At 44.3% G+C, this 461373-nt stretch carries 322 protein-coding genes, 1 tRNA gene and 1 pseudogene (2 of these 324 running past the window's edge); 137 read left to right on the top strand and 187 right to left on the bottom strand.

Annotated features, from left to right (window positions below):
* Both HYN43_RS07600 and HYN43_RS07595 read left to right on the top strand, forming a co-directional pair.
* On the top strand, positions 1 to 659 hold the 3' portion of the coding sequence (locus HYN43_RS07600) for a sensor histidine kinase (RefSeq protein WP_119408870.1). It extends 448 nt beyond the left edge of the window; the window shows 659 of its 1107 coding nt (coding positions 449-1107); its start codon lies off the left edge, out of view; the stop codon is at positions 657 to 659.
* The gene (locus HYN43_RS07595) at positions 656 to 1114 is read left to right on the top strand and encodes a response regulator (protein WP_119408869.1); all 459 of its coding nucleotides are present in this window, start codon (positions 656 to 658) and stop codon (positions 1112 to 1114) included. Before HYN43_RS07600 ends, HYN43_RS07595 begins: the two co-directional genes overlap by 4 nt.
* On the opposite strand, the gene HYN43_RS07590 is transcribed toward HYN43_RS07595, so the two are convergent.
* The 7 genes from HYN43_RS07590 to HYN43_RS07560 are packed head-to-tail and all read right to left on the bottom strand — an operon-like array spanning position 1107 to position 10115.
* Positions 1107 to 2285 (bottom strand): glycosyltransferase family 2 protein, encoded by a 1179-nt coding sequence (locus tag HYN43_RS07590; protein ID WP_119408868.1) that lies wholly within the window; start codon positions 2283 to 2285, stop codon positions 1107 to 1109. The two genes, HYN43_RS07595 and HYN43_RS07590, sit on opposite strands and share 8 nt — an antisense overlap.
* Positions 2286 to 2295: 10 nt before the next feature.
* Positions 2296 to 3192: a glycosyltransferase family 2 protein gene (locus tag HYN43_RS07585; RefSeq protein WP_119408867.1), complete on the bottom strand. Its 897-nt coding sequence runs from the start codon at positions 3190 to 3192 to the stop codon at positions 2296 to 2298.
* Positions 3193 to 3195: 3 nt separating this feature from the next.
* A complete protein-coding gene (locus HYN43_RS07580) occupies positions 3196 to 4638 on the bottom strand; it encodes an O-antigen ligase family protein (RefSeq protein WP_205589894.1) in 1443 nt (480 codons plus the stop codon).
* Positions 4635 to 5954, bottom strand: coding sequence for a lipopolysaccharide biosynthesis protein (locus tag HYN43_RS07575; RefSeq protein WP_119408866.1), 1320 nt, complete (start codon positions 5952 to 5954; stop codon positions 4635 to 4637). Before HYN43_RS07575 ends, HYN43_RS07580 begins: the two co-directional genes overlap by 4 nt.
* A gap of 3 nt (positions 5955 to 5957) precedes the next feature.
* Entirely contained in the window at positions 5958 to 7184 is a 1227-nt protein-coding gene (locus HYN43_RS07570; RefSeq protein WP_119408865.1) for a glycosyltransferase, read from the bottom strand.
* Position 7185: 1 nt separating this feature from the next.
* Positions 7186 to 9366, bottom strand: a complete 2181-nt coding sequence (locus HYN43_RS07565; protein WP_119408864.1) for a GumC family protein — start codon at positions 9364 to 9366, stop codon at positions 7186 to 7188.
* A complete protein-coding gene (locus HYN43_RS07560) occupies positions 9363 to 10115 on the bottom strand; it encodes a TolC family protein (protein WP_119408863.1) in 753 nt (250 codons plus the stop codon). The genes HYN43_RS07565 and HYN43_RS07560 overlap by 4 nt, the downstream gene beginning before the upstream one ends.
* A gap of 394 nt (positions 10116 to 10509) precedes the next feature.
* Here HYN43_RS07560 and HYN43_RS07555 point away from each other — a divergent pair, with 394 nt between their 5' ends.
* The 5 genes from HYN43_RS07555 to HYN43_RS07535 all read left to right on the top strand — a co-directional run bounded on the left by HYN43_RS07555 (position 10510) and on the right by HYN43_RS07535 (position 14811).
* Complete coding sequence (locus tag HYN43_RS07555; RefSeq protein ID WP_119408862.1) at positions 10510 to 10914, top strand: response regulator transcription factor; 405 nt, start codon at positions 10510 to 10512, stop codon at positions 10912 to 10914.
* A complete protein-coding gene (locus tag HYN43_RS07550) occupies positions 10911 to 12107 on the top strand; it encodes a sugar transferase (protein ID WP_205589893.1) in 1197 nt (398 codons plus the stop codon). The genes HYN43_RS07555 and HYN43_RS07550 overlap by 4 nt, the downstream gene beginning before the upstream one ends.
* 246 nt (positions 12108 to 12353) lie before the next feature.
* Positions 12354 to 13526 (top strand): glycosyltransferase family 4 protein, encoded by a 1173-nt coding sequence (locus HYN43_RS07545; protein WP_119408861.1) that lies wholly within the window; start codon positions 12354 to 12356, stop codon positions 13524 to 13526.
* Positions 13526 to 14200, top strand: a complete 675-nt coding sequence (locus tag HYN43_RS07540) for an acyltransferase (RefSeq protein WP_245447186.1) — start codon at positions 13526 to 13528, stop codon at positions 14198 to 14200. Before HYN43_RS07545 ends, HYN43_RS07540 begins: the two co-directional genes overlap by 1 nt.
* Before the next feature lie 2 nt (positions 14201 to 14202).
* Entirely contained in the window at positions 14203 to 14811 is a 609-nt protein-coding gene (locus HYN43_RS07535) for an acyltransferase (protein WP_119408860.1), read from the top strand.
* Between the two features lie 8 nt (positions 14812 to 14819).
* Here the strand turns inward: HYN43_RS07535 and HYN43_RS07530 are convergent, their stop codons facing one another.
* Genes HYN43_RS07530 through HYN43_RS07520 form a run of 3 tightly spaced genes read right to left on the bottom strand, consistent with a single transcriptional unit; the run spans position 14820 to position 20122 of the window.
* A complete protein-coding gene (locus tag HYN43_RS07530) occupies positions 14820 to 15842 on the bottom strand; it encodes a response regulator (protein WP_119408859.1) in 1023 nt (340 codons plus the stop codon).
* Between the two features lie 3 nt (positions 15843 to 15845).
* Positions 15846 to 16268, bottom strand: coding sequence for a response regulator (locus HYN43_RS07525; protein WP_119408858.1), 423 nt, complete (start codon positions 16266 to 16268; stop codon positions 15846 to 15848).
* Positions 16265 to 20122 carry a PAS domain S-box protein gene (locus tag HYN43_RS07520; protein WP_119408857.1) on the bottom strand — a complete coding sequence of 1286 codons (3858 nt, stop codon included), beginning with the start codon at positions 20120 to 20122 and terminating at the stop codon, positions 16265 to 16267. The genes HYN43_RS07525 and HYN43_RS07520 overlap by 4 nt, the downstream gene beginning before the upstream one ends.
* A 320-nt stretch (positions 20123 to 20442) precedes the next feature.
* On the opposite strand from HYN43_RS07520, the gene HYN43_RS07515 reads away from it, so the two are divergent.
* From HYN43_RS07515 to HYN43_RS07500, 4 genes are all read left to right on the top strand, one after another.
* Positions 20443 to 21789 carry a sigma-54-dependent transcriptional regulator gene (locus HYN43_RS07515; RefSeq protein ID WP_119408856.1) on the top strand — a complete coding sequence of 449 codons (1347 nt, stop codon included), beginning with the start codon at positions 20443 to 20445 and terminating at the stop codon, positions 21787 to 21789.
* A 179-nt stretch (positions 21790 to 21968) separates the two neighbouring features.
* Positions 21969 to 25451 (top strand): PAS domain-containing hybrid sensor histidine kinase/response regulator, encoded by a 3483-nt coding sequence (locus HYN43_RS07510; protein ID WP_119408855.1) that lies wholly within the window; start codon positions 21969 to 21971, stop codon positions 25449 to 25451.
* An 11-nt stretch (positions 25452 to 25462) separates the two neighbouring features.
* Positions 25463 to 26623 (top strand): FIST signal transduction protein, encoded by a 1161-nt coding sequence (locus HYN43_RS07505; protein ID WP_119408854.1) that lies wholly within the window; start codon positions 25463 to 25465, stop codon positions 26621 to 26623.
* A complete protein-coding gene (locus HYN43_RS07500; RefSeq protein ID WP_119408853.1) occupies positions 26610 to 28112 on the top strand; it encodes an ATP-binding protein in 1503 nt (500 codons plus the stop codon). Before HYN43_RS07505 ends, HYN43_RS07500 begins: the two co-directional genes overlap by 14 nt.
* 88 nt (positions 28113 to 28200) lie before the next feature.
* Here HYN43_RS07500 and adhP read toward each other — a convergent pair whose 3' ends face one another.
* From adhP to queD, 3 genes are all read right to left on the bottom strand, one after another.
* Entirely contained in the window at positions 28201 to 29241 is a 1041-nt protein-coding gene (adhP, locus tag HYN43_RS07495; RefSeq protein WP_119408852.1) for an alcohol dehydrogenase AdhP, read from the bottom strand.
* Positions 29242 to 29272: 31 nt separating this feature from the next.
* On the bottom strand, positions 29273 to 30130 hold the full coding sequence (locus HYN43_RS07490; RefSeq protein ID WP_119408851.1) for a universal stress protein: 858 nt from the start codon (positions 30128 to 30130) through the stop codon (positions 29273 to 29275).
* Between the two features lie 114 nt (positions 30131 to 30244).
* The gene (queD, locus tag HYN43_RS07485; RefSeq protein ID WP_119408850.1) at positions 30245 to 30601 is read right to left on the bottom strand and encodes a 6-carboxytetrahydropterin synthase QueD; all 357 of its coding nucleotides are present in this window, start codon (positions 30599 to 30601) and stop codon (positions 30245 to 30247) included.
* A gap of 231 nt (positions 30602 to 30832) precedes the next feature.
* On the opposite strand from queD, the gene HYN43_RS07480 reads away from it, so the two are divergent.
* From HYN43_RS07480 to hemN, 5 genes are all read left to right on the top strand, one after another.
* Entirely contained in the window at positions 30833 to 31525 is a 693-nt protein-coding gene (locus HYN43_RS07480; protein WP_119408849.1) for an OmpW/AlkL family protein, read from the top strand.
* 193 nt (positions 31526 to 31718) lie between these two features.
* The gene (locus HYN43_RS07475) at positions 31719 to 32906 is read left to right on the top strand and encodes a sensor histidine kinase (protein WP_119408848.1); all 1188 of its coding nucleotides are present in this window, start codon (positions 31719 to 31721) and stop codon (positions 32904 to 32906) included.
* A complete protein-coding gene (locus HYN43_RS07470) occupies positions 32903 to 33955 on the top strand; it encodes a response regulator (RefSeq protein WP_119408847.1) in 1053 nt (350 codons plus the stop codon). Before HYN43_RS07475 ends, HYN43_RS07470 begins: the two co-directional genes overlap by 4 nt.
* Before the next feature lie 82 nt (positions 33956 to 34037).
* On the top strand, positions 34038 to 35063 hold the full coding sequence (locus tag HYN43_RS07465) for a 2-hydroxyacid dehydrogenase (RefSeq protein WP_119408846.1): 1026 nt from the start codon (positions 34038 to 34040) through the stop codon (positions 35061 to 35063).
* 4 nt (positions 35064 to 35067) lie between these two features.
* The gene (hemN, locus tag HYN43_RS07460; protein ID WP_119408845.1) at positions 35068 to 36429 is read left to right on the top strand and encodes an oxygen-independent coproporphyrinogen III oxidase; all 1362 of its coding nucleotides are present in this window, start codon (positions 35068 to 35070) and stop codon (positions 36427 to 36429) included.
* Positions 36430 to 36525: 96 nt separating this feature from the next.
* On the opposite strand, the gene HYN43_RS07455 is transcribed toward hemN, so the two are convergent.
* From HYN43_RS07455 to HYN43_RS07420, 8 genes are all read right to left on the bottom strand, one after another.
* Positions 36526 to 37218: a sulfite exporter TauE/SafE family protein gene (locus HYN43_RS07455; RefSeq protein ID WP_119408844.1), complete on the bottom strand. Its 693-nt coding sequence runs from the start codon at positions 37216 to 37218 to the stop codon at positions 36526 to 36528.
* The gene (locus HYN43_RS07450; RefSeq protein WP_162996358.1) at positions 37215 to 37637 is read right to left on the bottom strand and encodes a FixH family protein; all 423 of its coding nucleotides are present in this window, start codon (positions 37635 to 37637) and stop codon (positions 37215 to 37217) included. The genes HYN43_RS07455 and HYN43_RS07450 overlap by 4 nt, the downstream gene beginning before the upstream one ends.
* 4 nt (positions 37638 to 37641) lie before the next feature.
* The gene (ccoG, locus tag HYN43_RS07445) at positions 37642 to 39015 is read right to left on the bottom strand and encodes a cytochrome c oxidase accessory protein CcoG (protein WP_119408842.1); all 1374 of its coding nucleotides are present in this window, start codon (positions 39013 to 39015) and stop codon (positions 37642 to 37644) included.
* 5 nt (positions 39016 to 39020) lie between these two features.
* Positions 39021 to 39929 (bottom strand): cbb3-type cytochrome c oxidase N-terminal domain-containing protein, encoded by a 909-nt coding sequence (locus HYN43_RS07440; protein ID WP_119408841.1) that lies wholly within the window; start codon positions 39927 to 39929, stop codon positions 39021 to 39023.
* A complete protein-coding gene (locus HYN43_RS07435; protein ID WP_119408840.1) occupies positions 39926 to 40117 on the bottom strand; it encodes a hypothetical protein in 192 nt (63 codons plus the stop codon). Before HYN43_RS07435 ends, HYN43_RS07440 begins: the two co-directional genes overlap by 4 nt.
* Positions 40118 to 40124: 7 nt before the next feature.
* Positions 40125 to 42251 carry a cytochrome-c oxidase, cbb3-type subunit I gene (gene ccoN, locus HYN43_RS07430; protein ID WP_119408839.1) on the bottom strand — a complete coding sequence of 709 codons (2127 nt, stop codon included), beginning with the start codon at positions 42249 to 42251 and terminating at the stop codon, positions 40125 to 40127.
* Between the two features lie 82 nt (positions 42252 to 42333).
* Positions 42334 to 42495 carry a cbb3-type cytochrome oxidase assembly protein CcoS gene (gene ccoS, locus HYN43_RS07425; protein WP_119408838.1) on the bottom strand — a complete coding sequence of 54 codons (162 nt, stop codon included), beginning with the start codon at positions 42493 to 42495 and terminating at the stop codon, positions 42334 to 42336.
* Positions 42492 to 44882 (bottom strand): heavy metal translocating P-type ATPase, encoded by a 2391-nt coding sequence (locus HYN43_RS07420; RefSeq protein ID WP_119408837.1) that lies wholly within the window; start codon positions 44880 to 44882, stop codon positions 42492 to 42494. Before HYN43_RS07420 ends, ccoS begins: the two co-directional genes overlap by 4 nt.
* A 152-nt stretch (positions 44883 to 45034) precedes the next feature.
* Between HYN43_RS07420 and HYN43_RS07415 the strand changes: the two genes are divergently transcribed.
* The 7 genes from HYN43_RS07415 to HYN43_RS07385 all read left to right on the top strand — a co-directional run bounded on the left by HYN43_RS07415 (position 45035) and on the right by HYN43_RS07385 (position 55424).
* Positions 45035 to 46789, top strand: a complete 1755-nt coding sequence (locus HYN43_RS07415) for a hypothetical protein (protein ID WP_119408836.1) — start codon at positions 45035 to 45037, stop codon at positions 46787 to 46789.
* Between the two features lie 389 nt (positions 46790 to 47178).
* On the top strand, positions 47179 to 49641 hold the full coding sequence (locus HYN43_RS07410) for an SLBB domain-containing protein (RefSeq protein WP_119408835.1): 2463 nt from the start codon (positions 47179 to 47181) through the stop codon (positions 49639 to 49641).
* Between the two features lie 29 nt (positions 49642 to 49670).
* Positions 49671 to 50753 carry a lipopolysaccharide biosynthesis protein gene (locus HYN43_RS07405; protein WP_119408834.1) on the top strand — a complete coding sequence of 361 codons (1083 nt, stop codon included), beginning with the start codon at positions 49671 to 49673 and terminating at the stop codon, positions 50751 to 50753.
* A complete protein-coding gene (locus HYN43_RS07400; protein ID WP_119408833.1) occupies positions 50746 to 52101 on the top strand; it encodes a flippase in 1356 nt (451 codons plus the stop codon). The genes HYN43_RS07405 and HYN43_RS07400 overlap by 8 nt, the downstream gene beginning before the upstream one ends.
* Positions 52102 to 52132: 31 nt before the next feature.
* Positions 52133 to 53326, top strand: a complete 1194-nt coding sequence (locus tag HYN43_RS07395; protein ID WP_119408832.1) for a hypothetical protein — start codon at positions 52133 to 52135, stop codon at positions 53324 to 53326.
* Positions 53313 to 54212 (top strand): glycosyltransferase, encoded by a 900-nt coding sequence (locus HYN43_RS07390; RefSeq protein ID WP_119408831.1) that lies wholly within the window; start codon positions 53313 to 53315, stop codon positions 54210 to 54212. Before HYN43_RS07395 ends, HYN43_RS07390 begins: the two co-directional genes overlap by 14 nt.
* Positions 54213 to 54530: 318 nt before the next feature.
* A complete protein-coding gene (locus HYN43_RS07385) occupies positions 54531 to 55424 on the top strand; it encodes a glycosyltransferase (RefSeq protein WP_119408830.1) in 894 nt (297 codons plus the stop codon).
* Between the two features lie 349 nt (positions 55425 to 55773).
* Here HYN43_RS07385 and HYN43_RS07380 read toward each other — a convergent pair whose 3' ends face one another.
* From HYN43_RS07380 to HYN43_RS30220, 13 genes are all read right to left on the bottom strand, one after another.
* The gene (locus HYN43_RS07380; RefSeq protein WP_119408829.1) at positions 55774 to 57360 is read right to left on the bottom strand and encodes an arylsulfatase; all 1587 of its coding nucleotides are present in this window, start codon (positions 57358 to 57360) and stop codon (positions 55774 to 55776) included.
* 9 nt (positions 57361 to 57369) lie between these two features.
* Positions 57370 to 58101: a thioredoxin domain-containing protein gene (locus HYN43_RS07375; RefSeq protein ID WP_119408828.1), complete on the bottom strand. Its 732-nt coding sequence runs from the start codon at positions 58099 to 58101 to the stop codon at positions 57370 to 57372.
* 2 nt (positions 58102 to 58103) lie between these two features.
* Positions 58104 to 59978 carry an arylsulfatase gene (locus HYN43_RS07370; RefSeq protein WP_119408827.1) on the bottom strand — a complete coding sequence of 625 codons (1875 nt, stop codon included), beginning with the start codon at positions 59976 to 59978 and terminating at the stop codon, positions 58104 to 58106.
* Between the two features lie 94 nt (positions 59979 to 60072).
* The gene (locus tag HYN43_RS07365; protein ID WP_119409301.1) at positions 60073 to 61833 is read right to left on the bottom strand and encodes an arylsulfatase; all 1761 of its coding nucleotides are present in this window, start codon (positions 61831 to 61833) and stop codon (positions 60073 to 60075) included.
* A gap of 13 nt (positions 61834 to 61846) precedes the next feature.
* Positions 61847 to 62323: a hypothetical protein gene (locus tag HYN43_RS07360; RefSeq protein ID WP_119408826.1), complete on the bottom strand. Its 477-nt coding sequence runs from the start codon at positions 62321 to 62323 to the stop codon at positions 61847 to 61849.
* Positions 62324 to 62666: 343 nt separating this feature from the next.
* Complete coding sequence (locus HYN43_RS07355) at positions 62667 to 64223, bottom strand: RagB/SusD family nutrient uptake outer membrane protein (protein WP_119408825.1); 1557 nt, start codon at positions 64221 to 64223, stop codon at positions 62667 to 62669.
* Between the two features lie 24 nt (positions 64224 to 64247).
* Positions 64248 to 66251: a SusC/RagA family TonB-linked outer membrane protein gene (locus HYN43_RS07350; RefSeq protein ID WP_245447184.1), complete on the bottom strand. Its 2004-nt coding sequence runs from the start codon at positions 66249 to 66251 to the stop codon at positions 64248 to 64250.
* The gene (locus HYN43_RS07345; protein WP_119408823.1) at positions 66248 to 67336 is read right to left on the bottom strand and encodes a TonB-dependent receptor plug domain-containing protein; all 1089 of its coding nucleotides are present in this window, start codon (positions 67334 to 67336) and stop codon (positions 66248 to 66250) included. The genes HYN43_RS07350 and HYN43_RS07345 overlap by 4 nt, the downstream gene beginning before the upstream one ends.
* Positions 67333 to 67506 (bottom strand): hypothetical protein, encoded by a 174-nt coding sequence (locus tag HYN43_RS30225; protein ID WP_162996357.1) that lies wholly within the window; start codon positions 67504 to 67506, stop codon positions 67333 to 67335. Before HYN43_RS30225 ends, HYN43_RS07345 begins: the two co-directional genes overlap by 4 nt.
* Positions 67507 to 67699: 193 nt before the next feature.
* Positions 67700 to 68839: a formylglycine-generating enzyme family protein gene (locus HYN43_RS07340; protein ID WP_245447182.1), complete on the bottom strand. Its 1140-nt coding sequence runs from the start codon at positions 68837 to 68839 to the stop codon at positions 67700 to 67702.
* Positions 68839 to 69804 (bottom strand): sterol desaturase family protein, encoded by a 966-nt coding sequence (locus HYN43_RS07335; protein WP_119408822.1) that lies wholly within the window; start codon positions 69802 to 69804, stop codon positions 68839 to 68841. The genes HYN43_RS07340 and HYN43_RS07335 overlap by 1 nt, the downstream gene beginning before the upstream one ends.
* Positions 69797 to 69994 carry a hypothetical protein gene (locus tag HYN43_RS07330; RefSeq protein ID WP_119408821.1) on the bottom strand — a complete coding sequence of 66 codons (198 nt, stop codon included), beginning with the start codon at positions 69992 to 69994 and terminating at the stop codon, positions 69797 to 69799. The genes HYN43_RS07335 and HYN43_RS07330 overlap by 8 nt, the downstream gene beginning before the upstream one ends.
* Positions 69991 to 70167 (bottom strand): hypothetical protein, encoded by a 177-nt coding sequence (locus HYN43_RS30220; RefSeq protein WP_162996356.1) that lies wholly within the window; start codon positions 70165 to 70167, stop codon positions 69991 to 69993. The genes HYN43_RS07330 and HYN43_RS30220 overlap by 4 nt, the downstream gene beginning before the upstream one ends.
* Positions 70168 to 71264: 1097 nt before the next feature.
* On the opposite strand from HYN43_RS30220, the gene HYN43_RS07325 reads away from it, so the two are divergent.
* Positions 71265 to 72386 (top strand): sensor histidine kinase, encoded by a 1122-nt coding sequence (locus HYN43_RS07325; RefSeq protein WP_119408820.1) that lies wholly within the window; start codon positions 71265 to 71267, stop codon positions 72384 to 72386.
* Between the two features lie 97 nt (positions 72387 to 72483).
* On the opposite strand, the gene HYN43_RS07320 is transcribed toward HYN43_RS07325, so the two are convergent.
* From HYN43_RS07320 to HYN43_RS07285, 8 genes are all read right to left on the bottom strand, one after another.
* Positions 72484 to 73998, bottom strand: coding sequence for a SusD/RagB family nutrient-binding outer membrane lipoprotein (locus HYN43_RS07320; RefSeq protein WP_119408819.1), 1515 nt, complete (start codon positions 73996 to 73998; stop codon positions 72484 to 72486).
* Positions 73999 to 74010: 12 nt separating this feature from the next.
* Positions 74011 to 77169: a SusC/RagA family TonB-linked outer membrane protein gene (locus HYN43_RS07315; protein WP_119408818.1), complete on the bottom strand. Its 3159-nt coding sequence runs from the start codon at positions 77167 to 77169 to the stop codon at positions 74011 to 74013.
* 187 nt (positions 77170 to 77356) lie between these two features.
* A complete protein-coding gene (locus HYN43_RS07310) occupies positions 77357 to 78673 on the bottom strand; it encodes a gluconate:H+ symporter (RefSeq protein ID WP_119408817.1) in 1317 nt (438 codons plus the stop codon).
* Between the two features lie 15 nt (positions 78674 to 78688).
* Complete coding sequence (locus HYN43_RS07305) at positions 78689 to 80404, bottom strand: IlvD/Edd family dehydratase (RefSeq protein WP_119408816.1); 1716 nt, start codon at positions 80402 to 80404, stop codon at positions 78689 to 78691.
* Positions 80405 to 80449: 45 nt separating this feature from the next.
* Entirely contained in the window at positions 80450 to 81286 is an 837-nt protein-coding gene (locus tag HYN43_RS07300; RefSeq protein ID WP_119408815.1) for a fumarylacetoacetate hydrolase family protein, read from the bottom strand.
* A 165-nt stretch (positions 81287 to 81451) separates the two neighbouring features.
* The gene (locus tag HYN43_RS07295) at positions 81452 to 82573 is read right to left on the bottom strand and encodes a bile acid:sodium symporter family protein (protein ID WP_119408814.1); all 1122 of its coding nucleotides are present in this window, start codon (positions 82571 to 82573) and stop codon (positions 81452 to 81454) included.
* Positions 82574 to 82584: 11 nt separating this feature from the next.
* Positions 82585 to 83868: a mandelate racemase/muconate lactonizing enzyme family protein gene (locus HYN43_RS07290; protein WP_119408813.1), complete on the bottom strand. Its 1284-nt coding sequence runs from the start codon at positions 83866 to 83868 to the stop codon at positions 82585 to 82587.
* A gap of 26 nt (positions 83869 to 83894) precedes the next feature.
* Entirely contained in the window at positions 83895 to 84848 is a 954-nt protein-coding gene (locus HYN43_RS07285) for an RraA family protein (protein WP_119408812.1), read from the bottom strand.
* Between the two features lie 243 nt (positions 84849 to 85091).
* Between HYN43_RS07285 and HYN43_RS07280 the strand changes: the two genes are divergently transcribed.
* Both HYN43_RS07280 and HYN43_RS07275 read left to right on the top strand, forming a co-directional pair.
* Positions 85092 to 85985, top strand: a complete 894-nt coding sequence (locus HYN43_RS07280; protein ID WP_119408811.1) for an AraC family transcriptional regulator — start codon at positions 85092 to 85094, stop codon at positions 85983 to 85985.
* Complete coding sequence (locus tag HYN43_RS07275) at positions 85982 to 87508, top strand: gluconokinase (RefSeq protein WP_119408810.1); 1527 nt, start codon at positions 85982 to 85984, stop codon at positions 87506 to 87508. The genes HYN43_RS07280 and HYN43_RS07275 overlap by 4 nt, the downstream gene beginning before the upstream one ends.
* Positions 87509 to 87556: 48 nt before the next feature.
* Here the strand turns inward: HYN43_RS07275 and HYN43_RS07270 are convergent, their stop codons facing one another.
* The 3 genes from HYN43_RS07270 to HYN43_RS07260 all read right to left on the bottom strand — a co-directional run bounded on the left by HYN43_RS07270 (position 87557) and on the right by HYN43_RS07260 (position 89158).
* Positions 87557 to 87907, bottom strand: a complete 351-nt coding sequence (locus HYN43_RS07270; protein WP_119408809.1) for a nuclear transport factor 2 family protein — start codon at positions 87905 to 87907, stop codon at positions 87557 to 87559.
* A gap of 197 nt (positions 87908 to 88104) precedes the next feature.
* Entirely contained in the window at positions 88105 to 88521 is a 417-nt protein-coding gene (locus tag HYN43_RS07265) for a DUF4267 domain-containing protein (protein ID WP_119408808.1), read from the bottom strand.
* Between the two features lie 64 nt (positions 88522 to 88585).
* Positions 88586 to 89158: a Crp/Fnr family transcriptional regulator gene (locus tag HYN43_RS07260; RefSeq protein WP_119408807.1), complete on the bottom strand. Its 573-nt coding sequence runs from the start codon at positions 89156 to 89158 to the stop codon at positions 88586 to 88588.
* Between the two features lie 289 nt (positions 89159 to 89447).
* Here HYN43_RS07260 and HYN43_RS07255 point away from each other — a divergent pair, with 289 nt between their 5' ends.
* Both HYN43_RS07255 and HYN43_RS07250 read left to right on the top strand, forming a co-directional pair.
* Complete coding sequence (locus HYN43_RS07255; RefSeq protein ID WP_119408806.1) at positions 89448 to 91892, top strand: glycoside hydrolase family 95 protein; 2445 nt, start codon at positions 89448 to 89450, stop codon at positions 91890 to 91892.
* 106 nt (positions 91893 to 91998) lie between these two features.
* Positions 91999 to 92229, top strand: a pseudogene (locus HYN43_RS07250) (glycoside hydrolase family 97 C-terminal domain-containing protein); the annotation flags it as partial.
* A gap of 96 nt (positions 92230 to 92325) precedes the next feature.
* On the opposite strand, the gene HYN43_RS07245 reads toward HYN43_RS07250, so the two are convergent.
* The 5 genes from HYN43_RS07245 to xyl3A form a co-directional block, all read right to left on the bottom strand.
* Positions 92326 to 94458, bottom strand: coding sequence for a CRTAC1 family protein (locus tag HYN43_RS07245; protein WP_162996355.1), 2133 nt, complete (start codon positions 94456 to 94458; stop codon positions 92326 to 92328).
* 150 nt (positions 94459 to 94608) lie between these two features.
* Entirely contained in the window at positions 94609 to 98181 is a 3573-nt protein-coding gene (locus HYN43_RS07240; protein WP_119408803.1) for a VCBS repeat-containing protein, read from the bottom strand.
* 108 nt (positions 98182 to 98289) lie between these two features.
* Positions 98290 to 99849, bottom strand: coding sequence for a RagB/SusD family nutrient uptake outer membrane protein (locus HYN43_RS07235; protein ID WP_119408802.1), 1560 nt, complete (start codon positions 99847 to 99849; stop codon positions 98290 to 98292).
* A gap of 24 nt (positions 99850 to 99873) precedes the next feature.
* Entirely contained in the window at positions 99874 to 103065 is a 3192-nt protein-coding gene (locus tag HYN43_RS07230) for a SusC/RagA family TonB-linked outer membrane protein (protein ID WP_245447180.1), read from the bottom strand.
* 1289 nt (positions 103066 to 104354) lie between these two features.
* Positions 104355 to 106949 carry a xylan 1,4-beta-xylosidase gene (gene xyl3A, locus HYN43_RS07225; RefSeq protein ID WP_119408801.1) on the bottom strand — a complete coding sequence of 865 codons (2595 nt, stop codon included), beginning with the start codon at positions 106947 to 106949 and terminating at the stop codon, positions 104355 to 104357.
* 297 nt (positions 106950 to 107246) lie between these two features.
* On the opposite strand from xyl3A, the gene HYN43_RS07220 reads away from it, so the two are divergent.
* Complete coding sequence (locus HYN43_RS07220) at positions 107247 to 108140, top strand: sialate O-acetylesterase (protein WP_119408800.1); 894 nt, start codon at positions 107247 to 107249, stop codon at positions 108138 to 108140.
* 233 nt (positions 108141 to 108373) lie between these two features.
* Here HYN43_RS07220 and HYN43_RS07215 read toward each other — a convergent pair whose 3' ends face one another.
* Positions 108374 to 112531, bottom strand: a complete 4158-nt coding sequence (locus tag HYN43_RS07215; RefSeq protein ID WP_162996354.1) for a hybrid sensor histidine kinase/response regulator transcription factor — start codon at positions 112529 to 112531, stop codon at positions 108374 to 108376.
* Positions 112532 to 113119: 588 nt separating this feature from the next.
* Between HYN43_RS07215 and HYN43_RS07210 the strand changes: the two genes are divergently transcribed.
* Positions 113120 to 114247: an alpha/beta hydrolase gene (locus HYN43_RS07210; protein ID WP_119408798.1), complete on the top strand. Its 1128-nt coding sequence runs from the start codon at positions 113120 to 113122 to the stop codon at positions 114245 to 114247.
* A 123-nt stretch (positions 114248 to 114370) separates the two neighbouring features.
* Here HYN43_RS07210 and HYN43_RS07205 read toward each other — a convergent pair whose 3' ends face one another.
* Positions 114371 to 116926, bottom strand: coding sequence for a glycoside hydrolase family 9 protein (locus tag HYN43_RS07205; RefSeq protein ID WP_205589892.1), 2556 nt, complete (start codon positions 116924 to 116926; stop codon positions 114371 to 114373).
* A 475-nt stretch (positions 116927 to 117401) separates the two neighbouring features.
* On the opposite strand from HYN43_RS07205, the gene HYN43_RS07195 reads away from it, so the two are divergent.
* The 7 genes from HYN43_RS07195 to HYN43_RS07165 all read left to right on the top strand — a co-directional run bounded on the left by HYN43_RS07195 (position 117402) and on the right by HYN43_RS07165 (position 127986).
* Positions 117402 to 119315 (top strand): alpha/beta hydrolase-fold protein, encoded by a 1914-nt coding sequence (locus HYN43_RS07195; protein WP_119408796.1) that lies wholly within the window; start codon positions 117402 to 117404, stop codon positions 119313 to 119315.
* Positions 119316 to 119353: 38 nt separating this feature from the next.
* Entirely contained in the window at positions 119354 to 120697 is a 1344-nt protein-coding gene (locus tag HYN43_RS07190; RefSeq protein WP_119409297.1) for a family 43 glycosylhydrolase, read from the top strand.
* 34 nt (positions 120698 to 120731) lie between these two features.
* The gene (locus HYN43_RS07185; RefSeq protein ID WP_119408795.1) at positions 120732 to 121913 is read left to right on the top strand and encodes an endo-1,4-beta-xylanase; all 1182 of its coding nucleotides are present in this window, start codon (positions 120732 to 120734) and stop codon (positions 121911 to 121913) included.
* Between the two features lie 10 nt (positions 121914 to 121923).
* Positions 121924 to 123504, top strand: coding sequence for a glycoside hydrolase family 43 protein (locus tag HYN43_RS07180; protein WP_119408794.1), 1581 nt, complete (start codon positions 121924 to 121926; stop codon positions 123502 to 123504).
* A 54-nt stretch (positions 123505 to 123558) separates the two neighbouring features.
* Positions 123559 to 125655 (top strand): alpha-L-arabinofuranosidase C-terminal domain-containing protein, encoded by a 2097-nt coding sequence (locus tag HYN43_RS07175; protein WP_119408793.1) that lies wholly within the window; start codon positions 123559 to 123561, stop codon positions 125653 to 125655.
* Positions 125656 to 125794: 139 nt separating this feature from the next.
* Positions 125795 to 126529, top strand: a complete 735-nt coding sequence (locus tag HYN43_RS07170) for an acetylxylan esterase (RefSeq protein WP_119408792.1) — start codon at positions 125795 to 125797, stop codon at positions 126527 to 126529.
* Between the two features lie 8 nt (positions 126530 to 126537).
* Positions 126538 to 127986 (top strand): family 43 glycosylhydrolase, encoded by a 1449-nt coding sequence (locus HYN43_RS07165; RefSeq protein ID WP_119408791.1) that lies wholly within the window; start codon positions 126538 to 126540, stop codon positions 127984 to 127986.
* Positions 127987 to 128148: 162 nt separating this feature from the next.
* Here HYN43_RS07165 and soxC read toward each other — a convergent pair whose 3' ends face one another.
* The 8 genes from soxC to HYN43_RS07125 all read right to left on the bottom strand — a co-directional run bounded on the left by soxC (position 128149) and on the right by HYN43_RS07125 (position 140355).
* A complete protein-coding gene (gene soxC / locus HYN43_RS07160; protein WP_119408790.1) occupies positions 128149 to 129384 on the bottom strand; it encodes a sulfite dehydrogenase in 1236 nt (411 codons plus the stop codon).
* Position 129385: 1 nt separating this feature from the next.
* Positions 129386 to 129970, bottom strand: a complete 585-nt coding sequence (locus HYN43_RS07155) for a c-type cytochrome (RefSeq protein ID WP_119408789.1) — start codon at positions 129968 to 129970, stop codon at positions 129386 to 129388.
* A gap of 11 nt (positions 129971 to 129981) precedes the next feature.
* On the bottom strand, positions 129982 to 131238 hold the full coding sequence (locus tag HYN43_RS07150; protein ID WP_119408788.1) for a YeiH family protein: 1257 nt from the start codon (positions 131236 to 131238) through the stop codon (positions 129982 to 129984).
* A gap of 28 nt (positions 131239 to 131266) precedes the next feature.
* Positions 131267 to 132712: a phytoene desaturase family protein gene (locus HYN43_RS07145; RefSeq protein ID WP_119408787.1), complete on the bottom strand. Its 1446-nt coding sequence runs from the start codon at positions 132710 to 132712 to the stop codon at positions 131267 to 131269.
* A gap of 14 nt (positions 132713 to 132726) precedes the next feature.
* Entirely contained in the window at positions 132727 to 134346 is a 1620-nt protein-coding gene (locus HYN43_RS07140; protein WP_119408786.1) for a hypothetical protein, read from the bottom strand.
* 25 nt (positions 134347 to 134371) lie between these two features.
* Entirely contained in the window at positions 134372 to 135733 is a 1362-nt protein-coding gene (locus HYN43_RS07135; RefSeq protein ID WP_119408785.1) for a DoxX family protein, read from the bottom strand.
* A 120-nt stretch (positions 135734 to 135853) separates the two neighbouring features.
* Positions 135854 to 137209, bottom strand: a complete 1356-nt coding sequence (locus tag HYN43_RS07130; protein ID WP_119408784.1) for a RagB/SusD family nutrient uptake outer membrane protein — start codon at positions 137207 to 137209, stop codon at positions 135854 to 135856.
* A 14-nt stretch (positions 137210 to 137223) separates the two neighbouring features.
* Positions 137224 to 140355 (bottom strand): SusC/RagA family TonB-linked outer membrane protein, encoded by a 3132-nt coding sequence (locus HYN43_RS07125; protein ID WP_119408783.1) that lies wholly within the window; start codon positions 140353 to 140355, stop codon positions 137224 to 137226.
* A 1818-nt stretch (positions 140356 to 142173) separates the two neighbouring features.
* On the opposite strand from HYN43_RS07125, the gene HYN43_RS07120 reads away from it, so the two are divergent.
* The 12 genes from HYN43_RS07120 (at position 142174) to HYN43_RS07065 (ending at position 163834) form a co-directional block, all read left to right on the top strand.
* A complete protein-coding gene (locus HYN43_RS07120; protein WP_119409296.1) occupies positions 142174 to 145011 on the top strand; it encodes a SusC/RagA family TonB-linked outer membrane protein in 2838 nt (945 codons plus the stop codon).
* Positions 145012 to 145045: 34 nt separating this feature from the next.
* Positions 145046 to 146554 (top strand): RagB/SusD family nutrient uptake outer membrane protein, encoded by a 1509-nt coding sequence (locus HYN43_RS07115; RefSeq protein ID WP_119409295.1) that lies wholly within the window; start codon positions 145046 to 145048, stop codon positions 146552 to 146554.
* Positions 146555 to 146565: 11 nt separating this feature from the next.
* Complete coding sequence (locus HYN43_RS07110) at positions 146566 to 147675, top strand: fasciclin domain-containing protein (RefSeq protein ID WP_119408782.1); 1110 nt, start codon at positions 146566 to 146568, stop codon at positions 147673 to 147675.
* A gap of 62 nt (positions 147676 to 147737) precedes the next feature.
* Positions 147738 to 148808 carry a DUF5007 domain-containing protein gene (locus HYN43_RS07105; RefSeq protein WP_119409294.1) on the top strand — a complete coding sequence of 357 codons (1071 nt, stop codon included), beginning with the start codon at positions 147738 to 147740 and terminating at the stop codon, positions 148806 to 148808.
* A 19-nt stretch (positions 148809 to 148827) separates the two neighbouring features.
* Complete coding sequence (locus tag HYN43_RS07100) at positions 148828 to 151974, top strand: SusC/RagA family TonB-linked outer membrane protein (protein ID WP_119408781.1); 3147 nt, start codon at positions 148828 to 148830, stop codon at positions 151972 to 151974.
* Positions 151975 to 151985: 11 nt separating this feature from the next.
* On the top strand, positions 151986 to 153509 hold the full coding sequence (locus tag HYN43_RS07095) for a RagB/SusD family nutrient uptake outer membrane protein (protein WP_119408780.1): 1524 nt from the start codon (positions 151986 to 151988) through the stop codon (positions 153507 to 153509).
* A gap of 29 nt (positions 153510 to 153538) precedes the next feature.
* A complete protein-coding gene (locus HYN43_RS07090) occupies positions 153539 to 154261 on the top strand; it encodes a fasciclin domain-containing protein (protein WP_162996353.1) in 723 nt (240 codons plus the stop codon).
* 66 nt (positions 154262 to 154327) lie between these two features.
* Positions 154328 to 155914, top strand: coding sequence for a DUF5008 domain-containing protein (locus tag HYN43_RS07085; RefSeq protein ID WP_162996352.1), 1587 nt, complete (start codon positions 154328 to 154330; stop codon positions 155912 to 155914).
* A 31-nt stretch (positions 155915 to 155945) separates the two neighbouring features.
* On the top strand, positions 155946 to 157646 hold the full coding sequence (locus tag HYN43_RS07080; protein WP_119408777.1) for an alkaline phosphatase family protein: 1701 nt from the start codon (positions 155946 to 155948) through the stop codon (positions 157644 to 157646).
* A 29-nt stretch (positions 157647 to 157675) separates the two neighbouring features.
* Positions 157676 to 159112 (top strand): PA14 domain-containing protein, encoded by a 1437-nt coding sequence (locus tag HYN43_RS07075; RefSeq protein WP_119408776.1) that lies wholly within the window; start codon positions 157676 to 157678, stop codon positions 159110 to 159112.
* A gap of 33 nt (positions 159113 to 159145) precedes the next feature.
* Positions 159146 to 159958, top strand: coding sequence for a PKD domain-containing protein (locus HYN43_RS07070; protein ID WP_119408775.1), 813 nt, complete (start codon positions 159146 to 159148; stop codon positions 159956 to 159958).
* A gap of 372 nt (positions 159959 to 160330) precedes the next feature.
* The gene (locus HYN43_RS07065; RefSeq protein WP_162996351.1) at positions 160331 to 163834 is read left to right on the top strand and encodes an ABC transporter permease; all 3504 of its coding nucleotides are present in this window, start codon (positions 160331 to 160333) and stop codon (positions 163832 to 163834) included.
* A gap of 34 nt (positions 163835 to 163868) precedes the next feature.
* Here HYN43_RS07065 and HYN43_RS07060 read toward each other — a convergent pair whose 3' ends face one another.
* From HYN43_RS07060 to nirB, 6 genes are all read right to left on the bottom strand, one after another.
* A complete protein-coding gene (locus HYN43_RS07060; RefSeq protein ID WP_119408773.1) occupies positions 163869 to 165302 on the bottom strand; it encodes a rubredoxin in 1434 nt (477 codons plus the stop codon).
* Position 165303: 1 nt separating this feature from the next.
* The gene (locus HYN43_RS07055; protein WP_119408772.1) at positions 165304 to 168816 is read right to left on the bottom strand and encodes a nitrate reductase; all 3513 of its coding nucleotides are present in this window, start codon (positions 168814 to 168816) and stop codon (positions 165304 to 165306) included.
* A 321-nt stretch (positions 168817 to 169137) separates the two neighbouring features.
* On the bottom strand, positions 169138 to 170427 hold the full coding sequence (locus HYN43_RS07050; protein WP_205589891.1) for an MFS transporter: 1290 nt from the start codon (positions 170425 to 170427) through the stop codon (positions 169138 to 169140).
* Between the two features lie 101 nt (positions 170428 to 170528).
* Positions 170529 to 172067 (bottom strand): alginate export family protein, encoded by a 1539-nt coding sequence (locus HYN43_RS07045; protein WP_119408771.1) that lies wholly within the window; start codon positions 172065 to 172067, stop codon positions 170529 to 170531.
* Positions 172068 to 172867: 800 nt separating this feature from the next.
* Positions 172868 to 173218 (bottom strand): nitrite reductase small subunit NirD, encoded by a 351-nt coding sequence (gene nirD / locus HYN43_RS07035; RefSeq protein WP_119408769.1) that lies wholly within the window; start codon positions 173216 to 173218, stop codon positions 172868 to 172870.
* Between the two features lie 74 nt (positions 173219 to 173292).
* Positions 173293 to 175788, bottom strand: coding sequence for a nitrite reductase large subunit NirB (gene nirB, locus HYN43_RS07030; protein ID WP_119408768.1), 2496 nt, complete (start codon positions 175786 to 175788; stop codon positions 173293 to 173295).
* Positions 175789 to 176077: 289 nt separating this feature from the next.
* Here nirB and cobA point away from each other — a divergent pair, with 289 nt between their 5' ends.
* The 4 genes from cobA (at position 176078) to HYN43_RS07010 (ending at position 181914) form a co-directional block, all read left to right on the top strand.
* The gene (gene cobA / locus HYN43_RS07025) at positions 176078 to 176806 is read left to right on the top strand and encodes a uroporphyrinogen-III C-methyltransferase (RefSeq protein WP_119408767.1); all 729 of its coding nucleotides are present in this window, start codon (positions 176078 to 176080) and stop codon (positions 176804 to 176806) included.
* Positions 176807 to 176812: 6 nt separating this feature from the next.
* On the top strand, positions 176813 to 177163 hold the full coding sequence (locus tag HYN43_RS07020; protein ID WP_119408766.1) for a DUF7009 family protein: 351 nt from the start codon (positions 176813 to 176815) through the stop codon (positions 177161 to 177163).
* 509 nt (positions 177164 to 177672) lie between these two features.
* On the top strand, positions 177673 to 179223 hold the full coding sequence (locus HYN43_RS07015) for a glycoside hydrolase family 99 protein (protein WP_205589890.1): 1551 nt from the start codon (positions 177673 to 177675) through the stop codon (positions 179221 to 179223).
* A 285-nt stretch (positions 179224 to 179508) separates the two neighbouring features.
* The gene (locus tag HYN43_RS07010; RefSeq protein ID WP_119408765.1) at positions 179509 to 181914 is read left to right on the top strand and encodes an outer membrane beta-barrel family protein; all 2406 of its coding nucleotides are present in this window, start codon (positions 179509 to 179511) and stop codon (positions 181912 to 181914) included.
* A 177-nt stretch (positions 181915 to 182091) separates the two neighbouring features.
* Here HYN43_RS07010 and HYN43_RS07005 read toward each other — a convergent pair whose 3' ends face one another.
* From HYN43_RS07005 to HYN43_RS06985, 5 genes are all read right to left on the bottom strand, one after another.
* Positions 182092 to 182334, bottom strand: a complete 243-nt coding sequence (locus HYN43_RS07005) for a hypothetical protein (RefSeq protein ID WP_119408764.1) — start codon at positions 182332 to 182334, stop codon at positions 182092 to 182094.
* A gap of 34 nt (positions 182335 to 182368) precedes the next feature.
* The gene (locus tag HYN43_RS07000; protein WP_119408763.1) at positions 182369 to 183118 is read right to left on the bottom strand and encodes an ABC transporter ATP-binding protein; all 750 of its coding nucleotides are present in this window, start codon (positions 183116 to 183118) and stop codon (positions 182369 to 182371) included.
* Positions 183115 to 183984 carry an ABC transporter permease gene (locus tag HYN43_RS06995; protein WP_119408762.1) on the bottom strand — a complete coding sequence of 290 codons (870 nt, stop codon included), beginning with the start codon at positions 183982 to 183984 and terminating at the stop codon, positions 183115 to 183117. Before HYN43_RS06995 ends, HYN43_RS07000 begins: the two co-directional genes overlap by 4 nt.
* Positions 183985 to 184959 carry an ABC transporter substrate-binding protein gene (locus HYN43_RS06990; RefSeq protein WP_245447178.1) on the bottom strand — a complete coding sequence of 325 codons (975 nt, stop codon included), beginning with the start codon at positions 184957 to 184959 and terminating at the stop codon, positions 183985 to 183987.
* A gap of 152 nt (positions 184960 to 185111) precedes the next feature.
* Positions 185112 to 185756 carry an HAD family hydrolase gene (locus tag HYN43_RS06985; protein WP_119408761.1) on the bottom strand — a complete coding sequence of 215 codons (645 nt, stop codon included), beginning with the start codon at positions 185754 to 185756 and terminating at the stop codon, positions 185112 to 185114.
* A 291-nt stretch (positions 185757 to 186047) separates the two neighbouring features.
* Between HYN43_RS06985 and HYN43_RS06980 the strand changes: the two genes are divergently transcribed.
* On the top strand, positions 186048 to 186353 hold the full coding sequence (locus HYN43_RS06980; protein WP_162996350.1) for a hypothetical protein: 306 nt from the start codon (positions 186048 to 186050) through the stop codon (positions 186351 to 186353).
* An 88-nt stretch (positions 186354 to 186441) separates the two neighbouring features.
* Here HYN43_RS06980 and HYN43_RS30215 read toward each other — a convergent pair whose 3' ends face one another.
* The 5 genes from HYN43_RS30215 to HYN43_RS06960 all read right to left on the bottom strand — a co-directional run bounded on the left by HYN43_RS30215 (position 186442) and on the right by HYN43_RS06960 (position 191087).
* Positions 186442 to 186594, bottom strand: a complete 153-nt coding sequence (locus HYN43_RS30215) for a hypothetical protein (protein WP_162996349.1) — start codon at positions 186592 to 186594, stop codon at positions 186442 to 186444.
* Positions 186595 to 186753: 159 nt separating this feature from the next.
* Positions 186754 to 187161, bottom strand: a complete 408-nt coding sequence (locus HYN43_RS06975; RefSeq protein WP_119408759.1) for a DUF983 domain-containing protein — start codon at positions 187159 to 187161, stop codon at positions 186754 to 186756.
* Between the two features lie 4 nt (positions 187162 to 187165).
* Positions 187166 to 188053: an AraC family transcriptional regulator gene (locus HYN43_RS06970; RefSeq protein ID WP_119408758.1), complete on the bottom strand. Its 888-nt coding sequence runs from the start codon at positions 188051 to 188053 to the stop codon at positions 187166 to 187168.
* 74 nt (positions 188054 to 188127) lie between these two features.
* Positions 188128 to 189906, bottom strand: coding sequence for an ATP-binding protein (locus HYN43_RS06965; protein WP_119408757.1), 1779 nt, complete (start codon positions 189904 to 189906; stop codon positions 188128 to 188130).
* A 230-nt stretch (positions 189907 to 190136) separates the two neighbouring features.
* Positions 190137 to 191087 (bottom strand): aldo/keto reductase, encoded by a 951-nt coding sequence (locus HYN43_RS06960; protein WP_119408756.1) that lies wholly within the window; start codon positions 191085 to 191087, stop codon positions 190137 to 190139.
* A 151-nt stretch (positions 191088 to 191238) separates the two neighbouring features.
* On the opposite strand from HYN43_RS06960, the gene hscA reads away from it, so the two are divergent.
* The 3 genes from hscA to HYN43_RS06945 are packed head-to-tail and all read left to right on the top strand — an operon-like array spanning position 191239 to position 194881.
* A complete protein-coding gene (hscA, locus tag HYN43_RS06955; RefSeq protein WP_119408755.1) occupies positions 191239 to 193095 on the top strand; it encodes a Fe-S protein assembly chaperone HscA in 1857 nt (618 codons plus the stop codon).
* A 39-nt stretch (positions 193096 to 193134) separates the two neighbouring features.
* Positions 193135 to 194124, top strand: a complete 990-nt coding sequence (locus HYN43_RS06950; protein ID WP_162996348.1) for a hypothetical protein — start codon at positions 193135 to 193137, stop codon at positions 194122 to 194124.
* Positions 194125 to 194182: 58 nt separating this feature from the next.
* Positions 194183 to 194881, top strand: coding sequence for a hypothetical protein (locus HYN43_RS06945; RefSeq protein WP_119408753.1), 699 nt, complete (start codon positions 194183 to 194185; stop codon positions 194879 to 194881).
* 67 nt (positions 194882 to 194948) lie between these two features.
* Here HYN43_RS06945 and HYN43_RS06940 read toward each other — a convergent pair whose 3' ends face one another.
* A complete protein-coding gene (locus tag HYN43_RS06940) occupies positions 194949 to 195236 on the bottom strand; it encodes a hypothetical protein (protein ID WP_119408752.1) in 288 nt (95 codons plus the stop codon).
* Positions 195237 to 195347: 111 nt separating this feature from the next.
* Between HYN43_RS06940 and HYN43_RS06935 the strand changes: the two genes are divergently transcribed.
* Positions 195348 to 196496, top strand: a complete 1149-nt coding sequence (locus tag HYN43_RS06935; RefSeq protein ID WP_119408751.1) for a tetratricopeptide repeat protein — start codon at positions 195348 to 195350, stop codon at positions 196494 to 196496.
* A gap of 86 nt (positions 196497 to 196582) precedes the next feature.
* Here the strand turns inward: HYN43_RS06935 and HYN43_RS06930 are convergent, their stop codons facing one another.
* Both HYN43_RS06930 and HYN43_RS06925 read right to left on the bottom strand, forming a co-directional pair.
* Positions 196583 to 197167, bottom strand: coding sequence for a riboflavin synthase (locus HYN43_RS06930; protein ID WP_119408750.1), 585 nt, complete (start codon positions 197165 to 197167; stop codon positions 196583 to 196585).
* Positions 197168 to 197244: 77 nt separating this feature from the next.
* Positions 197245 to 197745 carry an SRPBCC family protein gene (locus HYN43_RS06925; protein WP_119408749.1) on the bottom strand — a complete coding sequence of 167 codons (501 nt, stop codon included), beginning with the start codon at positions 197743 to 197745 and terminating at the stop codon, positions 197245 to 197247.
* 81 nt (positions 197746 to 197826) lie between these two features.
* Between HYN43_RS06925 and HYN43_RS06920 the strand changes: the two genes are divergently transcribed.
* Positions 197827 to 198288: an NUDIX hydrolase gene (locus HYN43_RS06920; RefSeq protein WP_119408748.1), complete on the top strand. Its 462-nt coding sequence runs from the start codon at positions 197827 to 197829 to the stop codon at positions 198286 to 198288.
* On the opposite strand, the gene accC is transcribed toward HYN43_RS06920, so the two are convergent.
* The 7 genes from accC to HYN43_RS06885 form a co-directional block, all read right to left on the bottom strand.
* On the bottom strand, positions 198285 to 199769 hold the full coding sequence (accC, locus tag HYN43_RS06915; protein ID WP_119408747.1) for an acetyl-CoA carboxylase biotin carboxylase subunit: 1485 nt from the start codon (positions 199767 to 199769) through the stop codon (positions 198285 to 198287). The genes HYN43_RS06920 and accC overlap by 4 nt on opposite strands.
* A gap of 57 nt (positions 199770 to 199826) precedes the next feature.
* On the bottom strand, positions 199827 to 200018 hold the full coding sequence (locus HYN43_RS06910) for a hypothetical protein (RefSeq protein ID WP_119408746.1): 192 nt from the start codon (positions 200016 to 200018) through the stop codon (positions 199827 to 199829).
* Positions 200019 to 200428: 410 nt separating this feature from the next.
* Complete coding sequence (locus HYN43_RS06905) at positions 200429 to 201880, bottom strand: IS1182 family transposase (protein ID WP_119408745.1); 1452 nt, start codon at positions 201878 to 201880, stop codon at positions 200429 to 200431.
* A 138-nt stretch (positions 201881 to 202018) separates the two neighbouring features.
* Complete coding sequence (locus HYN43_RS06900) at positions 202019 to 202519, bottom strand: c-type cytochrome (protein ID WP_119409291.1); 501 nt, start codon at positions 202517 to 202519, stop codon at positions 202019 to 202021.
* A gap of 107 nt (positions 202520 to 202626) precedes the next feature.
* Positions 202627 to 203619, bottom strand: coding sequence for a Hint domain-containing protein (locus HYN43_RS06895; protein WP_119408744.1), 993 nt, complete (start codon positions 203617 to 203619; stop codon positions 202627 to 202629).
* Between the two features lie 121 nt (positions 203620 to 203740).
* A complete protein-coding gene (locus HYN43_RS06890; RefSeq protein ID WP_119408743.1) occupies positions 203741 to 204907 on the bottom strand; it encodes a pyridoxal phosphate-dependent aminotransferase in 1167 nt (388 codons plus the stop codon).
* 34 nt (positions 204908 to 204941) lie between these two features.
* The gene (locus tag HYN43_RS06885; protein ID WP_205589889.1) at positions 204942 to 206525 is read right to left on the bottom strand and encodes a flavin monoamine oxidase family protein; all 1584 of its coding nucleotides are present in this window, start codon (positions 206523 to 206525) and stop codon (positions 204942 to 204944) included.
* A 437-nt stretch (positions 206526 to 206962) separates the two neighbouring features.
* On the opposite strand from HYN43_RS06885, the gene HYN43_RS06880 reads away from it, so the two are divergent.
* The gene (locus tag HYN43_RS06880; protein WP_119408742.1) at positions 206963 to 207319 is read left to right on the top strand and encodes a BlaI/MecI/CopY family transcriptional regulator; all 357 of its coding nucleotides are present in this window, start codon (positions 206963 to 206965) and stop codon (positions 207317 to 207319) included.
* Positions 207320 to 207330: 11 nt separating this feature from the next.
* Positions 207331 to 209211, top strand: a complete 1881-nt coding sequence (locus HYN43_RS06875) for a M56 family metallopeptidase (RefSeq protein WP_119408741.1) — start codon at positions 207331 to 207333, stop codon at positions 209209 to 209211.
* A 97-nt stretch (positions 209212 to 209308) separates the two neighbouring features.
* On the opposite strand, the gene HYN43_RS06870 is transcribed toward HYN43_RS06875, so the two are convergent.
* From HYN43_RS06870 to HYN43_RS06850, 5 genes are all read right to left on the bottom strand, one after another.
* Entirely contained in the window at positions 209309 to 210394 is a 1086-nt protein-coding gene (locus HYN43_RS06870) for a DNA topoisomerase IB (RefSeq protein WP_119408740.1), read from the bottom strand.
* Positions 210395 to 210825: 431 nt separating this feature from the next.
* Positions 210826 to 213099: a GH92 family glycosyl hydrolase gene (locus HYN43_RS06865; protein ID WP_119408739.1), complete on the bottom strand. Its 2274-nt coding sequence runs from the start codon at positions 213097 to 213099 to the stop codon at positions 210826 to 210828.
* 67 nt (positions 213100 to 213166) lie between these two features.
* Positions 213167 to 215284 carry an alpha-L-fucosidase gene (locus HYN43_RS06860; protein WP_119408738.1) on the bottom strand — a complete coding sequence of 706 codons (2118 nt, stop codon included), beginning with the start codon at positions 215282 to 215284 and terminating at the stop codon, positions 213167 to 213169.
* A 9-nt stretch (positions 215285 to 215293) separates the two neighbouring features.
* Positions 215294 to 217588: a family 20 glycosylhydrolase gene (locus HYN43_RS06855; RefSeq protein ID WP_245447176.1), complete on the bottom strand. Its 2295-nt coding sequence runs from the start codon at positions 217586 to 217588 to the stop codon at positions 215294 to 215296.
* A gap of 9 nt (positions 217589 to 217597) precedes the next feature.
* On the bottom strand, positions 217598 to 220270 hold the full coding sequence (locus tag HYN43_RS06850; RefSeq protein WP_119408737.1) for a glycoside hydrolase family 2 protein: 2673 nt from the start codon (positions 220268 to 220270) through the stop codon (positions 217598 to 217600).
* Positions 220271 to 220601: 331 nt separating this feature from the next.
* On the opposite strand from HYN43_RS06850, the gene HYN43_RS06845 reads away from it, so the two are divergent.
* The gene (locus HYN43_RS06845; protein ID WP_119408736.1) at positions 220602 to 222779 is read left to right on the top strand and encodes a glycoside hydrolase family 3 protein; all 2178 of its coding nucleotides are present in this window, start codon (positions 220602 to 220604) and stop codon (positions 222777 to 222779) included.
* A gap of 77 nt (positions 222780 to 222856) precedes the next feature.
* On the opposite strand, the gene HYN43_RS06840 is transcribed toward HYN43_RS06845, so the two are convergent.
* Together HYN43_RS06840 and glmM are read right to left on the bottom strand one after the other, a co-directional pair.
* A complete protein-coding gene (locus HYN43_RS06840; RefSeq protein WP_119408735.1) occupies positions 222857 to 223993 on the bottom strand; it encodes a cysteine desulfurase family protein in 1137 nt (378 codons plus the stop codon).
* Positions 223994 to 224117: 124 nt separating this feature from the next.
* Positions 224118 to 225509 (bottom strand): phosphoglucosamine mutase, encoded by a 1392-nt coding sequence (glmM, locus tag HYN43_RS06835; RefSeq protein WP_119408734.1) that lies wholly within the window; start codon positions 225507 to 225509, stop codon positions 224118 to 224120.
* 274 nt (positions 225510 to 225783) lie between these two features.
* Here glmM and HYN43_RS06830 point away from each other — a divergent pair, with 274 nt between their 5' ends.
* Complete coding sequence (locus tag HYN43_RS06830) at positions 225784 to 226347, top strand: phosphatase PAP2 family protein (RefSeq protein WP_119408733.1); 564 nt, start codon at positions 225784 to 225786, stop codon at positions 226345 to 226347.
* Positions 226347 to 227063, top strand: coding sequence for a ZIP family metal transporter (locus HYN43_RS06825; protein WP_119408732.1), 717 nt, complete (start codon positions 226347 to 226349; stop codon positions 227061 to 227063). The genes HYN43_RS06830 and HYN43_RS06825 overlap by 1 nt, the downstream gene beginning before the upstream one ends.
* A 400-nt stretch (positions 227064 to 227463) precedes the next feature.
* Here HYN43_RS06825 and HYN43_RS06820 read toward each other — a convergent pair whose 3' ends face one another.
* From HYN43_RS06820 to HYN43_RS06780, 9 genes are all read right to left on the bottom strand, one after another.
* Positions 227464 to 229725, bottom strand: coding sequence for a glycoside hydrolase family 3 N-terminal domain-containing protein (locus HYN43_RS06820; RefSeq protein ID WP_119408731.1), 2262 nt, complete (start codon positions 229723 to 229725; stop codon positions 227464 to 227466).
* A 178-nt stretch (positions 229726 to 229903) separates the two neighbouring features.
* The gene (locus HYN43_RS06815; protein ID WP_119408730.1) at positions 229904 to 231163 is read right to left on the bottom strand and encodes a glycoside hydrolase family 99 protein; all 1260 of its coding nucleotides are present in this window, start codon (positions 231161 to 231163) and stop codon (positions 229904 to 229906) included.
* 148 nt (positions 231164 to 231311) lie between these two features.
* On the bottom strand, positions 231312 to 233564 hold the full coding sequence (locus tag HYN43_RS06810) for a GH92 family glycosyl hydrolase (protein ID WP_119408729.1): 2253 nt from the start codon (positions 233562 to 233564) through the stop codon (positions 231312 to 231314).
* A 367-nt stretch (positions 233565 to 233931) separates the two neighbouring features.
* A complete protein-coding gene (locus HYN43_RS06805; protein ID WP_162996347.1) occupies positions 233932 to 236499 on the bottom strand; it encodes a Kelch repeat-containing protein in 2568 nt (855 codons plus the stop codon).
* A gap of 271 nt (positions 236500 to 236770) precedes the next feature.
* Positions 236771 to 238165 carry a GDSL-type esterase/lipase family protein gene (locus tag HYN43_RS06800; protein WP_119408727.1) on the bottom strand — a complete coding sequence of 465 codons (1395 nt, stop codon included), beginning with the start codon at positions 238163 to 238165 and terminating at the stop codon, positions 236771 to 236773.
* 4 nt (positions 238166 to 238169) lie between these two features.
* Positions 238170 to 240314: a DUF5703 domain-containing protein gene (locus HYN43_RS06795; protein WP_119408726.1), complete on the bottom strand. Its 2145-nt coding sequence runs from the start codon at positions 240312 to 240314 to the stop codon at positions 238170 to 238172.
* A 356-nt stretch (positions 240315 to 240670) separates the two neighbouring features.
* Entirely contained in the window at positions 240671 to 241588 is a 918-nt protein-coding gene (locus tag HYN43_RS06790; protein WP_119408725.1) for a PorP/SprF family type IX secretion system membrane protein, read from the bottom strand.
* 32 nt (positions 241589 to 241620) lie between these two features.
* Complete coding sequence (locus tag HYN43_RS06785; protein ID WP_162996346.1) at positions 241621 to 247959, bottom strand: DUF7948 domain-containing protein; 6339 nt, start codon at positions 247957 to 247959, stop codon at positions 241621 to 241623.
* Between the two features lie 144 nt (positions 247960 to 248103).
* A complete protein-coding gene (locus HYN43_RS06780; protein WP_119408723.1) occupies positions 248104 to 248937 on the bottom strand; it encodes a helix-turn-helix domain-containing protein in 834 nt (277 codons plus the stop codon).
* Between the two features lie 230 nt (positions 248938 to 249167).
* On the opposite strand from HYN43_RS06780, the gene HYN43_RS06775 reads away from it, so the two are divergent.
* The 3 genes from HYN43_RS06775 (at position 249168) to HYN43_RS06765 (ending at position 253265) form a co-directional block, all read left to right on the top strand.
* Positions 249168 to 250613: an arginine deiminase family protein gene (locus tag HYN43_RS06775; RefSeq protein WP_119408722.1), complete on the top strand. Its 1446-nt coding sequence runs from the start codon at positions 249168 to 249170 to the stop codon at positions 250611 to 250613.
* A 127-nt stretch (positions 250614 to 250740) separates the two neighbouring features.
* Positions 250741 to 251655, top strand: coding sequence for a citrulline utilization hydrolase CtlX (ctlX, locus tag HYN43_RS06770; protein ID WP_205589888.1), 915 nt, complete (start codon positions 250741 to 250743; stop codon positions 251653 to 251655).
* 215 nt (positions 251656 to 251870) lie between these two features.
* Positions 251871 to 253265 (top strand): arginine decarboxylase, encoded by a 1395-nt coding sequence (locus HYN43_RS06765; RefSeq protein ID WP_119408721.1) that lies wholly within the window; start codon positions 251871 to 251873, stop codon positions 253263 to 253265.
* A 154-nt stretch (positions 253266 to 253419) separates the two neighbouring features.
* Here HYN43_RS06765 and HYN43_RS06760 read toward each other — a convergent pair whose 3' ends face one another.
* A complete protein-coding gene (locus tag HYN43_RS06760; RefSeq protein WP_119408720.1) occupies positions 253420 to 253953 on the bottom strand; it encodes a hypothetical protein in 534 nt (177 codons plus the stop codon).
* Positions 253954 to 254239: 286 nt separating this feature from the next.
* Between HYN43_RS06760 and HYN43_RS06755 the strand changes: the two genes are divergently transcribed.
* Positions 254240 to 255760 carry a malate:quinone oxidoreductase gene (locus tag HYN43_RS06755; protein WP_281024330.1) on the top strand — a complete coding sequence of 507 codons (1521 nt, stop codon included), beginning with the start codon at positions 254240 to 254242 and terminating at the stop codon, positions 255758 to 255760.
* Positions 255761 to 255763: 3 nt separating this feature from the next.
* Here the strand turns inward: HYN43_RS06755 and HYN43_RS06750 are convergent, their stop codons facing one another.
* Together HYN43_RS06750 and HYN43_RS30705 are read right to left on the bottom strand one after the other, a co-directional pair.
* Positions 255764 to 256726 carry an energy transducer TonB gene (locus tag HYN43_RS06750; protein WP_162996345.1) on the bottom strand — a complete coding sequence of 321 codons (963 nt, stop codon included), beginning with the start codon at positions 256724 to 256726 and terminating at the stop codon, positions 255764 to 255766.
* Positions 256727 to 256847: 121 nt separating this feature from the next.
* Complete coding sequence (locus tag HYN43_RS30705) at positions 256848 to 259451, bottom strand: M1 family metallopeptidase (RefSeq protein WP_162996344.1); 2604 nt, start codon at positions 259449 to 259451, stop codon at positions 256848 to 256850.
* A 238-nt stretch (positions 259452 to 259689) separates the two neighbouring features.
* On the opposite strand from HYN43_RS30705, the gene HYN43_RS06740 reads away from it, so the two are divergent.
* From HYN43_RS06740 to rseP, 8 genes are all read left to right on the top strand, one after another.
* Positions 259690 to 260640, top strand: coding sequence for a glycosyltransferase family 2 protein (locus HYN43_RS06740; protein ID WP_119408717.1), 951 nt, complete (start codon positions 259690 to 259692; stop codon positions 260638 to 260640).
* Between the two features lie 122 nt (positions 260641 to 260762).
* Entirely contained in the window at positions 260763 to 261731 is a 969-nt protein-coding gene (locus tag HYN43_RS06735; RefSeq protein WP_119408716.1) for a glycosyltransferase family 2 protein, read from the top strand.
* Between the two features lie 5 nt (positions 261732 to 261736).
* Positions 261737 to 262513: a glycerophosphoryl diester phosphodiesterase membrane domain-containing protein gene (locus HYN43_RS06730; RefSeq protein ID WP_119408715.1), complete on the top strand. Its 777-nt coding sequence runs from the start codon at positions 261737 to 261739 to the stop codon at positions 262511 to 262513.
* Positions 262514 to 262515: 2 nt separating this feature from the next.
* Positions 262516 to 264021, top strand: coding sequence for a GH3 auxin-responsive promoter family protein (locus HYN43_RS06725; protein ID WP_119408714.1), 1506 nt, complete (start codon positions 262516 to 262518; stop codon positions 264019 to 264021).
* A 4-nt stretch (positions 264022 to 264025) separates the two neighbouring features.
* Positions 264026 to 265396, top strand: coding sequence for an AAA family ATPase (locus HYN43_RS06720; protein WP_119408713.1), 1371 nt, complete (start codon positions 264026 to 264028; stop codon positions 265394 to 265396).
* 6 nt (positions 265397 to 265402) lie between these two features.
* The gene (locus tag HYN43_RS06715) at positions 265403 to 265867 is read left to right on the top strand and encodes a hypothetical protein (protein ID WP_119408712.1); all 465 of its coding nucleotides are present in this window, start codon (positions 265403 to 265405) and stop codon (positions 265865 to 265867) included.
* On the top strand, positions 265867 to 267051 hold the full coding sequence (locus tag HYN43_RS06710) for a 1-deoxy-D-xylulose-5-phosphate reductoisomerase (RefSeq protein WP_119408711.1): 1185 nt from the start codon (positions 265867 to 265869) through the stop codon (positions 267049 to 267051). Before HYN43_RS06715 ends, HYN43_RS06710 begins: the two co-directional genes overlap by 1 nt.
* 16 nt (positions 267052 to 267067) lie before the next feature.
* On the top strand, positions 267068 to 268402 hold the full coding sequence (rseP, locus tag HYN43_RS06705; protein ID WP_119408710.1) for an RIP metalloprotease RseP: 1335 nt from the start codon (positions 267068 to 267070) through the stop codon (positions 268400 to 268402).
* Positions 268403 to 268534: 132 nt separating this feature from the next.
* On the opposite strand, the gene HYN43_RS06700 is transcribed toward rseP, so the two are convergent.
* From HYN43_RS06700 to HYN43_RS06680, 5 genes are all read right to left on the bottom strand, one after another.
* Positions 268535 to 269098 carry a DUF4199 domain-containing protein gene (locus HYN43_RS06700; protein WP_119408709.1) on the bottom strand — a complete coding sequence of 188 codons (564 nt, stop codon included), beginning with the start codon at positions 269096 to 269098 and terminating at the stop codon, positions 268535 to 268537.
* Between the two features lie 143 nt (positions 269099 to 269241).
* Positions 269242 to 269829, bottom strand: a complete 588-nt coding sequence (locus tag HYN43_RS06695; protein WP_119408708.1) for a DUF4199 domain-containing protein — start codon at positions 269827 to 269829, stop codon at positions 269242 to 269244.
* Between the two features lie 5 nt (positions 269830 to 269834).
* Positions 269835 to 270503: a hypothetical protein gene (locus tag HYN43_RS06690; RefSeq protein ID WP_119408707.1), complete on the bottom strand. Its 669-nt coding sequence runs from the start codon at positions 270501 to 270503 to the stop codon at positions 269835 to 269837.
* Positions 270504 to 270511: 8 nt separating this feature from the next.
* Entirely contained in the window at positions 270512 to 271762 is a 1251-nt protein-coding gene (locus tag HYN43_RS06685) for a dihydroorotase (protein ID WP_119408706.1), read from the bottom strand.
* A gap of 32 nt (positions 271763 to 271794) precedes the next feature.
* Positions 271795 to 273843, bottom strand: coding sequence for a BatA domain-containing protein (locus HYN43_RS06680; RefSeq protein WP_119408705.1), 2049 nt, complete (start codon positions 273841 to 273843; stop codon positions 271795 to 271797).
* A 167-nt stretch (positions 273844 to 274010) separates the two neighbouring features.
* Here HYN43_RS06680 and HYN43_RS06675 point away from each other — a divergent pair, with 167 nt between their 5' ends.
* The 5 genes from HYN43_RS06675 to HYN43_RS06655 all read left to right on the top strand — a co-directional run bounded on the left by HYN43_RS06675 (position 274011) and on the right by HYN43_RS06655 (position 280297).
* Positions 274011 to 274460 carry a DUF3592 domain-containing protein gene (locus HYN43_RS06675; RefSeq protein ID WP_119408704.1) on the top strand — a complete coding sequence of 150 codons (450 nt, stop codon included), beginning with the start codon at positions 274011 to 274013 and terminating at the stop codon, positions 274458 to 274460.
* A gap of 175 nt (positions 274461 to 274635) precedes the next feature.
* A complete protein-coding gene (locus tag HYN43_RS06670) occupies positions 274636 to 275811 on the top strand; it encodes a dipeptidase (RefSeq protein ID WP_119408703.1) in 1176 nt (391 codons plus the stop codon).
* Between the two features lie 73 nt (positions 275812 to 275884).
* A complete protein-coding gene (gene trxB, locus HYN43_RS06665; RefSeq protein WP_119409287.1) occupies positions 275885 to 276841 on the top strand; it encodes a thioredoxin-disulfide reductase in 957 nt (318 codons plus the stop codon).
* 375 nt (positions 276842 to 277216) lie between these two features.
* Positions 277217 to 279520 carry a family 20 glycosylhydrolase gene (locus HYN43_RS06660; protein ID WP_119408702.1) on the top strand — a complete coding sequence of 768 codons (2304 nt, stop codon included), beginning with the start codon at positions 277217 to 277219 and terminating at the stop codon, positions 279518 to 279520.
* 21 nt (positions 279521 to 279541) lie between these two features.
* The gene (locus tag HYN43_RS06655) at positions 279542 to 280297 is read left to right on the top strand and encodes a PliI family lysozyme inhibitor of I-type lysozyme (protein ID WP_119408701.1); all 756 of its coding nucleotides are present in this window, start codon (positions 279542 to 279544) and stop codon (positions 280295 to 280297) included.
* Positions 280298 to 280471: 174 nt separating this feature from the next.
* Here HYN43_RS06655 and HYN43_RS06650 read toward each other — a convergent pair whose 3' ends face one another.
* Positions 280472 to 282100 carry an acyl-CoA carboxylase subunit beta gene (locus HYN43_RS06650; RefSeq protein WP_119408700.1) on the bottom strand — a complete coding sequence of 543 codons (1629 nt, stop codon included), beginning with the start codon at positions 282098 to 282100 and terminating at the stop codon, positions 280472 to 280474.
* 200 nt (positions 282101 to 282300) lie between these two features.
* Here HYN43_RS06650 and HYN43_RS06645 point away from each other — a divergent pair, with 200 nt between their 5' ends.
* Positions 282301 to 282621 (top strand): cupin domain-containing protein, encoded by a 321-nt coding sequence (locus HYN43_RS06645; protein ID WP_119408699.1) that lies wholly within the window; start codon positions 282301 to 282303, stop codon positions 282619 to 282621.
* Between the two features lie 68 nt (positions 282622 to 282689).
* On the opposite strand, the gene HYN43_RS06640 is transcribed toward HYN43_RS06645, so the two are convergent.
* The 4 genes from HYN43_RS06640 to HYN43_RS06625 form a co-directional block, all read right to left on the bottom strand.
* Positions 282690 to 283274, bottom strand: a complete 585-nt coding sequence (locus HYN43_RS06640; RefSeq protein WP_119408698.1) for an LOG family protein — start codon at positions 283272 to 283274, stop codon at positions 282690 to 282692.
* Between the two features lie 106 nt (positions 283275 to 283380).
* On the bottom strand, positions 283381 to 284853 hold the full coding sequence (gene guaB / locus HYN43_RS06635; RefSeq protein WP_119408697.1) for an IMP dehydrogenase: 1473 nt from the start codon (positions 284851 to 284853) through the stop codon (positions 283381 to 283383).
* A 184-nt stretch (positions 284854 to 285037) separates the two neighbouring features.
* On the bottom strand, positions 285038 to 286315 hold the full coding sequence (locus tag HYN43_RS06630) for a M16 family metallopeptidase (RefSeq protein ID WP_119408696.1): 1278 nt from the start codon (positions 286313 to 286315) through the stop codon (positions 285038 to 285040).
* A 108-nt stretch (positions 286316 to 286423) separates the two neighbouring features.
* On the bottom strand, positions 286424 to 287662 hold the full coding sequence (locus HYN43_RS06625; RefSeq protein WP_119408695.1) for a M16 family metallopeptidase: 1239 nt from the start codon (positions 287660 to 287662) through the stop codon (positions 286424 to 286426).
* A 129-nt stretch (positions 287663 to 287791) separates the two neighbouring features.
* Between HYN43_RS06625 and HYN43_RS06620 the strand changes: the two genes are divergently transcribed.
* Positions 287792 to 288346: a hypothetical protein gene (locus tag HYN43_RS06620; RefSeq protein WP_162996343.1), complete on the top strand. Its 555-nt coding sequence runs from the start codon at positions 287792 to 287794 to the stop codon at positions 288344 to 288346.
* A gap of 98 nt (positions 288347 to 288444) precedes the next feature.
* On the opposite strand, the gene HYN43_RS06615 is transcribed toward HYN43_RS06620, so the two are convergent.
* Positions 288445 to 288789: a phosphoribosylpyrophosphate synthetase gene (locus HYN43_RS06615; RefSeq protein ID WP_119408693.1), complete on the bottom strand. Its 345-nt coding sequence runs from the start codon at positions 288787 to 288789 to the stop codon at positions 288445 to 288447.
* 172 nt (positions 288790 to 288961) lie between these two features.
* Positions 288962 to 290569, bottom strand: a complete 1608-nt coding sequence (locus HYN43_RS06610) for a hypothetical protein (RefSeq protein WP_205589887.1) — start codon at positions 290567 to 290569, stop codon at positions 288962 to 288964.
* Positions 290570 to 290701: 132 nt separating this feature from the next.
* On the opposite strand from HYN43_RS06610, the gene HYN43_RS30210 reads away from it, so the two are divergent.
* Positions 290702 to 290905 (top strand): hypothetical protein, encoded by a 204-nt coding sequence (locus HYN43_RS30210; RefSeq protein WP_162996342.1) that lies wholly within the window; start codon positions 290702 to 290704, stop codon positions 290903 to 290905.
* Positions 290906 to 291098: 193 nt separating this feature from the next.
* Here the strand turns inward: HYN43_RS30210 and clpB are convergent, their stop codons facing one another.
* Complete coding sequence (gene clpB / locus HYN43_RS06605; protein ID WP_119408692.1) at positions 291099 to 293717, bottom strand: ATP-dependent chaperone ClpB; 2619 nt, start codon at positions 293715 to 293717, stop codon at positions 291099 to 291101.
* A gap of 271 nt (positions 293718 to 293988) precedes the next feature.
* Between clpB and HYN43_RS06600 the strand changes: the two genes are divergently transcribed.
* Positions 293989 to 295377: a sensor histidine kinase gene (locus tag HYN43_RS06600; RefSeq protein ID WP_119408691.1), complete on the top strand. Its 1389-nt coding sequence runs from the start codon at positions 293989 to 293991 to the stop codon at positions 295375 to 295377.
* Positions 295378 to 295480: 103 nt separating this feature from the next.
* On the opposite strand, the gene HYN43_RS06595 is transcribed toward HYN43_RS06600, so the two are convergent.
* Entirely contained in the window at positions 295481 to 296899 is a 1419-nt protein-coding gene (locus tag HYN43_RS06595; protein WP_119408690.1) for an ATP-dependent DNA helicase, read from the bottom strand.
* A gap of 57 nt (positions 296900 to 296956) precedes the next feature.
* On the opposite strand from HYN43_RS06595, the gene HYN43_RS06590 reads away from it, so the two are divergent.
* From HYN43_RS06590 to rsmD, 3 genes are all read left to right on the top strand, one after another.
* A complete protein-coding gene (locus HYN43_RS06590; RefSeq protein WP_119408689.1) occupies positions 296957 to 297436 on the top strand; it encodes a hypothetical protein in 480 nt (159 codons plus the stop codon).
* Between the two features lie 70 nt (positions 297437 to 297506).
* On the top strand, positions 297507 to 298319 hold the full coding sequence (locus HYN43_RS06585; RefSeq protein WP_119408688.1) for a DUF3822 family protein: 813 nt from the start codon (positions 297507 to 297509) through the stop codon (positions 298317 to 298319).
* Positions 298295 to 298837 carry a 16S rRNA (guanine(966)-N(2))-methyltransferase RsmD gene (gene rsmD, locus HYN43_RS06580; RefSeq protein WP_119408687.1) on the top strand — a complete coding sequence of 181 codons (543 nt, stop codon included), beginning with the start codon at positions 298295 to 298297 and terminating at the stop codon, positions 298835 to 298837. The genes HYN43_RS06585 and rsmD overlap by 25 nt, the downstream gene beginning before the upstream one ends.
* Here rsmD and HYN43_RS06575 read toward each other — a convergent pair.
* Positions 298824 to 299576: a DeoR/GlpR family DNA-binding transcription regulator gene (locus HYN43_RS06575; RefSeq protein ID WP_119408686.1), complete on the bottom strand. Its 753-nt coding sequence runs from the start codon at positions 299574 to 299576 to the stop codon at positions 298824 to 298826. The two genes, rsmD and HYN43_RS06575, sit on opposite strands and share 14 nt — an antisense overlap.
* A gap of 55 nt (positions 299577 to 299631) precedes the next feature.
* On the opposite strand from HYN43_RS06575, the gene nudK reads away from it, so the two are divergent.
* Both nudK and coaD read left to right on the top strand, forming a co-directional pair.
* On the top strand, positions 299632 to 300210 hold the full coding sequence (gene nudK / locus HYN43_RS06570) for a GDP-mannose pyrophosphatase NudK (RefSeq protein WP_119408685.1): 579 nt from the start codon (positions 299632 to 299634) through the stop codon (positions 300208 to 300210).
* Positions 300211 to 300411: 201 nt separating this feature from the next.
* Complete coding sequence (gene coaD, locus HYN43_RS06565) at positions 300412 to 300873, top strand: pantetheine-phosphate adenylyltransferase (protein ID WP_109608620.1); 462 nt, start codon at positions 300412 to 300414, stop codon at positions 300871 to 300873.
* Here coaD and HYN43_RS06560 read toward each other — a convergent pair.
* Positions 300842 to 301480, bottom strand: coding sequence for an NUDIX hydrolase (locus HYN43_RS06560; RefSeq protein ID WP_119408684.1), 639 nt, complete (start codon positions 301478 to 301480; stop codon positions 300842 to 300844). The genes coaD and HYN43_RS06560 overlap by 32 nt on opposite strands.
* Here HYN43_RS06560 and pyrE point away from each other — a divergent pair.
* From pyrE to HYN43_RS06545, 3 genes are all read left to right on the top strand, one after another.
* Complete coding sequence (gene pyrE / locus HYN43_RS06555) at positions 301479 to 302129, top strand: orotate phosphoribosyltransferase (protein WP_119408683.1); 651 nt, start codon at positions 301479 to 301481, stop codon at positions 302127 to 302129. The genes HYN43_RS06560 and pyrE overlap by 2 nt on opposite strands.
* Before the next feature lie 90 nt (positions 302130 to 302219).
* Positions 302220 to 302615, top strand: coding sequence for an SRPBCC family protein (locus HYN43_RS06550; RefSeq protein WP_119408682.1), 396 nt, complete (start codon positions 302220 to 302222; stop codon positions 302613 to 302615).
* A gap of 378 nt (positions 302616 to 302993) precedes the next feature.
* A complete protein-coding gene (locus HYN43_RS06545; RefSeq protein ID WP_119408681.1) occupies positions 302994 to 304622 on the top strand; it encodes an ABC-F family ATP-binding cassette domain-containing protein in 1629 nt (542 codons plus the stop codon).
* Between the two features lie 69 nt (positions 304623 to 304691).
* Here HYN43_RS06545 and HYN43_RS30205 read toward each other — a convergent pair whose 3' ends face one another.
* Positions 304692 to 304868: a hypothetical protein gene (locus tag HYN43_RS30205; RefSeq protein ID WP_162996341.1), complete on the bottom strand. Its 177-nt coding sequence runs from the start codon at positions 304866 to 304868 to the stop codon at positions 304692 to 304694.
* A 253-nt stretch (positions 304869 to 305121) separates the two neighbouring features.
* Here HYN43_RS30205 and HYN43_RS06540 point away from each other — a divergent pair.
* Positions 305122 to 305194 (top strand) — tRNA-Lys (locus tag HYN43_RS06540).
* 127 nt (positions 305195 to 305321) lie between these two features.
* On the opposite strand, the gene HYN43_RS06535 is transcribed toward HYN43_RS06540, so the two are convergent.
* The 17 genes from HYN43_RS06535 to HYN43_RS06455 form a co-directional block, all read right to left on the bottom strand.
* Positions 305322 to 308714 carry an ABC transporter permease gene (locus tag HYN43_RS06535; RefSeq protein WP_119408679.1) on the bottom strand — a complete coding sequence of 1131 codons (3393 nt, stop codon included), beginning with the start codon at positions 308712 to 308714 and terminating at the stop codon, positions 305322 to 305324.
* 195 nt (positions 308715 to 308909) lie between these two features.
* Positions 308910 to 309683 (bottom strand): PoNe immunity protein domain-containing protein, encoded by a 774-nt coding sequence (locus HYN43_RS06530; RefSeq protein WP_119408678.1) that lies wholly within the window; start codon positions 309681 to 309683, stop codon positions 308910 to 308912.
* 15 nt (positions 309684 to 309698) lie between these two features.
* A complete protein-coding gene (locus HYN43_RS06525; protein ID WP_119408677.1) occupies positions 309699 to 311069 on the bottom strand; it encodes a PAAR-like protein in 1371 nt (456 codons plus the stop codon).
* 33 nt (positions 311070 to 311102) lie between these two features.
* Positions 311103 to 311966, bottom strand: coding sequence for a hypothetical protein (locus HYN43_RS06520; RefSeq protein WP_119408676.1), 864 nt, complete (start codon positions 311964 to 311966; stop codon positions 311103 to 311105).
* Between the two features lie 2 nt (positions 311967 to 311968).
* Complete coding sequence (locus HYN43_RS06515) at positions 311969 to 313840, bottom strand: type VI secretion system Vgr family protein (RefSeq protein ID WP_119408675.1); 1872 nt, start codon at positions 313838 to 313840, stop codon at positions 311969 to 311971.
* A gap of 19 nt (positions 313841 to 313859) precedes the next feature.
* Positions 313860 to 314471: a hypothetical protein gene (locus HYN43_RS06510; RefSeq protein WP_119408674.1), complete on the bottom strand. Its 612-nt coding sequence runs from the start codon at positions 314469 to 314471 to the stop codon at positions 313860 to 313862.
* A 3-nt stretch (positions 314472 to 314474) separates the two neighbouring features.
* Positions 314475 to 315395 carry a hypothetical protein gene (locus HYN43_RS06505; protein ID WP_162996340.1) on the bottom strand — a complete coding sequence of 307 codons (921 nt, stop codon included), beginning with the start codon at positions 315393 to 315395 and terminating at the stop codon, positions 314475 to 314477.
* A gap of 112 nt (positions 315396 to 315507) precedes the next feature.
* Positions 315508 to 315900: a type VI secretion system tube protein TssD gene (gene tssD, locus HYN43_RS06500; RefSeq protein WP_090531686.1), complete on the bottom strand. Its 393-nt coding sequence runs from the start codon at positions 315898 to 315900 to the stop codon at positions 315508 to 315510.
* 74 nt (positions 315901 to 315974) lie between these two features.
* Positions 315975 to 316373, bottom strand: coding sequence for a type VI secretion system tube protein TssD (gene tssD, locus HYN43_RS06495; RefSeq protein ID WP_090531688.1), 399 nt, complete (start codon positions 316371 to 316373; stop codon positions 315975 to 315977).
* A gap of 108 nt (positions 316374 to 316481) precedes the next feature.
* On the bottom strand, positions 316482 to 317054 hold the full coding sequence (locus HYN43_RS06490; RefSeq protein WP_119408672.1) for an NAD(P)H-dependent oxidoreductase: 573 nt from the start codon (positions 317052 to 317054) through the stop codon (positions 316482 to 316484).
* 288 nt (positions 317055 to 317342) lie between these two features.
* The gene (locus HYN43_RS06485) at positions 317343 to 318725 is read right to left on the bottom strand and encodes a DUF5458 family protein (RefSeq protein ID WP_119408671.1); all 1383 of its coding nucleotides are present in this window, start codon (positions 318723 to 318725) and stop codon (positions 317343 to 317345) included.
* A gap of 32 nt (positions 318726 to 318757) precedes the next feature.
* Positions 318758 to 319198 (bottom strand): type VI secretion system contractile sheath small subunit, encoded by a 441-nt coding sequence (locus HYN43_RS06480; RefSeq protein WP_119408670.1) that lies wholly within the window; start codon positions 319196 to 319198, stop codon positions 318758 to 318760.
* Between the two features lie 97 nt (positions 319199 to 319295).
* On the bottom strand, positions 319296 to 321770 hold the full coding sequence (locus HYN43_RS06475) for an ATP-dependent Clp protease ATP-binding subunit (RefSeq protein ID WP_119408669.1): 2475 nt from the start codon (positions 321768 to 321770) through the stop codon (positions 319296 to 319298).
* Between the two features lie 4 nt (positions 321771 to 321774).
* Positions 321775 to 324135 (bottom strand): type VI secretion system protein TssR domain-containing protein, encoded by a 2361-nt coding sequence (tssR, locus tag HYN43_RS06470; RefSeq protein ID WP_119408668.1) that lies wholly within the window; start codon positions 324133 to 324135, stop codon positions 321775 to 321777.
* 33 nt (positions 324136 to 324168) lie between these two features.
* Entirely contained in the window at positions 324169 to 325128 is a 960-nt protein-coding gene (locus HYN43_RS06465; protein WP_119408667.1) for a PKD domain-containing protein, read from the bottom strand.
* A gap of 37 nt (positions 325129 to 325165) precedes the next feature.
* Entirely contained in the window at positions 325166 to 325654 is a 489-nt protein-coding gene (locus HYN43_RS06460; RefSeq protein ID WP_119408666.1) for a type VI secretion system transmembrane protein TssO, read from the bottom strand.
* A 5-nt stretch (positions 325655 to 325659) separates the two neighbouring features.
* Positions 325660 to 326178: a hypothetical protein gene (locus HYN43_RS06455; RefSeq protein WP_119408665.1), complete on the bottom strand. Its 519-nt coding sequence runs from the start codon at positions 326176 to 326178 to the stop codon at positions 325660 to 325662.
* A 224-nt stretch (positions 326179 to 326402) separates the two neighbouring features.
* On the opposite strand from HYN43_RS06455, the gene HYN43_RS06450 reads away from it, so the two are divergent.
* Both HYN43_RS06450 and HYN43_RS06445 read left to right on the top strand, forming a co-directional pair.
* On the top strand, positions 326403 to 326837 hold the full coding sequence (locus HYN43_RS06450; protein WP_119408664.1) for a GPW/gp25 family protein: 435 nt from the start codon (positions 326403 to 326405) through the stop codon (positions 326835 to 326837).
* A 5-nt stretch (positions 326838 to 326842) separates the two neighbouring features.
* Complete coding sequence (locus tag HYN43_RS06445; protein WP_119408663.1) at positions 326843 to 328690, top strand: type VI secretion system baseplate subunit TssF; 1848 nt, start codon at positions 326843 to 326845, stop codon at positions 328688 to 328690.
* A gap of 225 nt (positions 328691 to 328915) precedes the next feature.
* Here HYN43_RS06445 and HYN43_RS06440 read toward each other — a convergent pair whose 3' ends face one another.
* Complete coding sequence (locus HYN43_RS06440; RefSeq protein ID WP_119408662.1) at positions 328916 to 329851, bottom strand: type VI secretion system baseplate subunit TssG; 936 nt, start codon at positions 329849 to 329851, stop codon at positions 328916 to 328918.
* 114 nt (positions 329852 to 329965) lie between these two features.
* Here HYN43_RS06440 and HYN43_RS06435 point away from each other — a divergent pair, with 114 nt between their 5' ends.
* From HYN43_RS06435 to HYN43_RS06415, 5 genes are all read left to right on the top strand, one after another.
* Complete coding sequence (locus HYN43_RS06435; protein WP_119408661.1) at positions 329966 to 330859, top strand: TssN family type VI secretion system protein; 894 nt, start codon at positions 329966 to 329968, stop codon at positions 330857 to 330859.
* An 18-nt stretch (positions 330860 to 330877) separates the two neighbouring features.
* A complete protein-coding gene (locus HYN43_RS06430; protein ID WP_119408660.1) occupies positions 330878 to 332017 on the top strand; it encodes a hypothetical protein in 1140 nt (379 codons plus the stop codon).
* A 193-nt stretch (positions 332018 to 332210) separates the two neighbouring features.
* Positions 332211 to 332711, top strand: coding sequence for a hypothetical protein (locus tag HYN43_RS06425; protein WP_119408659.1), 501 nt, complete (start codon positions 332211 to 332213; stop codon positions 332709 to 332711).
* A 471-nt stretch (positions 332712 to 333182) separates the two neighbouring features.
* The gene (locus HYN43_RS06420; protein WP_119408658.1) at positions 333183 to 334088 is read left to right on the top strand and encodes a LysR family transcriptional regulator; all 906 of its coding nucleotides are present in this window, start codon (positions 333183 to 333185) and stop codon (positions 334086 to 334088) included.
* A gap of 69 nt (positions 334089 to 334157) precedes the next feature.
* The gene (locus HYN43_RS06415; RefSeq protein WP_119408657.1) at positions 334158 to 335888 is read left to right on the top strand and encodes an alkaline phosphatase family protein; all 1731 of its coding nucleotides are present in this window, start codon (positions 334158 to 334160) and stop codon (positions 335886 to 335888) included.
* Positions 335889 to 336121: 233 nt separating this feature from the next.
* On the opposite strand, the gene HYN43_RS06410 is transcribed toward HYN43_RS06415, so the two are convergent.
* Positions 336122 to 340195 carry a two-component regulator propeller domain-containing protein gene (locus tag HYN43_RS06410; protein ID WP_162996339.1) on the bottom strand — a complete coding sequence of 1358 codons (4074 nt, stop codon included), beginning with the start codon at positions 340193 to 340195 and terminating at the stop codon, positions 336122 to 336124.
* A gap of 772 nt (positions 340196 to 340967) precedes the next feature.
* Between HYN43_RS06410 and HYN43_RS06405 the strand changes: the two genes are divergently transcribed.
* The 11 genes from HYN43_RS06405 to HYN43_RS06350 all read left to right on the top strand — a co-directional run bounded on the left by HYN43_RS06405 (position 340968) and on the right by HYN43_RS06350 (position 361299).
* Positions 340968 to 344177: a SusC/RagA family TonB-linked outer membrane protein gene (locus HYN43_RS06405; RefSeq protein ID WP_119408655.1), complete on the top strand. Its 3210-nt coding sequence runs from the start codon at positions 340968 to 340970 to the stop codon at positions 344175 to 344177.
* Positions 344178 to 344188: 11 nt separating this feature from the next.
* On the top strand, positions 344189 to 345868 hold the full coding sequence (locus HYN43_RS06400; RefSeq protein WP_119408654.1) for a RagB/SusD family nutrient uptake outer membrane protein: 1680 nt from the start codon (positions 344189 to 344191) through the stop codon (positions 345866 to 345868).
* 407 nt (positions 345869 to 346275) lie between these two features.
* Complete coding sequence (locus HYN43_RS06395; protein ID WP_119409286.1) at positions 346276 to 349626, top strand: VCBS repeat-containing protein; 3351 nt, start codon at positions 346276 to 346278, stop codon at positions 349624 to 349626.
* Positions 349627 to 349634: 8 nt separating this feature from the next.
* The gene (locus tag HYN43_RS06390; RefSeq protein WP_119408653.1) at positions 349635 to 350954 is read left to right on the top strand and encodes a vanadium-dependent haloperoxidase; all 1320 of its coding nucleotides are present in this window, start codon (positions 349635 to 349637) and stop codon (positions 350952 to 350954) included.
* Between the two features lie 238 nt (positions 350955 to 351192).
* Complete coding sequence (locus HYN43_RS06380) at positions 351193 to 354396, top strand: glycoside hydrolase family 2 TIM barrel-domain containing protein (protein WP_119408651.1); 3204 nt, start codon at positions 351193 to 351195, stop codon at positions 354394 to 354396.
* 248 nt (positions 354397 to 354644) lie between these two features.
* Entirely contained in the window at positions 354645 to 357401 is a 2757-nt protein-coding gene (locus tag HYN43_RS06375; RefSeq protein WP_119408650.1) for a glycoside hydrolase family 2 protein, read from the top strand.
* 36 nt (positions 357402 to 357437) lie between these two features.
* The gene (locus HYN43_RS06370) at positions 357438 to 358679 is read left to right on the top strand and encodes a PQQ-dependent sugar dehydrogenase (RefSeq protein WP_245447174.1); all 1242 of its coding nucleotides are present in this window, start codon (positions 357438 to 357440) and stop codon (positions 358677 to 358679) included.
* Positions 358680 to 358871: 192 nt separating this feature from the next.
* Complete coding sequence (locus tag HYN43_RS06365) at positions 358872 to 359213, top strand: hypothetical protein (protein ID WP_119408649.1); 342 nt, start codon at positions 358872 to 358874, stop codon at positions 359211 to 359213.
* Between the two features lie 3 nt (positions 359214 to 359216).
* Complete coding sequence (locus HYN43_RS06360; protein ID WP_119408648.1) at positions 359217 to 359969, top strand: zeta toxin family protein; 753 nt, start codon at positions 359217 to 359219, stop codon at positions 359967 to 359969.
* A gap of 197 nt (positions 359970 to 360166) precedes the next feature.
* Positions 360167 to 360760: a dihydrofolate reductase family protein gene (locus HYN43_RS06355; RefSeq protein ID WP_119408647.1), complete on the top strand. Its 594-nt coding sequence runs from the start codon at positions 360167 to 360169 to the stop codon at positions 360758 to 360760.
* A 164-nt stretch (positions 360761 to 360924) separates the two neighbouring features.
* Positions 360925 to 361299, top strand: coding sequence for a hypothetical protein (locus HYN43_RS06350; protein WP_119408646.1), 375 nt, complete (start codon positions 360925 to 360927; stop codon positions 361297 to 361299).
* A gap of 137 nt (positions 361300 to 361436) precedes the next feature.
* Here HYN43_RS06350 and HYN43_RS06345 read toward each other — a convergent pair whose 3' ends face one another.
* From HYN43_RS06345 to HYN43_RS06330, 4 genes are all read right to left on the bottom strand, one after another.
* On the bottom strand, positions 361437 to 362393 hold the full coding sequence (locus HYN43_RS06345; protein WP_119409284.1) for a 3-keto-disaccharide hydrolase: 957 nt from the start codon (positions 362391 to 362393) through the stop codon (positions 361437 to 361439).
* Between the two features lie 136 nt (positions 362394 to 362529).
* Positions 362530 to 364494 carry a PAS domain-containing protein gene (locus HYN43_RS06340; protein ID WP_119408645.1) on the bottom strand — a complete coding sequence of 655 codons (1965 nt, stop codon included), beginning with the start codon at positions 364492 to 364494 and terminating at the stop codon, positions 362530 to 362532.
* 107 nt (positions 364495 to 364601) lie between these two features.
* Positions 364602 to 365417 carry an AraC family transcriptional regulator gene (locus HYN43_RS06335; protein ID WP_119408644.1) on the bottom strand — a complete coding sequence of 272 codons (816 nt, stop codon included), beginning with the start codon at positions 365415 to 365417 and terminating at the stop codon, positions 364602 to 364604.
* A 72-nt stretch (positions 365418 to 365489) separates the two neighbouring features.
* A complete protein-coding gene (locus HYN43_RS06330) occupies positions 365490 to 366512 on the bottom strand; it encodes an SDR family NAD(P)-dependent oxidoreductase (protein WP_119409283.1) in 1023 nt (340 codons plus the stop codon).
* Positions 366513 to 366690: 178 nt separating this feature from the next.
* Here HYN43_RS06330 and HYN43_RS06325 point away from each other — a divergent pair, with 178 nt between their 5' ends.
* Positions 366691 to 367854: a metallophosphoesterase gene (locus HYN43_RS06325; protein WP_119408643.1), complete on the top strand. Its 1164-nt coding sequence runs from the start codon at positions 366691 to 366693 to the stop codon at positions 367852 to 367854.
* A gap of 64 nt (positions 367855 to 367918) precedes the next feature.
* Here HYN43_RS06325 and HYN43_RS06320 read toward each other — a convergent pair whose 3' ends face one another.
* The 8 genes from HYN43_RS06320 to HYN43_RS06285 all read right to left on the bottom strand — a co-directional run bounded on the left by HYN43_RS06320 (position 367919) and on the right by HYN43_RS06285 (position 381415).
* Positions 367919 to 369403, bottom strand: a complete 1485-nt coding sequence (locus HYN43_RS06320; protein WP_119408642.1) for an aldehyde dehydrogenase (NADP(+)) — start codon at positions 369401 to 369403, stop codon at positions 367919 to 367921.
* A 750-nt stretch (positions 369404 to 370153) separates the two neighbouring features.
* Positions 370154 to 371950 (bottom strand): DUF885 family protein, encoded by a 1797-nt coding sequence (locus HYN43_RS06315; RefSeq protein WP_245447172.1) that lies wholly within the window; start codon positions 371948 to 371950, stop codon positions 370154 to 370156.
* 47 nt (positions 371951 to 371997) lie between these two features.
* Positions 371998 to 372900: an AraC family transcriptional regulator gene (locus HYN43_RS06310; RefSeq protein WP_119408641.1), complete on the bottom strand. Its 903-nt coding sequence runs from the start codon at positions 372898 to 372900 to the stop codon at positions 371998 to 372000.
* A 236-nt stretch (positions 372901 to 373136) separates the two neighbouring features.
* Positions 373137 to 374432 (bottom strand): NAD(P)/FAD-dependent oxidoreductase, encoded by a 1296-nt coding sequence (locus HYN43_RS06305; RefSeq protein ID WP_342633838.1) that lies wholly within the window; start codon positions 374430 to 374432, stop codon positions 373137 to 373139.
* A 462-nt stretch (positions 374433 to 374894) separates the two neighbouring features.
* Entirely contained in the window at positions 374895 to 375896 is a 1002-nt protein-coding gene (locus HYN43_RS06300; RefSeq protein WP_119408639.1) for a 4-hydroxyproline epimerase, read from the bottom strand.
* Positions 375897 to 375903: 7 nt separating this feature from the next.
* Complete coding sequence (locus HYN43_RS06295) at positions 375904 to 376842, bottom strand: dihydrodipicolinate synthase family protein (RefSeq protein WP_119408638.1); 939 nt, start codon at positions 376840 to 376842, stop codon at positions 375904 to 375906.
* 122 nt (positions 376843 to 376964) lie between these two features.
* Complete coding sequence (locus tag HYN43_RS06290) at positions 376965 to 378362, bottom strand: SusD/RagB family nutrient-binding outer membrane lipoprotein (protein ID WP_119408637.1); 1398 nt, start codon at positions 378360 to 378362, stop codon at positions 376965 to 376967.
* Between the two features lie 26 nt (positions 378363 to 378388).
* Positions 378389 to 381415, bottom strand: a complete 3027-nt coding sequence (locus HYN43_RS06285) for a SusC/RagA family TonB-linked outer membrane protein (RefSeq protein WP_119408636.1) — start codon at positions 381413 to 381415, stop codon at positions 378389 to 378391.
* Positions 381416 to 381757: 342 nt separating this feature from the next.
* Here HYN43_RS06285 and HYN43_RS06280 point away from each other — a divergent pair, with 342 nt between their 5' ends.
* The 8 genes from HYN43_RS06280 (at position 381758) to HYN43_RS06245 (ending at position 396385) form a co-directional block, all read left to right on the top strand.
* Positions 381758 to 384127 carry a glycoside hydrolase family 127 protein gene (locus HYN43_RS06280; RefSeq protein WP_162996338.1) on the top strand — a complete coding sequence of 790 codons (2370 nt, stop codon included), beginning with the start codon at positions 381758 to 381760 and terminating at the stop codon, positions 384125 to 384127.
* A gap of 84 nt (positions 384128 to 384211) precedes the next feature.
* Positions 384212 to 386614 carry a glycoside hydrolase family 127 protein gene (locus tag HYN43_RS06275; RefSeq protein WP_162996337.1) on the top strand — a complete coding sequence of 801 codons (2403 nt, stop codon included), beginning with the start codon at positions 384212 to 384214 and terminating at the stop codon, positions 386612 to 386614.
* A 173-nt stretch (positions 386615 to 386787) separates the two neighbouring features.
* A complete protein-coding gene (locus tag HYN43_RS06270; protein ID WP_119408634.1) occupies positions 386788 to 388641 on the top strand; it encodes a DNA topoisomerase 3 in 1854 nt (617 codons plus the stop codon).
* 166 nt (positions 388642 to 388807) lie between these two features.
* Positions 388808 to 389836 carry a LacI family DNA-binding transcriptional regulator gene (locus HYN43_RS06265; RefSeq protein WP_119408633.1) on the top strand — a complete coding sequence of 343 codons (1029 nt, stop codon included), beginning with the start codon at positions 388808 to 388810 and terminating at the stop codon, positions 389834 to 389836.
* A 57-nt stretch (positions 389837 to 389893) separates the two neighbouring features.
* Positions 389894 to 391474, top strand: coding sequence for a glycerol-3-phosphate dehydrogenase/oxidase (locus HYN43_RS06260; RefSeq protein ID WP_119408632.1), 1581 nt, complete (start codon positions 389894 to 389896; stop codon positions 391472 to 391474).
* 51 nt (positions 391475 to 391525) lie between these two features.
* Positions 391526 to 393040, top strand: coding sequence for a glycerol kinase GlpK (glpK, locus tag HYN43_RS06255; protein WP_119408631.1), 1515 nt, complete (start codon positions 391526 to 391528; stop codon positions 393038 to 393040).
* Positions 393041 to 393065: 25 nt separating this feature from the next.
* Positions 393066 to 393794 (top strand): MIP/aquaporin family protein, encoded by a 729-nt coding sequence (locus HYN43_RS06250; protein WP_119408630.1) that lies wholly within the window; start codon positions 393066 to 393068, stop codon positions 393792 to 393794.
* Positions 393795 to 394492: 698 nt separating this feature from the next.
* Positions 394493 to 396385, top strand: a complete 1893-nt coding sequence (locus HYN43_RS06245) for a T9SS type B sorting domain-containing protein (RefSeq protein ID WP_119408629.1) — start codon at positions 394493 to 394495, stop codon at positions 396383 to 396385.
* A gap of 143 nt (positions 396386 to 396528) precedes the next feature.
* Here HYN43_RS06245 and HYN43_RS06240 read toward each other — a convergent pair whose 3' ends face one another.
* From HYN43_RS06240 to HYN43_RS06180, 13 genes are all read right to left on the bottom strand, one after another.
* On the bottom strand, positions 396529 to 398367 hold the full coding sequence (locus HYN43_RS06240; RefSeq protein WP_119408628.1) for an alkaline phosphatase: 1839 nt from the start codon (positions 398365 to 398367) through the stop codon (positions 396529 to 396531).
* Between the two features lie 65 nt (positions 398368 to 398432).
* The gene (locus HYN43_RS06235; RefSeq protein WP_119408627.1) at positions 398433 to 399947 is read right to left on the bottom strand and encodes a RagB/SusD family nutrient uptake outer membrane protein; all 1515 of its coding nucleotides are present in this window, start codon (positions 399945 to 399947) and stop codon (positions 398433 to 398435) included.
* A 35-nt stretch (positions 399948 to 399982) separates the two neighbouring features.
* Positions 399983 to 403339, bottom strand: a complete 3357-nt coding sequence (locus HYN43_RS06230; RefSeq protein ID WP_119408626.1) for a SusC/RagA family TonB-linked outer membrane protein — start codon at positions 403337 to 403339, stop codon at positions 399983 to 399985.
* Between the two features lie 112 nt (positions 403340 to 403451).
* Positions 403452 to 404390, bottom strand: coding sequence for a FecR family protein (locus HYN43_RS06225; RefSeq protein ID WP_119408625.1), 939 nt, complete (start codon positions 404388 to 404390; stop codon positions 403452 to 403454).
* 49 nt (positions 404391 to 404439) lie between these two features.
* Positions 404440 to 405048, bottom strand: a complete 609-nt coding sequence (locus tag HYN43_RS06220) for an RNA polymerase sigma factor (RefSeq protein WP_162996336.1) — start codon at positions 405046 to 405048, stop codon at positions 404440 to 404442.
* A 301-nt stretch (positions 405049 to 405349) separates the two neighbouring features.
* A complete protein-coding gene (locus HYN43_RS06215) occupies positions 405350 to 406126 on the bottom strand; it encodes a 3-keto-disaccharide hydrolase (RefSeq protein ID WP_119408623.1) in 777 nt (258 codons plus the stop codon).
* Positions 406127 to 406161: 35 nt separating this feature from the next.
* Positions 406162 to 408123 (bottom strand): hypothetical protein, encoded by a 1962-nt coding sequence (locus HYN43_RS06210; RefSeq protein WP_205589886.1) that lies wholly within the window; start codon positions 408121 to 408123, stop codon positions 406162 to 406164.
* Positions 408124 to 408135: 12 nt separating this feature from the next.
* Entirely contained in the window at positions 408136 to 409971 is a 1836-nt protein-coding gene (locus HYN43_RS06205) for a 3-keto-alpha-glucoside-1,2-lyase-like domain-containing protein (protein WP_205589885.1), read from the bottom strand.
* Positions 409972 to 410121: 150 nt separating this feature from the next.
* A complete protein-coding gene (locus tag HYN43_RS06200; protein ID WP_119408621.1) occupies positions 410122 to 413694 on the bottom strand; it encodes a VCBS repeat-containing protein in 3573 nt (1190 codons plus the stop codon).
* Positions 413695 to 413786: 92 nt separating this feature from the next.
* Entirely contained in the window at positions 413787 to 415526 is a 1740-nt protein-coding gene (locus tag HYN43_RS06195; protein WP_119408620.1) for a RagB/SusD family nutrient uptake outer membrane protein, read from the bottom strand.
* A 26-nt stretch (positions 415527 to 415552) separates the two neighbouring features.
* Positions 415553 to 418753 carry a SusC/RagA family TonB-linked outer membrane protein gene (locus tag HYN43_RS06190; protein ID WP_119408619.1) on the bottom strand — a complete coding sequence of 1067 codons (3201 nt, stop codon included), beginning with the start codon at positions 418751 to 418753 and terminating at the stop codon, positions 415553 to 415555.
* Between the two features lie 413 nt (positions 418754 to 419166).
* On the bottom strand, positions 419167 to 420453 hold the full coding sequence (locus tag HYN43_RS06185) for an esterase-like activity of phytase family protein (RefSeq protein ID WP_119408618.1): 1287 nt from the start codon (positions 420451 to 420453) through the stop codon (positions 419167 to 419169).
* Positions 420454 to 420585: 132 nt separating this feature from the next.
* Entirely contained in the window at positions 420586 to 421044 is a 459-nt protein-coding gene (locus HYN43_RS06180) for a hypothetical protein (RefSeq protein ID WP_119408617.1), read from the bottom strand.
* A gap of 130 nt (positions 421045 to 421174) precedes the next feature.
* On the opposite strand from HYN43_RS06180, the gene HYN43_RS06175 reads away from it, so the two are divergent.
* Entirely contained in the window at positions 421175 to 422734 is a 1560-nt protein-coding gene (locus HYN43_RS06175) for a M20/M25/M40 family metallo-hydrolase (RefSeq protein ID WP_245447170.1), read from the top strand.
* A 281-nt stretch (positions 422735 to 423015) separates the two neighbouring features.
* Entirely contained in the window at positions 423016 to 424143 is a 1128-nt protein-coding gene (locus HYN43_RS06170) for an alginate lyase family protein (protein WP_119408616.1), read from the top strand.
* Between the two features lie 57 nt (positions 424144 to 424200).
* Here the strand turns inward: HYN43_RS06170 and HYN43_RS06165 are convergent, their stop codons facing one another.
* The 3 genes from HYN43_RS06165 to msrA form a co-directional block, all read right to left on the bottom strand.
* Positions 424201 to 425229, bottom strand: coding sequence for a class I fructose-bisphosphate aldolase (locus tag HYN43_RS06165; protein ID WP_119408615.1), 1029 nt, complete (start codon positions 425227 to 425229; stop codon positions 424201 to 424203).
* A 127-nt stretch (positions 425230 to 425356) separates the two neighbouring features.
* Positions 425357 to 425875, bottom strand: coding sequence for a peptide-methionine (R)-S-oxide reductase MsrB (gene msrB, locus HYN43_RS06160; protein ID WP_119408614.1), 519 nt, complete (start codon positions 425873 to 425875; stop codon positions 425357 to 425359).
* Positions 425875 to 426483 (bottom strand): peptide-methionine (S)-S-oxide reductase MsrA, encoded by a 609-nt coding sequence (gene msrA, locus HYN43_RS06155; RefSeq protein ID WP_119408613.1) that lies wholly within the window; start codon positions 426481 to 426483, stop codon positions 425875 to 425877. Before msrA ends, msrB begins: the two co-directional genes overlap by 1 nt.
* Before the next feature lie 150 nt (positions 426484 to 426633).
* On the opposite strand from msrA, the gene HYN43_RS06150 reads away from it, so the two are divergent.
* The 3 genes from HYN43_RS06150 to HYN43_RS06140 all read left to right on the top strand — a co-directional run bounded on the left by HYN43_RS06150 (position 426634) and on the right by HYN43_RS06140 (position 427816).
* Positions 426634 to 427188, top strand: coding sequence for a DUF1543 domain-containing protein (locus HYN43_RS06150; protein WP_119408612.1), 555 nt, complete (start codon positions 426634 to 426636; stop codon positions 427186 to 427188).
* A gap of 110 nt (positions 427189 to 427298) precedes the next feature.
* Positions 427299 to 427481, top strand: a complete 183-nt coding sequence (locus HYN43_RS06145; protein WP_119408611.1) for a hypothetical protein — start codon at positions 427299 to 427301, stop codon at positions 427479 to 427481.
* 131 nt (positions 427482 to 427612) lie between these two features.
* A complete protein-coding gene (locus HYN43_RS06140) occupies positions 427613 to 427816 on the top strand; it encodes a hypothetical protein (RefSeq protein ID WP_119408610.1) in 204 nt (67 codons plus the stop codon).
* A 123-nt stretch (positions 427817 to 427939) separates the two neighbouring features.
* Here HYN43_RS06140 and ligD read toward each other — a convergent pair whose 3' ends face one another.
* The 4 genes from ligD to HYN43_RS06120 all read right to left on the bottom strand — a co-directional run bounded on the left by ligD (position 427940) and on the right by HYN43_RS06120 (position 433124).
* Positions 427940 to 430666, bottom strand: a complete 2727-nt coding sequence (gene ligD / locus HYN43_RS06135; RefSeq protein ID WP_119408609.1) for a DNA ligase D — start codon at positions 430664 to 430666, stop codon at positions 427940 to 427942.
* 9 nt (positions 430667 to 430675) lie between these two features.
* Positions 430676 to 430849 carry a DUF3606 domain-containing protein gene (locus tag HYN43_RS06130; RefSeq protein ID WP_119408608.1) on the bottom strand — a complete coding sequence of 58 codons (174 nt, stop codon included), beginning with the start codon at positions 430847 to 430849 and terminating at the stop codon, positions 430676 to 430678.
* Between the two features lie 472 nt (positions 430850 to 431321).
* Positions 431322 to 432254: an alpha/beta fold hydrolase gene (locus tag HYN43_RS06125; protein WP_205589884.1), complete on the bottom strand. Its 933-nt coding sequence runs from the start codon at positions 432252 to 432254 to the stop codon at positions 431322 to 431324.
* Positions 432255 to 432299: 45 nt separating this feature from the next.
* Entirely contained in the window at positions 432300 to 433124 is an 825-nt protein-coding gene (locus HYN43_RS06120) for an alpha/beta hydrolase (RefSeq protein WP_245447168.1), read from the bottom strand.
* A gap of 359 nt (positions 433125 to 433483) precedes the next feature.
* Between HYN43_RS06120 and HYN43_RS06115 the strand changes: the two genes are divergently transcribed.
* The 3 genes from HYN43_RS06115 to HYN43_RS06105 all read left to right on the top strand — a co-directional run bounded on the left by HYN43_RS06115 (position 433484) and on the right by HYN43_RS06105 (position 439482).
* Positions 433484 to 435031 (top strand): sensor histidine kinase, encoded by a 1548-nt coding sequence (locus HYN43_RS06115; protein ID WP_119408607.1) that lies wholly within the window; start codon positions 433484 to 433486, stop codon positions 435029 to 435031.
* Positions 435032 to 435223: 192 nt separating this feature from the next.
* Positions 435224 to 437488 (top strand): histidine kinase dimerization/phosphoacceptor domain -containing protein, encoded by a 2265-nt coding sequence (locus tag HYN43_RS06110; protein WP_162996335.1) that lies wholly within the window; start codon positions 435224 to 435226, stop codon positions 437486 to 437488.
* A gap of 23 nt (positions 437489 to 437511) precedes the next feature.
* Positions 437512 to 439482: a sigma 54-interacting response regulator gene (locus tag HYN43_RS06105; protein WP_119408605.1), complete on the top strand. Its 1971-nt coding sequence runs from the start codon at positions 437512 to 437514 to the stop codon at positions 439480 to 439482.
* A 198-nt stretch (positions 439483 to 439680) separates the two neighbouring features.
* On the opposite strand, the gene HYN43_RS06100 is transcribed toward HYN43_RS06105, so the two are convergent.
* The 3 genes from HYN43_RS06100 to HYN43_RS06090 form a co-directional block, all read right to left on the bottom strand.
* Positions 439681 to 439971 (bottom strand): hypothetical protein, encoded by a 291-nt coding sequence (locus tag HYN43_RS06100; RefSeq protein ID WP_162996334.1) that lies wholly within the window; start codon positions 439969 to 439971, stop codon positions 439681 to 439683.
* 322 nt (positions 439972 to 440293) lie between these two features.
* A complete protein-coding gene (locus HYN43_RS06095; protein ID WP_119408603.1) occupies positions 440294 to 441592 on the bottom strand; it encodes a sugar MFS transporter in 1299 nt (432 codons plus the stop codon).
* Between the two features lie 28 nt (positions 441593 to 441620).
* Entirely contained in the window at positions 441621 to 442265 is a 645-nt protein-coding gene (locus tag HYN43_RS06090) for a carbohydrate-binding family 9-like protein (protein ID WP_119408602.1), read from the bottom strand.
* A 252-nt stretch (positions 442266 to 442517) separates the two neighbouring features.
* Here HYN43_RS06090 and HYN43_RS06085 point away from each other — a divergent pair, with 252 nt between their 5' ends.
* Entirely contained in the window at positions 442518 to 443858 is a 1341-nt protein-coding gene (locus tag HYN43_RS06085) for an FAD-binding protein (protein WP_119408601.1), read from the top strand.
* A gap of 12 nt (positions 443859 to 443870) precedes the next feature.
* Here the strand turns inward: HYN43_RS06085 and HYN43_RS06080 are convergent, their stop codons facing one another.
* From HYN43_RS06080 to HYN43_RS06070, 3 genes are all read right to left on the bottom strand, one after another.
* Positions 443871 to 444284 carry an RNA recognition motif domain-containing protein gene (locus HYN43_RS06080; RefSeq protein ID WP_119408600.1) on the bottom strand — a complete coding sequence of 138 codons (414 nt, stop codon included), beginning with the start codon at positions 444282 to 444284 and terminating at the stop codon, positions 443871 to 443873.
* A 445-nt stretch (positions 444285 to 444729) separates the two neighbouring features.
* Complete coding sequence (locus tag HYN43_RS06075) at positions 444730 to 447096, bottom strand: FdhF/YdeP family oxidoreductase (RefSeq protein WP_119408599.1); 2367 nt, start codon at positions 447094 to 447096, stop codon at positions 444730 to 444732.
* Positions 447097 to 447101: 5 nt separating this feature from the next.
* On the bottom strand, positions 447102 to 447461 hold the full coding sequence (locus tag HYN43_RS06070; protein ID WP_119408598.1) for a DUF7009 family protein: 360 nt from the start codon (positions 447459 to 447461) through the stop codon (positions 447102 to 447104).
* 324 nt (positions 447462 to 447785) lie between these two features.
* Here HYN43_RS06070 and HYN43_RS06065 point away from each other — a divergent pair, with 324 nt between their 5' ends.
* Positions 447786 to 448775 (top strand): alpha/beta hydrolase, encoded by a 990-nt coding sequence (locus HYN43_RS06065; RefSeq protein WP_119408597.1) that lies wholly within the window; start codon positions 447786 to 447788, stop codon positions 448773 to 448775.
* Between the two features lie 206 nt (positions 448776 to 448981).
* On the opposite strand, the gene HYN43_RS06060 is transcribed toward HYN43_RS06065, so the two are convergent.
* From HYN43_RS06060 to HYN43_RS06045, 4 genes are read right to left on the bottom strand one after another with little or no spacing between them, the layout of a single operon-like run.
* Entirely contained in the window at positions 448982 to 449806 is an 825-nt protein-coding gene (locus HYN43_RS06060; RefSeq protein ID WP_119408596.1) for a DUF4097 family beta strand repeat-containing protein, read from the bottom strand.
* Positions 449807 to 449817: 11 nt separating this feature from the next.
* Positions 449818 to 450684: a DUF4097 family beta strand repeat-containing protein gene (locus tag HYN43_RS06055; protein ID WP_119408595.1), complete on the bottom strand. Its 867-nt coding sequence runs from the start codon at positions 450682 to 450684 to the stop codon at positions 449818 to 449820.
* A gap of 15 nt (positions 450685 to 450699) precedes the next feature.
* Positions 450700 to 451515 (bottom strand): zf-HC2 domain-containing protein, encoded by an 816-nt coding sequence (locus HYN43_RS06050; RefSeq protein ID WP_119409276.1) that lies wholly within the window; start codon positions 451513 to 451515, stop codon positions 450700 to 450702.
* Between the two features lie 13 nt (positions 451516 to 451528).
* Positions 451529 to 452077 carry an RNA polymerase sigma factor gene (locus HYN43_RS06045; protein ID WP_205589883.1) on the bottom strand — a complete coding sequence of 183 codons (549 nt, stop codon included), beginning with the start codon at positions 452075 to 452077 and terminating at the stop codon, positions 451529 to 451531.
* A gap of 248 nt (positions 452078 to 452325) precedes the next feature.
* Here HYN43_RS06045 and HYN43_RS06040 point away from each other — a divergent pair, with 248 nt between their 5' ends.
* The gene (locus tag HYN43_RS06040; protein ID WP_119408594.1) at positions 452326 to 452688 is read left to right on the top strand and encodes a nuclear transport factor 2 family protein; all 363 of its coding nucleotides are present in this window, start codon (positions 452326 to 452328) and stop codon (positions 452686 to 452688) included.
* A 70-nt stretch (positions 452689 to 452758) separates the two neighbouring features.
* Here the strand turns inward: HYN43_RS06040 and uxuA are convergent, their stop codons facing one another.
* Positions 452759 to 453934, bottom strand: coding sequence for a mannonate dehydratase (gene uxuA / locus HYN43_RS06035; RefSeq protein WP_205589882.1), 1176 nt, complete (start codon positions 453932 to 453934; stop codon positions 452759 to 452761).
* A gap of 390 nt (positions 453935 to 454324) precedes the next feature.
* On the opposite strand from uxuA, the gene HYN43_RS06030 reads away from it, so the two are divergent.
* The 3 genes from HYN43_RS06030 to HYN43_RS06020 are packed head-to-tail and all read left to right on the top strand — an operon-like array spanning position 454325 to position 457191.
* Positions 454325 to 455713, top strand: coding sequence for a sensor histidine kinase (locus tag HYN43_RS06030; RefSeq protein ID WP_119409273.1), 1389 nt, complete (start codon positions 454325 to 454327; stop codon positions 455711 to 455713).
* A 57-nt stretch (positions 455714 to 455770) separates the two neighbouring features.
* On the top strand, positions 455771 to 456148 hold the full coding sequence (locus HYN43_RS06025; RefSeq protein WP_119408593.1) for a response regulator: 378 nt from the start codon (positions 455771 to 455773) through the stop codon (positions 456146 to 456148).
* Positions 456148 to 457191, top strand: a complete 1044-nt coding sequence (locus HYN43_RS06020; RefSeq protein WP_205589881.1) for an adenylate/guanylate cyclase domain-containing protein — start codon at positions 456148 to 456150, stop codon at positions 457189 to 457191. Before HYN43_RS06025 ends, HYN43_RS06020 begins: the two co-directional genes overlap by 1 nt.
* A 206-nt stretch (positions 457192 to 457397) precedes the next feature.
* Here the strand turns inward: HYN43_RS06020 and HYN43_RS06015 are convergent, their stop codons facing one another.
* From HYN43_RS06015 to HYN43_RS06005, 3 genes are all read right to left on the bottom strand, one after another.
* Positions 457398 to 458039: a hypothetical protein gene (locus HYN43_RS06015; RefSeq protein WP_119408591.1), complete on the bottom strand. Its 642-nt coding sequence runs from the start codon at positions 458037 to 458039 to the stop codon at positions 457398 to 457400.
* Positions 458040 to 458123: 84 nt separating this feature from the next.
* On the bottom strand, positions 458124 to 459002 hold the full coding sequence (locus HYN43_RS06010) for a YitT family protein (RefSeq protein WP_119408590.1): 879 nt from the start codon (positions 459000 to 459002) through the stop codon (positions 458124 to 458126).
* 13 nt (positions 459003 to 459015) lie between these two features.
* Positions 459016 to 459591, bottom strand: coding sequence for an HD domain-containing protein (locus HYN43_RS06005; protein ID WP_119408589.1), 576 nt, complete (start codon positions 459589 to 459591; stop codon positions 459016 to 459018).
* A gap of 362 nt (positions 459592 to 459953) precedes the next feature.
* Here HYN43_RS06005 and HYN43_RS06000 point away from each other — a divergent pair, with 362 nt between their 5' ends.
* Together HYN43_RS06000 and HYN43_RS05995 are read left to right on the top strand one after the other, a co-directional pair.
* Entirely contained in the window at positions 459954 to 461192 is a 1239-nt protein-coding gene (locus tag HYN43_RS06000; RefSeq protein ID WP_119408588.1) for a dicarboxylate/amino acid:cation symporter, read from the top strand.
* A gap of 113 nt (positions 461193 to 461305) precedes the next feature.
* A protein-coding gene (locus HYN43_RS05995) for a trimeric intracellular cation channel family protein (protein WP_119408587.1) crosses the window boundary here: on the top strand, positions 461306 to 461373 show its start. The gene runs 547 nt beyond the window's last position; the window shows 68 of its 615 coding nt (coding positions 1-68); it begins with the start codon at positions 461306 to 461308; its stop codon lies off the right edge, out of view.

The following is a 461373-nucleotide window of genomic DNA, read 5'->3' as shown; positions in this document are numbered from 1 at the left end:
ACATCGCATCGCACGACTTACAGGAGCCGTTGCATACCATTTCAAATTTTGCGTATTTTTTGAAAACGGAATATGCGCACAAATTAGATGATACAGCCCAAATGTATCTTGAATTTATGCTACAGGCGACTGGCAGGATGAAGGGACTGATAACCAATTTATTGGACTACTCAAGGATAGGTGCAGAAAAAACTTTAAGCGAGGTGGATTGCAATTTACTCATTGCCGGTGTTGTAGCCAACCTTGATAGTACGATAAAAGAAAACGGTGCCACTATACGCTATCAAAACCTGCCTGTGATTGAAGCTTACGAGATAGAACTTGCACAGCTTTTTCAAAACCTGTTAAGCAACGCGATCAAATTTCGGGATAAGAACTTTGCGCCCATTGTCGAAATTACGGCTTCAAAAGAGGGTAACGACTGGCGTTTCAATGTTATCGATAATGGGATAGGTATAAACCCAAAGTTTGCCGAAAAAGTATTCCTTATATTTCAGCGGCTTCATGGCCGGAACGATTACGAGGGTAACGGAATAGGCTTAGCTCATTGCAAAAAAATTGTAGAACTGCACGGCGGAAAGATCTCAGTGAAGGCCAACCCGGTAAGCGGCTGTACTTTCACTTTCACCATACCTTTAAACCCTGATAAACCGCGATGAAAACTTATAAAAATCTCGATGCCTTCTTGTTGGTGGATGATGACCTGCCAACTAATTTTATTCATACCAGGGTGATCAAAAACACATCGATAGCAGCTAAAGTAGAAGTTGCTACCAATGTGCAGGACGCTCTGGATTTTTTAACCTATGCCGGCAAGTTTGCAAATACGCAAAATACAGCGAGGCCAGGGTTAATTTTTTTGGATATTAATATGCCGGGCCTTAGCGGATGGGATTTTTTAGATGCCTATGAAAAACTGGATGCCAAATTTAAAGCGCAGGCGGTTGTAATAATGGTCACCACCTCATTAAACCCCGGCGACAGGGAAAAAGCTTTAAAAAACAAAGAAGTAGTCGAGTTTTTAAACAAGCCTTTACGACCGGACCTTGTGGCGGAAGTTGTAGCACGCTATTTTGACGAAGAAGAAGCACCCGGCACTATACCAATTATTTAGTTTCGCCATGCGGTGTATGGATAAAAGTGTTGTTAGCACCTTTCAATTTAAAAAACAACCGTGCCATCATAAAAAATGCAAGAGGTAAACGGCCCGCGGCGCCTAACAATTTTCTGGTTCGATACGTTGCTGGCACCGCAATGAAAATGGCGGTGTAAGCCGCCGCCGCAAGCGATAACCAATACAAGGGCGACAAAACCGGTCGTATTAAAAAAGACAAAACAAATAGCACCGGCAAAATACCAATTATCATTATCCGCGGTAACAGCATGGTTTGGAGTACTTTATCAAAAAAATCAAGGTTTCCTTTAAAAAGCTGTATAAATCCGTCGGCGAAGTATAATTTCAAATAGTTTAGCTGCGCCGAGAGCCAGCGCTTTCGCTGGTTTTGAAATACCTCGGCGCGTTGTGTTTTTTCATCAAATACCACAGCGTTTTCAGCGTACCCGAATTTGATCTTTCTTTTCAATAATCTAAGCTCCATTTCTTTATCAAAGCCGCCAACGGCTGTAATTTCAGGTATAATTTCATTAAACAAATTAAAATCAAGCGCCATGCCCGAGCCTATGATAGCGCTTGATAAACCCAGCGCGCAATGTCCTTTCCTGAATATGTGGTTATTGATACCCTCGCTTATGGCATCTAACAAGGCAAACGCAGTATTTGTGTTTTTTGCAACCCGTTGCCCCTGTACCACTTTGTAGCCCGCCTGTAATGCATCATTCATCCGTTGCAAATATTTTTTGTCGCAGATGTTGTCGGCATCCAAAATCAATGCGTAATCATAGTTTCTCCGGGTTTGGGATAAAGCAGTATTGAGCGCCTTTGCCTTGGTACTTTTATCAAACAAAACTTCAACCAGTTCGATAGGCAGCTTTTTTAACTTATCAATGGTTTCGGCCTGCAATGAATCGGCAATAACAATTATCTTCCGCTTCACCGCGGGGTAATCTAAGGTAAGCGCCGCCATGGCTGTTTCCAAAATTACAGCATCTTCCTTATATGCGGGAATATAAATGGCAAAACTCCCCAGCATCGATGCCTCTGGATAAACCTTTGTTTTTGCGAGCCAACCGGCAACCGAAAAAACCAACAGGTAAAATACCTGGATGCTAAGTATCGCGAAAGCCAATACTGATAATAAATAGATTAACTCGTTTAAATAATTCATGGCGCTTAATTTATCTTGCGTTGTTACGAAAGTTCCAGATCAATCCTTTCCATATTTCATTGGCATAGCCTGGTGTATCACTCAGAAGATACCTGAACATCGCAACCGGAGCCGAAATAAGTACAAAAAACATTCTGCTTATAAATCCCTGCAAACCCTTTATATTTCGCCTGATAAATAGCAAACGGTTGCGGTTTTGATAATAAACCTTGATGCTGCTTAATTTGCCAACACTCATCGACTCTTTATGAAGTACGAGGGAGGCCGGCTGGTACCAGATAGAAAAACCGGCCTTTTGCGCATGTACACAAAAATCAAGTTCTTCATAATACAGGAAATAATTTTCGGGCAAGAGGCCTATTTTGTCAAAAACGGTACGGCGTATAGCCATAGCGGCACCATGCCCCAATTGGGTTTTAACAGGCATTTGGAATTGCCCCCTATCGGCCTGGCCCGTGCCGATAAATTTTCCGCGGGCTGTAAAAGGGTTAATCGGTTCGCCTCCCGCGTACTGTATCACCCCCGGCAAATGATAATAACGTATTTTGGGAGATATGATACCGATTGACTGATCTGTTTTAAAAAGCTCAATGACAGGTTCAATAAAACCAGGTATCACCTCGGTATCATTATTCAGCAAAAAAACAATCTCGCCACTGGCTTTTTCAATGCCCCGGTTATTTCCGCCGGCAAAACCTTCATTAACCTCATTCTGGATAAATGTTATTTCCGGAAACGCTGTTTTAAGATAATCGCAATTAACTTTCGATGCATTATCAACAACTATCACCTCAAGGTTTGGGTAGGTAACATTTCGCAGCGAAGCAAGCAACGCGGCTGTCACCTCATCAGTATTGTAGTTTACCGTTATTACCGACACCAGCGGCAATTGAGTATCGTTATTCATGTTTTATTGTTTTATCTCGTTTGTATCCATTAGTTGTGCTGCTTTATCCCATTTGTAAGCCAGCCATATTAAACCAAGACTCATAAATACAACTATGCCGCTTGGTGCCTGCCCTATTACCTGGTTACTATAACTTGCAAACGCTATCCCGATATATCCCGAAAAAAGGGCCATGCTTATCTGTCGCAGGTGCAGATCATTTTTCATCCTGAAAATCATCACCGTGCCCGTTACGGCTATGGTTATGATCATCCCCAGGTGGATCCATAAACCCACGATGCCGGTTTCGGCCCAGATTTTTACGTACCAGCTATCTGTAGGAGTTTCGGCGAGAAATGTGCCGGGCGAAAACCTTTGCCCCCAGGAACCTGCCGAGCCAATGCCCCCGCCTATTGGTCGCGATTTGAGATAGGCTGCAAACTTTTTTTGATTATCAAGCCTCACCTGTAGCGATGGGTCGTTAGGATCGAGCGCGCTGCGCATCCGTTGTACCTGGTAATTACCCGCGCCTACATTTGTGAACTTCAGCAAGCCGAATAATATCCCGACGACAGCGATACCTATACTCAGGATCTTGAAATTTTTGGTTAAAAACAAGTACACCATAAAGCCCGAAAGCGGAACGAACAGCGCCCCCCGGGTACCACTTACTGCCATTGCCCAGAAGAAAAATACGCTTAACGCCAGATAGCCGAGCTTAAACTTCCGTTTCACAGGCCCAAGCGACAGGATAAGGCAGATGAGCAAAACGTGCCCCATGGCGGCACCAAACTGCCCCGCGTCTGAATAGAATGAAAAAACCCTGAGGCGGCCAAACAAAAGATGTGTTTTGTAAGCCCCGGCATCAAGCCACATCTGTTCGGCATGGTTAACACCTAAGTACAATTGTTTCATGCCCCAAACAGCAGCCAGGGCCGAACAAAAAATCCAGATGTTAACAAACTTCAGCATCCCCTTTTTATCATCAATGAGCAGGATAGTAAGGATAATCAACTGCATCATGTACAGCGCGGTGCCCCTTACCGAATAAAACCAGGCCGCGAAACTTCTTGCTTCGGGATTAATGATCTCGAAAACTGTAAAAGCCGTCCACACGGCAATAGCATAAACAAAGGGGTTTTTGAGCAGGGCCGACCTGCCTTTTTGAGGTTTCGCGAGGGCGGCAATTAATGTAATGAGCAAAAAAACATCAATTGATAACCCAAAAGGCGCTGTTGAATAACGGATCATACCGTTGGCAAAAAAGCCGGTATATAACACCGTATAAAGCGCCCTAACAGGTTTATTAAACACCCAGATAAGGTAAAGCGCTACAAATGGCAAAGCTATCAGGCCCATGGTTCCGGCCACATCAATATGTGCAGCGATAAAACCCAGTAATGCGGCAAGGCCTGCAATAAAAAATGCTTTTACCAGCCTGATCTCCGTAACGACTTTTGAAATCATTTTAATGGGATTGGTGTATTTTTAAAAGAATTGAAAGACCGGGTGATGCCTTCTCTCCAAAACAATATTGGTTTAAATGCGCAAAGAATATCCTTAAGCTGCCCCCAACCTATAATTACCCCCAGCAAAAAGGTTATTGTTGAACCCGCTGCAACGCCATACAAGCCCATGCCCATACTTAGTGCGGCTATATCCAAAACAACGTTAACTATCAGCATTAATATTACCTTAAGGCTATTCAGGCCTGGCCTGTTGGCGGCATCAAGCAATAAGCCGCAATAACGATCTAAAGGGATCAATAAGGCGTAGCAGCAAAATATTCTCAGCAACATGGCCGACTGCAGGTATTTACCGCCGCCCAATAAATTTACCACCGGCACGGGGAATAAGAGTAGTACCGCAACCAGCGGCAAAATAATGAAGCTTAAAAATCCGGCCTGGCGATAGAAAAGCATCCTTAAACTATTGCTATCATGCTTATGGTATAAAGCGGTGGCAGCCGGCATTGCTACAGATGCAAATGAGCGTACCGGTATCTCGATGGCTTCAACAAGTTTTTGCGGTATGGCATACAGGGCGAGCGCCGAAGGGCCCAGCCAGGCTGCGATGATAAACTGGTCTGAACTTCGGAGCAGGCTTGATGTGATCATGGTAAGCATGCTGTATTTGCCAAACCCCGACAATTTTTTGCGTTCGGCAGATAAATCAGCATCCCAACGCCCAAGCCTTACCCATTTTACAAGGATGCCCGCCATGCCAATAAAAAGCTGGATGCCACCGTAAAACATTACAGTTATTTCAAGATCCAATTTTAGTTTGAATTGCAGCAGCAGGAAGGCGCTAAACAAAAGCGCGAAAATAATTTTTATGGCGGCAAGCTTTTTAAATTGGCTCCGTGCCTGCAATTGCCATTGCAGTAGCTGAAAAGGTAGCGCACAAAGCAACCAAAGCACTGTATAATGCTTTGCCAATTTAAAGGCAGGTTGATCAAAGCTTTTAAATAATAAGGCCGGTAAAAGGAACAACGAAATAACCAGTGTAAAAGCCAATAATAGCTGCCATGAGGCGCCCGTTAGTTTCCTTCTTTCATCTTCATGTTGTGCGGAAACGTAGAAACGGATAAAAGGTGTTTGCACCCATCCGCTGCGCAGCATTTCTAACAGGGTATAAACAGTTAACAGCATAAACCACATGCCTGCCTGGTCTTTAGTGAAAATCCGGGCAATTAACGCCAGGTTTACAAAGCCCAAAATTGCCGTAAGCCCATTTGAAATTAACGACCACGAGGTGTTGCTATATAAAAGCTTTTTGAACATAACCTATGCTTTAATTGGTTTTTTAAGTAGAGATTGATGATTTTTATATTCGTTGATCAGATCCAGTAATTGATCGGCCCGCTCCTGCCAGTCGGCCTTTTGGGCAATACCAATCCGTTTTTCCTGCAAAGCCACGTCGTTTTCAAGCAGTGCCAGTTCCAGGCAATGTTTAAAGTTTTGATAGCCGTTGGCGATGTATACCACATCGGCACAGTCATTTAACGATGCAAAAGGTGTCATCACCACAGGTAGGCCCATGGCCAGGTATTCATTAACTTTAAGGGGGTATATGGCCGCCGTTAGCTCGTTGCACACGTACGGAATAATACCAACGTGGATCTGGCTTTGTATCACCGGCACCTGGCTGGCGGGGACAGCGGGTTCAAAACAAACGTTTATATATTTGATAAGCCGGTTGTAAACTGATTGATCGGCAACCTTGCCAACAAACAAAAAGCGTGTATTCTGCATCGCTTCTATCACACGCTCAAGCATGTCAACATCAAGCCGGTTATCAATTACCCCGGTATAGCCTACGGTTTTGATGTAGCCCTCATTAAACCTTTTAACGTTTCTGTTTTTGAAAAACCAATCGAAATGAACGCCGTTATTTACAATTTCTACCGGTTTGTTTAACAGCTTTTGCCTCTTCTTCAGCTCGGCAGAGGTTACAATAACCAAATCGGTTTTGGCGATATATTGGCGCTCTTCCGAAACCGCAAAGCCGTTAAACCAGGGTACTTTCGAAAAATCATCATAGATATAGTAAACATTGAAGCTTATGTTGCTGATATTCCAGTACCTGCCTAAAAAGGGCTGAAACGAGTTAAAACCAATAATGTCCTGCATTTGCAGGCGGGATATGGCTTTATTGATAAAGTAACCGCTTAATGCCGAGTTAAATTTATTTGCCAGCCTGAACAAGCGTTCTGATTTTAATATAAAGGCGGGAAATAGTGGCGGCAGCGACAAAACATATAAACCGGTATTACTTTCATCGCCGCTTACTTTTCGCAACCGATTTTTCAGACCGATAAGGCGCTTCCAGTCGAACTTCTTTTTACCTGTTATACCCTTAATTAAATCGGACACGGTATAAGCATAATCAACGTATAAAACCAGGTTGTGGCCGGATAGGCTTTTCATCAATTCAACGGTCGATCTAAGGTATTCGGCCTCCCAGGCGGGTAATGCCAGGCAAACAATATGCTGAGGTTTCTTATCAGGCATGTTATCGTAAATTAAGGGTTATCATTTTTTTTATTTTGCGCCTCAGCCAGCTCCGTTTTTTGGAAATTTCGCCTACTGAGCTATCAATATTGGCCTCATCAACATTTACAAGCCAGGTATAAAAAGGCACTTCCTGAACTGCATTTTGGGCTTTAGCAATAATTTGTTTGTCGGCTTGCTGATTGGTATGGCTCGCGTTAAACGCGTACAGCATCATTGCCGAACTTTTGGCAACAGCTACCGGAAGGCTGTTTAATGATAAATTGGGTGAAACGTACACCACCAAACCATCCTGCGGAATTAAACTTTCAGAAAAATCGCATATATCCTTGTAGTTTAACTGCTCGAGTGTGGGGGTGTATGTATACATAAAGTCAGTTGGTATAACACCCTGAAAAACATTGTCGTATCCAACCGGCACTACCCAAAAAACCTTTTTAAAAACGGCCAGCAAAGCCCCATGCAGCAGCTGTACATCAAGAGCATTATAAACCTCCTGCCGTGTAGCCACCAATGCCAGGGTAGCTTTACCTTTACATTCAAGATCTGCCGAAATAAATGGCAAAATTGTACTGGTGAGGCGCTCCGCCAGCAAATCCATTAATTGCTTTTGATAGGCTTGTATGTTTTCGGCTCCGTGAGCAATTGATATACCTGCAAGCGGTAGCCCAATGCTTTTTTCGGCCCTGTCGGTAGTACGAACAGATGAATCCATCAACTCCCGCCCCACTATCACCGAAACCACCGAAACAAAGCCCAGGATAAATGAAATGATGATCAGCAAGCCCCTTGTTGATGGCTGTGCGCGCAGCGGAAAGAATGGCTTATCCTGCACTACAATGTTTGAGTTAAGCGCGATATTGCTTTGACGCAGGCGGGCCAGGTTAAGGCCATGCAAAATGGATAAAAATTCCTTTTCGTTGATATCTACCTGCCTGTCGAGCCTTTTAAGTGTTGAACCAAGTGGCGCGAACTGATCAATCTGGCTCAGATAGTTTTGGCGCTGTTTATCAAGTACATCAAGCCCGGCGGTTGCTTTCTGGCCTGTAACGGCGTTATCAACCCATTCCTGTATCAGGTTTGAACGGGGTACGGTTTCGAGTGTATAATTCAGTTTAAGGTAATCGTCTGAGGCTGTTTTCAGCGAGTCTTCCAGCGATTTTACGCGGGCTGTGTATTTCGCCATTTTATCATTATTGCCATATAACCGCGCGCGTTCGAGGCTGGATTTTGCCTGGCTCAGGTGCTGCCGGGTATTAATCACATTAAGGCTGTTATCAATTTGTTGATTACGGGAGTTTAATTTCTTTTCAACGGCACCTAAAGCCTGTTCACTGCCTTTTTGAGTAACTTTTTCGGCATAGATCTCCTTTTCCAGTTGCTCTTTTGATTGCGCTATATACCGGGTTTGTTCATAATAATTGATCACCCTGTTTTTTTGACCGAACACCTTCAAATCATCTTCCGATTTTTGGAGTTTAGCCTTGGCCTCGGCCAGTTTGGCCTCAAAATATTGAACGGCACTATAAGTTTGATCAGATTTTAAACGTTTATAGTTTTCAGTAAAAACGGTACTGTGCAACTCGAGTGTGCGTAAACACACAGCCGGATCGGTACATGTATAAACCACCTGCAAAATATCGCTGGCATTTAATCGCGTTACTACAAGGCTTGATTTCAGATCATCAATACTGTAAAACGAACCCGGGTTGTTAAGTATATTGGCAATTGGGTTGTTGGTTTTAGTTGCAAAAACAACATTTAAATAGTTGTACACAGCCTGTTCATTGCCCAGCTTTTGTGCCGTATTAATAATGTCCTGACCAACCAGTTTTTTTAAATTATCAAAGCCCTCCGCACTTAATACATGAAAATCTGGCTTTTTTAATAACAGGTGTTCGGCTAAAAGGTGCAAAGCAACAGCCTGTATGGTTTCGCGCGATTTTGCAGAGGCCATCAGGTTATCAAACGCGTTGTTTACGGCAAAGTAGTCAAGCCGCTCATCTTCGGTACTGGTAATGGAGTATCCGCTTGCAACCCCGGTGTACAGGGTTGTTGAACTTGTATATTGCTTTTTGCTTTTTTTTGTTAAAAAAAACACGGTCGATGCACAAATCAAGGGCACTAATATCAGCCAGGTTTTGTGCCGCAGCAGTAACTTTATATAATGTATCAGGTTCATTTTTTGGCTATTAATCGGTTAAACGGCACGCCAACCAGGGGCTCCATCTGTGCGTAAAGGGTTGAAAACTGGCGTTTGGCCTCCTCATAATCGGCACGGGCGTTAACTTCAATTGTTTTTAACCGGGATAGCTCAAGCACATCTATAGCGCCATCCTTAAATTGCTTTTGAGCTATGGTATATTGATTGATGGCGGATTCTTTCGCCTCGCTGCGTATCGATAACAAATTATTGGCGTACAACAGGTTGTAGTAGGTTTGTATTACTTCTTTCTTTAGTTCCTGTACAGATTCATCGCGTTTATTAATAGATGAGTTGTATTGATATTTATAAAGGTTAACCCTCGATTTACGTCCCACAAGCTCATAAAGCGGCAGGTTGATCTGCACCCCCATCCTGAACCCGCTGGTGATATTGGATGAAGCTACCGACCCCGGCGACTGGCTATCAGACGATACGATACTTTGATTGCCCGTTGAGTAGTTTACAAAGCCCATGATGTTATTTGTCCAAACCCTTTTGGCAAAATCAAGCTGAGCTTTTGATGATTCAACAAGGTCTTTCTGAAATTTTACCGCAGGCGAATTCTTAACGGCAAGGTCAATTATACTATCAAGCGGGACTAATTGAACCTGCAGATCCTTACCCTCGTCGAGTTCCAGCGGCTCTTTATTTATTGGTTTCACCTGGCCAAAGCATGATGATGTTGCGGCTAAAAGGGCAAGGTATATTGTTATAATGTATCGCATTTGCTTTTGAAATATGATTTGATAATTAAAGCAGGTTTATCCTTTGAAATCATCAACTGTACCAAATGCGAAAAATCAAAATATACACTGATTATCAATTACTTAGAATTTAAACACAATAATGAAATTTCCATTTTATGGAAAAATTTCTTGCCGTTGGAATCTTGGAGCCCTGATTAATGTGTATCCGGCGACCTCGACGTGCGGGCGGGCCGACAAACCCACTATATATTTAACATACTATACTAATGGGTTCAAAAAATGGAATAAAAGTCTATTTTTTGGAATGTTAAATAGTAAAATACATTGATAATCAATTAGTTATTCGAATGGCACATTATTAGAATGCAGGAAAAGCGATTAATTAATACCAGATTGAAATAAACGAAACCCGATGGAAGACTTAAACAACATAAAAATATTAGTTGCAGAAGATGATATGTTTATGCAAACGATACTGCAGGAATATCTGGGTAAAACATACCGCGTGCAAATAGTGGCTAACGGGCTTGACGCGTTGGCCCAGATGCAGCGGGGCGATATCCCCGATTTGGTTATTGCCGATTTGAAAACCCCTGAACTTGATGGGCTTGGGCTGATCACGCAAATAAGGATTAGTGATTTTTTTAATTCGATCCCCGTTATCGTGTTATCGGGCGAAGAAAGCTCGGCCAAAAGGATTGAATGCCTTAATAAAGGGGCCGACGATTTTGTTGTAAAACCCTTCAACCCCGACGAACTGGAGGCAAGGATAAAGGTTATTTTACGCCGCACCGGCAAGCTTAAATTTTACGTATGATAGATTTAATTGAGCATCAAACACCGGTTATAGCGCTGATAGGTTTCGATGCGGATACTTCAGCCACATTTGTTAACTGCGATTTTCCCGGAAAAATTGTTATGCACTTTAACAACGGGCTAAAAATGGTTTCGCGGTGGACGAGCGATAAATTAAACATAGTTGCCATCGTTTCACGAAGCGAAATTACAGGCCCGGCCGGTTTACCATTACGGGAAGCTATTACAAAAAAGAACTTGCCCGATGTACCCTTCTTCCTGGTATTAAACCAATTTGATGATAATTTACGCCACACGGCTTTGCAGGCGGGCGTGGCTGATGTTTTTAAAATTCCTTTAAGTACTGACAGGATTGAGCGGAAAATTGATTTTATAATAGCTAATTACGATAGAATCAGGATAACGAAAGCAATTTTTACACCGGTGATAAAAAATACCGGGCATTGGAAAAGAGCCTTTGATATCCTTGCAGCAAGCCTCGCCTTGTTAATTCTTGCGCCGGTGTTTGTGGTTACCTACATCCTTATAAAGGTAGAATCAAAAGGGCCGGCATTTTACTATTCATTACGGGCCGGTACAGGTTACAGGGTTTTTAAATTTTACAAATTCCGGTCGATGTATGTTGACGCAGAAAAACGCCTTAAAGATCTGAAACATTTAAACCAATACCATATTCAAAAAATAACTGATATTACTGATTCGCCTTTGCCCGATAGCGGTTTGTGTGCCGGATGCCAGGCATCCGGAAAATGTAGTTACCCTATGTTTGCTGATCATATCCAATGGTGTGAAAAGGCACTTCAATCATCCCAAAAAAATAATTCCTCTTCACGTTTTTTTAAATTAAAAAACGACCCACGGATAACCCGCATAGGAAATTTTATCCGGAATACCAGTATTGACGAATTGCCCCAGCTTTGGAATGTGTTAAAGGGCGACATGAGCATAGTAGGCAACCGGCCACTCCCACTATATGAAGCCGAGAAGCTAACAACAGATAAATATATACTCAGGTTTTCGGCCCCGGCGGGCATTACCGGGTTGTGGCAGGTGCAAAAGCGTGGCAAAGGCGAAATGAGCGAAGATGAGCGCTTGCTGCTGGATAATGAGTATGCCGCAAATCACAGTTTTATAAACGATTTAAAATTGATAATGAAAACTATCCCGGCCCTGCTGCAAAAGGAAAATGTTTAGTACCGTACAAGGCCGTCTAAAATAAGCAATACCCCTATAATCAACTAAGTCTCCATCTCCTTAAGCGGGAATCATTCGATTCCTGCTTTTGTTTTTTATAGCGACCTCCCCTATTGCTAAAATCAGGAATTATTCCATTATCTGGAATAAAAAAATATTATAAATAACTAATTATCAACTACTTAATCAATGGCACATTTATAGGTTAGTACTATCCAAACTATCTGATTATAAATTTTAAACGCCATGATACTAAATTCTCAAACCCTATCTCCTAATTTGCAAATAGCTATAGAAGTGCAAAGGATATTCCGCCCCCGAAAACACGGGATGGATGTTGTAGCTCATGAACTGCTTAAAAGGCTCCCTTACGGCGAAGACGGCTTTGATTATCATGTAATGGTTAAGCCAGATGCCGACGCATGCCTGTCGAGTATCCCCCACCGCATTATACATACCATTCGTAGGGCTCCTTACTTTATCTGGGAGCAGTATTTTTTACCAAAAGCCTGCCGTCAATACCATGCCGACGTTTTACACTGCACAGCCAACACCGCTCCGCTAAACAGCAAAGTGCCGCTTATAGTAACGCTTCATGACGTTATATTCCTCGAAAAATCTGTAAGATCGACAAATACCAACTGGTATCAGCGTTTAGGGAATATCTATCGCGGTTTGATCGTATCAAAAATTGCAAAAAAGGCATTGAAAATCATCACCGTATCCGAGTTTCAACGGGATGTTATAGCCGAAAAACTTAAAATATCAAAAGATAAAATCAAGGTTGTATACAACGGTGCCGATGAACATTTCTTTGTTCGCCATGACCAGGAAACTATCAGCAACACGCTTAAAAAACTGGGCTTACAACAGGGTTACATATTCTTCATGGCCAATACCGATCCCCGTAAAAACACTATCGGTGTTTTAAAAGCTTATGCCAGGCTGCTTCAGCATAACAGCAATGCGCCCAGACTGCTTATGAAAGGCATAAACCGCGAAAAACTTAATGTTTTACTGGCTAAAGCAGATTTACTGAACCTGGAGCAGAAGATAGATACCATAGAATATATTGACTGCGCCGATTTGCCCATGATATACCAGGGCGCAAGCATGTTATGGTTCCCATCGTTCAGCGAAGGGTTTGGGTTGCCAATAGTGGAAGCTATGGCTTCGGGCACACCGGTTGTCACTTCGTCGGTATCGTGTATGCCAGAAATAGCCGGTGATGCCGCTCTTTATGTTGATCCTCAAAAACCGGCCTCCCTGGCATTTGCAGCTCATATCATTTTAACCGACCCAACAGTTGCCGAAAGGTTATCAGCAGTTGGCACAAAAAGGGCAGCACTGTTTAACTGGGAAGACGCGGCAAAAAAAACAGTTTCGGTTTATCACGAAGTAGAAAAAATGATTAAGTAATGAAAAAAAGGATAATGGATAAGGTTGACGTTTTGGCTGCCGACTATTATAGCCGCCCGGCACAATCAACCAGCGAAAAACTATTTATTTATTGGGTACTGTTTAAACGGCTGTTAAACAGCTTTATCAGCATACTAAACGCCAAATACCGGTTGCGGGCTTGCCGCACAGGCAAACTAATAACCGTAAAAGGCAGGTTAATGATCAGGAACGAAGGCAAAATAATAATTGGCGATGGCTGCCGGATCTGGTCGCACATTGGCACAACACAAATATCGGCCGGCCCACGCGCGGTTATCGAAATAGGAGAAAATACCTTTATCAATACCGGGGCGATCATCACCTCGCGAAAAAACATCAGGATAGGTAAAAACTGCCAGATTGCTAACCAGGTAATTATTATGGACGATGATTTTCATGATGTTTACGCCAGGGAAAAAACCTGTTCGGCAAAAGAGGCAATAATTATAGGCGATAATGCCTGGATCGCTACCCGCGCTACCATATTAAAGGGTGTTACCATTGGCGATGGCGCTGTAGTAGCCGCGGGGGCCGTAGTTACTAAAGATGTATTACCCTATACGCTGGTTGGCGGCGTGCCGGCCAAATTTATCAAAAGCCTTAAAGAGGATGCACATATCAATCTTGAAATATCAAACCTTATCCACAATTAAACATGAGCCTTAAATTTGCAATAAAATCAAACCCTGCCATTAAAGCCTTGGTATACAAGCTCATTATAAAAAATGCAAGGCCACAGTGGTGGGTGCGCAACATTGTTACGCCATTTATTTATAAACGCGGCAGAAAATCGTCTATAAGGCGTACTGCAAGGATGGATGTACTGCCATTTAATAATTTCTCGTTAGGCCAATATTCAACTATCGAAGATTTTTGCACCGTAAATAATGGCGTGGGCGATGTAATTATAGGCGATAATACACGGGTTGGTATTGGCAATGTAGTTATTGGCCCGGTAAATATTGGCAACCAGGTAATTTTAGCGCAAAACATAGTACTAAGCGGCCTCAATCATACTTATACCGATGTTAATACCCCCATAAGGCTGCAAAAAGTGACTACCGCCAACATAGTTATAGAAGATGAAGTGTGGATAGGCGCAAACTCGGTAATAACAGCCGGTGTTACCATTGGCAGGCATAGCGTTGTTGCCGGCGGATCCGTAGTTACCAAAAACGTGCCTGCATTTTGTGTGGTGGGCGGCAATCCTGCTAAAATACTTAAGCGTTACAATCAGGATACCAGCCAATGGGAACGAACCTAAAAATGTATTTACTGCTGTTCCGTGGTATCCGGTTCCTCAAAATTCGACAAATTAGATTTGTCGGTTATTTTTCGGATCACATCGTCCAGCTCGTAAGCTGATGATAATATAAAGGCCAGTATTTCCCGCTTATCCTCTACATTATTGTCTTCCAGTAAAGGAATGAGCCCCATTATTCTGCACAAAGGAGCCCTAATTATATGTGATTGTATCCAGGATATTTCTTTAAGTCGTTTGTTTTGCTCTTCAATAGCTTTTACATGCTTTAACTGCTCTGTTATATCGGTAGCTATTACCAGGTTTGCATATCGGCCTTTATGCTCGATGGGTGATACCTGTATTTTTACATTAAACAATTCGCCACTTTTCTTTTTGTGGATATAAACTTCTTTGGCTATTTCTGTTGGATTTATCCTCGCCTTAGCAAGCCCTTCAAGTAGATGCGGAATTTCTTGAGGAGGCCTGATGTCTTTCAACGTCATTATCGAAAACTCGTCATAGCTAAATCCGTAATGACTAACAGTAGCTTGGTTAACATCAAGAAATTTCATGGTCTCGATGTCCATCACCCACATAGGTAGCGGACTGAAATTAAATAAATTACTGCTGTGTTTTTCGGATAACTGTAATTCTATTATTTTTTTCTTGCGTTCAATGCTATACAAAATGCTTTTGTACAACGCCATAGGGGTTAAATCATCCTTTAGCAAATAATCGGCAACCCCCATTGATAATGATTTGACACTAAAATCTATGTCAGTGTAACCCGTTAATACAATCAAAGGCGATGTGCCTATCAAAGCTATAACACTTGCTATCAACTCCTCACCGGTTTTGTCGGGCAGAGTAAGATCTAAAAGCACAATATCAAATGTTTCTTTTGATAACACCTCACGGGCCGCTTCAAAATCAAAACAGTGTCTTATCTGGGGCGCATCGATCTCTTCAAACAAGAAATCTTCAATAAGCGCGAAATCTCCCGGATTATCCTCAATGATTAAAAGTTTGTAATTTTTTGTATCTATTGCCATGGGTTACCTGGGGGGGATTGAAACAATATTTATCCAAAAATCTTCTATTTTGGTAACCGCGTTTATAAAATCATTGGCATCAATCGGCTTAACTATATAGCAGTTTACATGGTTTTTGTACGATTTTAGTAAATCATTCTCCGATGACGAGGTTGTTAACATGATAACCGGTAAGTGCCTGTATCTTTCGCTGGTTTTCAGGTACATCAACACTTCATGCCCGCTCATTTTCGGGAGATTAATATCCAGCAGCACTATATCGGGCAGTAACTCCTTCGAACTGATGCCTTCAAAAAATTCAACGGCCTCTCTCCCATCCCTTTTGATAGTTATTTCGTTGATGATCTTGCATTCACTCAGAGCTTCGGTGGTTAAAATAATATCTCCTTCATTATCCTCAACCAATAAAATACTTACCGATTTCATAACTCAGTTTTTTTTATGGTAAAATAAAATGTGCTTCCCTGCCCGTAAACAGATTCAACCCAAATCTTCCCACCTAAATTCTCCACTATTTTTTTAGCTATGGCAAGCCCCATACCGGTTCCCGAATACTTATCCTTGTTGTGCAGGCGTTGAAATATTACAAATATCTTGTCGAAATACTGGGGCTCGATGCCGATACCGTTATCCGCCACCGAAAACTGCCAGTACCCATCTGTTTCCGCGCATTTTATTTCGATATGGATATCTGTTTTATGTTCGTTGTATTTTAAACTGTTGCTTATTAAGTTTTGAAAAACCTGCCGTAAAGGGCCGCGGTAAGTGCGCAATACGGGTAAATCTTTAAATAAAACGGTCGCCCCTCCTCCATCAATCAACTTATTGTAAAAGGCCAGTATATCATTGATCAGACTGCCTGCGTCAACATTATCAATATTATCCGCGGTGGTTCCTATCCTTGAAAACTCAAGCAGGTCAAGTATAATCTGGCGCATCCGCTTGGCGCCGTCTACAGCAAAGTTGATATACTGTATCCCTTTTTCATCAAGCTTATCGCTGTATTTTCTTTCAATTTGCGAAAGGAAACCTGTAACCATTCTCAGCGGTTCCTGTAAATCGTGCGATGCTACGTAAGCAAACTGTTCCAACTCGGCGTTAGATGCGGTTAACTCTTTGGTTTGGCGCTTTAAACTTTCATTTAATTCTTTCAGGCGCTTGTCGGAAACCTTGCGCTCTGTAATATCTTTAAAATATACCGACAAGCCCGCGGCCGACGGATAGGCGCTTATTTCGTACCATTTTTGTAAAGGCGCATAAAAATCTTCAAAATGAATGGCCTTGTTGGTTTCAATTGCTTCGTGGTATTTATGATATGATTTGGAATTGACCGACTCATTAAACACATCCCATAAATTGGAATTGAGCATCATTTGCTTAGGTTTACCCAAAACCTTTTCGGCCATGTTATTCCAATAGGTTATCACCCAATTTTTGCCCACAGCAAAAAAGGCATCGCCAATACTTTCCAGTATTACATTCCTCTCTTCCAATATTTCCGAAACCGCTATCTCTGCCCGTTTACGCGCGTCGATATCCTGGAAACTGCCGTAAAGCCGCATACACCTGCCGCCTGAAAATTCGGCCTCGCCTATTGATCGCACCCATTTTTCGTAGCCTTGGGCGGTAATTATTTGAAGTTCAGTATCCCACGGAACACCTTTTTCAATGGCTGCCTTTACTTTTGCTGTTATTACTTTTCTTGATTCGCCTTCTTTATAAAAGTTGATACCTGTATCAAGATCAGGAATAAAATCGCCACCAACTTCATGGATCTCCCTCGTTACATCCGACCAATAAATATTCCCGTTGCTCAAATCAAATTCCCAGCTGCCTATCCGGGCCATGCTGTTTGCTTTGGCCAGCAAATCCTCAAGTTCTTTTTTCTCTGTAATATCCTTGGCAACGCAAAAAATCAAACCATCCTCAGACGGAGCCGAAGTTGTCCAGGCAAGCCATTTGGTTTTATGATCTCTGGTTTCAAACCGGCATTCAAAATAAGGAGTAGCTTCACCTTCCAGTATTTTATTAAACTGGGCAAGGCTGCGCTCTTTATCATCAGCGTGTATAAAATCAACAAATTGCCTGTTCAATAATTCCAGTTCCGGGTAGCCAAGTAAGGCAACCATGGCCGGATTCACCTTTTTGAAGTAACCATCTATCCCGGTTGAACATATCAGATCGGGGGCAAGATTAAAAATTTGGTTAAGCTCCTGTTCTACCTGTTTCCGGCATATTTCGGCCCCAAAAGTCCGGCTAAAGCGCTCGAACAATAGTGTATAAAAACTTTCCTGGTAATCGGCCTCCGATAAACCCAACACCATCACTCCTATTACTTCTCCTTTAAAAATAATCGGCGCTCCGTAGGCGCTGGTTATTCCGGCGCGAAGCGCTTCCTGCTTACGCAAAAAGAAATCGTTTCGCTGCAGGTTGGGTACAAACTGTATTGCCTTTGTTTCCCATACCATACCAGGTAAACCCTCCCCTTTAACAAAACTGTTCAGCGCATTGCCTTCCTTGTAAAAAGACCGGGCTTCATCTGTTTCACAATAGTTAACAGCCAAATTGATCTTCCGCTTATCTGCCGAAACCAACCAGGCTTCCACCAATTTAAAATTGCCAAAATGCGCAAGTTTGTTTAACACCTTGAACAGTGTTTCTTTCAGGGTAGCCTCTTCATTAAAAATTGCGCTAATGCCGGCAAGCAGGTTTTTTTGTAAATCGTTTACTTTGCGCTCGGTTATATCCCTTATAAACACCGAAACGCCCTTACCTGAGGGATATACACGGTTTTCCTGCCATAGGTTTAAGGGAGGATAGTAGTCTTCATTGCTTACATATACATTACTGCTGTAAGCCTCCATAATAGCCTCGTAGGTTTTAGATCCTACCGCGTCGGGAAATACTTCCCATATATTTCTGCCAATTAATGCCGAAGTTGGCATCCCCAGAAGTGTTCCAACTGTTTTATTGGCATAGGTATAACACATATGCTCATCAAGGGCGATAAAACCATCCTGAATATTTTCAAGCAAATCTGCTATTTGTTCGTTTTTCGCCCTCAGTTCACCCTCGGCAATTTTAACTTCAGTTATATCATAAATTATCGAATAAAAGCCCTTAACCGTATCATCACTAATATCAGGGATGTACTGCGTATGCGTATAAATTTTCGCTCCGCTTTTATTTACAAATGTACGTTCAAAACTTTGAGCGGAGCCTGATAACACCCCTTCTATTTTGCCGTGCAATTCTTCAAGCCCGACAGACGACATGAGTTCGGCCTTATTCATGCCGATAATTTCTGTGGCAGTCTTCTCAAACCAGTTACAGTACGGCTTATTGGCAAAAAGGCATTTTAAACGGGCATCCCAATAGGCAATCATGGCAGGCACATTGTCGGTTATGGTTTTAATAAACTTTTCCCGTTCTGCCACCCGGCTCTGGTTTAGCCTGCGCTCGGTACTATCAATAAAATTACATACTATGGCATTTACATTAGGTTCGTCAAGAAAATTTGAAAACACGCAATCAAGCCATATATACCCGCCATCGGCATGTTTTGTACGAAAGCTGCCGGCTTTTGGAACTCCCGGTGCCGTTAGGGCTTCATCAAGTAATCCCTGCACAGTCGCGATATCGTCCGGGTGAATGAGATCGGCAACACCATACTTCGCTCGGTCCTGATTGTTCCAACCCCCAATCCGCTCGGCCGATGGGCTGCGGTATATCACATTCATGTTGGCATCAAGCAGCGAGATACCGCTGTAACTATTCTCAATCAGTTTACGAAAACTCAGGTTGCCGCTTCCCGGCTCGTGTTTTATAATCCCCCCATTGGTAGCACTATCGGTTCCGGTTAAATCATAAATTATTTTAGTATATCCTAATAGTTCCTTGTCTTCATCGTACAGGGCTGTGTAGTGAATGTTAGCGAAAAAAATAGTACCATCTTGTTTTAACCGCCACCCGTTTATTTGATAGTTGTTATTGATGAGTGCCTCCTGCAGGTTATATATGGGGCTATCGGTTTTAAGTGTTTCAAACGGATAAAAAAGAGAGATCGATTTTCCCAGAACTTCGCCTTCCTTATATCCTAATATAAGTTCGGCACCTTTGTTTAAACTGATAATTGTTCCTTCCGGATCAGTCAATATTACAGCATAATCCACAATACTGTTTACCATAGCCCTGCACAGCCGGGCGTCTTTAACACGCCTGCTGCTTTGATCTGCATATGGGTGCTCCGATTCAATATTACGTTCAGGTTCAAACGGCATAGCAAATTATAATTAGGAGTAGAGAATTATTGCTTATGAATTATTCTCTTTATATAATACATAAATACAACTGAAAGGAGTTATAAGGTGTACTACCCTATAAATTTTAGAAAAAAAAATCGTTTCTCCAATAGGTGTTTATACGGTATTTAGTATTTAAAAAGTTATCAACTTTATAGCATATTATATTTAATAAGATAATAGCAATGCTTAAGGAAAAAGATATTTATGTTTCAACATAAAATCAGGAATATTAACCGGTAACTTTTATTCCGGATTTGCGTATTATCGCTTAAGCATATACCTGGTAACCTAATTACATGAGCGCTTACAATATTTTTATAGTTGAGGATGACCGCTGGTATGGCGAAATTCTTCAGTACCATATAAGTTTAAACCCCGATTATAAGGTAACGCGATTTGAAACCGCTAAAGACCTGCTAAATAACCTTTACCAGCAGCCAGATTTGATTACACTTGATTTTTCGTTGCCGGATATGCTCGGCGATAAGTTATTTCAAAAAATCAGGGAAGTAAACTCTACTGTACCTATCATCATGATCAGTTCGCAGGAAAAAATAGCCGTAGCGGTAAACCTGCTTAAAATGGGCGTTACCGATTATCTTGTTAAAGACGACTCGACGAAAGATCTTTTATGGAACAGCATTGTAAGGATCCGCGAAAACCAAAGCCTTAAAAAAGAAGTGGAAACACTACGGGAAGAGCTTGGCCAGAAATTTTCGTTCGAGAAAACCATACTTGGCCAAAGCGAATCATTGAAAAAAATATTCTCGATGATGGAAAAAGCTTCCAAAACCAATATAAACGTTTCCATAACGGGCGAAACCGGCACCGGTAAGGAGGTTGTGGCAAAAGGCATCCATTACGCCAGCGAAAGAAAAAAGAAAGCTTTTGTGCCGGTAAATATGGCAGCCATTCCGCGTGAGTTAATTGAGAGCGAACTTTTTGGGTACGAGAAAGGCGCGTTTACCGGCGCTGTAGCACGTAAAGCCGGAAAGTTTGAAGACGCCAACGGCGGCACCATTTTTTTAGATGAAATAGCCGAACTGGAACTGAGCGTTCAAAGTAAAATTTTACGTGTGTTACAGGAACGCGAGGTGGTGCGCATAGGCGGAAACGAAAAAATAAAATTAGACATCAGGGTTATAGTAGCAACACATAAAAACCTTGCCGACGAAGTTAAAAAGGGCAACTTTAGAGAAGACCTTTACTATCGGGTTATAGGCCTGCCTATTGATTTACCGCCGCTTAGAGAACGCGGGAATGATATACTGATTCTTGCCCGCCATTTTGCCGATGACTTTGCCAAACAAAACAAACTCGGGGCCGTAACAATTGCATCGGATGCAAAGAGCAAACTGTTACATTACCAATTTCCGGGCAATGTACGCGAGTTAAAGGCGATAATAGACCTGGCCGCGGTAATGTGCGATAACAATGAAATAAAGGCCGCAGACATAACCTTTAATTCGACCAGGAAGGACGAACCTTTTTTATTTGGTCAAAAAACACTCAGGGAGTACACAGTAGAAATCATTAAAATGTACCTCAAGAAAAATAACGACGATGTTATAGCCACCGCCCGGATGCTTGATATAGGCAAAAGCACCATATACAAAATGATACAGGATGGTGAATTGAAATAATTCCATTACCCGGAAAAAATTCCAAAAAGCGGAAATTCCATCCAGTTAAATCTCAATTAAAATACTCATTATTAATGATTTAGGCTAAACGCAAGCATTTGGTACACTTTTACGGTAAATAGGCAAACGCGCTTATTGCATAATTACCGTAGGCGCAGCGGTTTTAAACAGCTGTAAAAATGGATCAGACAAGTGTTTCTATTTCTCCCTTTTTTTCTTCCGGCGGCTTTAGTCAGGATGAACTGCAACAGCTTGCAATTGTTGCCGTAGCCAATGAAAATGGGGTGGTATTTAATGATAATACAGGTAAAATTAGCTGGGTTAACAATAGCTTTTGTAAGATGATGGGTTATGATGCCCATGAACTTATAGGGAATTACACGTTTGATTTTTGCAAAGGGCCGCTTACCCGGCCTGAAACTATAGCACGTATCGAAGAAGCAATCGGCACGCAAACATCGTTTAATGAGCAGCTGATACATTACCGCAAAGATGGCTCATGGTTTTGGGCAAGGGTAAAAGGACAATCGTACCCTGCGGATGAAACTAAAGCGTTAAGATACTTTGCAGTTATTGAAGATATAAGCGTTGAAAAGGCGAGAGAAGAAAAACTTGAAGTATTATCAAAAATTGCTGAAGAAAATATAAACGCTGTTATCCTCACTGATAAACATGGCCATGTAACCTGGGTTAATAAAGGCTTTACCAAGATAACCGGGTATACCCTTAGCGAAGTAGTTAATAAAAAACCCGGCCACCTATTGCAGGGCCCGCAAACTGATAAAGAAACTGTTAATTACCTCCGGAACCAAATAGCGCAAGGGCAACCCTTTGCCGCAGAGATTATAAACTATTCAAAAAGCGGAAGAAAATACTGGCTGCGTATACAGGGCCAACCCATACTAAATTCCAATGGAGAGTTAAGCGGTTTTTTTGCCTTGGAAGAGGATGTTACCAATGAGAAAAAAGCATCGGAACATATTAAAGAATCGGAAGCCCGGTTCAGGCTCGCGCTCGAAAAAATAGGTGATAATGTTTGGGAGCATAATTTAATAACGGGCGAAACCATATTTTCGAAAACAAACCACCAATTAAATTACCGTAAGCATTTTAAAAACGATCAAAACTCATTTTGGTGGGAGCTTGCCGATATTAAAGATCAGCAATTACTGAAATCAACTTATTTAAAGTACAAAAAAGGCGAAATAGATTCGCACAGCCTCGAATACAAGGTAATTGACAGTAATGGCGGCACAAGATGGATACTTGACCGGGGCGTTGTTATTGAATATAACAACTGTAATATGCCTGTACGAATAACGGGCACCCATACCGATATTTCAAAAATTAAACAAACCGAAATTGAACTGGAAAACCGCGCCATGCAGTTTAAGGCATTATCCGAGAACATCCCGGGCGTGATATATGAATATGAGTTCAGACGGGACGGTACCGAAGGCCTGCGCTACATCAGCCCGGCAATTGAACGTATTTTTGGGATAAAACCGGACGATTTTTCAAACTACCTGAATTATATCGGCCCGGCAGACAGGGACAGGATCATCAAAAAAAACGAGCACTGCAAAAAAACGCTTGAACCTTTTTATGATGAGTCGGTTTTATTGATACCCGGCCAGCCCCCAAAATGGCATTCTGTATACTCTTCGTTTTCTTATCTTTCGCCAAACGGCTCCAAAGTTTTTACCGGTTTTATGAACGACATTACCGAACGTAAAAACGTTGAAGAAGCTTTAAAAAATGAAGAGGAAAAATACCGGGGAATCATCGATAATATGAATCTTGGGCTGGTAGAGGTTGATATGTATGAAAATATAACGTTTGCTAACAATACATTTTGCTTAATGAGCGGCTACGCTTTAAATGAACTGTTAGGAAAAAACGCCGCAACATTGCTGGCCAGCGAGGAAACCAAAAACATTTTTCACGAAAAAAACGAACTACGCAAAAAAGGCGTATCTGATGCGTACCAGGTAAAGTTGAATAACAAACAAGGTAACGAAAAATGGTGGCTAATAAGCGGTGCACCGCGTTATAACAACAAAGGTGAGCAAATGGGATCAATCGGAATCCACCTTGATATCACCGAGCAAAAAAGACAGGAAGAGGAACTTATCGACGCCAAAAAGCACGCCGAACACCTGGCACGTGTGCAGGAAAACTTTTTGGCTAATATGAGCCACGAGATTCGCACGCCCATGAACGCTATTATGGGGATGAGCAACCAGCTTTCGAAAACTGCACTTTCACCGCAGCAGCAATTTTATCTTGATGTTATTAATTCTGCATCCGAAAGTTTGTTGATAATTATCAACGACATACTCGATCTTTCAAAAATTGAAGCCGGAAAACTAAATATCGAAAACATTGGCTTCGAACCCCGAAAATCGGCAGCAAGGGTGATCCAGGTGTTATCGCACAAAGCCGAAGAAAAAGGATTACGGCTCATAAATTCCTATTTTGACGACAAAATATCTCCTATCCTGATCGGCGATCCATACCGCCTCAATCAGATCCTGTTAAACCTGGTAAATAATTCGGTTAAATTCACAGAAATGGGCACAATTGATTTGACATTCAAGCTAATCAGCGACACCCTGCATTCACAGCTTTTACAAATAGAAGTTAAAGATACAGGTATAGGCATGGATGAAACGTTTTTAAAACATCTTTTTGATAAGTACAGCCAGGAAACAAAATCGGTAAGCAGAAAGTACGGAGGCACCGGCTTGGGAATGAGTATCTGCAAGGATCTTGTTGAGTTGATGGGCGGCCAGATTTTTGCCGAAAGCAGAAAGCATGAGGGTACAAAAATAACGCTCACCATCGAATTTAAAAAAGGTAGCACTGCCGATTTGCCCAGTAAACCTGAGCCATATCATAATGTGGATTTTTTGCGGGGTAAAAACGTACTTGTAACCGACGATAATGAACTTAACCGCCTTGTGGCCCTGGTGATACTGCAAAATTATGGAGCATCGGTAACCGAGTCGATAAGCGGAGTTAACGCGCTGGAACTTATTAAGAAACAAAATTTCGACGCTATACTGATGGATATCCAGATGCCGGGGATAAACGGCCTTGAAACGGCTAAAATGATTAGGGGAACCGGCAATAAAAGCCCGATCATAGCGCTTACGGCCGAGGCTATAAAAGGAGAACGGGAAAAATGCCTTGCTGCCGGGATGAATGATTATATTACCAAACCAATAAATGAGGCCGAGTTTTTAAAGGTTCTTGACCTTTGGCTCCAGCCCCGTTCGCTAACAAGCCCTAAACTAAATATCGATATGAGCAGCGATAGTCCGATGTATGATCTGTCTTTACTTAAAGCTATTAGTAAAGATAATGAGGCATTTGTGCAAAAAATGGTAAATATTTTTTGCGAGCAAACCCCAGCCATGATAAGCGACATGCAAAGCGCCTATAATAAAGGCGACTTGGGAGTTGTACGGCTTATGGCACATAAAATGAAGCCAAGCATCGATAATTTAAAGATAAACTCAATTAAGCAAACCATAAGGGATATTGAAAGCAGCGAAGCTAATGAAACTGATAAAGTCATTTTAGCCCATAACATACAATTGCTGCATGCCACCGTTGAAAAAGTGATTGCAAAAATAAGGAATGAGTACCCGGCCTAATAATACAATTTATGAAAGTAGCACAGAAATTATACAGCGGGGGCCGTTTCATTTTAGAAAACGGCGACCGTATCCCGCAGGATGCGAAAGCGCTTATCCTTGCTTTTGGCAACAAGCGGCTCCTGATATCAGACGATATTTACGGGCAGCTCTCAGCCGAATTTCCGAATAGCGACATCGTACTTTGCTCAACAGCCGGAGAAATATATGAAGATACCGTTTTAGATGACACCGTATCGGTTTCGATAATGATGTTTGAGCAAACGGGCATTAAAACGGTGAGCATAAACATTGCCGATCATCCCAATAGCTACGAAGCCGGCAGGGCCCTGTTTGGTGACTTAAATTCAGACCAGCTTAGTAATATGCTCATCATATCAGACGGCAGTCTGGTTAATGGCAGCGAACTGGTTAGGGGGCTTGAACAGGAGAATAAAAGAAATATCCCTATTACCGGCGGCCTGGCCGGTGATGGCGATAAATTTATCAGCACTACAGTTGGCTGTAATACCCCACCTCAACACGGCACCATAGCTGCGATAGGTTTTTATGGCCGTTATTTACAAATTGGGCATGGTTCCATGGGGGGATGGGATATATTTGGCCCCGAAAAGCAGGTAACGCGATCGGTATCAAACCGCCTGTTTGAAATTGATAACAAAAGTGCCCTCGAACTTTATAAACAATATCTTGGCCGGTATGCAGATGAGCTGCCAGGATCTGCCTTATTGTTTCCCCTATATGTGCGACCGCCCCACAATTCCGATTCGGTAGTACGTACAATTTTGTCGATTGACAATGATGAGCAAAGCATGATTTTTGCCGGCGATATTCCTGAAGGAGCGTATATCAGGTTTATGAAGGCTAATTTTGATAAAATAATCGACGCGGCAACCTGCGCCGCGAATAAATCGCTCACCAAATTCGCCCTTCAAAAACCCAAACTCGCCCTGTTGATAAGCTGCGTGGGCCGCAAGCTTATATTAGGTAACCGTATAGATGAGGAGACCGAAGCTGTAAAGGAAATTTTTGGCGATAAAACTATATTAACCGGCTTCTATTCGTACGGAGAAATATCGCCTGTGCATGAAAATAGCCGTTGTGAACTGCATAATCAAACCATGACAATAACTACCTTTATTGAAGAAATTGATCAGGATGTCTTATCATAAACTTTTAGCCAGGCAATTAAAAAAATACTATAATGACGATTTTTCGTCGAACGAATCTTTTGTTAGGCTTATCGACGCAGTTAATGATTCCTATATAGCTTTTGACAGGGACAAGGAATTATCAGACCATGCCTTTACGGTAAGCCAGCAGGAATTTGCCGATATCAATCAAAAGCTTCAAGATGAGATTGAATACCGTAATCTATCTGTTAAAAAACTAAAAGAAACCCTTAACAATATTAAGTTTGATAATACCGGTGCTGTAGACGGTGAATACGGCGACCTGCTTGAAATAGTTGACCTTTTAAACAATGAAATACGCCGCCGGAAGGAAGTTGAATCAGAACTGATTTTCGCGAAAGAAGAAGCCGAGAAAGCCAATATCGCTAAATCTGATTTTCTTTCTATCATCAGCCATGAAATTCGCACTCCTTTGAATGCTGTGATTGGCATGGGACACCTGCTACTAAAAAACAACCCGCGCGCCGACCAGGAAGACAATCTCCGCACGTTAAAAACATCATCAGACAATCTGCTGGTGTTGATTAACGATATTCTTGATTTCAATAAAATAGAAGCGGGCAAACTCGATCTTGATAACGCTCCATTCAATGTAAAAAAACTGATCAAGGATATTGTAGCCGCTAATTCAAACAGCGCAAACGAACGAGAAAACCGGATGTCGCTTGTTTTAGACAACAGGCTGCCTGATTATTTTCTGGGCGATTCATTGCGCCTTGGGCAGGTTTTAAACAACCTGATCTCGAACGCGGTAAAGTTTACACAGAAGGGTTTCATCTCTATCCGTATCGATCTTCAAAAGTTAAAAACCGACCGGGCATCCCTTCACTTTTCGGTACATGACACAGGTGTTGGCATTGCGAAAGAGAACCTCGAAAACATTTTTGTCCCTTTTTTGCAGGCGTCAACTTCCATTACCCGACAATACGGCGGTACAGGTTTGGGGTTGGCTATTACCCGTCGTATTTTAAAACTCTATGGAAGCGATATCACGGTGGAATCAGAACTTGGCAAAGGCTCAAAATTTCATTTTGTGCTGGATTTTCCTATAGTTGACGATAAAACCATCAATGCATTACAGAACGATATAGCAGGCTTCACATTAAAAAACAAACGATTATTGCTTGTTGAAGATACTTTATTTAACGTTTTGTATGCTACCCAGTTACTGGAAAGTTGGGATGCCAAAGTTGACGTAGCTGATAACGGTGAAATAGCGGTATCGATGATGCAAAACACGCCCTACGACCTTGTTTTGATGGATTTACAAATGCCCGTAATGGACGGCTACACGGCTGCAGTAAAAATAAGAACTTTCAATAACAACACGCCGATGATTGCCCTAACTGCATCTGCAACAAGCGATGTACGCGAAAAGGTGTTAGAAGCCGGCATGCAGGATTGTATTGTTAAACCTTTTAACCCCGACGATTTGATAGTAAAACTAAAAAAACATTTAATCGACTGACTCAAAATATATCGTTAAACTAATTAATGTAAAGAGATGGGCTAAGGTTATCCACCTCCTATACATTATTTACTAACGAATGCCTGGCTTATGCTTTGGTTTTGGCTATATCCAACACTATCCTTCCTTCAATCTTTCCGACTTTCATTCTGTCAAGCACGTTATTAATATTTTCTAAAGCGGCTGTTTGCACAGTTGCCTTAACTTTACCATCCAGTGCAAATTCAATTGCTTCCTGCATATCTTTCCTGGTACCCACTATCGAGCCGCGGACTGTATAACGGTTGAGTACCGATTGAAAGATGGGCAAACCTAAATCGCCTTTAGGCAAGCCATTTAAAGCGATGGTTCCCTTTTTACGCAATGCCAAAATACCCTGCTTAAAAGCTACAGACGATACCGCGGTTACCAATACGCCATGCATTCCGCCGGTTGCCTTTTTCAAAAACTCCCCGGGATCCTGGTTCATGGCATTAACGGTTAGTTCGGCACCTAAATCACGGGCCAGTTGTAGCTTATCGTCGGCTATATCAATGGCGGCTACGTGCAGTCCCATGGCTTTAGCATATTGAACCGCAAGGTGGCCTAAGCCGCCTATCCCTGAAATAGCTATCCACTCGCCTGGTTTGGCCTCTGTTTCTTTAATGCCCTTATATACCGTAACGCCGGCACAAATTATAGGTGCCATTTGCGTAAAACTAACGCCAGCCGGGAAACGGGCCACGTATCGGGCATCAGCAACAACATATTCGGCAAAGCCGCCATCAACGCTATAGCCTCCATTTCGCTGATTGTCGCAAAGGGTTTCCCAACCGGTTATACAAAACTCGCAGCATCCGCAGGCACTGTATAACCATGGTACACCTACTATATCGCCCTCCTTAATATTATTAACGCCGGCACCCAAAGCGGCCACATAACCAATGGCTTCATGCCCGGGTATTAACGGCATTTTAGGTTTTACAGGCCAATCGCCCTCACAGGCATGCAAATCGGTGTGGCAAACCCCACAGGCTATCACTTTTACCAATACCTGGTTTTCGCCCGGCTCTTTTACCGGCATTTCTTCTATTTGCAGCGGCTGTCCAAACTCATGAACTACGGCGGCCTTCATTGTTTTAGGCAACATATATTTAAATTGGATTAAGATGAATAAATAATTACTGGGCTGCCGGGAATACCAATAAAGGTATATCAAGCCGGCCGGCCATCTTTTCGCTATGACTACTTTTAATAAGCCGGTAAATAAAACTATGCGGCCGGTGTACCATTACCAGCATATCAACGTCTCCATGTTCGCAAATCCAGCTCAAACCTGCCTCAACCTGGCTATTTTGAACGCTTCGATAATAAATTTGAGAATAGTTTGCTTTATTGGATACCTCAGTCATGAAACCGGCAATAGTTTTTTGCATTTCTACACTTACTTCCCCTCCCTCATGAATGTGCGTAAGTAAAATTTCGGCGCCTAATGTTTTAGCAAACGGAATAAGGTTAAACAAACTTTCCATACTGGTGCCGGGGTGGGCAAAATCTGCAGCGAATGCTATTTTTTTAAGCGGGCGGAACCGTGTTTCCGGCGAAATCAACATCAGGGGTTTGGTGGTCGCTTCAATCATATTTTTGCTGTGGTTACCTAATAAAAAGCGGCTCATCCCTGCGCCATGGGTTCCCATCAGTACCATATCAATCTGGTTATTTTCAACAAAGCCTTCCACTATATCGGTAACCACGCCCGACTCATTTACAATAGAAATCTCGGGTTTGAACCCACCTCCCTCAACTGGTTTTTCCAATTGTAGTTTCAGGTTTTCCAGTTGATGGGTACTGCCAAGCAACAATGTTTCAAGATCATCCATTGGCCACACCACCATGCCAGACTGAGGCATTTCGGCTGGTACGATAACGGCGTTACATAGCACGATATTGGCTTTGATTTGTTTAGCCAGATGATAGCCATATTCAGCAGCATGCCTTGCATTGGCTGAAAAATCGGTGGCAATAAGCAGTGTTTTCATATTGGTTATGATTATTTGATATCACAAAACTGCCCTTTTTTAGATGGGGAAATAATGACAGCGGTCACCTATATAAATGATGCCGAAACAGAATTAAGTTTCCAAAAGCGGTTGTTAGTCTCCGTTATATACTACGCCCGAAGCCGGCGTTTCTTTAAGCTCTATCTTTTTTAAACCGGGCAGCAAGGGTATTAATTTTTGCCAGATCCATTTGGCTAAAAGTTCGGCTGTTGGATTGGAGAGGCCTTCAATGTTATTGAGGAGCGTGTGATCAAGCGTCCCTATCACCTGTTGAGCAATAGCTTTCAAATCAGAGAAATCCAATATCCAGCCCTCCTTTTCCATAATTTCACCGGTTATGTAAAGCGTAAGGTGATAGGTGTGCCCATGCAAATTACGGCACTTATGCCCTTGGGGCACATGAGGTAAAAAATGAGCGGCATCAAAGGTAAAATGCTGATAAATGATCATGATTATTACAATAAATAATGAGGCCGCAAGATCCGGCCGCGGTCATAGTCTATCGAATGACGATGGTTTCCGGATAATAAAACCTTTATCATTGTTTTATTAACGATTTTGCTTAACTGCTTAATCAAACACTTAGCAGCAATGATCAATATCAGCATGCAGTCTGTTTAGCATCACGGACCGGTCATTTTAACCGCCATAGTTTTGGGCCATAATTCAATCTGAGATATTATGAAAACTTTAAAACTATGTGTAATGGCCCTGTGCCTGTTTTGTGGATTAAATACTTTTGCCCAACAAAAAAACGAATGGGACATCCGTTTACGCGCCATAGGGATAGTACCGCAGGAAAGTGCTAACATTGGTGTTATTGGTGGTAATATCAATATCACAAATGCCTTTGTGCCCGAACTTGATATCACTTACTTTTTTACCAAAAACTTTTCTGCCGAATTGATCCTCGCCACTTCAAAACATAAGGTAAAAACGCAGGGTTCAAACCTTACCGCCATCGGGGGCAGCGCCTCGGCAGATGTTAACCTTGGCAAGGTTTGGTTACTGCCTCCAACCTTAACTTTACAATATCATTTGCCAACCGGTACGGCATTTAAACCATACCTGGGTGCTGGTGCAAACTACACTATATTTTATAGCGCCGATAAAGGCCCGGTTGTACAGGGGATAGATTATCAAAATAAATTTTCATTCGCGGCACAAGCCGGCATTGATTATGATATCAGCAAAAACGTATTCCTGAATATTGATGTGAAAAAAATCTTTCTGAACACCAATGCCACAGTTAATGCGGCTAACCTTACCCCTGCAAATAACCAGACCTTAGCTCCGTTGTTGCAAAATATTGCGGCCGATGTAAAGATCAGGCCCTGGGTGTTTGGCATCGGGGTTGGATATAGAATAAAGTAATATCAAACTTATAATCAAATTTTAAAAAGGCCTGGCAACTACTGCCCGGCTTTTTACATAAAGCAAATTTTATTTAATCAAAAACCCGGTTTAAAAAATGATATTGATCATTTTTTAAACTGAATATCGTTATGCCCCATTTGCCCGCACGAGCTGATATTTGTTTGCCACTTAAAAATCATCCGGGGTTTATATGGAAAGCGCGGCATTGTTGAACGCTATTATTGAAAACGCTATCGATGGAATTATCACTATCAACGATCGCGGGCTGATCGAATCGATCAACCCTCCGGCATGCAGGCTGTTTCAATATAAGCCCGCCGAAGTGACCGGTAAAAACATATCTATATTAATGCCCCCGCCTCATCGGGAACAACATGACGAATACATCAGAAGATATCAGCAAACCGGTCGCGGACATATCATCGGTATTGGCCGTGAAGTAACCGGTTTGCGAAAAGACGGAACCCTTTTTCCGTTTCGCCTCGCAGTTAGCGAAGTAAAATACTCCGGGCGCATCATATATACCGGCTTTATACACGACCTAAGCCGTGAAAAAGAAGCCGAAGACCGGTTAAAAGAGTATGCTGCCCATTTGAAAGACGAGGTGGAAGAGCGCACCCAATCGCTCATGCTATCAGTTAAAGAACTCGAGAAAGCTAAAGATGAGGTAAGCATCTCGCTCGAAAAAGAAAAAGAGCTGGGGCAATTGAAAAGTCGTTTTGTATCGATGGCTTCGCACGAGTTTCGCACCCCTTTGAGCGCAGTACAGCTTTCTGCCTCGCTTATTGAAAAATATGCCGGGCAATCGCAAAGCAAAAACATCAGCAAGCATGTGGGTAAAATAAAAAATGCGGTAGGCAATCTTACCACTATCCTGAATGATTTTCTATCGCACGAGAAACTGGAGGCCGGGCGTGTTGAGCCCTCTCCAACGGTTTTTGACCTTGTTAAACTGGCCGAAGAAATAACCGAAGAAATGCAGCTGATGGCCAAGAAAGATCAAAATATTATTTACCTGCATACCGGCAGCAACAGCAAGGTTAACCTGGACCTTAACCTGTTAAAAAACTGTATCATCAACCTCATCGCCAATGCCATCAAATACTCGGGGGAGAACACTTTTATTGAGTTTAATACCGAGTTAAGCAAAAGCGGATGCACCATCACCGTTAAAGATAATGGTATAGGTATTCCCGACACGGATCAAAAACATCTGTTCGAGGCTTTTTTCAGAGCTCATAACACCGGTAATATTCCAGGCACCGGCTTGGGCCTCCATATAGTGGCCCGCTACGTGCGCCTTATGAATGGCAACGTAACTTTTAAAAGCAGTATTAACAAAGGCACTTTATTCACCATTTCATTTCCCGAACAATGAGCAAAAAAATTTTGATTATTGAAGATAATAACGACATCCGCGAAAACGTAGTTGAAATACTTGAGCTTGCCGGCTACAAAGTATTTGAAGCCGCCAATGGCCGTTTAGGGGTTGAACTGGCCGTAAACAATATTCCCGATATTATTTTGTGTGACATCATGATGCCCGAGCTTGACGGGTACGGCGTATTGTATATGCTGAATAAAAACCCCGTTACGGCGGCAATCCCGTTTATATTTTTAACTGCGAAGGCCGAGCGCGTTGACCTGCGAAAAGGCATGGAAATGGGAGCCGACGATTACCTTACCAAACCGTTTGACGATATGGAATTGCTGAATGCCGTTGAAAGCAGGTTAAAAAAAAGGGAGGCGCAGCAATCCTTCTACAGCAAATCGCTTGATAATTTGAATTTGTTGCTTGCTAAAAACAAAGGGCTTACCGAGCTAAAGCGGGTAATTGACGAACGCAAAGCCCGGCAGTTTAAAAAAAACCAGGTAGTTTATTACGAGGGCGATAAGGGTAATGGCCTTTACCTGTTGGTAAAAGGCCGTATTAAAAGCACTAAAATGGCCGAAGACGGCCGCGAGTTAATGACCGGGATTTACACAAGCGAAGAATATATCGGCATCCATTCATTTTTATCTAACGAAACGTACAGCGAAACGGCTACCGCACTTGAGGATAGCCTGCTTTGCCTGATCCCGAAAGATCAGCTGGATGAACTGCTTAATTTATATCCGGACATTGCGAGGGAATTTATCAGGTTGCTGGCCAACAACATCCGCGAAAAAGAAGAACAGCTATTACAATTGGCTTACCATTCGGTACGAAAAAGGATGGCCGAAGCTATGCTGCGCCTTAACAGGCAATATACCAGCGACACCGAAAGTTTTAAGATCTCGAGGGAAGATCTTGCAGCTATGGCCGGGATGGCCACCGAAACGGTGAGCAGAACGCTGTCTGATTTTAAAGATGAAGGACTGATTGATAAAAAAGGCAGTGTGATTACCATTTTAGATCCTACCCGGCTTTCAAAAATGAGAAACTGATAAACATCACATTTCGGATTGATGAACCTCATTCGGTAAGCCTGGCACCGGGGCTAACTTTGTTACATTAATATTATTGCAAATGAAAGCAGTAGCCTACAGTATAAAGCCTTTTGAAAAGGAGTTTTTGGCAAAGGCCAATCAAAAAAAACACGACATTACCTTAATATCAAATGCCCTCAGTATCGATACAGCCGTATTTGCCGAGGGAAAAGACGCAGTAATTGTTTTTACCAACGATGATGTATCGGCAGCGGTAATTAAACAGCTTGCGGATTATGGTGTGAAACTTATCATAACCCGATCAACCGGAACCGATCATATTGATAAACAGCTTGCCGCTACATACGGCATCAGCATTGCAAACATCCCCTCCTATTCGCCTCAGGCCATTGCCGAACATGCGGTAGCACTGGCCTTCGCGTTAAACAGGCAAATTATCAGGGCGGATAAACACAGTCACCATTTCGATTTCAGGAACGATGAGCTGATTGGTTTTAATTTTGCCGGCAAAACAGTTGGGCTGATAGGCCTGGGCAATACAGGCAAAGCTGCTGCAAAGATATTTAACGGGCTTAGCTGCAACGTAATAGCTTACGACCCCGCATTTCCGGCCGATGTTGAGCATATTACACCCGTAACTTTAGAAGAACTACTGGCTAATGCCGATATTATATCTCTTCATTTACCGCTTACAGCCGCCACAAAACATCTTATCAAAAACCAAACCATCAGGCAGATGAAAAATGGCGTGATGTTGATCAATACCTCCCGCGGGGCACTCATCAGAACAACCGATGCCATAGCCGCATTAAAGAGCGGCAAAATGGGTTACCTGGGCCTTGATGTTTATGAATTTGAAAAAGGTTTATTTTTTGAAGATCATGAAAACGATGCCGTTAAAGATCCCCTGCTACACAGCTTATTAAACTATCCCAATGTTTTGGTTACGCCGCACCAGGCATATCTAACTAAAGAAGCCCTGCAGGAAATTGCAGACAAAACCATCCGCAATCTGGATAAATGGCAAATAAACAAATGCGCGGGCGATAATTGTGCCTGCGCTAATAGCTGCCGCGTTAGCCTGCCTGTTGAAATTAAAATTTAATTTTATGGAACCATCACTAACAGCTAAATACAATGTGGCTGCTCCGCGGTACACCAGCTACCCAACTATGCCTTATTGGGATACCGGGGCTTTTACTAAAGAAGAATGGATAAAAACTGTAAACAGCTCATTTTATGAGAGCAATGCACAGGAAGGTATAAGCATCTACATTCATTTACCTTTTTGCGAAAACCTTTGCACCTATTGCGGCTGCAATACCCGGATTACCAAAAACCACAGGGTCGAGGAGCCATATATTAAAGCTTTATTGCTGGAATGGGCCATGTATAAAAATATTTTTGGCGGGAAGCCCCTGATCCGGGAGATTCACCTCGGTGGCGGTACGCCTACTTTTTTTAGTGCGGCAAATTTAAAAGCGCTCATTAGTGCTATCCTGCTGCATACAGAAGTACACCTGGATGCATCTTTCAGTTTTGAAGCGCATCCGGCCAATACCACCGTTGATCATTTGCAGGTTTTGTATGATCTTGGTTTCAGGAGGCTAAGTCTTGGCATCCAGGATTTCGATCCTAAGGTTCAGTTTATCATTAACCGCCAGCAAAGTATTGATCAGGTGCGTACGGTTACCGGGCAGGCAAGGCACATAGGATATACATCCATCAACTATGATCTGATATATGGTTTACCGCTGCAAACCTTAGCCGGCCTGGCAACAACCCTGCAGGAAGTAGCCGCATTAAAGCCCGATAGGATTGCTTTTTACAGCTACGCTCATGTGCCGTGGTTAAAACCAGGCCAGCGCCGTTTCACCGAAGATGATTTGCCGGATGCAAAACTCAAGACCAAACTATACGATGTAGGCCGCGCGCTGTTAAAGCACTACGGTTATCTTGAAGTTGGCATGGACCATTTCGCTTTACCAGGAGATGAGCTGCTACTTGCTGAACAGGCCGGTAACCTTCATCGTAATTTTATGGGGTACACCCATCAGCACACTCAACTACTGGTTGGTTTGGGAGTATCTTCTATCAGCGATTCTCGATATGCTTTTGCCCAAAATGTAAAATCTGTTGAGGAATACCTCGAACTGGTAAAAAACGGCGAACTGCCTGTTTTTAAAGGTCACCTGCTAACCAACGATGATATCATAATCCGCAGGCATATCCAGCAGATCATGTGTAAAGGCCAAACCAGTTGGAACCATCATACCGAGCCATGTGAAGCCTTGCTGGACGGAATTGAAAGATTACAACCATTGGCCGATGACGGATTAATTGAACTTAATTCGTGGGGATTAAAGGTAACACCCACAGGCAAAAACTTTTTACGAAACATTTGCATGGCGCTCGACGCCCGGCTTTGGGCCAATAAACCGGCAACACAACTGTTTAGTATGGCGATATAGCATGTACTTATGATCAGTCAACACATATCGAGCAGATTTTTTCACACACGCAGCGGCTAAGAATAAAGTTTTCTTAGCCCCTGCGTGTTTAGAAACCTATCGGCAAACACCAGCAGCCGATGATGATTGTTTAGCAGGGCTTAGGTAGGGAATATCCAGATTCAAGCCCCTTAAAACGAACCAAAAACCGAGGCACACCATCAGGTAAGGCATAGCCTTACTTATACGTCGCCTTACAACCGGCCCCGCAAAGCCCAAACCAATGGTTGCAGCCAGCATTAAAGGAAATGTGCCCGCCCCAAACCAAAACATATAGCTGGCTGCGTTGAGAGGCGATGAAGTATTAATTGCCCCAACCAATGCAAGGTAAACAAACCCGCAAGGTAACAAGCCATTAAGTAACCCAACCACCAAATGGCCGGCACGATGCTGTAACGCATAGTGTAACAGTTTGTTAACTGGTTTTAGTAAGTGAGGCGTGAATTTCATCCCGGCCAGCTGCAGTTTAAATAAGCGCGAAAAACCCGCCATAATAATCAATATACCGCTTAACAAACTTACACCCTGCTGCAAACCGTAAAGCCATAGTTGTTTCCCGGCAACGCCAGCAAGCAGGCCTAAAAATGTGTATGTAATTACTCTGCCGATGTTATACAGCAATTTATTGGCTATAACATGCCACCACCGGTTTTGCGAAACCGGTACAGCAAAAGCCAGCGGCCCGCACATGCCTATGCAATGTACGCTGCCAAACAGGCCTATAAAAAAAGCTATCTGGTTGCTGCTCATTTTATAAAAACCTCCTTATGATACAGGTAAGCTTTATGGCCGCTCTCCCACTCCAGCGTTAATTGCCAGGGGCCTTTGGCCATGCCCTGCAAAATAATGCCGGCTTCGTTGCCGGCTCCACTATTAAGTGCAAATGCTTTATCCTGCGTTTTATCCGAAGGCCTCATAAAGCTTATCCGGCCGGTTACAGGCTTGCTGAAAGCGATGCTGAGCTGATCGCCACGCTGGGTTATTAACGGCTCGGCATGATCTTTAATTACCTGCTCTTCACGGTTATGATCCTTGTTAAAACTCATTCCTTTTTCATAGTACTGGTGGTCATAATCGTCAACCGGTACGTTGAACATATAAATACACATACTCAGGATGAACAGCATAAATGTCGCCATTCCTATTATTATTCCTTTTCCCCAATTCATTTGCTTAATCATTTACAGGTCCTATAAAGTTGGTGCTTACTATCTGGATCACCTCGCGGTTAACCACCAGTTTTAAGCGGATTTTAGTTTTGGCGGTGCGGATGTGCGACGCCGGGAGCAGTATAAAAAACACGGCCTTTTCTGTGGCCCCTTTGCCTATAACATCCGGTGCCTGGATATATTTTATTTTAACCGAGGGATCATCTGCCACAATGGTTACAGTTTTCTCCGTATCGGTTTTATTGATAATCTCGGCGTTGTAAATATTGCTGATGTAACCGCCAGGCTGTTGCTGGTACAGCATCCCGGCGCTGCGCATTACAGTAAGGTCCATATCTGTCCTGCTAAAAATAAAATAGCTTAAAACAGCTATTAAAACCGATATCACCGCTGTGTAAGCCTTCATCCGTACGGTAAAAGTTGGTTTCTCTTTCAGGCGGATCATGTTTTCGGAAAAGTATCCTATCAGGTTACGGGGCTTACCTATTTTATCCATCACCTGGTCGCACGCGTCAATACAGGCTGTGCAGTTAACGCATTCAATCTGGGTTCCCTTCCTGATATCAATACCGGTTGGGCAAACGGCAACACACAGGTTGCAATCTACGCAATCGCCCTTCAGGTTAAAAGGATCAGCCTCTCTGCTAAGCTTCCCCCTGGGCTCGCCGCGCACCTCATCATAAGCCACCACCAGCGTATGATGATCGATCAAAACACTCTGCAACCGGCCATACGGGCATATCAGTGTACAAACCAATTCACGTACCCTGCTGTAAACAAGGTAAAAAACGGCGGTGAACACCCAAATACTGATAAAACCCACCCAATGAGCAGTAACAGGTTGGGTAATAATGCTGATTAAACTTTGGCTGCCAATGATATAGGCGAGGAAGGTGTTGGCGATGAGGAACGAGATTAAAATAAATATAGTGTGCTTGCTTACTTTTTTTATGATTTTTTCCTTAGTCCAGCGGCCGGCGTCAAGCTTTTTGCGCCTTGGGGCGTCCCCTTCTATCCAAATTTCTATCTTCCGGAAAACCATTTCCATAAAAATGGTTTGCGGACAGATCCACCCGCAAAAAATACGGCCAAACGCAATGGTGAATATCACCACGCAAATCAAAAACACCAACGATGCCAGCACAAACAGGAAAATATCCTGCGGCCAGAAAACCTGTCCTAATAATACAAACTGCCTGTCTATCACATTAAGCAGCAGCAAAGGCCGCCCGTTTACACGTAAAAACGGCCCGCTGAAAAAGAACAACAGGTAGAAATAGCTTAGCCAGCTACGCCATTTGTAAAACCTACCCTTTCGTATCAGCGGGTACATCCATTGCCTTTTCCCGCTCTCCTTTGCTGCCAGTAAACCTTCCATATCGGTTATATCTTAGCTATCGCTTTATCTTTTGCGGCAATACCATCTGTTTCTTTTTCGCCCTGGGGTTCCTTGGCACCGGCAGGATTAGTGCCATGTAGTGATTTGATGTAGTTGGCTACATCCGAGATTTGTTTAGGTGATAATTGCTTCTCCCAGGTTGGCATACCTTTAGCCTGCACACCATACTTTATGGTTTTAAACACATCGCTTATTTTACCGCCGTGCAGCCAGTAATCATCGGTAAGGTTAGGCCCAACCACGCCCTGGGCGTGGTCGCCGTGGCAGGGAACGCAACTTTGTTTAAATATTACCTGCCCTGAGTTTAATACCGCCGGGTCGCTTACCAGTTTTACGGTATTCTCATCAACCCTGTTAGCAGCCTTACTCAGATATTGCTGTTTGGCTATATCGGCCTGGGCCATTTCGGTTTTGTATTCGTCATATTGTAACTGCCCGAAGCCAAACACATGATAAGTTAAAATATAACCTACGGCAAAAATGATGGTGATATAAAACAGGTACATAAACCACCCAGGTATAGGATTATCCAATTCCTGAATTCCGTCATAATCATGTGCGATGATTAATTCATTCTCTTCAGATAATGGCCTTAATGACAATATTTTATTCCATTTTTCGCCTTTGGGTTTCTTAACCTTTTTGGCCGGTGCCAATTCGGCCATGATCTGCTCTTCGGTATAGCCTTGTGCCTTTAGCGTTATCCTTGTAACTGCTTTAAGCGCACGAAGCAATATCAGCATCGATAAAATGAACAATGCAAGCATCGCTATAATAGCGCCAAAACCTATCTCATTCATTAAGTCGGCCGGTATCAAATTGTCATCGGCGGCTAAGGCAGGTTGTACCGATAGTATTGGTACAATTAAAATTAACAGGCGCAGGTATTTCATAAGTTGCGGGTATTAAAAGTTTCGCCATTACCATCATGCAGGGGCAGATCGCGCATGTGATCAACATGTTGTTTCCTCAGCCTGAAAAGCATAAAGGCCACTACTATAAAAAATACAAGGAAAATTCCGAGCGAGAACAGCAGGTACGCCTGGGCACCGGATAGGTTCTCTGTAAATTGCTTAAACATGGCTTTATTATTTAGCAGCGGTTTTATTTGCTTTGATATCGGTACCCAAACGTTGCAGGTAGGCTATCACGGCAATGATCTCTTTGTTGTTTTTAACCTTGATATGATCGTTGTACAAATTATCGGCAATTTCCTTTTCCTGCTTTTGCAGATCGAGGTTGGCCATTTTTTCATAACCTTCGGGATACGGAACGCCAAGAGTGCGCATGGCTTTTATTTTGGCGGCAGTAGTAGCCGTATCAAGGTTTTGCGTTAACAACCAATCATAATTGGGCATGATACTACCCGGCGACATCAGGCGCGGGTCCATCAAGTGATTGTAGTGCCAGGCGTTGCCATATTTACCCCCCTCGCGGGCCAGATCCGGACCGGTACGCTTAGAGCCCCATAAAAAAGGGTGATCGTATACAAACTCTCCGGCCTTACTGTACTCGCCGTAGCGTTCTGTTTCGGAGCGAAAGGGCCTAACCGTTTGCGAGTGGCAATTTGAGCAACCTTCCCTGATGTAAATATCGCGCCCCTGCAGTTCCAATGGTGTGTAAGGCTTTACCGCAGCAATGGTTGGGATGTTTGATGATATGGTTAATGTTGGCATCAACTCGATAAAAGTACCTACCAATATTACCAGTAACGCTGCAATCATCATTTGTATGGGTTTGCGCTCCAATACCCTGTACCATTTTTCCTCTTGATCAGTTTTAGTTAAAACGGGCAGCGGCATAGCCTGGGCCGGTTCGTTGGCCACCAGTTTGCCTTGCAAAGCAGTGCGGCATAAGTTGTAAGCCATTATAATAACACCTAACAAGTACAGGGTGCCACCAACCGAGCGCATTACATGCATAGGCAATATGCGCATGGTGGTTTCTAAAAATGCAGGATATTTCAGGATCCCCTCGGGCGTAAATTCCTTAAGCATCAAACCTTGCGTAAACCCTGCCCAGTACATTGGCACGGCATAAAACAAAATACCCAAAGTACCTATCCAAAAATGGAACGAGGCAAGTTTTTTAGAAAAGAGCTCGGTTTTATAAATGCGGGGAATAAGCCAGTATAGAATGGCAAAAGTTAAAAAGCCATTCCAGCCTAAAGCGCCAACGTGTACGTGAGCTACAATCCAATCTGTAAAGTGCCCTATGGCGTTTACCTGTTTTAACGAAAGCATGGGCCCCTCAAAGGTAGCCATACCATAGGCTGTAAGGCCTACCACCATAAATTTCAGGATCACATTATCACGTACCTTATCCCAGGCGCCCCTAAGTGTTAACAAGCCGTTAATCATACCACCCCAGCTTGGTGCAATCAGCATTATAGAAAAGGCAACACCTAATGATTGTGCCCAGCCCGGTAAAGTTGTGTACAGCAAATGGTGCGGACCGGCCCAGATATAAATGAATATCAGCGCCCAAAAGTGCAGGATACTTAATTTGTACGAATAGATGGGCCTGTTGGCCATTTTAGGCAAAAAGTAATACATCATGCCCAGGTAAGGCGTTGTTAGGAAAAACGCCACGGCATTATGCCCATACCACCACTGCACCAGTGCATCCTGTACGCCCGCGTATACCATATAGCTTTTAAAGGCCGATACCGGCAGCTCGAATGAATTTACAATATGCAGCACCGCTATGGTAACGAAGGTGGCTATGTAAAACCAGATGGCCACGTACAAATGCCGTTCGCGGCGTTTAAATATGGTACCGAACATGTTTATGCCAAATACTACCCAAATTAATGTAATGGCAATATCAATAGGCCACTCCAGTTCGGCATACTCGTGCGACGTGGTTAGCCCCAGGGGCAGGGTTATAACCGCCGACACGATGATGAGCTGCCACCCCCAAAAATGTATCCGGCTGAGTGCATCGCTAAACATACGTGCCTTTAATAACCGCTGCAGCGAATAGTAAACGCCCATAAAAATGGCATTGCCCACAAAGGCAAAAATCACGGCATTGGTGTGTAGCGGCCTGATACGGCCAAAGGTGGTGTATTGGTTGCCCATGTTCACGGCCGGACTATACAACTGTATAGCTACGATGAGGCCTACGGTCATCCCAATAATACCCCAGATTACGGTGGCTATGCCAAAATTCCGTACAATCTTGTTGTCATAGTAAAATTTTTCGGGCTGCATAAAGTGTCTTTATTATGGTGTAAAACTATTGTCTTGCGCTAACCGGCAGAATGATGAGTGTTTGTGTAAATGATGATGCTGGTCACTTTTCAGGATCAGCATCGTCCGTATCGTCTAATAAAATCCTTACCGATGGCGTATAGAGGTCTTCGTTTTGCCCGGTTCTTTGAGCCCAGAAAAAAGCGGTGAGAAACACCAGCGCAAGCAATACGCTGCAGGCTATCAAAAAATAGATAATACTCATGATAGTTTCCTTTTCCTGGCGGCAAAATGCGTAGCCAAACTGGTGAATGAAATGATAGTAACCGTACTTACCGGCATTAATATGGCCGCAAACAAGGGCGAAAGCTTACCGGTAACTGCATAACTTAAACCGATAAGGTTATAAGTAAGTGAAATGACAAAAGATGCGTGAATGATGCGGACTGTATCCTTAGAGAATTTTAAAAACCCGGGCAGTTTGGCAAATGACCGGCCATCCATAATGGCATCGCTGCCCGGAGAAAAGTTATTAACGTTATCTGTTACGGCTATGCCCAGATCACTTTGTTTAAGGGCCCCGGCATCATTTAAGCCGTCGCCAATCATCATAACCTTGTTTCCATGCTGCTGTATCCGGTTGATAAAATCGAGTTTATCCTGGGGCGACTGGTTAAAAAACAACCGGCCCGAATCTTTAAAAAAACGAACAAGTTCAAAGCGCTCATGATCCTGATCGCCCGATAGAAGGAACATTTCGTATTCCTTTTCAAGTGCGCTTATGTTTTTCAAACCCTCGCGGTACTGCTGGGCGAGGGTAAAATATCCTTTATAATTACCATCTATTGATATATGAACTTTAGTACCTGCTGATGGTGTATTATTGTAACTGCCAACATGCTGTTCACTTCCTATCCTAACGTGGCAGCCCTTAACTAACCCTACTATGCCCTTGCCGGCAATTTCGGCCAACCCTGTTACAGGAGCCCATTCATGGTTGCCCAGGTAACGGCAAATCATGCGGCTTAAAGGGTGGCTGGAGTGCATGCAGATATTATAAACAAGTGCTTTTTCGTTGTCATTCAATTGCGCGTTAAGTTGAATGCACTGGTTATTGCCGGTTGTTATGGTGCCGGTTTTGTCCATAACAATGGTATCGATGGCTGCCAGTTGTTCAACAACCGCGGTGTTTTTAAGGTAAAACAGGTTGCGATCAAAAATGCTCAATGCGGCCGACATGGTAAATGGCGTGCTCAATGCCAGCGCGCAGGGGCAGGCTACTATAAGCACGGCTGTAAAGGCTGCTATCCCTCTGCTTATATCTGATGGCAGCCAAAATAATAACGAGCCGATGGCTATCAGCAATAAAGCAACGGTGAAGTATTTGCTCACCTTTTGATTAAAGGTTTGGATGCGGTTATCCTGCTTACGCGTAAAAGCCTCGTTGTTCCAAAGCTGGGTAAGGTAACTTTGCGATACAGGCTTTACCACCTCCAGTTCAATAGCTTCGCCGGTTTGACGGCCTCCTGCATAGATAATCTCTCCCAGGGTTTTGCTAACCGGCAGGGCTTCGCCGGTAACAAAACTAAAATCAATCAAAGCCTGCCCTTTCAGCAAAATGGCATCGGCAGGGATGATCTCATTATTGCGGATCCGGATGCGATGACCGGTATGCAAATCTGAAAGCGGCACGGGCTTTTCATCTCCTTCGGCCATAGTATTTACCGCTACCGGAAAAAAAGAGCGGTAATCACGCTCGAACGAGATATGGTGATAGGTTTTCTTTTGCACAAATTTGCCTACCAGTAAAAAAAATACCAGTCCGCAAAGCGTATCGGCAAAGCCTGCGCCGGTGTGCGTAAAAACTTCAAAAACGGTTCTTAAAAAAAGTACCGCGACGCCCAGCGCCAGCGGAAAATCAATATTCAGCGATTTACGAAGCAGGCTTTGCCAGGCCGAAACAAAGTATTCGCGGCCACTGTAAAAAACCACCGGCAAACCGAACAACACGTTTAACCAACCGAAAAATTGTTTGAACGACTGCTCGTATAATGAAATACCAAAATATTCGGGAAAGCTGAGCAACATTACGTTACCGAAACAAAACCCCGCAACGGCTATTTTTTGCACCAGCTGATCTTTACCGGTTGCATTTTGTTTTTTAATAACATCCTGTAAACTGATCAGCGGTTCATAACCAATATCATATAGCAATTCTACCAATTGCCGTAAACTTATCTGCTGATGACTGAACCGTATATTCAATTGTTTCTTTAAAAAATCAACCCGGCAATAATGTATAGCGGGATTGATCCTATTCAGCTTTTCCAGCAGCCAAAGGCATGAGCTGCAATGAATATGCGGAATGTAAAATGTGACCATGGTAACCTGCTCATCGGTATAATCAATCAGCTTATTTACTATCGATGGTTCGGACAGATACTCAAACCGCCTGTCGGTTCGGGCACGTGTGGCACCGGGATGGTCATTATAATTATAGTAGTTACAAAGCTGGCTGGCTGATAACAACTGATAAACACTTTTACAGCCCTGACAGCAGAAATGTTTATCTTCAAGTATATAGTTTTGGGTTGTACAATCGTCGCCGCAATGGTAGCAGCTTGTTTTTTCGAGCGTTTGGCTTCCTTTCATACCGGGATAGTTTCAACTTCAAAACTGCCCCATAAATGCTATATAAATAATGATGAGCAATTGCCAAAAATGTGATATCGGTCAATTTTTGAAGTTGATACACTGTATAGTTTTGCCAGCCGGAACACTGGTTCCGTCAAAACAAAAGCTACATGAGCCATACATTTCATATCCCTGTATTAGGATTAGGATATTCTGTTGATACACCACTAAAAGTAGCACGCTACGGCATCTCGTCGGTTATTTCGATTGTTGATGATGAGTTGGTTGAGCGGATGCGGGAATATCATACTTTAAACAGCAACCAGGCATTTGTGCCTATCCCAAAATCGGAGCCGGATGCGCGCGCGAGGCGTATTACCGCCTACCTAAACCTGATAGGTCAATTGGTAGACGAGCAAATTGAGCGGTTAAAAAATGAACCGTTCGAGCCCGGAACTGATATGACCCGGTACTTTGAACTACTGCCCGATACATCGCAGCCTAAGCAAGGTTACGATCTGATGCTGGATTATCCGGACGATGAAGGCAGGCAAATTTTCCAGGATATCCTGCGCAAAATGATTACACCGGGCGCTATCGACGTAAATATTATGTCGAAAGTGGATAAAATGAATTTTGATGCCGATGGCAATTATCTTGGCGACGAAAATACAGACGCACTGGCCGCGCTACGGGGCTTTGTTAATAGCAACCTGCATTCGTCAATCATACTATCAGCCGGAATGAACCCAAGGTTATATAGTTATCTCGAAACATTCGATGAATTTCTACCAAATAACGACGGACATTTCACCAAACGCATCATTCTTAAGGTAAGCGATTTCCGTTCGGCATTTATACAGGCTAAATTCCTTGCAAAAAAAGGTTTATGGGTATCTGAGTTCAGGGTTGAATCCGGACTGAATTGTGGAGGGCACGCCTTTGCCACTGAAGGCTTTTTACTGGGGCCGATATTGGAAGAGTTTAAAGAAAAGCGGGCAGAAATGGTTGATGACCTTTTTCAATTATATCAGGGTGCGTTAGCAACCAAAGGTATCAGTTGCGAGGCCGCCCCGCAACAGCGCCTGACTGTTCAGGGTGGCATCGGTACAGCCGAGGAAAATAGTTTTTTAATGAAACACTACCAGTTGGATGCCACAGGTTGGGGAAGCCCGTTTTTACTTGTGCCCGAAGCCACCAATGTTGACGAGCAAACGCTGATACAACTGGCAGAGGCATCACCAGATGATTTTTACGTAAGCGGAGCTTCGCCTTTAGGAATCCTCTTCAATAACTTCAGGCCTAACAGTATGGAGCAGCTGCGGTTAAAACGCCTGCAACTAAACCGACCGGGCAGTCCCTGCACAAAAAAGTACCTGGTTACCAATACTGAATTTACTGATCAGCCAATTTGCACCGCTTCAAGAGAATATCAAAACTTAAAGATTAAGCAATTGAATTCGCTTAACCTGCCACCGGCTGAACTGCAACAACAGATTGATACAGTAACCGAAAAAATTTGTCTTTGTGAAGGTTTGTGCACATCGGCCTATATTAAAAATGGTATTCTCAAGCCTAAAGAAAACACTGCTGTAGCTGTTTGCCCCGGTCCTAACCTCGCCTATTTTAACAGGCTGTATACGCTTGACGAAATGGTAAAACATATTTATGGTAAGCTTGACCTGTTGGACAAGGTAAAGCGCCCGCATATGTTTGTTAAAGAGCTCGAGCTTTATGTTGAATATTTGAAGGCTGATATAAAATTGTACCTATTGAATATTACGGATAAGAAAAAGAAACAGCTGGGTAAGTTTAAAGCACAATTACAGGAAGGGATTAGTTATTACAAACAACTAACAAACATGGATTATTTTAATGAGTTATTAACTTTCGAAGATGTTTTAAACCTCATAGTGATTCCATAAAAAGACATCCCCCGTTTCCTTTTTCAATTCTGGTTAACTGAATAAATATAAAAATATCATCACAATTTTAAACCATCTAAAAAGGTCAGGAACGGGATGAGTGGTTCGATTGTGATCCCTCCGCCTCCACAAAAACGGTATTAAACACCGCTAAAACCCTTCAAACGCTACGTTTGAGGGGTTTTTTGTTGCAGTTTTAGTGTCATTTATTAACGATTGAATATGTGACGGTAATAATTTTACTTCTCAAAAAACATCAACTGCATTCACGTGTTATACTAAGCATTGCAATAATCCCATATTATTCAATTAACTAATTGCCTCTCTTATTTAATTACATTACTTTCGCATTAATTTAAAAAAACTATTAATAGTTTAATATAACTACAATGAGTAAACGTTTACTGCTGTCTTTCTTAATAGTATTGTTTTTTTACCTAAAACCTGATTTAGCAACCGCTCAAAACATACCTGATATTTCTACCATTAACATTGATAACCTTAGTGATCAACAACTTAACCAGGTATTGCAGCAAGCCCATAACAATGGTTTAACCGACGACCAGATAGTTCAGCAGGCGCTTAGCAAAGGCATGTCGCAAAGCGAGGCCTCGAAACTGAAATCGCGGATCAGCACCTTACACAATAACGGCATTAACCTGAACAGCAACGATACCACGGTAAGCACTTCGCGTAAGCTAAATTACAGCCCGGACAAAGACGATACCAAGGGAAAAACACACCAAACTACCGGTTTGCCTGTTTTTGGTGCCGATCTTTTTAAAAGCAGCAGCACAAGTTTTGAGCCTAATCTTAAAATTGCCACACCAATCAACTATATACTGGGGCCTGATGATCAGCTAACCATCAATGTATACGGCCATTCGCTGGTAAACTGGAAACTGGAAGTTAGCCCCGAAGGTAATATTAACATTCCGGGCGTGGGCATATTGAATGTGGGCGGCAAAACAATTGAACAGGCCACAACAGCTATTAAAACAAGGCTTGCTGCCAATAACTACGCCATTGGGCGCGGAACAAATGTGCAGGTGAGCTTAGGGAATATCAGGAGTATTAAGGTGATCATGGTTGGGCAGCTTGAAAAACCCGGCACTTACACCTTACCATCGCTGGCTACGGTTTTTAATGCCTTATATGCGGCGGGCGGAACCAATAATAACGGAAGCTTGAGGCAAATAGAAATCATCCGTAATAACAGGATATTAAGACGACTGGATGTTTATGATTTCCTCGTTAAAGGCGATCAGAAAAATAATATCGCTCTTGAAGATCAGGATATAGTTAGGGTGCCTACCTACCGCACCAGGGTAGCCATGTCTGGGCAGGTTAAAATCTCGGCTTACTTCGAGGTACTATCGGGCGAAAACTTACAGGATGTGATCAACTTTGCCGGCGGCTTTACCGATAGCGCTTATACCGCCCGCATCAAGGTATCGCAAATAAGCGATCAGCAACGTAAACTTACCGATGTTTTTGAAGCCGACTATAAAAATTACATCCCCCTGCGCGGCGATCAGTATTTTGTAGAGCCTGTATTAAACAGGTTTGAAAACCGTGTTACCATCAACGGCGCAGTATTCAGGCCTGGCGATTATGAGCTGGAAGCGGGCTTAACGCTTTCGCAATTAATTAAAAAAGCCGCCGGTTTAAAAGAAGACGCCTTTATGGGCCGGGGCAGCATTGTACGCCTTAAGCCTGATAATACTACCGAGCAGATTTCATTCAACGTAACTGATGTTATTAATAAAACCAAAGATCTTGCACTGCAAAGGGAAGATGTTATCGAGATCTCGTCGATATTTAGCCTAAGAGACCAGTACCGGGTAACCATAAAAGGCGAGATTCGGGCACCGGGTACTTTCGCTTATGCCGATAGCATGTCGGTAGCCGATTTAATTGTTAAAGCCGGCGGCTTTAGCGAAGGGGCCAGCGCCAAAAGGATTGAAGTTTCGCGCCGGGTGTTTGACAGCGACCCAAGGGTAAAAAGCAGCGCCGTAGCGCAGGTTTTTAATGTGGATATTGATCCTAAACTGGGATTTGCTGATGCTCACTTTACTTTAAAACCCTTTGATGTGGTTTCGGTTTATACCCTGCCCGGTTTTGAAGTTCAAAAAACAATCAAGGTTGAAGGCGAAGTACTTTACCCTGGTTATTATACCATCAGGAAAAAGAACGAAACCATATCAGATATCATTACCCGCGCGGGCGGTCTTTCGGCAGCAGCAGATGTTGACGGAGGTACGTTAAAACGGGATAACATTGCCATTTTGGGCGTCGACAAAAACAGGGTAGATACTGCCGCCATCGCACGTGAACAAACCGCCAGGATGAACCGACTAAAACAATCTTTTCGCGATTCGACAAGCAACACCCCTACTGACCAGCAGTTGAGAAATAACTATGTAGGGATCGATCTGGCAAACATCCTTGCCAAACCGGGTTCATCCATCGATATCATTATGGAAGACGGAGACATTATCAGGATTCCGAAATTACAACAGATTGTGAGGGTTAACGGCGAGGTACTATTTCCAAGCGCAGTTGTATATGATAAACACAAAGATTTTAAAGGATACGTTTTAAACGCGGGCGGCTACAGCCCTACCGCATTAAAAAGAGGTGCCTATGTTGTTTACCCTAACGGCACGGTTAAAGGAACAAGTAAATTTCTGTTCTTTAACTCGCATCCCGAGGTTAAGCCGGGCAGCGAGATCTACATTCCTAAAAAACCTGTACACCGTGGCCTGTCGGCCGGCGAAGTTATCGGGTTATCATCCGGCCTGGCATCAATAGCAGCAGTGATCCTGGGGATTTTAAGTTTACATAAATAAGTCAACAGCAAATTTCAATAGCTTTTTAAATGAATAAAGCGAGTAATAACGATGAAGCGATCACCCTGCGTGAATTTGCCGGTCGGCTTGGAGATACCTGGAAGTATGTTAAAAAGAAGTGGTCTGTAATTTTGATAATTGCTATAATTGGCGCCATAGCCGGTTTCGCCTACACTTTCAAAAAAACGTATTACACGGCAACAAGCAGTTTTGTATTGGAAGAGAACAGCAAAATGGGCGCACTGAGTCAATACTCGGGCCTGGCCTCGCTGGCAGGTATCAACCTGAATTCGGAAAGCGGGCTGTTTCAGGGCGATAACATCCTCGAGTTATATAAATCACGCACCATGATTGAAAAGGCTCTACTAACCGAAAGCGAGTTTAACGGTAAAAAGCAATTACTTATTGACCGTTATATTGATTTTTATGAGCTGCGGCATAAATGGAAAAGTAAAGACCAGATTGACCAGATCGATTTTAAAGGCGACCCGGCCAAATTTAACCGCACCCAGGACAGTATCATTACCGACCTGTGCGATAAATTCAATGCCAAAGTATTAAATGTAAAAAAGCTGGATAAAAAGTTAAGCATCATTGTTGTACAGGTAACCGATAAGGACGAATTGTTTGCCCGGGAGTTTAATAACCGCCTGGTGGATATGGTTAACAATTTTTATGTACAAACAAAAACCAAAAAAAGCTATCAAAATATGGTGGTATTACAGCACCAGGCCGATAGTGTAAGATCAGTATTGAACGCCTCCATAGGCGGCGTTGCCTCGGCGGCTGATGCTACCCCTAACGCCAATCCTCAAATGTTAACCCTGAAAGTTACAGGCCAGCGCAAGCAGGTAGATGTACAGGCAAGTTCGGCAGTATATGGTGAGGTAATTAAAAACCTGGAGCTTGCCAAAATAGCCTTGCGGCAGGACGTACCCCTGATACAAATTATTGATAAGCCGGTGCTCCCGCTTTCAAACGATCATATCAAAAAAATTAAAGGGGTTGTTTTGGGGTTTTTTTTGGCACTTTTTATATCAACCAGTTTTATAACGCTTAAAAACCTGCTCTCGCCGGCCAAATTACCGGGGCAAACCAAAAGGCATGAGTGAGCAAAAACATTTAATTAAAAACATTTTTTCGCTGGGGATTGTGCAGGTAGCCAATTATGTGTTACCGCTGATTTCTATCCCTATTGTGGTAAGAATTATCGGGCCTGACAGCTTTGGCGTAATAAACTATTACAGCTCGTTTGTAGCCTATTTTATGCTGCTTATTAACTATGGCTTTGATTACTCGGGCACGCGTTTTATTGCTATAGAAAGGGATAACGCTGAAAAACGGAACCTGCATTTTACCAAGGTGCTTTATGCCAAAAGCATCTTGTTTGCGGTATCAACACTTATTTTTTTCGGGGCGCTCACCTTTGTATCCCACTCATACAACGAAAGCAAAGTTGCCATATATACTTTTTTAATTGCCATATCGTGGGTAATAACGCCAAACTGGTTTTACCAGGGCATGCAAAAATTAACCCAGGTTGCGTTATTTAACTTTTTAAGTAAGTTGCTGTTTAATGTATTGATCGTTGTGATCATACGTCAAAAAAGCTACTACATCTGGCAGCCCCTCATCCTTAGTCTGAGCCAAATCCTGGTATCGGCAATTTCATTACAGTATGCTATCAGGCACTTTAAAATCAAACTATTAAAGGTGCCGTTTAAAACCGTACTTGATTTACTTTGGGAAGACAGAATGATCTTTTTCTCGATGTTGGCAACAAACTTATATACCGATACCAATATTGTGATACTTGGTTTTTATGAAACTAAAGAACACATCGGTTATTTCACTGCGGCGTGGCGCCTCATGTTTGTTTTCCTGGTATTGCTGTCACTGCCTACATCGCAGGCTATGTTCCCTTACATAGCCGAATCATTTTCAAAAAATATTAACAAGGGTATTGAGCAAATAAAGCGCATGCTTCCAATCGTTATTTATGCCTCGCTGGGTTTTTCGGCAGTTCTTTACCTGGCTGCAAACCTCATTATACATGGCTTTTATGGCAAAAACTTTGATGCCACGGTAGTCATCTTCCGCATTTTAACCATCGTACCGGTGTTATCTTTTATAAATACCGTTCTGGGCCTGCAAACTATGGTCAACTTAAAAATGGATAAAGCCTATTTCACCATTGTGTTTTCGGGCGGTTTGTTCAGCGTTATTTTCAATATCATCATCATTAATTTTTACGGTTACGTGGGTTGTGCCTGGTCGTGGATCATTGCCGAAACATTGATTGCACTGGTATTAAACCGGTATTTAAGCAAAAAAGGATACAAGCTTTTTGTGCCCGGGTACTTTAACCCCCTGGCCATAGCCGATGAAATGAAAACACTAATTGTCAATTTCAAAAAAGGGCGTTCGGCTAAAATTTCGAATAATAATCAGTCTGTATAGATCAAACTAATAATTGAACGGGGGCGTTAAAATGAGGTTACTTAATTTGCCAATTGTTGCTAAAATAAAAAGCGAGCCCCCCCTGGCTGCCGCCTTTTTAACCATATCCGTTTTTTCGCTGCCTGTAGTTATCAGCATCCTAACCAAAGGATATATACTGCTGCCCGGTGGTTATACTTATACATTAACGGTTAACCCGGTGTTTGGCCTGGCGGCCATATTACTCAACTTGTTATTGTTTTATATTTTCTCCGTATCGCCAATTATCAAACTTCGGTTTCACAGTTTAATTACCCCTCATTACGTGCGCAAGCTGGTTATACTTTGCTATATAGGGGTAAGCTGGCTTTGCTTTTATGTTTTCAACGCCAAACTCAACTTTATCAGTTCGCTGATAAGCGATCCGGCGGCAACCATGCTAAGCGTTGGTGGCGATATGGTTGAACAAAAGCTGCTGGCAAGTTTCTTTTTCGGCATGAGCGGATGTATAGGCTACGCATTGCTGGATAAAAGAGATGGCATTATGCTGAAGATAGCGGTTTATGCAACCATGTTTACCATTGTGCTGTTTTACTTTTTTATAGGCCGCAGGGAAATTAGTTTGATGACTTTGTGCTTTTTCCTCCTCACCCGCAAAAACAAGATCAGCCGGGCTTATCTAATTGTTGTAGGCAGTATTACAGGTATCATATTGGTATCTATACTGGCGCTGCGTTTGAGTTTGCAGGATAATGACCAGGCCATGTTCGCATCCGACTCTGAAGAGTTGTCGCCTATGGCTTACAGCGCTTATATCATTCAGCATAATACGCCCGATATTCCGGGCTCTTTTATAGGCGTTACCCCGGTAAGGATGCATATTTTAAAAACCACCATAGCATCGGCCTATGTGCAAAATCAAACCGGCTGGAAAGATGATGCCAATAATCCGGTGTTGGGCATAGGTGGTATCAGCTATATGTATGGGTTGGTTGTGCCTGTAATTATGTTATTGGTATTAGGTATGATCATCAGATCGGTAACCAATGAGTTCAGGCAAAAAAAGACACCGGTATTAAAACTGTTGGTGATCTATATGACATTTAAAACCTTTAACCTGTTCAGGAACGGGGAGTTTCCCCTAACCTCAATTGATATTGTATTGTTTCTGGTACTTTGCCTCCCGGCCTTATTTTTAACGTTTGGCGATGGCGATCATAATAGCGTTGTAAATGATGAACGATAATGTGCTGGCCTGTATAATGGCTTTTTATCCCGGCGATCAGTTTGAGAAAAACTGTAAAGCTATTGCCGAAAAGGTTTCTTTTTTGTTGATCGTCGATAACTCGCCCGGGAGTACTTTATTGAACAGTACCGTATCCTGGCCCGCGAATACCGAAATTGTTTATAACAAAAATGAAGGAGCCGTAGCCGGCGCGCTCAACATCGCGCTTAAAGTGGCCCGCGACAGGGGATTTGATTATCTGCAGCTTTTTGACCAGGATACCGAGCCGCCATTACATGTAACCTCGCAGCTCATCAGTGCATTAAAAGCCAATCCGCACGTTGTAATGATCTCTCCCCGATTTACCAATATGAATACCGGGCATCCCGGGCGGGTAATGATGGATATCAGCAAGTGGAAAATTAAAAGTGTATGGCCGCGTGCGGATGAAGGCTTACTGAATGCGTTGTTTGCCATTAACAGCGCCTCCATAATAAATATGAACCTGCTGCCGAAAGATTTATATTATGATGAAAGGCTCATCATTGATGGTTGCGACGTTGAGTTTTGCCTGGCTTTAAAAGTTAAAAATCACACTATCCTGGTTGATACCTCGCAATGTATTATTCACGGCATAGGCAACCGGAAAAACGGCGGCGGCCGGTGGTCGCCAACCAATTACTCGGCCCAAAGAAAATACCTTGGCGCAAAGAACAGGGTAATTGTTTGGCGAAGATATTTTAAAAACTATCCCGGCTTTATTTTAAATGATCTGTATGTGTTTTTCCTGGATACCGCACGCACCGTACTATTGGAAAAAGAAAGATTTTCAAAACTTGGAGCCATTTTAAAAGGCCTGTTTGAAGGCCTGAAAGAACGCGATATCGCAACCCGCAAATACCGGTAATATTTCACCACCGGCCCATCTGCCAATTTAAGCTATAGTACAAAAAGGACACTTTTTGTACTATTAACAGCACTAAGTGTATAGTAAATAGTCATTGGTTATCAAAATTTACTATAATTTACATTTTTATCCTATTAAGATTTTTTATAACTGATTGAGTAGCATAAACTTACCTAAAAATAAAAAAAACATCATTAAAAGTTATTATTTTTCCGGCGCGGGAACAGACTTTGCATTAAAAAAACTAACTCTAAACTGCTTAAATATGAAGATCCGGAATATTATCATGATGAAATTTTATGCTATCCAACACTCAAAATGCTTGATATTACTATCTCAATAGTTTTATTTCATACCAATGAAAACGAGTTAAAAAACGTACTTAACCTTATTAACAAATCGTCGCTTCGAAAAAAAATCTACTTAATAGATAACTCTGCCAACAGTGATTTAAGCTGGTTTTCAAATTTTGAAAACGTCCAATACATCTATACCGGAAAAAATATCGGGTATGGATCTGGGCACAACATTGCTATCAACAAAGCCGGCGGTAGTTCAAAATATCACTTAATCATGAACTCAGATGTTGAGTTTAATCATGATATTTTGCAAAACGCCTTTACATTTATGGAAGCCAACCCCGAAGTTGGTTTGATAAGCCCAACTATCCTTAACACAAGTGGTGATATTCAACATTTCTGCAGAAAGTTGCCAACTCCTTTTGATTTGTTTGCCAGGAGGTTTATCCCCAATTTTTTAAAACCGGCTATTCAGAAAAAGCTGGATAGCTATATTTTAACAGATAAAGACTATTCGGCCATTATGAACATTCCTAACCTCCCCGGATGTTTCATGTTTACCCGTACCTCAACTTTGGTATCCTGCGGTGGCTTTGATGAGAATTTCTTTTTATATGTTGAAGACGTTGATCTGTGCCGAAGGATGCACGAAATCTCGTCTACGCTGTACTATCCCAAAATTAAGATCACCCATACGTTAGCGCAAGGCTCATATAAATCTTCCAAACTGGCTTTATACCATATTGCAAGTGCTATTTATTATTTTAATAAATGGGGGTGGCTTAACGATAAGGGGCGCATTGCAATAAACAACAGCATCACACAAAACGATAACCTGTTTTATGTTAGCAGGCCTGCATCCACTTTATATCTTTCACAGGTAGTTGACACAGCATTGTACAAAAGCGCATAATTACAATTTACTTTTTAATGGATAATATTAAACCTTTATACCCCCCGATAAAGGAGTCATGCATATGCGGTAAAGGATCAAAATCCGACATGGTTAGAATCCCCCGGAACTTGTTTATGAAAGTTTTACTTTTTTTCTTACCGGTTAAGCGCTACAAATGTTACCGGTGCCAGAGAAAATTGGCAACTTTCAAATCAATTTAGGCGGTGATTTTTTACCTAACAAATCAAGAATGGCATCGGGGCTTCTTGTAAGGTTGCGTAGCAACTTAGCCTAAAAATGATGTTTACGTTAACGACCATCGTATCGTAACAAAATTACAAGACAAGAGGTGTTTAAGCCAATTGATTTACAAGCCCTTTATCGTCTCCCAGTCAACCACGACGACCTTATTTGCCCAGGCCAGATATTCCTTCTGCAGTTCAATAACCTTTGCAGGATATTTCGTCGCCAGATCCTTCATTTCAGAACGGTCTGCTTCAAGGTCAAATAATTCCCAGGCCTGCTTTGGCTCAGCTACCAGTTTCCATTTTCCCTTGCGGATGGCACGGCTGCCCTCGTGTTCCCAAAACAGCGTTTGGTTACCGGAAACAGGCTTTCCTTTAAAGGTGTTAAGCAAACTTTTGCCAGCTAAAGGAGTAAGTTCCCTGTTTTTAAATTGAGTGGGATAAATTACGCCGGCAAGTTCCAGGCAGGTAGGCATTAGATCGATCAAATGCCCTACACTGTTGTTCTTACTTCCCGCTTTAACATGACGTGGATACCAGGCGATTAAAGGCGTGGCTATTCCACCCTCGTGGGTATTGCGTTTAAATAGTTTAAACGGGGTGTTACTTACGTTAGCCCAGGGGATCTCATAACTATCGATCGAATTTACTGAACCAGGTTCACCATTTTTTTGGATCACTGTTGATAAGCTTTTTACCTCATCGGCACTGCCGCCATTGTCGGATGCAAAAAGGATAATGGTGTTTTTATCTTTTCCCAGTTGTTTAAGCTTGGTGAGGATCTCCCCTATACAGGCATCCATCCGGTAAACCATGGCGGCGTAAATAGCCATGCGGGTGTCCCATTTTTCTTTTTCTTCTTCGGATAGAGAATCCCATGCCGGCGCGCGTTTATCGCGGGGAGATAATGCCCATTGTTTTTTGATGATACCGAGGGTCAACTGTTTTTCATAGCGTTGTTTACGCAATACGTCCCAGCCTTTCAGGTATTGGCCTTTAAACTTGGCGATATCTTCGGGCAGGGCCTGGATGGGCCAGTGCGGGGCGTTGTAGGCCACATACATAAAGAAAGGCTTTTGCTCATCCTTTATCTCATCTAATGATTTGATGGCAAAATCGGTAATGGCGCGGGTTAAATATTTCGAGGTATCGTTGCGGGTGATTTCCCTATCGTTCAGCATAAAAGTGATCTTGCTGCCATCATTATACAACGGTGCCGAGTTAAAATAGCTACTTCCGTTGTTGAGCATGGTGAATGATTTATCGAAACCCCGGTTATACGCTAAGGCTGATTTTTGCAAACCCACGTGCCATTTCCCGGATACGATGGTATTGTAACCAGCCTGCTCTTTCAATAACTCGGCAATTGTAGCGCTGTGCTCGTTCAGGTAGCCTTGGTAAGCGGGCGAACCTTTATATTTCACCATATCCCCTACTCCTGCCTGGTGTGGGTATAGGCCGGTTAACAAGGCCGCACGCGAGGGGCAGCACCTACCCGCGTTATAAAATTGGGTCATTTTCAAACCTTCGCGGGCAAGCCTGTCTATGTTGGGGGTGCTGATCTCCGAGCCGAAACAGCCGATATCAGAAAAGCCCATATCGTCGGCCAGGATGACCACGATATTGGGCTTTTGTATTGGGGCCTGCCCCAATACAGGCCCCGTGCAACATATGGCGATGATTATGTAGCCGATTTTTTTGAATAACATAAACTGCTTTTATTTACCATTAACCGCCAGCGGGCTTTTTGCCGATTCTGTAGCCGCGATAACCTGGAAGGTTGATGAAAAACCCTGCTTTTTCCAAACCTCTTTACCCTTTTTATATAGCACCAAGGTTGGTAACACATTCACCTTTAAATCTTTGGTCAGACTGGTGTTATCATAAACCTCAATGCTGATCACTTTAGGTGAAAAAGCTTTATTAGCTTTCAAAGAATCCAACACAGGCACCAGCTTTTTACAAGCCCCGCAGTACTTCGATCCAAAATCAACCAAAACCTCCGGTGATGAAGCTACCAGTTCATTAAACTGACTTCGTGATAGCGAAACGCCTTTTTTGGTGGTTGAGATAATAGGATAACCCGAACCTATCCAGTTGGCCAAACCACCCGGCAATTCTTCCACATCTTTAAAACCCTTCGCCCTTAATTCGCGCGAAAGCACGGTGCTTCTGCCATTCGCTATTGAGTACACAAAAGTTGGCTTGCCCTTATCCAAAGCATCTAATTTCTGCTGATAATCGGCAGCTTTAGCATCGACGTTAGTAGCGCCTTTAATATGGTTTTGTGCAAATTCCTCTGCCGAACGGGCATCCAATATCTGTGGCTCTTTAGCCTGTTTCAGTTTTGTTGCAAAAGCCTCAAGTGATAATAGTTTTGGCGATTGAGCTTTTACTCCGCCGGTAACAATTATCAGCAAGGCGAGTAAAACAATTTTTAAGTTTTTCATGATCAATTGTTTTCGAGTTTGTGGATTCGTTTGTTATTGATATCGTCGCGGTCGATAAACGGATAGATGTGGTTCTTTTTGGCCTCGGCATCAAACAGGTCTTTCAGCTCTTTTAGTTTTTCAGGGTATTTTTTGGCGAGGTCGTTACGCTCATTAAAATCCTCGTTCAGGTTGTAAAGCTTCCATACATCTTTATCGTAGTTACGCTCAGGGATGGTTTTACCCTGCGGGAAGTTTAATAGATCAACATTGTCCGGGCGGTGTGCAGCCTCGGCCTTCCAGCCATCTTTGTAGATAGACCTTGAGGTGAAAATGTAATAGTATTGCTGTGTATGCAAGGTTTTTGCCTGCGCGTTATTGAACGAACTGAAGAAAGATTTACCTTGCAAAGTATCCTGTTTAATGCCTTTAACATACTCCGGCAGTTTTAAACCAGCCGCCTCAATAGTAGTAGGGAATACATCCGAAACATGGCTGTATTGCGTGCGGATCCCACCTTTTTCGGTGATTAGTTTCGGGTAGTAAACAATCAGCGGGTTGTGGGTGCCGCCTTCGGCATCGGCATCAGATTTCCAGTATTTAAATGGCGTATTAGCTGCCTGTGCCCAACCTAAAGGATAGTTAGTTGAAGCCTCGGGTGTGCCGATGGTTTCGTAATCGCTTTCGTTCTTTTTGATGTAATCAGCTTCAAGTGTGGTTGCTGCAGAGTTTTTAGGATCGATCACACCGTGAACTGTCCCCTCTTTACTGGCGCCATTATCCCCAATCATTACAAAAACCAGGGTATTATCAAACTGGCCCAACGCTTTCAGGTAGCTGATCACGCGGCCAACCTGGTTATCAATATAAGTAAGATATCCGGCATAAACCTCCATAAAACGGGCGTACAGTTTTTTCTGATCGGCAGGGAGGCTGTTCCATGCTTTAATGCGCTCGTTGCGCTCGGGCAGTTTGGCATAAGCAGGGATATAGCCCGCCTTTTTCTGGTTTTCGAATACTTTTTGGCGGTACACGTCCCAGCCTTCATCAAACTTTCCTTTATACAGGTCGCTCCATTCATGGCTTACCTGGTGCGGGGCATGGGTTGCGCCCGGCGCATAGTATAAAAAGAAAGGCTGATCGGGCGCGGCTTTATGGGCGGCATCGATATAAGCAATGGCTTTATCGGTGATCTGCTCGTTCAGGTTGCGGCCATCGGGTTTGATGTGGAAATTATCCTCCACCAAATGCGGCGGGTTATATTGATCGGTTGCCGATTCGAGGAATCCAAAATGGTGATCAAAACCTTTACCGGTTGGCCACCTGTCAAACGGGCCAACAGCAGTTGTATCCTCATCCGGCGTCACGCCCCATTTACCTACCGCGAAGGTACTGTAGCCGTTCGCTTTCAAAGCTTCGGCAATGGTGCCTTTATCCGGTGGTATACGGCCATCATAGCCCGGAAAACCGGCCGCTGTTGAAGCATGGGCAAAGTTACCCATGTGCACATAGTGATGGTTACGCCCGGTTAATAATGATGAACGTGTAGGCGCGCAAATACCTGCCGTGTGGAAGTTTGTATAACGCAGGCCGTTGTTAGCCAGCGTATCAAAATTAGGCGTACTGATCAATCCCCCAAAAGTTCCCGAAGCGCCGAAGCCTACGTCATCCAGTAAAATCCATACTATGTTTGGCGCACCTTTAGGGGCTTTAAGGGGTTTGTTCCACCACTCTTTTGATTCGGCAAGGGTTTTACCTTCCACGCCTTTGTAATTGGCCGGTTCTATCGGTGCTATGTTGGCAGCAGTTACCTTTACCTGTGGCAATTGCGCAGAGGCCCGCCCGCCAAATGCGAGGGCTAAGGCTGAGAGTGCAGCAATTCGTTGATAAGTTTTCATGATAAAATGGGCTTATTGGTTACTTTTTATAGTTTTTGTGGATGCGCTGGCGGTATACATCGTACCAATCAATAAATGGGTACAGGTTGTTTTTCTACGCCTGCGCTTCAAATACCGCTTTCAGTTCTTTTAACTTTTCGGGGTATTTTTTGGCGAGGTCGATACGCTCGTTAAAATCTTCGTTCAGGTTGTACAGTTCCCAGGTATCCTCATCAAAGCTTTTATCTGGTACGTTCTGCCCTACTTTAAAATCGCCCAGCTCCACATTATCCGGATGGTGCGCAGCTTCGGCTTTCCAGCCATCGTTATAAATTGATCTCGAACCAAAAATGTAATAGTGCTGTAACACATGTTTCGATTTTGCTTCGGGATGATCGAACGAATAAACCAATGAAGTGCCCTGCAAAGTATCCTGTTTAATACCACGGATATATTCAGGCAATTTGATGCCGGTGTACTCTAAAGTAGTTGGCAGCACATCAATCACGTGGCCGTATTGGGTGCGGATAGTGCCCTTATCTTTAATGCCTTTAGGATAATAAACAATAAGCGGGTTTCGGGTACCACCTTCCGAGTTGGCATCCTGTTTCCAGTATTTAAACGGTGTGTTAGCTGCCTGCGCCCAGCCCAGCGGGTAATTGGTGCTGGCCTGCGGTGTGCCTATATCGTCAATATCCTCGATATTAGTTTTCAGGAAAGCCTCTTCGGTAGCCAGTTTAGGCGAGTTCTTTTTAGGATTGATCACCCCATGAGCCGTACCTTCTTTACTCGCGCCATTATCGCCAATAATTACAAACACCAGGGTGTTATCCAACTGGCCGCTTTGTTTCAGGTGGTTAATTAAACGGCCAACCTCATGATCGGTATAGGTTAAGTAACCTGCATATACCTCCATAAAGCGAGCATACAGTTTTCTCTCGGCCTCCGGTAATGATTTCCAGGCCGGGATGCGGGTGTTACGCTCGGGTAGTTTGGCGTATTTAGGGATAATGCCCAATTGCTTTTGCCTTGCGATAACTTTCTCCCTGAAATCGTCCCAACCGTTATCAAACTGGCCTTTGTACAGGTCGCTCCATTCTTTGGCTACCTGGTGCGGCGAGTGGGTTGCTCCCGGCGCATAGTATAAAAAGAATGGTTTATCGGGTGCTACTTTGTGCTGGCGGGTTAGGTAAAAAATAGCTTTATCGGTGATCTGATCTGTAAGATGACGACCATCCGGTGTTACATGAGCGTTATCCTCTACCAGATCGGGTTTGTACTGATCGGTTGCCGAGCCTAAAAACCCGAAGAAATGATCAAAACCTTTACCCGTAGGCCAACGGTCAAACGGACCGGCATCGGTGGCATCCTCATCTGGTGTTAAACCATATTTACCCACCGCGAAGGTGTTGTAACCATTCTCGCGCAAAATCTCGGCAATAGTCCCCTTATCCGATGGGATCCGGCCGTCGTACCCCGGAAACCCTGCCGATAGGGTAACGTGCGAAAACCCACCCTCATGCACGTAATGATGATTACGCCCGGTTAACAGGGCCGACCGCGTTGGCGCGCAAATACCCGCCGTGTGGAAATTGGTGTAACGCAAACCATTATTGGCCAGCGTACCAAAGTTTGGAGTTTTGATGATGCCGCCAAAGGTGCTCGTGGCCCCAAAGCCAACATCATCCAAAATGATCCATAATACGTTTGGCGCGCCGGCGGGCGCTTTATGAGGCTCGGGCCACCACTCCTTCGAATCATCAAGCGTTTTGCCCACCGTGCCGCCAAATACCGGTGTTTGTCCGTTTTGCGCTTTGGCCGTAATTGCTGCAAGCAGGCCAAGCGACAGGAACAAGGTTATCTTTTTTGTTTTCATGTTATAGTAGGTTTTATTCGGCATAACTGGAGCGGAATTTTACGCCCCAGCGGCCATTTTCTTTGGTTAAAATGTATAGTGATTCATAATGCCCTATCAGGCTGCCATCCGCCCTAAAGCGCGAAAAGCGGGTATCCACATGCACCTTATCTGCCGAGGCCTGCACAATATTGCGGTGGTCCCACTGGCTATGGTCCCAGCCTTGCTTTTGCAATTCGCCAAATACTTTGGCAGAATCGCGCAGACCGGCCTTTTCCAGTACCGACATCTTGCCGCCTGCCAGCCTATAGTGCGGGAACTGGTAGGTATCCTCCCAGCCCTTCAGATCTTTGGCATTGAAGGTTGTCATGTACTTGTCAAGTACCTGGAACACGGCTTCGCAAACCCGAGGGTCGATGCCGTGCGAGCCGCTTTCGATGGGGGCGCTTTGTGCTGATACCCGGCCGGTTAAGGCGGCGAGGATGAGCAGGAATATGGTTATCTTTTTCATAGAGATTTAGAGCCCGTGGTCGGTGTTTTCACCGCACCGCTTTCGGGGCATGTTGTTGTCGTTTCAATTAATGTTACTTCTTTAGATCATGTGGTGCGGTGAAAACACCATAGCTGTCCGGTAGATTTTTTAATTCCCTCCCTCGGGAGGGGTGCGGTTGGTTTGTGCAGTGGCAGGGAGGGGTTTATGCGCCTTGCATAGTTGGTTTGCAGGGCGTACCCCCCCCCTACACCCTCCCAAGGGAGGGAATCGCACATTCTCTCCCCCCCGCTTTTTATCTCTTCCGAACACCTATGGTGAAAGCCCCGACCACACGCTTGAATTTGCGAGTTTCATTTGCTGCTTACTGCCAGCCCGGATTCTGCGTTAGCTTACCATTACTGTTATCAATCTCCTGCTGCGGTATCGGGAACAGGTAAAACTTACCCGCCGCGCCTTTGCTCACATTGGTTTTGCCAACTTTAAGCAGGGCAGCTTCCAGTATTCCTTTACCCGATGCATCCCGCTCGCGGATGAGATCGAACCAACGTTGATACTCGAAAACAAACTCCAAACGGCGCTCTAAATAAACCGCGTCACGGAATGAGTTCTGATCCAACCCGGTCAGGTCGTCCAGTCCGGCGCGTCTGCGTACACGGTTAACTGAGGCATAAGCTTTAGCAGTGGGCCCGTTCAGCTCATTCTCAGCCTCGGCATGGATCAGCAATACATCCGAGAAACGGATGATAGGCACATTGGCGCCCGATTCAGCCTCGTTAGCGGCCACGCCTGGATCGTAGTATTTATTGAAGAATGGGATAGAATCGTTGGCGATAGTTGGATCGTTCAGCTTGCCATACCACAGGTTGGTTGTAGGGCTTTGAAAACGGGTTACAAAGCTTACACGCTTGCGCTTGTCATTAGCCGGATACAGTTTGTAAATGCTGAAGAATTTATCAACACCGCCTGGTTTGGTAGCATTGGGTACCGAATAAAACACTACCTGGTCGGCATAGCTGCCTACCATGCCGGGGATTCCGTTCAGCACCGAGCGCGGCGCCTGGTTATTACCCTGCCCTTGTGAGTTTGATTTAAACTGCGCCGAAAAAATATGCTCTTTACCATTTTCGGAAGCCGGTAAAAACACATCGGCATAATTGGCAAAAAGGTCATAACCGTAAGGACCGTTAATTACAGTTTCAGCCTGGGTTACAGCTTTATCCCATTTGCGTTCGGTTAAATAAACTTTGGCTAACAGGGCGTTTGCAGCACCCGCGGTTGCACGGCCAACGTCGGCACCAGTGTAGCTGTTGGGCAGGTCTACAGCGGCATTGGTCAGGTCGGTTTCTATCTGCGTGTAAACTGTTGCCGCGGGGTTGCGTGGCAGTTGCAAATCGGCCAGGTTAATGGAAGTTTGATCGTGCAGTACCAATGGCACATCACCATATAATCGCACCAAATTAAAATAATACAGCGCCCTTAAAAATTTGGCTTCGGCTACCAGCCTTTTATTCAGGGTAGCATCAAATTTTATATCAGGAATAGTATCAATAGCGATATTGGCTTTTTTGATGGCAGCGTAATGTTGCTGCCAGATCTGCAAAATGCGTAACCCTGAAGCCGAATGGCCCAAAACCGCTTGCGAACGCACATCGGCATTAGTAGCCCCCGGACCCGGCCCTTCGTCATCGGCCATAAAGTTCATGCCCGTGTTAAAAAGGGTGTTGTATGGAGTTTGCACACTATTTGCGCCCGCGTTAAGCAGCGAGTAAGCGGCAGTTACGGCCGCCACGGCATCGGCCTGTGTTTTGTAAAACTGGCTGGCCGGGATAAATGATCGCGGGTCTTCGTTAAGCTTGGCGCATGAAGCCACGCCCAAAGCTGCCAGTAAAACCCAATATTTTATATTTTTAGTTTTCATGTTAAAAAAATCAAAGGTTATTGGTTACAGGGTGATACCTATACCCACAATAAATGATTTGTTGTTAGGATATGCCCCGTTATCAACACCCGAAGTAATGGCCGATTGCTCGTTGCTGCTCACCTCCGGATCGTAGCCGGTGTACTTGGTCCACGTTGCCAGGTTTTGTGCATTGGCATAGATCCTCACCTTTTTGATAGGCGATTTTGACAATACCGATTGCGGGAAGGTATAGCCTAAGCTTAAGCTTTTAAGGCGCAGGTATGAGCCGTTTTCCACAAACCTGTCGGATATGGTTGGTGCCGGATCCTGGTAGGCGCTGTGTACATCTGTTGCTGTATTGGTAGGTGTCCAGCGGTTAAGCAAGGTTGTAGTTGCATTGGTGTAGCCTGTACCGAGTTCAAGGGTGTTGCGCTGCTGGTCGTAGATCTTGTTACCATATGAACCTTGTACAAATACACTCAGATCAACACCTTTAAACGAGAAGGTATTGGTAATACCGCCGGTAAACTTCGGCTGCGAATTACCGAGGATCACCCTATCTGCCGCCTGGGTTATTTTACCATCGCCGTTAATATCCACATAGTTTTGTCCGCCTGGTTGCGTATTGGCTGCCGGGGTAAGTACCGGTCCGCCGGCCTGGATCAGGCCATTGGTTTTGTAGCCGATAAATGAACCTATGGGCTCGCCAACTTTAAGTATAGATGGCAGCGATGAATCGGGGATGAACTGGTTTACACCATTACCACCCAAACTCAACACCTTGTTACGGTTAACCGCGAATACCACGTTGGTATTCCAAACAAAGCCACCGGTAAGGTTATGCGAGTTGATACCGATCTCGAAACCTTTGTTCTGTACCGAACCCACGTTTTCATATTGCTGCGGATTGGTGATGGCCGTATTGGTAATGATGGTTAAACCGCTGGTTGCAGGCAAGGGCAGGTAAAGCAGCAGGTTGGTTGTTTTTTTATAGTAGATATCGGCCGTTATGCTGATACGGTCTTTAAACAACCCAAGGTCGAAACCGAAATCGTACTGGCTGGTTTTTTCCCAGGTTAGGTTAGGATTGTATAAGCTGTTTGGTGCAAAACCTGCAACTGTGGAGTTACCGAAGTTATAGCGATAGTAACCCAATTGCGAGTACGACTGATAAGCAGGGATATCGCTGTTACCTGTCTGCCCCGCGCTAAAACGTAGTTTTAACTGGCTAATAGCCGTTACGTTTTTCAGGAAATCCTCGCTCGAAGCATTCCAGGCCACAGCCGCCGAAGGGAACGATGCCCATTGGTGACCAGGAGCAAATTTCGACGAACCGTCGGCACGTAGGGTTAAGGTTAACAGGTATTTGCTGTTAAAACCATAATTAATCCTGCCCAGGTATGATTTCAAGGCCCATACATTTGATGTGGTAGCCGGCGCGATAGCGAAACCGCTTCCCGATACCGAGGTAACGCTGCCCGAACCGAGGTTATTGAACGTATCGTAATCGCTCACAAAACCCGATGAACCTGTGATAGCCCCCTCAGCCTTAAACTGCTGCTGTGTAAAACCAGCCAACACATTCAACGAGTGCTTGCCGAATTTTTTGTTGTAGGTAAGCGTATTTTCGTTTAACCAGTTAAAGGAGTTTAGCGTACCAACCTCGCCTAAGCCCGAATAACCGGAACCTTCGTAAACGGTGGCAGGCAGGTAGCGGTTTTGTTTATTGTCGATGATATCAACACCGGCCAATACTCTTGCGGTCAGGTTTTCGGTGATCTTATAATCGCCCGAGATATTGCCTAAAATGCGGCTTGTAGTAGTGCGGTTGGTTTGATTATAGAGTGTATTGATAGGGTTACCATAAGTACCCTCAAATACGTTTTTCACGAAGAACGAACCATCGGCATTATAAACCGGCGTGGTAGGCGTCATCAATAAAATAGCTGGCACAACGCCCTGTGGCGCAATTTGCGCGGTAGTGCGGCTGCCGGTAATGTATGAGGAGATCTTCAACTTATCGTTATAATCATGCTCTACATTCACACGGCCTGCGTAGCGTTCAAAATTGGTATTTTGCAGGATACCGTCCTTTTTAAGTAGTTGCCCGAAAATGCCAATCTTGTACGTTCTGTTCCGGAAAATATCGAAAGGCTATGGTTCTGCGAGTTCGCTTTGCGGATAGCTGCCGCCTGCCAGTCGGTATTGGCTCCGTAAGGATTAAGCTGGGCTTCGGTTTGGGCGGTTTTGCCTGTGTTTACCAAAGCATCGTTACGCAGGGCTTCCCATTGGTTAGTGTTTAATAAAGATAAAGTTTTGATCACTTCCTGCCTGCCGAAGCTGCCATCGTAATTAATAGATGATACGCCCGCTTTGCCTTTTTTAGTGGTGATGATAATTACACCGTTGGCACCACGCGTACCGTAGATAGCGGTAGCCGATGCATCTTTTAACACCTCTATACTTTCAATATCTGAAGTATTGATGGATGCCAGCGGATTGATTTTAGGGCCGTTGGTTACGCCAGCATCGGTTAATGAGTTACTGTTAGATGTTGGGAAACCGTCGATAACATACAATGGTTCGGCAACGGCATTAATGGAGTTTACACCGCGCACTTGTACGGTAACACCTGCGCCCGGTTGCCCGGTGGCTTGTGTAACCTGGATACCTGATACTGAACCCTGCAATGCCCTATCTAAAGATGGGATGGGTTGTTTCAGGGCCAGCGCCGGTACTGAAGCGACAGATCCCGTAATATCCTTACGTTTTTGCGAACCGTAACCCACTACAACCACCTGGTTTAACTGGGTTTGGGCATCTTTCAATTTAATTTCTACCGGGCTACCATCGGCAACGAATTCCTTTTTTTCGTAGCCGGTAAATGTAATGATGAGCTTATAAGGGAATTTCTGACCGGTAATAAAGCTGAATTTGCCCTCGATATCTGTAGATACCACGTGCGTAGTACCCTGAATTTTAACCACCGCGCCGGGCAATGGCTCGCGGGTGGCGCTGTCAATTACACGGCCAACCAAATGCGAGTTAATGGTAGGTTGGGTTTGCTGCGCGATAGTTAACAATGGTAAACCTATCAGCAATAAAAACGGAATTAATAAAAGTTTTTTCATGTCGACAGGTTGTTAAAGGTTGAAAACTCTGCCGACTGGTTTGCCGTGTAAAACGGCCTGTGTAATTGCTGCGGATGAAAAGCTTCCTCAATAATTTGCAGCGTAAAGGGTGCTGCCTGCCGGGCAAAAGGCAACGCATAGCCTTTTCCCGCCTTTGCAATATTTTGCATAGATTTGATTAATTAAAATGACACCATGAAACAGGCTCAACGCCAATCGATCCCTGTTTCGTTGTTTTGATCCGGAGGGAAAAGCAATGCTTTTCCCTTATTTGCGGTAGGTAAATATTATCGTTTCATGTTCCTTTCTGTTTGTGCCTTGCGTTCAGCAGGCAGGTCAATTATTTAATTCGGGGTATTTAATTTAGTTACTAACACAACGGAAACCTAAATGCTCCATCCCGCTATCTTCGGTGGTTTTCATGCGGCGCGATACCCGGTAACCCGAGCAATAGCTATCGTTACACAAAAATGATCCGCCGCGTACTACGCGTTTTATGGCATAAGGCTCATCCGGATCGTACGATTTTGAAGCGCCTCTGGGGTTCTTCACACCGTTTGTACCTAATGTTTTGTAATAGTTATTGTTGTACAGATCGGCACACCACTCCCAAACATTCCCGGCCATATCATACAAACCATAACCATTAGGTTTGAAAGAGCTTACCGGGGCTAAGTAATAAAACTTATCGCGCCGAGTATTTTTATAAGGAAAGCTTCCCTCCCAAGTATTGGCCTTAGGTTGCCCTTCGCTTATTTTTTCGTTGTCCCATGGGTACACTTTATCTTCCAATCCGCCCCTGGCCGCGCGTTCCCATTCGGCTTCGGTTGGCAGGCGCTTGTTGGCCCATTTGCTATAGGCTACGGCATCATACCAGGATACCTGCACTACCGGGTAGTTATCTTTACCCTTAATATCACTGCCGGGGCCGTGCGGATGTTTCCAGTTTGCACCGGTTTTCCAGGCCCACCATTGCGCGTAATCGTTCAGGTTAACCGGGTGATCGGCGGGTACAAATACCAGTGAGGCCGGTACCAGCAAACTATCCGCAGGTTTTTCCGTGCCTGGAGGCATTTGCTTTTTCAGTTCGTTCCAATCGGGCTTGCGTTCGGCTGTGGTTACATAGCCTGTGGCTTTTATAAATTTGGCAAACTCGGCGTTGGTCACTTCGGTTTTATCTATCCAGAAGCCATCAACGCTGACATCGTGCTTGGGGTATTCGTCAGGCTCGGCCTGTTGGTTATCGGCCCCCATCCTGAAAGTGCCGGCGGGTACCCATACCATCCCCGCATGGTTGGCATGGGTGCTGCCAGTATCAGGCAGGGTAAGCGCCGCACCGCTCAGCCCTGCTGTTTTAAACCTGTTGGGCAAATTCGATTCGCAGCAAACCTTCTTTTTGCTGCCCGGAACCTGGGCAATAGCCGCAACGGTTACCGGTTTTTCATGCTGCCCGCACGCAGCTAAAAACATCGCCCCAAACAGTATTAGTACTATATTTTTCATTACGCTTTTACAGGTTGTAATTCAAACTGCGCGTCAACCGGCTCTTCTTCGATTTTAACTAAAGGGTCAGGACGGTATAACTGGTGAGGCTGCAAAGGCACATCATCCCTTACCATCGGGCCGTCTGCCGCCAATTCGCTGCCTTCAACTTTCGATTTAAACAGCGGCCAGGCCAGTTGCGCATACCATTGATCGCCCTCGTAGTGCGAGATCCCATAAGCTTTAGGGTATTGGCGTGAAATGTGTGCCGTACCAAAAATGATATCCCACCAAAAAAACATATTACCAAAATTGCCTTTGTAATAGCCTACACCATCATCGGTAGTGGCAGCGTGGTGCGCATGGTGCGTTGCCGGGGTTGATATGGTACGCTCCAAAATCCAGGCCAGCGGATGTAGTATTTTATACTGGTAAAAAGGTTTATCCCAGGGGATGCTTGAATGCGCCAGCGTGGTAATAGTGCCCTTAATACCTTTTACAACCAGCGCCGGGATACCTAAACCAAGATAAACCAAAGCCGCGGTTAAATAGGTTTGCGAAAAGAACAGCGTGTAAATGATATTTTGCCTGCTGGCCATAGCCATACCCATGTACGATGCCGAGTGGTGCGTACGGTGGAAACGCCATAACCATGGCACCTGGTGATGCAGGCGGTGATACCAGTATTGGGTCAAATCATCGGCCACTGCAATGATGGCGCATCCCCATAAAAACGGCACCCAATCAAACGTGTTTTTTAAGGTTGGTAACAAAGCCGGTAATGCCAACAGGCTATAATAAGCTACCAAAGGCCTTACTACCAGCTTAGGTATGGTAAAGCAGGCAATATCCACCCATTTTTCATTGGTATTCCAACGTTTTTTGTATAAACCGAATGAAAATTCGAGTACGCCTAATACCAGCGTCAAAACGGAAAATCCGTATCCGTTAAGGTTATCTATTACTTGTTTTATCTGCTCAATCATTGTCTTGCTGGTTTGAAGTTTTAGTTTTTACTGTGTTTTCCTGTTTATGCTGATGCTGTTTCTTTTCCCATGGCCGCTGACCGGTAATGGCAAACGTGCCAAACATGAGCGCGATAGGCAGGATATACAGAAACAGGCTCAACGAGGCGTTTCTGATGATCTGCTTTTTGGTTGATTCTTCCAGTTTCATGAGGCATTGCTGTTTTGAGGTTGAACAATTTGTGAGGTTTTAGCCTTTGGCGCTCTATCAAGCAATTTGCGACCAAGCCACAGGCCTCCGAAGATGATAATGAAAGGGATGATGGTTACAATAATGCCCACCAATACCTTCTTCCCGATGAGGGAAACGTCGTTAAGGGTCATGATAAAATCTGATTAAGTGATTATAGCATAGGCACCTTATAGCGGTCCGCATTACCGGTATAAGCACCTGTTAATTAAAAATTGATCGGGAACCTGTTTAGTTAAAACAGGTTAAAAGGAAGGGAGAAACTCCCAATGTTGCCTTATTAACAGCAACAACAAGAAGTACAACAGCAGGTAAAAGCAGTAGCAGGTAATTGATGTTTAGCAAAGCCGTTTTTGAGTAAATGTTCGGGTTGCATGGTGGTTGCTTTTAAACTATTTAATGGTAGTGATTTTGTTTACTGGCACAAATGTAGAAAAAGATTTGATAAATACTACTATTTCTATAGAAATTATATAATATTATCTGTAGATTAAAATCAAGATTAAAAATATCAAGCGAAAAAGAACGATCAGGTCTGTATTAAAAGATCAAGGCCTAATTTATTAACGGCAGCTTATCAAATAAGTGTTCGACGGTAAAATCATGGTCTATTGACTCTGCAACGTTCAATATCTATTTGATAATCAGAATACTTAATCGAAATCTACCTAACGAGCGTTTTAAATTTTCAGTGAAAGCAATCCTAAATGAAGAGTGATCTTTTTAAGATTAAAATCTAACACCTTGTTTTTTTTATAATTTCAGATATTAACCACCAAATCTATAAATCATCAGAGCGTTCTTGATCACTATCTAAATGTGTCAGATATTTCAGTCTTCTAATTGACATCTTCTTATATAAAAACAGATCTGGGTTGGCGATCAGCATTCATAATTGGTTACGATTTTAATCGAGTCGGTTTGATCGCTTAAATGCGGGGCTTTTCCATAATTTGTGGGCTCAGGGTTCGAAAGCAAGATTTTTTGAAGGCTATAATAAAGCTTGGGCACAAACAGTGATGATAACAATTTCAGATCAATTGTTGCAGATTGTCCAAGGTTTTATCTAATACAGACGCGACTTGACCGGTAAGTAATTGCTCATAGCTTACCGCAGTTTGGCGCAATACATCTACCGTTAAACAAAATTCAGGTCATTGCCGCCTACGATCCGCTGCCTAAGCATTACCTGCTTACCAAAGAATGGGGAAAATTAAGCGATGAACTGAAGATGCTGGAAGCGCTGTCAACAGGTAAAATGTCGGTGCTTTCAAAAATGACCATTTATCAGCACCGATTCATGGTCGATTCGGCCAAGGGTGATTTACTGGCGGCATTGAAAGGCTTTCAGCGAATAAAAATCATCAAAGATTCTCTTACCAGTGTTACAACAAGTAAACAAATCAATGAACTTGAAACGAAATATTTATCGGCACAAAAGGATAAGAAAATCCAGGAACTAAATAATCAATCCACAATACAAAAAAACAACCTCGAAAAAATCCATCAGCAACGAAATATCACTTTTGCAGGCGTATTAGTTGGTTTTATATTGGCCGGAGTATTATACCAGGCTTATCGAAGCAAACAGCGCAGCAATTTTAAACTAAAAATAAAACAGGAAGAGATAAACGCCCAGAACAATTCACTTTTCCTGTTACTAAATGAAAAAGAAAACCTGCTTCAGGATAAGGACGATCTGTTACGTCGTCAGCAGGATTTGCTCACCGAAAAAGAATGGCTGCTTCGTGAGGTTCATCACCGGGTTAAAAATAACCTCCAAATTGTGATGAGCCTGCTGTATACGCAATCAGCCTATCTACAAAATACCGACGCCAGGGATGCTATAAGAGATAGCCAAAACCGGGTACAGGCCATATCGATCATTCATCAAAAGCTTTATAGTAAAACGAATGTGGCTACTATTATTATGGCCGACTATATCACCGATTTGGTTAGATACCTCTACACATGCTATGATTGTGGACACCGGAAAATCAGGTTTAAAGAAAATCTGGACCAGGTGAATCTTGATATATCCCAGGCCGTGCCCATGGGTCTCATATTAAATGAAGCCATCACCAATAGCATTAAATATGCATTCGGGAAAGATGGCGGAGAAATACTTATTGACGCTCAATTATCGGCACCCGAAACCATTACTTTGCGTATTGCCGACAATGGCAAGGGGCTGCCTCCCAATTTTAATTTAACCGAAACGGCATCATTGGGAATGGAGATGATGAAGGCGCTTAGCAAACAGCTGGGAGGTAGTTTTGAGATTAAAAGCAAATCTGGAGTTACAGTGGTGGTAATATTTAAAGTTGAAACCCAGCTAATGATTGGGTCTTGAAAATGTCGCGATTACCCTCCTTTATTTAATCCTGTCAAAAGCAACGCCCCAACACCAAACCGGTGCCAGGGCATTGAATTATATTAACCAGGGGGTATTATTTATCCCAAAACACAGGTGTATCCAAATCGTCTGAGCCACCTATGCTGGCCACAGCGGCCCTGTAATTATCGGCATTAATGGCCGATTCGGTTTGCGGGTAGGTATACCTGCGCACAAAACTGCCTTTTATCTGCTTGCCTGGATAGGTGTTTGGCGACAATGCCGGGTAGCCGCTTCTTCTGAAATTGGCCCATGATTCGGCGCCGTTTCCAAACGAAGTTATCCAATACTGCGTATTGATCAGTTTCAGCGCGTTGGCATCATTGTATGCATTTAACGGGTTATTTAAATAAGCATTTTCGGCATCGCTGCTAATTACCGCCGAAGCATCGTAGCTGGCAAATTGATCCATGGCCGCTTTTACACCGTTATTATAGTAGGTGCTTGCCGTCCCGGTGATATATCCCCTGAAAGCGGCCTCGGCCAATAACAGTTGCGTTTGGGCATAGGTTACAAAAAATTGCGGGGCAGTAACTTTACCAAAAACACTGTAATTTACCTGCGAATATTTAAAGCCGGAGCCACTTACGCCGCGAAAACCGGGTGCACTTGGTAATGTACCGCTATCATAACCTATTGGCAGGCCAAACTGGTTGGCCGATGTTGTATCCGGTGCAAGAGATAAGGCCTTCCCGGGGTCGGCATACATGGCCGCGATGTATTTTAGCCTCGGGTCGCCGGTATTTTTTAACTGGTTAACAAATGGTTCGGCAAGATAATAGGTATTGGTTAATTGCTGAATTTGCTGTGTAACCGGGTTAGGATAAGTATTGTTATATTTCAGGAAACAATTATCGGCATTAGATTGCATCACGCCTCCGGCAACGGCCGCCTGCACAATAGTTTTTGCCTTGCCCGCGTCTGTTTTGGAATAGCGCATTCCTATCCGCAGTAACAGCGAATAACCCAGGCGCTTCCATTGCGGAATACTCCCGGCATAAAACACATCCCCCTTAACAACATCTTTTCCGGCATCTAAAGCTGCCGTGGCTGTTGTTAATTCGTTTACCAGGTCGGCATAAATATCCTGTTGCTTGTCGTACTTAGGCTGGAAAACCGAATTGAGATAAGCCTGCCCTGCATTACTGTAAGGCACATCGCCATAGGTATCTACCAGCATCATATAATTATACGCCCTCAAAATCCGGGTTTCATTATATAAATTAGATTTTGATGCATCCGCTTTGGTGGCGGGTAAAATGTGTTCAAGCAATTTTATGCTGTTGGGATAGGCATTATTCCACCGCATAACGGTATACGTTTGGTTTAAAACGTTAAAATTAAATGCCGATGTTACACCTCCAAAGGGATCAATAAACTGCTGAACAACGGTTGGCTCGGTTTCCATCAACGCTGCATAAGTTAAAACTTCGGCATTGGAAAACAGGAACACCGGATCGAGACTGGTTGTGCTGTTGGGGTTCACATTGAGATCTCTAAACCCCTTATCGCAACCTACTGCCGAAAACAGACAGGCTGCCGACAATATGATCTTTATATATTTTTTCATGATTGTTCTTTTTTAAAATTTTACATTTAGGTTTAAGCCGTAAGTGCGTGTTGTAGGCAGCGAGCTTTGCTCATAACCTGTTAAAATATCACCGCTTGATGAAATTGCTTCCGGATCGATATTAGGTGTATACTTTTTGATGACGAGCACGTTGTGGCAAACTGCTGATAACACCAACCCTTTAATAAACTTAGCTTTCATCATCTTGGAAAAATCATAGCTAACCGAAACGTTTCTTAATTTGATGAAGTCTGATTTGTAAATAAAAGGATCAAGGATGCCCTGTGAGCGGTAATTGGCATAAAAATCTTCAGCATTCACGGCCGTGGTGTTTGGTGTACCGTCGGCATTAACCGCATCAAAGGTTACGCCTCCTTCCCTGCCCACCAGCGATTCTTTCGACAAACCTTCACGTAGGAAGTTCAGGTTAGAGCTCGATAGTATTTTACCGCCTGTTTTATAATCAATATGAGCCATCAGGGTAAACCTTTTATAGGTGAATGTATTTACCCAACCACCTGTTGCTTTGGGCAATGCACTGCCAAAAAGTGCCGGTAATGTACTCGCTACCGGTTTACCGCCCGATACAATGATCTTACCATTGGCATCCCGGCGGTAAGTTGAACCCTGGATCTGGTTTAAGGGAAGGCCTACCTGGTCAACAATAGAACCGAAGAACTCTCCTGTACCCAGCGTCAGTTGTTTTTGACCGTTGGCCAGCGCCAAAACTTTTGAGGTATTTATAGCAGTATTAAACGCCGAACGCCAGCTGAAATTCGGTTTCCTGATGGGTACCAATTCCAGCAAAAACTCGGCACCGCGGTTTCGCAACTCACCAAGGTTTACAATGGTGCCGGTATAGCCCGATGCGTTAGAGATGGCAACACTTAAAATCTGGTTAGTGGTATGTTTGTCATATACTGCCACATCCAGGTTTACCCTGCTGTTAAACATGCGCAATTCAAGCCCGATTTCCTTTTCTTTTACGCTATAAGGTTTAATTGCCTGGTTTGGCGTGGTTACGTTATTAATACTCCCCAGCGGAATGCCGTTGAAGGAGTTTTGCGAAAGCGCGAAAGTGAGCGAATTGCTGTAAGGACTGATGCCGTTTGCACTACCCACGTTGGCATAAGTAGCCCTGATTTTTCCGAAGTTGAGCCATGAAGGCGGATTTTTTAAAAACTCCGAAAAAACAAAACTGCCGCTTACCGAGGGATAAAAATAATGGTTATGCTCAGGGCTCAGCACAGAGAACCAATCATTACGGCCGGTTACGTTTAAAAATAAATAAGATTTATAGCCAAATTCGGCGGTACCATAAAGCGAGTTTACCGTTGATTTGGAAACTGCAAAGGCAGATGTATTGGTTACACCGTTTCCGAGCGTATAAAAGTCTCTTACATAAAAGTTGGTAGCGGTAACAGTATATCCTTGTGATGAAGATGGAAAAGTATTTCCGCCTACGGTGGCATCAAAAGAAAATGGCCCCCATTTATGGCCGCCGCCCAGTAAAAAGTCGGCATTTAGTGCGCGGTAGGTATTATCATTGGAGTTATAGCTACCATTGTAAAGGCCAACCGGCGCAGCCGCATTTGCCAGGGTTCCGGTTGGTGAATTTTGCTCATAATACGATGTGCTGTACTCCATATTAACGCGGCCCTGTAAATAAAGCCAGTCAAAAAACTGGTATCGGAGGGTTGCAGTACCTAAAAGATGGTCTTTGGTTTGCTTTGTAAATTGTTTGTTCATGATCCAGTACGGGTTGGTAAGGGTAGTGAAACGTGATGTAGGCGTTTCGTTGCCGTTGGCATCAACCGCAGCTGCTTTTAGTACATCCAAACTAACCGAGTTAGAATAACGATAGATATAATTGGTGACCGACGATCCCTGGATACCAATTACCGGTGGGTTGTTGTTATTTTCATGATCGTAATTCACATAAATCTGGGCCGACAATTTGGGGGTAAAGTTGTAGTTGAGCCCAAGGTTGAAGATCTTTTTATGATAATCATTATTGGGTATTATACCCTGCGCGTCCTGGTTAGAGTAAGAAAATCTGAAGCTGCCTTTATCATTCCCGCCCGAAAATGCAATGGTATTTGTCCAGGCATTGGCAAGCCTGAAAAATTTGCTGATACGGTTTCTTTCGGGCGCGTAAGGACGTTGCACGCCATCAAACTGGTAAGTAGGCGCGTTATCAAATTTTTCGCCAAAACTCCATGCGCCTGAGCTTTGGGCCTGGCCCTGTGTTTTGGGGCGTACGTTATTTTCGCCCTGCCCGTATTCGTACTGAAAGTCGGTAAAATCCAATGCCTGGTTTTGTGTAAAGTTTGAGGTGAACTCAATACCGATGCCGCTGTTTTTATTACCGCTTTTGGTGGTGATGATCAACGCGCCGTTACTCGCTCTCGAACCGTAGAGCGCTGCCGCCGTTGCACCTTTCAATACCGTCATCGTTTCGATATCATCGGGGTTGATCTGCTGCATATTATCACCAAGATCCACCGACTGTGTATAACCGTTGGTGCTTGAGGGGCTTTGCGATAATGGAAGACCGTTTAATACGATCAGCGGTGCATTATCACCCTGAAAGGCTGATTGCCCGCGCAGCCTGATCTTGGTACTGCCGCCGGGGCCGCTTGCCGGTGGAGAGATATCCAAACCGGCTACCTTACCTTCAAGCGAATTGACAAAGTTGGTTGAACGGTTGGTGGTTATTTCGCCCACACGTACGTTTTCGGCAGCATAACCTAACTTTTTCGATTCGCGCTTGATGCCTAAGGCCGTTACAATAATCTCGCTGATGGCGGTTGATTTTGGCTCGAGCGAAACGTTCAGCGTGCTGCGTCCGTTCACGGGCTCAGTTTTGAGGTTGTAGCCTACATAGCTGAATAACAGCACTGCATTATCTGTAGCTACCTGGATCCGGTAGTTACCATTTACATCGGTCACAACACCGTTTTTAGTACCTTTTTCGCTTACACTAACGCCGGCAAGTGGGTTACCCTTTTCATCGAGCACTTTACCGGTAACTGTTTGTACATTAATTTCGACGCTGATTCGCGCACCGACGGCATTTTCTGCCCGTACATCCGCTGCACACATAAGTGTAAAAAGAACACTTATTGCACTGGACAGCATCATTCCAGATGCTTTGATTTTTTTTTCCATAATTTTAGGTTTAATTCAATTGGTTAATCTTAATTCTACTTCCTTCTCAAAAATTGGTAATGGAGAAAGGGCATGTTCCAGGCAGCGCTTTTGCTGCCGTTTTTTTGATTTTAGTATAGTTTTTTCTTCATGTTACGCAGGTTTTTTGGTTTGAATTGGTTTAATACTTTTAATAGGTATAATCTGTTTATAGCAAAAAATCTAACAGCAGCACGCCCGCAAGCCCTATTACAGATACCAGGCTCTCCATCACTGTCCATGAGCGAAGTGTTTCCTTGACCGATAACCTGAAATATTCTTTACAGAGCCAGAAAGCCGTATCATTTACATGTGAGCCAAACAGGCTCCCCGCCCCTATGGCCAGCACCAGCAAATTGGTATTAATGGCGGCGTGATGAACTATCGGGAATAACACACCTGCAGCAGTCACACCCGCCACCGTGGCCGAGCCCAGGCAAAGCCGTAAACAAGCCGTGGCAAGCCAGGCAAGCAATAAGGGATGCATAGTGCTGTTAATCAGCATGCCGGCAAGTGCATCACTTAAATGGCTATCTACAAATACCTGCTTTAATGCGCCGGCGCTGCCAATAATGAGCAACACCATAGCTATATCTTTTACTGCCGATACATAAGCATCCATTATTTTTGCTAATGGCCTGCCTTTGTATAATCCAAGCGTGTAAGTGCTTATAATTATCGTTACCAGCATAGCAATAATTGGTTCAGCAAGCCATGATGCTATATTTTTTATAAAAGATGTTTCACCAAAAAGTACGGGCAGCAAATAAGCCACACCAATCAGCACAACAGGTAAAAGGGATGAGCATATGCTGTTAACAATGCCCGGTAACTCATCGGCAGGCAAATTGACCGAACTACCGGCAAACTGAAGGCCATTGGGGCCTATCTTTTTGAGAGTAGCTGAAAATATGGGCCCTGCTATAATGATAGCAGGAGCAGCGATGATGAGCCCGTAGCCAAATGTTTTTACTACATCTGCATGAAAAACACTGACGAGTGTCATTGGCGAAGGATGCGGCGGTAAAAAACCATGCATTACCGATAAAGCCGTAAGCATAGGCATACCCACATATAACAGCGGCAAACGATAACTGGAAGCAACCGAGAAAATGATAGGCACCAGCAGTATGAACCCTACATTATAATATAAAGGGATTCCCACAATAAAACCTGTAAGGGCCATGGCATAGCTTACATACCGGGCACCAAACAAACCATGCATAAAATGGGCTATACGCTGGGCCGCACCGCTTTCGGCAACCAGTTTACCCAGCATGGCACCTAACACTATAATAATTGCTACTGATCCTAATGTATCGCCCAGCCCTTTATTTACTGATGCAATAACCGCTGTAAACGGCATGCCGAAGCAACAGCCCGCCAGCAGCGCCACAATAATAAAGGCAAGAAAAGCATTCACCTTTGCCCAGGTTATCAGCGCAACAAGTAATAAAATGCCAAGGATGAGTACAAGTATGGTCATCGTTATCAGCTTAATTTAATGCGAGTCGCGGGTTACAACAGATCCGGAGTTACCTACCAGGAAGTCAAGATCGGCTCCTTTATCGGCCTGCTGCACGTGGCGCTGGTACATGGACACATAGCCCCTGTCGGTATGATAAGCAGGTTGTTTCCATAACTGCCTCCGTTTTTCAAGTTCAGCCTCATCTACAAGCAGGTCTATCGTTCTGGCGGGTACATCAAGGCGGATCAGATCGCCGTTTTCCACAAGTGCCAGGTTACCGCCAATGGCCGATTCCGGCGAAACGTGAAGCACAACGGTGCCATAAGCCGTGCCGCTCATGCGTCCGTCTGAGATTCTCACCATATCCGTAATCCCTTTATCCAGCAGTTTTTTGGGCAATACCATGTTACCAACCTCGGGCATACCCGGGTAGCCTACCGGGCCAACGTTTTTTAACACCATTACGCAGGTTTCGTCAATATCAAGTTCAGGTTCGTCAACCCTTGCATGATAATCTTCAATAGTTTCAAAAACCACGGCCCTGCCGGTATGCTGCATGAGCGATGGTGTAGCTGCCGAAGGTTTGATCACCGCGCCGTTAATGGCCAGATTTCCTTTTAAAACGGCAATACCCCCCTCGGGGATGATGGGGCTATCGTGACCTGCAATAACATCATTATTATAGCAGATGCCTTCATCTTTTATATTTTCGGCATGCGATTTACCGGTTACTGTTATCGCATCCAGATCCAGCTCCTTACTCAGTTCTTTCAATACAACCGGCATCCCGCCTGCATAGTAAAAATCCTCCATCAGGTATTTACCAGAAGGCATCAGGTTGAGCAGCAGGGGTATTTTACTGCCCAGCCTGTCAAAATCGTCAAGGCATAAGTCTACGCCGATACGCCCGGCAATTGCTGTAAGATGGATAATGAAATTGGTAGAGCCTCCTATCGCGGCGTTTACTTTAATGGCGTTTTCGAAGGCGGTACGGGTTAGTACTTTCGATATGGTTAATCCCTCCTTTACCATTTCAACAATACGCCTGCCTGATAGCTGTGCCAGTACTTTTTTCCTTGAATCGACCGCCGGGGTAGCCGCAGCCTGCGAAAGGCACATTCCCAAGGACTCGACCATGCAGGCCATGGTAGAGGCGGTACCCATCGTCATGCAATGGCCCGCACTTCGTGACATGCAGCTTTCGGCAGCCAGGTATTCGTCGTTGGTTATTTTACCGGTTTTAAGGTCATCGGTCAACTTCCATACTGCCGTGCCCGATCCGATATCTGTGCCCCGGTATTTCCCGTTCAGCATAGGCCCGCCCGGCACCACTATAGTGGGCAAACCTACGCTTGCAGCTCCCATCATGGTAGATGGTGTGGTTTTATCACAGCCGGTTAGTAACACAACCCCATCTATCGGGTTGCCGCGGATCGATTCTTCGGCGTCCATACTGGCCAGGTTTCTGAAAAGCATGGCTGTCGGTTTAAGCAAAGTTTCGCCTAAACTCATGATAGGAAACTCCACCGGGAAACCGCCGGCCTCAAAAACTCCACGTTTAACAGATTCGGCCAGATCACGTAAATGGGCATTACAAGGCGTAAGTTCCGACCATGTGTTACAGATGCCGATAACAGGCCGCCCGTCAAAAAGATCGGCCGGCATGCCTTGGTTTTTCATCCAGCTTCTATATAAAAAACCCATTTTACCTGTTTTTCCAAACCAATCGGCACTTCTGAATTGTGACATTTTATATTCTTTTATATTATAATTTATTTTGTTGCCGTGCTGCAGTTACCTGCCCACCTGGTTTGTAAGTGTACCTATGTTACTTATGGTGATATCGATTACGTCGCCATAATTAAGCGTGAATGAATCAGGAGGCACTATTCCTGTACCTGTCATCAGGTATGCACCCGCCGGGAATGACATCTCCATGAAAAGGTAATTGGCAAGTTCCTGGTGCGTGCGTTTCATCCTGCTGATCAAAATCGCTTCAGCAAACACCTTGTCATCACCCCTGCTTATTTCAATTTGAATTTCTGTATCCTGCGAAATGGCTGTATCCGGTACGTAAAGACACGGACCAACAGCAGCTGCACCATCGTATGATTTAGCCTGGGGGAGATATAAAGGATTTTCTCCTTCGATATCCCTTGACGACATATCATTGCCAATCAGGTATCCCTCAATGGTACCCACGCTGCAAATAAATAACACCAACTCCGGCTCCGGAACGTTCCATTTCGAATCTTTACGGATGCGGACAGTACCGCCCGGCCCAACCGCGCGGGATGCCGACGACTTAAAAAAGATTTCGGGGCGTTCGGCATCGTAAACTCTTGCATAAAAATCGCCGCCGCCGGCATCTTTAGATTCTTCCATCCGGGCATCTTTACTGCGCAAATAGGTTACGCCCGATGCCCAGATCTCCTGGCCCGCAATGGGCGTACTTAAATGTTCCAGGTCGTTCGCCAGCGAAGGATCGGCGGTAATGCTTTGGAGATCTTTTAAAACCTCACTATGCAATGCTTCACGGTTTATAAAACTATCCCAGGTCCAAACGGGCGAGCTGTAAAGCAGCCCGGCGTATTTTACAATAACTTTATTGTTGGTTTTAAATATGTGCATAGCTATTTTTCACTACCCGCGTTTGTGCGGTAGTTATTCATTTATCAAAAAGTGTAACAAATAGGTTACTTGGTTATGTACAAAGAATGTTAAAGCAAATTGCTTTGTCTTCCAAAAAAACACAGCGTTGATTTTTACACAAAAAACTCAACGCATAAATCGCGGTTACTGCTCAGTTGCGCTTTGCAAAGCAGCTTTACGACCGGGAGCCGGCTTTTTTTTATGCCAGTACGAGGCCAGTAAAGAGCCGGTGATATTCATAAAAGTTGAAAAAATTACCGGTGCCAGGCCCAGCGTAGCTATTTTGCCCATTGCTTTGGCAAGCCCCGCGGCCATGCCGCCGTTTTGCATTCCCACTTCTATAGCAATGGTGCGGCAATCACGCTCGTCCATCCCCAATGCCTTTGCCGACCAGAAACCCAGTAAATAGCCGCCTATATTATGCAGTAGCACCAACACAGCCAGCAGCAGGCCTACCTTAAGCAGGCTATCCCGGCCCGCTGCAGTTATAATAATGATAATGCCGATGATGCCGCCCATCGAAATGATGGGCATTATCCTTTTTAGCCAGCCACTACGTTCTTTAGCTACCGAAGAAAACAGTACGCCTAAGGCAATCGGGATCATCACCATTTTAAAAATATCCGTCACCATGGCCCAGGGATCTATTTTAATAAGCGGACCAGCAAGCAGATTCATTAAAAATGGCGTCAATACCGGCGAAAGCAGCGTAGAGATGCTGGTTATGGTAACCGATAACGCCAGGTTTGCCTTAGCCAGGTAGGATATTACGTTAGATGCCATACCATTAGGGCAGCAGCCTATCAGTACAATACCTGCCGCTATTTCGGCAGGCATTCCGGTTAACTTTACACTGAGCGTGGCTATGCTGAAGCCCAGTAAAGGCATAATGATAAAATGGCTCACCACGCCTATAATTATCCCGCCGGGCGATTTCAGCACACCAAGAAAATCATGATAATGCATAGAGGTGCCCATCCCAAACATAATGAGCTGGATAAGCGGGATAATAAGTGTGGCATATTTAAAACTGCCATAGCTGATAAAAAACGCAGGATAATAAAGCGCCATGGCGGCAGCTCCGAAAATCAGCGCCGTATACGCAAAACTTTTGGTTTTTGGCGAAGCGCGAAGGCTTAGGGCAAGCAATACAAAAAAGGCAAGTGTATAAGGCCCTGTGTGCTCCAACCCTTTTGAAAGCACGATTAATACCGCGCCCAATGCAGCGATGGTTAACGCGATGGTAACTTTATAAAAAATGTTCATACAGGTATTGATCAGGCAAAAAATGGAACTCCGGGCATCGCGTATTTCTTCAGCCCTTCCTCATTGATCTCCACACCTACCCCGGGTTTATCAGACAGCACCAGGAAGCCTTTCTCGATAAAAGGTTTATCGTATTGCACTATTTCCTTCCATTTTGGTTCGGTGTCGCTCAGCGTTTGCCACTCAAGAATGTGAAAATTGGGTACCGAGGCGCAAACATGCGCGGTTGCCATTGCACCCAGAAATGAGCCTACCATGTGCGGCGAAAACGGCACATAGTATAAGTTGGCCAGGTTGGCTATCCGTTGCCCTTCGCCCAGCCCGCCGCATTTTTGCAGATCGGGCATTACAATATCAATGCCGGCTTCCGAAAGCAGCCTGGTATAGCCATAAGCCAGGTAAAAATTCTCGCCGGCACAAATAGGTGTGGTTGTTTCCTGGGTTATTGTTTTATATACATCGATATTGTCTGCCGGGATAGGCTCTTCCAGCCACATCAAATTAAGGGGTTCCATCATTTTTGCAACCCTGCGGCCGGTTGTGGCATCGTACCGGCCGTGCATATCCACACATATATCAATATTTGGCCCTACTTCCTTCCTCACAGCGGCTATGGCATTATACATCCTGTCGAGCTCGGCGTTGCTGGCAGTCCAGTTATAACGGTCGAATTTATTCGGGTCGCGGGCATCATCGATATCGAATTTCACGGCAGTGTATCCTCGGTTAACCGCTCCGCGGGCAGCCTTGGCATAATCATCGGGCACCGGGTTGGTGGCTGTATATAATTCCGTATCGCAATAAACACGGCATTTATCGCGGAATTTACCGCCTAATAACTGGTATACCGGTAAGCCCAAAGCTTTGCCGGTCAAATCCCAAAGGGCCGCCTCAACCGCAGTAAGCACGGCTACAAACATACCCGATTGCGCACCGGCGAAAAAGTTGGCTTTCCGTATCTCCTCGGCTATCCGGTTGGGGTTCAAAGGGCTGCGGCCTTTAAGCATTCTTTCCAGCCGTTTAACCAGGTAATAAGTTCCGGCTATGGCATCAACTCCTTCACCCGAGCCCCAGATACCCTGGTTGGTGTATATTTTTACAAAAAGCCCACCGCCCGCGTAGGCACACTTAAATTCGGTAATTTTAAGATCGGATGGAGATGATGCCTGCGGGGTACGCTCTTTGGCATCTATCAACCCTTGCCCAAATGTTTTATTTAATGGCGCTGCCAGTACGGCTGCACCGGCCAATACAGTTTTCGAAAGAAAACTGCGCCTGTTTTGATGGTTTGACATAGTTTATATTATTTAGATAGATTTATTTACCAGGTTCGGTTTTTCAGGATGTTCCGGATCTGCTCTTTGGGTACCGGCAACTCGTTGATATGGTCATTAAGCCATGCCGAAAAATCTTTTTCGATATCGGCGCTCCAGCGGGCGTCTATTTGTCCGGCTGTATATTTGCCCTCTTTTAAGCGCAGGTGGCCAAACATATCCCTTAACCTCACAATCTCGGAGGTGTTTACCACTTTCTCGGCCAGGTGCGGCGGAATAAATATCACTACCCCGTTCTCACCCAAAACCACATCTCCGGGCATCACCGTAGCCTGCTTTATCCTTGTGGGCTGATTGATGCCGATGATCATGGTGTTCAGATCGCCGGGTGGGTTATGGTATGATGGGTCGTAGCTTTCTACAAAGGATGTAAAACCCCCAATCTCTTTCAGTCCGCGCAGGTCTCTCACCGCGCCGTTGTAAACTATACCGTTGCCGGTTTTTGCGTAAATGGCATTGCCAACATTATCGCCAATAGTAGGTCCGTTTTTATGGGCGCCAAACTGATCGGCCACGTATACATCGCCTTTCACCAGCAAATCCACGGGCCAGGTGTTTTGCCCTTTTTTGCCCTGGGCCTTGCCCCTGTCATCAATGGCTTTCCATACATCGGGGCGTGCGGGCATAAAAACCGCGGTTACTGCGCGGCCCACCAACACGCTATCGGGGTTTATTACCAGCCAGTTTTCGGTTATCTGGTAACCGTAACCGGCATTTTTTAAAACAGCCCAGGCTTCTTCAATACTTACCTGCTTCATCCGGACCAGAATACCATCAGGCACTTTAGGACGGCCATCGGCAAAGCGTTCACCCTTCCATTCCGGAGTAAGAAAGATCAGCTCATCCCTCGAAATTTGTTGCGCAAACGTTTTATTGAAAAACAAACAGCAATGCAGCAATACAATACCCGCAATGCGGAAAAAAGGAATCCATTTTTTCATGATAAATTTTAATGAGCACACTATTCAAGGATTAGCGGCTTTGGTTATTATTATAACTGGTTATGAATACATACAAAGTATCATAATATTAAACCAGGAAAATACCATTAAAAAACAGCGTTGGTTTTTATACAAATCTTAGTTTTATATTATGTAAACTTGCTTTACATGGATATGCCATTGGCTATCCGATAGCTGTTGCGGTACGGAGATTACGGCAACGCATACCAATTATAACCCTGGATGAATCAATTGATACTTCGGCAGGGCATATCTAAAGAACTTGCGCATTTTTCGCACATTCTGGAGTTTGCCCATAGAAAGAATAATACTATCCAACTTAATTCCTTTAACAGCAACGTTGCTGACTGTATTTGCCTGTATTATATTGTAGATGGAAAATTTACATGGGAGATTGATTCACAACAACATACATTATACCCAGGCGATTTTGCCGTGATACTGCCTGGGCAACGTATCGGGGGCGAAAGCGGGATTTTGAATATCGGTATGTTATTCTGGATCAAGATCTCGACCGAAGATTGCGGAAAGCTTTTACTGGGAAAATGGAGCGGACTTACCAAAAAAGAAAAATTAGCCATTAACCAGATTTTACTGGTAAATAAACAGCAACTGGTTTTAAAACTGAAAGAAGCGCATTTACTGATGCAGAATTTGCAGCAGGAATTGCAAAATGAGGAAGTGGGCTTTTACACCCGTGTAAACCAGTTACTTGATGAACTTTTTGTATTGATCAGCAGGCAACTGATCAGGCAAAATAATTCCCGGAGGGATTTCCCACAAACATTCCTGAAGCTGGAGCAAACATTGCGGCAAAATCTTGCCCACCAATGGACGGTGGAAGAAATGGCTGCTCTTACCGGCATGGGCACCACAGCCTTTACCGAAAAGGTAAAAAGCTACTCCGGCTTTTCGCCGCTGAACTATTTAATCAACATCAGGATAACCGAAGCAACCAAACTGCTTAAAAAAACAGAGGTGAATGTTACCGACATAGCGCTAAGCACGGGCTTTTATTCGTCGCAGCATTTCTCTACAACATTTAAAAAACTCACCGGGTACACCCCAAGCGAGTTTAGAAAAAATAAAACACCAGATTATCAGTATACATCATGAATTGTATCGTCATTATAGAAATGGGCACTGCCGCTGTACGGGTTTGCGCCTTTGATCTTTCCGGTAATTTAATCAGTTCGTCTAAGGGGCATTACCCCACCTTTCATGAACAGCCTGATCACAGCGAGCAGGATCCGGAGCAGATGTTTATTACCATGCTCTATATTTTAAAAAACCTGCTTATTGAAAAAATCTACCCAAAAAAATATACGGTAACCTGTATTTGCTTCGGCTCATCTATGCATAGTTTACTGGCTGTAGATAAAGATGGCATACCATTGGGCAACGCCATTACCTGGGCAGATAACCGGGGTAAAAAAGAGGCCGCCGATCTTAAAAAGAGCAGCCTGGGCGAGGAAATTTATAAAGCTACCGGAACCCCTATCCACCCCATGTCATCATTAATAAAAATTGCCTGGATGAAGAATCACGAACCAGAGAAATTCAGGATGGCTAAGAAATTTATGCCTATTAAAACCTACATCATTCAGCAACTGACCGGTGCCTGTGTGATAGATTACAGCATCGCCTCTGCAACCGGGTTAATGAACATCCACAATTTAACCTGGGACGAGGCAGCATTGAACTTTGCAGGAATAACCCCGGAAGAATTACCTGATCTGCATCCTGTTTTCTATTCGGATTTAACGCTGAAAAAAGAATATCAAAGGGTATTAAAATTGCAGCCAACGGTTAAAATCCTGATCGGATCGAGCGATGGTTGCCTGGCCACCCTTGGGGCCGGCGTATGGAAAAACCGTATGGCTACCATTACTATTGAAGATAGCGGCGCATTCCGGATTATAGGCGATAAAATAATAGAAGACCCTAAACAGCAAATTTTTAACTACCTGCTTACCGAAAAGCATATTATTACCGGTGGGCCTACCAGCAATGGCGGTGTGATATTCAATTGGTTTGCCAAACAATTTGGCGATTTTAGGGAAGCTTTTGATATCGATCAATCAATGGAGATGCTCATAGAGGAAGCTGCGGGCGTAGAAGTTGGATCGGGCGGATTAATCTTTCTTCCGTTTTTACACGGCGAGCGGGCGCCCATCTGGAACCCGAATTCGAGAGGATGTTATTTTGGCGTCAATATCCGGCACGAGCGCAAACATTTTATCCGCGCCACCATTGAGGGAATCTTATTTGAGATGTACAGCATTGGCCGCACCCTGGAGCAACACCGCCATATCGAAAGCCTGTCTATCAACGGCAGTTTTGCGTCCATCCCGTTTTGCACCCAGATAATTGCCGATATATTTAACAAACCCGTTAGCACATTAAGCCATGCCGACAGTATAGGCAAAGGTGCATTTTTGCTAAGCGCAACCGAGATGGGTATTTATCCCTCGTTAGAAGAAGCTTCCAAAACGGTTACCATGCACCAAACCTATCTACCCAACGCCAAAAATCATGAGGTATATGCCCAGTACTTTAAAGTATTTGAAAGCCTGATAACAAAAGTAGCCGAAGAATTTGACTTTATTTCTGATCTGCAACAGCGGTATAGCCAGTAGTACGCCGGGCAGAAACATTTTTCAGGCAAGTTATATTTATTCGGATAGTTATTCAGGTTTAACCTCGATAACGAAAGCTTTTAATTCCGCCATCTTACCATGGCTGAATTTCCAGACATCGCAATAAGCGTAATCAATAACCCTACCCTGCTCATTTTTTAAGCTGATTTTACCTGTTACGGTTACAAAATCTGCTTCAGCAATCAAATTCTCTACCTCAAACTTCGGTGGCTGTGCGTATACCCCAGCCATATACTTCCGCACCGCTTCTTTTCCCTCAAGTTTCCGGTCGCCTATAAATTCCCATATTACATCGTCTGTGCAGAATGACAGGAAGCCTTCGTTATTTCCTTCGGCTACCATGGCGTTTGCTTTGAGCAATATTTCTTTGTTGTCCATATTTATGACTAATGATGATTTTAAATTCTTGTTACCTGAAATCACCGACCCATTTTGTAATGAGCCGGGTTCATTCAGGGACAATTCATCGATATAAACAACACAGATAGTGGTATTTGTTTTTTATTATACTTTAGGGAACCGGGGCAGCATATCAAAATCACGCCGCCTCCAATCCGATTAAGAGATGGAATACTTTACTCCTGCGTCTGATTTTTAAACAAAAGGAAGCTGTTGACGATCATAACAAAAGCCGTAATACCATGAATCAAAAGATGCTCCATATCCTTTGGACCATTTGTTGTCAGAACGATGAAAAAATCGCCAAGGGGAACAACAATGGTCATGGTAAATACCCAGGCGGCAGCATTTTGCATACGCTTTAACAGCAGGGGCAGTAAAACAATTCCTGAAAAAATATCGCGGATGCCCTTTATTTTGCCGTAGGCGTTATCATGTTCATTATTAAATGGTATGCCATAGCCTACGGCACCTACCTGGGGCTGCAAAATAAAACGGACGCCGATAAAAATAATACCGAGCGCCAAAATGAATGTGATCCAATACGAAGCGGAGCGGATGCCCCAACGATGTTGCTTAATTTGTGTTTCCATTTTTTTAATTATTTATAACACAAATTTCCGGTTCGAATCGGCCCTTTTCGTTCACCTCGGTTAACTAATGGCTTACCATCCGCTTTCTGATCCGTGACAACGATTGCGGCTTGATCCCGACATATGAGGCAATATAATACTGCGGAATCCTTTGCACAAGATCGGGATAAGCCTGCAGAAATTGCCGGTACCGGGCAGTAGGCGAATCTTTGTAAAATGATTTCAGCTGCCGCAAGTGGTTTAAAAAAACTACTTCGATGGCTAAACGCCCCAGTTTGTTGCCTTCGGTTACGGTAGTATACAGCCGTTGCAGGTTTTCGTAGCTAATAACCAGCAAGGAGGTATCTTCAATAGCCTGGATACTTGTATTGGAAGGTTCGCGCGGCAGGAAGCTTTGATAGTTGCAGGTAAACTCACCTTCCTTATTAAAATACAAGGTTTTCTGGTCGCCGTCATCACTGATGTGGTAGCGCAGCAATCCCTTCTCAATAAAACCGACGTACCGGCATAGGTGTCCCTGTTCCAGGAAATACTCGCCTGATTTCAAGAGAAGCGGCTTGAATAAGCCATTTATAATTTCTTCTTCATCGTTGCTGATCTTAATCAGGCTCTTTATTGTTGGTATCAGCAGGTTCATTGGCAGTTTTTATTAACTGTAAGCAAAAATCGTTTAAACAAAAGCTATAATAAATCTAAAGTACCTAAATGTTTACCAGGCTGTACCCGGCAGGGCAAGCCTTATCAGGAATTTTAAAATTTGCTAACGCACATTCAATGATTAAACCCCCGACAGAACAAAATTGGTATATCCATGTCGATTACTTGCATCCTGTGCACCTTCACTATATTACTTTAGTGTCGCGTTGCCGATATTTGATTAACATCTGCAATTAAAACAGACCAGTGAAACCTCATATACTTAATTCATGATTACATTTCCTAAAAAACAGATCTTGTTGTTGGGCATAGCAATTGCCTTTTCTTCTTTGGCACAGGGGCAAACTGGTATTAACCGGAACAAGTTATGGTACAATCAGCCGGCAGCCAACTGGAATCAGGCTTTGCCTATCGGCAACGGCCGTATTGGAGGAATGATTTTCGGTAACCCGGCTCAGGAACGCGTGCAACTTAACGAAGCCACTATTTGGGGCGGAGGCCCTAATAATACCATTGACTCAGCAGCAAAACCACATATTGACGAGGTAAGGGCCCTACTCGCGCAGAAAAAGTATACCGAAGCGCAGCAGGCTGCCAACAAATACCTCGGCCCTAAAGGCAACAGCGGTATGCCCTACCAACTGGCCGGGAACCTTTATATTAATTTTTCTGGACATGAAGATGTTACTGATTACCGGCGGGATCTGGATATTTCCAACGCCACCGCCACAGTGAGTTATACCAGCAATGGCGTTCATTATAAACGCGAATTTTTCACTTCATTTTCGGGCAATGTACTGATGGTTCGGCTATCTGCCGATAAACCAGGGATGATTAACTGCGTGGCAAAACTTCAAAGCCCGCTGGCGGTACAAACAACTGGCAGGCAGGGCACAGTGATATTGAGCGGCAAGGGCAGCGATCATGAAAATCAAAAAGGACAAATCAGGTTTGATGTGCTGGCCCGGGCAAAATCTGATGGCGGTACTGTTGAGGTTGATACTGCGGGCATCGCTATATCAAAGGCTAACAGTGCAGTCATTTATTTGTCGATGGCTACCAATTTTGTTAACTACCATAACATTTCTGCCAATGCGCTTAGCCGGGCCATGAACATTATGGATAAGGCTTATCCGCGTAGTTTTGATGAGTTGCACCGCAGCCATGTGCAGCTTTTTCAATCGTACTTTAACCGGGTAAAACTAAACCTTGGTTCTGCGGCTGTGCAGCCAACTGACGAGCGGATCCGGAATTTTGCCACCAATGATGATGCACAGCTTGCCGAACTCTATTTTCAGTTCGGGAGATACCTGTTAATCTGTTCTTCGCAACCGGGCTCACAGGCTGCCAATCTTCAGGGGATCTGGAACGGTGAATTAAAAGGGCCCTGGGACAGCAAGTATACCATAAACATCAACACAGAAATGAATTACTGGCCCAGTGAAACCACCCGGCTTCCGGAGTTGAACGGCCCCTTGTTCGATTTGATAAGTGATGTTTCAGTTACGGGGAAAGCCGAGGCTAAGGTGATGTACGGTGCCCGAGGATGGATGCTTCACCATAATACCGATATCTGGCGGATAACCGGTATTGTTGACGGGGCCTTCTGGGGGTTATGGCCTACCTCTAATGCCTGGTTATGCCAGCATATCTGGGAGCATTATCTTTTTACAGGCGATAAGGCATTTCTTGCAAAATATTACCCGGTGATGAAAGGTGCGGCCCGATACCTTATGGATGTACTTCAAAAAGAACCTGATCACGGATGGCTTGTAGTATCTCCGTCGGTATCGCCCGAGCATGAATACATTCCTGGCCGCGATGGGGTATCTGTTACTGCCGGCGCAACGATGGATAACCAGCTTGTTTACGGTTTATTTACCGAAATAATACATGCCGCCGGCGATTTAAAGAATGATAAAAGCTTTGCAGATAGTCTTGCGGTTCTCCGGGCTAAATTACCGCCTATGCAGGTTGGTAAATACGGCCAGCTACAGGAATGGCTTGACGACCTTGACCGTACCGACGATGATCACCGGCATGTATCGCATCTTTACGGCCTGTTTCCAGGTAACCAGATCTCTCCGTACCGGGCTCCTGAACTTTTTAGTGCCGCCAAAAATTCGCTGCTTTACCGTGGTGATGTTTCCACCGGTTGGTCGATGGCCTGGAAAATTAACCTGTGGGCACATTTGCTTGATGGTAATCATGCTTACAAATTGATAAAAGACCAGATCAAGCCGGTAACCGGCAGGTCGGGCGGCACGTATCCCAACTTTTTTGATGCCCACCCCCCATTCCAGATTGATGGAAACTTTGGCTGCACATCCGGCATTGCCGAAATGTTGCTACAAAGTTATGACGGTTCAATTCATCTTCTGCCCGCCATACCAGATGACTGGAAAACAGGAAGCGTATCCGGCCTTGCGGCCCGAGGCGGCTTTACAGTAGACATGGAATGGGCCGATCATCGCATTACCAAACTGGTTATCCACTCCGGCATTGGCGGCAATTGCCGCATCAGGGCAAATCAACAAATCACAAACAGTATCCTAAAAAAAGCTTTGGGCCAAAACAGCAATCCGCTTTACAGGATAATTGATATTCAAAAACCCATCATCCATCAAAACGAAAAGGATTTGTCGGTAAAATTGCCCGAAAGCTGGCTTTATGATTTAAAAACCCAGCCCGGTAAAACCTACCGTATTATTTAAGCCATTAACTTTCTGATGATGATCAACATATTTAAAACCTATCCACAAATGTTAAAGTCATTTAATCGTTCTTTCTTCCTGTGTGTTAATATAATTAGCGCGCAGAACAGGTAACAACTGGTTTATCGGCGGCATTAACGGTGAGAACCAACCCGGACAAACAGCTATCGACTTCGGCTTTTTACCCAAAGAAAAACGTTACCGGTTAACATTAATGGCGGATGGCGATCATAATATGGCATTTAGGGAGCAATATATCACCGTAACAACAAAGGATAACCTGCCGGTAAAATGGCTGCCTCAGGGTGGCTTTGCAGGATATATAGAAGAATTGTAACAAAAAACGGGTCTGTCTCTTAGCCGGAGACAAACCCGTTTTTAAGATCAGGGCAATTCAAGAATGTTATCATCAAAACAATCCCAAACAAGCGTTTTACATCTTCATTGCCATCTTCATCTCTGCCATACTATGGTAACTGAGTTTTTTTAATTGAATCGGGGTAACCTTTTGGCTCCCTTCTGCAATGCGGTAGAACTGGTTTACCTTTAAATTGTGAAACCGCTGAACGGTGCGGCTGCCGACCCAGATTATCTCAAGCTCGTTAACAATGTTGGCGTGCCCCACGCCAATTTCTGCCTGTATGGGCGATGAACCGAAACTGCCGCCCGAATTAAGGTCCCGGTAAACGCTTCTTTTAACACCCTTATCATTAAACGTTATTTTCAACTGACTGCCGATGGCGGCTTTATTGCATTTTGTGCCTTCTGCTTTTATGCTTATCCAGTTGTTGTCGTTCTGTCCGGGGTTCGCATACAAGGCGCTGGTGTAAGCATCTCCGGCATAAGCCCCGCCCATTTCAATAAAAATATCCTGTAAACCACAGTTTCTAAAATCGGCAAATGCCACGCCATGACCTTTTTGGAGGTTTCCTGTCCGCGAAATGCTGGTGATATCTTCAAAGCGCCGTCCGTCAACATTCCTGAACATTTTGTTTGGGATAAGAGAGCCGAAATCGGGGTTGCCTGTGCCAAAATACAAATCGGGGAAACCATCATTGTCAATGTCGCCAAAGTTTGCGCCCATGCTAAACACTACTTTATCAAGCCCTGTTTGTTTGGAAACATCGGTAAATGTGCCGTTGTGGTTATTCTTATACAGGTAGATACCTCCTGCATTTGGCACGGGTTTTCCAAGGGCCTCGGCAGCCGAATAGTAGCCCAGCGGGGCCTCAAATTTGTAATCTGCAATCAGGATGTCCTGCCAGCCGTCGTTATCATAATCAAAAAACCAGGTAGTAAAGGTACTGTTGGTATTTGCCAATATTCCCGATTGTTTGGTAACATCCTCAAAATCGGGGATATTTCCTTTGCTGCCTTTATTCTTTAAAAGATACTTCCGGCCGTCCATCGTCGAAATAAAGATATCAGGCAACCCGTCATGATTAAAATCTGCGGATGTAACTCCTTTCACGTACGACATCACATCACAATGGGCTTTATGGCTAAACTCGGTAAATGTGCCGTTATGGTTGTTCACATAAAGCATGCTCCGGTGAACGTTAACACTGTCGCCATTATTAAAGCCCTCGGCCCCTACAAAAACATCAAGCCATCCGTCGCTATTAAAATCGGCCCAAACTGCTGCCTGCGTCGGATGATAAAAAAGTAAACCGGCCGCTATCGTTACATCTGTAAATGTACCATCGCCATTGTTCCGCAGCAGGGAGGGTGGCTGGTTGCCGAAACCGTTCTTTTTCCAGGCACCACGCAGTACAAAAATATCCATCCTGCCATCATTGTTGTAATCGGTTTGCTGGATATTCAATCCCCCGGTAAACTTCAGTAAACCGCTTGCTTCAGATCTGTCAATGAAAGTTCCATCCAGATTGTTTTGAAAATAATGCATGTGGTCATCAAGTTCCGTTCCCGAGGTTACGATGTCCAGATAACCGTCGTTATTAAAATCCTCGGCTATCGCACCCCCTGCCCTGCTGTTCAGTTTAATGCCAACATCGGCGGCCATATCGGTGAACGGCTTTATTTTTGCCGAGTCGGTGTTGTTAAGGCCGGGAATTAAAAACGGTTTAGGTACACTATCCGGGTAGTGGCCTAATGTCATGTAAGCGATATTGAGCATCCAGCGGGATTCAAGGTCTGAGGGATGTTTCTTTAAAATGCTTTCATAAACCGCAATAGCATCGCGCGAACCGGTTTGATTTACGTGAATAGCATTATCCCGTATCGGGTAAGTGCATGACATGCGGTTGTGGTTCAGCATGCAATTAGTCCGTTCGCCTAAGCGCATATAGGCGAGGCCCATATCCGGTTCAAACAAGTCGCGCTTTGAGCTATCGTTACCCGTTACCATTTTTTCGTAAATGGCAACGGCCTGTTTTTCATCGCCGGTTTCCAGCAATAGTTTGGCTTTGGTGTTTAAAATATAAAAATCGTTCTCTCTTCCCGGCACTTTCAGTAAACTATCGCATTGCGCCACTCTTGCTTCGGGACAAAACGGGTTGCGGCTGTTGTAATCCTTTTTGTTCAGATCTGAAATGATATCAATCATCTTTTGTTCAGATGATTCACAGCAGGATGAAACCAATATTATGGCCGGTATCAGGAATAGGAGCCTTTTTTGTATTTGTGTCAGACTGCTTCCTGAGATTGGGCGTGCAGTAACCCATGAAAGTATATTAATCAACATTTTTCGGTATTATTAAAGTTTTATTTCCTTTGCGCCGCCATTATTAGAAACAATCTTCACCTTTTGCATATCAGTGCCAACTTTCAGAAACCTTGCCGATTGCGATAAAAAAGACGAACCGTAATAAAACTCCTGCCTGGTAACAGAGCCATTTTTTGAGTATACTTCCGCATACGCATCCTGCGGCTCAACCCTTATCGTTTTTGCCGGTTTATTAAGCTTTAACAGTTTCAAATTGCCGTTGCGCTGGCTGGCCGACAGGTAATACCAGTTATCCTTACCCTGAAGTTTCACCAGGGCTTTGCCATCGCCGGGAATGCAGATTCCGCTTTGTAAAATGGAGAGTGATTTAAATCCGCCCTTGCCATCGCCTTTTAGCAGCAGCCCGTTTAAAGCATCGTACCGGCCTACCGAAACGTTGGTGCCGTAATCATTGCCATTAATAGCGACATCTAAATTACCGTCGCCATCAAAATCATCAACCACCATACCGTTAATGGCAGATACCTGGGCGTAGTTTGGCAGCGGATACATCCTGAATTTGCCATTACCCAAATTTTCGAGATAGCAAGAGGTAAGCGTGTTGGCTTTTAACCTAAGGGCGCTTTTCAATTGTTCGGGCGAGAGCAGATCCTGCAAGGTTGCATGTCCGAAAGAGCGGTAGTTCACAAATTTTTTCCGGAGACTGATCATTTGCTTAACAGCATCGTCACGAACAAAGGATGGAAATTCGCGCTTCACACCATCGGTATCCCGAAGAAACAGCGAGGGGAAAGCATCGGTTGTTTTGCGCTTATCAAAATCGCCGGCAGTAATATATACAGGCTCTTTGTCGCTCGCTTTGAAGAAACTGTTTTTTCCGAGATTGCCAACAATATAGTCGATCTTTCCGCAATGCCTGAAATCGCCTGCCGCGATAGAATTCCACCACCCAATTTTATCGGCAATACCCGAAGCATCAGTTGCATTGGTGAATTTGCCGTGGATGTTTTTAATAAATGTAACGGGCATCCACTCGCCGGCAATAACCAGATCCGGCCAGCCATCATTATCATAATCTGTAACCAGCGCATCGCAGGTTAATCCCAGTTTTTTTAAACAAGGGGCAACGGATGATGTTACGTCGGTAAACTGCAGTTTCCCCGGCTTACTGTCGTTACGTAAAATAAAGGATGATACCGGGTTAGGATAATGCCATGGATCAACACGGCCGGTTACCAGCAAATCCAGTTTGCCGTCTTTATTATAATCAAATGCCCTTATGCACAACTTACTGGTTAAATTGCCGGGTAAAGCATCTTTTTGTTCCCTGAAATGCCCGCGGCCATCGTTCAGGTAAATACGGTCGGCATAATTATTCGAGCCGGGGGCGCTTTCGTAGCCTCCACTGGCAATATATAAATCTGTTTTTCCATCGCCATCGGCATCAAAAAACAATAAACTTTCATCTTTATACTTTGCGCTATCCGGTTTCGCATCTATTAAATTTCGCTGAATGAACCTTCCATCTGCCTGCTGCAGGAAAGCCCGGGCCGGAAATTTACTGTTACCTCCAACTGCAATATCATCAAGGCCGTTGCCATCAATATCGGCTGATGCAAGTGCCGGTGAGTAAGCAGATAATTTGTGAGGCAATAATTTTTGAATGGTGAAATCGGCAAAGTCATCTTCCTTGTGCCGGTAATTAATTCCGGCCGCGCCTGTAATTTCGGTGAACAGGGCACCTGTGTTTTTCTTAGGGGTAATCCAGTTATAAGGCAGCCTTGCATCACTGATATCTACTTTCAGCGTTTGGTTGGCCTTTACATTTTTTAATACCTGTTTACGGTTATTTGGCCATCTGATCACTACCGAATCTAAAACATTATATTTCCCAAGGCCAAAGTGTGCAATGTTTTGTATGGATGATAAGTATCCGCGGTAGGGATTATTTTCGTATACCTGGTGTTGCCCACCTCCGTAATAAAGATCTACCCATGCGCCTAAACCATCCCTGTTAAACTTATCACCCTTAAATTTAATGTTCAGGCTGTTGGAGGTTTGGGGATGGATGGTACGGCTGTTGTTTTTATAAATAAGCGCCTCATCATTAATGTTATTGATCACCATATCAACGGCACCGTCATTGTTCAGATCGGCGTAAGCTGCCCCGTTCGAAAATGTCGGTACATCTAATCCCCATTGGCTTGAAACGTCGGCAAAATTCAGATCGCCACTGTTTTGAAAAGCATAATTATGGATTTTGACGGTGGGGATCTGGTCTAAAATAGTTTTTTTTGAAGCGGTAGAATAAGGGTTGTTCCGGAAAACGATAAAATCATGATCGGTAACATCCTTCGGAAAGCCGTTGGTTACAATGATGTCGCGATAGCCATCGTTATTAAAATCGGTTATCAGCGGTGTCCAGCTCCAATCGGTCTCGGTTATGCCGCTCAAAAAGCCGGTTTCGCTGAATACCGGTGCCTTAATAGAATCATTTTGTCCTAAGCCCGGCCCGTGGTTTATCTGCAAGGTGTTACGGGCATACTGATATTGATAGGCATAATGATTAAACAGCTCGTACGACTGGTAGGCATCCGGCATCGACATCATCTTTTTCCGGTAATTATCAGGCGGCGACATATCCAGCTCAAATACATCGGCAAGGCCGTCGTTATTTAAATCTTCAATATCCTGGCCCATCGCGTTCATTGAAGTATGCTTAAAGTATTCTTTCGATCTGTTGGTGAATGTACCATCACCATTATTGATGTAGAGGATGTTGGGCGAGATAAAATCGTTGGTAACATAAATATCCTTCCATCCGTCCCTGTTTATATCCACAATTGTTGCGGCGTGTCCGTAACCTTCAATCGAGATGCCTGCTTTTTTTGATACATCTACAAATACCGGGTGCTTCAGTTTGTAGTCCCATCTGCTCTCGTATAACCTCCCTGTACTTTTACCGGTACCATCCGAAATTATAGGGCGAAACTGATTGGCGTAGTAACCATCGCCGGGGCGGTTAACGGTGAGGTACATATCCAGGTGGCCATCGTTATTATAATCAAAAAATGCGGCCATGGTTGAATACGCGTGAATATCAAGGCCATATTCTTTTCCTTCTTCCTTAAAGTGCGGAATTCCTTCTTTATCCGTGCCCTGGTTTATGTAAAGCAGGTTTTGCCGTTTAACGCTATCCTGCAACAGCGAATTGCATACATAAATATCCTGCAAACCGTCGTTATTAATATCTATTACAGCAACCCCTCTGCCCCATTTGCCCAGGCCATTTACACCGGCTTTATCGGTAATATCGTCAAATTTAAAATCGCCGCGATTCAGGTATAGCTTGTTTGGTACCATATTGCCCGAAAAATAAATATCAGGCAAGCCGTCATTATTAAAATCACCTATACCAACGCCGCCGCCATTGTAAACATTAGCATTGTCAATCGGGTTGATAGAGTCGTTCTCGGTAATTAAATTATTAAAGGTGATACCTGAGTGCGACGAGGGTATTAACTCAAACAGTGTCGCCTTCTTCTTTGCACACGAAAAAACAACAACGCCAAACAGTAGTAAAGCAGGGTAAAATTTCTTCATCTATAATTGGTTTATACGGAAAAGATAGGCTGCTATGCACAGCCTATCTTTTTTAACAAGTACTGAAATAAATACTATTTAACTGTTATAGTATCTGCAATTTAACTATTAATAGCCAGGGTTTTGATGCCCGTTTACTTTAGGGTTATTATCCAGCTCAGATTGCGGAATTGGCAACAGTTCATCCCTGCCTTTTCTGAAATATGGGAACGGATCGGTAGTGAAATATTGCTTTTTCCTCCAGCGAAGGATATCGATATTTCTCACTTCCTCGCAACCCATTTCTACCATTTTTTCGTGCATAATGGCTTTCACTACGTCAGCTTTTGAACCAACCGGAAATTGCGCCGTTGGATAAGCAGGCATAGCAACATCTGCACGGGCACGGATCATATTAAGGTAATTAACTGCTGCTGCTGTATTACCCAGCTCGTTTTCGCATTCGGCCAGCATCAGTATAACCTCGGCATAACGAATGATGCGCTGGTTGTTGCCACCCGGGTGGAAACCTGCCGCCGGTAAACCTTCCTTGTAAATGATCATAGATTTACGGAAGCTGATTTTTTTAGTAACGCCGTTCATTACAGAAGAGTTACCATTCTGATCACCATCTGTAAGTATCGACGCACCTTTGTTATAGGTATCGCCGCTTTGATAACAGGTATAGTGAAAACGGGGATCGGATTTGGCCGCACCTGTTGCGGTGTTCTCAAACTCGTTGATCAGTTTATTTGAGGGGATCAGGTTTCTCCAGGCAATTGGGTTATACTCCTGGTTACGCACGGTGGTTTGTGCTTCGGTTGGGCTGTCGCCACCCCAGTTAAAGCCGCCATCGTTCTTGTCAACAAATACAATCTCGAAAATAGATTCGCTGTTAAACTCCGTTTCCTCTTCAAAGTTATCCAGGTACCTGCTGGTTAACGAGTAACCGTTTGTTCCGGTAGTCGGGATTTTTAAAAGCGCTGCTTTTGCACCGGCGTAGTCGCCTGTTTGCATCAACACACGGCCCAGCATGGCATTTGCTGCCGAAGCTGTTGCGCGCCCCTTATCAGTACCGGTTTTTTCGGGCAGTACTGCTGCTGCATCCTGAAGATCCTTAATAATTACGGCATAAACCTCAGCTTCAGAAGCGCGCGGCTGAAAATCGCTGGCTGTTTTAACAGGCGCAGTAAGAAGTGGCACCCCACCCCATTGCGAAACAAGGTCGAAATAAGCCCAGGCACGCAAAAATTTAGCTTCGCCAATCAATCTGTCTCGCAGGGCCGCGTTATCAGTTACGGATGGTCCGTTTTGAATGGCCACATTTGCCCTGAAAATTACGGTGTACCAGTTGTTCCACACCGAGTTCATTACCGAATTGGTTGGATCAGTATTGCCATTAAGCATCTGTCCCCTTGGCGCTTCAAGTTGTCCGCCGCCGCTTGCAACCTCATCGCTCCTGAGGTCATGAATAAAAAACCACTCGCGTGATACCAGGCCTACCGAGTGGATGGCAACATAAATGGCATTTACCCCCTTGGTTAACTGATCGCTGGTTTTATAATATTGGTCTGTTGTTACGTTATTAGGGTCGCTGGTGTTAAGAGATCCTTTTTTGCAGGAGTTAACCGTAGCCGTTACAATAATAGCTGTAAGGGCTGACCATACGAATATTTTTTTAGTTTTCATCGCTATATCTTTTTAAATTAATCGTTAAAAGGTTGCCTGCAAGCCCAACTGAACTGTTCGCGGTTGCGGGTACTGTCCGTAATCAATACCATTGGTTAAGGTACCGTTACGAGAGCCGATTTCCGGATCAAGACCTTTGTATTTTGTAAATGTTAAAAGATTGGTTGATGCCAGATAAATCCTGAGCCTGTTTAACGCATTGTCTGTTTTTGATCTTAACCAGGCAGCAGGGAAATTATAACCAATCTGCATGTTTTTAACGCGCAGGTATGACCCGCTCTCAATCCACCTGGTAGATGGGTTTTTATTACCGTTCGGGTCGCCTGAAATGGCGCGCGGAATATCTGTATTGGTATTTGAAGGTGTCCAGGCCCTTAAAACATTAGTACCGGCGTTAAAAAGCCTTGGCATACCTTCCAGGATGATCCTTTCTGCATTGAAGATCTTATTGCCATAAACACCCTGGAAAAATACCACAGCATCGAAATTTTTATAAGATGCCGAATAGTTTAACGAATAGGTGAATTTAGGCAGGTAACTACCGATAAAAGTACGGTCGGCGTCGTTGATAACACCATCATGATTTATATCCTTAAACCTGATATCGCCCGGAGCAGCTCCTGTTTGCTTAGCCGCGCTTGCAACCTCGGCAGCGTTTTGAAAAATCCCATCTGTAACAAGGCCAAAGAATGACTGAACCGGTTGGCCAACTACTGTATTGGTTATCGGGCCGCCGCCGCCATAATCTGCATCACCGCCTGCGGTAATTGATGCATTGGCAGTGCTAAGCGTTAAAACTTTATTTCTGTTGAGTGCAAAAGTTCCGTTAATATCGTATTTGAACTCACCGCTTGTTTTATGATACCCTAAGGTGATCTCAAACCCGCGGTTGCGCATTGATCCTACGTTGGCCAGGGTTCCGGCACCATTAAAACCAAAGCTTGGCGGCGTAGGTACCGTTAACAAAAGATTATCGGTTTTCCTGGTATAAACCTCTGCAGATATGGTAATGGCTTCCTGGAATAAACCCAGATCCAAACCGATATTGGTTTGTTTGGTTGTTTCCCACGAAAGATCGAGATTACTTAAACCGCTGTAAAACGATGCATTTCCAAGATCGCCCAGTGAACCATTGAAGGGATAAGTAGCAATGTTAGATGATATAGGCTGCAAATAAGGATAATTACCTAATACTGTACCATTAATACCTGTTACACCGTAACCGGCCCTAAGTTTCAATGACGAAACCGACTTGAGCCCTTTCATGAAATTTTCCTGATCTACCTTCCATCCTAAAGACGCGGCCGGGAAGCTTTCATGTTTGTGCCCCGGCGCAAATACCGACAAACCGTCACGACGGATAGAACCGGAAATAAGATATTTACCCTCAAAATCATATCCAACGCGGGCTACTTCAGACACGAGCAGGTTGGTGCCATAAGTGTAGTTAGTGTAAAGGTTGGTAGCACCGTTAAGCGTTTTTACCGTATTGGTATTTTGATTACCTGATGATACCTGGTTATCGCCGCGAGAGCTTTGAGCTTCATAAACTAAAACGGCATTTACGTGGTGCTTGCCGATAAACGTTTTATCGAAAGTAAGCTGTTGCGAATACAGTTGCGTGGTGCCTGTGCTTCTGCCGTAGTTAATAACGGCGGTTGGTGATTGGGAAGTACCCCCGTCATTATAAATAGGCGTGTAGGTATTGTTTTGATTGGTGCTATAGTCAATACCATAAATTGACTTAAAGTTTAACCACGAGGTAAATTTAAGCGTGGCATAAGCATTACCGTGCAGCGTGAATCCGTGATTGGTATTATTGATCAGTTTGGCAGCTTCAATAGGGTTGGTTGGATCCGAACCGTCGAAACTGTTTTGTGGCCCCATAAATCCGCCTGCGTTATTAGGGTTGTAAACAGGCAGATAAGGTTGCATCCTAACCACATTGGTGATGGCACTACGATTACCGGCATCAACACCATAACGCTGATGATTTACACTAACGTTAAATGTTTCGCCAAACGACAGAAACTTGCTGATGGTATGATCAGAATTGGCACGGAAAGCCTTGTGATTTGCAGTTAAGCCCTGGGCAATACCCTGATGATCAAAGTAATTTGCCGAAGTGTAGAAACGGGATATTGCATTACCACCGCTCAATGCAACATTGTGCTGTTGTATCGGCGCATTGCTTCTAAAATATTCGTCCTGCCAGTTGGTATTGGTTTGGGCGAAGGTTTGAGAAGCACCAGCATAAATTGGCTTGTTAAAGTTTTCCGACTGCAGACGTGGCGGCAACGCTATCCCGGCCGAGCCGTTAAGCGCGCGTTCATATTGCAGGTACTGCTGTGTATTAAGCAGATCGTATTTTTTAATAACGTTTTGCAAGCCGTAATATGAATCAATAACAACTTCTGTGCGGGTGTTGTTATTACCTTTTTTTGTAGTGATGATAATAACGCCGTTTGTACCACGTGAACCATAGATTGCCGCGGCGCTGGCATCTTTCAACACGTCAATACTTTGAATATCTTTAATATCAACGCCTGTAAGGCTGCCCGGATATCCATCAACGATATACAAGGGATCAGATCCGAAGTTTACCGAGCTGATACCACGCAATGAAATGATGGCACCGGTTCCCGGCCCACCGTTGTTTGTTACAGTAAGACCAGAAATACGGCCCTGTAAACCTTCAATACCACCCACCGGTAATGAAGCCAGGGTTTTACCGCTAACTGATGATACCGCACCTGTTACTTTGGCACGTTTTTGCGATCCGTAACCAACCACTACAACCTCTTCAAGATTTTTGGTATCTTTTTTCATTTGCACTTTAAGCTCAGTACCGCTGTTAACCGTAATCTCCTGCTGACTAAAGCCCACTAATTTAAAAACCAGCACCGCGGAATTTCCGGGTACCGATATTTTAAAATTACCATTGGCATCGGTAGTAACACCCTGTGTGGTGCCTTTTATAGCAACCGCCACACCAGGCAGCGGCAGGTTATCTTCGTCTGTTACCTTACCTGTTACATTAAATGCAGGCTTAAGGTTCAAAACACCGCTTTCGGTAATGATACCGCCTTTTACCAAACTTGCCGAACCAGCGATACGGGCATTTGACACCGATGGCATAGCTAACGTGCATCCTGTTAGGATGAGCGTAGCATAACGCCACCTTTTATTATAAATTTTTTGTAAAGAATACTTCATGTTGTTAAGTTTTAAAATTTCGATTCGATTGAAAAACGCCGGCTTATTGTCTGCACAACATCCTCCTCATCGTTTAAGCGCTTTCTGCTTAAAAACTATTCTGATATCTCTTTATAGAGATCCGCCTGTAATTAAATGGCCAGGCGGGTAATACCGGATTGAAGCGTTCCGTATTTATCCCGGATCTGAAAATCTTTCTTGTGTCTTGTCATAATTTTCTTGTTAGTGGTTAATGGTTGATAATTGATATTTAGGTGTTATTAATTTCAAATTCAAACAACATCTCATTGACGGATCGGGCCTGACGTTTAATCAACCGGATATTCAAGAGCTTAAATCATTTATCATATTGCAGGTGAAGCAACAGATGCCATGAACGAGTACGCTATTATTTTAACATGTTTATAATTGGGTAATCCGTTATGCTAACGGACCGTTGGGTTACAAAACCTTCAGGTTGTTTGTAACAACAGGAGTAAAAGTATCTTTCGCGGCCGGGGCGGTAGCGCAATATTTATCTTAATCTTACAACATTTGTTTAACGGCAGGCCCTCAAATTATTGTATTTTAACCGGCGAACATGAGTTGTAGCGTTATAAAAATCTGTTTTATTGGGATTCAGCTGCATAGTTGAAAATTCAATTAAATTACTTATAACCAAGTACTTAATTAAAAAAACAATAAGAAAAAACCAGGCTTAAGCCTTTTGTTATTGGTTTATCAAACATGTGTATCCGTTAACAAACCAATCAAACCGGCTTATTAGACAAGGAAAATTAACTGTTAAAATAACACAAGAAAAAATTTCATTTTTTCAATTTGATGGTGATTCAGTCTATCTCCCCTAAAAACATCTTTTTAAAATAAATTAAAAACAAATAGGAAGAAAATAAAGTACGAAGTGTAACATTTAGCAATCGATTGAATACAAAGTAACTACCTTTAAAATATAAGTGTTATTTACACAATTAATAATCTATTTACAGTACCAAAAATGTAACTAACTGGTGATTGTATCGGTTATACGCAGCATGGCAGAAGCGGGTGCTTTTGCGAAAACCAGGGGCAGGATAAACGGCCTTGAACCATTAAAATTAAACACAGGCCAAATGCCTCCTACCGGCCTAAGTTAATTGTACTGCACGTATCAATAAAACGAAAAAGGACAGCCTCGCGCTGTCCTATAACCAATTTTTAAAGTAGAGAAGAAAAGTTTTATGCAGATAACAAGCGTAAAAAACGTTGCCTGCCAATGAAATATATATTTATGTGTTATATATAGAGTTATACTATTTAATAGATAGCTTAACAGCCTTTAAATCAACCTTGTCCGAACTGCTGCCATAAAGCACTTCATAATCACCCGGAGATACCTTTACCACACCGTTTTCAGCATCAAAAAATTCAAAGGACTTTGGCGGTAAATTAATAGCTGCCAGGGCAGTCTTTCCCGCAGGCAGGGCCACGCGCTTAAAGGCCCGTAAGGTTTTAACAGGCCCATCGGTATCGCCAATTTTATGAACGTAAACCTGCAATATTTCTGTACCATCACGCCTGCCGGTGTTATTTACGGGTACCGATAACTGTACTGTTTCGTTAGCACTAATAGTATTTTTACTCAGCTTTGCATCACCTATGCTAAACGTGGTATAGCTTAAACCGAAGCCAAATGGAAATAAAGGTTCCTGATCCAGGAAGCGGTAGGTGCGCCCTTTCATTTGGTAATCGCTAAAATCGGGCAGTTGGTTAATGCTTTTATAAAATGTAACCGGGAGATGGCCGGCAGGGTCATAATCACCAAACAATACATCGGCAACTGCCTGCCCTCCAGATTCACCTCCATACCATGCCTGTAAAATAGCTTCACAATTACCGGTTTCGGGCACGAGACCAACTGCTGATCCTGAACAGTTTATGAACACCACCTTTTTGCCGGCGTTTTTAAGCGCTGCAAGACAGTTGCGTTGCACGGCCGGCAATTCAATATCGGTACGGTCGCCGCCTTTGAAGCCGGGTAACTGAATAGGCATTTCTTCACCTTCCAGGCGGGGCGAGATACCGCCCGCAAAGATCACTACGTCTGCATCGTTAACCTTGTTAATCAACGCATCGTAAGTTATTGATACTTCTTTACCAAAGTTAAAGAACAGGTTTGCAGCCCAGTTGTTGAGCTGCTTATAACGCAATTCAACTTTATAGCTTTTCCCGGCCTCCGCCTGTAGTACATAACGCCCCGGAATTAAACGCCAGCTACCATTACGCAATACCGTTTTTCCATCAATCAGCAGTTCTCCCCAACCGGTGCATTCCAGTTTAAAAACAATATCGCCGGTGATGGATGGTTTATAAACGGTTTCATACTTTGCTGAAAAATCTTCAGTATTAACACCCTGGGCAAATTGGTGCGCACCGAAGGTAGTAAGCGACATCGGCCCTGTTACCCGGGTAGTTATAACGGGGTTACCCTCCATGTTTCGATTATTCCAGTAAGTGGCTTTGATACCCGGCTGGCCATCCGCACCACTTTCAGTAATACCGGTTTCGGTAACCTTATCGTCGGTTATATCGCAGGCCTTATCATAAATGATCTGGCCGGGACTTAATTTCGATCTGATCCCGTCAAGAATATTGATGGTACTTGCAGGCGTGCCGTTATAGTTGCCCCAAAGCATTGGCGAATCATCGGCGTTAGGGCCAATTATTGCCACTTTCTGAACTTTTTTGCTTAAGGGCAGGATGTTGTTTTTGTTTTGAAGCAAGGTCATGGTTTCACGTGCCATATCGAGCGCCAGTTTTTGATGCGCAGGTGAGTTAACTACCGAAAGCGGGATCTTTGTCCACGGAACTAATTCGTCCTTATCCATCTCACCTAATTCAAAGCGCTGGGTCATTAACCTTACTACACTAACATCGATATCCTTTTCCCTGATTAAACCGCGGGCAACGGCATCCGGGATCTTGTCAAAGGCATAGCCTACGCATTCCACATCAGTACCGGATAATACCGCTTTAGCCGATGCATGTGCAGCATCCGACGAAGATTTATGAGTGCGGTAAAAATCGGTAATGGCTCCGCAATCGGATACTACGAGGTATTTAAAGCCCCAGTCCTGCCGTAAAATCTGGCCGAGCAAACGGCTGTTGCCGCAGCAGGGTTCATCATCAAGCCGCTGGTAGGCGCACATCACTTCGCGCACATCGGCTTCGGTAACCAGCGACTTAAATGCAGGCAGGTAGGTTTCCCATAAATCGCGCGCGCTTACGTTGTTGATATTTATTTCGTGGCGGCTCCACTCCGGCCCTGAGTGTACGGCGTAGTGCTTTGCGCAAGCCAGCAATTTACGATATCGCCCATCCGCCGGCCCTTGCAAACCCTTTACAACCGACACACCCATGCGCGAGGTAAGGTAGGGGTCCTCTCCGTAAGTTTCCTGCCCGCGCCCCCAACGCGGATCGCGAAAGATATTGACATTCGGTGTCCATACAGATAAGTCGTGAAAACGCTGGCTCTCCCCTTTTTTCTTGTAATCATTGTTTTTAGCTCTTGCCTCGTCGGATACAGCATCAAAAACATGAAATAGTAGCTGATCATCAAAGGACGCTGCCATACCTATAGGTTCAGGGAATACGGTTACCGGGCCCTGGTTGGCATAACCGTGCAGCGCTTCGCTCCACCAGTTAAATTTTTTTATGCCGAAACGGGGTATCGCATCGGATATATCTTTCATCAGGCCCACTTTTTCTTTAAGGGTAAGCCGCTTCACCAAATCTTTTGCCCTAACTTCCGATGGTAGTTTTGGGTTTTGATAGGGCAATTTCTGTGCGCTTGCGTAAATAGTATTAAAAAATAATGTACTTATCAGTAAACATTGTTTAAGGTTCATATACAATTGGTGGTTAGTCTGGTTTGCAGATTCAAATGTATCGAGAGCCATAAACTTTAAATGACACGCATGTTGAAAAGGTTAACACTTTGGTTTACCGCAATTCGATGTATTTTAAATACATGTTAATCACATATTTATGATTTATCGGCTCTTGCTAACAGGCCATTAAAAAAAACGGCGTAAACAACTGTTATAGCACTTTCAACAATTGTTGTAATAGCATAATTGGCGGTTAGGCTATTTTTATGGGATGACAGGCGGCTTTATCTGTCGCCATAAAAACCCAAATATCAAATGAAAGCAAAAAGCTTTTTTCTTTCCCTGTTTGTGATTATTGTGTTGCTCGCCGGCAAGGCATCGGCCCAAAACAAAAAGTTTTATATTTTTTTATGCTTTGGCCAATCCAACATGGAAGGCAATGCACGCATACAGCCACAGGATACTATTGTGGATCCGCGTTTACAGGTATTGGAAACTGTTAATTGCCCCAACCTTAAACGCAGCAAAGGCAACTGGTACACGGCGGTACCGCCGCTGGCCCGCTGTAATACCGGCCTTACCCCTGCTGATTACTTTGGCCGCACCTTAATAGCCAACCTGCCCGGGGATATAACCGTGGGTATTGTTAACGTATCGGTAGCGGGCTGTAAGATTGAATTATTTCAGAAAGATATTTTTAAAGATTATGCTGCCACGGCACCCGCATGGATGGTGAATATGATTAATGAATACGGGGGCAATCCCTATGGTCATTTGGTGGAGATGGCTAAAATAGCACAAAAATATGGCGTGATTAAAGGGATCTTGCTGCACCAGGGCGAATCAAACCCCAATGATACCCTCTGGACACAAAAAGTGAAAGGGATTTATACTATGCTGATGAAAGACCTTCATTTAAAAGCCAGAAAAGTGCCGTTATTGGCCGGCGAATTGGTTAACGAGGATCAGGGCGGTAAATGCGCCGCTATGAATGGTATAATTGATAAACTCCCGGAGGTTATCTCAAACGCCTACGTGATTAACTCGGCCGGTTGCCCGGCAGCACCCGACAAACTTCATTTTACGGCCGGGGGGTACCGGATGTTAGGCACAAGATATGGGCTAAAAATGCTTGAGCTGCTGGGTTATAAGGCGATGGTTACTTCCGATCCTTTGCCTGTTCAAACAAAGGGAAACTCAGGCAAATAATATCTATTATATTATCACCATAAGTGAGTGTGTTTAATAGAATTCTAAAAAAGATTAATTGCCGTTGGTTTTAACCAACGGTGAAGATGCCGGAAATTTTTGGCTTTAGCCCAACTCGGTACGGCTGATTTGGGCTAAAGCCCTTTCATTGTCAATCAATATTCCGTTAGTTGAAACCAACGGCAATGAAGTTTATTTACCCATTAACGGCTTTAATCGAATTTAATCGGCTTTTAAGCAACACTCTTAACGCTTCCCTTTTTCACCCGGTATTCGGATGGCAGGATATTATATTTTGCCTTGAATGATTTGGTAAAGTAATGAGGCGTTGAAAAACCGATGGAATAAGCGATCTCGGCAATGGTCAGATCGGTTTTTTCCAACAATACCGTTGCCTTATCCAGTTTTATCGAGCGGATAAATTCTACGGGCGGTTCGCCGGTGAGCTCGGTGATCTTGCTATAAAACGATCCGCGGCTCATGCTAAAGTGATGGCTGATCTCTTCGACAGAAAATTTAGGATTGTTCATATTTTTCTCAATATACATCACCACATCTTTAATAAACCGTTCGGACGAAGATTCGATATCCATATCCGCAGGAATAACCTTAATTTTCTTCTGATAGGTTTCCTTAAGCGACTTATTTAAATGCAACAGGTTTTTGATCTTGATATTCAGGATATCGAAGTTGAAAGGCTTGGTTAGGTAGTCGTTCACCCCCAATTCCAAACCAGCAAGTTGTTCCTTTTGACTGGCCATGGCAGTTAATAAAATAATCGGGATGTGACTTGTTCGTTTATCAGCCCGGAGCTTACAGCTTAGCTGGATCCCATCCATATAAGGCATGCTGATATCACTGACTATCAAATCGGGGTGCACGGCAAGCGCTTTGTGCCATCCGTCCCGGCCGTTAACAGCCTCCGATACTTTGTAGTTGGCACCGAGGTTATCGGCCAGATAATGCCTCATCTCATCATTATCTTCAATAATTAATACATGAGGAGGGTTAACGCCTGTTGCAGAGCCTGACCGGGGTTTAATTTCAGTTTCCTCATCAATAATTTCGGCAACTGCTTCGCTGGCGATTTCATTGCGGATTGCAGTTTCTGACAAATTAATTACCGGCAATAAAATAGTTAAAGAAAATGTTGATCCTTTACCCGGTTCACTTTCTACGCTTATTTCGCCGCCATGCAACAGCACAAGCTCGCGGGTTATGGATAAACCTATTCCGCTGCCCTGGTTAAGAATGGCAGGCTGTGCATCGGCCTGGTAAAACCTGTCAAAAACATGCTTTACCTGATCGGGCGAAATCCCTGTGCCTGTATCCGCAACCGAGATGCTGAGCTGATATGAATTGCCATCGGCAGATACTACGGGAGCGGTAACTTCCACTGTAATTTGCCCGCCTGCCATCGTAAATTTGAAAGCGTTGGATAACAGGTTAAATAAAATCCGCTCCACTTTATCATGATCAAATTTTGCAAACAAGCGCTCGCCTGCTGTTTTAAATATGGTATTGATCTTTTTACGGTTAGCCAGGTCGTAAAACGAATCGGCAACTTCGCGCACAAATGATATAAATTCGCCCTCAACCAAATTCAGCTTAAGCTCGTTCTCTTCAAGCTTCCTGAAATCGAGCAACTGATTAACCAGGTTTAACAACCTGCGCGAATTTCTTTTAATAACACTCAATTGTTCCGTAACAGGTTCGGTGTTCGGTTGCTCCAAAAGCTTATCAACCGGTGCCATAATTAATGAGATCGGCGTACGGAACTCATGACTCAGGTTGGTTAAAAACTTAATCTTCATCTCATCAAGCTCATGCCGGGCTTCGGCCGCTTTACGTTCCTGCTCATCGTGCAGTTTCTTTTTAAGCTTTTTAACGCCTTGCCTGCGGATGAGCAACAACACACCAAAAGCAAGCAAAACGTAAAATATATAGGCATATATAGTCATCCAGAAAGGTGGTTTCACTATAATTTTCAACGAAGCGCCGGTATCATTCCATTTGCCGTCGTTATTGGAAGCCCGAACCCTGAAGGTGTATTCGCCGGGATCAAGGTTGGTATAACTGGCGGTTGTGGACGTACCCGCATTTTTCCAGGAATTACTAAATCCCTCCAATATGTACGAATATTTATTTTGCTGCGGAAGCGTATAATTAAGCGCCACAAAGCTGATGGTAAAATCCTGCTTATACTTAATGGTAATTTGCTTATCCTCGCTGATGTTGATGGGCTGAGGATTGTCATGATCAGGCGAAATCCGTTTACTATCTACGCTCAAGGTGGTTAACACAACCGGCGGTACATTTTTATTGAACCTGACATCCGAAGACTTAAAGTAATTAAAACCATCAACACCACCAAAATAAAGCGTGCCATCAGCAGCAATGATTCCGGCGCCGTTTAAAAACACATTATTTTGAAGGCCATTATCATGACAGTAAACGTAAAGTTTTTGGTCTGCCGGATCAATCCGACCAATGCCCTCGTTAGTACTAAACCATATATTACTCGTTTTATCCTGTAAAATTTTACAAATCACGCCGTTTGGCAACTGGTTGTTATATTTAAAAGCGGTTATTTTTTTTTGGAAATGATTATAACAAAAAAGTCCATCGCCATTGGTACCTATCCACATATTGCCATCAGCATCCTTTTTTAACGACACCACCTCGGCTATAGGTAAGCCGGTATTAGTGGGGTTCAGCGTTTCGAACACTCCGGTAGCCGGATTATATATCGCTATTCCGGTTCCATACGACCCGATCCACATATTGCCATCCCTATCCTCTTCAAATGCCCTGATGTAGCCGTTCGACGGAAGCTTGTACCCTTTTGCAGCCGAAAACGACGGTGCAAACCGGCGGAAGGTATCCGCTTTAGCATCAAAAATATCTACACCGGCCCCGTTGGTACCAATCCATACGTTACCGAAATGGTCTTCCTGGAAACAGAAAATATTATTTTGACTGATGTTTTGCTTTCCTTTACCGCCTGTAAATTGTGTGTAGGCATTATTTGCAGTATTGAGTTTAAAAACGCCGTGGCCAAATGTTCCTATCCATAATTGTTTTCTGCGATCAAGCAACATTGCCAAAATAGGAAGGCCTGCCGAATTTATTTTTTCCTTAGGCTGAATAAGTACGTGGCTGAAGCGGTTGGTTTTGTTATTGAAGATGCTCAAGCCGCCGCCATCTGAACCTACATACAACTCATTATCATTTTTCTGAGCAAATGATGATACAATGGGCGTACTTAAACCATAGGGATCCAACTCGGTAGGTTGCACATAATTAAATAAAGTGAGGTTCTTGTCGTACTTATTGATGCCGCCCATATAAGTACCAACCCAATAAATACCTTTGGGGTCGATGTAAATATTGCGGATGGATTTGCTGTTAAGGCTATACGGATCGCGGGGATCGTGACGGTAGCGGATGGATTGCCCGGTATTGATATCCATAATGTTAAGCCCCCCCTCTGTACCCACCCAAATATGGTTCTTATCCTCGGCAGCAACGCTGTAAACAATATCGCCGCATAATGAGTGCTCATCCTTATCATTGTAGCAATAATTGGTAAAATGCTCACCGTCTGTTGCCAGGCGGCTCAGGCCATTTGCGGTACCTACCCACACATTACCCATTTTATCCTCGGCTACAGTCATCACAACATCCGAAGGCAGGCTGCCGGGATCATTTTTTTGATGACGGAACCCTTTAAAGCGCTTGTGCGCCTCATCGTATAAATAAAGGCCCGCACCGGTACATACCCACATCCTGCCATAGCTATCCTCAAAAATATAGTTTATGGTTTTAACCGGAATCCCGCCCGGTTTATCTGTTCCGGTTTCGATATGGTTGATATGCTTCCGGTCGGGATTAATCACATCGAGTCCGTTTACGGTGCCCACCCAGATATAGTCCTTGCTATTTGCACAAACAGCAGTTACCACACCCTGGCTTATGCGCTGGCCTTTTAAAGGAGATGTAAAGCTTTGAAAAACGTCTGCAGCCCTATCGTAATAATAAAGACCGTAACCAATAGTGCTCACCCAAAGCGTACCACTATGGTCCATGCTTATCCCGCTTATTTCGTTCGAACCGAGTTCAACCTGCCTTTTAGTGCTAAGCGGATAAACCTTAAACCGCTTGCCATCATACCTGTTCAGGCTTTCTGAGGTGCCTATCCATATCATGCCGCTGTTATCCTTTAAAATAGCGGTTACGGCATTACCCATTAAACCCTGTTTGGTGGTTAGCGCAGTAAATTTAAGGTTAGGTTTTTGTGCATATACCGGGATGCAAAGCAGCATTAAAGCAGCCCGCACCAATACAACGCGCGCAATACAGGTAAGCACCGCAAAAATAGTTCTGCGCATATACAGCTGGGGTAAAAAATGCATCATAACAAACAGGTTATAAATTTCCGGTGCGGGCAGGCCGCAGGAAAAAAATGTTGATGAACTATGGTTTAAAAATTGGTATGGTTGATGTTTTTGAACAACATCATAATCCAAATTTACATTTTACGATAATGAAACAGGCAAACTTTTGTTCAAAGAAATACCACACTTGTTCAATACCATCAATAATTATTGTATAAAAGTGTATTTATAAATCTCTACGCAAAAGAGACCGCCAGATACATTATCGACAAACGTTGTAAAATTATACTAAAAACTGTGCATGACATTTTTCGCCCGAAAATATCTTTATATTAAAAAACGGGCAGAAAATCATCAAAAAAAAATATAAAAAACCATTTAAAAAGTATTCAATCCGGCGCAATACTTTGCTGTAGCGAATATCAGCATCCGGCAATATTCACGCATCAATGCCCTTTTCAATATGTGTAATAAAAACAATTAATCGCAATATAGTGATTTGTGATGACAAACGACTTTAAACAATAAGCAAATCTGAATAACAACATCGAATTCATCATACATAAACCTCAATATTCAATTATGAAACCAAAATGCTTACTTGCCCTATCGGCCATCACATTTGCCTGTGGTATTTGCAGGGCGCAAACTGCTTCGGGTCCGATAGCCGAAGATTTCAAACCATCTACCTATAACCAGCCCGGGCAGGATTACCCGCAGGTGAATTCGCAGGGCTATGCCCGCTTTCGCATCAACGCCCCGCAGTCCGACAGTATAAAGGTTAGCCTTGGCCTGGGTGGACGCGGTGGCACCAGGCTTACAAAAGGAGCCGACGGCGTTTGGACGGGCACCACAGAAGGCCCCATGGATGAAGGATTTCACTACTACCATTTAACCATCGACGGAGGGGTATTTAACGATCCGGGCACGTTGAATTTTTATGGTTCCACACGCTGGGAAAGCGGCATTGAAATACCCGCGCACGATCAGGATTTTTACGCGCTTAAAGATGTACCACACGGCAATGTGCAGCAAATTCTGTTCCCATCTAAAAGCACCAATACCTCGCGGAGGGCTTTTGTTTATACTCCACCCGGATACGAAAAGGACAAATCAAAAAAATACCCGGTACTATACTTACAGCACGGCTGGGGCGAGGATGAAACCGCATGGAGTAACCAGGGCCACGCCAACCTCATTATGGATAACTTAATTGCAAGCGGTAAAATACAGCCATTTATTATAGTAATGACCTATGGCATGACCAATGGATTGAGGCCCGGCCCCAACGCATTAAGAAGTTTTAAAATTGATCCTTTTCAGACTGTTTTAACTGATGAACTTATCCCCTACGTTGATGCCGGCTTCCGTACAAAGGCCGACAAGGCTCACCGTGCTATGGCAGGCCTTTCAATGGGTGGTATGGAGACACACATGATCACCCTGAACAAGCCCAATCTGTTTGCTTATTATGCCCTGCTTAGCGGTGGCATTTATACACCGGATGAGCTGAAGGATAAGACAAAGCCCAAACTGATATTTATTAGTTGCGGCAGCAAGGAAAGGCCCGAAGGTGTTAAAAGTGCAGTGGAAACATTAAAGGGAGCCGGATACAACGCCGTATCGTATGTATCTGAAAACACCGCCCATGAGTTTTTAACCTGGCGGAGGAGCCTTTACGAGCTTGCGCCATTATTATTCAAAGAATAAACACTTTTATATTTCGCTAACACCTCCAAAAATAAAACCCTGCCGACAGATCATCGGCAGGGTTTTATTTTATATCGAGGATTAATCAATCGTTGCTTTCAACCTGTTTGATAAAAAGTTTGATTAATTATGCTGCCCTAACTGATTAACGGCTCCCGACAAAACAACGTATTGTGCACAGCCTCCTATCGTTACTTCGTTCTCGCCCCAGAAAAACGGCCAGTCTTCTTTATTTTCAGGAAAATCGGGTTTCAGTAACAGGATACCTGGAACCACACCACCAGGGATAAACCTGAAATCGGCCCGGTTATTACCATAGGTTACTTTTTTTGAACGACCGCCAACTGCCGATACAAAGGAGAGGTTTGAATAAGGATGGCATCCGAAGATATAGTTCAACCCTTTATAAACATACTCCTGACCTATGATATTAGGGAAATACTTATTAGCATAGTAGTTGGTGATGGCAAAGTTTATTACCTGGCCGCTACCGCCCCAGCCGCCGGGAGTAACCGGTACACCATAAGGGTTTTGCTTATCATATTCATCGCACGAGGCTTTATATTTTTGCATATAGCCTGCAATTTTATCCTGGTAATCTTTGTCCATGTATGGATAGGCGTGCAAGGCATTAATCATAACAAAGCCGGGAAAACGATCAAGCATGGGCATGATCATTTTTTTGAAATGATCTGCAAACTGCGGCTCCTTTGTGGTGATATATAATTGAAGCGCGGCCTGCATTTCGTTGCCCGAGGCAAACATGTTACGTGCTTTAGCAGCCGAGTCCATATGCATTTTCAGGCTGTCGTCTTCAAGCCACAGTTTGCGGGCACATTGCAGGCTTTTTACAGATAAGGTATCGTTGTAGCCTTTCAGCGCCCTGCTGGCTGCGGCAAGTGCTGCCGCAGTCTGGTAATCCAGTGCAATGTTCCGGGTGGTAAACGCCCATCTGTCATCCATCGTACCACTTGATTTACCATCCGATTGATAAGGTTTTAATAATGGATTGTAAGGCAGATTGTCTGTTTCGTTAACCGCATCGCCAAGGTGGTGGTACTGGTGTAAGTTTGGCACAATAATTCCGCGCGCTGCGTGGCCGATATTCACTACCTGCGCCACCAGTGCAAGCGTACCGTGTTCCAGTTGCTGTAAAACATCGGGCTTACCATCCGGCCGGTGTATATCAACGTAGTGGGTTGGGTAATCAACATAAGTTTCATCACGGTCTATCTTAAAATTCTCCCAGGCCTCGGCAAAACTTAGTACAACGCTACAATGCGATGGCGTTTCGATGTCAAAATCACCGGCATCAAACCACCCCCCAACGTTAAGGCCGGGGATGCGCTCAAGCGGTTTGTATTTGGTATCGGTTGTGGCCCCCATTTTGTAAGTATCAAAGTGCTGATGATTGGGCGGAGCCTGCAAGGCATCATCCAAAAACGGAGCGCCATGCCACACGCGGTAGGCCTCATTCACCATCATATGGTCCATCTGAACAGGGAACCAGACATCCATAGTGGGGTGCCCTATGTTTTCATAAACGTTGGCATTAATAGGAAAGGCATTGGTTTTTTGATTGCCGTAGGCAATAACATATAAACCGGATTTTTTTACGCTGCTGAAATCAAACTTTAAATAATTATAGCGGGTAAATTGGCCCCAGTGCTGCACGTCTGATTTTAGCCGTTCAATATATTTCCCGTCGGCTGTTACCTCAAAAAGAGTTGCGGTTTTTAACGGCGCATCACTTTTATCAAGTTCTATTACGGCCGTTTTTTGTTGCTCCGGACGATAACCTACCTGCGAAAACTCAATTACCGGCGCACGTTTCCAGTTAGGTACGGCGTTAGGCTCGATATACCAGGTTAACACCTTGCCGGTTTTACCGGCGGGTAACAGGCTACGCACAATAAACCAACCGTTTTGCGCAAGGCTTCGGCCGTCAAATAACATCAGATCGGCATCAGCTGATTGGATTTTGATATTACGTTCAGGATCTTCAGGAGCCATCACCAGCGTTTTGCCGGTAGCAAGCGGAGCCGGATCAATAAATTCGTTGCGGCCTCGGTCATCAAAGGTGCTAAAGCCTGCAAACTGAGGAACCTTCTGACCCGAAGGAAGCATTTTTGTTAAGCCTGCCGGATACAAAGGAAACTCGCCCGGTTTTCCGTCAACAAAAAATGTTTTCTCAAAATAAGCGGACGGGATTACCTCGAGATTAAACCCTGCCCTGCCGGCTAACTTCTCCGGAACAGGCTTATCGAGGTATAAACTCAACTCAACACCATTACCTTTTGATACTACGCTGATCCGCGAATCAAAATCATAATCGGCATAATGCATGGTTACATCTATACGGTGATTAACACTATCTACCTTTCGGCTCGACATCGTAGGTACCAGGTCCCATTGCTCGGGCGTGTTTTGCAGGCGTACCGCGCCGCCGGTAATGGTACGCACACCGTGGTGAATCAGTTCAACGCCCGCAGTTTTTTCGTCCTGGAAAATTCCGTTATATTGATTACTGAATACCAGTACGTTTACGCCGGGCGTTTCAAAGTAGCCCAGTTTATTTAGTTTTAGTTTTTGAGCCGGGCTCCGGAGGGCTGGCAGGCAAAAAATTAAAGCCATCACCACCACCGTAACCGGCTTGGGTAAGTAAATTTTTAATTGCATGGTTTATAAGATTGATTTTAGAAGTTTATAATCGGGCGCTGATTGCAGCCTTACGAAAGTATCCGTACCAGACATGGATTGCTACCACAAACCAATATTTTGATACCACGAATGTATCCGCAAACCCGTACGAAAAAAAAGCTATATCATTGTTACAATTGATGCTCAAAAAAGCACCGCAAAGCAGCTTTCAACACAATAAAACAAACTCAAAATCAAGAAATTAAAACCTATATTAGTAATTTATGGTAAAGAACGATCAGTTTTAGTGATTACCGGCGGGGAGCACCGGCGTATTTATTTTCACAGCTTAAACATTCGTTTTATCATTATCATAATTTGTGTTAACTACCGGAAATTGCTTAACCTACTTTCGGGTATTCCTCGTTACGAGTAAAACAACACCATATAATCCGCTTTAACATACTGTTAATCCGGGCAGATCATCTGTCTGGATTAACAGGTAATCAAAATTATGAAGAAGATAGCCTACCTTACCGCTATAGGTATTTTACCTGCTATAATGGCCATTTCGCAGCCTGCGCTTAAACACTCGCCTGCCGGATTCGATACTTACCGGACCGGGATAGCGCATGGGAAATTAGACACCATTACTTATAACTCCAAAACGGTTGATGCTAAACGCCGTGCTGTGGTGTATCTCCCGCCCGGTTATACTGCTAAAAAAACGTACCCCGTTCTGTACCTGCTGCATGGCATTGGCGGCGATGAGTTTGAATGGCTTAACCAGGGCACGCCACAGGTAATACTGGATAACCTGTATGCCGATAAAAAACTGGAACCGATGATTGTGGTGTTACCCAACGGCCGCGCTATGAAAGATGACCGCGCTACAGGCAATATCATGGCACCAGACAAGGTTGCGGCGTTTGCAACCTTCGAGCATGACTTGTTGGACGATCTGATCCCATACATCCAAAAAAAATATCCTGTGTATACTGACCGGGAGCACCGCGCGCTGGCAGGTTTATCGATGGGTGGCGGACAGTCGCTCAATTTCGGCCTGGGTAACCTGGATAAATTTGCCTGGGTTGGCGGATTTTCATCTGCACCCAACACAAAAAAACCTGAAGAGCTGGTACCTGATCCCGAAGCCGCCAAAAGCAAACTGAAATTGCTCTGGATCTCCTGCGGCGATCATGACGGACTGATGTCATTCAGTAAACGCACCCACGACTACCTCGAACAGAAAAACGTTCCGCATATTTTCAGCGTTGAACCGGGCATCCATGATTTTAAGGTTTGGAAAAATGATCTTTACCTGTTTTCGCAATTTCTGTTTAAACCTGTTAATATTGATAAATTCAATACCATGATTTTGGGCGGCCCGGCTTCAACCAATATCAGGGGTTCAAAATATCCTTTTATTCTGCCCGATCACCGGGTGCAATTCCGTTTTAAGGCACCGGATGCACAAAAAGTACAAGTTGATCTTGGAAAAAAATATGATATGACAAAAGACAGCGCCGGGTTCTGGACCGCTACAACCGATTCTATTGGCGAAGGTTTTCATTATTATTCGATGATTATAGATGGCGTAGCCATGGCCGACCCATCCAGCCAAACTTTTTACGGTATGGGGCGTATGGCCAGCGGTATTGAAATACCTTTTGCAGGAGGTGAATATTATGCTATAAAAAATGTTCCGCATGGCGAGATCCGTATAAAAACCTATTTTTCGGCGGTTACCAAATCATGGCGGAGGCTGTTTATTTATACTCCACCGGGTTATGATGCCAGCCAGGCCAAATACCCTGCATTGTACATATTACATGGCGGCGGCGAGGACGAAACAGGCTGGGCAACCCAGGGCAAAACCGATATGATTATGGATAACCTTATCGCCGCCAAACAGGCTAAGCCAATGCTGGTGATTATGCCCGATGCTAATTTTAGCGGTGCGGGTTTTGGCGAAGCCGGCCTTAAAACCTTTGCAAACGAATTAAAGCAGAGCATTATTCCATTTATAGAGAAAAATTACCGTGTTGAACGTAACGCCCAGGGCCGTGCTTTGGCCGGGCTATCTATGGGTGGGCTAAATACGCTTTACACAGGCATATATAACAACGATATGTTCAGCTACCTTGGCGTATTCAGCTCGGGATGGATTGTACCGATGCAAAACAGTATCGCCGATGCGCAGTATGATTTTATGAAGAAAAACACTGCTAAGATCAATACCAACCTGAAAGCATTTTGGATTGCCATGGGCGGTAAAGAAGATATTGCGTATAAAAACTGCCAGCTTATGCTCGGGAAACTGGATGAGATGAAGATAAAGCATACCTATTACGAATACCCGGGCGGGCATACCTGGCCAGTATGGCGAAATGATCTTTACAAGTTCGCGCCTATCCTGTTTAAATAAAATTGACGATCAAAAATCCCAACCGGGAAATTCACCGCATGAAAAAATTAAAATTTTGGTTATTGTTATTGGGATCTGTAGCGGGTATAGCCGGGCAATCGGCAGCACAAAACCCGCTAATCAGGGACCAGTTCACGGCTGATCCTTCGGCCCGTGTTTTTGGCGACAGGGTGTATGTTTATCCTTCCCACGATATTAAGGCAACACCCGGTCATGGCCGTCCGGGCTGGTTTTGCATGGAAGATTATCATGTTTTTTCATCAGCCAATCTTACCGATTGGACTGATCACGGCATGATCATCAGCCAAACCACCGTCCCGTGGGCCGATCCTGCATCATACAGCATGTGGGCACCCGATTGCATTTTCCGCAACGGCAAGTATTATATGTACTTTCCAACCACCAAAAAAGGCAGCGAGAATGGCCGGGGTTTTACCATAGGCGTAGCGGTAGCCGATAAACCTTACGGCCCCTTTATCCTACAGCAAGAGCCCATAAAAGGCGTACACGGTATCGACCCTAATGTGTTTATTGATAGAGACGGACAGGCTTATCTATATTGGGCGCAAGGCAACCTATATGCAGCGAAACTGAAGGAAAACATGCTCGAACTGGCATCAGAACCAATAATTTTAACCGCATTGCCCGAAAAAGGACTAAAGGAAGGCCCCTACCTGTTTGAGCGCAACGGCATTTACTACCTTACTTATCCGCACGTGGCCAATAAAATTGAGCGCCTGGAATATGCAACAAGCAATAACCCGATGGGGCCGTTTAAATTTACAGGCATTATAATGGATGAATCGGCTTCCGGCTGCTGGACCAATCACCAATCTATTATCCAATTTAAAAACCAATGGTACTTATTTTATCACAACGATGACCTGTCGCCTAACTTTGATAAAAACAGGTCGATAAGGTGCGACAGCCTGTTTTTTAATCCTGATGGAACTATCAAAAAAGTTATACCCACCCTGCGCGGTGTAGGGATAACCAAAGCATCAGATAAAATCCAGATAGACAGGTACAGCGATAAGGATAGTACCGTAAACGTTTCGTTTATTGATACGGCAAAAAAGTTTGATGGCTGGAAAACCACGTTTAAAAATAGCGGCAGTTGGATTCGTTATAACTGCGTTGATTTCAACGGCAAAAAGTTTAAAGAAATGCAGGTAATGGCTAACGCGGCAGGCCCTGCGACGATAGAAATGCGGCTTGGCAATTCCGCCGGTAAGTTACTGGCTACTGCAATCATTGCCGGAGGCAATGATTGGCAGGTTGTACAAAGCAACCTTACCTCTCTTCCGCCAAAAACTGCCGATCTGGTGATTGTATTAAAAAGCGGCACCGATGCCAGTATTGACTGGATAAGTTTTAAATAACAGCAATTACATCGAATGATTATTCAAAATCGAAATGAGACTTAATACGTTCAAACTATCTGTGTTGCCGCTTTTATTGGCGATTCCTGTCACCTTTGGATCGTTCACTGACCGGAAGCCATTGCATCCCAAAATCAAAAAGGATCGGGTAACCAATTCACTTTACAAGCCCGATAAAGGCTTGAAAGGTTATTACCGAAAATACTTTCCAATTGGCGTAGCCGTTAACACGGCAGCGCTCAGTGGCCCCGAAGCAGAACTTATTGTAAAGGAATTTAACAGCGTTACACCCGAAAATGATATGAAGATGGGCCCCATCCATCCACAGGAGAATGAGTACAACTGGAAAAACGCTGATGCAATAGTGGCCTTCGCGCAACAACACCACATAAAAATAAGGGGCCATAATTTATTGTGGCATGCACAGGCACCGGCATGGATGTTTAAAGACAGCACAGGCAAACAGGTAAGTAAGGAAGTTTTATTGAAACGGCTTAAAGATCATATTACAGCGGTTGTAACCCATTTTAAGGGTAAGATTTATGCCTGGGATGTAGTTAACGAAGCCATTGATGATAAGCCCGATCTCTACCTGCGTAACACATTGTGGTACCAGATCTGCGGCGAGGATTTTATTGCCAAAGCGTTTGAATACGCGCACGAAGCCGACCCGGATGCCCAGCTTTTTTATAATGATTATAATAGCGAAGTTCCGTCGAAACGGGATAAGATTTGCAAACTAATCAGGAGCCTGAAGGATGCCGGCGTACCGGTAACCGGTATAGGATTGCAGGGGCATTGGAAATTGAATGAACCCAGCGTTGGGCAAATAACCGAAGCCATAGATAAATACGCGGCACTTGGATTAAAACTCCAGATCACCGAACTGGATATTACGGTACGCACAGCCCCATCATATAAAACAGCCAATCAAACGCCTCCGGATTCTACTTATACAGAATCGATGGCTGCCCAACAGGCTGAGAGATATAAGGCCGTATTTGAAATATTCAGGAAATACAAAAAAGTTATTACCGGGGTTACTTTCTGGAATGTATCAGACAAGCACAGCTGGCTGGATTATCGCGGCGGGGGTATTGCCGGTGGCGCCGCAGCCAGCCAGGCTACAAGCCGTAAAGTTACCAAGGCCTATCCCCTGCTGTTTGATGAAAATCTTCAGCGTAAAAAGGCGTACTGGGACGTAGTTAATTTTTAACACTTTTTAAATGAAGGGCAATCAAAACATAAACGGGGTGCTTAGCAAACTGGCATTGGCCTGCCTGGTATGCCGGTTGGCAACACTATCCGTAAGCGCGCAGAAGGCACAAAACCCAATTATCTACGCCGATGTTCCGGACGTATCGATGATCAGGGTTGGTGATACTTATTACTCAAGCAGTACCACAATGCATCTCAGCCCCGGGTTGCCCATCATGAAATCGACAGACCTGGTAAACTGGCATATCGTAAACTACGCCTATAACACGCTTGATACCGGAGCCGCCCTTAACCTGGCAAATGGAGCGAATGCTTATGGCCGGGGCTCATGGGCAAGCAGTTTGCGTTATCATAAGGGTACATTTTACGTGTCTACCTTTTCGGGCACAACCAATAAAACCTATATCTACAGCACAAAAAACATTGAGAAAGGCCCCTGGAAAGTAAAATCCTTCGAACCATCACTACATGATCATTCGCTTTTTTTTGATGACGACGGCAAAGCTTATATGATTTACGGAAGTGGCAAAATAATGCTGGCCGAATTGAAAGATGATCTGTCCGGCATTCGCCCGGCCAAGAAGCCGCAGGTTTTGATAGAAAATGCGAGCATTGTTGCCGGACCAAATGTTGGCTTACCTACCGAGGGATCGCAGCTGTTTAAAATTAATGGTAAATACTTCCTTTTTAATATCAGCTGGCCTAAAGGCGGCATGCGCACCGTTCTAATACACCGGGCGGATAAACTTACCGGCCCTTACGAAGGCCGCGTGGGTTTGCAGGACAAGGGAGTAGCCCAGGGCGGACTTATTAATTCCCCTAAAGGCATTTGGTATGCCTATTTATTTCGTGATTTTGGTGCCGTTGGCAGGGTGCCATACCTGGTACCGGTTACATGGACAGACGGGTGGCCGGTACCGGGTGATCACCAAGCGCCCGATACGCTGAATTTACCTGCAAACAAAAGCCTGATTCCGGGTATCGTATCTTCTGATGAATTCAGTCGTAAAAAGGGAGATCGCCCACTCCCCCTGGTATGGCAATGGAACCATAATCCTGATAATCAATTATGGTCGTTAGATAAACGGCCAGGCTATCTGAGGTTAACTACCGGGCGGACTGACAGCACTTTACTATCAGCACGAAACACATTAACGCAACGCACTATCGGCCCCAAATGCTCGGGAATAACTGCGCTTGATGTTACCAATATGAGAGACGGCGATGTGGCAGGGCTGGCTTTGCTGCAGAAAAAATACGGCTTCGTCGGCGTAAAATCAGAACATGGTGCCAGGCACATTGTGATGATAAACGCTCAATCTGGCACTCCTGCTGAAACATTGGAAATTCCTTTAAAACAAACAACAATTTATCTTAAGGCAAGTTGCGACTTTACCAACCGTGCCGATAAAGCCTGGTTTTTTTATAGCCTCGACGGAAAAAAATGGGTATCTATCGGCTCCCCCTTGCAAATGGTTTATACCCTTCCGCATTTTATGGGATACCGCTTTGGCCTGTTTAATTACGCCGCGGGGAAAACTGGCGGTTATGTGGATTTTGATTTTTTTCATATCAGCAATACACTATAAAACAAACACATATCAACCTGGATAATCATTTTAAAAAATATTGATACGCCTGTAATGACAAAAAAAATACTATTCCTATCCGCCCTGTACTTGGGCGCGTTGGCCAATACACAGGGGCAAACACGCCTTAATCTCGATTTGACCAAAGGTGTAAAGGTGAGCCCGAAATTATATGGCCTGATGACCGAAGAGATCAACCACTCTTATGATGGCGGTTTATATGCCGAACTGATCCGGAACCGGGTTTTTAAGGATAATGCGGGCCAGCCTGAAGGCTGGAGCGTTGTTGAGGATGGTGCCAAAGCATCCATCCAGCTCATCGGCGCAGACCCTGCCAATGTTCCGTTCGATCAGGGTCGTAATGCCATCAATGCCGCATTGACAACCTGCCTTAAGCTTACCGTTAACGAAGTAAATGGCGGCAGGGCCGGCATCGCCAATACAGGTTTTTGGGGCATCCCGGTTACACCATCAACAACCTATCGTTGTTCCTTTTATATTAAAACCGGCACCATCAGTTTTCCGCGAAATAACCGCCCCGACGCACCGGCACCGGCAACCGCGGTTACTGAAGATGGGCCGGGTATTATTAACGTTAGCCTGGAAAGTAACGATGGGAAAACAATTTACGCCAAAGGCTCTATCAATCTTGCAAAGGGCATTTTTTGGAAAAAACACGAGTTAACTATTACAACCGCCGCAGGAATTAAACCAACTGCCGACGCCCGGTTTGTAATTTCATCTGCCCGAACAGGTACATACTATTTTAATCTCGTTTCGTTATTCCCTCCTACGTATAAAAACCGGCCGAACGGCAACCGAATTGATGTGATGCAGATGATGGCCGATATGAAACCGACCTTTCTTCGCTTTCCGGGCGGGAATTTTTTAGAAGGACCGTACCTGGGAGATGCCTTCCCATGGAAAACAACCCTGGGGCCGCTGGAGCAACGCCCCGGCCATACCGGTAGTTGGGGATACCGGGCAAGCGATGGCATGGGCCTGCTGGAGTTTTTAGAATGGTGTGAAGATTTAAAAATGGAACCGTTACTGGCCGTGTATGCAGGATACTCCTTGCGGGGTGATCACGTAGATGCAGGTCCGTTGCTTGAACCATACATTAAAGATGCACTGGATGAAATTGAGTATTGTATTGGCGATACTAAAACTTACTGGGGTGCAAGGCGCGCCGCAGATGGCCATCCTGCTCCTTTTAAACTTACTGATATAGAAATAGGGAATGAAGACTGGTTTGACAGATCGCATACCTATGATGGCCGCTTCAAACAATTCCAGGCAGCTATAAAAGCTAAATATCCACAGTTGCGCTGTATCTCAACCATTGAAGATTATAAGCCCGACCATGTAGTTAGCGTTAAACCCGAAATGGTTGATGAGCACTACTACCAATCGGCCTGGCAAATGGAAGAAGATGCGGCCAAATACGATAGCTACAACCGTGCAACCAGCCCTAAAATATTTGTGGGCGAATGGGCCACCCGCGAAGGCGCCCCTACTACCAACCTGAACGCCGCCCTTGGAGATGCCGCCTGGATGACTGGCATGGAACGTAACAGCGACCTGGTTGAACGTTCGTGCTACGCGCCGTTATTTGTTAATGTAAACACTGCCGTTAACGGCCAGCCAAAAGCATGGCAATGGGATTCGGACCTGATTGGTTATACCGCCCTTAAAAGCTACGGTTCCCCATCCTATTATGTGCAAAAAATGTTTGGCAGTTACCTTGGTACAAAGGTAGTACCAATAACAGCTGAAAATGCACCGCTACGGAAACCCGCAGCCAAAGACACCGCGGGAATAAGTACATGGCCGCCTAACGCGCGGCGCCCTAAAGCGGAGCGCCCGGCCCTGTTTTATGTTTGTACCCAGGATGCTGAAAATATATACCTGAAGGTGGTGAATACTGATGAGACTGCCCGGGAAATCACATTTAATTTAAAAGGCGGAAATGTATCGGCAAAGGGCACGTTGGTTGTGCTAAAGAGCGATAAACCGGAAGACACCAATACGATTGACGAGCCCACGAAGATAGTTCCGGTTACATCAACCATAGCTGGACTTGGCCTGTCGTTTGTACGCAAATTCGAGCCATACTCCGTTAGCGTAATTAAGCTCTCCAAGCGCAAATAGATTCCTATGATGATTGGCCGCCAATAATTGGCAGTCAATCATCAAAAGTTGTTTTGTTTTACCAAATAGTGGTATCTCACGCCTGCTATCGTCTCTATTTTTGAACCGGAACATCTTTATAAACCACAGAAAACATCACATGAATATAAAACGCAACGTTTTGTTGCCGGGTGTAAGCCTTGCAATTTTATTAGCATCGGCAGCGCTTAGTCGCTCTGCTCCGCAGCACGATAAAACAAATGGGATAGTCGGAAGGGATACTACGGCGAGTCTCGCTCCCTATTTTACACCGGCTAACACATTGAAAAATACACCGGATGCCGAAGGATTTATCCGGCGCTGGTTGTTGCTTGAGCCCATTAATAAGCCCAACCGCAGTAATACCGTATTTACAGATAGTTACCTCCGGGCAGCATTTACAACCACGTATTTTCCGAACCAGTTTACCGCGGTTCCGAAAAACGGTGAAAAGGTAAAGGTTGATACGCAGGGGCTAACCTGGCATGCGTTGGAGAGTAATAATTTTAATATTAAACTTTTCCGGTTTGCCTCCGGATTAAATAAACCAACCTATGGTGTTTTGTTTTGGGCGGTAACCGTTATCAATAGTCCCCATGAAATAAAAAATGTGAGAATGGCCGCAGGGTCAAATTCGGCATCGATGTGGTGGCTGAACGGAAAAGAAACCGTACTGTTATCGGGCGACAGGCGTATGGTGATGGATGATTGCGTATCACCCCGCCTTACCATCAATAAAGGAAAAAATATCGTATGGGGTGCCGTGATCAACGGCCCGGGCATGAGTGATTTCTGCGTCCGCTTCCTTGACGAGAATGGCATGCCTATAAAAAACCTCACAATAACCTACGAATAAATCCGGATATGAAATTAACCGTTAAGCTATTGAACGCGGCAGCTGTGCTTTTTATTAGCACAGCCTCCCCGGCTATTGCACAAATTGGAAAACCTTTTATACACGATCCATCAACCATTATGGTATGCGATGGCAAATATTATACATTCGGTACCTTTGGCGGTGGCTTGATATCCGAAGATGGCTGGACATGGAACAGCGGCGGGGTACGGCCCGGCGGTGGAGCTGCGCCTGATGTTGTAAAAATAGGCAACCGCTACCTGGTGGCTTACGGCGCAACAGGCGGAGGCCTGGGAGGTGGCCATAACGGCAGGATACTTACCATGTGGAATAAAACGCTCGACCCCAAATCGCCCGATTTTAAATATTCGGAAGCAGTAGTTGTTGCTTCATCCGACGGAAAAGAGGATAATGACGCCATAGATCCGGGGCTTCTTCTTGATCCCACTTCCGGAAAGTTATGGCTCTCATATGGTACTTATTTCGGATTTATCCGCCTTGTAGAGCTTGATCCAAAAACCGGCAAACGCATGCCGGGCAATAAACCTGTAAACATTGCTATTGATTGCGAAGCCACCGACCTGATATACCAGGACGGATGGTATTACCTGCTTGGCACACACGGCACATGCTGCGATGGTCCAAACTCCACTTATAACATTGTGGTTGGACGCTCGAGGAAGATAACCGGACCATACCTTGATAATATAGGGCGGGATATGTTAAAAGGCGGTGGGAAAATGGTGCTTGCAGCCGGCAAAAAACTGATTGGTCCGGGGCACTTCGGGCGTTTAGTACTTGGCGACGGCGTGCAGAAAATGTCATGCCATTATGAAGCTGATTTAGACCGGAACGCCTATAGTGTATTAGGAATCCGTCCCTTACTCTGGAAAAACGGCTGGCCTGTTGCTGGTGAAATCTTTAAAGAAGGAACCTACGAAATCAAATCGGAAAGACGGGGCTACGCTCTTGAATTAGCAGTTGATTTTGTACGGATGCCGGGTGGAATGCGGTTTAGCCGAAATAACGACGAGCCTGTAAAACAAGTTCCACCTCAGGAACTAAAAGATGTGCTTAACACATGGCCTGCCGGAAATATCGGCCTAAGAATAGGCGATTACATGGCCCGTCCACATCAAAAATGGACAATTACTGCAGTTCCTGATGCAGGAGGCTACCCTGGCAGCCCATATTATAAAATAGGAATAGCCGGAACCGAAAGGGTGCTGGCATCAACAGCGGAGGCTGAAGTGACAACATTACCGGCATTTACCGGCGCAGCCGAACAATTATGGAGGATAGACCAGTTAACCGACGGCACTTACAGAATAATGCCAAAAGCCATTCCAAATTCAAAGGAATCGCTGGCCCTGGTATCTTCGGGAGATAGCACGCCGACACTGGCCAGGTTTGATATGCATAGTGATAATTCAAAGTGGACTTTTAATATCGACTGATGTATATTTTAAAAAGACAGCATTAACCTCCCTATGTATTAAGAAAATGAAGAAGCCAATTCTTGTTTTTTTGCCTGCCTATATCATTATGTTTGGAATATCTGCATTTAAAGGGCTGCCTTAATTAGACAGTAGTTTTAATGCATACATTAAAACTACTGTCTAATGTTTCTCCGGTTTAAACAACACACTCCCGTCCCGTTTAACCCGCCATGCGGTAACGGGGTTCATGTGGTAACCTCCGATATCTTTTCCACGGGCATCAATCAATTGCTTTAGAGTTGGTTGCGTGTATCCGGTTTCATCAGTAACCCGACTCATAATTTCCGTTTCGGCACCGTTCCATTGCCACAGGTAACGGAAATAAGTATGCGCTTTTTCTAAAACCGGTCCCTGTAACCGCGCTTCATTCCAGTTTTTGCCGGCATCCGTGCTTACCTCCACTTTTATTACCTTTCCCCTGCCGCTCCAGGCCAAACCGCGGATCTCGATCCAACCGCGTTCAACCTTTTGAGGGAATGAAGGATATGTAATGATAGATCGTGCATCCATCTCAAAGCTAAACATCCTGATTTTATCCTTAACCGGGTAAGTATATTTTGATGTTTCTTCGCGGGTAAAATAAGGGGCATCAGAAATTTCTATTCGTCTGAGCCATTTTACATTGGTGTTTCCCTCCCACCCGGGCAGTAAGAGCCTTGCCGGATAGCCTTGCTCCGGCCGTATGGCTTCGCCGTTTTGGGCGTATGCAATCATGGCATCATCCCAGGCTTTATGCATCGGGATGCTCCGGGTAAGTACTGCGGCGTCTCCACCTTCGGCTAAAAACCAGGTTGCTTTCGGGTCAACCCTCAGTTCACGGAACAAGGTTGAAAGCATTACCCCAGTCCACTCGCTTTGGCTGGTAAGGCCGAGGATTTCCTGCACAGTCATGTCCTCTTTCCCGGTGCGAAAATTACCGGCACATTCAATGAAGCAGGTTCGGGTTACGGATGGAAAGCGTTTCAGATCGTGCAGGCTAAACTTCATCGGCCTATCCACCATGCCATGAATCAGCAACTCGTATTGATTTGGATCGATAGCAGGCACACCGGCATGGTGGCGCTCAAAATGCAGATCAGACGGGGTGATGGTACTATACAGATCCTGTAAGGGCGAGCGCGATGAAATATCCGACGGCTTTTTAACCGGCACTTCAAACGGCGAACGAGTACCAACTTTACCCGGCAACGGGCCGGGTTGTTTGGTAGGATCAGGCACCGTGAGCACACCTATTTGTACGTATTTTGCAAACGCAGATGTTACCGGCAATATAGCCGTAGCCAGGGCACCACCCAGCAATGTGCGGCGGCTTATCTTTTTTTCGGTTGTTTTTATTGACCGATCCCGTTGTTCCATTTTATTTTACTTCAGGGCCGCCTTTGCGGTTGTCAACAATAAAAAGTTTTTGCGCCGGCATTTTTACCTGCGGAAGCGTATGTGCATTCATTACCTGGCTTGCAGTAGTGATTTTGTTTTGATTAAGCAGCCATGCGCAAAGGCTATACACCTCATCATTAGTAAGCGAACCCGGTGCGTTATACGGCATAGCCCTTCGCACATAATCAAATAAAGTGGTAGCATAAGGCCAGTAATTGCCTATGGTTTTGGTTTTACCGTCGCCAATTACCAGTGGCGGACCGGGCAATTTAACGCCTTTTATCTCCTTGCCATCGGCGGCGTGGCAGGCTGCGCATTTATTTGCGTAAATAATAGCACCGTTTGGCACATTACCACTACCCGCGGGTAAACCTTTGCCATCGGGTCGTACATCAATATCCAGTTTGGCAATTTCCTGCTGCGTAGCAGTTTTACCATAGCCAAAAGTTTTTGGCCATTGCGGCTCTGTTTTAACTGGAGGCCAAAGCCAGATCACCACGCCAATAATGATGATCAACCCAAAAATGAGGGCATGGCTTCGCCTTAGCTTTAACTTTTTCAGCATAATAAAACCTGTTAAAATAGCACCAGCGCAATGGCCAGCGTAATGAAAATATTAAAGGTTTGTGCTATCAAAAACGCGTACAAAGGCTTTTTGCTGTTTTTGTTAAACAGATCGGCAAAGTTGGTTTCCAAACCTATGCTGGTAAATGCCAGCGCAAACCAAAGTCCCTGCAAATTCTTCAGGCTATCTTTTACGGTAGCTGCTGCCGATGGCGGCAGGAAGAACGAGAACAGCAGCGACGCACCGATAAAGCCCAATACAAATTTTGGAAAGCGCTCCCAGATCACTTTCAGTGTCGGCTTGGTTTCTTTATCCTGTGCCGATGGATGTTTGGTGTAGGTCCAGTAAATAGAGATAGCAAAAGCGGCTAAACCCAGCAAAACATTTTGCGAAAATTTAACGATGGTGCTGATCTTTAAAGCCGTTTCGCCAACTAATGAACCTGATGCCACAACCGCCCCGGTGGTATCGATACTACCGCCTAACCAGGCACCGGTAACCGCCTGCGAAAATTTAAAATAATGGGCGATGATGGGCATAAAGATCATCATTGGGATAGCAGTGATCAATACCATCGATATTACATAGGATAATTTTTTTGAATCGCCTTTAATAGCGCCGGCGGTAGCTATCGCTGCAGATACACCGCAGATAGATACCGCGCTCGAGATCATCATGGCAATCTCGTCATCAACTTTCAGTTTTTTACAAACCCAGTAAGCAAAGTACCATACTGATGTTACCACCAACAATGCCTGGATCAGGCCCAAAGATCCTGCTTTTAAAATATCACCAAAAATTACACTGGTGCCTAAAAGCACTAAACCTATTTTAACAAACAGCTCGGTTGACAGTGATGATTTTAACCACTCAGGCAGTTTTATAAAATTGCTGATGAGCAAACCTAAAACAAGGCTGAAGATCACTGCCTCAAGGTTAAGCGACTTAGCCTGGCTGCTGCCCGCCAGCACCAATGCCAGTATGGTAACGATATAAACCAACGGGAAACCAAGTGCGTAGTTCTTTACCGATTTACCGGTGATCAGTGCGCCGATGCCTCCGATGATAGCTACGAAAACAAATTGCAAAAGTATTTTAACCAGGTTTACCGAACCCAATACCGTACCGGTTAAATCGGCACCGGTTTTCCAGGCGAAAGTTGGTACCGGTAAAAGCAGGCCTGCCAGCGACAGGATAATGATGAGGGAACCTAAAATAACTACTGCCCAATCTTCGTGCAGGGTTAGTTTAGTAGTGGTGGTTGACATAGTTTAAATTTTATAGTGTGATAATTTGTTATGATTTTATGCTGATGTTAAAAACATTTTTTAGTGCACGTTTGGCCGAATGATAGCCGCACATGCCATGCACCCCGCCTCCCGGCGGCGTTGATGATGAACAGATATAGATCCCCTTCGCCGAAGTGCGATAAGGCGAACGTCGCAATACCGGGCGGGTAAACAGCTGGCCGATATCTATAACGCCACCGTTTATATCCCCGCCGATATAATTGGGGTTATAATTCTCCAACTGGCGGGTATTAAAAGTATGCCTGCCGATGATGCGTTCCCGAAATCCGGGCGCAAAGCGTTCTATTTGTTTTTCGATAATCCCGGTCATATCCTTATTCGATCCGTTCGGTACGTGGCAGTAGGCCCATCCTGTATGTTTACCCTCGGGCGCACGGCTGTTATCAAAAAGGCTTTGTTGAGCTACCATTACAAATGGTTTCTCGGGATGTTGGCCATCCCAGATCTGCTGCTCGCCGAAGGCAATTTCACGCATTGTGCCGCCAATGTGTACCGTTCCGGCTTGCCTCGCCCCTTCCGCGGTAAACGGAATAGCTTCATCAAGCGCCCAATCTACCTTAAAAACCCCCATGCCATAGCGGTAGCGTTCCATTTGCCATTTGTAAAGCGATGAAAACTTATGCCCGGCAATTTGAAGTAATTGTTTAGGAGTAATATCAAACAGGACAGCATTCGCAGACGGCAGTTGATCAAAAGCCGAGATATATGTGTTGGTTTCTATCTTACCTCCTATCGATATAAAATACGCGGCCAAAGCATCGGCAATTTTTACCGACCCTCCTTTAGGTACCGGCCAGCCTTTTAAATGGCCGTTAGCCATCAGCACCAAAGCTATAGCCGATGTAGTTAAATTAGTTAAAGGCTGGATGCTGTGCGCTGCCATCCCGGCCAAAAGCCCTTTGACCTCTTCGGTTTTAAAACGTTTAGCCAAATGGGTTGATGAGGTCAGGGCATCCAATCCAAACACGGCCAAATCAACCGGATGTTTCGGAAACGTAAGCGGGCCTAATACGTCCGCAGCCAAACCGGGCCATGTTTTTACCAGGTGCGCCATTAGTTTGATATAGGCATCCCGGTCGGCACCCAATCCATCTGCCGTTTCGATGATCGATTTTTTAAGTACCGCGGCCGTACCGTTATCAAAGGGATGCGCCGCGGCAACTTCCGGGTAGATATATTCTAAGCCAAATTGCTCCAAAGGCAAAGTCTCAAAAAATGGTGAACCAACCGCCAGCGGATGAATGGCCGAGCAAACATCATGTTTAAAGCCGGGTAAGGTAAGCTCTTCGGTGCGTAGGCCGCCGCCAATTTTGTCCTTGCCTTCCAGCAATAAAACCGAAAGCCCGTGTTGTTGTAATAATATGGCTGCCGCAAGGCCGTTTGGCCCCGAGCCTACTATTACTGCGTCATAATCACGTTTTTCCGGTTTCATATCGGTATCTGTTTTTAGTATTTACCCGCAACCAATTTGCTATCGGTAAGTGCATATTGGCGGTTTACGCGGTCAAGCACAATATACACATCATTTTTCTTGTCGTCTTTACCGGCAAGCACAATGTGTGCTCCTGTGGCATCGGCCGTATAGTTCAATATCATATGCGCACGTTTACGTTTATCTTTTAACTCCTGCGGCACACCACGTTTGCGGCGGGTTGATTGCGCTGCCGGGTCGATAGCCGTTACTTCGTTGCGAATATTTTTCTGTACTTCGGCCGGGATAAATGATTTGGCAATTTTGCCGTTCCCGGTTTTGTCTCCGCCACCGCCATTGTCTCGCCTGCCTTTGCGTTTGCCTGCTTCGGGCAGTTTATCCTGTAAATAAAGTACTTTGTTCACAGTATCGGCATCGTAATAAAAAACCCTTTTACCACCTGCAACGCCCGTAAGCTCGAAGTTACGGTTGATATCCCGCATTGCCGCTCCTCCACCGTTAGACAGATCGAGATTTAATGGCTTGTTAACGTTAAAAGTTAATGACGACCATTTTTCGAACGTTACACCCTGCCATCTCACCGAATCTAAAGGCGAATATGGAATGTCCTGCCCGTTGAGTTTAAACTCAGTTACGTTATAATTACCACGCAACTGTTTCACGCCGCTGGTTGATGGTTGTTTATACGGATCGTACTTAAAGTTTACATACTGCAAATAGTACAGCCAAACCAGGAAAATGCCAATGGTTCCTGTTTTTAAAACAACACGTGTAACTTTCAACCATTTCTGCGTAAACACCGGGATCAGCACAGGTGGTACAGTAAACCGTTCTTTAACTATCAGGTTATAAACAGGCACGGCATCATACCATAATAAAAACGCCGAAAACAGTACAAAATATGAAGCGTAAACATGCACGCCGCCATCATAAGCAAAGTTTACATAAGTGATATCGCCCAAAGCACCTAACAGCAAAATAGCGCCGAAAGTAGTGGTTTTGCGGAAGAACAGCATAGTACCCGCCGCAAGCTCAACAACACCTGCAAAAACCTGGTACCATGGCACAATACCTACCGAAAGCCAGTAAATTTTTTGTGCGGTAAGATCACCAAAATGAGCGTTCAATACTCCTAATGACGGATAAGGCATTTGAACCGGGAACAGCTTTGTAAAGCCGAACCCGATTATGCCTATACCTGCCCTGTACCGCACCACCACGCGCAGCCAGTAATACAGGTTATGATATTGCTTGTTTTTTTTGTCGGCGGCCGTCCAGATGAGGCCGCCTGCAATGCCAATAACAAGCGCTTCAACCCAATCAATATAACCTAACAGGTTATAAGCCGGATTTTGAAATTTGTAAATGCTTGGCGAAAACCGCGCTATATCATACAGGTCGCGGTAATGCAGGTGGAACCAGTTAATGGTTACCAGGTTATTCCACCATTCGCCCGTTACCGGGATACACATAATGATGAAAAAGATGAAAGCAATGCGGAAAGCCACACGCTGGGTAGCAGTCCATTCCTTGCGGGCAGGTTGCTCCCTTATCGGTGCTGCCTGCTCTTGTTTGTTATTTAGCGAGGTTTCGCTGATCTCGCCTGCCTCCGGAGTTATTACGGTTGTTGCCATGATAAATATACTTGAAGGTGTACGTTTAAAGTTTTAGTGCTTTACTCCTGCCCTGTTTTGCCTCTTGCAGAAGATATTTTTTATTAACCTTATCCAACTGCGCGTAAACAGAATCCCGATTATGATCAACCCCTTTCAGGACGATGGTACCGTTTGCAGATCGGGCGTAGTTAAGCGAAAACTGATCGGCCTTGTAGTTACTATTCCTGTTTTTAAGCAGCAAAACGTGTTTCACAGTATCGGCTACATAGCTGTAGTAAGCGCGCCCTGTGGTGCCGTCAAGCTCATACTTGCGGTCATCATTATTCCTGCTGATCTCTTCGGTAACAGATGTATCAGCCTTAAACCTTTTTAATGAGCCAATGCTGATGGTATTCCATTTTTCAAAGACAACATCATTCCAACGGTTAGTATCCGTTTGTGAGTACGGCAGCTGTTTGCTGTTGATCCTGAAATCGCTAACATTATATAAGCCTGCCGCTCCGGCTAAGCCTTTAGCTTTAGGGTATTGATAAATATCGTAATGGTAAGCCGCATAGGTTTTATATCCATACAGGAAAACGAAAAAGAAAATAAACAGGCTTTTAAGCACCAAACGCGATGCGCGCCATTGCCCGCTTAAAGAAATTTTCACGGTATTTGGTGCTGTTGGTTTGCGTAAAGCAACAAGATTATAAATGCGCAAGGCATCATAAGCAGTTAAGATTAAAGCTATGCTGATAAGGTAAAGCGCATAAAGGGCTTCGCCACCATCATAAGCGATGTTGGAGATGAATACGTTGCCCGTAAATATAAGGATAATTACCGCTCCAAACGTTGTTGTTTTGCGGAAGAGTAATAACAGGCCTACAATTATCTCTACCAAACCTAAAAACGATTCATAACCCGGCACAATACCCAGGCTTAATGAAAACAACTTCCAACGGTTAAAATCGCCATAAGAAGTATTTAAATTGCTGATGGATGGCAGCGGCGACTGCATCGGGAAAAACTTGATAAAGCCGTAAGCGATAATGCCAATAGCCAAACGATAGCGCAATATCACCCGCAGCCAATAGTACAGCTTATTGTAGTTCTCGCTCTTTTTATCGCTCAGGCTCCACACAATAGCGCCAATTAGTGCGATGCCCGCTAACAGCGCCCAATCGGCAAGGGTGCCTATACCCCAGGTGCCGGGTGTGGTGCTGCCCGATACAAATTGAGGTGTATAGCGGCTGATGTAAAAAATATCGCCAAAGCTCAGGCTGCCCCATTGAATGCGGAACAGGTTGCCGAAGTACTTCCAATCTAACGGAAGGGCCTGCAGCACAAAATAAATGAAGAAGAACCGAAAAGCTGCCTTTTCGTATCCTTTCCATTTAGTTTGATTGGTGGTTAATGTGCTCATTGTTTTATGTTTTTAAATTAATTTTTCTTTAGAAGATGCCGGGGGGCAGATTAAAACCATCTTACAAGGGTTTAACCTTCGTCATCGCACCCGGCCACCCGACTTTGATGTCTTTAATCATTAATAGCCCGGATTTTGTGTTAAAGCCGGATCAACATTCAGCTGATCAACCGGGATAGGCAGTACAAGCTTGTTAGCATCGGTCACGCCCAATACGGCCGCTGCCCTGCCGGTACGCACTAAATCAAACCAGCGATGACCCTCCAATGCAAATTCTATACGCCGTTCGTTTTCGATAGCCAATAAAATATCGGCCTGTGAGGTAGCGGTTGTTGCTGCTAAGCCGACACGCTCACGCACGGCATTCAGATCAGCAGCTGCCACATCAAGTTTATTGAGTTGTGCGCGGGCTTCTGCACGAATCAGGTATTCTTCGGCTATCCTGATTATGTAAGCCGGATCGGTAGCCGGGCTGCGGTAATAAAGATTACCATACCACAACCCTGCCGATGTTTTCGCAACCAATGCACTACGGTTGCCGCCTATCGCAGGATCATTAACTAAAGCTAAAAATGCAGCGTTTGGTGCCCACTGGCGGGTACCGCTGTTGGCAGGCGGCTGCCATTGCCCTCGATGACCGTTGGTGTAAGTAGCACTATAAGCCAATTCAAAAACCGATTCTTTAGTACCCACCGCGTTATTGGCAAACCATGCGCTGTAAGGTTTTAACAATGTATAATTTTGTACATCGCCCAAAACAAGTGTGGCGTAATTCTCAGCATTGGTCCAGTCTTTTTGGTACAGATAGTACCTTGCTTTTAGGGCGTAAACGGTTTCTTTATTGGCCCTAACCGGGTTTTGTGTTGTTGGTAACGATAGCAACGGCTCGGCAGCGTTCAGGTCGCTTAATACCTGGGCGTATGTTTGCGCTACAGTGCTGCGCTTGATGCCGTTTTTATCTGTGGCCGATATGGTCGGCGTGGTTACAATTTGTACGCCGCCCCAGGTACGAGCCAAATCAAAGTAGCATAGCGCCCTGATAAAATAAGCCTCGCCAAGTAGTTGATTCTTAGCGGCAGTGGTTAGTGTAGCATCCGTAACACCCGGAAGCTTCGCGATTACATAGTTTGCCCTGTTGATGGTGGTATAAATAGCCAGCCAGATGCCGGATACCGTAGCGTTATCAGCTTTTACATTATGATCGATAAATTGTTGTACGATAGATTGCGAACCTGTCCACTGTACATTATCGCCTGATAAATAACCTACTGAAACAAAGTTTACACCGTAGTAATTATCAGCAGATAAAGCTCTGTAAATACCACGCACAGCGGTTTCGGCCGATGCCCTGTCGACAATAGTTTGCGAATCTGACACCGAATCTTTCGGCTGCACATCCAAAAACTTTTTGCAGGAAGCCAGTACAATCAGCGATAAAACGGGGATTGTATATTTTATAGTTTTAAATAATTTCATAATCGTTGCCCTCCTTATAAAGTAATGTTTACACCTAACTGAACTGAACGCGGTTGTGGTGGTGTACCCAGGTCAATACCCTGTACATCCTGCCCCCCGCCTACATTGGCTTCAGGATCAGGACCGGTATATTTGGTGAACAGCAACAGGTTACTGCCAACCACATAAATGCGCAATGCCTGGATATCAATTTTTTGAGTAAGCGCCTTAGGCAGTGTATAACCAAGCGTTAATGATTTCAGGCGGATAAATGAACCATCTTCTAAAAAGCGGCTGTTCTGCTCAAGTGTGTAGTTGTTGCCGTAGGCGGTTAAGCGCGGCACATCGGTAATATCGCCGGGTTTTTGCCACCTGTTTAGCTGGCTGGCAAATATTACACGGTTAGCATCGCGGGTGCCGCCGCCTTCGCCGAAGAAACGGTTTAGATTAAGCACCTTGTTACCCTCTTCAAAGCTGAACAAAAAGCCGGCATCAAAACCTTTATAGGTGATGGTATTACTTAAGCCGCCAAAGTATTTTGGCAGGGCATTGCCAACTATCTGCCTGTCGGCGGTGTTGATCACGCCATCCTTATTCACATCCTCAAATATGGCATTACCCGTTTGCGGATCGACACCTAACTGTTTATACATCCAGAAGGAAAACATCGAATAGCCTTGCTGCATCCTGATCCAATCGCGGCTGTATTGATTAATAGGTACCGGCAGGGTTTTAATTTTATTAACATTACCCGAGATGTTGAAACCGGTGGTCCAGCTAAAATCTTTGGTTTTAATATTGGTAGAGTTGATGCTGATCTCGTAACCTTTATTACTTATTTTACCCGCATTGCTGTAATAAGTACTGTAACCGGTAATAGCAGGTACAGGCAATTGCAGTAAAACATCGCTGGTTTGTTTGCTGTACAAATCAACAGCTACGTTTAAACGATTATTCAGCAGCCCCAAATCAAAACCAACGTTGGCCTGTTTAGTGCTTTCCCATTTAAGGTTTTGGTTGGCCAACTGTTGCGGGGCAGTGCCGGCTTTATCACCTCCGGTTGTGTTATCCGGGTAACCGGCACCACCGGTCCATAGTCCCCGGGCCGCGAAATTGGCTATACCGCCCTGGTTGCCGGTAACGCCATAACTTGCACGAATTTTAAGATCGCTGATGGCGTTAACATTTTTCAAAAAACTTTCTTCCTTGGCTCGCCATGAAGCGCCTATTGATGGATAATATCCCCATTGATGGTTAGTGCCAAATTTTGACGAACCATCTGCACGACCGCTCAGTTCCAGGTAGTACTTGCTGGCATAGTTATAAGAGATCCTCGAAAAGAACGACGACAGATTATACTTGGTCCAGGTTTGATTAGCCGTACGGGTTGACGCCGACGAGATATCTACAAACGAGTTATTAGGAAACCCTGTTCCCTGTGCAGACGTAAGGGCGATAGTATTGCTTTGCAGTGTATTACCAACCACCACATCAAGGGCGTGTTTTTCGGCAAACAAGTGCTTATAAGTTAAAGTTTGCTCGTTAATCCAGGCTGTACTTTGGGTTATGGCTGATGTTGCGAGGCCGTTGGTTGGTGAGGCGCCCAACTGGGTTTTATCATTCCAATATTCCGATTCGTTGTAGTTATTGTAATCAACACTCCAGCTCGAGCGGAATTTTAAATCTTTTAAAATTTCAACATCAGCAAATACGTTGCCTATATAGCGCAGGCTAACCGTATTTACGTTATAATTATTGAGCAATACCTGCAGGTTATCAAAACCGGCATAACGGGCAGGTGTACCATCGGCATTAGTTTCGGGCAAGTAAGTTGGCGTATGCAAGGCCGACTGGAACAAACCGCCGGCCGGACCATCACCCGAGCGGGCCTGGTTGCGGTATGAACGAGACACGCTGTTACTTGTACCTACCTGTACCCTATCGCTGATGCGCTGGTCAAGGTTTACCTTAAAACCAAACCTGCTGAAATCAATAGGCTTGATATCGGCCTGCTGTTTGGTATAACCCGCGCCGATGTAGTAGCGGGTATCTTTCGAACCGCCTTCTAACGAAAGGTCATAATTAGACAGGTTTGCGGTGCGGAACAACTCGCCAAGGCGATCATATGTTTTTTGGTCGGATGGTAAACCCCTCGGTGCAGGCGAAGCTGTAGGGTTATCATCCGCCGCGCGGAACGGTGCAAACTGGTAAGTTTTGATACCCGCGGCGTTACCTGCTGCAAGAGCATCTGCCTCCGAATTGCGGTAAAATTCATTTACAATTTCGGCATGCTGAGGGCCGGTAGTTAATTTCCAAAGCTTACCTTTAGGCTGCCAGGCCAATCCCTGCGAAACATTGAAATTGATCTTTGGTCTTGCGTTATAATTACCCCGTTTGGTGGTTACTATAACCACGCCATTGGCACCACGCGAACCGTATATGGCTGTAGCACTGGCATCTTTTAAAACTTCGATATTTTCGATATCTGAAGGGTTTATATCGGCGATGGGTGATGTTGCCCTGCCGCCGGTATTTACCGTTTGCAAGCTGGTGCTGTTTAAAAACACACCATCAACAATATACAAAGGATCGGCAGTTGCGTTGATAGAGGTTGTACCACGTACCCGGATAAAAATCCCATCACCAGGAACACCGGTATTGGAATTAATTTGTACACCGGATGCTTTACCCTGCAACTGGGCATCAAAACTGGCAACCGGAGTTTTCTTTACTTCATCAGCCTTGATGGTTGATACCGAGCTGATGAGATCCTTACGGGTTTTGGTACCATAACCTACCACAACCACATCATTCAGTTGCTGGGGAATAGGTTTCAGGTAAATCTCGACAGGGCTACCGTTTACAACAATCTCCTGCTGCTCATATCCAATAAAACGAACAATTAAAGTATAGGGGAATTTTTGACCGGTTACAAAATCAAAACGGCCTTCGGCACTGGTTGATACCGCGTGGGTTGTGCCTTTAATAGATACAACAGCACCCGGCAATACATCTTTAGTAGCAGCGTCAAATACGCGGCCTTTTAAAATGGAGTTTACAGTTGCGGGTGGCTCCTGCTGGGCCACTGCTGCAAAAGGCAAAGAAAACAGGAGCAGGAAAAAATATTTGAAAAGTACAGGTGTGTTTTTACGGATAAATATTTCCATATTTAACGAGGTTAAAATAAATGATCAATGCGTTTACTTTAGCTCAGATGCAAACCGGTGGAGTGATTGGCGTTACGTAGCCGGTTTGTCATTGCCACACCGGCAAGGCTTCCTTGCCGGTTTCTTTTTTTATCAGGGGTATAGTTTTAGTTCATAAGCTGTGTTAAAGTACCTTAAAATTCAGATCAGTTTTTTCATAGCGATGCAGGGCCGGCTGGTTAACCCGCTGTAATTATTTTCAATAAACAGATAGTGTTATTTACAACAACAGCACATACATGCATTTGGAGCAATGCGCATTTGTTGTGCCTGTTTAGGAAGTACTGTGGCGGTGGTAAAAGAAGTGTTCATCACTCTTGTTTTTTTAATAGTACGGCGACAAAAATAGGAATTAAAAAATAAACTACAAAACCTATAGACTATATATTTAATTTGTTACAATTCACATTTTGGAGTTTCGCCCGTCCTTCTAATTACTCCAGGTATTGATAATGCCGGCGCGAAGCGATCAAGCGCGTTTGTAGAAAATACTGCAAATTATCTACACATTGATGTAGATGTTAAAAAGAAGATATCAGCTGCCCGACGTTATTAAGAAAAAGAAGGAGCTACCTCGTACTTTATACAAGGCGCTTTTTTGCAGATTAAAACTTTTGGTGATATTTTCTAAAAGCGTGATAAAATGATATAGGCGGCTCGGCCATCATCCCTCCCATCTGTTTATGTAGACGAACAGATCTGTTTGTATCTTTTGTATTCCCGTTGGTAATTCAATTTTAAGTTCCTGTTGTAATTTATGCTTTATGTAAGAGTGAAAAACTCTAACTCATCATCTAAAGCAAGCTAATCCGATATTTCGTTATAGTAAAAGACTACTGTTTTAAAAACACCAGGAATTCAGCGTTTGAATTACAAGGTTTTAACTAAAAAATGTAATTCTTACATTTTACGACATTTTCCTAACAAATTGAGAACATTATTCTAACTTTTCCTTAGATTTTTGACAATTAAAAGCATCATATTCTTGTCAAAAAATTCAATATTCCGTTCATTTCTTTAACATTTTTTCAATTGTGATCGATTGTTATTATTATTAATCGCAAAAATTTAATATTTCTTCAATATTAATTGGTAAAACGTTTTTGTTAATTATATTTGTTAAAACCACTTATAAAAATACGTTCTTACTAAACCGTTTAAGCTACCTGACGTACTTGTTTCGAGATTTGCGTAATTTTAATATACAACCAATATCACCGACATGAAAAACCTAATTTATCTGTACCTCATCTTTCAGAAACCGATCATCTGACAAGACTGCGCCTCAAAATCTACCGTTGAGATTTTAGGCTTCAAAAATTTTATTAATTAACCTAATCACCAAAGGTGAAATAAAACACCTGGGTATGGTCGTTTTTAACGGCGAACCCCGGGGGTGCATAAGTGTGTGCTGCTATCAACAATATTCGCGCAGATTATTCTTGATTTGTTGTTTTATTTACCTGTAAATCAATTCTATGAAAAGAAAACTACATTCTACTTAGTGTAACGGAGCGTGTTATCTGCAAACCCATTTGCAGGCATAACAGCACGTGGCCCGTCAAATCAAAAAAATTATTTCACAAACTAAAAGATCCATTCATTATGCGATACTTATGGCTGTGCTTTGTGGTTTTTGCAGCGATTACCACAAATGCACTTACATGCTTGGCTAAGGGGAATGAGGGTAAAAAAAGCAGGATAAAACGTTCTGCTTTCTATAATAAATCCTACATCCATCGGGATACAACAACAAAGGATACATTACTAAAAGATAGTATGAATAATATTATCAGGCGTACTTTGTATAATAAACTGGCGGATAGTGTTACCAAAAAACCTTATGACCTGTCGAAGTTTCCCGCTGTATCCCTGCAGCAACTTTTAAAAGGGCAATTTGCCGGCCTTTATGTGCAGGAGCCCTCGGGCGAACCCGGTACTGTTCAGAATATGTTTATGCGCGGCGCACCCATGCCGTTGCTTTCTCAGCGGGATGTTTACCAGTCGCAGCCGCTGGTTGTGCTGGATGGGATCCCATTGGTAACAGAGCATCCCTTTGCTTATGATATTCAACTATATGACTATAACAGGTTGGGGACGGCTACCAACCCGTTTGCTCATATTGACATGAATAATATTGCCTCTATCGAGGTATTGAAAGACCTGTCGGCCACCGCAGTTTACGGGCCGCGCGCAGTTAACGGCGTCATCGTTTTAACCTCAAAAACGCCGGTAGCTGCCAAAAGCATCACTTTTGATTCGTATATAGGCCTCGCACAGCGTCCGCATGTAAATACCATCAACGGCAAGTATGAAAATGCTTTCAGGCAGCGCTTTTATGACCTTTATACCACCAATGGCAGATACTCGGATGATGAAAATTATCCCATCTACCTGAGCGATTCACTGAATAATGTTTACAGCGGAAAATCTGACTGGAGCGACCTTTACTATCGCAACGCGGTTGTTTACGGTATAAACTTTGGTATTTCGGGTGGTACTGACCGGGCCAACTTCCGGTTCTCATTGGGTGATCTGAAAAACAATGGCATTGCTGATGGAACTGTGCTAAACCGTTATAGCGCCATGTTCAACATCAACATGAAACCAATTAAATGGTTATTGTTTTCGGCTATGGTAAATGCCAACCGGCTGGACCGGCAGCGCAATAAATACCTGCGCGACAGGTTTGCCCAGATCAATTACTTCCCCGATCTCAGCGCCCCATTGCCACCCAACAAAGAGTACTATGCCGATTACCTGGCGCAGTACAAAAAAGGTTTTGATAACAACAAAATAAACATTGTTGATGGCTATGCCAAAATAGGCATCGACCTGGGGAGATTTAAGTTTACAACCACTTTTAACGTGGATTATAATGAGGGCTATCGCGATGTATTTTACGCGCGTACCCTTTTACAGGGCAACAGCTATGCATCCAATTACTTTGGTTACAGCCAAAGGATAATGGCCGACAATAAGGCAAGCTACGATCTGACCTTGAATAAGGTGAACGATTTTCATTTTGAGGTTGGACAATCAACTCAATGGGATACTTATAAGTATAGCAATGCCTATGCTTACAAAGGCGTGAATGACTATATCAAGATCGACTTGCTGGATTCTAACCCCAAAAATCCGGATGGATCTGATAATCCAAATTACTTAAACCCAACTGCCTTCCCGCGTGAGTTAACCTTCCGTTTTTTAGATAAGATAAGGCATAACCTGGTTTCGTTTTATGCCAAAACCGATTATTCATTTAAAGAAAAGTATTTTATATCGGCCACTGTGCGCGCCGACGGATCATCCAATGCCCAGCCCACAAGCAGGTGGTTTTACTCGCCGGTGCTATCTGCAGCCTGGAATATAAAAAAGGAATTGTTAGATAACAGCACGATTATAAACGATCTCATTTTAAGGGCCAGCGCAGGCCGCTTAGGCCGCCTTAACGCTTTTGATAATTACGCGCAAGGCCCTCAGTACACAGCATCTGTTGGTTATACCGGCAATTTAACCGTGCCCGGGTATAACGCGTTTGGTGTGCTTACCAGGCCTTATGCTACCGGTTGGGTTGGTTATGGCATCCCGTGGTCGTACTCTAATCAGTTGAATATCGGTGCAGATGCCGGTTTCCTAAATAACCGCCTGCACCTATCGGTTGATTGGTACCTGAAACAGGAAAAAAATTTACTGATAGGCATCCCGGCTTTTGCCGAGTATGGCTACAAACAGTCGATAGAGAGCGGGATGGCTGTGAACAATAGCGGTATAGATGTATCAATATCTGCCGATATCATCCGGAACACCAATTTTGGTTGGACATCATCCTTAAACCTTAACCGTAACAGCAACAAGCTAAAGGCATTGCCAAGGGGCTTAAATCAGATCATTGTTAATAACAGGCTGTTAAAAGTGGGCAGCCCGGTTGATCAGTATTGGTTGCTGATTAACGACGGCATTTATAAATCAGAAAGCGAAGTACCTGTTGTAAACGGACAGCCCCTTAAATACAACGGTATAGCCCTGCATGCCGGCGACCCAAGATGGCGAGACATCAATGGCGACAACGCAATTGATAATAATGATAAGGTATTAAAAGGACATTCGCTACCAAAACTCTCAGGTGGGTACGATAATAATTTCAGGTATGGCAACTGGAATTTGAACATCAACCTTTACTTCAACCTGGGCCGCGACCTGATACACCAGGAAATGGCCAGCCGCTTTGACTTTATTAACCGCGAAGGCAACAGCGATGTAAACTCGGTTAAAGAGATCACATTTTGGGAAAAACGTGGAGACTATAATAAATACCCTTTGTATAACCCCTGGAGCACAGTTATCCCCTACCGGGTTGATCAGGATCTTTTCCTTGAAAACGCTTCATTCCTGAAACTGCGAACAGTTTCTATCGGGTATGATCTTACCAAAGCCATGCGCCTTAAAAAAATCAGGCTAACCAGGTTTTATGTGTATGCCACAGCCAATAATGTGTTTACTATAACCCCATACACCGGCCAGGATCCTGAACTGGTAAGCTATGATGGCTATGATACAGGTTATGGCCTGCCAATACCAAGAACCTACACCCTTGGGGTAAAAATGGAATTATAATATGAAGAACGATAACAAAAATCATGTTGTAAAAATGAAAAAGACATTATGTATCGTCCTCGTCCTGTTTAGCGCTGCAATAGCAAGCTGCAATAAAACATTGGATATCGACTCGACGCGGGTTGTGGGCGAAAAAAACATGTGGAATAAGCTTGAAGATGCACGGGCCGGCATATTGGGTGTGTACGCGCTTACGCGTGCCGCGCTATCTGATAATGATGGGCACTGGCTTTATGGCGATGTGCGCACCGGCGAATTTATCAGCCCCAACCGGCAGGATCTGAAAGCGATTTCAAGCAACCAGCTCAACGCATCCTACCCTACCGTTGATGCTTTATCCGACTGGACAAGGTTTTATGCCATCATCAACGCTGCCAACATTTTTCTTGAACGCGTAGGTGATGTAAAAGCGGCCGATAAGCGGTACACCGAAAATAATATGATAGTAGATGTTGCCCAGGCTCGTTTTCTGAGGGCTTTCACCTACTTCTATATCGTAAGGATTTGGGGGGATGTGCCTTTCATTACTTCATCTCACGATGGCAAGTTTGAAAACCAGGCCCGCGAAAGCGGCGGCAAAATATTAATCTGGGCGCAACAGGAAATGCTCAAAGCAGCCGCCGATCTGCCTTTTGTATACAGCAATAACGATGTTCAGCAGCCGGGTAATTACTATAATGAAAACTCGACCCGCTGGGGCGGTGCTTTAGCTACAAAAAACACAGCCTATGCGGTTCTGGCCCATTTGGCGGCCTGGCAGGGAAACTATACGGAGGTAGCTACCTACACCAAATTTGTGGAAGATAACTATGGCAAAAGCGGTATCAATTTTCAAAGCACGGAAGACCTGACCAAATCAAACGGTTTCTTTTTCAATAAAAACACCAGCCAGATGTTTGGTTTCAACTCGGATTGGGGACATGTTGAAGGATCTGTAGCCGGTCACCTCGAGGAATTAACACTGGCCGAGCCTGTAGTAAATAAAAAGGTTCCGGATATCTATATGCCTAAAGATACCATTCTGAAAATATTCGATATGCCTAAAGACGAGCGCTTTAGTATTGATACCCTCGGCCAGCCACGCAGCGAGCGATACTTTACCAATATCAATGGCAAGTATCCCATTTTCAGCAAGATAAAGGTGATTCAGGGAGGCGTTTCTGATCCTACCTTCAGGTACTTCACCAGCGCATTGATTTTTACAAGGATAGAGGATGTGGTACTGCTCAGGGCCGAGGCGTTGGCTGTATTGGGCGATGTGAACGGAGCCATCAATGAAGTAACTTCTATAATGACCCGACGCGGCATGACAGAAATTACTATCGACAGTAACCAGGATATTATCGAACTGATATTTAAAGAACGCCACCGCGAACTGATGGGCGAAGGCCAACGCTGGTACGATCTGGTCAGGTACAACAAGATCAAACAAAACAACCCGGCATTTCTCAAACTCATCAATTCGCAGGGAATTTACTGGCCGGTATCGCGTAAGCTCATCGCACAGAATAACCTGTTAACTCAAAACCCATTTTGGAAATAAACTGACCATATATGAAAAAGTTGATAAAATATATGTGTGCCTTAACGCCGGTGTTTGTTGCAGCCCTGCTGCAAACCGCCTGCAAAAAGGACGGCGGTTATCACGACGCTACAGGCACAAACTCAAAATTTGCCGGCAACACCTACGAGTATCTGAAAAGCAAACCCGGTGTATACGATTCATTGCTGGCGGTAATAAACAGGATGGGCCTGCAACAAACCTTGATGGACAGCAACGTTACCCTATTCGCAGTTACCAACCCAAGTTTTCAGCTGGCCATTAATAACCTTAATACGTTAAGAAGGCAAAGCGATAAAGATCCGCTTTTTTTGGCAAAGATTGACGGTGTACAATTGGATACCATGGTTTCTTACTACATAATCAGGGGTAAAAAAACAACAGACTCGTTGCTGCTGCAGGATGGGCTCGATCTTCCGAGCGTGCGTTTTGGATATCCTATGCATGGCAAGGTTGTTAAAATATCGGCCTCCGGCCTTAACGGCGGCGGCCCGGATGTTATTGAATTCAGCAATACCAAACGGAGCAAGTTTGTCAGAAACTGGTCTACCACCACAACGGGTTCTAATAACATCAGTACCAAAAACGGGATCGTGCATGTGGTGAGTCCTGATCACATTTTCGGTTTTGATGAATTTGTATCGCGCTTAACCTTTGTTCCGCCTCCGCCAAACCTCATGACGCTGATAGGCGGCAAGCTTACTGTTTTAAGAGATAACAATGGCGGCCCGGATAACGGCGAAGGCTCTAAAAAAGTTATCGACGGCGATGACCATACCAAATTCCTTGCCGAACTACAGGGACGCTTATGGATGCAGTTTGAGTTGAATGAACCGGCAGTATCGGGTGTTTACACACTTACCTCTGCCAATGATGCTCCTGAACGTGACCCACGTGCATGGACTTATGAAGGCTCAAATGATGGTAAAATCTGGACTGAGCTGGATCGCCGCAGCAATTTCTTTTTTGAGGAACGATACCAGACCAAAGTTTTCAGGTGCCCCAATACCACACCTTATAAGTTTTACCGGGTAGATATTACCGAGCTGCGCGATGGTGGCCTTTTCCAACTGGCAGAATGGACTATCAATAAAGTGAAGTAAAGATGGAAGATCAAAATATTAATGCGATAAAAAAACGAAAAGACATGCGAGCATTCATAAAAATGGGATCCGTAGCTCTGCTGGTTGTTGCAGCCGCGCTGAGTAGTTGTAAAAAGATGTACGGGATTCCGGATGAGAAGGATTACCTGAGTAACAATGTAAACTACGCCAACAAAGTTTTTGAACCAATTTTAGGGCGCACCACTTTAATGGGTGGTTTTAATGGCGATAACTCAACCCAACCATTGAAGTTTGAGATTATTAACGCGCGATTTGGCGATGGCAGGCCGGTTACCGATCTGTTTCAAAAAAAGCCAACCTATGTATGGACGGCCCCTTACAACGGGCTTGAAAAAAGCCTGGCCGAGATTGAGGCCAAACGGAAACTGGAGGATCATCCTTTGTTTGAAGTACGTTCGTCGGGCGAGTTCATTATGTGGGGCTCATCCACCAACGCGCTCATCACGCCAAGGGCAACTGACAGTACCAACTTTCCGCAGGATACCCGTTTTTTTGATGTTAAAATAACTAATACAGGCGGCAGCACCGTGATTCGCGATTTGCAGGTAAGACCGTTCCGCGAGCGCCCTTATGAGCCTTCTGATGATTTTAACATTTATTCAGGTTTACCGGCACCACACCCAAAAACGCCTTATAACCCGGCCAGCCGCAACTACATCAGACCGTTTTTAAATGGTGTGATAGGTGCCCAAACCGATATCGCGCTGCAAAGTAATGATGATAAGAAAGATGTGGTGGTTTATATCCGTCCGTTTACCGGTGGCACCGGCAATTCGCTCAGGTTCAAATTCCTGAACAAAGATTCGGTAGAGATGAACCCGGCCTTATTTAACGAAACAACCTGGGATAAAATAGTGCACGGGTTTAACATGCAGAAAACCAACACCTATGTGCAATACGATGTAGCCTACCCTATTCCATTGGTTGAGATCTCAACAGTTTATGCGCCCGGAGGAACCCGCGACCATGCCGAATTTAAATACTCACGCATTGGTTTTGGCGGCACACGGGTAGTGGCAAGTTTCGGGATAGATTTCGCCATCTACAAAAAAGGCGATTGGGAGATAGTATTCCACTTTTTGAAGGACAATCCAAAGTTTGAAGACGAATAACCGATTAAAGCTTATCACGATGAGAAAACACATACTATTTTATATAGTGCTTGCCGTTTGCATAACGCTGTTCTGTACAGAGGCTTATGCACAGGCGCAAAATATAACGGTTACCGGCACGGTGCTTGAAAAAGCAACTAACAAAATTTTGCCCGGCGTAAATATATACCTGGGCAATAAAGGCCTGATACAAACCGATTACAAGGGAAAGTTTACCGTCTCTGTGCCGGCTAACAGTACCCTTACATTTACGTTTGTAGGTTTTGTTACCGAAAAAGTAAAACTCGAACCCGGGCAAAAAAACATAACGATAATGATGACCGAGGACAAGAAGGGCCTTAATGAGGTAATTATTGTGGCCTACCAAAACAGGAATAAGGAATCATCTCCGGGTGCTTCCGTTACCATAACAGCCAAGGATATTCAGGATGTACCGACATCAAACGTTGAAAACCTGCTGCAAGGTAAAGTAGCTGGTTTAAACGTTCAAAACAATACAGGTGCTCCCGGTTTCAGAGGATCGGTACAGGTGCGTGGTTTATCAGCCCTGAGTGTATCGGGCAGTGGCAGCGAATCATTCCTCCAACCTACTTCGCCGTTGTATATTATTGATGGGGTGCCCCTGGATGCCGATAAGGCCGCGGAGTTTGGTTTCCAAACCCAGGGACCGGGTGTAAGCCCGCTTTCATTGATCCCTGTAGAGGATATCCAGAGCATCCAGGTAATGAAGGATGCGCAAGCCACCTCTATGTATGGCTCGAGGGGTGCCTACGGTGTAATTATCATTACCACCAAGCGGGGAAACTCAAAAGTGCCAAGGGTGCGGTATACAGGCAACTTCTTTGTTAACGCTACTCCGCAACTGCGCGCAACAATAGGCGGCAATGCCGAGCGCCGGGCAAAAATTCAGCAAATCTTATCCAACGCTACCATTATTGATGAGCTACGGAGACTGGGGCAAACCGGGTTCCTGGCAGATAGCTTGAACGCATACTGGAACAACTCAACCAACTGGCAATCCATTTTTTATGGTACAACGCACAACCAAAGCCATAACGTAGCCTTAGACGGCGGAAACGACCGCTTTAACTACAAGGCCAATATGGGGGTTTACTCAGAAAAAGGCGTTATCAAAAACACCGGATTCGACAGGTATAACCTGAATATGAATATGGAGTTTAAGCCGAATGATAAGTTCAGGTTTTTCGGTTCGTTATTCGGCTCGTTGGGTAGCCAGGCCAAAGGCAACGGCGTTGGCTTGCTGCAACAAGGCGTAGCCGCTAACGGACAGGCTTCTACCCTGTTGCCTCCGCCCTCCTTTTATCTCTCGCCAGATGGCGTTACATCTGCTCTGCAAACGCAGAACAGTAACAGCACCAGGAACATCCGTACCAATGTTGACGGGCGCTATGAGTTTATCAAAGGGCTGGCGCTTTCCTCAAGCATCAGTTATGATTACACTTCGGATGCCGAATCCACGTTTACACCTGCGGCTGCTAATGCTCAGTTTGCACAGATCTATGATTATGCGGGCCGTAATTACACCTTGTATAATCGTAACGCCATTACTTATGCCCATACGTTCGGTGCAGATCATACCATCTTTGTTAATACATTTAATGAGATCTATAAACAGGGGGGCCAAAGCGGTATCATCAGGCAAACCCGTATCCCTAACGATCAGTTGCAGGGCCCAGTAGGTTCCGACTCGTATAACTCACGGGGGGGGGGTGTATTATCAAATTACAGAAACGCCACTATCGCATCCTTTGCGGGCTCTTTTAACTACGATTATAAAAAGAAGTACGTGCTGGAACTATCTTACCGACTGGATGGTACATCCTCAAACGGCCTGGAGAATCCATACTCAAAAAACCCTGCAGCAGGTTTCAGATGGAATTACTACAAGGAAAACTGGTTTAAAAACTGGGACTGGCTTACCTCAGGCGGCTTAAGGTTATCCTGGGGCCAAAACATTGTGCCAACCGGTACTTTACAAAGTATTTACGGTTTGTACAACCTGAATGGCAATTTCAACAATAACCCAACCATCGGTATTAACTATGAATTTATACCTAACCCGGCCTTAAAGCCAACCACTACCACCCAATATAACCTTGGGTTTGATATGACGATTTTGCAGGGTAAAGTCGACCTAACGTTTGATACCTATTACAAAAAGGTTGACAATTTATTGTTCGACAGGTTTTTGTCCAATAGTACGGGCTTCCAAAAAAAATCAAGTAATGATGTGTCCATTGCCGATTTTGGTTATGAGCTGATGCTAACTGTAAGGCCGCTAACTGCTAAAGATTTTAATTGGACGGTATCATTTAACGGCGCTATCAACCGCGACTACTTGCTAAGGTTACCTGCCGAATATAACGGACAATATATCAAATTCGATTATAACAACCGTCAGCACATCGTTTTCAGGGTGGGTAAAAATACCTTATCAAACTATCTGCTAACAAACCAGGGCGTTTATTCAACAGATGGCGATGTACCTGTAGACCCTGTTACCGGCAAAAAATATCAAACCGGTGGCCTCGCCTTTAAAGGAGGCGATCCGAGGTTTAAAGACGTTAACGGCGACTATATCCTTGACGACCGCGATTATGAAATAACCGGTAACTCGCAGCCATTAATTACCGGCGGTATGTCTACCAATATCAACTATAAAAACTTCGGGTTGAATATTTATGCTACGTATACAGCCAAGAGAACGATATTGAATAACGCCCTATCGGATAGGTTATCCATCATGCGCGATCCTTACGCTTTATTAGCGGCTGTACCGCTGGATGATTTGGATATATGGCGAAAACCGGGTGATCAATCTAAATACCCTAACCCCTACGCCTTTTCGCGGTTTAACCAGATCCAGCCGCTCCGTTCCGATCAGAGTTTGTGGCAGGAAGAAGGCTCATACCTCAAAATCAACACGGTTACGCTATCCTACATGTTCGACAGAAAATTTGTGCGACAGTTTGGTTTTAACAACGTGAGGGTTTATTTCTCAACCAATAACCTGATCACATTTTCGGGATATAATGGACCAAACCCCGAGAACGTGACCTCTCTTGGCCGGGATATATCAAGCGGTTACCCGGTGCCGCGCACTTATAATTTAGGTTTAAATATCGAACTCAATACAAGTAAATAAAACTCAAGATCATGAAAAAAAGTGTTATATACATTTTAGCGGCGGCGGCAAGCTTGTGTTTACCATCCTGTAAAAAGTTTCTGAACGTACAGCCCATTGATAAATTAACGGGTAATAACTTTTACCAATCGAAAGATGACGTGGTGGCCAATATTTACGATATGTCAAGAGCTTTTTTTGGCAAAGTCAACGAAACGCATTTTATAGGCGCCACAGGCGAATACCGCTCGGGCGAGGTTATGTACGAACCGCAATCAGACAATGGGCCTGCACGTGCATACGTTGAAGTATTGGGCCGGAATGATCTGATCAGGCTGTTGGCTGGAAACCAACCCTGGAATTTTTACAACTTTGATCGTATTACCGATTGGACAGGTTATTACCAGGTAATCCAAAGCGCCAACATCCTTATTTCAAAACTGGAAACGGGCGTTCCGGGCGTATCAGAGGTTGAAAAAAAGCAATTTGAAGGTGAAGCGGCTTTTATCCGCAACCTTGCATACTTTTTTATGGTGCGGCTTTATGGTGATGTGCCTTATTATACTGATGCTTTCCACTCAACAGCCTTACCTCGTGAAAACATGGTGTCGGTTTTAAACAAATGCATCGCCGATCTTAAAAAATACAAAGATGGTTTACCGTGGACTTATTCCGATCCAGCATTAAAAGGTGTAAGGGCAAGCCGGGGAAGCGTTATCGCGCTGATCATGAACATGAACATGTGGAATGCCGGCTTTGACAAACCCAATGCAAACAAATATTACCAGGAAACTGCCGATTTTGGACAGGAACTGATTAAAAGTAATGCTTACAGGCTGCTGCCAATAACCGAATGGGCTACGGTTATCAAAGGCCGGTCGGACGAGAGTTTGTTTGAGTTTTACCGCAGTATAAACTACGGCGATCAGAATACCAATGTTGCCCCTATCGGTGATATGTTTCTGCATTACCCATATAAAAGACCGGAGTATACCCACCGTATCAGCTTTGCTTATTTCAGGGCCGAGTATATGCAAAAACTATATTCTGGTACTGCTGATAAGCGTGCAACTATATGGTTTAATTCAGACATCTACGCCGATAACGGAAAGTTCATGATGCTGAAATTTGCCCAAAACTCTTTTGCAACCGGCGAGGAAGACGCTAATCCCGATAACACCTTTATGATATTCAGGTATGCGGGCGAAATTCTGCTTTGCGCGGAGGCACTTGCCGAACTGGGACAGGATGATCAGGCTATCGCTTTAGTAAACAAGATACGGGCCAGGGCCGAAGCTTCGCTCTACACCGGTGGCGGCGGACAGGATCTGAAGGATTTTATCTTTCTGGAAAGATCGCGCGAGTTGATGGGCGAAGGACACCATTATTTTGATTTGGTGCGCACCCGGCGGATTATGAACAGCGAATGGAGTTACAATGTATTAACGCTGGATAAATTTAACCGGGGTGCCTGGACATGGCCTATCAATAGTAACGCGTTGGCCAATAACCCCTTTATGTCGTTAAACATGTATTGGGTTAACGGAGGTAATTAAGCAATCCCTAAGAAGTAATGAAAAGCAATATGAAAAATATAATTATTGCGTTTGCCGGACTTTTACTGGTACTTACCGGCTGTAAACGCGATGAGTACTATAAAGACGGAGGCAAAGCCAAGGCCGACTATCCCGGCGATATGCTGCAATATTTGCAGGATAAAGCAGTGCCGTTTGATACCATTGCCCAGATTGTAAAACTGGCCGGTATGGAAGAAACATTCCGCAAAACCGATTTTACCTTTTTTGCGCCGGATGATGATGTGATCAAAAGAACCATCGGCAACAACAAAACCAGGGGATCATTAAATAAATTTTTGTTTGATGCCGGGCGCGACACGGTGAAAAATCTATCGGATATCGATTCGGCCATATGGAAAAAGTACCTGCAGCGGTATATGTTTAAAGGCATTAACCGCCTTAAAGATTATCCTCAAATAGATATCAACCTGCAAAACCAGTATCCGGGAGCGCTTTATTATGCCTACAGCGGCGATGTGCTGAACATTGGCGTGATATATGACGATGCCAATAACATCAAATATATTGGTCCGCGTACACTGGTAATCAGCTATATCTACGATATCAATAACGCGCAGAACGCGGTTTTCCGGAATAAGATCTCATCATCGGATATCAAGCCCAAAAATGGCGTGGTGCATACCCTGCAGTACAACGAGGCCTACTTTGGGTTTAACCAGGACGATTTTTACCAGGAGATCTACTTTGCAGGCCTTCACCATTCCGATTAAAACATTAGCAACAATATTTTTTCAATGGTAATCAATTGAAATATGAGAAGACTTAACTATATCATCATGCTTGTCCTGCTTGCACTCGGCATAGAGGCATGTAAAAAGGATAAAACAATTTACTCCGAACCTTACGGGGAAGGAAAGCCGCCTTTAGGCGTTACCCTAAGCCGCGACGCAGTACCAGTGCCGGCAGTTGGGGGGGTAGGCACCGAGGTTACGTTTAAAGCAACCGGCCTTGTGGCTTATAAAGACAAAATAAAGTTTATGTTTAACGGCGAACCCGGCCAGGTTACCGAAGTAACAGAATCAACCATCAAAGTGAAAGTGCCGCCGTTTGGCAGTACCGGTATTACATCGATAGCTATTGATGATCAGTTGGTGCTTGGCCCCCTGTTTAAAGTATCCGGATTAATTAATATCGACCCTTCTTTCAGGGCTACGGCGGGAGCAAACGGTGGTGTAAACCAGGTTTATCCGCTTGCTGATGGCCGTAACCTTGTACTGGGATGGTTTACCAATTATGATAATAAAGGGATCATAACGCCGCTTAACCGCATAGTAAGAACATCGGGCGATGGCGAGTTCGATCGCACTTTCCGTACAGGTAAAGCCGCTAACGGTTCATTATCAAGGGTTATTGAACTTGGCGGAAAGTACGTTATAGCCGGGGGTTTTAGTGGCTACAACCAACGCACCGAAAACATCAGCAATATTACAACCTTAAATGTTGATGGCAGTATTGATACCATCGGCGTAAAAACCTACAGACGACCATCGCAAACGGATACTACCAAGTACTTTCCGAAGTTTAATGGCGGCACTAACGAGTATATCTCTAAAATATACAAGCATCAAAATAAAATACTGGCAACCGGGAGTTTCAGGTACTATGTAAAGCGGGTTTATACCGAACATAACCATGATTTTACCCGCGATACGGTGATCCTGGATAGTACGGAGATCAGGCAGATTGCCCGTTTTAACCTGGATGGATCGCTTGATAAAACGTACCGCTTTAACATAGCAACCAATAAAGGCCTGCCTTCGGCAAATGGCCCTATCGAATCGTACATGCATACCGACGCCGATCAGCTGGAAAAACTGGTGTTGTTTGGAAGCTTTACCACGTTTGATCAAAAAACCGCCGGCCGCCTGGTGCGCTTAACAGCCGCCGGAGCCATCGACGATTCGTTTAAAACAGGTACAGGTACCGATAACAGTATCTCATCCTTAACCTATAACCCGATTACTAAAAAATACCTCATAACCGGCATATTCAGAAATTATGATGGCAAAGCGGCTATCAGCATGGCGCTGGTTAACCTGGATGGTACACTCGATCAAACTTTTGTGGCAAAAACATTTGAAGGCGGTTATCCCGGTTTCGCACGCCAGCTTAATGACGGGCTGATAGTAGTGAGCGGCAGTTTTAAAAAGTATGATAATGTTACCCGTAACGGTTTCATGGTATTAAACACCAAAGGTGAGCTTGCAGCAGACTACAATAGCACCGGGCCGTTCTCAGGTTCTTTGTATGATATCATTGAAACCAAATCAACCGATGGTAAACGGGCATTATTGCTGATAGGCAATTTCGACAGATTTGATAACATACAGGTTAGCAACATTATACGCGTAACCATCGAATAATTTTTTATGACAACCTATAATTTATAAAGAAATGCAGAACAGGAAAAAATACAAGGAGATCATTTTTTCGATTATTTGTGCATTGGCCGTTGTTGCAATATCATGTAATAAGGATTTTGTGCGTACCCTGCCCGATAAAAAATATACAGATACTGCTAAAGCATCGTTTGGCGAGCGCAAGGTTCTGTACCTGATAGTTGATGGTGCAAGGGGATCATCGGTAAATAGCGCCAATGTACCCAATATAAAGGCATTGCTGCCAAGCTCTATCTACAGCTGGGTTGCCCTGAGCGATCCGGATTCGACGCGGGATGTAAGCAACTGGGCCAATATGCTAACCGGTGTAAAAAAAGAAAAACACAAGGTGTTATCAGACGATTTTGCCGGGAACAACCTTGCAACTTACCCGGTGTTTTTTGAAAGGATAAAAGAAGAAAAGCCGAATGCCAAAATTGTTTCTTTCGCTTCATCGGCCACTTTTAAAAATAAGTTAACGCAGGGCACTACAGCAAGCGAACTGTTCAGTACCGACGAGCAGATTAAAACCGCTGTAGTTAACAGCCTGAATACCGATACGGCACAATTGATAGTTGGCCAGTTTAATGATATCAGGGAGGCCGGAGCAAAATACGGATATAATAATTCGTTCCCCCAGTATAAAGCCGCTATCGAAAAGTTTGACGGCTATGTAGGCGAGATCATCGACGCCCTCAAAAAAAGGAAAAACTATGCCAATGAGGACTGGCTGGTGGTGATTGCTTCAAGCGGTGGCGGAAAGTTTAATATTCCACCAAATGAAAATGACAACACCGTTTTCAGTAACACGGCGGCCAATACATTCACCATTTATTACAACCCGAAATATAAACAAAGGATTATAGGTAAACCATTTACCGGCAACAGGTACCTGGGGCGTACTGTACGTTTGAAGGATACCGGTATAAGGGCCGAGATAGATACCGCCGATATTTTTAATATAGATGATACTACCAAATTCACCATCGAGCTGAAGGTTAAAAAGAATGAGGATAAATTCTTCTGGCCAAGTATTTTGGGTAAAAGGCCCGAATGGTCATCCGGGCACCCGGGTGTTGGCTGGGTAATTTATCTTGAAGATACTTACTGGTATTTTGAATACCGGGGTACCAAGGATGGCGATTATCACCAGTGCCGCGGCGGCGATTTACCAAAAGGCCAATGGCAAAACCTTTCGGTTAAATGTGAAATACGTGCGGGCAGGCGGTATATCAGAACATATACCAACGGGGTTTTCAATAATGAATTAGATATAACCGAATCAGGAAGCCTCAGTAATAACAGTAAGCTAAAACTGGGCTACTTAAATGGTAATGGACACGGCACGCCGGATGTATACGTAACAGATATCAGGTTTTTTAAGGTAGATGTACCCGATGCCGTGATTGGAAATTACGCCTGCGAAACCTCCATCAGCGAAGGCCACCCCTACTACACTTTTTTAGCAGCCTACTGGCCGGGTACAGACGGCCAGGGCGACAGGATCAGAGATGTTGGTCCGCAGGCGCGGGATTTTAAATTGAAAGGTAATTACCAATGGGAGGATTTTAATGACCTGATTTGCCCGCCGCCGGCAGGAGCACTTGCCCAGTTTGTTCCGCAAACGGCTGATATACCGGCCCAGATCATAAACTGGTTCAGGATCCCCAACAGGCAAGCCTGGGGACTTGATGGCCGCGTTTGGCTTGATCAATAGATGATAACCATTAAAAACTAAATTATTTGATGATGAAAAAATACAGCTATGTTTTGCTTATCGGATTAATGATCCTGGTAGCGGCAGCCTGCAAAAACAATGCACTTGATGATCTGAAGCCAATCCCCAATACCGACAGGGATATTTCAGGTGCAGGTGCAAATACCGGCGATGCAACCGCCGGGAACGAAATAGTTAAAGTGCCATTTAAAATATCCTTATCGGGGCCTGCAACCAAAGCATTCCAGGTGGGTGTAACGTTTAACAATGATACAGTAACCAAGCTGATTGCAAATGGCACCCTTAAAAACACGGTAATGTTGCCTGCCGGAGCAATTGACTATAATAGTGTTATCAATGTAGCATTCGGCTCGGATACAGCAACATCGGTTGCCAGCATCAGGTTATCGGCCATAGAGGCTAATTATGGCAAAAAAGTGGCTTTTGCGTTTAAACTTACGGCACCTGGCAAGGGCAACCAGATTAAGGGCGGTCAATCAAACATCCTGGTGGTGCTTGATACCAAAACGCTTATTAAAGAAACGGATATTCATTACCTGTCGCTTTTAAATGGCGGCGGCATTATGGATGTCGATTATCAAAAAAACTACACAACATCGCCTGCAGGCATCACTATCCCATTAACAGTAAACCTGGCAGGTGTACCGGCCGGTGCGTTTAACGTGAGTGTAAAACTGAATATGGATACGATAGCTGATTTGGTAAGCAAAAAAGTACTGCCAGCCAACACTATCGCGCTTAAACCCGATCAGTTTAACATTGATACCCAGATCAGGGTAAACTCCAATGCCAGTACCGCCGTAATCCGTTTATCCATTGGATGGCCTGTTTTTGATGCGAATATAGTTGCCAACAAACGCTTTGGCTTTGTAGTGAGTTTGGTTAATCCTACAAAACACATCCTGCATCCAACAAACAGCAGACTGATAGTTTTGGTACAACCGGAAGTTAACCTGGATAACAACTCGTACATAACCGGTAACGGAACGGGTTTAAAAGCTGAATACTTTTCAAACAACCAACTACTTGATTTTGACGGCAGAAAGCCCGATCTTGTACAAATAGAACCCACCATTGATTGGCCCAACGACGGGGTTTGGCAGGCTGCGATACCAGGCATCAGTCATGATAATTTCTCCACCCGGTGGACCGGCGAGTTCCTTGCACCGGTTAGAGGCGAGTACGTGTTTTGGCAAAACGAATGGGACGACGGATCGAGATTATTTATTGATGGCAAGGCCATTATTAACGATTTTACCACCGAATGGGATAAAGATAGCCGCAACGCCAAAATATTTTTAGAACGTGGTAAACGCTACAAAATAGAGGCCGATCATCGTGAAAACGTAGGCGGCCAGCGTGCCCGTTTAACTTTTGAAGTGCCGTCGGCCGGTATCAACGGGAGGAGGATCATACCGCAAAGCCAGTTATTCCCGGCACCCTGAGCCAAAACAGATCAATGGAAAAAAATTAAAGACATGAAAAAAGCATTGCACATTATATCGGTATTTACAACAGCGGCCTTGTTGTTTGCCGGGTGTAAAAAAGATAAGCCCGCACCACAACCCAAACCGGATGAGCCACTACCTGTTGTGAATTTTACTGCTGCGCGAACAGATAGCGTTGATTTTTTAAGCTATCAATTTACCGGTACAGCCACTAATTATAAGGATATCCTGTGGCAGTTTGGTGACGACAGTACATCTACAGCAATCGCACCTAAACACCGTTATGCGTTTGATGGCTTATATCACGTAACTTTCACCGCCCGCAATTCGCAGGGATTTTCGTCTGCCCGTGAAATAATACTGAATGTAGCCGACCCTAACTTTGACCGCACCAAAGTAGGTGAGAGTTATTTTAAAACCATAGGTGGCACGCTCACCGTATCGCGTGATAACGGAGGCGGCCCAAATGCCGGCGAGGGTTCATTAAAGGTAGTTGATGGTGATCCGAACACCAAATTTTTTCAATCAGGTTTCTCCGGCGACCTGGTTTTGAAATATGAACTTAACACACCAGCTGTCGCAGGTGCCTACACCATGACGTCGGCCAATGACTCGCCAGATCGTGACCCTAAAGGATGGATCCTGCAGGGTTCGGAAGACGGCATCCGTTGGATAAATCTCCACAGTAAAAATAACGAAGTTTTTGCCAACCGTTTTCAGCGGATCATCTACCACTTTAACAACAATGTAGCTTACAAATTTTACAGGCTAAGCATAAAGGTAAATAATGGCGCCCGTGATTTTCAAATGGCCGAGTGGACAGTTAATAAAAAGCAGCCGTAATAGTTTCTTTTTATAATAGAATACCCAAGCAAACGGAAGCCTGAAAATGGATTTTATTCAAAAAAAACACCTCCTACAGTTATTGACCTGTGGGAGGTGAATTTTCGATCAAATTTATTGAGATACTCAGCGATTACGCGTTGACAGCATAAGCCGAAAACAGTTTTCGGGCACAATTGCCTGATGATTCCCATTTTGTTGCTATATGGGAGATATATCATACCAAGGTAACACTACTACCTGTTAAATCTGCCGTTTAAAAACGAACGCCCGTTCGTACGGTTTCATTACAATCAAACCATGTTAATTTATATAAATTATTGTTTTTCAGTAGTTTATAATTTCGGAATAAAGATTGAGCAAAAAAACTGTTTGAACTCAATATTAAATCATATCGCACCTTATGAATTAACCTGCCTTGCAACATTATTTGCAGGCTTGATGCTTGCCTTGTTATTGTGGTTCATTAAAAAGGATAATCAAACAGCCAATCGTTTGCTTAGCCTGGCCCTGTGTGCAACAGTACTTGAGTTTGCAGTGCCGGCTTTAGTGTTGCCATTGGCAGTCGGTCCGCTGCTTTATTTTTATGTACGCACGCTAACCCGGACTGATAGTAGTTGGCACCGGAAACATTGGCTACACTTTAGTCCCTTACTGGCAAGTTACTGGGTCCCGCAACCGCTGATTTTACTGTCGATTATCGTTTACATATTTCTTACTTGCAGACTAATTCAGCGTTTTTACGATAGTTTGCAACCCGTATTAATGGACCGGCCACGATATGCTTTCCGGCGACTGAATCAAACCCTCCTCCTGCTCGGCTTGCTTTGCCTGTTTACAACCTTAAACCAGGTTTTCTTTTTGGCTATCGCCTGGGTGTTGATCTTCATGGCAGCGGAAGCTATATTGAAAACGGATACCCGTGTGCCACTGGCTAATGCAAATGCCGACGATTTAGAAAAAGCACGCCGGTTGAGAGAGGCAGTGGCTGTCGGCCGCCTTTACGAAGACGCCGATCTCACCCTGGCTTCGCTTGCCGTAAAATTAGGCATCCACCCGCACGATTTGTCCAGGATCATTAATAACGGCCTGAAGAAAAACTTCAACGACTTTATTAATGAACTACGCGTAAGAGAAGTTTCACGAAAAATGAAAGACCCGGCTTATGAGCGGCTTACCCTGCTGGGCATAGCATTTGAAAGCGGCTTCAACTCACAGAGAACTTTTAACCGGCTTTTCAAAGAGATTACCGGCAAAACTCCTGTTGAATACAAAAACAACCTGAAGAAAGTGTTGCCAAATGATAAGTTGGCTATGCAACCACATTTGCGAACGATAATATTGCATCAGGAAAGCCCGGAAAACCGGCTTTCGGGAACTTTAAAACGCCATGTCATGATCCGCAATTATTTTAAGATCGCTTACCGAAACCTTGTTCGCAACAGCAGTGTATCAATAATCAATATAAGCAGTTTGGCCATAGGGTTAGCCAGTGTACTGCTGATTAGTTTGTATATAAAGAATGAGTTGGGCTACGATAACTTTTTTAAGGATGCCAACCGCACTTACCGCGTTAACATCCACGAAAAAGATGGCAATAATGAATTTATTGCGGCACACACGCCACCGCCTTTAGGCGAGGCTTTGCAAACCAATTTTCCCGAAATTGAAAGTTATACGCGTATTTACATGCCGGGCGATGAGGTTGTGCACTTTGTAAAAAACGGGCAGCGTGAAGCGATGACAGAGAAAAAATGTTTGTCGGTTGATTCCAACTTTCTTCAATTTTTCAACTATCCGCTGCTTAAGGGCAATGCTGCTACATGCCTTAACGGGCCAGGTGGAGTTGTGCTAACCGAAAGCTGTGCGAAAAAATATTTTGGTGAGACCGATCCGATTGGTAAAACTCTCATATTTGACGGATACGATGCACCTTTTACTGTTACCGCTGTGCTGAAGGATCTTCCGGAGCAATCGTCATTGCAATTTGAGATACTGCAGTGCAACCTGGCTATGCCGGTTATCAAACATTTTAGCTGGAGTTGGGTTTGGCTGCAAACAGGCACCTTTATTAAACTAAAGCCAAAAGTGCCCAATACGCCGGCAGATATTCAAAAACTTGTGGCTCGTTTTCCGGCCATGGTAAGAGTTCAGGCCGCCACGGCATTTCGCCGTATAGGTACGCCGTTTGATGAGTATCTTAAAAAAGGCAATAAATATGAAGTGCTGCTTCAGCCGATAGCTGATATGCATTTTTATTCTGCCCAGATCGGCAACCGTTATTTTGTGGCGAGCGATATCAAATACCTTTATATATTTTCGGCTATCGCCTTGTTCATTATCCTGCTGGCTTGTGTAAACTTTATGAACCTGGCCACTGCCCAATCGGCTAAACGTGCCAGGGAAATTGGCATACGTAAAGTGTTGGGCTCAGCGCGCAGGCAATTGGTATGGCAATTTTTAACGGAGGCTTTGGTGTGTACCATTGTAGCTTCAATTATTGCCCTGATTATTGTCATCATCGCATTACCGGGGTTTAACCAACTGGCATCCAGGTCAATTTCAATCAGTGAGCTTTATGACCTACGTATTTGCTTTGGTTTGTTACTGCTTATCCTGCTCACCGCACTTTTTGCCGGTAGCTACCCTGCGTTTTTTCTCACTTCCTTTAAGCCGGTTATAGTGTTAAAAGGCAAGGCCGATGCTATCATATCCCAAACCGGCTTTTCAACACGTAACGTACTGGTGGTATTTCAGTTCGCGGTTTCGGCGGCTATGATCATCTGTACCATCGTAGTATACAGGCAACTGCAATACAACAGATCAAAGGATCTGGGTTATAACAAGGAGAATGTACTGGTGATTGGCGATGCCGAATGGCTGCTGAACAACGAGGAAAATTTCAGGCAGGAAGTTTTAAAATTACCGGAGGTTGCCAATGCAACAATCAGCACCAATCTGCCCGCTTCAGAAAAATATTTTGAGGATGAGTATAAGCCTGAAATGGATGGAGAAAATCCGGGCTCGCCCGAAAAAAGATTGGATCTGTCATCCTATATGGTGGATGAGGCCTTTGTGCCAACGCTTAAGCTGCGCATTATCGCGGGCCGGAATTTTTCGAAGGCGTTTAATGATTCAACTTCGGTAATATTAAATGCTTCGGCTGCAAAACTAACCGGTTGGAAAAATCCCATTGGTAAACATCTTGTTTATCCCGGCGGCTATAATAAACGTTTTGAAGTGATCGGTATCGTGAAAGATTTTAACGCGCTCTCCCTGCACGATCAAATCACTCCCTGGGCGCTATTCTATACCAAATCCGGCAATTATATAACCCGCACGTCTTATATCGCTGTAAGGCTCCGGCCGGGCGACTATTCAAAAGGCATTGCAAAAATTCAATCCGTATGGAAGAGCTTTTTGCCCGAATACCCTTTTGACTATAATTTTCTTGATCAGCAATACAACGAACTGTACAAAACAGATCAAACTATGGGCAAGGTATTCAGCGTATTTACCCTGTTATCGGTTATTGTAGCATGCATGGGGCTGTTTGGCCTGGCCATGCACACGGCAGAACGACGTACCAAAGAAATTGGTATCCGCAAAGTTTTGGGTGCTTCTACCACTAACGTGATAGTAATGCTATCAAAAGATTTCCTGAAACTGGTGGTCATCGCCTCATTAATCGCCATTCCAATAGCATGGTATGCCATGCAAAACTGGTTACAGGATTTTGCATACAGAACAGATATCAACTGGTGGATATTTGCCCTTTCAACCACACTGGTTGCGTTTATAGCTTTAACAACAATCAGTTTTCAATCTTTTAGAACTGCGACCGCTAACCCCGTGAAAAGTTTAAGAAATGAGTGAAAGCTAAAGCAGCTACCTGGCGCAATGCCAGCCGCTAAACCATCTCGAGAGTTTTAAAATCATGTTTAGGTGCGCCGCACGTTGGGCATTCGTAAACTGCTATCGTTTCAAATGGTTGTCCGGCCGGTATTTGATTTATCTGGTCGCCATATAGTTCATCATAAACAGTCAGGCACCATTTGCATTGAAAGATTATTTTTTTGTCTGAAAGCATTTCGTCCCGGCTTTCATTTTTCTGCAAAAACACCTGCTGATTACTTAGTTGCCGGTAAAAAAAATCGCAAAGCTCAATGAGATGTTTACTTAATTCTGCTTTGCTTACCTCCGATTTATAAGCCACAAAATCGCGGGTGTTATGGTTAAAATCGCGGGTGTGGATAATCTCATACTCATCCGGCCTGCGTTCGCGGATCATTATGGATCCATAAATTCCTGATTTGGGCGAGCGTTTGATGGCAAAACTAAGACGGTATGTACGCAAATCAGCCTCTTCAAATTCGCGGACTAACTGCTGCTTTAATTCCAGGCACGACGTGCATAGATCCTCCACCTGCCAGTTTAATTCGTTGGAGGCGTGCCTGATGTTTATCCTGTATTTATTAAGCAAATCTCCCCAGAGAGGCCGGTGTTTCAGTTCGATATTTTTTACCAGCAGGGATTTCCATGGACTAACATACAACTGCCCTACCCTTGTTTGCAGGCAGATATTACAGATCTCCTTTAAAAATTCGATATCAAAAAGCTCATTGCGCCGGTAAATACCCAGCCAGTATTTATTACCCTGTTGCTTGTTGAACCCCTCGTAATAAGGCAACTGAAATTCAGGAATAACCAGTGATTGCTCGATGGATTGAATAACGAATTTATTGTCGGCCGTTACCAATTCATAAAGCAAGTTGCCATCAGCTTCAGGCTTATCATAAAACAATTTCCTGTTGGCAAGTATCACCTTCTGCACGGCTTTACCCATAGCCGGGATATCATCCGAATAAACCAAAACCGGCCAGCAATATAGGCTATTGGTTTTTGGAAAGCGGATATACAGGTACCAGTAGTTACTAACCGCCGAAGAGATGAAATTAAGGTTACCTGTAAAGAAGGGCGCGAAGGTTTGGCTGCTATCTACAATGTTGATCTTAAGTTGCGGCTTATAATTAAACAGATCGAAAATATCTTTATAAACCCCTTCCTTCAGCCAGTTATCGTGGTTAAAAATACCATCGGCAATATATGAGCTGGTAACGTTGGGATACTCATCGGCAGCAATTTCGTAATCTATCCCTGCGCCAAGCACATCAAACTCTAACGCCTCAAGATTATCTGCATCAGCCTCAAAAAAAAGCTGCTGACGGTTACCAAAGCGTACATTTTTAGCACCCGCGTTTTGCGCGATGATCAGCATTTCGTACAGATCGCCTGCAGAGATCACGCCGCCGGGTAAGTTTATTTTGATCAGTTTGCCGTCCATATTATGCTTTTATTAATTGTTGTTGTAAAACCTCACCCAACAGGCGCTTTACCTCCGGTTTGCACGATCCGCAACCGGTTCCGGCACCTGTCTGGCTGCAAACATCGGCCAGCTGGGTACAACCAGCTGCTACTTTGTTACGGATATTATCGGCACCTACGTTATTGCAGCTGCAAACCAGTTTGCCCAAAACAGGCTCGGCGGTTTTACCGCTGCGAAGTAGTTTGAGGCGCTTTTCGCTCAACTCAGTTTTGTTGGCTATCAGTTCCCTAAATTCCTGGAACTCGCCTTTATCACCTATCAGGATAGTACCCACCAGCCTATCCTGGTGAATGATACATTTTTTATAATAGCGTTTGGCTTTATCGATAAACAAAACTTCTTCATAATCCTTATCATCCGGGCATTCGGACAGGCCGATGCTGCATAGATCAAAACCATGAATTTTAATGATATTCATGAACAGGCTGCCTTTGTAGTAACTGGCAATATCGCCGTTCATGTAACCTGCAACTACGGCGGCTTGTTGCTCGGCTGCTGCGGTGATGCCATATAGTGTGCCTTTAAATTCGGCAATCTCGCCTATGGCGTAAATGTTTGGGTCACTGGTGAGCAGGTATTCGTTTACGATGACACCGCGTTTGCATTCCAATCCGCATTCCTTGGCAATTTCGAGGTTTGGCGTTGTACCAATAGCGAGGATCATTGCATCGCAATCAATTTTGCGCCCGCTTTTTAGCCCGATGCCGGTTAGTTTTGAACGCCCATAAAACAGCTGTACTTCATCGTCATAAAAAATATCGCAACCCTGGTCAACCATTTCCTCGTGCAATAAGCGGCTACCCAGTTCATCCAGTTGTCGGTTTAAAAACCTTGATGTCCGTTGAATGATAGTTACCGTATTACCTATCTCGCGCAGCGAAGCAGCCATTTCAAGGCCGAGCAAACCGCCGCCCACAATAACTACATGACCGCCTTTAGGCACATGCTTTTTAAAATTATCGGCATCGTTACGGCTGCGCATACTGAAAATACCGGGCAGCGTGGGTACGTTTTTAGGTACAGCGGCACGGCTGCCGGTAGCCAGCAACAACACATCATAATAAGTTTTTACGCCCCGGCTATCAAGCACATATTTATTATCACGATCTATTTTTTCGATGCTTACGCCGCGGTGCAGTTTGATGTTCAGCTCGGGTTCTTCCTCGTCGGTCATTTTAACCAACTGCTCCCAGCGCTGTTCGCCGCTGATGTAGTCGGGCAGCATTACCCGGTTATAAAACGGGTGGTTTTCTTTATTGAAGATGATAATCTCATCGTCTTTATTCAATTCCCTGTATGAGCGTACAAAGCCGTGTGCTCCTGCACCTGCCCCTACCACTACAATCCGTTGGAAAGGTTTTTTAAACTTTACCACGCTCACGGCGCAGTATTTAAAATCGGGCTCTTTAGAGATCGGGTCAACTTTATCGTTGGTGATATTATTTACCCGGTGCATATCGCTGTTCAGGATCTTGCCCCAGTGCATCGGCACAAAAACAACGCCTTTTTTTATTTCGGGCGATAGCTTGGCTTTAACCCTGATCTCGCCACGGCGCGAAGTTATAATGGTAACATGCCCTTCCTTAATACCCAGCTTTTCGGCATCAAAAGGATTGATTTCCATAAAGGATTGCCTGATGTGCTGATTAAGCTTATTCACCTTGCCGGTTTTACTCATGGTATGCCACTGATCACGGATGCGGCCTGTGGTGAGGATGAATGGAAAATCATCATCAGGCATTTCGCTGGTGAGGGTATCCGGTACGGCACCGATACGAGCTTTGCCGCTTTCAGTATAAAACTTTTTATCGGTAAACAAACGTTGCGTCGCCGGCGCTGGGCTACGTTTTTTATAAGGCCATTGCACCGAACGCTGCTGCTTAATGATCTCGTAACTCAAGCCGCTGATATCGATATTGGTTTTAGCGGTAAGCCGTGCATGCTCTGCATAAATTTCAGATGCATCTTTAAAATCGAACCCCTTATAACCCATTTTTTGGGCGAAACGGCAAATGATCTCGCTATCGGGCAGGGCCTCGCCAGGTGGATCAAGAATTTTATTCAGGTAGCTGATGCGCCGCTCGGAGTTGGTCATGGTTCCCTCCTTTTCGGCCCAGGCAGCGGCGGGGAGTATCACATCGGCATAAGCCAGTGTTTCAGGCTTGTTGCTGATCTCTTGTACCACCACAAACTTCGCTTTTTTCAAAGCTTCCTCGGCCATACGTACATTAGGCAAACTGGTAAGCGGGTTGGTACACATAATCCAAATGGCTTTTAAGCGGCCATCATTCAAGGCCTCGAACATTTCGGTAGCGGTGAGGCCTGGTTTTTCGGCAATCTCGGTACCACCCCAAAACTTCTGTACTTCGGCACGGTGGGCGGGATTATTCAGGTTACGATGTGCCGGCAACAAATTAGCCAAACCACCTACCTCACGCCCACCCATGGCATTAGGCTGCCCGGTTAATGACAACGGCCCTGAACCCGGTTTACCTATATGCCCGGTAATTAAATTAAGGTTAATGAGGCTTAAGTTTTTATTCACCCCAACGGCACTTTGGTTAAGTCCCATTGTCCACATGGAAATAAAACCTTTAGCCTCGCCTATGTAAAGCGCTGCCAAACGGATCTCGCTTTCAGCAACCCCACAGATCAATGCCGCTTCGGCCACTGTACGCTCGAAAACTATTTTGCTGTATTGCTCAAAACCATCGGCGTGGTTGGTAACAAAATCGGCATCGATATCACCATTCTCAATCAATACCCGGCCAATAGCATGGTTAAGCGTAATATCCGTACCGGGATTAATTTGCAGGTGCAGATCGGCAATACTACAGGTATCGGTAGCGCGAGGGTCAACCACAATAATTTTCACATCAGGATTGGCGGCTTTGTGCGCCTCCACCCTTCGCCATAAAATAGGATGGCACCATGCCGGGTTGGCCCCGGTAACATAAAAGCAATCTGCCAGTTCAATATCTTCGTAACAAAGCGGTACGGTATCCTCGCCCAAAGCAATTTTATAGGCGGCAACCGCGCTGCTCATACAAAGCCGCGAATTAGTATCGATATTATTACTACCTATAAAACCTTTAATGAGCTTGTTCACCACATAATACTCTTCGGTAAGGCATTGCCCCGAAGCATAAAACGCCACCGAATCGGGTCCGTATTTGTTGATAAAAGTTTTAAAAACGGCGGCGGTACGCTCCAATGCCTCGTTCCAGCTTACCCTTTGCATGGGCATATTTTTGTTGTATCGCATTTGAGGGTACAGCAGCCGGTCGCTTTTATCGTTGGCAGTATGGTGCAGGTTAAGGCCCTTGCTGCAAAGCATCCCTTTGTTTACGGGATAATCTTTATCGCCTTCAAGCGTAATATTCCCGTTTTTTTCTTTATTAATAACAACGCCGCAACCCACCCCACAATAACAGCAGGTGCTTGTAAAAGTATTTTGTTGTGAGCGCTTCATTTTTTTTAGCCGAAAACTTTTTTAAGCTGAAAGCATAAGGCTTAAAGCCGAAAGCTTTTTTTATTGTTTTTAATATTATCTACCACCAGACAAATTCATTGCCATTGGTTTTAACCTACGGACTAATAGCAAAGCGATAAGGGCTTTAGCCAAAAATCGCTTGCTGATTTGGGCTAAAGCCCGGGAAAAATTCGCCTTCATTAACCGTTGGTTGAAACCAACGGCAATGAAGAACTTCAATTTCTAATCACCTTGTATGCTTTTCACTTTAAGCTTTACGCTTTCAGCTCAAAAAAATCTTTTAGCCTTCGGCTTTCCGCTTTAAGCTAACTCTCCGGCTAAAACAGCTTCCTTCGCTGGCTCGGTCACTGTTTGCTTTTGAAAACGAGTTACAAATAAGATAAGCGATACCACCATAACCGTAATGCCGATATAGGTAAATGCCTGGATATAAGTAATGGATTCTGATTTGAACAGGAAGCCAAACAGCATTCCGCCGAGATTGCCACCCGCACCAACTATCCCGCTTACCATGCCTACATTTTTTGAGTTGATAAACGGCACTATACCATAAGTAGCCCCGTTAGACATTTTGAGGAACAGCGCGAACGACAACATCGAAACAATGGCTGCCGTTAAATTCCCTGAGCTTGCAAAAAGGATCAACCCGATACCTTCTAATAATAACACACCAGCCAGCAGCAAACCTTTGCCGCGCATACCGAATTTGCCGCCTACCTTATCAGATACCATACCACCCAAAGCCCTTGCAAACAGGTTCATGAACCCGAAAATGCCTGCCCAAAAACCAGCCGAACTTTGCGATAAATGAAAAGTATCTACAAAGTGCAGTGACGCTACGTTATCAAAAGTGATCTCCATGCCAAAGCACATAGCATAAGCCATGGTAAGCGCCCAAATGCGCCAATCACTTAGTATCGACCAATCGGTTTTTGATTTGGTGGCTGAGCGGCCTATCTCATCGTAGTTACCATCCGGGGTATCTTTGGTAAACTTTTGGTATAAGATCGCAATGATCAGCATCATCACACCCGGTACGATCATGGCGTAGCGCCAGGCTTCGGCTTTGGTATAGCCAAAGCCTACAATGGCCGCGAATATCAGCGGCATTACCATATTGGTCACCCCGCCGCCCAGGTTGCCCCAGCCGCCGGTTACCGCGTTGGCCGTACCTTTTATATTGGGCGCAAACATCATTGAAGTATGGAACTGGGTAATTACAAACGATGAACCTATTACGCCAATAGCCAGCCTGAACAATAAAAACGATGTATAATCGTGCGCTAAACCAACAAAAAACACCGGTAACGAGCCAACGAGGAGTAACCTTACGGCGGTTTTTCGCGGCCCCCAGCTATCGCAAAGTTTACCTATAATAAGGCGGGCCAAAATTGTTGCAGCAACCGAGGCAATGATGGTATTACCTACCTGGGCTTTGGTCAAATGCAGTTCGGCGCGGATGGTAGGCATCAAAGGTGCCAGGCCAAACCAGCCGAAAAAGCACACAAAGAACATTAACCAGGTGATGTGGAAAGTGCGCATCTGCACACCCTTTAATGAAAATATGTTGAGTTTGGTAAATTGTTTCATTTTCTTTAGCTTAAAGCTTAAAGCCGAAGGCCGAAAGCTTTGGTTTTTCAATTAATTCTCTTCTTTTTTCAGCTTTTAGCCTTCGGCCTTAAGCTTTCAGCTCAATTCAAAAAATCGGGTTTGATATTAAGTTGCAGGTATGCCCACACGGGGTTAAGCTTATTGTTGCCGGGTGTTAGGGCCTTGGCATATTCCACGCTATGAGTTGCCGCCATGTAGGATAAGCCCAGATCAACATAGGTAAATTTGTTAAGCTTGTAGCCAGTTGTAAGGTCGAACTCGGTGCCGAGGTATTTGCCTATGGCTTGCCCATCTGCACCTTTTTGATCTTTAGCTAACAGGAAATAATGGTTAGCCAGTTCGGTAATAAAGCGTTTATTATCCGAGGTATATTTTATTTTGAGGTATGGATTGCTTAAACCTCCGGTTGGCGATCCGCTCCCTGCATAAAAATAATCCATGTAGCCCCAAAACTTGTGTGGCGTACCATACAATGGGTCAAAGCGGTGACTGGTTTTTGAGGTAGAAAACGCATCATTACCTGATAGGTAATCCCAGCCTCCGGTGTAGCATACATTACTGTTTTTGTAAGATAGAGATAGGGTGTAAGTATAGGCGCTTAAGTCTGCACCATCACGGTCATGGCCGCCTTGATAGTAAAAACCGCCGGTTGCAGCCCACTCATCTTTGCTGCCCCATACTGGGTTAAGCAATAATCCTGTGGTGTAGCGGGTATATACGCCGGGCTGGTTGTAGCGCCTGCCATAAACGTAACCCACATCCTCGCCCGCGGTATTCTTTACCGAATCGACCTTGTATTTGGCAAACTGATCGGACAGGAACAATCCTGTCAGCTTAGTTTTATTAATTTTTTTGGCGAAGTAAAGATATTCAAGTGCTTTATAGTTTTGGTTTTGCCCGTTGGTACCGGGCGGGTTTAAAAATGAAGGATTACCTGTTTTTGAACTCATACCTGCCGCGTTAACCAGGGGTATAAACCCGGCAGGCGTATTGGCCAAATTACCTTTGCTATCTTTTATAGTAGCAGGCACATTGGCTGGTGTATAATAAGTGCCATTATAATTAATAGCATCCGAACTTTGGTTAAAGGCGGCACCCACATCAACCTGCCAGCCCGATTGTACCAGTTTAAGCACAATGGCATCATGGCGTCGGGCCTGCTGGATCCAGTCGGTAGCGCCAAGGAGGCGTTCATCGTCATAACTGGTCTCTTGCCGACCGGCCTTGATGGCGAAATAATCAACCGGCGAAATTTTGAAGGAAGTATCTTTTTTGTTGGAGAGGATAAGTTCGGCCCAGGCTTCGTGCAGGCTTAAACGACTACCATCATTAATGGTAATAGTTGAGGCATCCTGCCCCCAAAGCCTCACATCCTGTACCGATGTTTGAAAAATAAGCTTGCTGCTTTTGTAATTAAAGGTGAGCCGCGTTCGTTGCGATACGAAGGCCGCATTTTTGTTACCTATTGGTTCTAAAGTTCCATAACCATCACGTAATTCGCCCCTTGTTTTGATCTGCCCGGTTAAACTGAGCTGTGCTGAGGCGTTATAGGATACAAAACATGATATAATTAATAGAATTTTTCCAATAGTGTATTGATTACATACATTTTTGTACATTTGAATTGGTTTTTTATTTGTTAAAGCGATTAAAAACTAACTAACCTCGTCTGGGAATGCGACCTCCCGACGGGGCTTTTTTTATTTATATATTTTCAGTTTCACCATAGGCTACCTGTTTTGATTAACTAAATGCATTTAATTACCATAAATATATCATAATTAACAAACAGCTACAAATTTTAAAGCTTTAAAAGTCAATTTTTGTGATTAAAATCATAAATACATTACTTTTTTATGGATTATTTAATTTTTACACAGTCAAAAATTATCAAAATATCGACTTCACAATTACTTAACATAGATCACAACGACATAAATCATAAAAAATCACAAAAAACACAAAATACAGCAACCAAAAACATGATTTATATTAAAAAACAGATACATAAATCAAAAACAATGGCAAGAACATCTATACAAAACACAAAAAGCATTTAATTTTTACACCAAATGCTTTTTATTAGAACATATTACCAGAAAATTCACATTTAAAAACCAGGGCGTTGCCTGCGGCCGGGCTATCCATTCCAAGTCCTCGCCTTACCAGCGCACAATCCCCACTCACGCTCCTGGCTTTCCACTCTATCCCTAACGCTTTTGTCTGAACCGAAATTTTAGGGAATTAAAGCATTACCAGAATACTAAAAGCCTGTCTAAAAATATATAAAAGCCGTCATTGCGAGGCACGAAGCAATCCTCAAGAAGCAGAGAGGCTATGCAAATCCGCCCTGTATAGCTGGGGATTGCTTCGTGCCTCGCAATGACGCGATGGAACAAACATGTTGCGATACCCCACGCTACGCAATCCCCACAAAAACTTTCCCATCAGATACCATAACCGGGTAAGTTTTAATAACCAATTCCTCCTCACCCAAACACTCGCCGGTTAACAGCGAAAATGCTTTTTTATGAAACGGACAAGCCACCTTCGGCTCACAATTTTCACCCGAACTACCGATCATACCCCGCGATATGGCCATTTGCTGTTTATGCGGACAAAGATTTTGCGTTGCATACCACTCACCCCGGCGGGTAAAATTAAAAATGGCTATCTGCTCCTCGCCATGCTTTATGCACGAGCCGCCATTTTCAGGTACATCATCTACATAACAAGCCAATACCCAGTTTATTAGTACTGTTGCTTCCATTGTAATTTCTTTAAAATACTTTCGATTAAAACTTACTTAAGACTCTCGACTTTAAACTTCAGACTTAACAACGCCTACCACTCCTTAGCCCGCACCTGATCGCGCATAGGCACAAACTCAGCATGAGGGTCTTTTTCTTCGGGGGCGTTAATAAAATGAGCGAAGCGCTTGCGCATAGCCGGACTTTCAATCACTTCCTTCCACTCGCAGTGATAGGTATTTACCAGCGCCTGCATTTCCTCTTCTAACTGAGCAGCCAAACCCAAACTATCGTTCACGATCACGTTTTTAAGGTAACTCATGCCACCATCCAGTTTATTTAACCAGGTAGCGGTACGGGTAAGCTGATCGGCGGTTTTAATGTAAAACATCAGGAATCTATCGAGATATTTTATCACCGTTTCTTTATCAATATCCGTAGCCAACAACTGCGCGTGCTGCGGCTTAGAACCGCCGTTGCCGCATACATATAAATTCCAGCCTTTTTCGGTGGCTATGATACCAAAATCTTTCGATTGCGCTTCGGCACATTCACGCACGCAACCACTTACGCCGCCTTTAATTTTATGCGGGGCGCGGATGCCCTTATATCTATCCTCCACCTCAATGGCAAAACTCACACTATCGTGCAAGCCAAACCTGCACCAGGTACTCCCCACGCAACTTTTTACTGTGCGCAAGGCCTTACCATACGCATGCCCGCTTTCAAAACCCGCATCAATAAGCTCTTCCCAAATTATTGGCAGATCACTCAGGTGCGCGCCGAACATATCAATCCGCTGGCCGCCGGTAATTTTAGTATATAATCCGTATTTTTTAGCCACCTGGCCAATTACTATCAATTTATCCGGCGTAATTTCACCACCCGGAATTCGCGGAACTACCGAATACGTACCACCTTTTTGAATATTGGCCAAAAAGCGGTCGTTACTATCCTGTATGGTTTCCTGCTTTACAATTACATCATTCCATAAACTGGAGAGGATACTGGCAACTACCGGCTTACAAACCTCGCAACCATCGCCTTTGCCGTAATGATCAAGCACCAGATCGTAGTTTTTAAGCTGATTGATCTTCACCAGATCAAAAAGTTCCTGGCGCGAATAATCAAAATGCTCGCAAATCACATTTTTAATGTACTGCCCGTTAGCTTTCATGGTTCCGGCAATCAGATCTTTCACCATCGGCACGCAGCCACCGCAGCCAGTACCGGCTTTGGTACATTTTTTCATTCCATCAATACCGGTAACGCCCTGCTCATTCACTGCCGAGCAGATTGCCGCTTTGGTAACCGCCTCGCACGAGCAGATCAGCGCATCATCGGGTAAATTCATTACACCAGCACCTTCTGCAGCCGCACCACCGCGCGAACCGAGGATCAAATCTTCAGGATCGGGCGGCAACACAATTTTATTATTTACAGTTTGCAGCAGCATATTGTAAGCATCGGCATCGCCAATTAAAATACCACCTAACAGTTGCTTGCCATCATTACTGATGTTTATGCGCTTGTAAATTCCTTTATGCGTATCCTCAAATAAAATAGTACGACAATCCGGCTCGGTTATAAAAGCATCGCCAAAACTGGCAACATCCACACCAATCAATTTAAGCTTGGTGCTCATATCGTAACCATAAAATGATTTTGCGCCGTTGGTTAGGTGCGAGGCCACAATATCGGCCATTTCATAACCGGGCGCCACCAGTCCGTATATCATACCTTCATAAAGCGCGCACTCACCAATAGCATAAATACTTTCATCGCTGGTTTGCATTTGCGAGTTCACTACGATACCACCGCGGGTACCTACATGAAGACCGGCCAAACGGGCCAGCTCATCGCGCGGACGGATCCCGGCCGAGATCACCAGCATATCAACCGCCAGCTTACTCTCATCATTAAAACGAAGGGACTCTATTTTACCATGACCAACAATTTCGGCGGTGCTTTTATTGAGATGAATTTGCAAACCCAACTGACTCAATTTCATTTGCAGCATACTGCTACCTGCCGAATCAATTTGTCTTGGCATTAACCTCGGCGCAAACTCAATTACATGCGTTTCGCGGATCCCGAGATCGATAAGCGCTTTTGCAGCTTCCAAGCCTAATAATCCGCCACCCAATACCGCACCAGATTTAGCATTAGCCGCGCTGGCTTTTATCAACTCCAGATCTTCGATGGTACGATATACAAACACGCCTTCTTTTTCAACCCCCGGCACATCGGGCACAAAAGCCGACGAACCGGTTGCCAAAACAAGATAATCGTATTTAATAGTGATGCCTTTTAAAGAATGGATAGTTTTTTCGGCGCGATTTATTTCCTGAATAGGATCGCCGAGGTGAAGCTGAATATCATTTTCATGATACCATGACAAAGTGGAAAGCGACAGATCATCGGCTGTTTTACCATTAAAATATTCGCTCAAATGAACCCTATCATAGGCATGACGAGGCTCCTCACCAAAAACAATAACCTGAAATTGTGATGTTTTAGCTAAAAGCTTCTCGCAAAACTTATAACCCACCATCCCGTTGCCCGCTACAATGACTATTGGTTTCGACATAACGTAATTTTTTATTGTTAAAGCAATTTCAAACTAAAAACAAACCCAAATGCGACCTCGAATTCGTTTTACATCACAATAATAACACTAAAAACTATCAAATGAAAGTTTTTATTCAATTTTTTATTAAATAAATCATATAAAATAGATTTTAAATTCATAAATTAGACATAATAATATAATTTAAGTCATTTTTATTCGATGTAAAATTTGCTTTTTTGAATATTTCACAAAAACAATCATAATAAAAAGACAAAAACAGACATTTTTCAACTCTAAAATTGAAATAATGATAAAAAATATCACAAAACCACAATTATTTATACTCGGAGCAGGCCCCGGAGACCCTGAATTGATAACAATTAAAGGATACAAGGCATTACAACAAGCAAAAGTTATACTATATGATAATTTGGCGAACAAAGAACTGCTTGACATTGCCGACGACGATTGCGAAAAGGTATATGTTGGCAAACAACCTTACGGCGATTACACCCCACAGGAAACCATTCATGAGTTAATAAGACAATACGCGTTTGAAAAAGGAAATGTGGTACGGTTAAAAGGCGGCGACCCTTTTATATTCGGTCGCGGATTTGAGGAGATCATCTACGCCCGCGAACATGGTATCGAAACACATTATATACCCGGCGTTACCAGCGCCCAGGCTTGCGGACTGGAAGACATCCCCCTCACCCACCGCACCGCCAGCGAAAGCGTATGGATGGTAACCGGCACCAAAAAAGATGGCCGCCTAAGTGCCGACCTTACCTGCGCCATGCACAGCAATGCCACCGTAGTTATATATATGGGCATGAAAAAACTGGCCGAAATTGCAAAAGCTTATGTAAACGGCGGCAAAGGCGATACCCCGGCCGCTATTATCCGGCATGCATCGCTCCCCAATCAAAAATCGGCAAAGGGCAAGGTACAGGATTTGGCAGCCATAGCCGAAACCAATAAACTCACCTATCCCGCCATCATTATTATAGGCGATGTGGTTAACGTTAAAAACTAAACAAATATGAAGATCAGGATAAAAGGCAATTCCATACGTTACAGGCTCACTAAAACCGATGTGGCCAATTTTGACAGGGATGGATATTTGGAAGAGACAACCAGTTTTGGCGCACAGGTTTTTAAATATGCCCTGCAACGTTCTGCAAACACGGAATTAGCAGCAGGCTTTAACAACAACTGCATTACTATATACATGCCCATAGATATGGCCTACGAATGGACCAACACCGATCGGGTGGGTTTTGAAAGTACCGGCAATCAACTTTACCTGCTTATTGAAAAAGATTTTGTGTGTTTAGATAATGTAACGGAAGATCAAAGTGATAATTATCCGCATCCTGCGGGCGTGTGTTAATTGTTATATTTAACCAACACACCAACTGCTCTTCAGCAAATAGTTTACAATAATTATTGCAATAGCAGCAGCGCGATGAACAAACAACGTTTTGATCATCCCAGACTGTACCTGTCAAAATTCCGCAAACCGAATATTTAGAGCTTGCCAGGCTCTAAATACCCTCGCCTTTACCAAACTTCCGGTCCGGCAATAGCGTTTGTCACCCTTCCTTTTAAAAAAAATTCAGATTAATCTATTTCTAATTCAGAATTAAAAAAAAATTAATTCTCTAAAAGAAATTTGTTTTCATCAAAAGATAGCAATATCCGGTTATAACGGATCTGCCTAAATCTTCCCCAAAATCAAAACACCCAATTAACACCATCAACTCACTTAAAAACAGGCGCCTATGGGTAAATAACTAAAAACCAAACATCTGTAATTGCGGCTACAAAGGGATTTTATAGCTGCTTATTTATTATAAACCAAAACCAATTAAAAGCCACTATGGCACCAATTATTACCTTATGAAGAAAAACTTAATCATTATGCTGGCAGCCGCACTGCCTTTATGCATTAGCTGTACAAAAAACAAATTGCAGGTTAACCCTACGGACACTTCCGGCTCAAACAACAAAACTTTTAGCTCGCCGGTTGGCGATGTAGTTGGCAAGATCACGGTTGGTTACCAGGGCTGGTTCTCTGCCGCCGGCGATGGCTCGCCGGTGAACGCCTGGGGCCACGATAATCTTGAGATGTGGCCCGACACAAGGGAATATGCCACTACATACTCGGGCACGCCGTTTAGCCAGGGAGGTGTGGCGCAGCCTGGTTATACCGGAAATTTGGGCAACGGGCAGCCTGCTAAAATGTTCTCCTCGTACGATCAATCAACCGTTAACACCCATTTTCAGTGGATGCAGCAGTATGGTATTGATTGTGCCGCGCTTCAACGCTTTGCAAACGAAATTACCCCCGGAAGCAGCATTAAAGCTCAGCGCGACGGTATGGCTACCAAAGTTAAAACCGCGGCGCAAACCTATAGCCGTAAGTTTTACATTATGTACGATGTATCAGGCTGGGGCAACCTGGCTGTTTTAAAAACCGATTGGACAAATACCATTGCCGGCAGCCTTAACCTGCTTACCTCAAGTGCTTATGCCAAACAAAATGGTAAACCGGTAGTGTGTATTTACGGTTTGGGCTATGCCAGTCACCCTTCAAGCGTAACCGACGCGCTTGATCTGATTAACTGGTTTAAAGCACAGGGCTGTTACGTAATTGGCTCCGTTCCGGGACAATGGCGTACCGGAACCGGCGATTCGAAATCCGGTTTTACCGATGCCTATAAAGCTTTTAATATGATATCGGCCTGGGCTGTTGGCCGTGCAGTTGATGCCAGCTATGCGCCTTGGGTAACTGGCGATCGTGATTTTTGTAATGCCAATGGTATGGACTATCAGCCCTGCGCTTACCCGGGCACCGCGTTTTACAATACCAATGGCTCTTCTTCTCCTAAAAATCAATTTCCGCGTAACCATGGCGACTTTTTGTGGGCACAGTTTGCCACATTTAAAAACGCGGGTGTGCCAAGTGCCTATATTGCTATGTTTGATGAACTGAACGAGGCTACTTCTATTTTTAAAGTTGCCGAAGACGCCTCAATGATCCCAGCGGGAAAGTACTTTTTAACGCTTGATGCCGACGGCACCCACGTATCATCAGATTTTTACCTGAGGCTGGTGAATGATGGCGGCAAAATGCTTAAAGGACAAATCGCTTATACTACTACAGAGCCTACACCTTTTAACGGCGTTATTTTTTACGAGAGTAATAACTACGCCGGCGGAATGGGCCAACCTTTGCAGGTAGGGAACTATACCCTATCGCAACTGGCTGCCAAAGGAGTTCCGAATGATTGGGCATCATCAGTAAAAGTACCGCCGGGCCGCACTGTTATTCTATATTCCGACGATAATTTCAGTGGTACTTCGTGGACTATAACCAGCGATAAATCCAGTTTAAGCAGTTTAAGTCCGAGTGCAAATGATATTATATCATCGGTAAAAGTTCAATAGTAAATAATACAGGGCCGCCCGCTTAACTGTGAGCCGGGCGGCTTTTACACTTTCCCGGCATCAATTACATTGGCTAAAAAATCATAGTTTAATATTATTAATACACATCAGCTGAAATCAAAAAAGCAGAGGGAGGTGGATTGTATACCACCGATACTGCTTAGACTTTTTACTAATTGAAATTCATTCAAAATTAAAAGTGATTTTCGCCCATATTTCCTTTCCTTAAATTACATACATCTACCTCAGCGTTATTATCTTACGGGATTATTAAGGATTGACTGAATGACCCGTACACTTTTACTTTTTTTACTTGCGCTTTTACCCCTGGGAAGCTTTGCACAACAATTTACGCTGATAATACTTAAAGAAAATGCCCAACCTGTTGATGGCGCAACTGTTAAACTGATACTGCCTAACCGGCAGGCCCGCGTTGGCATAAGTAATGCACGTGGCCAGGCGCTGTTTCAGAACATTCCGCCGGGGACTTTTAATTTCTCGGTAACTTATACCGGTTATAAGTCCCAAACCACACGCAATTACACTATTGCAGAGAGTATAAAACAAGATACCATCCGCATGCAACCCCTTAGTACCATGCTGAGCGAAGTAAACATTACCGCCAAAACGCCGCCTGTTGAGGTAAAACAGGGAAAGGTAATAGTTAACGTAGAAGCATCGGCAACCAATACAGGGGCTACCGTGTTGGAGGTGCTGGAAAAATCGCCGGGAGTAATGGTCGACCGAAATGGAGGCATCTCTTTGCAAGGGAAACCCGGGGTGCTGGTAATGATAGATGATAAGCCTACCTATCTCTCCGGAGCCGACCTGAATAATTTGCTGAGCAGCATGAGCTCGGGCCAGGTAGCGCAGATTGAGTTGATTGCAAATCCAACCGCACGGTATGATGCCAGCGGTAATGCAGGCATCATCAACATTAAAACTAAAAAAAACAGGCAGAAGGGTTTTAACGGATCAGTTTCGGCCACTGTGGCACAGGGTGTACACTCCAAAACCAATAATACGCTTACGCTGAATTATCGCGCAGGGAGGGTCAACACTTTTTTCAACTACAATATCAGCTATCAGAAATACCTTACCAACCTGTACGCACTGCGCAAATATACCAACGCGAGTGGAGCAACCACTTCAACATTGGAGCAGCCGTCGCATTTTACCGGCACGTTATTGAATAATAATGTCAAAGCGGGGCTGGATTACGATGTTTCGTCTAACACTACGGTTGGCATTGTGCTTGGCGGAACCATTATCCACCGTGAGGGTAACAATACAGCCTCAGCGCGCTGGCTTAACCCGGCGGGTGCGGCAGATTCAGTTATCGCTACCGATAACGCCAACAACAGCCGGTTTAAAAACGGGCAGGCGAGTCTGAATCTTCGCCATAATATCAGCAAAACCCAGGATATCAGCGCCAGTGCCGACTGGCTGCACTATAACATTGCCAGCGATCAGAATTTCAACAACCGTTTACAAACCACCAACGGTTATAACGAATTTACACGAGCTAATATCCCTACAGGTATCACTATACTAACAGGCAAGGCCGATTATACGCTCAAAACAGAAAAAGAAGGGCAATGGCAAGTGGGTTGGAAATCGGCACGCAGCAGTACCGATAACGCTGCCGGCTATCAAAACCTTACTTCCGGCCAGTGGACTGACGACCTGACCCGCAGCAATCATTTTCTTTATAGCGAGAACATTCATGCGGCCTATGCGCTGATGGAACGCAAGTACAAGGCCATTTCGTACCAGGTAGGTATCCGTTACGAGCATACAGATTATCACGCCCATCAATTGGGCAACTTGCTGCAAAAGGACTCTGCTTTCTCACGTAATTATGGTAGTTTTTTTCCAAGCGGCTATGTTAGCTACCAGGCCGATACTGCCAACAACCTAACGTTAACTATAAGCCGCCGCATTGACAGGCCGGCTTACCAAACATTAAACCCATTCTATTTCATCATTAACAAATACACTTACGAAACCGGCAACCCATACATCCTGCCGCAATACAGTTGGAGCCTGGAACTGAGCCATCAATACAAAAATTTACTCACCACTACAGTATCGTACACTAATATCAACAACTACTTTTCGCAAATCTTTTTGAGCGATCCGGCTCAGGCCGGTATTCTGCTTTATACGCAGGGAAACGTAGGGCGCACATATATTATCGGTGTATCTGAAGCTGTTACAGCATCACCCACCAACTGGTGGACAATTACAGCGCAGGCATTGTACAATTATAAAAAGCTGAGCGGCTTTAATGGCAATCGTTATACATCGGATATTAACCAGCTTAACCTCAACGCCAACAACCAGTTTACCATAGGCAAACGTTTCACCGGCGAGTTATCAGGCTTTTATACCACACGCGCCCGTAATGATGTGCAGGAGAAGCTGTACCCCACCGGTCAGCTTTCTGCCGGGCTTGGAATGTCGCTATTAAAAAAGAAGGCCAACCTTAAGCTGAGTATGCGCGATGTGTTTTACACCAATGCCATGGAAGGCCTAACTCAGTTTCCCAATGCAACCGAGTATTTTAAAATTAAACGCGACAGCCGCGTAGTGGTGCTTGCGTTCACCTATCGCTTCGGTAAGGCCTACAAAATGGTTAAGCGCGATAATAGCGCGAGCGATGAAATGGAGCGGGTTGGAAATGGATAAGCATGGGCATATTGTATGTTTATCCGGGAATCCAATATCCTTCAGCAAGCTCATTAGATAACATCTAAAGACAAAAATCATGTCGATTATAAAACCGGCGTGGTCCCGGTTCGGAAAAACCGGTTGATCACAAAATCAATCGGTTTAATCCCGGCACAATCTGCAAATCGAAATGACTTATGCTGCGATGTTTTGCTTAACGGCTTCTATCAGGAAATTATTTTTAAGCTCTTTCTCGGAGACCATCACACTGAAATCATCAAACTTTACGCCGTGCTCCAGCGGGTATAACACATAGCCGCGTTTCATAGCATCGTAGGCGCCAAGTTCAAATATTTCGTCGTGTTTTTTGCCTTTTATTTTTGCGCCGCTTACTAACTGGTAGGCGTCGAAGATGGATTCAAAATTATTGTTTTTCATAGTACTGATGTCTATACAATTTCTTTGCCAATTTTCAGGCAAACCATTCGTACAGCTCATTTTGCTTCAGGGCAGCTTTCTGATCCCGGCTTAAATCATTGATGATCATACCTTCAGACATTCGTATTATCCGAGTACCATACGTAAAAGCGTCCTTTAAATTATGCGTTATAAGTACAGCCGTCAACTTAAAATCGCGGATCAGCGAATCGGCTGTGCGCATCACTACTTCGGCCGATCGGGGATCGAGGGCTGCTGTAGGTTCATCCAGCAGCAAAACTTTACAGCTATCCATCACACTCATCAACAAAGTTAGAGCCTGGCGTTGCCCGCCCGAAAGAGAGCCCATTGGCTGTTCTATTTTATCCTGCAGCCCCATGCCCAGGGTGGCTATTTTTTCCTTCACCTGTTTTTTAAAAGCATCATTAACGCCTATGGACAAGCCTTTGGGTTTGGTGCGGAGTGCCGCCAGCCTAAAGTTATCCAAAATGCTCAGGTCGGGTGCCGTACCGCTCAGCGGGTTTTGAAAAACGCGGGCTATCCATTGGCTGCGTTTGTAATCGGGGAGTTTACTTGCGTCGCTACTATCAATACTGATGGTGCCTTCGCCCGGCAACTCTGTGCCTGCAATTAAATTGAGTAAGGTGGTTTTGCCCGATCCATTAGAGCCAACAATCATCAAAAACTCCTCATCAGCAATATCAATACTGATGCCGTTAACTGCGTTTACCTGGTTGGCCTTACCCCTGTTAAATACCTTGTGTACGTTGTTTATCGCTATCATGATGATCTTAATAAGGATAAACGTGGTAAGCTAACAATAGCCAGTACAAAACCTGCCGTAACTATCTTCAACAATTTAGGATCAACCCCGGCCGATAAGGTAAGCGCCAATACCAGCTGAAATATAACGGCTCCGGCCAAAACCAACGCCAGACTTAACCAAACTGAAGTAATTTTAAACCAGTTGATAAGCGTTTCGGCGATGATCACAGAACCCAATCCCACTATAACAATACCTATCCCCATGCTGATATCTGCAAAACCCTGAAACTGAGCCACCAGGTAACCACTTAGCGCGGTAAGGGCATTGGCCAGCGCCAGGCCCATGATTTTCATCCGGTCGGTATTTACACCCAGTGCCCTGATCATACTTTCGCTGTTACCGGTAGCCCGCATGGCAATACCAAAATCGGTTTTAAGCAGATAGCCCATCATTAATGTTATCACGATAACAAAAGCAGCAAGAATCCAGAAGGTATTTTGATTGGGATCGGCCGCAATGTTAATTAACGTAAACAATGATGGCAAATTTATTAACGGCAGGTTTGAGCGGCCTAAAATAGAAAGGTTAACTGAGTAAAGCGCCGTCATAACTAAAATACCCGCCAGCAATGCGTTTATTTTAAGTTTGGTGTGGATAATTCCTGTTAAAGCTCCTGCAGTTGCACCTGCCAAAACTACAGCCGGTAAAATAACATAAGCTGGCTGATGATTGGTGAGCAAAACTGCCGTAACCACACCACCAAGGGTGTAACTGCCATCGGTTGTTATATCCGGGATGTTAAAAATTTTCATGGATATATAAATCCCCAGCGCTATGGCCGAAAAGCAAAGGCCCTGCAGTAAAGCGGTAAGGTAGAAATCCATTTATTTTACAGGCTCGAAATTTGGCGGAATGATGATGTTATATTTTTTGGCAGCAGCCGGATTATAAACCCGCTTCCTGATCTTCACCATTTCGGCCTTGATACCATCGGTTTTATGCGTTTTAAGATATTGAGCCGCCTGTTCGCCGGCCTGGTAGCCCCAAAGGTAAATATCGGCACCAAAAGCAGCCACGGCACCACGTTTAACCAAACCCGCTTCGCTGGTAAAAATGGGAACGTTTTTTTGGTCGCAGTTTTTTTGAATGGTTTCGAAAGAAGCGAAAACCGTATTATCGGGGTTGGCAAAAAAGGCGTCGATGTTTTTGTTGAGCAATGACTGAGTTACCAGTTGTGCATCGGCCGATGTATTAAGCGGCAGGGCAATGATCTCTACATTAAGTTTAGCTGCAAGTGATTTGATTCGCTCCAACGCATCGGCAGATTGCGGTTCCGACTGGTTGTAGATCATGCCAATCACCAGCTTAGCCTCTTTTGGTTTAAGCAGTTTGGGAATAATAGTGAATGAGGTATCAATATAATTCAACTCTTCAAGTGCACCAAGCAGATTAGCAGGGCCTTTTCCGTTTGCATCCAGCACTTTCATACGTTCGGGCGTGGGCGAAACCATCGCAAAAACCGGGATGGTTTTTGTTTTTTGGAGAGCCGTAACGGTTGATAATGTAGTACAGGTGGCTAACAGATCCACATTATCAGATACAAAATGATTAACTATCTGCGTAAGTGTAGGGATATCGCCCTGGGCATTACTATATTCTATTTGTACGGTTTTCTTTTCTTCGCTAAAACCATTCTTTTTTAAAGCATCGGTAAAACCGGTGCGGGCCTGCGATATGGTGGCATCTTCAAAGGCATCCACAAAACCAACTACCGGCACCTGCATGCTTTTGGTTTTAGGTTTACATGATACAAGGGCAACAAGCAAAAAGGCGGCAGAAATGTATTTGATAAACTTCATTTTACTAAATTAATTTATTGGCGTTAAAGCTGAAAGTACAATACCAAAAGCCGCAAATTGTTTTACAAACGGATGGCAGGTTTGTACCCTGACGCACAGCGATACACGAAGCCGGGGTATTCAGCTTCATGTATCTGCAACGGAATAATGAACTATAACAGCTCCTGTAAAGCTGCAAAGCTGCTGATTGTGGCTACCATGCCATCAGGTACAACGCCGAAGCCGTAGTTGGCAAAAATAAAAGGAACACCGGCTGTTTTGGCGGCATTATAATCGCCCATAGTATCGCCAACATACACCGGCGATTTTAAATCATGATCGTTAACCACATCTTTTATATTATCGGCCTTTGGGTTGCCTTTGGTACCGAAGCACTGGTGCCCCAAAAAATGCGCATGCAGGCCGTTTAAATCCAAAAACAGTTCGATATAGCCGTTTTGGCAGTTGCTTACTATATACAGCTTATATTTGGCACCAAGATATTCGAGCGTTTCTTTAAGCTCCGGGTAAAGCTCGCCGCCTTTGGTATGCAGTATTTCCAACTCGCTGATGCCGCATAAGGTTTGTACCTCTTTACGTTGTTCGGCATTTAGTTCGGGGAATAGTTTATCAAAAATGGCATCGTATGTCATGCCGGTGATAGAGCGTACGCGCTCCTGGGTCATGGGTTCGTTAATGTAATCAACCTTGCTTATTGCGGTTTGCCAGGCAAGGGCTACGTTGGCGGTGCTGTCCCACAGGGTACCATCCAGGTCAAATATTATACTGTCGTAAGCGTTTTTAAGCGAGTTATCCATATTGACGGCAAAAGTAAAGGTTTCTGTACCTATTATAAGTAATAGCCCCGAAGTTATTTTAAAAACTGATTACTGTTAAATGGAGATAATTTGTTTTAAAGAATTTGCAACATTTCAATATAATTATTTGTATATTTAAATATTCGCTATCTACTAATTTAAAAATGCGTAAAACTACGCATAAAATACGGTGAAATCCCTGATTCTATTTATTACGGCATTGGTTACATTTGGACTATAATTTGTTTTTTGGGTAACAAAAGCAATTTTTTAAACATATACCCCTTGCTTATGAAATTATTCTACCATTTCCTTGTACTGGTTGCGGCCTCGCTCATTATGGTAGCCTGTGCTAACATGTTTGCGTCAACACCCGAAAAAAAAACAGGTAAACAAACCCAGCGAAGCGGTAACAATTTACATGATGACCACCAGCTTGATCCGGCAGTAAACACTCAACTTATATTTTCAGATCTGCATCATTATGATTTTTTAAGCGGGTATGAAACACCCGGTTTGGATGAGAAAAAGGACAAGGGGTTTAACAATCTGCGCACGGCAGCCACACTTGTTGGCTTGGGCTATCAAGAAAAATAAGTTTTAGTTTAATAGTTAATTAGTTAGTTAGGAACAGTTGTAAACAGTCGGTACAGTAAAATGTATCGACTGTTTTTTTTATTTCAGATCAGTATTTAGGAAAGGTACCGAACATGGCAAAAACCATAAATACCGGGATTGCTATCAGCAGATAGATCCTGTACAGTTGCCTGTCGTCGGCATTACCCATTACAAATACGTTATATAGATCTTTTTTTAGGATTTCAAATCTTGCTTTCATGGTGATAATATTAAAATCAATATATCAGCTACCTATATTAAACTTTATTTTTTCAGTAGCGCTTTGTTATAATTATGACCATAAATACAGGTAAGGGTTTAATGAAAAAGCCCTCATTTTTTATATGAAGGCTTTAAATACATTTTGATGACTTTAAATTCATTCAGCTTTATCTTCGCTCATTTCGGGATGAAAGTGTAACCCCGGTGTAAGCCAATGCAATAGCATCACCCTCGAATATCTGTAATTAAACGGCGACAATACTACGGCCACACCTAAAATTATACTAACATAAAGCCACGGATTGCTGCTGCCGGTTAAAACACTGATGGCGACGGCCAGCGTAACCATTTCGGCAACGTTTAATGCATAGCTGGCAAACATGGCTACATAAAAGTAACCGGGTTCCCGCTCGTATACCAATCCGCAGTGCGAACAGGTTTTATGCATTTCCTGTCCTTTAAACTCGTACATGCCGGTAATAAAAAGATCGCCGCGCCTGCAGCGTGGACATTTGGCATGCGCAAAGGCCTGCCAGGCAGTAAGTTTATGTTCGGTGGTTTTCATAACATCATTGTTTATTGTTTAAGGTTTTTTTTCTGAACTCTTCGGGGGTAATTCCTTCTATTTTTTTAAAGAATTTGGTAAAGTAGGAGTTATCACTAAAATTAAGGTTAAAGGCAATTTCGCTTATGCTCAATTTAGGATTGGTTAACAGGCGCTTGGCCTCAAGCAGCGTACGGTTACGGATCACCTCGCCGGCAGGCAGGCCGAGCACATCCTTGCAAACTGCATTTAAATGATTTGGGGTGATATAAAGCATTTCGGCATAATCTTTAGGGAGTTTTACATCGATATAATGCTGCTCTATCATTTTCTGAAAATTGCGGATCAGCGTATGATTGTAGCCCTGCCGCCCGCGGTTCTCGTCTTTGCCCTGGATCCTGCTTAATTGTATAAAAATTTGCAGCATCAGTAATTTAACCATATCGCTCCCCATTGCCTCATTACTCTCCGCTTCGGCAATAATGCTTTCAAACAGGTTTATTATTACGGGCAGATGTTCGGCCGGAATATCGATAACTTCGTCGGCGGGATTGGAACTGCTTAAAAAACTAAAATTATCAAAGTAACCCGATCTTAATAAAAATGACTGGATAAATGAACCTGAAAAGTTAATGATATATCCATCGGTAAAACCCTCAAAACTCCAGGAATGCACCTGGCCCGGAACCATAAAGTAAATCTGGCCCGGCTTAACTGTAAAGCTTTCAAAATCGATGGTATGCGAACCTGCTCCATCGGTAAACAATACCAGGTGATAAAAAGAATGTCTGTGAGGGAAGAAAAGGTTTTTGTGAGCATCCAGGTATGGTGCGAACCGGCTTATCAGGATATCGTCCTGTTTAATATCATCGGCAAGCGTGCAAATATCAATTGTTGGAATGCTTTGTAACATGTAGCAAAAGTACACACAATACCGCCCGTATAAATGGTATTATTTTTATTTCAAATGGTACTAATCAACGATTTTTAATTTTCGGATACCGGGGCCAGTGTCCATTTCTGGATAATGTCCTCAACACGTTCGAATGTAAAAGGCTTGCTTACAAAATCTTTCATGCCGGCCTGCGAGCATTCGCGTTCGTTTTCGCTCAAAACATTGGCTGTCATGGCTATTATCGGAGGGGCAGCTTTGCCGTGTTTGCGGATGATGTGTCGGGTAGCTTGTAAACCGTCCATCTCGGGCATCTGGATATCCATAAATACAAGATCATAATTTCCTTGCTCAACCATGTTAACGGCCGCCCTGCCATTTTCGGCAATATCTATATCATAACCTACCTTTTTAAATATTTTACGGGCAATAAGCTGGTTCATCTTATTATCCTCGGCCAATAAAATGTGCAGCGGCCGGTATTTAAATTCTTTTTTATCGGCTGCGGGTTTAGCCTCATGCTCGGCAGCCGAAGATGTTACAGTTAAGGGCAGCGTAAAGCTAAATACCGATCCCTCGGCTTCCTTGCTTTCGGCCCAGATGGTACCGTGCATCAATTCAACCAGTTTTTTGCATATCGACAAGCCTAAGCCAGTACCGCCGTATTTACGCAGGGCCGAAGTATTTACCTGGGTAAATGGTTTAAATAACTGGGCAAGCGCCTCTTCACTTATGCCAATACCATCATCTTTTACGCTGAATGTAATGCTTTGCGTATTATCCTTAACTTCGGAGGCGCTTACAGTGAGTTTAACGGCCCCCTCGTCGGTAAATTTAATGGCATTGCCTATCAGGTTCACCAGGATCTGTTGTAAGCGGCCATTATCTACTATTACATAACCGGCAACATTATCATCAACATGATAACTCAGGTTTAAGGCTTTATTGGATGATTTAATGGCGGGCTCGGTGATTTCGATAACCGTTTTAATGCAGGTGCGCAAATTGGTGGCCAGGGGCTGCAGCACAAGCTTATCGGCTTCTATTTTTGATATATCCAGTATATCGCTGATGATATTGATTAACAGGTTGCTGCTTGATTGCAGGGTTTGAAGCAGTTCGAGCTGGTCGGGCTGCAAATTGGTGCGGGATAACAATTGGGCCGTACCAATAATACCATTAAGCGGCGTGCGAATCTCATGGCTCATATTAGCCAGAAAGTTGGATTTGGCAAAGGTGGCCGCTTCGGCCTGGTCGCGCGAGGCCGACAGTTCGATCTGCGAAGACTCCAGTTCGGTACTCTTGCGGATGAGTGCATTTTTGTCTGATTCGTGGCTCCTTTTAATAAAGCCAATCAATACCCCAACAATTAATACGTTTGCAATGGCCGATGTAATAAGGTCGTTTTCCCTTGCCTCCTGGCTATAAGACTGCACTAAGCCCGGAACATGTTTTTCGAGATAATAACAGCCCAGAAATATAGCGATCAGCGCACCTATAAAAATATAGTGATATCGCTTTTTAACCAGCAGAGTGATGAGTAAAATTAAAAAGATGCCCGATTGTGTGGTTGAACCATTAAGACCGCCGTTGTAAAACCAGCCCGGAATAACCGCAGCCAAACCGAAGCATATATAAATGACGGTAACATCCTCCCTGAACCTTACATAGCGGCTACGGTAAAAAGCCCAGCCCGACATTAATGCCACAAACACCTGTACAAGTACAAGTTTATAGCTTAAACACAGGAAAATATTAGTAAACATGGAAAATATCGTGCTTACGCAGATAAACAGGGAGAGCGCGTTGAACAGCTTATTCTCCAGCGACAAATCAGGCTTACCGTAGCCAATAATTTGTTTCAGTTTTTCCATTTAAAATAAAAAATTAATCAGAGAGAACCTTTTATACCATTAAAAGGAGTTTTCGGTTTAGTAAATAAAGTGTTTTTTTCACAATTTCGCACAACCCAACTGTTTAAAAATTGCAAATTCTGTACCAACTTGTTTAATACTTAAATAAAAACCCATATCTAATTATTAAGCAATAAAAAAACAGCATACCTTGTGAAAAACATGCTGTTAAAATGTATTATCGACAATTATTAGTAAGCGCTTGCTGTGTTTAAAGCTTCGATCGTCTCGCTACTCAGGTTTAAACCGGCAGCTCTGGCAAATTCGTTAAGCTGGTTGAGGTTGGTTGCGCTAACTATAGGTGCCGTAATGCCTGGCCTTGCAATTAACCAGGCCAACGCTATTGCCGACTGGCTTACACCATATTGCGCAGCTGCCTCATCAAGCGCAGCTAAAATCCTGAATCCGCGTTCATTTAAATATTTTTTTACCATACCGGCCCTGCTGCTACCCTGCAAATCGGCTTCCGACCGGTATTTTCCACTCAAAAATCCGCTGGCTAACGAAAAATAAGGGATAATGCCAATATTCTTTTCCCTGATAAAAGGCTCATATGTAGTTTCGTATTTCTCCCTGTCGAACAGGTTATACTCGGGTTGCAGGGATTGATAAGCGATCAAGCCTTTCTCCACACTCACTTTCAACGACTCGTGCAGGCGTTCGACAGACATATTGGATGTACCAATTGCGCGCACCTTACCATCCTGTACCAACTGGTCGTAAGCGCGCAGGGTTTCCTCTACCGGTGTTGAAGGATCATCATAGTGAGTTTGGTATAAATCGATATAATCCGTTTGCAACCTTTTTAATGAATCTTCGGCGGCTTTGATAATGTAATCCTTTTTAAGCCCTTTTTTAGTCGAGTCCATTTCCGAGCCTACTTTAGTGGCTATGATCACCTTATCGCGTTTGCCGCTTTGCTTTAGCCATTTGCCTATTTCGGTTTCAGATTCGCCGCCTTTATTTCCCTCAACCCAGCGCGAGTATACATCGGCGGTATCAATGGTGTTGAAACCGGCATCCAAAAAAGCGTCGAGCAAAACAGAGGTATCGTTACCTTTAACGGTCCACCCAAATACGTTTCCGCCAAAAATTAGCGGCGCGGTTAATATTTCGGATTTACCTAATTCACGTTGTTCCATATCAGATTATTTTATGTAAAAAGATGAATTAAGTATTAATTGTTTGTCAGTTCAATGAAATAACATCCGGCTTATTTGTAATAAAACTGAATTAAATACGACAATGCATCGCTTAAAACTAAGTACATTTGCCGCTTGTTAATTGAATATAATGGCTAAAGTTTCTATCAACCTGGCAACAGGCTCATTGCAAAAAGAAGAGATCATTGTAGGGATCGATCTGGGCACCACTAATTCATTGGTAGCTTTTATCAACCCTGATAAAAACCCGCAGGTAATAAATGATGCCGGCAAGGGCGTATTGGTGCCCTCGGTTGTTCATTTTGGTACTACCGGCGATGTTTTGGTAGGCAATGAGGCCAAAGAGTTTTTAATAACTGATCCGCAAAATACAATCTTCTCGGTAAAGCGCCTGTTGGGTAGAAGCTACCACGATATTGAAAATTACAAAGACTTTTTTAGCTATAAAGTTATTGATGATGACACCGAAAGCCTGGTAAAAATAAAGGTTGGCGATAAGTTTTACACACCTATCGAGCTTTCGGCCCTGATATTAAAAGAGCTTAAGGCCCGTGCCGAACACGCGCTTAAAACACCGGTAAACCGTGCAGTGATCACCGTACCTGCCTATTTTAACGATTCGCAACGCCAGGCCACCCGCGATGCCGGTAAACTTGCAGGCCTGGATGTTTTGCGTATTGTTAACGAACCCACTGCGGCCAGCTTAGCTTATGGCATCGGTTTAAATCCCGAAGAAACCAAAACTATAGCAGTATACGATTTGGGTGGTGGTACTTTCGATGTTTCTATCCTGCAAATTCAAAACGGTATATTTGAGGTGCTATCAACCAACGGCGATACTTTTTTAGGTGGGGATGATTTTGACCGCATTATAGTTGACTACTGGATTGAGAAAAACCAATTGGAGAAAGCCGAAGTATTAACCAATACCGAGCTTGCACAGCAGTTGCGCTTAAAAGCCGAAGAAGCTAAAAAAGCTTTCGCTCACCAAAGCCTTGTAAATGAAAAAATTGGCGACATCTGGTGTACGCTTGATCGTACCACTTTTGAAGAACTGATACTACCTAAAGTACAGCAAACCATTACCAGCTGTCAAAATGCGCTTAACGATGCCAAATTAACTATCAATCAAATTGATGAGGTAGTAATGGTTGGCGGATCAACCCGTACCGCGCTGGTTAAACGCATGGTTGCCGAGTTTTTTGGCCGACCGGTGCACGATGACGTTAACCCGGATGAGGTGGTTGCTTTAGGTGCAGCCATACAAGCAGATATTTTGGCCGGTAACCGTAAAGATATTTTATTGCTGGATGTTACCCCGCTTTCGTTAGGTATCGAAACTATGGGCGGGCTGATGGATGTGATCATCCCCCGCAACTCCAAAGTGCCAACCAAGGGCGGCAGACAATATACCACATCGATAGACGGCCAGGTAAACATGAAAATTGCAGTTTACCAGGGCGAACGCGACCTGATTAAAGAAAACCGTAAACTGGCCGAGTTTGATTTGAAAGGCATCCCGGCTATGCCTGCGGGTTTCCCTAAAGTAGATATCAACTTTTTATTGAATGCTGATGGTATCCTCACTATACAGGCTATCGAACTACGCTCGGGCGTTAAACAACAGGTTGAGGTAAAACCAACCTACGGCATTACCGACGAACAGGTTGAACAAATGCTGATGGACAGCATCACCCACGCTAAAGAGGATGTAAGCCAGCGTATGCTTATTGAGGCACGTACCGAGGGTGAGCAGATGGTTTATACCGTTGAGCGCTTTATGCAAAAACATGCCGCTTATTTATCCATCACCGAAATTAGTGATACAACCAAACTGGTAAGCAAGCTAAAAGAAGCATTAACCAGCGGCGATAAAGACCTGATACTGAAAACCATTGACGAGGTAAACGAATTTACCCGCCCATTTGCCGAACGCCTGATGGACCAGGCCATTGCCACCGCTATGAAAGGCAAGAGCATTGAATAGGCACAGATATTGCTTGTAACCTGCAAAAAATTGTTTCATTTGAAAAAGACAACATCTGCCTTAGCCCTGCTGCTGCTTATAGCCGTCATTACAAACGCCTGCGCTACAACACGCAAACATTTTAAAGACACCACCGCCAAGGCCTCGCTGGATACTCTAAAATACGATTCGCTGATGAAAAAACTGGCCAATGGCGATAAAAGCGGGCGCTGGCCGGTAAAAACTAAGGAATATCCCCTACCCGGTGCCATTTTGCCTTTTAACCGCATTGTAGCTTACTACGGCAATCTTTACTCAAAAAACATGGGCGTGCTGGGCCAGTATCCCCGCAAAACCATGTTAAACAAATTAAAGGAGGAAGTAAAAAACTGGGAACAGGCCGATACCACAACCGCCGTATTACCCGCCCTGCATTATATATGCGTTACCGCCCAAGCCGATGCCGGCCGGAACGGGCTACATAACCTTCGGATGCCTTTGAGCCAGATCGATACCGTGATAAGCTGGGCTAAAAGTATTAATGCTATTGTGTTTTTAGATATCCAGGTTGGCTTCAGCACTGTACAAAAGGAATTACCTTTGCTGGAAAAATACCTAAAAATGCCCAATGTACACTTCGGCATCGACCCGGAATTTTCAATGAAAGAAGGCAGCGTGCCCGGCAAGCGCATTGGCACTTTTGATGCCGATGATATTAATTATGTTACCGGTTACCTGGCTAAACTTGTAAAAAATAATGGTCTGCCACCCAAAATTTTTGTAGTACACCGCTTTACCAAACGCATGGTGACCAACTACAAGGATATTAAACTACGCCCCGAAGTACAGGTGGTTATGGATATGGACGGCTGGGGCCCTCCTGAACTAAAAAAAGGAACCTACAAATATTTCATTTCGGAAGAACCTGTGCAGTTTACAGGTTTTAAGCTGTTTTATAAAAACGATATTAAGAATGTGCCGCATAAGATGCTAACGCCTAAAGAGGTTTTGAATTTGAAGCCGGCGCCTGTTTATATCCAATATCAGTAACACCCGGAATTACAATTCAAAACAGGTTTCATATATTTAGGGCATCTAAACTTTATATATGAAACCCGTATTTAAACTTTCCTTAATTTTCCTTATCTGTTTATCAGCCTGTGGCGCTTTTGCCCAGCGTGGTTATACGCCGGATGTTGCACGTGCAATCGGTAATTCAGATATGCAATGGCAATCACAAATGAGCGGTTTGAGAATGCTTGGCATGCGAGGCGGGGATATAACCTATAATTTCAAATATACATTCACCGTTACCATGGCTGATGGAACAACAAAAGAGGTAAATTCGAAAATTTATGTGGATACCTCTCTCCATAAAAATTACCTTTTATTTGTAGATAAATCGCTGCCTAAAACAGACTCGAACAGAAATCAAAAGATTTTCCCGGAGCAAACCAAAGAAATATCCCGCAATGTGGCGCTCATTTCAGGCAATATTAAAAAAGCGGATTTCGCCACACCTCCCAGATACTATAGGGGGATAGCAAAAGATAGTTGCTGGATGTTTAAAGTAATTTCGGGATCTATAAATGCTTATTCATTTTTAAGTGAAGAGGACGGGCAAATGTTTAATCCCTCAACCATTGTTGCCATCCAGCTAAACGATGGTGCCATTGTTAAATTCAACGAGGAAAATTTAAAACAGATGGTAGGTGATGATATCGACGCGCTCGAAATCATTCAGCGTAAAAACTATATGCGCGCTATCAAAAAGTTTAACCGCAACCGGGAGAAGGAGAAAAAATAACCGCGAAGCTAAAGTTGAATAAAAGCGAACAAAAAAAAATCCCCTTCCGGGGATTTTTTTTTGATTATTACTTGCCTAAAGCTTCCTGCTCTTTAAGCGCAGCAATGTTATTACTATCGCTATAAGTTGCGGTTTGGGTAGCAAAATCTTCAAGAATAGCGGTTATGGTATCCAGGTTATCAGATACGCGCTGATGCATATCGGGCAAATCTCTTTCCAGCCGTTTATCGCCCAGTTCAATGTTATCAACTTCTATTTTGGCCAGTTTGGTAATAATTGCCTGCTGGCTGTTTTTCAGGTCTTCCAGTTCATGGACAATTTTTTCCATCAGTCCAAACTTCTTTAACTTATCCATAACAAGTGGTTTTAATTATTAATATATATTTCTAACCCGTCTCCTAAAAAATTGTTTTGATTTTGAATTATCAAAATCAACTAATAACTTAGTTAAACTAAATATTTAGTTATGAAAAATCTTATTTTAACGTTTGCCTTGGCGTTTTCGATCACATCGCTTTTCGCCCAAAAGGCAGCTAACGATTCCCTGTTGCTCGATTACTACCAAAACCAACGTTTTGCAGAAGCCGCCGATTATTTGAAAGCCACCTACCCCGAACCTATAACCGATATTAAAATATTAAACAAGCTGGCCTACACCTCAAAAATGGCCTCCCGCCTACCCGATGCCAACGCCTATTATCAACGCGTTTATGAGGCTGATACAACTAACCTCACCAGCATTTACAATATGAGCGAAATCAGCAAACGAAGGGGAAAAAACAAGTTGGCAATCGTTTATATAAAAAAGATCTTGCTGAAGGATACCACTAATTTTGATGTTTACAAACAACTGGCTGATTTATCGTATAATATCGGCGATCTATCCGGCAATATCGTTTATCTGCAAAAGGCCAACAAAATTAATCCAACCAATCCCGATGTGACCTATGATCTGTCTACCTATTTTATCAAATTGAAAGCATACAGCAACGCTGAGCAGATTATTGACCAGGCACTTGCAGCAGATACCGCCAATATGCTTTTGCTACAAGGAAAAGCGCAATCTGATTACGCGCTCAGAAAATATCCCGAAACAGTTATAATTACCAAAAAACTGGTAGATGCCGGACAACAGACCGGAGCAATCATTTCGATGCTGGGAACAGCCTACTACATGACTAATAAATATGCCGATTGCATAAAAACGTTTAAACTATTAAACGATAACCAATTAGGAACAGAATCGTCATTTTACTATACCGCTATGAGCTACAAAGCCCTTCACAACAACGCCCAGGCTATTGCTAACCTGGATAAAGCTATTGAAGTGGCCATATCAAGCGGGGTAAGTTCTTATTACAGCGAAAAAGGCGACTCGTACGATCGCCTGCATCAATTAGATAAGGCGGTTACTGCCTATCAAAAAAGTTTAATGTACAAACCCGAGCCTATTACCTATTATGCACTGGCCACGCTATACGATACAGAGTTGAAGAACAAAAAGGCGGCTTTAAAATATTACAAAAAATACCTGGCAAGTAAACCCAAGGATACACAACAGACTTATATAACCTATTCGCAGCAGCGTATTAAATCGTTAGCAACAGGGATATAGCAGGAAGTCGGAAGCCTCAAGTCGGAAGTCGAAAAACAATGTTTACTATAGACTTAATACTTCTGACTCATTACTTCCGACTTAAATTAACGTTGCATTAAGCGGGCCACGTATTTGCCAATAATATCAAACTCGAGGTTTACCTGGCTGCCAACACGCACGTTGTGCAGGTTGGTATGCTCGAAAGTGTAAGGAATAATAGCTACCGAAAAGCTGTTGGCATGCGAATTAACAACCGTAAGGCTGATGCCGTTAACACAGATGGAGCCTTTCTCCACAGTAACATTACTTAACGATGCATTATACTCAAAGGTATACTCCCAGCTGCCTTCCAGTTCGTTAAATGCGGTACAAACGGCCACCTGGTCAACATGGCCCTGAACGATATGACCATCGAGCCGGGCGTTCATTTGCATGCAGCGCTCCAGATTTACCGGATCGCCAACTTTAAGCTGGCCGAGGTTGGTTTTATTGAGGGTTTCTTCGATAGCTGTAACCACATGCAGGCCATCGGCCAAAGCAACCACTGTAAGACAAACGCCGTTGTGTGCAACAGACTGATCAATCTTTAACTCGTGTGATATAGCTGATTCGACGGTGATATGCAGGTTTCCTTTTTCCTGCTGCAGTTCAGTGATCCTGCCTAATGTTTCAATTATTCCGGTAAACATATATATGCCCTGTGCAATTTTATATTGGTGTAAAGCTATTGATATTTGGTCAAACCCTTTGTCAGCACAATATGGATTTATTTGAAATTGGAGAAGAGGTCTTTCCGTTTATTGCGAAGATCTTTACCACCTTCCATTACCGATTTTAGGTTGGCCAGGTAAAACGTCCACCCTAACTGGCATTGAACATATAAGTTTTTTTCAGGATCGCTTTCTTCCGGGATATTTTCCTGTGTTAACTCAACTATAACTACACCCAATTTACAGGTAATAGAAATACTAACAACAGTTCCACCTGTAAAAGTAAACTTCACAAAATCGCTGCCGTTAGCTTCCAGGATCTGGCCGTTTTCAACAGTGGTATCATCATAACCATGCCAGTACCAGGAATAGGTATCCTCTTTTTTAATAAACTCATGCGTCTCGCGCTGGCGACCGGCTATGGCAAAAAAATCAGCCTTACGCAAAAACCAGGTTTCCAGGCCCTCGGGGGTGGCCCAGGCTTCGTAAACACTGCGCACATCGGTATCAACATCGGCAGTTATTTTAAATTTACTCCATCTGTCGTCTGTTATCATAGCAAATAGGATTCAGGTGTTTTGTATCAAAAATAACAATTATAATTTGCGGTTTCGTTAACTTGGCTTTAAATCTTAACTATGGCTAAACAAAGCGCCGGTATTTTACTGTATCGTAAAACCACCGCGGGTTTACAGGTATTTTTGGTGCACCCGGGAGGACCGTTTTTCAAAAATAAAGATGAAGGCGCATGGTCAATCCCAAAAGGAGAATACGAACCGGACGAGGATCCATTGGATGCCGCAAAACGCGAATTTGAAGAAGAAACGGGTAAAGCCTTATCCGGAAACGCCATCGCATTAAACCCGGTTAAGCAAAAAGGAGGGAAAACGGTGCTTGCCTGGGCTGTCGCGGGCGATATTGATCCGTCAACAATTAAAAGCAATACTTTTGAAATAGAGTGGCCTCCACGTTCGGGCAAAAAGCAGACTTTTGCAGAAATTGACCGGGGGGATTGGTTTGATGTTGAGATAGCCAAAGCTAAGATCAATGCCGCACAGGCTGCATTAATTGATGAACTTAGTGAGCTTACAGGGCTTTAATTTTGTTTGCGGTTTTTAACCCAGTTACTCAATTCAATTGTGTTTGCAGCCGGACTTACGGCCTTTTTTTTCTCATTCAAAAGCTTATCCATCAACATACCAGCAATAAAAGCCTCACCTTCATCATCCTGTTGCAATACACCGGGGCTAAAATACTTCTGTACAAAATGCGTATCAAAATTACCTGAAGCGAAAGCATCATGCTGCATCACAAATTTGCCGAAACCGAGTGTAGTGGTAATTCCGGTAATTTTGTATTCATCAATAGCGCGCACCATCCTGTTGATGGCTTCCTGCCGTGTACTGCCGTAGGTAATTAGTTTGGCTATCATCGGGTCATAGTAAATCGGGATTTCCATGCCCTGCTCAAAGCCATCATCAACACGTACGCCCGGACCTTTTGGGGTGATGTAAGTTTGCAGGGTACCAATATCCGGCAGGAAATTATTAGCCGGGTCTTCGGCATATACCCGTAGTTCTATCGCGTGGCCGCGGATGGTAAGATCGTCCTGTTTAAAGCTGATGGCTTCGCCCCTCGCAATCCTGATCTGCTCCTTTACCAGGTCGATGCCTGTAATCAGCTCGGTTACGGGATGCTCCACCTGCAGACGGGTGTTCATCTCCAGAAAATAAAAATTGAGCTCATCGTCCATAATAAACTCAACTGTACCGGCACCGATATAGTTAACCGAGCGGGCTACGTCAACCGCGCATTTACCCATCTGCTCACGAATAGCCGGGCTGAGTACGGCCGACGGAGCTTCTTCCACCACTTTTTGATGTCGGCGTTGTACAGAGCAATCGCGCTCAAAAAGATGAACAATGTTGCCATGTGTATCGCCAAGCACCTGTATTTCGATATGGCGCGGCGAAGAAACATACCGCTCAATAAATACAGCACCATCACCAAATGCAGATATGGCTTCGGATACGGCTAACTGCATCTGCTCCTCAAAATCGGCCACGCTGTTAACAATACGCATACCCTTACCCCCGCCGCCTGCGGCGGCTTTAATCAGTATCGGGAAACCCACTTCAACGGCACGCTTTTTTGCTTCATCAACGTTGGCAATAGCTTGTTCGGTGCCCGGCACCATGGGGATATTGTATTTAAGCGCCGCAGCCTTGGCCGAGAGCTTATTACCCATTATTTCCATTGCTTCGGGTGTGGGGCCAATTAAAGTAAGCCCGGCCTCGCGCACCATGCGCGCAAAAGCGGCATTCTCGCTTAAAAAACCATATCCGGGATGGATAGCCTCAGCCCCTGTTTGCAAGCAGGCTGCTATAATTTTTTCGCCAACAAGGTATGATTGAGACGAGGGTGCATCACCAATATGCACCGCCTCATCGGCATAGCGCACATGGAGGGCATCACGATCTGCCGCCGAATAAACGGCTACGGTTTTAATACCCATTTCGCGCGCGGAGCGCATAATACGTAAGGCAATCTCGCCGCGGTTGGCAATCAGGATCTTCTGCATAAAACAAATGTAATTGATTTAACCTGATTAAAACGCCGGCTTTAACGCGGAAAGTTTTTATTTGGGAGATGCCCAGCGATAGGTTTTACGCGAGCATTTATAACAGATGTATTTTTTTACAGGCATCCCAAACAAAAAAAACTTCACAAAGCCACTGCGCGGAATGCGGCTAAGCTCGCTTTTGCAACTACGGCAGGTTAATGTGTTATTCTTCTGTTCGGATGGTGTAATCCTGATTTCGGCGGTCATAGGGGTACTAAAATTGTTTAAGGGGGTCAAATCAGCAATAACTGCACAAGCGTTTTAAACCAGGACAATAAATTATTGCATGTATAAAATTAGTTACAAAGTATGAATTTTTTATGAACCTTTCATTAATCCTTTTTTTTCTCAATCCAATAACCTCAAAACACATATAACTAATAATCAAATAATTACATAAATTAAAATTCACTTACCAAATAAAAATGCCCGCCGGTAATAAACGAGGGCACTGAAAAAGTAGCTCAATAAAGTTGGGTTATTAAAAGCGATCAAGAAAAAGGCAACTTTTACTTGGTCGCTTTTCTTATGCATCATTATTTGCGGAGTTGATTTCTTGTGGCCGATATAGCTGTATTATCGATCTGCTGATCAGTAGGAGGCATTTTGGGGAAATTTTAGTTCATCAGTTTGATGATCCTTTTCAGATTTACAGTAAAGATGGCCAGAGCGCCCTGCATCTGCATATTTTCGATACCATAGGCTATTGCCCGATCATAGCCATGAACGTTTTTTAGTTCGCTGTTCTTGGCTTCTATCTTATATCTGTGTTTGATACTTTCTTTATATTCGGTGGTTTCCTGAAAAGCCATTTGCTGCAGGTGCCTATCCGATTTGATAGTGACAGAATAGGTTTTGGTCTTTGCCCCTAACTTGTAGCAACCATCCCTTAATGGACATACTTTACATTTTTCAACATCAAAGTAATAAGTGTTTGCCTGGTTTTTCCCTCTGTTCTTCTTTCCATGCCGGGCTTTTCGGAAAGCCAGATGTCCAGCCGGGCATACGAACATACCCGCATCTTTGTTATAATCAAACTTGTCTTCTTCTTTTCGGGTTCCTTGTGAAATTGCCGGTGTAAGTTTGGCAACGATCCTGATGTCCTGTTCTGTTGCTATCTTAAGATTATCTTTTCCTGAATAAGCTGAATCGCCGATGATCCTTTCTACTTCAATGCCATTTTGCTGACTGATCTCCAAAAGTTTGGGAAGTTCCGGGCCATCGCCTTTTTCTCCCGAAGTGACCACCGCAGCGGTAATAATGCGTTCTTCGGTCATCGCCAAATGGGTCTTGTAACCAAAGAAGGAACTATCAGCCGATTTGTGGCCTGTTTTAGCATCCTTGTCTTTGGATAATGTATAGTGCTCCTGCGTATCTGCTACCGTCTCCTTTAACAGGTTGAGCTTTTCTTTTACAGCAGGTATCTGGCATAACGGCCCGTCGGCTTCAATATACTTTTCCAATGCATTGCAATAGGCCAGTTCTTTTTCCAACTCGTCCGTAGTGTTCTTTTCCGGCATGCCTGCCTTCATATCTTCATCGATAGCATATACCGCTTTGCGGAGCAGTTTCGAGCGCTCCCGTAATACTTCCAATGCTGAATAGGGATTTGACCTTGACAGAGAATGGGTGGCATCAACAATAATGGACTTACTGCGGATGATCCCTTTTTCAATGGCTATGCCCACTGTTTTATTAATCAGCAAGTTCAAAAGATCATTATCCTTCAGCCTCAACTTTCTAAACTTGGTCAATGAACTGGGATCGATAACGCCTTCTTCCGGGGACATCTCCAGGAAATATTTGAAAGACATATCATATTGCGAACGTTCCACCACATCGACATCTGAAACAGTGTAGATCGTTTTTAATAACAAGTATTTGAACATCCGTACAGGACTTTCGGCTGCCCTGCCATTGGTCATACAATATTTGCAGACCAATTCATCATAGATAAACGTAAAATCTACCAGGTCATTGATCTTCCGCAATAGATTGTCTTTCGGAACGATCAGATCATATAACCCTGAAAATGTACTGAACTGAATCTGCTGTTGTTGGCTAAGCATCTTAATGTCTTTCTTTCGACACTTTAAGATACAAAAAAAGGGGCAGAAAAACTAAATTTTCTACCCCATATATCCTAAAAAGACTTTTTCAGTGCCCTCGTAATAAACCGGCGGGCATTTTTACAAATTTTTAAGGTTTTATTGCTGAGCAGGAGCCGACTGACCAGCTGGCGGCGGAGCAGGCTGACTGCCCGGACCCGGTGCCATACCCGGAGCGCCAGGGCCACGTCCTTCGGGTACTGTAACCTCAGGATGCGCTGTACCGCGGTGGCAGGTATTGCAATTAACGCCAGCTTTCATTACCATGCCTAATGAGTCTTTTTTAGCGTGAAAATATTTCTCGTTAATTTTATTCATCATTTTAAACATGTCGCGTGTCATTTCCTTTTCAGGTTTGGCATCGCTTGCCCAATCCATCTTTTTAGTTTCTTCGTTACGGGCATGGCAAAAATTGCAATGTACACCTAACGAGTGTTCCCACTCTTCCATAACCTTGTGCAGGTTTTCGCCCGAGATATTTTTTGGCAATACTTTAAGGTTTTTAAAACCTTCATCCTGTGGTTTAATTGATGTCATGGCACCAAATACCACTATCGAGAGTAATCCGAGGGTAACTAATAGTTTTTTGTTCACAGGCATAATTGTCATGTTTAAGTCATCTAAATTAAAACATTGGTTTTAATGTTGCAACATTTTTAAACAAATGATTGAACAATTCACGGTAGCTTCATAATTGACCCGGTAAATCACTTCTGCATTACCATAACGCCGTCCATTAACAGCGTGCTGCCACCATCGGCAACAATGTTATACACCTTTTGCATACCTTCGGCGTGCTCGGTTTTTCGTAACACGGTAAATGCTTCGTATTTGCCGGTTTGCTCATTAAGGCAAAGCACTTCCTGGCCGGCTGTAACCTCTCCTATTTTAACATTCCCCTGCCTGGTTAACATGGGGTGATTAGGCGTGGCTTTCAAAACTTTACTATTCAGGTTAACAAATTGCCCCTCGCCGGTAGTTTTTGTTTTGGCCGATACCAGCACCAGTTGAGTGATTGCGTAGTTTTTAGCATCGTGTGTGGTTAGCTCTTTTACCTTCACTACCATATTCTTTTTGGTAGCCGGATCAACCGAGATCACTTCATCGCCGCTTTTTACTGTTTTCAGCATCTTTTCATCGCCATTGGCCATAGTAACCATTTCATCGCCGGGAAAGCAGATATCATTGCCGTAAGTAGCAGCTTCCTCTTTCAAGTCCTTACCCCCGTTAAGCACTTTGTATTGCTGAAAGCTCAATTCTTTTGATAGCACATACGATAGCTTCAGGATAAAGTTCTGCTCCACTTTGTTGATGTTATCAATATCCTGGAAGTACTGCTCCCAAACTTTTGCATCGGCAGTAAAATCAGGAACGAGGGCTTTGTACAGTTTGCCTTTCTCGTTGGTATAAAATACCATCAGGCCTATTTCCTGCATGCCTTCTTTAGCTACGAGTTTATATAGGTCGATGCGTTTTTTTAAGCCGTCGGAGCCAGTGATAAAATACGGCTTGCGGCTTTCGTACCTATCCAGCACATAAGCATTCTCGAACTTAACGTAGGTATCATTATCCAGACTGGCGATAGTAAATGTTTGGGCCTTTTTATACTCATCCATAGTAAGCGGACGAGGATTTACTGTTTGCGCCTTGGCAAAGTACAGTGTTGAACTTAGTAGTAGTGTTAGTGTTAATTGTCTCATTGTAGAGATTAGAGGTTGGAGATTAGAGATTAGGGGCAGTGATTGGAGGTTGGAGATTAGAGATTAGTTGCTGTTCTCTCAAACAATCCTCCTAACCTCTAATCTCCAACCTCTAACCACTTTAAGATAACTGTTTAAACGCCTCGGCGAAGGCTTCCATTTCGTCCATGCGGCCTATGCTTACGCGGCACCAGTCTTTGCCGTTAAATTGCCAGTTGCGTACGCCTACGCCGCGCTTCATCATTTCGCTTACAAACTTTTTGCCGTCCATTTTTAAGGGGAACATCACAAAATTTGCTGATGAGGGAATGTATTCGTAGCCTTCTTTCTTTAGTACCGAATATAGGTATTCTTTAGATGCATTTGTTTTTTGCAGGGCATCTTTTAAAAACTCTTCTTCGCGGTAGCCTGCTATAGCGCCTGCAATTGTTGTAGCCGCCAGCGAGAAGCCTGTGGTATACATGGACAATGTTTTAATGGTATCCGGTTGTGCTATGACGTAACCGCAACGCAAACCTGCAAAACCATACAATTTAGAAAAAGTACGAGCCACGATAACATTTTGCCCGGCTTTCACCGCACTTATCATGGTAGCGGCTTGTGGATCGGGCAGGTAATCGATATAGGCCTCGTCAACAAATACGGTTATTTTTTTGGATACGCGCTCGCAGAAAGCTTTGAGTTTGGCGGTATCTAAAACGGTAGCTGTTGGGTTGTTGGGGTTGCAGATATAAACCAGGCCGGTGTTACTGTCAATCTTGGCTTCCATGGCATCAAGATCCAGTTTGTAATCAGCCGTTAAAGGTACTTTTATCCATTTGCCATCCAGGTGTTCTGCGTGCGATGGCAGGTCATCATACGATGGATCACCGGTGATGATGCTTTTGCCGCCTTTGCTGTAATGGATAGCGGCCGCCAGCAACAATGGCGATGAGCCGGATTCCATCAGGATGTTGTTATAGTTGATGCCTTCGTACTGGGCTATTTTATTGTAGAGGGTACCCATCGTCATGAATGGATATTGATAGCTTTTATCAATAGCATCCTGGATGGCTTTTTTAGCTGCCGCCGATGGGCCGAAAGGGTTTTCGTTGGCCAGCAGCCTTGCTTTCATTTCAAAGCCTGCCGTAGTAATCGCTTCCTTATCGGTAATGGCGCGGCTTGATGGTTTAAATACACGTGCGGGCATGGCTGCCAGCTTGCCAATGGTTCCTGAAAAAAAGGCCAGTCCCCCGGCCATAAATGCGCTGGACTTGAGCCAGTTTCTGCGGTTAATTGTGGTCGACATGGTGGTGGTATTTAATGCTTTTTATACGTTAATATTATTTTTGAACAGGATATTGTGTACGCTGATCGGTAACCCGTGCATGAATGGCAGCAACAGTACTCCGCGCCGATTCGAAGGCCCCTGCCATCCAGGCGTTTAAATAAGTTAAATGTTCGCCTGCAAAGTATACCTGCTTATCGGGTTTAGTTAGTACCGGGTATTGCGTGTTACGGGTTTGGGAAGTGTAAACCGCCCATCCGCCTAAATTATATTTAGTTTTATGCCAGCTTACCGAAAACGAGTTTTCAAACTCCTTGTCATATTGCGGGTGGATCAACCGCCCTTTTTCAAGCGCGAATTTCTCCCTTTCGGCATAGCCTAAAGCGCCAATTTTCTGCGCTTTTTCGTTGAAGTTATAATATCCAATCAAGATACCTTTTTTTCCTAAATAATCATAACTTGGATAAAAAATCTGCGTTAAATCATTGTTGGTGTGCGTGATACCTCCGTAAATATGCTCATCCTCCTCCCAAAACCTCCGTTTAAACTGTAAGCCAATTTTGCCTGTTTGATTATAGCTGATATAATCTATCGCCCGGCTCACATCACCGCTGAAATTATTGCTGATATTGCTTAACACAGGCAGCGGGATGGTGCACACACAGAGATCGCCGTTTAGCACATGCTCGCCGGTAGCATCTTTATAGGTTATTTTAACGCCATCGGCTACGTTATTGATCGCCGTAACTTCCGCTCCCATTTTAATTGATGGCGCTACTTTTTTCTCCAAAGCGCTCGCAATCATATCCATACCACCTATGGCCTGGAACATGGTCATCTGTAGCTCATAAGTATATTCGGCCACATTGTAAAAATCAGGGTCCATTAAGCCCGAGTGCAGCAAATCGGCCAGTTTATGCGGATCGGCAATTTTGCCGGGCCTATCCCCTGCCCCCGGCGATTCGGTGTAACCACGGCGGGCTGAGGCTTTGTATAGTTTATCTATATCCAAACCACCTTCGGCCTGCAGGTACTCGATAATCTTTTCGCCGTCTTCTTTAGTGAAACTGCTATCCAGGCTGCCATGATCTATGCTTTTGGCCAGCATCTCGGTCATGTAGCCGCGGATATCGTTATGCACCTCACGCACTTTTATTTTTTTGTTAGATAGAGGGCCTTTCCCCTCGGCAAAGTAATAGGCTCCCTCGTTTACGTTGTTGTACACCTGGATAGGCACACCTAATTCTTTGCAGTAATGCAAGGTAAGTTCATGGTTATGCGGAATGCGCGACGGTCCAGCATTAAAATACTGCCCGGCATCAAAACGGGCCGTGGCTGTAGGCTTTTCAATTTCAGTATTGGTACTGCCGCCACGAATGCTGAAACAACGGCCACCAGTACGCTGCCGCGCTTCAAGAATAGTACATTGGTAACCCAGCTTACTCAGTTCATAAGCGCAAGTCATACCGGCCAGTCCTGCGCCTAAAATAATAATGTGTTTTCCTTTGCCGTTGCCCTCCAGATTAAAAGCATGAGCAGGCGCGGATTTTAGTAAACCAAGAGCCAGCATGGCCGGATATGCTCCGCCGGCCAGCATGGTACTTTTAGATAAAAAGTCCCGGCGGGTAATAGTTTTCAATAAGCGCGTTTTTTATGTTTTACAATCAACTTTGGCTAAATATAGCTTTTTGTTTGGTTGAATGTTAAGCGTAAATCAACTTTTGTTGTGATTTTGATAAAATTAGCGGGGAATTTTAACGGTTTTATATGTCTGTGTTAAAATATGGTTAATGGAATCCTAATTACTTCCCGCACGTCGTTGCGAGGCACGAAGCAATCCCCGACTGTGCAGGGCGGATTTGCATAGCTCCTCTGCCTCTTGGGGATTGCTTCGTGCCTCGCAATGACGGCTTTATAAGTAGCTTTTAAGATAGTTTAATCGCATCACCACACGAACATCCCCCTAACCTCTAATCTCCAACCTCTTATCACTAAACGTTAATTTCTGTTAAAATCTGAAAATAAATTTGCATAACTACGAATAGTTCGTAGATTTACGAAACAATCGTAAATAGAATGGAAAAATTATCTCAACAGGAAGAAGAAGCGATGCAGGCGGTATGGCAATCGGGCCCGGGTTTTATCAAGGATTTTTTAGAAGCGATAGTTGAGCCCAAACCACCATACACTACTTTGGCATCAACCGTAAAAAACCTGGAGCGTAAAGGATTTTTAAAAAGCGAAAAGATGGGCAACTCCTTCCGTTACCTGCCGCAGATACAGGAAGAGGAATACAAAAAACGCTTTATGAGCGGCTTTGTAAGCGACTATTTTGAAAACTCGTACAAAAACCTGGTAACCTTTTTCGCCAACGAAAAAAAGATTAGCGCCAGCGATTTGAAAGAGATCATTAAACTGATTGAAAAACAATAAAACCTACAACCATGCCAGCAACTTTTGTTTTGTTACTTAAAATAAATGCAGCATTGCTGTTGTTTTGTGCCGGTTATTACCTGGTTTTGCGCAAGCTTACCTTCTACACTTTAAACCGCGCCTACCTGGTTACGGCAATCCTGTTTGCCAGTATTTATCCATGGATAGATCTTTCGGCCTTTGTGCAGCGACATGAGGAACTGGCCCGGCCTATAGAGCAGATTGCCATTAACTGGCATGCACCCGCGCAACTTATTCAGCAACCGGAGCAGGCTATTGATTACTGGTACTGGCTTGGCGTTGTATTTTGGATTGGTGCAGGCGTATTACTCGTGAGACTGGGCATGCAGCTTTTTTCTTTATTACGATTGTATAAAACATCCCGCCCGAGGTATATCAACGGCTACCTGGTGCGTATTATGGATAAGGATGCAGCGCCTTTCTCCTTTTGGCAAAGCATCTACATCAACCCTCAAAAACATGAGCCTGCCGAACTGGAAGCCATTTTACAGCACGAGCAGATCCATGTTAACCAATGGCATACGGCAGATATTTTACTGGCCGAACTGAGCAGTATTTTTTACTGGTTTAACCCCGGTATCTGGCTCATTAAAAAGGCGGTGCGTGAAAATATCGAATTTATAACCGACCGAAAGATCCTGAAAAACGGCATCGACAGTAAAACTTACCAATACAGTTTGGTAAACGTGAGCTTTAACAAAGCTCAACCCGGAATAGTAAACCATTTCAATATTTCAACAATAAAAAAACGGATAATCATGATGAACGCGAAAAGATCGTCGAAACTTAACCTCACCCGCTACGCATTTGTAGTACCGGCTGTGATGGCACTTTTACTGGTATTCAGCATTTCGAAAGCTGATTTTGCCAAACCTGTACGCATTAGCCTTGCCGCCGCAGTGCAGCCCCTGGCCAGGATCATTAACATCAACCCCGACGAGGTTGGCGATCCTGCCCCAAAAATCGCCAAAGCACCCAAAGTATCAAAAAAAGCAAAAACTGTTAAATCTGTGGTTGCCCTTGCGCCCGTTATTGCGCCACAGATTAGTCTTAGTCCGCTTACTGCTATTGCCTTAACTCCGCAGCCGGCCAAAAACGATACCAACAAAAAACTAAAGCTTATTGTAAGAGACTTTAAAAAAGATTCGCTCGTGTTTGTGGTGAATGGTAAAGTATCAACCGGCAAAAACCTCGACCCAACCAATATCGAAAACATGTACATGCTTACCGGCAGCCAGGCCCGCAAGTTTGCCAAAGTGGATGACGATAAGCCGGTAAAAGTTGCTTACGTAATTACTAAAGATGCGAGTAATAAAGAAGAGCTTGAAAAAGCGGTTGCCAGGGATATTGTTATCCGAAAAGTGGTTACTGCCAATGTAAGCGGCGACGCAGTGGTACGTGATGATGATGATAACGATGTGGCTGTTATCGCCCCAGACGATAACTTTCATGTAAAGCCTGCAAAAGTTTTTGTAGTAAAAAGCGTTACCAGTACATCAACCGGAACCGGAAGCAGCAACGGTACAATAACAGTTAAAGCAACAAAGGGCAAGCCGGCTACATCTGCCCAGGCCTGGACAATTGTTAGCGATGGTGACGCTGCATCCTCAAACGGAGATGTATTTGTAACCGGTCGCGGAAAAAAATCAGATACAAAGGTGATCAAAGTTAACGGTCTTAGCATCACTACGGATAATGGCAAAGAACCGTTATTTGTAATTGATGGTAAAACCAGTACGGTTGACGCCATGAAGAAACTCGACACCGATAAAATAGAAAGCATTTCGATATTAAAAGGCGACGATGCCACAAAGAAATACGGCGATAAAGCTAAAGACGGCGTAGTTGTAATTGATACACGTAAAAAGTAATTGGTTGATTTGCGTATGGGTTTTTCTGAGATTGGTTTTAGTTAAAAAAGTTCTTTATACTGTCTTGCTAATCAACCCGTAAAACATACTCAACCAGCTAACTGGCTTCGGCCAGTTTTTCCGTTTCCAGCAGGTTGATCAAAGCTTTCTCGGCAACATTCAATTCGGCGGCCTTTACATCTTCGCGTTCATCAAGGCCGCTGATATATTTAAAAATGGTGCCCTCCTCATAACTTTTTATAACCGATGGGTGCACGTAGTACTTTTTACAAACTGTACGCGTGTTCCCAAGGTTTATAGCTACCTCATCCAGCACACTTACTATTTTCTTTTTGCACTCGCTAACGGTGCTAAACTCCCCAGCCTCTTTAAATGCATACAAGGCACTCACGCTGCCGGCCCAGGTACGGAAATCTTTTGCCGTAAAATCTTCGCCGGTTATTTCATGCAGATAAGTGTTGATATCGCCCGAGCCTATGCTGCATCTTGTGCCATCGGCATTGTAATATTGAAAAAGTTCTTTTCCGGGGATATCACGGCATTGTTTTACCAGCCTGGCCAACTTGCGGCTCTGCAAAGAAACTTTATGAAACACGCCTTTTTTGCCTTTAAACTCAAACCTGAGGGTTGAGCCCTCTACCTTAACATGCCGGTTTTGCAACGTAGTTAAACCAAATGATCCATATAGCTTTTTGTACGATTCATTACCTACCCGGATACTGGTTAGTTCCATTAGCCTCACCACCAGGGCCACCACTTTTTCATGATCAAGGCTATGCCTGGCCAGGTCTTTGTCTACCTGCTCACGGATGGCCGGCAGATGCTCTGCAAAGTTTTGCATGCGGTGGTATTTGGATTGATTGCGGATCTGGTTCCAGCATGAATGGTAGCGGTATTGTTTTCGCCCGGCGGCATCAGTACCCGTAAATTGCAGGTGACCGTTTTCGTAGGGAGAGATCCATACGTTGGTATATGCAGGAGGTATCACCAGTTTATTGAAGCGGGTGATGAGTTCGTTATCTTTCACCAACGCACCATCGGCATCATAATAACTCCAACCCTTGCCCGATTTTTTGCGGGTATAACCCGGTGATGAATCAGATACATAACGCAAGCCAACGGCCCTTGCGGTGATCTTCGGGTCGCGGCCAATTTTTTCGAGCTTTTTGAGGAGACGGTTCATGTAGGGATAACATGCCGAGGGAGGATAAAGTTTTAAAAATGCAAGTTTGAGCGTCCACGCTCGAACTATCCGGAAAGTAAGCGTCCACACTTACGATACAATACCTGCTAAACTTCGACAAGGCCTTAAGCACAGAACCGGGAGCGTGGACGCACATTCTGGTCGAAGTTTAGCGACAGCGTAACTTCGTCCTAAACTGGGTTAAGCTTTCAGCTTAACTTTATAACATTCGATCACCCGTTTAATGAAAGTGCCATGTATTTAATGTCGGGCTATGGAAGCAGAATGCTTCCGCAAATATAGGTCCAGGTTACGCTATCGCTAAACCTGAACCAGGCTTCTATTAAACACAGAACCGGGAGCGTGGACGCTCCCGGTTCTGTGCGTTCAAGCGTGGACTCTTGAATGTGCGGTAAAATGATATTATTATCTTACTTCAACACCGAAACAGCCTTATTAGCTTCACCAACACCCCAAACCGTACCTGGCTTATCGCCCATAGTAATAACCAGCTCGCCACCGGCCATTACATCTGTATGTTTAATATAAGTTTTGGTATAGTTAGCGCCATTAAGCGTCATGGCCTGGATGTATTTATTCTTAGGCCCATTGTTTTTAACTACTACATGGAATTTCTTATTTCCCTGCAATTGCAAAGTAGCCTCATTAACCACCGGGCTGCCAAAAACATACAGGCCGTTAGCCGGGTTAACCGGATAAAAGCCAACAGCCGACAATACGTACCAGGCCGACATCTGCCCAACATCCTCGTTACCGATAATACCATCCGGTTTATCAGTATAAAAATCATCCAGGATAAACCTCACCTTTTCAGCAGTTTTCCATGGCTTGCCTGAGTATGCATAGTAGTAACTCATTGGGTGACTTGGCTCATTACCGTGCGCGTACTGGCCAATCAAACCAGATACATCCGGCGATTTGAATTTACCCATATCGCCCTCGGCAATAAACAACGAATCGAGTTTGGTATTGAATTTATCAACGCCGCCCAGCATATCAATCAAACCTTCCACATCCTGCGGAACAAGGAAGGTGTACTGCCAGCCGTTGCCCTCGGTAAAGTCGCCGGTTTCGTGGATGGAGATAAACGGACTGTAAGGTGTACGCCAGGCATCCTGCGATAAACGACCACGCATAAAGCCCGATTTTGCATCGTAGTAATTTTTATAGTAAGCACCGCGTTTGCTGAAGTAAGCGTAATCTTCAGTTTTGCCTAATTTTTTGGCTACCTGTGCAAGGCTCCAATCGTCAATGGCATATTCCAGGCCCATCGATACCGATTCGCGGCTGCTATCGGCAGGAATGTAGCCGTATTTTTTAACGTATTTAATGCCGCGTTCATCGCCCATGGCGGTGGTTTTCATAGCCTCGTAGGCTAAGTTGGCATCAAAGCCTTTATAGCCTTTAAGCAAAGCATCGGCAACAACCGGTACGGCGCTGTAGCCCACCATACAATTGGTTTCGTTAGCCATTAAGTGCCAGACCGGCAGGCTACCCTGCTGCTGGTAAATGGCCAGCATCGAGTTGATCATATCGTTCACATGCTCCGGGTGGATAATGGTTGACAGCGGGTTGTTTGAACGATAAGTATCCCATAGCGAAAAAGTGGTTACGTTATTAAAACCCTCGTTTTTGTGTACTTTTTTATCAGTTCCCCAATATTCGCCGTTTACATCGTTAAAAATAGATGGCGCTATCATGGTATGATACAGGGCGGTATAAAACTTTTTCATTTGTGATAATGAATCGGCTTTAATGGTGATTTTGCTCAGCTGTTTATTCCATGAAGCATCGGCATCGGCAACTACTTTGTTAAAATCCCAACCGGGTATTTCAGCTTTGATATTCAGCATGGCATTTTCTGCACTTACCGGCGAGATACCTACTTTGGCGTAAACCACCTCGCCTTTGGTGGTAGCAAAGCTGATCACACCTTTCACTTTTACGCCTTTAAGTTCGGTAACTTTTACGCTGGCTGTACTATCGTAAACCGTAAAGTTTTTGATTGGCTTGGAGAACACAGCGGTAAAATAAATGCGCTGATCACTCGCCCAACCTTCAGAAAACCGGTAACCGCAAATGGTGTTTTTATCAACCTGCTTAATGTAGGTTTCCACCGGCTTGTCCCAGCCTATCCCCTCTTGCAAATCAATGAGGATGTGCGAGTTGTTCGAGGCCGGGAAAGTGTACTTATGCATACCTACGCGGGTGCTGGCGGTTAGCTCTACGCCGATATCGTACTTTTTAAGTTTTACTTTGTAATAGCCGGGTTTTACAACCTCGTCTTTATGGCTAAACAGCGATACATAACCGCTTTTCAAATCTTTATTGCTGCCTTTGTAAACGTTGATAGCGCCGGTGGTTGGCATAAAGGAGATATCGCCCAGATCGCCGATACCTGTACCGCTTAGGTGGGTATGCTGGAAGCCGATAATGGTAGAATCGGAAATATGGTAGCCAGAGCACCAGTCCCAGCCTTCAGAAATATTGGTTGGGCCTAACTGCACGGCACCAAAAGGTACGCTGGCACCAACAAAAACGTGACCATGGAAACCGGTACCGATATAAGGATCGACATATTGGGTTAAACCGGCTTTTTGCATAGGCTGCGACCTGTGCCGCTGCGCCTGCGAACTTAAATTAACAAGGGCCAGCAAACCGGCCAAAACAAGTTGTTTTTTCATTATTTATTTTAGATGATGATCGGGGTTTATAATGCCAGCAAAGTAAACCCCGATACTTAATAGATTATTAATATACGCTTAATTCGGCCACGGTAATTCCGTTTCCGGCGATAACGTGCTGCGCCTCAAACTTAAAATATCTGGCGCTTATTTCCTGTTTCAATACTACAGGTTGCTCAATAGGGTTGGATTTAATGTTCGAGAACTCTCCCGAAGCTACCTTTTCCCATGTTTTACCGTCATTGCTGGTATAGAATGTATAGCTATCAACAATACCATCGGCCTGTTTATCCTGCCTTGGCAAATAGCCGAACGCTTTTATTTTTTGCTCCCTGCCCATATCAACGCTTATTTGCTGCGGGAATTGCGTGTCATCTTTTTTAAGCGTGTTGTAAATGCTACGAGTGTTCTCATCGAAAGCGTTTTCGGCCTTGCCCCAGTCTTCAGTTGCGGCGTTAGCATCCAATACTTTCCACTCCGCTTTGGAATAACCAAAAGAAGCATATGAACTTTCGCTTTGCTGGCTTTTGCCTTCAAAGGCGCGGGCTTTTACTATGCCTCCTTCTTTCAGCCTAAACGGTTTGCTGTAAACCGGTGAACTTGTGGTAGGTTCATGCCCATCCAAAGTATAACGAATTGCGCTTACAGGTGCTTCAGTACTGATAGATACTTCACCGTTTTTATCGCGGGAAATTTTTGGAGCGGTAAGGTGTACCGGCTCTTTGTAAATACCGAAATCGCTCAAAGCAATTGCTACCGGAGATTTGGTGATCCTCAACCGCAGTTTGCTCGCCGTAACATTTTGCGATAAACGGATCAGCCTGTTGCCGCCAATGCTGGTAGCAGCACCTATCTGCTCCCATTTACCACTTACATAGGCATCCACCTCAACAGCTTCAATACGCTGGCCTAATTTGATATTTTCCCTCAGGCGGATTACGTTGAAAGTTTTCGGCGCATGCAGATCGATAGTTAACTCCGGCGTTGTTACCTTATCATCCGTAGCCCAATAGCTATACCTGTTATCATCCACCAAAAACTGCGGACCGAATTTAGCCTTATTACCACCACGCACATTACTTGCCGTTAAAGTGGCACCCTTAGCCAAATTAACCGCGAACGTTTGCTTAAGCAGGTTACCAAATTCCGTTAGCGATTTAACATCTATCTCATTAACAATACCACGAGGATCGGGCGATAAACCCAGATCAAGCGCGGCGCCGCGGCCCACGCTTTTGTAATACAGATCGAGCAGGGTGTAAGGCGATTTTACGCCTTCATCCTGTGTTTTATGGTAAAACCATCCCGGGCGAAGCGACACATCGCATTCGGCAGGCATCCAGTACTTGCCGTTGCGGGTACCCTCGGTACCTTCCCAATCTTTTACATAACCGTTGGCGGGGATTTTACCTTCATCGGGTGCATGCGGTGTGTATGTTGCCCAGCAGGTTTCGCCGGCGTGGCCCTCTTCGTTGCCTACCCAGCGCACATCGGGGCCAACATCGCCAAATAATACCGCGTTGGGTTGCAACTTACGGGTGATGCCCCATGTAGTATCCCAACCGTAATAAGTTGAACGGTCAATTTTACGCACTTCGCGTTTGCCGCCGTAGTAGCCATCGCCGCCATTGGCACCATCGTGCCATGAAATAAACAGCGGACCGTAATTGGTGTACAATTCTTTTAATTGTTCGCGGTAAATCTTCACATACTCTTCAGTACCGTAATTGGGATTATTCCTGTCCCATGGCGAGCAATATACGCCCAGTTTCATACCCAATTTATCGCAGGCTTCGCGGTATTCTTTTAAAATATCGCCTTTGCCGTTTTTGTAAGGGCTTTTGCTGATGTTATGTTCGGTGGTTTTGGTTGGCCAAAGGCAAAAACCATCGTGGTGTTTAGCCACCACTACTACACCTTTAAAACCACCGGCTTTGGCGGCAGCTACTATTTGTAAAGCGCTAAATTGCGACGGGTTAAATATCTTCGGGTCTTCATCACCAAAACCCCACTCCTTATCGGTATAAGTATCAACACCGTAGTGAATAATGCAATACATCCCGGTTTCCTGCCAGTTAAGCTGGCCCTGCGTGGGCAGCGCACCGTATGGTTTCGGCGCCGTTTGGCTAAAGCCGTTTAAACCGGCCGTAAGTAACAACGAGGCAATGCCTGTAAACTTTTTCATATGCAGATATTAGTTTTTAAACCATGACGATGGCACATCCTGCGGAGCCGAACCATTTACGCTGTATTTCAGCAGCAACTTAAAGCCGCCTCCACCTTCAATAAAGTCAAGCTTAAAAGGATGTGCGCCCATTTTTAAAGCTACCTGCCCGCTGCGTTCCTGTGCCGAGTGGTTGCCATCATTATCAACAACCGTTTTGTTGCCAATGTAAAGCACTCCGCCGTCATCGCAGGTTAGGTAAAAGCTGTAAATGCCATCGGCCGGTACATCAATGTAACCTTTGTAAGTGATACCGAATGATGGCGCTTTAACCGTGGCAGGTACTTCAATTTTATCGGTACTGAAAGTACTATCCACTTTGGCGTTTTGCATTAAAGCAGTTTTTTTGAAAAATGCTTTATAGTAAGTAGCGGCTAATCCCGGTTTAGGCGGAGCAATTTTTACCGGGCCAAGCAATTGCTGTTGGGTATAGTTCAGGTTGTAAACATCGCCACGGGTACCGCCAGGTGTAAAAGCTGCAACCCTTACCAGTTCAGATTTTTTGATGGATAACGGTGATGGCAATACCGGCGATTGGGTAGTTGGCAACGTGCCATCTGTTGTATAACGGATGGTTAAAGTTGGCAACGGAGACATAATACTTAGCTTGCCTTCATCGGTAAACACGTACTCATTAAGCAGGTTTGGCAAATCGGGCAAACGGTAGTTGATATTCATGGCGTCCATCCTCTTGAATTGCTGGGTTAAACGCTGCAGATACGAATCATATTCACCCTCCTTATGTGTCCAAAGCATTTCGGCCAGGGCGGTCATCCTTGGCATCACCATATAATCGGCACGTTTTTCGGAAGGGATCATTTCCGACCATAAGTTGGCCTGCGCACCAATGATCGACTTGGCCTCTTCGGCATTTAAAACTTTAGGCACCGGGTTAAAATGATATACGCGATTGATAGAATACTGATCGGGCTGGTTATCAAAGTACAGCGGTTCGCCGGGTGTCATGATCACGGTGTTACCGTTTTTCACCGCTTTAACCGGGGCATCGGGTACCCAGGTACGCCAGTACATAATGATAGCAGTAGGGCTGATGCCGCCCTCAATCACCTCATCCCAGCCAATCAGTTTACGGCCTTTGGAGTTGAAAAATTTCTCCATCCGGTTAATGAAATAGCTGTGCAAACCGGCCAGATCTTTAATTCCCTCTTTAGCCATTAAAGCTTTGCAGGCATCAGATTTACCCCAGTTGGTACGATCAACCTCGTCTCCGCCGATGTGGATGTATTTTGACGGGAAGATCTGCATGATCTCTGTAAACACATTCTCGGCAAACTCAAAAGTGCTTTCGTTACATGGGCAGATAGGCTTGGTAAACAACTCGCCCCATTTATTTTCACCATCGCAGGTTAAAAACGGGTATGAATTGATGGCGGCCATCATGTGACCGGGCATATCAATCTCCGGCACGATATCAATATGGCGGGCGGCGGCATACGCTACCACACCTTTCATCTCGGCTTGGGTATAAAACCCACCGTACATGGTTTTACCGTTTTTTTGTACGATGTGTGTTTTATCGATAACAAAATCCGGATTATCCTTAGCCTTTTTCATACAGGCCGAATCCTGGTTATTGAAAGTGCGCCATGCACCGGCTTCGGTAAGCAAAGGGTGTTTTTTGATCTCGATACGCCAGCCCTGATCATCGGTTAAATGCAGGTGTAGCTTGTTCATCTTGTACAAAGCCATCCTGTCGATATACTTTTTAAGATAGCTTACCGAAAAGAAATGCCTTGATACATCAAGGTGCATACCACGCCAGCTGTAAGCAGGTGCATCTTCAATAACTACCACAGGCAGCGATAATTGCTTTTGCACAACGCCTGCCTCTATATCCACGGGCAGTAACTGGCGAATAGTCTCTACAGCATGAAACACACCAGCCGGATCTTTAGCGCGGATCACTACCTCGTCTTTACTAACATTCATATGGTAAGCTTCAGGCGCGGTTATGGTGGCATCATAAACCAGGTTAATGGCATGTGCTTTTTTAATCTTGCTTACTACTACAGGTTTACCTAAACCTGCGCGCAATAACTCCTTCAAAGCATAAGCTTCGGTATTAAAAGCATTGGATGTTACGATGGCCGTTTTCGGGCTGATGGTAAACTTCCCCTCTCCTGCTGTTGAATGCGCAGGATAAGGGATCAGCGGGAACTTTGCTGCTGTTTCCTGAGCATAAACACCACCCGCGCAGGTAAACATAAACACCGCTGCCAACAAATACTTTGAAATAACTTTCATAATGTTTTTTTACTTGTCGATAGCTATGGTTCTTTCAGCAACGTTCCAGCCGCCAATGGTTACGGCAAGGTTTTTATCAGCATCCGGATTATGGTCGATTACAACTTTTTTGGTTTGGCCCGGCAATACGGTTACATAGTTATCGCTGTAAAATGCCGGAAGGATACGCTGTTTGGTATCAGCATTAACCAATGATAAACGGTTAAAGAACGCCAACGGAACGCTGCCCGGATTATTCAGTGTAACTTCAACCTTGTCGCCTTTGATATATTTAGCTGTCGCGGTTAAATCACCTTTAGGCATTTTTTGCAAGCCGCTGAAATTACCATCAGCATCGGGCAGCCAGTAAATATTCTCGCTGATCACTTCATTTTCTGATCTCAGCAATTGCAGGCATAAAAACAAACCTTTGTCCTTGGCATCCCTGTCAATTCCATGCTTAAGCGACAGGTATTTTTTGATGGTAGTTGGCGTAACATCTGCAAAAACTTTGGTTAACACCTTCTCTTTGCCATCCATATCATACGTTTTAACCACAAGCAGCATATTGCTGTAGGTTTTAAAAGTGTTATTGGCCACCATCACCATACCATCGCTTTGGTTATACATAATGTGCAATGGTTCGCTGCCGTTGTGTAAACCGTATAAGCAGGCGTTAGGATCAAGGTAATAATCATACATCTGGCCTCGCATGGCTGTCCACGGGTTTTGAGTTTTCCAGATAATGGTGCCGGTATACCAATCCCACATGTGCGAGCTGAAACCTTCCATCAGGCCGCGATATTGATCATAGTTTACCAATTGGGCTTTAGTAGCAAAATCTTCCACATTTTTGGCTTTGCCATATTTATCGATAAAGCCATCATAACCAATGTATTTGTGATAATCCCAAACCGGATCGGTTGTTGTTTTGCCGGTTGAGGCATCATATTTTGGCACAACCATGTTTTCGGCCGGAATAAAGCGTTTTAACGATTCATAATCGCTTACACCAACCGAACCAACTTCCGAGTTGAATGGATAGGTTCTGTAATCCCAGAAAGTGGTAAGCGGTTGTATACCGTAAGGACCATCGCCATTGCCCCCCTGTACATTGCGCGACATTTCTTCAGAGTTTGAGTAAGGGATAAACCAGCGGGTATTATCCAGCTTAGGCATAATGGTATCGCGCAGGGCTGCGAAAATATCCTCAGGCGGAGTAATCTCGTTGCCACCGCACCAGATAGCCAGCGAGGGGAAGTTACGTACCAGTTTAACCTGGTCTTCTATCGACTTTAAATACAGATCATGATCATCAGGGTATTTGCGGCGTGTCCATTGGTCGTCCAGCTTCATTGGGTCAGTCCAGCGGCCGTTGCAATCGCCCGATCCCCACATATCCTGAAAAACCAGCATACCATATTTATCGCAGGCTTCGTAAAACTCGGGGCGCTCAATCAATGCACCGCCCCAAACGCGGATCAGGTTCAGGTTCATATCCCTGTGGAAACGCACCTCGGCATCGTAACGGGCATCGCTAAAGCGCAGCATCTGATCAGAAATGATCCAGTTGCCCCCTTTAATAAATATCTTCTGTCCGTTAATATTAACCTGGCGGCTTTCGGTTTTAGCGTTCCACTCGGTAGTGATCTGGCGTACACCAACTTCAATAGTTTTCTGGTCGGATACTTTACTGCCTGCCACAAATTGTAAATTAAGCTTGTATAAATTTTGCGGGCCGTAGCCGTTTGGCCACCAGAGTTTAGGATTTTTCAGGCTGTAATCGGCCAGTTTCACCTCCTGTTTCGAATTGGCTTTCAACGTAACCGCCTGCGATACCAGCCTACCATCCAAATTATACTGTAAAGTTCCGCTAACAGGGGTGCCGGTAGCGTTTTCCAACCCGGCAGATACCTGCACAATTGCAGGCGCCTGCGCTCCTTCAGGTTTACGAATACCAGGAACCAGCGTAACCACATGAGGATCTTTAATAACAACAGCACCGGTATGTTCAATGATTACCTTATCCCAGATGCCGGTATTACGGTCGCGGATGGGTTGGATCCAGTCCCAGCCCGCTGTGTATTGAATGCCCACGCCGCGGGCAATGGTACCGTCGCCGCCCTGGCCGCCGTTGGGGTTACCTACCACGTCGGGCGGATAAACAATAACCGCTAAACGGTTATTATCATTTTTATTGAGCAATTTGGTAATGTTATAGCTTTGGCGCAGAAACATGCCTTTGTGCAGCTTGCTATTGAGCTTGTGCCCATTCAGGAACACATCGCAACTGTAGTTAACGCCGCGGAAGTTAAGATAAGTTTGATTGCTGCCGATTGGTGCGGCTTCTTTAAAATCTTTAACAAACCAGTAAGTATAATAGTCGCGGCCCACCTTATATATATCAGGTATTTTTTCATTGTTCATGCCGTAAAAAGGATCGGGCACCTGCTTGTTGGCCACCTGTGTTGTAAGCACCGTACCCGGCACTGTAGCATGGTTCCAGGTACCGATATCATAACCAGGCTGCGAAATAGCCGTGCCATTATCCTTTACGCTATTCATGGATACGCATTTCCATCCCTGGTTTAACTCATAAGTGGTTTGGGCTTTTGCATCCTGGTAAAAGCCTGAACTAAGGATTGATAACGCTAACGAAAATTTAAACAGTGCAGAACGGCCTGCCTTACGGGTTGTTGTCATTTATTTGGATTGGATGAATAGTCAAAAATAAAAACTGCAAAAACATTTTAGCATTAAAAGCACAGATATATTACACAGTTTTTCTGCATCTGATAACCTGGTTCGTTCTCACCCACACCAAAAGTACTCGTATTGTACTTAAATTCAACACAATACACCTATTCAATCATCTTAAAAAAATAAAAAAAGTAGGCTTATCTTTTTAAAAAATCAATTAAAATATATCCAATGCTCAGTTTTTTAAAGATCATTATAAAAACCGATACGCTCCCAAAACTTATTCTTAGTGAATAAATACTAACTTTAAAACCAATTAATAAATCACCTAAAAATGGCTTCTACCATAAAACACAAACTCCTATGCTGTTTGGCAGTACCTGTTATATTGCTAAATTTTTCTGTAGTAAAAGCTCAGACTCCTATTTACAAAGATGCTTCGCAATCGATTGACAAACGTGTAAACGATCTGTTATCCAAATTAACCATCGAAGAAAAAATTTCATTATTAGGCTACCGCAGCCAGGCAGTGCCGCGCCTGGGCATCCCGGCGTATAACTGGTGGAACGAAGCCTTGCATGGTGTTGCCCGTGCCGGCGAAGCCACCATATTTCCGCAGGCCATAGGCATGGCGGCTACATTTAATGATGACTTACTGAAACAGGTGTCTACCGCGATATCTACCGAAGCCCGTGCCAAATATAACCTTGCCATTGCGCAAGACAGGCACCTCCAATACATGGGGCTCACCTTCTGGACCCCAAACATCAACATCTTCCGCGACCCGCGCTGGGGGCGCGGGCAGGAAACTTATGGAGAAGACCCGTTTTTAACCGGCCGCATGGGTTCGGCCTTTGTAAAAGGTTTGCAGGGCGATGATCCGAAATACCTCAAAGCATCAGCCACAGCAAAACATTTTGCCGTGCACAGCGGGCCCGAAGCCACACGCGATAAATTTGATGCCCGGGTTGACGAAAAAGATCTGCGCGAAACCTACCTTTACGCTTTTCACGAACTGGTTAAAAACCATGTTGAATCGGTAATGAGTGCTTATAATGCCATTAATGGTGTACCCAACTCTATTAATAAAGTTTTGCTTACCGATATTCTGCGTAAAGAATGGGGCTTTAACGGCCACGTTGTTACCGATTGTGGTGCCCTTGATAATGTTTACACCCAACATAAAGCCTTGCCATCTGCCGTAGAAGTGGCTGCAGCCGCTATTAAAGCTGGAGTTGACCTTGACTGTTCGACAATATTGCAAAACGACGGGCTCAACGCTATTAAAAAAGGTTTGCTAACCGAAAAGGAGGTTGACCAGGCCCTTGGCGCTCTTTTGCGTACCGAATTTAAACTGGGTTTTTACGATGATCCGGCAGCTAACCCCTACCACGGTTATGGTGCCGACAGCGTGCACAATGAAGCCCATTTGGCGTTGGCCCGCAAGGTTGCACAGCAAAGCATGGTGCTGTTAAAAAACAACAATAATGTTTTGCCGCTTAAAAAAGCTAATTATTCGAGCATTATGGTACTTGGGCCAAACGCTGCATCGCTTGATGCCATGATAGCCAACTATCACGGTACCAGCAGTAAAGTGATCAATTTTGTTGAAGGCATTACCGCCGCGGTTGATAAGGGCACCCGGGTTGAGTATGATCTGGGCTGTGATTATAAAGACACCACCCACTTTGGCGGCACCTGGGCTGCAGGCAATGCCGATGCTACTATTGCCGTGATAGGCCTCTCTCCTGTTTTGGAAGGCGAAGCCGGCGATGCCTTCCTGGCCGAAAGCGGCGGCGACAAAAAAACATTGAGCCTGCCGGCCAGCGAGATTGCCTTTATGAAAGAGCTGCGTAAAAACGTAAGGAACAAACCACTTATAGCTGTTATTACAGCAGGCAGCGATATTGATGTATCAGCCATAGAGCCTTATGCCGATGCCATTATATTTGCCTGGTACCCGGGCGAACAGGGCGGCAATGCATTGGCCGATATTGTTTTTGGAGATGTTTCGCCATCCGGTCACCTGCCGGTTACTTTTTATAAGGATATGAGTAATCTGCCAGATTACAGCGACTATAACATGAAAGGCCGCACCTATCGCTACTATAACGGCCCTGTGCAATATCCCTTTGGTTTTGGATTGAGCTATACCTCTTTTGCTTATAAACTGGATGGCAAGTTAAAAGCTGCCTATAAAAAGGCTGATACATTGACGGTAAATGTAAACATAAAAAATACCGGTAAGTTTAAGGGAGATGAAGTGGTACAGGCCTATATCAAATACCCGGCTGTTGACCGGATGCCGCTTAAAGAACTAAAAAGCTTTAAGCGTATAAGCTTAAATCAGGATACAGAAGGTTTAGTTACCTTAAAAATACCTTTGCAGGATTTACAAAAATGGGATTTGAATACTCATAAATGGAAGCTTTATCCGGGTAATTACCAATTGGTGTTGGGCAGCAATTCGGCTGATGAAAAACTTGTTACCGATTTTAAAGTGGTTAATTAGGTTGATATCTACTTTAAATAAAAAGCCTTAAGAAACTCATTCTTAAGGCTTTTTTATTTATTAGCTCACACAAATACTTACACATTCACAGCGCAAAGTTCACGAACTTTAGCCACCACAAAATCCACCTCTTCCTTAGTGTTATACTTCGAGAACGAGAAACGCACCGAAGGCCTTGATGAGCTTGCACCGATAGCCGTTAACACATGCGAACCAATATCGCTACCCGAGCTGCAGGCGCTGCCGCCCGAAGCCGAAATGCCTGCGATATCCAGGTTAAACAACAGCATATCGCTCATTTCCATTTCGGGGAAGGCTACGTTAAGTACAGTATATAAACTTTTATCAGGATCGGTTTCGCCGTTAAAGCCTACACCAGGCACATTAGCGATTAACTGCTCCATCATGTACGTTTTTAAGCCCTGGATATGATTTTGGTGTTGCTCCATTTCGCCATAAGCCATTTCGAGCGCTTTGGCTAAACCTACTATGCCGTAAATATTTTCGGTACCGCCGCGCATATTGCGTTCCTGTGCGCCGCCATAAATAAAAGGTTTTATCTTTATTTTATGGTTGATATGCAAAAAGCCTACGCCTTTTGGTCCGTGTAGTTTATGGCCTGCGCATACCAGGAAATGAGCTTTCAACTTGCTCAAATCGTGCTGATAATGCCCCATAGTTTGCACGGTATCGCAATGGTAAATAGCATTGTACGCCTCGCACAAATCACCAATGCGTTCCATATCCGATAGTGTGCCTATCTCGTTATTGGCGTGCATTATTGAAACAAAACTGCGTTCGTTTTCTTTCAATAAAGTTTCGAGGTGATCATAATCAACCGCGCCCTTGCTATCGATGTTTACAAGGCTCAGTTTAATTAAACCTGCTTTTTCCATGGCTTCCAGCGTATGGAGCACTGCGTGATGCTCTATAGGGCTGGTAATGGCATGGGTAATGTTGTGATCGATAATACCACACCTGATGGCGGTATTATCGGCCTCGGTTCCGCTTGATGTAAAAAAGATTTCGGCGGGCGAGGTGTGCAGCAAACCGGCGATGGTTTTACGCGAACGCTCGATGAGGGTGCGGGCCTCCCTTCCGTGGGCATGTATTGATGATGGGTTACCAAATTGGTTCTCCATAACCTTGTACATCTCCTTCATCACTTCAGGATCGAGCGGTGTAGTGGCGGCATTATCAAAATAAACGCGCATTAGTTGTTAAAATTTATAAATTAATGGATCAGTAAACTTCAAAACACAAACCCGGCAATAATATATGGCCAGGCAACCAACGAAATTTATCGCCGGTTGCCCGTTATTTTTAATGCCGGAAAATTTAACCCTTCAGTTGTAAGATCTCTTTAATATCAGTGATGATCTTATTGGCCAGTCCGTTTGCCACTGTTTCAGAATTGCCTTCGGAGTAGATCCTGATAATGGGTTCGGTGTTTGACCTACGCAAATGTACCCATTCTTTATCAAATTCTATTTTCAGACCGTCAATTGTGGAGTGCGGCTGTTTGATATATTTTTCTTCCACCTTGCTCAAAAGGGCATCTATATCCATTTCGGGCGTTAAAGTGATCTTGTTTTTCGAAATAAAATAACCCGGATATGACGCGCGCAGGCTCGAAACCGATTTACCGTACTTAGCCAGATGGGTTAAAAACAAGGCGATACCCACCAAAGCGTCACGGCCGTAATGTAATTTAGGATAGATAACCCCACCGTTACCCTCGCCACCAATCACCGCGTTAACGGCTTTCATCTGGTTAACCACATTCACCTCTCCTACCGCGGCTGCGTGGTATTCGCCGCCTGCCTTTTCGGTAACATCGCGCAATGCACGGGTTGACGACAGGTTTGATACCGTATTGCCTACGTTGTTTTTCAGTACATAATCTGCAACGGCAACCAGCGTATACTCTTCGCCAAACATATTGCCATCCTCGCAAACAAAGCAAAGTCGGTCAACATCCGGATCAACAGCAATACCAAGGTCTGCACGCTTAGTAAGCACTTCTTTTGATAAAGCGATCAGGTTTTCAGGCAGCGGCTCCGGATTGTGCGGGAAGTTGCCATCGGGCTCGCAATATAATTCGTGAACGGTTTCAACACCAAGCGCTTTCAGCAAAGCAGGTACATAAATACCGCCAGTTGAGTTTACGCAATCAATCACTACTTTAAAATCGGCGGCCTTTATGGCTTCAACATCCACCAATGGCAGAGCCAAAATCAAATCGATATGTTTTTGCAGCCAGCTATCATCGTGGATTACTTTACCCAAATCATTTACATCGGCATAATTAAAATCGCTGTATTCGGCAATGGTTAAAACCTCCTTACCATCGGCATCGCTTATAAATTCACCGGCAGCATTTAACAATTTAAGGGCGTTCCATTGTTTAGGATTGTGGCTGGCAGTAAGGATAATACCGCCCGCGGCTTGTTCGCCGGTAACGGCAACCTCAACAGTTGGCGTTGTTGACAGGCCAAGATCGATTACATCGATACCCAAACCCTGCAATGTACCAATTACAAGGTTGTTCACCATCTGGCCCGAAAGACGGGCATCACGGCCAACCACAATTTTTTTGATCCCCGATTTTTTAACCGCCCATGAACCATAGGCCGAAGTGAACTTTACAATATCAAGCGGTGTTAAACCATCGCCAACAGCACCACCTATGGTGCCGCGTATACCCGAAATAGATTTTATTAATGTCAAAATGAGCTGTTTTTGGTGAGGTAAAAATAAAAAATATAAGCTATACCTTAAATAAATAGTGTTGTTTTACGCAATTACGCAATTGCCTGTATGCAAGGCTACGGTTAATCTGTTGCTTTTAATAGGCTGCAATTACCGCTTAATTGTCATTATTTAGCATTATTTTGGTTATTAACGACATAACCGCAGGGCTAAGTATTAAAATTTGAAGGATTTTTTACGCTATTTAATACCTTTGGCGATTACAGCAAACAAACACCTATAGCAAGCAACAATGCCCGACTTTTTATTAAACCTTGACAGGCATTTATTCTATTTTTTAAACCACGACTTATCCAACGTTTTTTTCGATTGGATAATGCCCATTTTGCGCGAACCCAAAACATGGATCCCGCTTTACGTTTTCATTATAGCTTTCTGCTTATGGAAATATAAGAAAAAAGGCCTCGTTATTATTTTGCTTTTAATAGCCTCAGTAGGCGTTGCCGATTTTACCAGCGGTGTGCTCATGAAACACAACATCCAACGCCTCCGCCCGTGCCGCGATCCGATTGTTTCGGCAACCGATATCAGCCGTGTGCCCTGCGGAAGCGGGTACAGCCTCCCATCAACCCACGCTACCGATCATTTTGCGATAGCTATGTTTTTGTGTTTTGTATTCGGTCGTAAATGGAAATGGATCTGGCTTTTGGGGATTTTGTGGGCGGCAAGCATTTGCTTTGCCCAGGTTTATGTAGGCGTGCATTTCCCTATTGATGTACTTTGCGGCGCTATTTATGGGGGCTTGGTAGGCTGGCTGTTTTCGTTATTATTTAAAAAACTACAACCTTCCTTTTAATGGGATACTGGAAAATACTTCTGCTTTTTTTCGCGGCCTTTTTTGGCGGCACTTCTGTTTTTTTGTTTAAAGGCGATAACCATAAAACCCTTAAACTGGTACTATCCTTTAGTGGCGCTTACCTGTTCGGTATCACCGTTTTGCACCTGATACCGGATGCTTATCATGGTAATGATAACTACGTAGGTGTATTTATACTGATCGGTTTCCTGTTCCAGATTGTACTGGAACAATTTTCGGACGGGATTGAGCATGGCCACATGCACAAACATCCGCATGATCTGGCTGTTTTCCCGATAGGTATTATGGCCAGCCTGTGCCTCCACGCCTTTTTAGAAGGCATGCCGCTTGCACAGGGCAATCAGGATCAACTGGTGTATGGCATCGCGCTGCATCATATCCCTGCCTCTTTTGCATTAGCCACCGTTTTGCTCACCAACAAACAAGGCAAAAACAAAACCATATTTTTTGTGGCCATATTTGCGCTGATGGCCCCCGCCGGGTATTTTTTCAGCAACGCGCTAAGTAATGGCAATATCGGTAACCTTCAACATTATTTTAACCGGATAATGGGTGTGGTTATCGGGATATTTTTACATATTTCTACTACGATTTTGTTTGAATCGAGTGCTGATCATCGCTTTAATATGCGGAAGATGATAGCTGTACTGGCGGGTGTGGCTATTGCTTTGCTGGGATTTTTGGAGCAGATGTAACTACACAATACTCGTTATCTGTTATTGTTAACAACTTCATTGCCGTTGGTTTTAACCAACGGAATAATTATACACCACAAAAGGGCTTTAGCCGCAATACCACTCGCATAGTTGGGCTAAAGCCAGGACTTTTCAGCTTTTTACACCGTTGGTTAAAACCAACGGCAATGAATCTTTTGTATTTTCAAACAACTTCTAAAGAAAAAAAAGGTGCGCCGATATCTCACCCCCGACGCACCCGTTACCAAATATCAATGGTAATCATCAACTAAACACCGGATCCATGTTTGGGTATGTCCCGGAATATTGTCTGAATCAGAATTTACAGAATTTGAGAATTTTCAAAATGCCGATTGATTAGATTCTGTTAATCCTAAAATTCTGTAAATTCTGATTCAGATTATTTCACATAAAAACTTCCTTTTAACCTGATATCTTCAGATGAACTGCCTACCATCACCTTAAACTCTCCGGGTTCAACAACTTGCTTCATCTGCCTGTTCCAGAGCATCAGTTCTTTATTATCTATCTTGAATTGCGCTGTACCGCTCTCTCCCGGTTTAAGGTTTATCCTTTTAAAACCTTTCAGGGATTTTACCGGTGTAGTTACACTGGCGATAACATCGCGCAAGTAAAGCTGGGCTACTTCTTCCCCTTCCACTTTACCAATATTTTTAATGGTGACACTTACGTCTACCGAACCATTCAGCGGGATTTGTTTCTGCGCTATCTTCAAATCAGAATATTCAAACTTGGTATAACTCAATCCATGACCGAAAGGGAACAAAGCCGATGTATCCTGATCAACATAAACATGTCTTGAAGTTGGTTTATGATCATAATAATAAGGAATCTGCCCTACCGAACGCGGGAAACTCATCGGCAATTTACCGGATGGATTCACTTTACCCAGCAATACATCAGCAATAGCCAAACCGCCGGTTTCGCCTAAAAACCATGATTCAACAATAGCGGGAATTTTTTTGGCAACCCAGTTAATACATAACGGCCTACCGTTAAATAAAACCACAACTGTGGGTTTACCGGTTTTATAAACAGCCTCAATAAGGCGGCTTTGCTGTTTATTCAGGTCGAGGTTGGCGCGATCTTTACCCTCTCCTACTTCGTTGATGTCCTCGCCTAAAACCACGACGGCAACATCGGATTGATTAACCATAGAGATTGCTTTTTCTAAATTTTCAGATTGCTTTACCGCTGATGTATCACCCGTATAACCTGGTTCAAACTTAATATCCAGATCATTCCCTGATTTTTGCTTTAAAGCATCCAAAATCGCTACGCCCTTACCCTGTTTGTTGGCATAACCACCCAGGTATGTGCTTTCGGCCAGCGGCCCGACAACTGCTACCGAATGCACATTTGGCCCGAGCGGTAATACATTGTTTTCATTTTTCAGCAAACTGATGCCTTCCTGTGCCAGTTTCAGGGCAACCTTGCGACTCTCTTCGGTCTGGTTTACTTTCTGTAGCAGATCGGTATCTATATAAGGATGATCGAACAAGCCTAACATAAATTTCACCCGCAATACGTTTGATACCGCCCGGTTCAGATCGGCCATCGAAAGCTTTTTATCTGCCAGTGCTTTGTTCATAGCCTTTTCAAACGGTACGTGCGGAAAATCATAAAACTGCATATCCATACCGGCAGTAAATGATTGGGCTAATGCATCGGATACATCGGTAGCTGTATTATGGTTGATGAGCGACATTTTCATCGCGCCTAAATCCGACAATACAAAACCTTTAAAACCCCATTCGCCGCGTAGTACATCTTTCAGCAACCATTTATTATCTACACAAGGGATACCATCTATCTCGCTGTAGGCCGCCATCATACCCATGGCTTTACCTTCTTTAACGGCCTTTTCAAACACATATAAAAACGATGATCGTGCTTCCCTCTCGCCCATATTAACCGGGGCCATATTACTACCGGCCTCCGGGATGCCATGCACCGCAAAATGCTTTGGCTCGGATAAAACCGCATTATGGTCGCTCAATTTATTCCCTTGCAAACCTTTTACCATAGCAACGCCGTTAGCCGCCGATAGGAACCGATCTTCTCCATAAGTTTCTTCAACACGTCCCCAGCGAGGATCACGTGGCAAACAGAGTACCGGGCCTAATACCATGTTTACACCATGCGCCCGCATCTCTGTACCTATAACACGCCCGGCTTTATGCACATTGGTAGTGTCCCAGGCACCGGCCAGCGCCATCGGGCTTGGAAAGGTGGTACTACCCAGTCCCTCGTAACCGTGCAGGCCTTCTTCAATAAAAAGTACCGGGATACCCAATCGCGTTTTTTCGACCGCGTAACGTTGGATATCATTACTTACTTCGGCAGTAAGCGGGTACAAGTCATGTACAGAGCCAATACCCTCCGTACCGATATAAATCCGGGCACTATCCGAAATCGAGGCGGCTTCGTGCCCCTGCATATTGGCCACCTCCTTTCCCCAGTACATATCCAGCTGACGGATTTTTTCGGTTGTGGTCATGCGGCCAAGCAAATCAGCAACACGTTTTTCAACCGGTAACGAAGCATCCTTGTACGGGAGCTTAACAATGGGTTTAGGGGTATTAAACGAACAAAAAGTAGTTACTAAAAGAACCGATACAAAGGCGTTCTTTCGCTTCATAAAATTTATAATTGGCAAGGTTAATTGTTACCGGCACAAGCGATTGTTTGTGTGGATTCATAAATCCGGCCCGGTTTATCAGAAGCTAAAACTATGCGCAGTGAAATAATAACTCATTAATAAAACATTAAAAAACCGGGCTCAATCGTCATTAATGCAAATAAATTTAATAACCCCTCTACTTTTTTACCGGCGGCGGCATATCGGCTGTTAATGGCACCTGCTTACGCAGCATCTTGGCAGCATATCCGGTTAAATACAGGTAATAATCATTAGGGATATCATCTTCGTAAGTAACAAATGTGCTTAAACCAACAGGAGGATTTTTTGATGCTTTGAGGATGGCAGTACCCTCGTCAACCTCATCAAACATGGCCACATACAGCATTTCGGCACCGCTGTTGATAGCTCCGTTGATCTGTTTCCAGTAAAAATGGCCCCGGTTGCGCGGAATCTGGTTTTGCTTTGCCCGTGGGTTCATGTTATGCCAGCTAAAACCGGGGAATACCGTTGGCACATAATCAATATTATTGCTTTTGCACCAGGCTATGTCCTCGGCAATGCGGTGCTGAAATGCAGGATAGGCATCTTCATTAAAACGGCCCACAAACCAGGGGTGCACAATGTCTACTTTCTTTATCAGATCGTGCAGGTGCGGATCATTCTCGGTATCGTTACCAAAATCGCGCCAGTAGGTTGGTACGCCCAACAGTATGGCGCAGCCACCATAAACCGGGTCGTTCTTTAAAAAATCGATGATCTTTTCGCCTTCGGTTAAGCCGTAGCAACGATGATCGTTAAAACCGATGCCCCAAACTGCCACCAGCGGCTTGCCGTTATGGTAAAGCCAGGTTTGGTTATTGCCCCGGTTGGTTACCTTCAGGCTATCAATCAGGTGTTTCCAATCTTTAATCACCAACGAGTCGCCGCCTGCGTTCATGCCCGAAAGGTCATACATCACCGTGATCGCCCTGTGATATTTTTGCGCGTATTTGAGCGCGTTACCAAGCACCACATCGTTATGATGTTTGCCTGCGCCACGCTGCACATCGCCAATAAAACGCTGTACAAAAACACCATCAACGCCGTATTGCTGCATCCATTTAAAATGGGTTTCGGTTGATGAGGCATCGTACGAACTGTACAGGTAAGCATCGCTGCCGTCGGCCAGTTTAAATGGTGTTTTGTAGGTTTTGGGATATTCGCTTACATCGGGCCAGATATCGATATTGGTAAAGCCCGGTTCAAATTTGCCGTGCGATACATAGTGGTTCCACCAGCGGTTGCCGCCGTCGCCGGGTGCATTGAACCAGCCCTGGTAACCTGCCATTACCAAACCTTTGTAGCTTTTAAAGGCTGATGTTTTGCTGTGCTTCAGTTGCGCGTTCGCAATGGCGCATAGCAGTAGCAGCAAGATGCTAAAAACGTGTTTTTTCATCAGGATAGAATTTTAATATGTGTTAATTTTATTGCTTAGATAGCTCTTAGAAAACGTCATTGCGAGGTACGAAGCAATCCCCGATTAGCAGGTCCGCTCTGTACAGTTCGCGATTGCTTCGCACCTCGCAATGACATAATGAGGAATGTTAAATCCCCCAGCTTTTATTCGGCTTCGGTCCCATATCCAATTCCAATGTGCCGCCAGCCATTAATTGCTCATGCGTAAACAACGGCTTGTTAAGCACCTGCCCGTTAAACTTAGCGCTTTGTATATACTTGTTCACTACCGAACAGTTGTTAGCTACCAGCTTAAACTGCTTACCGTTTTGCAGGTTGATAGTAACCTTGCTAAACACAGGGCTACCAATAGTATAAACAGGCTTGCCAGGAGTAATAGGATAAAAACCCATAGAAGAGAACACCACAAAGGCCGACATCCCCCCGCCATCTTCATCACCCGGGATACCGAAGATGTTATCCTTGTACCACACGTCCAGTAAAAACCTCACGCGTTTTTGGGTTTTCCATGGAGCACCTGCAAAGTTGTACAGGTACGGGATATGGAAACTCGGCTCGTTACCCATCGAAAACTGGCCCACCAAACCCGTTGCATCCGGAAACTTAGCCCAAAACTGGTATTTACTCCTGTCAAGGCTTTCGCGGAACAGCTGATCCAACCGAGCCTGGAATTTATCCTGACCGCCCATCAAACCGGCGAGACCAGGGATATCGTGCTGCACCTGCCACAGGTAAGTCCAACCGTTGTTTTCATCGTAAAATTCGCGACCGCCTAAACCACCATCAAACTTAGGGTCGATATCTATCCAGTTACCGTCTTTATCTTTGGGGATAAACATTTGCTTATCATTATTCCAAAGATTTTTATAGTTGAGGGCGCGTTTGGCAAAGGTTTGCTCATCGTTAGTTTTCTTCAACTCTCCTGCTAACTGGCCAACCGCCCAGTCATCATAAGCACCGCCAAGGGTTACGGCTACAGCCTGGCGTTTTTCAAAGCCATGCACAAGGCTTACGGTTTCCTTTTCGCCTTTTTTCAGGGCCGGGAAATAACCTTTTTCATGATAAAAATCATCCAGTTCGCATTTCGGGCCGTTCTCCCATGGCAGCATGGTGGCTTCGTTCGCGTTTTTCAGTACGCCTTCGTAGGCTTTGTTTATATCAAAACCGCGGATGCCTTTGCGATAATCATCCAGAAACATCACTGTTGAGTGGAAACCATTCATACATGGATTATCGCCAAACAATACCGGGAAGGTGGGCATCCATCCGCTTTGCTCATATTCGTTAACGTACGAATTCAGCATATCCGATTCCAATTTCGGGTTTAATATCGTACGCAATGGGTGCAGCGCCAGGTAGGTATCCCAAACCCAATCATCTACATAAAACGGACGGTTACTGTCGTGAATCTTTTTATCGTAGCCGCTGTAGTAATGACCGCCTTCGTTAATATCAACCATACGTTCGTTGCAACGATACAAAGCGGTGTAAAACGAGCGGCGTTGGGCCTCGGTACCGCCTTCAGTCTCAATCTGGCCCACAACTTTGGCCCAGGTAGCTTTACCTGCGGTTTTTAAAATCTCGAAACCGGCGCTGCCAAATTCATCATTAAAGTTTTGTTTGGCCTGTTGAGGGCTTACGTACGAGATGGCGTATTTAAATTCGATCACATCAGGCGCATCGGCGGCGAAAGTGATGTAAGATTTCAGATCTTTTCCATCTACAGATGCCTGCTGAACGAGGGCCTTATCTTTTACAATCCCAGGAGTCCCTTTGGCGTTGAACCGGCCGTATACATATACCTTGATATCATCATGATAAGTTTCAAAACCAGTTAGCTCGTTTCCGCTTGTAAAAGTAAAATTGGCTACGCCATCGTTGTACAACCCGAACAAAATGCTTTTTGAAGCGCTTTTAGCGGGGAACGAAAATTTATAGTCGCCTACTTTTTTACCGGGGGTAAACTCTACGGTGATATCTTTATCGATCAGATACGTTGAGTAATACCAAGGGCGGGTAACTTCCAGGTCATGATCATAAGCCATCCGTTCATCCCACGAGGCAGCGGTTAGCTGTTTATTGTCCGGCTTAACAGAAAACACCTCTCCCAAACGGTGCGATACAACATTGAGCGGAAAGCTGGAGATCTGATCGTCGATATAGTCGCTTCGTACAGGCAGCATCCTAATCATCTGGTTAGGTAGATGCGCAGTTGGCCGGGTGGGCTCCAACAGTGCGCCAACGTTGCCAATATGCGGATCGATGTATTGCAGGTTGCCTTCATCTTTAGTTTGGGCGTATACCGCCGTGCAAAAACTACTGATACTGATTACCGTGGATAAAAACAGCGGTTTCAACAACCGAGGGAATGGGCTTGGCATGAGTGTTATTTTATATTGATAAATCGTTTTTTCTGTCGATGTAAAAATACAAGCAACAGGGGTTAATTAATTGGTGTATTTCCAGAAAAATCGTTTTAATGCATGTTTTCAGGAGGCACCTACGGAGCCAAAAATTTTCTAATTTGTAGGTCTACAAACATGGTACTCCTACGGAGTTTTACTTGCGGTTTATTAACTCCATAGGAGTACCATGTTTATAGCGAAAATTTAATCATTTTTTTGGCTCCGTAGGCGCCTCCTGTTATGCGATACGATTAACCGGTAACAGCCCCAAAATTGCCCTTACAACTTAATTAATCATTAAAAATTGATTAATTAACCCAATAAATATCAATTGTAACAGATTTTATTCAAGAATTGAATGAAAATCGCGCTCAAAGGCTTCGCCGTAAATAGCCTTGTACTCTTTATTAAAACTTTCGAAGGTATTTTTAGCCAATGAGTGCTTGCCGATATGGGCCAGCGCCTTGCATTTAATGATCATAGCCTCTTCGTTAACCGGGTCGAAATAGAAGATATCATTGGCAAGCTTGATCAAAAACTCGGGATCATCGGCAACTTTGATGGAATTTGCAAACTGGATGTACGAATCGGTGATCTCGTTAGATACTTCCGATTTAAAAGCATCCAGCCATTCGTACTCAATATTCGACAGGAAATTGCCCCGCTGGGTGATATGCGTAAGCTGAATGATCTTTTGTTTATTGAGTTTGCTTTTGTTAGATACGATATTGAGGTAATTATGATAATCTACCTGAATCTCGTTATAATCAATTTCAATTTTCCAGTAGCCCGTATCTTTTGATAGATGGCAATGGCCCATTTTATCCAACAGCGATTTTAGCTTGGCGATGTTTACCGAGCGATTATTACGCGCGCTCTTTTCTGATTTATCAAACCACAATATCTCATTCAGTTTTTCAGAACTCACCCCCCTGTCAAACTTTACCGAATACATCAGTATCACCAAAAATAGTTCTTTTAACAAAGGCGTAAAATATTTGGTGATCTCGTTACCGTCGGGCGTAAACAACTGCAGGTCGCCAAATAAAAATATGGCGTTTTTGTTGGGGTGCAGCCTGCTTTCTACAGGTTCTTCAGCGGCAACTGGCAACGGTTCGGGCTGATTGGCCGTAGTTGTAACCGGTTCAGCAATTTCTACCGGAGCCTGAGGTAAAGGAAGTACATTAGTTTTTTTACGTCGTTTATATACTATAAAAACACCTACACTCAATAAAATAACGCAGGCTCCTCCTATCCAAAACACAGGTTTAATGCCCGCAGCTTCAAGCAGGCTCTCGGCTACCGGCTCGGGCGGACTAAGCAGCGAGTATACCCTCACCCTGGTATGGTCATTCTCCTTAAACAAGGTAACCGCCAAAAACTTGCCGCTATGCGGCAGATAGTACAAATCAGCATACGCATTCACGTCATGAAACAAAAACGGAATGGTATCGCCCACCATGTGATACGACGGCTTATCGAGCGAACCGGTAATCAACTGTAAACTGGAGTTGAATTTATGTTGAGGAAAGATCAGGCCATAATAACTTTTGCTTTTGGAGTCGATAACCAAGGAGTTGGCGAATACAAAATCCTCGTTCTTTACATCGATACTGAATAGTTTTTTAAAAGTCTTGTCCTTCACTGTGTACCGAACCATATCGTACAAATTGCGCGGATTAACAATTTGCTGCCCCGACGCGCTGCCATAACCACCGATAACGTAAACGGTATCGCCATTGGCGTTGGCACCCAAACCCGCCAGGTAACGCGGCGTAAAAGTATCGCCTTTGTATTTGATCTTTTCCCAGCGTTGGTTGTTAATGTTGTACCTGCGTACGCTATCCTTATAAACCAGCTGCCCGTAACCGCCTATGGTATAAACCGAACTATCTGCTTTAGAGTAAAATTTATTGATATGCCCGTTATTGGTAGCAAAATTATGATAGCCTTTATCCCATTTACCGGTAGTAAAATCATAAGTACCCATGGCTGTTTGGTCCATATACAGGTAATACAGCCTGTTATTGGCGTACAAGGCCTGATCACCGGGTACCAACAACTGCCTGCCCGAGGCGTAGGCAGTGCTTTTTAATTGCGGAGTTTTATTAACCGAATAAGTAACCAACGAATCGGCAGTGATCACAAATACATCTTCGTTGGCTGCGTCGAATGCCGTGCTCGCGTCACCGGGAACATTAAATTCCTTTTCCAGCTGCCAATTACGGTGGCGGGCTTTGATCCAGAGCGGGTTGTTTACCGTACCGTTGTTTTGATTTACGGTTTCGTTGGCAACATTGCCCTGCCATTCGCTCAGTGGCCAGTTGGCTATCAGTTTATCATTTTGTGATGCATTGATATCCCGCAGTTTAAAAGGCGGCACATCGGTAGTTTGAAACTGGCGCGATGAGTTGGCACCGAATAATAGTTTATAATTGGCACTTCGTTTTAAGTGGATGCCGGTTTCGCTCATCTGATCCTTACCCGAAATAACCGTGATCTTATCGCCTTTATAATCAATAATAATCCTCAGTTTATTCCAACGTTCAAAAAGCTGCTTTTCATCTATGTTGAAAGAAATTTTGGACAGGCGCTCGCCAACTATGATCTTAAAATGTTTGGTATTGGCCTGGTTGTCATAAACAAGGTCGATGTTTTGGTTTTCGTCCCCTATCAGCCTTAAAATGTAGCCGAAATAAATAGCCCGGTTGGGTAAAAAAGTAACATCGAATGATAGTTCGAATTTATCCCTCTGTGCAAGATTGTTGAGATTAAGCTCCAAGCCAGTCCGCTTATCCTGCACCACCTCATGGCTGTAAAACCCCAGACCGTACGATTGCGCACGACAAGGAGACATGAACAGGCAATTCAATAAAATAACCGCTATTATCCCGGATAAAAAAAATCTCATGTTGATAAGTACACCTCAGGCATTACAAATATGTACCGCGCTGTATTTATAATTCAGGCCTAAAACGTTGTTTTTAATTGGCGTTATTGGCTAAAATTACAACAAATACCGTTCAATTTCAAAGATTTTAATTAGTTGATGATTCGCCGGTGATAGTAAAATTTAACCGGCTAAAAACCATCAACCATTAGCCATAAACCAAACAAAACGCAGGCATTTAAGCGTCAATAAGTTAGTAAGCTATTACTTAGTGTACTGTAACAATTTCATATTAATTTGGAGCGGGTATAGCATAGCCCGTAGCGTTCAAAATAAAATCAACAATGGGTGTTGGGTTAGGTAAACTATGCGGGTGATGCTTAAAACCGGGCTTGTGAATTACGGTTATAGACCCGCCCAGCGCATTCACTTTTTGTTCAAACAGCAATGTATTTTTTGAAGGGTCAACAGCTTCGTCATCATCAGCCGAAAGGTGTAGCATCGGGAAGCCACCTTTTACAATTTGTTCCACCTGATCTATCGGGCTTACTTTTAGCGAGCCGATATCCGAAGCCCTGTTCAAATTGAAATCTTTTTTGAGGGTAGCCGAATCGGGCCAATATTTCAGGTCGAGCAAGGCGTTATCAGCGTAAGTCGCCGATACTTTGTTGGGGTTAACCGCCGCCCAGTTGTACATGTAAATACCACCCCTGCTCATCCCTTCTAATACGGCTTTCTTACCCAGACCTGCACCGGTAAGCATTTTGTAAAAATCGTTCCAATAACCAATGGCTTCGTTATTGCCTAACAGTTCGGCAACATCGCAGTATACGATATGGAAACCGCGCTCTAACAGGGCAATATCGGTTTGCGGCTCATGCCCCCAGAAACGAGCCCGCCATACCCATGGATGGCCTTTAGCCGCCCATTTAGGTTTTACAACTTTACTGTCGCGGCCATCGAAAGTAAATTCGGCACAGGGGTAGCCGTAAAAATTACTTTCCTTTATTTGCTGGTTCATTTTGTCGAAGACGTTGAAGGCAATATCACGCTGCTGCACAACAACATCATACAATCTTTTGGCGGTAACCGCGGTGCCTTCCAAATTGGGGTGGATTTTATCGGGCATCCAATCTTCATGGTTTACAAACAGCGAGTGAAGATCAATTAGCTCAAGATGCTCATCATAAGCAACATTTCGTAATTTGGGTATGATGCTGTTCACGATCACTTTATCGTAGATCTGGTTGGTGTCCTTTTGAAACGAAGGGATGGGCAGCAACAAAACGATGCGCGGGTGCGAGGGCAGTTGAGCGAATGAGCGGATCAGATCGTGATAGTCTTTTTCATACTCATCCAGATGTACACGGTTTACCGCCTTGGCATCGTTGCCGCCCAAATCAATAAACACCATATCCGGATTACTTTTTAATGCTTTTTGATAGGCATCTGTACTCCAATACGATAGGTCGCCTCTGCGCAAAAGCGTGGCGCTGCTTACACCAAAGTTGCTTACCTCATAGCCATTGCCCAAGAGCTTTTGAAGCTGCGCCGGGTACGATTGCGTTGCCGGATTGGGCAACGTAGCGCCATAAGTTATACTTGCACCTATACAGGTTATTCGTTTAACAGCCTTTGCCGGCAATACCAAACAAAGGGCTATCAATATGTTGATGATATTTTTCATGGGATTATTTTTTTAAGCTCAGGTCTACCACATCGGCCATGCGGCTTGCCGGGGTAACTTTTAAACCGGTAAGTTTACCATTAACCACTTTACCCTCAACCGTGGTTTTGTAGGGGGCATTCAATTTAAAATCGGCATCCCATCCTTTAGGCCAGGCTGGTAACAGCATAATCTTTTTCCCTTCCGATTGCATCAGCATCAGCTGTAAACCATTCTCTCCGTTTCCGCCGTTGTCTTCATCGGGCATATAATCATTTCCCCTGTCCCAAAATGCCGGGAATTTTAAAGCCGGATCTTTACGTGTGAGCGCGAAGCTGGTATAATCTTTAGCTACTTCGGCATCGCCAATTAAAGCTGCCTGGATGGGATCCTGAACCCAGCAGCCTTTAGCCCGTTGTTTGCGTGCGTTAAACGTATTTACGGCTACATCCAAATCAGGTTTATCTAAACCATAAACTCTGAAAGGGTAAATAGCATACAACTCGGGGTTTTCGCTGTTGAATGATTTGGCAGTTTGCGGGCCGGTGTAAGGCAGCAATACAGTTTTTCCATCATGCTCCGCTTTCGGCAACGGCGGCAACTCGTTATAAAATCGCTGCCATTTTTCTTTCTGGTCATCGCTGATTATGTTTTTAGGCAGTTTGATCATCCGGCTTAAAACCGCATGCAAACCGGCAATATCGGGTGCAGGGTTGTGTACCTTCCAAAACATTTCTATCGCGTTATCCGGATCAAGCAATAATTTGCCTGTGCTGTCGCGTTTAAAATGCTCATCAAAAAAATGTAAGCCCGCAGACGCAACGGGTAGCAAAGTTTTCCTGGCAAAATCAGCATCGCCGGTGTATTCATAATAGTCAAGCATCATCATGCTCAGTTCCAATATCGGCGTAAAGTAATGGTTGGTGTAGTTCTGTTTTACCTCAGGGCTCATATAACTCAGGCCGCCCCAAAAGGGTGCCGTCTCGGCAAAGTAGGCCCCTCCGTGTTTATAAAAACCTTGTACCTGTTTGGCATTGGCAGGCAAAATATTAGCATACATCCTAAACAGGGGCAGCATCATATCAAAATCGCCGGCCATTAAACGTGGCCAGTACATGGGGCGTGTATTCTGGAACCAGTATTGGCCTCCCCACGACCGGTAATCGGCATTAACGTTTTTAGCGGGATTATCGATCACGAAAATTGAACCGTTGAACTTAATGGGATAAGCGCCCCTCCCCGCGCAAGCGGTAACAAATCGCTGTAAAATATAACCCTCCGTAACTTTTTGAGCCAGTTCATCGCCACTTACAAATATGCTGCTCCTGTTCCAGAATTGCTGCCACCATTTTTGATGTGCAAGGCGGGTTTGTTCAAGGTTGAGTTTTTCGATGTTTTTAACCTGCGCTTCCAGCTTATTAAACCATTGGTTTCCGCTGCCTGCAATACTCGTTAATGGATAGATAGAAATAACCTGCGATGTAACACTTCCCGGAGTTTGCAAACTTGCCTCGTCCTTATTCGCTAAGCCATTCCCTTTTATAATTGCGCCGAAGGTGAGGTTTGCCAAATGCGGATCGCTTGTGGCCGGGTTATGGTGATACCAGGCGATGCTACCTTTTCTATCTGCCAGTACCGTATCTGTTTTACCCGCACGCCAATTTTCCAGTTTAATGCCAACGATTGCCTTCCCGGCGCTTTTTGTTTCAACCCGGATAACAGGATGATTGGCATCCACCCAAATTCTGTATTGAACAGCCGAACTCCCCTCACCTACCTGCGCCCAGATCTCGCCGTTTTGAAGTTTTAAAACCTGTTTGAATTTGCCGCCTGTATTAAGCGGATTGGGATTTACAGAAATCCTTACTGCACCTAATTTCATCAGCACGCCGCCCTGCTTCATCCAGTCGTCCTTTTCGGCGTCTGGTTCGCCCCAGGCATCGGTTTTGCTGATATAAAACAGCAGGTCGCCATTTTTTTCGAACCAAACGTTGAGGCCGATATCGCCATTACCTAACGGCATGGATTGGGCCGATGTTGGGCCGGGGGTATCCCAGGTTACATTATATTGATCGAGCTTTTTATTTAAGGGGGATTGTGCAAAGCCTTGTAAAGCTGAAAATAAAAACAGGCACAAGGCCGGTAAAGGCAGTAAACGTTTAAAAATCATAATTAAGCAGATAGTATTAAAACGGATTAATTGGTTAGCTGAAATTACCTGCCTAACTTAATAAAAGATTAAAAAAGTATTAACCTCACAAATTAGTTACAATCGATTGCGGAGAGGATTTGCAAGGTTGTGATTTTAAGCACGCAAAGGCGCAAGGACGCTAAGAAAATGTTTGAAAACCATTAAATGAAAATGGCAATCTCCATAAACGTCATTGCGAGGCACGAAGCAATCCCCGATTAGCAGGTCCGCCCTGTATAGTTTGGGATTGCTTCGTGCCTCGCAATGACGTTCGGGGTAAAAAGCTTTTTAGAGCATCTTAATAGCTACCCTACACCTCCGCGTAAAAGAAAATCCTAATCGTCATTACTCAACTTCAACCTCAACCCTACCTGAAAAATACTGTTGCTATAAGCCGACATCCCCGCCGTATTGGTAACATACTGCAGCAAAACAGCCGAGTGATATTTTTTGAGGTTGATACCAAACCCGAAAGTGGCATTTTTTGAAGTATGGTACAGTCCGCTCAGGTATAACTGATCATTCAATATGGCCAGGTTAGCCCCAATATCCAAAACCGACGAATGATCTTTTATTCCCCGTAACGCAGCCAGCGGTTCAAGGCTCATTGGTTCCAACTCATCGCCGATATCAATTTTATAGCTTATCGCCGTATAAAAAGTCGACCAATCGGCTGTATTGATCACGTCTTTCTTAAAAAAATTGCGCAGGTTGGGGATAGCACCCTGCAGGGTTAACTTGCCATCGGTATAAGCCATCCCAAAATCGCCGTCAACATGTACCGGCTGATTGTTTAGCTGGGCAATCAACGGGTCGGTTACATCGCCCCTTACATCCTGCTCATTTAAACGCTCGCTGTTGATGCCGATAGAAAGGCCGAAGCTTAACTGCTGAGTTTTTTCGCTCAAAGGCAAATGATAGGCGTAAGTGCCCATAACGCGGGTACGTTTAAGCAATCCTGCTTTATCATTATAAGCATTGATGCCTACCCCTACCCTGTTATTAAAGCCATATTCGGCGGTGAGGGCCTGGGTAACCGGGCTGCCATCGGTTTTGTTAAATTGCGAACGGTAAGCAAGGTTGCCGGTAAACCCGTTTGTTAAACCCGCAAAGGCCGGATTGCCGAGGTAACGGTTTAAATAATATTGGCTGCCTAATGGAGTAACCTGTGCCGCTGCCATTTGCACCATAAATACCACCAGCACTGGCAGACATACAAGCAGTTTTTTTATTGAGGATATATGATTGTTCATTATTGTTTTACTTAAGATGGTATAATCAAAACTTACCTTAAAATGGTTACACTCCCCCTAACAGGTGATGCACCGTTACCCAGATCGATCACATAGAAGTAGGCATCCTGCCTTAGCGGGCCGCCTGCCGAGGTGCCGTCCCAATCATTGCGGTAGCCACTGGCATGGTAAACTGTACGCCCGGCCCTGTCAAATATGGTGATGGTGTTGCGCGGGTAAACCTCGATATTTTCTACAATCCACAAATCATTGCGGCCGTCGCCGTTGGGGGTGAGCAGGTTGTTTGGAACAATGGCCAGGTCCTGGGTTATCATTACTTCTTTTGATACCCTGGGGGCGGCAAGAAAGTTCTCATTTCCGGGCTGTGTGGCAGTTATAATTACACGGCCTCTTCGCAAGCCGGTTAAGGTTGTACCGCTAATGGTTGCCGTTGTTTCGTCGGATGTGATGAATATTACCGGCAAGCCCGATGTTGATGTGGCGTGCAGGGTGTACGGCATGCCTACACTCACGCTGCCTATATCATCAAAAGTGATAGTTTGATTTATTTTGCTTACGGTTAGCGTACGTTCAACATTTACGGCTGCGGCTATAGTGGCGTTACCCGGTTGCGATGCTGTGATAGTTACCGTACCGGCACCGTTGATGTGCACTTTATTTCCTTCTACAATCTGGGCTATTCCTAAGTTGCCGCTGGTATAGCTTACCGGTAAGCCCGACGAACTTGTTGCCGTAAGCGCAAAATCGGGATCGTTAACAAATTTCCCAACCAAAGGGTTAAACGTAATGGTTTGAGTTAAGCCATTAACAATTAACCGCCGGCTTACGGTGGCGGCTGGCCTGAAATTAACATTACCCGCTTGCGAAGCTATAATTTTAACTATGCCGGCACGAACAATATGTACCTTGCCATCAACTATGGTTGCAACACCGGCGTTATCAGTTGTGTAACTAACCGGCAAACCCGAACTGGCAGTCGCGCCAGGATCGAAATCGGCATCTGTTGCAAGCTTTTCGGCAAGATTAGCGAAAGTAATGGTTTGACTTCCCTGCCTAACCCTTAAAGTTCGTGATACCTGGGCGGCGGCGGCAACAGCTTCATTGCCCGGCTGTGAGGCAATAATTACCACACTGCCTACACCAACTATATGCACTTTACCATCAACGATGGTTGCTATGGCTGGATTACTACTGGTATAAGTTACCGGTAAGCCTGAACTGGCCATGGCATTGGGTAAAAAATCAGCATCGCCAAACTCTTTGACGGCCAGGTTAGGGAAGGTAATAACCTGGGTAGCCTGGCTCCGGATGATCAATGAGCGGTTCACATTCGGCGCGGCGGCATAATTTGCGCTACCCGCCTGCGATGCAGTTATTGTTACCCTACCGGCCCGTAGAATATGTACTTTGCCATTAACAATGGTTGCTATGCTGGTGTTTTTACTGGAATAGGTTACCTGCAGGCCCGAGCTGGCGGTAGCCAAGGGATCAAAATCAACCGCGGTGGTAGCTTTCGGAGCGATTACCGGGAAAGTGATGGTTTGATTTGCTTTCAGCACGGTAAACAACCTTGTTACGCTTACAGCTGCCGACGCAGTTTCGTTACCGGGCTGCGATGCCGTGATGTTGGTATTACCTACAGATACGATATGAATATTCCCCCCTATCACCTTGGCTACCGCTTCATTACTGCTTACCAATGTTACCGGCAAACCAAGGTTGGATGTTGCACGTGCCGAAAAATCGGGTAAGCCAAAACGCCGTTTGGTTATTGTGGGGAAGTTGATGATCTGCTTGTCCTTTATTACAGTAAGGTTTTGGCTAACCTGGGCCGCTGCAGCTATGTTGGCATTACCATCCTGCATGGCGGTAATGATAGTTGCGCCCAGGCCAACAATATGAATCTTACCGCTAACAATTGTAGCTACGGCCTCGTTACTGCTGGTGTAACTTACCGGCAAGCCAGAACTGGCGGTTGCTCCCGGCTCAAAATCAATAGTACTATAGTATTTTGTTGTGAGCGGTACGAAAGTAATTGTTTGTACCTGTTGTTTAACCGTTAATGTGCGGGTAACAGGATCAGCCGGTGTTACAGTGAGCGCGCCTGGCTGAGTGGCCGTTATATTAGCAATACCGGCGTTTACAATATGAATACGGCCGCCAATTATAGTTGCCACATCGGTATTGTCGCTGGTTAAAGTTACCGGCAGGCCCGCGCTTGAGGTGGCGTTGGCATCAAAATCGGCATCGCCGAAGTATTTGGTGCCGAAGGCGTTAAAGCTGATGGTTTGCGAAAGCACCTCGGTTACCAAAAGTTGCCTGCTAACGGGCTGCGAGGCAGCATAATGACTATCGCCTGTTTGGGTGGCTGTGATTGTTGTGCTACCGGGTCCAACTATATGCACCTTTCCACCAACAATAGTAGCCACTGCCAGGTTGCTGCTGGCATAGGTAACGGTTAAACCAGAGCTTGCTGTTGCCCCGGGGTCGAAATCGGCATCGGTGGTTAGTTTTGGATCGATCTGGTTGAAGGTGATGAATTGCGAGGCGCTGTTTACCGCCAGTAAGCGGGTTACACTTACCGCCGGGTTGAAAATATCGTTACCCGCTTGTGAGGCTGTAATATTGGCGTTACCCACCCCTACAATATGAATTTTACCGCTAACTATGGTGGCCACACTTAAATTATCGCTGGTTAAAACTACCGGCAAACCAGATGATGTGGTTATTGAAGGATCGAAATCGGGCGTGCCGTAGTTTTTCTTTCCCATGCTTGAAAAAAAGATAACCTGATCAACCTTGCCAATGTTAAGCGTTTGCATCACATCAACTGCGGGCCTGTATGAAGCATTGCCCGGCTGCGAGGCAGTTATAACGGTAGAGCCCAAACCCACAACATGAATCTGGTTGTTGTTTACAATGGTGGCCACCGCCGGGTTGCTGCTGGTAAAAGTTAACCTTAAACCCGAACTTACATTAGCTTCGATATAAAAATTTGCTTCATTGATAAAGTGAGGATCGAATGGCGGAAAATAGATGGTTTGCGCCGGCAGCCCCGCAAAAACCTCCAAACGGCCATTGGTATAAATAAAGTTATAATTTCCGGATACGCCGCCGGCCGGTACTATCGGATAGTAGCCAACCGGGCTGCTAACCGTAGCCGTTGTTGTGGCGGTTGGGGCCGTGGTGAGGTTAGTAGCAAGATCGCCGTTAACAAAACCATTATAACTTACTGTTAAAGCGGGGTTGGGCGTATTTTCTTCTCTCGATTTATCATCAGCTGTTACCCTTAATGTAGCTTTGTTTACCGTTAAGGTGCCGTTGATATAATTGAAAGTGTAATTGCGGGTCTCGCCTCCGGTTATATTTATAGGATAAGCACCAACCGGCGAAGAAATAGTTGCCGTGGTACTAAGCGTTGGGTAACTGATAAGCACGTTTGTACTTTCACCATTTACAAAACCGCCAATACCGGGCAGCAAATCGGGATTGACACTGCCATAAGTTTTTGCTGCATCAAGCGCCCGGGCTGTTAATACGGCCTTGTTAACTATTATCTGTTGTGTTACCGGTGTAGCCGCCCCGTAGGTACCATTACCTGCCTGCGATGCCGTAATATTAGCCGTACCTGTACCCGTAATATGTAATTTACCGGCAATAAGACTGACTACCGAGGTGTTACTGCTGCTATAAGTAACGGCAAGGCCTGATGACGCCATAGCCGGATCAAAATCGGCATCGCCATAAGTTTTAATCACCGGGCCTGCAAAGGTGATGGTTTGATCTGTTTTACCGATGGTGGTGCTGGCGGGGTTTCCGGTGGTGTTTTCTGTAAGATATACTACCTGGGGCTCGAAGGCCCCAGTGTAATCAAAAACTTTAAAATAATACTTTGTATTTGCAGTTAAGCCGGTTACGGTTACCGTATTTCCGGTTCCGCGGTAAACAACCCGGGTATCGGCATCTATCGGGAAACCTAAACCGTAAACGTTATTATTGGGATAGATGGATGCATTGGCGGGATTAGGGAAAACATCATCGGCAGTTCGGGCCTCAACAATGCGGGCGGTACCGGTACCGTTTGTCCAGGTTAGGGTAACCTTGTCTGATGCCGCGTTACTGAATACGATGTTGGATGAGTTTTTAGGCGTAACCGGATCAACAGGCGGGTTACTACTGCCTTCTATCTTCAGCAAAAAGCCATCGTTTATACCGCCGCCGGGCATATATTGAAAACCGCCAGAGGCTATACCGGATGTGCTGGTGGTGCTGCCGGCAATATAAAGGTAATTGCCCGATGTTGCCAGCCCCTTTACAATATCTTCGTCCGAGCCGCCGAGGTACGAACCCCACAGCCTTGCTCCGGCTGCGTTAAACTTGGCTACAAAACCATCGTTCCCTGCCGAGATGTTGTCTTTGAAACCATCTTTAGCTATCTGCCCGGCAACAAAACTTTTGGTGTAACCGCCTATGTAAACATTGTTCGAACCATCAACAGCAACTGCGTTAACCTCATCAACCGGGCTCCCGCCATAATAGGTACCCCATATTAACGAACCGGTATTGGTAAACTTGGCCAAAAAGCCATCCCTATCCACCAACACATTGCTTGAGTAGCCGGTGTTCTGGAAACCGTTTAAGGCAATATTTGACGAACTGTTGGTAAAACCGCCCACATAAATATTACCATCAGCATCGGTAGCTACGGCCCTTGCCGCCTCATCTCCGCTGCCGCCATAGTAGGTGCCCCATTCAAAAGCACCGCCGGTACTGAATGCCGTTAAAAAGGCATCGTCATAACCGGTGCCATCGGCAGGCCCCGAATAGCCGCCCTGGTGTGTGCCTGACGACGCTATTTTATTGCTGCTGTTGGTATTACCGCAGATATACACACGTGTGCCTTTTGCGGCTATGCCGTTAATGATATCATCGCTTTTACCGCCGTAATAGGTTGAAAATTTGGGTGCGCCACCGCTGTTAAGGCCGAAAATAAAAGCATCGTACCGGCCGCCGGCATAATCTTTTTGATAAGTGCTTGATTTTATCGGAAACTTTTTGCTCCAGGTATAACCGCCTACAAAAATATCCCCATCGGCATTGGTGGCCGCGCAGGTAGCCAGGTCATCGCCGCTTATATAGCCGTTATCGTTAACGGGGCCGCCAAAGTAAGTACCCCAGATACGGGCACCGGTACTTGAAAATTTAACCACAAAGGCATCATAATCGCCGGCAAGCGTGCCTTGCGCAACGCTTTCGGCCGAAGCTATACCTGCGCTGCTGCGGGTGTAACCCACCAAAAACACATTATTGGCGTTATCGGTACATACGGCCGATCCGTAATCGCTGTTGGCTCCGCCGTAATAAGTAGCCCAAAGCCTGTTGCCATTGCTGTCAAACTTCACCAAAAAAGCATCATAATTAAAGCCGCCCGGGTCGCCGCCCCCGCTTTGATAACCACCTGCCGAAGCAATATTCTGTGTACTTGAGGTATATCCCGCCAGGTAAACATTACCCAGCGCATCGGTGGCTGTGCCTACGCCTGCATCGTCATTACCACCACCAAGGTAAGTGCCCCAGGTAATTGTGGGGTCTATCAGCAGCTCACTCCCTTTTAGCGAACTGCCGTCTACCGCTTCAAAACCGATGACGTTATCTTTAAGCCGGTACCTGATATTTAAAGCTTCGGTACCCGAGTAAGCAATTGGCTCATGCTCGGTAAGAGAACCAACCTCGTTTTTAAGTACTATTTTTCCGCCGGCAAGCTTAACTTTTTGTTTGCCCGAATAGGTGAATTTTACATTGCCAAGTTCTGCCCCTTTGTGCAGCACAACATCGTATTCCAGTTTGCCATCTTTTATATAATATACGATGTCGGTGTTAGGATAGAGGTTTTTATAGATGAGTTTATGGTAGCTTTTAATATTCTCAACAACGCCGCTTGCCGAGTAACGGTTAACTACGTCGCTATAGGCATCTTCGGCCAGTACCGTAACATCTGTACCGGTATTCAGCCACCGCATATCTCTTAGCGCCACCTTTACGCGCCGTTTCTCATGATCGGGTTTGAGTAAAACAAGCGGACTTTTTTTGCCTGGCGAGTTGTTAACAGGAGCTTGTTTGCTGCCCTCAACCTGCCGCCATTGGTAAGTTATACCTGTACGGGTAAAAAACAACGTAACATCGTTGTCTTTAAGGGTGTACAGAATGTCGTTACGGGTTTGCCCTTTATCATCCAGCACCTGCCCCTTGTTTTCCTCAAACCGGAGGCCTGCTGATAACGAAAATTTGCCTGCGTTTTGCTGCCGGGTTTGCGCTGTTATAATACTTGCAGGTAACAGCACAAACAGCAATAGTGGTAAAAATTGCTTCATGTAATAGTGCGTAAGGTTATGTAACACGAATGTAACAAACCACCACCACCACTTCATTGGAAAAAAGCCCCAAATTATTGAAGTTAAACCAATTGCGTAAAACAACTATCGCGCGTAGCGTAAAAACACTATGGCTGTTTACGTTTAACCCGCACTGCCCAGTACACCCTCGCTGTTCAGCCTGCTTTTATGTATTTCGGAGGGCGTGTAGTTGAAGAAACTTTTAAAATCGTTGATGAAATGCGCCTGGTCGTAAAAATTAAATTTATACACCACATCCTGCCAGTTGTTGTAGGTACCAAACTTAAGGGTCTGATATACTTTATTAAACCGGATAATGCGGCTGTACATTTTGGGTGTAAGCCCTATTTTTTCGAGAAAATGCCGCTCGAGCGAACTTTTGGAGATACCTGTTTCCGTGCAAATTTCTTTAATAGGTTTAACACCGTCGGCCGCATCAATTATGCGGCATGCTGCAATAATTTCGTTCAGTTTAACCTGTTTTACCGGCACCTCCAAACGATGCAAAAGCCATTGCTCCAAAAGGCGCATCCCGGCTTCTGGCTGATCAGATAGTGTCTGCATGTGGTCGCAAAACTCGGCCACTCCATCGGCAATAATATCTTGTATCGCTATAAAATTATCAACTATGGCATCCTGCCGTGTATCAAGTAAGCGGTAGGCTCCGTAAGGTTTAAGGATGGCCGAAAAAAAGCGGTAATTGCCGGGCGTAAAGTAGTGCCGGTAATAACGGGTTAATTGCCCGGTAAGGCTAAATTTTGGCAAGCTTTTATCTATATCCAAAAACGAGGGCAGCGTATCGTCCATAATAAACGAAAGCACGCCGTAACCAACCGGGAAGATATCAATGTATCCGCCGGTTTCGGTCACTTTCAATTCGGTTAATACCAATACCGAAACATACGGCTCCAGTAATGGGTGAAGAGGAAAAAATTGGGTTTGCGCAGGTAAGGCCATAATTATCAATAAATTACAACCATCAAGATAGCATTAAAAAACTACAAACAGCCTTATTACACAAATAAAAGGAGTAAGGTTATTGCCGCAGACAATTATAATAACCACAGGTTTGCTACAATAACCATTGGTTAAATAACGCAACATAGCTGCATCAGCGACGGCATTTTTTTCGTGCCCGTGTTTTGTTGCCTTATTTCTGATAGATTTGCATCAAACGATATTGTTTTATGATACTTGAAGGTAACGATTTTAAGATAGATGTAACTTCCGAATTTGGCACCCTACGTTCCCTGCTGATCCACAGTCCGGATAGCGGACTGGGTAAAGTAGTACCCTCCAAAGCCCAGGACTGGCTTTTTGAAGATATTGTGCACCTGGATACCATGCGCAAAAACGAGTACGACCATTACGTAAAACTGTTGCTTTACTTCCTTGACCCTGATAAAATAAAAGGCAAAAAAAATAAGGTTGACGCAACAGAAACCCGCCGCGCTTTTTTTAAACCCGATAGCCCGGGATTTCATGCTTCAGGTAAAGTAATAGAGATTCAAACCCTGCTGGCCGATATTTTACAACAATCCGATATCCGCAAAAAGCTGGTAGCCTCTGTTTGCGCCATTGAAAGCTGTAACTACCGCCTGCAGCAGCAACTGATAGACACGCCTCCTGTTGAGCTTGCTAAAATTTTCATCTCAGGATCATTGAGTGCAACCGAGATGATCTTCGCTCCTATCCCCAATCTTATTTTTTCGCGCGATCTTGGGATAACCGTTAATAATCATATCCTGCTTAATAAACCTGCAAAAAAGGCCCGTTTCCGCGAAACGTTGCTGATGCGTTATATATTTTTCAATCATCCTTTGTTTGCGGCTTACCGGGATAACATTCTTGAAATCCCCGAAACCCCGCAACATTTTTTACGCCCCGGCGAAGACCTGGAAGGCCGAACTACCTTAGAGGGCGGCGACGTGATGATGGTAAGCCCTGATCATTTACTGATAGGTTGCAGTGAACGCACATCGATAAGCGGAGCAAACGAGGCAATTAGATTGCTATTTGATAATAACGTGGTGAAAAAAGTAACCATCGTAAAAATTCCGCACAAGCGCGATTATATGCATATTGATACCGTTTTCACACAGGTAAAACGCGATACCTGGGTGCTGCTGCGCTCGCTGGCTGTTGCCGAGGCTCCGCTTGAAGAGCGTGAGCCGATATCCTGGTTCATCGACAAGAAAACAAAAGAGCGTGCCGAAATTGTTCAGTTTGAAAAGGACGAAAAGCCAAGAGTATTTGCATGCATTGAAGACCTGCTGGCCGATATCAGCGAAAACGACCTGAAAAGCGGCACCAAAACAAAATTCATTTACTCAGGCAATAACACTTTCCCCTTTGATGCACGCGAACAATGGACCGACTCCTGCAACCTGCTGGCCCTTAAAGAGGGTGTTGTTGTAGGCTATGACCGCAACGACAAAACCGCCGAGGCGTTTAAAGAGGCCGGTTTTAACGTGATAAGGGTAACAGATCTGCTCCAAAAATTTGAAAACAACGAACTTAACCCGCAGAATATGAAAGACACCCTTATCCTGATGCCATCGGCCGAACTTTCGCGCGCGCGGGGTGGTTTTCATTGTATGAGTATGCCGCTACTTAGGGATAAGGTACTTTAAATATCTGAACCGGGATTTGGGGGGATTTTTGGGGATTAACTGGATTTATTTTTCAGATTGTCCAAGCAAAATCTTATAAATCAAATAAATCCCCCCAAATCCCCGTTCAGACATAATGACCAAAAACATGAGCCAATCAACATCACACATACTAATGATAAGCCCGGTAAACTTCGGGTTTAACGAAGAGACTGCCGGGAGCAACGCTTTTCAAAACCGCAATGCGGATAAAAACGGGGTGCAGGAAAAAGCTTTAAAAGAGTTTAACGGAATGGTTAATATTTTAAGGCACAATGGCGTGGATGTAACCGTTATTGAGGATACAACGGAGCCTTATACGCCTGATTCGATATTTCCGAACAATTGGGTTTCCTTTCATGCAGATGGCAACGTATTTCTGTACCCAATGCAGGCCGAAAACCGCCGTTTGGAGCGCCGCGAGGATATTATTACTGATTTGGAAGACAAATTTAAAGTAGCTCATGTAATTGATCTGAGCCGTTTTGAAGCCGAACATAAATTTCTGGAAGGGACCGGAAGCATGGTGCTTGATCGTGATAATAAAATAGCCTACGCCTGCCTCTCGCCCCGTACTGATAAGGAAGTGCTGCAACTTTTTTGTGAACAGGCCGGTTATACCGCTGTAAGTTTTGATGCCGCCGATGAAAAAGGCCAGGCCATTTACCATACCAATGTATTGATGTGCGTGGGTAGTGGCTTTGCAGTGATTTGCCTGGATAGCGTCCCCAATCCGCACGAGAGATTAACAGTTATTGATAGCCTTAAATCATCCGGTAAAGAGATCATCGAAATATCATTTGAACAGATGAGCAACTTTGCAGGCAATATGCTTGAAGTGAAAAACAAAGCCGGCGAAATACTGGTGGTGATGTCGGCCAATGCCTTTAATGCATTAAATGATGCACAGCGCCTAAAACTTGAGCAATTTGGCAAATTGGTTTATGCAGATATCAATACCATTGAAACCAACGGAGGCGGAAGCGCGAGGTGTATGATGGCCGAAGTGCATTTACCTGCCTGATTATTGATTAATTAACAATAACTTAACAAGAAAATACACCTCCATAAAAATCTAACAATCAAATACTTAACACAAGAACAGGAATACTAAACGGAGTTCGGGAACCTACAACATCAAACCCATCAAAAACATTACATTTTACCGATAAATTTAATACTAACAAATAGCCGGAAATTCCGTTTAAAAATTACATTTTTGCCCCAAATTTTTTACGGATGCAGAGTTACCAGGAATTTCTTGACTTAAGTGTTGGTTTCCCCCAGGATGGTTTTGAGATCATCGAAGATGAACTATATTTTCAGGATCTGAATTTAATGGAGATGATTGAAACGTACGGCACCCCCCTACGCTTCACTTATTTGCCTTTAATTTCGAAAAAGATCCAGCAGGCCAAGCTTTTGTTTCAGCAGGCCATCATCAAAAACAACTACCGAGGTACTTATAAGTACTGTTATTGCACCAAGAGCTCGCACTTCAGGCATATTGTTGAAGAGGCGCTTAAAAATGAGATCCACCTCGAAACATCATCAGCATTTGATATGCCGATGATTGATGCTTTGGAAAAAAAAGGTGCCGTTACCAAAGACATCACCGTAATATGCAATGGTTTTAAAACTTTCCAGTACAAGCAATATATCATTGATATGCTGCACGATGGTTTTAAAAACATTATCCCGGTGCTGGACAATAAGGAAGAGTTTAACCTTTATGATGACGAGATTGAGATGGACACCCCATGCAACCTCGGCATCCGGATAGCGGCAGAAGAGCAGCCCGATTCGCAATTTTATACCTCACGTTTAGGTGTGCGTATGGAGGATGTGATTGATTTTTACCACAATAAAATTGAGGATAATCCTAACTTCCAGGTTAAGCTGCTGCATTTCTTCATTAACTCGGGTATTTCGGATACTCCATATTACTGGAACGAGCTTGAAAAATACGTAACGCTTTACTGTAAATTCAAAAAAGTGAATCCACATCTGGATACGCTGGATATCGGTGGCGGTATGCCTTTTAAAGACTCGCTGGTTTTTGATTTTGATTACGAGTACATGATTAACGAAATTGTGAGCCGTATCAAAGAGATCTGTGCCGAAAACGATACCATGGAACCGGATATTATTACCGAGTTTGGTAAATACACCGTTGCCGAAGCATCGGGCATCCTGTACAAAGTATTAGGCCGTAAACAACAAAATGATCGCGAACGCTGGCTGATGCTGGATGGCTCGTTCATTACCAACCTGCCCGATGTTTGGGCCCTGAATCAAAAATACATCCTGCTACCTGTTAACAACTGGGATTCGGAATATGAGCGCGTAAACCTTGGCGGTATTACCTGCGACGGGCAGGACTACTATAACCAGGAAGCACACATGAACAGCGTGTTTATGCCTAAAACCCGTAAAGTACAGTACCTGGGCTTCTTTAACACCGGCGCTTACCAGGAAGTACTGAGCGGCTACGGAGGTATTCACCACTGCCTGCTGCCATCGCCTAAACACGTAATCATCCGCCGTAACCGCGACGAGACTTTCAACTTCGAGGTGTTTGGCGAAGAGCAGAATAGTAAACAGGTATTGAAAATACTGGGGTATACTACTTAATCAGTTGGCAGTTTTTAGTTTGCAGTTTGCGCTGTAGATAATAAACTAAAAAAGCGATGATCATCTCATCGCTTTTTCTGTTACTGTGCCATTGCCAACTGCTACTGTTTTCCTGCCAACTACAAACTGCCTACTGCAAATTGGAAACTGGAAGCTACTTAGCCGACGCTACACCCCAATAGCAGGCGTTACGAATTTTTTTCAGGATAGCTGGTGTTATCCCCGATATTTCATGTTCGTATTTATTTTCGCCGTTAAGCAGGTACATGGTGCCGCTGGTATTATTGTACAGGTATGAACATAGCCGGGTATCCTCACCATCTTCATCCTTTTTTACATCAATCCTAATCCCGTTGGCACTACGGCTTGAATCGGCCGATAGGGCGGGAGCTGAGGCTTTAACCCAGTTAATGGTATAATTTATGTTTGCGGCGGCTATATTTACCGTGTTCTCTTTATAACTTTTGCTATCCTGTATTACTTGCAAAAGGCATTTTACACAGGGTTCGGCCACTGTTGCATTGCCGTATTTTTTTCCCGGATTATTGATCACGCTATCTGTTTTACCAGCCACAGCAACCGCGGTTTTTGAAACATCGTTTGATATGGGTTGTGGTTTTGGTTGTTTACAGGCCGTTACTGCACACAATAAAATAAAGGCGGCGATGTAGGGCTTAAACGCTTTCATAGATCTATAATTTGGTTATTAGGTATATACAATATTTAAAGCATTTTGTGTGGCAGTGCTTTTTGATACATTTTTTGCTTTGCTTAAAAAATAGCTTTAAACAATTTAAACACATTATTTATTGCATTTATAGGACAGGTAAAGGACAGTTATTCTATAAAAATTTCTTAAAATTGCCTGATTTAATTTCACCTCGTCTCTTAGCTAAGGGCAGGCTTTAAACCACATAACAATTTTTCAAAATCAGGGTTATATACCTGTAACAAATAATACCGCCGGCATTTGCCTGTGCGGACATTTTACAAAGATGACTAACAACAGTACAGCTTCAAATTCAACAATCGACGTGGTTTTAATCGGCGCAGGTATTATGAGCGCCACCCTTGGTGTAATGCTCAAAGAGCTTCAGCCCGATTTGACGATTGAACTTTTTGAACGACTGGATGTTATTGCAGCCGAAAGTTCGGCCCCGATGAATAATGCCGGCACAGGTCACTCTGCCTTTTGCGAGTTAAATTATACGCCGCAATTACCGGATGGAAGCATCGAAATAAAAAAAGCCATAAAAATTGCCGAACAGTTTGAAACCAGCAAAGAGTTTTGGGCATACCTTGTGGAGCAAGGTAGTTTGGGCGATCCGCAAAGTTTTATCCGCAAGGTTCCTCACATGAGCTTTGTTTGGGGCGAAGCAAATGTTGAGTATCTCAGGAAACGGCAGGAAGCACTGGTAAAACATCACCTGTTTAAAGGGATGGAATATTCGGACAACCAGGAACAGATCAAAAAATGGATTCCGTTGGTGATGGAAGGTCGCGACCCCGCCGAAAAGGTATCAGCTACTTTTATGGATCTCGGCACGGATGTAAACTTTGGCAGCCTTACCAGTGCGCTTATTGGCGAAATGAACAAAAAACCGGGCGTAACGGTAAATCTTAATCATGATGTTAAGAATTTAAAACGCAATGCTGATGGCGGCTGGAAAGTAACGGTAAAAGATAAATCGACCGGAACCAAAAGAACCCTGAACGCCAAATTTGTATTTGTTGGCGCAGGCGGCGGTGCATTGCATTTGCTGCAAAAATCGGGCATTGCCGAAAGTAAAGGTTTTGGCGGTTTTCCGGTAAGCGGCCAATGGCTGGTATGCAATAAGCCCGAAATTGTTAAACAACACGAAGCTAAGGTGTATGGTAAAGCCTCGGTAGGCTCGCCGCCAATGTCGGTGCCGCACCTGGATACCAGGATGATTGATGGCAAACGCGCGCTCCTTTTTGGGCCTTATGCAGGTTTCTCGACCCGCTTTTTGAAAAAAGGCTCCCTGCTTGACCTTTTTACATCAATAAAACTGAACAATATACTGCCCTTACTGGCCGTAGGACGCGATAACTGGCCTTTAACCAAATACCTCATTCAGCAGGTAATGCAATCGCCTGCCGACAGGCTGAATGCTTTAAAAGATTACATGCCTAATGCCAAAGCCGAAGACTGGGATCTGGACATAGCCGGACAACGCGTACAGGTAATTAAAAAAGACCCAAAACATACCGGCGTGCTTGAATTTGGTACCGAGGTGGTAAACAGCGCCGATGGAAGTATTTCGGCATTATTAGGTGCATCTCCGGGCGCATCAACATCGGTACCTATTATGATCCAGTTAATTGAACGTTGCTTTAAAAACCACATTAAAACCGATACCTGGCAGCAAAAACTGAAGCAGATGATACCATCGTATGGTGAATCGTTAGCTAACAACGAGGCTTTGAGCGAGGCCACCCGCGAGAGGACAAGTAAGGTTTTAGGATTAAACTAACTATTAACGGCGGTTAAAGGAAAAATTTACCGGTACAGAGTACCTTATATTAACAGGTAAGCCATAGTAGGTACCAGGAGTCCATCGGGGGCATTCTCTAAGTACCTGTACGGCTGCTTCATCGCATCCGTATCCAATGCCTCTTACCACTTTTATATCCCTTACCGAGCCGTTTTTATCTACAACAAATTCAAGTATCACTCTTCCCTGGATATTGTTTTGTTTGGCAGCACTCGGATAGTGAAGCTGTTTTTCTATATATTTTGCAAAAGCTTCAAGTCCGCCTTTAAAATCGGGCAATGTTTGAATTTGTGAAAACGGATATTTTGCGCCGGTTTTAGTATCATATCCTATCCCGGAAACAAGTTTGCCCTTAGCATATGTTATTTCATAGGCAACAGAATCATTCAGTACCGATTTCCATACACCATCTCTTCTTCCGTTTAATAATGCGCCGCCTCCAATAATCTTAAAATTATCATTATACAACGTTTGTTTACCCAATCCTTTTTCAACAGTTGATTTTCCGGCTAAATCATTACAACTATCCACCTTTAAACCGTCTATGTCGTAACTCCCCGTTAAATAGACTTTACCATCCGGATAATATTCAACTATTCTCCCGTTTAACCTGCCATATTTATAAGCAGCCATTCGCTTTTTATGACCATCGGGATAAAACTCAACAAAAGCGCCGTCTAATTGAATTTGAAATGAACTGGTTGTTGAACCACCTCTAAACTTTAAGGTACCATTCAAATAATAATCGTAAACCTGGTATAAACTTGAATTTATATTTGAATCGGGCACCGTTATCATTCGTATAAAATCGGCGCCGGCTGTATCTTTAACCGGGATAGCCTGAAACGCAGCCGCTGAGGTTCTGTCATATTTCATATAAGAAATAATCGTATCCACTTCTACCTGGGCATTAGCACTTTTGCTAAGCCACAGTATCACGATCATCAAAAAGAATTGTTTTTTGTAAGCAGGATTAGGCATCATTCAATATATAAAATGCGAATATCTTATAAAAAGTGACAGCCGCCAAACCCGCTATCACTTTTTAATTAGGTCGCCAAATCGCCTATTTAAACGATTCGTTTGCCGGATTCGAATTTACCGCCGTCTCCTTCACCTTAAATTCGATAGGTTGCCCTACCAGCGTAGTTTTTATAGTGAACGGAATTTTAACACCACCGTTTATCCCCTCGTAGTTTCCATATTCAACAGAAGCATCAGTTCCGCCGTCGATAGTTTGTTTTAGTTTGAGGCCCGTTTTTTGGCTGTAGTAATTACGGATATGCATATCGGCACCAATAGTTACATCAACCTCGTAAGCAAGTTCGCCGTTTACAACACGCAGCACAGGTTGTAGTACCATGTTCTGGCTTATCTTTTCATAATCAAGCTCAGGGAATGGCCGGCTTTTTAATCTTAATAGTTTTTTGCCGTTTTCGTCAAGTTGTACATCCTTGTTTATTTGCTTAACCTTAATACTATCGCCGTTTACTGATAAATGTGCTACAACAAGGTTATTGTAGGATGGTACAGAGGCCTCCTGGAAAAACTTATCAGGCATTTTATAACGGGTAATGATCTGCACTTCCGAGCCCTGTATGGTGCCCGAGGCCGAAGTTTGCAGATCATGTATATTCTTCAGCTTATCGGCACCACCAATGGCTTCAAGATATGCTTTGATCACTGTGCCTGCAGTTGTTCCCTGTGGAATACTCAAACCGCTGTACGAGTTATTTTCGGGATTGATATCAGGCAGCAGATGATCCGGGTCAATAGTAACATAGGCAATTTTCGAAGTCGATTTATAAGGGAATGTCCAGGTATCGCCCCGCTGCCAGATCTCGGCCGGTAGTTTTACCGTGCCTTGTTTACCATTTTCTTCTTTTATGGTGACTGTAACAGGCAATGCCAGCTCTTCAAGATTTTCGATGGTGATAAAAGCTCCTTTAGAGGCATCGTTATCCGGATAGGTAATATCCTTTATACCCTGGTCAAGTTTCCAGGTAGTGAAAAACCACTCGTTCCAAAACCAGCTTAAATCTTCGCCGGCCGCATTATCCATGGTATGGAAAAAATCCCATGGCGTGGGGTGTTTAAAGGCCCAGCGTTTAATATAAGTTTTAAAGGCGTAATCAAAACGGTCTTCGCCCAGTATCTGTTCGCGCAAAATGGTTAAGCCTAATGCCGGCTTCTCGTAGGCAGCATAGCCCAAATAATCTTCCTGCAACACATCGGGCGTGTTCATGATCGCCTCGGCATTGGCACCAAACATCACGGGTGCTCCTTTTTGCTGGTCTGGCTTTTCGTAGTACTCGCCTTTATTAAACACTTTGGTATCAACGTTATTGATAAAAGTATTGAAACCCTCATCCATCCAGGCATATTTACGTTCATTCGAACCAACGATCATCGGGAACCAATTATGGCCAAACTCGTGGTTGGTAACCTCCCATAAACCGCCATTCTGGTTATTCGATCCGCAAAATACAATCCCGGGATACTCCATCCCTCCCACTGTACCGGCCACATTGGTTGCTACCGGGTAAGTGTATTCAAACCATTTTTCGCTATACAACTCGATAGCTGCTTTTACATACTCGGTAGATCGGCCGTACGAATCGTTCCCTTTAGCTTCAATCGGGTAAACCGATTGAGCCAGGGCTTTTTTACCGCTCGGTAAATTAATTCGCGCCGCGTCCCATATAAAAGCTTTTGATGCAGCCCAGGCCACATCGCGGGCGTTTTTGCATAGAAAATGCCAGGTTAGCATAGGCTTTTTAGGGTAATCGTTGTTCTTTAAAATATCTGTCGAATCTTTGATGGTAACGGTTTTATCGCTTTTACGCGCTTCGGCCAAACGGTTTATGCTGGTAGTTGATAACACCTCATTAGGGTTAAGCAACTCGCCCGAACCTGCTACAACTAAACTGGCCGGCGCTGTAACGGTATAATCAAAGTTGCCGTACTCGAGATAAAACTCGCTTGCGCCAAGGTATGGGATGGTATTCCAGCCGCTTACATCATCATAAACTTCCATGCGGGGGTACCATTGGGCAATTTCATAAATCCAGCCATTTTTTGTTGGCATGCGGCCCATCCTGTCGGTACCATATTCGGGCACATCAAAAGCATATTCAATTTTTATCTGCAGTTTATTGCCGCCTGCCTTCAGCGAATCTTTAAGCCTGATTTGCATGCGGGTATCGGTAACCAGGTAATCGGCCTTTAACTGTTTCCCTTTGTTAATCACATAAACCGATTTTATTTCGGCCCCTTTGGTGTACGATTTATTGGCAAAACGCCCACCCGACACGTTGCTTGTGGCTTCCGACCGCGAATCTTCCTTATAAATGTTCTGATCAACCTGCAGCCATAAAAAGCCCAGTGCATCCGGGCTATTATTGGTATAAGTAATTAATGTAGTACCCTCTATCCTATGTTTTGCGGTATCAAGTGTAACATCCAGTTTATAATCGGCCCGGTTTTGCCAGTATTTTGGGCCGGGGGCGCCATTGGCTAAACGGTATTCGCCGCCACGCTCGGGATAAAACATGGGGTTAAAAACTTTGTGCTGATCATATTTCGGTACAGGCTGATCTGCGTTTTGAGCCAACGCATTTATGCTGCAAAAACCTAACAATGCCGCGAGCGCGGTTTTGTAAAACTTCATTTATAATTAATTAATTGTGAGGGAAAGATATTAAAATATATTTAACACCAAACGTAACTGATACGATACATCGTATACAAATATCAATTTATAAACGTTGAATAAATATCAAATTAACTTTTTTTAACAGTTGATGCAACAACCTGCAAACAAAAAAACAAGGTTCATTATCATCCCTATTTTTTATATTTTTGCGGTTGATCTGGAGCACCTATTGGCCCTTATCATATCCTTATAAATGGACATATCAGTTGTAGTACCACTTTACGATGAAGTAGAATCGTTACCCGAATTAACCGTGTGGATTAGCCGGGTAATGGACGAAAACCACTTCACTTACGAGATTATTTTGGTTGACGATGGCAGCAAAGACGGATCATGGGACATGATTAAACAGCTGCAAACGGCCAACCCTTTTATAAAAGGCATCAAATTCAGGCGTAACTACGGCAAATCGGCCGCGCTGAATACCGGCTTTATAGCTTCAAAAGGCGAAGTGGTAATAACTATGGATGCCGACCTGCAGGATAGCCCAGACGAAATCCCTGAACTTTACCGCCGCATAACCGAAGAAAAACTCGACCTGATATCGGGCTGGAAAGCCAAAAGGCACGATCCGCTTAGCAAAACCATCCCAACTAAACTGTTCAATGCAGCTACCCGCCGCATGAGCGGTATTCATAACCTGCACGATTTTAATTGCGGCTTAAAAGCCTACCGCGGCACCGTGGTTAAAAACATTGAGGTTTATGGCGAGATGCACCGTTATATACCGGTTATTGCCAAATGGGCAGGCTTCACCAAAATTGACGAGCAGATTGTTGAGCACCGCCCACGTAAATACGGTAAAACCAAATTCGGTTTAAGCCGCTTTATAAATGGCTTTCTCGATCTGCTTTCGATATTCTTTGTAGGCAAATTTGGCAAACGCCCTATGCACTTTTTTGGGAGCATGGGTACGCTAAGCTTTTTTACCGGCTTGGTAATGGCGATATGGATAATTTGGGAAAAGCTTTATAATATAGCCCATGGCCTTAAATACAGGGATGTAACCACCAGTCCGCTATTTTATATAGCCCTGGTAGCCATTATTTTGGGTTCGCAGCTATTTTTAACCGGTTTTGTTGCCGAGCTTGTATCGCGCAGCGCCAGCGAACGCAACCATTATCAAATTGAGGAAACAATTTAATTAAATGTGCAGATATGCAGATTTTAGATGTGCAGATGATTGGATAAAATAAAAACAAATCCATCGCACATCTGTAAAATCATCTGCAAATTTGCACATTTGAAATCTGCACATCTACATACATGTTTTTTTCCATCATCATTCCCTTATATAACCGCCCGCAGGAGATTAAAGAACTGCTGGAAAGCCTCTGCCTGCAAACTTACCGGGATTTTGAGGTTTTGGTGATTGAGGATGGTTCTGTAAATGATGCCGAAGCTATAGTTAATACTTTTAAGGATCAGCTAAACCTTCGGTACTTTAAAAAGCCAAACGAGGGCCAGGGTTTTACCCGCAACTTTGGTTTTGAGCGTGCTAAAGGCGATTACTTTATTATTTTCGATTCTGATTGCCTCATCCCCCCTGCTTACCTGCAAATTGTTAATGATTCATTGGCTGCCAATTACCTGGATGCTTACGGCGGGCCTGATGGCGCGCATGATTCGTTTACACCCACGCAAAAAGCCATCAGCTACTCCATGACATCGCCTTTTACTACCGGCGGCATCCGCGGTAATAAAAAGGGCATCGGCCGGTTTCATCCGCGTAGTTTTAACATGGGTGTTTCGCGGCAGGTTTGGGAAAAGGTTGGCGGCTTTATCATAACCCGTTTGGGCGAAGATATTGAGTACAGTATCCGCATCCATTCATCCGGCTTTAAAATAGGTTTGATACCCGATGCTATTGTTTACCATAAGCGCCGCACCAATTTTTACCAGTTTTATAAACAGCTGCACTTTTTTGGCAGGGCAAGGATCAACATCTCTAAATTTTTCCCGGCCGAGCTGAAGCTGGTGCATTTCTTCCCGGCTGCATTTACCATTGGTGTTATCATCACTATTATATGTAACATATTTAGATGGCCAATAGCACAATTGGGTAATATTATTTTAGCCATTTTCACTTTGTTGATATTTTTTCACTCGCTGGGGAAAAATAAATCTTTAAAAATCGCATTTTTGAGCATTATAGCTGCCTTCACTCAACTTATTGCCTACGGGTTAGGATTTATACAGGATTTTTGGAAGCGGAAAGTTTTAAGTAGATCATAAGCAATATGTACCACCCTTTTTCTGTAGCGGAAACCATTAAAACCGCATGGAATATTTTAAAGAAAAATTTTGTCCCATTGGTGGTTTACTCAATTATATCCTTGTTTATTAACGAGTTTGTTGAGTTTTTAAAAACATTCATCGTGCTTGATGATAGCGCGGTGACGCAAATGGTATTCATCGTTATTCAACTGATAGTGCAATGCTTTATCGGCCTTAGCTTTTATAAACTCATATTAACACTTATGGACCGCCAGTATTATGAGTTTGAGTTTAAAGATATCCTGCCAACATTTAAAATGACCTTCAACTTTGTTGTTATCGGCATTTTAACAGGTTTTTTTGTTGCCCTGCTTGTTTTTTTATACGTGCTTGGAAAACGCAGTATCGGTTTCGATCGCCTTTTTGAAATAGTTGAGTTACTGCTTATTCTTTACGTAAGCCTCCGCAGTATTTTTTGCATTTGTTTTATAGTAGACGATGACTCCTCGCCTATCGAATCATTACGTCAGAGTTTCGAAATTACGAAAGACAATTTTTTTAAAACCCTCGGCATTTTTGCCATTATCATTTTAATACTGGTTATTGTATTAATCCCTGTTATTGCCTTTATCGGCTTCCTTGGGTTTGATGAAGATAACGACAGCTTTGTTTTCAGGCTGGCATTTTACTGCTGGTTTATTTTAACATTTCCGTTTATACAGGTAATCATTATGGTTACCTACCGCAAACTGGTTTACAGTCATCTTGATGTAGACGACGACCTATCAGAAACCGATTGATAATGGGCCTGAAATCAGCATTAAGCAAACTCTTCGCCGCCCGTGTTAACAGGCAATTGAACTACCTGCGCAAAAACGCCGTAACCCTGCAGCAAAAAAACTTCAGCGATATAATTGATGCTGCAAAAAATACCGCTTTCGGTAAAGATCATCAGTTTGCCGCAATCAATAACTACGATGATTTTAAGCGCCTGGTACCCGTTCATGATTATGAAGATCTGCGCCCATATATCGATCGCGTAGTTAACGGTGAAGAAAACGTATTATGGCCCGGTAAACCTGCTTACCTGGCTAAAACATCGGGCACTACATCAGGAGTAAAATATATCCCCATCTCAAAAGAAAGCATGCCCGAGCATATCAAGGCCGCCCGTAATGCCCTGCTAAGCTATATTCATGAAACAGGCAAGGCCGATTTTGTAGACGGCAAAATGATATTTTTACAAGGCAGCCCTATCCTGGCCGAAAAACACGGAATTTCAACTGGCAGATTGTCAGGCATTGTAGCCCATCACGTACCCGGCTATCTGCAAAAAAACAGGTTGCCCAGCTACGAAACCAATTGCATTGAAGATTGGGAGCAGAAAGTTGATGCCATAGTTGAGGAAACTTTTAATGAAGATATGCGACTCATTAGCGGCATCCCGCCCTGGTGCCAGATGTATTTCGACAGGTTATCGGCCAAAGCCGGTGGCAAAAAGATTAACGAGATCTTTCCTAACTTTAAACTGTATGTATACGGCGGTGTAAACTATGAGCCGTACAGAACACGTATGGAAGAAAGTATCGGGTTTAAAATCGATTCGATAGAAACTTATCCCGCATCCGAAGGTTTTATAGCTTTCCAGGATTCGCAGAAAGAAAAAGGGCTTTTGTTATTGGTTGATTCGGGCATCTTTTATGAATTTATCCCATCAGACGAGTTTTTTAACGAAAACCCAACCCGTATCAATATCAAGGATGTTGAGCTGGATAAAAATTACGCCATCATCCTGAATACCAGCGCCGGTTTATGGGGATATAGTTTGGGCGATACCATTAAATTTGTTTCGAAAGATCCGTATCGCATAGTAGTTACAGGCCGTATAAAGCATTATATCTCAGCCTTTGGCGAACATGTTATCGGCGAAGAGGTGGAGCATGCGCTGATGAGCGTTGCCAAACAGGAAGGCGTGGATGTGGTTGAATTTACCGTAGCACCGCAGGTTAACCCGGAGGCTGGGCAATTACCTTACCATGAGTGGTTTATAGAATTCGGCTCGGCCCCTGCTGATCTCCGTTCATTTGCACTTAAAGTAGACGAGGCCCTGCAGAAAAAAAATATTTACTATTTTGACCTCATAGAAGGTAACATTTTACAACCTTTGGTTATCCAAAGCCTGCAAAAAGATGCATTTATCAATTACATGCGTTCGGAAGGTAAGCTTGGCGGGCAAAATAAAGTACCAAGGTTATCTAACGACAGGAAGATAGCTGAGGGATTGAAAGAATATTTAACCCTAAAATAATTATATGTTTGAAAGCATAGAACTTAAAAACTTCAAAGGGTTTAAAGAAGCCCAAATTGACATAGGCGATTTAACAATATTAACAGGCGCTAACAGCAGTGGTAAAAGCGCGTTAACGAATTCAATTCTTTCAATCTTACAGTCGGATATCTTTAGGTTTGAGTTATCAATAAACGGAGACTATGTAAATCTTGGCGACTATGCAGATATTATAAATAATAGAGACACTTCCAAAGACTTAACTTTGGCCTATACATTGGAGCTCATTGGCATGTCATTTAAAACTACAACTGTTTGGAGTTTTGACAAACTTCGGAGACTACCTAAAATGGATAGTATTTCAATTTTAAGTGACTGCTTAAAACTGACAGCGACTCCACAAGGGAATAAAGGCTTTCAGGTAAAGATAGCTTACGATCCTCAATTAGACAATCTATTAAAAGCAGAAAAATCTGCTGAATCAAAAGGTAGTAATTTCGAAAAAACACGAAATTTATATCTTACAACTTACGGCAAAAGGAAAGATTTCAATTTAGATACATTTAATGAAAAGATAGAAAAAAGCTGGCAGTACGAAGGTTTTTTCGAAAATCTGGAAAATGAAGCGCTTACATTTTCTCTATTAACTAAAATACCGTACCAAGTTTTTCAGTTAATAGCTCTCTCCCACTTTGGTTTAGACAATATCACTAAAAAAACATCTTTTATTGGATCTCTCAGAAACGGCCCAGAGCGTACTTATTACGAAAACTCGAAATCTGAAATTAAAGTTGGACCTGCTGGAGAGAATTTTAGTGATATTATCATATTGTGGGATAGTATAAACGATAAAAAACTTGATGAATTAAAAGAAATCACTAAAAGTTTAGGTATCGCTGAAGACATTAAAGCTAATAGATTGACCGGTGGGAGATATGAAATTCAGATAAAACCTCAAAAGCATAGTCCATTTTCATCTATGAGTGATGTTGGTTTTGGAGTAAGCCAGTTTTTGCCTATTATCATTTCAGACATAGATAAGGGTGAGGGAAGTTCCTTATTTATTGCTCAACCAGAAACTCATTTACACCCCTCTGTTCAAGCAGATTTTTGCGACTACATAATCGAACAAATAAATAGTAGAAAAAAAAGCTATTTCATAGAAACTCATAGTGAATATTTTTTAAATAGGCTTCGACTTAATATAGTAAATAACAAAATCTCGACGGATAAAGTAAAAGTATATTATCTTATTAATAAGACAAATGATACAGAAATCCATGAAATAAAATTTCAAAAAAATGGCGCTATTGAAAATGCTCCAGAAGAATTTTTCAAAACATATCTCATGGATACTATGGACATAGCACTTAACGCAATTAACAATGAAGAATAAATTCCCATGAAGAAGGACATCTTTATTGATAATAATGCAGCTATTCGTTTTACAAACCCTCCATCTGATGCTTACAAGGAATTAATACAATGGTTAAATACATTTAGTGGAACGGATGACGATGCGTACTTGGTTATTTCACCTAAAATTCTTGGAGAATATACTGCATCATTAGGAGGAAGTAACAAAAACAACAATATGTTGTTTATAATTGATAAGTTAACAAGAGAAGGCCGTTTGCAAAAGTTTTCAAATAATCAAATAAAGGAGTTTCACGAACAACATTTCAGTAATAAAATACTTAGAAAATTAAGCTGCAATCAGAAAGACCGCTTTCATATCCCGATAATCTTGTTGTCAGATAGAAAGATGGCATTGATAGAGGATAAAGCCTTTTTAAACGATATTATTAATTTTCCAGGTTATGATGTTCACGCAGCGTCAAATCCAGATGCCTTAAATTATAAATAATGCCGCAAATAAAAAACATAGCCATCCTTGGCTCAACAGGCAGCATTGGCACGCAAACGATTGATGTAATCAGGTGGAACAGTAATTTATTTCGGGCATTTATGCTCACCGCGCATTCAAACGCCGATTTACTGATTACCCAGGCTATCGAGTTTGTGCCCGAGTATGCCATTATATGTGATCAAAGCAAATACCAGCAGGTAAAGGAAGCTTTAGCCCATTTACCCATACAGGTGCTCGCCGGTCACCAGGCTATTATTGATACCGTTACACATCCCGATATAGCGGTGGTGCTTACTGCCATGGTGGGTTTTGCCGGGTTGGAGCCGACGATATCGGCTATTAAAGCAGGTAAAAACATCGCTCTTGCCAACAAAGAAACTCTGGTGGTTGCCGGCGATATCATCACCGCGCTTGCCAAACAACACGGCATCAGCATTTTACCGGTTGATTCTGAACATTCGGCTATCTTTCAATGCCTTGTGGGTGAAGAGTATAAAGCGATCGAAAAGCTGATCATCACAGCCTCTGGAGGCCCCTTCCGCGGCCGCAGCCTTGATTTTTTGGCGAATGTAACCCGCGAGGATGCATTAAAACATCCTAACTGGGTAATGGGCGCTAAAATCACCATCGATTCGGCCTCCTTGATGAATAAAGGGCTGGAAGTTATTGAAGCCAAATGGCTTTTTGATGTTGAAGTGGATCAGATTGAAGTGATCGTGCATCCGCAATCCATCATTCACTCGCTGGTACAATTCAGGGATGGATCGATCAAGGCACAGTTAGGTTTGCCCGATATGAAGCTGCCTATTCAATATGCACTCACTTATCCCGAAAGAATCCAAACCAATTTTAAACGGTTTAGTTTTATGGATTATCCTAATCTAACATTCGAAAAACCGGATACCGATACTTTCCGTAATCTTAGTTTAGCTTATGCCGCCCTCAGGCAGGGCGGCAACATGCCTTGCATCATTAATGCAGCAAACGAAGTAGCAGTGGCGGGCTTTTTAAACCGTAAGATCGGCTTTTTAACTATGAGCAGCGTTATTGAAGAGTGTATGCAGCAAATAAATTTTATTGCCAGCCCTACTCTTGCCGATTATTTGAATACTGATAAAGAAACACGCATCTTTGCCCAAAATTATATAGAACAATTACCTTCAAAAGCATTACAATTTTAAAAGATAACAACAGATAATGAGTATAGTGATTATGGTGGGCCAGCTGATACTGGGCCTTTCAATTTTAGTAATTCTGCACGAGCTGGGGCACTTCCTGGCAGCGCGGGCCTTTGGCATTAAGGTAGAGAAGTTCTACCTGTTTTTTGATGCCTGGAATATAAGCCTGTTTAAATTTACATATAAAGGTGTTGAGTACGGCATTGGCTGGCTGCCCTTGGGCGGTTATGTAAAAATTGCCGGTATGATAGATGAATCGATGGATACCGAACAAATGGCCGGCCCGCCGCAGCCATGGGAGTTTCGTTCAAAACCGGCCTGGCAGCGTTTAATTGTAATGCTTGGCGGTGTTACGGTAAACATTATACTGGGCATCCTGATATTCTGGGTATTAACCATCCGTTTTGGTGACAGCTACATTCCTAACTCCAGCGCCAAATACGGCATAGTACCCGGTGCCGTAGGTAAAAAAATAGGCTTACAGGTTGGCGATAAGGTTACCGCAATAAACGGCAAGCCATTTGTGCGTTTTGACGATTTAACCAGCCCCAATGTTTTGCTTGATAATACGGTATTCACTATCCAGCGCGGAGCGCAAACCTTACAGATCAGCATCCCGAAAACGATATTGAATGATCTCGACGATCATGATATTGAAGGTTTCATCAGTCGTTTGCCGCGTACCAAATTTGCAGTTGATTCGCTCGAACCTGGCAGTAACGCGGTAAAAGCTGGCCTCAAAAAAGGCGACAGCATTGTTATGGCCAACAATCACCCGATTATTTTTTGGGATGAGTTGCAGGCCCAGCTGGCAGCCAACAAAGGCAAACAGATTGAACTTGGCGTAAAACGCAACCATGTACCCGTAACGCTAAAAGCCTCGGTTACTGCCGATGGTAAATTAGGCTTTTACCGTTCAAGAAATGATTTTGCCGATATCAGGACAGTAAAATACGGCTTCTTCGAATCCTTCCCTATCGCAACAGCAAAAGCATGGAGCACTTTCAGAGATAATGCCAAGGGCATTGGAAAAATTGCCCAGGGCGATGTTAACCCGCGCAAAGCTGTAAGCGGCCCTATAGCAATTGCCAACCTGTTTGGCGGCACAATTGATTGGGTACACTTCTGGACGTTGGTAGGCTTCCTCTCGATGGTGTTAGCACTCATGAACCTGTTGCCTATCCCGGCGCTTGATGGCGGACATGCAGTATTCCTGATCATCGAGATGATTAAGGGTAAACCGCTAAGCGATAAATTCCTTGAGCGTGCACAGATTGTGGGCTTCGTAATACTGGTTTGCCTCATGGTATTTGTATTCGGCAATGATATTGTGCGGATAGTAACTAAGAAGTAGAGACTGGTGATTAGAGGTTGGAGATTAGTTTTTTTGCCTCCACCTAACTGAAATTCCATATAAAACACAACAGGCCTTTCCATTTGGAAGGCCTGTTGTGTTTTTAGTGTTTTACTAATCTTTTTATTGAGTTTATACCGTCGGATCTGAAGGCGTAGGCGCATCGTAGTTATCCGGAACGTCAAATGGTGAGCGCTCGTTTTTGAACACCGCTGCCGAAATAAGGCTAACAATAGCGCCAAAAATAGCGTACGAAAAAACAACGCCTACCGTGGCAAAAACAGCAAAGTACTTAGTTGCAATGCCCATGCCGGTATCAATCTGTTCCTGGGTCATGTTTCCCTTGGCTTCCATCTGCGCACGCGACGACTCCATTATTTTACTAACCATTTCGGGGCTTAAAATGGCATAATACACATAGGTGAATATTGCGATGAAAACTCCTGTAAAAATGGAATACAAAAAGCCTGATAAAAAGCCCTCACCGTAGGTAAGATATCCACCAAGTTGTCCCTTAAATTCCTTTTGGGTTAAAAGCAGGAAAATAATAAACGGCAGAAAACTCAGGTATTTTGCTGATGAGTTTTGATCAACATTTAAAAACTGAAAAGCATAGGTGATCACTATTGAAGCTATCAGGTTAATCAAAGCCCATTTAAGAGCCGGCTGCGAGGGACTCGCTTTTTTTACTTCCATGGTAATTAGGTTATTAAGTTTCAGTTAAAATTAACCAAATTCTTTAAAACCTAAAGTTTTATTTAAGCGGATATTATCGCCATATAAAACAAACAGGCCCTCCGAATGAAAAGCCTGTTTGTTATAATTTATCTGAACGGGGTTTAATTGCCAGGAGCAGCGCTTAATGGTTCCCGCTTAAAAAAAGCCGCAAAAATGATGGATAAAACAAATAAAAATATAATGCTGACGCCTAACGATTGAATTTGTTGCCCTATGGTGATTGTTCTGCCTGCTTCAAATGTTTTTTTCATTTCGGCAATCTTGATATCGGCCTGCTTTTTCTCTTCGGGTTTTGTGGTACTGTCTTTTAAACTATTTAAGGCATTTATCATAGCGGTTTCGGTTTTTTGAACCATATCAGGCTCAATAACCTTTGCAAAAAGCTGATCCCTTACAATAAACATAATTAAATAGGATACAAAAAACATAATGAAGATGCCGGTTCCGGCTTGCCTCATTGTCCAGAAGCCACCAATTTTTGTACGCAGGTTAACGCATAGCAACGCAGCAATAACTATTGGCAATACGTAAGTAAACAGCATTGAACCAACTGTTATTGAAACAGCCGATTTTGCCATATTTACCATAAAATAAAAATAAATGATGCTTACCGCCGTTAACACCGCACCTAATATCAGGCCCCTGATAAGTCCCTGTATTTTTATAGTTTTATCTAATTCTGCGCTCATTAAGGTTATTGAAAATTCACTAAAATTTGTAATACCGCTATATCAAATTCCTGATTATCAGAATTGGCGGCTACCTCTTTAATCTCGTCATCGCTTGGGTCGATGTTCTGGAAAAAGCACATTACAGGGTAAAACAACTCTTTCAACTCCGAATCGGCAGGCAAACCTTTCGCTACTTTAGCAATCTCGGCTACCGGACTTTCCATCAAAATCTGGTTGGCTATTATCGGCTCATAAATGCGGTACTCATCCTGAAACTCATCCTCATCAACAAGTAAAAACTCCTTTAAATAGTCTTCCAGTTCGGGTTCTATATCTTCGTCCTCGCACTCGTTAAGGTATAGCAGCAGGTTAAGCAGTTCGGTACCACGATCAAGCGTTTCCTCCTCAATACTTTCCCATTCGGGCGTATCCAGGTAGTCTTCTTCCAGCTTTTTGACATCGGCGCTGAAAAAGTTGATCATCAGCAAATCAAAAAACACTTCACGAAGGCCTTCTATCTGCGGGTTTTCATCAAACACTTCGTCAAGTAAATCTACCTTGCTTAAAAAATCCTCGTCGGATGCAAAAACATCGGCAAACTCGTCGGTTAGCTCAGTAGCATCAAAGCTGTTGTATTTGGAGAAAGCCTCAAGTGCAGCTATAAAGGCATTTTCAATTTTTGGATCGATCATAGGTTATGTTATTTAGATATTTGTTTGTTATTGTAGGTGAGCAGCACCTTTCCTTTAAGTGTTTGCCTCATAAAAGGCGAGTTAACCGATTTTGACCGATTAGCAGCGGCATTGTACTCCCACTCTGCTGTGGTATCAAAAAGTACAAGATTAGCAGTTTCGCCTTCGGCAATTACCGGCACTTCAACCCCTAAAATTTCACGCGGATTGATGGCCAGTTTCTCTACTATCAACTCAACCGGCAAGCCCGCTTTTAATGCGAGCGCCAAAGTTGTCTGTAAGCCAATCACACCATATTCGGCAACTTCGAACTCCACATCCTTAAATTCAATTTCGTGCGGGGTATGTTGCGATACGATGGCATCAATGGTGCCGTCCTTCAAACCTTTTAATAAAGCGGTAACATCATCGGCAGTACGCAGGGGCGGTTTTACCTTATATAAACTATCGAAGCCTAAAAGCGCCTCATCAGTAAGTACCAAATGATGGGCTGCAACATCGCAGGTTACCTCTATTCCCTTGCGTTTTGCCTCACGGATCAGATCGACAGAACGGGATGTTGATATGGTGGTGAAGTGGATCCTCGAAACGGTATACTCGGCCAGGTAAAGATCCCGGGCTACCATCAGTTCTTCGGCTAATGACGGGATGCCTTTCATGCCCAGCAATGTGCTGATCTCACCCTCGTTTACCTTTGCCTTACCTGCAATGGCAGTATCCTCCGGGTAGGAAATCACCAGAGCATCAAAGCCCTGGGCGTATAATAAGGCGCGTTCCATTAAACCGGCATCCTGTACAGGGCGGCTTCCGTCGGTAAAGGCTTTGGCGCCGCTTTGGTACATATCATACATTTCGGCAAGGTCTTTACCCTCGCGCTTTTGCGATATGGTACCCAAAGGATAAACATCGACTAAATTTCCTTTTGCGCGGTTACGCAGGTATTCAACTTCGGCTTTTGAGTGCACCGGTGGCTGCGTGTTGGGCATCAGCGCCACACCTGTGTAACCACCGGCTGCGGCTGCCGCTGTACCGGAAGCCAGGTCTTCTTTAGTTTCCAGGCCAAGTTCGCCAATATTACAGTTCAAATCGAAAAAGCCGGGCGATACATATTTGCCTTCGGCATCAACCACTTCGGCATCGGCATCAATAACATCCGCAATGCGGGTTATAACACCATCTTCAATTAAAATATCGGCAACTTGTTGATGAAAGGATGATCCGGGATCAAGAATAGTGGCAGATTTGATAAGCAAATTCATTAGCACCGCTTTATGTATAGATTTTTAATGATCTAACTAACCTGAGCAACAACCTGTTTTTCAGGCTTATAAAACCTGATCAGCAATATTTCTGCAAGCAGGCAGATCAGGGCCAAAATTATACAAAGTTTCCATAATTGTGTGCCAAAATTTGATTCGGCTATAATGCTCTTTAATGATCCGTTACCTGCTGTTAACAAAGGCTTTGCATTGGGCACCAGCTTCTCAAGGTCGGCCGCCGTAAAATAACTCATGTCTGATTCTGCCCGGTTATCGTTAAACGCGAGCGCAGCCAGCGTGCTGTCCTGTCTCTTCAAAGCATAAATCCCAGTTTCGCGTAACTGATCGGATATATATAGGGTGGTACTCCCCTCCTGCTGCCGTACATCGGGGATTATAGTTTGATTATTTTTTGATAGCTTGAGCAATTGTTTTTCGGTGGTTTGCACAGGCGGTATCTCTACAGATTCATCGGCACCAAGGGTATAAAATAAAGGCTGATCATGACCACTCAGTAACGCCATCCTGAATAATACCGGCACAAACAGTGCATGCCGGGGCAAGTTGCTGAAATCCTCGTTAAGTGGTACCGAAGCAAGGTATACCTTCCCTCTGCCATTTTTGTATGCACCCCAAAAAGGCTCGCCGGTTGCAAGGCTCATCAGGTTTTCGGCCCCTCCGGCACCTTTACTTAGGTGATAATACTTTTTTGCTACCGGCAGATCCGGATTTTGCGGAAAGCTTTCGAACACGTTTTTAAACACCTCGCTTTGCCTGTTGATGGCTGTAACTTTTACATCCGCAGTTACCAGTTTTTCAGGGAACCCCGCATTAAGCGATTGCAAAAATGAACGGTAATTTGCCAAATCGGCATCGGCTGCAGGAAAAACCACCAGCGAACCGCCTTTGCTTACATAATTTTTTAATTGCTGCCCCAAACCGGTGGTTATGCTTTTAACATCGCTGATAACCACCAAAGGATAAGTGTTTAAAGCCGCGTAGTCAACAGAGCCATCTGTAGCGCGCTGAGCGGCAAAAAATGCATCGGAGCCAAAAACCGCTTTGAGGTACCGATTGGCTGTACCTCCGTCAAGCAGCAACACGGGCAATTGTTGTTTTACATTAAAGCTGAAATAAAACTGGTTATCAAACGTAACCGGGTTATCCTGCAACCTGATCTCGCCCCTCTGCCAACCTGCCTGTAAACCTGAAAATGCCAAAGTATCGTTTTGCACCGCACGGGCATCAATACTGAAACTGCCCAAAGCCTTTTGCGAACCATTAATTAAAACCCCGAGCGGTATTTTTTCGGCACGCTGGCCGGCATAGTTGTGCAACCTTACCACCAGCTTTTCACTTTCGCCGGGGCGGTGCACGGCGCTGAGCAACCAGGCCGAATCTACCGCTACATTTGGCAAACTGCCGGATTTAAGCTGCACCAAACTCACCGCTATGCTACTATCAACCTTTACCTGCTTGTTATTGTTGCTCTTTTGAAAATCAGAGATGATAAATATTGATTTTGAAGCACCAGGCTGGCTTTCCAGCAAACTTTGCTGCCGGCCAACCACCTGCTGCAAGCTGCGGCTTTGCGGACTGATCTTCACGGCATCCACCGCGTCGTTAAATTCGTCGCGGTTAAGCAGGCGTTGATGTTTACCTTCAAAATCCTGGGTGAGCAATTGAAACCTGTCGTTAATATTATAGGCCGATGCTATTTCCTTGGCTCGGCTTTTGGCTCCATCCAGTAATGAACCCTCGCGGTTAAGCGCCTGCATAGAGTATGAATTATCAACAAAAACACTGATAACCTGCTGCTTACCAAGGTTAGCATTTTGTGCTCCGGGGATGTAAGGCCGCGCAAAGGCCAGTACCAAAAAAGTAAGTGCCAGCAACCTGGCTGCCAATATCAACCGCTCTTTCAGGTTACGACGCGAAGCCTGTTGTTCCTGCACTTCCTTTAAAAACTGCACATTGCTGAAGTAAACCTTTTTGTATTTGCGAAAATTAAACAGATGGATTACCACAGGAATAGCCAGGCTAAACATTGCAAACAAAAAAGCCGGATATAAAAAATACATATTTTACAGGTATGTGCTGATTACAAATGTGGTGAATAATTTTTATTAAATAGCACCCGTGCTTTAACCAAAGCAGAAATAAGCCTTGCTTAAAATACGGTTTAATAAATATATTTGGCCTCCTGCCAAGGGCAAATCAGAAACAAAAATATTTAGTTGACCCAACCATGATCACAGCTATTTTACTCTTCACAACTTCCAAAACACCTGCCGACCCTGCAATTTCAGCCTTAATAACGGGTGTAATAGGCGCAGCGGTGACAATAATGGGTGCTATACTTCGCGACAGAAGGCTGCGACTTTTAAAAACGGGGATTAAAGTTGAAGGTACAGTATTCAGTATCGAATATGAGCCATATTCCCGCGGTAACGGCGGCCAATACTACCCAGTGATAAGATATGTAACCAATACCGGCGAGTGGATCACCAAAAAGCATACTTTAGGCAGCAATCCAAGCGCATTTACCGAAGGCGAAAGTGTAACTGTTTTTTACGATCCTGAAAAACCATCCACATTTATACTTAATGATAAACTATCCAAAATTGTTCCGTGGGGAGTACTGATATTGGGCATAGTGTTAATTGGAGGAGCAATCATTCGCTACATTACTATTTAACGCGAGTTCGGGAAATGAGAAATCCTGCCCTAATTCTCACCAAAAAAATCCTAAATCGAACATCCGAAATCCGAAATCAAAATATTACCAACGGTCAAAATCGGTGTAATCAAAAATCAATCGGCGTAATCCCAAAAAATAAAGAATCAACGGTCAGGATTAGTTATCTTCCGAAATGAAAAAATCATTATTCCTTTTTCTTCTGATGCTCGCAATGAAACTGAATGCTCAAAACGCGCAGTTAATCCATCAAAAAGCTATTTTAATTGATACGCATAATGATGTTATTTCGAACGAGTTAATTACAGGGGTTGATCTGGGCAAACCACAGAGCGAAGGCAATTTTGATCTTTTACGTGCTAAGGAGGGTGGTTTAGATGCGCAGATCTTCTCCATATGGTGTGGTGAAAATTATGGCAAGGGCACAGCCTTTGCCTTTGCTAACCGCGAAATTGATTCGCTTTATGCACTCATCAAACGCAACCCGGATAAAATTACACTTGTACGGAATACTAAAGAACTAAAAAAAGCCGTGGCCGATAAAAAATTAGCTGCGCTGATAGGCGTAGAAGGCGGCCACATGGTTGAAGACCGGATGGATTATATTGACAGCCTGGCCAAACGGGGTATGCGTTACCTTACTCTTACCTGGAACAACAGCACCAGCTGGGCTACATCTGCCCGCGATGAAGTGACTAAAAAAGATAGCCTGAAACATTTAGGGCTAACTGATTACGGCAGGCAGATAGTGAAACATCTTAATGATTTAGGCGTAATGGTTGATGTATCGCACGTAGGCGAACGCACGTTTTATGATGTACTTGCTACTACAACCAAACCGGTAATAGCCTCGCACAGCTGCGCTTACAGCCTTGATCCTAACCGCCGCAATTTAAAGGATGAACAATTAAAGGCGCTGGCCAAAAATGGTGGCGTGGTTTGCATAAATTTTTATAGCGGTTTTGTTGATAGCGTTTATACCCCCGGGGTAATGCGATTTTTGCACAGGCATCAGGCCGAGCTTGACTCGTTAATAAAAGTTTATCATCACGGTGATCTGGCCAATATCAGGCTAAATGCTATTTACAAGGCCGAATCAGACAAGATCAGGCCACCGCTGAGCCTGCTTATTAAACATATTGACTATATTGTAAAATTGATTGGTGTTGATTATGTAGGCATAGGTTCGGACTTTGACGGTGCAGAATCATATCCACTCGGGCTGGACAGTGTGGCCGATTACCCCAAGGTAACCGGAGAGCTATTAAAATTAGGATATTCACAAAAGGATATAGATAAAATATTGGGTGGCAATGTGATGCGGGTGCTCGCTGCCAATGCCGGTAAATGATGTCACTATGTTGACTATCGGGGCTTTGCTTTTCGGGCCCAAAAACGTAAATTCGCAGCTCATTTATAATAAAATGTCTCAAGAAACAGAACACGTAAAATGCCTGATCATTGGGTCGGGCCCGGCGGGTTACACTGCCGCTATATATGCCTCACGCGCTGATTTGAAACCGGTTATGTACACCGGATTATTGGCCGGCGGGCAACTTACCCAAACTACCGAAGTTGAAAACTTTCCGGGCTACCCTACCGGTATTATGGGACCGGAAATGATGGAAGATTTCCGCAAACAAGCCGAACGCCTTGGTACCGATATCCGTTTTGGTTACGTAAGCGCGGTTGATTTTACAAGCCTTCCACATAAAGTAGTGGTTGATGATGTAAAAACCATCACTGCCGATACTGTTATTATTTCAACCGGCGCATCGGCAAAATGGCTTGGCCTTGAATCTGAACAAAAATACAGCGGCTTTGGCGTATCGGCCTGCGCTGTATGCGATGGCTTCTTTTTTAAAGGCCAGGATGTAGCCATTGTTGGTGCCGGCGATACCGCTGCCGAAGAGGCCACCTACCTTGCCAAACTTGCCCGCAAAGTTTACATGATTGTGCGTCGTGATGAGTTCCGTGCTTCAAAAGCAATGGTTCACCGCGTGTTGAATACCCCAAACATTGAGGTACTTTACAATACGGAGACAAAAGAGATTTTAGGCGACGGCCAAAGCGTTACCGGTGTTAAGGTAATTAACAACGCAACCAATACCGAAACCGATCTGGATGTTACCGGCTTCTTCGTAGCTATCGGTCACCATCCAAACACCGATATTTTTAAAGGCTGGTTACATATGGACGAAACAGGCTATATCATTACCCGCCCCGGATCGACAGAAACCAATGTTGAAGGCGTATTTTGCGCCGGCGATGCACAGGACCATATTTACCGCCAGGCGGTAACCGCTGCAGGCACCGGCTGTATGGCAGCGATTGATGCTGAACGTTATTTAGCAGGTAAAGAGCATGTTGTAACGGCTTGAGTTGAGTGATTAGAGGTTGGAGGTTAGAGATTAGTTTCTATCCTTTTCAATAATATAAAAAGGCGATGAGTGATCATCGCCTTTTTTGTTTCTGAACCGTTGATGAGGGATGATTACGTTGATTTCGCTGATTTTTCTGAACCGTGATTTATGGGATTAAGGGATTGTAGGGATATTTGTCTGAACTCGAATTTTGGGGAATTATTAGAATTTTTGGAATTTGCTCAGCATTCTGCTAATTCTTTAATTCGCTCAAATTCGAGTTCAGACAAAAAATCAGCGAAATCAACGAAATCATAAAAATCAACGGTCAAACTTCTTATATAATTTTAAAATCTTTTATCTTACGGGCCTGTACTAACCTGATTGATAATTATGTTAAAAAAATCCTCTTTAGTGCTGCTGGCATTGCTTGCGGTAGGTTTAACTACGGTTAAGGCGCAAAACACCGATCCGAATATGGGCATTATCCCAGCTCCGGTTTCGTTAAAAAAAGCTCCCGGCGAATTTGTTTTGAGCCAGGAAACAACCATCCAGGCCGATACGCCATCAAACAAGGCAGTATTGTTTTTTAAAGATTACCTGGCTAATAATCAGGCTTACAACAAGCAGGTTGCGGTTAAAGCTAATGTAACAAGCAATGTAGTTACTTTAACTTCTGCCGGAACCGATGGCTTACCTGCCGAAGGTTATCGCTTAACCATTACCCCACAACAGGTTACTATTGCAGGCAAAGGTTCTGGCTTATTTTATGGCGTACAAACCCTGCTGCAATTAATGCCGCTTGAGCATGCCGCTACTATTAAACTGCCATGTGTACAAATTGAAGATTATCCGCGTTTTGGTTACCGCGGTGCCATGCTTGATGTTGGCAGGCACTTTTTTGGGGTAGAGATGGTAAAAAAATATATCGATCTGCTGGCTGCTTATAAGCTGAATACCTTTCACTGGCACCTTACTGAAGACCAGGGTTGGCGCATCGAAATAAAAAAATATCCGAAGTTAACCCAGATCAGCAGCATGCGCGCCCAAACCCTGATTGGCGGCTACCGCGACCGTACGCCACAGCAGTTTGATGGCACACCTTACGGCGGTTTTTATACGCAGGATCAGATTCGCGAAGTGGTAAAATATGCATCAGACAGATTTATTACCATTGTGCCCGAAATTGAAATGCCAGGCCACTCACAGGCTGCTTTGGCGGCTTACCCGGAGCTAAGCTGCGACCCGTCAAAAACTTATCAACCGGCCGAAACCTGGGGAGTATTTAAAGACATTTACTGCCCTAACGAAAAAACGTTTGCCTTTTTACAGGACGTACTAACTGAAGTAATGGAACTTTTCCCAAGTAAATATATCCACATCGGCGGCGATGAGGCACCTAAAGATGCCTGGAAAAGTTCGGCCTACTGCCAGCAGCTCATCAAAAAATTAAAACTAAAAGATGAACATGCCCTGCAGAGCTATTTTATACAACGAATAGAAAAATTCCTAAACTCGAAAGGCCGCAGCATTATTGGCTGGGATGAAATTTTAGAAGGTGGTTTAGCCCCTAACGCAACTGTTATGAGCTGGCGTGGCGAAGAAGGCGGCATAGCCGCTGCCCAGCAAAAGCATGATGTGATCATGACCCCGGGGAGCCACGGTTTGTATATCGATCACGGCCAGGGCAAACCCAGCCAGGAACCTTTAAGCATTGGCGGCAACGAGCCATTATCAAAAATTTACAGCTACGATCCTACCCCATCGGTATTATCGCCAGAACAGCAAAAATACATTAAAGGTGTACAAGCCAATTTGTGGACAGAGTATATTGCTACTGATGCCAAAGTGCAATTTATGTTGCTGCCGCGTTTGTTAGCATTATCAGAAGTTGCCTGGTCGCCATTGGCCAATAAAAACTATAGCGATTTTGCTGATACCCGCCTGCCGGGCCATTTAGCATGGTTAGATAAGGAAGGATTGGATTATCACGTGCCGACCGCCATTGGCGCGAAGGACACCGTTATGATAGGCAGCACCTTGAATGCCGTATTGAAACCATCGGTAGAGGGCGCTAAAGTTTATTACACTATAGACGGTTACACGCCTCGCGAAACTGATCTTACCTATACCATCCCATTAAATTTACAAATCCCTGCCGATCAATATCGTGAATTGCAAACTATAGTAATCACACCATCGGGCAAACGCAGTAATGTTACACGCACCCTGGTTTATAATAAAGCGCCTATGCCTGCCGTTAGTTATTCAGGTTCGGCAGCCGGTGTTAAATATGTTGTGTACCCTGGCTTATTTACCAGCACGGGGCAGCTTGGTGTTATGCCATCTGATAGTGGTGTTACCAAAACATTCAACACTGCCGATTTGCGTAAAAGCAAAGGCAAATATGGTGTGATATACACCGGTTATATTAATGTTGATGCCGATGGAAGCTACGGCTTTTCTACATCATCTGCCGGAGGTTCGGTATTATTGATAGATGACCAGCCGGTTGTTGATAACGATGGCAAACATACCATGAACGAACAAATGGGTGCCGCGCCATTACTAAAAGGCTACCACAAAATAACCGTAAAATATTTTGACCAGGGTAGCGGGCAAAACACTTTGAAAGTATTTATCACTGCGCCCGGAAAAACCAAAGCCGAATTAACACCCGATACATTATTTAACTAAGCCGATTTATATTTGATAAAAATGAACAACAGGTTTTACCTTTTTGCGCTTGCGATAAGCGCGATAACGGCAGGATGCGGCAGCCCGGAAAAAAAACAGGCCACAGTACCTACGGCTCCTAAAAAGCCGGAACTGATGGCTCCCTTCAGGTACCATAAGCTGATTGAAGTATCACCAGGCCAGAGTTATGATATATTAAGCTGGGGACGAGGATCGGAAGAAGCAGGTGCGTTTATGATCCTCCACTCTGATTCGGCAGGGATAAAATATACCACCACCACCGGCGATTTAAACGGTGCTATTGTTGATGTATATAACTCGGATATGGATGCCGATGGCAACCCTGAGATCCTGGTGCAAACCAAATCAAAAGATACCGTGAATTATGTGTCGGTAGCTGCATTTGAGTTTAACGACAGTAAAGCCAACAAACTTGATTTTCCGAAGCTAAGCAGCTCGCAGCGTAAGGGCTATAGAGGGGGCGATAACTTTTACATCAGGGATGGCAAGCTGATGCGCGAGTTCCCGATATATGATGGCAGCGGTAAGGATGCCAAACCATCAGGCGCTAAACGGCAGTTTGAGTATGGCTTGCGCGGGAACGAGTTTACCGTTAAACAGCTAAGTAAAGATTCGACCGCAACCACTTCTAAAGCTGATGATAATAAACCGGCAAAAACAGAGGAAAAGAAATCATCAGATAATAGTAAATCTGAAAAGAAAAGTTCTTCGTCTTCTTCGTCATCGAAGAAAAAACATAAGCGGCATAGGGGATAAAAAGCCTTGTTGGTTTAAACTTACGAAGTTTTAAAAACTTCGTAAGTTTTTCTGTAGATCACTTGAGTTGAAAACTCAAGTGATTTTATACCACGGGTTACGCTACGTTAAACCCGCGGCAGATTGTTGGAGTGGCAAAACACTAATCTCTAACCTCCAATCTCTAATCACTAACTAAGTCTGTATCACCCCTACATTAAACGCCTTTTCGATAGGTGCGTGATTAGCTGCCTCAATCCCCATCGATATTACTTTACGTGTTTCGAGCGGATCAATAATACCATCCACCCAAAGCCTTGCAGCAGCATAGTACGGCGTTGTTTGGGCGTTATATTTATCGGTTATTTGCTTCAGTAACTCATCCTCTTTGGCTTTATCAACTTCCTCGCCCTTAGCTTTCAAACCCGCCGATTGGATTTGCAGCAGCGTTTTAGCAGCCTGCCCCCCTCCCATTACCGCTATTTTTGCCGATGGCCAGGCGTAAATCAGCCTCGGATCATAAGCTTTGCCGCACATGGCGTAATTACCCGCGCCGTAGCTATTGCCTACCACTATGGTAAACTTGGGCACTACCGAGTTGGCTACCGCGTTCACCATTTTAGCGCCATCTTTAATAATACCGCCCTGTTCCGATCTGCTACCTACCATAAAGCCGGTAACATCCTGCAAAAACACCAGCGGGATCTTTTTTTGGTTACAGTTCATGATAAAACGAGTGGCCTTATCGGCCGAATCGGAATAGATTACGCCGCCAAACTGCATTTCGCCTTTTTTTGATTTGATTACTTTACGCTGATTGGCTACAATGCCTACGGCCCAGCCATCAATGCGGCCGAGACCGCAAATTATTGATTGCCCGTATCCATCTTTATAGGGTTCAAACTCCGAATTATCCAGCAGGCGTGAAATAATCTCCATCATATCATAAGCCTTTTCACGGTTGTCGGGTAAAACGCCGTAAATCTCTTTTTCATTTAGTTTCGGAGCTGCGGGTGCTATCCTGTCGAATCCGGCTTTGGTATAGTCGCCGGTCATGCTCATGATATTACGGATCGAATCCAACGCGGCCTGGTCGTTAGGTTGCTTATAATCGGTAACGCCCGAGATTTCGCAATGCGTGGTGGCGCCGCCCAGGGTTTCATTATCCACATCCTCGCCAATGGCTGATTTTACCAGGTATGATCCTGCCAGGAACACCGAACCCGTGCCCTCTACTATCATAGCTTCATCACTCATAATAGGTAAATAAGCACCACCAGCCACGCACGAACCCATGATGGCTGCAATCTGCACAATACCCATACTGCTCATGATAGCATTATTGCGAAATATGCGGCCAAAATGTTCTTTATCGGGAAAAATCTCGTCCTGCAAAGGCAGATAAACGCCCGCCGAATCAACCAGGTAAATGATGGGCAAACGGTTTTCGATAGCTATCTCCTGAGCACGGAGGTTTTTTTTTGCGGTTATCGGGAACCAGGCACCTGCTTTTACAGTAGCATCATTGGCCACAACTACGCATTGTCTGCCCACTATATAGCCAATACCGCAAATTACACCTCCCGACGGGCAACCGCCATGATCGGCATACATGCCATCGGCTGTAAAAGCGCCTATTTCAAGCCAGGGTTTATCTTTATCAATTAGATATGCCACCCGTTCGCGGGCCAGCATTTTGCCTTTTTCCTTTTGTTTGGCTGCGGCCTTTTCGCCTCCGCCCTGGTATATTTTATTAAGCCGGGTGTTCAGTTCATAAACAAGCTGCTTATTAATATCTTCATTTTTATTAAATTCGATATTCATAACTGGTTTTAGATAGTGCAGGTAATTTAGAGAATTTCCTGTGAGGAAAATAAATTACTACCTCTTTTTATTTTAACACAAAAAGTTTGAGCATCAACAATTAAAACCACCAGGAATTAAGATCAGCAACTGTCTTTAAAACATTTTATTTATAATAGCCTTTGATACTCAAACTGTTTATTAGTCGTTACTATAACCCTATGAAGTCATCTGTAATTAAAGCCCTTCAAAATTTAAGCGATAAAGAAACCGAACTGTTTGTAAAAGTAATTGAACACGGCAGCATGTCAGTCGAGATCTATAAACCGATCAATATCGACCCTCAAACCCCGCACGACCAGGATGAACTTTATGTAATTATTAATGGCAGCGGCGACTTTATACTAAACGATAGCAGGATCAGTTTTCAGCAGGGCGATGTTATTCTTGTACCGGCCAATGCTGAGCACCGCTTTGAAAACTTTACAGAAGATTTTGCCACCTGGGCCATTTTTTACGGCCCTAAAGGAGGGGAAAAATAAGTGGGCAGTTTTTAGTGGGCAGTGGGCAGTTTTTTTGCGTGGTATTTAAAGCTGCAACCCCCTTTTCGCTACGTAAGGCTTTTATCTTTAAACCAAACCTCTTCGCGGGTGGGTTTAAAATTATCCATCAGGTTTAACAATTCAATGGCATCCGCCGAGGTGATGATCAGATCGCGGTTTACTTTTTTCATAAAGCGTTGTGCAACCATTACATCCATTTGCTGCAGCAGCAAATCGTAAAAGCCATTAACATTGAGCAAACCTACCGGGTGATTATGTAAGCCTAACTGCAGCCAGGTTAACACCTCAAAAAACTCTTCGAGGGTGCCTAAACCACCGGGCAGGGTGATTACCCCGTCGCTCAGATCGTTCATCATTTGTTTGCGCTGGTGCATGTTTTCAACAATATGCAATTCGGTTAAGCCGGTGTGGCCAACTTCTTTATCCATCAAAAACTGAGGAATAACACCGATGGCTTTTCCGCCCCTGCTTAAAACTGCATCGGCAATTAAACCCATTACACCAACTTTTCCGCCGCCGTATACCAGGCTTATATTGCGGCTCACCATTACTTCGGCCAGTTGATCAATAGCTTGTTGTAGTATAGGGTCGCCGTTATAGTTGGCACCGCAGAATATGCAGATGGATTTCATTTTAGAGATTAGTGGTTGGAGGTTAGAGATTAAGAAGAAAAAAGAGGTTAAAGATTGAAGATTAAGCTTTTCACCCAACCTCCAATCTCTAACCTCTAATCACTACTTAGCGACTTGTATAATTCGGCGCTTCTTTAGTAATGGTAATATCGTGCGGGTGGCTTTCGCGCATACCGGCAGCGGTGATACGTACAAATTTGGCTTTCTGCAAATCTTCGATATTGGCGGCACCGCAGTAGTGCATACCGGCCCGTAAACCACCAATGTATTGGAAAATTACTTCGGCCATGCTGCCTTTAAATGGTACTCGGCCAACTATACCTTCGGGTACCAGTTTGGTTACCACATCGGTTTCATCCTGAAAATAGCGATCTTTCGAACCTTTAGCCATAGCCTCTACCGAGCCCATACCACGGTACGATTTAAATTTACGGCCTTCGTAGATAATAGTTTCGCCCGGTGATTCTTCAACACCGGCAAACAGCGAGCCTGCCATGATAGAACTTGCACCCGCAGCAATTGCTTTAACAATATCGCCGGTTTGTTTAATACCACCATCGGCAATAACCGGGATACCGCGGCCTTCAAGGGCTTTAGCGCACTCGTAAACAGCATATAACTGCGGTACACCTACACCGGCAATAATACGAGTAGTACAAATTGAACCCGGACCAATACCAACTTTAACAGCATCGGCACCGGCATCGGCAAGGGCTATAGCAGCATCGCCGGTTGCTATATTACCGGCAATTACCTGCAGATTTGGATAAAGTTTTTTAACGGCTTTAACCATATCAATAACCCCTTTTGAGTGTCCGTGAGCAGTATCAACAGTAACAACATCTACACCGGCGTTTACAAGGGCTGTAACACGGTCAATATTATCTGCAGCTACACCAACAGCGGCACCAACGCGTAAACGACCAAACTCGTCTTTACAGGCGTTAGGGAAGTTTTTAACTTTCTGGATGTCTTTATAGGTAATGAGGCCTACCAGTTTCCCATCATTATTTACAACAGGTAGTTTCTCAATTTTATTGCTTTGCAGGATGTTGGCAGCATCACTTAGTGTAGTACCTTCAGGCGCTGTGATCAGGTTGGTTTTGGTCATCACTTCGCTAACCGGTACTGTCATATCTTTCTGAAAGCGAAGATCGCGATTGGTGATAATACCTTTCAGGTTTAACTCTGCATCTACAACCGGGATACCGCCAATGCTAAACTCTTTCATCAATTGAAAAGCATCAGCCAGTAAAGCGTCTTCGCGTAAAGTAACCGGATCCTGGATCATGCCGCTTTCCGAGCGTTTTACCTTACGTACCTCGTCGGCCTGGGCCTGGATGGTCATGTTTTTGTGCAATATGCCTATACCGCCCGCCTGCGCGATAGCTATAGCCAATTCAGCTTCGGTAACAGTATCCATAGCAGCCGAAAGGATCGGGATGTTTAAACGGATGCTTTTAGTTAAGTACGTGCTGGTGTTTACTTCGCGAGGTAAAACTTCTGAATAAGCCGGGAGTAGTAAAACGTCGTCGTAAGTTAATCCTTCGGCAACAAATTTTGATGGGTCTAACTGCATAGCAAATAATTATTTTGGAGTTATTATTTGCCGGGCAAAGGTAATAAAATATTTCGAAGTTTAGAATTTGAATTTCGAATTTATTTAAAATTGCCTTGAGATGATAATTGCCAGCCCCTCTAAATCTCCCCCGGTTGGGGAGACTTTTATTTTAGCCCTCCCTTCCGGGGAGGGTTGGGTGGGGCTAATATTTTCCTACAATCACTTTATAAAACTGATCGAAGTTAAAGTAAGTGTTGGCTAATTTTATCAATTTCTCCGAAGTGATATTTTTCACTGTATCCGTATACCGATCATAATAATCATAATCCAAACCGGCAAAATGGATGGTTTTGAATTTATCAGTATGCGAAAAAATATTTTCCAGGCTGCCCAAGGTCGAGCCGAGCATATAGTTGCGCACTAATGATAGTTCATCTTCGGGCACCAGTTCGGTTTTAAGCAGGTTTATTTCCTTTTCAATTTCGCCAACGGCAGCTTTACACACATCGGCACCAACTTCGGTTGCTAAAAAGAACGCACCGCCTTGTTTAAATGATGCCAGGCCCGAACCTATGCCATAAGTATAGCCTTTATCCTCGCGGATATTAGCCATTAGCCTCGAACCAAAATAACCACCTAAAACAGTATTTAAAACCTGTAACGACTGAAAATCTTCATGCTTACGGTTAATTGTAGGCATACCAATTCTGATGGCCGATTGTAGCGCATCCGGTCGCTCGGTAAAATAAAACAACTCTGGTGCCGGTTTAAACGCTGTTTGCCCGGTTGTAGCCTGCGCTGAGGTATTTGCCCATCTATCGCCAAAAGTATCGGTTATCAAGCTAAGCGTTTGCGGTTCAATCTTACCAGAAATAATGATGGTACAGTTTGCCGGCTGGTACATTTGCTTGTAATGGGCCAGCATATCATCGCGGTGCAGGGTTTGATAATCGGCCATTTCGGCGGCGTAGCCAAAAATTGTGGCACCGTATACGGCCCGGTTAAAAGCACGGCGTGCCAGAATATCATTTTTTTGCACGCTAACCTGTAGCTTTTGCTGCTGGTTACGCTTAAAAGTTTCCAGTTCTTTTTGCGGGAAGATGGAATTGTTAAGGATATCAGCAATTACAGGCAAGGTGTTATGCAGATGCTTATTCAAAGTATACAACGTAACCTGCGAGTTTTCATAGCCGTAATCAACCTGCAAAAACGCGCCGTAAAAATCAATTTTATCAGCAATTTCAGATGCAGATAACGATGTTGTACCATCTGAAAGCATCGTATTAACCGCCATATTTAACAGCGGTTTGGCAGGATCAAAAGTGAGGTTGCCAAAAATCCATTCGATACGCACCAGTTCCTGGTCGCCCGAGTTAAAGCAAAACAGGTTGCAGCCATTACCAAGCTTGGTATGCTCAGGGTGGATGAGTTTTATATTTTCGATAGCCCTCGATTCGGGAGCTAATTTTCTGTTGATCATATTAATAACAATTTGTCCGAATCAGAATTTACAGAATTTTAAAATTTTCAGAATTAAAATGCGTTATTCTGCTAATTCTCAAATTCTGTAAATTCTGATTCAGACGATTTACTTTTCTGCCAAATAAATCAGCGTTGATGAATTTTCTTTCCTGAACAGTTTCTGAGCCTGTGCTTTAACCTGTCCGGCAGTTACACCCAGGTATTTTGATGTTTCCTCGTTTAACATATCGGCATCGCCAAGCAGTTCGTACTGGGCCAGGTTCATGGCTTTATCCAGTAACGACATTTCGGCAAATATCATGGTCGATTCGGTTTTGTTTTGAACTTTGGTCAACTCGTCGGCCGGGATCTCTTCAGCTTTTAGTTTTTCAACCTGTTCCCACAGGGCAGCTTCGGCCTGTTCAATGCTGATACCTTCCAGTGGTTTACCTTCAAGCACAAACATGCCTTTATCAAGGCTGCCTGTAATGTAGGCATGCACTTCGCTGAAGATTTGTTTTTCTTTAACCAGGGCCTTGTACAGGCGCGATGAATTACCGCGTGACAATACATCCGAAACGATCTCAGCGGCATAATAATCCGTGTCAAGTCTCGCCCCCATCTGGAACGCGATGTACACGTCATTAAGCGGCACTTTGGCGGTCACGGTTTCACGGCGGGCCTCGGTTTGCTCCGGCTCCTGCGGTAGGTTACGGGTATATTTTTCGCCTGCCGGGATGCTGCCAAACCATTTTTCGGCAAGTTCTTCTACCTGCGCAGTGGTTACATTGCCCCCAACAACCATAATGGCATTTTGAGGGTTGTAATGTTTTTTGAAGAAAGCTTTAACATCTTCAATCTGCGCGTCCTCGATATGTTTAATGGTTTTGCCGATGGTGGCCCAGCGGTAAGGATGCTTTTTATAAACCAGTGGGCGCAGCTTTAACCAAACATCGCCGTAAGGCTGATTTAAGTAGCGCTGTTTAAACTCTTCAATTACTACGTTGCGCTGCACCTCGAGGCTTTTTTCGCTAAAGGCGAGGCTGAGCATGCGGTCGCTTTCCAGCCAAAAGGCGGTTTCGATATTAGCAGCCGGCAGGGTGATATAGTAGTTGGTGATATCGTTACTGGTAAAGGCGTTGTTTTCGCCCCCTACCCTTTGCAAGGGCTCGTCATAAACGGGGATATTTACTGATCCGCCAAACATCAGGTGTTCGAACAGATGGGCAAAGCCGGTTTGTTCAGGATCTTCGTCGCGCGCGCCAACATCATACAGAATGTTAAGCACGGCCATAGGGGTTGTATTATCTTCATGAACAATAACCCGGAGGCCATTATCCAGTGTAAATCGGTTGAATTTAACCATGTATCTTCTAAATATTATGAATACGGATAGCAAATGTATAACTTTTGCCGACAATGAATGTGCCCTATAAAAATGAACGGGCGTTTTACTATAAGCCAATCTGTTTTTTTTACTTTTAAGCTACCTAAAATGACCGACGACGAGCTTATACAAAAAATAGCGAACACCATTGGCAAGCTTAAGGTGCTTGAACTCGGCCGTATTTTAACCGAGCAGCAGTTCAACCTGCGCGATCTGATCGACATCACCTTTCATCCGGATAAGCCCCTTGCCTTCCGTGCCGCATGGCTACTTGAAAATATGTTTTTGAAGGATGCCGATGTTTTTACTGATAACCTTGACTATTTAATTTTACGCTTCCCGGAGGTTACCAACCCTGGCTGCCAACGGCATTACGCCAAAATACTAATGCATGCCACGGAGGAAAAAGATACATCCCCGGTAAAACAAAAGCTAAACAGCCTTGATCTTGAACCTGTTGTTGAACAGCTTTTTGATTGGATGATAAACCCCAAAGTTAAAATAGCGGTTAAAGTATTTGCAGGTTGGGCTTTGCTCAATTTAAGGCAACGATACCCCTGGATAACAGATGAATTACCCGCTCAGCTACAATTTTTAATGCGTAACGGTACGGCGGCTATACAAACTGCAGGGCGAAAAATGATGAAGGAATTAAGCTCATAAAAGCCAAAAGCCGGCAACAAATATTCCGGCTGTCCCTACCGCGATATTTGTTACCGACTTTTAACTTAGAACTTTATACTCACACCTTCCGGCTTATGCTATGCCGTAGGCCTGTCTTCGCCGTGCAGGTTATGGCTTACCTGGCCGTGGTGCAGCTTGGCAGCCAGGGCAGATGAGCTGTCATCGGCATAGGTACCGTAGGCGTTTACTAAAACCCCTTTCAGCTTATACTTATCTGATGACACGGCGTACACGATAGACATATCCGAAGGGTTGCTGGGACCTTCAAAACGATAAAATTCATCTATTTCAAAGTCGTCAGCAGTCATCTGAATATTTTTATCATTATCGTTTATCGTATCGCCATCAAGGCTTAAATTTTCTGTATATCCCCTTTTCAGGAGGTCGTTAGTGCAATCCACTAAGGTTTCATAATTTTTCATGGTGATGTTTGCTTAAGGTAATTGGATAATCCCACTGATCACCCTCTGATATGTATAACTACAAAAACCGCGGGGTTGTTTTGGCTGGGATCAATAAAAAAGTCCCGCTGTTAAAAAACAGCAGGACTTAAAACTAACTTGTGAAAAAACTCTCTGAAAGAAATTATCTTACTTATTGTGCCTTAGCCAACCAGTACGAAGCATTCAGATGGAAAGCAGAATGTGAGGTAAAGCCCGACGGTGCATCGCCCGACCAGCCATTGAACAAGCCATCACCAGTATCGCCTGTGCCATCATCGGCATCCGAGCTATCACCAATCCACACTACACGGCCTGAGCCATAAGTTGCCAATAAAGCCATAGCATTAGCATTGCCACCATTGGTAGCGCTGTTACGCCAGAATAGACCTTGTACGCTTGAATTATTAGCAGGGGTTAAAGTTGCAGTAGAGCCATCGTAGAAAGCCATTTTTGAAGCCGCACCAGCCGCGCCGTTCAATACTTTCTGCGCGTTGGTATTAGTACCGGTGTACACATTGGTTGATGGGCTTTCGCTGATATCAACATAATTTACGCTGAAACCGAACGGATTGCTGTTGTTGATGCCGTTGTTGGTCATCAAATCATTCCAAACACGTGGCGAATCGTAGCCGTCACCATCGCGATCAGATGGGTTGTAACCATTGGCATCGGTACCTGCTGTGGTAGCTGCGGTATGGTCGGCAATCATGAATAAGCCGCCGCCGTTGGCTACAAAGTTCATTAATGCCGTTTTTTCGGATGCGGTAAATAAACGGTTAGGTTCGCAAACGATGAACACATCATAGTTGCTCAAATCCTGCGCGCCGCCGCCGCCGTAGGTGATTCCTGTACCTACAGGCAGGGTTTCAACCAGTTCGCCTTTTTTTACCAGTTCAACAGCCCAGGCCGATAAGGCACCTTTCCAGTAAGTTTCGGAGGTTGAGCTGGTGATGCCGGTGTATGCAGGGGTCGGGATACGTTGAGCCTTGGTTTCTGTAGTAGTACCGCCGGTGTAGATTGGTACAGCCTCGGTGCCATCGGCATCTATCTGCCAATCGGCACTGCCTGCGTTTTCAAGGTGGCTGGCATCGAAAAGGAATTTTTTACCTGCTATAACAGTGCCGCCGCCTGTACCGCCGCCTGCGTTATCGTCAATGGCAATATCATCAATATTGATACGGTTGCTGCCGCCGCTTAACTTGCGGATCTCCAAACGCACATTACCGGTTTGGGTAATGGTAAAGGTTGAAGTTGCAAGGCTGGCGGTAGTGGTGATAGCCGAGCCCGATTGCGTCCATGATGAACCGCCGTTGGTTGAATAGAACAAGCCCCAGGTACTTGGGGTATCACCATTGTAAGTAGCGCTTTTAATAGATACCGTGCTGATACCGGTGGTAACATCAAACAACATGGTAATTTTACCGGTGTTACGCACGCGGGCGCTCCATGAACCGGCACGTTGATCGGCAGCGAGATTGCCTATCAGGGCATCGTACATGTTCCATGAATTGCCCGACAGGGTTACGTTATCACCACTTGATGAACCTGTTGGCGATACATCATAAGCTGTTTTTGGGCTGGTTCCTCCCACTTCAAAGCCTTGGGTAAGGGATACGGCTAAGGTTTTGATGGTTTTGGTTGTGGCAGTTGGCTCTGTGGTTTTTAAACCGGCAATTTCGCCGTTTTTTTGGCAGCCCGCCATCAATCCTGTTGCGGCCACGGCCAAGATCCATAACCGTGGATTAGTAAATTTTAACATAGTGCTTTTAGGTTTTAATGTATAAGTTAATAATATTAATTTTACGGTAAAAATGTAAAAAAGTTGATACCGGCGCGTTGCTATTTTATTAACTTATTATTAAGAAAAGATGGCTAAACCGATATATCTTGGATGGGGGTGTTTAATCTCTGTTCCAGTTTTAAAGGTGGAACACTTTGCGTGAAGTTAAAAAATGGAACACCTGATAATCAGGATATTGCAAAACCGTTAAAAATTCAAAAAATAAAATTGGAACACTTTACTTCTGATAATCAGTTTTTTATAAAAATAAAAAATAAAAAATGGAACACCCTGTTTTTAAAAGTGGAACACTGACATGAATGTGGCAGTATAGTAAAGGCAACAGATGGTAATGTCCGGCTTCACGGTTGTTGTGGTTGTCGCCAATAACGGCGGGGGCATGACAACATTGTACGTATTTCACCTAACCAACAACGGCCGAGTATTAACAAAAAAAGAGCAGCCCGTGGGCCGCTCTTTTCATTATATATTAGGTTATTATTATAGCTTACTTAGCTGCTTCGGCAGCTTCCTTAGCCGAGTTAAGGAACACAAACTGGTTATCAAACATATCGATTTTAATGGTATGATCTTTATCCACCGTTCCGGCAAGGATCTGTTTCGACAGCTCGTTCAGGATCTTTTTCTGGATCACCCGTTTTAGCGGACGGGCACCAAACTGCGGATCATAACCTAACTGGGCCAGCCAATCCAACGCTTCGTCTGATGCTTCGATGGTTATACCCATTTCGGCCAGGGTTTGCTGTACCTGTTTAAACTGCAGCTTCACAATATCATGAATTTCATCGCGGTTAAGCGGGGTAAACATGATGATCTCGTCTATCCTGTTCAAAAACTCCGGACGAATAGTAACCTTCAACAGGTTAAACAACTCATTTTTGGTTTTGGCCACCAGTTCATCCCTGTTCTCGTCTTCCAGGTTCTGGAAGTTTTCCTGGATAATGTTTGAGCCGATATTGGAGGTCATGATGATGATGGTATTTTTAAAGTTCACCACCCGGCCTTTATTATCGGTTAAACGGCCATCATCCAAAACCTGCAACAGGATGTTAAACACATCCGGATGGGCTTTCTCAATTTCATCCAGTAGTACCACGCTGTAAGGCTTCCTTCTCACTGCCTCGGTTAACTGCCCGCCTTCATCATACCCCACATAACCCGGAGGCGCCCCTATCAGCCTTGACACAGCATGGCGTTCCTGGTATTCACTCATGTCTATCCGCACCAACGCGCCTTCATCGTTAAACAGGTACTCGGCCAAAGCCTTTGCCAGTTCGGTTTTACCTACACCGGTAGTACCTAAAAATATAAACGAACCTATTGGCCTGCGTTTATCCTGCAAGCCCGCGCGGCTGCGGCGGATAGCATCACTTATCGCTTCAATAGCTTCTTCCTGGCCAGCTACACGCTTGTGCAGTTCGGCCTCGAGGTTAAGCAGTTTTTCGCGTTCACTTTGTATCATTTTGCTCACCGGGATGCCTGTCCAGCGGCTTACCACACCCGCAATATCGTCGGCGGTAACTTCCTCTTTCAGCATGCGGCTGTCACTCTGGTTTTCCAACAGGGCGGCTTTCAGTTTTTCAACCTCGGCCTGGGTTTGTACTATGGTACCGTAACGCAATTCGGCTACTTTGCCGTAATCGCCTGCACGTTCGGCCTGTTCGGCTTCCAGTTTATAATTTTCTATCAGCTCAACTTTGGCGTTAATGCCGTCAACCAAGTCTTTTTCGCCCTGCCATTTGGCACGTAACGAATCGCGCTGCTGCGACAGGTTGGCAATTTCTTCGCTCAGTTCGGCAACCTTTCGGTCGTCTTTTTCACGTTTAATGGCCTCGCGCTCAATTTCCAGCTGCATAATGCGGCGCTCGAGCTCATCAACCACCTCGGGTACCGAATCCATTTCCAAACGGAGCTTTGAGGCTGCTTCGTCCATCAGGTCGATAGCTTTATCGGGTAAAAACCTGTCGGATATGTAACGCTGCGACATTTCTACCGAGGCTATGATAGCCTCATCTTTAATCCTCACCTTGTGGTGGGTTTCATAACGTTCTTTCAAACCACGAAGGATAGAAATAGCATCGGCAGCATCAGGCTCCTCAACCATTACTTTTTGGAAACGGCGTTCGAGCGCTTTATCTTTTTCTAAATATTTTTGATACTCGTTAAGGGTGGTAGCACCTATCGAGCGTAACTCGCCACGGGCCAAAGCTGGTTTCAGGATATTGGCGGCATCCATAGCGCCCTCGCCCCCACCGGCACCTACCAGCGTGTGGATCTCATCAATAAATAAGATGATCTCACCATCGCTTTGTGTAACTTCTTTTACAACAGCTTTCAAACGCTCTTCAAACTCGCCTTTGTATTTGGCACCGGCAATCAAAGCGCCCATATCCAACGAGTAAACCACTTTGGTTTTCAGGCTTTCGGGCACATCGCCTTTGATGATCCTGAAAGCGATACCCTCGGCAATGGCAGTTTTACCAACACCGGGCTCACCAACCAAAATAGGGTTGTTTTTAGTACGGCGAGATAGTATCTGGATAACACGGCGAATCTCATCATCACGGCCGATAACCGGATCCAGCTTGCCTGAGCCTGCATATTCATTCAGGTTACGGGCATATTTATTCAGGGCGTTATATGTCGCCTCGGCGTTTTGGTCGGTTACTTTATTATCACCACGTAAAGCGATGATGGCTTTCTTCAGATCTTTTTCGTTAACGCCCGCGTCTTTAAGCATCGTGCTTACCGGGCCGCCAGCCGCCAGGATACCCAACAACATATGCTCTACCGAAACAAATTCATCCTTAAATTCTTTAAGGTAGCCGGTAGCTTTTTGCAGGGCCGAGTTTGCTTCGGACGACAGGTAAACATTACTCCCGCTCACTTTAGGGAACGATGCTATCTGCGCATCAAGCGTATCGTTTAACCGGTTAAGGTTAACGTTTAATTTTTTTAATAAGTAGCTAATTACGTTTTCATCAACCAGCAGCAATCCTTTGAGCAGATGTGCGGTCTCGATGGCCTGCTGTTGGTTACCAACAGCAATTTCAGAGGCTTTTTGAACCGCCTCCTGGGCTTTTATGGTAAAGTTGTTAAAATTCATAGTACTCAGTGTTAGTCAAATTATCGGCCAGAGCAGTCATTGTGAAAAATTGTCATTTAAAACTAAACCGAAATGACACTTTGCCATGGTTATTAGCAATTTACGGCCTGTTAAACAGAACAAGCGGCCCGGCAAATTGTCGTTTTGCCATGCAAAAATACCCCCTTAGGTTGTATTTAGCGTCATGGGCTTATCAATTTCAATTTGTCACAACCCTGTTACACAGTTTGAAAATATTTTCATAATTTTGTTTTAATCCAGATTAATATCATTGAACGCCCGTTTCTTTTTCAACAGCCTTCCGGTAAAGTACAGAGCCCAATACCGGGATTATTATACTTACCAAAACCTTATTGCGGTAAGGGCGGCGAGTATGATATTCCTTGTGCTTAATGTTGTTATCCGGGTGCTTTACCTTGCTTTTCCGGTAAGCCTCACAAAAGCGCAAAATTTTCCGGAATTTAACTTCAGCAACTGGGTATTCATCATCATAACCCCGGTATTCCTGATAGCGAGCAACCTTTTTATTGTTGACTATAAAAAGCAAAAAAAAGGCACTACGGGCATGGCGTTGCTGGTATTTTTGTTTGCGCTGTACATCATCGTGTGCGGCATGTACTCGAGTTTTATAGCCACTTCCGATCCGAGCAATGCACTAACGCTGTACCTGATAGCACTTTGCCTTATCAGCGTAATATTTGTTTTTGAATATTACGAAACCGTTCTATTACTTGTTGCAATAGAAGTATTTTTCACTTCGCTGCTTTTTTACAGCCAGACACCGGCTACCGATATGCTGTATAACCAACTGATCTCGGCTATATTGCTTTCGGCTTTTTATTTTACGTCGAGGTATTTTTTCACCTATAAAGCCAATTACTATTTACAGGTGATCGAGATTCGCGAAAAAAACACGGAGATTGAGAAGGCCGGCGAATTTAAAAACCAGGTATTGGGCATGGTAGCCCATGATCTGCGCAACCCGATAGCCGCTGTTGAATCGATAGCGATGATGATGGAACTTGACGAGGTAGACGAGGAAACGCAGGACAACATCAACATGATGAAGGCATCGTGTGCCAAAGCCCGAAGCATTATTGATGATTTGCTGGAGGCCGCCCGCGATGAAAATATAGCCGTTTTTGAAACCCGCAACACCGAGCTTAACCAGATGCTTACCGGCATTGTAGCCGATTGGCGCTTACAGCAAAGCAATAAGGTTAACGTGGTATTCAGCAGTTCGGCCAACCCTGTTTTCGCGCAAATCAATCACGAAAAATTTCACAGGGTTATTGATAACCTCATCAGCAACGCGGTAAAATTTTCAAAAGACCGCGACCGCGTGGATGTACGCCTGTCGCAGCAAAGTGACGGCCTCACTATCGAAGTTCAGGATTACGGCCTGGGCATCCCGGCCAATATCCTTCCCGAAATTTTCAACCGTTTTTCAAAAGCAGGCCGTACGGGTTTACGAGGCGAAAAATCAACCGGTTTGGGTTTGAGTATCGTAAGGCAGATTATTGAAAAGCATAAAGGCAGCATTACGGTAACCAGTACCGAGGGTTTAGGATCGACGTTTACTATTAAATTGCCTGCTACAGGGGCTATGGTTTTGGGTGACCTGTTGAAGCCCGCCGAAAATTCCAGGCAGGCGGTGTGATGGTTCACGCAAAGACGCGAGGGCGCAAAGTTTTCGTAGCTACTTTATTTAGACTACTCTTTGCGACTTAGCGTCTTTGCGAGCTTAAAAACTTGCGGCTTAATCACTCCGCGCTCTTATAAAACCGTCCATCAAAATTCACCAAAAACAATTCGGTAGTAGCTCTTGTAAGCGCGGTATAAAACCATCGTAAAAAATCCATATTGATCATTTCATCCGTAAGATACCCCTGGTCAACAAATACGGCATCCCATTGGCCGCCCTGTGCTTTGTGGCAGGTTATGGCGTAGGCAAATTTAATTTGCAGGGCGTTGTAGTAAGGATTAAGCTTCAGTTCGTTATGCATCATGCGTTTGTTGGGCAGGTGCTCGTAATCCTTCATCACCTCGGTATAAAAACGCTTCTGATCGTCCTGGCTCAGTGCCGGCGAATCGGCATAAATAGTATCAAGCAGTACTTTACAATCCAACGTTGGGTCTTCGGCGTAGTCAATAAATTCCAATTGCACATCGGCAAACCTGAAACCATACATATCTTCGGTGCGGCGCACTTTTACTATGCGGGCAATATCTCCGTTGGCAATAAAGGCGGTGCTGGCTTCCTCTTTATCCTGTAGCCAGAAGTAGTTGTTTTTTACAATCATCACCTGGTCGCCGCCGGTAAGTTCTTCTTCGCGGTACAGGATGCGGTTCCGGATTTGCCCGTTGTACTGGTTGGCGTTTTTGTTCGACCGGCAAATCACCAACGTACGATCATGCCCATATTTACGGTATGCATATTCCAGGCCCTCGGGCAGGCGCTCACCGGTCATGCGGTATACATCTTTATAGCCTTTGGTTATTATTTGCGGCACATCAATCTCTTCGGTACGAATCAGATCGCGGATATTGGTAGCATTATACAAAATTCCCGAATCTTTTTGCTGGCGCAACACCTCTGTAAGCTCGTAGTTAAATACAGTAAGCCCAAATTTTTCGCTCATCAGTTTTTCATCAAGCGCCGGGCTATCCTCTGCCCCTACCGGCGGTAACTGGGCTGTATCGCCAACCAGCACCAGTTTGCAGTTTTTATCGTTATAAACGTACCTCAGCAAATCAAACAATAAGGATACCTGGTTGTGAGTATTGGCTTCGTCCGAGATCATGGAGGCTTCATCAACAATAAAAAGAGTATCGCTCGCGAGGTTATCGGCCAGGGCAAAACCCTGATCCATAGTTAACGCCGATTTTTTGCGGTAGATGCGCTTATGGATAGTAAAAGCCTTGCGGCCCGAATAATTGGTGATCACCTTAGCGGCCCGGCCCGTGGGTGCCAGTAAAACTGCTTTATAGTTATACTGGCGCAGGGCTTTCACCAACGCGCCAACTATGGTTGTTTTACCGGTACCGGCGTAACCCTTCATTATAAAACACTCGTCGCCCTCATTGCTTTGCAAAAACAAGTGCAGATGGTTAAATAACTCCTGCTGCTGCGCCGTTGGCTGATGCGGGAAGGCTTTGCGGATATGATCGGGATTTGACACCTTGCAAAAATGATGATAAGTAATTTAATTGAGTAAGATTAGTTTTACATTTGAGCCATGGAATTTGACAATAACGACGAACAAAAATACAGCGACGACGATTACGTAGATATTTACTCAAGGAGGGCCATATTCTGGTTTTCGACCATTTTCAACGTTATATTTGGAGGAGTGTTGCTTAGTATTAATTTGCGTTTGGCCGGTTTTAAACGGGCCGCTTCACAAATATTGTTCTTTTCGGTTTTTTATGAATTTGCGGCCTCGTTTGCTGTACGGGCTTTAAATATAAAAATAGATCCTGCCGCAATAAAAGCAGCCCAATCCGGCGCTATTTTAACACCTGAGCAAATACAAGGCCCCTTAACGCTTTTAGGCGTTGTACTTGTATTACATGCCACCGGCGGCCTTATCCTCAGTCGGTACTTTTTTAAAAAGTATTTCCCGGATGATGACTATTATGCCAAACCTGTTTTAAGTGCGATATTCTTCGCGATTATGATTACCCTGGTATTAAATTTTTTAATAGGCGGAATATAACAGCAATACAAAGTTTGGGATCCCCCCTATTTGCTATCAGCCAAAAAATGTTACTTTTGTTAAAACCGGTATGAGCGAACACAATTACACTTACCACGACGATAGCTTTAGTTTGGATAAAACTGAAAGTTATACTTTATTGATACAGGTTGAGGCCAATACATTTTCGTATGCTATAAGCAACAACGGACACCTGATTGCCTGGGCTGAAAACCACCCGCTTGATGAGTTGAGCGATCCGCAGGAACTGCTTGATCTGCTATCGGCCCGTTATCACCATGTTATTATCGGTTTGCCTGCCCAAAACTTTACACTGGTACCTACCGATTTGGCAACTGCCGAACGCCTGCCCAACATAGCGCGCTTCTTAGATGTTAAAGCCGATAACCGGGTGCTGGCCCAGGTACTTGATGAAGAAAACATAATTGTTTACAAAACCCCGGCTACTGCCGTAAATGCTGCCGAAGATTTTGGCTTACGGAATACTGTTTTTACCTCAAAAGGCTGGTTAACTGCCATAGCACAAAATAATCCGGGCAATAATAATCTATATCTTAACGTAGAGAATAATAAGGTGGAGATCTGTCATTTTGCCTTGGGTAAACTTCGTTTTTACAACGCCTTTGATTTTACAGGCGATGATGAGCTGGTTTATTTTGCTGTACTGGTTGCCGGAGAGCTTAACCTCGATGCCAGATACACCAGCCTGTACATAAGCGGCGATATTGACGAAAACGATAGCAAACTCACCCGCCTTGCCGAGTTTTTCAGAAAAGCCGAGGTTAATACCTTACAGGTGCTTCAATTACCCAAAGAGATAGTGCCGCACAGGGTGCTATCAATAGCTGCCCTTTCATTATGCGCATCATCGGAGGTAGCTTAAAAGGTTTACGACTTAACCCGCCCAAAAACTTACCTGTACGCCCCACTACCGATCTTGCTAAGGAGGCATTATTCAATATCCTGCTTAATCAGATTGAATTTGAGAGCATCCGGGTGCTTGACTTGTTTAGCGGCACGGGCAATATTTCGCTCGAGTTTGCATCGCGGGGTGCAGAACAGGTTATTTCTGTGGATAGAAGCATCCATTGTGTTAACTACCTGAAGGATACATCGCGCCAGCATCATTTAACTCAGATAAAAACCTACCGCGAGGATGTATTTAAATACCTGAATATCGAAACTGAACAATACGACCTGATTTTTGCCGATCCGCCTTACGATCTGAATCGTATTCCTGATCTACCCAAAGTTGTTTTTGAAAAAAATCTGCTTAAGCCCGATGGACTGCTCATAGTTGAGCATCAATCTATGCAAAACTTAAGCAACCACCCTGCGTTTGTGGAACAGCGAAAATACGGACATTCGTCGTTTTCGTTTTTTAGGCCTAACTTCCAGTAGTTAATACAAGCACCCCATTTTCTATAAACTCCAGGGTTTTATCATCATCAGCATTGGTGATGATAGCACTGATGCTGTTAAGGCTCGCGAAATTCAGATAGGTCTCCCGCCCTATTTTACTATCATCACAAAGAATATAAGTATAGCCGCTATTTGCCGCAAAAGCTGTGGTAATAGAAGCTTCGTTTTCGCTGTTGGCAAACAAGCCGGCGGCAGAAATTCCGTCAACACCTAAAAAAGCTTTGTTTGTGCGATATTTATTAATATGTTCAATGGCGGTGGTGCCATGTACTGCCTGTCGTTCTTTATCCAGTTCGCCTCCTATAATATTAACGCTCACGGCGCTATCCTGCAGTTCGTATACTACGGGCAGCGAATTGGTGATCACTTTGATCTTTTTATTTTTAATAAATTGGCAAAGCCTGAAAACCGTGCTGCCGCAATCCATAAATACAATATCGCCATCATTAATCTGCGCTGCCGCGCGGCGGCAAATGGCATCTTTAACAGCAGCATTCTGTGCGCTTTTGTTTACAAAATCATGCGGCTTCCCGAGCGGGTTTACCTTTACAGCCCCGCCGTGGGTGCGATAAAGTAAGCCATCGGCAGCCAGTTGATTTAAATCGCGACGGGCAGTTATCTCCGAAATTTGAAGCAGTGCAGCAATATTTTTAATATCAACTTCGCCATCGGCCTCAAGCTGCACCATTATTTTTTGTTTTCTTTTTTGAAAGTTCATTTGAATAAACTTAATTTGTTCAAAAATAATCAATATTGATCAAAAAAAATCAAAAATGAAAAATATTACGATCCTTAAAACCGAAATTCTTGCAAACTTCAGATATATCCTCCGCAAAATAACCTACGAAGCCACCCGGAGCGATGGCACCACATCCGTACAGGAACGTGAAGCTTACGACCGTGGTAACGGCGCAACCGTGCTGCTTTACAATAAAGCACAGCAAACCGTAGTGCTGATAAAACAATTCAGGCTCCCCACCCTGCTTAACGGCAACCCCAGCGGCATGCTGATAGAAAGCTGTGCCGGCTTACTGGATAAAGACAACCCGGAAGAATGCATTAAACGCGAGATTGAAGAAGAAACCGGTTATAAAATAGATGAAGTAAAAAAAGTAATGGAAGTATATATGTCGCCCGGATCGGTTACCGAGATCTTATACTTTTTTGTAGCCGAATACCATAAAGACCTTAAACTTTATGACGGCGGCGGCCTGGAAGAGGAAAATGAGGATATAGAAGTATTAGAATTACCGTTTAAAGATGCGTTGGAAATGGTTAAGACAGGTGAGATTAAAGATGCCAAAACCATTATGCTGTTGCAGTATGCTGAGATTAATAGGTTGATTGGGTGAGTTGTTGATTGTCTGAACCGGAATTTGGGGGAATTAAGGAATTAACAGAATGCTTAGGTAAATTCGATAAATTCTCAAAATTCCCCCAAATTCAAGTTCAGACAAATCGGTGTAATCAATCCATAATCGGCGTAATCCCAAAAAACAAAAAACAACCATTCACCCAATCAACTTAATCAACCATTCACTACTTTTACCCCCATGAAAACAGCGCTTTTCCCGGGGTCGTTTGATCCTATTACCAAGGCACACGTTGATATTGTAAAACGCTCGGTTGAGTTGTTTGATAAGTTTTATATAGGCATTGGTGTAAACAGCAGCAAAAAAGGACTGTTAACCATCGAACAGCGCGAGCAGATGATCAGGGCCGTTTTTGCACATGATGAGCGCATCCATGTAATAGCCTACGAAGGATTAACGGTAGATTTTTGTAAAAGCATAGGCGCGGCCTACATGATCAGGGGTATTCGTACAGTATCTGATTTTGAATACGAAAAAGCCATCGCCCAGATGAACCACTCGCTGGCACCCGATATCGAAAGCATTTTTATTGTGAGCAAACCGGGCTATTCGTCCATCAGTTCAACTATTGTGCGCGAAATTATTCGCTACAGCGGCGATGTAAGCCAGTTTATTCCGAAAGAGGCATTACCTTATTTGTAACCAGCTTTTCTTTGTGCAGCACATCCATTATGGATGGAAAGGTATTATCGATGATGGGTTCGATGTGTTCCTTTTCAAACCAGCGCACGTCGGTTATGCCCTCTTCCTTTTGGGGCTTTAGTTTATCTTTGGCTTTGCTTTTCATGGCATACCAGTGCGTTTTTTTCAGCACCACTTCGCCGCGGTTAACATACACGTGGTAGGTTTTGCAAATTTTTTCGTTAAGCTCGCTTACTTTGATACCGCATTCTTCTTCAACCTCACGTACTGCTGCTTCCTTTACACCTTCTTCTTTTTCTATTTTGCCTTTAGGCAGGTCCCACTTATCGTTGCGGTAAATGAACAAATATTGGCCCTTGGTGTTCTTAACCAGGCCCCCGGCGGCTTCAATTAGTGTAATGCTTTTTTTAACTGCCTTAAAATATACCTTTGCATTGGCTGTTTTTATATAGAAAAGCTTATTCGGGTTAGCGAGGATCCATGTGTATATAATTTTAAGGTCAAAGGTCTCTGCATCAAGCTTTTCAAAATTATCTGCGTGTTTTGGTTCAGATTCTGTGATGAGGATAACCTTTTCGTTAATATAAATTCTGTATTTTTGAGCCATGTTTACTAATAATGAGATCGAACAACAAGTAGCCGAATTCCTGCTGCAAATTAAAGCAATTAAATTACAACCCAATAATCCTTTTACATGGGCATCGGGCTGGAAATCTCCAATTTACTGCGATAACCGCGTTACACTTTCTCATCCAACCATCCGTACCTATATCAGGCAGCAATTGGTTGCCGCCATACAGGATAAATTTGGCGCGGTTGGCTGCATTGCGGGCGTTGCAACTGCCGGCATTCCGCAAGGGGCGTTAGTAGCACAGGAATTGGGTTTACCGTTCATTTATGTACGCTCAAAACCAAAAGAACACGGTACAGGCAGCATGATTGAAGGCGACGCGGAAACCACATCGGGCAAACGTGTTGTTGTGATCGAGGATCTGCTATCTACCGGTAAAAGCAGCCTGCAAGCCGTTGAGGCCTTACGTGCAGCCGGTTATGATGTTGCAGGCCTTGCCGCCATCTTCACCTACGGCTTTGATGTTGCCGACGAAAACTTTAAACAGGCCAACTGCCCTTTTGTAACGTTATCAAACTACAACGCACTTATTAAATACGCTGTTGAAAATCAATTTATCAGCGAAAAAGATGTCGACCTGCTTAAACAATGGCGTGAAAACCCATCTGTTTGGGGTGACCGTTGATTTTTTTGATTACGTTGATTTCGCTGATTTTTCCTATCAATTCTGAAAGGCGGTCTCAAATCTCATATCTAACATCTCAAATCTACCTACATGAATACGTTCACCAGCAAAGTAAGCATCAATAAACCATTAAACGTAGTTTATGATTTTTTGACCGATTTTAATAATCACCAGAAACTGATGCCCGATAATATACAGGAATGGACTTCAACTACGGATGAAGCCCGTTTCAGCATCCAGAATATGGCTAAGCTTGCTTTAAAGATCAGTGAACGTATCCCCGGCCAGCTAATCACCATTATCCCTGCCGAAAAACCTCCGTTTGACCTGGAACTAAAATGGTCGTTATCTTTCGACAACGACCATACTGATGTTTTATTTACAATCGGCGCAGAACTGAGCATGATGATGAAAATGCTGGCATCAGGCCCCCTGCAAAAATTAGCCGATCACGAAACACAAAGCCTGCTTAACCTTTTAAGCTAACAATGAGTTTCTGCCGTAAAGTATACTTAATATACTTTGCGTTTGTGTGTATTGTTGATGGCGATTACCACATTGATGATAATTAAGCCGATGATTAATGCTCCCATGACCATTGTTAATTTTTATTAAATAATGCGTTATACTAAATGTTAGTCAAAGGTTGTACCACTATGCTATAATTGGCTGATATGATGTTTTAACGAAGGTTTTGCACTTTTAGTTTACATTAAATTATCATTTTTGTGTAATTGTATGCCCATAAGTAATATTTGTGGGGAAAACTATTGCTCCCCGAAAATCCACATCCCATAATATCGCCACGAGATATCGTTAAAATGAAGATTTTAGCGTATTTTTGCGCCAAATTATAGGTGCAGCATGATCACGGTATCCAATCTTTCTTTACGTTACGGTAAGCGAACTTTGTTTGAAGACGTTAACCTGAAATTTACACAAGGCAATTGCTATGGCATTATAGGTGCCAACGGCGCGGGTAAATCAACCTTCATGAAAATTCTTTCGGGAGATATTGATCCTACCAGCGGCTCGGTAAGCTTTACCCCCGGCGAGCGCATGGCGGTATTAAGCCAGAATCACTATGCTTTCGACGAATTTTCGGTTTTAGAAACTGTAATGATGGGCCATAAGGAAATGTATGCCATCATGAAAGAAAAAGATGCCATTTACCTTAAAGAAGATTTTAGCGATGCCGATGGCGAACGTGCCGGCGAACTGGAAAACCTTTTTGCCGAAATGGACGGCTGGAATGCCGAAAGCAATGCCGCTACCCTGCTCAGCAATTTGGGTATAAAAGAAGAGTTTCATTACCAACTGGTAAAGGACCTGGATAATACCCAAAAAGTACGTGTGTTATTAGCGCAGGCCTTATTTGGTAAACCCGACATTTTGCTACTGGATGAGCCTACCAACGATTTGGACATTCATACCATCAGCTGGCTTGAAGATTTCCTGGCATCGTACGAAGCCATTGTACTGGTGGTATCGCACGACAGGCACTTTTTGGATACCGTATGTACCCACGTAGTAGATATTGATTTTGGTAAGATGACCATCTACACCGGTAACTATACCTTCTGGTACGAATCAAGCCAGTTAGCTCTTAAACAACGCGCCGAGCAGAATAAGAAAGCCGAAGATAAGGTTAAGGAGTTACAGGAATTTATCCGCAGGTTTAGCGCCAACGCCTCTAAATCGAAACAGGCTACCAGTCGTAAAAAAGCTTTGGATAAGATCAATCTTGACGAGATCCAGCCTTCAAACCGTAAATATCCGGGAATTATTTTCAACAACCTGGGCCGTGAAGCCGGCGACCAGATCCTTACCGTTGAAAACCTGGGCAAAAAACTTAACGGCGAGGTACTATTCGACAATATCACCTTTACCGTAAATAAAGGCGATAAAATTTCTATCCTATCGCAAAACAGTTTAGCTACTACTGCCTTTTACAATATTTTAACCGGCCGCGATAAAGATTTTACCGGCACCTTTAAATGGGGTGTAACCATTAACGCTGCCGATATCCCGAATGATAGCAGCGAATACTTTGAAGGTAAAAATGAAAACCTGATTGATTGGTTGCGCGAATACTCGCCGGGCGAAAAAGATGACCAGTTTATCCGTGGGTTTTTAGGCCGGATGCTGTTCTCGGGCGAGGAAGTTATGAAAAAGTGCAGCGTACTATCAGGTGGCGAAAAAATGCGCTGTATGTTTAGCCGTATGATGCTGCAGCAAGCCAACCTGCTGATGTTTGACGAGCCAACCAACCACCTCGACCTCGAATCGATCACCGCGCTTAACAATGGCATGAAAGATTTCCGTGGAACCATCCTGTTCACCTCGCGGGATCATGAATTGGTTGAAACCGTGGCCAACCGCATAGTAGAACTTACACCGGGTGGCTATATCGACAAACTGATGAGTTACGACGAGTATATCAACAGTGCCGTAGTACAGAAACAGCAAGAAGAGCTTTACGCCACTGCATAAAGCATTTGATAATAAAAAGAGGCCCGATTATTTCATGATAATCGGGTTTTTTATTTTTTAAAAAACCGGTTATGCCAAACCGAAAGCCTGGTTTTCAAGCTGGTTAATGGTCGATTCGTCGCTGAAAAGGTAAAAATGATCTTTGGTGTATGAGTACTGAACATTTAAACCATGCTGAGAAATAAAATCTTTTACAAATTTCTCGTACTGTGCCTTGTTTACTTTAAGTAATTTTCTTTTTTTCATAGGGTTAGGTGTTAATATCTGCAAGATAAACACATTTTATTAAGAAAACAACAACCACACATACAAATTGTTGCAAAAATGTTAATTTTCATTTTTTACCGTAGAACTACGTTGTTTTTATGGGTGAAAACACCTATTAATTAATCGTCAATAAATTGACTTTTAGCTAACAAACTCTGCTATTAGGATAGTGGATTTAGATATTTAAAACAAAATAAATTTGCATATTTGCTGCCCGGTATTTACCCGTACCGACTCCGTAGCTCAGCTGGTAGAGCAAATGACTCTTAATCATTGGGTCGAGAGTTCGAATCTCTCCGGGGTCACTATTTTAGGCAAGTTGTCAATATTATTGGCAACTTTTTTTATGGCCCAACATTACTATATTACCCAACAACGCCAGCCCTAATATCATTTCAACAGCAACCCTTAGGCAAAATAATATTTGAATCCTCACTCCGTCCGCAAACTCTTCGCCGGTTTACTTACGGCCGCTTTAATCGCCTGAAAACATACGGTAAGTAACGCCACAAAAATGATTGCTATACAACCTATGCCAAAAAACCACCATTCAATAGTTATCCTGTATGCGTAGGCCTGCAACCATTTGTTCATTAACCACCATGTAATTGGAGTTGAAATAAATAAAGCTACTACAACAAGCCTCAAAAAATCTTTCGAAATAAGGCCGATGATAGTTGAAACCGATGCCCCCATCACTTTGCGGATCCCGATCTCTTTGGTGCGATTGGCAACAGCAAGCGCCGAAAGCCCCAACAGACCCAGGCATCCCAGGAAGATGGCGATTCCGCCAACCCAGCTAATAATGTTTCCCAACCTGGTTTCTGCTTTATAAAAGCGGTTTATATCTTCGTCGAGAAAATTATATTCTAAGGGGTAATCGGGCGCAATTTTCTTCCATGCGGAATTGATTGCAGTTAATGCTTTTGACGGATTACCCGGCTGCAGGCGCACATAAAAAAAACCGGGACTTTCTCCACTTCTGGCAAACTGATGAAACAACGCGGGCGCTACACGATCTGTAAGGGGCTCATAGTTAAAATCACGAACCACGCCTATCACCGTAGGGCTTTTAAAGCCAGCCTTACCATAGCCTTCCAATTGGCGGCCAATACAGTTTTCGGACTTCCATCCTAATTCCCTCATCATGGATTCATTGATGATCACAGCGTTTATGGTATCTGAAGCAATTGTAGGGTTAAAATTTCGTCCTGCAAGCAACTGCATTCCCAAGGTAGGTATGTAGTCGGGATCAATATGAAATTGTTTTGTATTGATAGGCTTACCCTGGTAATTAAAATCTGTAAAACCAGTTCCTTCATGTTCTCCCAAACCATTGTCGGCACTGGTTAAATCTGAAACACCGGGGTGCCCGGAAACTTCCTGTTTCAAAAGCGGGATTAAGTGTTTTGTATCCGGAATGCCAAAGGTTTGTACAACAAGTACATTCTCTTTATTAAAACCAGGGTTTCTTGATTCCATATAGTGCAATTGCCGCATAATGATTATTGCAGAAACAATAAGCACAGCCGAAAGTACAAACTGAAAAGTGACCAACCCTTTTGTAAAAAAATTGGCGCCGCCTAACTTAATTTTTGACTTCAGCACATCCACGGCATTAAAGCCCGACAATACTAAAGCGGGATAGCATCCGGAGAGTAGGGCAACAATGAGTAATAAGCCGGCAACAAGGCCGGTTAACTGTGGAAATTGCGTAAAAGAGAAACTCAGCTCCCTGCCCGCCAATTGATTGAAGTAAGGTAAAAGCAGGTATGCAAGTACCAGGCCTATCAGCGTTGAAAAAAAAGCGAGCATTAATGATTCTGTCAAAAACTGAACTACTAACGCTTTTTTAGTACCGCCAATAACCTTTCTGACACCAATTTCTTTTGCCCTGCTTGCTGAACGCCCAATGGAAAGCGTGGTAAAATTAATACAGGCGATTAATAAAACGCCGGCAGCAGCAATTAATAATATCCAGATTGACTTTGGATCGACAGGGGGAATCTTAATGCCTGCCAGTGCGGGGCTGGTATGCACATCCCCAATCGGCACCAGGTTGTACCCTCCAGATCCTGCCCCTGGAAAATGCCTGTGCCAGAAATTGGTTAACAACTTATTGTTATTTGCTAAAGTATTCCCGGGCTTTAACTGCACAATGGTCACAAATATATTCATCCACCAGTCCTGAGCCCCCATCTTTCCCGACTTAGTTTTAGCAAAACAATCAAAGTTGATAAGCATGCTGTATTGGAAGGAAGAATTGGATGGTGGGTTTTCGGCAATTGCTGTAACTGTAAAAGTTTCAAACACATCGCCAATCTTTACCTGGAATGCCTGGCCCATTGCATTCGTTTTACCAAATAATCTATTAGCGGTTTCTTCGGTTAAAACTATGCTGTGCAAACCGCTTATAGCCGCTTTGGCATTCCCGTATTTAAATTTAAACGAAAAAACATTGAAGAAAGATGAGTCGGCGTAGGCTATATTCTCCCGCCTCGCCTCATTTTTTACTTTTATAAACGTTTCGTAAGGCTGAATATAACGAACATAGTTCTCCACTCCCGGCAACTCCTGTTTCATGGCAGGGCCCAGCGGCATCGGGGTGTAAATCGTTCCTGCAAGCGCCTTTATATTTTCCGTCCCGTTTTTATCTAAAACAAGGTAGGTGTTAGCAGCATTTTTGTGAAAACCATCAAAACTAAATTCATTGATAGCATAAAGCATGAATAGGCTAAAACAGGCTATTCCAACAGACAAGCCAAATATGTTAATGAACGATAATGTTTTTTGTTTGGCCAGCGTGCGAAGGGCTATTTTTAAATAGTTTTTAAACATATAATTGCGGTTTAGTATTACAGGAGCCCAATTTGGCGGGCTTCCTGAACGCAATATTACCGGCTGCAAGTGTGATGGAATGGCCAATTTATCATTTGGCAACTCTTTTTTCAGGCCGTTCTTGTATTCCGCCGGCGTTTTGCCGGTAATCTCTTTAAAAACGCGGTTAAAAGTTCTCTGGGAATTAAACCCCGACTCATAGGCTATTCCCAGTAACGTAAGATGGGCGTATGCCGGGTCGCGCATCTTCCGGGCAGTTTCACGAACCCTGAACTCATTAATAAAGTCGCTGAAATTCTTTCCCATTCCCACATTAATAATCCGCGATAAATCGTGCGGATGGATATTCAACTTTACTGCCAGGGTGGCCAACGTCAATTCGGGATCCTCGTAAAAACGGTTTGAGGCTACAGCTTCCTTTAATCTGCGGCTTTTTTCTTTTGCAATATATCTATCAGTCAGCGGCGGGGTCACTTCTGCGACGCTAACTAATTTCAGCACTACTTCACCGGCCATCCCGATAAGTACAAATGCAACGATAAAACTTAAAGCATCATTAAACAGCCATAACACGCAAAGAAAACCGAGCAGATAAATGGCCTTTCCCAACCGGCGGAAGGCAAATCGCGGCCTATCCATCAGCACTGGCTGCAAGCTGTTATAAAAATGCCGAATCAACCGGTGCGACAGGTATAAATAAATAATAACAGACATTGGCACCAGCCAACCCGGCATCCAATATGCAAGCAGCAAGGGGCAAAAATGAAGGAGATCATTCCGGTGAAACTTCAGGTTTGGAGATGTCAGCTGCCGTACATAAAAATACAGCAACGGTCCCATCGCCGGTAAAAAAAACGGCGAAAGCCCGCCGGTCTTCATCACAATTACAGTTAAAGCGGCACTTAAAAACAGATTGTATTTTTGGCCTTGCCTTTTTGCAAAAGCTAAAAGCAATGCAAGCGTCAATCCCGAAAATAGGGTTGCCATGGCAACCACATATAAAAAGTTAGTACGAAATATATCAGGATTCAAATTATTTGATAAGCTTAGAGGCTTTTCCAAATTTACAATATTGATCCATACAAATCATGGTACCATAATATGTTTCCTGTACATAAACATATAGGCAAAAGCAGTTTTTCACCACCGAAAAATTGCAAATAACGAGTTTGGTTTAACTTATTAGACCGACCAATGCACCATATCATAAGGATAATGCGGATGATTGGCGTAACCGCTATCATCAAGGCCTAAAATTTTGGTTACCGCACCCGCTTCCCAGCACCAGTAACCTTTATATGAACTCTCTTTTTTATGGTTTTCGTACCAGGAGTCATCTTTATGCAACCTGTACCATTTATCAAGGTATATTTTCATTTCGCGTTCGGCATCAGCTTTGGGCATTTTAGTCAAATCGTAAATATCCCTGTAAGCTTCGCTGATCAATGTATCGGGTTGCGGGCCGCTTCCGGGTATTTTTGTGTTGATGATGTACCACAGCAGGGCATCGGGCGTCCAGGTAGGGTAGCTTGAACCGTTATCTGACTGGCGGATGTAATTAGTAACCGGTTCAAATACATCATCCGGTACATTAAGCAGGCTGCCTAATGCTACCATATCAATCATATCGGCATAAAAAGCGTCGGCATCCCAGCCTTCAGCGTAATACCCGGCAGCTGTTATATATTCGTTGTAGCAGATACCTATATCATTACCGGCAGAATAATTCAGGTAAACCAGGTCGAGATGTTCCATAGCCAACACCCAGTTGTTTATCGGGCGAAATTTTTCCTGCTGTTTCAGACTCACATTCTGATCCTGGTACATCTTTATGATCGACTGCTTTTTTTCAAACATTTTTTTAAAAAAAGCCGCGTCTTTATATTCTGCTCTTATTTTGGTTTGCGGTGCAGCTGCAGTGTCGCTTCCGCCAAATAATTTATCAAAAAAACCCATTTTATAATTGTTTAATTATGAAAACCATCCCGCTATTGATTTACCGATACCGCTTCCGGCCAGCCCTCCTATTATCCCGCCAACAACACCACCAACCACAGTACCAATACCAGGGCATATAGCCGTACCTATCAGCGCGCCTATTTCCGCGCCCGCTATACCTCCGGCAAGCCCGCCGGCGGCGCTTCCAACCGCTTCTTTGGTTTTTTTACCAAAACCTCCTTCTTCTTCGTAAGCCGAGTAAATGCTCAAAGCATCCATAGCTATACCTACAACAATAAGCCCCCGCCCGGCAACTTTACCCGCAACGCTTAAAGCCGGCGTACGGGCAATAAACTGACTGGCCCTGAATAAGCCATCGTTTGCACCGGTAGCAAACCTGCTGCCGCGTACCGCCTGCGAAAAATTCGACTCTGAAAGGGCGGTTAACGCACGCGAGTTGCGCATTGACGACCTAACGCCGTTCATGAAGCTCCCGGCCCTACTTGTTCTGATCTCCAACGCTTCGCTTTGTCCGCGCGTGGCTTTAAATCCGTTTGAGTTTATAGTTTCTGATTGCATCGATCCGTCGGGCCTCACCCTGATCACCTCGCGGTTCAGGCTGCCATCAGTGTTTGCCAACCTAACCCCGGCCTCATCGGCCGGGTTAATGGCGCCGTTGTTATCAATGTGGTTTCGCGTCCATCTTTCACTTAATTCGCGCCCGGTAGTGGTATTTTGTAACGATGCCGTGTTGTATTTGCCATCTGTAACTTTATACCCGCTGTTCCTGGCATATGCCCCGTCAATACCCGAGGCCGTAGGTTTATCAATATCAATAGTAGGGTGTTCGCTTCTAACATCACGAAAACCCTCCTGGCGGTGATAAACGTTGTCTTTCATTTCGCCGTAGTTACCGTGCCTGCGGTAATCAGTAGGGCTGTTTGGGCGCACCAGGCTCAGTTTGCCATTTTCAACATCGTAAATAGTGCCACGTTGCAATATATCAAGCGTATTGCTGTACGAGCCATAGTTAAACGTGCCTGCTCCTGCACCCGTTACCAGGGTTGAGGCAAGGCTCCCACCCTCGGGCGCGTTAAAATCAACACTTATTTTGCCGCCTTGTTTGCAAAGCAGGTTGGCATCTTCAAACAATAATTTATAGCCGTTAACCTTAACGCCTTTATTGGTCTTATCCCAATAAACAGGATCAAACTTACAGGCGCCGCCCGTTACCGAGCATCTGCCCATAGGTAAAATATTTTCGCCCGGCACCATATCGGCCTCGCTGGCCAAAAACTCGCCATAAATTTTGGTATTATTATGATGTGTTACCTTCAACCGCACCGGGGCAGACCCTTTATCGCATTTAAGGCAGCTATTGTTTGGAATATATTTTTTTGACATCGGATCTTAATTTTTTAGTTTAAACCTTCAGCCTTATATATGCATCGCGCTGTTTTTGCCAACCGGCTCCCGCGGAAGCTGGTGTTGTTCAATACGCCTGCACTGGTGCGCCGTAACCACTGTATAAAATGAGGGTACGTGCAGTTGCAGAAACAGATCGGCCTCCTGTAGCATATTGTTTTTAAACTTGTAGATCTCCTCCATTTCGGTTTGCAGATCAACCTTCAGGTTATAGGTATTTGTTAAATCCTTCAGCATCCTTACCAAAACAGGCCTGTCAAATTTTTCTTCATCAAGTTCGGCCTCGTTGGTTATGGTTACCTCGTTACCCTGCTGTTGGTTATGAGTATAGATAACCAACGGCAGATCGGCAGTGCCAAAAAAATTTTTCAATACCAGCGATGAGCTTTCGTCGGCCTGCCTGTTTTTATAAAAAGCCTGAAAAAAACAGCGGTAATGGCTGTACCCCATAAATGATTGCAAAAAACGTTTCGGATCCTGCAGCAGCCTGTCGGTTTCAGAAAGCATTACTTCAATCCCCTCGTGGTTACCGTATTTTTGGGCGATTTTTTGCCGGTAGCCGTTCTGCCAGCGCGATACGATAGCGCTGAAATTATTGATTCCGATAAATTTCCCTTCCAAATCAGTAATAACCTGCACCGGCGATTGGAACCATTCCATATCAGCCGCCCACTCATGAATAAGGGCAGTGCCATCCATATTCTGATCAAGCAGGATATATTCGTAAACCCGTTGTTTATCATCGTGGCTGATGAGTTTTATTTCAACCCACCTGTCCTGTACAAACTCAAGCACTTTGGTGCCTATAATGGTACGGTTGGATGAGCTGAGCTGGTACCATGAACTTTGGGCGATGTTTATAGGTAGTATATTCATAATCAGGATTGATTAATTTCAACATCGCCGGCCACGATATGGGCTATGCTGCCACCGTTTAAATGCATTTTATCAGTCGAACTGATCTCGGCTTGTTTACTGCTCGATGATAATTTCCCGGCGGCGGCATCAAAAGTTATATCTTTTGCCGATGCGGACAGTTTGATACTTTCAGTTTCACTGGTAAAGGATATATCTTTTTTGGCGTTTGTTGTAATACCTTCGTCCTGCGCTGCTACCGCTATCGATTTTTTGGCAGTCATGTTGATGATGCCCTCTCCCCCGCCATCTTTAGCCGGCGATGATGTAAGGTTGATGCTGTTACCCGCGTTGATATTAATATCTTTGGATACCAGTGTAAGCGTATTTGGCGCGTAGATGGTCACCGTACCATCGCCGTTAAGGGTAACCACGTTTCCGCTGGGATCTTTTACGTTGATGCTGCCATTGCTATCATCAAGTATCACCGTGTTGCCGCTTCGGGTAGTGAGCGCTTTGGTTTTATTGGTTTGATTACCGCCGCTGCCGGTTTTGCCGCTAAACATGCTGCCTATAACAATTGGCCTTGCTATATTGCCTTCTTCAAAGGCCACCAGCACCTGGTCGCCTACTTCGGGGATAAATACGAAGCCGCGGTTTTTATTTACTTTGTCAGAACTGCCTGCATCGGGTGCCACAACCCTTAGCCATTCGGTAACATCATTTGATGTGCATTGCCATTTAAATTTCACTTTAATGCGGCCGTGGCCATCCGGGTCGGCATTGTCAATTACATCGGCCAGCTGCATATCAGGGTTGGGTTTTTCGGCAGCCTCTACCGGGATCCGTTCAGTATCCGAAGTAACCCCTTCAAAAGTGTTTTGATAATGGCCAACGCCATCTACCTGGTGATAAACCGCCGTTACCAGGAACTTGCCAAAATCCTGCAGTTCAAAAGCCCCGGTACCGCGTACGCTCATGCTTACGTTAAGCGTTTTGCCCAGGCCAACCATTGGGTTGTCGCCGCTGCCAACTATGGTTACCAGCTCGGATATCAGGGCTTTTTGCTGGTTATTTACAAAATCTTCAATCTCTTTTTTGTTGTTTACACGTACATTAACAGGCTCATTATATACCTTACTGAATACTTTGTTTGAAGCGTTGATGGCATGCGCCAGATCGGGTGTGCCGCCTGATGAGCCCTGGGGTTGCGACGAAAGTACCTCATCCTGCTTAGGGTTGTAGGCAAACTTATTATGTTTTAATGGCGCTATCTGCATGGCGTATTGTAAACTGTGCAAATCGCGACCGTAAACCAGTCCTACTTCTTCCTGCTTATCGGGCTTGCCGAAGTTGAGTTTGGCACCATCATAATAAAACCACTCAAAGTACTCGGCCGAAAGACGGTTGATGAATTCAAAATCACTTTCGCGGTATTGGATAATATAATCGATGGGCGATGTATTGGTTGGTTTTATATTAAGATTAAGATCATTGGCAGGTGCATCCTGCGTTGCCAGGCCGATAATGCTGCTCAGGTTTTTGTTAAGGTAGGAGCCCAGATCCGGGCCGCGGTCTATCAATATAGTCGGGCTAAAACCGCTCACCAGGATATCACCATGGAAACCGTGGCTTTGGGCCAGCTCTACTTTGGTAACTATCCCGCTAAACTTGTTCTCACCGCTATCGGCGGTGCCAAACTGAACGGTAATATTTTTACCGATAAAATCCTTCGAGTTTTCGAGCGTAACGGCGTTATACTCTTCAACCATATCATGGTTAAACCTGAGCTGAAAAGTATGATGTTCGTTAAAACGCTGATCAAGATTAAAGGTAGAGAAGTGCGTGATCTGCGTACCTTCAATATTGATATCTACTTTAAGTTTCTTTTCCATAATTCGGCTATAAAATCCATCAGCCTTTAACCGGCCATGGGCTGTAATAACTTATAATTTTATATTGTCCGTTAACTTTGCCAAATACAAACCCGTACGATGTTTCTTTTCCGTTTTTCTGCACGTATTGCTGCTGTAATTCATACAGGGTGCTGCCCCTATCGGTAACTTTACCTACCGTTTTATAATAATTTTCGGTTGTTGCCCCGTCAATTTCCGACAGATCATCCTCGGTGCTTTTGGGAATAAGGCGCAAGGCATCGGCGTTTAAAATTGCCGGTTCGTATTGCGGATATTCGTTCGCGCTTACCAAACCTTCGGCGGGATTAATGGCTGCGGCACCCAAATCATCGTTTGACCATTGGGGCGTTGTTTGCAGCGGGAAATAGAACATTGCTGCCAGCTGCTTTTTGTTTTGTTGCAGCGCGGCAGCTTTAAACTGCTTCAGAAAAGCACGAAAAAGTTGCTCATCGGTAATACCGGCCTTATGTATTTTTTGCTGCGCGGATCTGGCTACGGTTTTGGCCGTATCAGCAGCCGGGGCAGCCGGGTTACCGCTGCAACTACTAACAGGGCCTGCTATGCCGGCGGCAAGCAGTAATAATACAATATGTTTAATGATCCTCTTCATCGGTTAATTTCTGGGGATGCTGATCAGCGCCCTGTCTTCCATACGTTTCAGGATAACGGCAGCCCCCATTTGCTGCGATACGGCATCGGCATCAAAAACACCGTCCTTAACGTATTTGCCTTTCACATACTGGTTCGAAAAACTCCATAGGTAAGGCGTATGAATTCCTTTTTTTGCATATCCGAAACCATTGTAGCCTTCCAGCTTTTGTAAAATGAACGGCAGGCTCCAGTTGGTTACCCTATCGTATTTCATCAGCTTCAGGGCATCAACAGCGCTCTCTTCAAATGTAAACGGAGGGCCATGCCCTACCTTTGGTCTGTTGGCCGGTACCTGCACTGTATAGCCCGTAAGCGGATCGCCGTTGTGCAGGTGCTTGTTAAAACTAAACGAACACTCCATATAATGCACACAGGCAATAAAATACCAGGGTATTGCGCCACCGCCGCCAAAAAGATTAATGAATGAAAAAGGATCAGTTTGCCCAAACCTGCCGCTATCAAAACCAAACCTTCCGGTATCAAAAAAATTGTTTCCTGAAATGCGGCCGCCAATTTGCGGTTTGGTGATCACATCAAGCATGCTTAGGGGCTGGGCAGCAACAGTTGTATTATTTGTTGTTAAGGGCGTAGTATTATACCTGTCAAAAAAAGGGGTATATACCGATGCGAAAAGATTTTTACTGCCCGAAACCGATAGCGCGTTAGCGCCAAGGCGCACCTGGTTTGAAATACTTTCATAACGTGCACGGTTTACGGTTACCTTTTCATCAATCACTTTATCAACTTCGGCTACTTTTTCTTTGGTGATAACGCAGGTGTTAAAAAGCAGCACATATTCCATGGGGGTTGGAATTGATGATTTTTTTACCTTTTTTTTTGTGGTTGGTAAGGCTGGGTTTATGGTTCTTTTCTTTTTTTTCATAAGGTTTATAGCAGCACCTAAATAAAACTTTGTTAAAAAAACACGGAGGCGGATATTTTGCATCCCCTCCGTATCTTTTTTAAAAAAGACAGTACATTTAAGTACTGCTATATTATTTAGGCCAGTCGTTTTCGTGTTCGGCGTTGCCTATTTTCAGCTTACGCGCCGAGATCACAAAACTTAATGACATCGGGTTGTTACCGATGATCGAGATGCCCTCATTATATTGAATGATGTAACCATCTTCAAAATTAAGTTCCTTCATTTTGGCATCTTCTTCGGATTTTTTGAAAGTGATGGTGCCATGAATTGGTTTGTACTGGCTGTTCACCATCGATTCGATTACCGAAGTATCCTCCGTCGATTCAACCTCAACCTGGATGGTGCCACCATACACACCTGATGACGGACGGCCTTTTGAGTCAACGTCCCTGTTTAATGAATAGCTGCACTGCAGCACGTCGAATTCTTTCGATCCTAAACTAATTCTTGCTTTGAAAGCCATGATCAATAAAGTTTTAAGTAGATAAATAAATTAATTGGCCCTGAGGGCAAACAGATAACAATAACCGGCAGGGATTAGTTTTTACCTGGCCAGTCGTTCACATGCTCGGCGCTTCCCAGTTTCAATTTGCGGGCCGAGATCACAAACTTCAAACTCATCGGAGTTGCGCCTGTAATGTCAATACCTTCAGAATACTTTACGATGTAACCATCCTCAAAAGACAGCTCTTTCATCTTAGCGTCTTCTTCAGATTTTTTGATCAGTAAAGTACCTGCAATTGGTTTGTACTGGTTGTTCACCATCGATTCGATGATCGAGGTGTCTTCGGTCGATTCGATCTCAATATCGATCGTACCTCCATAGATACCTGAGGACGGGCGTCCTTTCGAATCTACATCGCGGTTTAGTGCATAAGAGCAAGTGAGCACATCGTAGTCCTTGCCCGAAAAATTTAATCTTGCTTTGAAAGCCATAATGATAAATTTTAAGAGGTTAATAATTTAATATAGATGCTTTGCGCATCTATATTTATAACTACAATGCAATTAATTTATTGTTTCAAGAAAATAATAAATATTTACTTAAATAAGTTTTAACCCAAACGAATATAATTTTTGAAGCCACTTTTTACTGTATTCGTTATCGAGCGTGTAGAGATGCCCTATGGTGCTGGTGTGTACGGGTTTGATACCCCGTTTTTCGAGGGTAAGTTTTTTTACTGCAAGGTATGTTGGCTTCATATCAACCTGCCAATCGTGCCATGCTGCTTCATCCAAAATGGATACGATACGACCGGATCGCCCATTGAAATTAACTGTAGGTCCGCTGATAAAAACCTGGTCGGGCATAAAAACACGATCAAAAAAACCTTTAATTTTCGAGTTGATTGAATCTTTATAAACCGGGCAAAATATCACCAGGTGCGATGCCCATTTTATCGCGCTAACCGAGCTTTGTAAATCAGGTTCGGGTTCGTTATTGCTTAACGTAAATTGCTTATTGGGATTAAATTTAAGATCGGCAATGGCTATTTCTTTTACCACGGCTTCGGCGGCCTGCGCCCCTTCTTTATAGGCATTAATTAATGCCGCTGTGGTTGGTGTTTTGTCAATGTCCGCGTTAATGATCAACAGTTGCCTCATCAATACAAACATAAACAGTATTTAACAATAAATAAAGTTATGCCTTTCGTTAAATTAACCTAAACTGCACACAGCGTAGGTTTAATATACCGCTTTCACCATCGCCTATACGGGGCACCTACGGAGCCTGGGAATTTCAGAACAAGGTGTCTATAAACACGTTACTCCTACGGAGTACTTTGCAAGCTTTTGATACTCCGTAGGAGTAATGTGTTTATAGACAAATAAATTATAGTTTTTAGGGCTCCGTAGGTGCCACGTTTCTACGAGCGATTCCTTGCTACTTTTGACGACCCGCCTTTACTGCTGCTTATATTCGCTGTTCCAGCTTGGGCTTGCATCCTCGCCTTTATGCCCGTCAAGCTTTACTACAAAGCTTTTAGCCGGGAAATATGGGGTGATATTGATATCCAGGTGGATGCGGTCTTTCTGTTGCTCATCGCGCTCAAAACGTAAAATTTTGAAACGTTCTATCAAACGGTCGGGTCCCTGGATGTTATCCAGAAATTTCACGATTTGCGAGCGCAGATCCTGCTCTGTTTTCGAGGTCCAGTTTTCAAAAGCGCGGCGGTTTAAAAAGTCGAACAGTACTTTGGTGATGTAATCGAACACGCGCACCACCGAGTAGGTTTGCAAACCAATATTATCGCCGTTAAACAATGTTTTGGCCGAGAAAGCCATCACTTTGCCGTACTCGTTAACCATCGGCACCAAACCAATCCGTTCCAGGTGAGAAATCTCACTTTTTTTCAGATCGAAGCGCACGCCATCAACCTCGTTTACCGCGCCATGTTTTTTACCTGCCGTAACCTGCGACATTAAGGTATAATACATTTTGCCCGCTAACGCGGCCGAACCGGGGATATACAGATCGTCCTCCTCGCCCGCTTCAGCTACCTTGCCGCGGCCAACCAACCAGTTACAGGTCATGATGGTGTTTGATTTAAAGGCATCGCCGCCTGTTAAATTGGCCGAGGTAAACAGGTCGATCACATCATCGGGCTGCTCCAGGTCGGCAAAATCGGTTACCAGCATCACCTTGTTATCATAGGCCATTTTCGACCAGCGCTCAACCACCTTGTTCGAGCCCAGGTAACCAGGCACAACCAGTATGGAGTAATTCTGGCGCAGATCAAGCCTGTCGTAATTTTGTTTAAGCTCGCTCCCTACGTACTCTATAAAGCGTGGGTTATCCAGCTCCTTCAACTGATCAAGAGTGGCGTTCATCAGCACAACGTTTTTCAGTTTGTCCTGCTCCGTATTTTTATAAAACAGGTGCACGGTTCGGTAAGCCTGCTCCAGCTCCCGGGTACTTTCCAGTACATTAAGAACATTTTTATTCAGATTTTCTTCAACGCTTTTCAGCTTTCCGGCGCTTTTTTCGATGATATCACTAACTGATTCACCGTCTTCCAATGCTTCAATCCATTGGTTAAGTTTCAGCTTCAATTCGTCGCGTTCGCCTTTCTTTTCATCATCGGTTAAAAAGATCTGCTTACGGGCTTTGCGTTCGGGGTTAAGGTTTTGCAGGCCATCAATGGTAGCTTCCAGTAAATCAAAACCACCAACTTTTGATAGTTTATCCAAACTGGTTGATAAAGATTCGGCGCTGCTTCTTTCTTTTATTTTCAGAGCCTGGCCTGTTGAACTTTCATTCAGGATCTGCTCGTTCGGTGTTGCCATGATCGTGTTTTTAAATGTTTAGGAATAGCTTATTATTGGTCAAGCTCTGCTACGATGTTTTTTAACGCATCGATAAAAGCCTGTTTGGTTTCGGCATTATCAAGCGTGGTTTTAAGCGTTTTATTGGTTTTTAACTGCTTCATAATGTTGAGATACATTTCACGCTGAATATTGAGCTTATGCAGATATTTGCTTTGCTGTACCAGGCTTTTAGGTGCAAAATCGCCCAGGTGATTAAAATAAAACGTTTCGGTAACGCCCGAGCCGTCTTCTTTTTCAAGCTCAACACTTACTTTGGGTTGATAATGTGCAAAAACTTCGTCAACATTTTTTAAACCTTCAACCTTTTCAGGTCTCAGCGGCTCGTTATCAGTTAATTTTTGGACAAATAAAGTTTTGTTGGGAGCTATTTCACCAAATGCTTCTGAGGTATCAACTTTCGTTTCATTTCCCCCTATTTCGTAATTGAACATAGTTTTTAATTGATAAATGATAAGTTTTGAAAGTATTTAATTTATAATGCTATAACGTTGAAATTGTTTGCAACAATGTATATTTCAGTTAATTTGTTTAACTGATACTCCATAACAATTCGTCGTTATCAGTTTTTTTATCTATAGCGATAGTATTACCCTTCTTTAATTCGCCCGAAATAATGTAGCGCGAGATGGGCCTGCGTAACTGGTTCCTAATCACTGCAGAGAGCTGGCGGGCACCGTATTTAGGCGTAAAACCGCTTAAGGCCAGCATGCTTTTGGCATCGTCGCTCAGTTGCATACTGATGCCCATTTTATCAAGCGCCTGGGTAAGGCTTTTAAGCTGAATGTCGAAGATCCGTACCACGTTTTCTTCGTGAATCGGCGCAAACGGTACGATCTCCGAGAGCCGGGCCAAAAACTCGGGCCTAAACTCACCGGCCATCACTTCCATTAACTGGTTGGATGTTGGAATCTGCCCCTTACCAATTTGCTCAGCCACCCATTCGCTGCCGATATTGGATGTAAAGAGTACCAGCGAATTAGAGAAATCGCCCTCCTTCCCTAACCTGTCGTGAATGTGCCCTTCATCCAAAATCTGTAAAAAAATATCGAATACCGATGGGTGCGCTTTCTCGATCTCGTCAAACAAAACCACCGAATACGGCCGCTGCCTGATCTTGTTCACCAGTAAACCACCCTCCTCATAACCCACATAACCGGGAGGCGCACCGTACAGCAAAGCTGCCGAATGCTCTTCCTTAAACTCCGACATATCAAAGCGGATCATCGCTTTTTCATCGTTAAACAAAAACTCGGCTATTGATTTGGCCAACTCTGTTTTGCCTGTACCTGTTGGACCTGATAAAAAGAACGACCCTATAGGCTGGCCTTTTTTGTTCAAGCCGCTGCGCGATTCGAGGATGGCATCGGATACGGCTTTCAGCGCCTGGTCCTGGCCTACCACGCGTTTTTTCAGGAAGCTTTCCATACCTAAAAGCCGTTCTTTTTCCTGCGCCTGGATCTTGCCCAACGGGATACCCGTTTTATAGGAAATGATGGCGGCTATATCATGCTTATCAACCACCTCGGTTTTGTTTTGGGCCAGTAGTTCAAGATCGTTCAGGTTGCGTTCGAAATAGGCGATATATTCATCTGCTGTTTCAAAAGTGTCAACCTGGGTTTCATCTTCCAGTTTACCCAGCAGCACGGCGCTTATCTTATTGCGATATAAGCTGTACAGCCATTTATAATCGCTTAAAGGCGCCGGTTCGGGTTGGGCTATCAACTCATCCAGCTCGGCGCGTAGTTCGGCCAGCGCGCTGTCTGTAGTATCATTCATTAAACGGATGGCGGCCATGGTACGATCAAGCAGATCGAATGCAGAATCGGGCAGGCGGCGATCTTTCATGTAGCGTTGTGCCAGGCGCACGCATTCTTCGGCAGCGTTATCATGAATTTTTAAATCATGATGTTCCTCATAATGAGGCACCAGCTTTTTCAGCATTTTTATCGCGGTTGCCGCATCAGGTTCAATAACCTGCAATACCTCAAACCGGCGACTAAAAGCCTGCTCGGGTTCAATATGCTTGCGGTATTCATCAATCGTGGTGGCCCCTATCACCGTTATCTCGCCACGGGCAAGCTCAGGCTTAAGCAGGTTACCTACCCCGCCGCCTATCGGGCCTTTGTTATCAAGCAGTGTATGGATCTCATCGATAAATAAAATCGCTTTTTCAAACTGTTTAATCTCCCGCAGAATATTCTTCAGCCTATCTTCAATCTCACCTTTATAAGATGCCCCCGCGATGAGCGAACCAAGATCAAGCTCAAAAAGCTGAACATCTTTTAAGGATACGGGCACCTGGCCATTCACAATGTTAAGGGCAAAACCATCAACCAGCGCTGTTTTACCAACGCCGGCATCGCCGGTTATCATTACGTTTGGTTTGGTGCGGCGGCTTAAAATTTCCATTACCATGCGGGTTTCGCGCTCGCGGCCAATAATGGGATCAACCTTGCCTTGTTTAGCCAAACTTGTACGGTCAACACAGTATTTGAGCAGCGCCGTTGTTTGTTTAGGCGCATCGCCGTTATTTTCATTGGATGCAGGAGAGCTAACCGCGTGGTTCACATCTTCATTACTCAGATAAATATCGAGCAATTCGCGCTCCTTTACCGGGAAGGATTTTAACTGGTTAACATCAAAGCCCACGTTAGGCTTGATCAACGATATCAGCACACAAACAGGCGTGATCAGATCCTGCCCCAACTTAATACGTACGTTATCGGCTTCTACAAATACCTGTTTTACCTGGGCGTTACCCAGCATTTCATCGGGTACGGTTAAAGCTGCGGCGTAATCTTCGATGCGCACCTCGGCCCAGTCGGCTATGTAGGCGGTATCTTTGCCGATGGATTGCAGCAGGTTTTTTAAACCCACTTCCTGGTGCATCAAACCTTTTAACAGGTGCGCCGGGCCAAACTCTTTGTGATGATACTCTTTGGCTAATGACTGCGCTACCCGCACCGCCGTTTTTACCGACTCGCTTAAATTAACTATATTCATAATGCTATTGCAGGTTAGCCTGGGTGATGTAATAATAAGTTTTTCCGTTTGATAAAAAATGCTGGTTGGTGATAGCCGCCCGCTTAATCACGTCGCTGCTATGGATCAGGTAGCGGATATAGCTCTCAAACATGGCTTGCGGCATATTATCTGTACGCTTTAAATCACCTACCTTTTTGTTATAAAAATCTTTTTTACCGGGCAGGGGCAAACTGGTAACCCGCTGAAAATAATCGGCGAGGGTCATATCTCTCACGTCTCCGCCGGATATATTGAGGCCCAGGCGTTTGGTGGCCACATCCACATAATTATCAACCAGTTTCGAGCGATAGTCGGAAGCGTCCTGCTGCAGGTTTTCGCCTATCATCAATGATAACAAGTCAGCCAGTTGTTTGTAATCCTGCTCGTTCAGTATCAGCAGGTATTGCAGTTTTCCCTGGCTTTTATCTACCAGGTCTCTTGGGGCATCGGCAGTTAAATAATATTTAAATGCGTTGTGCGGCATATTATTGCCCAGCTCGGTTGATGGCTGGCCCTGTTGCTGCATCACCAGCGGCTGCACGTAGCGGTTTTCGCGGCCGGTAAGCCTGAAAGCGCTATCAAGCGTATGGGTCTGGTTGCGGATATCGTAATCGGTTTCGCGCATCAGCCTGTCAACCGCCAGGCTCATGGCCTGGTTTGATTTTACTACCCGTTTTGGCGGAAACACCACCGCTCCCTGGATGAGGCTTTTTTTAGGAAAATCGAGATAAAAAGAAACCGAATCGGAAAGCGAGGTATTAAACTGCTGCACATTGGTAAGGCCTTCGCCGTTAACCATGCGCTGCTTTTTATAATCGGCCAGTCGTACTGCAGATTGTGATACCATTTGCCTTGCCTGGATCACAAAATCGTTATAAATGGAATTATAATCGCTAAACAGCTGGATAGCCAGCAAACGCGCGTTGGCAGCCGTTATCTGGCTCACTACCGAACTTACGCCTTCCGAATTATGATCTATCGCGCCGGTAGTGCCCACCAAAATAATAAGATTCGTTTCATCAGGATGATTGCCGAACAAACCTATCCCGGTACGGATCCCGTCAAAAACAGGTTGCGATGTTGTTACGCCCGAACATTTGCCCGTGGCATCTGCCTGCGATTCGAGGTATTTTACCAGCGTGCGATAATCGGCATTTAGGGGGCTCGACTGGATGCCGCCTACCTGGCAACCGGCAGCGTTGCGGTACACTACCGCACCGTACCTGATCTTATTACCTTTGGTATGCTCATCAAAAATCTCACCGAAAGATTGAATGGTACTGGTTATCCCCGAAAAGTAGTTACGCATTGGGCTGCCGCCATCCACCACAAATACCACATTAATATGATGCACGTTGTTCCTGATCTGGAGATAATCTTTATAAGCCAGGTGCCCGCCCTTAATGTTCAATACGCTGTTATGGGTTTTATCATAAACATCAGCAGCAAACCCGAGGCTGATATTGCCCGAACCCGATCCGCTTACCGGTATGCTGAGCAGCAAAGGCGCATCGTCGGCCAGTAAGGGATCGAACGCGAAGTAGTTCTTACTGCCATCACCCTTAATTTTTAACGATTGATTGATATAAGCGGCGACAGAATCGTTGGTAAGCGGCTGGTTTTCTTTTGCCGATCCGATGTATAGCCTGTCGCCCCAGCTATGTACGGCATCGGCGGCTATCCAACCGTAAACGCTGCCTGCCGCGTTATCAGCAATCAATTGCGGATCAGAACCTACCAGTACCTGTTTGCCATCGTCTGATTTTTTGTAAACATACACCACGCTGTGCAAGGCTACCTTAGTTTTTTTCTGGCTCAGATCGGGCGCTGTAAAAATGTATGCCGAATCTGTTTTGTCGTAATAAAAATCGGGCATGGTAAGCGGGCCTTTACCGCTTATTACGGTAACGTATTTTGAAGGATACCCGTTTTGACTTGTAAAAGCCGATTGCCATGGTAAAACCTTCGAGATGCTGATCCAACCGTAGCTTTGTGAAGCTTTTTTATTGGTGAGTTTTTTTCCCTGCACCATGCCGGCATCATATTTAATCAATTTGATAAAGCCATTTTTTTGCTCGCTTACATAAAAAGGCTGCATAAAGCTGATTTTTTTCATTACGAGGGTGCCGCCCGGCGAGGTATAAGTATAATTTTCGGCCCTGTCTGAAAACACGATCCAGGGTAGCGACGTACGATCGTCGGTATTGTAAATACTGGTGCGCTCGTCCGGTTTTTCAAAGGCTTTGGGCAGCGTTACTACCGTTTTGCCAAGCGATACCGGCGATTGCGCGTTGGCCGCGATGGCCATACAGGTTAAAAAAACGGAGCTTATTATATTTTTCATGTTGGTGATGCAAATAGGTTTTAAATTGGTTTATCAATGCCTTTTTTCGGGAGCTGCGGTAGTGGCATGCTGCTTTACCGAAAGCATGCTTGAGCAGTTTGATTTTGGTTTCATGGTAACCTGGGCCTCATCAATATTAATGCCTCCGCCAAATGTTAAGCGCATACAATACGAATACAGATCGGTACGTTTGCTGCCATCGTTATCTTCCAGGTTCACGGTTACTTTTTCATCACCGCAGAAATACCGCCTAACCAGGTAATAGTAATGACGGTTAAAATCGCGGCCGTTGGCTATGGCCTGCAGGTGCGCGCGGATATCATCAATAACACGGCGCTCACTTTCGCCGGGATTAACAATTTGATTGGCAAATGACGAGTCGGGATTGGAAATGCGCATGCGGTGATAAACCGGTCGCCTGCTTTTATCTGTGCTTAGTTTTATTAAATAAATACCCGGATTATGAAAAGTGTATAACGCGGTTGGCCCTTTAATATCCACCCTGCCGGTTTCGCCGAAAGACCATTCGAAGATGCGGGCATTACCCTGTGCTTCCAGCCTTACCTGTTCATTTACAATACCCTGAGTTGGACCGTTTATGGTGATCAGGGTATCGGCTGCCATACTTGGCGTCGAATCTTTAACACTCACCGGAAATTGCTGCGTAAGATTGCCATCAACAGTAAGCCTGATAATATAATCGCCTGCTTTTTTAAAGTGATAGCTTCCGTTTTGTTGGATTGATTTATCGCCGTTACCAAACTCCCAAAGCCAGGTTTTGGCATTGGCCGTATTGTCCGAGTAAACCAGATGTTCGTTCAGGGTTATCTCATCCTTCAGGATGCGGGCATTGATCACTCTTTTATCAAACAATGAACTCCGCAGCAGGAAAATGATGCCGGCAATAACCACCACGGCTAAAAAGATATATAGAAAGGTATAGGTGTTGCGGTTAGTATCGACGGGCCTGCCGTCGTTGTAATCGTTTTTCATTTTGCTTAGGTTATATATGGTAGATGTGTGTTGAGTTTTACCGGGCCATGCTCATGTTTTGCTGCAATTGCCGCTGCGCTATGTGGCAATCATCAACTGAGCCTTTAATGTTCCGGATGTCATTGTAGTTGCCGGTTAACTCGCGTTTATCATAAAACAGCGCCTGCAGCAGTTTTGACGCCTGGATAAAACACTTATACCGCTCATCATAAGGCCGTCGGTTATAGTATGATTTAACCGCGCCTATTGATCCGCCTATGTCATTTTCCAAAAAAACCGCCTGTACGTTGGGGTTAAACTTTACTATTTTGCTATAAGTGGTATCAACGGTTGGCAAGGCTTCGGTAACCAGGGCTTCAAACTGCTCTTCTTCGGTTACCTTTTTGGCAAACTCTGTTTTTGACGTGAGGCCTTCATTGTTGTAGTTATAAAATATGGCTACGCATAAAATTACCGATGCCACTAAAAACATCCCCGTAAACAGGAGGAATTTCTCCCTGCGTTCTTTTAAGCTGAGTTTTAACATCGCATTTAATGAGGGTAGTGGTGGTTTAATTGGTTAATGGCCGTTTTATTTACCCGGCTACAGGTTTCCAACTGCGACCGCAGGCTTTCAATCTGAAACCGTGTAGTAAAAAGTGAGTCTTTAATACTGGCAATTGTTTCAATATCATTACTCAGCTTTTTATACAGCTCAAAACTTTTAAGCGGGTACGGGTTACTTTGCAGCCGTTCCTGGATGTGTTGGTTGCTTTCCTGGATATCGTTAAGCAGCAGGGTTTGGTTATTCAGCTCCTGCGAGTTCATTTTTGCATACTGCGATAGCTGCTGCATACGCAGTAAAATCAATTCAAAACTGTTGTTGATATCGGTACGGAGCGCTATGAGTTGGTCTGTTTTTTTAACGCGGGCGTTTAGCAATTGGACTTCGCGGCCCGAAGTGGCAAAAAAACAATAAACAATGATAATGGCAAAGCCAAGCAAGGTAATAAGGTACGCGATAAATTTTCGGTAGGCCCGGTTCAGGTCGTTATTGTTTACAGGTTTCATCTAATAAATTATAGTATCGGTCCGGTTTATTGCGGCTTAAAAAAAGCCCATTTTTATACTATTAAACCTTTGTTAGTTATTTAACTTACAGTATAATAATTATCAAAAAATCAATAATTTACAAGCTATATGTAACTAACAAAACATATCTACAACTATTTTGGAAAATAAATGTTTATAAAAAGTTGAAATTTAATACAGGGACTAACCCAATAATATGACCTATGCTCAATCAGCTTTATTCAAAACCGCTCCGCTTTGCCCATATTAATAATGGGCAGGATCTTGATAAACAAGACCTTGGCAGATCGATATCGCAGTACATTGAACTTATTATTTTTACCCGCTACGGCGAGCACCGTTACAACCCCGAGTTTGGTTGCGAGATCTGGGATCTGGATTTCGAACTGATCAGGAGCGAGACCATTTGGGAGGAAAAGCTAAGGCAGTCGCTGTTACGATCTATCATCAAATTTGAAAACCGTATTTATGATATCGATATCAGCGTAAACATTACCGAGATTAATAAATTTTACCCTTTGCGTAACGTGAGCGAAATCAAAAAGCGGGTAGAGATCACCATTAAAGGTAAATTAAACAAAACCGGCGAAACATATTTATTCAGAACCGCTTTATTCCTAAGCCCCCTATCGGCATAACCTATATGAGCACTTTATTTTATAACTCGAAAGAAGAGATCAGGAACCGCATGCTAAAAAACGCCACCGAATTTTGGGGAGTTCAAAATGTAAACGATGTTGATCCGCTGGTGAAGCTTTTGGTAGAAGCGTTGAGCACCGAGTTGTTTAACCTGAATAACGATGTTAAAAACCTGGAGCAACGTATTCTGAACAAGATTTCGAGGATCCTGGCCTCTGACTATCTAACCGCCCCCCTGCCCGCTCATGCCATTTTGAAAGGCAAACCCGTTGAGGCATCAGAAATGGTGAACATCGATAATCATTTTTATTTCAGAAAAGAATTGGCTGCCGAAACAGGTAAAACAGCGCCCGAACATCTGGATATTTATTTTACCCCCGTAGGCGCAACCAATGTATTTAATGCTGAGATAAAATACAGCTTTAACGGAATTTACCTGCATGAGCATGTTGAAAATGGATTGAAAAGCACTTTACTTAATGCCCGCCCCGGTGCTTTTGCTGAGCCCAATACGCTTTGGATAGGGATAGAAACCGCGCCATCGCTAAATAAATTTCAAAACGCGGGCCTTTATTTTGAATGGCCCGCCTATACCACCGATAACGATTTTTACAGCTTGCTACCGGTAACCAAATTTTACCTTGATGGCTCGCAGCTTGACATAAAGCCGGGGTTTATGTACACTGATGAGCAGGATAACGACGAAAAACCCCTGTTTTATGATCAGCATATCATCAACCTTATTACAAGGGATATCAAAGCTTATTACCAAAGCCGTTGTATTTCGCTAACTGATGAGAGACTTGGCAATATATCGGCCTTCAAAACAAACTACCCTGCCGAATTATTGCCATTTTTTGATGAGCAGAACCTTAAGGCACTGAAGCCTTGCCTATGGCTTAAAATTGCTTTCCCGGCAGCTATTCTTCCTAACGCTATTGATAACCTGCAGCTGCATTTAAGCTGTTTCCCGGTAATGAGCAGGCGGATGCACCAGCAAAAATTCAGGATTAAGGAGGTGAGCGACATTATCCCGGTAAAGCCGGGCGCCTATGATTATTTTTTATCCGTTCATGAACTGCATGATGATAACGGGGTGAGGTATACCGAAATACCCTACAGCCAGGCCGGCGTTAATTACGAGGGCAGCTACTCTATCAGGAACGGCGGAGCTGAGCGGTTTGATTCGCGCAACGCCAGGCAAACCATCGAATATCTTTTTGAATTACTTCGCGATGAAAAAGCGGCCTTCGCGGCTTATGGCAGCGATTTTTTAACCGCTGCCCTGAAAACACTTGAACAGGATATCTCGGTTATCGAAAAAAAATCAAAAACATCAACAGATAACCATGAACTGGTTAACTACCTGGTGTTGAAACCGGCAAGCAAAGCGGCTATGCTGTACCTTAAATTCTGGACAACCTTTGCAGATAATGCTAACCACATCCGTAAAGGCTCGAGGCTGCACCAGGCAGAAGCGGTTAAGCTTAAACCAGATACTTTGAGGCTGCTTACCACCACCACCGGTGGCCGCAACAGCCTTGGTGCTACCGAACGCATCCAGGCCTACAAATACGGCCTCACCACCAAAGACCGCATAGTTACCCTTGCCGATTTAACAAACTTTTGCAAATACGAATTAGGGCCGAAGATGAAGAGTATGCGTGTGGGCAAAGGCGTAAACATTTCACCCAACCCCAAAGAGGGCTTTATTAAAACTACCGATATTTATATCAGTCCGGCCGCTCACGGGCTTTCGGCACAGGAATGGGGCACTTTGCTTGATTTGCTAAAATCGAAACTGGAAAACCGGAGTGTGATGGATGTGAATTACAGGGTGTTTACGGAATAAATTGGGGCTGGCTAATGTCAAAATATAAAAAATGTCATTTCGAAACGAGGAACGAGTGAGAAATCTTGTACGCCCGCTATGCTTATCGAGCTTGCCCGGTTGCTTGGCAGGGCGTACAAGATTTTTCTTTCGCCCCTGCCCCCTATCCTACCCACTGCTCTATCGTAATGACAAATTCTAATATTTTGGATAAATTTACATCTCAAAGTTGGGCTTATATAATCATCATCCCAAATAAGTAGTATACCCCAAAGTAGCATTAGCCCCCACCCCGCCTATCACCAATTTTTGCGAAGCAGCATCGGCCAGCAGATTAAACTGCGTAGCTGTACCCAATGGTATAAAGTACGATAACAATACATCAATAGCCTCAGCCGCGATTGTTCCGGGCAAAAACTCGAGCATGCGGGTTGCGCTAACCGGGCCTATGTTCATCATCAGCTTTTGTTCGATTTCCTTCACCTTGCCTGCAATAAAGTTTACGCCTAACGTTCCGCCGCCAAGGGCTGTACCTGCTTGTGAAGCCGGGCTGTTTTTTTGTTTGGGGAAAATTGTTTTGTACTGCAGTGTCACCGGCACATCAAACATCATATGAATAACGCTGGCCGCAAAACTGATATTATTACGCTGCTCATGAATTACCGGCAAAACGTGAATGAGAATGAGCATTTGTTTTTTGGTGAAACACTTAAATTCCTGCCACTCTTTTAAAAATATGTTGATGAGCTCATCATACTCATTTTTTTTGTCGAGCCTGCTCTCATACAATTCAACCAGGGTGCGGAAATAATTGAGCTCGGCTTCAAAGGGTGCAAAAAAGCGGCGGGTTTGCTTTTCTTCTTCCCGCCGGGCTTTAATATCCTTAATCATCTCCTCCTCGGTAATCATCACGCTCGAAGCCGGTGGCCTGTGGAACAAGCCTTCGGGCAACATATCATAAAAACCATCCCGGTTTACATAAATGGTTGTTACCGGCTTTCTGCCTCCTGTTTTTTTATCGATGGTGATGCCGGCAATTTCCTTGGCATAGGCCCGCTTTTTGGGGCCTTTGGGCAGGATTACCACATCGGCCGCATTAACCATTTCATTCTCAATAATTTCGGCCGCTATGGTTGCTGCTTTAAAATCGGTATCTATCTGGTTAGGCTTTTTTATGCGCATTTGTTATTTAAATAATTGATGTTATCCAAAACAATAACCAATATTATCGGTAATTGATTATACTAAATTGAAATTTATATAAGATAGCTGCCCCTGCTCATATTTTTTATACTCATGAACCTAAAATCTATTTTTATAAGTTATCTGATAGCCCCTATCCTGTTTTTCATTGCCGCCCTTATAATGTCGGTACTGAACAAGAAAAACAAATACCTAAGTAACCGACGCCTCATCATCACTTTACTTTTAACGGCGGTTATTTTGGGCGTACCGGGCTTTTTAGGATTTTTGGGCATACAGTTTATGCCCTGGGGTTACCTGTTTTGCCAGCTTATATATTTAGGGCTCGGTGTGTTTTACACCTGGCTGGCCGGCAAACACCACGAAGAGCAATTTCTTCACCAAAAATGGTTTTTTCTTATCGCATCATTAATATCATGCCTGTTGGGGATGTTCCTGTTTAAACTGGCCTTTAACTGGCTTAACGATATGCAATATGGGGTATGGGCCTCAACCAGCATATTGATATTTTTGTTGCCGCCTGTTTTTTGGTGGGGATATATCGCTTTCCTGAGTATCCCTTTAGAGATTTACAAGGTTTGGGAATACCCGGCCATTCCTGATGATATCAGCATGGAACACCTCGACTTTGACCGTTTGATGGTACTTGAACTCGACCTGTACAAGAACACCGACGATCCTGAGCCGCTTAAGGTAAAAGCAAAAGCGCCGCCAAATATGAATTTTGGTCAGTGGTTTCAAAAATTTATCGACGATTATAACCTGAAATTCCCGAAAGCGGGTGTTCAATATAAAATCAATAATAAGGAGAGTTATAAGTGGATCTTTTATATTAAGCCTTCGTTTTTTAAAAACCGCCATTTTATCGATCCGGATTTGAACATCACCGAAAACAGGATCACCGAATCGGTTACCATATTTGCCAAACGCGTGTCGGAAGCTGTGAGCGAGCCCACACGCACCGGCGACCAGGCCATCTACCTATAACCTATAAAACCATTAACCATGATCAGCCCTTTAAAACATAAACCTGTGAACTGGATAGATGGAATGAAAATTTCCAGCGCACATTTTGTTAACACTGATAACTTTGTTCATGATATAGTGCGCGATGCCAATTCATTACCGCTTAATAACCATAATTTTGGGTTGTTGCCGCCGGTACAAGGGCAAAACTCATCACTCGAGATCCAGATTACCGAGCGGGCATCGGGCCAGGTACAGATCACCTTAAACCAATGCAATGCCATCACTGCCGAAGGTTTCAGGATCGACATTACCCGGGCCGATGAGCCTTTAACCTTTAGCCATTATTTTGGCCAGGAAACCGTAAACGAAGCTTCGGAAACTTATTACGTGCTGCTTACTGTAAACCCCTTTGAACGCGTACCCTCAGGCACGCCCGACCCGGAAGAACAGCCTATCCGTTATCCCGAAATCAGCAAGCATTACAGTATCAGCATCCTGCCTGTATCGCAAATGAACGCCATGGGTTCGCACTACCTGGAGCTTGGCAAATTTGTACGGAGCGGGAATACATTTCAAAGCAACATCAGTTATATCCCGCCATGCACCTCGGTGATCAGTCATCCGGGATTGATGGCCTATTATGATAACTTCGGTACGCAGATTAATAATTTGCAACTGCTTTCTTTCCGGATTATCGATAAAATCACGTCGAAAGAATCGGTATCAACCATCGGCAAAAATGTAAAGCTGCTTTGCGATAAAATGCTCGACTATATTGCCAGGATCTATTTTTCGTACCGCAACCAGATCTATCTGCAGCCACCTATTGAGCTGGTATCCTGCTTTTCGGAAATGGCGCACCTGTTTTTCAGTACCGTTAAAAGCATGCCCGGCGCCGAACGCGAGGAACTATTGAAATATTTTTATGAATGGAAAGATGTAACGCCGGGAAACTTTGAAGAACTGCTGGCCCGACTGATTGAAGTTGTTTACAATCATCATGATATCAATGCATCAATGATTGCAGTTGAAGAGTTTACTCGGGTAATTGTTGCCCTTTGGAATAAGCTTAGCACCTTAGAGTATATAGGGCAGCGTAAAGAAAACATTGTGGTTGCCGAGCAGCAGGCCATTCAAACCACACAAACCAAACGAACATGGACCTTGCTGGATTAGGGTTGAAGTTACTACCAACCTGTGCTTGCCTTCCGGTTTCCCGAGATTCCATATTCGTATTGAACTGTTTAAGACAAGATATTGGAGAAACAGGCTTTTTTTTTACGAAAACCGGAGATAATTAAACACTTACTGTAGCGTATGCTGCTATTTTTCCGTACGGGCTGAAAAACCAATATAAAAATCTTATTTCATGAAAAAATTCCTGCTTGTTTCATGTTTACTGTTTATCATCGGCGTGGGCTGCAAAAAAGAAAACGTTGGCGGCGGCGGGCTTTGTGCCTGCTCACCAATTCTCTCTCCCGAACTAAACCTGGTTGTTAAAAACGGGGCCGGAACCGATCTTTTAAATCAGCAAAATACCGGAGCGTTCACTACCGAGCGAATCTCGGTGTACCGGAAAGATGCGACCGGTAAAATCATACCGATCAGCTTTGCAGTCAGGCCGCCCTTCTCCTATGGCAATGAAACCTTCGGCTTTCATTTTCTTACCGTAGGTAACCTGGACTTTCTTCAAAAAGCGCCTGGTGAGGCGATTTACCTGAAACTGGGCGACCAGGAGGCCCGCGAGCTCCGTGTGCAGTTCAATACGCAGCGATATGCTGTCGACAAACTGCTGATTGGCGGACAGGAAGCGCCGAAAGATACCGGCACCGTTTCGAAATACACCAGTATCTTTTACCTGACTGAATAAAGGCGCGCTTTCCCGTTTAAGAAACCTATTTGCTGATCGTGATCAGCAAATAGGTTTTCGCTCAGTATCAGACCATCAAACCAGTACGGGCAAAACATTTTTCAGAAACATGGTGTAGCCAAAGTAGCTGCGGCCTATAGATGGCGGATTACCTGGACTGCTGAAGGCCATAGTAATTCAACTCTTGTGCAACAAGAGCTGCGGCGATAGCGTGATCAGGCGCTGTCAATATCCGCAATCGATTTTAGCGTGCTTTACACAAAACACTCCGGCGGTGTGCACCCACACCCGTTATTGATATGGCTGCGCCCGGCTAATAGGTCATTGACATAATCCATCGCCTTAGGCGTCACCGCTGTGATAATTGGTGATATTACCATAATTGAGTTAGGCCTAACCAGTATACCCACCTTGATAAAATCCAAGGTAAATTCTTACTTTCGAAACACAAAGCCCGACGATAATACTCTCATGGAAACCAAAATCCTCAACTTATTCAAAATAAAAGTATTATCAGAAGTTTGCAAAAACAACAGCTACAAAATCACGGCGGCTAACCTGCACATAACCGCGTCGGCAGTTAGCAAGATCATCAAAAGCCTTGAAGGGGAATGGGGTATACAATTGGTTAATTCTACGGGCAACAATATTAAGTTAACAGACAAAGCCAGGCAATTAGAAAACGGCATGGCCGATCTTTTAAAGGTAAATGATTTGCTGCTTAAAGATATCCTCCAGTTAAGCGGCAAACACAGCGAGGCATCTATCAGGTTTGGATCGGGCGGATCGCACACCAAAATTGTAACCGGCAGGCTGCTTCCCCTGGTTATACAGGCCTTTCCTGATATTAATTTTGAGGTAAAAGCCAACAACTCCGGCGAGGCCGTCAATGCCATTGTTGCGGGCGAACTGGATTGTGGTATTGTATCGGGAGAATTGCCCGATAGTTTAGACAGGCATTTTATCTTCGACGATCAGATCTCATTATACGCGCACAGAGATAATCCTCTCGTTAAAAGCAGTGTCTCTCTTAATGAAATCAGCTACCCCATATGCCTCAGGGAAAAAGGTTCATCTACCCGTACCGCTGTAGAGAAATTTCTGGATCAACAACACATTAGTTTGCCGGTGGTTAAGCAAACTTCAAATAATGATGAGCTAACACATCACCTTTGCAAAACACAGCACGCCATGCTGTTCCTTCCTGATTTTTATTATCATAACAGCCACTGGAAAAATGAGTATGTTAAAATAGATTGTATGGAGTTACCTATACCCATACCGGTATACTTTGTAACCGGCAAGGGCTTTGTATTTAAACGCCTTAAAAAATTCATACAACAAATACCATTTCAGCAGGAAATTTTGGCCACCTGATCAACTTTTTTTCGTTTTGCCGGGCAGCGCGGGGCAGGTAGCTTTGCATTAAAACCGAAACAAAAGAAAATGAGAAACATAATATCCGGCTGCCTTGTTGTGCTGAGTTTTTTAACAGGTACAATCACTTCTTACGCCCAAAACAAAACCTTAAAAACTGCGTCACCCGCGGCCAGCAATGCTGATTTGCAGGTACAGAAGCCTTCTCTGATCATCATGATCTCGGTTGATATGCTTTCGGGTGAGATCATGGACCGTTTTACTGACAATTTACCTGGCGGATTGGGCAGGCTACTCCGCGAAGGTGTGGTGTTTGAAAACGGATACCAGGAACATGCTTTTACAGAAACGGGACCGGGCCACTCTACCCTGCTTTCGGGCAGGCACCCCTCATCCACCGGGATCCCCAATAACTCGTGGATAGATATGAGTACCGGCAAAACTGAATATTGTGTAAATGACATTAGCGTAACCAACATCGGCCAGCCCGAAGGCGGAATAGGTTGCAGCCCTAAATGGTTTATCGGTACAACTTTTGGTACCTGGCTGCGCGATCAGTTTCCGGGTAGCCGCGTTTTCTCAATAGCCGGTAAAGATCGTGCTGCCATCCTGATGGCAGGCCCCAAAACCAATGGCGTGTACTGGTTTCAGGAAGGGTTTGGCTTCACCACTTCTACCGCTTATGCTAAAAAACTGCCCGATTGGCTTTTGCAATACAACAAATCTTTCCTGCAAACAATAACCAATAAAAGCATCATCTGGAACCCCATTGGCCCTGCCGATGGCAAAGCTTATCCGGGTGTGTGGCATGCGCAAATATCAGATACGATAATTGTAAGTACCCTGCCAAGACTGGTGCAAACCCAGGGTTTCCCGCAGGAGGCAGCACCAGGCTTTTTGTTTGATGAAACACAGAACGGCTCGTTCTGGAGCAGATGGCGGGCAACCCCTTTTTGGGACGAAGCTATTTTTAACGCCGCTGAAGCCATGATTAAAAACGAACATATTGGCCAAGGCCCCAATACCGATTTGCTATGCCTCGGCCTTTCGGCAACCAATGCTACCGAGCACGCTTACGGCAATGCCGGGCCCGAAATTCAGGATCTGATTCGCAGGTTGGATCTTCGCCTTGGTGAGTTTTTAAACAAGTTGCAAAAAAGCGGGCGAACTGTGGCAGTAGTTCTGAGCGCCGATCATGGTGGCCTCGATTTTGCCGAGCGCCTGCGTTCGCAGGGCATCCCTGCCAGGCGCTTAAATACTGCTCTTTGGCTTAAAGATCTGCAAGCCCGCGTGCGCACCCAATTTAACCTCGATAAAGATTTACTGGTAGGTAGCATGCGCGGCCTCTACCTTAAAAAAGACATAGCCGCCCCGCTGGGCGATCGCCGCCAGGTACTGGCCAAAGTAGTTGACATTATACGTACCATGCCCGAGATTGCCGCAGTAGCTACTTATGAAGAACTGGCCGCCCTACCCGAAAAGCGCTTTGCCGATCCGCGTACTTCAAGTTTGCTGTACCGCTTAAAGTTTAGTGCGTACCCGGGCCGGTCGGGCGATATTTTGTTTGCCTTTAACCCGCTTGTGGAATTAAACGGTCCGCCGAAATACGATCCTGCCCAACATGGCACCCCGCATGATTATGACAGACGTGTGCCTATCATATTCTGGGGCCCATGGAAAGCCGAACAACGCTATGATCCTGCCAGCACCGTAGATATAGCGCCTACGCTGGCTCAGCAATTTGGTATAAACCCGGAGGAAAAAGTAGATGGGGTAGCGTTAAAATTTCAAAAGAAATGATAAATAAGTTCATGGTGTTTTGTTTGATTTCATCGAGCCAAATCGGTTATCGAATGCGGTCGGATAGGAAATAGTTCGAACTTTAGTAAAACAGGGTTCACTAAAAAATAAAACCGCTTCCAGTTGCAACTGAAGCGGTTTTTTTCTAAAATTCTCCAAACACAACCTTCTGTTATGCCCAAATTTAAAATCTATATCTGCTATGGTTTATAAATACCCTTGCTTTTGCAAATTCAAATCTTCTTTAACGATTGCATAAACTGCAGCGGCGATTTACCATACTCCTTTTTAAATGCCCTCGAAAAGTTGGAATTACTTTGCAGGCCTATCCTATCGGCAACCTCATTCATCGATACATCTTCGTGCGTCATGATCAGGATAGCACGCTTAAGCCGTACCGTACGGATAAACTCGCCGACAGACTGGTCAGAAATACTTTTAATTTTTTGATACAATTTGGTACGGCTGATATATAAATGTTTGCACAAAAAATCTACATCGAGGTTCAGATCCTGGATATTGTCCTCTATTACATTAATAAGCTTCCGGAAAAACTCCTTATCCTTTTCGGAATGTACTAAGCCGGTAGCCTCCGACAGATAGTCTTTAGTATAACGTTGTTTCAGCTTTTCGGCCTGTTCAAATATGTTGCTTACCGTTAACAACAGCAGATCAATACTCAAGGGTTTGGCAAAATAAAAATCCGCACCCGATTCCATGCCTTCTATTTTGGTATCCAGGGCGTCTTTTGCCGATAGAATAACAAAAGGAATATGACTGGTTTCAAACTGTTCTTTAAGCAGTTTACAAAGTTCGATACCATTTATGCCAGGCATCATTACATCGCTGATAATAAGATCCGGCACCTTTTGGGTAGCTATCTCAAAACCCTGTTTACCATCTTCGGCTTCATAAATGATATAGTATCTTTCGAACGCTTGTTTTAAAAACGCGCGCAACTCATGGTTATCCTCAACCAATAATAAATGTTTGCGACTTTTTACCGGTGTGGGGGTATCTATAAGCTCACTGCCCGGCAATTGGGTTAAAATAGCATGGTCAATGGTTTCCAGCTGCGCTTCTGCCCCACCGGCAACTGCTTTTTCGGCCAAAGTATAATTTTCTTCACCCCAGGGGATGCCGATGATAATTTCCGTACCCTTATATCTTTCGCTGTAAACATAAATATCGCCTTTATGTAACTGGGTTAAACTTTTAACCAAAGCAAGCCCAACGCCCGAGCCGAGGTGATTTTTGCTGATGCGGTAATATCTATCAAAAATACGGGTTATCGAATCGCCCGAAATGCCTATCCCGGTATCGGCTACCCTGAAGTAGATGTATTTTTTTGCCCGGTGACCTTTATTCAACAACTCGAAACCTGTATTGAATGATGGCTTAAAACTGCTGAGATCAAAAAACACATCAAACGATACCTTCCCCCCGGCGTTGGTATATTTAAACGAATTATTGAGCAGGTTAAACAAAATTTTCTCCAATACCTGTACATCAAAAGGTGCTGTATCGGCAGCCAGGCTCTCTGCTTGATTAACCTCAAAACTGATGCTTTTATTAACCGCCAGGTTCTGGAACTCCCAGGTAAGGTCTTTACAAAACTGGCTGATCATTAACGGCTGAACCTGCAACCTTATAATGCTATCGGCCACTTTTTTAAAGTTCATCAGCTCGCTGATGAGGTTCATTAGCCGTTTGGCATTCCGGTACATCAGTTGGTACGAATAATCGAGCGCCGGATTTTTATTTTGGCCGATGAGGCTTTCGAGCGGCCCTAAGATCAGCGTTAACGGTGTCCTGAACTCGTGCGATACATTGGTGAAAAACATCAGCTGCTGCTGGTAAAGTTCTTCGCGTTGCTGATGCATTTCTTCGCGTTTGTTTTCGTTGATAGCCCGCACTTCCATTTCGCGTTTCAGGCGGTACCAACGCGCCTGGTAAATGTAAATGCCCGCCAATCCCGATAAAAACAGGATAGCGTAAACAACTTTGGCAAAGCCCGATTTCCACCACGGCGGGGTTACCGTAACCATTATTTCGGCTTTGGTTTTGCTCCATGTCCCATCATTATTGGTAGCCTCTACAACAAATTTATAAGCAGCATAATCAAGGTTACTGTAAGCTGCTGCGGGGTTTTTGCCATTGGTATATTTCCAATCCTTATCAAAACCCTCAAGTTTATAACGAAACCTGCATTTTAAAGGATTGGCAAAATGCATGGACGAAAAGGAGATTACAAAGTTATTTTGCAGGTAATTAAGATTAAGTTTATCACAATAATCAATAACCCGCGGAATAGCGTTTTTTGATGAATCAACATCTCCATAAGCCGGTCGCTGGTTATTGATCAGGATATCGGTAAAAACAGGTTGTGCGGGTATCCCGTTAGGCTTGATTTGGCTGGGATAAAAATAGTTGAGGCCTTTTATTCCGCCAAAATATAAACGACCATCATCTGCTTTGTACGATGCGCCTACTTTAAAGCTGTTGCCCTGCAAGCCATCATTTTTATCATAACGGATCAGTTTGCCGGTAACCGGGTTAAAACACTCCAAACCGTTACCGCCCATCCATATATTGCCGGCATCATCCACCTCCAGGCTTTCCACATCATTAAATATACCGTAGCTACCAGCGTAGGTAGTAATAGCATAAGTGTCGTTTTTTTCGCGCAGCACCAGTTTATTAAGCCCCCCGCCGATGGTGCCTATCCAGTAGGTGCTGTCATTTTGCTTATCTATCGGGTAAGTGTAATCCGAACTCAGCGAGTTTGGTTTTGATGCCGACGCGTTATAGGAAAAGCTTTTTAAAACAGTGCCTTCCTTATCAATAATCATCCGTTTTAAGCCGTGGATACTGGAAACCAGCAATTGGGGGCGGTTTTTGTCGGCATAAATAAAATAGCCTTCACCATAGTACTTTATGCGGTAGCGGTTTTGTGCATCTTTCCATATTACCCCCAAATTATCCTGGTGGTTGCCAAACCATATATTGCCGTAGTAATCCTTAGCAAAGCAATCAATTACATGGGTAGGGAAAAGTTCGGAACCTGCGGGTTTCCACAGGGTTCCTTCCGGTTTCAAAATATCAATCCCCGATGAGCTGCCTATCCACAGGTTACGATCATTATCAAACAATAAGGCGGTAACCGCATCGCTTTTTAATTTTACCGGCGAATTGTAGGCGTTATAGTAGCTAAATTTTTGCGTTTTTAAATTATATCTGTTTAACCCGTTGGCTGTAGTGCCTATCCAAATATCATCGCCATGAACCATAACCGAGCGGATGTGATTACCTGCAAGTGAATTTGGGATTTCGGGGTTATGCTGAAGCGTGTAAAACAATTTCTCGTTTAAATCGCAATAGTTAACACCGCCACCAAACGTACAAATCCAGAGGCAATCCGTACGATCAATAAAAATTTTACTCAATGAATTTGAATTTAAACCTTGAGGCGAACTTTTATCGCTTACCGCCTGGATAAAATTGAGCTTGTTATCCAATCGTAACACCGCACCGGGCGTGCTTATCCAATAATCGCCATGGCTGCTACGCGCCATTCCGCGGATCTCCGGATAACCTTTGCAAACAAATTGCCCCCTTGCCGAAAAGGAACTCCCTGTTTTATTTAACAGCCACAATGTGTTTTTGGCAGATACCATCAGGTTATCCCACCTGTCGAAAAACAAGTGCGCAAGCTCCTGGCCTGGGAAGCTGTTAATAACTACATAATGCAACCTATTGTTATTATCGAGCCGCAGGAGGCCTTTGTTGCCCGATAAGTACAGCGTTCCGTTTTTATCGGCGGCAAAATCATTTACATGAAAATTTGCCTGTGTCTCTGTTTTTTGAATCTCAATGGTGTTGCCTTTCACCCTGAATATTTTTAGCTGGCTGCCTGTATAAACGTAGATCAGATCTCCGGCTGGTTTAATGATTTTTTGGAAGCTGGTTTTTGCTCCACCCGTTTCAATAAAATCGGTATATTTTTCAAGCCTGGCGTTAAAGCATTGCAAACCGCCTTCGGTACCAAGCCATATATTACCGTCGTTATCAGGATAAAGGCAGATCAGCCGGTTTTTAAAAGCATTGTTAAGCGGCGTATTACTATTATAAAACTTCTTAACCGAATAGCCATCATACCTGTCCAACCCAAAAAAAGTAGCTACCCAGATATAACCCTGTTTATCCTGCACAATATAATTGGCATCGGTATGCGACAGACCTTCATCAACGGTAAGGTAATTGAATTTATACGGAAAAGGCTGCGAATGAGCGGTGGTTGCAACCATGCAACTTATAAAAACACAAGTGCATAACACTTTAATAAAAGCGTATTTATTTAACCCTAAAAGGTTTTTGATGCTCATTTGATACCGGTAGTCTGTTTTGATAATTGGTTGATGATACGGTGTAGTATGTGTTTATTAAAAACGATTTCAGGCTTAAGCCGTACCATAAACAAAAATGAATTTTATATACCGGATAATTTAACATTGCTGTTTTAAAAAGTACAGTATGTTAAAAAAAATGTACGATTGGGCAATATGAGAGCGGAGTAGCGGGCAACATCAATATTCTGAACCGTTGATTTTTTTTGATTACGTTGATTTCGCTGATGTCTGAACCGTGATTTTTGGGAATTTTGGGCATAGACAGTTTTTTTTTCGGCGTGCATTCGACATTACTTCAAAAAAACTAAACATATAATTTACAGCCTGCCTTATGTTATTGGGGTTTCACCCAAAACCGCTCCTCTTCTTCACAAATGCACTTTTGGTCAATAAATATGTATGTTTTGGCAATCTCCCGCCTCAATTAAACAGGTTATTTGTTCCTGCCAATTAACATAACAAGCGCCTATTCAAATCAATACAACTGATACACGCCTTTGCCGGCGACTGTATGATTTTGATAGCACCGATTTAAACCAACGATATAAATCAGCCGATAACCAACAATTAAACCATTCAATAACCTAAAAACCAATGAAAGTAAAAACCAGACACCAACAATCAACCAATTTAAAGCAACCTCTCAACTATGTGTAATTAAACCTTAATTATGAAAAAGACTTTACTCAAAAAGTATGTTAACGTTAAAAAGTCCGGGGTTTACCTGGGCGGTATAGTCCTTTTGTTTGTTTCAGATTTTAGTTTTGCAGCGCCGCTAAAAAATGTTTCCGCCACCACCGGGAACGCGGCTGTAAACGCTAAACTCAATGCCGAAACTATAAAAGGGCGGGTTATTGACCGAGTTACCGGGCAAACCATCCCCGGTGTTTCTGTACGGATAAAAGGTGGTGCGGGCGGCACCGTGACCGATGTAAACGGTAATTTCTCGATACAGGCAGCCGATAATGCCATATTGGTGTTTACCTACCTCGGTTACGATACGCTTGAAGTACCCGTTAGCAACCAGGGCACCTTAACTGTACGATTGCAACCAGCGGCTAAAAACCTTAACGAGGTTGTGGTTATCGGCTACGGATCGCAAAAGAAAACCTCATCTACCGCGGCTGTTGCCACCATCAACACTGCCGAAATTGCTCAAAAACCAGTGGTAAACCTAACCAACAGTTTAGTTGGCCGCGCTTCGGGCTTAATTGTTACACAGGGTAGCGGCGAACCGGGCTTTGATGCATCCAATATCCAGGTACGCGGACAAGGGTCGTTCAATCGTTCGGCAGCGCTGTTAATTGTTGATGGTGTTCCGCGCGATTTTAGCAGGTTGGATCCTAATACCATTGCCAGCTTTACGGTACTGAAAGACGCTGCGGCTGTTGCACCTTATGGTGTGGCCGGTGCCAACGGTGTAATTTTGGTTACCACCAAGCAAGGCCGTTCGGGCAAGGCGTCTTTAACATATAACGGTTATGTAGGTTTCCAAAACCCAACTTTTATACCGCAATACACCAACTCGTACCAATACGCGCTGATGCGTAACGAGGCCAACGCTAACGACGCGGCTGATGCGGGCACGCAATACAATCCCTTCGCTACGGATGACGACCTGCAGAAATACAAAGATCACTCAGACCTGGATGTACATGGTGATAGCGACCCGCTGCACGAAATTATCCTGAAAAACCGGTTGATCACTGCCCATAACATCACCTTATCGGGAGGCAGCGACGATATCAGGTATTTTGCTTCGGTTGGTTATACCCACCAGGATGGTATGTGGAGCACAACCTATCTTAATAAATACAACGGATCATTAAACCTAACGGCTAATGCCACCAAAAGCACTACGGTAAACTTTTCGGTAAATAGTTATGTAGAGGATGGGCATTACCCGGGCACCGGAGCAGGCAGCATTTTAGACCAGGCGCAACGCACAGCGCCCTACACCCCGGTGTATTTTACCAACGGTTTATGGGGAGGCTACATCGGCCAATCGCTGGTTGGCGAAATCTATCATAGTGGTTATGATATCAACGAAAATTCGGCCTTATTGTCGCAATTATCTATCGATCAAAAGCTGCCCATCAAAGGTTTAAGTATCAAAGGTATTATCAGTTATGATAACGGACCCGAGCCGTTGTTTAACACGCAAACCTCGTTTCAGCGGTCGTACCGCACGCCTATTCCGTTTTACAGCGTAGCCGATAAAACTAAAAAGCCCTACACCTTTGTACAAAGCATACAGGGCAGCCAATACCCTACTTTTTCTGAAACCTATAACCAAACGCATTCAATAACCGCGCAGGGTTTGCTGAACTACGCAGGATCATTTGGTAAAAGTGACATTACCGGTTTGCTGGTAGTTGAAAACCGCACTGTGAAGTACAAAACGTTTTCGGCAAAAAAAATAAACTACAATCTTGATATTGACGAGCTCGATTTTGGCGGACCGGCTCCTTCCGATGCTACAAACTCCGGCCACTCGGACGGGCAAAAGCAAATAGGCTATGTTTACCGTTTAGGTTATGCTTATGATAAAAAATACCTGTTAGAGGCAACCGGCAGGTATGATGGCAGCTACCTTTTCGCGCCGGGCCACAGGTGGGGCTTCTTCCCGGCGTTTTCCGCGGGATGGCGCATCTCTGAAGAAAAGTTCATCAAAAACAATTTTGATTGGATAGATAACCTGAAACTCAGGGGATCATGGGGACAATCCGGAGCCTATCCGGCAAGCGGCGGCAATATCCTTACCTATCAATATCTAAGCCCTTACCGTATTTCAGGTAGTTCGGCAGTATTGAATAACACTACAACTCAAGGTGTTTATGAAGGCTTACAGGGCAACCCCGATATAACCTGGGAAAAAGCTACCAAAATTGATATGGGCTTAGAGGCCACTTTATGGAATGGCGCATTGGGCTTTGAGATTGATTATTTTACAGAAAAACGCTCGAACCTGCTGGCCCAGATCGCTGCCTCACTGCCGCCCGAATATGGCATTGGTTTAGGTTTGGTGAATGGCGCCAACATGCAAAACCACGGTATTGACGTAACCATCACCAGCTCGAAAAGCTTTAGTAAGGATCTTCGCCTGGATATTAAAGGCACCTTTACTTTTGCGCGCAACAAACTGGTTAAAGTATTTGAAGATGCCGGAACTTATGCAAACCCTAACACCCGCCGTACAGGCAGGCCAAACGGTACACAATTTGGTTTGAAAGCTTTAGGTTACTTTACTCCTGCCGATTTTGAATCGGATGGTAAAACGCTGAAAGCAGGTGTTCCGGTTCCGCAGTTTGGCGATGTGCGCCCCGGCGATTTAAAATATGCCGATTTGAACGGCGATGGCAAGATAAACGGAAACGATCAAACGGTTATCGGCCATCCCGGCACCCCGGAGATTATTTATGGTTTGGAACCGCGTTTAACCTACAAAAACTTTGACGTTGATATTTTAATACAGGGATCGGGAAACAGCAACATTCAGCTGAATAACTATTTTGTATGGCCTTTCCAGGCATCGGGTTCTGCAACCGAGCTTACGTTTAAAGACCATTGGACACCGTCAAATACCAATGCACTGTATCCGCGCTTGTATGGCACGCCAAAATCAAACAACACGCAATCATCAAGCTGGTGGATCAGGAACAACTCGTACCTGCGCCTCAGGAGCTTTGAATTGGGCTATACGTTTTCAAACAAATTGCTGGGCAAAGCCGTGCGTTCATTAAGGGTGTACGCCGCCGGCCAGAACGTATTTACCTGGACACCATCAATAAAAGAAACTATCGACCCGGAAAACAGTGGAAACAACCAGAATTATTTCCAGCAACGCGTGCTTTCAATAGGAGTTAATGCAACATTTTAAACTATAACAAGATGAGATCAACATATTTAAAAAAAGGACAAGTATTTTTTCTCGCTTTGCTTGTAGCAAGTGTAAGCGCCTGTAAAAAAGACGCCTTAGATGTACCGCCTAAAGGTTTTTTAACAGATGCGGCCGCTTTTTCGTCAGAAGCCAATGCCGATCTGGTGCTGAACGATATCTACGCCAATCTGCCCGATATCAACAACGAAACCCAAAATTCTGATCAATACACTGATAATAGTGCCTGCGGCGCATCATGGGAAACCGGTCAGTCGGTAATCCGGGCCAACTCGCTTAACCCTTCAAATGCCATCGACGGTCCGGCAGGTTCATGGAAATGGGAAACGGTTTATGCCAACATCCGTAAGTGTAACATATTTCTGCAAAATGTAGCGGCTAACAAGGCTAAATTTAGCGATGCCTGGTATACCAAACGTGTAGGCGAAGCTACTTTTATGCGGGCGTATTACTATTCATTGCTATACACTAACTACGGCGGCGTGCCGCTTATTTCAAAGCCGCTTGATAACCGAACCGGCGATGACATATTTGTTGCCCGTAGTACTGCCGACCAAACGGTAGCCTTTATCGAGGCCGATTGCGATGCCGCAGCCGCTGCTTTGCCGCTAACATCAGATAATGGCCGGGCTACCAAAGGTGCGGCTTTAACCTTAAAAGGTTGGATTGAATTGTTTGCGGCCAGCCCGCTTAGTAACACTACCAATGATGCTGCCAAATGGACAAAGGCCGCTGCTACCAATCAGCAGGTCATCAACCTTGGTCAGTACATCATTTTTGCCGGTTACGCAAGCCAGTTCCTGTCATCAAATAATTGGAATAAGGAAACCATTTTTGCCCGCGGTTATGCGGCACCTAACAGGGGGCACAAACGTGAGGGTATTTTAGGGCCGGTTATTGTAAACGGTGGTCAGCAGGCCTGGGGTAACCTTGCCCCTACGCAAAACCTTATAGATGATTATGAAATGGATAATGGTAAGCCGATTACTGACCCTGCATCTGGTTATGATCCACAAAATCCCTATGTACACCGCGAGCCGAGGTTTTACCAATCTATTGTTTACGACGGTTCAACCTGGCAGGGCGACATCTTTAAATCGCGTATCGGAGGGAATAACGAGATCGACCTTGGCTCGGCAAGTGATATTACCAACACCGGTTATAACGGCAAAAAAACGCTTGATGAATCTATTCGAGGGCAAACAAGTTTAAATACTACGCAAGGCATATCAAACTATATCATTTTCAGGTATGCCGAGGTATTGCTAAGTTATGCCGAGGCGCAAAACGAGGCCGTTGGCCCGGATGCTTCAGTTTATTCGGCTGTAAACCAGGTTAGGCAGCGTGCTGGTTCTGCATTACCGGCACTTCCGGCAGGTTTAACCCAGGGCCAGATGCGCGATGTTATCAGGCGCGAACGCCGTATTGAGTTTGTATTTGAAGATAAACGCTGGTACGACATCAGGCGCTGGGATATCACCACCAAGGGTCCCGCCGTATTACAGGAGCAGGAATATGGTATGAAGATAACAGCCGACGGCACAGGCAAACTAACCTACACGCCTGTACCAATATTTAAAAATACATTTTCTGAGCATATGAACTGGTTGCCGCTACCATTACGGATTATCAACCAAAATCCTAAACTCACACAAAACCCGGGCTATAATTAATTCATGATCCGGTTTATTAATTGGTTTCACGGCCCCTTGATCCGGGGCCGTGATTTTTAGTTTTAAAAAAAACTGCTAAATAGCTACTCATTACAAGAAACTGAAAGACAAGGTATTTTAAAGAAGCATAACAATTGCCCATTTGTTATGCTGAGGGACGAAGCATCTTCTACACCGTACATGGCGGCTATGCAGGGTGTAGAAAATCCTTCGCTGTCGCTCAGGGTGACAACGCTTTTTTTAACCTGCCATCGATAGGTACGGAGTAATGACGATTTTGTACCAGAGAACTAAACTTAAAGTAGCTTATCAATAAATATCACAACTTTGTTACCATACACAGAATAATTGTTATATTGACACCAATTTTACGGCAACCCTATAACCGTACCATATTAAACCAAAAAATGAAGATATTCCGGAGCTCTCCGTCGTTTAAAAGGCGCAAAAAACAGGCATTGTTACTGCCCGGGCTTTTATGTTCCATAATAATTGCCGGATGCGGCGATAAGCAGCCCGGCGATACCAGCCAACCACTTTTTAAGCTGTTACAACCCGAACAAACTCATATCGATTTTGCCAATACCTTAACCGAAGGCCTCAATACCAACGTACTGATGTACGAGTATTTTTACAACGGCGGCGGCGTTGCCACCGGCGACCTCAACGGCGATGGCCTGCCCGATGTATATTTTACCGGCAACATGACCGATAATAAACTGTACCTGAATCAAGGAAAACTACAATTTAAAGATATTACGGCAGAGGCGGGCGTTGCCGGGCGGCCCGGCCCCTGGAAAACCGGGGTTAGTATGGCCGATGTGAATGGCGATGGCAAACTTGATTTGTATATCTGCTATTCGGGGAAAGTTCGCGCCGAAAAGCGCATTAATCAGTTGTTTATTAACCAGGGGAATGATGCAAACGGGATCCCGGTGTTCAAAGATCAAACAGCCGACTATGGTTTAGATTTCCCCTCATTTAGCACCCAGGCTTATTTTTTCGATTACGACAGAGATGGCGATCTTGATTTGTTGCTTGTAAATCACAACCCGGCCCGCATCAGTATTATTGATGATGTGTTTGTTAAGGATATGGAGGCAAAAAGAGACGCGGAATCGGGCATCCGATTGCTTAGGAATGATAATAATCATTTTGTTGATATCACCAGCAACGCGGGAATCGTGAATAACCCTTTATCCTACGGCCTGGCGGCAGGCATTGCCGATATTAATGGTGACGGCTGGCCGGATATCTATGTATCTAACGATTACAGCGTACCCGATAGGCTATACATCAACAATACCAAAGGTGCTTTTACTGATGAATTGCAAAAACAGATAGGCCACACCTCGTTTTACTCGATGGGGAACGACGTAACAGATATTAACAACGATGGCAAGCCGGATATTTATACCCTGGATATGCTGCCCGAGGATAATAAACGCCAAAAGTTGCTCTTCGGGATTGATAATTATGAAGCTTTTGATCTGAACCTGCGTGTGGGCTTTTATTACCAGTACATGCGCAATATGATGCAGATTAACAATGGCAATAATACCTTTAGCGAGGCAGGTCAGCTGGCTGGCGTATCCAATACCGACTGGAGCTGGGCACCGCTTTTTGCAGATTATGATAACGACGGATGGAAAGACCTTTTTGTAAGCAACGGCTACACCCGCGATTACACCAATATGGATTTCCTGAAATTCATGGGCGATAATTTAAAAGATCGCCGGGTTATGCGGCAAGATCTGCTCAATATCGTAAACCAGATGCCATCGTCGCAGGTTAAAAGCTACCTGTTTAAAAACAACGGCAATGCCATGTTCAGCAATGTAAGCCGGCAATGGGGTATCACGCTGCCCTCAAACAGTAACGGCGCTGCGTATGTAGATCTGGATAACGACGGCGACCTTGACCTGGTAGTGAACAACATTAATCAACCTGCCTTTATATATGAAAATCAGGCTTCTTCCCAAAATAGCAATCACTATTTATCCATCAATCTGAAAGGTACGGGCGGAAATACGCAGGGTATAGGTGCTAAGGTTACTATTTACAGCAAAGGCAAACAGCAACTGCTTGAGCAAATGCCTACCCGTAGTTTTCAATCAACGGTATCATCGGTACTGCATTTTGGTTTGGGTAAGGATAAGCAGGTTGATTCCTTAAGGGTAACCTGGTTGCGCGGAGATTCACAACTGCTTACGGATGTAAAGGCAAATAAGCAGATCACTTTGAATGAAAATGATGCGAAAGGCAGCACTCCGTCAACTAAAACGACAGCACCGTTATTTAAAGAGATTGCCTCGCCAATAGCATCCCGCGAAAGCGAAAATACCACTAACGATTTTAAACGCCAGCCGTTATTGATCAACTCTATTTCCTTTTCAGGATCATGCCTGGCAAAAGCGGATGTTAACGGCGACGGGCTTGAAGATATTTATGTGGGCAGACATGATGAAAAAGCGGGTGCGTTATACCTGCAGCAAAATGGCGGGACATTTGCAGCCAAGGCAGTCGCAGCTTTTGATGCTGATAAAAAAAGTACCGATGCTGCGGCAGTTTTCTTTGATGCCAATGGTGATGGCAAACCTGATCTGTACGTGGCCTCCGGCGGATATGCGGACTATAAACCTGGTGATGCTTTACTACAGGACAGGCTTTATCTTAATGATGGCAAAGGCAATTTCACCAAGGCAACCAACGCACTTCCTAAAATGACCAGCAGCAAAAGCTGTGTAAAAGTAGCCGATATTAATGGCGATGGCTTTGCCGATCTTTTTGTAGGCGGCAGGGTAATTCCGGGCGAATATCCCGAAACGCCCGAAAGCTATATTCTTATCAATGATGGTAAAGGCCATTTCAGCAACCGAACAGAAAAATATAACCCGGCGCTGAAAAACATCGGGATGGTAACCGATGCCGCATGGGCAGATCTGAACGGCGATAAAAAGCCTGATCTGATCATTGCCGGCGAATGGATGCCGATCACAGTTTTTGAAAACGCCAATGGTAAATTAACCGATGTCACAACAAAATACTTCGATAAAAAATACACCGGGTGGTGGAATTGTATTAACGTGAGCGATATTAACCATGACGGCCACCCTGATATCATTGCCGGTAACATAGGCCTCAACACCCAATGCAAAGCCAGCGATACCGAACCCGCCGAAATGTTATATAAAGATTTTGACGATAACGGCTCCATCGATCCAATCCTTTGCTTTTACATCCAGCATATCAGTTACCCTTATGTAACCCGCGATGAAATGCTGGACCAAATGAGCATGATGCGTACCCGCTTCCCCGATTATAAAAGTTATGCAGATGCTACCATAGATAAGATCTTCACCACTGAAGAGTTGCAAGGCGTAAAGAAACTTAGTGCAAATCACCTCGCCACTACCCTTTTCCTGAGCAACGCGCAAGGTAAATTACACGAAGCCACTTTACCTGTGCAGGCGCAATATGCGCCGGTTTATACCATTAACACGCTTGATTATGACCATGATGGAAAAACCGACATGCTGCTTTGCGGTAACCTGAACCACGCCCGCATCCGCTTTGGTAAGTATGATGCCAATTATGGTGTATTGCTTAAAGGTGATGGCAAGGGTGGCTACAGCTATATTAATCAGCAACAATCGGGTTTTAATTTAAAAGGGGACGTTCGGGGCGTGCTTCAATTAAATAATGCGCTGCTTTTCAGTATGGATAAAGGCAAGTTTAAAGCTTATAGAGCACAGTGATTAAAATCATGAAAAGAAATTTATTAATAGCGCTATTTGGTTTATTGGCAATAACCGACTGCCATAAAACACCCAGCCCTCAACTGGGTAATAAAGATATTGGCAAGGTGATTAACCAAATGGCCGATGTGATGATCCATGATGTTACCAACCCGCCTTTGGCCTCCCGCTTTTTTGCTTATACCTGTTTGGCGGGATACGAAGTAGTGAGCCAGAATGATAAGCAGGCTAAAAGTATGCATGGTGCACTTAATGATTATCCGGCCATTGAAGTTCCAAAGCAAATTTCCGGATATAATGATAAATTAAGTGCTGTACTGGCTATGTACGAAACTGCCGGAAAGCTTCAGCCCTCGGGCAGTTTGATGCTTAAAAATGAAGATGCTTTTTTAGATTCATGCAGAAAAATAGGCTTCAGTGATGAAGTGATAGATAGTTCAAAAAGCTACGCCAAATTCATCAGCAAAAAGATCCTGGCATATGCGAAGGCTGATAACTACCGAAAGATAAGCGCACTTCCGCGATATAAATTGAAAGGAACTCCCGGGAGCTGGAATCTCACACCGCCAGCTTACATGCTACCGGTTGAACCCTACTTTAATACAGTACGACCTTTTACACTCGACTCGGCAGCGCAGTTTGTTCCTGATCCGCCTATCCCATTCTCTACCGATAAAAATTCGGCGTTTTATAAATTCCTGCAATTGAGCTATGCAAAAAGCGGCAATGGTTTAAAACAGGAGGAAAAAGATATTGCCAACTTTTGGGATTGTAATCCATTCGCCGTTCAAAATGACGGTCACATGCTTATCGGCCTCAAAAAAATCTCGCCGGGAGCGCATTGGATGGGCATAACCAATATTGCCTGCAAACAAACCAATGCCGGCTTCGCGAAAACCATGGAGGTAAACACGGTGGTAGCCGTGGGCCTGATGGACGCTTTTATTTGCTGCTGGGACGATAAATACCGCACCAACCGCATCCGCCCCGAAACGGCCATCCGCCAATATATTGATCCGCATTGGAAACCGTTGCTGCAAACACCGCCATTTCCGGAATACATTAGCGGGCACTCGGTAGTGTCATCCACATCGGCAGTGATCCTTACTCATTATTTTGGCGATAATTTTAAATATACCGATAGCGTGGAAGTAAGCTATGGTGTGCCTCCGCGGCATTTTACATCTTTTACACAAGCTGCCAAAGAAGCGGCTATATCCCGCTTTTGGGGAGGCATCCACTTTATGGATGCTATTGATAATGGCATTATTCAAGGGAATAAAGTGGGCAACCGGGTGTTGAGTAAAATAAAAAGTGCACAGAAATAAAGTATTTTACATTGTACTGAATGCGGCTTGCCAGGTAACTACAAGCCGCATTTTTTGTTTTATATCAAGATGTAAGTCATACGCACTAAAATGCGCCGGTAAAGTGCAAATACACATTTCCGGTACATTTTGCCAATAAATATGTACAGTATGACAATGTACAGCTGTAAAATTTACATTTATTTGTATTGCAATTACACAATTATCCATCGCCCCAAAAACCAAACTATAAACATCTATGAGTAAAACCTTTTTCTCAAAAAAAACCATTGTTCTGTTAAGCCTTAACCTTGTTACCTGTTATAAGGCAAGCTTCGGTTTCCAGGCACCTGCCGGGAGCAGGCTAACCGCAACGGACACCGCTTCTGTGCCTAAAGAAATTGAAGACCCCGAAAACATCGGCATCAATAAAGAAGCCAGCCACGCTACGCTGATGCCTTATGCTTCGTTAAAAGAAGCGCTCGCCGCCAACCGCCACGCCTCATCATTTAGCCGCAGCCTGAATGGTATGTGGAAATTTAACTGGGTTGATTGGCCGCAAAAGCGTCCGGTTAATTTTTATAAGCCGGGTTATGATGTATCTAAGTGGAAAGACATCAAAGTACCATCAAACTGGCAAATTGAAGGCTATGGTACCCCTTACTACAGCAATTTTACCTATATCTTTCAAAAAGATTTTCCGAGGGTAATGAGCACCCCGCCCCAAAAATATACCGCCTACACCGAACGGAACCCGGTAGGCAGCTATCGCCGCGATTTTACTGTACCTGCTGAATGGAACGGCCGACGTATTTTTATCACTTTTGATGGTGTTGATGCCGGTTTCTTTATCTGGGTAAACGGCAAAAAGGTAGGCTACAGCGTAAACAGCCGCAATGCCGCCGAATTTGATCTGACCAAATATATCAAACCAGGCAAAAACACCTTAGCGGTAGAAGTTTACCGCTTTACCACCGGCAGTTACCTGGAAGACCAGGACATGTGGCGCTTAAGCGGCATTTTCAGGAATGTAACACTATGGAGCAGCCCGCAGGAACACATCCGGGATTATTTTGTTAAAACCAACCTCGATCAGGAATACAAAAATGCCGATGTACTGGTATCAACCAAAATAAAAAATTATGGCGCTGCGGCTGTTAAAGCCCGCGTGTTGGATATTGCCTTATACAACGGCAGCGTAGCCGTTCCGGGAGCCACAGCAAAAAAAGCTATTCCGGCACTTAAGCCCGGCGAAGAGGTTACCGTTGAAACCAGTTTCCATGTAAACAACCCGCAAAAATGGACGGCCGAAACGCCTAAACTTTATACCACCGTTGTTAAAATTAATGATGGTGCGAATACGGTTGAAACACTTTCGTCGCGCACTGGTTTCAGGAGTATCGAGATTAAAGGTCGCTTGTTTTTGGTTAATGGCGTACCTATCAAACTAAAAGGTGTAAACCGTCATGAAAACTGGCCGAATGATGGCCACGCGGTTACCGAAGAGCAGATGATCAGGGATATTGTGTTGATCAAACAAGCCAACTGTAACCACGTGCGTACCTGCCACTATTCGGATGATCCGCGTTGGTACGAACTGTGCGATCAATACGGCATCTATTTAGTAGCCGAAGCCAACTTAGAAAATCACGGCGCCTGGGACGAGTTTAACGAAGAACCGCGGATTAAAGCAGCTTTGATTGACAGAAACGTTGCCAACGTTGAGAATTTTAAAAACCACCCCTCTGTGGTGATCTGGAGTTTGGGTAACGAATGCGGCAGCGGCGGTTCAAACTTCAGGGCTATTTTGAAGGCCATTAAAGATATCGATACCAGCCGCCCTACACACTACCAGGGTTTCGGCATTGGCAAAAACAACCCTGCCGATATGGACAGCGAGATGTATACCGATGTAGAAAATCTTGAAAAACATGCCAACGATAATACATTAACTAAGCCTTTTTACCTGTGTGAGTATGCGCATGCCATGTTCAATTCGATGGGTTCGGTAGATATTTATAATGATTTGTTTGATAAGTACCCGCAATTATTGGGCGGCGCTATATGGGAGTGGCAGGATCAGGGTGTTTACAACAACCGCAATCCCAAACACCCGATAACTGCATACGGTGGTGGTTTCGGCGAATTCCCTAACGATCATTACTTTATTCATAAAGGCGTTGTGTTTTCAGACAGATCACCAAAGCCTCATTACCCCGAGCTGAAGCGTGCTTACCAATGGATCAGTATCCGCGCTAAAGATTTAAAAAATGGCGTTGTCACTATTAAAAACCGCTACCAGTTTATCACCCTTAACAGCTTTACGGCTAAATGGGAAGTAAGCGAAAACGGCGACGTCCTATCGTCAGGTAACCTTGCTTTAAATAAAATTAAACCAGGTGCCGAACAGGACGTAAAAGTGCCGTTTAACATTACACCTAAACCCGGTGCTGAGTACTTTTTGAGAGTTTCGTTTAATCAGGCTGCTGATAATATGTGGGCTAAAAAAGGATTTGAAGTTGCCGCACAGCAATTAGAGCTACCTATTACCGTTCCGGCCGCACAACAACAACCGGCAACAGGCAAATTGACTTTAGCCGATGGCAAAGATGAAATTAAAGTAAAAGGCACAGGTTTTGCCCTTGAGTTTGATAAAACCAAAGGCACATTCACCAAAATGGAAAAAGACGGCGAAAACGTTTTGGAAGGCAGCGGAGGGCCTATGTTGCATTTGTGGCGCGCACCTCACCGTATTGATGATGAGTGGGCTTACAACGATTACTGGGTAAAATACGGCCTGAAAGAATTAGCATGGAAAACCGACGATGTAAAAGCAACCCAGCTTGCAAACGGCGAAGTGGAGATTAAAGTAAGCCTTACCGGTACCGGCAAGCATGATTTTGCAGTGCATCATCAGGCTGTTTATACCATCAATGGTAATGGAAACATTAAAGTTGATAACAATGTAAGCTTTAACGGTGATGAAAAAATAGTGCTTGCCCGTTTAGGTGTTCGCCTGTTCCTGAAAAAGGACCTGAACCGGTTTGAATACTTTGGCCGCGGCCCGATGGAAAATTACGCCGACAGGAAAAGCGGTTTTGATGTAGGGCACTACAACAGCACCGTGGCTCAACAGGTAACTCCTTACGAAAAACCTATGGACAACGGCAATCATGAAGATGTGCGCTGGGCCAAAGTATTTACAGACAAAGGATTGGGCATTGCCGTTAAGCAAACTAATGAGTTATTCCAGGTAAGTGCCCAACCTTATTGCGATGAGGAAATGACGGATGTTGAGTACAAGATAGATATGCCAAAAAGCAAATGGACAGTGCTTTGCATCAGCCATAAAACTTTAGGTGTAGGTTCAAATGGGTGCGGACCACGGCCGTTGGAACAATATAGGGTACACGCTAAGCCTGCTTCATTTAGCTATCAGATCCAGTTGTTGGGTAAAAAGTAGAGCGTATTAAGTCGATAGTCTTAAGTTTTCTAAGCCCGCAGTCTTGAATATTAGAACTTAAGACTATCAACTTCAGGCTTAAAAAAACCTTCCGGAAACGATTGCATAGTTTTAATCAGGCATCTTCTTTTTTTGCAGTTAGAGGTTAACTAATCTTGTTAAAAATAAGGCAGAACGGCAAAAGGATAAAGGCAAGAAAACCTTTCACCTTTTGCCTTTATCCTTTCACCTCATAAAAACCACCAGTAATGAAAAAAGTATTTCTGCAATTATTGTTCATGGCTACCTGCTTCAAGTCATTTGGGCAGGAAACTATTATCAAATACCTATCGGGTACAGATAAAGACCATACCGTACAATGGGACTTTTTTTGTACCGATGGAAGAAAAAGCGACCGGTGGACAAAAATACCCGTTCCGTCAAACTGGGAATTGCAGGGCTTTGGCAGCTACAACTACGGGCACGATAAAGTAAAAAGCAACGAGCAGGGCCGGTACAGGCACGAGTTTACCGCCGGTAACTGGCAAAACAAAAGGGTACTGATAGTTTTTGAAGGCTCCATGACCGATACCAAAGTGATGGTAAACGGCAAGCAGGCTGGCCCTATACACCAGGGTAGTTTTTACAGGTTTAAGTATGATATAACCGATTTAATAAAGCCCAACGCCAAAAACCTGCTGGAAGTTACCGTTGATAAAACATCAGCAAATGCCTCGGTAAATGATGCCGAGCGAAGGAATAGCGATTTTTGGGTATTTGGAGGGATTTACCGCCCGGTTTACCTTGAAGTTGTTCCTGATACTTACATCGAGCGGATGGCTATCAATGCCAAAGCCGATGGTACTTTCCAGGCAGATGTTTATGCTCAAAATTTAAAGGGTGATGAAACCATCGAGGCGCAGGTGCAAAAACTCAACGGCGAAAAAGTCGGCCTGCCTTTTACAATAAAAGTTAACACCGGCGCCGATCATCCCGAACTAAAAACAAAAATCAATAAACCCTTATTGTGGAGTGCAGAATTCCCTAACCTGTACCAGGTTGCCATCTCTATTAAAAACAAACAGGGTATTATTCACAAAGTGAGGCAAAAATTTGGTTTTCGTACGGTTGAGTTACGGACTAACGATGGCTTATATGTGAATGGTGCCAGGATAGTGATGAAAGGCAGCGACAGGCACAGCTTTTGGCCGGAAACCGGCAGGACGCTAAGCCACGCCATCCAGGTGATGGATGTTAAGCTGATGAAAGAGATGAACATGAATGCGGTGCGGATGTCACACTATCCGCCTGATGCTGATTTTTTGGATGTATGCGATTCGTTGGGTATTTATGTTTTGGATGAGCTTACCGGCTGGCAGGCCAATTATGATACGCCAACCGGCAAAAAACTGGTTAAGGAACTGGTGCTGCGCGATGTTAACCACCCCTCCATCCTGTTTTGGGATAATGGCAACGAAGGCGGCTTTAACCGTGAGCTTGATAACGATTACGGTATATACGACCCTCAAAAACGTACGGTGATTCACCCCTGGGAAAAATTTAACGGCACCGATACCAAACACTATCCCGATTATAACTACATGGTTAATGCGGCGGCCAACGGGAAAGAAGTGTTTTTCCCTACCGAGTTTATGCACGGCTTATATGATGGTGGCGCGGGTGCGGCCCTGGATGATTTTTGGGCGCAGATGGTGAAACACCCGCACGGCGCGGGCGGCTTTATCTGGGCTTTTTTAGATGAAGCCGTGATCCGCACGGATAAAAATAATATCTACGATTCGGATGGGAACCACGCCCCCGACGGTATTGTTGGCCCGCATCGCGAAAAGGAAGGGAGTTTTTATACCATAAAAGAGATCTGGTCGCCGGTGTATATTGAGCCGCAACCTATTGATAAAACTTTTAACGGGAAGATTCCTGTAGAAAACAGGTATAGCTTTACCAACCTTAACCAATGTAGTTTCAAGTGGCAGTTGGTTAAGCTTCCGCCAGCCAATGCCAATACAACAAAGCCGGTTGTTAGCGCGGCTGCTCCGCTTGGAAAGTTTAATTTAAAGCCGGGCGCAAAAGGCGTGCTGAACCTGCCCATTCCTGCATCATGGGCCGGTAACGATGCCCTTTATTTAACGGCCTATGGCCCCGATAAAAAGGAATTGTTTACCTGGAGCTGGGCGATAAAAACGCCTGCTGAAATCAACAAAATCAAAACTATTCCTGTCAAATCGGCGGTTAAAATTACCGATAACGTTCAGCAACTTGTGGTAGCGTGCGATGGTATTAGCTATTATTTTGATAAAGAAACAGGCTATATTCAAAAAGTGGTTAAGCCCTCAGGTCCTGTTTCGCTATCCGGCGGCCCTGTTTTGGCTGGTGTAAACACTTCATTAAAACAGTTTACCGATAAAGCCATCAAGGGCGGGCATATTGTTGAAGCAGACTATGATGGCGCGGCAACCCTGCATGTAAAATGGACTTTCAACTCCGGTCGACCTGCCAAATTGGAATATCAATACAGCCAAAAAGGCGATGCCGATTTTATGGGCATCACTTTCAACTATCCCGAAGAAAAAATCACCGGCATGAAATGGCTTGGCCGCGGCCCTTACCGGGTTTGGAAAAACAGGCTGAAAGGGCAACAGTTTGGTGTTTGGCACAAAGCTTACAACAACACCATTACCGGCCAAACCTGGGGCTATCCCGAATTTAAAGGCTACCACGCTGAAGTGAACTGGGCGGTGATCGAAAATAAAGAGTCCGCTTTCACGGTTTACAATACTGATAAAAATGTTTACCTGCAAATGCTGCGCCCGGGCCGGGAACAAGCTGCGCTGGATAATAACAATGTTGAACCGGCCTTCCCCGAAGGCAGTATAGGTTTTTTAAATGCCATCAGCCCAATCGGCACCAAATTTCAGGCGGCAAAAGTAATGGGGCCGCAAAGCCAAACCAACCATGCTGATGGTGAGCCGGTAAACGGAACCCTTTGGTTTGATTTCGGGCATTAATCAATAACACATTAAACCAACCAACAAAAAACCTTTATGAAACAATTATTATTTAACCATAAAAAACGTGGCGCTTTTTGGGTTGCGATGGTAATGGGCGCTGTAGCGCTTGTTTGCTCATCGTATGTTCTTCATAGGCCACAATCGCCCAACGCGGCTGAACCACCTTTGATCACCCTGAAAGTTCAACCGATTAGTTCAAATTTGCAATCGCCAACAGCTTTGGCTTTTCCGGGGAATGGCGAGATCTGGGTAACCGAGCAACCCGGCAAGATCAGGGTTGTTAAAAACGGTAAACTGCTTGATGAGCCCCTGCTTGATCTGCGGAGCAAAATGCTGAAGGTGAACAAAGGCTATGAAGAGCGTGGTTTGCTGGGCATTTGCCTGCACCCACAATTTAAATCGAACAAAAAGTTCTATGTTTTTTACAGCGCCAACACAACCGGCAAGTTTAACCATAAAGATGTGATTGCCGAATATAAGTTATCATCCGGTTCAGATGCTATCGATCCAAACAGCGGCCGTGTGATCCTCGCACAGGATAAGCCGGATGGGAACCACGATGGCGGCTGTATCCAGTTTGGCCGTGATGGTTATTTATATATTTCATTTGGCGATGGCGGCGGACAAGGCGATAAACATGGCGAGATTGGTAACGGTCAAAATCTCGGCAACCTGCTTGGTAAAATTTTACGCGTTGATGTTAACGGCACCGCTCCTTACAGCATCCCTAAAAGCAACCCTTTTGCAGGTAAAAAAGATGCAGCACCCGAGATCTGGGCGTATGGCTTCCGCAATCCATACCGCTTTTCGTTCGATAAAGCATCGGGGCAATTATTTGCAGGCGATGTTGGCCAGGACCTTTGGGAAGAGGTTGACATTGTAACCAAAGGTGGCAACTATGGCTGGCGCTTAACCGAAGGCACCCATTGCTATAACCCCGACAACGGCTGCGATATTAAAGGGATAACCATGCCCATTGCCGAATACAGTCATACCGAAGGCGTTTCGGTAATAGGCGGTTACGTTTACAACGGCAAACAAGTGCCCGTTTTAAAAAGCAAATACATATTTGCCGATTGGGTTGGCAAAATGTTTTACCTGCAAAAAAACGGCAACCAATGGCAGCGCGGCAAAATCACGTTTCAAAACATCCCGACTAATTTGAAGATCATCGGCTTTGGCGAGGACCCCACCGGAGAGGTTTATGTATTGACTAATTCAGATACCGGGCCGGAGAATGAGAATGGAGCTGTTTATAAGATTTTAAAGAATTAAATATCTACTGCCGCGGGGTTGAGCTATGCTCAACCCCGCGGCAGTAGATATTAGACTAAAAATTACACAGATCTTCCTGCCTTGTCATCCCGGCCCAGCGGATCGGGCTACACTAATCCCACGGCAACAAGTGTTGTGGGTAAATAACTAATTCGCTTCTTTTTTGTTAAATTTACAGTAATTTAGTTTAACATGAAGATTATTCGGAAAGATCAGCAGGAAGGCATATTCATTCCGTTAGATGAATGGGAGCACGTGATTGGCAGTGTTAAAGCCAATACCGAACTACACCAGTTACTCAGCCAGCAGCCGCTTCGTTCAATATTCGACCTTTCCCCGGCAGAAATCACAGAGAAACTTAAACCGGCAGCGATAGAGCTAACACAGCAGGCGTTGCAAAACAACCTTTATACTTCGCATCGTTTGGATACCAGGGAAAGGCAGTTTTTACATCGTTACTCAGACGGACGAATTGAACTTATTGAGATAGACGAAGTTACAGGATCTGAAATCCTGATCAGGAGCTATCAATAAATTATGCCTGAATTAAATATAATTGCAGGCCCCAATGGTGCCGGAAAAAGTTCGTTCTCCCGCTTCCTTTCATTTCCCGACGCTTTGATTTTCGATCCCGACCTCGAAACTAAAAAGATTTCTGCAAGGTATCCGGATATCAACGACGATGCTGTAGAAGCTGAACTTACAAGGGTTTACGAAAAACAAGAAAAAAAAGCACTTGCCGGCTACCTGAATTTTACCATAGAGACTAATTTGCGTAATGATTATGTGATTAAACGTGCTGAACGTTTCAAATCAAACGGTTATGCAATCAATCTTATCTTTTTCCTGCTTCCTACTATTGCAGATTCTATAGACAGGGTCAGGTTACGCGTACGGAACAAGGGACACAACGTTGATATAGAAAGTATCAAAATTAACTTTGAGGAATCGTATAAAAACGCAATTAAGTTTGCGAATCGTTTTGATAATATCATGATTATGGACGGTTCATCAACCAGCCAACTGATTAACGCTCCTCGCCCCATTGCTATATTCAAAGAAAACGGTCACCTTTTTATCGATAAGCAAGCACCTGAATGGTCAAAGACATTCATTGTGGAAATGCAAAGCCATTCAAAGGCCCCAAAAAAGGCTGACGAAAAAACCGACACTGATAAGGGAATCGTTCGAATACGCCGGCATTCCGCAAAAAGCCCCGATCCTCAAAAAATTAGAAAGACAATCGCTGCGATATCACGAAAAAGACCAGGTAAACGCCGGGGCCGTTGATACAATTATTTCAATTGCCCTTAAAAGCGAATTAAAATTAAACGATAGTGGCAACTAATTTAAATCCATGTTCGTGTTACCAACCAGTCACATTCTCCCCCGCCATTAGTCGCATACACACCTCCGCTGTTATTATCTTATTACTCAAATTTGAATCATAACAAAAACTAAAAACTATACCAGGAGGTAAAATCAAAATGAGAAAAATAATCGTAGTTACATTCATTACATTAGATGGCATAATGCAGGCACCGGGCGGCCCGGAAGAAGATCAATCAGGCGGTTTCATTTACGGCGGTTGGTCGGTGCCTTTTTCTGATGAAGCTTCGGGCAGGCTAATGCAGCAACAGATGGCCCCGGCCGATCTGTTGCTGGGCAGGAACACATTCAAAATTTTTGAAGATTACTGGCCTAAACATACCCAATACTGGCCTGGTATTAACGATGTAACCAAGTATGTGTTATCCAACACCGTGGATAAATCTGATTGGAACAATACCGTTTTCCTTACCAATGTGGAAGATATCGAAAAGCTCAAAAATTCCGACGGCCCTGATCTTAAAGTTTGGGGTAGCGGCGAACTGGTAAAACTGTTATTAAAGCATGATCTGGCAGATGAACTGTGGCTCAAAATTTACCCTGTGCTACTGGGCAAAGGTAAAAAGCTTTATGACGATGGTATAGCACCTGCTGCTTTCGAATTAACAGAGAGCAACGTTACCTCTTCGGGCGTGATTTTTGCCAGTTACAAACGGGCGGGTGAGGTTAAAACAGGTTCTTTTAATATATAGAAAGCTTATTTTTTGAAGAAAGGGCAAAAAGTGTTGTTACTTTTTGCCCTTTTTTTATTAAACGCCGGTTACGTTTAAATTTAAAACACACTTTATGATATCAATCAGCAAAAAAGGTGACGACAGTCATTTTTTTAAAATAGCGTAATCATTACACTTATCGCATGGAACAAATCGGTATAAAACAAACCACTCCTCTTCACCAGGAATGGCTGCGAAGACTGGATTTTTATCATTTCGAACTGTTTATTTTACAGGAACAACTGGAAGAAATAGCCGACTACAATAGGGAGACTGATATTTTAAAAAAGGTGGGTTATTTTAAAAACCGGTTAAGTATTCGCAAAAACTATATAGAGAGGTTAAGAGACAGGATTCGCGAAAACGACAATGCTTTAACGGATAAAATAACAGGCGACGATAGTATTGAAAACACTTTGGAAACTTTCGAGGCATTAAATACAGAATGTATCATGGAACAGCAATTGGTAAATAACTTAAAAAGAGAATTAAACCGCTTTGTTGCCGAATTTGCATAAGGCATTTTCAGTTTTAAATCTTTCCGTGATCAGGCTATAGCAGATCAACAAATAAAAAGATCGTCGCTCTATTTCGGGAATGACGATCTTTTCTTTTTATTTTTTGGCGATATAAACTCCAAAAAACCGCTAAATCACTATTTCGCCGGTGTTATCACAATATTACGGTAATCAATCGGCCCATGATCGCCCTGGATTAGCAGCGGGCCAGGTGCGCCCTCCTCGCTGTTAATAGCCCCGCCGGTTATACCGGGAATTATCTGATCGCAAATAACAGTTTTTCCGTTGGCAACAACGGTTACAATTCTGCCAATCAGTGTAACATCATACGATTGCCACTCGCCAGGATTTTTGGCCATCATTTTGTTTGGTGCCACAAAGCCATATATCGAGCTAAACTGGTTATTATAAGGCTCAGGGTCGCCGCTTTTGGTATCAATAACCTGCAACTCATAACGGCCGCGCAGGTAAACACCGCTGTTGCTGCCCTGCGGATAACGAAACTCGATATGCAGTTTAAAATCGCTAAAAATTTTATCGGTAATCAGGTTAGCTCCCGAATGCGGGCTTCTTAAAATACCATTTTCGGCTATCCATTGGTTTTTGCCATCGGTATGCCAGCCGGCTGTGTTTTTACCGTTAAACAACTTAACGGGCGTACCCCAAACCGGTTTTTTAGTCCTGATAAGCACAGGTGCCCTAACGCCGGTAAATTCGTAGCTTTTGCCATCGGTATAAACCATGGTGCCTTTAATTTTATCGCCGCTAACTTCAAACTCAAAATCCATATTACGGTCGCCCGGTTCCCATTGCGGGGGGATAGAGAAACTATATTTATCATTATTAACCTTAACTTCCGAAATTGGGCGGGCGCTGCCAAAGGCATATACATAGCGGCCAATTAAGGTATGTGTGCCCGATTTTTGCACTTCCAACCACGAGGGCAGGTTTTTACCATCTTTACTTAAGGTAAGGTCCCAGCGACCAATCACATCCGGATCCTTTTTTTGCTGGGCAAATGAAATTTTAATACTACTGAAAACAAGCAACAACAACACTGCCTGGAAGCGGCAAAACATCGGTAAGTTTTTCATATTTAACAATAAAGATTTTAATTGCTCTGTTCGGGTTAATATATCCCCCGTTACAATCATTTGTAGTGGTTACCAGGTTAAATAACCATCAATATCGAAAGGTAGTTTTTTATTTTCGATTATCAAAAATCAGATTTTAGTATCGCTTCGCTTCAAAATCAACAACGGCATCTATCTTATCATTAATTTCGAGAAGAATGTCGTCCATCTCCTGTACACACGATTGCAGCATTGGCAAAAGTTCTATAATCTCCGCCTTGTCTTCGGCTATATCGGCAAGGTTCATCAGGCCAAGCATCGTAGCTACAGGTTTCCTGATCTGGTGCGAGCCCGTCCAGGCTACCTGTTTCAACAATTCGTTCTGGCGTTTATTTTCCTGTATCGATCGCTTTAGCTCATCAATGTCCTTTATAACACCAATAAGCCTTACGGGCTTCATTTGCTCGTTATAGATAAAATACCCCTGATCCATCACGTACTTAAACTGGTTATGACCGCTTTTTATGCGGTATTCGCAACTCCAGTTGGTTTTTCCTTCACTGCTTATTTTGTGTTGGCTGCTTATTACCTGGGGTAAATCATCAGCACAAATCAGGCTGCGCCACCAGCCCAGGTTATATTGAATATCCTCGTAAGGAATATCAACCAGTTTTGAAAGGCTGGTGTTATAAATGATCTGGTCGTTCACAATATCCAGATCGTAAATTACGTCGCGTGTGGCCTGGGCCACCAGGTCGTATCTTTCCAGTGCTTCTTTCAGCCTTGCATCCTTTATCTTGTCTTCAGTTACGTCCGAAAAATAAACAGCCACACCTTCCTCGGTAGGATAAGCCGATAAACTAATCCATTTATCAAGCACCAGCGAGTAATCTACAGTTTTAACAATTACACGGTCTTCCAGGGCCTTTTGGTACGAAGGGTATAAACGATTGCGGTGTTTGGGGATGATGGTAAAAATATTTTCGCCCATCATTTGCGGAATGCTGCTTCCTATCAGATCCTTAAATGCCTGGTTATAACCTATAATAACCATATCCTTATCCAGGGCAAAATAGGCATCGTTTATAGAGTTAAGCGTGGTTTCTAACCGGTTTCTGAAATCATCCCGCTCACTTTCCAACTGTTTCAGCTTAGTTATATCCTGCATCGAACCTATCAACTTAAGCGGCATCGATCCCGATTCGATAGTTGCAAGCTGGCGGATAAAACGGGTTTCGCCACTCAAAGCCCTGATGCGGTGGGTTACATCAAGCGGTACGCCAAGGCTTATTAAAGCCTGAAGTCCCTCAAGCATTAAGCGGCGATCTTCAGGAAAAATATGTTCGATATAAATATCAAAAGCGGGCCGCTCATCGTTGCGGGCTACGCCTGTAATTTCGTAAACCTCGTCGGTCCAGATGAGTTTTTGTGTATCAGGATAAAATTCCCATCCGGCAACTCCCGATATCAATTGAGTTTCTTTCAGTTTTCTTTTTTCCTCAACAAGTTCATGGTTGGCCTGCTCCAGTTTTCGTTGCATTGTTACAACCTCCGTCATGTTGCGGGCCATCACCAAAATACCGGGTTTATTATTAAAAATAATGCGGTGCGAAGAAATGTTAACGTGCAGCAGTTCGCCGCTCTTTTTTATATGACGCCAGTTGCCGCTTACATTAAGCTGGTTGTATGACATTTTCTTTGCAGACTCAATTACCTTTTCGGCATCTTCGGGCGGGCGGATATCGAGGATACTGAGCTCCATAAATTCTTCCCGCGTGTAACCGTAGTTGGCAACAGCAGCATCATTTACCGAAATAATTTTCAACTGCTCGTTATAAATCCACATGGGTATGGGGTTGGCCTCATACATATTGCGGTATTGCGATTCGCCCTGCTCAAGCTTTTTATTATCCGAGTGGATAAGGTAATACAAAAATAGTGTAGTAATCACTACAAAAGCGTAACCCTTTGCAGTGCTTAACCATAAAAACTGCGACTGGGAAAAATTGGCTGCTATATAAAACAATAACTGATCACTAAAGGTGATCCACAATAAGCTAACCAGTAAATAAAGCAGCACGATACGCAGGGCGCCGCGCTTTATCATAAAAGAGAAACCCATTGCGTTATTATACGGTTAAGCCGGGCTTTGGTTACAACCCGATGATGTAAAACCGTCATTCATACATGCATCGTAGGCGAAAAATATTTTTTTCTTATTATAAGGTCTTATCTCTGCCTGCCAATTAATGTATTTGGCGAATAGCCGAAGTGATTTTTAAAGGCGTACGAAAAATGAGAAAGATTTTCAAAGCCTGCTTCAATATATACCTCTACAGGTTTCTGCTTTTTTTCGGCTATTTGATAGTGGGCTAATTCGAGCCGTTTTTCGGTAAGCCATTTTTGCGGAGTGCTGTTAAAAGCCTTTTTAAAATCGCGCCTGAAAGTGGCCAGGCTGCGCCCGGTTAGGTAGCCAAACCTATCAAGCGTCATATTAAACATAAAGTGCCGCTCCATAAATTCGGTAAGGTTAATTTTGCCCGGCTCATCAAAATTAGCCAGCAAACCGTCAACATCCTTATCAATTGATCTTAATATGCTGATGGCTTCTTCAATTTTAATGGATGCTATTTCGGCCGGCAGGTTTTTGCCCAGATCGAAATATGGAATAAGCGAGGCAAGGCAGCTTTGCAATAAGGGACGTTTTGGAAAACTGTAAACCTTTTGCAGAGGCTGTAAACGGCCCGCGGGCTTATGCCGCGAATAAAAATCCTTTAACCGCTGTTTGGTGAGATGCATGGCTACAGCCTTGTGCGGCAAGCCATCCTTTGGGTAATTGATAACCGTGGCCAGCTGGTTACGGGGAATAAGGAAAATATCGCCGGCATTGAAAATATACGTACCATCGGCCTGGATAATTTTGGTTTCGCCCGAAATGAACCAAACCAGGATGTGATGCTCAAACATTACCTCGGTTTTAAAGGTATTGCCCTTAAACTCGGATAATTTAATATCAGCGGTGATATATTTTGTTTCAAACTCCATAAGTACGGTAGTAAAAGTACAAAATATAACAAGCCGGATAAATGTCTCCGGCTTGTTATTAAAAACGGGGTATTAATTTACGGGGAAAAGGATTCCGGTCATTTCTTCAGATAAACTCCAGAGTTTCGTTGCATTCCCGGCATCCACCGAGTAGGGCTTTACGCCATATAAGGTTGCCGGATCAGCAAAGTTATGTTCGATATCTCCGTTATCCAGCACAGCTACATCGACGTTTTCGCAATATACTCCACCTACGTTGTTTAACAGCGGGCTGGTAGCGCACCAAACAGTAGTAGCTGCGCCTTGCTCAAGGTTTTTAAGTTTAGCTGCCACTTCCGGGAAAATTTCGCCGTTTTCATCGTGCGTACCCATTTGCTGAAACAAAACCATCGGGGCTACCCTACCCAGATCGGTACCCAGTACCGAACCGGGATGTAATGAATAAGCCCTTACCCCGAAATCTTTAGCCCGGTGGTCAAGCTCAACCGAAAACAAATTATTGGCCGATTTTGACCGGCCGTAGCCTTGCAATGTTTCGTACGCCCCTACTAAAAAATTAGGATCGTCAAAATTAAACGGTGAGATTTGGTGCCCGTACGATGAAACGTTGATTACCCTCGCGCCATCAGCCTTTTTTAAAGCCGGCCAAAGTTTAGCTGTTAATACAAAATGCCCAAGGTGATTGGTTGCCAGCTGCGATTCATATCCTTTGTTGTTGTATTGTAAAGGTACCCACATAATACCGGCATTGTTAACCAAAATATGGAGGATATTGTTAACCGCCAAAAATTCATCTGCAAACCTGATAACCGATTCCTGATCCATCAGGTCCATTTGGGCAATGGTTACATTGGGTAATCCATCCAGGTTTGCGGCTGCTTTTTTAACGTCGCGGGCCGGCACGGTAACTTTGGCTCCTGCGTTTACAAAAGTTTTTACTGCTTCGAGGCCTATACCGGCATAGCCACCGGTAACTATAATTATTTTACCCTGTAAATCAATTCCGTTTATAACATCTGTTGTGGTTGATGCAGCACCAAAGCCCGAATTTAAAGACATCTGCAGTGCTCCGTTGTAATTATCTTTCAGTTTCATTTTTATCATTTTTTATACAGCCAAAGTTAGGCGGGCCGTTAAAAAGCAGCTTTGTTTAAAACGTCAATTTACTTTGCTCAGAACGTCAATTTTCTGATTACACGATTGCTTCAGTCATCCAATCATCACGAAAAAAGCTTTTTAAAATATTTTGTGAGTCTGCTCGTCGTACCTCCGTATGAGAACACGTATTCCCGCCATTATTTTGTTATGGCTTATTATTGATATTTATTTTTTTAAAGCGATCCAAACGCTTGGGCTAAATCAAAATATAGGTTTGTTTTACTGGCTGTTTGATGCCTTGCTAACAGGCGCTATAGTAATCAGCGCCTTTGCCCGGAGCCGCAGATTTATTTCGTGGCTGATGGCTTTGATGCTGTTATCCTTTGTACCGAAACTTGTTGGCTCGGTAATATTGTTGCTTGAAGATATTACCCGGCTGTTTCGCGGTTTTCCGCCTCGTAGCTATGCTGTAAGTGAATTTGTGATGATGATAGCCTTTGCTTTTTTCGGCATATTGCTGTTCGGCATTACCCGCGGGCGGCATTACTATAAAGTACGCCGCGAAACTTTATTTTTTGACAATCTGCCCGAAAAGTTTGATGGGTTTACCATTACCCAATTATCAGATATCCACTCGGGCAGCTTTAGCGATGCCAAAGGTGTGCAAAAAGGCCTCGACCTGGTTAACGCCCAGCAAAGTGATGTGATATTGTTTACCGGCGACCTGGTAAATAACCAGGCCAGTGAAATGGACCCGTGGATCCCCGCTTTTTCGAAACTGAAAGCACCTTATGGCAAATATTCGGTTTTGGGTAACCACGATTACGGCGATTACATACAATGGGAAAGCAAGCATGATCAGCAGGCTAATCTTAAACGCCTGAAGGAAGTGCACGGGGAAATTGGATTTAAACTGTTATTGAACGAACATACCCCTATCCGTAAGGAAAACGAAGCCATCTCGCTCATCGGCGTTGAAAACTGGGGCAAGGGCGGATTCCACAAATATGGCGACCTGGACAAAGCCACAGCCGAAGTTCCGGATGAAGGATTTAAAATCCTGATGTCTCACGATCCGTCGCATTGGGACGCGGTTACCTTAGGCCATCGCCATCCTATCCATCTTACGCTATCCGGGCATACCCACGGCGCACAATTTGGATTTGAGCTGTTTGGTTTTAAATGGAGCCCCATCAAATACATTTATAAACAATGGGCCGGGCTGTATGAAAAAAGCGGGCTGTACCTGTATGTAAACCGGGGCTTCGGCTTTTTGGGTTTGAAAGGCCGGATAGGCATGTGGCCTGAAATTGCTGTAATTACCCTGAAAAGGAAGTGATTTATTCAATAAAAAAGTCCCGACGGCTATTACCGAAGCGGGACTTTTTTTTATTATTTAAAATCTATTTCTTCCAATCGCCATCAAACAAACGCCATATTCCCAGCGGGTTGCCTTGTTGCAAGGCCAGCGGCAACAAATTATCCGGGCAATTTTGGAAACACACCGGGCGTACCCATCTTTTTACCGAGTTAATACCTACGGCTGTAAAGCGGCTATCAGTAGTGGCCGGAAACGGACCGCCATGTACCATGCTGGCGCAAACCTCAACGCCCGTTGGTACGCCGTTAAATAATACCCTGCCGGCAATTGATGGTAACAATTGTAACAATGCGGCGTGGTTTGCAAAATCATTATCAGTACCCATTACCGTGGTAGTAAGCTGGCCCGATACGGATTTTAGCACTTTAATCAATTCGGCTTCATCGTGGCAGATAACCATTAATGAATAAGGGCCGAAAACCTCTTCGTGCAGCAAGGGATTTTGTAAAAAGGCTTCGCCGCTAACCGTTGCAACAACCGGACTGGCTTCAATATCCGATGCTTCTGTTGCCGACCGGTTAATTTCGGTTACACCAACCTGTTCAAGCGCGGCAGCACTCTTTTTTTGGTAGGCAGCGTGGATGCCGGCGTGCAGCATTTTAGCCGGTTTAACACCTTCAATTCCGTCACCCAATAAATTAATAAAATTATGTACGCTCTCGCTTTCTACAGCCAGCATTAAACCCGGGTTGGTGCAAAACTGCCCCATACCCAGTGTTATTGATCCGGTGTATAATGCAGCCAGCTCGGCGGCATTTTTATTTAGTGTATCCGGCAAAAATACAACCGGGTTTGTACTACCCATTTCCGAAAATACGGGAATCGGTTTTTTGCGTTGCGATGAATATTGCAAAAGCGCCAAACCGCCGGCCGTAGAACCGGTAAAGCCTACAGCAGCGGTATCATCGGCCTGAACCAAAGCCCTGCCGCTTTCAAATGAGGTGCCGTGCACATGTTGAAAAATATGTTCGGGCATATTGCAGGCGGCAATTGCCTTTTTGATAGCACTGTAAACCATCTCCGAAGTTTCGGCATGCGCCGGATGCGCTTTTACCACTACCGAACAGCCTCCGGCCAAAGCACTTGCAGTATCGCCGCCCGCTGTTGAATAAGCAAACGGAAAATTACTTGCCCCAAAAACAACTACCGGGCCAAGCGGCACCAGCATTTTACGCAGATCCGGTTTTGGCAAAGGCGTTCTATCAGGTAAAGCGGTATCGATAGTGGCTTCAACCCAACTGCCCTCGCGTAGCATACCCGCAAACATACGCAACTGCCCAGTGGTACGGGCGCGTTCGCCAGCAAGACGGGGTAGCGGTAGGTTGGTTTCTTCGGATGCTTTTTGCAATAAATCTTCGCCCAAAGCCTCAATCTCATTAGCAATGGTTTCTAAAAAAACGCTTTTTTCTTCAACACTTGTTTTCTGATAAGCCTCAAACGCGGTTTGCGCCTGCTGCATTACCTGGTTTATTTCGTCAACGCTTGGTTCTTTAAAGTTGTTAGCCATGGCAGAGGATCTTTTTATAAAAGGTATGAATATATACAATTTGTGTTAGCAAAGATATCTAACTGCCAACTAAGCCGAATAAAAATTTCCTATCAACAATTAGCAGTATTTTATCCTGTTTTTGGCACACAAAGGAGTAATCTGTCAAAAAATGAACACCCCACGATTTATTTACACACAAAGACGGCAAGACGCAAAGAAGGGTTTAACAATCGCTATCAAAACCCTTGCGTCTTAGCATCTTTGCGTGCCTAAAACTCACCAACTATCCACAAAAAACCTTTGCGCCTTAGCCTCTTTGCGCACTTAAAACTAACCAACTATCCACAAAAAACCTTTGCGCCTTAGCCTCTTTGCGCACTTAAAACTCACCAACTATCCACAAAAAACCTTTGCGCCTTAGCCTCTTTGCGCACTTAAAACTCACCAACTATCCACAAAAAACCTTTGCGCCTTAGCATCTTTGCGTGCTTAAAACTTACCAACTATCCACAAAAAAGACCTTTGCGCCTTAGCCTCTTTGCGCACTTAAAACTCACCAACTATCCACAAAAAACCTTTGCGCCTTAGCCTCTTTGCGCACTTAAAACTCACCAACCATCCACAAAAAATCTTTGCGCCTTAGCCTCTTTGCGCGCTTAAAACTCACCAACTATCCACAAAAAATCTTTGCGTCTTCGCGTCTTTGCGTGCCTAAAACTCACCAACTATCCACAAAAAACCTTTGCGTTCTTAAAAATCTAAACCATGCTATTTCCCGAAATCATAAAATTTCCAGCTCGTGCTAAAATCGCGTGTTAAGGACTGGTTGGTTAACGTTGCTCTGATCATCTCTATCGGAATCAGGTTCTCCTTCATTACCGCATCATGAAACTGCTTATAGCTCATTTTACCGCTATCCACCAACTCGCGCTTTAACGACATAATTTGCAGGCCACCGGTAAGATAAGCCACCTGGTAAAGCGGGCTATAACCACCTTCAAACGAGCGCCTAACCTCGCCTTCGGCATTCGCCTTTTCATGCCCCACCCTATCTATCAAAAAGTCGATGCATTGTTGCGGCGTCCATTTGCCTAAGTGGTAATTAAGCGAAAAGATGATCCTTGCGCAACGGTGCATGCGCCAAAACAGCATGCCTACGCGCTCTTCGGGCGTTTGAGCAAAACCTTTATCGTACAATAATAACTCCCAATATAGCGCCCAACCCTCGGTGGCAAATGGGGTCGAAAAATCCTGGCGGTAGGCTTTGTACCTGCTATTCATAAAATATTGCAGGTTATGGCCCGGGATAAGCTCGTGCTGAACCGTCCCTCTCGAAAAATAAGGGTTATTACCGCGCATGCTCATCAACTTATCGCCAGCCGCCATGGTGTTGGTTGGGTACGAAATGCTGATCTCCTTGCCGCCGGTAAAAAACGGGTTAACCAACTGCCGCTCGGGCGACATCATTACCATGCCCCAGGTTTCTTCGGCAAGTGGTGGTATGGTGATCAGGTCGCGTTGTTTAATGAAGCTCAAGGCATCATTATATAATTTCACAATTAATTCGGGCTGATGGCCCACCGGCACATAGCTGTTCTTCACTTTTTCAAGTGCCTTTTTCCAGTCGTTGCCAAAACCCATTTCCTGCGATGCCTTTAACATTTCCTTATCGCACCAGGCAAATTCTTTGTTGGCTAACGCGATGAGTTCTTCGGGCGTGTACGGGATCATTTCTGTACGCAACTGGCGGATTAAATCCTCCCGGCCGATAGGCACACCTTTTATACCGCTGGCATCCGGCTTTTGAGTGGTGTTTACCTTGCCTTTGGCTAAAGCCTGATCGGCATAGGCCTGTAAGGCATTATTTACCGCTTTATAAGGTTCGGGCACCCACCAGGTAAAGGCCGGATCGAAGGTATTATAGAAACCATAAAAATCTCTTAATCGCCCTTTTAAACCCAGCAAAGCTTCTTTTAGCATCCGGGCCAGGGGCATATCAATATTGGCTACTTTATTTATTGCAGCAGTATCGGCTTTTATCTGTTTCAGAACGGTATCGAGCGAGGCGGCTACCTTCTGCCCAGCAACAAATGTTCCGCGGCGGCGGAGTTTTTCAAGGTTGTAGATGCCATCGGCGCAGCTCAGGTATTTGGTGATCTGTGCGTATTGTTCGCCCTCTTTTTTCAGGTCATCGATATCATAGTTGATACGTTTTTTGAGCAGGATATAATCCACCTTACCATAAATGCTCATCGCATTAAAATCAACCTGCTCCAGTTTTTTAAGGTAATCATTATCAGTCTCCAGCAAACGCTTACGCTGTTCGGGCGAGTTAAGCACATTGATCTTATACTGATATTCAGCATGCTCATTAACGCTGTAGGGCGAATAAAAATCATGTACGGCATTCATATCCTGCCCGTATTGAATAATGGTACCCGCCATTTCGCTGGATTGTTCGTAAATACTTGCCGGAACGGCAGTTTGGGCATTGGCATTAAACGCCGGAATAAGCAAAGCAATGGCTGCTAAGGACACAACATGTCCCTTTAAGTTTTTAATCACTTTTTAAATTTTAGTTTTTTTGAAGAAAGATATTTCGGGTACCCCCGTTAACTCGCTGCCCTGTTCAAATTGATGAGGTTGTTATTATACGCATCCAGGTATCCCCTCGGCGAATTACCGATAACACATTTAAATACGCGGTTAAAATTGGTAATGCTTTTAAACCCACATTTATAAGCCACGGTATTGATACTTTCAAATTTATGCGAAATGAGTTTTTTGCAGGCCTCATTGATCCTGATCTCATTCAGGAAGGAAATAAAGGTATGCCCAGTATGTTTTTTGAAATACCGGCAAAAAGATTCGGGCGTCATGAAAGCAACTTTGGCCACATCCTCCAGCGTGATGTCTTCGCTGTAGTTTTGCATAATAAAGTTGTAAATATTACCTATCCTGATCCCTTCATTTTCGGTAATGCCAGGCAGATTACCGTATGATGAAAGCGGATCAAGCTTTGTTTTGATATTACTTAAACCTTTAACCAAATTCAAAAACTGGATCAGCTGATCGGTACCTGCTGCGTTTTTAAGCGAGATCATCAGCTGGGCTACCTTATCGTTAACATCATCCGGTACTTTAAAACCCTGCTGGTGCTGCTGCATAAAGATCTTGTTCGATTTTAGTTCGGGCAGATCGAACATCGCAGCCAATGTTCCTTCGGGGTTAAAGAAAATTGTCATCGCTTCCACCCCTTTGGATGCGTCGCCTACAAAGTATTCCGGGTTGCTTTTAAATACATGGGGCAGGTTGGCTCCTAAAACAAATATGTCGCCGGCTGTATAGTCGTGCATGTTATTCCCGGCTATCAAAGTACCCTCGCCACGCTGAATCCAGGTGATCTGGGTTTCTTTATGCCGGTGCAGATAAGGATAAAAATAGGGTTGCGAAACCTTTTCGGCAATTACGCTTTTATCGTGCGCTACGGGAATAGTGAACTGTAAAACTTTCATCCTGCTGTTTTTTAATCCTCCATGAATTTACAATTACTTAACTCATTTTCCCAATTTTTTGATCATACAGGGTAAAATACGGTTAATATCGGCTAAATTAATGTATGTTTAGGTAATGAAAAATTAATCGATCATTATTTATAAAGTAAATACGAATTTGAGGCACGATAAGGACGAACAAAAAAAGCCCGTTCGCTTAAATACAAACGGGCTAATGATACATAATTTGTAAAATCTTATTTCCTCTCCGGCGCGAAAGCATCTATAGAAATGCTTGTAGGCTTGCCCGAGATAATTTCACTGGTCAACAAACCTGTCGCAGCGCCAAGGCTCAGGCCCATCATACCATGCCCGGTTGCAACCGTAACATTATTGTATTTTCTGCTACGACCGATATAAGGCAAGCCATCAGCAGACGAAGGCCTGAAACCAAACCAGATCTCCTTCTCGGCCGGAACAGCAGGTTTTAAATCCGGGAAATATTTCGGTACAGATTCAACAATACCTTTCACACGGTTCATGTTGATGCGGTTGTTGATCTTATCCAACTCCATAGTGCCGCCATAGCGTAAACCGCCATTCATCGGGGTGATGGCTACACGTGCCTCCGCCAGCAATGCGGGGATCTGTATGGTTTGCTTTTCATCTTTTACATTAAATGAATAACCTTTTCCCGGCATCAACACAATATTCAATCCCAATAATTTACCCACGGCCGGCGACCATGAGCCTGTGGCGATAACATACTCATCGGCAGTAAATTCTTCATTATGCGATAATACGCAGCTCACCTTGCCACCTGCAGTTTCAATTTTGGTTACCTCTTTGTTAGTAATCAGTTTTACACCCGCATTTTTGAGATAAGCCAATAAAGCAGCCATTAATTTATTGGGAGATAAATGGGCGTCGCAACGGTAATGTACGGCACCCAAAACATCCAATTCCAGATCAGGTTGCAGGGCTTTACATTCGGCTACACTTAACACGGCCATATCCAAACCAAGTTCCCTACCCTTTTCGGCCATGTGGGCTTCTTCTTCAAGTGCCTTTTCGGTTTTGTAAAACATGAGGATGCCTTTTTCAACCAGGTCGAAATCAAAACCGGGCTCTTTGCTCAGATCTTCATAAAGCTTTTTACTAAGCAGCGACAATTCCGTTAAGGGCGTGGCCGAATGCTCAACATGGGCATTGTTGGCTTTTTTTAAAAACTGTAATCCCCACGAAACCAATTGCGGGTTTAACGAGGGGCGCACATAAAAAGGGCTTTTGCTGTTAAACATCCACCTGATACCCTGTGCAACCATGCCGGGTGTAGCCAGTGGTATAAAATGGCTTGGAACGATCATGCCGGCGTTGCCATACGAGCAGTTATCCTTCATGTCGCTTTTATCAATTACGGTAACCTCATGCCCTGCCTTTTGTAAATAATATGCGGAACTCAAACCAACTATCCCCCCGCCTATAATGAGCACTTTTGCCATTTTCTTTTTGAGCTGAAAGCTTAAGGCGGAAAGCCGAAAGCTTGTTTGTATTTTAATTATTTGAAATTTAACGTTGTTCGAAGTCTTTGACTTCGAATTAAGTATGCCTGTAGTTTGTAACTACAGGCATACTTAATAAATTGGATATAGTATGATGTGCCGGACTTAGCATGCTGCCATTTAGCTTAGCAACAGCTATTTGCTATTTAACAAACATTGGCCGCTCATTTGCCGCGGAGGCTGTTACTTTTGGCTTGGCCCAAAAGTAACCAAAAACCCAAGACAGAAAAAAGCTTCCACCCGCAGGCCAGACTCCCGGCCCGCTTTTCTGTCAGGCCACCGCGCTTTTTAACAGCCGCGCTTTTCCACTCCCATTACGCTTCGTTTTACCTATCACGTCATTGCGAGGTACGAAGCAATCGCGAACTATACAGGGCGGACCTGCTAATCGGGGATTGCTTCGTACCTCGCAATGACGTGTTGGGATATTCGCTTCTATTTTTAGAAACAGTACTATATCACCTGGAACCCATGCGCGTACGGATCGTCATCATCAATTTTGATGTTGTTGTAGCCGTAAACCCGGGCCCAGCCTTCAACGCTTGGTACAATGGCATCAATATCATTGATCTTTACCACATCTTCAACCTTGCCAATAAACTTGCTGCCGATGATGCTTTCGTGAATGAAAGGCTCACCAACTTTCAGCCTGCCTTTGGCAAACCATTGCGCCATACGGGCCGATGTGCCGGTCCCGCAAGGTGAACGGTCGATAGCCTTATCTCCATAAAATACGGCGTTGCGGGCTGTGGCATCATCAGATAGCGTTGCGCCAGCCCAAAGGATATGTGTACAGGTGTTGATAGTAGGATCAAGCGGGTGCACAAACTGGTACTTTTCGTTGATGCGTTTACGCAATACCTGGCTCCAGGCCACTAACTGCCCGGCGGTGTATTTTTCAATACCTTCAAAATTAGCCTGCGGATCAACAATGGCGTAGTAGTTACCACCGTATGATACATCGATAGTCAGCGTACCCAGATCAGGGCATTCAACTTCAAGGTTGGTAGCGGCAAGATATGCAGGTACATTTCTTAGTTTTACCGAAGTTACCTTTTTGCCTTCCTGCTTGTATTCTATCAATACCAGGCCTGCAGGTGCTTCCATCCTGACAATGCCAGGCACTTTGGGTTGGATCAGCCCTTCTTCAATAGCGATAGTGATGGTACCGATAGTGCCGTGACCGCACATAGGCAAACAACCGCTGGTTTCGATAAACAACACAGCTACATCATTTGCCGGATCATGAGGCGGGTACAAAATACTGCCCGACATCATATCATGGCCCCGTGGCTCAAACATCAGGCCGGTGCGGATCCAGTCGTACTCTTTTAAAAAGTGCTGACGTTTCTGGCTCATGTTATCGCCCACCAATTGCGGACCGCCGCCTGCTACCAGCCTTACCGGGTTACCGCAGGTATGCGCATCTACACAAAAAAAAGTTTTACTTGCCATGGTTTGCTTATGCTACCTCTTCAGTTACCTTACCCCAGCTACCAACAGGCAATTCCGGACGGATAGCCAAAGCATCGTCAATTACTTTCTGAACTTTGGTACGCTCTTCGCCAACCAAAGCCAAACGCGGCGCGCGTACATTTTCGGTACCAATACCTGTTGCAACTTCGGCCAGTTTAATGTATTGTACCAGTTTCGGGTGGATATCCAGCTCCAACACAGGTAAAAACCAACGGTAAATGGCCAAAGCCTCGTCATATCTTTTAGCTTTTACCAAACGGTAAATAGCAACGGTTTCTTTAGGGAAGGCATCAACCAAGCCGGCAACCCAGCCATCGGCACCCATTACCAGGCTTTCCATAGCCAAAGGATCAACGCCGGTAAAAATTTTAAACCTGTCGCCAAAACGATTGATCATACGGGTAACGTTTGATACATCGCGGGTTGATTCTTTTACCGCCTGGATATTGCTGTAAGCAGCCAGTTGCTCAAACATGTCAAGGGTAACCTCAACTTTGTAATCAACCGGGTTGTTGTATATCATAATAGGCAGCGGGGTGCTTTCGGCAACCGCGGCAAAGTAAGCGATAGTTTCCCGCTCATCGCTTTTGTAACGCATTGGCGGCAACAGCATCAGGCCAGATGCGCCTAATTCCAACGCTTTTTGCGCGCACCTTACGGCGGCTTTGGTAGTTTGCTCGGCAATGTTCAAAATTACCGGCACTTTGCCTTCAACAAATGCTACGGTGTGGGCAAGCAGATCGTATTTTTCCTGCTCGTCCAATACACTGGCTTCGCCTAATGATCCGCCTAAAATAAAGCCGTCAACACCGGCTTCAAGTTGGGCTTTCAGGTTAATATCAAACGCGTCAAAATCAAGCTCGTCGTTATCTGTAAATTTTGTAGTTACTGCAGGGAGTACACCTTTCCAATCAAAAGTTATCATTCTTAAATATTTTTCACAAAACTAAAATACTACTAAATAGGGTTTATTTAACAAATTAGCAGACACTAACCGTATTTTAACCAATAATATTATTTGTACGGTCAATGCCTGCTAAATAATGCTTATTGTGCATCCCACCAAACCCTGTCGGTTAGCTTGGCACTTTGCTGCGGTTGTGGATTAGGTACAATTTCCGACTGGGGATAAAGTACCCTGCGAGGGATTTCAGACAAGGCATTTTTTACCTTGGTCAATGCCGGATAACCCGTTCTCCTCCAATCATTATACCCCTCCATGCACAGGAAGTTGGCAATGTTTTTTTCTTCGATAATCAACTGCTCGGCATTAGCGCTGGTAAGTACCCCTCTTGCAGCTAAATAAGTAACCACATCGCCCTCTGCAATACCAAGTTTTGACATGTGCGCGCGTACCGCCGATACATAAACAGGCTGAGCAACAGTAGCACCCGAGACGATCAGCGTTGCTTCGGCTTTTAAAAACAGCGCTTCCGAATAATTAAGCAGGTAATTGTTTGAACCGGCATCGGCATAAAACGAACCGCCTAACGAGTACGATTCCAAACTGCCGATATCATCAGCTCCAATTTGCCTGCCCGTATACAAGCCGGTTTCTATAGCCGGGGCTACCATTTTTGAAAGGCGCGGATCTTTTCGGGTTTTAAAACCATCAACAAAAGTTGAAGCCAACACCAGAGTTGAGCCCGGTAAAAAGTTTTGCTGCCAAGGGTTTTCGGCACCGGCTGCACCGCTGAAAGGCATTTTCATATCATCGTCATTACTGGTCATGCCGTTTTGCAGGGCGGTTAAAGCTAATTGGGCCTGCGCCGCGGCAGTATGGCCCGGTGCTTTGGTTAAGTGCATGTAATAGCGGGCTTTTAGGGTATAAGCCGCTTTTTTCCATTTCGCCATATCGCCGCTGTAATAGTAATCATCACCCGCTGGTATTACTGTGCTGTTTTTAGCTATATCGGCAATGGCGCCATCTAATAACGTTTGGATCTGGGTATAAACAGATTCCTGGCTATCGTAGGTTGGGGTAAGGTTACTAATGCCTGTAAAACCTTTTGAGTATGGCACATCGCCCCAAACATCAGTAGCTGCGCCAAGGGTATAGGCAGTAAGTACTTTTGCAATAGCGGCGTAATTAGTGTTACCATCGGCTTCGGCTTTTTTATTAAGAATAACCAAATTGTTCAATACCTGCGGGTAAAAATTATACCAGTCGCCATCCATGTCCTGGTGATACATGAGGTAGGTACCCGCGTTGGGCGGAACCTGATTAAGGGCAATTACTTGCATGTACTGTTGCAATATTACAGCAAGGTTACCACCACCGGCGGCTGTTATGTTTTGTGAAATGGCAGCCTCTACAGGGGCAAGGATTAATGATTCTTTAACATCAGTAGGCCTGTTGGGGTCCTGGTTTACGTCGATAAATTTTTTGCAGCCCGTAAAGCTTATTAAAGCGCAGGCAGCTAACGCGATATATTTATTTTTCATGCTAATTTCTGGTTAATGATTAAAAATTACAGGGTTACCTTCAGGCTAAAATCAACTGATTTTGAGGTTGGGGTTGAGAACGAATAAATACCCTGCGAACCGTTTGAGGCACCGAACGAGCTAACTTCCGGGTCGCCGCCGGTAAAGTGTGGCGCATGGATCCAAAGGTTACGGCCGGTTACACTAAACGTAGCCGATTTAAAAGGGCTTTTAGCTAACCACGATGGTTTTAAGGTATAGCCCAGGCTTACATTACGCAATTTAACATAGCTGCCATCCTGAATAACCGATTCGAGGACACCGTTAATGCGCTGATAATATTGCTGCCCGTTAACCGATACCGTATTGGGCTGCCCGGTAGTGGCATTTATACCGTCAACAACACGCGGGCCGCGGTTTTCGGTAACTTTAGGCGTTCCGTAAAAGTAGCCGTAGCCATCAACGTTGTTCTGAATATCGCCGCCGTGTTTAATATCAAAAAAGAAGCTGAAGTTAAATTGCTTATACCTGAAACCGTTGTTGATGCCACCTAACCATTTAGGGTTAATGTTGCCAATTATACCCTGGTTGTCATCGGCAAAAGGCAGGCCATCATCGCCGGTAAGTATTTTGCCTGCGGCGTTACGTGCGTAGCGGGTACCATATATTACGCCATAAGGCTGGCCAACGGTAATAAAATTAAAACCATTACCCAGTTGCTGCTGATCCTGGTAAATGTATAATACCTTGTTGCGGTTGCGGGTAAAGTTGAAGGTGAGGTCCCAGTTAAAATCGCGGGTTTTTACCGGGTTTACGTTCAATAAAATCTCGATGCCACGGTTACGCATTATTGCCGAGTTAACGCTGGTATAAGCGTAGCCTGTTGATGGCGCTATAGCTACCGAAGGGATAATACCGTCGATAGTTTTTTTGCTGTAGAAAGATGCCTCCAAACTGATTCGATTATTGAAGAACCCGGCTTCAAAACCTGTCTCAAACTCGTTGATACGCTCGTTTTTCAGCTTTGGGTTACCGTATATATCGCTGATCAGGAAGCCGGCCTGCCCGGCATAAGGGAAGGTAAGGTTGCGGATGGTTGCGATATTATAAGAGGTTAGCAAACCATAAGGGCCAATTCCGCCATCATTACCAACCGTACCGTACGATACCCGTACCTTACCCAGGTTCATGATTTTTGAAAACTCGGGGCTAAAAAACTCCGAAAATATAAAGCTGGTTGCGGCCGAGCCATAAGGGTAAAAATTATGCTCGGTTGATAGTACCGAGTTGCCATCATACCTGCCGGTTAATGACAATATCAGGAAGCGTTTGTATTCGATATTTGATTGCAGGTAAAAGCCTACTTTGCGTGATAGGTACGAGTTTTCTTTATAAGTAACCGTTGATGCCGACGACATATTATAAAGCCCAGGTACTGTTAAACCAACCCCGTTGGCATAGGTGTTTTCAGAATAGCTTGAAAGGATGTTGTTGCCCAGCACCAAATCAACATTAAAATCACCAAACTGCTTGTTGGCGCTAACTATTAAATCGTTATTGAGTTGGCGATAGTTGGTGTTTTGATCAACCAAACGGCCGTTAGGGTTTGATACCGATTGGGTTGATTCGTGATAACGATCCATCTCGGTATAAATATCGGCACCAAAACGCTCGGTTATTGTTAACCATGGTAATGGCTTATAGTCGGCCGTAAATGTCGGCAGGAAGCGGTTTACGCCCGAGTGGTTTTTGATATTATCCAACACCCAATAAGGGTTGTTACGCGAAAAACGGTACAGGCGCTGCGTGCCATCGGCGTTTGTTGACGGTTGCAGGTTATAAGATACCGGTGCGGTGAAGATTGTCCATACCGGGCTTTCCAAAGCATAGCCTTCGGGTAGCCTGTCGTTTTGAGAGTTTGAATAATTTAGCTGAAAAGTGGTATTCAGGTTATCTAAAATATGCGTACTGTATTTGGCAAAGAAAGTATTGCGCAAAAATTTGGTGGTTGGCACCGTACCCTGCTGGTTAAAGTTTGAGTACGATACCAAATAAGTTGAACTGTTATTACCGCCGCCTATATTGACTGTATTATTGTAAGTGTGACCGGTTTTAAAAAACAGATCAGACTGGTTATAAACCTTTGCCGGCTGCCCGTTTATTTTTAGCGTATCCATACGTGCACCCCATGAGGTGCTGGTTTTCTGGGTTTCGCCGTTGTAATAAATGCCATTGGTACCTTGCGAGTATTTGTTCTGAATTTGCGGAAGCAAAGGGTTTTCGAACGAAAAGTCGGAGGTGAAAGTGATCAATGGTTTTTTATTAAGCGCGCCGTTTTTTGTGGTGATCATTACCACGCCGTTGGCACCTTTCGAACCATAAAGTGCTGTTGATGCCGCGCCTTTTAACACGTTGATGCTTGCAATGATGGATGGATCGATATCGGCAATACGGTTGGTGCCGGGGCCGGAGTTGAGGTTACCTGTTTCCGAGTTATCAACCGGTACACCGTCAATTACCATTAAGGGTTCGTTGGTACCATAAAAAGAGGTGTTCCCCCTGATTTGGATCCGGGCCGAGCTACCCGGCGTACCTGATGAGCTGGTTACCTGCACACCGGATACCTTACCAGCGATAGCGTTTGCGATATTAGGCTCTTTTGATTGGGTTATCGATTCGCTTTTTATTTCCTGGGTGCTGTACGTCAGGATGCGTTTATCGCGTTTGATGCCCAGGGCGGTTACAACCACCTCGTTCAGGGCTTTACTATCGCTGTTAATAGTTATGTTGATAGTGGTTTGCCCGCTAAGCTTAACTTCGGCAGTAGTATAGCCTATAGCCGATACTACTAAAGTGCCGTTGCCGGTGTAACTTATTTCGAACGCGCCGCTGACGTTGGTTACCGAACCTTTGTTGGTTCCTTTTAATTTAACCGAGGCACCAGCCACGGCTTCGCCTTTCTCGTCGGTTACTTTACCTTTTAACGAAACTGTTTGCGCATAAGTGTTATTAAAACACATAAATACACATAACAAGGGCAAAATGAGCTTGTTGAGTAAATGTTTAAACTTCATAAAATAAAACGATGGGGTTAATGATTGTCTGTTTTAATCTGATTTTCAGATATGTAAAACTATCTTTAGCCCTGCCTTTATTTTTTTATGAATTTTGCCAATACTACCCGTATATTAACATTGTTGTTACAATAACGTTATTTAATTGTGACTTTTACAATAATTTTAAACATTAACCTGATCTAAATAAATAACCTTAAAATCATTTTAATACCCATAAATTAGTGTTTTAGTTAAAAACGGGTTAAAATCCGGTTAACACCTGCAAATAATCACCCATAATTATCAGTACATGAGGGCTACTTTTATAAACTTGATTTGATTAAAACAAAACCCTGTATTATGCCCATCAAAAATTGGTTAAAATTAAATGCTTGTATTATAGCCTGCCTTGCAGCAGGCAGCGCGGTACAGGCGCAATCATACATGCCGATGCAAAACGACAGCCGGATGGCGATAAAGCCCGTTGTTCCGGTTAAAGCTTATGCTTTTGATTTAAAAGATGTGAAACTTTTAGACGGCCCTTTTAAGGTAGCGCAGGAGGCCGATGTAAAGTATCTGCTTTCTATCGAGCCCGACAGGCTGCTTTCGGCATTCCGTTCGCATTCGGGTTTAAAACCTAAGGGTAAAATGTACGAGGGCTGGGAATCATCAGGTTTGGCGGGCCATACGCTTGGGCATTATCTGTCGGCTATCTCCATGCACTATGATGCCACCCGCGATCCTGAATTTTTAAAACGTGTTAATTATATAGTAGCCGAACTTAACGAGTGCCAGGTTGCGCGTAAAACCGGCTATGTTGGTGCCATACCTAAAGAGGATACTTTATGGGCCGAGGTTGCCAAAGGCGATATCCGTTCGCGGGGCTTTGATTTAAATGGGGGCTGGTCGCCCTGGTACACCGTGCATAAGGTGATGGCCGGTTTGCTGGATGCTTATTTATATGCTGATAACAAGCAAGCCCTTAAAATATGTAAAAGCATGGCCGACTGGACCGGAGAAACCATCAAAAACCTCGACGATGAGAAACTGCAAAAAATGCTCCTTTGCGAATACGGCGGCATGGCCGAAGTGCTTGTAAACCTGTACGCCATTAGCGGTGATAAAAAATACCTCGATCTATCGTATAAATTCTACGATAAAAAGATCCTCGATCCTTTAGCACAACAACAGGATATTTTACCTGGCAAGCACTCCAACACACAAATCCCTAAAATAATTGCCAGTGCCCGCCGGTATGAACTCAACGGCGATAAAAAAGACAAAACCATTGCCGATTTTTTCTGGGAAACCATTGTTAACAATCATTCATACGCTACAGGCGGCAATAGTAACTACGAGTACCTGAGCGAACCTCGGAAACTTAACGACAGGCTTACCGAAAACACCACCGAAACCTGTAACACCTATAATATGCTGAAGTTGACCCGGCATTTATTCGCCGTGGCCCCTTCTGCAAGCTTGATCGATTATTATGAGAAGGGTTTGTACAACCACATCCTCGCCTCGCAAAACCACAGCACCGGTATGATGTGCTATTTTGTACCGCTGCGAATGGGAGGCACCAAACAATACAGTACCCCGTTTGATGATTTTACCTGCTGCGTTGGTTCAGGCATGGAAAACCATGTTAAGTATAACGAGACCATTTACTTTAAAGGTGCCGATGGTAGCCTTTATGTTAACCTGTTCATCCCATCGGTATTGAACTGGGCATCAAAAGGGATCAGCCTGAAACAGGAAAGTAATTTGCCTAATACAGATCGCACTACATTTACTGTTACTGCAACTAAGCAGGTTAATATGGCTATCCGCATCCGTAAACCTAAATGGAGCGATAATGTATCGGTAAGCATCAACGGAAAAAAACAAACTGTGAATGTTGATGCCGAGGGCTATTTGGTATTGAGCCGCAAATGGCGCAACAACGATAAAATTGAATTAACCACCCCCGAGAGTTTATATACCGAAGCTATGCCCGATAATGCCAACAGGCGCGCGGTATTTTACGGTCCGGTGCTGTTAGCAGGTGTATTAGGCAATACAGAGCCCGATCCGCTTAAAGGTGTTCCGGTTTTTGTTACCAGCGAAACCGATCCGAATAAATGGCTGCAGATGGTTGATCAGAAACAGTTAAGTTTTCATACAGCAGGCATCTCTAAACCGGTTGAGGTTAACCTGATCCCTTTCAATCAAACCAAAAACGAATATTACTCGGTGTATTGGGATGTATTTACGCCTGATGCCTGGGTGGTACAGCAAAAAGCTTATGATGAGCAGCGTAAAAAGCAGCAGGAGCTGGAAGCCCGTACTACCGATATGTTGCGCATAGGCGAAATGCAACCCGAACGCGATCATAACTTCACCAGCGAAAATGCCACAACCGGCGAAGATCACCAGAAAAAATGGCGATCGACCGAGAACGGCGGCTACCTGCAATACGAAATGAAGGTTGACGGTAATGCTCAAAACACATTAATCAATACCTACTGGGGTATGGATAACCGTGGCCGTACGTTTGATATTTTGATTGACGGCATCAAACTATCAACCGAAGATTTGAACAAGTACAAGGAAAGCCGTTTTTACGATATCAGTTATAACCTGCCTATCGAGCTTACTAAAGGCAAGCAAAAAGTAACGGTAAAACTGCTGCCTAAGAAAGACAATAGCGCCGGACCGGTTTATGGTAGCCGGATGGTTAGGAATTAAGCTGAAAGCTATTTAAAAGCTGAAGGCATAAGGCTGAAAGCTATTTAGTTGGATAAATACAAATCAATCTGTTAAAATAAGATCATGATCAATAAAAATAAGGCAGCCTGGTTACTTTCGTTAGCGGCTATGGCTGCTGCTACCAATGTATTCGCGCAGCAAAAAGACTATCCTATACAACCGGTGGCTTTTACCAGTGTGCATGTAAACGATAATTTCTGGGAGCCTAAAATGGAGGTGAACGCCAACGTTACCATTCCTTACGTGTTGGAACAATGCAAAAAGAACGGCCGGATGGACAACTTTTTGCGGGCAGCCAAAAAGCTGGATGGCGATAAGTTAAGCGAGTTTCCGTTTGATGACACCGATGTTTACAAGGCCATTGAGGGTGCATCATATTCGATGCAAAACAAAAAGAACCCGAAGCTGGATAAATACATCGATACGCTGATCAGCATCATCGGTGCCGCGCAGGAGCCTGATGGCTACCTGTATACCTTCCGCACGGTGAACGCTAAAAAGCCGCACGAGTGGATTGGCAGCAAACGCTGGGAAAAGGAGGAAGACCTGAGCCACGAGCTTTACAATGCAGGCCATTTGTATGAAGCTGCCGTAGCCCATTACCAGGCTACCGGCAAACGTACCCTGCTTAACATCGCCATAAAAAATGCCGATTTGCTGGTGAATACTTTTGGGCCGGGTAAAATTGAAGAGTATCCCGGTCACCAGATAGTAGAGATCGGTTTATCAAAAATGTACCGGGTTACGGGCAATAAAAAATATCTTGATCTGGCTAAATTTTTCCTGGATGTGCGCGGCCCTAAAGGCGATGCTTACAACCAGGCCGATAAAAAAGTGATTGATCAGCACGTGGCCGAAGGGCATGCGGTACGTGCGGCATACATGTACACTGGTATGGCCGATATTGCCGCCTTAACCGGCAACGCCAAATATTTGGCAGCTATTGATGACATCTGGACGGATGTGGTAACCAAAAAGCTTTACATCACCGGCGGCATTGGCGCAACGGGCAATGGCGAGGCTTTTGGCGATGATTACCAATTGCCCAACATGTCGGCCTATGCCGAAACCTGTGCGGCTATAGGCAACGTGTACTGGAATAACCGGATGTTTTTGTTGCACGGCGATTCGAAGTATATTGATGTATTGGAACGTACCCTTTATAACGGTCTGCTTTCGGGCGTATCATTAAGCGGCGACAGGTTTTTTTACCCTAACCCGCTGGCATCCATGTTTCAGCACCAGCGTAGCGCCTGGATCAGCTGTGCCTGCTGTATTAGCAACATGACCCGCTTTTTACCATCGCTACCGGGCTATGTTTATGCCAAAAACCAAAACGACTTGTATGTTAACCTGTACATGAGTAACAGCAGCGATATCAGCTTAACTTCGGGCAAGGTAAACATTGTGCAAACTACAGATTACCCATGGAAAGGAACTATCAATATTGCTGTTAACCCCGCCAAATCATCAGCATTTACGCTGAGGTTACGCATCCCGGGATGGGCTAAAGACCAACCTGTACCCGGCGATCTGTACACCTATCTGGATAAAAACCAAAAACCGGCAACCATATTGGTTAATGGCAAAGTAACAACCTACATCACCGATAAAGGTTACGCCGTAATTAAACGCACCTGGAAAAAAGGCGACAAGGTTACTTTAGACCTGCCTATGGAAACCGAAAAGGTTTTGGCCAACAACAATATCAAAGACGACCGTGGCCGCTTCGCTTTTCAACGCGGCCCCGTAGTGTACTGCCTTGAAGGCCCCGATAACCGCGATAGCCTGGTGCAAAACATTATGGTTGATAAAAACGCCATGGCCGCCGCCAACTACCAGGCCAACCTGCTTAACGGTGTTGATGTAATCAGCGCCGAGGGTAAAAGCACCAAACGCCAGCTAAACAGCGATGCGCTGATTGAAACCGATCAGCAGGTAAAAGCCATTCCTTACTATGCCTGGGCTAACCGCGGCCCAAGCGAGATGACGGTTTGGATTCCTTACGAAGCTTCGGCGGCAAGACCTAAACCGGCACCAACCATTGCCAGTACCAGTAAGGTAACTTCGTCGGTTAAAAACAAAAGGATGTACAATGCCATCAAAGATCAGTACGAACCGGCAGATTCGAAAGATACCAACTACCCGTACCTGCACTGGTGGCCTGCCCACAACACCAGCGAGTTTGTACAGTACGATTTTGATGCCGCGCATACCGTAAGCGAATCAAAAGTATACTGGTATGATGACGGGCCATGGGGCGGTTGCCGCATCCCCGCATCGTATAAAATTCTTTATTTAAAAGATGGACAGTGGGTTCCGGTTAAAAACACCACGCCATATGCGGTAAGTAAAGATGCTTTTAATACAGTTAGCTTTGAGCCCGTTACTACCACTGCTCTGAAATTGGAAGTACAGTTGCCGGTTGATAATTCGACGGGGATACATGAGTGGGTGGTTAAGTAAATAAAGTTAATATTCTATAAATTAACCCGGCGCATTTTATGCTGCCGGGTTTGTTGTTTCAGTACTTTATTGAAGCCTTTTAATATGCTTTCATTCTACACTTACCAACATAACTTGCACACCCATCAGCAATTTCATACTTTCGTCGCCCTTAACACCAACGTGAAACCGATATGAAAGTGATCATCGCCGAGAAACCCTCTGTAGCCCGCGAAATAGCCAGGGTGTTTGGCGCGAACACTAAAAAGAACGGTTATATTGAAGGTAAAGGTTTCACATTCACCTGGGCTTTTGGTCATTTGCTGCAATTAGCTGCCCCTCAGGAATATGGCTACTACGGCTGGAACATCCAAAACCTGCCCATGTTACCGCCTAAATTCAAACTCTCCATCCGCAAGGTTAAAACCAAAGATGGTGTGGTGGATGATCCATCGGTAAAAAAACAATTGGATGTGATCAAATCCCTGTTTGACGAAGCCACAGAGATCATTGTTGCAACGGATGCCGGGCGCGAGGGAGAACTGATCTTTCGTTATATTTACTATTATCTGAAATGCAAAAAGCCATTCAAAAGGCTCTGGATCTCATCACAAACTGATGAGGCAATAAAAGAAGGTTTCCGTAACCTTAAACCAGGCAGTGATTATGATACGCTGTTTAATTCCGCCCATTGCCGCTCGCAATCTGATTGGCTGGTAGGCATGAACGCCACACAGGCGCTAAGTCTTTCATCTGGCAACAGGGCGGTGCTGTCATTAGGGCGGGTGCAAACCCCTACCCTGGCCATGATCTGCTCACGGTTTATTGAGAACCGGAATTTTGTGCCACAAACCTACTACCAGGTAAGCATCCACCCCGATAAAGACGGGCAGGTATTCAAAGCGATCTCAACCGAAAACTACGCTACCAAAGAAGAAGCGGAGGCTGTATTTAACCAGGTACAGGACGTAGAAGGCGGTTTCCCGCAGGGCGGTCATGTTTTACAGGTTGAAGCTAAACCCCGTAAAGAACCGCCGCCACTACTGCACGACTTAAGCAGTTTGCAGCAGGAAGCCAACAAACGCAAAGGTTTCACCGCCGATCAAACGCTATCCATACTCCAAAACCTGTACGAAAGTAAACTGGTTACCTACCCCCGTACAGGCAGCCGCTACATAGGCGATGATGTTTTTGCGGGAGTACCGGCCCTGATAGAAAAACAGGAGTTACACCCTTTATTCGGCAAACAGGCGCAGGCGCTTGCCGGTGCCAAACTGAGCAAACGAAGCGTAAACGCTAAAAAAGTAACCGACCACCACGCTATTTTACCTACCGGCGAAACGCCAAATCATTTATCGCCAGATCATCAGGCTGTGTTTGATATGGTGGCGGGGCGAATGCTTGAAGCATTTCACCAGGATTGTATTAAGGAGATAACCAAAATCACCATGCAATCGGGCGCTAAGTTTATAGCAAGCGGTACCGTGATTCACACCGCCGGATGGCGTGCAGTTTTTAACGACAAGGAAGACGATAAAAAAGACGAGGAAAACGCCACTTTACCAAAAGTAACGCAAGGCGAAAACCTGCCCGTCACCGCCAAAGCCATCCTCGAAAAACAAACCAAACCCAAGCCGCTTTACAACGAGGCCAGCTTGTTGAAAGCCCTCGAAACAGCAGGCAAGGAGATTGACGATGAGGAACTACGCTACGCCATGAAAGATAGCGGCTTAGGTACACCGGCCACACGCGCAGCCATTATCGAAACCCTGCTTAAACGCAACTATATCATCCGCGAAAAGAAAAACCTTGTACCTACCCAAACAGGGCTTGGTGTTTACGAGGTAGTTAAAAACCAACAAATAGCCCAGGCCGAACTCACCGGCAATTGGGAAAAACGGTTGGAAGAGATCCGTTCGGGCGCATCGGTTACTGAGTTTCAGGAAGAGATTAAGACCTATACCCGCGCTATAACTTCGGAGTTACTTAACCTGGGCAAGGCGCTTAATATTCCCGTGGCAGAAGCTACATCTAAAACTAACGCGTAAAACCGCCTATAAATTTATTGTTGCGGCACATAAGCCGAGGTTTAAACGTGGCAACCGAAAGACGTTGGTTTTAGGATATATTAAGATTGATTTAGGCAGATATTTGAATATATTAGCCTATGCTAAAATCTTTGCAGGATATTAGCAACCAGTTATAAAACCTGCTATGTTCGAATCTGTTACCATTAAAGATATTGCAAAAGCTCTTGGTGTTTCAACATCAACCGTATCAAGGGCCCTGAACGGCAGCTATGAAATAGGCACCGAAACTAAAAAACTGGTATTGGAATATGCCGAAAAAATAAACTATCGCCCCAACCCCATCGCATTAAGTTTAAAGGAGCAAAAAAGCCATTCGATTGGTGTGGTGGTATGCGAGGTTGCCAACGATTATTTTTCGCAAGCCATTAACGGCATCGAATCGATCGCCTACAACCGGGGCTATCATGTTATTATTACCCAAACACATGAATCATTCGATAGGGAAAGTGCTAATGTAAAACACCTGCTTTCAAGACATGTGGATGGTTTACTGGTATCCCTTTCGGCTCAAACCACCGATACATCGCAATATAAATACCTGTTGGATAAAGGCTTTCCGATTGTATTTTTTGATCGCGCGGCAACCGATTTAAATACACACAAAGTAATAGCCAACAACTTTAAAGGCGCGTTTGAGGCTACAGAAACCCTGCTTAAAGCCGGCTTCACCAAAATTGCCCATATTACCAATTCAAACAACCTGCTTATCAGCAGAGAAAGGCTTGATGGCTTCAAAGCTACGCTTGAGCAGTATGGCGTTGAATTTAATGCCGCATACATCAAACATTGCAACCACGGCGGCATGATCCGCGACGAAGTTGAATTTGCACTTAAGGAGCTGTTAAATATGGCTGAGCCACCCGAAGCTATTTTTAGCGGCAGCGACAGGTTGACTATCAGTTGTGTTTCGATACTTAAAGCAATGGGAATAAAAATCCCTGAACAACTTGCTTTGGCGGGCTTCACCAATTCTGACGTGGTGCAGCTGTTTGATCCGCCTTTAACGGTTGTACGCCAGCCGGCCTTCCGGATAGGGCAAATGGCTACCGAGATGCTGATCAAAACCATCGAGAGTAAATGGCCGGTGGAAGAGTTTAGTACCGAGAAGGTGGATGCGGAATTGATTGTGAGATCATCATCGCAAAAAATATAAACAGATTAAACGGCAAAAAGCTTTCACTATTTGATATAGCAGTAATATTATAACAACATGAACCTATTTAATAGAGAAAGTAACCTGGCCGTTTTAGCCAATCCAAGCAAAATCTGGGACCTGATTATTATAGGCGGCGGGGCAACCGGGCTTGGTGCCGCCGTTGATGCGGCCTCAAGAGGCTTCTCTGTTGTATTGTTAGAACAGGCCGACTTTGCCAAAGGCACTTCCAGCCGGGCAACCAAACTGGTTCATGGCGGAGTACGCTATTTGGCCCAAGGTGATATCGGCCTGGTGCGCGAAGCTTTGCGTGAACGCGGGTTATTGCTTAAAAACGCACCTCACCTGGTAAAAAACGAAAGTTTTATTATCCCTAATTATAGTTGGTGGGGAGGGATATTTTACACTATCGGCCTAAGCATTTACGATATTCTGGCCGGCAAACTGAGCTTTGGGCATACCAAACACATCTCCAAAAAACAAATACTGAAGCGTTTGCCCGGCTTGCAGCAAAAAGGCCTGCGCGGAGGCGTTGTTTACCACGATGGGCAGTTTGATGATTCGCGGCTGGCTATCAATCTTGCTCAAACTGCTGTTGAACAGGGCGCTGTGATGCTTAACTATTTTAAAGTAACCGGCTTGTTTAAAGATAGCGGCGGCAAAATATCGGGCGTTACAGCTACCGATCTGGAAAGCAATCAACCTTACCAGCTTAAAGCCAAAGCTATTGTTAATGCCACAGGGGTATTTGTTGATGAGATTCTTAAAATGGATGCGCCAGAAAAACAGGCAATGGTGCGGCCAAGCCAGGGTGTGCACCTGGTACTGGATCATTCCTTTTTGCCGGGCGAGGACGCGCTGATGATTCCCAAAACCGAAGATGGACGCGTACTGTTTGCAGTACCCTGGCATGGTAAATTACTGGTAGGAACAACCGATACCCTGATTGATGAACACAGCCTTGAACCGGTAGCTCTGGATCAGGAAATCGAATTTATTTTACGTACCGCAGCACAGTATCTAACCAAACAACCAAAACGCGAAGATGTGCTTAGTGTGTTTGCCGGCTTAAGGCCGCTCGCTGCGCCGCAAAACGGATCATCAAAAACCAAAGAAATATCAAGAAGCCATAAGTTAATAGTATCCGGTTCGGGTTTAATCACCATAACCGGCGGTAAATGGACTACCTATCGCAAAATGGCCGAGGATCTTGTTGACAAGGCCATTCAAACCGCGGGATTACAACCCGTAGCCTGTAAAACCGCATCGTTACCGGTACATGGCAGCAGGGAAAACCCAGATTGGAATGATCCCATGTATGTTTACGGAAGCGATACTGAAAATATCCTGGCGTTGTATGATGAAAACTCTGATTGGAAAGCTGCGGTTCATCCGAATAGCCTGTATACCAAAGCCGAAGTGATCTGGTCGGTTAGGTACGAAATGGCGCGTACGGTGGAAGACATCCTTGCCCGTCGCACCCGCGTTTTGTTTTTAGATGCCCGCCTGGCGGTGGCTATGGCTCCTGAAGTTGCGCGCTTAATGGCTATTGAGCTTAAGCGTGACGAAATATGGCAAAACCAACAGCTTGAGGCTTTTAATAAAACTGCAAAAAATTATATCCTTACATCACATTGAAATAAGCTTTTTTAGTGTGATATTCAATTTATAAACCAGGTAAACCAAATTATGCAGGAATATATTTTAGCCCTTGACCAGGGAACTACCAGTTCGCGCGCCATAATTTTTGATCATGCCGGCAAAATCATGGCCACGGCACAAAAAGAATTTACCCAGCATTTTCCAAAACCAGGCTGGGTTGAGCACGACCCGAACGAGATCTGGTCAGGCCAGATAGGCGTAGCAGTTGAGGCTGTGGCTAAAGCCGGCCTTAACGGATCGCATATCAAAGCCATCGGTATTACCAACCAGCGCGAAACAACAGTAGTATGGAACCGTAAAACCGGCGAACCGATCCATAACGCCATTGTTTGGCAGGACAGGCGTACCGCCCCTTTTTGCGATGAGCTGAAACAAAACGGCCACAGCAACATCATCCGCGAAAAAACCGGGCTTGTAATTGATGCCTACTTTTCGGGCTCTAAAATTAAATGGATTTTAGATAATGTGGCAGGCGCGCGTGCATTAGCCGATGCAGGCGATCTGGCCTTTGGCACGGTTGATAGCTGGCTGATTTGGAATTTTACCCGTGGCGAAGTACATGCTACCGATGTAACCAACGCAAGCCGCACCATGCTTTTTAATATCCAAACGCAACAATGGGACGATGAGCTTTTGCAGCTATTTGACATCCCCAAAAGCATGCTGCCCGAAGTAAAACAATCCAGCGAGATTTATGGAACTACCTCAGGTCACGTTTTTGCTCATAAAATACCCATTGCAGGTATAGCCGGCGATCAGCATGCAGCATTGTTCGGGCAAATGTGTATTGATAAAGCCATGGTTAAAAACACTTATGGCACGGGGTGTTTTATGCTGATGAATATCGGCAACGAGTTTATCCAATCAAAAAACAACCTGCTTACTACCGTAGCCTGGAAAATAAACGGACAAATCACCTACGCTTTTGAAGGCAGCATTTTTATAGGCGGCGCCGTAGTGCAATGGCTGCGCGATGGATTGGGTATTATAAAAACCTCGGCCGATGTGGAGCGACTGGCAACGTCGGTTAAAGATACTGCGGGCGTATATTTTGTACCCGCATTTGCCGGTTTGGGTGCGCCTTACTGGGATCCGGATGTACGTGGGGCCATTGTTGGCCTAACCCGCGGCGCAACAGCAGCGCATATTTCAAGGGCGGCCCTTGCATCTATAGCCTATCAAACTATGGATGTATTGAAAGCCATGGAAGCCGATGCGGACATGCAGATTAAAGAACTGCGGGTTGATGGCGGCGCAACGGCCAACAACCTGTTAATGCAGTTTCAGGCCGATGTATTAAACTGCAAAGTGATCAGGCCCGAAATTACCGAAACAACAGCGCTTGGCGTGGCTTATATGGCCGGCTTAGCTGTGGGTTACTGGAAAGATGTGGCCGAGATTCAACAATTATGGGCTGCAGAGGCCGAATTTAAACCGGCTGATGACCTGGAAGAAGTAAAAACCGGCATAGCGGGCTGGAAACGCGCGGTGGGCACGGCCCAATGCTGGTCGAACGGGGCAAACCCGTTAACAGTTATTTAGTATTAATCCTTAAAAACCTATCAACATGTCACCTTTTATAGCCGAATTGATTGGCACTATGCTGATGATATTATTAGGCGATGGCGTGGTAGCCAACGTTGTTTTAAAAGATACAAAGGGCCATAACAGCGGCTGGATGGTAATTACCACCGCCTGGGGTTTGGCCGTTTTTGTAGGCGTGGTTGTAGCCGGTCCGTATAGCGGCGCGCACCTTAACCCCGCCGTAACCCTGGCGCTGGCCATAAGCGGTAAATTTGCATGGGCCAATGTTATACCATATATCATATCTCAGTTTGCAGGGGCCTGCCTCGGCGCTTTATTGGTTTGGGTGATGTATTACGATCATTTTAAACGCACCAATGATGCAGCAAGCATCCTGGCTGTGTTTTGTACCGGCCCGGCGTTACGTAATTACGTATCAAATATTGCCAGTGAGATTATTGGCGCTTTTGTGCTGCTGTTTACCATATTTTACATTACCGGCGCCGAGATTACCCCGGTAAAAACGCCGGTTGGTTTAGGCTCGGTAGGCGCAATACCGGTAGCTTTTTTGGTATGGGTGATTGGCCTGGCGCTTGGCGGCACAACGGGTTATGCCATTAACCCGGCGCGCGACCTTGGCCCGCGCCTGATGCATGCTTTGCTACCCATAAAAGGAAAAGGGAACAGCGATTGGGCTTACTCCTGGATTCCCGTTATAGCTCCGTTAGTTGGAGCATCCATAGCAGCGGTGCTTTACCTCGCCATTAAATAGCTAAATATTTTAATATTTGCAGAGGATAGTATTTCGCTATCCTTTTTTTGTGTTTTGACTCGTCAAACCCGATTGATTCCAATCAGCACTCAGCCAATTTTTACTGCACACAACCACAGGTTTTTAACTTTTTAAAAGGCTGTTCATTTTATCCATTCAAATTGTTCATTTATACATTATCTGTTCAAGTTGTTCATTTAATTAATACTTAAGCCAAGAACTAACAGGAATACTATTTGCGTGCCATACCACCGGGATAAAACGTAGATTATATTTCCCGTATCGGGATTTATTGATGAAATTTATCTACACCACAATTAAAATCCTTCAATTTCTATCAAACAAAAATCAAGCCATTTCAAATTTACTTTCCGATGATAGAAATTTTCAATTTATGGCTTTTTTATTCCGGATTACCTGTCAACCGGACAAATCCGGAATATTTTGCCGACTGCTTAGTGTATGTTTTACAACCTGTGTTTTTAATACACTATCTCCCCTCTTTTTTCTCACTCCTATCCGGCACTTAGCCCCACTTACGAATTAGCCGGTGGCTTCAGTTTTGCAAATCTTCTGCAAAAAACAACAACGTTAATCCATGTTCAATCAATTGAGGCTGTCCCCCGGCTGTATTGATTAAACTTTTAAGCAAAACGCACGAATAACATCGCGCCGTTTTGCTGCATGCTTAAAAAAACATGAAAAGTTTTACTTTAACGGCAATAGTATGCCTATTGTCAGCTTTTGCCCTGCGGTTGCAGGCGCAGGAGGGGGAACCGGTATTTATTGAAGATTTTGGCTCGGGCACAACGCAAATAGGCCCACAAATCGGCGATAAGGATTTTTCTACCACTTACAAGTATGTACCCTTTCAACCATTTGAGGGCGCATACACCATTGCCAATTCTACAGCGGGCATGTACACCCCGTCGTGGCTTCAAACCGGCGACCATACCAGCGGCAAAAACGGCTACATGATGATTGTGGATGCCACCGAAAAAAGCGATGAATTTTATAAACGTACCGTTAAAACCCTTTGCCCCGGTACTACCTACCGCTTCAGCGTATTTTTATTAAACCTGATGAAAGCCGATGGCATTAAGCCAAACATCACCTTTTCGGTAACAACATCGGCCAATACAACTGTAAAAAACACAGGCCCGGTTAATACCGGTTTAGGCTGGCAGGAATACAGTATTGATTTCAGCACCCCAGCCACCGGCGGCGATGTTGTTATCAAAATGACCAATAACGCTGCCGGAGGTTACGGTAATGATGTGGCCCTTGATGATATTAGTCTACGACCGTTTGGGCCCGTTATTGATGCTTATTTCAATGATGATAAAACAAGTAGTACCGTTAATGGCTGTGCACAGGCCGGGCAGGTTTATAATTTAAATGCAGGCCTTAGCTCGGGTACGGGTTACCCTAACCCTGCTTATCAGTGGCAGGTGAATACCGGCAGTGGCTGGCAAAATATGCCGGGGGCAACTGTTATCCCCTATCCGCTTAAACAACCCTCAGATGCAGGTATTTATCAATACCGGGTATTAAGTGCGCAGCTGGGCAATATCGGCTCGGCACAATGCAGGGTTGCATCTTCGCCCATAACACTTAATATCATTACCCCCTCACCCGCCTCGGCAACGGCAAGTTCGCCGGTATGTTTGGGTGAAAATATTTATTTAACCGCATCGGCCGGCGAAAGCTACAGCTGGACAGGGCCAAACGGTTTTACATCAAACAAACAAAATCCTGTTATCCCCAATGCCAGTGATGCCATGGCCGGGCAATACCAGGTTACTATTATTAAAAACGGCTGCGAAACGGTTTCCCCCGCCGTTTCTGTGGCCATTAATAAGCCCGTGATAGCCAGTGCAGGCAATGATCAAACCATTTGCAAAGGCGAAAGCATTACCCTGCATGCAACCGGCGGTACCACGTACCGCTGGTTTCCGGCTACCGGGCTTTCAAATCCCAACATTGCCAATCCGGAGGCCTCGCCCAATGCAACAACCACCTACACCGTAAACGTAACCAACAACAACTGCCAGGCACAAAGCAGCGTAACATTAACAGTAAACAACGGGCCCATAGCCTACGCCAGTGCCGTAGCCGAAGTGATTAAGGGTGAAAAAATAAGGTTACAGGGCAAGGCCGAAGGCACAAACGTAACCTACTACTGGACACCTGACGACGACATCAGCGACAGCAATACGCTTACCCCAATCGTATCGCCCACACGCGATATCACCTATGTGCTGCATGTTTTGCAACCGGGTTCCTGCAAATTTGAAGCTACAGCAAGCGTTTCGCTAAAAGTGGTTGAGGGATTTACCATTCCAAACACATTTACCCCCAACGGCGATGGTGTAAACGATACCTGGAAAATAGACGCTTTAAACTCATACCCCAACTCAACCACACAAGTATTTAACCGGTACGGCACCTTGGTGTTTGAAACCCGCGGCTATCCCACGCCATGGGATGGCACCTACAATGGCAACAGGCTTCCATCAGGCACTTACTATTATAAAATAGATTTAAAAAACGGGAAAGTGTATTCGGGATGGGTACAGATTATAGGTTAATAAAACCGACGAGGCTACTTAAAAGGTATAAAAAAGCTGTTATTATAAGGCACGGAGCAATCGCGAACTATACAGGGCAGACCTGCCTTCGTACGGTCGCTTCGTGCCTCGAAATGGAGATCTTTATGATTTATAGTTGGGCATTATTGCAACAACGCCTTAATCTTATTAAAGATCTCGGTATTACTGTATACACCTCTAAAATCCAGCGAATGCGGGCCATAGCTAAATACCGGAACCGGTGTACCGGTATGATCGTTGGTGCTGAAATTGCCCCAAACGTAGCCTTTGTTGATATCACCGTCCAGTAAGGTTAAGCCACCGGTTTCATGATCGGCAGTAACAATAACCAGGGTTTCGCCATCTTCATCGGCAAATTTGAGGGCATCGCCAACAACGCGGTCAAAATCGCTATTTTCGGTAATGATTTGTTTCAGGTTATTGGCATGGCCGCCATGGTCAATCTGCGAACCTTCTATCATCATAAAAAAGCCTTTGGGTGCATTTTTGAATGTTTGGGTTACCTTATTGAATGCCAGCGGTAGGTAATTTCCCCTGCCTTCCATTTTGGGGCGGGTTACGCTGTCATCCATCAGGGCCAGTATTTTGGGTGATGTGCTGCTTAAAAACTCGTCAAAATTGCGGATGATGGCATACCCTCTTTTCTTCATTTTATCGATAGGACTCTCACCGTTTACCGGCCAGATAAAGTCTTTATAGGCCGAGCCCAGGAAAATATCAATCGGCGATGAAGCGATTTGGTTGGCAATAGCTGTTGAATGGCTCCGTTCCGAATCGTGAGCGTAAAACGCTGCCGGAGTTGCATCGGTTAATTCGCAAACTACAATATCAGCAGTTTTCTTACCGGCTTCGGCGCTATAATCGGCCAATGATTTTAAAGGTTTTCCTGCGGGATCAACTCCTACCGCCCTATCATTTGTTTTTTGCCCCGATGCAAATGCCGTGGCACCCGCCGCCGAATCAGTGATATAAGCATCGGCCGAGTTAGTTACCGAAAAACCGATATTCAGCATCTGGAAAATATTCAGCTGCCCGCGGTTGGCTGTATAGGTTGAATAGATCTGCGATAAGCCCATGCCATCGCCAATGCACAAAATAATATTTTTAACTTTTTTAACCGATCCGTCTGATTTATAGGTGGGTTTATAAACGGCGTAAGGCTGAGGCGCAGTGTATTCATCGGCAGGTTTTTTATTCAGAAAATCGCCAAGCTCCTCAATCTTATCCGTACCAATTACGTCCACCCCTAAACGGATGAGGGCAAGCCAGCTGCTTTTGGTATCGGGCGTTTCCCAAAAACGGATCTTTTTGCCTGCGTTGTGTACGCTGTCAATTCCCGCTTTTATTCTTGCAATTTCTTCATTATTCAGTACGCCTTTGCCATTCCAATGCATGTATTTGCCAAACGGAAAGCTTACCAGACCTATCTTTTTCCATTGTTCGGGTGTAAAACCGTTTAAATGGTCAACGTCAAACGAGATCCAGGCGGGATAATCCGTCATCTCGGCCGGGGATGGAACTGCGCCGGTCATTACGATAGCGAGCCTGCCGGGATGGCCTTCATAATCAAAATACTGCTCCAATGGCTTCAGTTCTTTAATCACCAGCGGTAATACGGCTTTATGATCTTCCTTGATCTCGATCAGCAATCTTAAATGCCTTTGCGGATCGCGCTTCAGCTTTTCGATAAGCGGATCGATGTACAGGATTTTTAACGACCGTTTCGGGTCGATCTCCTTTTTATCGTGCGCAACCATCAGTTGTCCGTTTACGTCATAGCAGTCGGCTTCTATCGAACCAAAGCCTTTTTCATAAGCCCTGAAAAAGGGAATACTGTTCTTATAATCGTTGTGCGAGTGCGCATCGGCAACGGTGTACAATGTTTTTACCTGTGCATTGGCAAATAGCGAGGCGCATGCAAGTAGTGATACCAGCGGGATGATTTTAGTACTGTTTTTCATATATGTATTTAATAGTAAAACCGGGCCTTGCCCGGTTTTATAGTTTTCAGCATGTCAAAAAAAAATTACCAGCCGGCATTTTGTTTCAGCTGCCCCTGGCTTATCTGGATATCCTTTGGCGGGATAGGCCAAACGTTATCCCTTGCAGGGTCAAAGTTACGTGCTTTCCACACAACTGAGCCATCTGCGCCGTGTAACGGTTTTGAGTAAATTGCCTGCGCATCGCCCCAGCGAACAAGATCGAAGTTGCGGTCGCTCCACTCTCCGGCCAATTCAACGCGGCGTTCGTGCTTCAGGTTAGCCAAGGTGGCATTGGTAATTGGGGTTAAACCGGCACGCACACGTACAAGGTTAATTGCAGCATCGCCGTTTTTGCCCTGCATAATCTGTGCTTCGGCTTTAATTAACAGGATCTCGGCATAACGCAACAGCGGTACGTTTAAATCTGTTGATGGCTCATCGCCATTAGGGCTAACGTGGATGCCCCCGGCATAGCTAAACGGCTCCATGTATTTATTAAACTGGTAACCGGTTAAGCTGTTGCTTTTGCCACCGATAGGATAAGTATAAGTTTGACCGAAATACTGGAAGCTATCTCCTTTTTGCAGGATAGTTGCAGGCAGCCTTTTATCACCGGCTTCAAACTCGTCAACCAACTCTTTGGTAGGCTGATAATAACCAAAGCCATTATATAAACCCCAGCCTTTGTTTTCTAACATAGCGCCCGGCAAAATGCTTTGCCCGTTCAAATTACTGGCTACCGACCAGATATATTCTGAACTGTAGTTATTGGCAATTTTAAATACATCGGCATAGTTATTTAACAAAGCATGCTTACCACTCAGGATAACCGAATCGGCATATTTTTCGGCATTGACATAGTCTTTAGCATGCAGATAAGTTTTTGCAAGATAAGCCCATGCGGCGGTTTTGTGCGCACGGCCTTTATCGCCCGCGCCTAACTTATCAAAATATGGTAGCAACGATGCGGCTTTTTTTAGATCGGCCTCGATATAAGCATAATTATCTTTTACCGATGGCAACTGCGCGGGGAATGCCAGCGGATTAGCACGATTTTGCAATGGAGCACCTTGCTTGTCTGAACCGTACAGGTCGGCAATTTCCAGGTGCATTACGGCATGGATAAAATAGGCCTGGCCCAGAATAAAGTTCTTGGTCGCAGCATCCATGTTGATGCCCGGCACATTGTTAATCACATCGTTGGCACGTTTCATCACCACAAAATGCAGCTGCCATGGGGCGTAGATACTACCCTCGTTACCTGTACAAACAAAGTTTTTGATATTTTCCCTGTCGGCAGAGGTACGGCCTACCACCATATCATCGCTGGCGTTGATGAACCAGAAAAAACCACGACCGTACAGATCTTCGCTGTTGCTTTGCTTTTCGTACAGGCCATTGGCAGCCGCCTGGGCATCATCCGCATTACGCCAAAAATTGGCGCTGGTTGGCGTACCGGTTGGTTTAATATTATCTAAAGTACCTTTTTTACAGCTTTGGGCCAGTGCAACAACCGTTACCGCTAATAAACCCTTGCTAATTATATTTTTAAGTTTCATTGCAATTATCTGTTTAATTGTTTCGCCTCGATTGATTATAAGCCTACGTTAACACCTACTAAAACGATCCTGGCCTGCGGATACAAACCTAAATCGACACCATTTTGGTTGATACCAACTTCCGGGTCAAGACCTTTGTATTTGGTAAATGTGGCCAGGTTTTGCGCATTGGCAAAAAGGCGGGCGCTGCGTACACCAATTTTAGTCATCAGTGTTTTTGGCAGCGAGTAGCCAAGCGTTACGTTTTTGATGCGCATATAAGAGCCATTCTCTACATAAAAATCAGATACGTTGCCAAAGTTGCCATTGGCATCACTTGCCGAAAGGCGCGGAATATTAGTATTGGTATGTGTTGGCGACCAGGCGTTTTTAGCATCGGCCAGCAGGTTGTAGTTTTGGATGGAGGCGTTTAAACCGGTGTATTTAACCGCATTGAACAGCTTATTGCCGGCAACACCCTGTAAAAACACGCTTAAATCAAACGGGCCATAGCTAAAGTTGGCCGTAAAACCGTAACTAACTTTAGGGAATGGCGTACCCAGGTAGGTTTTATCGGCTTCGGTTATTTTACCATCGCCATTTAAATCCTGAAATTTGATATCGCCGGGTTTTGCATTTGGCTGGATCAGTGCACCTGCCGCATCTTTGTAATTGTTCACTTCATCCTGCGATTGGAATAAGCCGGCAGTTTTGTATCCGAAGAAAGAATACAGTGAGTAACCTTGTTTTAACCAAACGGGCACGAGGTTATCTCTCACCGTAGGACCGGTAAGGATAGTTTGCTGCCCGGGCAGCACGTCATCGATTTTATTTTTGATGTACGAGCCGTTGGCGATGAAATTATAGTGAAGCTCGCCTAAGTTACCCTGATATTTTACAGATAGTTCGATACCCTTGTTCTGGATTTTTCCACCATTAACAAACGGAGGATTTGATACACCAAACACGGCAGCTACCGGCGGCTGGAATATGAACTGGGTATTGGTTTTAATAAATGCGTCGGCAGTGATGTTCAGTTTTCCGTTCATCAGGCCCAAATCAACACCGATATTGGTTTGGGTTGTCTTTTCCCATTTAATATCCAGGTTGCCGATACCATCAATAGCAGCACCGGTAATACCTGTGGCCGGGCTGCCCAAATAACCTGCTGTTTTGGTTAAGGTAACCGTAGTAGGAAAAAGCGGCAAACCGGCAAGGTTACCCGATTTACCGTAGCTTGCCCTTAACTTGGCAAACGAGATCAAACCATCCTGCGGAAAAAACGATTCTTTACTAATTAACCAACCGGCAGATATACCCGGGTAGTTTTGCGTTCTGTTACGCTTACCGATGCTTGATACGGCGTCGCGGCGGATAATGCCGTTAACGAAGTATTTACCCATATAATCGTACCCTACCCTGCCCAGGTATGAAATAATGGCCAATTCATCTTTACGGCCCTGTAACGGAACGCCGGTTGGGTTAAGCGTACCGTTAATGATGTAACGATACAGCGGATCTTCGCTCAGGTAGTTATCGGTATTTACGCTGAAAAATTCGTTCATATCATCCTCGTAAGTATAACCTGCCAGTGCCGATACGTGGTGCTTATCGGCAAATGTTCTTTCGAAATTGAGGGTTTGCTCGGCAAGGATAGTGCGCGAATTATTTTGCTGTTGGAACAGAAAGTTATCAAAAAACTTTTTGCCGGGTTCCAATACACGCGGGCTAAAGTTTTTTACGGTTTCGGATGTTTTGGTGATTCCTAAGTTGGAGCGGAATTTCAAACCTTTAAACAGGCTGATCTCTACATAAGGATTAATGTTGAAATTGCTTACCGCATCGCTGTTATCCAAACGTTTTAAATAAGCTACAGGGTTAATCACATCACCATACGAACCTGCGTACTGGGCAGGCACGCCGCCGAAGCTTCCATCGGGGTTGTAAATAGAAGCATTTGGCGGGTAAAATATGGCCGATAAGATAGCACCGGTATAAGCGCTGGTAGTATTTGCACCCTGTCCATTGTTGTATGCATACGACATGCTTTCGCCAAACTTTAACCAGTTATTGATCTGATGATCAGAGTTGATGCGCACATTATAACGTATCGCATTGGTATTTAACAGGATAGCCTCGTTTTTACGATAGCCGCCCGAAATATAGAAAGTTGATTTTTCGCTGCCGCCGTTAATATTCAGGTTATAATCCTGGATATGGCCGGTTCTGAACAAAGCATCCGTCCAGTTGGTGCGTGTAACGCGCGAATCGGGATTTATCGTAGCATCAAAAGCCGGGAGGCGGGTTTTGCCAGCATTATCGTAAGCGGTATTGATAGCATCGGCATACTCGGCAGCGTTTAAGGCCTGTAATATTTTCAATGCGTTTTGTACACCGCCTTTTGCAGTTATTTCGAGGTTGGTTTTGCCTTGCTTACCGCGTTTTGTGGTGATCAGTATTACACCAGCGGCAGCTTTTGCACCGTAAATAGCTGCATACGAATCTTTCAGTACGTCGATCGATTCGATATCGGCCGGGTCGATGGGGCCGCCATTGTATATCGTTCCGTCAACTACAATCAGCGGGGTTTCGTTGTTAAATGAACTTTGGCCGCGCAGCCTGATGTTTGGGGCCGATGTTGGGTCGCCGCCTTCGTTCAGTACGGTAACACCGGCAATCTGGCCCTGCAGCATCTCGGTAACTGATCCAACCGAACGGTCTTTAACATTGCTCACTTTTAATGAACCTACCGAACCTGTTACATCCGAGTTTTTTTGCGTACCGTAACCTACCACTACTACCGCATTTAAACCGGTAACATCGGCATCCAAAGTAATATTAAGGGTTGATTGATTAACAGTAACTTCCTGGCTTTTGTAACCGATGAAGCTAAAAACCAGCACATCACCTTTTTCAACTGTAATTTTATAGTTACCATATACATCGGTAGAGGTTGCAGCATTTGTAGTTTTGCTGCGTACAGCAACACCCGCCAGCGGGCCGTCTTTATCAACCACGGTACCGGTTACGGTTACCCTGTCAACAGCATGTACCGGCTTTTTCCGCGAGATGATAATGGTACCGTATTTTTCGCGATACTCCAGCTGGGTATTGGCTGTCAATGCATTCAGAACATCTTTTAAAGGTTTGTTGATGAATGAATTAGCTTTCACCTTTACGGCTACCACATCATCCAGCTTGTAATTAAAGGCAATACTGTTTGCTGCCTTTTTTAGTTTCTCGAGCGAGGCATCCATCGTTTCATCGGCAAACCTAACGGTTACCGGCTGATCGATGATCGAGGTGCTGCGCTCGGCTTTGGCACTGGCCGGCCATGTGATGGCCAAACCGGTTAACAGCAATAAAATTGCCGTTGTTAAACTTCTTGAAATCCGGGTTAAAGATTTTTCCATACATTTGTTTTTAAAGTGATTAGTAACTGCCTGTTGGCTTTTAGTTTTGGCAGCTACACTTAATTAAGCCAGTGCCTGTTCGTACCAGGCATTGGTTTCTCTTTTTATATTATTATTTAATATTTACCGTATCTCCTGTTAGCTTATACCTGCGGCCATCAATAAACTGCAGAATATCCAGCACCTGGCTAATGTTAAGCTTGTTCGAAAATCTTACCGAATACCGCTGCTGATTTTGCTTTTTACCCGCATACTTAAAGTTTACACTATAGCGGTTTTGCAGGTAAACCGCTATCTCGCTAAATGAAACTTTATCTAAAATCAACTCGTCATGCATCCAGCTGAGCGAATGATCGCCGGTAATTTGCTGGCGGGTAAAAGTTTGGCTGTGCTTGTTATAGGTTAACTGCTGTTGAGGGGTATAAAAACCGAAGGTGTGTTTGGTATCGTGCACCTCAACCTTACCGCTGTTTACATAAACCTGGATATCAGGAAGCTCTTTGTAAAATTTAATATTGAACGAGGTACCTAATACCTGGGTGGTAACCCGGGCTGTGTGTACTAAAAACGGTTTTGAAACATCATGTTTTACATCAAAAAAAGCCTCACCATTTAGTAGCGTTACTTCTCTTTTTGCTGCATTGAAAGTTACCGGAAATTTAATTGAGGTACCGGCATTTAGTTGCACGGTGGTACTATCGGGCAGCATAATCTGCTTCATGCTGCCTTTGGGGGCAGTAATTGTTTGGTAAGCTATACTTTCTGATTGGCGTACCGATATTTTTGAATAAAACAATCCGGCACAAACAAATATTAACACCGCGGCGGCAATTTTTAACCAGGTGGTATTTAATCTGCGTACCTGCCCTTTGCCGATGGTTTGCTTTTCTATCCGCTCCCAAAGCGGTTGTTTGAGTTGCGAAGCTTCATCTTCAAATCCGGTAGCAGCGTCGAGTTCGTGCATGGCCTGTTGCAGCTGCTGCAATTCGTCGTCGGTGCATTTACCGGCTTTAAACTTATCGAGTAGTTTTTTTATTTCTGTTTGATTCACCTAATATTTGGCTTTATACCAACTAAGTGACCTGAAAAGGAAAAGTGTACTATAACTTTTTTAAAAAAATTATCAGCAGTAAAAATCTGCCGTAATTATCAAAGGGAATAACATCATAATAACGCTGCACCGATTTTTTTAAACGGCTCAAAGCATTGCTGATCTGGTTGCGGACGGTTTGGTGCGAGATACCTAAAAACTCGGCAATCTGCGGACCGGTCATGTCCTGCTCGCGGCTGCACAGGTAAACCTCGCGCATTTTTTCGGGCATATCGGCAATTTCCCTGTCAATAAGCACATGCAGCTCGGCAAGGGAAAGTTTTTGGTCGGTGGTATGCGCGTGATGCTCCGGCAGCTCGGGCAATTCGTCAATAGGGCGGGGTTTTACACTTTGCTTTTTGTACCACTTAAAACTCATGTAATTGATGGAAACCATGAGGTATGCCTCGAGCGAGCCGTTAACCTGGATGGTGTGACGGTTTTTCCAAACCGATAGGAATAGGTCCTGCACCATATCCATAGCCTCATCATCATTCTGCGTTTTTTTCAGCGCGAATGCGATGAGCTTATCTGCGTAGCGGTCATAAATTTCTTTAAATGCACCTTCGTCACCGCCTTGCAGTGCCTGTAAAAGCTGAACATCGGGGTAATGTTTCACAAGCAGTTTGTCTCGGTGACAAAGTAACTGCACGTATGTTAAGCCAAATTTAAATTTTGATTAATGCTTCGGAAAGTGACAGAAAAGAAAAGTGCCCGATCTCCCGTCTCTGTAAAGTTGATTACATTGTCCCCTCAGGGTCTCTCGACAGAGGGCCCTGAGGTATTCGCCATGTAATTGGATAAAAATCCGTTTTGTATAAGTAGCGCGTTAATTTAACGATAATTTGCCCTCAGGGTCCTCTTAGAGAGCCCCTGAGGGAATAAGAAAGAGTGAGGAAAAGATTAAGGAGATGCTTCCTTTATTTCCCCAATTCCCTCACCCAAATATTCCTATAACTTATCGGCTCGCTTTTATCACCATGCGCCTGCAGTTTGATAGGCGAAGCGCCATGCTTACGATATTCAGGCTTGCCGATATATGGGGTATCCCCTATCAATGAAGTGTTATTTTGTACCAATACACCATTATGCAACACCGTAGCGCGCCCTGCCGACTTTAACGAGCCATCCTCATTAAACCGTGGTGCCGTCCAGATCACATCATAGCACTGCCACTCGCCGGGTTTGCGGCAGGCGTTGGCCAGCGGGATGGCCTGTTTGTATAAACTGCCCACCTGTCCGTTTACATACGTTTTGTTGTTATAATTATCCAACACCTGCAGTTCGTAACCACCAGCGCCCCATGGCAGGGCCGCCAGGAAAATGCCGCTGTTGCCGCGTGCCTGGCCGCTGCCGGTTATATTTGAAGGAATACGGTATTCAATATGCAACTGAAAATCCATAAAGCGGCGTTTGGTTTGGATATCGCCGGCGGTTTTATCAACCGTGATGATATGATCGTCAACCTTCCATTTATGGGTTGATGTTGTATCGTTGGTAGCAACCCACTCGTCCAGGTTTTTACCATCAAACAAGATAATGGCATCAGATGGGGCGTCGCCGGGCAATTTACCAGGGGTAACTACAGCAGGCACCGGCGACCAGATCTCGGTATCTTCGGGTTTTGCAGTTTGCTGCGCGAAGCTTATTAAAGCGCTACCTGCCAATAAAGCTGTTATTATAAATGCACGTTTCATTATTCAATAAATTTAATTAAGGCTGATTTTTTAATTTATTTAGCCAGCGACTTGATCCACAAAGCAATCTTCCGGGCTTCTTCCTTAGGCACCTGCGGCATTGGCGGCATCGGTGTTGAATAATCGGGCCAGTGCTCGGGTTTGGGGTTATGAATTAGCGCTACTAATTCGTTCACACTGTACTTTCGCCTGGCTACATCAACATAAGCCGGACCTACCTGCCGTTTGGTGGCGTTATGACACGAGAGGCAGGTGTTTTTAAGCAGCAAAGGCTGTACTTCGGCATAAGTAGGTATAGCATTAGGTGCTGCCGGTTTAGCCGGTATTGCCTTTTTACCCGGTGTACCTTTTTTTGCATCCGCAACAGTTGTCGCTTTAGTCGAATTAACTGTACTTACCTCCGTCATCGAAAGTTTTTGCCCTTCGGGGATGTTATTTAAAGTGTAATAGGCTGTGGGGTGTACAAGGTTAAAATAATTTTCCTTATCGCGAATAGCGCCAAGCGTAATGGTATGGATATAATACCTGCGCAGGTTATTAACTATCAGCCTTGCTTTTAATCCATCAGCAGATACTTTTACACCTACAATCGGGCATTTTTCGGTGTTTACCGGCGGGCTGCCGTATACGCCGTGATATTTGTAGATATAGCTTTCTATCGAGTAAGAAGCAATGTCCTCAGCTACTTTCTTATCAACCGGTTTGGTAAATTCTATCTCAAAACCATCGGGCATGGCGCGGATAGCACGCATCTCGAACGGAACTTTATTATTCCAAACCAAACGCTGTAAACCCATGGTAGCCTCCCCTGCCGATCCCCAGCCCCGGTTAGTTTCTCCTGTTGCCAGCGAGCCATCCGGCAACCAGGCTAATCTTACAATACCCGACTGAAAGCCACTGCGGAATGCCCATGCGGCACCCTGGTATTCGCCGTTCACTTTTTCCAGGAAAATCCTGTCAACCATGCTCTGTCCCTGATCACATACCAGTAACTGGCCTTCAAAAGGGCCAAACGCGCCTTGAGGGATTTTAACAATTTCGGAATTGGAAATCCCTAAAATGCCATGCGGCAACCAAACAGCGGGTAGTTGTAATTCCGGGATTTCTTTTTTTGCCTCAAATTCGGTTTTAAACTTTTCGTTTACAATATTCTGTGGCTTAAAGGGCTGGCCATTTTTATCAAACTCAATCCGCGGGTTGTTTTTGGCGAAGAATTGCTCGGAAGTTAGTTTTAACGGAGAATTTGGCAAGCCGGTCCACACTAAGCTTGAAGGGTGGCCCATAAAAGCACCTTTTTTAATGGGCATGATACTTCCCGAGCCTACCCAATCGCCCTGGTTATCCGAATACCATAATTCACCGTCGATCATACTGATACCGCAGGGAGAGCGAAAACCCGCAGCCCATGGTGTAACCGTACCATCTTCCTTAATATTTAAAGCCCAGCCACGGTATGGCACAAAGCTTTTTGGGTGCCACCAATCGGGCGGGAAGCCAAGGTTCAGCGTCACAAAGAACGAACCATCAGGCGCTATTTTGGGGCCGAAGCTGTATTCGTGGTAGTTGCCCGATAACGGCCAGGCATAAATGGTTTCAAATACATCGGCTTTGCCATCCATATTGGTATCTACCAGTTTGGTAAGCTCGCCGCGTTGTACCACGTATAAAGCACCATCTTTCCAGGCAGCGCCTAAAACCTCGTGCAAACCCGAGGCAAATTTGCGGAAGAAAGGATGTTGGCCGGTAGGGTTCTCCACCATAAAAATATCACCACGACGCGTAGTTACCGCCAGCGTGCCGTTGGGCAGGGTGCATAAACCGCCAACCTCCAGTATGGTACCCTCGGGGGCAGGCACTTTCATTATCTTAAAAAAATCATCTTCCTTAGGCGATTCGGCCTGCGCAAAGATGATTTTTGTATCGCTTAACAGGGCACCTATCATCAGCGTAAATAAAAACGTGCCTTTTTTTATCTTATGTTTTAATGTTGTATTCATAATTAAGGCAGTTTAAAAAATGATGGAATAGGTTAATTTATTTTTTATGGGGATAATGAGCTCCTGTTTATCGCCCATCTGCCTGATAACCGCCTTTGCCCCACCGGCGTCATCAACGCGGATGTAATATGATTTATCATCGATGGCGTACAAGCCATCTCCAAGCGTTTCGATACTGCCCGATGCCAGGTAATAATATAATCCATCGGTGGCATTCTGCAGCGATACCTCTCTGTGGATGCCCTGCCCGCCAGGCATTACGCTACTTGCATCATTTACCGCCGAGCCGTAAATAACATATTTAAACGCCGGCACATCATCAGCATTTAAAACATAACCTTTGGGTCTGAAACCTGTACCTGCGGTATCCAAAGCCCACACGGCCTTATCATCGCTTAACTTTTCGATAGCAGGAACCGGTTTACCCAAATACTGAACAGAACCAGCCGGGCGCGATGAGCCGTCGCCCCTGTCATGCCACATTGGGGTAGCGTCTAAAAAGCCTCCGCGCCACAGCTGCACAATCACGCCTTTATCCAGATCATAAGTGTAATGCAGCAGTTCAGGACTGCCAACGTTGATGCCATGTGTAACGCGGATGCCACCTGGCAGATCAGAGAAACTGCGCAAAACTGTGTTTGATGTAGCGTTAATCAAAATCGGATCAACCGGGTCGTTATTACTTACATTGGCGTCGCTTAATAAATATTCGCGGATGCCCGGGCCTGATACGGTAAGCCCCAAAGCAGGCCTCGCCCAATCGGCCGTTTTAGCGTACCGCAGTTCAAAAGGGTGATTACCGGGCTGCAATTGTATTTTGCCCTCTCCCCTGTTATCGGCCGTAGCAACAGCGCTGTTGCCATTGATACTAAAAGATCCCTTACCGCCGGGCACACTTAATTTAAAAACGTATTCGCCGGCTTCTTTAACTTCGATATTGCCGGTGTAAATCAATGTAAAATCATTTGTAAGCTTACCCTGGTTTGACGACAGGTTGGTTGAACCACTTTCGGCATCAGGTTTCTGTTTTTTTAATTCATCATTGCTCAGTTCAGCACCTTTATAAATTTTGTATTTAAGATTGGAAAGTACCGGATGAGGCTTATCAAACGTGGTGATTTTAATATTGCGGAAAGCCACCGGCCCGTGATCGCCCTGAAGGCGTAAAGGGCCGAGTGCAGCATCTTTAGCATCAATAGCGCCGCGGGTTGGCCCGGCCATTTCTACATTATCCTGGATAAGTACACCGTTGAGCCAGGCGTACAGCACTTTGGCGTTTGAGATTTTCTGCCCGTTAGCATCAAACCGCGCGGCCTGGAACGAAATTTTGATGTGCTGCCATAAACCCGGTGCCCTGCTGGCATTCTGCCTTGGTGCATGGCCATCATAGCCCTGTTGCCCTTCGGGTTTACTATCATCCCAGCGCTCGTAAATACCACCGTTATCTCCCGATTTGGGGTTTACCGTTCCCCAGCTATCCAACAGTTGAATTTCATACCGCCCCTGTAAGTAAATGCCCGAGTTGGAGCCTTTAGCCATCATGTAATCCAGTTCAAGATCCATATCGCCGTAGGTAGCTTTGGTTAACAGGTCTTTAGCACCCTTTTTTCCGGGCAGGTTAACCAAAATGCCGGTGCCGTCTTTGGCTGTCAAAACCTCGTTTTGTGCAAGATCGGCTTGTACGCCCGAAACTGTTTTCCAGTTGGGCGAAGGGTTATCAAAAAAAGAAAGATCGGTAAGCGGCACCTGCGTTTGCGCCATGAGGTTTTGAAACCCCAGCGCACAACCCAGCAGCATCCAAAACTTTTTGCTGCAAAACAGCTTGGGTGACAGATTAAGGAAATGCATTGATGTTGGTATAATATGGTTTATTGGCGCAAGGACGACGAGATACTGTCAACCTTACAATTGCATGCAATATAATAATTTTTCGCAATCGATTGTGAATAATGTATAATCAATAATTGGTAGGATTTTATCAGATTTTTAAGGCAACACTTAGTTCAGCACCCGCTTCTTCCCTTTATCATCAAACACAGTTACACTTTGCACGGCATCAGTCATCTCAACAAATCGTGCCGATTGCGAAAGGAACGACGAACCGAAATAAAATTCCTGCTTTAAGGTTTTACCGTTTTTATACCTGATCAAAGCGTAAACATCGTTAGGGTTAACCGGGATAGTTTTATTATTTATAGCGGGTTTAAATAGCTTCAGCACATCGTTATGCTGGCTGGCAGCTAATAATGGATGTCCGTTTTTATCTCGCATTTTTACCAGGGCCTTACCGTCGCCCGGGATATAGATACCGCTTTGCAGGATGCTTAACGGCTTAAAACCGCCTTTACCATCGCCCTTTAACATTAAGCCGTTCAGTGCGTCGTAACGGCCAATGGTTGCATCGCTGCCAAAATCGTTGCCGTTAATTACCACATCAAGGTTTCCGTCGCCGTCAAAGTCACCGGTTTCCATACCATTCAGTACAGATACCTGTGTTTCAACAGGCAAGGGGATCATGGTAAATTTACCATTGCCCTCATTGCGTAAAAAACAGGACTGCAATGTATTGGCCTTTAAGCGTAAAGCTCCTTCTTTTTGCTCGGGCGAGAGTAATTCATCCATCGTAGCCGAGGCATAGGAGCGGAAATTGGTAAACTTTTTTTTCATGCTGATCATCTGCTTCAGCAGATCATCGCGGCCATATAACGGAAAATCTTTTTTATCGCCGTTGGCATCGGGCAAAAACACGGAGGGTATAGCGGTATAGTTGCCATTTTTATCAAAGTCTCCGGCAATAATGGATACCGGTTGTAACTCATTAGCTTTAATCAAGCTATTTTCGCCCAAATTGCCCACAATATAATCTGTGCGGCCGGTATGTCTGAAATCGCCGGCCACTACCGAACTCCACCATCCCGATTTATTAACCAGGCCCGATTGTGGGGTGGTATTGACAAACCGGCCATGCTCGTTTTTCAAAAAAGTTACAGGCATCCATTCGCCTGCCATAACCAGGTCGGGCCAGCCATCGTTATCATAATCTGTAAAAATAGCGTCGCAAACCATGCCTACATTTTTAAGCGCAGGGGCTACACTTGCTGTTACATCAGTAAATTTAGCGTGACCATTTTCACTATCGTTCCTAAAAACGAAGCTCGAAACCGGGTTAGGGTATTTCCAGGGTGCTACCCTACCCGATACAAACAGGTCCAGCTTGCCATCCTTATTATAATCGCAGGCCCTTACGCAAAGCTTACTGGTATTATTAATGGGCAAGGCATCCGCAGTTAAAGTAAAATTGCCTTTACCATCATTAATATATAGCCTGTCCTGGTATTCAGGACTGTTTTCGGCTGCCTCGTAACCAGCGCCGGTGGCGTATAAATCAAGCTTGCCATCGCCATTGGCATCAAACAGTAACAAACCGCCGTCTCTGAAACTATGAGCCGCATTATTGTTGCCCGTAAGTAAATCGCGTCGTTTAAACTTACCGTCGGGCATCTGGAAAAAAATCTGTGCCTGGTCGTATGCAGTGCCGCCAATAACCAAATCGTCAAAACCGTTACCATCGATATCCCCCACAGCCAGGGCCGGGTTATATTCGGATAGTTTGTGCGGCAGTAATTTCTGGATATTAAAATCGATAAAACTGCTGCCTTTGTGCGTGTAATGCAAGCCGATAGAATCGGTTACTTCTTTAAAAACAGCTTTTGGAACGGTGGCCTGGTGGTTAAAAATATAGTGTTCATTAGCATCAACTATTTTAATGTTAATGCGCTGATCTGCTTTTACATTACTTAGTTTTTGCATCCTCCCATCGGGCCACTTCACTACAACCGAATCAACCTGCGTTACCTTGCCTAAACCAAAATGAGCAAGATCCTGCACCGTTGAAATGTAGCCGCGGTAAGGATTATTTTCGTAGATCTGCCTCTTGCCTTTATCATAAAAAATCTCGGCAATTGCGCCAAAACCATTTACATTTTGCTTTTCGCCGGTAAAACTGATTTGCAGGTAATGCGTGGCGCTGTTACTCTCTTTATCATCGCGTGAGGTATTGCGGTACACCAGGGCTTCATCATTAATATTGTTCACTACCATATCCATAGCGCCGTCGTTATCCAGATCAACGTATACCGCCCCGTTCGAGAATGTAGGCAAACCCAGTCCCCAGGCTTTACTAACATCGCTAAATGTGAGGTTGCCGTTATTTATAAAGGCATAGTTATGCAATTTGATCTCTGGAATCTGTTCCAGCACTTTTTGCTTGGATGTAACAGCGTAGGCCTGCTCGCGGTAGGTCATAAAATCGCGGTCGGATACATCCTTCGGGAAACCGTTGGTTACTATCATATCGCGGTAGCCATCGTTATTAAAATCGATGATAAGGGGCGTCCAGCTCCAGTCGGTTTGGGCTACACCGCTTAAAAAACCTATTTCGCTAAAGGCGGGCATGCCGATGCTGTCATTTTGGCCCAATCGCGGTCCTTGGTTTAGCTGTAGGGTATTACGTACATATTGATACTGGGTACCGTAATGATCAAAGCTTTGATAGGTTTGATAACTGTTTGGGCCGAGGATCATCTTTTTGCGATAGTTATCCTCAGGGTTCATGTCCAGCTCAACTACGTCGGGCAGGCCATCGTTGTTAATATCCACCACATCCTGTCCCATGGCGTTGTAGGCGGTATGCTTAAAGTATTCTTTGGTGCGATTGGTAAACGTACCGTCATGATTGTTGATATACAGGATGTTATTTGAAATAAAATCATCCGATACATAAATGTCTTTCCACCCGTCGTTATTAAAATCGACTGTTGTGGCGGCGTGGCCGTAACCATCAAGATTGATGCCTGCCTTTACCGATACATCATGAAATACGCCGTGTTTTAGCGTAGCATCCCAGTCGTTACGATACAACCTGCCCCGGCTATGGTTAGCGGTATAGTTTGCCGAGCCAAACAGGTTAGGATTGTAGCTGGCGGTAGCACTGTTTACGGTAAGGTACATATCCAGGTCGCCATCATTATCATAATCAAAAAACGAGGCCATGGTTGATTGTGCACCGGCTTCCAAACCGTATTGCGCTGCTTCATTTTTAAAGTGCGGAATGCCGTTTTTATCCTTTCCCTTATTAATGTACAGTATATTGCGCCGTTTAAGCGAATCGGGATTGATGGTATTGCAAACATAAATATCGGGCAGTCCATCGTTATTAATGTCAACTACGGCAACACCTCTGCTCCACCGCCCGGCTCCGTTTACGCCGGCCTCATCGGTAATGTCATCAAACTTAAAATCGCCTTTATTGAGGTAGAGTTTGCTCGATACCATATTGCCGGTAAAGTAGAGGTCGGGCAAACCATCGCCATTAAAATCGCCCACCCCTACGCCGCCGCCGTTGTAAATATTCACCAGATCGAGCGGATTGATGGAATCATTTTCGATGATCTCATTTTTAAAATGGATGCCCGAATGCGATGAGGAAACCTGCTGAAAAAGGGTGGCTTTTTTGCAGGAGAACACTGCAGATAAACACAGGGCGATAAAGGCGTATAAAAGTTTCTTCATCAATTTAGGGCGGTTTATTTTTTAAAGATAATCATTAACACAAAAAAGGCTTCTCGTTAAAGAGAAAGCCTTTTTTGATAGATTTAGATATATTATTTACCGTAGGCAGGGTTTTGCGTGAGGTTTGGATTCAACCCGCGTTCCACCTGCGGAATAGGATATAGATCTCTGCCGGCAGGTAACGATGTGTTATACAAGCCATGCATTTTCAAACCATTATCCGGATCGAGCTTAGCATCGGCCGTGTTTGGGTTAACAATCATATTGGTATTATTATCAACCGTACCGTAAGCTTTTTTAATAAACTCGGCCGCTACCCCGGCCCTGCGCAAATTGTAAAACACCGAATATTCGCCCGAAAGTTCATGGCGATATTCGCTGTAAACCATTTGCAACGGATCAGTTATTGGCGTTGAGGGCGAACCATCATAGTTAGCACCATCCTGCATTACAGCAGGCGCTGTGCCGCCCCATGCACGGTCACGCACACGCTTAATAGTAGCCAGGCCTCCAGCCTGATCGCCGGTGCGGATCTGGCATTCGGCTTTATCCAATAATACTTCGGCATACCTTAACAAAATCTGGTTTTGGGCACCGAAAATTGTTGAGTTACCCGAGTTTGCATCAAGGTTAGGATCGCGCCACATTTTTGCGCAATAGAAACCGGTGCGCAAGCCGTCGCCGTCCGACCCGTACCATGGGTTGGCATGCGTACCGCAGGTATTGATAATTTTACCATCATCACCGGTGTATTTTGCTTTAATTTTAGGATCGGAATTGGCGAAACCGCCAACCACCAACGGATATACTTTAATACCACCGCGACCGATAATGCCGGGGCTGATATTCTGATCGCCGGGACCTATAACGGTTGCCTGTTTACGTTTATCACCCGCCTGGAATGAATAATACAAGCCGGGATTAGCATAATCATAACCAAAGTTCGATACCTCTTCGGGCCATCCAAAATCTGAAATCCAGGCTACCTCGTTACCCGCGCCCCAGCTTTGGGTACCGGCCACTTCAAACTGCACCTCAAATACCGATTCAACACTATTTTGATGATCGTACTCGTTAACATCAATAAAGTTTGGTAACAAGGCATAGTGGCTATCCATCTGGTTAAAGTTGGCCAGCGCACCTGCATAATCTTTAAGCCACATCTGGGCAGCGCCCTGGTAAGCTAAGGCTGCGCCTTTGGTAGCCCTGCCCAGTTCAGAAGCAGGCAAATCTTCGCGCCATGGCAGCAGGGTGGCAGCCTGTTTGGTATCGGCAACAACCTGTTTAAACACATCATCCTGCGAACTGCGTGGGGTTAAACCATCGGTAGTTGTTTTTAATTCGAGCGGCACGCCGCCAAAGCTTCCGGCAAGGTAATAATAGGTCATGCCGCGTAAAAAGTAGGCTTCGCCAAGTAGGCGATCGCCCAGGGCTGCATCCAAAATACCTTTAGCCTTCATTTCGGGGATGATCTCAATGGCCGAGTTTGCCCTTGCTATACCTACATAAGCCCTTTGCCAAAAAGTACGGATTGGCCCGAAATCGGTAGGGATGGCGAAATAGTTGTAAAAACGGTCGTTACCCCAGTTAAAAAAATCGTGCGTTTGAAAGTTGGCATAATACCAGATCGATTTTTTTAACAGATCGGCATTCTGATAGGTATCATAAATGGAGTTAACCAGCGCTATACCGTCCGATGCCTTTTTAAAGTAAGCATCCTTATTAAGCTGGGTATAATTGGTTTGGTCCAGAAAGTTTTTCTTACAGCTCAGGGGTACCAACAGGGTAGCACCAAGGGCCATTAACGTGATATATTTTTTATTGATTTTCATTTCTTTACTGTTTTATCTCTGCCTGATTAAAAAGTCACATTTAAACCAAGGGTGTAAAATTTAGATGTAGGATAGTTGCCTGCATCAATACCCGAAGCCGTAGCATTACCACTGGATACACCAATTTCAGGATCAAGACCTTTGTAACCGGTAATAGTGAACAGGTTTTGGGTTGAGAAATAGATCCTCACTTTTGACAGCGTTAACCGTTTAGCCAGATCTGATGGTAAAGAGTAACCGAAGGTTAAGTTTCTTAAACGCAGGTAGCTTCCGTTTTCAACATATACACTTGATGGTACGTTATTGGCGCTGGTATCATCATTATAAGTAAGCCTGGCGTAACGGTTTGATGGGTTGCTTGATGTCCAGTGGTTAACATAGTAGTCATAACCAACGTTTTCCACACCAACAAAACCAGGTGCCTGGAAGCTTTCGAGGTTGCGTTGCTGATAGTTTAGGATTTTGTTACCGTACGAACCATAGAAATAGGCGTTAATATCAAAAGCCTTGTACGAAAAATCGAGGTTTAAACCACCGTAAAATTTCGGGATCGGGCTGCCAAGGCTTGTCCTGTCTGATGGGGTTACCTGGCCATCGCCGTTAGTATCAGCATAATAGCGGTCGCCCGGCTGGGTTACGCTTTTCCAATAATATGGGTTGCTCGGAAATTTAGCAGCTGCAGCCGCATTTAACGCATTGATTTGCGCCTGCGACTGGAAAATACCTAATGATTTGTATCCGAAAAACTCGCCCACCGGCTGGCCGATATTGGTTTCGCTGAACTGGCCCCAACCGTTGGCGTTTAAGCCTGTTACCGTAGTTAGGTTATCAATAAATGTTAAGCTTTTATTGATGCTCACCAGCTTATTTTTAACGGTTGAAAATGTTAAACCGATGCCATACCTGAACTCCTTTGAGCTGTGGTTGTAGTTTACAGCAAACTCCAAACCTTTGTTATTGATTTCGCCAACGTTTTGCGCCAGGTTTTGGCTGAAACCGGTTTGTGATGATACAGGCAGGTTCAATAAAAAGTCTTTCGAGCGCCTGTTGTAATAATCAAAGGTAAAGGTAAGGTCGCCGTTCAGGAAGGCAGCGTCTAAACCTATGTCTGTTTGGTAATCAGTTTCCCAGCGTAAATTATTATTCGCCGGCTGTGTTGGTGCCAGACCTGGTTGATAAATTGCACCATCTGCCCCGTTTTTGCCAAAGGGATAACCCACGTTTGTACCGGTAGTAGCAGCACCACCCGATGAGTACAAGGCATCGTATTGGAACAGCGGGATAGAACCCTGGTTACCAACCTCACCATAACCGCCTCTTACCTTCAAATCAGAGATCCAGTTGACATCTTTCAGGAAAGATTCTTCTTTAATTTTCCAGGCTACCGAACCCGAAGGGAATACGCCATACTGGTGTCCCTGTGCAAATTTTGATGAACCGTCGCGCCTAACGGTACCGGTTACAATATACTTGTCGGCGTATTTGTAACTTAACCTGCCAAACTGCGAGGCAAATGTTGTGGTGTATTCACTGCCGGTAACTACCAGATCATTAACCTGGGCCAGATCGCGCAGCGCATTATTGATCAGTTTATCGCCGGTACCGGTCATGTAACGATAAGTGTTTGACTGGGCCGAAACACCGCCTACAAAATTGATGGTATGCTTACCAAAAGTTTTATCGTACGAGATGGTGTTTTCCCAAAGCCACTCGAAGGTATTATTGGCGCTTTGCGAGTAAACCGAGTTTTGGTTAGCACCGCTCAGGCCATATTGCTCCTGCCAGCGCAAATCCTCGGGCTGAAAATAGTGACCCGAATAATCACTTACGTTTACACCCGCATTGGTTTTAATTTTTAACCCGGGGATAATCGTTGCTTCGAGCGAGCTGTTGGCCAAAAAGTAGTTATTCAGGTTTTTGTAATCGTTTTGTTCGATAGTGTACAATGGATTACCCCAGCTTTTGGTGTAGATGTTCACCGGGTTATAAAAACCGTAGTTCCCTTTGTTATCCTTTATCTGGTTGGTTAATTTGTTGCCGCCATCTAATGTTGGGATTAGCTGGGTTAACTGCTGTAACGAACCCGAACCAAAAGGATTGTTTTGATCCTGCCTTGAGTATTTGGCGCTGCTTGATGATTTTAACCATTTAGCTACGCTATAATCAATATTCATACCCAGGTTTAGCCTTTTAAAGTACGAGCCTAATACAATGCCCTTTTGATCGTAATAACCAACCGAAAAAGCCGACTGAATTTTTTCATTACCACCGCGGATAGCCAGGTTATAATTTTGTTTTGAGCCGGTGCGGTAAACAGCATCCTGCCAATCAACATTGGTAAGCGCCGATGGATTTGCCCACTCAGGTAATTCGGTAAAATTACCTTCCGACGCGTGATCTTCATTGGCCAACGTAGCCCATTGCTGTGCGTTAAGTACGTGATATTTTTTAGGCTTTGATTGCAGCGAGCCGTATGCATCTATCGATATCTGCACGCCGCCGTCTTTACGTCCTTTTTTTGTGGTGATGATTACAACGCCGTTAGCAGCCCTTACACCATAAATGGCCGTGGCCGAAGCATCTTTCAAAACATCGATGCTGGCAATATCGCTCGGGTTGATATTGTTAAGGCCGCCGGTAATGGGATAACCGTCAACCACATACAGCGGTTCGTTACCGTTGGATGCCAAACTACCAACACCCCTGATCAGTACGCTTACACTTGCGCCCGGCGCACCATCATTATTGGTAACCTGCACACCCGATGCGCGGCCTTGCAAAGCCTGGTCTACACTGGTAACCGGCACCTTGGCAATCTGCTCGGCAGTTACCGAACTCACGGCGCCTGTTAAATCTTTACGTTTGGCAGTGCCGTAACCTACAACCACAACTTCGGTTAACGCCTTGTTATCGGGTGCTAAAGATACATTGATGGTTGAACGGCCGCTCACCGGTACTTCCTGGCTGTTATAGCCTACAAAGCTGAAAATAAGGGTTTCGTTATTGCCAACGGTTATTGAATAAGTACCGTCGGTTTTTGAACCGGCGGCCTGTGTACTGCCTTTTACCCTGATGGTAACACCGGGCAAGGGCAGGCCATTGTCTGCACTGGTAACCTTGCCGGTTACCAGCTTAGTTTGGGCCTGGGCCGCCAAACTTATCAGCATAAATGATAAGCCGGTACAGATCAAAGCCACCACTTTTTTGATGCGTAGTTTTCCTCTCATACGTTTTACTTTAAATTGTTAATTGGTTTTCACTAAAGTCACTTTTTAACACTTTATAGTACGGTGACTTTGGCACAGGTAAAACTAACCGGGGTTAACAATCGATTGTAATACAATATGAGTTACTTTTTGTACGAATTTAACAACATTAAAAAAAGTAAATTCTATTTTTTAAATATTTGTAAATCAATTATTTAAAAATAAAAAACACACAATAAAGTCAATAAAAAACTACTGTTCCGATAAAATAATACAGGCTAATGTTAAATTTTAACTACACAATAAATGTTACTTTAACAATAAAACGAACATATTATTAAAAAGAAAATTTTTTAAAGTATATGCCTGTAAACAAGCAAAGCCCCCTGGTATACAAGGAGCTTTGCTTGCTTATCAGAAATTGGGCGTTAGTACTATTTTAGCCTGACAAAATAGATCCGGTTGCGATCAACCGAGTTGGTGGCAGGTAATATTTTTGTCGCGAAACCATTCGCACCATTGTCAACCACGCCAAAATCATCATCGTTTGAGATGGCCAGGATATTACCCGGCAACAGGGTTAAACCTTCGGCTTTATCATGCGGATAAACAGGTTTAATATCGGTTAACAGATCAAGCACCTGTGTTTTTGTAACAGGCACAATACCTGCCGACTGCAGGCCGGTAATATCATTTAATTCTTCAACAGTTTTGCCGCCGTATTTTTTACCGTTGGCACCATTATCCGGGTCTGAGATATCGGTAGCATTGCTGATATCAATTTTAAATACTTTTTTAAACATTGCCGGACTGGTTGCTGAACCTGCGAAGTTACCATCACGCTCAACCGTTAAAAATGTGGTGGCGGTTACAGCGGTGATATCACTAACACCTGTTAACGATTTATCGTTCATTAAATAAACATACTGTTTGGTATTACCGGTTGCGATATCAAAAGTAAGGATGCGCAACACGGTTGAATTGCTTACGGCTGATTTTGAAGGGTTATACATCGGCGATTGCATCATGCCTACCAATGTTTTGCCATCCGGCGTAATAGCCAAACCTTCCATACCACGGTTAGCGCGGCGGGTTGCAAATACAGCGGGAATTTTACGGCCGCCGGTGCCAGTACCAAAAGGATTGATACGCTCGATGGTTTTACCTGTGGCATCAAAGTGAACTATATGCGGACCGTACTCATCGCTCACCCAAAAACCGCCCTTGCCGTCAAGCGCCAAACCTTCCGAATCGATGCCATCTGCACTCGGGGTTAGCTGGTTACCGGCCAGGTCATAAGCAATTTCGCCCGATGCACCCATGCCGGCCGGGTTTGGCAGACCGTTTAACTGTTGCCCGGCAGCATTTTTTAGTTCGATAGTTTGCTCGAGGACAAGTTTATTATCTTTTAATCTGAATTTACCTATCTGCGGATCAAAATCGGGTTTGCCGATGACGATGGAGTTAGCCGGTACTCCGGCCACGTTCGAACCGCGGTCGGTTAACAGGTAAAACACGTCTTTCTCTTTCGGATCGGCTGCAACAGCCGAGCCAAAGCCCCCGTTGTACACATTTACGCCACCCGTTGTAGTAAAAAGGATAGCCGGATTTGCAGCCTCGGCCATATCCGGATAGGTGAATGGTTGTATTTTATGATCGTCGTGACAGGAAGAAAGCATCACGGCCGAAACCGCGATAGCGCCGAGAAATTGTTTTTTCATGGTAATTTGTTACAGGTTAGTTTTTGCAAAAGAACCGGCGGCGTGTAAACCTAATGTTAATTCCAGAATAACAATTTAACTTAAACACACAATTTTAAAACCCAGCAAACAAATCAGCTACATCAACTTAACTTACTGTTTCCACTCCTTTAAACTTTCATCAGGCTGCGATTCATAAAGTTTCCTGGTTGCACTATCAATAAAAACCCAGCTATCCGAGGCAAAAACAACACCATCGCCATTGTTATAATCATGGCCAACGTTGTAAACAAAGTATTTTGATTTGCCCATCGGTCGTACACTATCAAAAAGCCATTCTTCGTGTATTGACGTATCGGCCACGGCCATAGTTATTAATTTGTTGTGCGAGCTTTTAAGATATGCTGTCAATAACGAATCAGTCCAGCCATTATCCGGAGGGCTATCAGCATCATCAATAATTACAGGCCCGGCTTCTTTCAAATTTTGGGTGGTATCTGCTTTTTGTATAATCGCGGCGGTATCTGCCTGTTTCGTATTTATAGGTTTTGCTGTTTGCCTGCAGCTCATCAGCAGCAATAATAAACCAATGGGCAACAAATGAATTTTCATGACAAGGTGCTTAATATTTTACGATAGCAAAGTAAGTACTTATTAAAAACATTGCAATAATTATGTTACTTATAAATATCAATCCGGATAAAACGTATTACCTCGCCCGCTTTTTCATAATTTAGGCTTTATGAAACAATTTTACTCTCCTACCTGCAGCCTTATTGGTAAGGCAAGGCCATTTGTTTTAGGCATGCTGCTTTACGGCAGCATGGCCTCGGCCCAATCAAGCAACCCGGTTATTAATAATATCATGCGCGAGGAAACCAGTAACTCCCAATTGGAAAAGCTGGCGCACGAACTTTTTGATGGCATTGGGCCGCGTTTGGTTGGTACACCGCAAATGAAACAGGCTAATGACTGGGCCGTAGCCAAATACAAAAGCTGGGACATAGAAGCCAAAAACGAAAAATGGGGCGAATGGCGTGGATGGGAACGCGGCGTATCGCATATTGACATGATATCGCCAAGGGTAAAATCGCTTGAAGGCACCCAACTGGCCTGGAGCCCGGGCATGGGTAAAAAAACCACCACTGCGGAGATTGTGATCATACCTGATCTGGCCGATTCGGCAGCCTTTCAGCAATGGCTGCCTAATGTAAAAGGTAAATTTGTAATGATCTCGATGTGCCAGCCCACCGGCAGGCCCGACTATAACTGGCAGGAATTTGCGCTGAAAGAATCATTCGATAAAATGAAAGCCGAGCGTACCGCCCAAACTGATGCCTGGAAAAAACGCATCAGCAAAACAGGGTTCACTACCCGCACCTTGCCCGTTGCTTTAGAAAATGCCGGCGCAGTAGGCATTTTAACCAATAACTGGTCGGCGGGTTTTGGGGTTGATAAGATTTTTTCGGCCTATACCAAAAAAGTGCCTACAGTTGATATAGCTTTAGAGGACTACGGTATGCTTTACCGTTTGGTGGAAGGCGGCGATAAACCGGTGATCAGCATTCATTGCGAATCGAAAGAGCTGGGTGTTGTACCAACATTTAATACCATTGCCGAAATTAAAGGCAGCGAAAAACCAAATGAATACGTAATGCTAAGCGCCCACTTCGACTCGTGGGATGGCGGTACCGGCGCTACCGATAACGGTACAGGTACTTTGACTATGATGGAGGCGATGCGTTTATTGAAAAAATTCTACCCTCATCCAAAACGTACCATTTTAGTTGGCCACTGGGGTAGCGAAGAAGAAGGCCTGAATGGTTCGCGCGCTTTTGTTGAAGATCATCCCGAAATTGTTGCAAACCTGCAGGCCCTGTTTAACCAGGATAACGGTACCGGCCGCGTGGTTAACCTGAGCGGGCAGGGTTATGTTGAGGCTAAAGATTATTTAACAAGATGGCTTAATGCCGTGCCAGATACTATTAAAAACAGGATCAAAACCGTATTCCCGGGCCAACCGGGCGGCGGCGGCTCAGACTTTGCTTCGTTTGTAGCTGTAGGTGCTCCGGGCTTTTCGCTGAGTTCGCTCAACTGGAGTTACGGATCATATACCTGGCACACCAACCGCGATACCTATGATAAAGTGGTGTTTGATGACTTGAAAAACAACGCCATTTTAGCGGCTATTTTAGCTTATATGGCAAGCGAGGATCCGGCTAAAACCGTTAATACCAAAACCGAGGGGGTTAAGTGGCCGGCGCAGGTAAAGGCTACCAGGCGGGGCGGATTGGATAAGTAAGTTCATTCCCAATAAATTCAAGCGGGGATTGTGCTATTTTTTTTGAAAAAATGTCATTTCGATAGAGCAGCGGTGGACTGAGTGCGGAGGCGAAAGAGAAATCTTATACGCGAGACAGGGCCACTATGCAAGGCTCGAAGCTGGGCGTACAAGATTTCTCCTCACCCGTCCGCTCTATTGCCCTCGCAGTTCGTCGAAATGACATTTGTTTTATTTAACCAAACCGCTTAACAAGAAGTTTTAATACAACAACTTCCACCAACAATCACTAAATAGACCTAATGAAGACCCAAACCAGGTTTTTAACCACTCTCCTGCTATCATTATCCGTATTTTGCATAAATGTAAAAGCCTCAATAACAGATAGCACAGGAACACCCCCCTCCCCTAAAACCAAATTTATACACCCCGGCATCCTAAATACCAGATCAAGCTTAAACCAGATTGCCGCAGAACTCAAAGCCGGCGATACCATGCGCACCGCCGCCTATCAAAAGGTTCTCGATTTTATCAAAGATCATGAATACCCCACCACCTTCCCTGCCACGATAGTTGTAGGATCGAACGGGGCCACATCGCCATCAAAAACCCAGATCAGGAAAGATTGTGAATTGGTTTATGCTTACGCACTGGCCTGGGCCAATACAGGCGATACCGGTTATGCAAAAAAAGCCATCGGCCTGCTTAATGGCTGGGCTTACGCGTTTAAGGATTACGGCCTGCTCCCCGGAAAAACCAATGCCAAACAGCCTTCACTCGAAGCCTCATGGACAACGCCCAGCTTTGTAGCCGCTGCCGAGATCATCAGGCATTACAAGGTAAAGGGAAAATCAGCCGGCTGGGCCGCTGCAGATATTGAGCGGTTTGGCAAGTACCTAATCAACGTAAAAGATAACTACATCAATGTTATCCCCGATTATAAAAACAACTGGGATTCATCGGCCGGTTACGCCAAAATGGCTATCGGCATTTTTTTAGATGCCGACAGCGTTTACCGGGCCGGGTACGATTTGATGGTGCGTGAGCTGCCCAATATCATTCAGCCGGATGGTACCCTGCCCGAGCTTTGTGTACGTAAGGATTGTGTGCATTATCAATACTCGCTAACCGCTTATGCTTATGCAGCTGCACTTGCCCGCATACAGGGTGATAACAACTTGTGGGAGCTCAGCTCAAAAAACATTAGCCTGGGTTATGATTTTATGCGCAAAGCATTTGAGCGGAAAACGGGCTGTGATTATTGCGACTTAAACAGCCGGATTTTTCCCGGAGTTGAAGTAGCTTATGGTTACTATAAAACTGAAAATCTGAAATATCTGCGGGCTTTGCAGGCTCCGCTTGGTGTACCAATCGATAATACCTTTTTAGGTTTTACTACCTATACGCATTTTGGTGTAAAGGGTCTTTAATCTGCCTGAAACCATAAAACAAAGAAGCCGCCTTCAAAATGAAAGCGGCTTCTTTGTTTATGCCATCTGATGCTCCAGTTGAGGTGTATATTTTCCATCTCGCGCAATGGTATTGATGTGCGCACGTTCGTATAATAGTCGCTGGGCTTCGGCAACATTCTCATCCTTGCCGTCCCATTTTTCTAAACAGGGTTGCTGTACCGCTCTTGAATATGAGAAAGTTAAAGCCCAGGGCATTTTATCCCTAAAGCGCACGTGCATGGCATTTAGCCTTTCTGAGGCCAACTCCGGCGATTGTCCTCCGGATAAAAAGGCAATACCCGGCACCGAGGCTGGCACACATCTTAAAAAGCAACTGATGGTAGCATCGGCCACCGCATCCGCGCCGTCCTGCTGCAGCGATTCGAGGCCCGGCACTATCATATTGGGTTTTAATATCATCCCCTCAAAATTAACCCTTTGCTGGTAAAGCTGATTAAATACGGTATGTAAAACCTCGTTGGTTACATCGGCACAGGTTTTAAGCGAGTGGCTGCCGTCCATCAAAACTTCGGGCTCAACAATGGGTACAATGCCTGCTTCCTGGCATATAGCAGCATAACGGGCCAGCAAAAATGCATTAGCTTTAATGCTGCCGCTTGTTGGTGTACCATTGCCAATGGTCATCACCGCGCGCCATTTAGCAAAGCGGGCACCCAATTTATAATATTCGGCAAGGCGTTTATGTAAATTATCCAACCCCTCGGTTATCTTCTCATCCGGGAAGCCATCCATACTAATGGCACCTTCATCAACTTTTATACCCGGGATAATGCCTTTTTCTTTAAGGATCTCGATAAACATTTTACCATCGGCTGTACTTTGCCTGATGGTTTCATCAAACAAAATGGCCCCGCTTATGGCTTCCTCCAGTTTGGGCGTGGTTACAATCAGTTCGCGGTATTTGCGGCGGTACTCCTCGGTTTGCGGGATATTCAGGGCAGCAAAACGTTTGTTACAGGTTGATACACTTTCGTCCATCGCTAAAAGGCCTTTGTTGCCGGCCATCATTTGCTTCGCGATATCTTTAAGGCTCTGCAGTTCCATAAGTGGTGTTATTTAGATTGATGACTAAACAACGCAAGTTAAACACACTTGTTTCAAGGCCTGTAAAACAAAAAGTCACGTTTACTTTAACGTGACTTTTTTGATATTAATTCGGTAACTAACCAATCTATTTGGCAAACCCATCGGGCACAAAATCAAGCGATACCGAGTTCATGCAAAAACGTTTATAAGTTGGCGGTGGCCCATCGTCAAAAATATGGCCGAGGTGCGAATCGCAGCGGGCACAAAGCACTTCGGTACGGCTCATGCCGTATGAATTATCCTGTTTATAAATAACACTGTTTTTGCGCACGGGCTCAAAAAAACTCGGCCAGCCGCAATCGCTGGCAAACTTGGCATCCGATCGAAATAATTTATTGCCGCAAACAGCGCAGTAATAAGTACCCTTGGTTGTTTTATCCCAATATTGTCCGGTAAATGCACGCTCGGTAGCGGCCTCCCTCGCGGTAGCATATAAAGCTGGCGGCAGAATCTTTTTCCACTCTGCGTTTGATACATTTAAATGTTTGGTATCCGTATTGGAATAGTACGGATTTTTCTCATGCCCCTTTTCGGTTTTCAGTTGCTGGGCAAATGCCCCTGTAAAACAAAGCAACAGCGCTGCTAATGCATATATCCTTTTCATTATTGCTTCAGTTTATCTTTAAATACTTTTTTAAATTTTTCTAACTCGGGCTGGATCACGTACTTACAGTAAGGTTGTTCGCCGTTTTGATTAAAGTAGTTTTGGTGGTAATCTTCGGCTTTGTAAAAAGCTTTGTACATCACCACCTGTGTTACTATCGGGTTTTTATAAGCCTTTTCGGTATTAAGCTTGCTGATATAATATTGCGCCTTTTGCTTTTGAGCAGCATTATGATAAAATATAGCCGATCGGTATTGTGTACCCACATCATTACCCTGCCTGTTTAATTGTGTAGGATCATGAGCAACAAAAAAAGCAGCCAGCAATTCATCATACGAGATTTTTGCCGGATCATAAATAATGTTGCAGGCCTCGGCATGCCCGGTGGTGCCGGTACAAACCAACTCGTAAGATGGATTGGCAACGTGGCCGCCCGAAAAGCCGGAAATTACCTTTTCGACACCCTTTAATTGCTGAAACTTGGCTTCGGTACACCAAAAGCAGCCGGTGGCAAAGGTAGCGGTATCCAGTACCTTTTTTGGTACCGACGCATAAGAGTTAAAAACAACCGCCAGTAAAACGGTTAATGAACAAATGATTTTTTTCATGTAGGAATAATAATTTTGATACGATGCGTATTCAAATCAACTAACGTAAAAAATGCAGCAGGCGTTGAACAAATTACCAATTTATAGCATTGTGATAGTAGTTTGACAAATGGCTTTGCTTTGGGCTTAACCATATAATACCTTTATCTGATGGAAAACCTGAAACTTTTTATGCTTTTATTGGGCTGCAAGCCATCCGGCCGGCATACCGAACAACATGATGTTTTTTTTGGGATAGCGGCTTCGCTTCGCGATCTGATTCCGGAAATACAGGCTTTTGGGCCCGAACCCGAAAGGATCCATATTGATGCCTGGCGCGAGGTTAATACAGTTGATGGTTATAAAGTAGAAATTAAGCCGCGCGATAACAGTATTGGGCAACACAGTAAATTATTCTTTATCAATTTGGGCGGCTATCAACCCGATAAATTTGAAGAGCAGCATTATGCCGTACTTACTGTTCAAAACGATTTCGCCTCGGCATCAAAAAACGCCAAAGAAACATACTTTTTTAAGCATAACCATTTTAATGGAGCAAACTCGCATATTGATGATAAATACGGTATTGATGTGGATGATATTTATAATGTAGAGGATATTCTCAGCGCAACGCAAAAGGCAGAATATCAGATAGTACTCATACCCAACACAGGTTTACCGGAAGACAAGATTAACCTCGGTTATTTTAAACTGAGCAGTTTATAATAACGCTTAATAAACCTGCTCAACTTATCCTTTAATGAATAATAATAACTAAAACATTTTACGGTTTTAATAATTGTATCTAAATCAATTAACCAATAAACCGTACCGTTATGAAACACGCATTCATGTTTGGGACTACCATATTTTTGAGCGAACAAAACACGCTTACCTATAGCGACGGGCTCAGCAATATTGAGTTTTTAAGGGTTTTATCATTTTATGATGACAGTAAGGGCCGTGTGCTTACAATTGATGCCAACATTACCAGCCCGGCAGGCAATGTGATAAAATAGCAGCCAACAGCAATGTCAATGGCGCTAATATTGAACTTACTGTAAAACCGGGGCGCATAAAAATATTTGAGCCCGGCCATGCCGAACCTGTTTTAGACGTTTACCAGTTCGACCCGCATGAATATGCCGGTTTGTCGAGCCATGTTTTAAACGAGATCCATGCGCAGCACCCCGATCATGTGTTAACTATTAAAGGAAACTTTAGAGTAGACGGTGCTCATTTTGTGATTGAGAATGAAAAAATGTTTATTGATCAAAATGGTTATGCCAATGGTGTGGTGAATGCGCATCATGGGGTGGTTTTATCGGCGGCCGATATTGATTTGACATCCTGATAAGTTGACCAAATATCTCCGAGCGTCATTGACGAACGAAGCAATAGCACAAATGCAGGTCCGCCCCGTATAGTTCGCGATTGCTTCGTATCTCGTAACGAAGTATTTTTTGATACTGTAGCCTTATTCAAACACCCTCTTCGCCTTCTTAATAACCTCCTCCAAGTTAATCCCTTTACCTAAAACATCTTTAAACAAGTCGCCTGTTTCCTTAAGGCGATCAATAGAATTGAAAATGGTAAAATCCTTCATGGTAAGGCCCGGTTTTACCTCATCCCAGTGCAGCGGCATCGAGACGGTAGCGCCTGGCTTCGGCCTTAGCGAATATGGTCCGGCGATAGTGGCACCCGGACGGTTCTGCAGAAAATCGAGATACATTTTACCTTTTCTGTTAGCTATCATCCGTTCCAGGCTGGTATAATCAGGGATCTGTTTATGTACGATATTCACAATCAGCCTTGCAAACATTTGCGATTGATCGTAATCATACTTAGCCGCTAATGGGATATAGATATGCATCCCGGTAGAACCCGATGTTTTACAGCATGCCGGAACATCGATAGCATCCAATACTTTTTTTACTTCCAGTGCGGCCTCAATCACCTGGTCGAAAGTGTTTTTATCCGGATCGAGGTCTATCACGCAATAATCCGGGTTATCCGGCGACTGCACGCGGCTAAACCATGGGTTCATTTCAATGCAACCCAGCGATGCCATCCAAAGCAGATATGATTCGTCCGAACCAACCAGGTATTCCTTATGTTCGCCTTCGCCGTTGGTATACGGAAAAGTTTTTGTAACCCATTCGGGCGCTTTACCTTTCACATCTTTTTGATAAAAGCTTGAACCATGAATGCCATTGGGGTACCGATTAAGCGACATGGGCCTGTCTTTCAGATAAGGCAAAATATAATCGGCTACCTGGTAGTAGTAATTAAACATATCGCGCTTCGTTACATTATCTTCGGGCCAATACACTTTACTCAGGTGGGTAAACTTCAGCTCATGCCCGCAAATTTTGCGTACCTGCGTTTCGTCGTTGGGGTTGAGTAGTGTTTTGCGGTCGGTATCTTTCACGGGCTTAATAGTTTTGGTGTGAACATCCTTTCCATCGGCCTCCGTTACAGTTTCGGCGGTATCTTTTGGGGTTTCAAGCACAACGTCTGTTGCTTTTTTATCTGTTCGCATGCCTTTAAACGAAGCCTGCCTGAATACCCCATCGCCGGTTACTTCGGCAAATGCAACTTCGGCAACCAATTGGGGCTTAAGCCAGGTTGGCTTCGCCCCTAAGCGCTGCGGCCTGAAACGCGATGGCTTATCTACGTCCGGCTCAACCTCAAAAGGGCTTTTATCAGTAATAAGCGGCTTAAACTGCGCCATCATTTCCTTTTGCAGTTTATCTGAAAAACCTGTGCCCACTTTGCCGGCATACTGTAGTTTACCTTTATCATCATAAACACCCAATACCAACGCACTAAAAGCCTTTGAGGTTCCGGCATTTTTAGTAAAGCCGGCAACAACCACCTCCTGCCGGCGATGAACCTTAATTTTAAGCCATTCTTTTGAGCGCAGATCAGAAGTATAAACACTATTGGCTTTTTTGGCGATAATGCCCTCCAGCCCTATCCTTTCGGCCGCATTGAAAAACTCGATACCGTTGGCCTTAAAAGCCTCGCTTTGACGAATCTGATCGTGAGTTTGGGGTAATATTTTTTTCAGGATAGCCTGGCGTTGTTCAAGCGGTAGGTCCATCAGGTTTTTTCCGTCGTACCAAAGGATATCGAAAACATAGTAAACCAGGTTACCATCAGCCTCGCTTCGCCAGTTTTGCAGGGCACCAAAATCGGATATGCCCTTATCGTTCAACACCACGATCTCGCCGTCAATAACCGCATTAATTTTCCAGGCTTTGAGTAGTTTATTGATGGGATAATATTTATCAAAAGGGAGGTTATTGCGGGAAACGAGTTCGGCACTGCCTTTATCATCAATAATGGCAATAGCGCGGTAACCATCCCATTTCACTTCATAAAGCCAGTCCGGGTCGTCAAAAGGTTCATCAACCAGGGTAGCCTTCATCGGTTTGATATTTTGGGGAAGTTTTGATTTGGGTGCCTTCTTTAGCAAGGCGTCAACATCAAAGCTTTCCGGCTTATCCGTGTCAATTTTTTCAGCTATTTTTTTAACCGGTTCAGTTGCTTCTTTTTTTTTATTTGTTGATTTCGCTGGCTTTTCTACATCCTCCTCGTGGCCATGCTGCCAAACCTTTTCGCTGGTTTTTTCCATTTTTTGGATGGTTTTGCCCGATAGTACAGATTTATCTTTTTTGGTGATGTCTTTTTCAGATGCAAACTCGTCGTTATGCTTTATCAGCAACCAGCCGTTTTCGCCCATGCCGTGGGTTTTAACCAGGGCGTATTCTCCCTCCAGCTTTTCGCCGTGAAGTTTTATTTTGAGCGAGCCTGATTCAAGTTGTTTCAGCAGGTGTTTTTCCTGTGCCTTTTTTCCTTTAATTGCCTCGATAGGCTCGTAAGTGCCTTCATCCCAAACTATCACAGTACCGCCGCCGTATTCCCCTTCGGGTATAATGCCCTCAAAGTTGCGGTAATCAAAGGGATGATCCTCAACCATCATGGCCAGGCGCTTGGTTTTGGGATCGGTGGAGGGGCCTTTGGGGATAGCCCAGCTTTTAAGTACGCCATCCATCTCCAGCCTGAAATCGTAATGTAGCCTTGAGGCATCGTGTTTTTGGATAACAAACATCAGGTGATTTTTATCCTTGCTCCTGCCTGCTTTGGGCTCTTTAGTTTTGCTGAAATCGCGCTTCTCTACATACTTTTCCAGGCTCATAGCTGCTTTTTATTTATTGCTTAAAAACTTGGCTACCGCTGTTGTCGAATTTCCAACAGCACGAACAGCGGTTTTCAATCTTTCGGGGCGTACGCCAAATTTATTTGCCCAATACTCAACTTCATAATTTTCGCTGGTATTGATAAGGCTTTCAGGCCAGGCAGTTTTGTTTCTGTTTTCCATATAACGGTTTTTATGATTGGTGAAAAAACAACAATCAAACCATGCACAAGGTTTTAGTATTAGTTAATAAAAATTACCAATAAAAGATTTATACCTAATCCCAGCCATCATTATTTTGTTCAGCGTAGTTTGGCATCATCATATAAATAAGCACAGCAAGGCAGGCAAGTAACACAAAGCGGGTAAATAAAAATATACACATTTCCATAGTAGCTTTTTTAGATGTTTTAATAATTTTTTATCGCTTAAGTTTATGCACTTTATATGCCATATAATTAAATTACTGATAATAAAATAATTAACAAAATAAAGCCATTAGTTAATTACCATATATCGATAATTTACGAAGGCTTTACACGATATTTAATGGTATCGGGTTTGGGCATATTGCATAAAAAGCCGGAAAGCTGTTAAAGCCTCCGGTTGTTAGATAAAATATAATTAATAAACGTTACGCTTTATAGCCAATTGTTTATTGAGCCAGAAAGAAATCGAGCAGGCCTTTTTGTACCTGGGCGGTTTGTTCCTGCACTATCCAGTGGCCCGAATCTTTAATGATAACTTCCTGCACATTATCTGCCACCAGTTTAGAGTGCGCGGCCAGGAATGAGCCGGCCAAATGATCAGATCCCATAGCCAGTAAAGGCATCGGCAGTTTGTTTTTTGCAAATTCAACGTTATCCCTGGCGTCCTGCTCAAAAGCGGCAAACCATTTAAATGCACCGGTAGTGGCGCCTGGTACCGAGTAAGCGCGGATAAACTCGGCTGTTTCGGCTTTGGTGAAAGGTTTTTTGATATATCCCACAACCGGCCAAAAATCGGTAAGGAATAAGCCTGCTTTACCTGCTACAATTTCGCCCGAGTGCGGCTGGCTGAAAAAGCCGAACCACCAGGCCTGTGCCCTTACCTGGCTCCAAACCGGCTCAATGCCGGGAAGCAAGGCATCCATTAAAGCTACTTTTTTAACTTCGGAAGGGAACTGTACCGCGTAGGCATAAGCTACCATCAGGCCTATGTCGTGCCCTGCAAGGTTAATGTTTTTATAACCTAATTTTTTGATAAGCTCGTGCAAATCAACAGCCATCGTTTTTTTATCATAACCGCCGGCCGTTTTTTCTGATTCGCCAACGCCGCGCAAATCAGGAGCTATAATGGTAAAATGTTTGGAAAGCTCGGGCAGCAGGCGGTTCCACATGTACCAGTTTTGGCCAAAACCGTGTACAAGTAATAAAGGCTCGCCTTTGCCGCCGGTTACATAGTGAATTTTCACCCCGTTTACCGTTGCATACTGGTGTTTAAAACCTGAAGGCGGATTGGCAGGTTTAACTGTGGCCATAGCATTGAATGAGAATAGGGTAATTAATATTACCAGCAGTGCGCTTATGCGCGTTTTTGTTGTTTTCATTGTTTTTGATTATTTGGGTTTTGTTTGTTGATATATGTTGTGTTGTTATTGTAAAGGCAGATTATTAAGCCAATTGGCTATGTAGGCGGCATTTTCGGGCCAGGAAGGCTGGCTAAGCACGTGGTGATTACGGCCTTCAAACTCCTTAAAATCGGTTATAGAGTTTTTATCGGCATACTTTTTAAAATTGCTGTAGTTAAGCGATGCTGGAATAAAATTATCATTGCTGCCGGCCATGAATAATAAGGGCGCATGCGGGCGTTTAAAATCAATCCTTGCTGCATTGATAATTGTATCACGAACCAACAGCTTTGATTCGGGCGTAAGCAAATCATAGTAAGCTTGCTTTTGCTGTTCGTAATTCATGCCATTGGTAAAGGCAAACTGCCACTCGCTGAACGACATGAGGTATGATTTTTTTGCCGGTGCGAAAAATCCCAGCGCTCCCCAACCGGCCTTATAAAACGAATACTTAAAAGTGAACACCCCCTTAGGCTGTAACGAATGGATAGCCACCCCGGCCGCGGCCAGCCCCAGTTGCACTAATAGCTGTAAAATAAGTCCGCCCAACGAATGGCCAACAAGCACAGGCTTTTGCGGTAGTTGCTTTACAATATCTGCAAAGTAGGCGGTTAAAGTACTGAGGCGCTGCGATGCGATAGTTTCATCGGGTTGTCTTTGCCGTAAGGTACAAGCAGGTGCATCCTTGTGGGGCCAGGCCGGCGCAAGGGTTTGGTAGTCGCGGCTTTCAAAATATAACTTCCAGTTATCCCAGCAGGTGTTGCTTACAAAGGCACCTGTTATAAAAACAATGGTGTTTGAGGTCCGTTTGTATGATATTGCCTGCTCCATGTTTGTTTGTTTTAACATAACAAAGGCAAGCGAAAGGCCAATAAAACAAATTCCTAATAATCAAATACTTATAAAATAAAAAAAAGTTTAAGATTACTTTATCTCGTAACGTGGCGAATTACAGCAAGCGAAATAAGGTAATTAACGGGCTTGATACCACTCGCCATATTTCGTTACTTTTAACGAAACACGCGATATTCCGCATGTATGCTTGTTATAAATTATGCCAGGTTATTTCAACACCCAGAATCAACAATCAAAAACTTATGCAATTACTTATTAAAAATGAGTACTTTATTTGTTGATACATGGTAAAAGTCCATTTTTGCCAAGCAAAGAGGGCGTTTGGCCCGCTTTGTGTATTTTAGTTATAGTTAATGAAGCTGTTATTTATCCTCACAATTATTTGGTTTACGCAGTTATCCGTTTTGGGACAATCAACTACGTCTTCAAAACTGAATACTCAACTTTTTGCTCTAAAAAACAGCAAGCCCGATTCGTCACGCGTTTCTATATTATCAACCATTGCCGATACATATATCAGTCTTCATCAATCTCAAAAGGCCTTAAATTACCTAAAGAATCTTGAAGCGCAATTTCCATCAAAAAACATTGCTCAAAGCATCAGTTTATACAGCCGGATGCTTGCAGCTGCCATGCAGCTGAAACGCGATGAAGAGGCCAAGCAATATGCAGACAAATTAAAGCAGATTACAGAAAAAAGCGGCACCATAACCCTGCAACAAATCCCCGCCTACAAGGCGCTCATCCCCTACTACCTGGCCACAAGGCAGTTTACCGAAACGGATAAATACTTAACCATACACAACGAGTTGAATAAAGCAAGCCACAACACAGCCGGCCTTGCCGAAAACAACCTCTGGCATTTTAAGCTCGATTCGGCGCAGGGAAATCATCTTGCTGCATTGGCTCATTTTCGTAGTTATGCCGCTTTGAAAGATTCAGTGCTGGAAGAAGCTAAGCGTAAGCAAATAGCCAGTCTTGATGCACAATATCACACCCAAAAAAAAGACAAGCAGCTTAAAGATCAGGAGCTGAACATTGCCCTGTTAAAAAAACAGGATCAGTTACAGCGCAACCACCTTAAGCAGGTACATTTAACACAAAACATAACCATTGGCGGCGCGGCAGTATTGTTTATGCTATCGGGCGTAATTTACAGCCGGTACAGGCTTAAGCAAATTGCCAATAAAAAGCTGCAGGCCCAGCAGGACGAGATCAATCATAAAAACGAGGCCCTTGTTGAGCTTGCCCAACAAAAGGACATTTTACTGGAAGAGAAAGAATGGCTGATTAAAGAGATCCATCACCGGGTAAAAAACAACCTGCAAATTGTGATCAGTTTGCTCAATACCCAATCTGCTTATCTGAATGACGACAGGGCGCACGCGGCCATCCGCGAAAGCCAGCACCGCATGCAGTCCATCGCCTTCATTCACCAAAAACTCTATCAATCAGAAAGCAGGGCTTTGATTGAAGCACATATTTACATTAATGAACTGATTGATTACCTGAGCCAAAGCTTTGATATAGGCCGTCGCATTTGCTTTGAGAAAAACCTTACCGATCTGGAATTGGATGTATCGCGGGCCGTGCCCATTGGCCTTATACTTAACGAAGCCATTACCAACAGCATTAAATATGCCTTTCCGAACGAGATTGACGGTTGTATCAGCATTTCGTTATGCTGCGTGGAAGAAAACAGTTTCAGGCTCAGCATCAGTGATAACGGCGTTGGCCTTCCCGATGATTTTGAGATGGCTAAATGCCGTAGTTTAGGGATGAATTTGATGCGGGGATTATGTAAACAGATCGGCAGCAGCCTCATCCTTAAAAATGATAACGGTGTAAGCATCAGTGTTGATTTTAAAGATGAAAAACTGTTGAAACCAAACCTGAATTAACCGCCCCAAAATGGCGAAATAAAGTAACCGCCGCGAAATAAAGTAGTAATAACCGGATCAACATTACATAATAAGCTCAAAATCAACAACTTTAAATCAGGGTATATTATTTGTATATACAAAGCTTTACAATTAAAAAAAAGCTTCATGTAATGAAGCAGGATAATGGGCCATATTACAAAACGTTTTCGGTTGATTTTTAAAACCTGCCTGGCAACGGGCATTTTACTTACTATTGTTTTAACCGGATTTGCACAGCAGTTATCATTACAGGTGTTAAAAACACAGCTACAAAAAAGTAGCCCGGATAGCAACAGGGTTAAAATACTATTGCAAACCGGCGAATTCTATTTGTCAAAAAACCAGGCCGACAGCGCACAAACTTATAGTTTAAGCGCTCAAAATTTAGGTACCAAACTCGGCTACCTCCAGGGATTAGGCAACAGCTATATTTTAGCGGCAAAAACCTTCGCTTTACGCAAGGATAAAAAAAACAGTTACCAGCAGGCTCAGAAAGCCATCGACCATTTTGTTACCAATAAACTATTTACAAACGCCGCCGAAGCCACTATGGCACTGGACTTGTTGCATCAGCAACTGGAGGGCGAGGATTTTATTGTTAAGGCTGGTTACTGGAAAAAGGCAGCAGCATTGTTTCGCCAGGCCGGTGCAAAAGAACGTGAGGCGAGCGTTTTGAAAGAGCAGGGCGATTTTTTGCAATTAATGGGGCGCAATGACGAATCGGTGGCCGTATTGAAAAACTCGCTTGCAATATATCAATCCATTAACTACAACAGACTACAGGGCATTTACGATTTGTTAGGCAATGTATACGGATCGTTGGGAAATTATAAGGAGGCCATTAAATACGGCTTGCTTGCCGTGAAAACCGCCGAGGCTGTTAACGATACCACCATGCAGTTATGTACCATTTATAACCGCCTTGGCCTTACGTATTATTTTACCAAACAATTTCCGCTTGCACAGCTCTATTTTGAAAAATCGCTGGCGGTTGCCGAAAAATATAATGATTACGGCTCCATTGTATTGCTAACCAATAATCTCGCGGTAATTTATCTTAAGTATAATCAGCTTGAAAAAGCCCTCAAAGTTTTAAAAAAGCTGGAGAAAAATCATCCACCTCAAAATAACGACGAGCTTGCCACCCTTGATGCCCTGCTGCTTAACGTATATGTTTTGCTGAACCGGTATGAAGAAGCAAAGGTGTATTGCGACAAGCAACTGGAAATATCAAAAAAAATTGATCAGCATAGCGGCCCGCAGGAATTGGTTCAGCATGCTATCGCGATGTTCTATATCAAATTTACGCAGGATAAGCCGGCGCGTGAGCATATAGCCCTCTTCAGAGCCTTAAGCCAGGAGCATCATAAACTGGCCAACCTTGCCAAATCATACCTCCTAACGTTTCAACTCGATTCGACCGAGGCTAAATATGCCGATGCAATTGCAGCCTATAAAAAGTATACAACTTTGAGCGATTCGTTGTTAAATGAGAAAAAAAGCCAGGAAATAGCCCAGCTTGAAATACAATATCAAACAGAAAAAAAAGACAAGGAGTTAAAAATAAAGGAGCAGAATATCCAACTGCTTACCAAACAGGAACAATTGCAAAAGGCCAATATTAAGCAGGAACGTATCACGCGTAACCTCATTATTGCCGGTGCTGTTTTGCTTGCCCTGCTGCTGGGTTTAAATTATAACAGGTACCGTTTAAAGCAGCGGGTTAACAAACAGCTACAGGTACAACAAAACGAAATAAGCCAGAAAAACCGCTCGTTAAACAACCTTGTAAATGAAAAGGATAACTTACTGGAGGAAAAGGAATGGCTGATGAAGGAAATCCATCACCGGGTAAAAAACAACCTGCAAATTGTGATCAGCCTGCTTAATACCCAGTCAAATTATATCACCAATGATGTGGCTTTCAATGCCATTCGCGAAAGCCAACATCGCATGCAGTCTATTTCGCTTATTCATCAAAAGCTTTATCAATCAGAAAATCTGGCTTTGGTGGATATGCAGGCTTATATTAATGATTTAATTAATTACCTGCGCGAAAGCTTTGATACAGGTACCCGAATTATTTTTGAAACAGATATTGTTGCCGCCGAGTTTGATGTTACCCGCGCCGTACCTTTAGGGCTGATTTTGAATGAAGCTATAACCAATTCCATTAAATATGCATTTAAGGATGGCGGCGAGGGAAAAATAAGCGTAAGCATGCAAATAAGCGATCATGACACCTACGTTTTAACCGTAAAGGACGATGGCCCGGGCATAGCTACAGATGGCGACATTACCAAAAGCAAAACACTGGGCATGAGCCTGATAAGAGGATTAAGCAAACAGGTGGGCGGCACCTTTAAAATTGAAACCGATAACGGAGTTAAAGTAATAATTGAGTTTACTGCCGATAAATTTATAAAAGCAATCTGATCACTAAAAAAAACACATATACCATGGGCCAAAGGATACTTATTGTTGAGGATGAATTTATAGTTGCCAACGATTTACAGTTTACGCTTGAAAAGGCAGGCTATGATGTTTGCGGCATTGCCGATTCTGTTGAGGAAGCCCGCGACATCATTAAAAAATATCGTCCTCAGCTGGTTTTGCTCGACATCCATTTACAGGGCACTTTAACCGGTATCGATCTGGCTAAAGAGCTTGCCGAACAGGATATTGCTTTTGTATACCTTTCGGCCAACTCCAACCAAAAAATACTGGAAGAAGCCAAGGCCACTAACCCTTACGGTTTTATGGTAAAGCCATTCCGCGAAAAGGATGTGCTGGTGAGCCTGCAGATTGCCCAGTACCTTCATGAACAAAACATGACTGTGAAGCGCAACAACGAACTGATGTTGCAAAACTCGTTAAACGATATTATTGCCGATACAACCGACTGGAACCAGAAACTGCTGCGCATAGCCAAAGCCATGCAGCCCCACATCTCCTTTGATTACCTGGCCATAGGCATGAAAAACCTTGATGCTGTACCCTATGAGGGTCTGAGTTTTTTACGCTTGGGCTTTAACGACTATCAAACTATCGGCTTTGACGAGTTGCTGAACATAACCGGCCTCAAACGTAACGAACTGCTTAAACTACAGGAAGCTACCGACGAGGATAAAACATCGGCCTGGTTTAACGGCGGGGAGTTTGTGAGGTTAACCCAAAATAACCCGGCAAAAAAGCTGATAGCCAAAACCTTTCAAATGGTTTCTAATTTGGTTATGTATATTCCGGTTGTTGGCCGCGCGGGTTTTACCTTATCATTTTATAGTCGCAAACCCGATACGTATGGCAACAGGCATTTAACGCTCATTAACCGCTTACAACGCTCATTATCGGCAGCCATTGAGGGCATTTTGGCTGATAATAAGATCAACGCACCGAAACAGGTTGCCGCCGAAGCGAAATCTCCAACAAAAACAGCCGAGCCTAAAGGTTTTGAAGGCATCATAGGCAGCAGCCACCTTATGCTTACCGCGCTTGATCATTTAAGCCTGGTTGCGCCTATGGAGACTTCCGTATTGATTTTAGGCGAGAGCGGCACCGGTAAGGAGCGCTTTGCCAAATGTATCCACAAGTTATCGCCCCGAAGTAAAAAGCAGCTGGTGGTGGTTAACTGTGCAGCTTTACCAACCCATCTGATAGAATCTGAGCTGTTTGGTCACGAAAAGGGAGCCTTTACCGGTGCGGTTGATAAGCGGGCCGGTAAATTTGAACAGGCATCGGGCGGTACCATTTTTTTGGATGAGATTGGCGAGCTGCCGCTCGAATCGCAGGCTAAACTATTAAGGGTTTTGCAGGAGAAAGAGGTAGAGAAATTAGGTGGAAAGGAAACCATCAAAGTAGATGTGCGTGTAATTGCCGCCACCAATTGTAATCTTGAGAAAGAAGTTGCGGCAGGTAAATTCAGGCTTGATTTGTACTATCGCTTAAACATTTTCCCTATCCTGCTGCCGGCCCTGCGCGACAGGAAAGACGATATCCCGGTTTTGGCTGAACATTTTATCGAAAAATATTCGGCCATGGCGGGCAGGCCCAAACTCGCCCTGGCCAAACAAGCCCTGGCCGACCTGATGGCCTACAACTGGCCGGGCAACGTACGCGAGTTGGAACACTTGATTGAACGGTACGTGCTTTTAACCCGCGGTAATGTGATCGAAAAAATGATGTTGCCGGGCACTCCCGCAACAGCGTCGGCTATACCTGCAAGCGCCCCTGCCGTTATCCTGGACGGGCAGCGCGTAAAATCAATTGATGAAAACGAGCGCGATTATATTTTAGCGGTGCTGAAAAAATGTAATGGGCGCATTGCCGGACCAGGCGGAGCAGCCGAGTTACTGGATGTGCCCTCAACAACCTTAAACAGCAAAATGAAAAGGTTAGGGATTACACGGAAGCATGTATCAGGCGAGAATTGAAATTATGACTCCGCAACTGCCGGCGCAGGTGTGTCGCGTGTGTTTGTGTAATTAGAATAGCTATACGCTGTGCATTGCGATGACTAAGCATATGGGGGCTTTGCATTGTGATGACTAAGCATACGGGGGCACACGCGATACGCGTGCGCCAGCTGGTAGCCAGCAGTTACAGCATTTATACATCCGGAAAAGAATTTTTCAGTTTGCGAGCAGCGACGGGCAAACATCTTCAACCACCAGCAGGCCTTTGCCGCCATCCATAGTTTCTATGGTGTGGATATATTTGTAGGTTTGGGTAAGCTGGTCAAAACCCTGGTCAATCACTTTGATGTTCAGGTCGGTTATCGGGAAATCTTCACTGTTTTGAATGCAGCGCAGCCTTTGGTTATTAACTTGCAAAAAATCGTCGGTATAGCCTTTGCCATGCAGATCGATAACCCATTTAGTTAATGTGCGGTTCATTTTTTTGAAAGTCTTTAGGCTTTTCATAACACTGATTTTTAAGTTGTTCACATAGATTTTTACAGATAGTTTATCAAAAGTTATAAACTAATTTACTGGCAAATGTTGTTCATTTCATCCTTTTAGTTCCAACTATCGAACCAAAAACACAAAACACTAATAATCAATAGCTTAAATAAAAACCAATATTAAATTTATAACTATATTTCGTTATTGCAACAATAAAAAAACGAAATACGGTTAATTATAAAACCCTATTAAACAACTACATACATATAAAAGCAAATAAAACGGCCGGGTAATTTGATTTTACCCGGCCGTTTTGCGTCGTAATTGTTTGTTGTGTCTTTTAGCTTTTCACGGCGGCACTTTTACCTGCTTTGTAACCCAGCGTAGAGTAGTAAAGTATGAAGAGGTAAATTGGAATCAGCATAATGTAGGCTGATTGCGGTGAAAATTTCTCGGCGAAATAACCGTACAATGGCGGCAGAATGGCACCGCCGGCTATACCCATCACCAATAATGATGAGGCTATTTTGGTGAACCTGCCCAAACCGGCCAATGCCAGCGGCCAGATAGCAGGCCACATTAATGAATTAGCCAAACCAAGCAACGCAATACATAATACCGATGCATAGCCATGGGTGAGTAAGGTAGCTATGGTTAAAACAACCCCCAAAACAGCCGAAACCACAAGGGCTTTTTGCTGCGTAATTAACTTTGGAATACAGAACACGCCAAAAAGGTAACCCACAATCATAGAAACAAGGGTACACGAAGTAAAAAACTTAGCAGTTGATAAGGCAATATGCTGCGAGGTGCCGTAAAGCGAAATGGTATCGCCGGCAATAACTTCGGCACCCACATAAACAAACAGGGTTGCTACACCAAGCATCAGGTGCGGGAACTGTATGATGCTTGTTTTGTTGGTATTGGCGGCGGCCACAGTTTCATCTTCGTGCTCGGTATTAATTTCGGGCAGTGATGAAAAATAAATAAGCACCGCCAGCAGGATCAAAACTACTACCATAATGCCATAGGGCAATATCACCCGCGAGGCCAGCTGGTTTAATTCAAGCGCTTTTTCGGTCGTGCTTAGGGTTTTAAGCTTTTCTGTTATGGCATCAATATTGGCGAGCACCACCGTACCTAAAATTACCGGGGCCAAAGCACCGGCTATTTTATTGCAGATGCCCATAATGCTGATGCGTTTGGCAGCTGTTTCGGCGGGGCCCAAAATGGTGATATAAGGGTTTGAGGCGGTTTGCAATACTGTTAAGCCGGTGCCCTGCACAAATAAGCCAATTAAAAATATGCCGTAGGTACGGGTAATGGCTGCAGGTATAAATATCAAAGCCCCTACTGCCATTACAAATAGCCCGATGGCCATGCCATTTTTAAAGCCGAATTTCTTGATGGTTTTGCCTGCCGGGATCCCCATCACCACATAAGCGATGTAAAAAGCGGTGGTTACAAAATAAGCCTCTTTGGTGCTCAGTTCGCAGGCTATTTTTAAATAAGGGATGAGAGTGCCGTTCATCCAGGTAACAAAACCAAAAATGAAAAATAAGGCGCCGATAATTACAATAGGGTTTATTGCTGATTTTTTTTCTGCGGATTCGATTGCCGGGCTTGCTGTTTGGGCCATAGTATATTGTTTTGATTAGGGGGTTGACTTAAACAAATTTGATTTTGCCAAAAAACTGCGGCAAATGAAAATCGGGATCAAGGTTGGGAATGTTGCTCCAGCTTAAAAAATGAGGTTCGGGCAGGTCGTCCCCGCATTTATAAAAGTTTGCCCGGCATTCATATTCGCTTAGTGTTTTGATATCATGATGGATAAACACCTCAAACGGGATCAGCAAAGTAAGATTCCAGCTATTAAGCATTCCATCACCTTCGGCAAATTGAATATTGCTCAGCGCATTGATTTTGCCAACTATTGCTGCAGGAACTTCCATCCTGCCATGTCTGTTGATACCGTAGCCGGCAAGCGCGGTGCCAAGCGCATTAAATTCGAAGTTGTAATAACTGCCATCTGCATCAAAACCAATAAAAAACTCTACGCAACTATCCCTGTAAACAGGATCATTTATGGCTTTGTAAACCATTGTGGTATATTGCTCTTTCACAAAGTATTTAATGCCTATTCCCGCGTCGGTATAAGCAATAGCAAAACTAACCTCCGGTTTGTAACCGGTATCAGTCCACAATAAATTATCCACGTGGTGCTTTTCAAGCAAATCGAGGGCGGTTGACAGTTCGGATAAATTTGCGGCGGTATAAATACCGGGAATAAATGAAGCGTGCAGTTCTTTCACCTGTTATTACTAAAATATTTCAGGTCAATTTATCAAAAACATCACTATTATCAACCAATCACAAAAAATTCGATAATAAACAAGACCATTTTTTGAGCAAATTACAAAAAACTTTGTAAAAAATTTAATAATCTAAATTTTACTTATTAAAAAAAATCAAAAACTATTAGCATTGCATCTTTTTATCTCGCCGACCAAAAAACCTTTGCATTTGCGGTTAATTATTAGCTAACTTGTATCGACCAATTAGTTATGAAAAGAAAAACTTTCATTAAATTAAGTACAACTTTAATGGCAACTCCCTTATTATCCCCGCTCGAATCATGGGCACAACAACCGAGGCTGCAAAACTGGTCGGGTAATTTAACTTTCAGTACCGGTAATGTATTTTATCCCAAATCGGTTGAGGAGGTGCAGCAGTTGGTTAAAAAGCATAACAAAATAAAGGTTTTGGGTACCCGGCATTGCTTTAACCCCATTGCCGATAGCAAGGACAACCTGCTTTCAACCCGCGATTTAAATAAAGTAGTATCGCTTGATAAGCAAAACCACACGGTAACTGTTGAAGGCGGCATTAAATACGGCGAGCTTGCGCCATACCTGCACAAAGAAGGTTTTGCACTGCATAACCTTGCTTCGCTGCCGCATATCTCGGTTGCCGGGTCAATAACTACGGCTACGCATGGTTCGGGCGTTAAAAACGGCAACCTCTCGAGCGCGGTTGCCGGGTTAGAAATTGTTAAGGCTGATGGCAGCATCGTTCACCTATCCAAATCAAAAAACGCCGAGCAATTGAATGCGGCCGTGGTGGGCTTAGGGGCTTTAGGCGTACTTACTAAAGTTACGCTCCAAATACAACCTACCTTTATGATGAAACAGCATGTTTTTACCGGCCTGCCCATGAGCCAGTTAAAACAACATTTTGAAGCCATAGTATCCGCCGGTTACAGCGTAAGTTTATTTACCGATTGGCAAACCGATAGCATCAACGAAGTTTGGATAAAAAGCCGGATTGGCGTTGATAAAGACGAAAACCTTAAAGAATTTTACGGCGCAAAAGCTGCAACAAAAAATGTACATCCCATCATAGCTCTCTCTGCCGAAAACTGCACCGAACAAATGGGCGTAGCCGGACCGTGGTACGAGCGTTTACCCCACTTTAAAATGGGCTTCACGCCAAGCAGCGGAAAAGAACTGCAATCGGAGTTTTTTGTGCCTTTTAACCATGCAGTAGAAGCCATTGAGGCCGTTGCCCGTTTAGGCAGGCAGATCAGTCCGCATTTGTTTATCACCGAAATCCGCACCATAGCTGCAGATGAGCTATGGATGAGCCCGGCACATCATCAAAAATCGGTGGCGATACATTTTACGTGGAAACAGGAAACCGAAGCAGTAATGAAACTGCTGCCGCAAATTGAAAAGGAGCTATCGCCGTTTAATGCCCGGCCACACTGGGGTAAGATTTTTACCATGCCGGCTAAAACACTTGCTGCCCGCTATGAAAAAATGGCGGCATTTAAAGCAATAGTAGCCGAATATGATCCGCAGGGAAAATTCAGGAATCAGTTTTTAACCAACGTACTTTACAGCTAAAAGAGCTAAAAATTACGGCTGTTGCCTGCGCGGGCGTTTTGCCCTTACGGGTGCAGCCGGCTCAAACTCCTGGCGGGTATTGTTTTCGCGCGGGTAGCGGGGTTTGTTATAACCCTGGGGCTTAACCTTGTTAAATGCCGGTTTGGGTTTGGCAAACTGCTGTTGCCTGGCAAGTGGCTGGTGTTTTTGCTCTGCTATGCGTACGCTGATCTCCCGGTCGTCGATGGTGGCACCATTCATGGCGTCGATGGCACGCTGAGCGCCGGCCTCATCTAACATTTCTAAAAATCCGTAACCTTTACTTATTCCGCTGTCTTTATCCGTAATGATACGCACGGTGTTTACCGTACCGTAGGCACTAAACAGCTCAACAAGCTCAATCTCTTCCATATCCCGCGGAAATCCCACGATAAAAAGCTTAATCATATATAATGCAATTGCAATAGGTGATCTGCAGGCAAATATAGTGCACAAAAATGGTTTGGCATATTGCTCAACTGTCAGATGATGGGATATTTATCAAAAAAACAGTCCGAAACTTACTATCGGGTGCTAATTTTACATTCATCAAATAAATAGTCCCATCGTTTGTCCTAATTCAGATCACTATCTTTATTAAAACACATTTTCAACTCATAATCAACCACTTGTTTTACAGCCTGCCAACCCAAAACTCCTTTGCAAGCCGTTACCAAGCCTGCTTTTACCCCGTTTGCCAGGTGTATATCGATATTACTTAACAGTCAAATGGTGATACTGCAACCATGCCCTACTTTATAGCTATGCTGTTTGTTTTTTTCTGTTAAAAACCTGTTAGGCCGGGGTAAAACGATCCCCTATCTTAAATTTTGCCGACAAAACTCCCCAATCATTAACCGGCAACACTATGCGCATCTTCCAGCATTTTATCTACCGATTGGTAAATGGCTGGATTATGTTTCCTGATCTTGATTTTCACAAATTTGGATGCTGGCATATTGCTACCGGCAACTACATTGTTAATAGAGACCAATACATTGGTTTCGGGAAAATAAGTCATGGTGTTTTTTTCGGGGATGGGATAAGCAACTATTACAAACAGCGGCGCTATGCGCTCTATATCATCGTCGTAATTAAAAAGGTCTACCTTTTGGCCTGCTGTAAAGCCCGCTTTATCAATATCCTTTTGATTCATCATCACTACCCGCCTTTCGTTTTTAATACCCCGGTAACGATCTTCAAGCCCGTAAATTGTGGTATTGAACTGATCGTGGGTACGTACAGTGGCCATCATGTATTCATCCCCGGCAAGCAGGTTTTCGGGCAGGGCAGTTAGGGTAAACGGTGCACGATCTATATATTTTTTAGTAATGAATTTTCCCTCGCGCGCAGCATTGGGTAAATAAAAACCGCTGCTTTGGCGCACACGGGTGTTGTAATCTTCAAAACCGGGGATACATCGCGCTATAATATCGCGTATAGCATCGTAATTATTGGCGTAAAGCTGCCAGTTAATAACCGACCGGCTACCCAGCGTAGCCATAGCCATGCGACACACAATCTGCGTTTCATTAATGAGTTGATCAGATACCGGTTTCAGGATGCCTTTAGATGACTGAACCACCCCCATCGAGTTTTCGGTACTGATAAACTGGGGCTCGCCGTTAACAATATCCAGGTCACTCCTTGAAAGGGTTGGCAATATCAAAGCTTCCTGCCCGTGTACCAGGTGGGTACGGTTTAGTTTGGTAGAAACACAAACGCTTAAACGCAGTTTTCTCAATGCCTCGGCGGTATAGGTTGTATCGGGCGTTGCCGATAAAAAGTTTCCTCCCATACAAAACAGCACCTTTACCTTTTCGGCATGCATAGCTTTGATGGCCCGCACAACATCGTACCCGTGTTGGCGCGGAGGTTCGAAGCCGAAAACTTCCTTCAGCCGGTCCAGTTGTTCTTCGGTGGGTTTTTCGTTAATGAGCATTGTGCGGTTACCCTGAACATTGCTGTGCCCGCGTACGGGGCAAACTCCGGCACCCGGTTTACCTATGCTGCCCTTAAGTAACAGCAAATTAACAATCTCCTTAAGCATATCCACCCCATTGGGCTGCTGGGTGAGGCCCATTCCCCAGCAAAAAATAATACGCTTTTTAAAGGCAAGCATTTGGGCGGCCTGATATAAATCGGCCGGGGAAATTCCGCTTTCCTCGGCCAGTTTTTCCAGATTATAATCATTAAACTGCTCAATAAACGCATCATAACCAATCGTTTTCTTGGCAATAAAATCCAGATCAAATACCTGGCCGGGGCTTTTTTTCTCAAAATCAAGCAGCAGCAATTCGATGGCCTTTAATAGTGCCATATCGCCGTTGATTTTTACAGGCAGGTAAAGATCTGCCAGCGAAATTCCATGCCCTACAACCCCATCAAGGTGCTGAGGATTATGAAAGCCCATCAGGCCGGCCTCGGGTACAGGGTTTATAGCAATAATTTTTGCGCCGTTCCGCTTCCCCTTTTCAAGGGCACTCATCATTCGTGGGGCGTTTGTACCGGGATTGTGGCCTATAATTACAATAACATCTGTATCATAAAAATCATCCAGTTTAACGGTCCCTTTTCCAACACCCAGGGTAGCAAGCAAGGCAAAACCCGATGTTTCATGACACATGTTTGAGCAATCGGGCATATTGTTGGTACCAAACTCTTTGGCAAAAAGCTGGTATAAAAAAGATGTTTCGTTGCTGGTGCGCCCCGAGGTATAAAACGCGGCTTCATTGGGCGAATCGAGCGCATTTAAATGCTCTGCTATTTTTTTAAAAGCATCATCCCAGCTTATGGGCTGATAATGAGTGCCATTTTGGGGCAGATACATCGGCTCGGCCAAACGGCCAAAACGGCCTATTTCAAAATCGGTTAAGTTGGCCAGATCATAAACTGAATTTTCCTTAAAAAAGGCAGCTGTAACCTTTTTGGTGGTTGCTTCCTCGGCAAGGGCTTTGGCGCCGTTTTCGCAGTATTCTCCTACGACCGATCGATCATCGTCGGGGTCGGGCCATGCGCAGCTGGGGCAGTCAAAGCCTCCCTTTTGGTTCATTTTAAAAAGTGCCTTTGTGCCTCTAACAGGCACCCCCTCCTCAAATAAATCACTAAAGGCAGCCATCACAGCTGGAACTCCTGCCGCCCACTTCTTCACCCCCGTCGATTTTAAATTTAAAAGCTTAAAAGGATTTTCGGCCGATGGTATTTTGTTGTCTTTATTCATCGCACTTAACTTTTATTTGCCACCAATAACGGATTAGGATAGTTGTCGCTTTGATCCTCGCCGGTATTATCCAGGCAGGTAAAATCTTTTTCAACCAGCAGGCTTACCGGGCCGTTTTGATCTTCGAAACCAACCTTTTCTGTTTCCATTAATTCAACAACCATGCTTTTAGGCATATTTAACAGGATTGTGTCTCCGGTGTAATCTGCCGAAAGCCGGTCATCATCAGTTACAGCAATAGCATAAACAAGCGTTTTAAGGCCAAAGTCAGATCTGTCTTCCAGGTAGCCTTTGCTATTTAATGTTGCGGTGTCGGATCTGGTAAGCCGGTATCTTAACGAATTGCCCTTTATTCTGATTTTCATAGTAGATAAATATAAATATAATTACAAAAACGTCTTTTTCTTTAAAAAAGCACTGGGAAGCAATATTAAACTTTAAAATAGTTGCTGCAAGATACAATCATGGCAACAGCAAAGTTATAGCGCATTCCGGGCTGCCAATATTATGATTATGATAACTACTATTGTTTAACTGATTTGCATTATTCGTCATCAAGTCGCGGTTTGACGAAATACCGCCACATTTGCGAGGACAAAAAAAACACAACAAACTACATATCAACATCTTAAACAAACGGCACCACTTTGGCATTTAGGCAGTCAAATCATTCAAATGTAAACACTAACATGGAAACATCTGCAACTCCACAAACCCATGCGGTTGATTATGCAACCGATCCAAACCTGTCTGAAGCGGTAAAAAAATTTTTAGCGCCTTTAAATGCCGGCGGTCCGCCGCTCGAAAGCTTCCCGGTGCCTGATGCCCGCGAGGTATTGGTTGGCGCACAGGCCGCCTTTGCGGTTGATTATTCAGGTATCGAAGAATCGGAAAAAACCATTACTTATGATGGCTATACCGTTATCCTGAACATTGTAAAACCCGAAGGCTCTGCATCTGTCACTCCCGTTTTTATGTTCACCCACGGCGGCGGCTGGGTTTTGGGCGATTACCCTACCCACAAACGCATGGTGCGCGATTTGGTGGTACTAACCGGCTACACGGGCGTGTTTGTTAACTACAGTTTATCGCCCGAGGCCAAATATCCGCAGGCCTTAAATGAAGTTTATGCCGTAGCACAATGGATAGCAGCCAATGGTGCCGAAATTAACGTTGATGGCAGCAACCTGGCCATTGTAGGCAACAGCGCAGGTGGTAACCTTGCTACCGCTACTACCCTGTTGGCTAAAGAAAAAGGCGGTCCCGAATTTAAAGTGCAGGTACTGATGTGGCCTGTTACCGATGCTAACTTCGACAACCTGTCGTTCCAGTTGTATGGTCAGCAACGCTTCCTTACCTCATCATTAATGCAATGGATGTGGGATCAGTATATCCCCGTTGAACAACGTAAAGAAATTTACGCGGCACCGCTGCAGGCTACGATTGAGCAACTGAAAGGCCTGCCCCCAACCCTGATCCAAACTGCCGAAAACGATATTTTACGCGATGAGGGCGAGGCTTACGGCCGTAAACTGGATAAAGCCGGTGTTACCGTAACCACAGTTCGCTACAATGATGTAATTCATGATTTTGGCCTGCTGAACGGCCTTGCCGAAATTCCGCAAACCAAAGCCCTGTTTATACAGGCCGCACAGGAGTTGAAAAAATATTTAGGATAATGTTAATTGGTTAGAACAGGCGCGGCCGTTTCTTTGCAAGGAGGGCAGTCGCTTTTTTGTTGGCTCTGCTTGAGTTTTCCCGTCTCAGACTGAAACTAAACCGTCATTGCGAGGAACGAAGCAATCGCGAACTATGCAGATCGGCTCTGTAAGTCGGGGATCGCTTCGTTCCTCACAATGACGGCTACTATGTTCTACATTTACCTTTACTTCGCCTTCCGGATATAAATACTGCCGAAAGTAGTTTTCATTAACAGCTCCGGCCCGCCACCTGCTATTTTACCGTACACCCAATCTTCCATTTTCAGGCTGTACATGCCTTTTTCGCCACCGTTTTTGGTAATTACCGGCTTGCGTTGTTCGGTAACCACATCAAAATCGGTAAATACATCGCCCTGGTCTGATTTTAATTTGACGTTAGCTTTCAGGCTGGCCGGGAAGGTAACATCAATCTTGCCATTCAGCGTTGAAAAAGCCATGGCCGCTTTCGCGTCGATACTTTTAAAGGTAACCTCAACATTCCCGTTTACGGTATTGGCCACAACCGACCCTGCAATGTTGTTCAGCTTAATATAACCGTTAACGTTTCTGATTTCCAGATCGCCGCTAAGGTTGCCGGCAATAATATTACCGTTATTTACTGTTGATAATTTAACGCTGGTGCTGTTCATGGGCACTTTAATGGTTAGATTGGTGGTGCGCATGGGGCTGCCGTGAATACTTACCGTATTGTTGTTTTCCTGAGCCTGTACATCAAGATTACTACCTGCAAACAAGCGCTTCATTCCGCCCGGAGCCGTTTCTTTTTCGCGGTGTTTTCTTTCTTCGCCCTGGGCATCAATAACAATGTCCTTGCCATCGTAACCGGTAACAGTGATTGATCCGTTAACCAGGCCTACATCAAGTTTGTAAGGCTTTCCTGGTTCGCTCAGGGGAACTACCAATTGTCCTTTATCTCCGTCCTGTGCCCAAAGCCTCGCGCTTAGCAGCAGGGTTAGCATTAGGGTGCTTGTAAATTTTATAGCTTTCATGTTGTTATATTTTATTGTTGTTTTTTGATATAGATATTCCCGTTAAGGGTTTCAAATTTGAATAGTTTGCCACCTGCCCCTATCCTGACACCATTATTTTTGCTGAGTTTGTAGGTTGTGCCGGCTCCGCTTTTTGATTCGGTTTTGCTTACGCGGGTAGGCAGTACTTCCGTATCCGGAAAATCGGTATAAAACTGGCCGTTCATGCTTTTAAATTCAAGGTCGGCGGCGAGGTTTGCCGGGTAGGTTACTTCCAGTTTGCCGTTTAGCGTGTAGTAATTTGATGCATCGGGCGGCACCGACAGGTAAGTAACCGTTAGCGGGCCGTTGATGGTATGCGCATTGGTTGTACCTTTTGCATTGGCAATAGTTATGCCGCCGTTTACGTTATTTACTTTCAACGCGCCATACACATCTTTAACCTCCACATCACCATCATTTACTGTTGATACGCACAGATTGATACCGTAAGGCACTTTTACTACATATTCAAGCTTAACGGTATATTTATTATGCCGGTGTTGGTCGTCTCGGCGCCAGCTTTGGCGTGGGCGGGTATCATAAGGTTCGGCAATGTAGGCTACTATACTGTCTGCTTTTTGATAAAACCCAAGTTTAACTTCTTTCTTTGCATTCTCTATTTCAGCATGATCATCGGCCCTGATGGTTTCGTCTACTTCCATAGTTACCTGGTTACCTGCGTATCCCTGCACGGTTATCGAACCGAAAATATTGTAGATGGCCAGTGTAGTGCCCGAAGCAGTTCCCTGCAAGGTAAACTGCTTGCTGATATGCTCTTTATAATCCTGCGCATGTGCCGAAATCCGGGCAAGGCAAAGCCCCAAACCTGTTAAAACAGGCAATAGTGATCTTTTCATAATGGTGGTTTATTTTTAAATAAGTTGAGTTATGGTTTGTTTGATCTTGTTGCGTACGCCGTTGTCCAGATCCTTTTGCTTGAGCAGTTCTTTGAATGAACCTACCGAACGCTTTTCCTGCAGTTTCAGCATCACATCGGCAATGGCCAGTTGCATCAGCGGCGAATCCTGCTCAATGATTGATTTGATGAGCCCTTCTCTAACCTCGGGTCTGCCGGCCAGATGGGTTAATGCATCAAGTGTACTGAGGCGTACATTTACATTGGGGTCGTTATTCAATGTAGCTAACAGTGCATCTATCACCTGTTTGTCGGCATGCTTGATCTCGCCGGTATAACTTACGCCCCTGATCCTTTCGGATGCCGAAGGGTTTTCCAACAGGGCCAGCATCATGGTTTGCTTCAACTCATGTACCTGCGAACTTAAAGCTTTCAATTGTTTATCCTGATCATCAGCTTTGCCCTTCCCAAAAAACAGGTAACCTGCTCCGGCTACAATCAATATCATCACAAAATTATAAGCCATGGGCCAGCGCGGCTGCCATTCCCAAAGCCTGCCGATGTGGTATTTAACATCTGCCCAAAAACTTCTTTGCTCTTTTACTGATTGCTTATAGGTATCCAGCATGGCATAAAATTTAACGCCCATGTTGGCCGATGGTTCGGGAGTTTCAACTTCTCCCATGGTATCCCACACCTTTTGCAGACCAAGCAATTCTTCGCGGCAGTTATCGCAACCCGCGATATGCCGTTCCAGTACCCCTTTTTCTTCGGTGCTTAGTTCTTTGTTTATCCAACCGGTAAACAGTTCCTCGTATAGCTCACATTTCATCTTTTATACTGTTTTATCGTTCTGTTTTTACATAAATACTCTTAAGCTCCTGCATGGCCCGGTGAATGCGCACTTTTACCGTGCCTTCCGTCATGCCCAGTATCTCGGCTATTTCCTGGCATTTCAGTTCCTGGAAACGGCTCAGCGCCAAAATTTCGCGCTGGCTTTCGCTTAGCTTTTCCATGGCCCGGTGCAGACCGGCTTTGGCTTGTTTTTTTTCAAACTGCTCGTCGGGTACAAGGCCACCGGCCATGGCTTCGGCTGCTTCCACCCCTTCATGCTGTATCTGCAGCTTGTTTTTGCGCCAGTGATCTTTAAGTACATTGCGGGCAATGGAATACATCCAGTGAATATATTCGCCCGTACCGGTAAAGGTGTGGCGGTATTTCAGCATTTTGTAAAATACCTGCTGTACCATATCCTCGGCCAGTTCGCGCTGATAGGTCATGTGGAACAGGAAACCATAAAGCTGACGGTTATAGCGCTCAAATAACAGGCCCATCCTGTCAAGGTCGCCGGCTTTCACCTTTAGCATAATGGCGTTATCTGTAAGCGTGTTCAATCAGTTTGTAATTATGTAATATACCTTAAGTACTTCGGCGGTGGGAAATGGTTACATAAAATTTAAAGTTTTTTTAATGTTTTTTGCAGCGAGGCATAAAATTAAGACAGCTCTAAATCCGAAATCGAACATCCAAATTCCGAAATCAACATAACCCTATCAAACTTAACAGAAATTTAAACCAAACAGGCATTGGCTTTGAAGTGTTTATCCCTAACTTTATTACATACAATTAAAACCAACAGATTATGACCACCACCGAAGTAGCAGAAAAATTAGTGCAATATTGCCGCGAAGGCCAACATACCCAGGCTATTGATGAACTTTATGCCGATAACATAGTAAGCCGCGAACCTGCAGGCTCGCCAATGGAACTTACCGAAGGTAAAGAAGCTGTTAAAGGCAAAACTGAATACTGGTACTCTACGGTGCAAGAGGTACACAGCGGCGAAGTATCTGACCCAATTGTTACCGGCAACTTTTTCGCTGTAACTATGGATATGGACGTAACCTACAAAGAAGGCGGCCGTATCCCGATGAACGAGATTGCTGTTTACGAAGTAAAGGACGGCAAAATTGTAGCCGAACAGTTTTTTTACAACATGGGCTAAAACCAACCGATCATAAACCAGGAAGGCCCCGCATAATGCCGGGGCCTTTCCTGTTTATAAGCTCTCAATTTTATTCCATCGAGCGGATAATGCCCAACTCAAGCCCTCTCAACTCGGCAAGCCCACGCAGGCGACCGATGGCCGAATAGCCCGGGTTGGTTTTCTTGTTTAGGTCATCCAGCATCTGGTGACCATGATCGGGCCGCATCGGGATATTGAGTTTGCGTTGCTGCATTACGTGTACCAGTTCCTTCACTACGGCATACATATCCACATCGCCTTCCAGGTGGTTATCTTCATAAAAATCGCCAAATTCATTACGGCGGGTGCTGCGCAGGTGGATGAAGTTGATCCTGTCGGCAAATTGTTTAACCATGGCGGGCAGGTCGTTATCGGGGCGTACTCCGTAACTTCCGGTGCAGAAGCACAGGCCGTTGTTTAACGAGGGTACAGCTTCAATCAGGGCGTTGATGTGCTCGGCAGTGCTTACTACTCTTGGCAAACCTAAAATAGCATACGGCGGATCGTCCGGGTGGATCACCATTTTAACGTTGCTGGCATCGGCAACCGGCATAATCTCGCTCAAGAAGTAAATGAGGTTTTGCCTTAAGCGTTCGGCATCAATGCCATCGTAAGCGGCCAGGGCTTCCCTGAATTTATCGAGGGTGAAACTTTCTTCGCTGCCTGGTAAGCCAGCAATGATATTGCGTTGCAGTAGTTGTTTATCATCATCTGTCATGCCGTCAAAACGGGCTTTGGCGCGGTCAAGTTCTTCAATGGTGTACTCCAACTCGGCACCTGACCGTTGCAGCATAAATACATCAAAGGCTATAAAAGCGGCTTTTTCAAAGCGGAGGGCTTTGGAACCGTCTTCAACTGTAAAACTCAAATCGGTACGGGTCCAATCCAGTACCGGCATAAAGTTGTAGGTAACTGTATGGATACCGCAGGCCGCCAGGTTTTGCAGGCTTTGCCTGTAGTTTTCGATGTATTGCTGATAGCCCTCGGTTTGGGTTTTGATGGCTTCATGTACGGGTACGCTTTCTACCACATCCCAGGTAAGGCCGGCAGCTTCGATGATGGCCTTGCGCTCGTTAATGGCTTCAACACTCCATACCTGACCGTTGGGTACCTGGTGCAGAGCGCTTACTACGCCAGTGCAACCAGCCTGGCGGATATCGGCCAAACTAACCGGATCATTAGGGCCATACCAGCGCATGGTATTGATCATACTATATGTACTCATTTTTTATATAGATAGGTTTAATAATTCAAAAAAAGCGGCGTGTTCCAGTTTTTTAGTGGAACACTTTGCAAAAAACGAACTACTGATAATCAATTAGTTAAGTGTTCCAGTTTTCAAATAAAAAACTTAACTAACTGATAATCAAGAATCATGATTTCCGGAATTCAATTTCTGGAACACCCGTTTTTAAAAGTGGAACACTGACAAATTGATGGCAGTAAACACACCCCTGCTTTTATTCCGGGCCAATAATCGTTATATTTTTTTAATCGGCTTATAATTAATGGTAATTTGTTTTGCGGGCTGATTAAATTGCAGCCATTATTTAATTATTGGTGTAAAATTGTTAAATTTCGGCTTCGCATTTATAAAATTCGCAAAACAACCTACATGAGTTTAGAACCTTTTCTGGCGGTATTTGTAATTACGCAATTCAGGAAAAACCTGAAAAACGATGGCCTCGTTGAAAAATGGAACAAGTATCTTAACATAGGCTATTTCATTGCAATCGGCATTTTCTTTTTCGATGTAAGCTTCAGCGCCCACAAGGTGGCCCTGGTTTTTGCACACCTGTATTTTTTAGGCGTTGTTATAGCCCCTTATTATATCGACGAACTAAAATCGAGCAAGCAGCTTGCTTTTGCCCTGATACCGTATGCGGTTGCGGGTTTGATAAGCGATATACTGGAGAAATGGTTCCCAACATTTTACGATAACCACGAAAATACTATACAGAGTTTGGTGATATTTTCGCTGATCTGGGCATTTTCGTTATGGATGATTAACCGTAAACAGTCCAAAGCCCTCGAAAACGAACGCCGCCAGCGCTTTGCCGAGCAGGAACAAAACCGCATGATGGCCGCCATGAAGGTAAACCTGGAAAGTGAGGTACGGGAGCGTACTGCAGAGTTGACCAAGCAAACCGAAGAATTGCAATTGGCCCTATCCGAACTGAAAAGTACCCAGGCCCAATTGATCCAATCCGAAAAAATGGCTTCTTTAGGTGAGCTTACTGCCGGGATAGCCCATGAGATTCAAAACCCGCTAAACTTTGTAAACAACTTCAGCGAGGTAAGTATCGAACTTTTAGAGGAGTTAAAAGAAGAGATATTGGATAAACTGCCCGATGATGTGAAGGAAGAAGCTGATGACATTATTAGCGACATCACCCAAAACCTGAGCAAAATAAACCAGCATGGCAAGCGTGCCGATGCCATTGTGAAAGGCATGCTGCAGCACTCGCGGGCCACAACAGGTAAAAAAGAACCTACCGACATTAACGCTCTTGCCGACGAATACCTGCGCCTCAGTTATCATGGTTTGCGGGCTAAGGATAAGTCATTTAACGCCGGGATGAAAACCAGTTTCGATCCGGAACTGGGTAAAATTGAGGCTATCCCGCAGGATTTGGGTCGCGTGTTGCTAAACCTTTTCAACAACTCGTTTTATTCTGTTACAGAAAAGAAGAAGTCATTGGCTGAAGGATATGAACCTACGGTAACGGTAAACACTCAAAAAATCAAATCGGCATCGGGCGCTAACATGGTACAGATTACAGTTGAAGATAATGGTACCGGCATCCCGCAAAAAGTATTGGATAAAATTTACCAGCCTTTTTTCACTACCAAACCTACCGGCCAGGGCACCGGGTTGGGTTTATCCATGAGTTATGATATTATTACCAAAGGCCATGGCGGCGAATTAAAGGTTGAAACGGCCGAGGGTCAGTTCGCTCGGTTTATCATTACGCTGCCCACGGGCAACGTTGAGGCCGCATAGGCATTTTTTACATTTAAGGGCCAATAAAGCCCGGCAAAAACTTAACTTTGAAGCACTATGAAAATACTTGTCGTTGATGATGAGGCCGATGTTCAGCCCTTGTTTTTACAACGTTTCAGGAAAGAGATAAAAACCGGCGAGGTGGAATTTAACTTCGCGCAATCGGGCGAGGAAGCGCTTCATTTTTTGGAAGAGCACCATTCGCAGGTGATCCTTATTTTATCAGATATCAATATGCCCGGCATGAGCGGGCTGGAGTTGTTGCGCAACATCCGTCAGCACTACGAAAAACCGCCGCCGGTGGTAATGATGATAACCGCCTACGGCGACGATGAAAACTACCGGCAATCGATGCAACTTGGTGCTAACGATTTTTTAACCAAGCCGCTTGATTTTAACAGCTTGAAAGACAAACTTAAACACTTAGAGCAATAATGGCCAAGATACTGGTTGTAGATGATGAGCAGGATTTGGAATTACTGATCAGGCAAAAATTCAGAAAAAAAATCCGTGAAGGCGCATATGAATTTGTTTTTGCCCAAAATGGATTTGAAGCGCTTACGCAACTAACCGCCCACCCCGATATTGATGTGGTACTAAGCGATATCAATATGCCCGAGATGGACGGCCTCACCCTGCTTACCAAGCTGCCCGATGCCAACCCCATTTTAAAAGCGATAATGGTATCCGCCTACAGCGATATGGATAATATCCGTACGGCTATGAACCGGGGCGCTTTTGATTTTGTGGTGAAACCGGTAAACTTTGAAGACCTCGACATCACCATCGAAAAAACGCTGCAGCATGTTATCGAACTAAAAAAAACCATGCAGGCTATCAAGGAAAACAATATCCTGCGCATGTATGTGGATGAGAACGTGCTCAATTTTATGACGCACAAGGAGTTTGAAAACAGCCTGCTGAGCAATGAAACCATTGATGCCACGGTGCTGTTTATAGATATCTGCGGTTTTACCGCCATTACAGAACATGTGGCTGCCGACAAAGTGGTAAGCATGATTAATAAGTACTTTGATGTAATGGTGCAGGAGATCATTGCCCAAAACGGCCACATCGATAAATTTATGGGCGATGCCGTAATGGCTGTTTTCCGCGGCGAATACCATTTGGACAGGGCCATTGATGCGGCTCTTGCCGTACGGGATAAAATGCACGGGGCCGATGACATCCAGGCAGGCGATAAAACTTTTACGCCTTCGGTTTCCATTGGTATTAACTCGGGCGAGATGATCTCGGGTAATATCGGCTCGGCCACATTAAAACGTTTGGATTATACCGTTATAGGCGATGCCGTGAACCTGGCACAGCGCCTGCAAACGGTGGCACAGGCCAACCAGATCATCGTTAGTGCCGATGTTTATGAAAAAGCCAAAGGCTCGTTCGCCCTTAATAAAATTGGCGAGGTAATTTTGAAGAATAAAGCTAAGCCGGTGGAGATTTATGAGGTGGTGGATTAAGTTTTAAGTCGGAAGTTTTAAGTTGAAAGTCAAAACTATCTGCCGCGGGTTTAGCGCAGCGTAACCCGTGGTGTAAAACAACTGAAGTTTTCAACTTCCGTGCCATTAACCTTGCAATAACATCGGCCGTGCGTTACAAACGCAAAACCACATTAAGCACTCATCAGAGATGAGCGCAAGATTATGTTTAAAGGGGAACGCAAGTTTTAAAAATTTGCCGGTTTACCACGTTTCACCGTAGTTTTCGGGTAAACAACCCGTTTGGTTGGATTATTTTCAGCAATCTTATTCAGTTCATCGCCTATTGCGAAACCCTTTTTAGCTAATTCGGTCCATGGTGATGATTCGTCGAGTATGGCTTTGATCGTATCCCCTGCCGAATAATTATCACAGTTGGTTAATATATAAAATTTGATGTGCCCCGGAAGAAGCGCGCCGACATCCTGTCTTCTCATTCGGGCAAAATGATATTGAGCTGTCGCCATGGCATCTATTGCAGCCAGGCGTAAATCTGCGGCGTCACTATCCCCAATATTTTTACGGGCATTCCTGGAGTTAAATATCCATACTGTACCATCGGCAAACGCAACAAGAGTTTGTAAAGCAGAACCAATATGCATTTCCATCATCAAAGCGAAAGCAGTTTCTTTATCATCAAACGTTGCTATGCCTAAATCTTCAGCCTTCAGCGCGAACGTTTCGTTCCTCAATTCAAGATAGCTGTCATAGTTTGAATTTACTATTTCTTCGCCAGTCTTGCGGTAACTCCTTCTTTGATAATACCGGTACAGCAGTATCCCCAACTGGAAAAGTAATGCGCCTCCAAATACCCAATATTCTTCTTTCATTTTTAGTTTAGGTTTTTACAATAAATGAACGCAGGAGTGTAGCCGTAAAGGAAAAGACTTACAAATTAAGACTTCCGACTTAAATCAATGGTCCCTCACCTTTTTCTTCAATACCCCACCCGCAGCTTCTTTAATGCTATTGGTAAATACGAATGCCTTAGGATCGATACGATGTACAAGATTTTTTAACCTCCGCACTTCCAAACGGGTTACTACGGTAAAAATGATATCAACCGGCTGGTGAACATCAAAGCTTTCTTTCATAAAACCACGCTCGCCTTTGTAAATAGTGATACCACGACCAAGTTCCATTACCAGTTTTTCTTTAATGATCTCACTTTGGCCCGAGATAATGTTTACCGCCGTATATTCCTCCAAACCATCAATAACAAAGGTGATGGTGCGGGATGCCGTGTAGTAAGTTAAAATAGAATATAATGCTGTAGGCAGGCCCAGTTCAACCGCGGCCACCAGGAAGATGATGATGTTGATACCTAAAATAATCTCGCTGATGGTAAAGCTGCTGCGTTTAAGGGTGTATAAAGCCAAAATCTCGATACCATCCAAAGCGCAACCTCCCCTAATGGATAAACCTACGCCGAGGCCCATAAACACGCCGCCAAATATGGATACCAGCAGTTTATCAGATGTGATAACCGGATAATGCACAAATTGCAAACACAACCCCAATCCAATTACACAGGCCAGCGTTTTAAGCGCGAACGATTTATTAACCTGGAACATCCCCATAATAACAAAAGGGATATTAGCAATAATGATTACGAAAGCGATGTTGAAATGATATAATTCGTGAAGTAGCAGTGAGATGCCGGTTACCCCGCCATCAAAGAAGCTGTTGGGCACCAAAAAACCTTTGAGGGCGAAACCGCAGAATAAAATACCGATGATTACTGTTACTACATCTTTGATAACTTCTTCAATTTTTAAACCCGGCTGTGTCATTAATGGCAGTATTTTATAGTCGTTTTGTGATAGCTGTTAAATGTTCGTTTTTACATTTATCCCTGAGCCTGAGCGCTGTTTGGGTAAAGTAGCGGTGGTTTTGCAGAAACTTCACCTGCTGTTTATCCCACGCCTGTTCTGATTCAAGGTGATCTGTAATTACAAGTTCCGAAAATAACCTTTTACTGAGGATAAAAAAATCATTTCGGCCCAAATAATCCAAATCGGCATCACAAATTATTTGCCCCAGGTGGTTATGAGGGTTTTGCGGAATTTTGGTTGCCATAATGATATCGCAAACATGGTCGATCTCATCTTCATTATAACCAAAATCAGGCAGGTATTGGCGGGCGTTTTTGCACGATCCGGTTTCATGATCAGCCTGGCCAAACAAAAAACCCGAATCGTGATAGTAGGCCGCCGTTAATAATAGTTGCGTATCATGTTCGCTTATCCCCTCGCCTGCGGCAAGTTGTTTGGCGGCGGCGTAAACATCCAGCGCATGATCGGCATTATGGTAATGGAAGCAATCGGCTAATTCTGTTTTTATTTTGGCGAGGATGAAGGCCCCGGCTTGTTCTACCTGCATTTAGTATTATAATGGGATGCTAAGATATTAATTTAGGGGAGATGTGAATATAAAAGCAAGTAAAATCAAACGTTGACGCTTTTATAACACGAGGCTCCTATGGAGCCCCAATTATTTAACTATTTTTCTATAAACACGATACCCCGATGGGGTGCCTGGCATGGCTTTTATGTTAAGGGAATAGTGTTTTTTTGCCACTCCGTTAGGAGTATTGTGTTTATAGCCCATAACATCGGCCTGATTCGGCTCCGTAGGTGCCTCGTCCAACTATGCAAGTCAACTATTGCTATTCACCCGTCACAATCACCACTGCCGGTGTAATTATCTATACCAAAACAAAACCTAACAATTATCTTAGCACAATGAACAGCTGGTTTAAAAATTATAAAGGCATCATCCTGCTTATAACGGGTATCATCATAGGCAGTATTGCCGGCGCGGTTTTGGGCAATAAGGTAGAGGTGATTAAACCCATCGGCGATATTTTTTTAAACCTGTTGTTTACAGCTGTTGTTCCACTCGTATTTTTTGCCATTGCATCGGCTATCGCCGGTTTGGATGGCTCACAAAAACTTGGCAGGCTGTTAGGTATCACTTCGCTGGTGTTTGTTGGTACCGTACTGGTTGCCGCTATTGTTACCATTGTAGCCATCTGGATTTTCCCTATCCATCAACATTTGGTGGCCAGCCCAATTACGGAGGCTATCACTAAAAAACCTTTTGGCGATCAGCTTACCAGCCTGTTCACCACCAGCGAGTTTTACCAGTTGCTATCGCGCAAAAGCATGCTGGCCATGATCATTTTCGCGGTAATTACCGGCTTCGCCATTTTAAACGCGGGCGAAAAGGGTAAACCTTTTGCGGCCTTTATTCATAGCGGAAACGAGGTATTCAAAAACATTTTTGTGCTGATCATGAAAATGGGGCCTGTTGGTTTGGGTGCTTACTTTGCCTACCAGGTGGGCGTGTTCGGGCCGCAATTGTTTGGAGGTTATGCGCGATCGATGGCGGTATATTACAGCGTTGGGGCATTTTATTACCTGGTGATATTTAGTTTATATGCTGTTATAGCCGGAGGGGTGGGCGCATTTAAACGTTACTGGCGTAATAATATCATACCATCGGCCACGGCGGTAGGTACCTGCAGCAGTATTGCCACTATCCCGGCCAATATGGATGCCGCTAAAAAGATGGGGATTTCTGATGCTATAGCTAATATTACTATTCCGTTGGGCGGCACGCTGCATAAAGAGGGTTCGAGCATTTCTTCTATTGTAAAAATGGCGGTAGTGTTCGCCCTGTTTGGTAAAAGTTTTGATAATCCGCAAACTATCATCGTTGCGCTTGCCATGACCGTTTTGGTAAGTTTGGTTGAGGGAGGCATCCCTAACGGTGGTTACATTGGCGAATTGCTGTTTATATCCGCTTATGGTTTTCCGCCCGAAGCCCTACCTCCTGCAATCATTATCGGCACATTGGTTGACCCGATGGCTACTTTATTGAATGCTACCGGGGATACTGTGGCCGGGATGCTGGTGGCGCGGTTTGCGGAGGGAAAAAACTGGGCGGCCAGGTCTATCCCAATAACGAATGAACCTTAAAACTATCGTCATTGCGAGGAACGAAGCAATCGCGAACTATACAGGGCGGACTTGCTTCCGTGCGATTGCTTCGTTCCTCGCAATGACGGACGTTATATTCAAATATTCCAAATATGCTCCACTTACTCTACATAATCGCCATTATTGCCGAGGCCATGACGGCTGCCCTATCTGCCGGGAG

This window comes from Mucilaginibacter celer, assembly GCF_003576455.2.
GTDB lineage: Bacteria > Bacteroidota > Bacteroidia > Sphingobacteriales > Sphingobacteriaceae > Mucilaginibacter > Mucilaginibacter celer.
This window is presented reverse-complemented; position numbering and strand designations above follow the sequence as displayed.

Bases quoted from the DNA above. Each gene is read 5' to 3' on its own strand.
- HYN43_RS06100 (WP_162996334.1), bottom strand. From the start codon at position 439,971: ATGAAAAGCCTAAAGACTTTCAAAAAAATGAACCGCACATTAACTAAA.
- HYN43_RS07180 (WP_119408794.1), top strand. From the start codon at position 121,924: ATGAAGGGCAATCAAAACATAAACGGGGTGCTTAGCAAACTGGCATTG.
- HYN43_RS07410 (WP_119408835.1), top strand. From the start codon at position 47,179: ATGAGTAAACGTTTACTGCTGTCTTTCTTAATAGTATTGTTTTTTTAC.
- msrA (WP_119408613.1), bottom strand. From the start codon at position 426,483: ATGAAAAAAATCATTTGTTCATTAACCGTTTTACTGGCGGTTGTTTTT.
- HYN43_RS06390 (WP_119408653.1), top strand. From the start codon at position 349,635: ATGAAAAGAAATTTATTAATAGCGCTATTTGGTTTATTGGCAATAACC.
- HYN43_RS06205 (WP_205589885.1), bottom strand. From the start codon at position 409,971: ATGCATTTCCTTAATCTGTCACCCAAGCTGTTTTGCAGCAAAAAGTTT.
- HYN43_RS07265 (WP_119408808.1), bottom strand. From the start codon at position 88,521: ATGGAAACACAAATTAAGCAACATCGTTGGGGCATCCGCTCCGCTTCG.
- HYN43_RS07220 (WP_119408800.1), top strand. From the start codon at position 107,247: ATGAAAGCAAAAAGCTTTTTTCTTTCCCTGTTTGTGATTATTGTGTTG.
- HYN43_RS07375 (WP_119408828.1), bottom strand. From the start codon at position 58,101: ATGAAAAACTTAAAAATTGTTTTACTCGCCTTGCTGATAATTGTTACC.
- HYN43_RS06050 (WP_119409276.1), bottom strand. From the start codon at position 451,515: ATGAAATGTGAGCTATACGAGGAACTGTTTACCGGTTGGATAAACAAA.
- HYN43_RS07145 (WP_119408787.1), bottom strand. From the start codon at position 132,712: ATGAAACCGGAAAAACGTGATTATGACGCAGTAATAGTAGGCTCGGGG.
- HYN43_RS07195 (WP_119408796.1), top strand. From the start codon at position 117,402: ATGAAGAAGATAGCCTACCTTACCGCTATAGGTATTTTACCTGCTATA.
- cobA (WP_119408767.1), top strand. From the start codon at position 176,078: ATGATAAAAAATATCACAAAACCACAATTATTTATACTCGGAGCAGGC.
- HYN43_RS07085 (WP_162996352.1), top strand. From the start codon at position 154,328: ATGCTTGTCCTGCTTGCACTCGGCATAGAGGCATGTAAAAAGGATAAA.
- tssR (WP_119408668.1), bottom strand. From the start codon at position 324,135: ATGAAAAATATAATAAGCTCCGTTTTTTTAACCTGTATGGCCATCGCG.
- HYN43_RS06300 (WP_119408639.1), bottom strand. From the start codon at position 375,896: ATGGCAAGTAAAACTTTTTTTTGTGTAGATGCGCATACCTGCGGTAAC.
- HYN43_RS06200 (WP_119408621.1), bottom strand. From the start codon at position 413,694: ATGAAGAAACTTTTATACGCCTTTATCGCCCTGTGTTTATCTGCAGTG.
- HYN43_RS06790 (WP_119408725.1), bottom strand. From the start codon at position 241,588: ATGAACAATCATATATCCTCAATAAAAAAACTGCTTGTATGTCTGCCA.
- HYN43_RS07260 (WP_119408807.1), bottom strand. From the start codon at position 89,158: ATGAACCTGCTGATACCAACAATAAAGAGCCTGATTAAGATCAGCAAC.
- ccoG (WP_119408842.1), bottom strand. From the start codon at position 39,015: ATGGAAGGTTTACTGGCAGCAAAGGAGAGCGGGAAAAGGCAATGGATG.
- HYN43_RS07560 (WP_119408863.1), bottom strand. From the start codon at position 10,115: ATGCGATACATTATAACAATATACCTTGCCCTTTTAGCCGCAACATCA.
- HYN43_RS06690 (WP_119408707.1), bottom strand. From the start codon at position 270,503: ATGATCGATCCAAAAATTGAAAATGCCTTTATAGCTGCACTTGAGGCT.
- HYN43_RS06235 (WP_119408627.1), bottom strand. From the start codon at position 399,947: ATGAAACTTAAAAATATAATTAGCAAGGGTTTATTAGCGGTAACGGTT.
- HYN43_RS07255 (WP_119408806.1), top strand. From the start codon at position 89,448: ATGATTACATTTCCTAAAAAACAGATCTTGTTGTTGGGCATAGCAATT.
- HYN43_RS07370 (WP_119408827.1), bottom strand. From the start codon at position 59,978: ATGAAAACTTATCAACGAATTGCTGCACTCTCAGCCTTAGCCCTCGCA.
- HYN43_RS06060 (WP_119408596.1), bottom strand. From the start codon at position 449,806: ATGAAAGCTATAAAATTTACAAGCACCCTAATGCTAACCCTGCTGCTA.
- HYN43_RS07070 (WP_119408775.1), top strand. From the start codon at position 159,146: ATGAAAAAAGCATTGCACATTATATCGGTATTTACAACAGCGGCCTTG.
- HYN43_RS06775 (WP_119408722.1), top strand. From the start codon at position 249,168: ATGATACTTGAAGGTAACGATTTTAAGATAGATGTAACTTCCGAATTT.
- HYN43_RS06005 (WP_119408589.1), bottom strand. From the start codon at position 459,591: ATGCAGGTAGAACAAGCCGGGGCCTTCATCCTCGCCAAAATAAAAACA.
- HYN43_RS06525 (WP_119408677.1), bottom strand. From the start codon at position 311,069: ATGTCAAAAAAATATATTCCAAACAATAGCTGCCTTAAATGCGATAAA.
- HYN43_RS07420 (WP_119408837.1), bottom strand. From the start codon at position 44,882: ATGAAAGGAAGCCAAACGCTCGAAAAAACAAGCTGCTACCATTGCGGC.
- HYN43_RS06405 (WP_119408655.1), top strand. From the start codon at position 340,968: ATGAAAAAGACTTTACTCAAAAAGTATGTTAACGTTAAAAAGTCCGGG.
- HYN43_RS06740 (WP_119408717.1), top strand. From the start codon at position 259,690: ATGGACATATCAGTTGTAGTACCACTTTACGATGAAGTAGAATCGTTA.
- HYN43_RS06485 (WP_119408671.1), bottom strand. From the start codon at position 318,725: ATGGCAACACCGAACGAGCAGATCCTGAATGAAAGTTCAACAGGCCAG.
- HYN43_RS06610 (WP_205589887.1), bottom strand. From the start codon at position 290,569: ATGTTAAAATTTACTAATCCACGGTTATGGATCTTGGCCGTGGCCGCA.
- HYN43_RS06945 (WP_119408753.1), top strand. From the start codon at position 194,183: ATGAAACCCGTATTTAAACTTTCCTTAATTTTCCTTATCTGTTTATCA.
- HYN43_RS06145 (WP_119408611.1), top strand. From the start codon at position 427,299: ATGAAACACGCATTCATGTTTGGGACTACCATATTTTTGAGCGAACAA.
- HYN43_RS07110 (WP_119408782.1), top strand. From the start codon at position 146,566: ATGAAAAAGTTGATAAAATATATGTGTGCCTTAACGCCGGTGTTTGTT.
- HYN43_RS06655 (WP_119408701.1), top strand. From the start codon at position 279,542: ATGAACAACAGGTTTTACCTTTTTGCGCTTGCGATAAGCGCGATAACG.
- HYN43_RS06860 (WP_119408738.1), bottom strand. From the start codon at position 215,284: ATGAAAAAGTTTACAGGCATTGCCTCGTTGTTACTTACGGCCGGTTTA.
- HYN43_RS06550 (WP_119408682.1), top strand. From the start codon at position 302,220: ATGAATACGTTCACCAGCAAAGTAAGCATCAATAAACCATTAAACGTA.
- HYN43_RS07590 (WP_119408868.1), bottom strand. From the start codon at position 2,285: ATGAATTATTTAAACGAGTTAATCTATTTATTATCAGTATTGGCTTTC.
- HYN43_RS06175 (WP_245447170.1), top strand. From the start codon at position 421,175: ATGAAACAATTTTACTCTCCTACCTGCAGCCTTATTGGTAAGGCAAGG.
- HYN43_RS07310 (WP_119408817.1), bottom strand. From the start codon at position 78,673: ATGACCATACTTGTACTCATCCTTGGCATTTTATTACTTGTTGCGCTG.
- uxuA (WP_205589882.1), bottom strand. From the start codon at position 453,934: ATGAGTACATATAGTATGATCAATACCATGCGCTGGTATGGCCCTAAT.
- HYN43_RS07340 (WP_245447182.1), bottom strand. From the start codon at position 68,839: ATGAAAAATATAGTACTAATACTGTTTGGGGCGATGTTTTTAGCTGCG.
- HYN43_RS07470 (WP_119408847.1), top strand. From the start codon at position 32,903: ATGAGCAAAAAAATTTTGATTATTGAAGATAATAACGACATCCGCGAA.
- HYN43_RS06425 (WP_119408659.1), top strand. From the start codon at position 332,211: ATGAAAAAATTCCTGCTTGTTTCATGTTTACTGTTTATCATCGGCGTG.
- HYN43_RS06575 (WP_119408686.1), bottom strand. From the start codon at position 299,576: ATGAACTTTCAAAAAAGAAAACAAAAAATAATGGTGCAGCTTGAGGCC.
- nudK (WP_119408685.1), top strand. From the start codon at position 299,632: ATGAAAAATATTACGATCCTTAAAACCGAAATTCTTGCAAACTTCAGA.
- HYN43_RS06675 (WP_119408704.1), top strand. From the start codon at position 274,011: ATGATCACAGCTATTTTACTCTTCACAACTTCCAAAACACCTGCCGAC.
- HYN43_RS06165 (WP_119408615.1), bottom strand. From the start codon at position 425,229: ATGGAACTGCAGAGCCTTAAAGATATCGCGAAGCAAATGATGGCCGGC.
- HYN43_RS07140 (WP_119408786.1), bottom strand. From the start codon at position 134,346: ATGGCAACAACCGTAATAACTCCGGAGGCAGGCGAGATCAGCGAAACC.
- HYN43_RS07230 (WP_245447180.1), bottom strand. From the start codon at position 103,065: ATGAAGTATTCTTTACAAAAAATTTATAATAAAAGGTGGCGTTATGCT.
- HYN43_RS06280 (WP_162996338.1), top strand. From the start codon at position 381,758: ATGCCCATCAAAAATTGGTTAAAATTAAATGCTTGTATTATAGCCTGC.
- HYN43_RS06290 (WP_119408637.1), bottom strand. From the start codon at position 378,362: ATGAAAAATAAATATATCGCGTTAGCTGCCTGCGCTTTAATAAGCTTT.
- pyrE (WP_119408683.1), top strand. From the start codon at position 301,479: ATGTTTACTAATAATGAGATCGAACAACAAGTAGCCGAATTCCTGCTG.
- HYN43_RS07020 (WP_119408766.1), top strand. From the start codon at position 176,813: ATGAAGATCAGGATAAAAGGCAATTCCATACGTTACAGGCTCACTAAA.
- HYN43_RS06700 (WP_119408709.1), bottom strand. From the start codon at position 269,098: ATGGAAGTAAAAAAAGCGAGTCCCTCGCAGCCGGCTCTTAAATGGGCT.
- HYN43_RS06890 (WP_119408743.1), bottom strand. From the start codon at position 204,907: ATGTCGACCACAATTAACCGCAGAAACTGGCTCAAGTCCAGCGCATTT.
- HYN43_RS06925 (WP_119408749.1), bottom strand. From the start codon at position 197,745: ATGATAACAGACGACAGATGGAGTAAATTTAAAATAACTGCCGATGTT.
- HYN43_RS06375 (WP_119408650.1), top strand. From the start codon at position 354,645: ATGAAAAAAGTATTTCTGCAATTATTGTTCATGGCTACCTGCTTCAAG.
- rsmD (WP_119408687.1), top strand. From the start codon at position 298,295: ATGCGCATCATCGGAGGTAGCTTAAAAGGTTTACGACTTAACCCGCCC.
- HYN43_RS06990 (WP_245447178.1), bottom strand. From the start codon at position 184,959: ATGAAGTTTATCAAATACATTTCTGCCGCCTTTTTGCTTGTTGCCCTT.
- HYN43_RS06170 (WP_119408616.1), top strand. From the start codon at position 423,016: ATGAAGACCCAAACCAGGTTTTTAACCACTCTCCTGCTATCATTATCC.
- HYN43_RS07380 (WP_119408829.1), bottom strand. From the start codon at position 57,360: ATGTTATTCAAAAAAATCGGCTACATAATCATCGCCATATGTTGCACG.
- HYN43_RS06855 (WP_245447176.1), bottom strand. From the start codon at position 217,588: ATGAAAGTTATTTCAAAGTATTTGTTGGCAGCGGTGTTTATGTTTACC.
- HYN43_RS06800 (WP_119408727.1), bottom strand. From the start codon at position 238,165: ATGAAAAATATCATCAACATATTGATAGCCCTTTGTTTGGTATTGCCG.
- HYN43_RS06260 (WP_119408632.1), top strand. From the start codon at position 389,894: ATGAACCTATTTAATAGAGAAAGTAACCTGGCCGTTTTAGCCAATCCA.
- HYN43_RS06040 (WP_119408594.1), top strand. From the start codon at position 452,326: ATGACCACCACCGAAGTAGCAGAAAAATTAGTGCAATATTGCCGCGAA.
- HYN43_RS06435 (WP_119408661.1), top strand. From the start codon at position 329,966: ATGAACCTAAAATCTATTTTTATAAGTTATCTGATAGCCCCTATCCTG.
- HYN43_RS06810 (WP_119408729.1), bottom strand. From the start codon at position 233,564: ATGCCAAGCCCATTCCCTCGGTTGTTGAAACCGCTGTTTTTATCCACG.
- HYN43_RS06870 (WP_119408740.1), bottom strand. From the start codon at position 210,394: ATGAACCGTCTCCTCAAAAAGCTCGAAAAAATTGGCCGCGACCCGAAG.
- HYN43_RS07005 (WP_119408764.1), bottom strand. From the start codon at position 182,334: ATGAAAAACAATAATTTTGAATCCATCTTCGACGCCTACCAGTTAGTA.
- HYN43_RS06070 (WP_119408598.1), bottom strand. From the start codon at position 447,461: ATGAAAATCAGAATAAAGGGCAATTCGTTAAGATACCGGCTTACCAGA.
- HYN43_RS06365 (WP_119408649.1), top strand. From the start codon at position 358,872: ATGAAGATTATTCGGAAAGATCAGCAGGAAGGCATATTCATTCCGTTA.
- HYN43_RS06370 (WP_245447174.1), top strand. From the start codon at position 357,438: ATGAAACAATTATTATTTAACCATAAAAAACGTGGCGCTTTTTGGGTT.
- soxC (WP_119408790.1), bottom strand. From the start codon at position 129,384: ATGGAACAACGGGATCGGTCAATAAAAACAACCGAAAAAAAGATAAGC.
- HYN43_RS07545 (WP_119408861.1), top strand. From the start codon at position 12,354: ATGATACTAAATTCTCAAACCCTATCTCCTAATTTGCAAATAGCTATA.
- HYN43_RS06450 (WP_119408664.1), top strand. From the start codon at position 326,403: ATGCTCAATCAGCTTTATTCAAAACCGCTCCGCTTTGCCCATATTAAT.
- HYN43_RS06245 (WP_119408629.1), top strand. From the start codon at position 394,493: ATGAAAAGTTTTACTTTAACGGCAATAGTATGCCTATTGTCAGCTTTT.
- HYN43_RS07190 (WP_119409297.1), top strand. From the start codon at position 119,354: ATGAAAAAATTAAAATTTTGGTTATTGTTATTGGGATCTGTAGCGGGT.
- HYN43_RS06335 (WP_119408644.1), bottom strand. From the start codon at position 365,417: ATGGAGTTTGAAACAAAATATATCACCGCTGATATTAAATTATCCGAG.
- adhP (WP_119408852.1), bottom strand. From the start codon at position 29,241: ATGTTGCCTAAAACAATGAAGGCCGCCGTAGTTCATGAGTTTGGACAG.
- HYN43_RS06410 (WP_162996339.1), bottom strand. From the start codon at position 340,195: ATGGTTGCAACCACCGCTCATTCGCAGCCTTTTCCGTATAAATTCAAT.
- HYN43_RS06130 (WP_119408608.1), bottom strand. From the start codon at position 430,849: ATGGAAAACAGAAACAAAACTGCCTGGCCTGAAAGCCTTATCAATACC.
- HYN43_RS06670 (WP_119408703.1), top strand. From the start codon at position 274,636: ATGAAAAAATCATTATTCCTTTTTCTTCTGATGCTCGCAATGAAACTG.
- HYN43_RS06975 (WP_119408759.1), bottom strand. From the start codon at position 187,161: ATGAAAACCACCGAACATAAACTTACTGCCTGGCAGGCCTTTGCGCAT.
- HYN43_RS07455 (WP_119408844.1), bottom strand. From the start codon at position 37,218: ATGAGCAGCAACCAGATAGCTTTTTTTATAGGCCTGTTTGGCAGCGTA.
- HYN43_RS06645 (WP_119408699.1), top strand. From the start codon at position 282,301: ATGAAGTCATCTGTAATTAAAGCCCTTCAAAATTTAAGCGATAAAGAA.
- queD (WP_119408850.1), bottom strand. From the start codon at position 30,601: ATGATCATTTATCAGCATTTTACCTTTGATGCCGCTCATTTTTTACCT.
- HYN43_RS06930 (WP_119408750.1), bottom strand. From the start codon at position 197,167: ATGTTTACCGGAATAATTGAAACATTAGGCAGGATCACTGAACTGCAG.
- HYN43_RS06080 (WP_119408600.1), bottom strand. From the start codon at position 444,284: ATGATTAAGCTTTTTATCGTGGGATTTCCGCGGGATATGGAAGAGATT.
- nirB (WP_119408768.1), bottom strand. From the start codon at position 175,788: ATGTCGAAACCAATAGTCATTGTAGCGGGCAACGGGATGGTGGGTTAT.
- HYN43_RS07210 (WP_119408798.1), top strand. From the start codon at position 113,120: ATGAAACCAAAATGCTTACTTGCCCTATCGGCCATCACATTTGCCTGT.
- HYN43_RS06210 (WP_205589886.1), bottom strand. From the start codon at position 408,123: ATGAATACAACATTAAAACATAAGATAAAAAAAGGCACGTTTTTATTT.
- HYN43_RS30225 (WP_162996357.1), bottom strand. From the start codon at position 67,506: ATGCAAAATATTGCAAAGGCGGGAAAAGGCTATGCGTTGCCTTTTGCC.
- hemN (WP_119408845.1), top strand. From the start codon at position 35,068: ATGGAACCATCACTAACAGCTAAATACAATGTGGCTGCTCCGCGGTAC.
- HYN43_RS06795 (WP_119408726.1), bottom strand. From the start codon at position 240,314: ATGATTTTTAAACGTTTACTGCCTTTACCGGCCTTGTGCCTGTTTTTA.
- HYN43_RS07240 (WP_119408803.1), bottom strand. From the start codon at position 98,181: ATGAAGAAATTTTACCCTGCTTTACTACTGTTTGGCGTTGTTGTTTTT.
- HYN43_RS06545 (WP_119408681.1), top strand. From the start codon at position 302,994: ATGATCACGGTATCCAATCTTTCTTTACGTTACGGTAAGCGAACTTTG.
- HYN43_RS06065 (WP_119408597.1), top strand. From the start codon at position 447,786: ATGGAAACATCTGCAACTCCACAAACCCATGCGGTTGATTATGCAACC.
- HYN43_RS06420 (WP_119408658.1), top strand. From the start codon at position 333,183: ATGGAAACCAAAATCCTCAACTTATTCAAAATAAAAGTATTATCAGAA.
- HYN43_RS06585 (WP_119408688.1), top strand. From the start codon at position 297,507: ATGAGCGAACACAATTACACTTACCACGACGATAGCTTTAGTTTGGAT.
- HYN43_RS07395 (WP_119408832.1), top strand. From the start codon at position 52,133: ATGAGGTTACTTAATTTGCCAATTGTTGCTAAAATAAAAAGCGAGCCC.
- HYN43_RS06395 (WP_119409286.1), top strand. From the start codon at position 346,276: ATGAAGATATTCCGGAGCTCTCCGTCGTTTAAAAGGCGCAAAAAACAG.
- guaB (WP_119408697.1), bottom strand. From the start codon at position 284,853: ATGCAGTTAGACCCATCAAAATTTGTTGCCGAAGGATTAACTTACGAC.
- HYN43_RS07580 (WP_205589894.1), bottom strand. From the start codon at position 4,638: ATGATTTCAAAAGTCGTTACGGAGATCAGGCTGGTAAAAGCATTTTTT.
- HYN43_RS06125 (WP_205589884.1), bottom strand. From the start codon at position 432,254: ATGAAAACAACAAAAACGCGCATAAGCGCACTGCTGGTAATATTAATT.
- HYN43_RS06075 (WP_119408599.1), bottom strand. From the start codon at position 447,096: ATGAATAAAGACAACAAAATACCATCGGCCGAAAATCCTTTTAAGCTT.
- HYN43_RS07125 (WP_119408783.1), bottom strand. From the start codon at position 140,355: ATGGAAATATTTATCCGTAAAAACACACCTGTACTTTTCAAATATTTT.
- HYN43_RS07575 (WP_119408866.1), bottom strand. From the start codon at position 5,954: ATGTTCAAAAAGCTTTTATATAGCAACACCTCGTGGTCGTTAATTTCA.
- HYN43_RS06685 (WP_119408706.1), bottom strand. From the start codon at position 271,762: ATGAATTTGCTTATCAAATCTGCCACTATTCTTGATCCCGGATCATCC.
- HYN43_RS06720 (WP_119408713.1), top strand. From the start codon at position 264,026: ATGTTTGAAAGCATAGAACTTAAAAACTTCAAAGGGTTTAAAGAAGCC.
- HYN43_RS06185 (WP_119408618.1), bottom strand. From the start codon at position 420,453: ATGAAAAAACAATTTCTCGGCGCTATCGCGGTTTCGGCCGTGATGCTT.
- HYN43_RS07105 (WP_119409294.1), top strand. From the start codon at position 147,738: ATGGGATCCGTAGCTCTGCTGGTTGTTGCAGCCGCGCTGAGTAGTTGT.
- HYN43_RS06805 (WP_162996347.1), bottom strand. From the start codon at position 236,499: ATGAGATTTTTTTTATCCGGGATAATAGCGGTTATTTTATTGAATTGC.
- HYN43_RS06715 (WP_119408712.1), top strand. From the start codon at position 265,403: ATGAAGAAGGACATCTTTATTGATAATAATGCAGCTATTCGTTTTACA.
- HYN43_RS06850 (WP_119408737.1), bottom strand. From the start codon at position 220,270: ATGACAACAACCCGTAAGGCAGGCCGTTCTGCACTGTTTAAATTTTCG.
- HYN43_RS07345 (WP_119408823.1), bottom strand. From the start codon at position 67,336: ATGAAAAAACTTTTATTAATTCCGTTTTTATTGCTGATAGGTTTACCA.
- HYN43_RS06765 (WP_119408721.1), top strand. From the start codon at position 251,871: ATGCAGAGTTACCAGGAATTTCTTGACTTAAGTGTTGGTTTCCCCCAG.
- HYN43_RS30705 (WP_162996344.1), bottom strand. From the start codon at position 259,451: ATGAAGTTTTACAAAACCGCGCTCGCGGCATTGTTAGGTTTTTGCAGC.
- HYN43_RS07010 (WP_119408765.1), top strand. From the start codon at position 179,509: ATGACCCGTACACTTTTACTTTTTTTACTTGCGCTTTTACCCCTGGGA.
- HYN43_RS06640 (WP_119408698.1), bottom strand. From the start codon at position 283,274: ATGAAATCCATCTGCATATTCTGCGGTGCCAACTATAACGGCGACCCT.
- HYN43_RS07120 (WP_119409296.1), top strand. From the start codon at position 142,174: ATGAATAATATTATCAGGCGTACTTTGTATAATAAACTGGCGGATAGT.
- HYN43_RS07480 (WP_119408849.1), top strand. From the start codon at position 30,833: ATGAAAACTTTAAAACTATGTGTAATGGCCCTGTGCCTGTTTTGTGGA.
- HYN43_RS06480 (WP_119408670.1), bottom strand. From the start codon at position 319,198: ATGTTCAATTACGAAATAGGGGGAAATGAAACGAAAGTTGATACCTCA.
- HYN43_RS06515 (WP_119408675.1), bottom strand. From the start codon at position 313,840: ATGGAAAAGAAACTTAAAGTAGATATCAATATTGAAGGTACGCAGATC.
- accC (WP_119408747.1), bottom strand. From the start codon at position 199,769: ATGCAGAAGATCCTGATTGCCAACCGCGGCGAGATTGCCTTACGTATT.
- HYN43_RS07320 (WP_119408819.1), bottom strand. From the start codon at position 73,998: ATGAAAAAATATATAAAGATCATATTGTCGGCAGCCTGTCTGTTTTCG.
- HYN43_RS06680 (WP_119408705.1), bottom strand. From the start codon at position 273,843: ATGTATTTTTTATATCCGGCTTTTTTGTTTGCAATGTTTAGCCTGGCT.
- HYN43_RS06960 (WP_119408756.1), bottom strand. From the start codon at position 191,087: ATGGAACAACGTGAATTAGGTAAATCCGAAATATTAACCGCGCCGCTA.
- HYN43_RS06900 (WP_119409291.1), bottom strand. From the start codon at position 202,519: ATGCCTGTGAACAAAAAACTATTAGTTACCCTCGGATTACTCTCGATA.
- HYN43_RS07525 (WP_119408858.1), bottom strand. From the start codon at position 16,268: ATGAAATCGGTAAGTATTTTATTGGTTGAGGATAATGAAGGAGATATT.
- HYN43_RS06505 (WP_162996340.1), bottom strand. From the start codon at position 315,395: ATGAAAAAAAAGAAAAGAACCATAAACCCAGCCTTACCAACCACAAAA.
- HYN43_RS06350 (WP_119408646.1), top strand. From the start codon at position 360,925: ATGGAACAAATCGGTATAAAACAAACCACTCCTCTTCACCAGGAATGG.
- HYN43_RS06490 (WP_119408672.1), bottom strand. From the start codon at position 317,054: ATGTTTGTATTGATGAGGCAACTGTTGATCATTAACGCGGACATTGAC.
- HYN43_RS07405 (WP_119408834.1), top strand. From the start codon at position 49,671: ATGAATAAAGCGAGTAATAACGATGAAGCGATCACCCTGCGTGAATTT.
- HYN43_RS07095 (WP_119408780.1), top strand. From the start codon at position 151,986: ATGAAAAAAAGTGTTATATACATTTTAGCGGCGGCGGCAAGCTTGTGT.
- HYN43_RS06780 (WP_119408723.1), bottom strand. From the start codon at position 248,937: ATGGCCTTACCTGCGCAAACCCAATTTTTTCCTCTTCACCCATTACTG.
- HYN43_RS06865 (WP_119408739.1), bottom strand. From the start codon at position 213,099: ATGAAAAAACAACTTGTTTTGGCCGGTTTGCTGGCCCTTGTTAATTTA.
- clpB (WP_119408692.1), bottom strand. From the start codon at position 293,717: ATGAATTTTAACAACTTTACCATAAAAGCCCAGGAGGCGGTTCAAAAA.
- HYN43_RS07045 (WP_119408771.1), bottom strand. From the start codon at position 172,067: ATGTACAAAAATGTATGTAATCAATACACTATTGGAAAAATTCTATTA.
- HYN43_RS07000 (WP_119408763.1), bottom strand. From the start codon at position 183,118: ATGATAGCGATAAACAACGTACACAAGGTATTTAACAGGGGTAAGGCC.
- HYN43_RS07055 (WP_119408772.1), bottom strand. From the start codon at position 168,816: ATGAAGCGCTCACAACAAAATACTTTTACAAGCACCTGCTGTTATTGT.
- HYN43_RS07130 (WP_119408784.1), bottom strand. From the start codon at position 137,209: ATGAAATTATTTAAAACTATAAAATATACAATCCCCGTTTTATCGCTG.
- HYN43_RS07550 (WP_205589893.1), top strand. From the start codon at position 10,911: ATGATAGATTTAATTGAGCATCAAACACCGGTTATAGCGCTGATAGGT.
- ligD (WP_119408609.1), bottom strand. From the start codon at position 430,666: ATGAGCCTGGAAAAGTATGTAGAGAAGCGCGATTTCAGCAAAACTAAA.
- HYN43_RS07510 (WP_119408855.1), top strand. From the start codon at position 21,969: ATGGATCAGACAAGTGTTTCTATTTCTCCCTTTTTTTCTTCCGGCGGC.
- HYN43_RS06910 (WP_119408746.1), bottom strand. From the start codon at position 200,018: ATGACCGCCGAAATCAGGATTACACCATCCGAACAGAAGAATAACACA.
- HYN43_RS06620 (WP_162996343.1), top strand. From the start codon at position 287,792: ATGACCGACGACGAGCTTATACAAAAAATAGCGAACACCATTGGCAAG.
- ccoS (WP_119408838.1), bottom strand. From the start codon at position 42,495: ATGAGTATTATCTATTTTTTGATAGCCTGCAGCGTATTGCTTGCGCTG.
- HYN43_RS07050 (WP_205589891.1), bottom strand. From the start codon at position 170,427: ATGAAACAATTTACCAAACTCAACATATTTTCATTAAAGGGTGTGCAG.
- HYN43_RS06400 (WP_119408654.1), top strand. From the start codon at position 344,189: ATGAGATCAACATATTTAAAAAAAGGACAAGTATTTTTTCTCGCTTTG.
- ccoN (WP_119408839.1), bottom strand. From the start codon at position 42,251: ATGCAGCCCGAAAAATTTTACTATGACAACAAGATTGTACGGAATTTT.
- HYN43_RS07385 (WP_119408830.1), top strand. From the start codon at position 54,531: ATGCTTGATATTACTATCTCAATAGTTTTATTTCATACCAATGAAAAC.
- HYN43_RS07115 (WP_119409295.1), top strand. From the start codon at position 145,046: ATGAAAAAGACATTATGTATCGTCCTCGTCCTGTTTAGCGCTGCAATA.
- HYN43_RS06000 (WP_119408588.1), top strand. From the start codon at position 459,954: ATGAACAGCTGGTTTAAAAATTATAAAGGCATCATCCTGCTTATAACG.
- HYN43_RS07165 (WP_119408791.1), top strand. From the start codon at position 126,538: ATGAAATTAACCGTTAAGCTATTGAACGCGGCAGCTGTGCTTTTTATT.
- HYN43_RS07500 (WP_119408853.1), top strand. From the start codon at position 26,610: ATGTCTTATCATAAACTTTTAGCCAGGCAATTAAAAAAATACTATAAT.
- HYN43_RS06325 (WP_119408643.1), top strand. From the start codon at position 366,691: ATGAGAACACGTATTCCCGCCATTATTTTGTTATGGCTTATTATTGAT.
- HYN43_RS06270 (WP_119408634.1), top strand. From the start codon at position 386,788: ATGAAAGTGATCATCGCCGAGAAACCCTCTGTAGCCCGCGAAATAGCC.
- HYN43_RS06030 (WP_119409273.1), top strand. From the start codon at position 454,325: ATGAGTTTAGAACCTTTTCTGGCGGTATTTGTAATTACGCAATTCAGG.
- HYN43_RS06730 (WP_119408715.1), top strand. From the start codon at position 261,737: ATGTACCACCCTTTTTCTGTAGCGGAAACCATTAAAACCGCATGGAAT.
- HYN43_RS07315 (WP_119408818.1), bottom strand. From the start codon at position 77,169: ATGGAAAAAAAAATCAAAGCATCTGGAATGATGCTGTCCAGTGCAATA.
- HYN43_RS07275 (WP_119408810.1), top strand. From the start codon at position 85,982: ATGAATTGTATCGTCATTATAGAAATGGGCACTGCCGCTGTACGGGTT.
- HYN43_RS07305 (WP_119408816.1), bottom strand. From the start codon at position 80,404: ATGTCACAATTCAGAAGTGCCGATTGGTTTGGAAAAACAGGTAAAATG.
- HYN43_RS06380 (WP_119408651.1), top strand. From the start codon at position 351,193: ATGAGTAAAACCTTTTTCTCAAAAAAAACCATTGTTCTGTTAAGCCTT.
- HYN43_RS06055 (WP_119408595.1), bottom strand. From the start codon at position 450,684: ATGAAAAGATCACTATTGCCTGTTTTAACAGGTTTGGGGCTTTGCCTT.
- HYN43_RS07570 (WP_119408865.1), bottom strand. From the start codon at position 7,184: ATGCCTGATAAGAAACCTCAGCATATTGTTTGCCTGGCATTACCCGCC.
- HYN43_RS07490 (WP_119408851.1), bottom strand. From the start codon at position 30,130: ATGAAAACACTGCTTATTGCCACCGATTTTTCAGCCAATGCAAGGCAT.
- HYN43_RS07540 (WP_245447186.1), top strand. From the start codon at position 13,526: ATGAAAAAAAGGATAATGGATAAGGTTGACGTTTTGGCTGCCGACTAT.
- HYN43_RS07155 (WP_119408789.1), bottom strand. From the start codon at position 129,970: ATGCTGAAAAAGTTAAAGCTAAGGCGAAGCCATGCCCTCATTTTTGGG.
- HYN43_RS07170 (WP_119408792.1), top strand. From the start codon at position 125,795: ATGAATATAAAACGCAACGTTTTGTTGCCGGGTGTAAGCCTTGCAATT.
- HYN43_RS07295 (WP_119408814.1), bottom strand. From the start codon at position 82,573: ATGAACATTTTTTATAAAGTTACCATCGCGTTAACCATCGCTGCATTG.
- HYN43_RS06660 (WP_119408702.1), top strand. From the start codon at position 277,217: ATGTTAAAAAAATCCTCTTTAGTGCTGCTGGCATTGCTTGCGGTAGGT.
- HYN43_RS06150 (WP_119408612.1), top strand. From the start codon at position 426,634: ATGGAAAACCTGAAACTTTTTATGCTTTTATTGGGCTGCAAGCCATCC.
- HYN43_RS07595 (WP_119408869.1), top strand. From the start codon at position 656: ATGAAAACTTATAAAAATCTCGATGCCTTCTTGTTGGTGGATGATGAC.
- HYN43_RS06695 (WP_119408708.1), bottom strand. From the start codon at position 269,829: ATGAGCGCAGAATTAGATAAAACTATAAAAATACAGGGACTTATCAGG.
- HYN43_RS06750 (WP_162996345.1), bottom strand. From the start codon at position 256,726: ATGATCGTGATACTGTGGCTTAGCAAAAGTGCTAATGCCCAGGTAGAA.
- HYN43_RS07330 (WP_119408821.1), bottom strand. From the start codon at position 69,994: ATGAAACTGGAAGAATCAACCAAAAAGCAGATCATCAGAAACGCCTCG.
- HYN43_RS06510 (WP_119408674.1), bottom strand. From the start codon at position 314,471: ATGAAGAGGATCATTAAACATATTGTATTATTACTGCTTGCCGCCGGC.
- HYN43_RS07515 (WP_119408856.1), top strand. From the start codon at position 20,443: ATGAGCGCTTACAATATTTTTATAGTTGAGGATGACCGCTGGTATGGC.
- HYN43_RS06310 (WP_119408641.1), bottom strand. From the start codon at position 372,900: ATGAAAGTTTTACAGTTCACTATTCCCGTAGCGCACGATAAAAGCGTA.
- HYN43_RS06295 (WP_119408638.1), bottom strand. From the start codon at position 376,842: ATGATAACTTTTGATTGGAAAGGTGTACTCCCTGCAGTAACTACAAAA.
- HYN43_RS07015 (WP_205589890.1), top strand. From the start codon at position 177,673: ATGAAGAAAAACTTAATCATTATGCTGGCAGCCGCACTGCCTTTATGC.
- HYN43_RS07185 (WP_119408795.1), top strand. From the start codon at position 120,732: ATGAGACTTAATACGTTCAAACTATCTGTGTTGCCGCTTTTATTGGCG.
- HYN43_RS06985 (WP_119408761.1), bottom strand. From the start codon at position 185,756: ATGGATAACTCGCTTAAAAACGCTTACGACAGTATAATATTTGACCTG.
- HYN43_RS06415 (WP_119408657.1), top strand. From the start codon at position 334,158: ATGAGAAACATAATATCCGGCTGCCTTGTTGTGCTGAGTTTTTTAACA.
- HYN43_RS06465 (WP_119408667.1), bottom strand. From the start codon at position 325,128: ATGAAAAACGATTACAACGACGGCAGGCCCGTCGATACTAACCGCAAC.
- HYN43_RS06710 (WP_119408711.1), top strand. From the start codon at position 265,867: ATGCCGCAAATAAAAAACATAGCCATCCTTGGCTCAACAGGCAGCATT.
- HYN43_RS06845 (WP_119408736.1), top strand. From the start codon at position 220,602: ATGGCTTCTACCATAAAACACAAACTCCTATGCTGTTTGGCAGTACCT.
- HYN43_RS07360 (WP_119408826.1), bottom strand. From the start codon at position 62,323: ATGAAAAAGATAACCATATTCCTGCTCATCCTCGCCGCCTTAACCGGC.
- HYN43_RS06455 (WP_119408665.1), bottom strand. From the start codon at position 326,178: ATGAAACCTGTAAACAATAACGACCTGAACCGGGCCTACCGAAAATTT.
- HYN43_RS06625 (WP_119408695.1), bottom strand. From the start codon at position 287,662: ATGGTTAAATTCAACCGATTTACACTGGATAATGGCCTCCGGGTTATT.
- HYN43_RS06935 (WP_119408751.1), top strand. From the start codon at position 195,348: ATGAAAAATCTTATTTTAACGTTTGCCTTGGCGTTTTCGATCACATCG.
- HYN43_RS07435 (WP_119408840.1), bottom strand. From the start codon at position 40,117: ATGTTTAAGCAATTTACAGAGAACCTATCCGGTGCCCAGGCGTACCTG.
- HYN43_RS06725 (WP_119408714.1), top strand. From the start codon at position 262,516: ATGGGCCTGAAATCAGCATTAAGCAAACTCTTCGCCGCCCGTGTTAAC.
- xyl3A (WP_119408801.1), bottom strand. From the start codon at position 106,949: ATGAACCTTAAACAATGTTTACTGATAAGTACATTATTTTTTAATACT.
- HYN43_RS07465 (WP_119408846.1), top strand. From the start codon at position 34,038: ATGAAAGCAGTAGCCTACAGTATAAAGCCTTTTGAAAAGGAGTTTTTG.
- HYN43_RS06615 (WP_119408693.1), bottom strand. From the start codon at position 288,789: ATGAAAAATTATGAAACCTTAGTGGATTGCACTAACGACCTCCTGAAA.
- HYN43_RS06190 (WP_119408619.1), bottom strand. From the start codon at position 418,753: ATGAGAGGAAAACTACGCATCAAAAAAGTGGTGGCTTTGATCTGTACC.
- HYN43_RS07400 (WP_119408833.1), top strand. From the start codon at position 50,746: ATGAGTGAGCAAAAACATTTAATTAAAAACATTTTTTCGCTGGGGATT.
- HYN43_RS06275 (WP_162996337.1), top strand. From the start codon at position 384,212: ATGATCAATAAAAATAAGGCAGCCTGGTTACTTTCGTTAGCGGCTATG.
- HYN43_RS07215 (WP_162996354.1), bottom strand. From the start codon at position 112,531: ATGCGCAGAACTATTTTTGCGGTGCTTACCTGTATTGCGCGCGTTGTA.
- HYN43_RS06940 (WP_119408752.1), bottom strand. From the start codon at position 195,236: ATGGATAAGTTAAAGAAGTTTGGACTGATGGAAAAAATTGTCCATGAA.
- HYN43_RS06590 (WP_119408689.1), top strand. From the start codon at position 296,957: ATGGAATTTGACAATAACGACGAACAAAAATACAGCGACGACGATTAC.
- HYN43_RS06970 (WP_119408758.1), bottom strand. From the start codon at position 188,053: ATGTTACAAAGCATTCCAACAATTGATATTTGCACGCTTGCCGATGAT.
- HYN43_RS07505 (WP_119408854.1), top strand. From the start codon at position 25,463: ATGAAAGTAGCACAGAAATTATACAGCGGGGGCCGTTTCATTTTAGAA.
- ctlX (WP_205589888.1), top strand. From the start codon at position 250,741: ATGAGCCAATCAACATCACACATACTAATGATAAGCCCGGTAAACTTC.
- HYN43_RS07585 (WP_119408867.1), bottom strand. From the start codon at position 3,192: ATGAATAACGATACTCAATTGCCGCTGGTGTCGGTAATAACGGTAAAC.
- HYN43_RS07245 (WP_162996355.1), bottom strand. From the start codon at position 94,458: ATGATTGATATCATTTCAGATCTGAACAAAAAGGATTACAACAGCCGC.
- HYN43_RS06650 (WP_119408700.1), bottom strand. From the start codon at position 282,100: ATGAATATCGAATTTAATAAAAATGAAGATATTAATAAGCAGCTTGTT.
- HYN43_RS07335 (WP_119408822.1), bottom strand. From the start codon at position 69,804: ATGATTGAGCAGATAAAACAAGTAATAGATAACCTTAACGGATACGGA.
- HYN43_RS06085 (WP_119408601.1), top strand. From the start codon at position 442,518: ATGAAAAGAAAAACTTTCATTAAATTAAGTACAACTTTAATGGCAACT.
- HYN43_RS06340 (WP_119408645.1), bottom strand. From the start codon at position 364,494: ATGGGTTTCTCTTTTATGATAAAGCGCGGCGCCCTGCGTATCGTGCTG.
- HYN43_RS06980 (WP_162996350.1), top strand. From the start codon at position 186,048: ATGAAATTATTCTACCATTTCCTTGTACTGGTTGCGGCCTCGCTCATT.
- HYN43_RS06265 (WP_119408633.1), top strand. From the start codon at position 388,808: ATGTTCGAATCTGTTACCATTAAAGATATTGCAAAAGCTCTTGGTGTT.
- HYN43_RS06345 (WP_119409284.1), bottom strand. From the start codon at position 362,393: ATGAAAAACTTACCGATGTTTTGCCGCTTCCAGGCAGTGTTGTTGTTG.
- tssD (WP_090531688.1), bottom strand. From the start codon at position 316,373: ATGGCTTTCAAAGCAAGATTAAATTTTTCGGGCAAGGACTACGATGTG.
- HYN43_RS07075 (WP_119408776.1), top strand. From the start codon at position 157,676: ATGATGAAAAAATACAGCTATGTTTTGCTTATCGGATTAATGATCCTG.
- HYN43_RS06360 (WP_119408648.1), top strand. From the start codon at position 359,217: ATGCCTGAATTAAATATAATTGCAGGCCCCAATGGTGCCGGAAAAAGT.
- HYN43_RS07280 (WP_119408811.1), top strand. From the start codon at position 85,092: ATGAATCAATTGATACTTCGGCAGGGCATATCTAAAGAACTTGCGCAT.
- HYN43_RS06230 (WP_119408626.1), bottom strand. From the start codon at position 403,339: ATGGAAAAATCTTTAACCCGGATTTCAAGAAGTTTAACAACGGCAATT.
- HYN43_RS07450 (WP_162996358.1), bottom strand. From the start codon at position 37,637: ATGAATTGGGGAAAAGGAATAATAATAGGAATGGCGACATTTATGCTG.
- HYN43_RS06105 (WP_119408605.1), top strand. From the start codon at position 437,512: ATGGGCCAAAGGATACTTATTGTTGAGGATGAATTTATAGTTGCCAAC.
- HYN43_RS30210 (WP_162996342.1), top strand. From the start codon at position 290,702: ATGGGGGTGTTTAATCTCTGTTCCAGTTTTAAAGGTGGAACACTTTGC.
- HYN43_RS07290 (WP_119408813.1), bottom strand. From the start codon at position 83,868: ATGTCAAACCATCAAAACAGGCGCAGTTTTCTTTCGAAAACTGTATTG.
- HYN43_RS06355 (WP_119408647.1), top strand. From the start codon at position 360,167: ATGAGAAAAATAATCGTAGTTACATTCATTACATTAGATGGCATAATG.
- HYN43_RS06840 (WP_119408735.1), bottom strand. From the start codon at position 223,993: ATGCGCGTTTATTTTGATAATGCCGCCACTACACCGCTCGATCCTGAA.
- HYN43_RS06735 (WP_119408716.1), top strand. From the start codon at position 260,763: ATGTTTTTTTCCATCATCATTCCCTTATATAACCGCCCGCAGGAGATT.
- HYN43_RS06195 (WP_119408620.1), bottom strand. From the start codon at position 415,526: ATGAAAATCAATAAAAAATATATCACGTTAATGGCCCTTGGTGCTACC.
- HYN43_RS06995 (WP_119408762.1), bottom strand. From the start codon at position 183,984: ATGGATTTCTACCTTACCGCTTTACTGCAGGGCCTTTGCTTTTCGGCC.
- HYN43_RS07300 (WP_119408815.1), bottom strand. From the start codon at position 81,286: ATGCACATATTTAAAACCAACAATAAAGTTATTGTAAAATACGCCGGG.
- HYN43_RS30205 (WP_162996341.1), bottom strand. From the start codon at position 304,868: ATGAAAAAAAGAAAATTACTTAAAGTAAACAAGGCACAGTACGAGAAA.
- HYN43_RS07150 (WP_119408788.1), bottom strand. From the start codon at position 131,238: ATGTCAACCACCACTACTAAACTAACCCTGCACGAAGATTGGGCAGTA.
- HYN43_RS07355 (WP_119408825.1), bottom strand. From the start codon at position 64,223: ATGAAAACTAAAAATATAAAATATTGGGTTTTACTGGCAGCTTTGGGC.
- HYN43_RS30215 (WP_162996349.1), bottom strand. From the start codon at position 186,594: ATGAAAGCAAGATTTGAAATCCTAAAAAAAGATCTATATAACGTATTT.
- HYN43_RS30220 (WP_162996356.1), bottom strand. From the start codon at position 70,167: ATGACCCTTAACGACGTTTCCCTCATCGGGAAGAAGGTATTGGTGGGC.
- HYN43_RS06430 (WP_119408660.1), top strand. From the start codon at position 330,878: ATGATCAGCCCTTTAAAACATAAACCTGTGAACTGGATAGATGGAATG.
- HYN43_RS06250 (WP_119408630.1), top strand. From the start codon at position 393,066: ATGTCACCTTTTATAGCCGAATTGATTGGCACTATGCTGATGATATTA.
- HYN43_RS06785 (WP_162996346.1), bottom strand. From the start codon at position 247,959: ATGAAGCAATTTTTACCACTATTGCTGTTTGTGCTGTTACCTGCAAGT.
- HYN43_RS06330 (WP_119409283.1), bottom strand. From the start codon at position 366,512: ATGAAACTGAAAGATAATTACAACGGAGCACTGCAGATGTCTTTAAAT.
- HYN43_RS06445 (WP_119408663.1), top strand. From the start codon at position 326,843: ATGAGCACTTTATTTTATAACTCGAAAGAAGAGATCAGGAACCGCATG.
- HYN43_RS07555 (WP_119408862.1), top strand. From the start codon at position 10,510: ATGGAAGACTTAAACAACATAAAAATATTAGTTGCAGAAGATGATATG.
- HYN43_RS06830 (WP_119408733.1), top strand. From the start codon at position 225,784: ATGCCCGACTTTTTATTAAACCTTGACAGGCATTTATTCTATTTTTTA.
- nirD (WP_119408769.1), bottom strand. From the start codon at position 173,218: ATGGAAGCAACAGTACTAATAAACTGGGTATTGGCTTGTTATGTAGAT.
- HYN43_RS06825 (WP_119408732.1), top strand. From the start codon at position 226,347: ATGGGATACTGGAAAATACTTCTGCTTTTTTTCGCGGCCTTTTTTGGC.
- HYN43_RS06815 (WP_119408730.1), bottom strand. From the start codon at position 231,163: ATGAAAAAACACGTTTTTAGCATCTTGCTGCTACTGCTATGCGCCATT.
- HYN43_RS06015 (WP_119408591.1), bottom strand. From the start codon at position 458,039: ATGAAAGAAGAATATTGGGTATTTGGAGGCGCATTACTTTTCCAGTTG.
- HYN43_RS07325 (WP_119408820.1), top strand. From the start codon at position 71,265: ATGCTGGAAGCGCTGTCAACAGGTAAAATGTCGGTGCTTTCAAAAATG.
- HYN43_RS07365 (WP_119409301.1), bottom strand. From the start codon at position 61,833: ATGAAAACAAAAAAGATAACCTTGTTCCTGTCGCTTGGCCTGCTTGCA.
- HYN43_RS06180 (WP_119408617.1), bottom strand. From the start codon at position 421,044: ATGAAAATTCATTTGTTGCCCATTGGTTTATTATTGCTGCTGATGAGC.
- HYN43_RS06535 (WP_119408679.1), bottom strand. From the start codon at position 308,714: ATGGCAACCCTATTTTCGGGATTGACGCTTGCATTGCTTTTAGCTTTT.
- HYN43_RS07080 (WP_119408777.1), top strand. From the start codon at position 155,946: ATGCAGAACAGGAAAAAATACAAGGAGATCATTTTTTCGATTATTTGT.
- HYN43_RS06285 (WP_119408636.1), bottom strand. From the start codon at position 381,415: ATGAAGTTTAAACATTTACTCAACAAGCTCATTTTGCCCTTGTTATGT.
- coaD (WP_109608620.1), top strand. From the start codon at position 300,412: ATGAAAACAGCGCTTTTCCCGGGGTCGTTTGATCCTATTACCAAGGCA.
- glpK (WP_119408631.1), top strand. From the start codon at position 391,526: ATGCAGGAATATATTTTAGCCCTTGACCAGGGAACTACCAGTTCGCGC.
- HYN43_RS06630 (WP_119408696.1), bottom strand. From the start codon at position 286,315: ATGATCAACAGAAAATTAGCTCCCGAATCGAGGGCTATCGAAAATATA.
- HYN43_RS06875 (WP_119408741.1), top strand. From the start codon at position 207,331: ATGCCAGCAACTTTTGTTTTGTTACTTAAAATAAATGCAGCATTGCTG.
- HYN43_RS06460 (WP_119408666.1), bottom strand. From the start codon at position 325,654: ATGTTAAAACTCAGCTTAAAAGAACGCAGGGAGAAATTCCTCCTGTTT.
- HYN43_RS07530 (WP_119408859.1), bottom strand. From the start codon at position 15,842: ATGGCAATAGATACAAAAAATTACAAACTTTTAATCATTGAGGATAAT.
- hscA (WP_119408755.1), top strand. From the start codon at position 191,239: ATGGCTAAAGTTTCTATCAACCTGGCAACAGGCTCATTGCAAAAAGAA.
- HYN43_RS07235 (WP_119408802.1), bottom strand. From the start codon at position 99,849: ATGAAAACTAAAAAAATATTCGTATGGTCAGCCCTTACAGCTATTATT.
- HYN43_RS06520 (WP_119408676.1), bottom strand. From the start codon at position 311,966: ATGAATATACTACCTATAAACATCGCCCAAAGTTCATGGTACCAGCTC.
- HYN43_RS06475 (WP_119408669.1), bottom strand. From the start codon at position 321,770: ATGAATATAGTTAATTTAAGCGAGTCGGTAAAAACGGCGGTGCGGGTA.
- msrB (WP_119408614.1), bottom strand. From the start codon at position 425,875: ATGAAAAGGATATATGCATTAGCAGCGCTGTTGCTTTGTTTTACAGGG.
- HYN43_RS07090 (WP_162996353.1), top strand. From the start codon at position 153,539: ATGAAAAATATAATTATTGCGTTTGCCGGACTTTTACTGGTACTTACC.
- rseP (WP_119408710.1), top strand. From the start codon at position 267,068: ATGAGTATAGTGATTATGGTGGGCCAGCTGATACTGGGCCTTTCAATT.
- HYN43_RS07520 (WP_119408857.1), bottom strand. From the start codon at position 20,122: ATGCCGTTTGAACCTGAACGTAATATTGAATCGGAGCACCCATATGCA.
- HYN43_RS06025 (WP_119408593.1), top strand. From the start codon at position 455,771: ATGAAAATACTTGTCGTTGATGATGAGGCCGATGTTCAGCCCTTGTTT.
- HYN43_RS06530 (WP_119408678.1), bottom strand. From the start codon at position 309,683: ATGGGTTTTTTTGATAAATTATTTGGCGGAAGCGACACTGCAGCTGCA.
- HYN43_RS06760 (WP_119408720.1), bottom strand. From the start codon at position 253,953: ATGAAAGCGTTTAAGCCCTACATCGCCGCCTTTATTTTATTGTGTGCA.
- HYN43_RS07475 (WP_119408848.1), top strand. From the start codon at position 31,719: ATGGAAAGCGCGGCATTGTTGAACGCTATTATTGAAAACGCTATCGAT.
- HYN43_RS07415 (WP_119408836.1), top strand. From the start codon at position 45,035: ATGAGCCATACATTTCATATCCCTGTATTAGGATTAGGATATTCTGTT.
- HYN43_RS06095 (WP_119408603.1), bottom strand. From the start codon at position 441,592: ATGGCCCAAACAGCAAGCCCGGCAATCGAATCCGCAGAAAAAAAATCA.
- HYN43_RS06905 (WP_119408745.1), bottom strand. From the start codon at position 201,880: ATGCTTAGCCAACAACAGCAGATTCAGTTCAGTACATTTTCAGGGTTA.
- HYN43_RS06440 (WP_119408662.1), bottom strand. From the start codon at position 329,851: ATGCGCATAAAAAAGCCTAACCAGATAGATACCGATTTTAAAGCAGCA.
- HYN43_RS06880 (WP_119408742.1), top strand. From the start codon at position 206,963: ATGGAAAAATTATCTCAACAGGAAGAAGAAGCGATGCAGGCGGTATGG.
- trxB (WP_119409287.1), top strand. From the start codon at position 275,885: ATGTCTCAAGAAACAGAACACGTAAAATGCCTGATCATTGGGTCGGGC.
- HYN43_RS06115 (WP_119408607.1), top strand. From the start codon at position 433,484: ATGAAGCTGTTATTTATCCTCACAATTATTTGGTTTACGCAGTTATCC.
- HYN43_RS06320 (WP_119408642.1), bottom strand. From the start codon at position 369,403: ATGGCTAACAACTTTAAAGAACCAAGCGTTGACGAAATAAACCAGGTA.
- HYN43_RS06560 (WP_119408684.1), bottom strand. From the start codon at position 301,480: ATGGCTCAAAAATACAGAATTTATATTAACGAAAAGGTTATCCTCATC.
- HYN43_RS07205 (WP_205589892.1), bottom strand. From the start codon at position 116,926: ATGCAATTAAAAATTTACTTACCCAAGCCGGTTACGGTGGTGGTGATG.
- HYN43_RS06240 (WP_119408628.1), bottom strand. From the start codon at position 398,367: ATGAAAAACAGTACTAAAATCATCCCGCTGGTATCACTACTTGCATGC.
- HYN43_RS06215 (WP_119408623.1), bottom strand. From the start codon at position 406,126: ATGAAACGTGCATTTATAATAACAGCTTTATTGGCAGGTAGCGCTTTA.
- HYN43_RS07285 (WP_119408812.1), bottom strand. From the start codon at position 84,848: ATGAAAAAATGGATTCCTTTTTTCCGCATTGCGGGTATTGTATTGCTG.
- HYN43_RS07135 (WP_119408785.1), bottom strand. From the start codon at position 135,733: ATGAGCACATTAACCACCAATCAAACTAAATGGAAAGGATACGAAAAG.
- HYN43_RS07565 (WP_119408864.1), bottom strand. From the start codon at position 9,366: ATGAACCTGATACATTATATAAAGTTACTGCTGCGGCACAAAACCTGG.
- HYN43_RS06820 (WP_119408731.1), bottom strand. From the start codon at position 229,725: ATGAAGCGAAAGAACGCCTTTGTATCGGTTCTTTTAGTAACTACTTTT.
- HYN43_RS06965 (WP_119408757.1), bottom strand. From the start codon at position 189,906: ATGGAAAAACTGAAACAAATTATTGGCTACGGTAAGCCTGATTTGTCG.
- HYN43_RS06120 (WP_245447168.1), bottom strand. From the start codon at position 433,124: ATGTTAAAACAAACAAACATGGAGCAGGCAATATCATACAAACGGACC.
- HYN43_RS06010 (WP_119408590.1), bottom strand. From the start codon at position 459,002: ATGACACAGCCGGGTTTAAAAATTGAAGAAGTTATCAAAGATGTAGTA.
- HYN43_RS06895 (WP_119408744.1), bottom strand. From the start codon at position 203,619: ATGAGACAATTAACACTAACACTACTACTAAGTTCAACACTGTACTTT.
- HYN43_RS07390 (WP_119408831.1), top strand. From the start codon at position 53,313: ATGATGAACGATAATGTGCTGGCCTGTATAATGGCTTTTTATCCCGGC.
- HYN43_RS06920 (WP_119408748.1), top strand. From the start codon at position 197,827: ATGGCTAAACAAAGCGCCGGTATTTTACTGTATCGTAAAACCACCGCG.
- HYN43_RS07175 (WP_119408793.1), top strand. From the start codon at position 123,559: ATGACAAAAAAAATACTATTCCTATCCGCCCTGTACTTGGGCGCGTTG.
- HYN43_RS07100 (WP_119408781.1), top strand. From the start codon at position 148,828: ATGAGAAAACACATACTATTTTATATAGTGCTTGCCGTTTGCATAACG.
- HYN43_RS07440 (WP_119408841.1), bottom strand. From the start codon at position 39,929: ATGAAATACCTGCGCCTGTTAATTTTAATTGTACCAATACTATCGGTA.
- HYN43_RS07060 (WP_119408773.1), bottom strand. From the start codon at position 165,302: ATGGACGGCAAACTGATCAAAATAAACTTACCCGGCGGCGTGATCTCT.
- HYN43_RS07270 (WP_119408809.1), bottom strand. From the start codon at position 87,907: ATGGACAACAAAGAAATATTGCTCAAAGCAAACGCCATGGTAGCCGAA.
- tssD (WP_090531686.1), bottom strand. From the start codon at position 315,900: ATGGCTTTCAAAGCAAGAATTAGTTTAGGATCGAAAGAATTCGACGTG.
- HYN43_RS06020 (WP_205589881.1), top strand. From the start codon at position 456,148: ATGGCCAAGATACTGGTTGTAGATGATGAGCAGGATTTGGAATTACTG.
- HYN43_RS07535 (WP_119408860.1), top strand. From the start codon at position 14,203: ATGAGCCTTAAATTTGCAATAAAATCAAACCCTGCCATTAAAGCCTTG.